This window comes from Serratia sp. JSRIV002, assembly GCF_019968725.1.
Taxonomy (GTDB): Bacteria; Pseudomonadota; Gammaproteobacteria; order Enterobacterales; family Enterobacteriaceae; genus Chania; species Chania fonticola_B.
In genome coordinates this window covers 2,756,319-3,217,691 of record NZ_CP074143.1, presented here as the reverse complement: position 1 = coordinate 3,217,691, position 461,373 = coordinate 2,756,319, and the positions used below count along the sequence as shown (strand labels likewise).

The 461,373-nt window shown below is 53.8% G+C and carries 411 protein-coding genes, 2 tRNA genes, 5 pseudogenes, 1 riboswitch and 1 other annotated feature (2 of these 420 running past the window's edge); of the genes and pseudogenes, 217 read left to right on the top strand and 201 right to left on the bottom strand.

Annotated features, from left to right (window positions below):
- The 3 genes in view from KGP26_RS15080 to KGP26_RS15070 are tightly spaced (at most 48 nt apart) and all read right to left on the bottom strand, a layout consistent with a single transcriptional unit that may run on beyond the window.
- Positions 1 to 423, bottom strand: the 5' portion of a protein-coding gene (locus tag KGP26_RS15080; RefSeq protein ID WP_037376111.1) for a DNA-binding transcriptional regulator YciT. It extends 324 nt beyond the left edge of the window; 423 of the gene's 747 nt are visible here — the first part of the coding sequence; the start codon lies at positions 421 to 423; the stop codon falls past the left edge of the window.
- 48 nt (positions 424 to 471) lie between these two features.
- Entirely contained in the window at positions 472 to 2,904 is a 2,433-nt protein-coding gene (locus KGP26_RS15075) for a formate C-acetyltransferase/glycerol dehydratase family glycyl radical enzyme (RefSeq protein WP_094981321.1), read from the bottom strand.
- Between the two features lie 4 nt (positions 2,905 to 2,908).
- Positions 2,909 to 3,811: a glycyl-radical enzyme activating protein gene (locus KGP26_RS15070; RefSeq protein WP_223664200.1), complete on the bottom strand. Its 903-nt coding sequence runs from the start codon at positions 3,809 to 3,811 to the stop codon at positions 2,909 to 2,911.
- Positions 3,812 to 3,958: 147 nt separating this feature from the next.
- Between KGP26_RS15070 and fsa the strand changes: the two genes are divergently transcribed.
- Entirely contained in the window at positions 3,959 to 4,624 is a 666-nt protein-coding gene (gene fsa / locus KGP26_RS15065) for a fructose-6-phosphate aldolase (protein WP_021806558.1), read from the top strand.
- A gap of 89 nt (positions 4,625 to 4,713) precedes the next feature.
- Here fsa and KGP26_RS15060 read toward each other — a convergent pair whose 3' ends face one another.
- From KGP26_RS15060 to KGP26_RS15050, 3 genes are all read right to left on the bottom strand, one after another.
- A complete protein-coding gene (locus KGP26_RS15060) occupies positions 4,714 to 6,780 on the bottom strand; it encodes a carbon starvation CstA family protein (protein ID WP_021806557.1) in 2,067 nt (688 codons plus the stop codon).
- Between the two features lie 241 nt (positions 6,781 to 7,021).
- Positions 7,022 to 8,956, bottom strand: a complete 1,935-nt coding sequence (locus tag KGP26_RS15055; protein WP_094981402.1) for an exoribonuclease II — start codon at positions 8,954 to 8,956, stop codon at positions 7,022 to 7,024.
- Positions 8,957 to 9,115: 159 nt separating this feature from the next.
- Positions 9,116 to 11,422, bottom strand: coding sequence for an FdhF/YdeP family oxidoreductase (locus KGP26_RS15050; RefSeq protein ID WP_223664198.1), 2,307 nt, complete (start codon positions 11,420 to 11,422; stop codon positions 9,116 to 9,118).
- A 204-nt stretch (positions 11,423 to 11,626) separates the two neighbouring features.
- Between KGP26_RS15050 and KGP26_RS15045 the strand changes: the two genes are divergently transcribed.
- A complete protein-coding gene (locus KGP26_RS15045; protein ID WP_223664196.1) occupies positions 11,627 to 12,523 on the top strand; it encodes a LysR family transcriptional regulator in 897 nt (298 codons plus the stop codon).
- On the opposite strand, the gene KGP26_RS15040 is transcribed toward KGP26_RS15045, so the two are convergent.
- From KGP26_RS15040 to KGP26_RS15010, 7 genes are all read right to left on the bottom strand, one after another.
- The gene (locus KGP26_RS15040) at positions 12,512 to 13,690 is read right to left on the bottom strand and encodes a hypothetical protein (protein WP_021806553.1); all 1,179 of its coding nucleotides are present in this window, start codon (positions 13,688 to 13,690) and stop codon (positions 12,512 to 12,514) included. The two genes, KGP26_RS15045 and KGP26_RS15040, sit on opposite strands and share 12 nt — an antisense overlap.
- 533 nt (positions 13,691 to 14,223) lie before the next feature.
- Entirely contained in the window at positions 14,224 to 15,036 is an 813-nt protein-coding gene (gene sapF, locus KGP26_RS15035; RefSeq protein WP_021182072.1) for a putrescine export ABC transporter ATP-binding protein SapF, read from the bottom strand.
- Between the two features lies 1 nt (position 15,037).
- Positions 15,038 to 16,030 carry a putrescine export ABC transporter ATP-binding protein SapD gene (gene sapD / locus KGP26_RS15030; RefSeq protein WP_021806551.1) on the bottom strand — a complete coding sequence of 331 codons (993 nt, stop codon included), beginning with the start codon at positions 16,028 to 16,030 and terminating at the stop codon, positions 15,038 to 15,040.
- Entirely contained in the window at positions 16,030 to 16,920 is an 891-nt protein-coding gene (gene sapC, locus KGP26_RS15025) for a putrescine export ABC transporter permease SapC (RefSeq protein ID WP_166732647.1), read from the bottom strand. Before sapC ends, sapD begins: the two co-directional genes overlap by 1 nt.
- Positions 16,907 to 17,872 (bottom strand): putrescine export ABC transporter permease SapB, encoded by a 966-nt coding sequence (gene sapB / locus KGP26_RS15020; protein ID WP_021806550.1) that lies wholly within the window; start codon positions 17,870 to 17,872, stop codon positions 16,907 to 16,909. The genes sapC and sapB overlap by 14 nt, the downstream gene beginning before the upstream one ends.
- Positions 17,869 to 19,521 carry an ABC transporter substrate-binding protein SapA gene (sapA, locus tag KGP26_RS15015; RefSeq protein ID WP_094981316.1) on the bottom strand — a complete coding sequence of 551 codons (1,653 nt, stop codon included), beginning with the start codon at positions 19,519 to 19,521 and terminating at the stop codon, positions 17,869 to 17,871. The genes sapB and sapA overlap by 4 nt, the downstream gene beginning before the upstream one ends.
- Before the next feature lie 350 nt (positions 19,522 to 19,871).
- Complete coding sequence (locus KGP26_RS15010; protein WP_166735047.1) at positions 19,872 to 20,648, bottom strand: NAD(P)H-dependent oxidoreductase; 777 nt, start codon at positions 20,646 to 20,648, stop codon at positions 19,872 to 19,874.
- 88 nt (positions 20,649 to 20,736) lie between these two features.
- Between KGP26_RS15010 and KGP26_RS15005 the strand changes: the two genes are divergently transcribed.
- Complete coding sequence (locus KGP26_RS15005; RefSeq protein ID WP_223664194.1) at positions 20,737 to 21,630, top strand: LysR family transcriptional regulator; 894 nt, start codon at positions 20,737 to 20,739, stop codon at positions 21,628 to 21,630.
- Here KGP26_RS15005 and pspF read toward each other — a convergent pair.
- Positions 21,627 to 22,634, bottom strand: a complete 1,008-nt coding sequence (gene pspF / locus KGP26_RS15000; RefSeq protein WP_223664192.1) for a phage shock protein operon transcriptional activator — start codon at positions 22,632 to 22,634, stop codon at positions 21,627 to 21,629. The genes KGP26_RS15005 and pspF overlap by 4 nt on opposite strands.
- A 184-nt stretch (positions 22,635 to 22,818) precedes the next feature.
- Between pspF and pspA the strand changes: the two genes are divergently transcribed.
- From pspA to KGP26_RS14960, 8 genes are all read left to right on the top strand, one after another.
- Positions 22,819 to 23,484 (top strand): phage shock protein PspA, encoded by a 666-nt coding sequence (gene pspA / locus KGP26_RS14995; protein WP_021182065.1) that lies wholly within the window; start codon positions 22,819 to 22,821, stop codon positions 23,482 to 23,484.
- 58 nt (positions 23,485 to 23,542) lie between these two features.
- Positions 23,543 to 23,770, top strand: coding sequence for an envelope stress response membrane protein PspB (gene pspB, locus KGP26_RS14990; protein WP_021182064.1), 228 nt, complete (start codon positions 23,543 to 23,545; stop codon positions 23,768 to 23,770).
- 128 nt (positions 23,771 to 23,898) lie between these two features.
- Positions 23,899 to 24,207 (top strand): envelope stress response membrane protein PspC, encoded by a 309-nt coding sequence (pspC, locus tag KGP26_RS14985; protein WP_046808503.1) that lies wholly within the window; start codon positions 23,899 to 23,901, stop codon positions 24,205 to 24,207.
- 88 nt (positions 24,208 to 24,295) lie between these two features.
- Positions 24,296 to 24,562 (top strand): phage shock protein PspD, encoded by a 267-nt coding sequence (gene pspD / locus KGP26_RS14980; RefSeq protein WP_021182062.1) that lies wholly within the window; start codon positions 24,296 to 24,298, stop codon positions 24,560 to 24,562.
- Positions 24,543 to 25,940 carry a YcjX family protein gene (locus tag KGP26_RS14975; protein WP_021806545.1) on the top strand — a complete coding sequence of 466 codons (1,398 nt, stop codon included), beginning with the start codon at positions 24,543 to 24,545 and terminating at the stop codon, positions 25,938 to 25,940. The genes pspD and KGP26_RS14975 overlap by 20 nt, the downstream gene beginning before the upstream one ends.
- Positions 25,937 to 26,995, top strand: coding sequence for a YcjF family protein (locus KGP26_RS14970; RefSeq protein ID WP_021806544.1), 1,059 nt, complete (start codon positions 25,937 to 25,939; stop codon positions 26,993 to 26,995). The genes KGP26_RS14975 and KGP26_RS14970 overlap by 4 nt, the downstream gene beginning before the upstream one ends.
- Positions 26,996 to 27,272: 277 nt before the next feature.
- A complete protein-coding gene (locus tag KGP26_RS14965; protein WP_037375980.1) occupies positions 27,273 to 28,466 on the top strand; it encodes a M20 aminoacylase family protein in 1,194 nt (397 codons plus the stop codon).
- Between the two features lie 125 nt (positions 28,467 to 28,591).
- Positions 28,592 to 29,875 (top strand): MFS transporter, encoded by a 1,284-nt coding sequence (locus tag KGP26_RS14960; RefSeq protein ID WP_037375979.1) that lies wholly within the window; start codon positions 28,592 to 28,594, stop codon positions 29,873 to 29,875.
- A 122-nt stretch (positions 29,876 to 29,997) separates the two neighbouring features.
- On the opposite strand, the gene KGP26_RS14955 is transcribed toward KGP26_RS14960, so the two are convergent.
- Both KGP26_RS14955 and KGP26_RS30310 read right to left on the bottom strand, forming a co-directional pair.
- Positions 29,998 to 30,363, bottom strand: a complete 366-nt coding sequence (locus KGP26_RS14955; RefSeq protein WP_059200923.1) for a hypothetical protein — start codon at positions 30,361 to 30,363, stop codon at positions 29,998 to 30,000.
- 195 nt (positions 30,364 to 30,558) lie between these two features.
- Entirely contained in the window at positions 30,559 to 30,687 is a 129-nt protein-coding gene (locus KGP26_RS30310; protein ID WP_256461354.1) for a hypothetical protein, read from the bottom strand.
- 31 nt (positions 30,688 to 30,718) lie between these two features.
- Between KGP26_RS30310 and tyrR the strand changes: the two genes are divergently transcribed.
- Entirely contained in the window at positions 30,719 to 32,290 is a 1,572-nt protein-coding gene (tyrR, locus tag KGP26_RS14950; RefSeq protein WP_021806540.1) for a transcriptional regulator TyrR, read from the top strand.
- Between the two features lie 64 nt (positions 32,291 to 32,354).
- Here the strand turns inward: tyrR and tpx are convergent, their stop codons facing one another.
- Positions 32,355 to 32,858 carry a thiol peroxidase gene (tpx, locus tag KGP26_RS14945; protein ID WP_021806539.1) on the bottom strand — a complete coding sequence of 168 codons (504 nt, stop codon included), beginning with the start codon at positions 32,856 to 32,858 and terminating at the stop codon, positions 32,355 to 32,357.
- Between the two features lie 167 nt (positions 32,859 to 33,025).
- Here tpx and ycjG point away from each other — a divergent pair, with 167 nt between their 5' ends.
- Positions 33,026 to 33,997 (top strand): L-Ala-D/L-Glu epimerase, encoded by a 972-nt coding sequence (gene ycjG, locus KGP26_RS14940; RefSeq protein ID WP_059200922.1) that lies wholly within the window; start codon positions 33,026 to 33,028, stop codon positions 33,995 to 33,997.
- On the opposite strand, the gene mpaA is transcribed toward ycjG, so the two are convergent.
- Entirely contained in the window at positions 33,994 to 34,701 is a 708-nt protein-coding gene (gene mpaA / locus KGP26_RS14935) for a murein tripeptide amidase MpaA (protein ID WP_021806537.1), read from the bottom strand. The genes ycjG and mpaA overlap by 4 nt on opposite strands.
- A gap of 147 nt (positions 34,702 to 34,848) precedes the next feature.
- On the opposite strand from mpaA, the gene KGP26_RS14930 reads away from it, so the two are divergent.
- From KGP26_RS14930 to zntB, 3 genes are all read left to right on the top strand, one after another.
- Entirely contained in the window at positions 34,849 to 35,199 is a 351-nt protein-coding gene (locus tag KGP26_RS14930; protein WP_021182239.1) for a hypothetical protein, read from the top strand.
- Positions 35,200 to 35,359: 160 nt separating this feature from the next.
- Positions 35,360 to 36,994 (top strand): ABC transporter substrate-binding protein, encoded by a 1,635-nt coding sequence (locus tag KGP26_RS14925; RefSeq protein WP_021806536.1) that lies wholly within the window; start codon positions 35,360 to 35,362, stop codon positions 36,992 to 36,994.
- Positions 36,995 to 37,135: 141 nt separating this feature from the next.
- A complete protein-coding gene (zntB, locus tag KGP26_RS14920; RefSeq protein ID WP_071683442.1) occupies positions 37,136 to 38,119 on the top strand; it encodes a zinc transporter ZntB in 984 nt (327 codons plus the stop codon).
- 328 nt (positions 38,120 to 38,447) lie between these two features.
- Here zntB and KGP26_RS14915 read toward each other — a convergent pair whose 3' ends face one another.
- Together KGP26_RS14915 and ttcA are read right to left on the bottom strand one after the other, a co-directional pair.
- Entirely contained in the window at positions 38,448 to 38,846 is a 399-nt protein-coding gene (locus KGP26_RS14915; protein ID WP_094981310.1) for a VOC family protein, read from the bottom strand.
- A 140-nt stretch (positions 38,847 to 38,986) separates the two neighbouring features.
- Positions 38,987 to 39,928 carry a tRNA 2-thiocytidine(32) synthetase TtcA gene (gene ttcA, locus KGP26_RS14910; RefSeq protein ID WP_223497764.1) on the bottom strand — a complete coding sequence of 314 codons (942 nt, stop codon included), beginning with the start codon at positions 39,926 to 39,928 and terminating at the stop codon, positions 38,987 to 38,989.
- 148 nt (positions 39,929 to 40,076) lie between these two features.
- Between ttcA and KGP26_RS14905 the strand changes: the two genes are divergently transcribed.
- Complete coding sequence (locus tag KGP26_RS14905) at positions 40,077 to 40,652, top strand: hypothetical protein (protein WP_223664190.1); 576 nt, start codon at positions 40,077 to 40,079, stop codon at positions 40,650 to 40,652.
- A 100-nt stretch (positions 40,653 to 40,752) separates the two neighbouring features.
- Here the strand turns inward: KGP26_RS14905 and nifJ are convergent, their stop codons facing one another.
- Positions 40,753 to 44,286, bottom strand: a complete 3,534-nt coding sequence (gene nifJ / locus KGP26_RS14900) for a pyruvate:ferredoxin (flavodoxin) oxidoreductase (RefSeq protein ID WP_223497762.1) — start codon at positions 44,284 to 44,286, stop codon at positions 40,753 to 40,755.
- Between the two features lie 251 nt (positions 44,287 to 44,537).
- Between nifJ and KGP26_RS14895 the strand changes: the two genes are divergently transcribed.
- Positions 44,538 to 44,870 (top strand): SMR family transporter, encoded by a 333-nt coding sequence (locus KGP26_RS14895; protein WP_021806525.1) that lies wholly within the window; start codon positions 44,538 to 44,540, stop codon positions 44,868 to 44,870.
- Between the two features lie 246 nt (positions 44,871 to 45,116).
- Complete coding sequence (locus tag KGP26_RS14890) at positions 45,117 to 45,374, top strand: DUF333 domain-containing protein (RefSeq protein WP_021177845.1); 258 nt, start codon at positions 45,117 to 45,119, stop codon at positions 45,372 to 45,374.
- A gap of 139 nt (positions 45,375 to 45,513) precedes the next feature.
- Here the strand turns inward: KGP26_RS14890 and KGP26_RS14885 are convergent, their stop codons facing one another.
- The 3 genes from KGP26_RS14885 to KGP26_RS14875 all read right to left on the bottom strand — a co-directional run bounded on the left by KGP26_RS14885 (position 45,514) and on the right by KGP26_RS14875 (position 48,258).
- Complete coding sequence (locus KGP26_RS14885) at positions 45,514 to 46,668, bottom strand: IS481 family transposase (RefSeq protein WP_223664188.1); 1,155 nt, start codon at positions 46,666 to 46,668, stop codon at positions 45,514 to 45,516.
- 104 nt (positions 46,669 to 46,772) lie between these two features.
- Positions 46,773 to 47,204 (bottom strand): heat shock protein HslJ, encoded by a 432-nt coding sequence (gene hslJ / locus KGP26_RS14880; protein WP_024486551.1) that lies wholly within the window; start codon positions 47,202 to 47,204, stop codon positions 46,773 to 46,775.
- A gap of 61 nt (positions 47,205 to 47,265) precedes the next feature.
- Positions 47,266 to 48,258: a 2-hydroxyacid dehydrogenase gene (locus KGP26_RS14875; RefSeq protein WP_024486550.1), complete on the bottom strand. Its 993-nt coding sequence runs from the start codon at positions 48,256 to 48,258 to the stop codon at positions 47,266 to 47,268.
- A gap of 267 nt (positions 48,259 to 48,525) precedes the next feature.
- On the opposite strand from KGP26_RS14875, the gene KGP26_RS14870 reads away from it, so the two are divergent.
- The 3 genes from KGP26_RS14870 to KGP26_RS14860 are packed head-to-tail and all read left to right on the top strand — an operon-like array spanning position 48,526 to position 51,664.
- Entirely contained in the window at positions 48,526 to 51,138 is a 2,613-nt protein-coding gene (locus KGP26_RS14870) for a YdbH family protein (RefSeq protein WP_223664186.1), read from the top strand.
- Positions 51,135 to 51,332, top strand: a complete 198-nt coding sequence (locus KGP26_RS14865; RefSeq protein WP_021177849.1) for a YnbE family lipoprotein — start codon at positions 51,135 to 51,137, stop codon at positions 51,330 to 51,332. Before KGP26_RS14870 ends, KGP26_RS14865 begins: the two co-directional genes overlap by 4 nt.
- Positions 51,333 to 51,340: 8 nt before the next feature.
- A complete protein-coding gene (locus tag KGP26_RS14860; protein WP_021806521.1) occupies positions 51,341 to 51,664 on the top strand; it encodes a YdbL family protein in 324 nt (107 codons plus the stop codon).
- A 118-nt stretch (positions 51,665 to 51,782) separates the two neighbouring features.
- Here KGP26_RS14860 and KGP26_RS14855 read toward each other — a convergent pair whose 3' ends face one another.
- On the bottom strand, positions 51,783 to 52,388 hold the full coding sequence (locus KGP26_RS14855; RefSeq protein ID WP_037375971.1) for an FMN-dependent NADH-azoreductase: 606 nt from the start codon (positions 52,386 to 52,388) through the stop codon (positions 51,783 to 51,785).
- A 313-nt stretch (positions 52,389 to 52,701) separates the two neighbouring features.
- Here KGP26_RS14855 and hrpA point away from each other — a divergent pair, with 313 nt between their 5' ends.
- Complete coding sequence (gene hrpA / locus KGP26_RS14850) at positions 52,702 to 56,589, top strand: ATP-dependent RNA helicase HrpA (protein ID WP_223664184.1); 3,888 nt, start codon at positions 52,702 to 52,704, stop codon at positions 56,587 to 56,589.
- On the opposite strand, the gene KGP26_RS14845 is transcribed toward hrpA, so the two are convergent.
- Entirely contained in the window at positions 56,574 to 57,710 is a 1,137-nt protein-coding gene (locus KGP26_RS14845; protein ID WP_223535591.1) for an MFS transporter, read from the bottom strand. The two genes, hrpA and KGP26_RS14845, sit on opposite strands and share 16 nt — an antisense overlap.
- Positions 57,711 to 57,804: 94 nt before the next feature.
- Between KGP26_RS14845 and KGP26_RS14840 the strand changes: the two genes are divergently transcribed.
- The 7 genes from KGP26_RS14840 to KGP26_RS14810 all read left to right on the top strand — a co-directional run bounded on the left by KGP26_RS14840 (position 57,805) and on the right by KGP26_RS14810 (position 64,236).
- Positions 57,805 to 58,593, top strand: a complete 789-nt coding sequence (locus tag KGP26_RS14840; RefSeq protein WP_223535588.1) for a helix-turn-helix transcriptional regulator — start codon at positions 57,805 to 57,807, stop codon at positions 58,591 to 58,593.
- A gap of 286 nt (positions 58,594 to 58,879) precedes the next feature.
- The gene (locus KGP26_RS14835) at positions 58,880 to 59,326 is read left to right on the top strand and encodes a PTS sugar transporter subunit IIA (protein ID WP_223499865.1); all 447 of its coding nucleotides are present in this window, start codon (positions 58,880 to 58,882) and stop codon (positions 59,324 to 59,326) included.
- Between the two features lie 25 nt (positions 59,327 to 59,351).
- Positions 59,352 to 60,746: a PTS mannitol transporter subunit IICB gene (locus tag KGP26_RS14830; protein ID WP_024486535.1), complete on the top strand. Its 1,395-nt coding sequence runs from the start codon at positions 59,352 to 59,354 to the stop codon at positions 60,744 to 60,746.
- Positions 60,743 to 62,011, top strand: coding sequence for a zinc-binding dehydrogenase (locus KGP26_RS14825; protein ID WP_166732632.1), 1,269 nt, complete (start codon positions 60,743 to 60,745; stop codon positions 62,009 to 62,011). The genes KGP26_RS14830 and KGP26_RS14825 overlap by 4 nt, the downstream gene beginning before the upstream one ends.
- Before the next feature lie 6 nt (positions 62,012 to 62,017).
- Positions 62,018 to 62,989, top strand: coding sequence for a class II fructose-bisphosphatase (glpX, locus tag KGP26_RS14820; RefSeq protein WP_209522885.1), 972 nt, complete (start codon positions 62,018 to 62,020; stop codon positions 62,987 to 62,989).
- Positions 62,990 to 63,005: 16 nt separating this feature from the next.
- Positions 63,006 to 63,533 (top strand): MltR family transcriptional regulator, encoded by a 528-nt coding sequence (locus KGP26_RS14815; protein WP_223535585.1) that lies wholly within the window; start codon positions 63,006 to 63,008, stop codon positions 63,531 to 63,533.
- Complete coding sequence (locus KGP26_RS14810; RefSeq protein ID WP_223535582.1) at positions 63,511 to 64,236, top strand: nucleoside/nucleotide kinase family protein; 726 nt, start codon at positions 63,511 to 63,513, stop codon at positions 64,234 to 64,236. Before KGP26_RS14815 ends, KGP26_RS14810 begins: the two co-directional genes overlap by 23 nt.
- Here the strand turns inward: KGP26_RS14810 and KGP26_RS14805 are convergent.
- Positions 64,219 to 65,040 (bottom strand): serine protease, encoded by an 822-nt coding sequence (locus KGP26_RS14805; RefSeq protein WP_021806511.1) that lies wholly within the window; start codon positions 65,038 to 65,040, stop codon positions 64,219 to 64,221. The genes KGP26_RS14810 and KGP26_RS14805 overlap by 18 nt on opposite strands.
- A gap of 295 nt (positions 65,041 to 65,335) precedes the next feature.
- On the bottom strand, positions 65,336 to 65,626 hold the full coding sequence (gene asr / locus KGP26_RS14800; RefSeq protein WP_218519296.1) for an acid resistance repetitive basic protein Asr: 291 nt from the start codon (positions 65,624 to 65,626) through the stop codon (positions 65,336 to 65,338).
- 800 nt (positions 65,627 to 66,426) lie between these two features.
- Here asr and KGP26_RS14795 point away from each other — a divergent pair.
- The 7 genes from KGP26_RS14795 (at position 66,427) to KGP26_RS14765 (ending at position 77,913) form a co-directional block, all read left to right on the top strand.
- Complete coding sequence (locus KGP26_RS14795; protein ID WP_037375967.1) at positions 66,427 to 66,765, top strand: hypothetical protein; 339 nt, start codon at positions 66,427 to 66,429, stop codon at positions 66,763 to 66,765.
- A 303-nt stretch (positions 66,766 to 67,068) separates the two neighbouring features.
- Positions 67,069 to 67,398 carry a hypothetical protein gene (locus KGP26_RS14790; RefSeq protein ID WP_223664182.1) on the top strand — a complete coding sequence of 110 codons (330 nt, stop codon included), beginning with the start codon at positions 67,069 to 67,071 and terminating at the stop codon, positions 67,396 to 67,398.
- Between the two features lie 1,011 nt (positions 67,399 to 68,409).
- Positions 68,410 to 72,399 carry a non-ribosomal peptide synthetase gene (locus tag KGP26_RS14785; protein WP_223664180.1) on the top strand — a complete coding sequence of 1,330 codons (3,990 nt, stop codon included), beginning with the start codon at positions 68,410 to 68,412 and terminating at the stop codon, positions 72,397 to 72,399.
- Positions 72,400 to 72,418: 19 nt separating this feature from the next.
- Positions 72,419 to 73,948, top strand: a complete 1,530-nt coding sequence (locus KGP26_RS14780) for a hypothetical protein (protein WP_021806508.1) — start codon at positions 72,419 to 72,421, stop codon at positions 73,946 to 73,948.
- A 36-nt stretch (positions 73,949 to 73,984) separates the two neighbouring features.
- Positions 73,985 to 74,416 (top strand): toxin-activating lysine-acyltransferase, encoded by a 432-nt coding sequence (locus KGP26_RS14775; protein ID WP_037375965.1) that lies wholly within the window; start codon positions 73,985 to 73,987, stop codon positions 74,414 to 74,416.
- A 133-nt stretch (positions 74,417 to 74,549) separates the two neighbouring features.
- Complete coding sequence (locus KGP26_RS14770) at positions 74,550 to 75,824, top strand: HlyD family secretion protein (RefSeq protein WP_223664178.1); 1,275 nt, start codon at positions 74,550 to 74,552, stop codon at positions 75,822 to 75,824.
- Positions 75,817 to 77,913, top strand: coding sequence for a peptidase domain-containing ABC transporter (locus KGP26_RS14765; RefSeq protein WP_209554263.1), 2,097 nt, complete (start codon positions 75,817 to 75,819; stop codon positions 77,911 to 77,913). Before KGP26_RS14770 ends, KGP26_RS14765 begins: the two co-directional genes overlap by 8 nt.
- A gap of 258 nt (positions 77,914 to 78,171) precedes the next feature.
- Here the strand turns inward: KGP26_RS14765 and KGP26_RS14760 are convergent, their stop codons facing one another.
- From KGP26_RS14760 to folM, 5 genes are all read right to left on the bottom strand, one after another.
- Positions 78,172 to 78,972 carry an MBL fold metallo-hydrolase gene (locus tag KGP26_RS14760; RefSeq protein ID WP_223664176.1) on the bottom strand — a complete coding sequence of 267 codons (801 nt, stop codon included), beginning with the start codon at positions 78,970 to 78,972 and terminating at the stop codon, positions 78,172 to 78,174.
- Positions 78,973 to 79,043: 71 nt separating this feature from the next.
- Positions 79,044 to 80,540: a carboxypeptidase M32 gene (locus KGP26_RS14755; protein ID WP_094981297.1), complete on the bottom strand. Its 1,497-nt coding sequence runs from the start codon at positions 80,538 to 80,540 to the stop codon at positions 79,044 to 79,046.
- Positions 80,541 to 80,586: 46 nt separating this feature from the next.
- The gene (rstB, locus tag KGP26_RS14750) at positions 80,587 to 81,891 is read right to left on the bottom strand and encodes a two-component system sensor histidine kinase RstB (RefSeq protein ID WP_021806503.1); all 1,305 of its coding nucleotides are present in this window, start codon (positions 81,889 to 81,891) and stop codon (positions 80,587 to 80,589) included.
- Positions 81,888 to 82,616, bottom strand: coding sequence for a two-component system response regulator RstA (rstA, locus tag KGP26_RS14745; protein ID WP_021806502.1), 729 nt, complete (start codon positions 82,614 to 82,616; stop codon positions 81,888 to 81,890). Before rstA ends, rstB begins: the two co-directional genes overlap by 4 nt.
- A 71-nt stretch (positions 82,617 to 82,687) precedes the next feature.
- Entirely contained in the window at positions 82,688 to 83,410 is a 723-nt protein-coding gene (gene folM, locus KGP26_RS14740) for a dihydromonapterin reductase (RefSeq protein ID WP_059200903.1), read from the bottom strand.
- A gap of 120 nt (positions 83,411 to 83,530) precedes the next feature.
- Between folM and KGP26_RS14735 the strand changes: the two genes are divergently transcribed.
- Entirely contained in the window at positions 83,531 to 83,947 is a 417-nt protein-coding gene (locus tag KGP26_RS14735) for a hypothetical protein (RefSeq protein ID WP_059200902.1), read from the top strand.
- 31 nt (positions 83,948 to 83,978) lie between these two features.
- On the opposite strand, the gene KGP26_RS14730 is transcribed toward KGP26_RS14735, so the two are convergent.
- Both KGP26_RS14730 and ydgH read right to left on the bottom strand, forming a co-directional pair.
- Positions 83,979 to 85,370 carry an amino acid permease gene (locus tag KGP26_RS14730; RefSeq protein ID WP_223664175.1) on the bottom strand — a complete coding sequence of 464 codons (1,392 nt, stop codon included), beginning with the start codon at positions 85,368 to 85,370 and terminating at the stop codon, positions 83,979 to 83,981.
- Positions 85,371 to 85,599: 229 nt separating this feature from the next.
- Positions 85,600 to 86,550 (bottom strand): DUF1471 family protein YdgH, encoded by a 951-nt coding sequence (ydgH, locus tag KGP26_RS14725; RefSeq protein ID WP_021177865.1) that lies wholly within the window; start codon positions 86,548 to 86,550, stop codon positions 85,600 to 85,602.
- Between the two features lie 538 nt (positions 86,551 to 87,088).
- Between ydgH and pntA the strand changes: the two genes are divergently transcribed.
- Together pntA and pntB are read left to right on the top strand one after the other, a co-directional pair.
- A complete protein-coding gene (pntA, locus tag KGP26_RS14720; protein ID WP_071683463.1) occupies positions 87,089 to 88,615 on the top strand; it encodes a Re/Si-specific NAD(P)(+) transhydrogenase subunit alpha in 1,527 nt (508 codons plus the stop codon).
- Between the two features lie 12 nt (positions 88,616 to 88,627).
- Complete coding sequence (gene pntB, locus KGP26_RS14715; RefSeq protein WP_021177867.1) at positions 88,628 to 90,019, top strand: Re/Si-specific NAD(P)(+) transhydrogenase subunit beta; 1,392 nt, start codon at positions 88,628 to 88,630, stop codon at positions 90,017 to 90,019.
- A 125-nt stretch (positions 90,020 to 90,144) separates the two neighbouring features.
- Here pntB and KGP26_RS14710 read toward each other — a convergent pair whose 3' ends face one another.
- From KGP26_RS14710 to KGP26_RS14650, 13 genes are all read right to left on the bottom strand, one after another.
- A complete protein-coding gene (locus KGP26_RS14710; RefSeq protein ID WP_059199132.1) occupies positions 90,145 to 91,080 on the bottom strand; it encodes an IS110 family transposase in 936 nt (311 codons plus the stop codon).
- Between the two features lie 531 nt (positions 91,081 to 91,611).
- A complete protein-coding gene (gene araD, locus KGP26_RS14705; RefSeq protein WP_021806497.1) occupies positions 91,612 to 92,313 on the bottom strand; it encodes an L-ribulose-5-phosphate 4-epimerase in 702 nt (233 codons plus the stop codon).
- Positions 92,307 to 93,167 carry an L-ribulose-5-phosphate 3-epimerase gene (locus KGP26_RS14700; RefSeq protein ID WP_059200901.1) on the bottom strand — a complete coding sequence of 287 codons (861 nt, stop codon included), beginning with the start codon at positions 93,165 to 93,167 and terminating at the stop codon, positions 92,307 to 92,309. Before KGP26_RS14700 ends, araD begins: the two co-directional genes overlap by 7 nt.
- Before the next feature lies 1 nt (position 93,168).
- Positions 93,169 to 93,825 (bottom strand): 3-keto-L-gulonate-6-phosphate decarboxylase UlaD, encoded by a 657-nt coding sequence (ulaD, locus tag KGP26_RS14695; RefSeq protein ID WP_059200900.1) that lies wholly within the window; start codon positions 93,823 to 93,825, stop codon positions 93,169 to 93,171.
- Positions 93,822 to 95,315, bottom strand: coding sequence for an FGGY-family carbohydrate kinase (locus KGP26_RS14690; protein ID WP_223664174.1), 1,494 nt, complete (start codon positions 95,313 to 95,315; stop codon positions 93,822 to 93,824). Before KGP26_RS14690 ends, ulaD begins: the two co-directional genes overlap by 4 nt.
- Positions 95,312 to 96,610: an MFS transporter gene (locus tag KGP26_RS14685; protein ID WP_218519305.1), complete on the bottom strand. Its 1,299-nt coding sequence runs from the start codon at positions 96,608 to 96,610 to the stop codon at positions 95,312 to 95,314. Before KGP26_RS14685 ends, KGP26_RS14690 begins: the two co-directional genes overlap by 4 nt.
- 82 nt (positions 96,611 to 96,692) lie before the next feature.
- A complete protein-coding gene (locus KGP26_RS14680; RefSeq protein ID WP_223664173.1) occupies positions 96,693 to 97,685 on the bottom strand; it encodes a DUF4862 family protein in 993 nt (330 codons plus the stop codon).
- Positions 97,686 to 97,746: 61 nt separating this feature from the next.
- The gene (locus KGP26_RS14675; RefSeq protein WP_223664172.1) at positions 97,747 to 98,226 is read right to left on the bottom strand and encodes a YhcH/YjgK/YiaL family protein; all 480 of its coding nucleotides are present in this window, start codon (positions 98,224 to 98,226) and stop codon (positions 97,747 to 97,749) included.
- Positions 98,227 to 98,236: 10 nt separating this feature from the next.
- On the bottom strand, positions 98,237 to 99,235 hold the full coding sequence (yiaK, locus tag KGP26_RS14670) for a 3-dehydro-L-gulonate 2-dehydrogenase (protein ID WP_021806490.1): 999 nt from the start codon (positions 99,233 to 99,235) through the stop codon (positions 98,237 to 98,239).
- Between the two features lie 256 nt (positions 99,236 to 99,491).
- On the bottom strand, positions 99,492 to 100,340 hold the full coding sequence (locus KGP26_RS14665; protein ID WP_059200895.1) for an SMP-30/gluconolactonase/LRE family protein: 849 nt from the start codon (positions 100,338 to 100,340) through the stop codon (positions 99,492 to 99,494).
- A gap of 13 nt (positions 100,341 to 100,353) precedes the next feature.
- Entirely contained in the window at positions 100,354 to 101,454 is a 1,101-nt protein-coding gene (locus KGP26_RS14660) for a substrate-binding domain-containing protein (protein WP_021806488.1), read from the bottom strand.
- Positions 101,455 to 101,468: 14 nt separating this feature from the next.
- Complete coding sequence (locus KGP26_RS14655) at positions 101,469 to 102,554, bottom strand: ABC transporter permease (RefSeq protein ID WP_218519308.1); 1,086 nt, start codon at positions 102,552 to 102,554, stop codon at positions 101,469 to 101,471.
- The gene (locus KGP26_RS14650; protein WP_037375957.1) at positions 102,544 to 104,085 is read right to left on the bottom strand and encodes a sugar ABC transporter ATP-binding protein; all 1,542 of its coding nucleotides are present in this window, start codon (positions 104,083 to 104,085) and stop codon (positions 102,544 to 102,546) included. The genes KGP26_RS14655 and KGP26_RS14650 overlap by 11 nt, the downstream gene beginning before the upstream one ends.
- Positions 104,086 to 104,458: 373 nt before the next feature.
- Here KGP26_RS14650 and KGP26_RS14645 point away from each other — a divergent pair, with 373 nt between their 5' ends.
- Together KGP26_RS14645 and fabV are read left to right on the top strand one after the other, a co-directional pair.
- Positions 104,459 to 105,277: an IclR family transcriptional regulator gene (locus KGP26_RS14645; RefSeq protein ID WP_021806485.1), complete on the top strand. Its 819-nt coding sequence runs from the start codon at positions 104,459 to 104,461 to the stop codon at positions 105,275 to 105,277.
- 155 nt (positions 105,278 to 105,432) lie between these two features.
- Entirely contained in the window at positions 105,433 to 106,626 is a 1,194-nt protein-coding gene (gene fabV / locus KGP26_RS14640) for an enoyl-ACP reductase FabV (protein ID WP_021177880.1), read from the top strand.
- A 64-nt stretch (positions 106,627 to 106,690) separates the two neighbouring features.
- Here fabV and uspE read toward each other — a convergent pair whose 3' ends face one another.
- The 5 genes from uspE to dalD all read right to left on the bottom strand — a co-directional run bounded on the left by uspE (position 106,691) and on the right by dalD (position 113,163).
- Positions 106,691 to 107,653 (bottom strand): universal stress protein UspE, encoded by a 963-nt coding sequence (gene uspE / locus KGP26_RS14635; RefSeq protein WP_021806484.1) that lies wholly within the window; start codon positions 107,651 to 107,653, stop codon positions 106,691 to 106,693.
- A 127-nt stretch (positions 107,654 to 107,780) separates the two neighbouring features.
- A complete protein-coding gene (locus tag KGP26_RS14630; RefSeq protein WP_021177882.1) occupies positions 107,781 to 108,545 on the bottom strand; it encodes an FNR family transcription factor in 765 nt (254 codons plus the stop codon).
- Between the two features lie 409 nt (positions 108,546 to 108,954).
- Positions 108,955 to 110,244, bottom strand: a complete 1,290-nt coding sequence (locus KGP26_RS14625) for an MFS transporter (protein WP_186629223.1) — start codon at positions 110,242 to 110,244, stop codon at positions 108,955 to 108,957.
- A gap of 57 nt (positions 110,245 to 110,301) precedes the next feature.
- Positions 110,302 to 111,765, bottom strand: coding sequence for a xylulokinase (xylB, locus tag KGP26_RS14620; protein ID WP_179247512.1), 1,464 nt, complete (start codon positions 111,763 to 111,765; stop codon positions 110,302 to 110,304).
- A gap of 12 nt (positions 111,766 to 111,777) precedes the next feature.
- Positions 111,778 to 113,163, bottom strand: a complete 1,386-nt coding sequence (gene dalD, locus KGP26_RS14615; RefSeq protein WP_223664171.1) for a D-arabinitol 4-dehydrogenase — start codon at positions 113,161 to 113,163, stop codon at positions 111,778 to 111,780.
- A gap of 188 nt (positions 113,164 to 113,351) precedes the next feature.
- Between dalD and KGP26_RS14610 the strand changes: the two genes are divergently transcribed.
- The gene (locus tag KGP26_RS14610) at positions 113,352 to 114,299 is read left to right on the top strand and encodes a sugar-binding transcriptional regulator (protein ID WP_223664169.1); all 948 of its coding nucleotides are present in this window, start codon (positions 113,352 to 113,354) and stop codon (positions 114,297 to 114,299) included.
- Here the strand turns inward: KGP26_RS14610 and ogt are convergent.
- The 12 genes from ogt to KGP26_RS14550 form a co-directional block, all read right to left on the bottom strand.
- Complete coding sequence (gene ogt / locus KGP26_RS14605; protein ID WP_223664168.1) at positions 114,296 to 114,820, bottom strand: methylated-DNA--[protein]-cysteine S-methyltransferase; 525 nt, start codon at positions 114,818 to 114,820, stop codon at positions 114,296 to 114,298. The genes KGP26_RS14610 and ogt overlap by 4 nt on opposite strands.
- Positions 114,821 to 115,032: 212 nt before the next feature.
- The gene (locus KGP26_RS14600) at positions 115,033 to 115,344 is read right to left on the bottom strand and encodes a hypothetical protein (RefSeq protein ID WP_059200888.1); all 312 of its coding nucleotides are present in this window, start codon (positions 115,342 to 115,344) and stop codon (positions 115,033 to 115,035) included.
- Positions 115,345 to 115,686: 342 nt separating this feature from the next.
- Positions 115,687 to 116,541, bottom strand: a complete 855-nt coding sequence (locus tag KGP26_RS14595) for a tagatose bisphosphate family class II aldolase (protein WP_094981284.1) — start codon at positions 116,539 to 116,541, stop codon at positions 115,687 to 115,689.
- Positions 116,542 to 116,550: 9 nt separating this feature from the next.
- Positions 116,551 to 117,714 (bottom strand): SIS domain-containing protein, encoded by a 1,164-nt coding sequence (locus KGP26_RS14590; RefSeq protein WP_021806479.1) that lies wholly within the window; start codon positions 117,712 to 117,714, stop codon positions 116,551 to 116,553.
- A 58-nt stretch (positions 117,715 to 117,772) separates the two neighbouring features.
- On the bottom strand, positions 117,773 to 118,543 hold the full coding sequence (gene agaR / locus KGP26_RS14585; RefSeq protein WP_021806478.1) for a transcriptional repressor AgaR: 771 nt from the start codon (positions 118,541 to 118,543) through the stop codon (positions 117,773 to 117,775).
- A gap of 333 nt (positions 118,544 to 118,876) precedes the next feature.
- Positions 118,877 to 119,785: an ROK family protein gene (locus KGP26_RS14580; RefSeq protein ID WP_223665658.1), complete on the bottom strand. Its 909-nt coding sequence runs from the start codon at positions 119,783 to 119,785 to the stop codon at positions 118,877 to 118,879.
- 19 nt (positions 119,786 to 119,804) lie between these two features.
- The gene (locus tag KGP26_RS14575; RefSeq protein WP_021806475.1) at positions 119,805 to 121,076 is read right to left on the bottom strand and encodes a Gfo/Idh/MocA family protein; all 1,272 of its coding nucleotides are present in this window, start codon (positions 121,074 to 121,076) and stop codon (positions 119,805 to 119,807) included.
- Between the two features lie 17 nt (positions 121,077 to 121,093).
- On the bottom strand, positions 121,094 to 122,230 hold the full coding sequence (locus tag KGP26_RS14570) for an ABC transporter ATP-binding protein (RefSeq protein ID WP_021806474.1): 1,137 nt from the start codon (positions 122,228 to 122,230) through the stop codon (positions 121,094 to 121,096).
- 24 nt (positions 122,231 to 122,254) lie between these two features.
- Positions 122,255 to 123,073 (bottom strand): carbohydrate ABC transporter permease, encoded by an 819-nt coding sequence (locus KGP26_RS14565; RefSeq protein ID WP_021806473.1) that lies wholly within the window; start codon positions 123,071 to 123,073, stop codon positions 122,255 to 122,257.
- Positions 123,074 to 123,083: 10 nt separating this feature from the next.
- A complete protein-coding gene (locus KGP26_RS14560) occupies positions 123,084 to 124,025 on the bottom strand; it encodes a carbohydrate ABC transporter permease (protein WP_021177896.1) in 942 nt (313 codons plus the stop codon).
- 78 nt (positions 124,026 to 124,103) lie between these two features.
- Positions 124,104 to 125,357, bottom strand: coding sequence for a sugar ABC transporter substrate-binding protein (locus KGP26_RS14555; protein WP_209527195.1), 1,254 nt, complete (start codon positions 125,355 to 125,357; stop codon positions 124,104 to 124,106).
- A 52-nt stretch (positions 125,358 to 125,409) separates the two neighbouring features.
- Entirely contained in the window at positions 125,410 to 125,667 is a 258-nt protein-coding gene (locus tag KGP26_RS14550) for a hypothetical protein (RefSeq protein WP_223664167.1), read from the bottom strand.
- Between the two features lie 152 nt (positions 125,668 to 125,819).
- On the opposite strand from KGP26_RS14550, the gene KGP26_RS14545 reads away from it, so the two are divergent.
- The 4 genes from KGP26_RS14545 to KGP26_RS14530 all read left to right on the top strand — a co-directional run bounded on the left by KGP26_RS14545 (position 125,820) and on the right by KGP26_RS14530 (position 131,040).
- A complete protein-coding gene (locus KGP26_RS14545) occupies positions 125,820 to 127,481 on the top strand; it encodes a DUF4091 domain-containing protein (RefSeq protein WP_094981279.1) in 1,662 nt (553 codons plus the stop codon).
- 126 nt (positions 127,482 to 127,607) lie between these two features.
- Positions 127,608 to 129,308, top strand: coding sequence for a lysophospholipid acyltransferase family protein (locus KGP26_RS14540; protein ID WP_223664166.1), 1,701 nt, complete (start codon positions 127,608 to 127,610; stop codon positions 129,306 to 129,308).
- A 166-nt stretch (positions 129,309 to 129,474) separates the two neighbouring features.
- Positions 129,475 to 130,257 carry an N-formylglutamate amidohydrolase gene (locus tag KGP26_RS14535; protein ID WP_094981277.1) on the top strand — a complete coding sequence of 261 codons (783 nt, stop codon included), beginning with the start codon at positions 129,475 to 129,477 and terminating at the stop codon, positions 130,255 to 130,257.
- A 72-nt stretch (positions 130,258 to 130,329) separates the two neighbouring features.
- On the top strand, positions 130,330 to 131,040 hold the full coding sequence (locus KGP26_RS14530) for a flagellar brake protein (RefSeq protein WP_021806468.1): 711 nt from the start codon (positions 130,330 to 130,332) through the stop codon (positions 131,038 to 131,040).
- A 37-nt stretch (positions 131,041 to 131,077) separates the two neighbouring features.
- On the opposite strand, the gene KGP26_RS14525 is transcribed toward KGP26_RS14530, so the two are convergent.
- Positions 131,078 to 131,917: a PfkB family carbohydrate kinase gene (locus tag KGP26_RS14525; protein ID WP_223664165.1), complete on the bottom strand. Its 840-nt coding sequence runs from the start codon at positions 131,915 to 131,917 to the stop codon at positions 131,078 to 131,080.
- Positions 131,918 to 132,290: 373 nt separating this feature from the next.
- On the opposite strand from KGP26_RS14525, the gene KGP26_RS14520 reads away from it, so the two are divergent.
- From KGP26_RS14520 to KGP26_RS14495, 6 genes are all read left to right on the top strand, one after another.
- Positions 132,291 to 134,159, top strand: a complete 1,869-nt coding sequence (locus KGP26_RS14520) for a beta-glucoside-specific PTS transporter subunit IIABC (RefSeq protein WP_223664164.1) — start codon at positions 132,291 to 132,293, stop codon at positions 134,157 to 134,159.
- Complete coding sequence (locus KGP26_RS14515) at positions 134,156 to 135,571, top strand: glycoside hydrolase family 1 protein (protein ID WP_223664162.1); 1,416 nt, start codon at positions 134,156 to 134,158, stop codon at positions 135,569 to 135,571. Before KGP26_RS14520 ends, KGP26_RS14515 begins: the two co-directional genes overlap by 4 nt.
- Before the next feature lie 12 nt (positions 135,572 to 135,583).
- The gene (licT, locus tag KGP26_RS14510) at positions 135,584 to 136,423 is read left to right on the top strand and encodes a BglG family transcription antiterminator LicT (protein WP_037376086.1); all 840 of its coding nucleotides are present in this window, start codon (positions 135,584 to 135,586) and stop codon (positions 136,421 to 136,423) included.
- 113 nt (positions 136,424 to 136,536) lie between these two features.
- Positions 136,537 to 137,106, top strand: a complete 570-nt coding sequence (locus KGP26_RS14505; RefSeq protein WP_037375950.1) for a chromate transporter — start codon at positions 136,537 to 136,539, stop codon at positions 137,104 to 137,106.
- Positions 137,103 to 137,624, top strand: a complete 522-nt coding sequence (locus tag KGP26_RS14500) for a chromate transporter (protein WP_223499840.1) — start codon at positions 137,103 to 137,105, stop codon at positions 137,622 to 137,624. Before KGP26_RS14505 ends, KGP26_RS14500 begins: the two co-directional genes overlap by 4 nt.
- Before the next feature lie 161 nt (positions 137,625 to 137,785).
- Positions 137,786 to 138,382, top strand: coding sequence for a histidine phosphatase family protein (locus tag KGP26_RS14495; protein WP_037375948.1), 597 nt, complete (start codon positions 137,786 to 137,788; stop codon positions 138,380 to 138,382).
- Positions 138,383 to 138,583: 201 nt separating this feature from the next.
- Here the strand turns inward: KGP26_RS14495 and fdhF are convergent, their stop codons facing one another.
- Complete coding sequence (gene fdhF / locus KGP26_RS14490; protein WP_223664160.1) at positions 138,584 to 140,755, bottom strand: formate dehydrogenase subunit alpha; 2,172 nt, start codon at positions 140,753 to 140,755, stop codon at positions 138,584 to 138,586.
- A 1,001-nt stretch (positions 140,756 to 141,756) separates the two neighbouring features.
- Positions 141,757 to 142,662 carry a DMT family transporter gene (locus KGP26_RS14485; RefSeq protein ID WP_223664158.1) on the bottom strand — a complete coding sequence of 302 codons (906 nt, stop codon included), beginning with the start codon at positions 142,660 to 142,662 and terminating at the stop codon, positions 141,757 to 141,759.
- Between the two features lie 178 nt (positions 142,663 to 142,840).
- Between KGP26_RS14485 and KGP26_RS14480 the strand changes: the two genes are divergently transcribed.
- Both KGP26_RS14480 and KGP26_RS14475 read left to right on the top strand, forming a co-directional pair.
- A complete protein-coding gene (locus tag KGP26_RS14480; RefSeq protein ID WP_223664156.1) occupies positions 142,841 to 143,710 on the top strand; it encodes a helix-turn-helix domain-containing protein in 870 nt (289 codons plus the stop codon).
- Positions 143,711 to 143,728: 18 nt separating this feature from the next.
- Complete coding sequence (locus KGP26_RS14475) at positions 143,729 to 144,166, top strand: glyoxalase (RefSeq protein ID WP_223664154.1); 438 nt, start codon at positions 143,729 to 143,731, stop codon at positions 144,164 to 144,166.
- A gap of 46 nt (positions 144,167 to 144,212) precedes the next feature.
- On the opposite strand, the gene KGP26_RS14470 is transcribed toward KGP26_RS14475, so the two are convergent.
- On the bottom strand, positions 144,213 to 144,494 hold the full coding sequence (locus KGP26_RS14470; RefSeq protein WP_024487094.1) for a YjcB family protein: 282 nt from the start codon (positions 144,492 to 144,494) through the stop codon (positions 144,213 to 144,215).
- Positions 144,495 to 144,787: 293 nt separating this feature from the next.
- Between KGP26_RS14470 and mrdA the strand changes: the two genes are divergently transcribed.
- Together mrdA and KGP26_RS14460 are read left to right on the top strand one after the other, a co-directional pair.
- Positions 144,788 to 146,713, top strand: coding sequence for a penicillin-binding protein 2 (gene mrdA, locus KGP26_RS14465; protein WP_115158979.1), 1,926 nt, complete (start codon positions 144,788 to 144,790; stop codon positions 146,711 to 146,713).
- A gap of 101 nt (positions 146,714 to 146,814) precedes the next feature.
- The gene (locus tag KGP26_RS14460) at positions 146,815 to 148,533 is read left to right on the top strand and encodes a penicillin-binding transpeptidase domain-containing protein (RefSeq protein ID WP_021177914.1); all 1,719 of its coding nucleotides are present in this window, start codon (positions 146,815 to 146,817) and stop codon (positions 148,531 to 148,533) included.
- A gap of 7 nt (positions 148,534 to 148,540) precedes the next feature.
- Here the strand turns inward: KGP26_RS14460 and KGP26_RS14455 are convergent, their stop codons facing one another.
- Positions 148,541 to 149,659 carry an OmpA family protein gene (locus KGP26_RS14455; protein WP_223664152.1) on the bottom strand — a complete coding sequence of 373 codons (1,119 nt, stop codon included), beginning with the start codon at positions 149,657 to 149,659 and terminating at the stop codon, positions 148,541 to 148,543.
- Between the two features lie 877 nt (positions 149,660 to 150,536).
- On the opposite strand from KGP26_RS14455, the gene acpS reads away from it, so the two are divergent.
- From acpS to KGP26_RS14365, 18 genes are all read left to right on the top strand, one after another.
- Positions 150,537 to 150,893 carry a holo-ACP synthase gene (gene acpS / locus KGP26_RS14450; RefSeq protein WP_245398325.1) on the top strand — a complete coding sequence of 119 codons (357 nt, stop codon included), beginning with the start codon at positions 150,537 to 150,539 and terminating at the stop codon, positions 150,891 to 150,893.
- 21 nt (positions 150,894 to 150,914) lie between these two features.
- A complete protein-coding gene (gene fabG / locus KGP26_RS14445; protein WP_223664151.1) occupies positions 150,915 to 151,670 on the top strand; it encodes a 3-oxoacyl-ACP reductase FabG in 756 nt (251 codons plus the stop codon).
- Positions 151,671 to 151,686: 16 nt separating this feature from the next.
- Positions 151,687 to 152,274, top strand: a complete 588-nt coding sequence (locus KGP26_RS14440) for a 3-hydroxyacyl-ACP dehydratase FabZ family protein (RefSeq protein ID WP_223664150.1) — start codon at positions 151,687 to 151,689, stop codon at positions 152,272 to 152,274.
- Between the two features lie 21 nt (positions 152,275 to 152,295).
- Entirely contained in the window at positions 152,296 to 152,619 is a 324-nt protein-coding gene (locus KGP26_RS14435; RefSeq protein ID WP_021806447.1) for an acyl carrier protein, read from the top strand.
- Entirely contained in the window at positions 152,616 to 153,812 is a 1,197-nt protein-coding gene (locus KGP26_RS14430; protein ID WP_223664149.1) for an aminomethyl transferase family protein, read from the top strand. Before KGP26_RS14435 ends, KGP26_RS14430 begins: the two co-directional genes overlap by 4 nt.
- 92 nt (positions 153,813 to 153,904) lie before the next feature.
- Entirely contained in the window at positions 153,905 to 156,463 is a 2,559-nt protein-coding gene (locus KGP26_RS14425) for a beta-ketoacyl-[acyl-carrier-protein] synthase family protein (protein ID WP_223664148.1), read from the top strand.
- On the top strand, positions 156,460 to 157,695 hold the full coding sequence (locus tag KGP26_RS14420) for a beta-ketoacyl synthase N-terminal-like domain-containing protein (protein ID WP_223664147.1): 1,236 nt from the start codon (positions 156,460 to 156,462) through the stop codon (positions 157,693 to 157,695). The genes KGP26_RS14425 and KGP26_RS14420 overlap by 4 nt, the downstream gene beginning before the upstream one ends.
- Positions 157,682 to 158,761, top strand: a complete 1,080-nt coding sequence (locus KGP26_RS14415) for a hypothetical protein (RefSeq protein WP_223664146.1) — start codon at positions 157,682 to 157,684, stop codon at positions 158,759 to 158,761. Before KGP26_RS14420 ends, KGP26_RS14415 begins: the two co-directional genes overlap by 14 nt.
- Positions 158,758 to 159,471 carry an ABC transporter ATP-binding protein gene (locus KGP26_RS14410; RefSeq protein WP_223664145.1) on the top strand — a complete coding sequence of 238 codons (714 nt, stop codon included), beginning with the start codon at positions 158,758 to 158,760 and terminating at the stop codon, positions 159,469 to 159,471. Before KGP26_RS14415 ends, KGP26_RS14410 begins: the two co-directional genes overlap by 4 nt.
- A complete protein-coding gene (locus KGP26_RS14405; protein WP_223664144.1) occupies positions 159,452 to 160,114 on the top strand; it encodes a hypothetical protein in 663 nt (220 codons plus the stop codon). Before KGP26_RS14410 ends, KGP26_RS14405 begins: the two co-directional genes overlap by 20 nt.
- Entirely contained in the window at positions 160,111 to 161,436 is a 1,326-nt protein-coding gene (locus tag KGP26_RS14400; protein WP_223664143.1) for an FtsX-like permease family protein, read from the top strand. Before KGP26_RS14405 ends, KGP26_RS14400 begins: the two co-directional genes overlap by 4 nt.
- Positions 161,437 to 161,457: 21 nt before the next feature.
- Positions 161,458 to 162,210: an SDR family oxidoreductase gene (locus KGP26_RS14395; protein WP_021806439.1), complete on the top strand. Its 753-nt coding sequence runs from the start codon at positions 161,458 to 161,460 to the stop codon at positions 162,208 to 162,210.
- A 23-nt stretch (positions 162,211 to 162,233) separates the two neighbouring features.
- On the top strand, positions 162,234 to 163,052 hold the full coding sequence (locus KGP26_RS14390) for an outer membrane lipoprotein-sorting protein (RefSeq protein ID WP_223664141.1): 819 nt from the start codon (positions 162,234 to 162,236) through the stop codon (positions 163,050 to 163,052).
- A 20-nt stretch (positions 163,053 to 163,072) separates the two neighbouring features.
- On the top strand, positions 163,073 to 164,458 hold the full coding sequence (locus KGP26_RS14385; protein WP_223664139.1) for a hypothetical protein: 1,386 nt from the start codon (positions 163,073 to 163,075) through the stop codon (positions 164,456 to 164,458).
- Positions 164,433 to 165,416 (top strand): ACP S-malonyltransferase, encoded by a 984-nt coding sequence (locus tag KGP26_RS14380; RefSeq protein WP_223664137.1) that lies wholly within the window; start codon positions 164,433 to 164,435, stop codon positions 165,414 to 165,416. The genes KGP26_RS14385 and KGP26_RS14380 overlap by 26 nt, the downstream gene beginning before the upstream one ends.
- A 7-nt stretch (positions 165,417 to 165,423) precedes the next feature.
- Entirely contained in the window at positions 165,424 to 166,470 is a 1,047-nt protein-coding gene (locus KGP26_RS14375; protein WP_223664135.1) for a hypothetical protein, read from the top strand.
- A gap of 235 nt (positions 166,471 to 166,705) precedes the next feature.
- Entirely contained in the window at positions 166,706 to 167,152 is a 447-nt protein-coding gene (locus KGP26_RS14370) for an STM2901 family protein (protein WP_181817521.1), read from the top strand.
- The gene (locus KGP26_RS14365) at positions 167,152 to 167,457 is read left to right on the top strand and encodes a DUF1493 family protein (RefSeq protein ID WP_223499563.1); all 306 of its coding nucleotides are present in this window, start codon (positions 167,152 to 167,154) and stop codon (positions 167,455 to 167,457) included. Before KGP26_RS14370 ends, KGP26_RS14365 begins: the two co-directional genes overlap by 1 nt.
- Positions 167,458 to 167,530: 73 nt before the next feature.
- On the opposite strand, the gene KGP26_RS14360 is transcribed toward KGP26_RS14365, so the two are convergent.
- Both KGP26_RS14360 and KGP26_RS14355 read right to left on the bottom strand, forming a co-directional pair.
- The gene (locus KGP26_RS14360; protein WP_223664133.1) at positions 167,531 to 167,944 is read right to left on the bottom strand and encodes an Hcp family type VI secretion system effector; all 414 of its coding nucleotides are present in this window, start codon (positions 167,942 to 167,944) and stop codon (positions 167,531 to 167,533) included.
- Entirely contained in the window at positions 167,925 to 168,137 is a 213-nt protein-coding gene (locus tag KGP26_RS14355) for a hypothetical protein (protein ID WP_223664132.1), read from the bottom strand. Before KGP26_RS14355 ends, KGP26_RS14360 begins: the two co-directional genes overlap by 20 nt.
- 403 nt (positions 168,138 to 168,540) lie before the next feature.
- Between KGP26_RS14355 and KGP26_RS14350 the strand changes: the two genes are divergently transcribed.
- Positions 168,541 to 169,146 carry a nitroreductase family protein gene (locus KGP26_RS14350; RefSeq protein ID WP_024530294.1) on the top strand — a complete coding sequence of 202 codons (606 nt, stop codon included), beginning with the start codon at positions 168,541 to 168,543 and terminating at the stop codon, positions 169,144 to 169,146.
- A gap of 40 nt (positions 169,147 to 169,186) precedes the next feature.
- On the opposite strand, the gene KGP26_RS14345 is transcribed toward KGP26_RS14350, so the two are convergent.
- Genes KGP26_RS14345 through KGP26_RS14335 form a run of 3 tightly spaced genes read right to left on the bottom strand, consistent with a single transcriptional unit; the run spans position 169,187 to position 175,529 of the window.
- Positions 169,187 to 171,409, bottom strand: coding sequence for a virulence factor SrfC family protein (locus KGP26_RS14345; protein ID WP_223664131.1), 2,223 nt, complete (start codon positions 171,407 to 171,409; stop codon positions 169,187 to 169,189).
- Positions 171,406 to 174,336, bottom strand: coding sequence for a virulence factor SrfB (locus tag KGP26_RS14340; protein WP_223664130.1), 2,931 nt, complete (start codon positions 174,334 to 174,336; stop codon positions 171,406 to 171,408). Before KGP26_RS14340 ends, KGP26_RS14345 begins: the two co-directional genes overlap by 4 nt.
- Positions 174,336 to 175,529 carry an SrfA family protein gene (locus KGP26_RS14335; protein ID WP_223664128.1) on the bottom strand — a complete coding sequence of 398 codons (1,194 nt, stop codon included), beginning with the start codon at positions 175,527 to 175,529 and terminating at the stop codon, positions 174,336 to 174,338. Before KGP26_RS14335 ends, KGP26_RS14340 begins: the two co-directional genes overlap by 1 nt.
- Positions 175,530 to 175,721: 192 nt before the next feature.
- Between KGP26_RS14335 and KGP26_RS14330 the strand changes: the two genes are divergently transcribed.
- Both KGP26_RS14330 and KGP26_RS14325 read left to right on the top strand, forming a co-directional pair.
- Positions 175,722 to 176,693 carry a sensor domain-containing diguanylate cyclase gene (locus KGP26_RS14330; protein ID WP_059200840.1) on the top strand — a complete coding sequence of 324 codons (972 nt, stop codon included), beginning with the start codon at positions 175,722 to 175,724 and terminating at the stop codon, positions 176,691 to 176,693.
- A 103-nt stretch (positions 176,694 to 176,796) separates the two neighbouring features.
- Positions 176,797 to 177,300, top strand: coding sequence for an N-acetyltransferase (locus KGP26_RS14325; RefSeq protein WP_094981250.1), 504 nt, complete (start codon positions 176,797 to 176,799; stop codon positions 177,298 to 177,300).
- Between the two features lie 123 nt (positions 177,301 to 177,423).
- Here the strand turns inward: KGP26_RS14325 and KGP26_RS14320 are convergent, their stop codons facing one another.
- Positions 177,424 to 178,440 (bottom strand): LacI family DNA-binding transcriptional regulator, encoded by a 1,017-nt coding sequence (locus tag KGP26_RS14320; RefSeq protein WP_223664125.1) that lies wholly within the window; start codon positions 178,438 to 178,440, stop codon positions 177,424 to 177,426.
- Between the two features lie 752 nt (positions 178,441 to 179,192).
- Between KGP26_RS14320 and KGP26_RS14315 the strand changes: the two genes are divergently transcribed.
- Positions 179,193 to 179,939, top strand: coding sequence for an SDR family oxidoreductase (locus KGP26_RS14315; RefSeq protein ID WP_021177938.1), 747 nt, complete (start codon positions 179,193 to 179,195; stop codon positions 179,937 to 179,939).
- 12 nt (positions 179,940 to 179,951) lie between these two features.
- Positions 179,952 to 181,568 (top strand): FGGY-family carbohydrate kinase, encoded by a 1,617-nt coding sequence (locus KGP26_RS14310; RefSeq protein ID WP_223665657.1) that lies wholly within the window; start codon positions 179,952 to 179,954, stop codon positions 181,566 to 181,568.
- 35 nt (positions 181,569 to 181,603) lie between these two features.
- Here KGP26_RS14310 and KGP26_RS14305 read toward each other — a convergent pair whose 3' ends face one another.
- Entirely contained in the window at positions 181,604 to 182,479 is an 876-nt protein-coding gene (locus tag KGP26_RS14305) for a LysR family transcriptional regulator (RefSeq protein WP_021177940.1), read from the bottom strand.
- A 132-nt stretch (positions 182,480 to 182,611) separates the two neighbouring features.
- On the opposite strand from KGP26_RS14305, the gene KGP26_RS14300 reads away from it, so the two are divergent.
- On the top strand, positions 182,612 to 183,499 hold the full coding sequence (locus tag KGP26_RS14300; RefSeq protein WP_021806421.1) for a class A beta-lactamase FONA-11: 888 nt from the start codon (positions 182,612 to 182,614) through the stop codon (positions 183,497 to 183,499).
- A gap of 89 nt (positions 183,500 to 183,588) precedes the next feature.
- On the opposite strand, the gene arcA is transcribed toward KGP26_RS14300, so the two are convergent.
- Both arcA and KGP26_RS14290 read right to left on the bottom strand, forming a co-directional pair.
- Positions 183,589 to 184,863, bottom strand: coding sequence for an arginine deiminase (arcA, locus tag KGP26_RS14295; RefSeq protein WP_021177942.1), 1,275 nt, complete (start codon positions 184,861 to 184,863; stop codon positions 183,589 to 183,591).
- Positions 184,864 to 184,878: 15 nt separating this feature from the next.
- Positions 184,879 to 186,408 carry an amino acid permease gene (locus tag KGP26_RS14290; protein ID WP_223665619.1) on the bottom strand — a complete coding sequence of 510 codons (1,530 nt, stop codon included), beginning with the start codon at positions 186,406 to 186,408 and terminating at the stop codon, positions 184,879 to 184,881.
- A gap of 566 nt (positions 186,409 to 186,974) precedes the next feature.
- Between KGP26_RS14290 and KGP26_RS14285 the strand changes: the two genes are divergently transcribed.
- A complete protein-coding gene (locus KGP26_RS14285) occupies positions 186,975 to 187,943 on the top strand; it encodes an acyltransferase family protein (RefSeq protein WP_223665618.1) in 969 nt (322 codons plus the stop codon).
- Here KGP26_RS14285 and KGP26_RS14280 read toward each other — a convergent pair.
- From KGP26_RS14280 to KGP26_RS14265, 4 genes are all read right to left on the bottom strand, one after another.
- Positions 187,905 to 189,410: a Na+/H+ antiporter NhaC family protein gene (locus tag KGP26_RS14280; protein WP_059200833.1), complete on the bottom strand. Its 1,506-nt coding sequence runs from the start codon at positions 189,408 to 189,410 to the stop codon at positions 187,905 to 187,907. The two genes, KGP26_RS14285 and KGP26_RS14280, sit on opposite strands and share 39 nt — an antisense overlap.
- A gap of 111 nt (positions 189,411 to 189,521) precedes the next feature.
- Complete coding sequence (locus KGP26_RS14275; protein WP_218519343.1) at positions 189,522 to 190,496, bottom strand: AraC family transcriptional regulator; 975 nt, start codon at positions 190,494 to 190,496, stop codon at positions 189,522 to 189,524.
- Between the two features lie 227 nt (positions 190,497 to 190,723).
- On the bottom strand, positions 190,724 to 193,078 hold the full coding sequence (locus tag KGP26_RS14270; RefSeq protein WP_223665617.1) for a beta-glucosidase: 2,355 nt from the start codon (positions 193,076 to 193,078) through the stop codon (positions 190,724 to 190,726).
- Between the two features lie 15 nt (positions 193,079 to 193,093).
- Positions 193,094 to 194,455 carry an MFS transporter gene (locus KGP26_RS14265; protein ID WP_021177947.1) on the bottom strand — a complete coding sequence of 454 codons (1,362 nt, stop codon included), beginning with the start codon at positions 194,453 to 194,455 and terminating at the stop codon, positions 193,094 to 193,096.
- 281 nt (positions 194,456 to 194,736) lie between these two features.
- Between KGP26_RS14265 and KGP26_RS14260 the strand changes: the two are divergent.
- The 8 genes and pseudogenes from KGP26_RS14260 to KGP26_RS14225 form a co-directional block, all read left to right on the top strand.
- Positions 194,737 to 195,402, top strand: a pseudogene (locus KGP26_RS14260) (MFS transporter); the annotation flags it as partial.
- A 356-nt stretch (positions 195,403 to 195,758) separates the two neighbouring features.
- Positions 195,759 to 196,862, top strand: a complete 1,104-nt coding sequence (locus KGP26_RS14255) for an AAA family ATPase (protein ID WP_223665616.1) — start codon at positions 195,759 to 195,761, stop codon at positions 196,860 to 196,862.
- A 12-nt stretch (positions 196,863 to 196,874) separates the two neighbouring features.
- Complete coding sequence (locus KGP26_RS14250; protein ID WP_223665615.1) at positions 196,875 to 199,259, top strand: DUF5682 family protein; 2,385 nt, start codon at positions 196,875 to 196,877, stop codon at positions 199,257 to 199,259.
- Positions 199,259 to 200,383 carry a VWA domain-containing protein gene (locus tag KGP26_RS14245; RefSeq protein ID WP_223665614.1) on the top strand — a complete coding sequence of 375 codons (1,125 nt, stop codon included), beginning with the start codon at positions 199,259 to 199,261 and terminating at the stop codon, positions 200,381 to 200,383. The genes KGP26_RS14250 and KGP26_RS14245 overlap by 1 nt, the downstream gene beginning before the upstream one ends.
- Complete coding sequence (locus KGP26_RS14240; RefSeq protein ID WP_223665613.1) at positions 200,380 to 202,425, top strand: SWIM zinc finger family protein; 2,046 nt, start codon at positions 200,380 to 200,382, stop codon at positions 202,423 to 202,425. The genes KGP26_RS14245 and KGP26_RS14240 overlap by 4 nt, the downstream gene beginning before the upstream one ends.
- Positions 202,426 to 202,467: 42 nt before the next feature.
- A riboswitch (yybP-ykoY riboswitch) is annotated at positions 202,468 to 202,564 on the top strand.
- Between the two features lie 150 nt (positions 202,565 to 202,714).
- The gene (locus KGP26_RS14235; RefSeq protein ID WP_223665612.1) at positions 202,715 to 203,731 is read left to right on the top strand and encodes a sodium:calcium antiporter; all 1,017 of its coding nucleotides are present in this window, start codon (positions 202,715 to 202,717) and stop codon (positions 203,729 to 203,731) included.
- Between the two features lie 129 nt (positions 203,732 to 203,860).
- Positions 203,861 to 206,400: pseudogene (locus KGP26_RS14230) on the top strand (heavy metal translocating P-type ATPase).
- 236 nt (positions 206,401 to 206,636) lie between these two features.
- Positions 206,637 to 206,759: pseudogene (locus KGP26_RS14225) on the top strand (MerR family DNA-binding transcriptional regulator); the annotation flags it as partial.
- Between the two features lie 59 nt (positions 206,760 to 206,818).
- Here the strand turns inward: KGP26_RS14225 and KGP26_RS14220 are convergent.
- Both KGP26_RS14220 and KGP26_RS14215 read right to left on the bottom strand, forming a co-directional pair.
- Positions 206,819 to 207,355 carry a dihydrofolate reductase family protein gene (locus KGP26_RS14220; protein WP_223665611.1) on the bottom strand — a complete coding sequence of 179 codons (537 nt, stop codon included), beginning with the start codon at positions 207,353 to 207,355 and terminating at the stop codon, positions 206,819 to 206,821.
- 128 nt (positions 207,356 to 207,483) lie between these two features.
- Positions 207,484 to 208,662, bottom strand: a complete 1,179-nt coding sequence (locus KGP26_RS14215; RefSeq protein ID WP_021806404.1) for a hypothetical protein — start codon at positions 208,660 to 208,662, stop codon at positions 207,484 to 207,486.
- A gap of 199 nt (positions 208,663 to 208,861) precedes the next feature.
- Between KGP26_RS14215 and KGP26_RS14210 the strand changes: the two genes are divergently transcribed.
- From KGP26_RS14210 to KGP26_RS14200, 3 genes are all read left to right on the top strand, one after another.
- Positions 208,862 to 209,047 carry a hypothetical protein gene (locus tag KGP26_RS14210; RefSeq protein ID WP_094981706.1) on the top strand — a complete coding sequence of 62 codons (186 nt, stop codon included), beginning with the start codon at positions 208,862 to 208,864 and terminating at the stop codon, positions 209,045 to 209,047.
- Positions 209,048 to 209,560, top strand: coding sequence for a hypothetical protein (locus KGP26_RS14205; protein WP_037375908.1), 513 nt, complete (start codon positions 209,048 to 209,050; stop codon positions 209,558 to 209,560). It begins immediately after the preceding gene.
- Positions 209,561 to 209,656: 96 nt separating this feature from the next.
- Entirely contained in the window at positions 209,657 to 210,616 is a 960-nt protein-coding gene (locus KGP26_RS14200; protein WP_059202033.1) for a hypothetical protein, read from the top strand.
- Between the two features lie 208 nt (positions 210,617 to 210,824).
- Here KGP26_RS14200 and KGP26_RS14195 read toward each other — a convergent pair whose 3' ends face one another.
- On the bottom strand, positions 210,825 to 211,379 hold the full coding sequence (locus KGP26_RS14195; protein WP_059200821.1) for a GNAT family N-acetyltransferase: 555 nt from the start codon (positions 211,377 to 211,379) through the stop codon (positions 210,825 to 210,827).
- A gap of 60 nt (positions 211,380 to 211,439) precedes the next feature.
- The gene (locus KGP26_RS14190; protein ID WP_223665610.1) at positions 211,440 to 211,844 is read right to left on the bottom strand and encodes an NUDIX domain-containing protein; all 405 of its coding nucleotides are present in this window, start codon (positions 211,842 to 211,844) and stop codon (positions 211,440 to 211,442) included.
- A gap of 147 nt (positions 211,845 to 211,991) precedes the next feature.
- Here KGP26_RS14190 and KGP26_RS14185 point away from each other — a divergent pair, with 147 nt between their 5' ends.
- The 3 genes from KGP26_RS14185 (at position 211,992) to KGP26_RS14175 (ending at position 213,366) form a co-directional block, all read left to right on the top strand.
- The gene (locus KGP26_RS14185; RefSeq protein ID WP_209527260.1) at positions 211,992 to 212,396 is read left to right on the top strand and encodes a VOC family protein; all 405 of its coding nucleotides are present in this window, start codon (positions 211,992 to 211,994) and stop codon (positions 212,394 to 212,396) included.
- Positions 212,384 to 212,893: a GrpB family protein gene (locus KGP26_RS14180; RefSeq protein ID WP_223665609.1), complete on the top strand. Its 510-nt coding sequence runs from the start codon at positions 212,384 to 212,386 to the stop codon at positions 212,891 to 212,893. The genes KGP26_RS14185 and KGP26_RS14180 overlap by 13 nt, the downstream gene beginning before the upstream one ends.
- A gap of 170 nt (positions 212,894 to 213,063) precedes the next feature.
- A complete protein-coding gene (locus tag KGP26_RS14175) occupies positions 213,064 to 213,366 on the top strand; it encodes a hypothetical protein (protein ID WP_037375905.1) in 303 nt (100 codons plus the stop codon).
- Between the two features lie 91 nt (positions 213,367 to 213,457).
- Here KGP26_RS14175 and KGP26_RS14170 read toward each other — a convergent pair whose 3' ends face one another.
- Positions 213,458 to 214,156, bottom strand: coding sequence for an RluA family pseudouridine synthase (locus KGP26_RS14170; RefSeq protein WP_209554323.1), 699 nt, complete (start codon positions 214,154 to 214,156; stop codon positions 213,458 to 213,460).
- A 95-nt stretch (positions 214,157 to 214,251) separates the two neighbouring features.
- Between KGP26_RS14170 and KGP26_RS14165 the strand changes: the two genes are divergently transcribed.
- Positions 214,252 to 214,869 carry a histidine phosphatase family protein gene (locus tag KGP26_RS14165; protein ID WP_223665608.1) on the top strand — a complete coding sequence of 206 codons (618 nt, stop codon included), beginning with the start codon at positions 214,252 to 214,254 and terminating at the stop codon, positions 214,867 to 214,869.
- Positions 214,870 to 214,945: 76 nt separating this feature from the next.
- On the opposite strand, the gene KGP26_RS14160 is transcribed toward KGP26_RS14165, so the two are convergent.
- The gene (locus KGP26_RS14160) at positions 214,946 to 215,842 is read right to left on the bottom strand and encodes a PhzF family phenazine biosynthesis protein (protein WP_209522982.1); all 897 of its coding nucleotides are present in this window, start codon (positions 215,840 to 215,842) and stop codon (positions 214,946 to 214,948) included.
- A 257-nt stretch (positions 215,843 to 216,099) separates the two neighbouring features.
- Between KGP26_RS14160 and blaSFDC the strand changes: the two genes are divergently transcribed.
- Positions 216,100 to 217,248 carry an SFDC family class C beta-lactamase gene (blaSFDC, locus tag KGP26_RS14155; protein ID WP_223665607.1) on the top strand — a complete coding sequence of 383 codons (1,149 nt, stop codon included), beginning with the start codon at positions 216,100 to 216,102 and terminating at the stop codon, positions 217,246 to 217,248.
- Positions 217,249 to 217,282: 34 nt separating this feature from the next.
- Here the strand turns inward: blaSFDC and KGP26_RS14150 are convergent, their stop codons facing one another.
- Complete coding sequence (locus tag KGP26_RS14150) at positions 217,283 to 218,605, bottom strand: glycoside hydrolase family 10 protein (protein ID WP_371824951.1); 1,323 nt, start codon at positions 218,603 to 218,605, stop codon at positions 217,283 to 217,285.
- A gap of 236 nt (positions 218,606 to 218,841) precedes the next feature.
- Between KGP26_RS14150 and KGP26_RS30410 the strand changes: the two genes are divergently transcribed.
- Positions 218,842 to 218,931, top strand: a complete 90-nt coding sequence (locus KGP26_RS30410; protein ID WP_253249445.1) for a hypothetical protein — start codon at positions 218,842 to 218,844, stop codon at positions 218,929 to 218,931.
- A 10-nt stretch (positions 218,932 to 218,941) separates the two neighbouring features.
- Positions 218,942 to 219,292 carry a hypothetical protein gene (locus KGP26_RS14140; RefSeq protein WP_039995080.1) on the top strand — a complete coding sequence of 117 codons (351 nt, stop codon included), beginning with the start codon at positions 218,942 to 218,944 and terminating at the stop codon, positions 219,290 to 219,292.
- 244 nt (positions 219,293 to 219,536) lie between these two features.
- Here KGP26_RS14140 and KGP26_RS14135 read toward each other — a convergent pair whose 3' ends face one another.
- From KGP26_RS14135 to KGP26_RS14115, 5 genes are read right to left on the bottom strand one after another with little or no spacing between them, the layout of a single operon-like run.
- Positions 219,537 to 220,691 (bottom strand): IS481 family transposase, encoded by a 1,155-nt coding sequence (locus KGP26_RS14135; protein WP_223664188.1) that lies wholly within the window; start codon positions 220,689 to 220,691, stop codon positions 219,537 to 219,539.
- Between the two features lie 31 nt (positions 220,692 to 220,722).
- Entirely contained in the window at positions 220,723 to 222,030 is a 1,308-nt protein-coding gene (locus KGP26_RS14130; RefSeq protein ID WP_223665606.1) for an FAD/NAD(P)-binding oxidoreductase, read from the bottom strand.
- Positions 222,027 to 222,275, bottom strand: coding sequence for a (2Fe-2S)-binding protein (locus KGP26_RS14125; RefSeq protein WP_021806389.1), 249 nt, complete (start codon positions 222,273 to 222,275; stop codon positions 222,027 to 222,029). The genes KGP26_RS14130 and KGP26_RS14125 overlap by 4 nt, the downstream gene beginning before the upstream one ends.
- Positions 222,272 to 223,387: an FAD-binding oxidoreductase gene (locus KGP26_RS14120; RefSeq protein ID WP_223665605.1), complete on the bottom strand. Its 1,116-nt coding sequence runs from the start codon at positions 223,385 to 223,387 to the stop codon at positions 222,272 to 222,274. The genes KGP26_RS14125 and KGP26_RS14120 overlap by 4 nt, the downstream gene beginning before the upstream one ends.
- The gene (locus KGP26_RS14115; RefSeq protein WP_223665604.1) at positions 223,387 to 224,337 is read right to left on the bottom strand and encodes a 4-hydroxyproline epimerase; all 951 of its coding nucleotides are present in this window, start codon (positions 224,335 to 224,337) and stop codon (positions 223,387 to 223,389) included. The genes KGP26_RS14120 and KGP26_RS14115 overlap by 1 nt, the downstream gene beginning before the upstream one ends.
- Positions 224,338 to 224,678: 341 nt before the next feature.
- Between KGP26_RS14115 and KGP26_RS14110 the strand changes: the two genes are divergently transcribed.
- The 6 genes from KGP26_RS14110 to KGP26_RS14085 all read left to right on the top strand — a co-directional run bounded on the left by KGP26_RS14110 (position 224,679) and on the right by KGP26_RS14085 (position 232,366).
- Positions 224,679 to 225,524, top strand: coding sequence for an AraC family transcriptional regulator (locus KGP26_RS14110; protein WP_179247454.1), 846 nt, complete (start codon positions 224,679 to 224,681; stop codon positions 225,522 to 225,524).
- A 196-nt stretch (positions 225,525 to 225,720) separates the two neighbouring features.
- Positions 225,721 to 226,641, top strand: coding sequence for a dihydrodipicolinate synthase family protein (locus KGP26_RS14105; protein ID WP_115158516.1), 921 nt, complete (start codon positions 225,721 to 225,723; stop codon positions 226,639 to 226,641).
- A gap of 60 nt (positions 226,642 to 226,701) precedes the next feature.
- The gene (locus tag KGP26_RS14100) at positions 226,702 to 228,321 is read left to right on the top strand and encodes an aldehyde dehydrogenase (NADP(+)) (RefSeq protein ID WP_223665603.1); all 1,620 of its coding nucleotides are present in this window, start codon (positions 226,702 to 226,704) and stop codon (positions 228,319 to 228,321) included.
- Between the two features lie 16 nt (positions 228,322 to 228,337).
- Positions 228,338 to 229,903, top strand: a complete 1,566-nt coding sequence (locus KGP26_RS14095; protein ID WP_021806383.1) for an APC family permease — start codon at positions 228,338 to 228,340, stop codon at positions 229,901 to 229,903.
- A 20-nt stretch (positions 229,904 to 229,923) separates the two neighbouring features.
- Positions 229,924 to 230,937 (top strand): Ldh family oxidoreductase, encoded by a 1,014-nt coding sequence (locus tag KGP26_RS14090; protein WP_223665656.1) that lies wholly within the window; start codon positions 229,924 to 229,926, stop codon positions 230,935 to 230,937.
- Positions 230,938 to 231,130: 193 nt separating this feature from the next.
- On the top strand, positions 231,131 to 232,366 hold the full coding sequence (locus KGP26_RS14085) for an MFS transporter (protein ID WP_223665602.1): 1,236 nt from the start codon (positions 231,131 to 231,133) through the stop codon (positions 232,364 to 232,366).
- A 20-nt stretch (positions 232,367 to 232,386) separates the two neighbouring features.
- On the opposite strand, the gene KGP26_RS14080 is transcribed toward KGP26_RS14085, so the two are convergent.
- The gene (locus tag KGP26_RS14080) at positions 232,387 to 233,295 is read right to left on the bottom strand and encodes a LysR family transcriptional regulator (RefSeq protein ID WP_021806380.1); all 909 of its coding nucleotides are present in this window, start codon (positions 233,293 to 233,295) and stop codon (positions 232,387 to 232,389) included.
- Between the two features lie 119 nt (positions 233,296 to 233,414).
- Between KGP26_RS14080 and KGP26_RS14075 the strand changes: the two genes are divergently transcribed.
- From KGP26_RS14075 to KGP26_RS14065, 3 genes and pseudogenes are all read left to right on the top strand, one after another.
- Positions 233,415 to 234,608: an MFS transporter gene (locus KGP26_RS14075; protein ID WP_223665601.1), complete on the top strand. Its 1,194-nt coding sequence runs from the start codon at positions 233,415 to 233,417 to the stop codon at positions 234,606 to 234,608.
- A gap of 53 nt (positions 234,609 to 234,661) precedes the next feature.
- A pseudogene (locus KGP26_RS14070) lies at positions 234,662 to 234,805 on the top strand (ASCH domain-containing protein); the annotation flags it as partial.
- Positions 234,806 to 234,877: 72 nt separating this feature from the next.
- The gene (locus KGP26_RS14065; protein ID WP_166734924.1) at positions 234,878 to 235,657 is read left to right on the top strand and encodes an ATP-grasp domain-containing protein; all 780 of its coding nucleotides are present in this window, start codon (positions 234,878 to 234,880) and stop codon (positions 235,655 to 235,657) included.
- Positions 235,658 to 235,704: 47 nt separating this feature from the next.
- Here the strand turns inward: KGP26_RS14065 and lysC are convergent, their stop codons facing one another.
- Positions 235,705 to 237,066, bottom strand: a complete 1,362-nt coding sequence (gene lysC, locus KGP26_RS14060) for a lysine-sensitive aspartokinase 3 (protein ID WP_115158509.1) — start codon at positions 237,064 to 237,066, stop codon at positions 235,705 to 235,707.
- Between the two features lie 602 nt (positions 237,067 to 237,668).
- Between lysC and KGP26_RS14055 the strand changes: the two genes are divergently transcribed.
- The 3 genes from KGP26_RS14055 to KGP26_RS14045 all read left to right on the top strand — a co-directional run bounded on the left by KGP26_RS14055 (position 237,669) and on the right by KGP26_RS14045 (position 241,059).
- Positions 237,669 to 239,054, top strand: coding sequence for a diaminobutyrate--2-oxoglutarate transaminase (locus KGP26_RS14055; RefSeq protein WP_179251567.1), 1,386 nt, complete (start codon positions 237,669 to 237,671; stop codon positions 239,052 to 239,054).
- A gap of 15 nt (positions 239,055 to 239,069) precedes the next feature.
- Entirely contained in the window at positions 239,070 to 240,533 is a 1,464-nt protein-coding gene (locus KGP26_RS14050; RefSeq protein WP_223665600.1) for an aspartate aminotransferase family protein, read from the top strand.
- Positions 240,534 to 240,669: 136 nt separating this feature from the next.
- The gene (locus tag KGP26_RS14045; protein ID WP_223665599.1) at positions 240,670 to 241,059 is read left to right on the top strand and encodes a DUF4440 domain-containing protein; all 390 of its coding nucleotides are present in this window, start codon (positions 240,670 to 240,672) and stop codon (positions 241,057 to 241,059) included.
- A gap of 223 nt (positions 241,060 to 241,282) precedes the next feature.
- Here the strand turns inward: KGP26_RS14045 and KGP26_RS14040 are convergent, their stop codons facing one another.
- The 4 genes from KGP26_RS14040 to KGP26_RS14025 form a co-directional block, all read right to left on the bottom strand.
- Complete coding sequence (locus KGP26_RS14040) at positions 241,283 to 241,456, bottom strand: hypothetical protein (RefSeq protein ID WP_223665598.1); 174 nt, start codon at positions 241,454 to 241,456, stop codon at positions 241,283 to 241,285.
- A gap of 298 nt (positions 241,457 to 241,754) precedes the next feature.
- The gene (locus tag KGP26_RS14035) at positions 241,755 to 242,414 is read right to left on the bottom strand and encodes a DUF2931 family protein (protein ID WP_094981730.1); all 660 of its coding nucleotides are present in this window, start codon (positions 242,412 to 242,414) and stop codon (positions 241,755 to 241,757) included.
- A complete protein-coding gene (locus KGP26_RS14030) occupies positions 242,411 to 244,309 on the bottom strand; it encodes a PAAR domain-containing protein (RefSeq protein WP_223665597.1) in 1,899 nt (632 codons plus the stop codon). The genes KGP26_RS14035 and KGP26_RS14030 overlap by 4 nt, the downstream gene beginning before the upstream one ends.
- 368 nt (positions 244,310 to 244,677) lie before the next feature.
- Complete coding sequence (locus KGP26_RS14025; protein ID WP_021806367.1) at positions 244,678 to 245,100, bottom strand: DoxX family protein; 423 nt, start codon at positions 245,098 to 245,100, stop codon at positions 244,678 to 244,680.
- Between the two features lie 828 nt (positions 245,101 to 245,928).
- Between KGP26_RS14025 and KGP26_RS14020 the strand changes: the two genes are divergently transcribed.
- The 7 genes from KGP26_RS14020 (at position 245,929) to KGP26_RS13990 (ending at position 255,794) form a co-directional block, all read left to right on the top strand.
- On the top strand, positions 245,929 to 246,387 hold the full coding sequence (locus KGP26_RS14020; protein WP_223665596.1) for a ferritin-like domain-containing protein: 459 nt from the start codon (positions 245,929 to 245,931) through the stop codon (positions 246,385 to 246,387).
- Positions 246,384 to 248,219: a GMC family oxidoreductase gene (locus KGP26_RS14015; protein WP_223665595.1), complete on the top strand. Its 1,836-nt coding sequence runs from the start codon at positions 246,384 to 246,386 to the stop codon at positions 248,217 to 248,219. Before KGP26_RS14020 ends, KGP26_RS14015 begins: the two co-directional genes overlap by 4 nt.
- On the top strand, positions 248,206 to 249,990 hold the full coding sequence (locus tag KGP26_RS14010; protein WP_223665594.1) for a GMC family oxidoreductase: 1,785 nt from the start codon (positions 248,206 to 248,208) through the stop codon (positions 249,988 to 249,990). Before KGP26_RS14015 ends, KGP26_RS14010 begins: the two co-directional genes overlap by 14 nt.
- A gap of 1 nt (position 249,991) precedes the next feature.
- Positions 249,992 to 251,620 carry a ferritin-like protein gene (locus tag KGP26_RS14005; protein WP_223665593.1) on the top strand — a complete coding sequence of 543 codons (1,629 nt, stop codon included), beginning with the start codon at positions 249,992 to 249,994 and terminating at the stop codon, positions 251,618 to 251,620.
- A gap of 11 nt (positions 251,621 to 251,631) precedes the next feature.
- Entirely contained in the window at positions 251,632 to 252,510 is an 879-nt protein-coding gene (locus KGP26_RS14000; RefSeq protein WP_223665592.1) for a hypothetical protein, read from the top strand.
- 66 nt (positions 252,511 to 252,576) lie between these two features.
- Positions 252,577 to 254,151 (top strand): GMC oxidoreductase, encoded by a 1,575-nt coding sequence (locus KGP26_RS13995; protein WP_223665591.1) that lies wholly within the window; start codon positions 252,577 to 252,579, stop codon positions 254,149 to 254,151.
- Entirely contained in the window at positions 254,148 to 255,794 is a 1,647-nt protein-coding gene (locus tag KGP26_RS13990; RefSeq protein ID WP_223665590.1) for a UbiD family decarboxylase, read from the top strand. Before KGP26_RS13995 ends, KGP26_RS13990 begins: the two co-directional genes overlap by 4 nt.
- Positions 255,795 to 255,837: 43 nt before the next feature.
- Here the strand turns inward: KGP26_RS13990 and kch are convergent, their stop codons facing one another.
- The 3 genes from kch to KGP26_RS13975 all read right to left on the bottom strand — a co-directional run bounded on the left by kch (position 255,838) and on the right by KGP26_RS13975 (position 260,147).
- Positions 255,838 to 257,022, bottom strand: a complete 1,185-nt coding sequence (gene kch, locus KGP26_RS13985) for a voltage-gated potassium channel protein (protein WP_209523050.1) — start codon at positions 257,020 to 257,022, stop codon at positions 255,838 to 255,840.
- Positions 257,023 to 257,098: 76 nt separating this feature from the next.
- Positions 257,099 to 257,707, bottom strand: coding sequence for a class I SAM-dependent methyltransferase (locus KGP26_RS13980; RefSeq protein ID WP_223665589.1), 609 nt, complete (start codon positions 257,705 to 257,707; stop codon positions 257,099 to 257,101).
- 13 nt (positions 257,708 to 257,720) lie between these two features.
- Positions 257,721 to 260,147 (bottom strand): DUF3772 domain-containing protein, encoded by a 2,427-nt coding sequence (locus tag KGP26_RS13975; protein ID WP_223665588.1) that lies wholly within the window; start codon positions 260,145 to 260,147, stop codon positions 257,721 to 257,723.
- A 348-nt stretch (positions 260,148 to 260,495) separates the two neighbouring features.
- Between KGP26_RS13975 and KGP26_RS13970 the strand changes: the two genes are divergently transcribed.
- From KGP26_RS13970 to KGP26_RS13960, 3 genes are all read left to right on the top strand, one after another.
- Complete coding sequence (locus KGP26_RS13970; RefSeq protein ID WP_223665587.1) at positions 260,496 to 261,056, top strand: DUF2975 domain-containing protein; 561 nt, start codon at positions 260,496 to 260,498, stop codon at positions 261,054 to 261,056.
- 12 nt (positions 261,057 to 261,068) lie between these two features.
- Positions 261,069 to 261,299 carry a helix-turn-helix transcriptional regulator gene (locus KGP26_RS13965; RefSeq protein ID WP_021804454.1) on the top strand — a complete coding sequence of 77 codons (231 nt, stop codon included), beginning with the start codon at positions 261,069 to 261,071 and terminating at the stop codon, positions 261,297 to 261,299.
- Between the two features lie 384 nt (positions 261,300 to 261,683).
- Positions 261,684 to 263,411 (top strand): ABC-F family ATP-binding cassette domain-containing protein, encoded by a 1,728-nt coding sequence (locus tag KGP26_RS13960; protein WP_223665586.1) that lies wholly within the window; start codon positions 261,684 to 261,686, stop codon positions 263,409 to 263,411.
- Positions 263,412 to 264,369: 958 nt separating this feature from the next.
- Here KGP26_RS13960 and KGP26_RS13955 read toward each other — a convergent pair.
- Together KGP26_RS13955 and KGP26_RS13950 are read right to left on the bottom strand one after the other, a co-directional pair.
- Positions 264,370 to 265,848: an alpha/beta hydrolase gene (locus KGP26_RS13955; RefSeq protein ID WP_223665585.1), complete on the bottom strand. Its 1,479-nt coding sequence runs from the start codon at positions 265,846 to 265,848 to the stop codon at positions 264,370 to 264,372.
- A gap of 261 nt (positions 265,849 to 266,109) precedes the next feature.
- Positions 266,110 to 266,655 (bottom strand): Ail/Lom family outer membrane beta-barrel protein, encoded by a 546-nt coding sequence (locus tag KGP26_RS13950; protein ID WP_223665584.1) that lies wholly within the window; start codon positions 266,653 to 266,655, stop codon positions 266,110 to 266,112.
- 465 nt (positions 266,656 to 267,120) lie between these two features.
- On the opposite strand from KGP26_RS13950, the gene fusA reads away from it, so the two are divergent.
- Positions 267,121 to 269,226 (top strand): elongation factor G, encoded by a 2,106-nt coding sequence (fusA, locus tag KGP26_RS13945; protein WP_223665583.1) that lies wholly within the window; start codon positions 267,121 to 267,123, stop codon positions 269,224 to 269,226.
- A gap of 70 nt (positions 269,227 to 269,296) precedes the next feature.
- Here fusA and KGP26_RS13940 read toward each other — a convergent pair whose 3' ends face one another.
- The 5 genes from KGP26_RS13940 to KGP26_RS13920 all read right to left on the bottom strand — a co-directional run bounded on the left by KGP26_RS13940 (position 269,297) and on the right by KGP26_RS13920 (position 274,187).
- Positions 269,297 to 270,262 carry a DMT family transporter gene (locus tag KGP26_RS13940; protein ID WP_094981742.1) on the bottom strand — a complete coding sequence of 322 codons (966 nt, stop codon included), beginning with the start codon at positions 270,260 to 270,262 and terminating at the stop codon, positions 269,297 to 269,299.
- Positions 270,263 to 270,369: 107 nt separating this feature from the next.
- Positions 270,370 to 271,194: an AraC family transcriptional regulator gene (locus KGP26_RS13935; RefSeq protein WP_021804461.1), complete on the bottom strand. Its 825-nt coding sequence runs from the start codon at positions 271,192 to 271,194 to the stop codon at positions 270,370 to 270,372.
- Between the two features lie 118 nt (positions 271,195 to 271,312).
- Positions 271,313 to 272,230: an alpha/beta hydrolase gene (locus KGP26_RS13930; protein ID WP_223665582.1), complete on the bottom strand. Its 918-nt coding sequence runs from the start codon at positions 272,228 to 272,230 to the stop codon at positions 271,313 to 271,315.
- On the bottom strand, positions 272,217 to 273,116 hold the full coding sequence (locus KGP26_RS13925; RefSeq protein ID WP_115158488.1) for an alpha/beta fold hydrolase: 900 nt from the start codon (positions 273,114 to 273,116) through the stop codon (positions 272,217 to 272,219). The genes KGP26_RS13930 and KGP26_RS13925 overlap by 14 nt, the downstream gene beginning before the upstream one ends.
- Positions 273,117 to 273,131: 15 nt before the next feature.
- On the bottom strand, positions 273,132 to 274,187 hold the full coding sequence (locus KGP26_RS13920) for a sugar phosphate isomerase/epimerase (protein ID WP_094981745.1): 1,056 nt from the start codon (positions 274,185 to 274,187) through the stop codon (positions 273,132 to 273,134).
- A 138-nt stretch (positions 274,188 to 274,325) separates the two neighbouring features.
- Here KGP26_RS13920 and KGP26_RS13915 point away from each other — a divergent pair, with 138 nt between their 5' ends.
- From KGP26_RS13915 to nudI, 4 genes are all read left to right on the top strand, one after another.
- The gene (locus KGP26_RS13915; RefSeq protein ID WP_021804465.1) at positions 274,326 to 274,922 is read left to right on the top strand and encodes a TetR/AcrR family transcriptional regulator; all 597 of its coding nucleotides are present in this window, start codon (positions 274,326 to 274,328) and stop codon (positions 274,920 to 274,922) included.
- Positions 274,923 to 275,010: 88 nt separating this feature from the next.
- On the top strand, positions 275,011 to 275,358 hold the full coding sequence (locus tag KGP26_RS13910; protein ID WP_021178010.1) for a helix-turn-helix transcriptional regulator: 348 nt from the start codon (positions 275,011 to 275,013) through the stop codon (positions 275,356 to 275,358).
- A gap of 4 nt (positions 275,359 to 275,362) precedes the next feature.
- Positions 275,363 to 275,896 carry an SRPBCC family protein gene (locus KGP26_RS13905; RefSeq protein WP_021178011.1) on the top strand — a complete coding sequence of 178 codons (534 nt, stop codon included), beginning with the start codon at positions 275,363 to 275,365 and terminating at the stop codon, positions 275,894 to 275,896.
- A 124-nt stretch (positions 275,897 to 276,020) separates the two neighbouring features.
- The gene (gene nudI, locus KGP26_RS13900; protein ID WP_021178012.1) at positions 276,021 to 276,449 is read left to right on the top strand and encodes a nucleoside triphosphatase NudI; all 429 of its coding nucleotides are present in this window, start codon (positions 276,021 to 276,023) and stop codon (positions 276,447 to 276,449) included.
- Positions 276,450 to 276,730: 281 nt separating this feature from the next.
- On the opposite strand, the gene KGP26_RS13895 is transcribed toward nudI, so the two are convergent.
- The 6 genes and pseudogenes from KGP26_RS13895 to KGP26_RS13870 form a co-directional block, all read right to left on the bottom strand.
- The gene (locus tag KGP26_RS13895; protein ID WP_179251543.1) at positions 276,731 to 277,990 is read right to left on the bottom strand and encodes a NupC/NupG family nucleoside CNT transporter; all 1,260 of its coding nucleotides are present in this window, start codon (positions 277,988 to 277,990) and stop codon (positions 276,731 to 276,733) included.
- Positions 277,991 to 278,105: 115 nt separating this feature from the next.
- On the bottom strand, positions 278,106 to 279,044 hold the full coding sequence (locus KGP26_RS13890) for a pseudouridine-5'-phosphate glycosidase (RefSeq protein WP_021804467.1): 939 nt from the start codon (positions 279,042 to 279,044) through the stop codon (positions 278,106 to 278,108).
- A complete protein-coding gene (locus KGP26_RS13885) occupies positions 279,029 to 280,132 on the bottom strand; it encodes a PfkB family carbohydrate kinase (protein WP_115158483.1) in 1,104 nt (367 codons plus the stop codon). Before KGP26_RS13885 ends, KGP26_RS13890 begins: the two co-directional genes overlap by 16 nt.
- Before the next feature lie 410 nt (positions 280,133 to 280,542).
- A complete protein-coding gene (dcp, locus tag KGP26_RS13880) occupies positions 280,543 to 282,705 on the bottom strand; it encodes a peptidyl-dipeptidase Dcp (protein WP_223665581.1) in 2,163 nt (720 codons plus the stop codon).
- Between the two features lie 202 nt (positions 282,706 to 282,907).
- A complete protein-coding gene (ompC, locus tag KGP26_RS13875) occupies positions 282,908 to 284,035 on the bottom strand; it encodes a porin OmpC (protein WP_179251539.1) in 1,128 nt (375 codons plus the stop codon).
- A 415-nt stretch (positions 284,036 to 284,450) separates the two neighbouring features.
- A pseudogene (locus tag KGP26_RS13870) lies at positions 284,451 to 284,597 on the bottom strand (GNAT family N-acetyltransferase); the annotation flags it as partial.
- Positions 284,598 to 284,750: 153 nt separating this feature from the next.
- Here KGP26_RS13870 and KGP26_RS13865 point away from each other — a divergent pair.
- The 5 genes from KGP26_RS13865 (at position 284,751) to ydfG (ending at position 289,519) form a co-directional block, all read left to right on the top strand.
- Entirely contained in the window at positions 284,751 to 285,392 is a 642-nt protein-coding gene (locus tag KGP26_RS13865) for an HAD-IA family hydrolase (RefSeq protein WP_172413928.1), read from the top strand.
- 187 nt (positions 285,393 to 285,579) lie between these two features.
- Positions 285,580 to 287,022, top strand: a complete 1,443-nt coding sequence (locus KGP26_RS13860; protein WP_059200762.1) for an MFS transporter — start codon at positions 285,580 to 285,582, stop codon at positions 287,020 to 287,022.
- A gap of 3 nt (positions 287,023 to 287,025) precedes the next feature.
- The gene (locus KGP26_RS13855; RefSeq protein WP_223665580.1) at positions 287,026 to 288,084 is read left to right on the top strand and encodes an aldo/keto reductase; all 1,059 of its coding nucleotides are present in this window, start codon (positions 287,026 to 287,028) and stop codon (positions 288,082 to 288,084) included.
- A 98-nt stretch (positions 288,085 to 288,182) separates the two neighbouring features.
- Positions 288,183 to 288,707 (top strand): GNAT family N-acetyltransferase, encoded by a 525-nt coding sequence (locus tag KGP26_RS13850; protein WP_218519389.1) that lies wholly within the window; start codon positions 288,183 to 288,185, stop codon positions 288,705 to 288,707.
- 65 nt (positions 288,708 to 288,772) lie between these two features.
- Positions 288,773 to 289,519, top strand: coding sequence for a bifunctional NADP-dependent 3-hydroxy acid dehydrogenase/3-hydroxypropionate dehydrogenase YdfG (gene ydfG, locus KGP26_RS13845; protein ID WP_021178016.1), 747 nt, complete (start codon positions 288,773 to 288,775; stop codon positions 289,517 to 289,519).
- A gap of 43 nt (positions 289,520 to 289,562) precedes the next feature.
- Here the strand turns inward: ydfG and KGP26_RS13840 are convergent, their stop codons facing one another.
- Positions 289,563 to 289,889, bottom strand: coding sequence for a YnfA family protein (locus KGP26_RS13840; RefSeq protein ID WP_223665579.1), 327 nt, complete (start codon positions 289,887 to 289,889; stop codon positions 289,563 to 289,565).
- Positions 289,890 to 290,049: 160 nt separating this feature from the next.
- Here KGP26_RS13840 and KGP26_RS13835 point away from each other — a divergent pair, with 160 nt between their 5' ends.
- On the top strand, positions 290,050 to 290,382 hold the full coding sequence (locus KGP26_RS13835) for a DUF1283 family protein (RefSeq protein ID WP_223665655.1): 333 nt from the start codon (positions 290,050 to 290,052) through the stop codon (positions 290,380 to 290,382).
- Positions 290,383 to 290,459: 77 nt separating this feature from the next.
- Positions 290,460 to 290,759, top strand: coding sequence for a DUF1161 domain-containing protein (locus tag KGP26_RS13830; RefSeq protein WP_021804475.1), 300 nt, complete (start codon positions 290,460 to 290,462; stop codon positions 290,757 to 290,759).
- A 42-nt stretch (positions 290,760 to 290,801) separates the two neighbouring features.
- On the opposite strand, the gene KGP26_RS13825 is transcribed toward KGP26_RS13830, so the two are convergent.
- Complete coding sequence (locus KGP26_RS13825) at positions 290,802 to 292,295, bottom strand: MDR family MFS transporter (protein WP_021804476.1); 1,494 nt, start codon at positions 292,293 to 292,295, stop codon at positions 290,802 to 290,804.
- Between the two features lie 369 nt (positions 292,296 to 292,664).
- Here KGP26_RS13825 and KGP26_RS13820 point away from each other — a divergent pair, with 369 nt between their 5' ends.
- Together KGP26_RS13820 and clcB are read left to right on the top strand one after the other, a co-directional pair.
- Complete coding sequence (locus tag KGP26_RS13820; protein WP_371824950.1) at positions 292,665 to 294,035, top strand: cytochrome c peroxidase; 1,371 nt, start codon at positions 292,665 to 292,667, stop codon at positions 294,033 to 294,035.
- Positions 294,036 to 294,141: 106 nt separating this feature from the next.
- Positions 294,142 to 295,422 carry a voltage-gated ClC-type chloride channel ClcB gene (gene clcB / locus KGP26_RS13815; protein ID WP_223665577.1) on the top strand — a complete coding sequence of 427 codons (1,281 nt, stop codon included), beginning with the start codon at positions 294,142 to 294,144 and terminating at the stop codon, positions 295,420 to 295,422.
- On the opposite strand, the gene bioD is transcribed toward clcB, so the two are convergent.
- From bioD to KGP26_RS13795, 4 genes are all read right to left on the bottom strand, one after another.
- Entirely contained in the window at positions 295,410 to 296,090 is a 681-nt protein-coding gene (gene bioD, locus KGP26_RS13810) for a dethiobiotin synthase (protein WP_021804479.1), read from the bottom strand. The genes clcB and bioD overlap by 13 nt on opposite strands.
- Before the next feature lie 246 nt (positions 296,091 to 296,336).
- Positions 296,337 to 296,783 carry a cyclophilin-like fold protein gene (locus KGP26_RS13805; protein WP_223501433.1) on the bottom strand — a complete coding sequence of 149 codons (447 nt, stop codon included), beginning with the start codon at positions 296,781 to 296,783 and terminating at the stop codon, positions 296,337 to 296,339.
- Between the two features lie 51 nt (positions 296,784 to 296,834).
- A complete protein-coding gene (locus tag KGP26_RS13800; RefSeq protein WP_166734889.1) occupies positions 296,835 to 297,863 on the bottom strand; it encodes an alpha/beta hydrolase in 1,029 nt (342 codons plus the stop codon).
- An 11-nt stretch (positions 297,864 to 297,874) separates the two neighbouring features.
- Positions 297,875 to 299,071, bottom strand: coding sequence for an MFS transporter (locus KGP26_RS13795; RefSeq protein WP_179247427.1), 1,197 nt, complete (start codon positions 299,069 to 299,071; stop codon positions 297,875 to 297,877).
- A gap of 227 nt (positions 299,072 to 299,298) precedes the next feature.
- Between KGP26_RS13795 and KGP26_RS13790 the strand changes: the two genes are divergently transcribed.
- Positions 299,299 to 300,222, top strand: coding sequence for a LysR family transcriptional regulator (locus KGP26_RS13790; RefSeq protein ID WP_223538462.1), 924 nt, complete (start codon positions 299,299 to 299,301; stop codon positions 300,220 to 300,222).
- A 42-nt stretch (positions 300,223 to 300,264) separates the two neighbouring features.
- Here the strand turns inward: KGP26_RS13790 and KGP26_RS13785 are convergent, their stop codons facing one another.
- Positions 300,265 to 301,482 (bottom strand): ROK family transcriptional regulator, encoded by a 1,218-nt coding sequence (locus tag KGP26_RS13785; protein WP_223538461.1) that lies wholly within the window; start codon positions 301,480 to 301,482, stop codon positions 300,265 to 300,267.
- 143 nt (positions 301,483 to 301,625) lie between these two features.
- Positions 301,626 to 302,528, bottom strand: a complete 903-nt coding sequence (locus KGP26_RS13780; RefSeq protein WP_021804485.1) for a LysR family transcriptional regulator — start codon at positions 302,526 to 302,528, stop codon at positions 301,626 to 301,628.
- A 144-nt stretch (positions 302,529 to 302,672) separates the two neighbouring features.
- Between KGP26_RS13780 and KGP26_RS13775 the strand changes: the two genes are divergently transcribed.
- Together KGP26_RS13775 and tus are read left to right on the top strand one after the other, a co-directional pair.
- Entirely contained in the window at positions 302,673 to 303,929 is a 1,257-nt protein-coding gene (locus tag KGP26_RS13775) for an MFS transporter (protein WP_181817507.1), read from the top strand.
- Positions 303,930 to 304,078: 149 nt separating this feature from the next.
- Entirely contained in the window at positions 304,079 to 305,014 is a 936-nt protein-coding gene (gene tus / locus KGP26_RS13770; protein ID WP_218520391.1) for a DNA replication terminus site-binding protein, read from the top strand.
- Positions 305,015 to 305,102: 88 nt separating this feature from the next.
- Here the strand turns inward: tus and KGP26_RS13765 are convergent, their stop codons facing one another.
- The 3 genes from KGP26_RS13765 to KGP26_RS13755 all read right to left on the bottom strand — a co-directional run bounded on the left by KGP26_RS13765 (position 305,103) and on the right by KGP26_RS13755 (position 307,134).
- Entirely contained in the window at positions 305,103 to 305,474 is a 372-nt protein-coding gene (locus tag KGP26_RS13765; protein WP_059200751.1) for a VOC family protein, read from the bottom strand.
- Between the two features lie 82 nt (positions 305,475 to 305,556).
- Entirely contained in the window at positions 305,557 to 306,243 is a 687-nt protein-coding gene (locus KGP26_RS13760; protein WP_059200750.1) for a YafY family protein, read from the bottom strand.
- Positions 306,244 to 306,246: 3 nt separating this feature from the next.
- On the bottom strand, positions 306,247 to 307,134 hold the full coding sequence (locus KGP26_RS13755) for a LysR family transcriptional regulator (protein ID WP_218519393.1): 888 nt from the start codon (positions 307,132 to 307,134) through the stop codon (positions 306,247 to 306,249).
- Positions 307,135 to 307,240: 106 nt separating this feature from the next.
- Between KGP26_RS13755 and KGP26_RS13750 the strand changes: the two genes are divergently transcribed.
- Positions 307,241 to 307,897 (top strand): peroxiredoxin-like family protein, encoded by a 657-nt coding sequence (locus KGP26_RS13750; RefSeq protein WP_223501423.1) that lies wholly within the window; start codon positions 307,241 to 307,243, stop codon positions 307,895 to 307,897.
- A gap of 41 nt (positions 307,898 to 307,938) precedes the next feature.
- Here KGP26_RS13750 and fumC read toward each other — a convergent pair whose 3' ends face one another.
- Positions 307,939 to 309,336, bottom strand: a complete 1,398-nt coding sequence (gene fumC / locus KGP26_RS13745; protein ID WP_094981766.1) for a class II fumarate hydratase — start codon at positions 309,334 to 309,336, stop codon at positions 307,939 to 307,941.
- A gap of 204 nt (positions 309,337 to 309,540) precedes the next feature.
- Between fumC and manA the strand changes: the two genes are divergently transcribed.
- Positions 309,541 to 310,719 (top strand): mannose-6-phosphate isomerase, encoded by a 1,179-nt coding sequence (gene manA, locus KGP26_RS13740; protein WP_223665576.1) that lies wholly within the window; start codon positions 309,541 to 309,543, stop codon positions 310,717 to 310,719.
- A gap of 136 nt (positions 310,720 to 310,855) precedes the next feature.
- On the top strand, positions 310,856 to 312,415 hold the full coding sequence (locus tag KGP26_RS13735) for a YdgA family protein (protein WP_223501417.1): 1,560 nt from the start codon (positions 310,856 to 310,858) through the stop codon (positions 312,413 to 312,415).
- A gap of 38 nt (positions 312,416 to 312,453) precedes the next feature.
- Here the strand turns inward: KGP26_RS13735 and KGP26_RS13730 are convergent, their stop codons facing one another.
- Positions 312,454 to 313,593 (bottom strand): serine hydrolase domain-containing protein, encoded by a 1,140-nt coding sequence (locus KGP26_RS13730; RefSeq protein WP_371824945.1) that lies wholly within the window; start codon positions 313,591 to 313,593, stop codon positions 312,454 to 312,456.
- 100 nt (positions 313,594 to 313,693) lie between these two features.
- On the opposite strand from KGP26_RS13730, the gene KGP26_RS13725 reads away from it, so the two are divergent.
- Positions 313,694 to 314,611, top strand: a complete 918-nt coding sequence (locus KGP26_RS13725; protein WP_209523594.1) for a LysR family transcriptional regulator — start codon at positions 313,694 to 313,696, stop codon at positions 314,609 to 314,611.
- A 70-nt stretch (positions 314,612 to 314,681) separates the two neighbouring features.
- Here the strand turns inward: KGP26_RS13725 and KGP26_RS13720 are convergent, their stop codons facing one another.
- Together KGP26_RS13720 and KGP26_RS13715 are read right to left on the bottom strand one after the other, a co-directional pair.
- Positions 314,682 to 315,695: a S9 family peptidase gene (locus tag KGP26_RS13720; protein WP_218519396.1), complete on the bottom strand. Its 1,014-nt coding sequence runs from the start codon at positions 315,693 to 315,695 to the stop codon at positions 314,682 to 314,684.
- A 145-nt stretch (positions 315,696 to 315,840) separates the two neighbouring features.
- Positions 315,841 to 316,872 carry a Mal regulon transcriptional regulator MalI gene (locus KGP26_RS13715; protein ID WP_037374777.1) on the bottom strand — a complete coding sequence of 344 codons (1,032 nt, stop codon included), beginning with the start codon at positions 316,870 to 316,872 and terminating at the stop codon, positions 315,841 to 315,843.
- 224 nt (positions 316,873 to 317,096) lie between these two features.
- Here KGP26_RS13715 and malX point away from each other — a divergent pair, with 224 nt between their 5' ends.
- The 6 genes from malX (at position 317,097) to KGP26_RS13685 (ending at position 324,344) form a co-directional block, all read left to right on the top strand.
- Positions 317,097 to 318,680, top strand: a complete 1,584-nt coding sequence (malX, locus tag KGP26_RS13710; protein ID WP_223665575.1) for a maltose/glucose-specific PTS transporter subunit IIBC — start codon at positions 317,097 to 317,099, stop codon at positions 318,678 to 318,680.
- A gap of 47 nt (positions 318,681 to 318,727) precedes the next feature.
- A complete protein-coding gene (locus tag KGP26_RS13705) occupies positions 318,728 to 319,909 on the top strand; it encodes a MalY/PatB family protein (protein ID WP_223665574.1) in 1,182 nt (393 codons plus the stop codon).
- A 244-nt stretch (positions 319,910 to 320,153) separates the two neighbouring features.
- Complete coding sequence (locus KGP26_RS13700) at positions 320,154 to 320,933, top strand: MBL fold metallo-hydrolase (protein ID WP_223499455.1); 780 nt, start codon at positions 320,154 to 320,156, stop codon at positions 320,931 to 320,933.
- Between the two features lie 115 nt (positions 320,934 to 321,048).
- Positions 321,049 to 322,023, top strand: coding sequence for a GlxA family transcriptional regulator (locus KGP26_RS13695; RefSeq protein ID WP_021804508.1), 975 nt, complete (start codon positions 321,049 to 321,051; stop codon positions 322,021 to 322,023).
- 189 nt (positions 322,024 to 322,212) lie between these two features.
- On the top strand, positions 322,213 to 323,211 hold the full coding sequence (add, locus tag KGP26_RS13690) for an adenosine deaminase (RefSeq protein ID WP_021804509.1): 999 nt from the start codon (positions 322,213 to 322,215) through the stop codon (positions 323,209 to 323,211).
- 230 nt (positions 323,212 to 323,441) lie between these two features.
- Positions 323,442 to 324,344 (top strand): LysR family transcriptional regulator, encoded by a 903-nt coding sequence (locus tag KGP26_RS13685; RefSeq protein ID WP_223665573.1) that lies wholly within the window; start codon positions 323,442 to 323,444, stop codon positions 324,342 to 324,344.
- A 14-nt stretch (positions 324,345 to 324,358) separates the two neighbouring features.
- On the opposite strand, the gene KGP26_RS13680 is transcribed toward KGP26_RS13685, so the two are convergent.
- The 9 genes from KGP26_RS13680 to KGP26_RS13640 form a co-directional block, all read right to left on the bottom strand.
- Positions 324,359 to 325,492 (bottom strand): MFS transporter, encoded by a 1,134-nt coding sequence (locus KGP26_RS13680; RefSeq protein ID WP_245398324.1) that lies wholly within the window; start codon positions 325,490 to 325,492, stop codon positions 324,359 to 324,361.
- A gap of 100 nt (positions 325,493 to 325,592) precedes the next feature.
- Positions 325,593 to 326,726 carry a thioester reductase domain-containing protein gene (locus KGP26_RS13675; RefSeq protein ID WP_223665572.1) on the bottom strand — a complete coding sequence of 378 codons (1,134 nt, stop codon included), beginning with the start codon at positions 326,724 to 326,726 and terminating at the stop codon, positions 325,593 to 325,595.
- Positions 326,727 to 326,965: 239 nt separating this feature from the next.
- Positions 326,966 to 327,271, bottom strand: a complete 306-nt coding sequence (locus KGP26_RS13670) for an NIPSNAP family protein (protein WP_223665571.1) — start codon at positions 327,269 to 327,271, stop codon at positions 326,966 to 326,968.
- Positions 327,272 to 327,283: 12 nt separating this feature from the next.
- Positions 327,284 to 328,279, bottom strand: a complete 996-nt coding sequence (locus KGP26_RS13665; RefSeq protein ID WP_021178046.1) for a bile acid:sodium symporter family protein — start codon at positions 328,277 to 328,279, stop codon at positions 327,284 to 327,286.
- 74 nt (positions 328,280 to 328,353) lie between these two features.
- Positions 328,354 to 329,394, bottom strand: coding sequence for an oxidoreductase (locus KGP26_RS13660; RefSeq protein WP_094981774.1), 1,041 nt, complete (start codon positions 329,392 to 329,394; stop codon positions 328,354 to 328,356).
- A 247-nt stretch (positions 329,395 to 329,641) separates the two neighbouring features.
- Positions 329,642 to 330,559, bottom strand: coding sequence for an arabinose operon transcriptional regulator AraC (gene araC, locus KGP26_RS13655; protein WP_059200735.1), 918 nt, complete (start codon positions 330,557 to 330,559; stop codon positions 329,642 to 329,644).
- Positions 330,560 to 330,888: 329 nt separating this feature from the next.
- The gene (araH, locus tag KGP26_RS13650) at positions 330,889 to 331,872 is read right to left on the bottom strand and encodes an L-arabinose ABC transporter permease AraH (protein ID WP_021178049.1); all 984 of its coding nucleotides are present in this window, start codon (positions 331,870 to 331,872) and stop codon (positions 330,889 to 330,891) included.
- A 17-nt stretch (positions 331,873 to 331,889) separates the two neighbouring features.
- Positions 331,890 to 333,413 (bottom strand): L-arabinose ABC transporter ATP-binding protein AraG, encoded by a 1,524-nt coding sequence (gene araG / locus KGP26_RS13645; protein WP_179251512.1) that lies wholly within the window; start codon positions 333,411 to 333,413, stop codon positions 331,890 to 331,892.
- Between the two features lie 60 nt (positions 333,414 to 333,473).
- Positions 333,474 to 334,457, bottom strand: coding sequence for an arabinose ABC transporter substrate-binding protein (locus KGP26_RS13640; RefSeq protein WP_037374918.1), 984 nt, complete (start codon positions 334,455 to 334,457; stop codon positions 333,474 to 333,476).
- Between the two features lie 359 nt (positions 334,458 to 334,816).
- Here KGP26_RS13640 and KGP26_RS13635 point away from each other — a divergent pair, with 359 nt between their 5' ends.
- The 7 genes from KGP26_RS13635 (at position 334,817) to rsxC (ending at position 343,702) form a co-directional block, all read left to right on the top strand.
- Positions 334,817 to 336,496 (top strand): ribulokinase, encoded by a 1,680-nt coding sequence (locus KGP26_RS13635; RefSeq protein WP_094981776.1) that lies wholly within the window; start codon positions 334,817 to 334,819, stop codon positions 336,494 to 336,496.
- 54 nt (positions 336,497 to 336,550) lie between these two features.
- A complete protein-coding gene (gene araA, locus KGP26_RS13630; RefSeq protein WP_021804520.1) occupies positions 336,551 to 338,056 on the top strand; it encodes an L-arabinose isomerase in 1,506 nt (501 codons plus the stop codon).
- Between the two features lie 101 nt (positions 338,057 to 338,157).
- Positions 338,158 to 339,570, top strand: coding sequence for a glycoside hydrolase family 1 protein (locus tag KGP26_RS13625; RefSeq protein ID WP_021804521.1), 1,413 nt, complete (start codon positions 338,158 to 338,160; stop codon positions 339,568 to 339,570).
- A gap of 298 nt (positions 339,571 to 339,868) precedes the next feature.
- A complete protein-coding gene (locus KGP26_RS13620) occupies positions 339,869 to 340,309 on the top strand; it encodes a DUF2569 domain-containing protein (RefSeq protein ID WP_021178055.1) in 441 nt (146 codons plus the stop codon).
- A gap of 144 nt (positions 340,310 to 340,453) precedes the next feature.
- Positions 340,454 to 341,035 carry an electron transport complex subunit RsxA gene (gene rsxA, locus KGP26_RS13615; RefSeq protein WP_021178056.1) on the top strand — a complete coding sequence of 194 codons (582 nt, stop codon included), beginning with the start codon at positions 340,454 to 340,456 and terminating at the stop codon, positions 341,033 to 341,035.
- Entirely contained in the window at positions 341,035 to 341,610 is a 576-nt protein-coding gene (gene rsxB / locus KGP26_RS13610; protein ID WP_021804523.1) for an electron transport complex subunit RsxB, read from the top strand. Before rsxA ends, rsxB begins: the two co-directional genes overlap by 1 nt.
- Positions 341,603 to 343,702 carry an electron transport complex subunit RsxC gene (gene rsxC, locus KGP26_RS13605; protein ID WP_223665570.1) on the top strand — a complete coding sequence of 700 codons (2,100 nt, stop codon included), beginning with the start codon at positions 341,603 to 341,605 and terminating at the stop codon, positions 343,700 to 343,702. The genes rsxB and rsxC overlap by 8 nt, the downstream gene beginning before the upstream one ends.
- A gap of 35 nt (positions 343,703 to 343,737) precedes the next feature.
- Here the strand turns inward: rsxC and KGP26_RS13600 are convergent, their stop codons facing one another.
- Entirely contained in the window at positions 343,738 to 344,631 is an 894-nt protein-coding gene (locus tag KGP26_RS13600) for a helix-turn-helix domain-containing protein (protein ID WP_021804525.1), read from the bottom strand.
- 295 nt (positions 344,632 to 344,926) lie between these two features.
- Here KGP26_RS13600 and rsxD point away from each other — a divergent pair, with 295 nt between their 5' ends.
- The 6 genes from rsxD to KGP26_RS13570 all read left to right on the top strand — a co-directional run bounded on the left by rsxD (position 344,927) and on the right by KGP26_RS13570 (position 350,536).
- A complete protein-coding gene (rsxD, locus tag KGP26_RS13595) occupies positions 344,927 to 346,012 on the top strand; it encodes an electron transport complex subunit RsxD (protein WP_021804526.1) in 1,086 nt (361 codons plus the stop codon).
- Positions 346,013 to 346,021: 9 nt separating this feature from the next.
- Positions 346,022 to 346,651: an electron transport complex subunit RsxG gene (rsxG, locus tag KGP26_RS13590; protein WP_209523586.1), complete on the top strand. Its 630-nt coding sequence runs from the start codon at positions 346,022 to 346,024 to the stop codon at positions 346,649 to 346,651.
- Complete coding sequence (locus KGP26_RS13585) at positions 346,648 to 347,349, top strand: electron transport complex subunit E (RefSeq protein WP_059200728.1); 702 nt, start codon at positions 346,648 to 346,650, stop codon at positions 347,347 to 347,349. The genes rsxG and KGP26_RS13585 overlap by 4 nt, the downstream gene beginning before the upstream one ends.
- Positions 347,346 to 347,987: an endonuclease III gene (nth, locus tag KGP26_RS13580; RefSeq protein ID WP_021804529.1), complete on the top strand. Its 642-nt coding sequence runs from the start codon at positions 347,346 to 347,348 to the stop codon at positions 347,985 to 347,987. Before KGP26_RS13585 ends, nth begins: the two co-directional genes overlap by 4 nt.
- A gap of 594 nt (positions 347,988 to 348,581) precedes the next feature.
- Positions 348,582 to 350,090 carry a dipeptide/tripeptide permease DtpA gene (dtpA, locus tag KGP26_RS13575; protein ID WP_021178064.1) on the top strand — a complete coding sequence of 503 codons (1,509 nt, stop codon included), beginning with the start codon at positions 348,582 to 348,584 and terminating at the stop codon, positions 350,088 to 350,090.
- Positions 350,091 to 350,383: 293 nt separating this feature from the next.
- A complete protein-coding gene (locus KGP26_RS13570; RefSeq protein WP_059200725.1) occupies positions 350,384 to 350,536 on the top strand; it encodes a Hok/Gef family protein in 153 nt (50 codons plus the stop codon).
- A 93-nt stretch (positions 350,537 to 350,629) separates the two neighbouring features.
- On the opposite strand, the gene KGP26_RS13565 is transcribed toward KGP26_RS13570, so the two are convergent.
- Complete coding sequence (locus KGP26_RS13565; protein WP_059200724.1) at positions 350,630 to 351,193, bottom strand: helix-turn-helix domain-containing protein; 564 nt, start codon at positions 351,191 to 351,193, stop codon at positions 350,630 to 350,632.
- 111 nt (positions 351,194 to 351,304) lie between these two features.
- Between KGP26_RS13565 and KGP26_RS13560 the strand changes: the two genes are divergently transcribed.
- Entirely contained in the window at positions 351,305 to 352,489 is a 1,185-nt protein-coding gene (locus KGP26_RS13560; protein WP_094981780.1) for a benzoate/H(+) symporter BenE family transporter, read from the top strand.
- Positions 352,490 to 352,495: 6 nt separating this feature from the next.
- On the opposite strand, the gene KGP26_RS13555 is transcribed toward KGP26_RS13560, so the two are convergent.
- On the bottom strand, positions 352,496 to 353,350 hold the full coding sequence (locus tag KGP26_RS13555; RefSeq protein ID WP_179251671.1) for an aminoglycoside phosphotransferase family protein: 855 nt from the start codon (positions 353,348 to 353,350) through the stop codon (positions 352,496 to 352,498).
- A gap of 123 nt (positions 353,351 to 353,473) precedes the next feature.
- On the opposite strand from KGP26_RS13555, the gene KGP26_RS13550 reads away from it, so the two are divergent.
- On the top strand, positions 353,474 to 353,851 hold the full coding sequence (locus KGP26_RS13550) for a RidA family protein (RefSeq protein WP_037374920.1): 378 nt from the start codon (positions 353,474 to 353,476) through the stop codon (positions 353,849 to 353,851).
- A 10-nt stretch (positions 353,852 to 353,861) separates the two neighbouring features.
- On the opposite strand, the gene KGP26_RS13545 is transcribed toward KGP26_RS13550, so the two are convergent.
- Positions 353,862 to 354,242, bottom strand: coding sequence for a nuclear transport factor 2 family protein (locus KGP26_RS13545; RefSeq protein WP_021804535.1), 381 nt, complete (start codon positions 354,240 to 354,242; stop codon positions 353,862 to 353,864).
- 31 nt (positions 354,243 to 354,273) lie between these two features.
- Entirely contained in the window at positions 354,274 to 354,585 is a 312-nt protein-coding gene (locus KGP26_RS13540; protein WP_223665569.1) for a hypothetical protein, read from the bottom strand.
- A 187-nt stretch (positions 354,586 to 354,772) separates the two neighbouring features.
- On the opposite strand from KGP26_RS13540, the gene KGP26_RS13535 reads away from it, so the two are divergent.
- The 5 genes from KGP26_RS13535 (at position 354,773) to gstA (ending at position 358,019) form a co-directional block, all read left to right on the top strand.
- Complete coding sequence (locus KGP26_RS13535; protein ID WP_094981781.1) at positions 354,773 to 355,042, top strand: hypothetical protein; 270 nt, start codon at positions 354,773 to 354,775, stop codon at positions 355,040 to 355,042.
- A gap of 38 nt (positions 355,043 to 355,080) precedes the next feature.
- Positions 355,081 to 355,746 (top strand): HD domain-containing protein, encoded by a 666-nt coding sequence (locus KGP26_RS13530; RefSeq protein ID WP_094981782.1) that lies wholly within the window; start codon positions 355,081 to 355,083, stop codon positions 355,744 to 355,746.
- A gap of 71 nt (positions 355,747 to 355,817) precedes the next feature.
- A complete protein-coding gene (locus KGP26_RS13525; RefSeq protein ID WP_021178074.1) occupies positions 355,818 to 356,081 on the top strand; it encodes a DUF3811 domain-containing protein in 264 nt (87 codons plus the stop codon).
- Between the two features lie 356 nt (positions 356,082 to 356,437).
- Positions 356,438 to 357,319, top strand: a complete 882-nt coding sequence (gene dapA, locus KGP26_RS13520; protein WP_021804539.1) for a 4-hydroxy-tetrahydrodipicolinate synthase — start codon at positions 356,438 to 356,440, stop codon at positions 357,317 to 357,319.
- A 97-nt stretch (positions 357,320 to 357,416) separates the two neighbouring features.
- Positions 357,417 to 358,019: a glutathione transferase GstA gene (gstA, locus tag KGP26_RS13515; protein WP_223665568.1), complete on the top strand. Its 603-nt coding sequence runs from the start codon at positions 357,417 to 357,419 to the stop codon at positions 358,017 to 358,019.
- A gap of 54 nt (positions 358,020 to 358,073) precedes the next feature.
- On the opposite strand, the gene tyrS is transcribed toward gstA, so the two are convergent.
- The 4 genes from tyrS to anmK all read right to left on the bottom strand — a co-directional run bounded on the left by tyrS (position 358,074) and on the right by anmK (position 361,700).
- The gene (gene tyrS / locus KGP26_RS13510; protein ID WP_024529915.1) at positions 358,074 to 359,348 is read right to left on the bottom strand and encodes a tyrosine--tRNA ligase; all 1,275 of its coding nucleotides are present in this window, start codon (positions 359,346 to 359,348) and stop codon (positions 358,074 to 358,076) included.
- A 141-nt stretch (positions 359,349 to 359,489) separates the two neighbouring features.
- On the bottom strand, positions 359,490 to 360,143 hold the full coding sequence (gene pdxH / locus KGP26_RS13505; RefSeq protein WP_021804541.1) for a pyridoxamine 5'-phosphate oxidase: 654 nt from the start codon (positions 360,141 to 360,143) through the stop codon (positions 359,490 to 359,492).
- 88 nt (positions 360,144 to 360,231) lie between these two features.
- On the bottom strand, positions 360,232 to 360,534 hold the full coding sequence (locus KGP26_RS13500; protein ID WP_021178079.1) for an MliC family protein: 303 nt from the start codon (positions 360,532 to 360,534) through the stop codon (positions 360,232 to 360,234).
- Between the two features lie 44 nt (positions 360,535 to 360,578).
- On the bottom strand, positions 360,579 to 361,700 hold the full coding sequence (anmK, locus tag KGP26_RS13495; RefSeq protein ID WP_021804542.1) for an anhydro-N-acetylmuramic acid kinase: 1,122 nt from the start codon (positions 361,698 to 361,700) through the stop codon (positions 360,579 to 360,581).
- Positions 361,701 to 362,068: 368 nt separating this feature from the next.
- On the opposite strand from anmK, the gene KGP26_RS13490 reads away from it, so the two are divergent.
- Positions 362,069 to 362,533, top strand: coding sequence for a glycine zipper 2TM domain-containing protein (locus KGP26_RS13490; protein ID WP_021178081.1), 465 nt, complete (start codon positions 362,069 to 362,071; stop codon positions 362,531 to 362,533).
- A gap of 88 nt (positions 362,534 to 362,621) precedes the next feature.
- Here KGP26_RS13490 and slyA read toward each other — a convergent pair whose 3' ends face one another.
- Positions 362,622 to 363,056 (bottom strand): transcriptional regulator SlyA, encoded by a 435-nt coding sequence (gene slyA / locus KGP26_RS13485; protein ID WP_021178082.1) that lies wholly within the window; start codon positions 363,054 to 363,056, stop codon positions 362,622 to 362,624.
- A 179-nt stretch (positions 363,057 to 363,235) separates the two neighbouring features.
- On the opposite strand from slyA, the gene KGP26_RS13480 reads away from it, so the two are divergent.
- Genes KGP26_RS13480 through KGP26_RS13470 form a run of 3 tightly spaced genes read left to right on the top strand, consistent with a single transcriptional unit; the run spans position 363,236 to position 366,370 of the window.
- Positions 363,236 to 363,472 carry a DUF1656 domain-containing protein gene (locus KGP26_RS13480; protein WP_024486868.1) on the top strand — a complete coding sequence of 79 codons (237 nt, stop codon included), beginning with the start codon at positions 363,236 to 363,238 and terminating at the stop codon, positions 363,470 to 363,472.
- Positions 363,473 to 363,475: 3 nt separating this feature from the next.
- Entirely contained in the window at positions 363,476 to 364,339 is an 864-nt protein-coding gene (locus KGP26_RS13475; protein ID WP_059200720.1) for an HlyD family secretion protein, read from the top strand.
- Between the two features lie 3 nt (positions 364,340 to 364,342).
- The gene (locus KGP26_RS13470; protein ID WP_223665567.1) at positions 364,343 to 366,370 is read left to right on the top strand and encodes an FUSC family protein; all 2,028 of its coding nucleotides are present in this window, start codon (positions 364,343 to 364,345) and stop codon (positions 366,368 to 366,370) included.
- Between the two features lie 14 nt (positions 366,371 to 366,384).
- Here the strand turns inward: KGP26_RS13470 and sodC are convergent, their stop codons facing one another.
- The 4 genes from sodC to KGP26_RS13450 all read right to left on the bottom strand — a co-directional run bounded on the left by sodC (position 366,385) and on the right by KGP26_RS13450 (position 369,408).
- Positions 366,385 to 366,909, bottom strand: coding sequence for a superoxide dismutase family protein (sodC, locus tag KGP26_RS13465; RefSeq protein WP_021804545.1), 525 nt, complete (start codon positions 366,907 to 366,909; stop codon positions 366,385 to 366,387).
- A gap of 303 nt (positions 366,910 to 367,212) precedes the next feature.
- On the bottom strand, positions 367,213 to 368,109 hold the full coding sequence (locus KGP26_RS13460) for an aldo/keto reductase family oxidoreductase (protein ID WP_021804546.1): 897 nt from the start codon (positions 368,107 to 368,109) through the stop codon (positions 367,213 to 367,215).
- A gap of 108 nt (positions 368,110 to 368,217) precedes the next feature.
- Positions 368,218 to 368,457 carry a DUF1289 domain-containing protein gene (locus tag KGP26_RS13455; RefSeq protein WP_223665566.1) on the bottom strand — a complete coding sequence of 80 codons (240 nt, stop codon included), beginning with the start codon at positions 368,455 to 368,457 and terminating at the stop codon, positions 368,218 to 368,220.
- Between the two features lie 21 nt (positions 368,458 to 368,478).
- On the bottom strand, positions 368,479 to 369,408 hold the full coding sequence (locus KGP26_RS13450; protein WP_037374794.1) for a LysR substrate-binding domain-containing protein: 930 nt from the start codon (positions 369,406 to 369,408) through the stop codon (positions 368,479 to 368,481).
- Between the two features lie 138 nt (positions 369,409 to 369,546).
- Between KGP26_RS13450 and KGP26_RS13445 the strand changes: the two genes are divergently transcribed.
- The 6 genes from KGP26_RS13445 to rnt all read left to right on the top strand — a co-directional run bounded on the left by KGP26_RS13445 (position 369,547) and on the right by rnt (position 375,355).
- On the top strand, positions 369,547 to 370,188 hold the full coding sequence (locus KGP26_RS13445) for an NAD(P)-dependent oxidoreductase (protein WP_021178089.1): 642 nt from the start codon (positions 369,547 to 369,549) through the stop codon (positions 370,186 to 370,188).
- 122 nt (positions 370,189 to 370,310) lie between these two features.
- Positions 370,311 to 371,942, top strand: a complete 1,632-nt coding sequence (gene eptA / locus KGP26_RS13440) for a phosphoethanolamine transferase EptA (protein WP_021804549.1) — start codon at positions 370,311 to 370,313, stop codon at positions 371,940 to 371,942.
- A 160-nt stretch (positions 371,943 to 372,102) separates the two neighbouring features.
- On the top strand, positions 372,103 to 372,708 hold the full coding sequence (locus KGP26_RS13435) for a TetR/AcrR family transcriptional regulator (protein WP_218519405.1): 606 nt from the start codon (positions 372,103 to 372,105) through the stop codon (positions 372,706 to 372,708).
- Positions 372,709 to 372,789: 81 nt separating this feature from the next.
- A complete protein-coding gene (locus KGP26_RS13430) occupies positions 372,790 to 373,887 on the top strand; it encodes an alkene reductase (RefSeq protein ID WP_021178092.1) in 1,098 nt (365 codons plus the stop codon).
- A gap of 310 nt (positions 373,888 to 374,197) precedes the next feature.
- Positions 374,198 to 374,605 carry a lactoylglutathione lyase gene (gloA, locus tag KGP26_RS13425; protein WP_094981787.1) on the top strand — a complete coding sequence of 136 codons (408 nt, stop codon included), beginning with the start codon at positions 374,198 to 374,200 and terminating at the stop codon, positions 374,603 to 374,605.
- A gap of 69 nt (positions 374,606 to 374,674) precedes the next feature.
- Positions 374,675 to 375,355: a ribonuclease T gene (gene rnt / locus KGP26_RS13420; protein WP_021178094.1), complete on the top strand. Its 681-nt coding sequence runs from the start codon at positions 374,675 to 374,677 to the stop codon at positions 375,353 to 375,355.
- An 84-nt stretch (positions 375,356 to 375,439) separates the two neighbouring features.
- Here the strand turns inward: rnt and KGP26_RS13415 are convergent, their stop codons facing one another.
- Positions 375,440 to 375,787 (bottom strand): Grx4 family monothiol glutaredoxin, encoded by a 348-nt coding sequence (locus KGP26_RS13415; RefSeq protein WP_172413932.1) that lies wholly within the window; start codon positions 375,785 to 375,787, stop codon positions 375,440 to 375,442.
- A gap of 410 nt (positions 375,788 to 376,197) precedes the next feature.
- On the opposite strand from KGP26_RS13415, the gene KGP26_RS13410 reads away from it, so the two are divergent.
- Together KGP26_RS13410 and sodB are read left to right on the top strand one after the other, a co-directional pair.
- Positions 376,198 to 377,013 carry a C40 family peptidase gene (locus KGP26_RS13410; RefSeq protein WP_021804551.1) on the top strand — a complete coding sequence of 272 codons (816 nt, stop codon included), beginning with the start codon at positions 376,198 to 376,200 and terminating at the stop codon, positions 377,011 to 377,013.
- A 214-nt stretch (positions 377,014 to 377,227) separates the two neighbouring features.
- Positions 377,228 to 377,806, top strand: coding sequence for a superoxide dismutase [Fe] (gene sodB, locus KGP26_RS13405; RefSeq protein WP_021178097.1), 579 nt, complete (start codon positions 377,228 to 377,230; stop codon positions 377,804 to 377,806).
- 64 nt (positions 377,807 to 377,870) lie between these two features.
- On the opposite strand, the gene KGP26_RS13400 is transcribed toward sodB, so the two are convergent.
- Positions 377,871 to 377,960 (bottom strand): YnhF family membrane protein, encoded by a 90-nt coding sequence (locus KGP26_RS13400; RefSeq protein WP_158006235.1) that lies wholly within the window; start codon positions 377,958 to 377,960, stop codon positions 377,871 to 377,873.
- 324 nt (positions 377,961 to 378,284) lie between these two features.
- Between KGP26_RS13400 and purR the strand changes: the two genes are divergently transcribed.
- Complete coding sequence (gene purR, locus KGP26_RS13395; protein ID WP_021804552.1) at positions 378,285 to 379,310, top strand: HTH-type transcriptional repressor PurR; 1,026 nt, start codon at positions 378,285 to 378,287, stop codon at positions 379,308 to 379,310.
- 32 nt (positions 379,311 to 379,342) lie between these two features.
- On the opposite strand, the gene punR is transcribed toward purR, so the two are convergent.
- On the bottom strand, positions 379,343 to 380,263 hold the full coding sequence (gene punR, locus KGP26_RS13390; protein ID WP_021804553.1) for a DNA-binding transcriptional activator PunR: 921 nt from the start codon (positions 380,261 to 380,263) through the stop codon (positions 379,343 to 379,345).
- Positions 380,264 to 380,388: 125 nt separating this feature from the next.
- Here punR and punC point away from each other — a divergent pair, with 125 nt between their 5' ends.
- Positions 380,389 to 381,594 carry a purine nucleoside transporter PunC gene (gene punC / locus KGP26_RS13385; protein WP_223665565.1) on the top strand — a complete coding sequence of 402 codons (1,206 nt, stop codon included), beginning with the start codon at positions 380,389 to 380,391 and terminating at the stop codon, positions 381,592 to 381,594.
- Positions 381,595 to 381,934: 340 nt separating this feature from the next.
- A complete protein-coding gene (gene cfa, locus KGP26_RS13380) occupies positions 381,935 to 383,086 on the top strand; it encodes a cyclopropane fatty acyl phospholipid synthase (protein ID WP_223665564.1) in 1,152 nt (383 codons plus the stop codon).
- A 40-nt stretch (positions 383,087 to 383,126) separates the two neighbouring features.
- Here cfa and KGP26_RS13375 read toward each other — a convergent pair whose 3' ends face one another.
- Together KGP26_RS13375 and KGP26_RS13370 are read right to left on the bottom strand one after the other, a co-directional pair.
- Positions 383,127 to 383,420 carry an I78 family peptidase inhibitor gene (locus KGP26_RS13375; RefSeq protein ID WP_037374799.1) on the bottom strand — a complete coding sequence of 98 codons (294 nt, stop codon included), beginning with the start codon at positions 383,418 to 383,420 and terminating at the stop codon, positions 383,127 to 383,129.
- Positions 383,421 to 383,456: 36 nt separating this feature from the next.
- Positions 383,457 to 384,107: a riboflavin synthase gene (locus tag KGP26_RS13370; RefSeq protein ID WP_037374801.1), complete on the bottom strand. Its 651-nt coding sequence runs from the start codon at positions 384,105 to 384,107 to the stop codon at positions 383,457 to 383,459.
- Between the two features lie 333 nt (positions 384,108 to 384,440).
- On the opposite strand from KGP26_RS13370, the gene KGP26_RS13365 reads away from it, so the two are divergent.
- The 6 genes from KGP26_RS13365 (at position 384,441) to KGP26_RS13340 (ending at position 388,998) form a co-directional block, all read left to right on the top strand.
- Positions 384,441 to 385,817, top strand: coding sequence for an MATE family efflux transporter (locus tag KGP26_RS13365; protein ID WP_094981790.1), 1,377 nt, complete (start codon positions 384,441 to 384,443; stop codon positions 385,815 to 385,817).
- A gap of 192 nt (positions 385,818 to 386,009) precedes the next feature.
- A tRNA-Val gene (locus KGP26_RS13360) sits at positions 386,010 to 386,086 on the top strand.
- 21 nt (positions 386,087 to 386,107) lie between these two features.
- Positions 386,108 to 386,184 (top strand) — tRNA-Val (locus KGP26_RS13355).
- A 122-nt stretch (positions 386,185 to 386,306) separates the two neighbouring features.
- Positions 386,307 to 386,612, top strand: coding sequence for a cupin (locus KGP26_RS13350; protein WP_223665563.1), 306 nt, complete (start codon positions 386,307 to 386,309; stop codon positions 386,610 to 386,612).
- 429 nt (positions 386,613 to 387,041) lie between these two features.
- Positions 387,042 to 388,454 carry a pyruvate kinase PykF gene (gene pykF / locus KGP26_RS13345; RefSeq protein WP_021178107.1) on the top strand — a complete coding sequence of 471 codons (1,413 nt, stop codon included), beginning with the start codon at positions 387,042 to 387,044 and terminating at the stop codon, positions 388,452 to 388,454.
- A 307-nt stretch (positions 388,455 to 388,761) separates the two neighbouring features.
- Positions 388,762 to 388,998, top strand: a complete 237-nt coding sequence (locus tag KGP26_RS13340) for a major outer membrane lipoprotein (protein WP_005165631.1) — start codon at positions 388,762 to 388,764, stop codon at positions 388,996 to 388,998.
- A 148-nt stretch (positions 388,999 to 389,146) separates the two neighbouring features.
- Here KGP26_RS13340 and KGP26_RS13335 read toward each other — a convergent pair whose 3' ends face one another.
- The 7 genes from KGP26_RS13335 to sufA form a co-directional block, all read right to left on the bottom strand.
- Entirely contained in the window at positions 389,147 to 390,166 is a 1,020-nt protein-coding gene (locus KGP26_RS13335; RefSeq protein WP_021804561.1) for a L,D-transpeptidase family protein, read from the bottom strand.
- A gap of 281 nt (positions 390,167 to 390,447) precedes the next feature.
- Positions 390,448 to 390,864 (bottom strand): cysteine desulfuration protein SufE, encoded by a 417-nt coding sequence (gene sufE, locus KGP26_RS13330; RefSeq protein ID WP_021804562.1) that lies wholly within the window; start codon positions 390,862 to 390,864, stop codon positions 390,448 to 390,450.
- A 17-nt stretch (positions 390,865 to 390,881) separates the two neighbouring features.
- Complete coding sequence (sufS, locus tag KGP26_RS13325; protein WP_223665562.1) at positions 390,882 to 392,102, bottom strand: cysteine desulfurase SufS; 1,221 nt, start codon at positions 392,100 to 392,102, stop codon at positions 390,882 to 390,884.
- Positions 392,099 to 393,385 carry a Fe-S cluster assembly protein SufD gene (sufD, locus tag KGP26_RS13320; protein WP_021804564.1) on the bottom strand — a complete coding sequence of 429 codons (1,287 nt, stop codon included), beginning with the start codon at positions 393,383 to 393,385 and terminating at the stop codon, positions 392,099 to 392,101. The genes sufS and sufD overlap by 4 nt, the downstream gene beginning before the upstream one ends.
- Positions 393,360 to 394,106, bottom strand: a complete 747-nt coding sequence (gene sufC, locus KGP26_RS13315; protein ID WP_021804565.1) for a Fe-S cluster assembly ATPase SufC — start codon at positions 394,104 to 394,106, stop codon at positions 393,360 to 393,362. The genes sufD and sufC overlap by 26 nt, the downstream gene beginning before the upstream one ends.
- Positions 394,107 to 394,149: 43 nt before the next feature.
- Entirely contained in the window at positions 394,150 to 395,649 is a 1,500-nt protein-coding gene (sufB, locus tag KGP26_RS13310) for a Fe-S cluster assembly protein SufB (protein WP_037374809.1), read from the bottom strand.
- Between the two features lie 14 nt (positions 395,650 to 395,663).
- Complete coding sequence (gene sufA / locus KGP26_RS13305) at positions 395,664 to 396,035, bottom strand: Fe-S cluster assembly scaffold SufA (RefSeq protein WP_021178114.1); 372 nt, start codon at positions 396,033 to 396,035, stop codon at positions 395,664 to 395,666.
- A gap of 474 nt (positions 396,036 to 396,509) precedes the next feature.
- Between sufA and KGP26_RS13300 the strand changes: the two genes are divergently transcribed.
- Positions 396,510 to 396,914: a hypothetical protein gene (locus KGP26_RS13300; protein ID WP_024486172.1), complete on the top strand. Its 405-nt coding sequence runs from the start codon at positions 396,510 to 396,512 to the stop codon at positions 396,912 to 396,914.
- A gap of 36 nt (positions 396,915 to 396,950) precedes the next feature.
- Here KGP26_RS13300 and menI read toward each other — a convergent pair whose 3' ends face one another.
- Positions 396,951 to 397,367, bottom strand: a complete 417-nt coding sequence (gene menI / locus KGP26_RS13295; protein ID WP_021178115.1) for a 1,4-dihydroxy-2-naphthoyl-CoA hydrolase — start codon at positions 397,365 to 397,367, stop codon at positions 396,951 to 396,953.
- A complete protein-coding gene (locus KGP26_RS13290; protein WP_021804567.1) occupies positions 397,364 to 400,420 on the bottom strand; it encodes an FAD-binding and (Fe-S)-binding domain-containing protein in 3,057 nt (1,018 codons plus the stop codon). The genes menI and KGP26_RS13290 overlap by 4 nt, the downstream gene beginning before the upstream one ends.
- 184 nt (positions 400,421 to 400,604) lie before the next feature.
- Here KGP26_RS13290 and KGP26_RS13285 point away from each other — a divergent pair, with 184 nt between their 5' ends.
- Positions 400,605 to 400,751, top strand: a complete 147-nt coding sequence (locus tag KGP26_RS13285; RefSeq protein WP_155621742.1) for a hypothetical protein — start codon at positions 400,605 to 400,607, stop codon at positions 400,749 to 400,751.
- A 45-nt stretch (positions 400,752 to 400,796) separates the two neighbouring features.
- Complete coding sequence (gene ydiK / locus KGP26_RS13280; RefSeq protein WP_021804569.1) at positions 400,797 to 401,897, top strand: AI-2E family transporter YdiK; 1,101 nt, start codon at positions 400,797 to 400,799, stop codon at positions 401,895 to 401,897.
- 418 nt (positions 401,898 to 402,315) lie between these two features.
- On the opposite strand, the gene ppsA is transcribed toward ydiK, so the two are convergent.
- Entirely contained in the window at positions 402,316 to 404,694 is a 2,379-nt protein-coding gene (ppsA, locus tag KGP26_RS13275) for a phosphoenolpyruvate synthase (RefSeq protein ID WP_021804570.1), read from the bottom strand.
- A 472-nt stretch (positions 404,695 to 405,166) separates the two neighbouring features.
- Here ppsA and KGP26_RS13270 point away from each other — a divergent pair, with 472 nt between their 5' ends.
- From KGP26_RS13270 to KGP26_RS13230, 9 genes are all read left to right on the top strand, one after another.
- On the top strand, positions 405,167 to 405,988 hold the full coding sequence (locus KGP26_RS13270; protein ID WP_021804571.1) for a pyruvate, water dikinase regulatory protein: 822 nt from the start codon (positions 405,167 to 405,169) through the stop codon (positions 405,986 to 405,988).
- A 170-nt stretch (positions 405,989 to 406,158) separates the two neighbouring features.
- Complete coding sequence (locus tag KGP26_RS13265; RefSeq protein ID WP_021178121.1) at positions 406,159 to 407,205, top strand: 3-deoxy-7-phosphoheptulonate synthase; 1,047 nt, start codon at positions 406,159 to 406,161, stop codon at positions 407,203 to 407,205.
- Between the two features lie 744 nt (positions 407,206 to 407,949).
- The gene (locus KGP26_RS13260) at positions 407,950 to 408,435 is read left to right on the top strand and encodes a glutathione peroxidase (RefSeq protein WP_021804573.1); all 486 of its coding nucleotides are present in this window, start codon (positions 407,950 to 407,952) and stop codon (positions 408,433 to 408,435) included.
- Positions 408,436 to 408,590: 155 nt separating this feature from the next.
- Entirely contained in the window at positions 408,591 to 408,785 is a 195-nt protein-coding gene (gene hemP / locus KGP26_RS13255) for a hemin uptake protein HemP (protein ID WP_021804574.1), read from the top strand.
- Between the two features lie 95 nt (positions 408,786 to 408,880).
- On the top strand, positions 408,881 to 410,953 hold the full coding sequence (locus tag KGP26_RS13250) for a TonB-dependent hemoglobin/transferrin/lactoferrin family receptor (RefSeq protein ID WP_223665561.1): 2,073 nt from the start codon (positions 408,881 to 408,883) through the stop codon (positions 410,951 to 410,953).
- A gap of 67 nt (positions 410,954 to 411,020) precedes the next feature.
- Positions 411,021 to 412,055: a hemin-degrading factor gene (locus tag KGP26_RS13245; protein WP_094981797.1), complete on the top strand. Its 1,035-nt coding sequence runs from the start codon at positions 411,021 to 411,023 to the stop codon at positions 412,053 to 412,055.
- A complete protein-coding gene (locus KGP26_RS13240; protein WP_223665560.1) occupies positions 412,052 to 412,882 on the top strand; it encodes a hemin ABC transporter substrate-binding protein in 831 nt (276 codons plus the stop codon). Before KGP26_RS13245 ends, KGP26_RS13240 begins: the two co-directional genes overlap by 4 nt.
- A complete protein-coding gene (locus KGP26_RS13235) occupies positions 412,882 to 413,886 on the top strand; it encodes an iron ABC transporter permease (RefSeq protein ID WP_179247398.1) in 1,005 nt (334 codons plus the stop codon). The genes KGP26_RS13240 and KGP26_RS13235 overlap by 1 nt, the downstream gene beginning before the upstream one ends.
- Positions 413,879 to 414,664: a heme ABC transporter ATP-binding protein gene (locus KGP26_RS13230; protein WP_179250306.1), complete on the top strand. Its 786-nt coding sequence runs from the start codon at positions 413,879 to 413,881 to the stop codon at positions 414,662 to 414,664. Before KGP26_RS13235 ends, KGP26_RS13230 begins: the two co-directional genes overlap by 8 nt.
- 27 nt (positions 414,665 to 414,691) lie before the next feature.
- Here the strand turns inward: KGP26_RS13230 and KGP26_RS13225 are convergent, their stop codons facing one another.
- From KGP26_RS13225 to thrS, 22 genes are all read right to left on the bottom strand, one after another.
- Complete coding sequence (locus tag KGP26_RS13225; protein ID WP_223665559.1) at positions 414,692 to 416,134, bottom strand: protein adenylyltransferase SelO; 1,443 nt, start codon at positions 416,132 to 416,134, stop codon at positions 414,692 to 414,694.
- 284 nt (positions 416,135 to 416,418) lie between these two features.
- Positions 416,419 to 417,156, bottom strand: a complete 738-nt coding sequence (locus tag KGP26_RS13220; RefSeq protein WP_223665558.1) for an EAL domain-containing protein — start codon at positions 417,154 to 417,156, stop codon at positions 416,419 to 416,421.
- Positions 417,157 to 417,457: 301 nt separating this feature from the next.
- Entirely contained in the window at positions 417,458 to 418,471 is a 1,014-nt protein-coding gene (locus tag KGP26_RS13215) for a lipoate--protein ligase A (RefSeq protein WP_059202022.1), read from the bottom strand.
- A gap of 57 nt (positions 418,472 to 418,528) precedes the next feature.
- A complete protein-coding gene (locus KGP26_RS13210) occupies positions 418,529 to 418,987 on the bottom strand; it encodes an NlpC/P60 family protein (protein ID WP_021178133.1) in 459 nt (152 codons plus the stop codon).
- A 167-nt stretch (positions 418,988 to 419,154) separates the two neighbouring features.
- On the bottom strand, positions 419,155 to 419,544 hold the full coding sequence (gene arnF, locus KGP26_RS13205) for a 4-amino-4-deoxy-L-arabinose-phosphoundecaprenol flippase subunit ArnF (protein WP_059200705.1): 390 nt from the start codon (positions 419,542 to 419,544) through the stop codon (positions 419,155 to 419,157).
- Positions 419,541 to 419,885 carry a 4-amino-4-deoxy-L-arabinose-phosphoundecaprenol flippase subunit ArnE gene (arnE, locus tag KGP26_RS13200; RefSeq protein WP_021178136.1) on the bottom strand — a complete coding sequence of 115 codons (345 nt, stop codon included), beginning with the start codon at positions 419,883 to 419,885 and terminating at the stop codon, positions 419,541 to 419,543. The genes arnF and arnE overlap by 4 nt, the downstream gene beginning before the upstream one ends.
- Complete coding sequence (gene arnT / locus KGP26_RS13195; protein ID WP_223665557.1) at positions 419,882 to 421,546, bottom strand: lipid IV(A) 4-amino-4-deoxy-L-arabinosyltransferase; 1,665 nt, start codon at positions 421,544 to 421,546, stop codon at positions 419,882 to 419,884. Before arnT ends, arnE begins: the two co-directional genes overlap by 4 nt.
- Entirely contained in the window at positions 421,543 to 422,454 is a 912-nt protein-coding gene (gene arnD, locus KGP26_RS13190) for a 4-deoxy-4-formamido-L-arabinose-phosphoundecaprenol deformylase (RefSeq protein WP_094981802.1), read from the bottom strand. Before arnD ends, arnT begins: the two co-directional genes overlap by 4 nt.
- Positions 422,451 to 424,433 carry a bifunctional UDP-4-amino-4-deoxy-L-arabinose formyltransferase/UDP-glucuronic acid oxidase ArnA gene (arnA, locus tag KGP26_RS13185; RefSeq protein ID WP_094981861.1) on the bottom strand — a complete coding sequence of 661 codons (1,983 nt, stop codon included), beginning with the start codon at positions 424,431 to 424,433 and terminating at the stop codon, positions 422,451 to 422,453. The genes arnD and arnA overlap by 4 nt, the downstream gene beginning before the upstream one ends.
- The gene (gene arnC / locus KGP26_RS13180; protein WP_021804588.1) at positions 424,433 to 425,413 is read right to left on the bottom strand and encodes an undecaprenyl-phosphate 4-deoxy-4-formamido-L-arabinose transferase; all 981 of its coding nucleotides are present in this window, start codon (positions 425,411 to 425,413) and stop codon (positions 424,433 to 424,435) included. The genes arnA and arnC overlap by 1 nt, the downstream gene beginning before the upstream one ends.
- Positions 425,400 to 426,554 carry a UDP-4-amino-4-deoxy-L-arabinose aminotransferase gene (gene arnB, locus KGP26_RS13175; protein WP_021804589.1) on the bottom strand — a complete coding sequence of 385 codons (1,155 nt, stop codon included), beginning with the start codon at positions 426,552 to 426,554 and terminating at the stop codon, positions 425,400 to 425,402. Before arnB ends, arnC begins: the two co-directional genes overlap by 14 nt.
- Positions 426,555 to 426,951: 397 nt before the next feature.
- Entirely contained in the window at positions 426,952 to 427,707 is a 756-nt protein-coding gene (btuD, locus tag KGP26_RS13170; protein WP_223665556.1) for a vitamin B12 ABC transporter ATP-binding protein BtuD, read from the bottom strand.
- 16 nt (positions 427,708 to 427,723) lie between these two features.
- A complete protein-coding gene (locus KGP26_RS13165; RefSeq protein ID WP_021804591.1) occupies positions 427,724 to 428,275 on the bottom strand; it encodes a glutathione peroxidase in 552 nt (183 codons plus the stop codon).
- Between the two features lie 70 nt (positions 428,276 to 428,345).
- On the bottom strand, positions 428,346 to 429,353 hold the full coding sequence (btuC, locus tag KGP26_RS13160; protein ID WP_021804592.1) for a vitamin B12 ABC transporter permease BtuC: 1,008 nt from the start codon (positions 429,351 to 429,353) through the stop codon (positions 428,346 to 428,348).
- Positions 429,354 to 429,599: 246 nt separating this feature from the next.
- On the bottom strand, positions 429,600 to 429,896 hold the full coding sequence (gene ihfA, locus KGP26_RS13155; RefSeq protein WP_004943604.1) for an integration host factor subunit alpha: 297 nt from the start codon (positions 429,894 to 429,896) through the stop codon (positions 429,600 to 429,602).
- A gap of 4 nt (positions 429,897 to 429,900) precedes the next feature.
- Positions 429,901 to 432,288 carry a phenylalanine--tRNA ligase subunit beta gene (pheT, locus tag KGP26_RS13150; protein ID WP_059200700.1) on the bottom strand — a complete coding sequence of 796 codons (2,388 nt, stop codon included), beginning with the start codon at positions 432,286 to 432,288 and terminating at the stop codon, positions 429,901 to 429,903.
- 14 nt (positions 432,289 to 432,302) lie between these two features.
- Positions 432,303 to 433,286, bottom strand: a complete 984-nt coding sequence (pheS, locus tag KGP26_RS13145; protein WP_021804595.1) for a phenylalanine--tRNA ligase subunit alpha — start codon at positions 433,284 to 433,286, stop codon at positions 432,303 to 432,305.
- A gap of 139 nt (positions 433,287 to 433,425) precedes the next feature.
- Positions 433,426 to 433,550, bottom strand: a sequence feature (Phe leader region).
- Complete coding sequence (pheM, locus tag KGP26_RS13140; RefSeq protein ID WP_121608962.1) at positions 433,500 to 433,544, bottom strand: pheST operon leader peptide PheM; 45 nt, start codon at positions 433,542 to 433,544, stop codon at positions 433,500 to 433,502. Its footprint overlaps the feature before it by 45 nt.
- 113 nt (positions 433,551 to 433,663) lie before the next feature.
- Positions 433,664 to 434,020: a 50S ribosomal protein L20 gene (rplT, locus tag KGP26_RS13135; RefSeq protein ID WP_004963673.1), complete on the bottom strand. Its 357-nt coding sequence runs from the start codon at positions 434,018 to 434,020 to the stop codon at positions 433,664 to 433,666.
- 43 nt (positions 434,021 to 434,063) lie between these two features.
- Positions 434,064 to 434,261 carry a 50S ribosomal protein L35 gene (rpmI, locus tag KGP26_RS13130; protein ID WP_004931418.1) on the bottom strand — a complete coding sequence of 66 codons (198 nt, stop codon included), beginning with the start codon at positions 434,259 to 434,261 and terminating at the stop codon, positions 434,064 to 434,066.
- Between the two features lie 97 nt (positions 434,262 to 434,358).
- On the bottom strand, positions 434,359 to 434,910 hold the full coding sequence (gene infC / locus KGP26_RS13125) for a translation initiation factor IF-3 (protein WP_071683678.1): 552 nt from the start codon (positions 434,908 to 434,910) through the stop codon (positions 434,359 to 434,361).
- A 3-nt stretch (positions 434,911 to 434,913) separates the two neighbouring features.
- On the bottom strand, positions 434,914 to 436,842 hold the full coding sequence (gene thrS / locus KGP26_RS13120; RefSeq protein ID WP_021178149.1) for a threonine--tRNA ligase: 1,929 nt from the start codon (positions 436,840 to 436,842) through the stop codon (positions 434,914 to 434,916).
- A 303-nt stretch (positions 436,843 to 437,145) separates the two neighbouring features.
- Between thrS and KGP26_RS13115 the strand changes: the two genes are divergently transcribed.
- The 3 genes from KGP26_RS13115 to KGP26_RS13105 all read left to right on the top strand — a co-directional run bounded on the left by KGP26_RS13115 (position 437,146) and on the right by KGP26_RS13105 (position 439,947).
- Complete coding sequence (locus KGP26_RS13115) at positions 437,146 to 437,724, top strand: DUF2239 family protein (RefSeq protein ID WP_179251477.1); 579 nt, start codon at positions 437,146 to 437,148, stop codon at positions 437,722 to 437,724.
- Between the two features lie 98 nt (positions 437,725 to 437,822).
- Positions 437,823 to 439,187 (top strand): MATE family efflux transporter, encoded by a 1,365-nt coding sequence (locus KGP26_RS13110; protein ID WP_094981805.1) that lies wholly within the window; start codon positions 437,823 to 437,825, stop codon positions 439,185 to 439,187.
- Between the two features lie 73 nt (positions 439,188 to 439,260).
- Entirely contained in the window at positions 439,261 to 439,947 is a 687-nt protein-coding gene (locus KGP26_RS13105; RefSeq protein WP_209523569.1) for a MarC family NAAT transporter, read from the top strand.
- Positions 439,948 to 439,984: 37 nt separating this feature from the next.
- Here the strand turns inward: KGP26_RS13105 and KGP26_RS13100 are convergent, their stop codons facing one another.
- The 6 genes from KGP26_RS13100 to KGP26_RS13075 form a co-directional block, all read right to left on the bottom strand.
- Positions 439,985 to 441,268, bottom strand: coding sequence for a serine transporter (locus KGP26_RS13100; RefSeq protein ID WP_021804601.1), 1,284 nt, complete (start codon positions 441,266 to 441,268; stop codon positions 439,985 to 439,987).
- A 230-nt stretch (positions 441,269 to 441,498) separates the two neighbouring features.
- On the bottom strand, positions 441,499 to 442,383 hold the full coding sequence (locus tag KGP26_RS13095) for a PHP domain-containing protein (protein WP_223665555.1): 885 nt from the start codon (positions 442,381 to 442,383) through the stop codon (positions 441,499 to 441,501).
- 753 nt (positions 442,384 to 443,136) lie between these two features.
- Positions 443,137 to 444,477: a cytochrome c gene (locus KGP26_RS13090; RefSeq protein WP_223665554.1), complete on the bottom strand. Its 1,341-nt coding sequence runs from the start codon at positions 444,475 to 444,477 to the stop codon at positions 443,137 to 443,139.
- Positions 444,478 to 444,488: 11 nt separating this feature from the next.
- The gene (locus tag KGP26_RS13085) at positions 444,489 to 446,273 is read right to left on the bottom strand and encodes a GMC family oxidoreductase (RefSeq protein WP_223665553.1); all 1,785 of its coding nucleotides are present in this window, start codon (positions 446,271 to 446,273) and stop codon (positions 444,489 to 444,491) included.
- 2 nt (positions 446,274 to 446,275) lie between these two features.
- Positions 446,276 to 447,001 (bottom strand): gluconate 2-dehydrogenase subunit 3 family protein, encoded by a 726-nt coding sequence (locus tag KGP26_RS13080; RefSeq protein WP_223665552.1) that lies wholly within the window; start codon positions 446,999 to 447,001, stop codon positions 446,276 to 446,278.
- Between the two features lie 307 nt (positions 447,002 to 447,308).
- Complete coding sequence (locus KGP26_RS13075) at positions 447,309 to 447,971, bottom strand: transglycosylase SLT domain-containing protein (protein ID WP_021804606.1); 663 nt, start codon at positions 447,969 to 447,971, stop codon at positions 447,309 to 447,311.
- 109 nt (positions 447,972 to 448,080) lie between these two features.
- On the opposite strand from KGP26_RS13075, the gene ghoS reads away from it, so the two are divergent.
- The 7 genes from ghoS to KGP26_RS13040 all read left to right on the top strand — a co-directional run bounded on the left by ghoS (position 448,081) and on the right by KGP26_RS13040 (position 454,793).
- Positions 448,081 to 448,380: a type V toxin-antitoxin system endoribonuclease antitoxin GhoS gene (gene ghoS / locus KGP26_RS13070; protein WP_071680433.1), complete on the top strand. Its 300-nt coding sequence runs from the start codon at positions 448,081 to 448,083 to the stop codon at positions 448,378 to 448,380.
- Between the two features lie 129 nt (positions 448,381 to 448,509).
- Complete coding sequence (locus KGP26_RS13065; protein WP_021804608.1) at positions 448,510 to 449,448, top strand: metal ABC transporter substrate-binding protein; 939 nt, start codon at positions 448,510 to 448,512, stop codon at positions 449,446 to 449,448.
- Positions 449,445 to 450,335 (top strand): manganese/iron ABC transporter ATP-binding protein, encoded by an 891-nt coding sequence (locus KGP26_RS13060; RefSeq protein ID WP_179247388.1) that lies wholly within the window; start codon positions 449,445 to 449,447, stop codon positions 450,333 to 450,335. Before KGP26_RS13065 ends, KGP26_RS13060 begins: the two co-directional genes overlap by 4 nt.
- Positions 450,335 to 451,198 carry a metal ABC transporter permease gene (locus KGP26_RS13055; protein WP_059200610.1) on the top strand — a complete coding sequence of 288 codons (864 nt, stop codon included), beginning with the start codon at positions 450,335 to 450,337 and terminating at the stop codon, positions 451,196 to 451,198. The genes KGP26_RS13060 and KGP26_RS13055 overlap by 1 nt, the downstream gene beginning before the upstream one ends.
- On the top strand, positions 451,198 to 452,055 hold the full coding sequence (locus KGP26_RS13050; RefSeq protein ID WP_021804610.1) for a metal ABC transporter permease: 858 nt from the start codon (positions 451,198 to 451,200) through the stop codon (positions 452,053 to 452,055). Before KGP26_RS13055 ends, KGP26_RS13050 begins: the two co-directional genes overlap by 1 nt.
- A 438-nt stretch (positions 452,056 to 452,493) precedes the next feature.
- Complete coding sequence (locus tag KGP26_RS13045; protein WP_021804611.1) at positions 452,494 to 453,363, top strand: fructosamine kinase family protein; 870 nt, start codon at positions 452,494 to 452,496, stop codon at positions 453,361 to 453,363.
- A gap of 69 nt (positions 453,364 to 453,432) precedes the next feature.
- Positions 453,433 to 454,793 (top strand): IS3 family transposase gene (locus KGP26_RS13040; RefSeq protein WP_371824949.1). Its coding sequence is split into 2 segments (ribosomal slippage): positions 453,433 to 453,948 and positions 453,951 to 454,793, totalling 1,359 coding nucleotides; the frame shifts between segments, so codons are not numbered across the junction.
- 58 nt (positions 454,794 to 454,851) lie between these two features.
- Here KGP26_RS13040 and KGP26_RS13035 read toward each other — a convergent pair.
- Positions 454,852 to 455,412 (bottom strand): YniB family protein, encoded by a 561-nt coding sequence (locus KGP26_RS13035; protein ID WP_021178205.1) that lies wholly within the window; start codon positions 455,410 to 455,412, stop codon positions 454,852 to 454,854.
- A 213-nt stretch (positions 455,413 to 455,625) separates the two neighbouring features.
- On the opposite strand from KGP26_RS13035, the gene hxpB reads away from it, so the two are divergent.
- The 4 genes from hxpB to KGP26_RS13015 all read left to right on the top strand — a co-directional run bounded on the left by hxpB (position 455,626) and on the right by KGP26_RS13015 (position 459,615).
- Positions 455,626 to 456,291 (top strand): hexitol phosphatase HxpB, encoded by a 666-nt coding sequence (hxpB, locus tag KGP26_RS13030; protein WP_021804612.1) that lies wholly within the window; start codon positions 455,626 to 455,628, stop codon positions 456,289 to 456,291.
- A 213-nt stretch (positions 456,292 to 456,504) separates the two neighbouring features.
- Positions 456,505 to 457,266, top strand: coding sequence for a 2-dehydro-3-deoxy-D-gluconate 5-dehydrogenase KduD (gene kduD / locus KGP26_RS13025; RefSeq protein ID WP_115158412.1), 762 nt, complete (start codon positions 456,505 to 456,507; stop codon positions 457,264 to 457,266).
- Between the two features lie 224 nt (positions 457,267 to 457,490).
- Positions 457,491 to 458,039: a metal-dependent hydrolase gene (locus KGP26_RS13020; RefSeq protein ID WP_021804614.1), complete on the top strand. Its 549-nt coding sequence runs from the start codon at positions 457,491 to 457,493 to the stop codon at positions 458,037 to 458,039.
- A gap of 184 nt (positions 458,040 to 458,223) precedes the next feature.
- Entirely contained in the window at positions 458,224 to 459,615 is a 1,392-nt protein-coding gene (locus KGP26_RS13015; RefSeq protein WP_021804615.1) for an L-cystine transporter, read from the top strand.
- A gap of 129 nt (positions 459,616 to 459,744) precedes the next feature.
- On the opposite strand, the gene KGP26_RS13010 is transcribed toward KGP26_RS13015, so the two are convergent.
- Complete coding sequence (locus KGP26_RS13010) at positions 459,745 to 460,341, bottom strand: hypothetical protein (protein WP_094981813.1); 597 nt, start codon at positions 460,339 to 460,341, stop codon at positions 459,745 to 459,747.
- 86 nt (positions 460,342 to 460,427) lie between these two features.
- On the opposite strand from KGP26_RS13010, the gene KGP26_RS13005 reads away from it, so the two are divergent.
- Positions 460,428 to 461,105, top strand: a complete 678-nt coding sequence (locus KGP26_RS13005) for a YafY family protein (protein ID WP_094981814.1) — start codon at positions 460,428 to 460,430, stop codon at positions 461,103 to 461,105.
- A 193-nt stretch (positions 461,106 to 461,298) separates the two neighbouring features.
- Here KGP26_RS13005 and kdgR read toward each other — a convergent pair whose 3' ends face one another.
- Positions 461,299 to 461,373, bottom strand: the end of a protein-coding gene (kdgR, locus tag KGP26_RS13000; protein ID WP_021178210.1) for a DNA-binding transcriptional regulator KdgR. It continues 717 nt past the right edge of the window; the window shows 75 of its 792 coding nt (coding positions 718-792); the start codon falls outside the window, past its right edge; the stop codon is at positions 461,299 to 461,301.

Here is a 461,373-nt window from a genome sequence, read left to right as displayed (position 1 = left end):
CTTCTTCTGGAACATGCCGCCGAGAACGATCACATCGCAGTCGGTCTCTTTCAGCAGATGGGCGATGTAATGGCTGACGGTGATCAGCGTGACGCGCTTGCGCTCGGCCAGATAGCGGGCCAGTAAGGCGTTGGCACTACCGCTCTCGATAAAGATGGTTTCGCCATCGTTGACCAGCGATGCAGCATATTGTGCCAGCTTCTGCTTAAGCGTGAAGTTGGACATCATGCGGGCATCAACGTCGTCGCTTTCCAGCGCAACGGCAGAACCGTGAACGCGTTTCAGATAGCTGCGTTTTTCTAACAGATTGAGATCCTGACGGATCGTCACCTCAGAAACGCCAGAGGCGCGCGCCAGTTCGCCAACGCTGATGCGCCTGCGGTCATTCACCAACTGCAAAATGGTTTGTTGTCTTGAATTCATAGCGGCCTGATAGGCGGCCACCAAAGGGTGACCGCAACGATTCACTGATTAAAGAGTATGTTCGGTACGCGCGATAATGTCATCCTGCGCATCTGGGGATAATGCGGTAAAGAAGGCAGAATATCCAGCTACGCGTACCACTAAATCACGATATTGGTCAGGATGTTGCTTCGCGGCCAACAGCGTTTCCCGCGACACGATATTATACTGCACGTGCCAGCCATGGTAAGCCTCGAAGAAAGTGCGCAACATCAGCATCAATTTTTCTCGGTCACGCGGGTTCTCCAGCGTGGACGGGTTCAGCTTCTGGTTCAGCAACACGCCACCCAGAATCGATTCGGTAGGCAGTTTGCTCAGCGAGTTGAACACTGCCGTTGGGCCTAGATGGTCGGTGCCGGAAGCCGGGCTAGCCCCTTCCGCCAATGGCGTATGCGCTTTACGGCCGTCTGGCGTAGCCATGGTGGCAGCACCAAACGGAACGTTGGCCGAAATGGAGGAGGTGCCCGCATAGTAGGTACCTCCGATCGGGCCACGGCCAAAGCGGGTGTTGTGATACTGCTTCAGCTCGTCGATATAGGTCTGATAGGCACGTACCAGCAACTGATCGACATCATCCACGTCGTTGCCGTACTTTGGCGCCGCATTGATCAAGCGTTGGCGCAGCTGTTCGCCGTCCAGGCCAGCAAAATCGTTAGCAAGAGCCTGAGCCAGCTGTTGCTGACCAATAATCCCCTGATCGAACACCAGCTTGCGTACCGCTTCCAGGCTGTTACCCAGGTTGGCGATCCCGACCTGCAGACCGGATACCCAGTCATATTTCGCACCGCCTTGTTTGACACTCTTGCCGCGCTCGATGCAATCATCCACCAGAGCCGAGCACACAATGTCGTGGGCATTTTCTTCCAGCACGGTATCGACTACACACTCAATCTCAATCGATTTGCGGGTGTAATAGCGGATCTGCGTATCCCAGGCATCCAGCACTTGGTCAAACTGGCTAAAGTTACCCTGAGACAGCCCCAGCTCCTGCGGCAGGAAAATCTTGCCGGAGGTGGCGTCGCGCCCTTGCTCCAGAGCTGCCAACATCACGCGGGCAAAGTTGATAAAGCTCATCCCGGTACAGCGGTAGCCCCATTTGCCGCCAACGGCGGTCTCGATGCAACCGATCGCGGCGTAATCATAGGCGTCCTGTGGTTCGACGCCCAGCTTGATAAACTCGGGGATCACGATCTCATCGTTGTTAAACGCCGGCATGCCGAAGCCGCAGCGGATCACCTGCACGCAGGCGTCGAGGAAATCATTACTGATCCCGGCGTGATAGCGCACGCTGAGGTTAGGCTGCGTTGAACGCAGACGGCCACAGGATTCCAGAATGGTGTAAGAGAGCGGGTTGACCGCGTCACAAGGCTGGCCATTGACCAGTTTCTGGCCGCCGATGGTGACGTTCTGATACAGCGGGCTACCGGCGGAGGCTTTGGAGTGCGAGCCGGAACGGATCTTGTTCACTTCCAGCAGTTTCAACCAGCAGCTGTGCAGCATCTCTATGGCTTTTTCGCGCGGCAGGCTTTGCTCCAACTCCACGTCACGGCGATACCAAGGATACAGATATTGGTCTAGGCGGCCGAAGGATACCGAGTGGCCGTTGGATTCGATCTGCAGGAACAGCTGAATGAAGTAACACAGTTGCAGCGCCTGCCAGAAGGTCTGTGGCGGTTGATGGGCGATCAGTTCGCAGTTGGCTGCCATGGTCAATAGCTCTTCACGCCGCCAGATGCGTTGCTCTGCCTGGGCCATTTCACGGGCCAACTGGGCAAAGCGCAGGATGTGCTCGCTGAGAGCGTCCAGCGAGATGTCGATGGCCTTGAGGAACTGTTCCTTATGCAGGTCGTCCCAGTCGGTCAGGTGCAGGCGTTCACGGCGCTCAGACACTTTCTCACGCAGGCCATCCAGACCTTTTTCCAGCAACAGCGGGAAGTTGACCGCCAGGTGCGCATCGCCAGACGTCATGTTGCCTTCCGCCTTGATGATACCGGTAGCCAGCAGGGCTTTTTGCTCATCGGTGAACATGCCGTAGCAGCGATCTTGCACGGTCTGACCACGCCACCATGGGCACAGGGTGTGTAATACCTTTTTATCCTGTTCGCTGACGGAGAAGCCAGCGCCGGGGCGATCGGCCAACTCGTCAATTTCGCTTTCGATCCAACTGACGGTGTATTCCGGGAAGATCGGCGCGGCACGTAACTGGCTAGCCTGGTTACCGATAATCAGCTCATCATTCTTGATCCAGATGCTCCGTTTGGCCAGATGGTTGGCCAACGCCATGGCACGCCTTACCGGCAGCGGCTTATCCTGATGCTGCTGGTACGTTTCGGTATAGTGCTGTGCGCGTTCGGTACAGACCGGTGGCTTGACGATATGGATCAGCGCGTTCTTGTGCGCTAGCGTGCGTTCGGTCAGGGTAGTCAGATCCAGCGTTGTCATGGTGTTATCCTCGCAAAATGGCGGTCAGACCTTTGGCGCTGGCGTAATCTTCGGCATAGGCCAGCAGTTCGGGGTCGTCAAGTGGGGTACGGGAAGCGTAATAAGGCGCGCCGAGCAGATGGTATTTATTCATCCCCAGCGTGTGGTACGGTAAAAAATGGATCTCTTTGACGCCGATTTCATCGGCGGCAAAGTCGGTAATGGCGCGGATTGAGTCGCGATCGGCGTTAAATTCGGGGATTAACGGCACTCGCACGGTGATCTGAGTGCCAGCGGCAGCTAAGCGGCGGAAGTTATCCATAACGCGTTTGGCGGAGCCTTCGGTCCATTGCTTGAAGCGAACTTGGTCGACGTGTTTCAGATCGGCCAGCATCAGGTCTAGCCAGGGCAGAGATGGCTCGATATAGGACCAAGGCGTATGCAGGCAAGATTCTACGGCGGTATGGATACCGGCCTCACGCCCGCGTTTGAGCAGTTCAGCCGCAACCTCTGGCTGCATAAACGGCTCGCCACCGGATAGCGTCAGGCCACCGCCGGTACGCAGATAGTAAGGTTTATCGCGCATCACTTCGGTCATCACCGCATCAAGGTCGAGCGCCGTGCCGCAGACGCTCAGCGCGCCAGTTGGGCAACAGCCGTTTAATGCGTCATAATCGGCGGCAGTCAGTAACGAACGTTGCAGGGTTAGGGTGTTGTCGTCAACGCGGGTGATAGCGTGCGGGCAACTCTCACTGCACAGGGTACAGGTCGCCAGACACAGGCGCTCATCAAACAGCAGCTCTTGCTGGCGCGAACGGCTTTCCGGGTTCTGGCACCAGCGGCAGCCAAGTGAGCAGCCCTTAAGGAACACCACGCTGCGGATGCCAGGGCCGTCATGTGTTGAGTAGCGCTGTAGATTGAAAAGCATTCGTCACCTGTGAAGTCTAAAATCTTCTTACGTAAATTAAATAGGTTTCGAATGAAAGTTGATTTGATTTTAATCAAATGATGGCGGCTTTTTTCGCTTATTATGTTCAGAGTTTGAATCTGCCCACAAAAGAATCAGGAGAAGGTTATGGAACTGTATCTCGATACTGCCGACGTCAGCGCAGTGAAACGTTTGGCGCGCGTCTTGCCGCTGCACGGTGTGACCACCAACCCAAGCATCGTTGCCAAAGAAGGCAAGCCGATCTGGGAGGTTCTGCCTGCCTTGCGTGATGCGTTAGGCGGTACCGGCAAGCTGTTTGCCCAGGTGATGGCCAACGACGCAGAACGTATGGTTGCCGAAGCCGTCCTGCTGAGTCAACGGGTGCCGGGCCTGGTAGTCAAGATCCCCACCACCGCAGAAGGGCTGGCGGCAATCAAGAAGCTGAAATCCATGTCGATCCCCACCTTGGGTACCGCCGTTTACGGCGCTGGTCAGGGGCTGCTGGCGGCGTTGGCCGGGGCAGAGTATGTGGCACCTTACGTTAACCGTCTGGACGCACAGGGTGGCGACGGCGTTGAAATGGTGCACGAGTTACAACAGCTGTTGTCGCTGCATGCTCCTCACGCCAAGGTGTTGGCGGCCAGCTTCAAAACGCCACGTCAGGCGTTGGAGTGTCTGTTGGCAGGTTGCCAGTCGATCACTTTACCGGTGGATGTGGCAGAACAGTTTATTTCCACTCCGGCGGTTCAGGCGGCGGTAGAGAAGTTTGAACAGGATTGGCAGGGGGCTTTCGGCACGACGCTGATAAGCTAAAGTGCATTGAAAAGGGCGGCACCTGGCCGCCCTTGTAGGCATTCGATGAGACTGTTTCAACTGGCTCATCCCGTAGCCTGGCCGTTCAGTTAGACACGCCCGGTTTCCTCACGCAGTACAATCGTGCTTTCACGTACCGTAGGCGTTTTGGAACCCAACGCGCGGCGCACCACGAAGAAGGCCGAAACCAGCATCGTCACCGCAACCAGCATAAAGAAGGCGCACAACGCGGCGTTAATCTGATTGGCAAACACGATGGTCTGCATATCCGCAATGGATTTGGCCGGGGCGATAACCGTGTTCGATTCAATCCCGGCAGAGAATTTCTTCGCCTGCGCCAGGAAGCCGATGCTTGGTTTTTCATGGAAAATCTTTTGCCAGCCCGCCGTCATTGAGGTGATAAACAGCCAGATGGTCGGCAAAATGGTCACCCAGGCGTAACGCTGTTTCTTCATCTTGAACAGCACTACGGTGCCCAGGATCAGCGCCATTGAAGCCAGCATCTGGTTACCAATGCCGAACAGCGGCCACAGCGTATTGATCCCACCTAACGGATCCACGACGCCCTGATAAACAAAGAAGCCCCAACCGGCCACGGCCACGGTGGTGCCAGCCAGGTTGCCGAACCAGGAGCGGTTGTTCGCCAGCCGTGGAATGGCTACGCCAACCAGATCCTGCACCATAAAGCGACAGGCGCGGGTGCCCGCATCCACCGCAGTGAGGATAAACAGGGCTTCAAACAGGATGGCAAAGTGATACCAGAAGGCCATCATCGCCCGGCTGTTAAACACCTCGCTGATGATATGAGCCATGCCAACGGCAAAGGTTGGCGCGCCACCGGCTCTGGACAGCACCGACTTCTCGCCCACATCATGGGCAATCTGCGTCAGCGTTTCCGGGGTGACCATAAAGCCCCAGCTGTTAATTGCCTGTGAAGCACTTTCCACCGTGGTGCCGATCAGCGCCGCCGGTGAGTTCATGGCGAAGTAGACGCCTGGGTCGATCACCGAAGCGCAAATCAGCGCCATGATGGCCACGAAGGACTCCATCAGCATGCCGCCGTAGCCAATAAAGCGGATATGGCTCTCACGCTCAACCAGCTTCGGTGTGGTGCCACTGGAGACCAGGGCGTGGAACCCGGAGATTGCGCCACAGGCAATGGTAATAAACAGGAACGGGAACAGTGAACCGGCAAACACCGGGCCGCTGCCATCGATAAAGCGTGACACCGCCGGCATTCTCATTTCCGGCATCGCGAACACAATGCCCACCGCCAGCCCCACGATCACACCGATTTTCAGGAAGGTAGAAAGATAGTCACGCGGAGCAAGCAACAACCACACCGGCAGCACCGAAGCGACAAAACCATAAATCACCAGCACCCAGGTCAGGGTGGTGCCGTGCAGGGTAAAGAACGGCCCCCAGTATGGATGCATGGCGATGTTGCCACCGTAGATGATCGCCATCATCATCAGCACAAAGCCGATCAGCGAAACCTCGGCAATCTTGCCTGGGCGGATAAAGCGCATGTAAACGCCCATAAACAGCGCAATCGGGATGGTGGCAGCAATGGTGAACAGACCCCAAGGGCTGTCTGCCAGCGCTTTAACGACCACCAACGCCAGCGCCGAGAGGATGATGATCATCACCCCAAGTGCGCCCAGCATGGTTACCACACCGGCAAAGGCGCCTAACTCCTGCTTGGCCATTTCCCCCAGCGAGCGTCCGTCGCGGCGGGTGGAGATAAACAGGATCAGGAAATCTTGCACCGCCCCAGCCAACATCACCCCAACCAATATCCAGATGGTACCAGGCAGGAAGCCCATCTGCGCAGCCAGGATCGGCCCAACCAGCGGGCCAGCACCGGCAATCGCGGCAAAGTGGTGACCAAACAGCACCCATTTGTTGGTGGGTACATAGTCCAGGCCATCGTTATGGCGTTCCGCTGGCGTTAACCGACGGTCATCGAGTTCAAAGACGTTCTTGGCAATAAACCGGCTATAGAAGCGGTAGGCAATGCTGTAGCAGGCGACGGAAGCCACCACCAGCCAGACAGCGTTGACGTGTTCCCCACGGCTCAAGGCAAGCATGCCGAAAGCGAAGGCACCGACCAGCGCCACCGCGAGCCAGATTATGGCTGACTTGACGTTTTTCATGTTCCGCAACTCCTTGTTGTGCAGAGGTAGAAAGGTGATTTTTTTAGTTTGTGAGTCCGTCAAAACGTTAACGACTCATTAAACGTAGGAGGTTTGAACGCGGACGGTGGCTGGTCGGATCAGAAATGTGAACTCAGTTGGAGTTTGCTGAAAGAAGCGTGCCATACGGGGACAGAATAGGTTGTTGCAGGCATAAAAAAAGGCGATACCGAAGTATCGCCTTGATCGAACACGGATAACGTTAGGCCACCGGTCTGGCAATTACGCTGCGGGTTTCCATACGCACTTCGGCAATGTTCACCTGCAGACTATCGCTCTGGCGATAAACCACTTCGCCCTTCACCTGCACGGTGCCGGTCTCTTGGCTACACACCATCTCGTCGCGAACCGCGTGGATAAACGGGGCAGGGATAAAGGCCATCGCGCCGTTGTCCAACAGGCGTACGCGCAGGCCACCACGCGTTACGTCGATGATCTCGGCGTTGAAACGTTCATCGGTTCCGGCCTTATCCTTGAGGAAACGGGCATACAACCAGTCACCAACGTCGCGCTCTGCCATGCGGTTCAAACGGCGACGCTCGGCCAGTTGCACGGTGACGTCGTCCTGCGGTTTTTCCGCTGCCTGCTCGCTGATAATAGCTTTCAGCAGACGATGGTTGACCATATCGCCATACTTACGGATCGGAGAGGTCCAGGTGGCGTACGCCTCCAGCCCCAGACCGAAGTGCGGGCCAGGCGTGGTGCTGATCTCGGCAAAGGTCTGGAAGCGGCGGATGCGGCTGTCCAGGAACTGGGTTGGCTGCGAGTCGAGGTGACGGCGCAGTTCGCAGAATCCTTCCAGGGTCAGCAGCTTCTCGGCATCGGCTTCAACGCCGTTGGCCTGCAATACGGCGACCGCTTGCTCAACCAGGGCCGGATCAAAGCCGTTATGCACGTTATAGATGCCAAAGCCCAGACGATCGCGCAGCACCAGGGCGGCACAGACGTTGGCGGCGATCATGCACTCTTCAACAATACGGTTGGCGGTGCGGCGCTGTTCGGTCACGATGTCCAGCACTTCGCCTTTCTCGCCTAGGACAAAGCGGTAGTCCGGGCGATCCTTGAATACCAGGGCATGCTGATGGCGCCAGGCGCTGCGTGCATCGCAAACCTGTTTAAGCAAGGTGATCTGCTGTGCGATGCTCTCGCTCGGTGGTTGCCAGCCTGCGACGCCATCCAGCCAGTCAGAAACCTCGTCATAAACCAGTTTGGCTTTGGACTCGATTTCAGCGGCGAAGAAATGGATATCGTTGCCCAGCGCACCGTCTGCGGCGATAGTCACGCGGCAAGCCAGCACCGAACGGCGCTCATTCGGGCGCAGCGAGCACAGGTTGTCGGATAGATCGCGCGGCAACATCGGAATATTGAAGCCCGGCAGGTAGTTGGTGAACGCGCGCTTGCGGGCGATTTCATCCAGATTGCTGCCTTGCTCGACGTAGGCGGTAGGATCGGCAATGGCGATGGTCAACAGCAGCGAGCCGTCACCGTTGTCTTGCACGTGCAGCGCATCGTCCATATCTTCGGTGCTGGCGCTATCGATGGTGACGAAGTCCAGCGCGGTCAGGTCCTCACGGATCAGAGCGGTCTCTTGTTCGGAGATCGCGACCATGTCTGGCGCTTCTTTTTCAAGATTATGACGAGCCAGCGTGACCCACCACGGCGCGAAGTGATCTTCACCGTCGGTGATGAACTGAGTCAGATCGGCATTGAAAGTGCGATCGCCTTTCAGTGGATGACGGCGCATTTCTGCGACGGCCCAGTCACCGGCCTGGAAGTTATGGGTGACTTCACGCGCCGGACGGCATGGGATCGCGTCTTTCAGCAACGGATGATCGGGGATAATCGACAGGCGATCGTCTTTTTTCTGCACCCGGCCAACAAAGCGCGACAGGAAAGGCTCAACCAGGGTTTCCGGTTCAGCGATTTCGCGCTCTTTTTCGGTATGCAGGGTGGCGACGATACGATCCCCATGCATGACTTTTTTCATGTACGGCGGCGGAATAAAGTAACTTTTCTGCCCGTCGACTTCTAAAAAGCCAAAACCTTTCTCAGTCCCTTTTACTACGCCTTCAACACGCGGGGTTTGAGAGTGAAGTTGCTGTTTAAGCTGCGCCAGCAGCGGGTTATCTTGAAACATATCGTCCAGTGAATGGGTTGTGAGTGGCAAGATTTGCGGCTGACAGTTTTACGCGAATCACTCCTTGCGGGCAAGCCAAACGTCACGCTTTTCCGACGAAGGCTCGCGATTATTAACGCAATACTGCTCCAGGGACGCGACATGCCACGTCCGTTCGAACTAAACGATACGCAACGTAGGTGCTTGAGCGCAGCGGCGGATGGCGACGGGAACCGATTTGGAGGTCGGCGTGCCGGTGCCATCACCAAAACTGGCCAGCGGCACCAGCGGGTTGGTTTCGGGATAGTAGGCTGCCAGATTACCGCGTGGGATATCGTAGCTAACCAGCTTGAAGCCGCTGACCTTTCTGGTTACGCCATCGTTCCACAAGGTTTCGATTTCCACCAACTCCCCATCCTGCAGACCAAGATCGGCTAAATCTTCGGGATGAATAAACAGCACTTCGCGCTGGCCGTAAACACCGCGATAGCGATCGTCCAGTCCATAGATGGTGGTGTTGTACTGATCGTGTGAACGCAGGGTTTGCAGCACGAACGGCGCTTTTTCTGCCCCGATTTGCGGGAACAACGTATCGGGTAGTGGAGCGGCACTGAACTCAGCTTTGCCGCTCTGAGTTGCAAAGCGCAATTCGGCAGCGGCGTTGCCCAGATAGAACCCTCCTGGTTGCTCACAGCGCTGGTTAAAATCGTCAAAGCCGGGAATGGTGGCCTGAATATGCTGGCGGATCAGTGAATAATCGTCGGCCAGCTCCAGCCAGTCCAGCTGTTGGTTGCCAAGTACCGCGTCGGCAATGCCGCAAACAATCGCGGTTTCAGAACGCTGGGTGTCTGCCAGCGGTTTGCCGATGCCTTCGGAGGCGTGCACCATACTGAAGGAATCTTCCACCGTGATGTATTGCGGGCCGCTGGCCTGCATATCCAACTCGGTACGCCCCAGCGTCGGCAGGATCAGCGCATCTTTACCTGTGATCAGATGGCTGCGGTTCAGCTTGGTGCTGATATGCACCGTCAAGTCACAACGGCGTAGGGCTTGGGCGGTACGCTCGGTATCCGGTGCCGCTGCTGCAAGGTTACCTCCAAGCGCAATCAGCACCTTGACCTCACCACGTAGCATCGCTTCAATGGCCTCGACCGTATTGTGACCGATCTCGCGGCGTGGGCTAAAGCCAAAATGCTGCTCCAAACTATCCAACAGCGCCTTGGGGGCTTTCTCATCGATGCCCATGGTGCGGTTGCCTTGCACGTTGCTGTGGCCGCGTACCGGACATAGGCCCGCGCCTGGCTTGCCCAACTGGCCGAACAGCAATTGCAGGTTGGTGATCTCGCGCACCGTCGGTACGGAGTGCTTATGCTGCGTCACGCCCATCGCCCAAGTGCAGATAACACGCTCTGCGCCTTGGTAAATCGCCGCCGCATGACGTAGCTGGGTTTCACTCAACCCGGATTGCGTGGTGATCTGTTGCCATGAGGTGGCATCCACCTGAGCCAGATAATCTTCGATGCCCACGCAATGCCGATCGATAAACGGCTGGTCGAACAGTCCTGGTTTATTGGCGGCAATCCGCTGGCGATGGGTTTCCAGTAGTGCCTTCACCATGCCGCGCACTGCCGCCATATCGCCACCCAGGTTGGGCTGGAAGTAGGCCGAACTGATGGGGGAGGATTTGGGCGTCAGCATCTGGATCGGGTTTTGCGGGTCGGCAAACCTTTCCAGCCCGCGTTCGCGCAGGGTATTGAAACTGACGATGCGTGCCCCCCGGCTGGCTGCGTGTTTCAGGCTGTGCAGCATGCGGGGATGGTTGGTGCCGGGGTTTTGGCCAAATACAAAAATCGCGTCGGCTTGCTCGAAGTCATCCATACGGATGGTGCCTTTGCCGACGCCAATGCTCTGCTTGAGGCCTACGCCACTGGCTTCGTGGCACATATTGGAACAGTCTGGGAAGTTGCTGGTGCCGAGCATCCGGCCAAACAGCTGATAAAGGTAGGAGGCTTCATTGCTGGCGCGGCCTGAGGTGTATAGCTCAATCTGGTTGGGATTATCCATTGCCTGGATATGGCTGGCGATAAGTTTGAAGGCATCCGGCCAGGTGATGGGCTGATAGCGATCGGTCTTGACGTCGTAGCGCATTGGATGCGTCAACCGGCCTTGATACTCCAGGAAGTAGTCGCTCTGCTCGCGCAGGGTGCTGACGCTGTGGGTTGCAAAGAATGCTGGTTCTACCGCATTGCGTGTCGCTTCCCAACTGACCGCCTTGGCCCCGTTCTCGCAGAAGCTGAAGGTGCTGTGGTTGTCATCGCCCCAGGCACAGCCGGGGCAATCGAAACCGCGCGCTTTGTTAACGCGCATCAGGTTGCGCAGATTTTTCAGCGCCTGTTTGCTGTCGAACACATAGCGGGTGGTGGCTTCCAATGAGCCCCAGCCGCCCGCCGCGCCGCGATAAGGCTTGATTGACGGTTTAAATTTCATGATTTTCTTCGCAGGTGATTAATGTAGCTAAAAGGTAAATGCCTTTTTAAGCATTTTGAGTATTTATGTGGCAAGTCTAGGGGCGTGAGGGCTTGGCGTCTAATCGAATAGAGCAATGATGGGATAGACGGCACTTATCGCCGCTGCCAGCAAAGCCGTAGCAAATGATATACTTCACGCAGAAATCATTTTCCGGGCCAATACATGGATATTAAGCAACTGATCTACCTGTGTAATCTTGAGCGGGAACGCCACTTCGGCCGCGCCGCAGAGGCCAGCTTTGTCAGCCAGCCGACCTTATCCATGCGGCTGAAAAATCTGGAAAAAGAGCTGGGTGTCTCGTTGATCAACCGTGGCAACAACTTTGAGGGCTTCACCGCCGAAGGTGAGCGGGTCTTGGCTTGGGCGCGGGAAATTGTTTCCGTTTATCAGGGGCTGAAGCTGGAAGTAGAGTCGCTGAAACACGGGTTGAACGGCACGTTGCGCATCGGCACCGTGCCGCAGTGCAGCATTTCGTTAGCGCAAATGTTGAAGGCGGTCAGCGAGCGTTACCCGCAGTTGGACTATCGCGTAGCGGTATTGAGCGCCGATCAACTGCTGGAAGCGCTGACCGCGCATACGGTGGATATCGGCATCGGTTTCTTTGAGCTACCAACGCTCAAGGAACTGCATTTCCAGTCCCAATCTTTGGCCGACAGCGGCATTGACCTGGTGTTTCATCCGCAGCATTTTCCCGAGCTGGTGGGGGAAAGTCCACTAACGCTGGCAACCGTGGCAGCGCTGCCATTATGCCTGGCTGAGCCAACGCGTTACTTCCGTCGTTACCTGGATCAGCAGTTTCGTGAGGAGGGCTTAACGTTGCATACCCGGATGGAAACCACCTCGATCTTCCAACTGCTACAGGGGATTTTTGTCGGTTTGGGATGCGGGTTATTCCCCAGCGGAAATTTGCAGATGGAAATGATGCCGCAGCTGCAACGGCGCAGCGTTGCCATTGCGCCGATGTCACGTCATGCCGCCTTGGTGATCGCCGAACCTGCAAGGGCCACGCCGCTGGCACAGCACTTTTTTGATGCGGCTCAGGCGTGGTTATTGCGCTAGCTCGACTTCTACTGCATCGCCAAGACTGTAACGCAGCCTGTTTTCCCAGGCGTACAGCGCGCCGGTTAAAATTACGTCCAATGCCTGCGACCGATCCAATCCGCTGTTAAGCAACGGCTGCACGTTTTGTGCCGTGAATTTCTCAGGTGTTCGCGTCAGATCGGCTGTCACGCCGATCACGGCAGCGGTCACCGGATCGTCGGCCACCTCAAGCGCGTTATCAATCCCAGCCACTAATGCCAGTGCCAACTCCCGATCGGCAATGTTATGGGCTAGCGTGCCGGCACAGTAATGGCTGCCATTAATGCGTGATGTCACCAGAGCAACCAAAGCCTTCAGGCGTGCAGATAGTCCGTTAACTGGGTGATTAATACTGTTAAATACCGCATTGCGCTCATGTAGGGCAGGCGCGTCGTGAGCCAACAGCAGGTAATAAGACTCGCTGCGGGCGTCCGGGTGGCTTTGGTCCAGAATGTCGAGCTGCCGAGCCTGGGCCTGCTCGACGACGATCTCCGGCAGGCGAGCTTGCCATGACCGTTCCGTACAGGAAAATCCTGCCGGAGCGGCATCTTCGATTTGGGGAAAACCGGGTAACACCACGGCGGGTCTGCCTGCAAGTGCTGCAATACCGGCGACCACCCGTGCTTGATAGCTAATGAAACCGATGATTTGCGAAAAGGTCACAGTATCTTGCGTGCTCAGGCCAACTTCGCCGAGCTGTTGTATAGCCTTGGAGCAAATCAGGGTCGGCTGGCTGGCGAGTTGGCGGGCGTATTGGGTGATTTGTGCCAGGCGGACATTGCTTTCCCGCGTAGCATCCGGGCTGTCCAGAGGGGCGAGGCGAGCGGCGTAATGGCTACAAAGCGATTGTACGCCGGTGACCTGCGCCACCGTCAGGGCCGTCGACAGACGATCGTAAGGTGACAATGTCACTTCTCGCGAAGCGATAACTTGCTCGGGGAACAGCACTGAATAGCAGGCCGAAGACGCAGTAAAAACGTCAATGCGATGGCTGAGGGCGGCGTTCAATCCCTCGTCGGTAAACGTACCCAGGCCTAACAAAAAACGCTCCCGCAAGCTTGCAGCGGCAGGCTCGAGTGGCGAACTGTCGCCTGAACTACGCTGGGTTTCGTGGTACCACTGGAAAGGGGTTAGGCGATGGTCCATCGGATAAAATCCTTCTTCAATACAACAAGCCACCGCTGCGGTTGGCAACGGTGGCAGGGTAAAAAACCACGGAGCAGGCGTCAGTCATGGCTGCATAGACCATGACCATAAATAGCGAAGCCGGCGGCGAAGATGAGCATCAGTTGTGAGAGGCGTTGGTGGCGAGCATTGTTCATCAGCGCGATATCCTGTTGTTTGCATGGCTCAACGTAGCGGATATCCTCACCGATTCGTTTGGCGAGATAAAATAATGTTAAGTGCTAATTAATAACGTAAAGGAATAAAATAGTTAGCGGTCGGATCGATGAGTAGCAAGATGGCATCCCCAAGGCTCCAACTACCGCAGCATACAAGATGGCTGGTAATTGAACGTTTACTGAGATGATGTAACCTTGCTCAAGATTTGCACCATGGCACGGCATAACTACGCCGTGCCATGGTTGTAATGGCGCTAGATTAGCGCCAGTTATGGGTAATTATCACGGATTTTGGCAACTAATTGCGGCACAGTAAGATATCGAGTGTTAGCGGAATTAAAACCTGCCGCCGTCACGTCGCCAGGCATCGGCAGTGAGCGCTTCGCCAAAGTGGCTGGCAATCAGCCGCTTGGTGAGGTCGTGCAGCGGTGCGGCCAGCACTTCGGCGGTGCTGCCACGCTCCACGATTTCCCCTTCATGCATTACCATCACCTGGTCGCTGATATGCTTCATCATCCCCAGATGCTGCGTCACATAAATATAGGCGATACCGTGCTTTTCCTGGAGCTCCAGCATCAGGTTGATGATCTGCGAACGCATCGACATATCCAGCGAGGCCAACGCCTCGTCGGCAACAATCACCTTGGGTTGCAGGATCAACGCCCGCGCCAGCGCCACGCGCTGTTTCTGCCCGGAGGCGAGCATGTGCGGATAATAATAAGCGTGGTCCGGCAGCATCCCTACCTGGCGCAGGGTCTGGTTGATCCGCACCTCGCGTTCTGCGGCTTCCAGATCGGTGTTCAAACGTAGCGGTGCATCAAGCAACTGACCGATGCGCTGGCGTGGGTTGAGTGAGGTGCTCGGATCCTGGAAAATCATACGAATGCGCTGGCTGCGGTAGCGATAATCGCCATAGGCCAACGCATGGTCGTCGATCAGCACTTCACCCGAAGAGGGTTCCACCATGCCGGAAAGCATCTTCGCCAGAGTTGACTTACCCGAGCCGTTCTCACCGATGATCGCCAGCGTCTGGCCTTCACGCAGGGTAAAACTGACTGACTTGACCGCTTCCACATGCTGGCGGCGGAACAGCCCGGTACGATAGCGGTAGGTTTTGGTCAGGTTGCGCACTTCCAACAGCGTTTCCATGTTATTGCTCCTCCATGTTCAGCGGGAAGTGGCAGGCGAACAGATGATTCTTCACCGGGCGCAGGCGTGGGGTTTCAATACATTGCTTTTGCGCATACGGGCAGCGTGGCCCCAGGCGGCAACCGATCGGCAGATGCTCCAATGAGGGGATCGCTCCCGGCAGCGTATTCAGACGGCTCTTATGTGGCAGTGAACGGCCAAAGTCCGGCATGGCGCGGATCAGCGCCTGGGTATAAGGATGATGAGGAGCGGCAAGCAAGTCTTCACATTGCGCACTCTCCACCGTCTGGCCGCAGTACAGCACGTTAACCCTGTCAGCCCATTTGCTCATCATCTGCAAATCGTGGCTGATCAGCAGGATGGTTGTGTTGTTGTTTTGATTCAGACGCGCCAGCAGGCGGAAGATCTGCGCCTGCGTGGTGGGTTCCATGGCGTTGGTTGGCTCATCGGCAATCAGCAATCTTGGCTGATTGGCCAACGCAATGGCGATCATCACTTTCTGGCATTCCCCTTCGGTGAGTTCGTAAGGGAAGCTGCCCATGATATCGAGGTGATCCTTGATACCGACGCGGTGCAACAGCTCGATCGCCCGCCGTTTGCGCCAGTTAAAGCGCTGCCACCAACGGCCCTTGTAAGTCCAGCCGGGAATGGCCTGGGCCAACTGGCGGCCAATACTTTCGGAAGGGTCAAGACAGGATTGCGGCTCCTGGAAGATCATCGAAACGTTGTGGCCCACCAGTTTGCGCCGTTCGCGCGGGCTGAGCTGCAACAGGTCGATGTCGTCAAAGCGGAAGCGGTCGGCGGTAACGCGCCAGTTATCTTTGGTCACGCCGCAGATGGCTTTGGCAATCAGGCTTTTTCCTGAGCCGGATTCGCCTACCAGGCCGCGCACTTCACCTTCGGTCAGCGTCATGCTGACGCGATCGACGGCCTTCACCGGCCCTTCGGCGGTCATAAATTCAATCGTCAGATTGCGGATATCGAGTAACGGCATTATTCCACTCCCGCATTGATCGCGCGGCGTATTCCGTCGCCCAACAGGTTGACCAGCAATACGCTGATCAGAATAGCGGCACCGGGCAGCATCACGGTCCAAGGTGCGACATACACCAACTCCAACGAGTCGCCTAACATGGCTCCCCATTCCGGGGAAGGCAACTGCGCCCCCAGATCGAGGAAGCCCAACGCCGCGATGTCGAGAATGGCCATCGACAACGCGCGGGTGAATTCGGTGATCAGTACGGCGGCAATGTTCGGCACCACGGCGTACCACAGGATCTGCATCGTCGAAGCCCCATCCAGACGGGCTGCGACCACGTACTCTTTTTCCAGCTCATCGTGCACTGCGCTGTAGATGGTACGCACCATCCTTGGCAACAGTGCGAGCCAAACGGCAAGCATGGCGTGCTCCAGCTTCGGCCCGAGGAAGGCCACCACGATAATCGCCAGCAGCAGTGACGGGATGGAGAGCAGGGTATCGAGAATATGGTTGAGCATCGCAGACAGCAGGCCACGGGTGACCCCCGCAAACACGCCCAGGATCACGCCACAGATGGCGGCGGCAATGGTAACAATCAGTGCCGAACCATAGGTGGCGGCGGCGCCGGTCAGCAAGCGGCTGAGGATATCGCGGCCCAGATCGTCGGTGCCCAGGAAGAACGACACATTACCGTAGCGTGACCAGGACGGCGGTAGCAACTGATATCCCAGGAACTGCTGATCGAGCGCATAAGGTGCCAGCAGGCTGCCGAACAGGGAGAGAAACAGCAGGCCGAGCACCCCATAAAAACCAATCATCGCCAAAGTGTCGCCGTAGAAAATCCGCCAGGTATAGAGCAGCGGGCTAGGCATTTTCTTTTCGCGGTATACGTTATCGAAGGGCATACCATTCCTTATGTTTCAGCGGGTTGGTCGCCGCGCCCAGAATGTCGGCCAGCACGTTAATGGTGATCACCAGCGTGCCGATCACCATCACACCTGCGGAAATGGCCGCGTAGTCCTGTTGGCGGATGGCGTTAATCAGCCAGCGCCCCAGCCCTGGCCAACTGAACACCACCTCGGTGATCATGGCCAGCGTGAGCATGGTCGAAAATTGCAGACCGAGTTTTGGGATAATCGGCGGTAACGCGTTGTGCAACACGTGACGGCGGATAATGGTAAAGCGTGACAGGCCACGGGTTGCGGCAGCCTTGATGTAGTTCTGGCTGAGGACATCGTCGGTGCTGATGCGCATCAAACGGATCACCTCGGTGATTGGGGCCACCGCCAGAGCGGCAATCGGCAGCACCATATGGCGCAGTGCACTGGCAATCATCTCATTGCGATAAGGCGAGTCAGACAGCCAGGCGTCAACCAGCGCCAGACCCGTGACCTGCTTGACCTGATACAGCAGATCGAAACGGCCCGACACTGGCAGCCAGCCAAGATGCAGTGAAAAATAGAGCATCAGCAGCAGTGCCAGCCAGAACACCGGAATGGAAAAGCCCAGCAGGGCAAAGGTACTGATGGCGGTATCCTGCCACTTGCCGCGCATCACACCGGCAATAATGCCCAGCGGAATGCCGATAAACAGGGCCAGCGTAAAGGCTAAAATGCACAGTTCCATGGTGGCCGGGAACACTTCGCGCAGCTGTTCGCTGATCGCCTGGCCATTGATGCTGGAAACGCCAAAGTCCCAGTGCAGCAGGCTGACGAAATAGAACTGGTAGGCATCCAGCAAGGCGGCACCGTTTAACGGCGCGCGCGGGGTAAAGTAGCTCAGGCTGAAGCTGACCAGCGTCAGGAAGAACAGCGTGATCAGCAGCAACAGGATGCGGCGTAAGGTAAAGATAATCACTTTTTCGCGGCCTCCGCCGGTTCACGGTATACCCCGGCAAATGATGAGTTGCCGAACGGGCTCAACACCAGTCCTTTAATATCATAACGGTAGGCCTGCAAACGCAAAGAGGAGGCCAGCGGCAATACCGGCAACTGCTGTTCGAGGATCTTCTGCGCCTGCTGATAATGCTCGATACGCTGTGATAACTGCTGTGACAACAAGGCGTCCTGCAACTGTTCATCAAAAGCGGGATCACACCAGTGAGCATAGTTGGTTTGCGAACGGATTGCCGCACAGCTCAGCAGCGGACGGAAGAAGCTGTCCGGATCGTTACTGTCGGTTGACCAGCCGGTGAGCGTCAGATCGTGGTTCATTTCCATCAGCCGGGCTTCCTGGAAGCGGCCTTCTACCGGTACGATGGTGACATTAATGCCGACCTGAGCCAAATCCGCCTGTAGCAGTTCCGCCGTTTTCAACGGGCTGGGGTTATAGGATTGCGATGCGGTAGGCACCCAGAGCTTCAGATCCAATGGCCCCACACCGGCTTCACGCAGCATTTCTCGTGCCTTGGCCGGATCGTATTCGGTGACGTGGGCATCATTATCATAGGCCCAGGAGGCGCGTGGCAGGATCGAGGCGGCGGTCTCTGCCGTGCCGTAATAGATCGATTGCATCAGGCGCTGGTTATTAATGGCCAACGCAATGGCCTGGCGCACCTTCAGGTCATCCAGCGGTGGCTTGCGGGTGTTGAAGGCCAGATAGGCGATATTCATCCCAGGGCGCAGCGTCAGGCGTAAACGCGGATCGTCGCGCAGGATCGAAAGCTGGCTGGCGGCGGGGTAGGCCAGCACATCGCACTCGCCGGTCAGCAATTTAGACAGGCGGCCCGTACCCCCGGCCCCCATGTCGATCACCACCTGCGGCATGCGCGGTTTCCCTTTCCAGTAAACGTCATTACGTGCCAGACGAATATATTGCCCGGAACGGTATTCGTTCAACAAGAATGGGCCGGTGCCGACCGGTTCACGATCGATCATTTCCTGGGTGCCATCCAGCGTCAGGTTGTCGGCATATTCTGCCGATAGCACCGGTGCATAATGGGTCGCCAGATGCCACAGGAAGGACGCATCCGGCGCCTGCAAGCGGAACTCGACGGTGTATGGGTCCAGCTTTTTCACGCTTTGCACGGAGTCGGCAAACTGCAAACTGTCGAAGTATGGGTATTCACCGCCGTTGACATTGTGGAACGGATGCTTCTGATCAAACACCCGCTGAAAACTGAATACCACATCGTCGGCGTTCATTTTGCGGGTGGGCTGGAACCAGGCGGTGGTCTGGAAAGGCACATCCCGGCGCAGGTGGAAGCGGTAGGTAGCGCCGTTGTCCAGCACTTCCCAGCTTTCTGCCAATTCCGGGATCAGGCGGTAAGTGTAGGGGTCGACGTCCAGCAGCCGATCGTAAAGCTGGGCGGCCAGGGTATCGACCGTCAGACCGCTGCTGGCCATCTGCGGATTGAAAGTGTTCAGAATGCCGCTGACGCAATAGACAAAGCCGCTCTGGCGGATGTCTGCTGGCGGTGGTGCTGCGCTGGGCACAGCCGGTGTCGCGGCCAGGGCAGACGTTGCCAGGCAGCCGAGCGACATTATCCAAAGAGGTAAACCACGCATAGACGCTTCATGGGTTATTAAGCAATAACGTTAGTGTATCGCACTCTGACCAACAGCCCAATTCCTTGAGCAAAATGGCTGAAATTTCGGCGGTTTGGTTAAGCTTGCCGCTGTTTTCTGGCGTGTCGGCCTCCGTCCGAAATCCGTGCTGGTGGATAATTACCCAAGCTTAGTGTGGTAATGAGAAAAATTCTCAACAAAGTGCTTTACAGATGATACTGAGAACTATTATCATCATTTGGTGGTTCACGGAAGGCCACACCTTGTGGCCCTTTGTGGAAGGCACGACATTGCTCACATTGCTTCCAGTGTTTACTTAGCCAGCTCGGGTGCTGGCTTTTTTTTTGCCTCTATTTCAGGTGAACGGCAAAACCGGAGCGGCCAGGGGCAATGTCTTCTCGCAGCGTTAACTGTGGGATCGCATAATCGCCAAAGTTTTGTTTACGGAATGGCAAAGGCTCGGTGCTTGCCAGCGTATCCAGTCGTTCCCCCAGTGCCGCACAAAGCTCAGGAAATTTCGCCTCGTCGAAGCGATCGGTACGGTACGCCACAAACGGTGGCAGCACGTCAAAGCCGGGGTAATACAGAATGCCATGATGAATCGGGAACAGAATATCCGCTATCGGGCCGTTGATACCGCGTGGGCTGTAATGAGACTCCCAACCGCCCGCAGTGACCAGCAGCATAGCCCGTTTCCCTGCCAGCGTACCTTCGCCATAACGATCTCCCCAATGCGTATCGGAATGCTCGCCAACGCCGTACGCGAAGCCATAGGCATACACGCGTTCTACCCAACCCTTGAGGATGGCTGGCATGGAGAACCACCACAGCGGAAACTGGAGGATCACTGTATCCGCCCAGAGTAACTTCTCCTGTTCCAACGCAATATCTGCGCTTTGCGTTCCTTGCTCCAGAGCGATCCGGGAATCCATCGCCGGATTAAACCGGGCAGCGCTATCCCGATCCGTACGGTCTTCGCCATCCAAAGAAGCTTTCCATTTCATGGCGTACAGATCGGAAACCTGTACCTGATGCCCAGCGTCCTGCAGATGTTTGACCGCAAAGTTTTTTAGTGAGCCATTAAGCGATTGAGCTTCTGGGTGAGCGTAGACCAGCAGAATATTCATCATTAAGTTCCATTGCTGTAAAGAGAGCAACAGAGTAGGTTAGCGCCAGGTATAGTTAAAATTGATTTAGATGATGACAGGTATTTGTATGAGTAATTTCGGCAGACTGGATCTCAATCTATTGGTGACGTTGGATGTGTTGCTGATGGAATTGAATGTTACGCGCGCGGCGCAGCGGTTGTCGCTGTCGCAACCTTCGGTAAGTGCTCATCTGGCCAAACTGAGAGCGTTTTTCGACGATCCGCTGCTGCTACCTGGCCCAAGAGGAATGCGGCCAACGGCCAGAGCGGAGGCATTACGTGAACCTTTGCGGCAAGCGTTGGAAGTGCTCGAACACACCGTTTCACCCATCAGTCCTTTTGAGGCGGCCAGCGCGAATATCACCTGGCGCGTTGCCGCATCCGATTATGGCGAATCTACGGTACTGTTACCCGCATTGGCACGGCTTCGTCAGACTGCCCCCAACAGCCGATTGGCGGTGTTGGAACTGGCACCGACCAGGATTGCCCGGCAGGCGGAGTTGGGGGAGATCGATCTGGCCTTTCACACTCCGGACAGTGCACCGGCGGGGATGCGTCAACGCGTGTTATTCAAGGAGAAGTATGTGTTGGTGGGCCGCTTCGGTCATCCTGCGTTGATGGCTCGCCCCACGCTGGCGCAATTTAGCCAACTGGAGCACGTAGTGGTTTCGCCAAACGGCGGGGGATTTAGCGGCATCACGGATCACACGCTGGATCAGGTTGGGCTTTCGCGCCGGGTGGTGCTTTCCGTCCCGCATTTTCTGTTTGTGAAATCGGTGATCGCCAAGACGGATCTGGTGGCGATGCTGCCCGAACGCCTGGTACGCGACAGCCCTGAAGTACAGATTGCCGAGCCACCAGTGGAGATCCCAGGCTATGAGTTGGCAATGCTGTGGGATGAGCGTTCGCATCGCGATCCCGCCCATCAATGGTTACGCGAATTGATCGCCCAGTCGGTTTAACTTCCCCCAGGGTCGCTACCTTGCAGCAGCGCATGCTTTTTCAACATGCCGCGTAGCTGGTGATAGGTCAGCCCCAGTAAATCGGCGGCTTTGCGCTGATTGAAACGGCCCTGTTTCAATGCCATTTCCAGCAGGGTTTTCTCTTGCTGATGTTGCCAGCTTTTAAAATCCAGCGGCAATGCAGGTAAATCCCTGGTCGGCGTGGTTGCCTCATCATCAAGCGGCTCTGAACGCTTGGCAAAGGGGTTAATGATGATCTCATCCAGCTCATCCTGGCCTGAACCATGGCGGTAAACGGAGCGTTCCACCACGTTTTTCAGCTCACGCACGTTACCCGGCCAGGAGTAGCCGAGCAGCGTCTCCCGTGCATGTTCACTGAAGCCGGGGAACAACGGCAGTGACAGCTCGCGGCACATCTGAATGGCGAAATGCTCGGCCAACAGCATGATGTCTTGCTGGCGTTGGCGCAGCGGCGGCAGTTGCACCACGTCGAACGCCAGGCGGTCCAGCAGATCGGCACGGAATTTACCGGCGGCGGCCAGTGCGGGCAAATCATCATTGGTGGCGCACACCAGCCGGACATCCACCCGCAGCGGTTGGCTGCCACCCACGCGCTCCAGATGGCCGTATTCAATCACCCGCAGCAGCTTTTCTTGCACCAGCATTGGCGCGGTTGCCAATTCATCCAGAAACAGGGTGCCGCCATCGGCACGTTCAAAACGGCCAAGATGACGTTTTTGTGCGCCGGTAAACGCGCCAGCCTCATGGCCAAACAGCTCCGAGTCCAGCAGATTTTCATTCAACGCCGCACAGTTGAGGGAGATAAATGGCCCTTGCCAACGATTGGAAAGATAGTGTAACCGGTGGGCGATCAGCTCTTTACCTGTGCCGCGCTCACCGATCACCAGCACCGGTTTGTTGAGCTTGGCTAACTGTGAAACTTGCTCCAGCACCTCGACAAAGGCGTTGGCCTCGCCCAACAGGTTTTCTAACGGTTCGCTCATGATGAAATTCGCCAATGTTTGGTGAAAACACTCACTCTACAGCAAGCGCAGCGAGAGTCAAAAACAAATAATCTTTGTATTTCAATGAAATAAAAGTTGGCACGCTTCTTGATTAACTCTTTGGGCAAGTTGTATAACTTAACTCGGCGCTTCAGACGCCTTCAGAACCAAGAGGAAGTAAATTATGGGTATCTTTTCTCGTTTTGCCGACATCGTGAACGCCAACATCAATACTCTGCTCGATAAAGCAGAAGACCCGCAAAAGCTGGTGCGTTTGATGATCCAGGAAATGGAAGACACGCTGGTTGAAGTGCGCTCCACCTCAGCGCGTGCCCTGGCGGAGAAAAAACAGCTGCTGCGCCGCATTGAGCAGGGTGAAAACCAGATCAATGACTGGCAGGACAAAGCCGAACTGGCGCTGCGTAAAGATAAAGAAGATCTGGCCCGTGCGGCGCTGATCGAAAAACAGAAAGTGGCCGATCTGCTTGCTACACTGAGCCAGGAAGTGGCTACCGTAGAAGAGACGCTGGCCCGCATGAAGAGTGAAATTGGCGAGCTGGAAAACAAGCTGACCGAAACCCGCGCACGCCAGCAGGCATTAACGCTGCGCCATCAGGCGGCTTCTTCTTCACGGGATGTGCGTCGCCAACTGGACAGCGGTAAACTGGATGAGGCGATGGCGCGTTTTGAACAGTTTGAGCGCCGTATCGACCATATGGAAGCCGAAGCGGAAAGCGTCAGCATTGGCAAAAAGAAAAGCCTGCATCAGGAGTTTGCCGAACTGCAGGCGGATGATGCCATCAGTGAGCAACTGGCGGCAATGAAAGCCAAGATGAACCGCCCGGAATAATGCTTAAGCGGCCACCCAGCGTGGCCGCCACACTACGGCCAAACAAGAAGGAATTGAGATGAGTGCTCTATTACTTGCCATCCCGTTGACAATCTTTGTGTTGTTTGTCGCACCGATTTGGCTTTGGTTGCATTACAGCAACCGGCAACAGAGCGGCGTTCAACTGAGTCATCAGGAGATGCAACGTCTGACGCAACTGGCGGAGCAGGCCTCACGCATGCGCGATCGTATTCAGGCGTTGGAAGACATTCTTGATGCGGAACACCCGAATTGGAGGCAGTCGTAATGCGTAGAGACCAGGACAGAGGAAAGTTTGGCGATCGTCGCGATCGTTCTTACTACAACGACGACAGCGGTTCATACAAGGGCAACACGTTAGGCAGTAAAAAACTGTACCGTGTGCCTGAAGAAGGCATGCTGAAGGGCGTTTGCGCTGGCCTTGCTCACTATTTTGACGTGCCCGTGCGTTTGATCCGGGTGATTGCCGTGCTGTCGCTGTTCTTCGGGCTGTTTTTCATTACGGTGGTCGCCTATATCGCCTTGGTCTTCGTGCTTGAGGAGGCTCCAGCCAGCCGTTATCAGGATGAACATCAGGCCACACCGCGCCAGTTGCTTGATAAGCTGGAATACGAATTGAGTAGTGGGGAGCAGCAGTTGCGCAAGGTCGAACGCTACGTCACGTCTGACACCTTTGGCGTGCAGAGCCGCTTTCGCCAACTGTAACCACTCTTAACGATGCACGGGCCTGCGTACGCCGCAGGTCAGTCATTGCACCGACTTTTTCCCCAACATTTGCCAGAGGGCAGCAACCATGAGCAAAACCTATGCGATTAATGCCCCAAAAACTGCTTCACCAAAATGGGGAGTAGGTGCATTGTTGAAGACCTTGTCGAAAGTCATCATCATAGCGCTAATGAGTTATGGCCCGGCGGGGGCAACCGCGTGGTTGCTGAAAACCGTCAGCCGCAAACCGCTGCGTTACGTGTTGGCCCTGTTGCTGGAACCGCTGGTTCGCAAAGGGCTGAACAAGGCGTTCGGGCGCTATGCCAAGGAGAACAATGAAACGACTGCAAAATGAGTTAACTTCGCTGGTCAATCGCGGGATGGATCGTCATCTGCGGCTGGCAGTCACCGGCTTGAGCCGCAGTGGTAAGACGGCGTTTATCACCGGATTGGTCAATCAATTACTCCATGTTCACAGCGGCGCACGTATGCCGCTGTTTTCCCCTGTGCGGGAAGAAAGGCTGTTGGGGGTGAAACGCATTCCTCAACGCGACCTCGGTATCCAACGTTTCACCTACGATGAAGGCCTGGCGCAGCTGTATGGCAATCCGCCAAGTTGGCCAACGCCAACCCGTGGCGTCAGCGAAATCCGCCTGGCGCTGCGCTATCGCTCCAATGATTCACTACTGCGCCATTTTAAAGAAACCTCCACGCTGTATCTGGAGATCGTCGACTATCCGGGCGAATGGCTGCTGGATTTGCCGATGCTGGAACAGGACTACCTGGCCTGGTCACGTCAGATGGCTGGGTTGTTGCAGGGCGACCGCGCGCGCTGGGCCGAGCCTTGGCTGGCCTTGTGCAAAGATCTCGATCCGTTGGCCCCGGCGGATGAAAACAAGCTGGCGGCAATCGCCCAGGCTTATACCGACTACCTGCTGCGCTGTAAGGCTGAAGGGCTGCACTTTATCCAACCTGGGCGCTTTGTGCTGCCTGGCGATATGGCCGGAGCGCCTGCGCTGCAGTTCTTCCCGTGGCCGAACGTCGATGCGGCAGGGGAATCGCGCCTGGCACAGGCGGACAAACATACCAATGCGGGCATGTTGCGCGCCCGTTTTAACTATTACTGCCAGTCGATCGTCAAGGCGTTTTATAAAGAGCACTTTGTGCGTTTCGATCGCCAGATCGTGCTGGTGGACTGCCTGCAACCGCTCAACAGCGGGCCGCAGGCGTTTAATGATATGCGTTTGGCGCTGACCCAGTTGATGCAAAGCTTCCACTACGGCAAGCGTACACTGTTCCGCCGCCTGTTTTCGCCGACCATCGACAAACTGATGTTTGCGGCCACCAAGGCGGATCATATCACCGCCGATCAGCACGCCAATCTGGTTTCGCTGTTACAGCAACTGGTGCAGGAGGCCTGGCAGAATGCCGCGTTTGAAGGCATCAGCATGGACTGCGTCGGCCTGGCTTCGGTACAGGCGACCGAAAGCGGCATTGTCGATCATCATGGGCAGCCGATCCCGGCATTGAAAGGCCACCGCCTGGACGATGGTGCACCGCTGACGGTCTTCCCCGGCGAAGTGCCTGCGCGCCTGCCTGGCCCGGCGTTCTGGCAGCAACAAGGGTTCCATTTTGACCAGTTCCGCCCACGTATGATGAGCGTTGACAGCCCGCTGCCGCATATCCGTCTGGACGCGGTGATGGAGTTTTTATTGGGAGATAAATTACGATGAGCGAGCCGTTAAAACCGCGTATCGATTTTGCCGAGCCGTTGCAGCCGCCACAGGAACCGGTGTTGCGCGCAGGCTTGGAATTTGACGAACAGCAAGCCGAGAAATTCTATCCGGCAGCGCCAGAGATGGAGCTGGAAGAGGAGGAAGGGCGCGCGGAAGGCATTGTTAACGCCGCGTTGAAACCCAAGCGCAGCCTGTGGCGCAAAATGGTTAACGCCGGGTTGATGCTGTTTGGCGTCAGCGTAGTAGCTCAAGGTGTCCAGTGGGTGCATACCTCCTGGGTGCAGCAGGATTGGATTGCGCTGGGTGGTGGGATCGCCGGTGGGTTGATCGTCTTCGCCGGTATCGGTTCGGTGGTCGGGGAATGGCGCAGGCTATACCGCCTACGCCAACGGGCAGAAGAGCGTGACGAAGCTCGGGAACTGCTGCACAGTCACGGCCTGGGGAGAGGGCGCGAGTTTTGTGAAAAGCTGGCGCGTCAGGCCGGGTTGGATCAAGGGCACCCCGCATTGCAACGCTGGCAGGCTTCATTACATGAAACCCAGAACGACCGCGAAGTGGTTGCGCTGTATGCCAAGCTGGTGCAGCCGGTGTTAGATAATCAGGCGCGGCGCGAAATCAGCCGTTCGGCGGCAGAGTCGACGCTGATGATCGCCGTCAGCCCTTTGGCCTTGGTGGACATGGCCTTTATCGCCTGGCGCAATATCCGCCTGATTAACCGCATTGCGGCCCTGTATGGCATCGAACTGGGCTATTTCAGCCGTATTCGTCTGTTCCGTCTGGTGTTGCTGAATATCGCCTTTGCTGGTGCTTCTGAACTGGTGCGGGAAGTGGGCATGGACTGGATGTCGCAGGATATTGCGGCGCGGTTGTCTGCGCGGGCAGCGCAGGGGATTGGGGCAGGTCTGTTGACGGCGCGATTGGGCATCAAGGCGATGGAACTGTGCCGCCCGTTACCCTGGTTAGAAGGCGATAAGCCAAAACTGGGTGATTTCCGTGGTCAATTGATTAACCAACTGAAAGACACCATGAAAAAAGGTCAAAGCAAGGTCTGACTCCACCAGGCTGCGTCAATCAGACGCAGCCTGGTGGCCGCACCGTCCAAAACTCCCTTCTTTTTGTACACCGCTGCAACACCCATTAATTGTTAATGATAAGTTAATCAAGTGTTTGTTTTGCGGTCTTGGTCACGAAAAATCCCACGGACCGCGGCAAAGAAGACGGTATATTTGACTAACAATTAATCTGAATATCTGACTACGCCAGCGGGTAATCCCGCCGTATTCACTTGCTGCTTCAGCACCAAGACATCAATCCCAAGGACAGGAGGTAATGAACATGCCGCACCGTGAGCCGAATTTAGAGACCTTCCAACCCTATGCCGATGAAAGCCAAACCCTCCGTCGACATATTCATCAATACCCTGAACTGGGATTTGAGGAACGACAAACCGCCGATCTGGTGGCGGGAAAGCTTGAGGCGTGGGGGTATCAGGTGACACGTGGGCTCGGTATCACCGGCCTGGTTGGGACGCTGAAAAGAGGTAACAGCCCCCGCACGTTAGGTATTCGGGCAGATATGGATGCCTTGCCGATCCTGGAAAATACGCAACTCCCTTACAGCAGTCAGCACGAAGGCATCATGCATGCCTGTGGGCATGACGGCCACACCGCGATGTTGCTTGGTGCGGCACATTATCTGGCCGATCACGCCTGTTTCGATGGCACCTTGCATCTCATTTTTCAACCTGCAGAAGAGGGGTTGGCAGGTGCCCAGAAGATGATCGACGATGGCCTGTTTAAACGCTTCCCCTGTGACGCCGTTTTTGCCATGCACAACATGCCGGGCTTCCCGCAGGGGCAGTTTGTCTTTGGTGAGGGGGCGTTTATGGCTTCCAGTGATACGGTCACCATCACCATTCACGGCAAAGGGGGCCATGGAGCGATGCCGAAAGGCACCGTTGATGCCGTGGTCGTCGGAGCTAGCATTGTGATGGCATTGCAGACGATCGTCGCGCGTAATTTGGGGGCGCAAGAGCCGGGCGTGATCACCGTAGGTTCATTCCAGTCAGGCATGGCCAGTAATGTCATCGCCGACTCTGCGGTATTAAAACTCAGTGTACGCGCGTTGGATCCGCAAGTCAGGGAGCTGTTGGAAGAGCGCATCAAGACGTTAGTGGCGGCCCAGGCGGCCTCATACGGTGCCAGGATCGATATTGACTATGATCACACCTATCCCGTGTTGGTTAACCAACCGGAGATGACCCGTTTTGCCAAGCAGGTGGCGCAAAATTTAATGGGTGAAAGCCATCCTCAGCAGGTAATTGATATTCCAGAACCGTTGATGGGCAGCGAAGACTTTGCCTTTATGCTGAACCAGTGCCCTGGCAGTTATTTACTATTAGGTAACGGCAAGGGTGAAAACAGCTGCATGGTACATAACCCCGGCTATGATTTTAATGATGAAATTATACTCAGAGGGATCGCCTATTGGTCTGCGTTGACGCAGGAATTCCTGAAGGAATAAACCTCGGCCTTTAATAACTTGCTAATGCTGCTGAATTTGTCGGGGTCGAACATGTTTGATCCTGGCATAACATCGATTATCTGGACGGACGCCGCATGTGGCGTTCCTACATAAAAGGACAGGCCATGGATAGCGTCAAGGAAAGAAAGTCCCCGGCAAGGGCCATTGTGGCTACCACGTTAGGCAATGGCTTAGAGTTTTTTGATTTGGTGCTGTACGCATTTTTTGCGACCTACATTGCAAAAGCTTATTTCCCCGCGACAGATCCTTTGGTGAGCATGACGATGACCTTCCTGATCTTTGGGATGGGTTATCTTGCCAGGCCGTTGGGGGCGCTGGTCATCGGCCATTATGCCGATAAAAAAGGGCGCAAGCCCGCCATGACGCTGACGTTCCTGCTGATGGGGCTCAGTACCCTGACGATTGGTATCACCCCGTCATATGAGAGCATCGGGACTGCGGCCCCGATCATTATTACCCTGGCCAGGCTGATGCAAGGCTTCTCCGCAGGCGGTGAGTTAGGCGCATCAACCACCCTGCTGGTGGAGTATGCTAAACCCCATAATCGCGGGTTTTACGGGGGATGGCAGGTCGCGAGCCAAGGTGCGGGCAACGTATTTGCCGCCATGACGTTGGTGATCCTGGTCAATTGTATGCCAGAGGCGAGTGTGGAAGCCTGGGGTTGGCGTATTCCGTTTCTGTTTGGCATCGTGATTGTTCCGGTGGGGCTGTATATTCGCTTTAAGCTGGAAGAAACCGCCACTCACACCTTACCAACGGCCAGCGAAAGCGTCAGCAAAATCCCCCTGCTGGAAGTGATAACTACCTACTATAAAGAAACCTTGGCGGGAATTTTGCTGACGATGGGGGGAACCATTCCGCATATGATCATCATGTTTTATATTCCCAACTACGCCATCAGCATATTAAAGCTGGATACCAGCTATAGCATGTTGATTGGTGCCGTCGCCGGTTTGATTACGTTGATTGGTGGCCCGCTGGCCGGGATGTGGTCAGATAAGGTCGGCAGAGTTCGGTTGATTGCGTGGGCGAGAATAGCGATTGTTGTACTGATTTATCCGGCCTTTTATTTACTCAGCACTCACCCCAGTGTTGAAATGCTGTTTGCGGTGATGATTGTGCTGAGCATTATCAATATTATCGGTGCTTCGCCTTCCATCACCATTTTGCCGGAAATATTCCCAAGACGGGTAAGAACCACCGGGTTATCGTTGGTGTATAGCGTTGCCGTGGGGATCTTTGGTGGTTTCTCACTATCGGCGGCTTCCTATCTAATCAAGCTAACCGGCAATACTACGGCTCCGGCGTTTTACGTGATTGCTGGCTGTGTTTTATCGCTGTTTGCCTTCCTGTACATCAAGGAAACCAGCCAGACGCCGCTCAATTAATGACCTCCCCCTGCAACCCTCTCAATGAGCGAGAGGGGTTGCTCTTTTGGGTAAGCAAGGTTACTTGGACACCCACGATCATGCGGCTGAACAGGTCTTCTATCAGGACGCTTAAAGCATCATTACCATTTATAGCCCATGTTCACGCTGTAATCAGGATCCTGATTGGTGGAGTAGGGATCGGACTGGCGCAGGCGATCGGTTTTTTTCACCGGGCCATTAAGCCTAGAATACGATTTGTCGCGTGGGCGGCTGCAGCTGGGATGGTCGCATTCAAGATTGGCACTGAAGCCGGTTTCATCTTTTGATTCTGACCAAACCATTGGTGCCTTGGCAGTTTTTTCTGCGGGCCCTGGTGTCGCCTTGGGGGCGGGGGCGTCTTTAATGCTGGGTTCCGGCGCCTTGTAGGATAGGTCCAGCGCCTGGGTTGGGGCGCTCAACAACAGCGTGGTGCAGCAGAATGCTGCCAGTGTATGCTTTCTAAGCATGGTCAATTTCCCGTTAATAGTTACTCTGTGCAACTATAAAATAGTCAGACGAGAATTACTATCATTTGTAACCAGTGAGGTCGCTTTTTTTAGTTTGTAACCACAGATTGACGAAAGAACATCCGCCTGTAATCGCGTGATAATCCGCTGCCAAAATAATGCAGAATATAATAACTCTCTAGAAATAAGCTAAAATTACGCCGATGGTGTTATTGGCTGGCGTTTAAAACCGCTAATAGCAGTGATAAACTGGAGCTCTGTCAACTTTTGCTGACAGATCGCTTCTTCCTTCCGGGGGGAGAGGTTATCATCATCACCAGACATCCCCGCACCTGCAGAGATAAGGCCAATACTGATGCGTTTGGAAGTATTTTGCGAAGACCGTCTCGGTCTCACTCGAGAATTACTCGATCTTTTGGTATCGCGCAGTATCGACCTGCGCGGCATCGAAATAGATCCTATCGGCCGTATTTACCTCAATTTTTCCCAGCTGGATTTTGATACCTTCCGCGCGCTGATGGCGGAGATCCGGCGCATCAGCGGTGTGACCGATGTGCGCACCGTTAACTTTATGCCTTCTGAACGTGAACACCGTGCGTTACGTGCGTTGCTGGAGTCGATGCCGGAACCGGTGTTTTCCATCGATATGAAAGGCAAGGTGGAGCTGACTAACCCGGCGGCCCAGACGCTGTTCAACTTCAGCGAAGACAAGATCCGCAATCAAACGGCGAGCCAGCTGATTGGCGGCTACAACTTCAGCCGCTGGCTGGAGAGTGAAGATACTAAGCCGCATTCCGAGCGGGTGGTGATCCGCAGCCAGGATTTCCTGATGGATATCACCCCGATCTATCTGGAAGATGAGCAACAGCAAAATTCCCCTGTGGGCGCCGTGGTCATGCTCAAATCCACCGCCCGCATGGGCCGCCAACTGCAGAACCTGTCGGTTAATGACGATACTGAGTTTGACCATATTGTCGCCGTCAGCCCGAAGATGCGCCACGTGCTGGAGCAGGCGCGCAAGTTGGCCATGCTGGATGCCCCATTGCTGATTGTGGGCGATACCGGCACGGGGAAAGATATTTTGGCGCGGGCCTGCCACCTGCGCAGCCCACGTGGTAAACAGCCGTTCCTGGCGCTGAACTGTGCCGCCTTGCCTGACGATGTGGTGGAGAGCGAACTGTTTGGCCATGCGCCGGGCGCTTATCCGAATGCGTTGGAAGGTAAGAAGGGGTTCTTTGAGCAGGCCAACGGTGGCTCAGTGCTGCTCGATGAGATTGGCGAGATGTCGCCGCGGATGCAAACCAAACTGTTGCGTTTCCTCAACGACGGTACTTTCCGTCGAGTAGGGGAAGAGCATGAGGTGCATGTGGATGTCCGGGTGATTTGTGCCACGCAGAAAAACCTGACCGAACTGGTGCAGCGCGGTGAATTCCGTGAAGATCTCTATTACCGCTTGAACGTGCTGACCATCACCATCCCACCGCTGCGCGAACGCCCGCAGGATATCATGCCGCTCACCGAGCTGTTTGTGGCGCGTTTTGCCGATGAACAAGGGGTCGCCAGGCCGAAACTGGCCAACGATCTCAGTAGCTTCCTCTGCAAGTACGGCTGGCCGGGCAACGTGCGACAGCTGAAGAACGCTATCTATCGCGCCTTGACCCAAACGGACGGCTACGAGCTGCGCCCGCAAGATATCATTCTGCCGGATTTTGAGGTGGAGATAGCGTTAGGGGATGAAGTGATGGAAGGCTCGCTGGATGATATCAGCAAGCGTTTTGAACGCTCGGTGCTGACTCGTCTGTATCGCACTTATCCCAGCACCCGCAAACTGGCCAAGCGCTTGGGCGTCTCGCATACGGCAATTGCCAATAAGCTGCGGGAGTACGGGCTGAGCAATCGCAAGCTGACCGACGACAGCGAAGAATAGCGCTACTTTATTTCAGGTATAAAAAAGCCCGGTTTAAAAACCGGGCTTTTTGGTATTTGCAGGCTTATTTCAGCGCGGCAAGCGCGGCATCATAATCTGGCTCGGTGGTAATTTCGTTTACCAGCTCGCTATACAGCACGTTGTCCTGGCCATCCAGCACCACCACGGCGCGTGCGGTCAGACCGGCCAACGGGCCTTCGGCAATCTCTACACCATACGCCTGCTTGAAATCACCGCCGCGCAGGGTAGACAGAGTAACCACGTTGTTCAGGCCTTCAGCACCACAGAAGCGTGACTGGGCGAACGGCAGGTCGGAAGAGATACACAGGACCATGGTGTTATCCAGGCCACTCGCCAACTGGTTGAATTTACGCACCGATGCGGCACAGACGCCGGTATCAATGCTTGGGAAGATGTTCAGGACTTTGCGTTTACCCACGAAGCTGCTCAGGGCAACGTCTGACAGGTCTTTGGCAACCAGGGTAAAGCTTTTTGCCTGCTCGCCCTGCTGTGGCAGTTTGCCTGCTACAGTGACAGGGTTGCCTTGAAAATGTACGGTCTGAGTCATTGCTCGGTTCCTTTCAACGATGTTTATACAAAGATGTGAAGCCGATTAACACCGGGTTCACAATCTCGAAGCAGTTTAAGGCAACAATCGCACCTTGGATAGATAAAGTTTATCAACTGCAGGTATAGTGGACTGACTTTATGTGGTTTTTTCGCTCGGGAGCCGTTATGAGAAGCATGCGTTTTTACCCTGAAGCCTGGCCATTGCACACCGCCTTTGTGATCGCACGCGGTAGCCGGACCGAAGCCAAAGTCGTGGTGGTAGAGATTGAACAGCAGGGGATGTGCGGTGTCGGTGAATGCACCCCTTATCCGCGCTATGGCGAGAGCGAAACCTCAGTGATGGAGCAGCTGGCCGAAGTGTCCACGGCCATCGCACAAGGGGTAACCCGGCAGGAGTTGCAGCGCCTGATGCCCGCAGGGGCGGCTCGTAACGCGGTCGATTCGGCATTATGGGATTTGGAATGCCGCCTTGCGGGCAAAGATCTGTGGCAATTGAGCGGAGTTACCGCGCCGGAACGAGTAGTGATGGCGCAAACGCTCAGCATTGGCTCGCCGGAAGCGATGGCGTTTGCCGCTAAAGAGCTGGAACAACAGGGCGCGACGCTGCTGAAAATCAAGCTCGACGATCACCTGATCAGCGAAAGGCTGGTGGCGATCCGCACGGCGGTGCCGCAGATGACGTTGATCGTCGATGCCAATGAATCCTGGCAGGCGGAAGGTTTGGCATCGCGTTGCCAACTGCTGGCGGATTTAGGCGTGGCGATGCTGGAGCAACCCTTACCGGCCAGCGACGACAGCGCCCTGGAAAACTTCATCCATCCATTACCGATTTGCGCCGACGAGAGCTGCCATACCAGCGGCGATCTGCCTCGGTTGGTGGGGCGTTATCAGATGGTCAATATCAAGCTGGATAAAACCGGTGGGCTGACCGAAGGATTACAGCTTGCCGCACAGGCGCGCGCTCAGGGCTTCGAGATCATGCTTGGCTGTATGCTCTGCACCTCAAGAGCCATTACGGCGGCGTTGCCGTTGGTGCCTGGCGCCCGTTTTGTGGATCTCGATGGCCCAACCTGGCTGGCAAAAGACGTAGTGCCCGGTTTGGCCTTTGAGTGCGGTGCTATTGAGCTTTCACGCTAGTCAGCATAGGTCAGCAACTCGACCATGGCGGCAAGGTAGTCTTCACTAGCGGCGTCGGCTGAGATCGGCGGGAACTCGGCGGTGATGCAGGGCAAGGACAAGTCTGCGCACCAACTGCCGAATGAACCCGGGGTTTCATAGCCAACGCTGGTCACCAGTGGCAGGGCAAACTTATGCGCCAGCCAAACGCCCAGCGCGGAGCTTTCCGGATCTTCTATACAGGCCAATGGCTCATGGAAGGACACCACCCAGCGTGGCTTCAGGCGATGGATCAGATGGCATAATCCCTGGGTTTCCGGTTCGGAACCTGGCCTGCCGCCGGTGGAGAGTCGCACGTCACGAGCCTCCGCCGCGCTGTTCCAACGGTAGACCGTATCGCCTGAGCGCCAGTTGGCCGACGGGAAATTACGGTTCAGATCGACGCCGTTGGCATTGGAGCGCAGCCCAAGCTGGCAACCATCCGGATTGACCGCCAGGATCACATGATGGCGCAGTTGGGCGGGGGCGATACTGCGCAATGCGCAGGATAACGTCACCACAGCGGCAGTCTCGTCCCCGTGGGTGCCTGCAATCACCAACCCGGTATCCGGGCCGCTTCTGGCCGCCGGGAAATACAGCAGTGGGGCGCCTAACATCGATTTACCGTAAGTTTCACCTGCAACTGCCAGCTGGCCACGCTCACTGCGCGGTCTGTGTTGGGTCATGGGGTTTCCCTTTAAGCCAAAGTCAGAAAGAAATGCGATGTTATTGAGTGTATTACGCTTTCGCTTATCTTTCCCAGTCTGTTAAGCGAATAAAGTGATGTCTATTGTTATACTATCGGCAAGTGCTAACGATAAAGAGGATTTAACATGCCAGTTGCCAGAATAGTCGCGCGTTACAGCGAAAATGAAAAAGATACCATCACCCTACTGTGCGGCGTGGATGCAGAAAACCAGATCCGCCAGGGTGAATGGTTTGGCGTAGTGAAAAATGACGATGGGCGTGGTGACGAGTCCAACTATCCGTTCACCTTGCACGTGGATCATCAGAAAGGGGAGTTTTTCCTCGATTATGGTTTTGACGACGCCGAATCACGCCAGTTGCAAAAAACCGATATCCATCTCAACCCTTTGGTAGAGAAAGGCTATTTCACCATCTTCGATGAAGAAGAAGGGGAAGAGTTCAGCTATAAGATCGCCAGTATTCATCTTTACGACTGATCCTGCCTAAGCAATCAGCCCGCATTGCCGATAATGGCTGCGGGCTTTTTTTTGGATCAAACATCCACTTTTTACATTCTTGTTACGCCAGGCTATAGGTGGCGGGCATCTTTGTGCTATATGATAAAAAATTCATGGGGTTAACTGGGGCATATCTAACATGACGAGAAGAAAAATTCTGGCGAGTTTTCGTTTAACGCTTTGCGCGGTCACCATCAGCGCGGGTATTAGTGGCGCGATGGCAGCTCAGGTTCCCCCAGGTACCGCTCTGGCGGAGAAACAGGAGATCGTGCGGCACATCAAAGATGAGCCGGCGTCGCTCGATCCGATTAAAGCCGTGGGCCTGCCAGAAGCGCAGGTGGCACGCGATCTGTTTGAAGGGCTGGTGAATCAGGACGCGCATGGCAAAGTGATCCCCGGTGTCGCCACCCGCTGGCAGACCTCGGATAACCAGACCTATATCTTCACGCTGCGCAAAGATGCCCGCTGGTCCAACGGTGACCCTGTCACGGCGAAAGACTTCGTTTATAGCTGGCAACGGCTGGTCGATCCGAAAAGCCTGTCGCCGTTTGCCTGGTTTGCTCAGCTAGCCGGGATCCAGAATGCCGAAGAGATTATCGCCGGTAAGCTCCCCATCGATAAGCTTGGCGTGGTGGCAGTGGATGACCATACGCTAAAAGTGCAGTTGAACAAGCCTGTGCCCTATTTTGTCAGCCTGACGGCGAACTTCAGCCTGTTCCCAGTCCCTAAAGCCGTGGTTGAGCAATACGGCAACGATTGGACCAAAGTGGGTAATCTGGTAGGCAACGGCGCATTCAAACTGCAAGAGCGAGTGGTTAACGAGAAACTGGTACTGGTGCCGAACAACCATTATTGGGATCATAAACACACGGTGTTGACCAAGGTGACCTTTGTACCGATCAACCAGGAATCTAACGCCACTAAGCGTTATCAGGCTGGTGATATCGATATTACCGAATCCTTCCCGAAAAACATGTACCAGAAGCTGTTGAAGGATATCCCAGACCAGGTTTACACGCCGGATCAACTCGGCACTTATTACTACGCGTTCAATACCCAACGTGCGCCAACCAATGACGTACGGGTGCGCAAAGCCTTGTCTTACGCTATCGATCGTAAAATCATCGCCGAAAAAGTGCTGGGCACCGGCGAGAAACCGGCCTACCACTTCACCCCTGATGTCACTGCGGGCTTTAAGCCGGAAACCAGCCTGCTGCAGCAACAGTCGCAGGAAGAGTTGAACGAGCAAGCCAAGGCGCTGATGCAGGCGGCAGGTTATGGCCCGAACCATCCCCTGAAATTGACCCTGCTGTATAACACCTCAGAGAGCCACCAAAAGATTGCCATTGCCGTGGCGTCAATGTGGAAGCAAACCTTGGGTGTTGACGTTAAACTGCAAAATCAGGAGTGGAAAACCTATATCGACAGCCGTAACACCGGCAATTTCGACGTGGTTCGTGCCTCCTGGGTGGGGGATTACAACGAGGCCTCGACCTTCCTGTCGCTGCTGACCTCTTCACACAGCGGGAATATCGCCAAATTTAACAGCCCGCAATACGACCGTCTGTTGGCCGATGCCAGTCGCGAGACTAATCCAACGGCGTTAACCGCGGATTATAACAAGGCCGAGCAGATGATTGCGGCCGAGGCCCCCATCGCCCCGATCTATCAATATACCAACGGGCGTCTGATCAAACCTTGGGTGAAAGGTTATCCAATCACTAACCCAGAAGATGTCGCCTACAGCCAGGAAATGTATATTCTGAAACATTGATGTTCAGAGTCCTGACGCCTGCCCAAGCCCTCGCCAACGCGGGGGCTTTTTACTTTAAGATCCCGTTATGGCGTTGCCACTTTGATCCCTAAGGCAATAACGCTAGACTCTGTATCAACGGCAAAATAATGAGGGTTTTGAATGGATGTCATTGAGGGGCGCGAACTGCAGGTGCCCGACGCGGTCTATGCCTATCAACTCGACGGCAAGGGTGGCACCACGCCAATTGAGAATGACGATAAGATCACCAGCGAGGAGCCGTGCTGGCTGCATCTGGACTACGCCCACCCGGCCAGCGCCGAGTGGCTTGCCAACACGCCTCTGCTGCCGGATCTGGTAAGACAAGCGCTGGCGGGGGAAAGCACCCGACCACGCGTCACCCGGTTGGGCGACGGGACGCTGATCACGCTGCGTGGCATCAATTTCAACACGGACTCGCGGCCTGACCAACTGGTGACGTTCCGCGTTTATATCAACGATAAGATGATTATCTCCACCCGCCATCGTAAGGTCTACTCGATCGATGAGGTGGTCAATGAATTGCGCAATGGCCAGGGGCCGATTAATAGCGGTAACTGGCTGGTAGAAATCGCTGATGCTCTCACCGATCACACCAGTGAATTCATCGAAGATCTGCATGACAAGATCATCGATCTGGAAGATGCACTATTAGAGCAGCAAATCCCTGAGCGTGGGCAATTGGCGCTGATCCGCAAACAGTTGATTGTGCTTCGCCGCTACATGGCGCCACAGCGCGATGTTTTCTCGCGTTTAGCAAGTGACCGCCTACCGTGGATGAATGACGATGAGCGCCGCCGCATGCAGGACATTGCCGATCGCCTGGGGCGCGGATTAGATGATCTGGATGGCAGTATCGCCCGTACGGCGATCCTGTCTGATGAGATCACTACCGTGATGGCCGATGCCATGAACCGCCGTACTTACACCATGTCGCTGATGGCGATGGTCTTCCTGCCAACCACTTTCCTGACCGGGCTGTTCGGAGTCAACCTGGGGGGGATCCCAGGCAGCGGTAGCCCGCTGGCGTTTGCCTCTTTCTGCTTTATGTTAGTGGCATTGGTCGGGGGCGTTGCCTGGTGGCTGAGGCGTAGCCGCTGGTTGTAACGACAAATAGTGGCGAAAACGCGAGTAAAGTTGAGCAGTATCAACATTTGCTTACGCGAACTACGGCATTCTTACTCCCGCAGGTGAATGCAACGTCAAGCGATGGGCGTTGCGCTCCATAATTGTTTTATTTACTTATTTTTAGAATTATTGCATAGCACATTTAATTCAATACGATGCCGGTTTAATCACCGGCATTTTTTTATGTTTTTTTCCCTTTGGCGAATCCCAAACAACCGGCTCACTCCGTAGGGGCGCTGCATGCTGCGCCCAGTTAGCGACATGCCGTCCAAGATCGCCCAATTAACAACACGTCGCCTCGATTAGGCTAAGCCGCGCTTTCGTCCCAGAAGCTGGCCTCTATCTTGTGGCCATCCAGATCGCGGACGAAACAGCCGTAATAGGCGGCACCGTAATGTGGCCGTGACCCCGGTGCACCGTCTTCTTGTGCCCCAGCGGCGACCGCCTGCTGATAAAACTCATCAACCTGCTGCTTGCTGGTGGCAAAGAAGCCAACATGTACGCCGTTCGCGGTGCCTGCGGGTTTGCCATCTATCGGCAGTTGCAACCAAAATTCAGGATAGTCACGGCCATAGCCGATAGCGCCAGGGTGTTCCAGCACGCGTCGGCAGCCTAACGCCCCGAGAACCCGGTCGTAAAACTGTGCAGCGGCATCGAAATTGTTGGTTCCCAGCGAGACGTGGGAAAGGCAGGGGGTGATATTCATCGTTGGTCTCCTTTGACTGTATAAATAAACAGTATAAGGTAAAAACCGCACTGTCAGGCACTTTATGCGTGAATTGTGAACAGGATCTAACATTAAGCGGAGAAAAAACCTCCGCCTGCGGGCACAGGCGGAGAGAGGGACTATTTGATTTCCAGCACGTTCAGGCGTTCAAACGTGGGCGAGCCGTTGTCATCCGAGTCTTCCGGCTGCCAACCCACCGGCTGCAGCGGAATATCTTCACGGTCAAACGCCAAATCGCCACCATCGACGACTTCGCTGCCGTGGTGAATACCTTTGAAGTCAAACAGTTCGGTATCGCACAGATGCGAAGGCACCACGTTCTGCATGGCGCTGAACATGGTTTCGATGCGGCCTGGGTAGCGTTTGTCCCAATCGCGCAGCATATCGCCAATCACCTGGCGTTGCAGGTTTGGCTGTGAACCACACAGGTTGCACGGGATAATCGGGAATTCTTTCGCTACCGAGAAACGCTCGATGTCTTTCTCGCGGCAATAGGCCAGCGGGCGGATCACCACGTGTTTACCATCGTCGCTCATCAACTTGGGTGGCATACCTTTCAGCTTGCCGCCGTAGAACATGTTGAGGAACAGCGTTTGCAGGATATCGTCACGGTGGTGGCCAAGGGCAATCTTGGTGGCACCCAGCTCGGTGGCGGTACGGTAAAGGATACCGCGGCGCAGGCGTGAACACAGGGAGCAGGTGGTTTTGCCTTCCGGGATCTTATCCTTCACGATGCTGTAGGTGTTTTCTTCAACGATCTTATATTCCACCCCCAGGCTTTCCAGATAGGCTGGCAGGATGTGCTCGGGGAAGCCGGGCTGTTTCTGATCGAGATTCACCGCGACCAATGAGAAGTTCACCGGAGCGCTTTTTTGCAGATTACGCAGGATTTCCAGCATGGTATAGCTGTCTTTCCCGCCGGACAGGCAAACCATGATGCGATCGCCTTCCTCAATCATGTTGTAGGCGGCGATGGCTTCACCCACGTTGCGGCGCAGGCGTTTTTGCAGTTTGTTCAGGTTGTACTGAGCTTTTTGGCTAATTGTTTGATTTTCTGACATTTAAATCGTGCTCGTTCTCATTTGGGTGCGCTACGGCGGTATGACACTTTTAGCGGGCAAGTTTAGCATTCTCTGGGAGGATTTGGTCATTATTCGTTTGAGCTGTGGTAATGTCAGGTCAAGGCTCATAGCCATTCAGGGATAGACTGTGGTTAGCATCGCAACAGATTTAAAGGATCTCCTCGCAAAGACGAGACCTGATTTTACCATTCAAAACTTACGTGACTTCACTGACTGGGCTGAACAGAGGGTATTGGCTGGTGATCCTTCTAGCAATTTGCTGATATTGGCTTCGCTAGGGCTGGACAAGGAGTTAGTCAGGGAAGAGGTACAAACTTATTTTGCTGCATACCTCAAAGATATCGGTAAGCCCTATCCAGATAGCTTGGAGGCCACGGTCTACTATTTTCGACGATGCTTTAAGATTTTGGCCTGGTCTGAGGATGAAAACGTCGTTTGGGGCACGTTAATCGACACGTTCGATCGCTGGTATGATTTTGATAGCCCAATGTTAAGTCGAATTGTTAACTATTGGGATGGGGTCCGAAGCGATTTCGTTGATTGCTTTGATGAGGAGTATGGTTATTTACATGTTATGTTCCCAAGGCACTTCGACATTCCACGTCAAAAACAGTGTGATTACATCAGGGCAACCGCAAAGCGCTTTTTCTGGCTCTTGGAGTGCGAATACACTTGCTCACTGATATTAAAAAACAGCTCGTAAGTGTTCAGGTGGCCACGATCGTTTGTATGGGCGTAGCATGCAGCGCTTCTTCATGGCGAACCAGAGCAAAAAAGGGCGCGAAACCGCGCCCTCAACAGAATTACTCCGAACCTGCCTTCTCCGACTTCCCAGCCAACAGGCTTAGGAAATCATATTTCTCCTTCAGCTCTTTTTCTGCTGCCTCATACAGCGCGGCGGCAACCTCAGGCTGCTGCGTGTTGAGGCGGCGGAAACGCTGTTCCTTGTTCAATGTCGTCGTCAGCTCACTGTTCGGTGGCCGGGAGTCCAGCGCCAACGCGGCTTTGCCTTCCGCAGTACGACGTGGATCGAAGCGATACAGCGGCCAGAAACCGGTCGCAGTTAGCTGCCGCATCTGGTCGTGGCTCAGAGCCAGATCGTAACCGTGTTCCTCACAAGGGCTGTAGGCGATGATCAGGGAAGGGCCAGGATAGGCTTCCGCTTCCTGAATCGCTTTCACCGTCTGGTTAAGTTGCGCCCCCAACGAGATCTGCGCAACATACACATGGCCGTACATCATCATGCTGACGCCAAGATCCTTACGAGCCTTGCGCTTGCCGTGTTCACCAAACTTGGTCACGGCCCCCAGCGGAGTGGCCTTGGATTGTTGGCCGCCGGTATTGGAGTAGCACTGCGTATCCAGCACTAACACGTTGACGTTTTCCGTCAGGCTCAGCACATGATCCAGACCGCCGAAGCCGATATCGTAGGCCCAGCCGTCACCGCCGATCAGCCAGATAGACTTATCCACCAGATAGTCGGCATCGGTAGCTAGCTGACGGGCGTCGTTACCTGCCACGTTAGCCAACAGGCTACGTAATTCGGCGATCTGCTGGCGGCGCGGGCCGGTGGCGATCTCGTCTGCCTGCAATGAGGCCACCAACTGGGCAGGTAATTGCGGTGCCAAGGTATCGAGCAGGCGCAATACGCGGCGGCGGTGCTGATCCACCGTCAGGCGGAAGCCCAGACCAAATTCGGCATTATCCTCAAATAGCGAGTTTGCCCAGGCTGGGCCACGGCCATCGGCGTTGGTGGTGTAAGGCGTGGTGGGCAGGTTACCGCCATAGATAGAAGAACAGCCGGTGGCGTTGGCAATCAGCAACCGGTCGCCATACAGCTGGGTCAGCAGCTTGATATACGGCGTTTCGCCACAGCCGGAACAGGCACCCGAATATTCAAACAGCGGAGAGATCAGCTGCGAGGTGCGGATATCGATGCGTTCCAGTTGCGACGCGTCGATCTCCGGCAGTTGCAGGAAGAAGTCATAATGAGCTTTTTCCTCTGCCAGATGATCGAGGCGGGAAGCCATATTGATCGCCTTGATTTCCGGGTTCTGGCGATCTTTCGCCGGGCAAACCTCTACGCACAGGTTACAGCCGGTGCAATCTTCAGGGGCGACCTGCAATACGTATTTCTGGCCGCGCATATCACGGGATTTTACATCCAGCGATTGTAGCGTGGCAGGGGCATACTCCATGGCTTCTGGTGGAACCACTTTGGCGCGAATGGCAGAATGCGGGCAGGCGGCGACGCAGTGGTTACACTGGGTACACAGGTCCGGCTGCCAGATCGGCACTTCTTCGGCGATATTGCGTTTTTCCCACTGCGTGGTGCCCACAGGCCAGGTGCCGTCCGGTGGGAATGCAGAAACCGGCAGGGTATCGCCCAGCCCGGCTAGCATCACGGCGGTAACGGTTTTGACAAAATACGGTGCGGCGTCGGAAACCACCGGTGGGCGTATCGGGCTGTTGCTGTCGAGTGGGCGCAGCGGGATTTCCGTCAGCTCACTCAGCGTGGCGCCCAAGGCCTGCCAGTTACGTTCGACCACCTCTTGGCCCTTGTTGCTGTAGCTGCGGGCAATCGCTCCCTGTAGCTCCTGCAACGCCACTTCACCCGGTAGGATCTTTGTCAGATGGAAGAAGGCCATCTGCATCACGGTATTGATGCGGGCACCCAAATGACATTCGCGCGCCAGCTTGGCCGCGTTGATGATGTAAAGCTTTGCCTGGCGCTGATGCAGGATCGCCTGGACCTCCTGCGGCAGGCGCGACCAGACTTCATCCGCGCTATAAGGGGTATTAAGCAGGAAAATACCGCCAGGTTTTAGCCGCTCCACCATTTGATACTTGTCGATAAACTGCCATTGGTGGCAACCGACAAAGTCGGCGCGGTCGATAAGATACGCCGAATTGATCGGCTTATCGCTAACCCGCAGGTGTGACACGGTCAGGCCGCCGGCCTTTTTCGAGTCGTAGACAAAGTAGCCTTGGGCAAACATCGGCGTGCTGTTGCCGATAATTTTGATGTTGTTCTTGGTGGCAGAAACCGAGCCATCGCTGCCCAAACCATAGAACAGCGCCTCCAGCGAGGCCCGCTGAGGGAGCGTTTCTTCGTGGAGCGGTAGTGACAGACCGGTAATATCGTCGAAAATACCCACGGTAAAACGGGGGCGGGGCTTATCCAGCATCAACTCGCGGAAAATGGCCAACGCGCAGTCTGGGCCAAACTCCTTGGAAGACAGCCCATAGCGCCCGCCAATCACCATCGGCATGCTGGCGCGTTCGCCACGGCTAAAGGCTTCTGCCAGCGCGGTCATTACATCCAGGTATAAAGGCTCGGCCAGAGCACCCGGTTCTTTGGTGCGGTCAAGTACCGCAATTTTTTGTGCGCTTTCCGGCAGTACGGCGAGCAGATGTTTGGCGGAGAAAGGACGGTAAAGCCGAACTTTAAGAACGCCCACTTTTTCACCGCGCGTCAGCAGGTGGTCGATCGCTTCTTCACAGGTACCGATGGCGGACCCCATCAGGATCACCACGCGTTCGGCCTGCGGGTGGCCGTAATACTCAAACGGCTGATAGCTGCGGCCGGTGATGGCCGCAAACTTGTCCATCGCCTGCTGCACATGCTGGTAAGTATTGTCGTACCACGGATTGGTCGCTTCCCGCGATTGGAAGTAGGTATCCGGGTTGGCTGACGTGCCGCGTATGACGGGATGATCCGGTGAGAGAGCCCGGCTGCGGTGGGCGTCGATGGCGTCCTGTGGCATCATCTGCTGTAGCGTTTCGTCGCTCAGCGGGGCGATCTTGTTGATTTCGTGCGAGGTGCGGAAACCATCGAAGAAATGGATGAACGGCAGGCGGCTGTTTAGCGTGGCCGTCTGGGCGATCAACGCGAAATCCTGCGCTTCTTGCACGTTGCTGGCGCACAGCATGGCGCAACCGGTCTGGCGTACGGCCATCACGTCGGAGTGATCGCCAAAGATGGATAATGCATGAGTGGCGACGGTGCGAGCGGCAACGTGCAGGACAAAGGGCGTCAGCTCCCCGGCCAGCTTATACAGCGAAGGGATCATCAACAGCAATCCCTGGGACGAGGTGAAGGAGGTGGAAAGTGCGCCGGTTTGCAACGCACCGTGCACGGTAGCAATGGCTCCGCCTTCGGACTGCATTTCCACCACGTTGGGGACGTCGCCCCAAATGTTTTTCCTGCCGTCACTGGACCAGGCAGCGGTTTGTTCCGCCATGGTCGAACTCGGGGTAATTGGGTAAATGGCAATCACTTCACTGGTGCGATAAGCCACGGAAGCGACAGCGTTATTACCATCTGTAGTAATCATCTGCAGTACCTTTCTGTGCTCACAAAGCTGCAAAAGTCAGCTTCTTATAATCATCAGTAAAGTCTAACAGAGGGGGTTATTTGTGCTTTATCGCATTTGTGTGGCGCACAAAATCTGGATGTAAGGTGATATTTCGTTAAAAAATAATTACTATTTGCAGCGTAATGGTAAAGCGTTGCCGCGATGTAACGCTAATTTAATCTCCGCGTCCTATTATTGATGTGACGTGAAACAGAAAGAAGAAGTTGAAAATGACCGCATTTATCTATTTAGCCATGGCGATTATCGCCGAAGTGATTGCCACCACCTTGCTGAAAGCCTCTGAAGGGTTTACCCGCTTGTGGCCATCGGTGTTTGTCGTGTTGGGTTACGCGGTAGCATTTTGGGGGCTTTCGATGGTGGTAAAAACCATGCCGCTAGGGATTGTCTATGCCATCTGGTCGGGATTGGGGATCGTGCTGGTGTCGATTGCCGCGGTGTTTATTTACCAGCAAAAGCTGGATTTGCCTGCGGTGGTTGGTATGGGGCTGATTATTGCCGGGGTGTTGGTGATTAATCTGCTGTCCAAGTCGGCAGGGCACTGATCGGGAGTGAAATGCTTTCAGGTCAAAAAAAAGCCAAATTAATGGCTAATCATATTTCTATTATTAAGCTAACAAGCTAGATTACTAAAGTTGTCTTTCCGGTTGCCGCTTGATGATGAGCAGGCGGCAACTTGAAGCTCAACGGGTGGACATCAAAGATAACCAAACGGGCCCATCGTTCCAGTGGCTCGGGTTATCAGCAATGGCAAAATTACACAGCATCGTTTCGGTTCAGGGGTATGAATAATGATCACAGCAAAATGGCTGCTTGCCGGCGCCATACTCTCTTTGGCTGCCTGCAGCAGCAATAACGACCAAGAACCACAGCAGATCGCCACCAGTGCCAATATTGGTGCGATACCTACCAGCGAAAGCTGTGCCAGCGTGGGCGGGGTAACCACCATTGCCCATTCGCTCAACGGCGATACGCTCAGAATGTGTCAGATGCCGAACGGCAAACAGTGCGAAGAGTCGGCGCTGGGCCGTGGAGCCTGTTCCCGGTAAGTCCAATTTATCCCGGACGTAGCGTGCGACAGATTGGCAACCGTTGTTACCTTCATCACCGTGCCAGCTCCCTCTCCCTTTGGGAGTGTACAGACCGGGGACATGGTAGACAGGTGTTCAAGGACATGGTGAACACTTTTTAACATCCTTTACCCATGATGATCGACCTATTTCTCAGGTCGATCATCCCCACTTTCGTGCTGTACCACCATACCTCGTAGTAGCCCTCTCTCTCACTTGCCTTCAGCCCGACATATTCACCGATAAAGGCCTTGCCCACTTTCAGGCTCATCCCTTTCAGGCTCAGTTTTCCACTGATATCCACTTTCCTGACCAAGACCCCCTCGTCATACTCGGCTGCCGCCGGATTGCCATTGTACTGTCGCGATGAAGGCTGATAATGGGACGCCGGTACCGCCATTGACAGCGCTTCGTGTGGGCGTTCCAGGTTGTAGGTATCTCGCCAGGCGTCGAACACCTCCTGCAACTGCGCGGCATGGGTAAACCACCGTCCCTGCAGGAGCTCTGCCTTCAGGCTGCGGTGGAAGCGCTCCAGCTTACCCTGAGTCTGAGGATGATAAGGCCGAGAGTGACCCACCCGGATACCCTGACGCATCAGCCACAGTTCCAGCGCGGTCCAACTGCCCGTCGTGTCGCCCCAGGGTGCCCCGTTATCCATGGTCATTCTCTCCGGCAAGCCATAACGTTCGAACACCGCTATCAACTGAGACTGCACGGTGACTCGTCGTTCGTCTGGGCAGTGCGCCAGACAGAGCGAGAAGCGCGAATGGTCATCCAGCAAGGTCAGCGGATGACAACGCCCTTCGGCGAAGGGGAAGTGGCCTTTAAAGTCCATCTGCCAGAGTCGGTTCGGGGCGTCATGTTCAAAGCGTCCGACGGTGGGCGCTGGTGACGGACCGCCCGGTAGCAGGTCATGGTGGCGCATGAGGTTATGCACGGTGCTGGCGGCCGGTAACGTATGCCCCTGCATCTCGAGCCACCGCTTGAGCTTGCGTGCGCCCCACATCGGATGGGCCTGGTGTGCAGCGCGGAGGTATTGGACAACGATATCGGGTGTTCTGGAAGGAGAATGGTGTGGCACTCGAGAACGTTCGTTCAGACCGGCCCTCCCATCAGACTGCCAGCGATGTAACCACTTGTATGCGGTAGCAGGCGCTATGCCGAACTGACGGCATAGCGCACGGATATTAGCGCCTTCTTGCGAGGCGAAAAGCACAAACTCGGTACGTAATGACATGGCAGATCTCTCATCCCACGGCATAAGCAACTCCACTCAGAAGTACTCATACCTATGTTGTAAGTGTCTACCATGTCCCCGAACAAGTGTTCATGATGTCCCCGGTCTGTACAGGGAGAGGGTTGGGGTGAGGGGGAAAATTAATTGACCCAGTCTTTCAGGGTATATACCAGTTGGTGATCGCTGCCGCTCAGGGTCAGCTGTTGGCCGTTGAGCGAGACTTTTGCACCGTTAGCCAGCAGTGTGCCTATGGTTTGATCCCATTGGTTACGTTGCGGATCCGCGCACATCATGCGGGTCGTAGCGAGGTTTTTCACCGTCAGCACGCCGTTTTCTAACTGGCCCTGGCCGAAGAAACGGTTGCACATAGATCCGGAAATATTCATTTTCTCGCCGAACTCGATGCTCGGGCCGCTGCCTTGTTTCGCCTCAACCGCTACACCATCCACGCTTTGCAACACAAAGTTGTGATGCAGCAGATCGCTTTCTACTACGGTTTGTTGTTTGGTTTGCGCGGAACCACAGCCAGCCAATAGCGCACAGGCCATTGCTAAAGGGATCAGTTTTTTCATTATTGTGAACCTGTTCAGGTTTGGTCTGAAGGATCAGGGGCGCTAAGCGCGCCCCAAAGTATTAGGCATTAAGCTGATTAGGGCAGGCTTCACCCCGCGCAAGCTGTTCAATATTTTTCAACGTGGTTTGCGAGATACTGGTCAACGCCTCTTCCGTCAGGAACGCCTGGTGCCCGGTAAACAGCACGTTATGGCAGGCGGACAGGCGGCGGAAAACGTCGTCCTGGATCACGTCGTTGGATTTGTCTTCAAAGAACAGGTCGCGTTCGTTCTCGTATACGTCCATCCCCAGCGCACCAATCTTCTGCTGTTTGAGGGCATCGATAGCGGCGGAAGAGTCGATCAAGGCACCGCGGCTGGTGTTAATCACCATCACGCCGTCCTTCATCATGGAGAACGCGTCCGCATTCAGCAGGTGATGGTTTTCCGGCGTCAACGGGCAGTGCAGGGTGATCACGTCCGCCTGGGCATACAGCGTTTTAAGATCGACATATTCGGCACCCAGTTCTAACGCCTGCGCGCTTGGGTAGGGATCGTAGGCCAAGAGCTTCATGCCAAAGCCTTTCAGAATACGCATGGTGGCTACGCCGATCTTACCGGTGCCAATCACGCCTGCGGTGCGGTTATGCATATTGAAGCCGATCAGCCCTTCCAGCGAGAAGTTGGCATCGCGGGTGCGCTGATAAGCACGATGAATGCGGCGGTTCAGGCACATCATCATGCCCACGGCGTGTTCGGCTACGGCTTCAGGTGAATAAGCTGGAACGCGCACCACCTTGATACCCAGCTCTTTCGCCGCATCCAGATCGACGTTATTGAACCCGGCGCAACGCAGGGCGAGGATCTCGACCCCAAGCGCGGCCAGCTCTTCCAGCACTTCCCGGCTACCGTCGTCATTGACGAAGATGCATACGGCCTTACAGCCGATAGCCGTTTTGGCGGTTTTCTTGCTTAGCAGAAAGTCGAAAAACTCCAGCTCATAACCAAACTGCTGATTTACCAATTCAAGATACTTACGGTCATACTGTTTGGTGCTGTAAATCGCCATTTTCATCGTGGTTTCTCCCGCGTGATTATGTGATCAAATTAACATATTTTGCCAAATACGACAATGGTTTAGCGACCTGTGGCGGCGCAGGCCTTTTAGGGTTTTATGCTGATAATCAGTGTATTAGCCATTTTCTGTATTCACTGGGTAAATATCAAAATTGCGAAACCTGCTCTATAAATGATGAGATGGGTTCACCTTCACCTGCCAGGGGATCCGTGTCATCATTGCGCCTGGCTAATCGATGTTTATCAGGAACTAAACCTGCGCTTAATGACCAAGAGATTAAAAGTATTTGTAGCGATCGTAACGGGCATCATCCTGTTGATCATCGCGCTGTGGCAAACCCTGCCTCGTTGGTTGCCGCGTGCGATAGCGCCTTGGTTACCGCAGGGTAGCCAGCTGGTTTTGCAAGGGCCCTTGCGTTGGCAGCAGGGGGCTTTGCATCTTGATGGGCTAAAATTTAGCGCCCAAGGCTGCGCCATCGCCAATGTCAGTGAACTGCAACTCGCCTACCAAATGGGAAGTTGGCATTTAAAGGGTGAACGAGCGGACGTGGATACCGCCTGCCTGTCAAAATTGCCCCCCTCCGAGGGTGACAGCACGCCATTGGCGCTAGACCGATTGCAAGCGATGCTGCCGCCGTTTGACCTGAATATCAATCTTCTCACGCTCACCCCATGGCAAGCCTACGCCGGTAAATTGCAACTGTCGTCTGCGGCCACTGGCCAACGGTTGCATTATCAAGGTAAGAACGTCACCGCCGAGGCGCAGTTGGATGAACATCAGCAACTGACGTTAAGCAAGCTTAGCATCACGCCACCCAACAGCACGGTTCCTGTTCAACTGACAGGCAAAGTCACCGTACCGCTGGATATGGACAGTTTGCCGATCCAAGGGGCGTTGCAAGGTGAGATACAAACCGCCTATCTGGAAAAACCCTTGCTGCTGGATTTGCACTGGCAACAGCAGCAGGGCGTATTGACCCTGACGGAAAAGGGCAGCGACCAACCGTTGGCGACGCTCCCTTGGGCACTAACGCCAAAACAGATCAGCATCGAAAAAGGCGAATGGCGCTGGCCTTATCTGGAGCAACCACTCAGCGGTGGTTTGAATGTGGCGTTGCATGACTGGAGCCAGGGGTTTGACGAAACCCAAATTACCGCACGTTTGAACGTGATCACTGCCGGGCACAACGGCAAGGGTAACGCGGTGCTGACGTTGGGGCCGGGTAGCCTGAGCCTGACCAACAGCGATCTGGGATTCCAGCTTACCGGGCAGGCAAACCTGGCCAATCTCTCGCTTACGGCGTCAATCCCCGGCATTATCAGCGGCTCGGTCCTTAACCCAACGCTGGTGCTACAGCCGGGGTCTTTACTGCGCGCCTGGGGCCGCCCGGCACCGGACATAAAACTGGATGAGGCTCGGCTGCCGCTGGCTGGAGTAAAAGTCACCGCTCTTGGGATCAGTGGCCGTTTGCAGGCGATTATCATCGCCAGCGAAAGTTACTGGGGCCGTTTCAAGCTGCATTTGGACGGTCAGGCACAAGATTTCTGGCCAGACCATGGTCAGTGGCAATGGCGCTCTTGGGGTAACGGCAAGTTACCCCCGCTACAGGCCGCCTGGGATGTTGCAGGCAGTGGGCGTTGGCAGGACACCAGCATCACCCTGGATCGTCTTTCCACCGGTTTTGATCGGTTGAAATACGGCATGGTCACAGTCGCGACGCCGCGCATGACGCTCAGCCAGCCGATCCAGTGGCAGCGGGATAGCAAAGCACCGAGCCTTACCGGCGGTGTGCAACTGGTGGCTGACAAAACCAGTTTTGGTGCAGGCCGTTATTTGCCGCCTTCGGTACTGGATTTGCAGTTGCAAGGTACGGGGCCAGACAGTTTCCAATGGCAAGGCGCTTTGCAGGCCGAGCAGATTGGGCCAATCAAGTTGCGGGGCCGCTGGGATGGTGAACGCCTGCGGGGTGAAGGCTGGTGGCCAAAACAGTCGTTAACGGTATTCCAACCGCTGATTTCACCCGATCTGAACATCAAACTGCGGGCAGGCGAGTTCTATGCACAGTCGGCATTTTCTGCTGCGCGAGTGCAGGGGTTTGAAGCCGGTGGCCACTGGGTGGTGCGCAATGGCGGCATGTGGCTGCAAGATGGCGAATTGAGCGGGCTGGACTTTGTCTTGCCCTATCGGTTTAAGAACCACCTGTGGCAGCTTGGGGCCAAACGGCCGATCATGCTGCGCATCAAATCCATAAAGACGCTGTTTGAGATGCAGAATATTACCGCCGATCTGCAAGGTACCTATCCCTACAGCGAAGCGTATCCGTTGACGTTGAGCAACATCGGTGTGGATATGCTGAACGGTCATATCAGCCTTTCGGCATTACGGATGCCGCAGCATGATGCGGCGGTGCTCAAACTGGAAGAAATCGACCTCAGCGCACTGTTTACCGCGCTCAAACCGAAGCAGTTCGCCATGTCTGGCCGCATCAACGGCGAGTTGCCGCTCTACCTGAACCACCCCAAATGGCTGGTGCAAAATGGCTGGATCGCCAATGCGGGGGTCATGACGCTGCGGCTGGATAAAGATATGGCCGATGCCATTGGCAGCAATAACCTGGCCACCGGTGCCGCCATCGACTGGCTACGCTACATGGAAATCAACCGCTCAAAGGCGCGGGTCGATCTCGATAACCTGGGCGAATTGACGCTAAAGGCGCATATCGATGGCGTAAATCCGCAGAAAAATGCCAAGCGTGAGGTTATCCTTAACTATAGCCATCAGGAAAACGTGTTTCAGCTGTGGCGCAGCCTGCGCTTCGGCGACAATTTACAAGAGTGGCTGGAGCAGACGCTCTCTAAACCCGAGGAACAACAATGAAGAACGCGACAGGGCCATTGCTGGCCGCCGTGTTGGGCGCATCCTTGCTGAGCGGTTGCGTACCGCGCATTGAGGTGGCGACGCCTAAAGATCCCATCACCATCAATATGAACGTCAAAATTGAACATGAGATCCGTATCAAAGTGGATAAGGACGTTGAGAACCTGCTGAAAGACCAAAGCGGTCTGTTCTAGGAGCCAGCATGAAAAAACGTTATCTGTGGTTGATTGCCGCCGGTTGGTTATTCAGTGGGATGGCTCAGGCGTTGACGCTGGATGAAGCCAAACAGCAGGGGCGGGTTGGTGAAACGCTCAGTGGTTATATCGCTCCGGTGAAGCAGGACGCGGAGACTCAGGCGTTGGTGAAAAAAATCAATGCCGGACGCGCCGAGAAATATCAGCAGGTGGCCGCCAGCAATCATATCGCCATCGATGAAGTTGCGCGGATGGCCGGGCAGAAGCTGGTGACACGAGCGCCAGCAGGGGAATATGTCCGTGGCATTAACGGCCAGTGGTTGCAGAAATAAAAAAAGCGCGCCTCTAGGCGCGCAACGGAATTTAAACGACTTATTGTTATGAGGGTAAAACGGATTTTGCAGGTGTGTGACTTACCAGAGCGCAATCTCTGCGCCCTGGCATCGCTAATTAAGCGGCGATCACTTCGGCCAGTAACGCTTTGGCATCGGCCTGGGCTTTGGTCGCAACGTCTGGACCGTAGGCAATCCCTTCGGCAAAGACGAACTCAACCTCGGTAATACCGATAAAGCCCAGGAACAGACGCAGGTAAGGTTCTACCAGGTCGGTTGGGGTGCCTTTATGGATGCCGCCACGGCTGGTCAGAATGATGGCACGTTTGTTTTTTACCAGGCCTTCCGGGCCGTTCTCGGTGTAACGGAAGGTCACTCCGGCACGGGCAATCAGGTCAAAATAATTCTTCAACTGAGTTGGGATGTTGAAGTTGTACATCGGAGCGGCGATAACGATAGTATCGTTGGCTTGCAGCTCGGCAATCAGTTCGTCTGACAGGGCCAGAGCTTCTTTCTGGCGTGGAGTCAGCGGGGCATCTGAAGGACGCATTGCGCCAACCAGTTCGCCATCCAGCACCGGGATTGGCTGTGCAGCCAGGTCACGCACGGTGATGGTATCGTTGCTGTGAGCATTGGCCCACTGCTCAACGAAGAAATCAGCCAATTGGTTAGACTGAGAATAAGTTGCCAGGATGCTGGATTTTAGAACCAATACGTTGCTCATCGATAATTCCTTTCGTGTTGACTGTGACATCAGGGCTGGTCGCCCGTTGCATGAGGTACACTCTATTCATATTGTTCCAACAGGGATAGCGGAATATTTCGAGATCTACGTTCGATTTTATTGAACAAGAAAACCCAGGTTAAATGGATGGATTATGGGGAGAAATGCCATTGTGGTATCCTGCTGCGCTAAGTCAAAAAATCGATAAACCTAATTTAATAAACGCAGTTATTGGCACCGACACGTCAGCTATAACATCAAACCTAGTCCCTGACGTTAAGCAGTAGCTGCGAAGAAACAAGGAACACCGAACGTGAAATCTACGCTCGCGGCATTGTCATCCCAACTGGGTGACTTGATGCTCCGTGATCAGCAGCGCCTGCAACGCCGGTTGCAAGGTGCGCGCAAAGTCAAAAGCCCTGAAGCTCAACAGGCGGTTGCCGCAGAAATAGCGGGTGATATCGAGCAAGCCATGCTGAAGGTGCGCTCCCGCGCGGCCTCGTGCCCGAAAATCACTTACCCTGAAAGCCTGCCGGTCAGCCAGAAGAAGCAGGACATTCTTGCCGCCATCCGCGATCATCAAGTGGTGATCGTGGCGGGTGAAACCGGCTCAGGGAAGACTACACAGCTACCGAAAATCTGCCTGGAGTTAGGGCGTGGCGTCAAAGGCCTGATTGGCCACACGCAACCGCGCCGCCTGGCTGCACGCACCGTTGCCAACCGCATTGCCGATGAGCTGGAAACCCCGCTGGGTGGCAGCGTCGGTTACAAGGTGCGCTTCAACGATCAGGTGGGTGAAAATACCCTGGTCAAACTGATGACCGACGGGATCTTGCTGGCCGAAATCCAGCAGGATCGCCTGCTGATGCAGTACGATACCCTGATCATCGATGAGGCGCACGAGCGCAGCCTGAACATCGATTTCATCTTGGGTTACCTGCGGGAGCTGTTGCCAAAACGCCCGGATTTGAAGGTGATCATTACCTCGGCCACCATCGATCCGCAGCGCTTTTCTCGCCACTTCAACAATGCGCCGATCATTGAGGTTTCTGGCCGTACCTATCCGGTCGAGGTACGTTACCGGCCAGTGGTGGACGACGCCGACGATACTGAACGCGATCAGCTTCAGGCTATCTTCGACGCGGTGGACGAATTGGGGCGTGAAGGACCTGGTGATATCCTGATCTTTATGAGCGGTGAACGTGAAATCCGTGACACCGCCGATGCGCTGACCAAGCTCAACCTGCCGCATACCGAGGTGCTGCCGCTGTATGCCCGCCTGTCCAACAGTGAACAGAATCGGGTGTTCCAGTCGCACCATGGCCGCCGCATCGTGCTGGCGACCAACGTGGCAGAAACCTCGCTGACCGTGCCGGGCATCAAGTACGTTATCGACCCAGGTACGGCGCGCATCAGCCGCTACAGCTTCCGTACCAAAGTGCAGCGCTTGCCTATCGAACCGGTGTCGCAGGCTTCTGCTAACCAGCGTAAGGGCCGCTGTGGGCGTGTTTCGGACGGTATCTGTATCCGCCTGTTCTCGGAGCAGGATTTCCTGTCGCGCCCGGCGTTTACCGATCCGGAAATTCTGCGAACTAACCTGGCCTCGGTCATATTGCAGATGACCTCGCTGGGGTTGGGCGATATTGCCGTCTTCCCGTTTGTCGAAGCGCCGGATAATCGCAATATCCAGGACGGCGTGCGTCTGTTGGAAGAGTTGGGGGCGATCAAAACCGCAGAAAACGGCCACTATCAACTGACCCCACAGGGCCGTCAGTTGGCGCAGTTGCCGATCGACCCACGTTTGGCGCGAATGGTGTTGGAAGCCCAGAAGAGTGGTAGCGTGCGCGAGATGATGATCATCACCTCGGCGTTGTCGATCCAGGATCCGCGCGAGCGGCCGATGGATAAGCAACAGGCCTCCGATGAAAAACACCGCCGCTTCGCCGACAAAGACTCCGATTTTATGGCGTTCGTCAACCTGTGGGATTATCTCAAGGAACAGCAGAAGGCAAACTCTTCCAGCCAGTTCCGCCGCCTGTGCCGCAACGATTTCCTTAACTATCTGCGGGTGCGTGAATGGCAGGATATCTACACCCAATTGCGCCAGGTGGTGAAAGAGTTAGGCTTGCCGGTCAACAGCGTGCCTTCGGACTACCGCAGCGTGCATACCGCGCTGCTGAGCGGCCTGCTTTCGCACATTGGCCAGAAGGATGCGGATAAGCAAGAGTTTACCGGTGCGCGCAACGCCCGTTTCTCCATCTTCCCGGGCTCCGGGCTGTTCAAGAAGCCGCCTAAGTGGACGATGGTGGCAGAACTGGTGGAAACCAGCCGCCTGTGGGGCCGTATTGCCGCGCGTATCGAGCCAGAATGGATTGAGCCGATGGCTCAGCACCTGGTCAAGCATCATTACAGCGAACCGCACTGGTCCAAATCCCAGGGCGCGGTGATGGCCAGTGAAAAGGTCACGCTGTTTGGTCTGCCGATCGTCGCAGCTCGCCCGGTAAATTACAGCACCATCGATCCGCTGCTGTGCCGTGAACTGTTTATCCGCCATGCGCTGGTGGAAGGTGACTGGCAAACGCGGCACCCGTTCTTCGCCGCCAACCTGAAGCTGCGTGCCGAAGTGGAAGAGCTGGAACACAAATCGCGCCGCCGCGACATTCTGGTGGATGACGAAACGCTGTTCAGTTTCTACGATCAGCGCATTCCGAGCGATGTGGTGTCCGGGCGTCATTTTGACCAGTGGTGGAAAGCCGCCGGGAAGCAGAACCCTGAGCTGCTCAACTTTGAAAAAGAGATGTTGATCAAGGATGGAGCCAATAAGGTCAGCGCGCTGGATTATCCGAACTACTGGTATCAGGGCAACCTCAAGTTGCGCCTGACCTACCAGTTTGAGCCGGGTACTGACGCCGATGGCGTTACCGTGCACATCCCGTTACCGATCCTCAATCAGGTGGAAGAGGCCGGTTTTGAGTGGCAAATCCCCGGTATCCGCCGTGAACTGGTGATCGCACTGATCAAATCCTTACCCAAGCCGGTACGGCGCAATTTTGTGCCAGCGCCGAACTACGCTGAAGCTTTCCTTGGCCGGGCAACGCCATTGGAGATGCCGTTGCTGGATTCGTTGGAACGCGAGCTACGCCGTATGACTGGTGTGACAGTGTCACGTGAGGATTGGCAGTGGGATCAGGTACCCGATCATCTGAAAATGACCTTCCGCGTGGTGGGTGAGAAACACAAAACCCTGCGCGAAGGTAAAGATCTGGCCGCGCTGAGGGCCCAGCTCAAAGACAAGGTGCAAGAGACGCTGTCGGCCGTGGCTGATGATGGCCTGGAGCAGAGCAATCTGCATATCTGGAGCTTTGGCAAACTGCCTGAGTTTTATGAGCAGAAGCGTGGCGGTTACTCGGTCAAGGCTTACCCGGCGCTGGTGGACGAAAAAGACAGCGTAGCCATCCGTCTGTTTGATAGCGAACAGGAGCAGCAGCAGGCCATGTGGCAAGGTACGCGCCGTTTGTTGCTGTTGAACATCCCGTCGCCGATCAAATATCTGCATGAGAAGTTGCCGAACAAGGCCAAGCTTGGGCTGTATTTCAACCCGTATGGCAAAGTGCTGGATCTGATCGACGACTGTATCTCCTGCGGCATCGACAAGCTGATTGCCGAACACGGCGGGCCGGTGTGGGCGGAAGAAAACTTTGCCCGGCTGCAAGAGTTGGTGCGGGCCGAGCTGAACGAAACCGTGGTGGGCGTGGCCAAACAGGTGGAACAGATCCTGACGACGGTCTTCAACATCAACAAGCGTCTGAAAGGGCGCGTTGATATCTCGTTGGCGTTGGCGCTGTCCGATATCAAGGCCCAGCTCAATGGCCTGGTTTACCGTGGTTTTGTCACCAATAACGGTTGGAGCCGCCTACCGGACACCTTGCGTTATCTGCAAGCGATTGAGCGCCGCCTGGAGAAGCTGGCGATCGATCCGCACCGCGATCGCGCTCAGATGATCCGGGTGGAACAGGTTCAACAGGCTTGGCAGCAGTGGCTGAACAAGCTGCCGCCAAAACGCCAGCAGGATGAAGAGGTGAAGGCAGTACGCTGGATGATTGAGGAGCTGCGCGTCAGCCTGTTCGCTCAGCAGTTGGGTACGCCTTACCCGATTTCTGAGAAGCGTATCTTGCAGACCATCGATCAGCTCTCTGCGTAACCTTTAAGCCTTGCTGAACAGGCGAGGCTTAACAGGCTACATCCCAGCAGCGTTAACGGCAGGTGCTGACCCATGGCGGCCAGTGCCAGGCCGCCAGCGATCAGCAGATAATAGAGTAATCCCAATACCGCTCCGGCAGCACCCAGCCGGTTGCGGTAATGCTTCAGCGCCAGGCTGAGAATATTGGGAATGGCCAAGCCAAAGGCAACGGTCACCGCCATGCAGGGCAGCAGGATCATCAGACTTGCCTGCCAATACCACGCACCCACTGCGGCCAATAGGGCTAACAGACTGGCCATTTGGATCTGCCGGTAAGCGCATAATCCTTTTTGCAGAAGATAGCGGTTTGCCGCTGCGCCGCACAGGCTGCCAAAGGCCAAAACAATCCCCGAATAACCAAACTGTTCGCTGGTCAGCCCCAAGGTCTCAAAAATAAACGGGGCCAGACTGAAGTAGCTGAACGCCATGATGTTGAAACTGGCAACCAGCAACGCCGAGCACCAGATTTGCCTATCGCGCAGCATCTCCTGTAAACAGGAGAGTAAAGCGATACCGGCGGTTTGCTGGCGGGTTTCTGGCAGCGCTCGCCAACACCAGATCAGCAACAACAGCGCCAATCCTGCTTGCGCGGAGAAAATGGCCATGCGACCGCCCCAAAACACCAGCATTCCGCCGCTAAACATCCCCAACACCGGGCTTATCGACAATGCCATACCAATTATCGCAAACATCTTGCCTAATGCCTGCCCCTGATAGACATCGCGCAGCATAGTCTGCGTCACCACAGAACCAACGGCGGCACCAAAGGCGATAACGGCGCGCGAGACGATGAGCAACGTGAAAGCGTTGCTCAGCAACGCCAGCAAGGCTCCTGCCGTATACAGCAGCAAACCGGCGAGCATGGCGGCTCTACGGCCATATTTGTCGCTGATCGTTCCCCAAAACGCCACGCCGAAAGCGAAGGCGAAAAAATAGACCGACAGCGTGTGGCCGGCCTGCGTGGCATCGATATGGTAATCAAAGCGGATAGCGGTTAACGCCGGGCTATAGAGCGTTTCCAGGATTTGTGGTGCCATGATCATCACGATGATCAGTGGCAGAGGCAGATTTTTGACGGACATAGCATTCTCCCAAATAAGTGACAGCAGTATAGGGAGATGGCGATTGTTCGATTACAATCATCAGGACAAAAAACAATGAAAATGGGACTGCGGCATGGCACTGATCCTGCAACATCAGGTTTTTGATCCGGATAGTTACTTCGCTCCGGTGGTGGGAATTAGTGCCGAACTGGCGGAACATGATTCTGGCGTACATCAGCATCAACGGGCCCAGATCCTCTATGCCCCACGTGGCTGTATGACGGTGACGTTAGCCGAACGCTGGCTGATCCTGCCGCCAACGCGCATTATCTGGATACCGAGCGGCGTGAGGCATCGCGTGCAACTGCGCGGGCAGGTGGCTTACCGTTCGCTCTATTTTACGGATGCCGCGATGCTGGCAATGCCGCACAGTGCGGTGTTAGCCGCCAATCCGTTACTGGCCGCGGTGATAGAACGCATCGCACATTGGCCGTTTGACTACGCGCAGCAGCATCCCCAGGCGGAAGATCTGTTGCGAGTCTTGCGCAATGAACTGAGGGTGGCGGAGCAGGAAAATACCAGCTTGATACTGCCGAGCGAACCGCGCATAGCGGCCTGGATTGATAGCTTAAACGGCGTCGATCAGCTCCCTGGGCTGGTGGTATTAGCCAAGGCGATCAATCTCCATCCTAAAACGTTAACGCGAATCTTCCAGCGGGAAACCGGGCTGAGCTATCAGCAGTGGTGCCAGCAATGGCGTTTGATGCACGCCATTGAGTTACTGGCGCAATTGCCTTCCGTAAGCGCGGTTGCACAGCGGTTGGCCTTCTCTAGCGACAGCGCATTTATCGCCTTTTTCCGCCAGTATACCGGCACCACGCCAAAGCGGTTTATGGCGGGTGGGATACGAAGTATGGAGTAATTCCTGCTATTTTTCTTGATTGGCAATACTGCAATGGTGATTAATGTCACAATATTTCTATTTTTATAAAATTAGTTAAATGCAATAGTGGTCACATTTTAACTATTGACAAATCTATAATTTGAAAATTTCAATCAATTTTTTGTGAACCAGATCTTCAATTGCAATGTATTTCAAATTAAAAGTGATTTCAATCACGAAATGGCATCGGATTGCGTTTCCCATTATTACTCCATAAGCTGCAAAGCAATTCCCAATCCTCTTGGAATAACGATAGGAAAAACACATGAATGGATTGATAGATTACTTCCCGGAAAATGCATTTACCGTTCACCAGCAAAATTGCGACTGGCAGCAGGCTATTGATTTATCGATGTGCTGTCTGCTGGAAAATAATATCGTTGAGCCACGTTATGTGGCGGCAATAAAGCACAGTACGCAAAATAATGGCGCCTATTATATTCTTACACCGGAAGTGGCTATGCCCCATGCACGTCCGGAAGAAGGGGCTTTGGGCACGGCATTAACCCTAACGGTATTGCCGCAGGGGGTTTATTTCAATGATGACAATCCGCAGGTGAAAGTGTTAATCGGCCTGGCGGCAAAAGATGCCGACAGCCATATCAATGCCATCCAGTTATTGAGTGAAATGTTCTGTGATGACCAGGCAATTGAACAGCTTACTCAGGCAACCAAGGTATCAGAAATAAAAGAAATCATTCTGCGCTTCTGATTTTATACACTCAAGGATCATTATAATGGCCAATAAAACAATGCGAGCCAGAGTGCAAGCTTTTGGCGGGTTCCTGACGGCTATGGTAATCCCTAATATCGGCGCATTTATTGCGTGGGGATTTATTACGGCACTGTTTATTCCCACCGGCTGGATGCCTAACGCCCACTTTGGGCAACTGGTCGGTCCGATGATCACCTATTTGCTACCGCTGATGATCGGCTCCACCGGTGGCTACCTGATCGCGGAAAAACGTGGCGCGGTGATGGGGGGGATTGGCACCATCGGCGTGATTGTGGGGGCAGATATTCCTATGTTCATCGGCGCGATGGTGATGGGGCCGCTGGGCGGGGTGATCATCAAATATATCGACACCAAGCTGGATAAGCGTATCCCCGCTGGCTTTGAGATGGTGGTCAATAACTTCTCACTGGGGATTGTCGGCATGTTCTTGTGCCTGTTTGCCTACGAGGTGATTGGCCCAGCGGTACAGCAGGCTAACCATTTGGTACGTGCTGGCATTGAATCTCTGGTAGCCACTGGATACCTGCCGCTGTTGTCGATTATCAACGAACCGGCGAAGGTGTTATTCCTGAATAACGCCATCGACCAGGGGGTGTATTACCCGCTGGGTATGCAGGATACGGCGGTGAACGGCCGCTCGGTGTTCTTTATGGTGGCCTCTAACCCAGGGCCAGGGCTTGGTATCCTGCTGGCGTTTTCGCTATTTGGCCAGGGTATGAGCAAAAAGTCGGCACCGGGCGCGATGATTATCCATTTCCTCGGGGGTATTCACGAACTCTACTTCCCGTATGTGCTGATGAAGCCGCTGATGATCATTGCCATGATTGCTGGCGGGATGGCGGGGATCTACGTGTTTGATCTGATGGGTGCTGGTTTGGTTGCCGGGCCAAGCCCGGGTTCAATCTTTGCCTATCTGGCTCTGACGCCGCGTGGTGGCTTTGCTGGTACCTTGGCAGGCGTCGCCGCCGGGACGCTGGTTTCGTTCCTGATTGCCGCACTGATCCTGAAAACCGAGAAAAAGCAGGTGACCGAAGATAGTTTTGATGACTCACAGCGGCAGGTGAAAGCCTTGAAAGCTGCGGGCAAAGGGCAAACACAACCGATCCGTCACATCGCATTTGTTTGTGATGCAGGCATGGGTTCCAGCGCGATGGGGGCAACCACCTTCCGTAAACGTTTGGAGAAAGCCGGGGTGCCGATCAGCGTGAAGCACTACGCCATTGAAAATATTCCGCCGGAAGCCGACCTGATCGTGACGCACTCTAGCCTGGAAGGGCGAGCCGAACGGGTGAGCGATAAACCCAAAGTATTGATCAGCAATTATCTCGGTGACAGCAATCTCGATCGTTTGTTGGAACAACTGGTTGCCACACACTCAGAAAAGGAAGCCGTATGAAAACCCAAGCCGCCGCTATTTATGGCCAAAACGACGTTCGCCTGCGTGAGTTTGAATTACCGCCTCTAGGTGATGATGAACTGTTGGTTAAGGTCATTTCCGACAGTGTGTGCCTGTCTACCTGGAAGGCCGCCAAATTGGGGGCTAACCACAAGCGGGTACCTGATGACGTTGCCGAACACCCTGCGATCACTGGCCATGAATGTGCCGGGATCATTGAGCAGGTGGGCAAAAACCTACAGCAACGCTACCGGGCTGGGCAACGTTTTGTGCTGCAACCGGCGATGGGATTGCCGAGTGGTTATTCGGCGGGTTATAGCTACGAGTTTTTCGGCGGCAATGCCACCTATATGATTATTCCACAGCAGGCTGTGGAGCTAGGTTGTGTATTACCGTATGAAGGCAGCTATTTTGCGGCGGCCTCTTTGGCAGAGCCGATGTGCTGCATCATAGGTGCCTACCATGCCAATTACCATACGACGCAATATGTCTATGAGCATCGCATGGGGATCAAACCCGGCGGCAACGTGGCGTTATTGGCCAGTGCCGGGCCGATGGGCATTGGTGCGATCGATTATGCCATCAACGGTAACATCCGCCCTGCGCGGGTAGTGGTCGTGGATATCGACGAGGCGCGTTTGGCGCGGGCCAGATTGCTATTGCCGGAAAGCGTAGCGCGTGAAAAAGGCGTTGAACTGGTGTATTTCAACAGCAGCAAGGTTACCGACCCGGTGGCTGCCTTACGTGACCTGACGCAGGGCCACGGCTTTGACGATGTCTTCGTTTATGCTGCGGTGGCCGATGTGCTGGTGCTGGGGGATGATCTGCTGGCTGAAGACGGTTGCCTGAATTTCTTTGCGGGCCCAACCGACAGTGAATTCAAAGTGCCGTTTAACTTTTACAACGTGCATTATGCATCCACACATGTCGTGGGCACTTCGGGGGGCTCGACGGGAGATATGTTGGAGGCGCTGCAACTGACCGCTGAAGGCCGCATTAATCCTTCGGTGATGATCACCCATATAGGTGGGCTGGATGCCGTGCCGGAAACCATCATCAATCTACCTTCGATCCCCGGCGGGAAAAAGCTGATCTATAACTTTGCCACCATGCCGTTAACCGCAATTGCCGACTTCCCAGAACTCGGGAAAACAGACCCATTCTATGCCCGCTTGGCGGAACTGGTGGCTGAAAGCCACGGCGTTTGGAACGAACAGGCTGAGCGTTTCCTGCTGCAACATTTTGGTGTGGAAACAGGGGTATAACTGCCGATGAAATCGCTGGCTTATGACATTGTACGCACCACTCAACAGGCTGCATTGGCTGCCTGGCCGCTGCTGGGCTGTGGTGATAAAAATCAAATTGATGGGGTGGCCGTCGCGGCCATGCGTCAGCAACTGAGTGGTATGGCCATGCAGGGGCAGATTGTGATCGGTGAAGGCGAAATCGATCAGGCTCCCATGCTGTATATCGGTGAGCGGTTGGGGAGCGGGAATGGCCCGGCCGTGGACATTGCTGTTGATCCTATCGAAGGCACGCGGATGGTGGCCATGGGCCAATATAATGCGCTGGCCGTGATCGCCTTTGCCCCACACAATGCTTTGTTGCATGCCCCAGACATGTATATGCGCAAGATGGTGGTGGGGCCAGGAGCTAAAGGGGCTATCGATTTGCGGTTGCCTCTGGAGCAAAATCTGCGGCAAGTAGCGCAGGCATTGGGTAAGCCATTGCATCAACTGCGCATGATCACGCTGGATAAACCGCGCCATGAACTGATCCGCCAACAGGCGCAGGCGCTGGGGGTGAAGATTTTTGCCATTCCTGACGGTGACGTGGCCGCCAGCCTGATGACCTGCCTACCAGGTGGTGAAGCCGACATCATGTATACCTTGGGTGGCGCGCCGGAAGGGGTCATATCGGCCTGTGCGGTGCGTCTGCTGGGCGGAGATATGCAAGCCGAGCTGATCGATTTCTGCCAGGCGAAAGGCGATACGCCAGAGCACAGATTATTGGCGCAGGAAGAACGGCGGCGCTGCAGCAATATGGGAATTGAGATTAACACCATTTTGCCGCTCAATGCCCTGATCGCCAGTGATGAGGTGATTTTTTCGGCAACCGGGATAACCAAAGGTGACATTATCGGCGGAATAAAACAAAAAGAGGGGTACTTGAGCACAGAAACCCTTATGATTAATGGTACCGACGGGTCGTGTAATAGAATTCATACGTTACACTTGCATTGATGGTATCGCAGGACGAATGAAAACGCTGACAGAAGATGAAATAATTGAACGACTGGACGAGCAGGAACAATTGCTCAATTGGTTACAGAAGGCAAATGAGATTTTATTTTCTGCTGTCAAAACCTATTTGCCACAGGTGTTTGTCAATAACGATCCCGACATACTCGAATATGCGGTAAAGCCATTGCTGGCAAAATCCGGCCCTTTGGACAATATGGATGTCTCCCTGCGCTTATTGTATGCACTGGGGAAAATCAAAAAAACCGTTTATGCCGATATCATCTGTCTTTCACAATTTAGCCAGCATGTGCAGGCGGAAAATAGCTCGCTGAGCTTTCATGATGAAATGACCTTTGATTTTATTTCCAACCTGAATGCCATTACGGAAAACGAACAACTTTTCAGTGCGATAAGAAAGATGAAGTTTTCCAGCTTTGAGGTTTTTAATAACGAGCGCTACGGCAACATGATTAAAACCGGATTAACGCTGGCGGTGACTTCGCTGTTAAAGGAACTGACCAATGAAAATAGCGCTAACAGTTAATGGGCTGACGATCGATGCCTTTTTTAACGATGAGGAGGTCGAACAGGTGCACTTACCTTTACTGCGCCTGTTGGCCCAAAAGCAGCAGCAAAAGGGGGCGCGCCTGGTGGTTTTCCTGGCGGCACCTCCTGGCAGCGGTAAATCGACGCTGACGGCCTTCTGGCAGCATTTATCGGCACAGCATGATGAATTACCGGCCTTGCAAACTCTGCCGATGGATGGCTTTCACCGTCCTAACTCCTGGCTTGATGCACAAGGGTTGCGCAGCAAGAAGGGAATGCCAGAAACCTTTGATCGTCAGCAGCTTGAGTTGGCGTTGGCTTCACTCGATCAACCACGTGTATTGTGGCCTACTTACGATCGCGTGTTGCACGATCCGGTACCCAACGCTATCGAGGTGACTGCACCGGTAACGATCGTAGAAGGTAACTGGTTGTTGCTTGATGAGCCAGGTTGGCGCGATCTGGCCCGTCACAGCGACTTAACGCTATTTATTCAGGCACCAGCACAGCAACTGCGGGCACGGCTGATCGAGCGTAAAATGCGTGGTGGTTCATCACTGGAGCAGGCCGGCACCTTTTATCAGCGAACCGATGGGCCAAACGTTGATAGGGTATTGCAGCACAGTTTGCCCGCCACCATTACCCTCCGGTGGGATAATGGTGGCCTGCGCTGTTCGGAGGAGTTACTTACCGGCGGCTAAGAGATCCAAAGCATCGCGAATGCCGGTAACTGACAGTGCGCGGTTATCGGCCCGGTAGCGGTCTTGTGCTGCGGGTGCAGAGCTCTGGATAGCGATAAGTCGCCAGCCTTCGGCGGTCTTTAATATCAATGGGGAGCCGCTGTCACCGGGTAAGGTGTCGCACTGGTGTGATAACACGCCTTGTTGTGCCCAACCGGTGACTTTACAATTTTGATGGCTGTACAGATCGTCCAGATGATCTTCTGGATAACCGGCCTGGGTGACCAGGCGCTTTGCCAACTTTAAGGTTTGCGTTAACGCTTTTCCGTCACCTTGCCATAATGGCAACGGTTTAATCGCCAGCGGTTTGTTATCTTTTAGCCTGATCAACGCAAAATCATACGCTGCCGCCGCTGGTGGCACGATCCAGCCGTCGCCATCCGCCTTCAGCTTTTTACCTAATGACTTATCGACCAGCGTTTCTATATTTTCCGTCTGGTATTGCCAGCCTTTGCTACCGGAAATAAAGCGCAGCGCCACGGCCTTATCAAGATTGCCAGGAGGGGCCAGTACGCAGTGGCCTGCGGTTAGCGCCAGATGGGGAGAGATCAGCGTAGCGGTACACAGGTTACCACTGGCGGTTTCTACCTGGCCAATAGCCTGCCACGGCCAACCGCTGGTTTCGGTGACTTTAATACGGTTATCTTTGCCAAAAAACAGACGGGTTTGATCGGCCGCAGACGCCTCGGAAGGGCTATCAGCATGCGCAGAATGGGATAAAGCCAAAGGAAATGAGCACAACAACAGTAAAACAGAGATGCGCATAGGTTTCTTGCCTGACAAATTCGGATCATCCATAGACACACTGAATGCTAACTATAGACTGATTTAGCCGCGGTGTAGATGGTCGGTGATTGATTTTCCGATAATTTCCTGAGAAAAATCGGAGATTACAGATAAAAAAAGCTGGCGATGAGCCCGCAAACGATCAGGGTGCCAAGGATGATTTCGAACCGATAGCGACGCAGCATAGACAACCCCCGATGAAAAAACACCCGGCGAACCGGGTGTTGACAACTCTTATCAAAACAGGTGAGGGGTGCCTCACGCCGGTTGACTATCAGGCTGCCGGAGTTGCTGCTTTGTTGCTGGATTTTTTGTGATGTTTTTTAGCTGCTTGAGCTTTCTGGGCCGGGGCTTTTTTACCGTTGGCATTGTGATGCTTCTTGGCTGCCTGAGCTTTTTGCTCGGTCGTTTTCTTGGCGTGATGTTTTTTCACGTGGGTGGTTTTCGCTGGTGCGGCTTGGGTAGTGGCGGCGGGTGCAGCAGCAGGAGCGGCGGCCTCAGCGGCGAAAGCGAGAGATGACAAGCCCATTGCAGCGGCAACAACCAGAGCTAATACTTTTTTCATCGGTAGATCCTCAACTATCTGTTGGTTTGTAACCCCACTGCGGGGCCGTTGAAACAATCTTATGCAAACAGAAGAATACTTTCCGTGAGTGATTGGTTTCGGCGTGTAACCTAATGTACGAGCGATTAGGGGAGGTTATCGCTAGTATATGTGATCGGTCAGGGAGGAGGGGCTAAGCTAGGTGTAAAGTCGAAGTGCGATCGTAGTAGTCGTAGCCGTAATTGCTTCTTATAACTTAGCCATTAGTGGGGATGATGTTGAACGCTGATACGCTGTGAATTCGTGCGTCGATGTGCTTAACGGTAGTAGCTACATCATCCTTTCGATAGCAACTGCTGTTATGCGCTTTGGGATAACAGTATAAGTAAGTTGAGCTTAGTGAGTATGGAGCAGTATTAAAGGGAGATAGGTATTCCGAAATGAAAAAGATAATTCCGATTTATGTTGCAGTTTCAGGTTCCCATCCGTTTTTTCCAGGCGAGACATATCGCGTGCCCGCTCATGCTGAGTAGATTAAAACGAGAGTAATTTAAGGTTTAATTTAATAAAAATCAGTAAGTTGAGTGGCATGAAAATATTGTAAAAAAATAATTTACATAATCCCATCAATGTTTTACTGTATAAGAAATGATCAGTGGGTGAGGGCGTCCAGTTTTTGGCCTTGGTCTATTTAATACAAAGCCAGAGGGCTTAATTTTGTGGTGAAAGCTGGTATGTTAATAAGGTGCTGATGGAAAATGCTGAGGCCTGACCTGCAATCGGCGACTGAAAATTGGACACTCTTTATATGAGGAATAATTATGGAGAGGCTACAATTAATAGCCATTAAGAGGACTGCAATGGGGACGGCCTTTTTTTGTACTGGCCCATATGACTATGATCACGGATTCGATCGTCTGATGTCATGCAAGACACTCGAAGATTTGAGAAGTGTTGTGTTTGGTGACATCTTACTGCATACGTTTTTGGAGCAGAGGAAGGTCGATGAAGTCAAACAGTTTGTTCTCAAGGAAGCGATCCAACTAGTTTCAGCCATAGAGCATGTTTCATGGGATGTCGCTGAAACTTTGTTGCTCCAGGTATTAACTGACGTAACGCGTCAAGTCTTGGGAAATGAGCAGGCTCGAGATATTGTGTGATAAATTTTAGGTCCAGTATGGCTAATGTGGTTTCTTTTAATATAAACAAAAAACCTTGATGTAAATTTAACTTTTTTGTTTTATGCGAAAAGGGAGATTTTATGAAGATAAAAAATTTCACTCACCGCTTCATTAATAACTGGATGCGAATCTCAACATATGTATTCCTTATTTTCTCAGGAGGGAACTTTCTAGGTAATAATCTTAATTCAAATAATATTATTAATCTTTTAACTGTACTATTTGGTTGTTTTTTTGTGGGCTTTGTATTCGTTTTTTTTCAAAAAATGGAGGAAGTAGAAGATGAGAGAAATTAGAGATATAGAGTTGTTCGCAGTTTGCGGGGCTGATGGAAAAGATGTAGCCCAATTAGTTGGAGGTGCTGCCGGTACATGGTTATCAGGTGGGAACCCTTACGCGGGTTTGGCCGGAGCATACGCTGGCGGCGAAATATACAATGGCATGCAAAATGGCTATCAAACTGCACCTGGAGTTACTGAAGGACTTGGATCCTTCAATCCTAGCTATAATCCTAACCTTTTAGTTGTTGGTGGCTCCCTTGGGGGCATGGGTGGGGGGGTTGGTGGTGGCTTCGGTGGAGGGGCTACATCAAGTGCCAATAGTGGTAGTTAACCTTCCGGTTGCAGTAAAGATCAGTCTGTAGACGCAATGATAGCCATCCGTTATGGATGGCTATATCTTTGATTACAAAGCTATAGTTAATTCCGGAGGAATTATATACGTTTAAATTATGTGCTTCATCAACCAGCACCGAATCGCTGTAATATTGCTGCTCACTCATACTCTCTCGATAAATACCATTCGGTATTATTAGTATCTGATGGAATTAGTTTCATATGGTAATTAATTGGTTCAATATCAAAAAAAAGCACATTAAATTTTACATATCAATATGTAATTGTCGTGTCATTCAATTTAATATAGTTAATGCGCTCAATATTAATATATGCAAATATTTTCGTGTAGTTACTTTTACAGCAATGCCGGTTAATTAAAGGTGTTGTATATTTCTTTTTTTTTCAATGTGTTATATTTTAATTATTAATGAGATTCATTAACGTTTGACTTGTTGTGGTTGCTGTGGCAGTTTTTAGAGTAAAGATTCAATAAGAATCGCACTATAGTGGGTACGCAATAGGAGTTACTATGAATTAAGTATATGTAAAAACCGGGGGTGTCCGCTTTTCTTTTTTGATTACATAGTCTTCTGGCAAGCGTAACTACCACTGAATCTTTGTATCTATCTCAATGGTTTTTCAGCATGTTTTTAAATGAATTACCTTGTTCAGGTCAGATTTATGGCTAATTAAGGGAGAGGGCAATAACTGCTTCCACAAAGGGTTCATGATTCCTCTTTAACACTTTTGCTTGCTCTTTTGAGGGGCGATAGATACACCTTGTAGCGATAGAGCGTACTTGAATTTAGCTTCTGCTAGGCTTTTATCTATTGCTTTGCACTTGGGGAACATGCTATCCCCAGCATGTCTTAGTAGTGTCTCCATGTAATGAAAATGCTAATAATGTTTCGCTAAACAGCTATGCCGTCCCGACCAATCTGAGAAAGTATGAAAGTTCTATGTAAAGTTGATAGTCTCCTCAATTAACGATAGGTGTATATATAAAATGGATTTTATTTCTGCCGAAAACAGTCCCCTGACTGATGCACAACAGGGAATATGGTATGCATCTCAAGCCAGTCATTGCTCAACGCTCTATGCGACAGGGCAGGCCCTGCACCTGCGCGGCGAGATTGATCAAACTAAATTGCGACAGGCTATCGAACAGGCCTTGCTGGAATTTGAGGTACTCAACCATAGCTTCATTGATGTGGATGGTAAGCCATCTTTCGGCCCACGAACTTCCAACGTGTGCGTAATATTTCGCGATCTCAGTCTTCAAGATGAACCTGAGGCTATTGCGCAGCATTCAATACAACAAATAATCCGTCAAGAGTCGGGTCCCGATTGCTTGCATCACCATAAACATCACCTGTTTCTACTGGGTAAACACGAGGCAATATGGTTTTCCCGCATACACCATATAGCCTTCGATGCTTACACTTATACTTTACTGCATCGTCGAGCAGGTGAGCATTATCATGCACTGTTACAAGGAACAACTGCTGCACCGAACCACTATGCTGAACTTACTACATTGTGTATGGACGATTTAGCATATAGGGAGAGCGCGCAATTTGAAGATGATCATCAATACTGGACGTACCACTGTGCGCAAATGCCAACACCGACCTTCCTGGGAGCACCAACGCAAGATATGGCGGCAGGTACTCTGGAGTCCGAAGTTGCCATTGATGCCAAACTGTCTTTGGCCCTGAATACTTTTTATCAACAGAGCAGAATAGCACTGTCCGATGTGTTGCTCGGCGTGTTTGCCAGCTATTTTTCATCGTGCCTTGCTGGCGCTCAGAGACTGCTTTTCGGACTGCCTTGCATGGGACGATTGGATGCTTTTGGCGCGAAGGCTGCGATAACACGTAGCAATATCCTGCCGCTACTTCTGGAATTGCCTCAGAACGCCAGCTTTTTGGATGTTTGCAAGGTGGTAGCAAAAAACAGACGTAATTTACTAAAACATCAGCGCTATCGTGGCGAATGGATTGGCAGGGTCATTGGCAGAGTTGGCGATACGTTACCTCTTTATGGAATTGAACTGAATATATTGCCCTGTTCCGACACGCTCGATTTTGCAGACTTGCAGACGACCGTCAAACATATCGCCACTGGTCCGGTACGGGATCTCAATATCCATTTGGAGCTAGGGGGGGATCTGCGACCTTGTCGCCTTCGTTTGATCGCCAACGCTGCGCGATATAGTCAGGCGGAGTTGCAACTGCACGCACAGCGACTTTTGCACTGGATCGCGCGAGTAGTTGAGACTCCCACGATACCAATACAGGAACTACCACTGGCGATGCCAACTGAATTGGCGTCGATCGCACAGTGGAACGACACCACTCATACGTTGCCCAGACACAATATTCTTGCCTTGTTCGACGAGCAGGTTAAAGCCGCACCACAGCAGTTTGCCGTGATCGACGAATCCTGCAAATTAACATACTCCGAACTGGAATTGCGCTCGCGGCGGTTCGCGCACGTTATCAGCCACCAACTGCAAGGCGCGCATGGCAAGGTAATCGGTGTCGCTCTGGAACGCAGCGTAACATTGGAAGTGGTTCTATTGGCGATCCTTCGCGCCGGTGCCGTTATTTTACCGTTGTCTCTGGAGCTTCCCTCACTTCGGTTACAAAAGATGCTTGAACAAGCGGGCGCTTCTTTAACTATATCCCATCTTTCTAACCGAAATAGGCTGCCAGTCGAGCATCCTGTGCTGGATATTGAATCACTGAGTTGCCTCGCGGAACATCAAGGGGAGATTGCATTACCGATATGTACAAAGCAATGTGACACCAAGTTGGCTTATATTCTGTTCACCTCTGGTTCCAGTGGTGAACCAAAAGGGGTAATGGTCGGTCATCTGGCGTTGGCCAATCGCCTTCAGTGGATGCAGGCCGAGTATCGCTTACAGCCGATGGACCGCGTGTTACAGAAAACGCCTGCAACCTTCGATGTATCGGTTTGGGAATTCTTCTGGCCCCTAATCAGTGGCGCAACATTGGTTATGGCGCGACCGGGTGGGCATACCGATCCGGCTTATCTGCTGGACTGTATCAACCGACATGAAATTACTACTTTGCATTTTGTCCCCTCGATGCTGGCGCTCTTTCTTGATGCTGTGGAGCGTTGCCCAGGGCCATTGCCGCTACGTAGGGTATTCGCGAGTGGTGAAGTTTTGTCTCCGGAGTTGGTAAAGCGCTATCGCGGTTTACTAACAGTACCGTTGCATAATCTTTACGGCCCAACTGAAGCCGCCATTGATGTTACTTACCACGCTCTAGATCTGGGTGGAGAAGAGCGTAGCGTGCCGATTGGCCGCCCAATCTGGAATACATGTATCCACGTGCTGAATAAATACGGTAGCGCTACGCCGATCTGCATCGAAGGTGAATTGCACATTGAGGGGATTTGCCTCGCAGACGGTTATGCTGGCCAACCCACCCTGACCTCTGAACGTTTTATCACCATGGCTGATGGCAAGCGCCTCTACCGAACTGGCGATCTTGCTCGCTGGCGTCTGGATGGCGAGATTGATTATCTTGGGCGTATGGATCATCAGATAAAAATACATGGGCAGCGAATCGAGCTGGAGGAAATTGCTGCGGTGCTCGGCAAACATCCGCAAGTTCATCAGGCCTGCGCCAACATGTATGAAGGTTGTATTATCGCCTATATTGTGGCTAATGGTTCTGAACCGGACGAAAACGGATTACTGGCTCTTTGCCGAGAATACCTTCCCGTATATATGCTACCGCAGCGCTGGTTGTTTCTCGCTGAACTCCCCCTAAATCGTAACGGTAAGCTGGATCGGAAAGCATTGCCGGCACCGCCAATTTTCCATCAAGAGGAAGGCAGTGTGCCATCAAGTCTGATCGAGCAGCGGCTCTGTGAATTTTTTGCTGATGCCTTACAGTTACATGCAGTGGCTCCCGAAGCGAACTTCTTCGAGCTTGGAGGCAACTCATTGAGCGCCGTCGATGCTGCGGCAAGAATAAAAGCCAGCCTAGGTTGGCAGATAACTATAGCCAATATTTTTGCTCATCCCACCGCGCGCTCACTAGCAAGGGATGGGCAGCGCAACGAGTTGAATATGCTCGATACGACTCTGTTGCTGAGACCTGTCCCCTATGCTTTTCGAACTAGGTTACCGACTTTGTTCTGTATCCACCCGGCTGGCGGCATCGCCTGGTGTTATAGCGGTCTGGCGCGTTTTCTGAAGACACCTTGCGAAATCGTCGGCTTGCAAGCGCAAGGCTTGACTCCGAGCAGCGACATCACTCAATCGGCGGATGATATAGCCAACGAATACGCCAACCGAATACGCGCCCATCAGCCTGAGGGACCTTATTGGCTGATCGGTTGGTCGGTTGGCGGCATGATAGCCCACAGTGTGGCCGTTCGACTTGAACAGCAGAACCAGAAAGTTGAGTTGTTGGCGATGATGGACGCTTATCCAAGCGACTTGTGGCGGCGCTTCGCTTTTGAAGAGTTAAATGCTAGAGAAGAAGAAAGTATGGCCTTGGCAGCTTTGCTCTTCATCGCGGGTATTGCGTTACCCTTTGACCGGGAGTTGCCTTCGTTGATTGTGCCGAAAGGTGAGGTGCTGGAACGTTCACAAACGATCGGATTACTGCGAAAAAACGGCAATGCTCTGGCTAGTCTTGACGATAACACGCTCGATCGGCTTATCGACGTCATCATCAACAGTCGTCGTCTGATTGGCGGTTCTAGGCATGATAATTATCGCGGAGATGTGCTGTTTTTCACTGCCGCCGCACCACGAGAAGAGGATTGGTTGGATCTGGAGGCATGGCGACCTTATGTACAAGGACAGATACATAACATCAACATTAATTGCGACCATCCTGGTATGGCCAGAGCCGAAGCACTGCGTGAAATCGCCGCGCATCTGGATGCAGTATTTGCGCGATTCGCGCAAAGTTCGTCGGTAAGTCAGCACGATTCAAACCGAAAATAATAGTGGAGCATATAGTCAAATGAGCTATTACCCTACACTTGCGGATCTTACAGAAAACCTGGTGTCGTTCACAGCCCATCAGGTCCCGTCTTCTTTAATCTGGATCACTGCGAATCTTGACGATGGTGAAGTGTTGCGCAGCGCTTGCAGTTATCTGATCGATCCCGTCAGCTCAGCCACCACCAAGGTATTCCAGGCGGAACGCTATGGCGGGAGCGGCATTCAGCGCAATGGTGGGGGGGCTCGATGTGGTTTTGAAGGCCGCTACCAAGTCAAGGGGATCGGTGCTAACCCTTTGGTTGGACAAGGTTCGGACTGGCATCACTCGAATGGCGCTCTCAGCGCCAGCCAGGCAATTTATGAAGCGTTATGGGGCGAAGTGCTGGCACAAGCATCACCTTATGGTGCAGTTCGCACACAGGCCATATTACTCACTGACAAGTACATCGATATTGAATTTGAGCGCTCTAGAGGGCGCGCCCGTCGTGCGCTACTGGTACGTGAACCAGTAGTTCGCCCAGCACATTTCGAACGAGCACCTTATTTCCGACCACAGGCCCAATATGCAGCGCAACTGATACATGATGCTCAACGTGTCAGATCTGTACTTCGCCTGTTACCGGCCTGTTTGCCGATACCAAAGGCAGGTTTCAGTAAGGAGGCCGTACAAGATCCACAACATCACTGCCTCGAAGGATTATGTGAATTAGCTCGGCGCGAAGCGCGTCAAATGGCGTTTTGTCGTACGCGATTCCTGATGTTGACCACATCACCGTCCAACATCGCAATGGATGGCAGGCTATTGGACTTCAACGGGCTCACCTGTTTATTCCCCAGTGATCATCGCGATGATTTCGAATACCGGCTTAAGCTTACTCAGTTGATGAAAGAGCCAGGGATCCTACAACAGGGTTTGTCGGATCTTAGCCTGTATCTCGGCAAATACATGTTTGATTCTGCTTTCGCATTGTTTGCGCAGCAGCAGTTGGAGGATTGTTTCAGGCAAGAATTTAAGGATGCATGCTGCCGCGGTTATCTATCACTATTAGGGATCCCCATTAATCTTTTATCTTTACAAGCCATGCCTAAAACGCTGGAGTTATTGGTCAATAGTTTCATGGCTTTGCTTGGCAGCCGTCACGAACTATTGTACTGCCCGGTCAACGACGAGAAAAGTGAGTCGCCGTTAGAACGGATGGTGGTGACGTTGATCCGTCGCAGCCAGGGTCAATCTGTCGCTGACTCCGATGATCTGGAGCATGACGGTCGCTTTAGGGAAACACTACGAGCCTTAACCGAAGCCAATCATTGGTTGGTTGAAACCTGCCATGCGCTAGGGCTCAATGCATCAGCTATTCTTAAAGATATGGAGTGGCAAGCGCGGCAAAGACTACAACCCAGAAGATGTTTGGGAAAAGTGCGGATGCTCAAGGAGATTGCTGACCTGCTTGAAGATCATAGAGATGACGAGCAACTTCTGCGACAGGCGTTATCCGCAAAGGCAGAGAGGATGCTGGTGTTCGCCAAAGCAGTGTTCGGGAACTGTTAAACCAACCTGTTACGAATCAAAAAGAGACGAAAATGCATGACATTATACATAAGAGAAACCTCCGATGGTCGAGAAGAGTGGTCTGCCTATGAGCAAATTGGTTTTGCCATAAGCTGTATGCTTCAAAACCGTAATTACTGTCTCTATCCAGTTTTGAGTATTCAACTCTGGACAGAGTTCGCCATCCAGCATAAGCAGATCAAATTCCTCTTCGATACACGCGGCCAACCGCTGGCATATGTCACCTGGGCATATTTGGCGTTAGATACTGAAGCACGAATGCTTCATGAAACAAAGTTTCACCTGCACCCTTCCGAATGGAATGAAGGTGACAATATCTGGATCCTTGATTTCTGCTGCAAACCCGGTTTTGGGCGTAAGGCTATTGAGCGTTTCATCCAAGTCAGACCGTGGGGACAAGGGAGGGTACGCTGGTTGAATCGCAGGAAAAAAATCATGACCCTATAGCCCGATACTCGGTGCTTTGGGCGTATCCGCCAAAAGTGGTAATAGCACAGATCTGAACAATTATCGGTGGCTAAAGAGTTAGACAGTGGGTTGTGCGGAGTGGTGGAAGAGTAGCAGATGAAGGGAGTTAATTTTGTTTCGTAAGGATGCTGTAGAAAATAGGAAAAAGAAGTGGCGAGGGCGTGCAGTTTTACTCCCGGGCATTCCTCTGTGGCTAAATATACTGAGTTGCACTTTTTTTATCGTGACTTTTTTTGCATTCGTTATTGTAGGCAGTTATACCCGCCGCGTGAACGTCAGTGGGGAGATTTCCACTTGGCCACGGGTGGTTAATATTTATTCTGGGGTGCAGGGGGTTGTGGTTAAACAGTTTGTCCTCGAAGGACAAATAATTAAAAAAGGCGACCCAATTTATCAACTCGACGTCAGTAAAAGCACGCTTAGCGGGGTCGTCAGTGAGAATCAACGTAGGGGTATTGAAAATCAATTGGTTCGCGTGGATAACATCATCTCGCGACTGGTAGATAACAAAAAAACCACATTGAACACCTTAGAGAAACAACGCTCGCACTTCAGCGATGCCTTCAAACGCTCATCGGATATAATAAAACGTGCAGAGGAAGGAGTGAAAATAATGAAAGAAAACATGGATAAATATCGTAGCTATCAGTCAAAAGGACTTATCAATAAAGATCAGTTGACCAATCAGGTAGCATTGTATTACCAACAGCAAAATAATTTACTTAACCTGAGCGGACAAAATGAACAAAATGCCTTGCAGATAACCAGTCTGGAAAGTCAAATTCAAACTCAGGCAGCCGAGTTCGATAACCGTATTTATCAAATGGAGTTGCAAAGGTACGAGTTACAAAAAGAGTTGGTGAATACGGATGTAAGTGGGGAAATTATTGTCCGTGCACTGTCTGACGGAAGGATTGACTCTATGAGTGTCACCATAGGGCAAATGGTGAGTGCTGGCGATAGCCTGCTACAGGTTATCCCCAAAAATATAAAAAATTATTATCTGATTATCTGGGTACCAAATGACGCAGTCCCTTATATTGCTGTAGGTGATAAGGTCAACGTGCGCTATGAGGCTTTTCCTGCCGAAAAGTTTGGTCAATTTTCAGCTGTGGTGACGACCTTATCCAAAACGCCGGCCTCACCGCAGGAAATGATGACTTACCAAGGGGCACCTAAAAATCTGCAAGGCGCATCTATTCCTTATTATAAGGTGATCGTGAAACCAGAGAAACAAGCCATCGTTTATGATGGAAAATCGTTTTCTTTGGAAAATGGTATGAAAGCGCAGAGCACATTATTTCTAGAAAAAAGAAAAATTTATCAATGGATGCTTTCGCCGCTCTACGATATGAAGTACAGCGCCATAGGACCGGTAAATGAATAACGACAGATTTAAATCCCTCGTCAACCAACTCGACATGCGCTTGCGTCAGCGCGTTCCCTTCGTTCACCAGACCGAATCCTCGGAGTGCGGGCTGGCCTGTCTGGCGATGGTCTGCGGGCACTTCGGCAAGAATATTGATCTGATATCACTACGTCAGCAATTCAACCTGTCTTCTCGGGGTACCACATTAGCTGGTATCAAACAGATCGCCACGCAGTTGGGAATGGTTTCACGTGCACTATCGCTGGATTTAGCGCAAATTAGTGTTCTGAAAACCCCTTGTATTCTCCATTGGGACTTCAATCACTTTGTCGTGTTGGTCAAAGTGAAACGTAACCGTTTTGTACTACATGATCCCGCTTGTGGCCGCAGAGTGGTTGGTGTTTCGGAAATATCTCAATTTTTTACTGGGGTAGTACTTGAACTTTGGCCAGGAAGCGAATTTACCGCAACAACGATGAAAAATCGCGTGAGCCTGAGAACGTTGATTGGCAGCATCTATGGGATAAAACGCGCGCTAACCAAAATTTTTTGCATGTCGATCGTTATCGAAACCATCAGTCTGGTGATGCCAATAGGGACTCAACTGGTGATGGATCATGCGATCCCGGCAGGTGATCTCGGACTATTAATTCTCATTTGCGTTGGATTGATGTTTTTTATCCTGCTGCGTGCGACTGTAGGCATGATTCGCGCTTGGTCATCGCTGGTGATGGGAACGCTCATCAATGTGCAATGGCAATCAGGTCTATTTAACCACCTGCTGAAACTGCCGCTCGGTTATTTTGAGCGGCGCAAACTGGGAGATATCCAGTCTCGTTTCAGTTCCTTAGATACGCTACGCGCGACTTTTACCACAAGTGTCGTCGGAGCGATCATGGACAGCATCATGGTTGTCGGTGTACTGGTGATGATGGTGATATATGGGGGATATTTGAGCGGCATCGTACTGGTGTTCACTGCAGTGTATGTAATCATCCGTCTGCTCACCTACGGATATTACCGGCAGTTATCGGAGGAAACGTTGATCCGGGGGGCCAGAGCCAGCTCATATTTTATGGAGACGCTGTACGGAATAGCTACGATCAAAATGCAGGGCATGGACGAGCGGCGGAGTATGCACTGGCTTAACCTGAAAATTGACGCCATCAATTCGAGTATCAAGTTAACCAAAATGGACCTGTTATTTGGAGGTATCAATACCTTTGTTACGGCTTGCGATCAGGTGGTAGTTTTATGGTTGGGTACCAGCCTAGTGATCGACAATCAAATGACTTTGGGCATGTTCGTGGCGTTTGGGGCATTTCGAGCACAATTCTCCGATCGGGTCGCCTCACTGACGAATTTTCTACTGCAGTTAAGAATGATGAGCCTGCACAATGAGCGTATTGCTGACATCGCACTAAACGAACGTGAACACCAAAAACCTGATCGCCACATTGTCGCGGCCATGCGTCCGGTGGCTCTGGAAACGCATGATCTCAATTATTGCTACGACAGCCAATCTGCGCCAGTATTCAGCGATCTGACCATCGCCATTGCTCCTGGGGAAAGCGTGGCCATCGTCGGCGCTTCTGGAGCTGGGAAAACGACACTGATGAAAGTATTGTGCGGGTTGTTTGAGCCCAGTTCAGGTCGGGTCATGGTTGATGGCACCGATATTGGCCAATTAGGTATAAACAATTACCACAAGATAATCGCTTGCGTGATGCAGGACGATAGATTGTTCTCTGGTTCAATACGGGAAAATATATGCGGATTTGCCGAAGAGATGGACGAAGCTTGGATGGTGGAGTGCACCAAGGCTAGCTATATCCACGATGTGATAATGAAAATGCCCATGGGTTACGAAACGTTGATAGGTGAGCTCGGTGAGGGGCTTTCCGGCGGGCAGAAACAACGTATATTCATTGCGCGTGCACTATACCGGAAACCGGGGATTTTATTCATGGATGAAGCAACGAGTTCTCTCGATAGCGAAAGCGAACGTTTCGTAAATGTGGCAATAAAGAGGTTGAATATCACCAGAGTGATAATAGCACATAGGGAAACAACGTTACGAACCGTGGACCGAATGATTTATCTATAAGAAAATGTGGATTGAGCCAATTGAAATTGCGCTAAAATTCTATCGCATGACGGCCGTCCTTTCCGTCAATACTGTATAGCGTAATTATGCTTGGTATCATTAGTTACAACATACATAAGTAGTCGTAAAAACCACGAGCCTGCAACACCTGCGCTCGAGGATAGGGTGTGCACTATGTGGCATCATTAAGCCTAACAGGTAAGAATAAGGCGGGACGCTATTACGGCAGGTGTGTCGGGGCGCAATGCCCCGGAAGATTTACAACAACGAAATCCTATCCCCCGTCGCCGGGCTAATCGTATTAGGTAACCACAGCTGCCCCCAAGAGCCAGTGCAATGGCAGCCCATCACTTTCTCAGGTTTGATTTGTTTGAGAAAACGCTGTACCTGCAATAATCGCAGAGGCGAGGCATATCTCAGGTGAAAGCCGCCAATCAGCGCGTGGATCTTATCGATACCGGTGATCTTCTGGCAGTGCCGCACAATATTGATTATTCCCCGGTGTCCGCAGCCAGTGATGATTATCAGGCCTCGATCGGATTTATAAATCAGCACACCTTCATCGGCGATGTAATCAGGGGATTGTTGGGCATTTTCAATAATGCCGTAGGCTTTGGGGGCAGGCACCTCGATTTCACCGGACCAAAGGAACCGCTCACTTATTTGCACTGGGGTTCTGGTCAGCTCCATGGCGTGGCGCGAGTAATCCACTTCCGGCGATAACCGTTTGATTTTCTTTATCCGGCCCAGAAGATTAACGGCGGCATAGCGCACGTCTTGCACGCCGGGATGGCAAATTATTCTGCTGTTATCGGGCAACCAAGGTACGCCACCACTGTGATCGTAATGGCCATGAGAGAGCACGGCAGCGGTCAGGCTGTCGAGGTTAATCCCCATTTGTGCAGCATTCTGTAAAAAACTGCCGTCCGGCCCGGTATCAAAAAGCACGCTGTCCGATTCATCCTGCACTAACAGGCTCAACCCTGCTTTGGCGATTAACGCTTTATCCGCTCCGGCAGCCAGGCGATTTTCAAGTAACACACTGATGGTTAAGGTCATGTGGACTCTATTTTGCAAATCCGTACGTTAAGTTATACCAGCAACACCTTAACGTACGGAGGGGGCGGAGATTACAGGTAACGGCTTTCCAGATGCCGGCGGAAATAGCTTGGGTCTAACGTCTTACCCGTGGCGTTGGTGATCAACGTATCGGTAGGGTAACGGCTGGCGTGACGCCAGATATTTTGCTGTAACCAATGGAATAGCTCGGTTAAATTACCGGCAGCAATATCTTCGCTCAGCTTGGGCATTGCGCTACGTGCACTGTCGAACAGTTGGGCCGCATACATGGCACCCAAGGTGTAAGTTGGGAAGTAACCAAAGGCACCGTCCGTCCAGTGGATGTCCTGCATACAGCCGTTGCGATAATCGCCCACGGTATCCAGGCCAAGGTAGCTGTGCATCTTCTCATTCCACAGCGCTGGAATGTCCTCTACCTCGATCTCGCCCTCAATCAATGCGCGCTCGATTTCATAGCGTAATATCACATGGGCAGGGTAGCTGACCTCGTCGGCATCGACGCGGATTAGACCCGGCTTCACCCGCTGATTAAGGCGAATAAAGTTGCTCTCTTCCAGGGCCGCTTGTTCACCAAACTGATTGACGATCAGCGGCCGCAGGACTTTCAGGAAGTCACTACCGCGAGCCAGCTGCATTTCAAAGAACAGGCTTTGTGATTCGTGGATCGCTGTCGACCGAGCTTGCGCTACTGGCTGGCCCAGCCACTCACGGGGCAGGTTTTGTTCATAACGGGCGTGGCCGGTTTCATGCACGATGCCAAGTAGCGCGGTAAGGAACTCTTTCTCGTTGTAGCGTGTGGTGATACGCACGTCCTCCGGCACGCCGCCGCAGAACGGATGAGCACTAACGTCAACGCGGCCGCCGTCGAAGTCAAAGCCGAGCAGTTTCATCACGCTCAGGCTCAGCTTACGCTGGGTGTCGACATCGAACGGACCTTGCGGGATCAGGCAAGTCTCCTGTTGCTGTTTGGCGACCACCTTTTGCAATAGGTCGGGCAACCAGGTTTTCAGATCGCCAAAGATACGGTCCAGATCGCTGCTGCGCATGCCAGGCTCATACAGATTGAGCAACGCATCATAACGGCTGACGCCCGCTGCCTGTGCGCGGATCTGCGCCTCTTCACGGCTTAGCTTGACCACCTGGCGTAGGTTATCGCTAAAACCTTCCCAGTCGTTGGCCGGGCGTTGTGCTCGCCAGGCATGTTCGCAGCGCGCACCGGCAAGGGATTTGGCTTCGACCAGCGCTTCTGGCACCAGCACGGCATTGTCATACTGGCGGCGCATTTCGAGCAGGTTGGCACGGTCAAATTCATCTAGCGCTTCTTGTTGCGCGCGGTCGAGCAGTTCACCCGTTTTCTGTGCCGTCAGGATTTGATGCTTCAACACGCTCAATTCCGCCAGGGCTTCGGAACGCGCCTTGTTGCCCCCCGGCGGCATCATGGTTTGCATATCCCAGCCGCTGATGGCCGAGAGATGGTCAAAACGCGAAAGGCGGGTGAATAGGGCGCGAAGTTGGCCGTAGGCCGTAGTGGATGATGCAGATGTCATTTGTTCAACTCCATAGTGGATCCGTTGAGCCAACGGGGCCGGATCGTCATGCCGGCTCTGTTTTGGTATCTAAAGGGGGTTTAATCGGCCAGCAGAAGCGGAAACTGGCGCCGCCCAAAGAGCTGGCCTCCACAAAGACCTGGCCTTGATAAGCCACGGCGATGGAATGCACGATCGCCAACCCAAGCCCGCAGCCGCCGGTAGCGCGATCGCGGCTGGGATCGAGGCGGACGAAGGGCTCGAATACCCGTTCGCGCTCTTCTGGCGGAATTCCTGGGCCATCGTCTTCCACCTGCAAGCATGCGGCGTCACCGTCAAACCACAGGCCGACGCGTAAACGCCGTTCGCTATAGCGCAGGCCATTGTTGACCAAGTTGTCCAACACGCGCTCCATCAGCCGCAGATCGACACCGCCAAAGTCACCGACATGCGGGATGTTCAGCTCAATGTCGCGCTCTGGGTGGATCAACTGGATATCGGCCACCTTATCCTGTAGCCAGCCGGGCAAATCGATAGGCTCGATATTTAGCGCGACCTGAGGCCGATCCAGACGCGCATAGGTCAATAGCTCGTCGATCAGGGATTCTAGCTGGCCGATATCCCGATTCAATGCCTGCTGCTCGCCGTCGGTCAGGTTATCGCTCATGGCCAATCGGTAGCGCAGGCGTACCAGCGGAGTCCGTAGCTCATGGGCAATACCGTCAATCAGCTGTTTTTTACTGACAATCAGCGTGTTGACGTTATCGGCCATCTGATTAAAGGCAACGCCAAGCCGGTAAAGGCTCGAGGTGGGTACAAAGTGTGTACGCTCATCGAGATGCCCGGCCCCCAGGCGTTGGGCGGCATTTTCCAGTTTCAGCAAGTCCTGCCAATGCGGGCGCATCCACAGGAACACCGGCAGGGCCAGCGACAAGCCGATAAAAATCAGCAGCACCAAATCCAGGATGCGCATCTGGTGCAGATAAAACAGATAAGGGATGGGGCCAACGACCAGCACGTAGTGGCTACGGGGAATGCGCTGCATAAAGGTGTAGCGATCGTCCAGTGCAATAATCTCTCCCATGTGCAGACGCTTGGTGAGATCTTCATTCAGGTTCTGCTTACCGAGCGGCTCGATATGCAGTTTGAACGATAAGTTTAGATCCAGGGTGGCGATGGTTTTGTTCCAGTCTTTTAGCGGGATCTCCCGCAGTTCGCTGCGCATCAGATACAGCGAACTCTTCATCAGGTCGTCCATCGATTGGCGCCCGGCGCGTTCGGCGGTGACCTTGTAAACCAGGCCAACCAGCATCGCCATTACCAGAAAGCAGACGAACAGCAGTAAAAAGAACTGCACGAACAGTTTTCTCATTGTTGCACCGATGCCCAGGCGTTGGGGGCAAACAGATAGCCCTTGTTGCGCACGGTCTTGATGCGAAACGGCTCCAGGGCATTGTCATACAGTTTGCGGCGCAGGCGTGAAATGGCCACATCGATGCTGCGATCCATACCGTCGTAGCTGACACCGCGCAGGTTTTGCAGCAACGCTTCACGGGCCATGATTTGCCCGGCATGGGTGGCCAGTTCCCACAGCAGATCGAAATCTGAAGTGGAGAGGGTGACGATTTCTTCCCCCAGCGTCACCTGGCGGTTGACCGGATCGATGCACAACAAACCAAAATGCACGGCATTATGTTGGGTGATGTTCTGCGTTTGCTCTTCTTTTGGCTGGTTGCCACCGTGTTGGCGCAGGTGTAAACGCAGGCGTGCCAGCAGCACCGCAGGCGGCGTGGTTTTCAGGATGTAGTCATGCGCACCCATTTCCAATGACAGGATGTGATTCATATCGCTGTCCAGCGAGGTGAGCAACACGATCGGGCCGGGATAAACCGGGCGCAGATCGCGGCACAGCGTCATGCCGTCCTTGCCGGGCAGCATGATATCCAACAGCACCAGGTCTGGTTGTTCCCGCTCAATACAGGCCTGTGCCGTATCGCCACGGGGTTCGATGATGACGTCGATGTCATGTTTGCCCAGATAGGCGGCAATCAGTTTGCCAACCTCAGGATCGTCTTCTACAAAAACAATTTTAGTCATAATAGGGTGGTTTTATAGGAAAAACGGCATCCAGCATAGCGCGCTGCTCGGTGTTGCGCCATGCCCATTATTCAGCGCAGCGGTCGTCCGCCATCCACACCGTGAGTGCGCCCGGTAACGTAGCGGCTGCCCATCAGATAATCCACCAGATTGACCACTTCGCTTTCCCCTGGGGCGATCTGCATCAGGGATTTGGTCAGTGCCTGCTGACGATAGGTTTCATCATCACCAGTGTTGAACATGATCAGCGCCGGGGCGATCGCATTCACTTTGACTTCGGGGGCCAGCTTGCGGGCAAAGGAACGGGTCATATTATCCAGCGCGGCCTTACTGGCGGCATAGGCAATGTGCTTGTCGCTGCCTTTCTCCACCACATAATCCGTCAGGTGGATGATATCGGCACCGGCTTGCCCTTGGCCAAGCAGGCAGGGTTCCAGCAGTTGGTTTAGCAGGTAGGGCGTGTAAACGTGGATCTGGAGCATCGAAGCCATCACCTGTTCCGGCGGAGTATCGGCCGATTCTGCCAACCAGGCACTGGCGTTATGGATCACGGCACGCAGCTTTGGGGCGACCTGTTTCACCTGATCGGCAAAACGATAGATCCCTTCGTGGGCAGAGAAGTCACCCTGCAGGCAGATCGCACCAAGGTCTTGGAGTTCGGCTAACGCCGGGTATTCACTGCGATAGGCAATAATGACCGGAACGCCCCGTTGTAAGAACGACTTGGCCAGAGCCAGCCCAATTCTGCGGGCACCGCCGGTGATCAGCACAGGGGCCGAGTTGTGAGAGACCATCGAGTAAAGCTCCTGAGCAAACTGGCAAATATTAAGGTAATTATGCCATTATACGTCAGAAAGCGGATAACGCTTGCCATCGATAACATTTCAGCACTGGCCACCAGAAGGGTAACGAAGATGAACAACGATCATCTTGCATTCGTCGCGCGCAGTGAGAGAGTCTGTTTTGACTACACCCATTTTTTATCTGCTTCCTGCAAGAAGCAGTGGCGCTTTATAGATGCAATCTATGGTGTGATGCCCATTTTTGGCATGGTCGTGAAATCGCGCGTGGCAGACTCACGCTCGCGTCAGGATCAGTTGAAAGAGTTGGCATTACAGGTGGTTTCGACGCAGGTCAGCGATGAGGTCAATATTATTCGCCTGATCGATCTGGCTCGGCAGCAGCGTTTGGTGGTGTTTGATATTCAACTGCCGTATCCGCTGGCGGCGGAGCAGTTGGACGCCATTGAGAAAAAGTGCGGCGAATCAGTGCTAGTGACGCAGGTGGGTGAGAGGATCACCATTAACGCCCAACCGGTGCCTGGCAATTAACCGGGTGAGGTCACCCGGTTAATGGAGTCGATCAATGCAACATAAACCATCCGGCCGGGAGGGTTGCAGCCAACAGCAGCATAACGGTGCCTTTCTCTAGTCGGTTGAGCAATTTCACTTCCTGATGTCCACTGCGGGCATACATAAACACCAGCAAGCCAGGTGCATACAGCAGCACCGACATCAACAGGTGCATAAGGCCTGAAGCATAGAGTAGCCACAGCCCATACAGGCAGGCACCGCTCGCGGCGAAAATCAGCCGCTTATCCTGCCGCTGACGGGCTACCTTGAACAGGAAGGCTCCCACCAGGAAATAAGGCACCAGGATCATCTCGGAAGCGATGGTCAGCAGCGAATTGTAGTTGCTGCCGGTCAGCCAGATAATCACCAGCGCAATTTGCACTGCACCATTGGTCAACCACAAGGAGGCTGACGGAGCGTGGTTCTGGTTTTGCTTGCGGAAAATTTTAGGGAATGCGCCGTGTTGAGCGGCAAGCAGAGGCACTTCGGCCGCCATGATAGTCCAGCTGAGGTAAGCCCCGCACACCGAAACGATCAGGCCAGTGGCGATGATCACATCACCCCAAGGGCCGATCAGGTCAACCATCAGCACCGCCATTGATGGGTTACGCATTTCAGCCAGCTCACTGCGTGGCACCACGCCGAGCGACAGCAGGGTGATCACCAGATACACCGCCAAAGCGGAAATCACGGCCAGCATGGTGGCGCGGCCAACGTCCTTTTTCTGCTTGGCGCGGGCGGAAACCACTACGGCTCCTTCAACACCGATAAACACCCACAGGGTGATCAGCATGGTGTCTTTAACCTGCTGCCAAACTGGCGTACCAAGGGCAACGCCGTGGAAGTCCAAGGTGAAGGTATCCATGCGGAACGCAATAGCGGCCAGCACGGCAAACAGGCCGAGCGGCAGCAACTTGGCGAGGGTGGCCACCAGATTGATACTGGCCGCCGTTTGCACGCCGCGCAATACCAAGGCGTGGACGATCCACAGCAACAAGGATTCGGCGATCAACGCCTGCCAGGTGTTGCCATCGCCCAGGATCACCGTGCCGCTGCGGTCTGTAAACAGGCTTAGTGCAGCAAACACGATCACCAGATAAGAAACGTTGGCGATCACCGCACACAGCCAGTAACCCCACGCAGAGCAGAAGCCCACCAGTTCGCCAAAGCCTTCTTTGGCGTAGGTGAAGATGCCACCATCCAGGTCGGGGCGCAGGCGGGTCAGTAACAACATGGCAAACGCCAGGAACAGAATGCCGACGCCGGTGATGGCCCAACCAATCAGCAAGGCCGCCGGGCTGGCAACCTCGGCCATATTCTGCGGCAGGCTAAAGACGCCTGCGCCCAGCATTGAGCTGAGCACCAAGGCGGTTAACGCGGTAAGACCAAGTTTTCTTTCCAATGATGGATCCCGAGACAGAATAAACAACTATGCGTTCCGTGCAGGCCAGCCATAACGTCATGGCAATTACCGCAAGGGCAGGTAATAGAGCTAAAAATTGGCGCAAATTCTAAGGGGAGATGCTTGCAGATGCAATGATTGGTTATGCGCAATGGATAAAAACTTATTCAGCAGCGGCATAAAAAAAGGCTGCACGGTGGCAGCCCTTCGATCAAGGTGACAGCGGGGATTATTTGAACAGATCGGCGCTGACGGTCAGGTTGCCGCCGCTCTTGTTCTGCCACTGGCGCGTCACATGGTAGTACTTGGCGCCTTTCTCTGCGGCACGTTTCGCCACTTCGGTAGAGACGTCGGTCATGCTGTTGAAGTGGCCGGTAAAGGTCACGGAATCAAACGGCACCATCTGCGCGGCGGTGACGTTATTCACTTCCTGAATTTTTGTGCCGTTCGGCAAGGTTACAGTGTAACGCTGGCCGGTAGAGGTCTGAGTTTCGAAGAAGCGGCCAACGTCGCGGGCTGGTGAGCCGGAAGAGGCAACGCCAGGGATCTCGACCTTGGCGGCTTCTGCACCACCAGCAGCCAACATGGCTTTACCGGCTTCAGAATCGGCAGGTACGGCATCCGGGCTCTGCACCACACGCTTCGGCGCATCGGCTTTATAGATGTAAGCGGTGATGAACTGGTTGCCGCCCTGGTTGGCATCCACCTGACGCACGATAAAGAACGAGGCAGCGCCTTTCTTCTGTGCGGCTTTGGAGATGGCGTCGTTGATGTCTGGCTGGCTGCGGTAGAAGCCGCTGACGGTGACGGTATCGTAAGGCTCAAGCAGGAAGGCTTCGTCTTTCGGCAGTTCTTTCACGCCGTTAATCACGCGGTATTTGGTCTCTTTGCTGACTTCTGGGGCATCTTTATGATAGACGTCTGCGGTGACGCGCCAGTTGCCGCCATTGTTGCTGTTGTTGATGTCCTGGATATAGAAGGCATCGGCCCCCATTTTATCTGCACGGCGGGATACGGCATCGGCAGCTTCGTTGATGGCAATAAAACGGCCGGTAATGGTGATGCGATCAAACGGCTTGATGGCCGCTGCTTTCTCAGGAGTTAACTCTTGCGCGGCATGCACAGACAGCGCAGTAAGTGATAACAAGGCTGATGCGATGATCGTGGTCTTCAGCTTCATAAAAAATCCTTTCGCCAAGCGCAGTAACGTTTATAACGTGCTGAACAGTTTAGGTGTAATTCAGCCGCAGATTATGCCATGTAACCTTGGCAGGTGTCTCAGCATTTTATGTGATGCGATGCGACAAAGCCGAGCCACACTAGATGAGCCACGTTGAGCCAACAGGTTATAAGTTTCAATAATAAAGCGTTTAATCTCATTAATGTTAATTATTCACAATTTTATAACTTTTATGCTCGCTGTCCCCGGCTGACAGGAAATGGCTTAGGGCGGGTTCTGCACAATAGTGCGTTGAAAAGGGCCTTCCGGGCAGTTTTTGCATCCAGATTTGAGATTTGTCATAGCCTTAGCTGCATTTTTATGTAAAAACTGACGGGTAAACGTAAGCAATTATGGATCATCGATCACATTTTCAGTAGGTTATAGGTGGCACCTTAATTTGCTGACAGGCAAGGCTGATAAAAAACTTGCCAGCCGGTGCTATCGCTATGGGTAACACGATAATAAACATCATCAGAACAGGTGAGAAGGGAACATTATGCGTATTGGTGTACCAAGAGAACGGTTGGCCAATGAAGCCCGAGTTGCAGCAACGCCGAAAACGGTAGAACAACTGCTGAAACTGGGCTTTACCGTCGCGATCGAAAGCGCGGCGGGAAAACTGGCAAGCTTTGAAGATGCAGCTTATCAAGCCGCAGGGGCGACAATTACCGATACAGCCGATGTGTGGCAATCGGATCTGATCCTGAAGGTTAACGCACCTCTTGAGGAAGAAATTGCGTTAATGCGTGAAGGCAGTACGTTAGTCAGCTTTATCTGGCCGGCACAAAACCCAGAATTGATGGCGAAGCTGGCGGCCCGCAACGTGACCGCTATGGCCATGGATTCCGTACCACGTATTTCACGTGCACAGTCCATGGATGCTCTGAGCTCAATGGCCAATATCGCCGGTTATCGCGCTATCGTTGAGGCGGCGCACGAATTCGGGCGTTTCTTCACCGGCCAGATCACCGCCGCCGGTAAAGTTCCCCCGGCCAAAGTGATGATCATTGGTGCTGGGGTTGCTGGCTTGGCCGCTATCGGTGCGGCTGGTAGCCTGGGGGCGATCGTTCGCGCCTTCGACACCCGCCCGGAAGTGAAAGAGCAAGTGCAGAGTATGGGCGCAGAATTCCTCGAGCTGGACTTTGAGGAAGAAGCAGGCAGCGGCGATGGCTATGCCAAAGTGATGTCTGAAGCCTTTATCAAAGCGGAAATGGCGCTGTTTGCCGCTCAGGCAGAGGAAGTAGACATTATCGTGACCACGGCGCTGATCCCTGGCCGCCCGGCACCAAAGCTTATTACCAAAGAGATGGTGGCTTCCATGAAGCCGGGCAGCGTGATTGTCGATCTGGCCGCGCAAACCGGTGGCAACTGTGAGCTGACCGTGGCCGATCAGGTGACCGTTACCGAAAACGGCGTGAAGATTATCGGTTATACCGATCTGCCAAGCCGCTTGCCGACGCAGTCCTCACAGCTATACGGCACCAACCTGGTGAACCTGCTGAAGCTGTTGTCGAAAGAGAAAAACGGCGAAATCAATATCGATTTCGAAGACACCGTGATCCGCGGCGTGACCGTAGTTCGCGATGGCGAAGTTACCTGGCCAGCACCGCCGATCCAGGTCTCCGCCCAGCCTAAGCAGGCTGCCGCCGCGCCAATCGAGAAAGTTGAAAAGAAACCAACCTCACCAATAGTGAAATACGGTCTGATCGCACTGGCGATCATCCTGTTCGGTTGGTTTGCCAATTCGGCACCGAAAGAATTCCTGTCTCACTTTACCGTGTTTGCGCTGGCCTGCGTGGTAGGTTACTACGTGGTCTGGAACGTCAGCCATGCATTGCATACCCCGTTGATGTCGGTCACTAACGCGATCTCAGGGATTATCGTGGTCGGTGCGTTGTTGCAGATTGGTCATGGCGGCTGGGTGAGTTTCCTCTCCTTTGTCGCGGTACTGATCGCCAGCATCAACATTTTTGGTGGATTCACCGTCACTCAGCGCATGCTGAAGATGTTCCGCAAAAACTAAGGGGTAGCAAAAATGTCTGGTGGATTAGTTACAGCTGCATACATTGTTGCCGCTATTCTGTTTATTTTCAGCCTGGCCGGTCTTTCGCGCCATGAAACGTCCAAGCAGGGTAACCTGTTCGGCGTGGCCGGGATGGCGATCGCGTTGATCGCCACCATCCTCGGGCCGGATTCCGGTAACGTGGGCTGGATCATTATCGCGATGATCATCGGTGGTTCCATTGGCGTGTATCTGGCCAAGAAGGTCGAAATGACCGAAATGCCAGAGCTGGTGGCGGTGCTGCACAGCTTTGTGGGTCTGGCTGCGGTGCTGGTCGGCTTCAACAGCTACCTGGATCACGGTACGGTGGCCATGGAACCGGTGATGGAAAATATCCATCTTACCGAAGTGTTCCTCGGCATCTTCATCGGTGCGGTGACCTTTACCGGTTCTATCGTGGCCTTTGGCAAACTGCGCGGCATCATCTCTTCCAAGCCGCTGATGCTGCCTAATCGTCACAAGCTGAACCTGGCTGCTCTGGTGGTTTCCTTCCTGCTGATGGTGCTGTTCGTGCGTACCAACAGCGTTGGTTGGGAAGTGTTCGCACTGCTGATCATGACCGTGATTGCTCTTGGCTTCGGCTGGCATCTGGTGGCGTCAATCGGTGGGGCAGACATGCCGGTGGTAGTGTCGATGCTGAACTCCTACTCCGGTTGGGCAGCAGCGGCGGCAGGCTTTATGCTGAGCAACGATCTGCTGATCGTAACCGGTGCGCTGGTCGGTTCTTCCGGTGCGATCCTGTCGTACATCATGTGTAAAGCGATGAACCGCTCGTTTATCAGCGTGATTGCCGGTGGTTTTGGTACCGATGGTTCCTCAACCGGCGACGCAGAAGAAATGGGCGAATACCGCGAAACCACGGCGGAAGAAGTGGCCGAACAGCTGCGTAACTCCACCTCGGTGATCATCACCCCAGGCTACGGCATGGCGGTGGCGCAGGCACAGTATCCGGTTGCGGAAATCACCGAGAAGCTGCGCGCGCGTGGCATCAAGGTGCGCTTTGGTATTCATCCGGTGGCGGGTCGTTTACCGGGCCACATGAACGTGCTGCTGGCGGAAGCCCGTGTGCCGTACGATGTGGTGCTGGAAATGGACGAGATCAACGATGACTTCCCGGACACCGATACCGTCCTGGTCATTGGTGCCAACGACACGGTGAACCCGGCGGCGTTGGAAGATCCGCGCAGCCCAATTGCTGGTATGCCGGTGCTGGAAGTGTGGAAAGCGCAAAACGTTATCGCGTTCAAACGCTCGATGAATACCGGCTATGCCGGTGTGCAGAACCCGCTGTTCTTTAAAGAGAACACCCAGATGCTGTTTGGCGATGCCAAGGCCAGCGTGGAAGCGATCCTGCGCGCGCTGTAATATCACTGTAGGAAAAACACAATGCCAGCCACTTCTCAGTGGCTGGCATTTTTTATCGAACTGACCCCTCACCCTAACCCTCTCCCACAGGGAGAGCAGCTGTGTTTAAAATCAACGGGTGATGATTAATTTGTCACCCATTTTTTATTATCCCGCAGCATCGCATTCAGGATGGTTAGCAGCTTTCTCACGCAGGCGGTCACCGCCACCTTGAACGGTTTTCCACGCCCTGTCAGGCGCTCGTAAAACTCCCGGATTGTCGGGTTGTACCGCACCGCTGACAAGGTCGCCATGTATAGCGCTGAACGCACCGCGCTTCGCCCTCCCCAGATACTTCGCTTCCCTTTCATTTTTCCACTGTCATGGGCATAGGGACACACGCCAACCAACGCGCTTATTTTGTGCCGATTCAGCCTCCCCAGCTCCGGCAACATCGCAAGAAGCACCGCCATCGTTGTCGGCCCGATACCTTTGACTTCCTCCAACAACGTCGCCTTTTCCCGCCACAGAGGCATCACTTTTATTTGCCTGTCGATATCGTCATCTGCATCCCGGATTTCAGCGGTCAGCCAGTCGATATGCCGCTTGATGCCCGCTGAGACCACCACGTCATCGCAGCTTTTATAGCGGTTTATCTCCATGGTCCTGTTATCGACCAGTTGGCGACGGCGGGTCACCATCCCGGCCAGACGCTGCGTCTGTTCATCCGGTGTGGGGCGGGCTTCGGGCTCCATTCTCCGGCCAAACTCGCAGATGATACGCGCATCATTCGGGTCGGTTTTGTACAGGGTCCCTAGCGCACGAGCGAAGTTTTTTACCTGGCGTGGATTGACCACGGCCACGGGTAACCCAGCCAACTCAAGCGTGGCGGCCAGCAACGAGTGATATCGGCCTGTCGCCTCCATCACGACAAGCTTGACGGTGATGGCAGAGAGCGAACTCAGCAACTGCTGATGGCCTTCCGGTGTGTTATCCAGATGCAGAAGCTGACGAGTTGGGTCGATGTATACGTCAAAAGTGTCTTTGGCAATGTCGATACCGACGGTTGCATGTTCAGTCATTTCAAGTCTCCCGGCCTTGTAAGATACGGGCTGGCTGATGCCGCCCTGGCAGCTGTTCGGGTTAACAGGAAAACTGACGCCACGCCATAAGCTCTCCCACGGGCTTGTTGTCCCAGAGGGGAATCGGGCTGTAGCGTCAGGTACAACTCGGTTAAAGTCTACCCGCCTTTGGGCGGGTAATTAAAGTACCTTAAACATACAAGGGGACCGATCGAGTTGGGCTGAAAGTGTAGTAACTCACTTTGAATGAGGACCGATCGAGTGTGTTTGAAATGGTAGTAACTCACTTTGAATGAGGACCGATCGAGTGTGTTTGAAATGGTAGTAACCCACTTTGAATGAGGACCGATCGAGTGTGTTTGAAATGGTATTAACCCACTTTGAATGAGGACCGATCGAGTGTGTTTGAAATGGTAGTCATTCACTTTGAAGGAGGAGCGATCGAGTTTGCTGAGATGACCTCTTTACTTCCAAAAGCGCAGGGGCTAACAGCTCCCTCTCCCTGTGGGAGAGGGTTGGGGTGAGGGGATGCTATTGGCCGTAATAGGCGTTCTTGCCGTGCTTGCGCAGGTAATGCTTATCCAACAGCACCTGCTGCATGTTGCCAATCCCCGGCGTCAACTGCCGCGAAAAAATCCCCATATAAGCAATTTCTTCCAGTACGACCGCGTTGTGCACTGCGTCATGCGCATCCTTACCCCAGGCAAACGGCCCATGGGCATTGACCAGCACCGCCGGAATGGCGCTTGGGCTGATGCCGCGCTGGCGGAAGGTTTCAATAATCACCTTGCCGGTATCCAGTTCATAATCGTGCTCGATCTCGTCTGCGGTCATCAACCGGGTGCAAGGGATCGCGCCGTAGAAATAGTCGGCATGAGTGGTCCCCCAGGCAGGGATATCCAACCCGGCCTGTGCCCAGATAGTGGCATGGCGTGAATGGGTATGCACGATGCCGCCGATGTCAGCAAACTCGCGGTACAGCGCCAAATGGGTAGCGGTATCTGAAGAAGGCTTCTTGTTACCCTCAACTCGTTGTCCATCGGCCAGATTGACTACCACCATATCCTCCACCTGCATATGCGCATATTCCACGCCGGAAGGCTTGATCACCACCAATCCGCGTTCACGATCAACGGCGCTGACGTTACCCCAGGTAAAGGTCACCAGCTTGTGGCGCGGGAGGTCGAGGTTGGCCTCCAAAACCTGCTGTTTGAGCTGTGGCAGAGTTAGCATGTCATTCCTCCTTGCTGCATTTGTTGTTCAATCCAACGGCGGGCTTGCACGATCTCGGCAACCGGTTCGTCGGCTTTTTCGGTCCACATCTCAATCAGGAAAGCGCCGCGATAGTTGAGCTGCTTCAGCGTACGGAACAGGGCGACAAAATCCACACAGCCTTCACCGAATGGCACATCGCGGAACTGACCCGGTGACGTCTCAGTGACCGGGAAGGTGTCTTTGAGGTGAATGGCAGCGATGCGGTCAATGCCGAGCTGCAATTCTTGCGCGACGTCGTTACCCCAGGCGCTAAGGTTGCCAACGTCTGGATATACCGTGAACCAAGGGGAAGCCAGTAGGGAGTCCCAGCTTTTCCACTTGCTGATGGAACTCATGAATTCGGTATCCATAATTTCGACCGCCAGCATCACCTGTGCGGCAGCGGCACGTTCCACCGCCCATTGCATACCCTCGGTAAAGCGGGCGAGGGTTCCTTCATCCCGCTGCTCGTAATACACGTCATAACCCGCCAACTGAATGGTGCGAATGCCAACGTCTTTGGCCAGTTGGATCGCCTGTTCCATGATCAGATAAGCCTGCTGCCGCGTGGCCTCGTCATGGCTGCCGAACGGGAAACGGCGATGGCCAGAAAGGCACATCGAGGGAATGCTGATGCCGGTTTCCAACATGGCGCTGACCAGCGAAAGACGCTGCTCTTTGCTCCAGCTCAGACGTGCCAGCCGTTCATCACTTTCATCGATCGACATCTCGACAAAATCAAAGCCGCAGGCCTTGGCCAATGCCAGCCGCTCTGGCCAGCTCAGGTGTTTCGGCAGCGCTTTTTCGTAAATTCCCAACGGATGCTGGCGCATATCAAGATCTCCAAATGTCATCAATGGCGGTATGAAACTGACGTGCGGCCACCACCGGATCGGCAGCCTCGGCCAGCGCACGCCCGGCAATAAACGCCGTCACGGCGATGTCTTTAAACAGCGGCAAATCGGCCGGGACGATCCCGCCGGTAACCGAAAGCTCAATCCCCAGATCGGACAGCGCCTTCATGGTGTCCAGATCCTGTTGACCCCAGGTTTGCCCGCTGGCCTGAGCATCGCGGCCACGATGGTAAATCGCCTGTTTGATACCCAGATCGCGCCAGGCTTTGGCATCTTCCAGCGTCCAGCGGCCAAACAGTTCGATCTGGATTTCGCCCCGGTAGCGCTCGGCCACCTCCAGCGCGCTAGCCATGGTGGCTAGGGGAGCTGCACATATCACGGTCATCCAGTCGGCGCCCTGCGAAAAAGCCTGTTCGGCCAGAGTTGCTCCGGCATCGGCCACCTTCAGATCGGCGACCAGCGTATGTTGCGGGCAACGTTCACGCAGGGCGCCCACTGCCTGGATCCCGGCGCTGATGCATAAAATGGTGCCTGCCTCGATGATGTCGACGTACGGATGCAGATGGTCGACCGTTTGCAGAGCGGCATCCAGCCGGGTGTGATCGAGCGCCAGTTGCAGGCGCGGTTTGATGGTCATACAGCCTCCTTGAAATTGCCGTGTTGCAACGTTTGTAGCGTGGCAACCAGCGCCTGATAACGTTGGTACTTACGGTGGTAAGCATGCTGGACGGTGGGATCTGGCAGAACGGTTTCGATGCGTGGAGCCAATGCCCGCTGCGCGGCGGCAAAGTCGCTAAAAGCGCCGGTTCCCACCATGGCGGCCATCGCCGCGCCCAGACAGCCGGTTTCTTCCACCTGCGGCAGCTCGACCGGTAAGCCGCTGACGTCGGCAAACATTTGCATCCAGGGGGCCGATTTAGCTGGCCCCCCGGTGACGCGCAGTGCCTTGGTCTGGGGGAAACGTTGCCGCATACGGTTCAGGTGGGTCATATGGCAGAACACCACGCCCTCGAAAATCGCCTGGACCAGATGTTCGCGCTGATGGAAGGCCTGGATGCCGTAGAAGCTGGCACTCAATCCCAGCCCGGCGTTGGAACCATAAAGGAAGGGGGCAAACAGCAACTGGCTGCCAGCCTTGGGCAGGTCTGCCACCCAGCGGTTGAGTTGCGCGTAGTCGTGCAAGCCCCATTGCTGGCAAAACCACTCCAGATTGGCAGCGGAGGTAGGGCTGGCTTCGTGGACGATGTATTTGCCTTGCTCAGCGTGGCGGCCATAAACGAACGGATAGCCGGAGTCGGAAGCGATCGTTGCGGTTATCCCACTGGTGACCGACCAGGTGCCCATCACCGCGTTGAGTCGGGTTTCATCCTGCAACCCGGCACAGAGTGCGGTGGATACCACGTCAAACAAACCGCCCACCACCGGGGTGCCGATTGGCAAGCCGGTGAGTGCTGCGGCTTCAGCACTAACGCGCCCGGCGACCTCGGCAGAACCGACAATTGGCCGTAGGGCTGTCACGATCTCGTCGATGCCAAGCAACTGTGCCAGTGCCGGGTCATAACAGCCGCGCTCCATCTGATACAGGTTGGATTCGGAGATATTGGTTTCTTCACCGGCCAGTTCACCCGTCAGGCAATAGCGCAGATAATCATGTGCCATCAGCACGCTGCCGATCTGGACGTAGCGCTCGGGTTGATGCTGCTTGATCCAGCGCAGCAACGAAACCGGATGGCCGGTCCATAGCGTCTGGCGAGTCTGCTCGTACAGCGCTTGCGGCATGCCCGCTTGTTGCCAGGCCATCACCTGTGCCAGTGCCCGCTGATCGGAAGACAGAATGGCGTTACCCAGCGGTTTTCCCTGTTTATCCAACAGGAACACGCCTTTGCCCTGGGCCGAAATCCCCAGCCCGTGAACGGCTGCCGCGGCGACATCGTTATGTTCCAACACCTCGCGGATCACGCTGGCGGCGGTTTGCCATAGTGCGGGCATATCCCGTTCCGCCCAGCCAGGCTGTGGGGCGACGATCGCCAAATTACGGCGAGCAATGCCCAGTTCTTTACCTTCGGCGTTATACAATCCGGCCTTGATAAAGGTGCCGCCGCAATCGAGCCCGAGCCAGTATTTCATTGCTCGCTCCCGGCGACCTGGTCGCACCTGTTTGGCAACATCAGCGCCAGCATTGCGGCGATCGCCAGTGAGGCTGCCAGGCTATAAACACCAACGTCCTTGTTGAACAGAGTGATCAGCACGCCGACCATATAGGGGCCGCAGAAACCGCCAAGATTGCCCAAGGCATTGATCACACCGCGTGCGCCACCGGCCACTTCAGCGTTGAATAATTTGGGGGGAATAGTCCAGAACACGCCTGCGGCCGCCTGAATAAACACGCCGCAACCGACTAACGCGGCATAAGACCACCAGATGTGATCTTTCAGCAGTACGGAAAGCGCCATGCAAATAGCAAAGCAGGCCAGCGGCAGGGCAACGAACACTTTGCGTTTACCGGTGCGATCGGACAAGGTGGAAACGATCAGCATGCCGAAAATGGCGCCAATGTAGGGCAGCACGGCAAGCCAGCCCACCTGTTCCATATTGCCGTTGGTCAGGCCCTTCAGAATGGTGGGCAGCCACAGGGTGTAGCCGTAGATCCCGGTTTGGTAGAAGAAGTTAACCAGGATCAGTTGCCACATGATCCGGTCGCCCAGCACGCGCCGCAGCGAAGCATTGCGCACCGTTTTGCCTTTGATCAGCAACTGTTCGTCATGCAGGGTTTTGATCAGGTAGTCTTTTTCAGCCTGTGAGATCCACTTGGCTTCCTGTGGGCGGTTGCTGATGGTGAAACACCATAACGCCATCACCACCAGTGATAGACCACCTTCTACCAGGAACAGCATGCGCCAGTCCCAGGCGGTGATGATCCAGCCGGATAGCGGGGCGGTGAGGATACCGGCGATCGGCACGAACATGATCACGATGGCATTGGCGCGGCCACGTTCCTTGTCCGGGAACCAGTTGCTGATCATGGTCAGCACTACCGGTAGCATACCGCCTTCTGAAACACCCAGGGCAAAGCGCAGGAACAGCAGTTGGTATTGATTGGTCACCAAACCGGTCAGCACCGAGATCACCGCCCAGGCCAGCAGCGACCAGCCAATAAACTTTTTGCCGTTACCGTTAACCGCCAGCTTGCCGCCGGGCACTTGCAGGAACAGATAACCGATGAAGAAGATGCCGCCCGCCAAGCCGGCCATGGAGGCGGTGATCCCCAATTCGGCGTCCATGCCGCCAGGCATGGCGAAGGCGATATTAACGCGGTCCATATAAGAAATAATGCAGGTAATCAGAATAGGCGGCACAATTCTCAGCCAGCGTAATTTGGGTATGGCCTGACTTTGGCTAACAGCAACAGAAGCAGTATTCATGTTATTGATACCTTCGCATAAGTAGGGTGCTCGGAATAAATCCGTATTATTGTTTACCGTTTCATAGGTATTATTTGATGTTCTATCTTATTGGTGTTGTGATTAGGCCACTGCTTAACGCCAGGGCGTTGATACCATCCTTGATAATAGCGATCCTTTGTTCGACACTCTCTTGTGCCGAGGTGGACAGTAATTTGATACCTGCATAGTTTAATTCTGCCAGCGGAGCCTGATTAAATAATTGCCGAGCACTGTCCAGCGTCATTAATGATTCATGGCAAACATAATGGCTCCCATCGAATGGGGCAAAGGGCGCATGCGTATCCTCCCATTCGCCATAAGCACCGTGGCTGGCGGTGCCGGAGAACATCAGGGCGCTTAATAACCCTGCCTGTTGACACTGTTTCACCTGTTGTAAAGGCAGGAGGTCATTATGCCCCTCAATAGCAGAGCGGCCCCAGTTGATGGCCAGGGTTAGCGTATCGCCAAAGTGGCGGTTAATCGCCTGTGCCGCGATGATCTCATCTTCCAGCGTCAGGAAACCTTTGTGTGGCATGGGCCCGGTCAGCGCATCGCAGTGCTCAATCACCAAATCGCATTCCCAGTGCCAACCGGCAATGTCTTCCAACGAGGCAATGAAGGCCTGCCGCGCCGCGGCACTGTCTTTTTCCTGCCGGTTGGGGGCCGATTGAAGCTCCAGGGCTACCACCTGTTGGCGACCGGCGCGATCGTTGGTGCGCTTAACTTTGTCATGTATTGAACGGATATAATCCACCGCTGCCTGGCGCTCCTCCTCATTACGGGCGGCGAGGCCAAAATCCCGCCCGCTGCCGCGTCGTTGCATGGTCCCCATTACTGCTGTAAGCACCAGTTGCCAGTGGCTGGGGATCTGCTTAAGCAAGAAATCGTCACCATAAGGATGCAGTTCGTCCAGGCAAGGCTGCTCCAGCCCACGGATCAGCGGCAGTTCAGTCAGCCGGTCCCAGAATTGAACTTCCTTCTCACGTTCGAGCTGATGAAATGAAGGGGCGCAAGGATAAGCACCAATAATAAAGCCCGGCGTTGTGTTTTCCATATTTTTCACCTGATATTATCGCAATCAATGAAACGGCTAAATTCACGTTATGAGATAGTCTTTAATTCATCGTGCTGGAAAGTAATGTTATCGGTATTTTCACTACCACCTTTCTGATATCGCAGGACGTTTGATTAATACAGGCAGGGCGATGGACATCCTGCGGATAAAATACCGCAAAATTACCGGGCTGCATGGTTAACCAGGATTCGTCTTCTACGTCCTGATAGAAAATAATGTCACGCTGCGCTAATAATTCCTGATGAATAACGTTATTTCCTCTGTCTGCTGCAACGCCTATTAATTCAGTGCCGCTTACCAGGAACTGCACGTCGATATTTTTACGGTGTACTTCAGGGCGCAACTCATCTTTATGTTGCGTGTGAAGATCCAGCACCTGCACTACATAACCGGTTTGCGGATCCTCATAACGCCCGGCAGACAGAATGGTAAAGTCGGTGTTCTGCAAATAGGCCACGGCTTTGGCAATCGCCGGGGGGTAGTGTTCTGCTGTCGTATGGGCAATATGGCCGAAGATCATAAACAGCTCCTTAAAGTGCCTGAATGCGGGCCCAGACGCGGTCATCTACCGGGATGCCTTCGCGTTGATTTTCGGCGCGGACGTGCGGGAAGCGGTGGCCTGGCAAGCGAATGGCGACTTCTGGGTTATCACGCTCGGCGCTGGTAACGTAATCCATTATGCGCTGCAGCTTTTCATCACGGGTTTTGCCGTCGATCAGGCGGTCGATCTCAATGGCGATAAACACCTGCGAAATGCCGTATTCATCACGGTTATCTTCGGTAACTTCTGCAACTGATGAACCGCCAGAGAGCAGGGTAGCGATCATATCCAGCACTATCGACAGCGCAGACCCCTTCCAATAGCCCATTGGCAAGATACGCCGATTTTCCTCAATGGTGGCCGGATCGCGCGTCAGGTTGCCGTCGTTATCGAATCCGCCGTCTACCGCCAGTTTTTTGCCCGCCAGGCGATTCATTTCCAGCGCGCCGTAGGAGAACATCGACATCGACATATCTACCATGGTGATCGGGTTACTTGGCACGGCGACGATCAACGGGTTAGTGCCGATACGGCACTCTTTAGCCCCCCAAGGCGGCATGACGGCGATCGAGTTAGTCCAGCAAATGCCGATATAGCCTTGTTCTGCAGCTTGCCAACCGTAACCTCCGCCACGCATCCAGTGGTTGGCATTACGCAACGCCACCAGGCCAATTCCGTGTTGATCCGCCAATAGCATGGCACGATCCATCATCTTGCGGGCGGTGAGGTTGCCAATGCCCTGATGGGCATCCCACTGTTCGATGGCGCCTAACGACAGTAGCTTGCTCGGTTCGGCGTCAGGCACGATATCACCTGCGTCCAACTGCTGAATGAAACGTGGGAAGCGGTTGACCCCGTGGGAATAGACGCCGCTTTCGGTGGTATCCGCAAACAGAGTAGCACACTCATCTGCCGTGGTTTCCGCCACTCCCCGTGCCAGCAACACGCGTTTGAATTGCTGTTTTAACTCGGTATAGCTCACTCTCATACTGCTTCTCCCTTATAGTGAACTGCGTGTTTTGTGTTCTTTTAATTTCAATATGCGAAATTGCATTTCAAATAAATGCTATACCCCTGTCGGGATGAAGTCAAAGCCGGAGTGAAGTAAATTTTTATTGAAAAACAGTCAGTTAAATTAACCTGGTGATTATGTGATCGGCAACACAGTTTGAGGGTGCTGACGTGCTACAGACGTGACAAAGCAGGGAGAGGCGAACTCCCCCTGCGTGATGACCAGCCCATGATTACCCGTGGGTATTCAGGACAATGCGGTACAGCGATGTGGTGGCGGTAATGTAGAGCTCATTGCCTTCCGGCCCGCCGAAGGTACAGTTGGAAACGCACTCCGGCACCGGGATTTTGCCAATTTGTTCCCCTTGAGGATTAAAGATAATCACGCCATCGGCACAGCTGCAAAACAGATTACCGGCGCTATCCAGGCAGAAGCCGTCCGGGATCCCCGGTGCGACCTGGGCAAAATGCCTGCCAGCCTTCAACTCCCGTCCTTCCACCTGATACACCCGCAGTTCGCGACGTCCAAGAGTAGGGAAGTCAATAATCGACATATCCGCCACGTACAGCAGGCTTTCATCCGGAGAGAAGGCCAGGCCGTTGGGCCGCTGCAGATCGCTGGCGGCAATGTTCAGCGAGCCATCACGGGGATCGAAGCAATACAGATAGCAGCCGATCACCTGGCTTTCGGACTTGTAGCCCTCTTCATCGCCGATGATGCCGTACGGCGGATCGGTAAACCATAATGTGCCGTCGGAGCGCACCACGATGTCGTTTGGTGAGTTGAAGCGCTTACCATCCACCCGGTCGACCAGCAGTTGGACACTGCCGTCGTGCTCGGTGCGGCTGATACCCCGTCGCCCATGTTCACAGCTGATGACACGCCCCTCGGCATCACGGGCGTTACCGTTGGCATAGTTGGATGCCGCTCGCCATACGCTGAGCTCGCCATTGCGGGCCCAGCGGAACATGCGGTTGCCTTTCACATCGCTGAATACCACCGCATCCTGCTGTGGTAGCCATACCGGGCCTTCGGCCCAAACGGCGGGGGAACACAAACGTTCCAGTCGTTGTTCGATCATCTCAGCCTCCTGATTACTTCACACCCCAAATCGTTTTGTAATGCCCCTGATAGTCATTTTGTGGGTCATACATGTTATTTGGGCCACCGTCATTGGCGATATTCTCGCGGGTGACCAGATGGGCCGGAGTCACGTAACCGGAAGGTGCCTGCTTGGCGAAGGCACGGTTAAACTCATCCAGCAACTGCCAGCCGTGCAGTTTCAGCGGCTCGGGCACGGTGGCCGACTGGCTGTCACCGGAACGAATGCGTTGATAGGCAGAAATAGAGCCGTCACCGGCCGAGATATTAAACGGCGCATTGCTGCCGCCTTTACCGGCAGTTTTCAGCGCCGGAGCCATAAAATCGAAATACAAATCGTTGATTGCCAGCGCGTACTGGAACTTGTCACCGTATTTCTGCAACAGGCTGAAGGTCATGGCTGGCATGCGGCTGGCGGTATCTGCCAGCGGGGTGTCGATAAATTCCACCAGTTTACAGCCGCTGCATTTGGCCACTTCTTCTTTCATCACGTTGGCCTTGTCCAGCGCGATTTGGTACAGCGAATCGGTAAAGATCAGCACGCTGGCCTGCCCACCGGATTTCACGACCGCGTACTGTGCGGCGATGCGTGCTACCTCATTGGAATCGGAAGTGACGTTATAAAACACATCGTATTTGGCGATGGGGCCGGGCTCCGGCACCGCGTGCCAGGCCGTCAGAACGATCCCCTGAGCCACCGCCTTTTTCAGCGGGATTTTAGCCACGTTGGGGTTCCAGCCGCCGATCACGATCCCGTCCGGCTTTTGGGCAATGGCCTGATTCAGCGACGACAGTTGGTCTTTCACCGAACCACCGCCGTCCAGCGTTTCCAACTGCCAGCCCGCCACCTTGGCTGCTTCGCTCAGCCCTTGTTGCACTCCTTGCACGCCGCCGTTCTTCATGTCAGAGGCAATAAAGATGATTTTCTTGTTCGCCTGCAGCTGCGGCCCGCTGGTAGGGCCATCCCATTGTGTACTGCTGGCAGTGGCTTTGGCTACCGCCGCCGTGGCCTGATCGAGATAGGCATCTGCCCAGGCCGGTGAGGTGGCCAACAGCAGAGTGGTGATCCCGGGCAAAATCCAACAATGTTTCATGGCTGTGCTCCTGATTAAGGATTGATCGCATTTTGGTTGTTGTTGTCGGCAGATGCCGCCTGACTGCGTTGTACTGCTTTCTGATTGAGTAACCGACGGCGTTGGGCATAGCCCGCCAGCGTGATGGACAGCAGCAGCGTCGCGCCGTTGAACAGCGGTTCGACCCAGAACTCCCCACCAAACTGCTGGATCCCCGCGATGCCGATCGCCAGAATGGCAATGCCGACCACGGTGCCCCAGACGTTCACTCGGCCTGGACGAATGGTGGTACTGCCGAGAAATGCCCCCACCAAGGCGGGTAACAGGTAATCCATCCCGACGCTGGCCTGGCCCACCCCCTGTTCAGCAGCGATCAGCACGCCGCTAAAACCGGTGAGCACGCTCGAGGCGATAAAGGCGCCAATGGTGAAGCGATTGACCGAAATACCGTTGAGCCGCGCCGCAGCCGGATTGCCGCCTACCGCATACATGCACCGGCCCAGCGGGGTATGTTCGGTGATCAGCCACAGGATGACGGCGACGATCAGCACGTAGAAGGCCACAATCGGGATCCCGGCGATTTCGGTGTGATGCAGGGCGATAAAGGCGTCGGGTAGGTCGCCGACAATCTGCCGCCCGCCGGAGTGCCATAGCGCCAGCGCATACAGCACGGTGCCTGAACCCAGGGTGGCCACGAAGCTGTCGATATCCGCCAGCGCTACCAGGATGCCGTTAAGCAGGCCGTACAGCGCGGAAATGACCAGCACGGTCAGCACCGCCATCTGCCAGGAGAAGCCATATTCCACCTGTAAGGTGATCGCCAGAATGTGCCACAGTACGATACCGAAACCGACGTTCAGGTCGATCTTGCCGACGATCATCGGAATGGTGGCCGCCAGCGCCAGCAGGGCGATCTTGGCCTTGCTGGAGAGGATCGCCTGTACCGTCAGCATCGAGGCGAACGACGGCGTGGTGAGCGAGAAGACGATCACCAACGCAATACACAGCAGCAGCAGGCCATAACGGGTAATGATTTGCATCAGCCATGGGCCAACGCCGTCCTGTCCCAGGCTGACGCGCTGTTCCAGCGCCGTTGATTTGACGGACGTTTTATTCGACATGGTATTCCTCCACAACGGCTTCCCCAGCGCTGGCAGAGGCCAGCTCCAATAAATTGGCGAACGAGACTTGTTGGTTCTTCAATTCGCCCACCACTTTCCCCCGGTTAAACACCAGGGCGCGGTTACAGATATGCGCGATCTCTTCAAAATCGTTGGAGATCACCAATACCGCCACGCCGGCTGCCAGGGATTTATTTAACAGATGATAGATTTCGGCGCGGGCGCCCACGTCAACCCCGGCAGTAGGGTCTTCCAGGATCAGCAACGGTGCCGCAAGATGCATCCAGCGGGCCATCACCACTTTTTGCTGATTGCCGCCGGACAGGGCGCTGATATCGATATTGACGTCCTTTGGCCGCACGTCGAACAGCTGCACCTTCCACCAACTGGCACCGATTTCGGCTCGGCGGCTATAGCGCGAGAACAGCTTATGGCCGCTGGCGCAGGGGTTGATAAACAGGTTTTCCCGTACGCTCATCGACATCACCAGGCTTTCGCCGGTGCGATCGCCAGCGACAAGCGACACTCCACAGGCCATAGCCTGCTGCGGCGTGGTGGCTGAGTAAGGTTTATCGCGAAACTGGATTTCTCCGCTGTCCCGTTGGCGCAGGCCAAACAGCAGGCGGCCAATCTCCTCCTGGCCAGCGCCGCGTAGCCCGGCAAGAGCGAGCATTTCACCCGGCTGCAATTCAAAGCTGACCGGGCCGATATCCCCGACGGTGATGTTATGCAGTTGCAATACCGGCGGCTGGTGCTGCGGCAGCGGTTCACGCTGATCTTCCGCCATCGCTTCACCCACGATCATCTGCACCAGATCGCGCAGGGAATAATCGGCGGTATTGCCCCCGGCAACGTAGCGCCCGTCACGCATCACGCAAACCCGATCGGCAATTTCAATCACTTCATCCAGGCGATGGGTGACGTAAATCATGCCGACCTTTTTGGCACGCAGCCGGTTGATCACCGCAAACAGGTGGCGTACGTCGTTGGCGGGTAGGGAAGCGGTAGGTTCATCCAGCACCAGCAGTTCGGCATTCACCGCCACCGCCCTGGCAATGGCCAGCAATGACTTTTCCGTGCGGGAAAGCTCAAATACACGTGCGTCTGGGTCCAGGGCAATCCCCACATCCTGCAAGGCTTCCAGCGCACGGCGGCGAATGGCTCGCCAGTCGATCAGCCCGAAACGGCGGGGAAACCCCATCACCAGCGCCATGTTCTCCGCTACCGTCATCCATTCAATCAGGCCCAGATCCTGATGGATAAAGGCAATCGGCTGGCGGCTATCACTTTTAATCGCCGCCGCCGAGGCAATGCTGTTACCTTGAAAGTGGATATCGCCGCCATCGCGGGGATACACTCCAGCCAGGACTTTGATCAACGTGGATTTACCCGCGCCGTTTTCCCCTAGCAGCGCCAGCACTTCGCCGGGCATCACCTGCAGGCTGACGTCGTTAACCGCGATGTTGCCGCCAAAACGCTTGACGATATGGCTGAGCGTAAGAATGGGTTGATCCGCATTGCCTTGAGTCATGTGATGCGCCCCTGTGTCGGTTCGCGCCATCAGCGCGATGCCAATAAATGAAGTCCTGCTGTTTTAATCAACCTTAAATTTCAATATGCGAAATCAGATTTCAAAAATGATATGCCTAACGTCGAGCTAAAGCAAAGCCGGGACGGTTTTAATTCTCCTTAATAAACAATGGATTATTTTTAATTTTGTCAATTTGTGACGCACAACTCACTTATAAGGTTGCCGGAATGTTGCGGGTTTTAACCTCACTACTGAAAATGATACGGCGTTCCAACTTCACCTGATGCGGCCCTTGGAGTAACATTCTCCCCCAGTAGGTCCGCTTCTTACGCCGTGGCAACGGCTGGCGGCTCAACAATGGAGAGACTTCGCTATGAGCCTGAAAGCTGTTGACGAAAAAGATGACAAAAAAGACAAACCCCTGGGCAGCCAAAGCCTGTTTCGTGGTTTGCAGCTGATTGAAATATTGAGCAATTTCCCTAATGGTTGCCCGCTGGCGCACCTGTCCGAGCTGGCCGAGATGAACAAAAGCACCGTGCACCGCCTGTTACAAGGGCTGCATACCAGTGGCTATGTCACGCAGGCGCCTTCCCCAGGCAGTTACCGCCTGACCACCAAATTTATTTCTATTGGTCAAAAGGCGCTTTCCTCATTGAACATCATCCACGTGGCTGCGCCGCATTTGGAGCAGTTGAACCTGGAAGTGGGGGAAACGGTCAACTTCTCCAGCCGGGAAGACGATCATGTGATCCTGATCTACAAGTTGGAACCGACCACCGGCATGATGCGTACCCGTGCCTATATCGGCCAGCATATGCCGCTGTACTGTTCGGCGATGGGTAAAATTTTTATGGCCTATGGCAAGAGCGACTATCCGGATCACTATTGGCAAACCCATCAGCAGGAGATCCAGGTACTGACGCGTAATACCATTACCGAATTGCCGAAGATGTATGAGGAGTTGGCGGATATCCGCAAGCAGGGCGTGGCGATGGATCGCGAAGAAAACGAGCTGGGCGTGTCCTGTATTGCTGCCCCGGTGTTCGATATTCAGCAACGGGTGCCTTATTCCGTTTCGGTTTCGCTGCCTACGGCCAAGCTGCAACAGGTTGGCGTAGAGTCGTTGATGAAACCGCTGCTGGAGACCACGCGGCGCATCTCTCAGGAATTGGGGTTTGTGACGCAGGAGTGATTTTGCTAAACAAGGCAGATCCCTGACGGAATTTGTGCTTAATTTAACAAGATTTGCGCAACATTTGTGCAATCTAACACATCAGATCACAAAAAAGGGACACAATGAGTTATCTTATGTCCCGATTTCATCCCTTTAACGGATCCTAGACCCATATGATTATCAAACCTAAGGTTCGCGGCTTTATCTGCACCACCACTCATCCGGTCGGTTGTGAAGCCAATGTTCGTCGTCAGATTGCCTACACCAAGGCACAAGGCAAGATTGCCAATGGCCCTAAACGTGTGCTGGTGATCGGTGCATCTACCGGTTATGGTCTGGCTTCCCGTATTGCCACCGCCTTTGGCAGCGACGCTGCCACCATTGGCGTATTCTTCGAGAAAGCGGGCAGCGAAAGCAAAACCGCCACCGCTGGCTGGTACAACTCGGCCGCTTTCGATAAAGCCGCTAAAGAAGCTGGCCTGTACGCGAAAAGCGTTAATGGCGATGCCTTCTCCAACGAATGCCGTGCCAAGGTGATTGAGCTGATCAAAGCTGACCTGGGCCAAATTGATTTGGTGGTTTACTCACTGGCTTCGCCGGTGCGTAAAATGCCAGATACCGGCGAAGTAGTGCGTTCCGCACTGAAGCCAATCGGTGAGGTTTATACCACCACCGCTATCGACACCAACAAAGACCAAATCATCACCGCTACGGTTGAACCGGCGAGCGAAGAAGAGATCCAGAACACCATCACCGTGATGGGCGGTCAGGATTGGGAACTGTGGATGTCGGCGTTGGAAGAAGCGGGCGTGCTGGCCGAAGGTGCCAAGTCCGTTGCTTACTCGTATATCGGTACCGACCTGACCTGGCCAATCTACTGGCACGGTACGCTGGGCCGCGCCAAAGAAGATTTGGATCGCGCAGCTACCGCTATCCGTGGCGATCTGGCTGCCAAGGGCGGCACCGCTCACGTTGCCGTGCTGAAGTCCGTGGTCACTCAAGCTTCTTCGGCCATTCCGGTAATGCCGCTGTATATCTCCATGGCCTTCAAGATCATGAAAGAGAAGGGCATTCACGAAGGCTGCATGGAACAGGTTTCCCGTTTGATGCACACCCGTCTGTACGGCGAAGAGATGCCGCTGGACGATCATGCCCGTATCCGTATGGATGACTGGGAACTGCGTGATGATGTGCAGCAGGCCTGCCGCGATCTGTGGCCGTCAATCACTTCGGAAAACCTGAGTGAACTGACCGATTACACCGGCTACAAGCAGGAGTTCCTGCGCCTGTTCGGCTTTGGTCTGGAAGAAGTGGATTATGACGCGGACGTTAATCCTGACGTGCGTTTCGATGTGGTAGAGCTTTAATTTCCTACCCCAGAATGTCAAACAGGGCCCAATTGGGCCCTGTTTGTTTTATAAGGCACCGAAATCAATCCTCATCGTCGTGCTCGTCGTCTTCATCCATCACGATCGGGCAGTCGAAGTCATCCGGCTTGAGCACCAGCAGGTCACATTTCAGATGGTCGATCACCTGTTCCGCGGTATTGCCGATAAACGCAGCAGAAATACCGGTGCGGCCCAAGCTACCTAACACCACCACGCCCGCTTGCAAATGCTCGGCCAAATCCGGGATCACCTCCTCCGGCAGGCCTTTCTCCACGTGGGTGAACTCTTCGTTGATGTGGAATTTTTGCCTTAACGCCTTCATGGCGATCAGGTGCTGCCCGCGGATTGCATCGTTATAGATGCTGGGGTCAAAATCGGGCAGTTCGATGGCTATATTGATCGGAGTAACCGGGTAGGCACCCACCAGGTGTACTTCGGTTTGATCGACGTTTTGCGCCAGTTCGAGCGTTTCTTGCACCAGCCGGATATTGAGTGGGTCATGATAAGGCTCTTCGCTGGAGAGGTTGACCGCCACCAACGCTTTACCCCCTTCAGGCCAGGGTTGGTCTTTCACCATCCACACCGGGCAAGGGCATTTGCGCAGCAGATGCCAGTCCGTCGGGGTGAAAATCACGGATTCCAGCCTGTCGTGCTGATGGGCCATTTTCAACAGTAAATCGTGCTTGCCGCTCAGCACTTCCTGAATGATCGCCTCATAGGGACGATTGTGCCACACCACTTTGATTTCAATGGGGACACCGTCTTCAAGATAGAAGCGGCATTGCTCTTTAATCCACGCCGCCCGTTGGCTAATCACCCCTTGCCGCATCGCCGTTCTTTCGTCAGGGGAAAGCAGGGTGGTCATTTCGTAAGAGAAATCATAGATAGGAAGAAAGGCCTTAATCCGCCCGCCGTTCCGCTTGATCAGGTAAACTGCCCGGCGCAGCGCCGGTTGATCGTCCTGATTGGGGTCAATAGCCACCAGTAGATTCTGATACTTCGCCATAGGGCCTCCTTACAGCTGTAGATCAACAGTCTGTTCACATACAGAGTAACCCAACATTGAAAAACAGAACAGCGGCAGAGGGGGGGCTGGGCCAACAATTTCAGCGAATTATTGGCCCAGTAGGGGATCAGGCGCTTACGGAGACGTTGATGCGTGCGGCACCCGCCAGTTGTGACAAGGCGTCTGCGTTTTCGATGGTGATGTATTTGCCTTTCACGCTGAGGATTTCGCTTTTCTGGAAACGCCCCAACAGGCGGCTGATGGTTTCCACCGTCAGGCCCAGATAGTTGCCGATATCGCCACGGGTCATGGTCAAACGGAACTCACGCGGTGAGAAGCCACGTTCGGCAAAGCGGTGCGACAGGTTATAGACGAAAGCGGCCAGGCGCTCTTCGGCGTTCTTCTTTGACAGCAGCAGGATCATATCCTGGTCGCCTTTGATCTCACCGCTCATCAAACGCATGATTTGCTGGCGCAGATTAGGCATTTTGCCCGAGAGATCGTCCAGCGTTTCAAACGGGATTTCACAGACCATGGAGGTTTCCAGCGCCTGAGCGAAGCTTGGGTGCTTCAGGCCACCGATGGCGTCAAAGCCCACCAGATCGCCCGCCAGGTGGAAGCCGGTAATTTGTTCGTCACCCTGTTCGGTGATGGTGTAGCTTTTGATGGTCCCGGAGCGGATGGCGTACAGTGATTTCAGTTCGTCACCGGCTTTAAACAGCGTTTGGCCTTTCTGGATCGGCTTTTTCCTCTCGATGATGTTGTCGAGTTGGTCCAGCTCATGCGTATTCAGCGTAAAAGGAATACACAATTGGCTGATGCTACAGTCTTGGCAATGGATCGCACAACCACCAGACTGGATACGACGAATCACGCGTTTTTCCGGGATCATAGATTAAGCTCACGCAATAATTGATATGAGTCAATTTTAACATCTTTTGCGGCAGGTGATAAGTACAGCAAGAACAACAATGGCGACATTTTGTGTGATTTTTAAACAGGACTATTGCTCATCATTCCGTAGCATACTGATGTTTAGTGATTTATTGACTTCGGGAAAGGCTGGCTGATATTGACTAAAACCATATGAAAAACGAATAAATCTCGCATTATCATCGGCTTTCTGCGATTAGTCTTATCGATTGTAGGGGCATAGGTGGGCAGATAGCTTTCATCCGTGATGGTAACGTAGGTTAACGAGTAAATATTTCTACACAAATCCGTGCGGTGAATGAGCCCGCCAGTGATGACCGTACTGTGCAGGAGCGAACGGGCGCAGCATGCTGCGCCCAGCTTTAAAGTCAGGCGCTATTTTTAGCCAAAGCATCATTAGCCGGAACATAGCGCGGGACGTTGTTATGTCCTGGCTGGTCGACTTTGACGATCAGCGTCAACACCGCTGCCACCAGATACAAACCGGTATACACCCACACTACGCCTTCGATATCAAAGAAGGGCAGCACTATAGAAGCGATGGCCGGGGCCGCGAAGTTGCTCAGGCCAGCGGAAAGGTTATAGATCGATATAGCTGCACCTTTGTGGTTGGGTTCCAGTACCGGGAACACTGCGGTCATAGGGACGAAGGCCGCAACGGTGATCCCAAGCATGACTGCGGGCACCAGCGCGATCCAGAAGTTATGGCCAAAATGCACCGGCAGGTAGTAAAACGCCAGGCTGGAGATGGCGCAACCGATGCAGCCAAACCAGCGCACCTGGCGCAGCCAACCGATTTTCTCCCCCAGAATGCCCCACATAATGTTGGTGAAGATGGTGACAAAGAAGAACACCGCCCAAATTTGCAGCCACTCGGACATGCTAAAGCCCAGCCGGCCTACGTACAGCATCGGCATAATCACCGCAAAGCCAAACAACGACAGCGTGTTGATGATGCGGATCAGGCAGGAGAGGAAGATATTGCGGTTGGTGAACAGGATAGTCACCGCGCGGGAAAGCTCTTTGAGTTTCTCCTGCGGTGAAAGGTCGGCCTTGGGGCTGGCTTCACCCACGTTGCGCAGCAGGAACATCGCCATCAAGCCACCGGCAGCCACCCAGACAATGGCAAACCACAGAGTGCCGGTTTCGCCCATCAACGGAATGGTAAAGCTGGGCAGATAGCTGCCGACACAGCCGATGCCGATCGAGTACATTGCCCAGAACCAGCCCATCGCGGAAGAGAGCTGCTGTTTAGGGACGTTCTGTACCACCAACATCACAAACGAATAGATAAACAGCGGATAGGCCAGGCCACGAATGCCGTAAAACAGCAACATCAACGGGTAGTTACGCATCCCCAGGCCAAACAGCATAAACAGCACGTGCATTACCAGCCACAGGATAAAGCCGATGCGCATGGCTTTTTGTGGCGTGATGATTTCGGCCACCACGCCGGAGCTCCAGGCCGCCAGCGCCGCTGCCAGACCATACACGGTAAACACCAGCGCCGACTGTGCCGGTGTGAACCCCATATCGGTGATGTGTTTAGACAGAAAGGCCATCTCAAAGCCGTCGCCGCTCATGAAAATGGCAATGGCGATGTAGCCCCAGAACAGGTTCATCGGCAGGCCGAACCAGTGTTTATGTGTTTGTGGCATAACAAACTCCAGGATAGGTGTAAGGGTACAGTCTTATTATTTTTTACCGCGCCGGGATCATGCCCGGCGCAGGGCCATTTGTTGTTGATAGAGCTGACGGTAGGTGGCCAGACGTTCCGCGAGCAGAGGTTGGCGTTCGCCGTCCGGCAGGAAGCGCCGATCGATGGCGGGTTTGTGGCAAACCTGCTCCACCGTTCCACCTGCTGCCAGCCATCCCAACCGCGCCGCGCCCAAAGCGCCGCCGGCTTCACCGCCAAGATGGGTGACCACCGGCAGATCGAGCACGTCGGCCATCAGTTGCGCCCAATGTTCGCTGCGAGCGCCACCGCCAATCAGTGAACATTGTTCCAGCCGAGTTCCGGCTTGCGAAAGAACGTCCAGGCCGTCCGCCATACCGAATGCCACGCCTTCCAGCACCGCATAGCCCATTGATGCACGCTGATGGCTGTGTGTCAGACCGTGGAACGCGCCGGTCGCCAGCGGATCGTTGTGTGGCGTCCGTTCACCGGACAGGTAGGGTAAAAATACCGGGGCCAGGCGCTGTTCCGCCAGGTTCATCTGGGCGATTTCGGCCAACAGCGTGGGTTCATTGCTGCCCACCAGTTGGCAGAACCAGCGCAGGGCACTGGCGGCGGTAAGCATCACGCTCATCTGATGCCAGCGCTCAGGCAAGGCATGGCAAAACGCATGGACGGCGGATTGTGGATTGGGGCGGAAGCGATCGTTCACGGCGAACAGCACGCCGGAGGTCCCCAGCGAGATAAATGCATCGCCTGGATTAACCGCGCCAATGCCCACCGCGCTGGCTGCGTTATCTCCACCGCCACCGGCAATGATAATATTGTCAGCAAGGCCCCAGGAGCGCGCAATATCGCCTTTCAACTGGCCGGAGACTTCGCTGCCTTCTACCAGACGCGGCATCTGATCGCGGTTGAGGCCACAGGCAGCGAGCAAGGAATCTGACCAATCCCGCTTGCCCACGTCGAGCCACAGCGTGCCAGCCGCGTCCGACATATCCGAAACCTTGTCGCCACTCATCATCCAGCGCAGGAAGTCCTTGGGCAGCAGCACGGTGGATATTTGCGAGAAGATTTCCGGTTCATGCCTGGCAACCCATAACAGCTTGGGCGCGGTGAATCCCGGCATCGCCAGGTTACCGGCAATGTCATGCAACTCCGGTGCGTTCTGCGTCAACTGCTTGCATTGTTCGGCGCTGCGAGTGTCATTCCATAAAATCGCCGGGCGCAAAACCTGATTATCACGGTTGAGCAGCACCGCTCCGTGCATCTGACCGGAAAGCCCCAGCGAGCGGATCTGCGGCCACTGTTGCGGAATTTTGGCGCGCAAACGGCTCACTACCGCCTGCGTTGCTCGCCACCAATCGGCCGGGTCCTGCTCTGCCCAGTGGGGATGCGGACGTTGTACTTCCAGCGGCTCACCGGCGCTGGCGATCAGGGTGCCGTTGTCATCAATCACCACGGCTTTGATTTCTGAGGTGCCTAAATCGAGTCCTAGATACATGGTTCGCTCCCTTTATTGCGCCAGCCAGTGATTAACCCGATCGATGGATTGGCGCAGCAGTTGGCTAAAGGCACGGCTGTGGGCCAAGGTGCTGAACAATTTCTCATCTGAGGCAAATAGCGCTACCGGATCGGCCGCTGCGAACATCTGGTGGACAGCGGCGGCGTCCAGAATACCGTCCTGATATTCATAAGGCAGTTGGCCTTGGTGCCAGCGCTGCATAAAGACAAAGAACAGGGCAGGCAGCATGGCCGTGGCTTTCGGCTCCTGGCCGCGCTGATAACACTCTTGCAGCGTTGGGGTAATGAAACCGGGGATTTTGGAAAAACCGTCGGCGGCGACGCGCTGGTTGGTATCGCGAATATAGGGGTTGCTAAAGCGTTCCAGAACCACGTCACGGTAGGCGGCCAAGTCGAGCGGGCTCGGCGTCAGGGAAGGGATCACGTCCTGGGTCACATAATCATAAGCCAACTGGTGGATGGCCGGGGTGCCGGTGCTTTCATGAATAAAGCTTTGGCCAATCAGCGTACCAGCCCAGGCAATGCAGCTATGGCTGGCGTTGAGGATGCGGATCTTGGCTTCTTCATAGGGCAGCACGGATTCAACCATTTCGACGCCGACGTTCTCCAACGCTGGCCGCCCGTTGATGAAATCATCTTCGATCACCCATTGGATAAAGGCTTCCCCCATTACAGGCGCACGATCCTGGAAGCCGGTGGCTTCGGCAACGCGCTCGGCAACCTCCGGCGCTGGCCGTGGTGTGATGCGGTCAACCATGGTGTTGGGGCAGCGGGTGTGGCTATCGATCCAGGCGATCAGCTCTGGTTCTTTACGCAGTTGCAGGAACTGCATCAGGCCGTGACGGAAGCGTTCACCGTTATGGCGCAGGTTATCGCAGTTCAATAACGTGACAGGGTCACCATTAAGCTGCTTTCTGCGTGCCAAGAGCTGTGCCATGGTGCCGTAAATAGTGCGGCAGGCGCCCAGCAGATCGGCCTGAATATCGGCGTTAGCGCGATCCAGATTAAACTGGTTATCCAGATAATAGCCACCTTCGGTAACGGTGAAGGAAATGACTCGGGTTTCTGGTTTGGCCCCTTGCGCTGTCAACGCAGCCAGTTCGTTATCCCAGGGAATGACCTTGCTGATGGAGGTAATGGTTTCGTACTGGCGAACGCCCTGTGGGGTGACGGTTTCCAGCACGTATTGGCCTTGTTGCTCAGCCAGCGTATCCAGTAACGGCGTGGCGTCATCGCGAATGTTGGCAAGCGCAATCGACCAGCGGCTATCGCCCGCTGCAATCAGGCGATGTAGATACCAGGCCTGATGAGCACGATGGAAAGATCCGGCGCCAATATGCAGCCAAATGGCCTGGGAAGAGTTCACTGGTTTGCTCATAACGTTCTCCACTAAAGGTTATTTTAGGGCATCCGCCCTTGTATTGGGCATTTGCTCCATTGATGGCGATAGATTAAATAAACTTTTGCCCTTTAAATGGGCTTTAGCTCACAAATGTGCAAATCGGCCTCTGCGGGCAGGTGGAATGCCGGTAAAATGACGCCATCAGGGGTAGCGGGTGAAACAACATGGTCAAACACGATAAGAAGCTGGATCAGGCGGCGCGCGCCGCCTGGATGTATTACGTGGCCGGACAGACTCAGAATGAAATTGCCGAGGCGTTGGGCGTATCGCGCCAGGTTGCGCAGCGGCTGGTGGCATTGGCGATCGACAGCGGTCTGATCAGCGTCAACATTTCCCACCCGGTAGGGCGCTGCATGGAATTATCGGCCCGTCTTAGCGCACGCTATGGCTTAACGCTGTGCCAGGTGGTGCCAAGTCAGGGAATGGAGAGTGCCGGGATAAACCGCGCAGTGGCGGTAGCCGGGGCTGAAGTGATGGCGCAGTTTTTGCGTAGTGAACAGCCATTGAACATTGGGGTGGGTTCAGGCCGCAGCCTGAAGGCGGCGATCGATGAGCTGCCGGAATTGGAGCGGCCACAGCATAGCTGCGTTTCGCTGATCGGGGCGATCGCGGCTGATGGCTCCTGTACCCGCTATGACGTACCGCTGTGGATGGCAGAGAAAACCCAGGGCCGCTACTTTATCCTGCCCGCACCGCTGTTTGCGGATAGCGAACAGGATCGCGCCCTGTGGTGCAACCACCGCATTTATCGCACGGTGAACGACAAGGCCAGCCAGGCCGATGTGACCTTTATTGGCATTGGCACCATCGAATACCACTGCCCACTGCACAAGGATGGGTTTATCACCGCAGAAGATGTCGATCGTCTTTGTGAGTCTAACGCAGTGGCAGAAATGCTCGGCCATTTTATCGATCCGCAGGGCCAGCGGGTGGCTAGCGAACTCGATCGGCGGCTAACCAGCGTTAATCTGCACCAACGGCCGGAAAAACCGGTGATTGCTCTGGCAGGTGGTACGGAAAAACATCAGGCCATTCGTGCGGCCTTACTAGGCCGCTGGATCAACGGCCTGGTGACGGATGAGGAAAGCGCGTTGGCGCTGCTGGCCGATTAAATCAGATCCTGGGGCAGGAAACCTTCATGTTTCAGCAGCCATTGTTTGCGCTGGACCCCTCCGGCGTAACCGGTCAGCGCTCCCTGAGAGCCGATCACTCGGTGGCAGGGCACTACGATACTGATTGGGTTAGTGCCGTTAGCCATGCCAACTGCGCGTGATGCGGTTGGCCTGCCAATGCGCTTGGCCAACTCCCCGTAGGTGATGATCTCCCCACAGGGAATTTTCCGGAGTTGCTGCCAAACGGTGCGTTGGAACTCGGTGCCCGCAGTCATCACCGGCACAGTGTCGATGGCTGCCAACTCGCCAGCAAAATAGCGCTGCATCACTTCCGTCAGGCCGCCGGGGTTGGCTTGCTCCTGTATCACGAAGGGAGAGGCTCGATAATGGCTGTTGAGCAGCTTCATCAGGCGTGCCTCGTGATCGGTCCAGTCCAGCGCGCGCATCCGTCCTTGCTCATCGCCGATCAACACCAGTTCACCGACCGGCGTCGGCATACGATCAATAAAAAAGGTCAGCATGTTGTTCACTCCTTGCGTTTGATAGGGCGATTATTACATGAAAGAGCCGGATGTGATGGCGGATTTCGGACATGCTGATGGGGCGGGGGCTATAGGGAAAAACAGGGTACACCCAAGTAGGTATACCCCGAGAGGTGAAACGCCAAAATGTTAGTAAAACCACAAAGTCATTTTCGATGACTAATTGTATGACATAATTCCGTCGATTAGGATTAATTGTAAATTAACGTAATTCGTTGTAGAGAAGGGTCATTAAACACCGATTCACGAATGGGTTTGCCCATTAATTCCGAACCCATATTATCCAATGGCATTTGGATAAATTCATTGGTGTTGAAGGCGGTTTCACGATAGCAACTGGATATGTATTGACCATCATTGCGCGAAATCTCGCAGGTTGGGGCGCTGATTTTGCCGGAAAACTGGATGCTCCCTGAGATGGCGTTGTGGCTAACCTCTTGTTTTGAATGAGCTGAAAGGGGTAATGCTGCCAGCATGGCCAAAGCCGTAATAATAGATTTCATAAGCTATTCCTATTAGCATAAAGTAAAACCATCCATTAACAAAAAAGTCGATTATTGTCTAAAAAACAAACTTCCATTGTCTGGTGATTTAATTTCCAACGTGACTATAATGTATTGAGTAAATAATAATAACAGCAATCGTTCGTTAATTGAATTTAATAGTAGGGATGGCCAGGCAGTAAAACCATGATTTAGATCATAGTGGGGGGAATTTAGGGGCGATGTGAGGATTATTACTTTTTGATGCTGCTTATAATAACGGGTGTGACTTTAAATAGCGATATTAATGTTAAGGCCGCATATTCATCGTTATTCTGCGGCCCTTAATCTAACGCTTTGGAGTTACAGCATCCCTGCGCTGCCACAGATACGGATCTTTTCTGCTACCACTTCTTTCATCGCCAATTTACCCGGAACGATGTATTTGCGCGGATCGTTGGCTTCGGGATGTTGCGAGAAATAGCTCTTCACCGCATCGGCAAAGGCGATTTTGAGTTCGGTTGCCACGTTGACCTTACACACCCCCAGCGAGATGGCTCGCTTGACCATCGCTTCCGGGATACCGGAGGCACCGTGCAGCACCAACGGGATATCCAGCTGTTCGCGGATCAGCGCCAGACGGTCAAAATCCAGCTTGGGCTCCCCGTGGTACAGCCCATGAGCCGAACCGATGGCGACGGCGAGGGAGTCGATCCCGGTAGCCGCGACAAACTCGCGGGCGGCTTTTGGGTCGGTATAAAAACCGTCTGCGGCATCGACAATCAGATCGTCCTCCTGGCCACCCAGGCGGCCTAGTTCCGCCTCTACGCTAGCCCCATAGCGATGGCATAACGCGACGGCCTGCGCAACCAGCGCGATGTTCTGCTCAAAAGGCAGGTGCGAGCCATCGATCATCACCGAGCGGATCCCGGCTCTGACCTTGGTGGCGATATCTTCGAGTTCTTCGTGATGGTCTAGATGCAACGCCAGCGGCAGGTCATGGCGCTGGGCTGCCGAGCGGCAAATTCCCACCAGATAGTCGGTACCCGCATAGCTAAAGGTGCCCGGGGTCCCGGCCATGATCACCGGGGATTGCAGTTCAGCGGCGGTTTCTGCCACTACCTGCACCGTTTCAAGATTGTGTACGTTGAACGCTGGCACGGCATAGCCCAGCCTTTGCGCTTTCAACAGCATTTCACGGTTGGATATCAGGTACATAACGGCTCCTCACAGCTCGGTAGCAGAGTAGGGATAAATGGTCACGCCTTTTACCACGCGGTTGACTTCCCCGGTTGGGCAGGGGTTATCCGGCGTCAGGCCGCGCGCCAGCGAGGTTTCAAACGCCAGCATTTGGGCAAACAGCAGATAGGGGAACAACAGCCAGATATCGTCGTCGGCATGATGCAAATCGGACTGGCCCGTTTTCTCCGTTGGCGAGTTACCCAGGCCAACCATTTGCCTGGCCAAACCGTCACGCTGGAGTTCGTCCCACAGATCCTGCTCATAACGCTCGGTATAGCGGTTGCTGGAGAGCATCAGCAGTACCAACGTCTGTGGATCGACCATAAATTTAGGGCCGTGACGCAGGCCTAGCGGCGAGTCATAGCGGGTGACGATCTGCCCGGCGGTCAGTTCCAACATTTTCAGCGAGGCTTCCTCCGCCAGGCCGGTGAAACAGCTACTGCCGAGCACGATGTAACGGCTAAAGCCGCTGCTGGCCAGGGTTTTTACTTGGGATTGCAGCGATTCACGCAGTTCTCTACAGCGCTCGATCATCTGTGCCAGTGGTTGCTTGGCGGCGTCCAGGGAATAGGGGCCTAACAGCAGCGCGGTGCTCAGCATCATGCAGCTGAAGCTGGAGGTCATGGCAAAGCTCTGGTCGTTTGAACCCTGTGGCATCACCAGGGCACAGACGTTTTTACGGCCGTGGGCATAGTTGGCCAACTGGCTATCCGGGTTGCACACCAGCATCAGGTGATAGCACTGGGGGAGCAGTTGATCTGCCAGCGCTACCGAGGCGACGCTTTCCGGGCTATTGCCGGAACGGGCGAAAGAGACCAGCAGCGTCGGGCGTGATGGGTCGAGAAACTGCTGCGGATTGGCGACGATATCGGTGGTGCCATAGGCCGCAACATCCCGGCCGGTTTTTTCCCTCAGCCATGGGGCCAAGGCCCGTCCGGCAAAGGCTGAACTGCCAGCACCGCACAGCACAATCTGCAGGCGCGGGTTTTGCAGCAGAGGCGTCAGGAAAGCGGAGCATTGCTCCTGTTGGGCGACCAACTGCTGGTGCAAGGCCGCCCAAAGGTCCGGTTGCTGCCAAATCTCACGGGCGGTATGCAGCGCATGATGTTGCTCCAGCCAGTCCGCATCGTAAGAAAAATAACCTGTCATGATGGTAACTCCTTAAAAAAAATCGGTTTATACCTGATAAATGCCTGTTGATGCCTATTTAGTGGTCGGCGATAATCACCTGGATCCCCAGGTTTTGCAGCGCATGCAGGTAATTGGCTGGAATGCGGCTGTCGGTCACCAATCGGTGGATCTGGCCGATCTCGCGGATCATGCAGAAGCTGCTGCGGCCAAACTTACTGGCGTCAACCACCGCAATCACTTCGCGGGCCACTTCGCACATGGCGCGGTTAAGCTGGGCCTCACCAGGATCTGGCGTGGTGATACCGCCCACCAAATCAAAGCCGTCAACGCCGAGGAAAAATTTATCAAAGCGATATTGGCGGATGTGCTGCTCGGCAGCGGGGCCATACAGCGACCAGGACTTGCGCCGCACGCTGCCGCCGACCACCATCAAATCCACCTGTTCGTTACTGGCCAATTCGAAGGCGATATTCAAGGCGTTGGTCATCACCACCAGGTCTTTCTTGCCGGCCAACTGGGTGGCCATCTGGCTAGTGGTGGAACCCGAGTCGAGAATGATCGCGTCACCGTCGTTCACCAATGCGGTGGCGGCACAGGCAATGGCGAATTTCACATCGCGGTTGATGCGCCCCTTGTCCTGGAGCGGGCGATCGAAGGCGAACTGTTTATTGAGCATCGCGCCGCCGTAGGCCCGTACCGCACAGCCACTTTTTTCCAGATGGCGCAGATCGCTGCGAATGGTGACGGTAGAGACGGCAAATTGGCTGCTCAACTGTTCCACGCGCACCGTGCCTTCACGACACAACTGGTCGATAATTAATTCTCGCCGTTTAACGGTATTGATCATGAATAGCTGACTCCTGATTTACCCGTAGCAAACCCTGGCCGTGGCATAGGGGCCACAGCAATCGTTACAGGCGTATTTTCAGTCTTTCGTTGCAAATTACAGCAAACGAAACCGCGCAACGCAATCGAAAAATTTAAATATAATCTTATATTTCAACCGGTTATTATTGCCGCATCTTTCGGTTGGTCATCAATCGAAAGCCGCATGGAAATAAACTGAAAACCGGTAATGCCTTATTTATTCGGCTAATATCCCTTTTGCCGCGCCAATTAATTCCGCCGTGGATGAAAGCTACCCACGATGAATAATGCGGGTGAGCTTTCCTTATATTTTTTATTGCCAGCTTTGGCGCAACAGTGCCGCACCGCGTACGCCACTGCCGTCGCCATACACCGGGGGATAAACCATCGCCGGTTCTGTCCCTGGCAGTAGCCAGCGGCACATGGCGGCGGGCAACTGTGCATAGAGTTCACTTACGTTAGAAAGCCCGCCCCCTAACACGAAAGCGTCCACATCCAGCAACAGTTGCAGGCTGGCCAACGCGCTGGCCAGGATATCGATGTAGATCCCCATCAGGTGTTGCGCTAACGGATCGCCCTGACGGTAACTGGTGATCAGGGCCGGGACGTTGGCGGCGCTATGGCCAAAGTGTTGGCTCAGGGCCAGCAGACCTCTGCCGGAGACATAACGCTCAAAGCAGCCGGTCAGGCCGCAGTTGCAGACAAACAGCGGCAGATCGTAACGCTGAGCCAACTGGGCCGAGATGGGTGTATGCCCCCATTCCCCAGCCAGCCCATTGCGGCCCTTGTGGAGCCGTTTGTTCATCACCAGCCCACCGCCAGCGCCGGTACCGATGATGGCACCAAACACCACTTCCAACCGTTCGGTCTGGGGCGTGCTGGCCTCCGAAAGTGCAAAACAGCGGCAATCGTTTTCAATCTCTACCGGTCGCGACAGCTCTTGAGTGAGATCGTCCGCCAGGCAGTGGCCCGTCAGGCAGGGCACGTTTACCGCCAACTGCTTGCGGCTGCGTGGGTCGGTGATCCCCGGCAAGCCAATGCCGATGCTGCCTTGGGTGTGCAGGCTGCGATCGGCCTGGCTGACCAGTTGCGCGATACAGGCGAGAAACTCGCGATAGTCGCCGGTGGGTGTACTGACACGCTGGCACAGCACCTGATTCAACTGGGCATCATAGGCGGCCATTTCGATTTTTGTGCCGCCAATATCAAAACCGTAACGCATAGCATGAGTAGCCACGGCTTTACTCCTCACCCAAGGTGATGACGGCGTTTTCCCGGCGGGCGCGTTCGGCGGCAAAGACCATCAGGTGGCTCTGCAACGTTTCCTGCGGGCCAGACAGCACCTGCGAAGGATCGTTGGCGCGCACGGCAGCGATAAAGTGCTGCATCAGATAATAATCGCCGCCGCCGTGGCCAGACATGGTGTGCAGGTCTTCGGCCTCGTCCACGTCATACAGCGTTTCGCGGTCGTCAAGGAAGGAGGTGATGCGGATGTAGCGGCCATCGCCCTCCAGGCATCCCTGGCTGCCAAAAATGCGCGTTTTGCGATCTTCCATTTTGGTAAAGGCGGTCATGGTAAAGGCGGCGGTGCGGCCACCGCTAAACTGCATATTCACCACCTGATGATCCACCACGTTGTTATCACAGCGGTAGACACAGCGACCATAAGGGCCGTTGCGCAGCGCGGCGACCAGATGTTCCTGATCGACTTCTGGCGTCAGCACCCGCAGGAAGCCCGGCGTTGCCTTGTGGTTTTCGCCAAGGTAGATGCGTTTGGCGGAATAGGGGCATTCGGCCTCAACGCCGCAGTCCAGGCAGTTATCCGCTGCGCCCTGAGGCTGGTTTTCCTGGCGGAAGTGGCGTAATCCACCGAATGAGCTGACCTGCTCGCAAGGCGTATCCATCACGTAACGGATCCAGTCAATATCGTGACAGGATTTTTGCAGCAGCATAAAGGCTGCCTGCTGGTCGTTGCGCCAGTTGCCACGCACGAAAGAGTGAGCCTGATGCCAATAGCCCACCGGCTCCAGATGTTGCAGGCTAACGATGTCGCCAATGACCTTATCGCGCAGCAGTTGCTTGAGTTTCTGGGTATAGCGGGTATAGCGCAGCACGTGCCCGACGGAGAAGATGATCCCCTGGCGCTCCACTTCTTCAACGATGGTGCGGCACTCACTGGCATCAGGTGACAGCGGTTTCTCCAGCAGCATGTGATAACCCTGTTTGGCGAAGGCCAGGGCCGGTGCCAGATGCAGGGTATCTTGGGTGCAAATCATCACCGCATCGGCCAGTTTGCCTGCCGCCACGGCCTGCTGCCAGTCGGTAAAGACGTTTTCGGGCGAGATGCCGTGCTGGGCTACAAACTGCTGGCGATAGGTATCGCGCGGTTCAGCGACCGCCACCACCTGCATCAGTTCTGGGTGAGCCAATGCATAGCGAGAGTAAATCTCCCCACGAGCACCGGCACCAATCACCAACACGCGTACCGGACGGCCAGTAAAGTCATTAGACATTGCAAAGTACTCCCAAATTATCCCAGTGACTGGGTAGCGTTATTATTCAGGTTGTCACCGCTGGCCTGATCGAACAGGTGGGCGCGGGCCAAATCAAACGTCAAATGGATCTGTTCGCCGATGCTCGGTTCCCAGTCTGGCTGAGACGCAATCCGCAGCACGAAGCGTAATCCGGCCAGTTCACAGTGCAGCAACTCTTCGTTGCCCATGCGTTCAATGGTGGCGATACGGGCCGGGAAACAGTTTTGGGTACCGGCAGCGCACAGGCGCAGCGCTTCAGGGCGAATACCCAGGCAAACTCGCTGGTGCGGATAGTCTTCCAACTGTTTTTCCAGCGCGGGCGGCAGGGTCAGCAGATAGCGATCGTCGATACGCAGCTGTGTTCCCTGAGCATTACGCAGCAAGTCCAGATCGTGCAGGTTCATCGACGGGCTGCCGATAAACTCGGCGACAAAGCGGTTGGCGGGGTGGTGATACAGGTTGATCGGCTTGTCTACCTGCATGATGGTGCCCCGATTCATCACGCAGATGCGGTCGCCCATGGTCATCGCCTCGACCTGATCGTGCGTCACATACACCATGGTGGCGGCGGCGCCTTCCTGTTTCAGTCGGTTGTGCAGTTCGATGAGCTGCACGCGCATGGAAACGCGCAGTTTGGCATCCAGGTTGGAGAGCGGCTCGTCGAACAGAAACACCTTGGGTTTACGTACGATGGCACGCCCAACCGCCACGCGCTGGCACTGGCCACCGGAGAGCTGGCCGGGTTTGCGATGCAGCAGGTTGGTGATTTCCAGCTTCTCGGCAGCATCCTGCACCCGCCGGTCGATTTCAGCCTTGCTCTCTTTTCCAATCAGCCCAAAGGCCATGTTCTTGTAGACGGTCATATGCGGATAGAGCGCATAGTTCTGAAACACCATGGCGATGCCGCGATCTTTGGGCATGGTGTCGTTAACGCAGCGGTCGTGGATCATGATTTGGCCTTCGCTGACGCTTTCCAGCCCGGCGATCATGCGCAGCAGGGTGGATTTGGCACAGCCGGACGGGCCGACAAACACCATAAACTCACCGTCCTTGATATCCAGATCCACGCCATGCAACGCCCGGAAACCGTTGGGATAGACCTTTTTCACACTGTTTAATTGAATACCGGCCATGTCTGTTTACCTTATTGTTCGCGGTTAGCCTTTAACGCCAGCGCTGGCGATGCCCTGGATGAAATAACGTTGGAAAAGAATGAACAGCATCAGCATCGGGATCACCGCCATCAAGGCACCGGCCATCAGCAGCGGGTATTCCACTCCGGCACGGCTGGACAGCGAAGCCAACCCCACCGGCAGCGTCAATTTTTCGGTGGTGGTGTTGACGATCAATGGCCACATCAGGTTATTCCAGCTCCACAAGCCGTTAATGATGATGCAGGCGATGATGCCGGGGCGGATCAGCGGCAGCATGATGCGCCAGAAGATGGCGAAGTAGCTGTAGCCGTCGATCAGCGCCGCTTCCTCCATCTCCTTAGGGACTGCCAGGAAGAACTGCCGCAGCAGGAAGGTGGCGTAAATGCTGAAGATCCCCGGCAGCACCAGGCCGGTAATGCTGTTGACCAGCCCCATTTTCTGCACTACCAGGAACTGCGGGATTAGAAATGCCTGGCCCGGCACCATCAGGATCGAGATGCACACCAGAAACACCGCGTCACGGCCACGAAAGTGCAGGCGGGAGAAGCCATACGCGGCCATGGTGGCGATCACCATTTGCAGCGTCACGGTGGAGAAGGTGGCCAGCAGCGAGTTGATATAAAAATCCGCGAAAGGGATCTCGCGCATGATCTTGCCGTAGGCCTGCAAGCTCGGATTTTCCGGCAGCAGGGTCAGCGGGATCTGAATGCTTTCGGCCTGGGTTTTCAGCGAAGTCACCAGCATCCAGATAAAGGGTACCACCGAGGCCAGCGCCGCCAGCGTCATAAACAGATAGACCAGGGCTCGTTTGCTTATCGTCATCAATGGCTCCTCAGCTCACTCTCAGGCGTTTGCCGATCGCCATCTGCACCAGTGTGATCACCAGCGTCACGGCGAACAGCACCACGGTAATGGCAGAGGCGTAACCTTTCTCTTGCAGATAGAAGGCGTATTTGTAGAACAGGTTGGTGATGGTCATCACGTCACCTTCCACCAGGGCGCGGTCGAACATCAGGAACACCACGTCGAAGATTTGCAGGATCTCGATAAAGCTCATCACCGATACAAAGAACAGCGTCGGCACCATCATCGGCAGCGTGATAAAGAAGAAACGGCGCAGGGTGCTGATACCGTCGATATCGGCGGCTTCATACAGCTGACGGGGGATGCTTTGCAAACCGGCCAGCAGGATGATGATTTTCAGCGCCAGCGACGACCAGATAATGATGATGGACACGCTGATGCGTACCACGTCCGGATCGGAGAGCCAGGCGACCGGCGTAATATGCAACAGGTTTAGCCCCTGGTTAATCAGGCCAAAATCCTTGTTGAACAACCACTGCCACACCATTGCCACTGCGGCAGGCATGGTCACCGCCGGTAGAAACAGCAGGGTGCGCAACAACGCTTTGCCACGAATATTCTGGTTGAGCCCAATCGCCAGCAGCAACGACAGCAGCAGGATCACCGGCACGCACACCACCACATAAAACAGGGTGTTGAAGGCGGCGGTATAGAAGTCATCGTCCTCAAACAGGTTGATGTAGTTGTCAAAGCTGATGGTCGTCCAGCTCATAAACTGGTTGAGGTCGGTAAAGCTGTAAAAAATGTTCTGTAAAAACGGGATGAAGTAAAATACCGTCAGGCCGATCACCAGCGGCAGGATCATCACCCAGCCCCAGAAGCGTTCGGCCCGCTCCAGGCGGCTTAATGCGGCACGAGGTTTGCTCTTTGCCTGTTTTATGTTGGCCGTAGCCGTTTCTGCCAGCGACATGTCGCCATTCCTCACCTTTGACTGCTCAGTGTTTCCGCTGCGACCTACCCTCGGGTAGGTAGGTCGCAGCGGGGGGAATTACTGCTCCATGATGCGTTCGATCTTCTTGATCGATTTATCCATTTCCGTACGGGCATCCGCGCCCATAAAGATTTTCTTCAGGCTGCCGATCCACATGTTTTGCCACTTCGGCGTGTTGGTGCCTGCGGTTGGATAGGCCTCGGTCACTTCCAGCGTTTGGATGTACGGGCTGACGTCAACCTTTTTGACTTCCTCCACCCAGGCTTTAGCCGCGACCTTGTTGGCCGGGATCACCACTTTCGCCAAAGTGGCCTGCGAGGCTTCGCTGCTCATAAACTCGATGTACTTCCAGGCTTCTGGCTTGTGGTTACTCTTGGCGGACATGGCATAGGCCAGGCTGTGAGCCACGCCAGACTGGCGCTCGATCTTCGGCATCATCACCACGCCGATATGGTCGTTGATCAGCGGATTGTTGGCGAACGGTGCGGCCAGCCAGGAACCGGCATACACCATGGCGGCGCGGTTGGACTGGAAAATGTTCTCGGTCTTCACTTCGCTCATCTGCTGGGCGGTCGGCATCAGGCCGTCTTTCATCATCCCTTGTAGCTGCTGGTAGACCCAGATGGCGTTGTCGTTGGCGATATCGGTCGGTTGGCCATCTTTTGGCACGATATGATTGCCTTTCTGGAACAGCAGGTTCATATAGCTGTCCTGGCCGTCGATGCTGAGATCCATCACCAGCGGGAAGGCGCTGCCCTTCAGGCCGGTTTGCAATTCGGCGGCCTTCTTCTTCATGTCATCCCAGGTCCAGTCGCTGGTGGGATAGCTGACGCCAGCCTGATCGAACAGTTTTTTGTTGTACCACACGGCGATGGAGTCGACGTCGCGCGGGATGGCCATCTGCTGGCCGTCGTATTGATAAGCCTTAACGGAGCTGGCAACGATATTATCCAGATTGACCGTGCCGTCTTTTAAATAATCGCCCAGCGGTTGCATAATGCCGTTTTTGGCATATTGCACAAAATAGGGCATGTTAATCCAGAATATATCCGGTGCGACACCGCCGGCAGCGGCGGAGTCTAATTTAACAAAGTATTGTGCGGCGGGCGTTAATTCTATTTCCACTTTGACATTCGGGTTTGCCTTCTCAAATCGCTTGGCAATTTCCTGTTCGGCAGGTAATTGGTTTCGATCCCAAACCGCATAACGCAATGTTATCTGGTCGGCGGCATATAACATGGTCGGCAACAATAAAGCGGCTGCAACAGCGGAATGCAACAGAAAACGTCCGGCGTTTTTTCTAGGTGACATTGCTTTACCCTCGGTGTTGGCGAATACATTTTTTGGTGAACGTGATTTCTTTCTATCCCTTAACTTTCAATGTGTCAATGCAGCCCTTTTGCCCAAAAATGGGGCGCGTATCTTTCATTGTTGTTAACAACGAAAGGTCAAAGCCACCAACCGAAAGGCTTTTTTGTTGATGAATTGTTAATGTCGAACGGCGAAAATCCGTTGTCGGGCGGCAGTTATGGCTTGCTGGGGTCATAGGATTAACTGATAACCCTTGCACCATAATGGGGATTAAAAACGTTTTTATTGTGCAGGCCGCGGCATCTTTCATTTTTGTGATGCAAATAAACAAAAAAATTAATTTTTTGCCGGGCGAGAGGGCATTCGCTAGCTTTTTTCGTTGGCCTATATTGCCTGTGGTGAAAAAACGCGCTAGCCTGAAATTAATTCAATCCCACCGTAAAATAATACAGGGCAGCTATTATGCGTCTCACGCTACTATTTACCCATTGCCTGGAGAAGGTATTTCATCGTCAAGCCGCACCGCAGGTAGAACAGCAAAACCAATTCAGCTGCCTGAATAATGAAACCCTCTCATGGCAAGGCGTGTATTGTCTGTACCGCGAGGATAATGAAACCCGCCGGGAATTACGTTATCAACTTGAGGGGCAATTGGCCGATGATATCAGCGTGCGCCATGTGCAGTCGGTGCCCAGCCATTTTCCCTGTTATGCCGAGGCCGATGAGAACTATCTGACGACCGAGCCTGGCCTATTTCCCGACCCGCTGATGCCCATCCAGGATCGGCGTTTTTTTGCCGCCTGCCGTTATTACGCTAGCCTGTGGCTGACCTTTACGCCGCCAGCACAGGGTATTGCCGGTGGCGACTATCCGCTAACGCTGCGGCTGTTTGATCAAGAGACGGGGGAAGAGTTGGCCGCAGCCAGTATGATGCTGCATGTGGTGCCTGCCGCGTTGCCAAAGCAGAGGCTGCTGCATACCGAATGGTTACATACCGACTGTTTGGCGGACTATTATCAGATTGCAGTGTTCAGCCCGCAATACTGGCAGGCGGTGCGTAACTTGGTCCGCAACGCGGTGGCAAATGGCGTGAATATGCTGCTAACGCCGATCTTTACGCCGCCGCTGGATACCGCCATCGGCGGCGAACGCACCACCGTGCAGCTGGTTGGGGTGAAACGCACCGTTGCAGGTTACCAATTTGATTTTGAACGATTGGCGCAGTGGGTAGCGCTGGCGCAGGAGGAGGGGATCGAACACTTCGAAATTGCCCACCTGTTTACCCAATGGGGCGCAGCGCATGCGCCAAAAATTATGGTTGAGGTCGCGGGGGAAATGCAGCCGCTGTTTGGTTGGCATACCGATGCCCACGGCAGCGAATATCAGCAGTTTCTGCAGGCATTGATGCCAGCGTTAACCGGCTGGTTCCGGGCACGGGCTCTGCAACGGCAGGTGTGGTTCCACATCTCGGATGAACCTAAACTGGAAAATATCGCCGCCTACCAACGTGCCAGCGATTCGCTGCAGCCGTTGCTAGAGGGGTTCCGTACCTTCGATGCACTCTCCGACTTTGACTTCTATCAGCGTGGGTTGGTAGAAACTCCGGTAGTCGCCACCGATCATATCGAGCCATTCCTCGAGCATCAAATCCCGCAGCTGTGGGCCTATTACTGCTGCGTGCAAAGAACCGAGGTAGCCAACCGCTTCTTTGCCCAGCCTTCGGCCCGCAACCGCATTCTGGGTATCCAGCTTTACCTCTATAACATCAGCGGTTTCCTCCACTGGGGCTACAACTTCTATAACAGCAGCCATTCCCGGGAGAAACTGAATCCCTATGCGGTTACCGACAGCGGCAACGCCTTCCCCTCTGGCGATCCTTTTGTGGTTTACCCTGGGCCGAATTTCATGCCGATAGAGTCGCTGCGTTTGCGGGTATTCCATCAGGGGTTGCAGGATCTGCGGGCCTTGCAGTTGTTGGAGAGCCTGACCGATCGCGCCACGGTGGAGCAGTTGATCGATCAAGAGCTGGGGATGCGCATCACCTTCAAACGTTACCCTCATCAAGCCTCTGTGCTACTGCGGCTGCGGGAACAGGTCAACGCCCGTATAGAGGCCGCTCTGTAAACCAGAGAATAGAGGGGCGAGCATTCTCGCCCCTGACGCCTGATTTCATCTTTCCGTCATCAAACGGTCATGTTCAGGTCATGACGCTGGCTTAAGTTTGCAGCGACTAGGCCAGGAGATGACCCGATGTTTACTTTGGATAGCCTGCTGCAAGATGTCTTCCCACAGCATTCTCCCCCTGCCTGGCAGCGTAGCCTGCTAAGAACCTTACTGCGTGAAAAAGAATTCAGTCAGTTTGCCGCCGACTATCCTCACCTGAAAGGGTTGGATCTGATCGAGCAGGTGGTGGACTACTTTAATTTGAGCTGCGAACTGGTGGATGGGGATCTGGAAAACATCCCCAGCCAAGGCCCGGTGGTGTTGGTTGCCAACCATCCCATTGGTTCGCTGGATGGCTTGGTGCTGTTGCGGACGGTGGCGGCGGTACGGCCAGACGTCAAGGTAGTGGCCAACCAGTTGCTGAGCTGTATCGAACCTTTACGTCATCTGTTTGTACCGGTTGATAACCTGGGCAACCGGACCAACCGCCAGCAAATCTCAGCCATGCAGGCCCAATTGGATAATCAGGGCGTGCTGATCTTGTTTCCAGCGGGGGAAGTGTCCCGTATGAGTCCCAAAGGAATACGCGATGGTCACTGGCATACCGGATTTCTGCGGCTGGCCGCCAAGGCGCGGGCGCCGATCGTACCGATCCATATCAGCGCCAGAAACAGCGGCCTGTTCTATTTGACCTCGCTGATTTATCGCCCGTTATCCACCTTGTTATTGGTGCGAGAGATGTTCAAACAGCAGGGCGGACGGATCAAAATCCGCATCGGCGGGCGCATTCCGTTTGCCCATTGGCATGATGGCCATACTCAAGCACGCGATCTCGCCGAGCGTTTCCGTCGCCATGTCTATCGGTTGGGTCAAGGAAAGCCAGGGCTGTTTACCAGCGAATCGGCCATCGCCTTGGCGGAAGATCGCCTCGAGCTGAAAAAAGCGTTGGCGGCCTGCGAGCGACTGGGTGTTACGCCGGATGGCAAAACCATTTTCCTTTATCGCCGTCAGGGGGAGGCCAGAACACCGATCCTGCGGGAGCTTGGCCGCCTGCGTGAGATCGCTTTCCGTGCCGTGGGGGAAGGCTCGGGGCGGCGGCGCGATTTGGACAGCTATGACGACGACTATTATCACCTGGTGCTATGGGATGAGGAGGAACTGGAGATTGTCGGTGCCTACCGCTTTATCCCCACGGCACCGCAGTTGGCCAGCAAAGGACTGGAAGGCATCTACAGCAACAGCCTGTTCCATTACGATCGCGATATGACACCGATCCTTGAACAGGGGATTGAGTTGGGCCGCAGCTTTATTCAACCCGCCTATTGGGGGAAGCGCGGTCTGGATTACCTGTGGCTCGGTATTGGTGCCTATCTCGCCAAATATCCCCAGTATCGCTATCTGTTCGGCCCGGTATCCATTTCAGGAGGCATGCCGGTTGCCGCCCGCGATTTGTTAATTGCCTTCTATCGCCTCTATTTCGCTCCAGACCATGCCATGGCCCAGTCACGGCAGCCTTATCCGGCCTCTTTACCACAGATATTGGCCCAGTTTGCCGGTGATGATTATCAGCAAGACTTGCTGCTGCTGAAAAGCCTGTTGAGCAACCTCGGCTGTTCGATCCCGACTTTATACAAGCAATACACCGAGCTGTGTGAGCCCGGTGGCGTGCAGTTTATCGACTTCGGTACCGATCCGGCGTTTAACCACTGTATCGATGGTTTAGTGTTGGTCGATCTGACGCGGCTGAAGCCTGCCCGCTATCAGCGCTATATTGCCGCTCATCTTTAGATCGGCTAACAACGTGAGGGAGGGCGCGCCCATTCATAAAATCAATGGGTCATGACACCGGCTCCGCTTTGACCGAAAGTGCGGCCGTGCCAAATTCTCCCATGGGATATTGGTAGCCGGTGAGAGGATCGCCTAGAATTAGCGCTTTCTTACGCCGGAGTGCCCAATGTATCACCCCTATACCCCAACCTTGTTGTCTGCCGATGAGCCTGCGGCCGTGAGCGTTGAGCTGCCACAGGCGACTTCTCCTTTCTTACTGCTGTGCGATCACGCGGGGCAGGCCATCCCAAAACGTTTGGGCGATCTTGGTCTGGCCAGCGGCGATATCGATCGGCATATCGGCTGGGATATCGGTGCGCTGGCGGTTTCCCGTCTGCTGGCTCAGCAGTTGGATGCGACACTGATCCATCAGCACTACTCACGTTTGGTGATCGACTGTAACCGTATGCCGGGGATTGCCAGTTCTATCCCACCGTTATCGGAAGTTACGCCAATTCCTGGCAACCAAGGGATCAGCGCGGCCGAAGCGGGCGCCCGCGAACAGGAAATTTTTCAGCCTTACCACCAGGCCATCAATCACACGCTGGCCGCTCGCCGCGCCAATAACCAACCCAGCGCGGTGATCGCTATGCACAGCTTTACGCCGGTGTTTAAAGGCGATGCGCGGCCGTGGCAGGTTGGGCTGCTGTTTAACCGCCATCCACAATTTGCCCTGCTGTTGGCGGAGTTGCTGCGTGCAGAAGGGGATTTACAGGTTGGTATCAACGAGCCTTATGCGATGACTGATGCGACCGACTACACGCTGCCGGTACATGCGGAACGCCATGAATTACCCTATGTTGGCATCGAGATCCGCCAAGATCTCATCGGGGATAGTGCAGGCCAGGCAGCATGGGCGGCTCGTTTTGGCCGACTATTGCCATTATTATGGCAACGCTGGGAAATTTGACTTTAGTATTGATGGCGGTGATGATTGCGTAAGGAAAGCGTTAGCGTCGATGGACAATGCTGGGAGTGACGGGTGGAACATATTGATAACGGACGGTTTATCAAGCAGGAGCGTTTTGAAGTTCTGGCAATCTTGCGCGACATCTATAAGCAAAGAACGCCGCTGCGTGTCGTTAATCAACAACACGAATTCATTGGCCAATTATTAAGCGTTGGCGCTGATAACATCGTCTTTGATTGCGATGCTCCAGAGCAGCTCTCCGGTGGGAAATTCAGCATTGTGATTGAAAACCATGATGCAAAAATCGAATTCTCCGTTGACCAGGCGCAACTGACCGAGCATAACGCCATGCCGGTTTACGAGGCGTGCCTGCCGAAACAACTGGTTTATATCCAGCGCCGCCGCCAGTTACGTATCACCACGCCTTATTGGCGTGAATTCTTCTGTAACGGTGAACACAGCGATGGCACCCCTTACCAACTGCGTATCCACGATCTTTCGCCGGGTGGCGTTGGTTTGCGTATTGATGGCGCGGTACCCGACTATATGCAGCCGGGGCTGGTGTTCAATAAGGCTCAGTTGGATTTGGGAGATTACGGCAAGTTCAAGGTGAATATGGAACTGATTGCCGTGAATCAAGATCACGATATTGATGAAGACCAAACGCAGCATTTCATGCGCCTGTCCTGCCGTTTTCTCAAGATGGGAATGCTGACCGAACGCAAAATTCAAAGCGCGGTGTTTGCTTTTGAGTTGGATTTCAACAAGAAGAAAAAGCGTTGAGTGGCCATGGCGCAGGGGCTACCTGCGCCGTCTGCCGTTATTTCAACGCCCGCAGGTGGCCGATCTCCTGCCAACCGTGACGCGCCGCATCTTCCAATACCGCACACACCTCATGGATCGCCGTCGGCACTGCCTTGCTGAAAGGTTCCCCCTGCAGCAAATGAGCAATTAACAGCGCGGTGAACATGTCACCCGTGCCCTTCACCGGCGAATCGATTTTGGCATGGGTGAAGCTTTGCGCCTCGTCGGCAGTGACCAGCAACAGACCAACTTCTTGATCGCCGTTTGCCACGCCAGGTGCACTGGTAACCAGCACCCACTGCATATTACCTTTGAGTAGCGCCCGCGCAGCCTGTTCGGTTTGCTCACGCGTGCTCAGCGCCATGCCGCACAGCTGCTCCAGTTCGAATCCGTTTGGCGTCAGGCCATGGGCCAGATTGAGGTATGGCGAGCGATAGCTTTCAACCAGACGTTTATCGACGTAAACCCCTTCGCCATAGTCTCCCATCACCGGATCAATATAGATCTTGATACCTGGATTGAGGGCAATCACCCGTGGCAGCCAGTCGGCCAGAATCTGGCACTGCGCCACGTCACCCAGGTAACCGATAATGATGGCCCGCGCGCGGCACACGACTTGACGGGCGATCAGATCTTCCAGAAAACCGCTGAACCATTCGCTGGAGATCGCTCCCCCGTGCGGCGCGCCGTAATAGGGCGGGCAACCAAACAACACGCTCGGTACCTGCAACACCTCCAGGTTCTTCTTCAACAACGTGCGGTAGGCAATGCCATTCCCCACGCTACCGTAGACCACCTGCGACTGAATGGTGATCACATCAATGGGTGGTGGCCGCAGTTTAGAGCCTTGTTGCATGTAGACTTCCTTGGTTCATTGTTATTCAAGCGCAACGGTCGGCAGAGGTAACTCGCCGAGGTAGGGAAGTTTAACCTATTGAAGGGCATGGCTACAGTATGTCGCGGGAGAGTTTGATGATTTTTCGTTGGATCGCATGCGAGTTTTCCTGCGGCTAATCGTGATGCGAATCACAAAGCTTGCCGTTGCCGGTTGCCTGGCGATCGCGTCCGCGGTATTACTTGCGCCGTAGCCTAATAAGCTACTCAATCATTTTTATGATGGCGTGTTACTGCGCAAGCAGGCAAGACCAAAATAGAAATGCACTTCTTCTGCTGAAGGGGAGCATTTTCATTTTGGTCTTTTTTTTTGCTTTTTTTGCCGGGGAAAACCTATGGATTATAACAAGTTAGGCTTGGACATATTGGCACTGGTTGGGGGGAAGGGTAACGTCAGTAAGCTGACGCATTGCGCCACCCGCCTGCGGATGGAGTTTAACGACGACAGTCGGGTAGATGCGAAGGCGATTGAAGCTTTGCCCGGCGTGATCAGCGTAGTCGAGCGCGGTGGCCAGTTCCAGATTGTGGTGGGCAACAACGTGCAGCAGACTTTCCGCGCGTTGCAAAAAGCGATTGGCCAACCGTTGGGCAAACCTGACGGACAGCCGAAAAACAAGGCCAAGGGCGGTGTCTTTACGCAGATTATCAGCGTGATTTCGACCACCTTTACGCCGGTGATCCCGGCTATTACCGGCGCGGGGATGATCAAGGCGCTGCTGGCGATCCTCAAGTTAACTGGGGCGATCAGCGCGGCCAGCCCAACTTACCATCTGCTGGATACCATCGCCGATGCCGCCTTCTTTTTCCTGCCGGTGCTGCTGGCCTACGGCGCCTCAATCAAGTTTGAGTGTAATCCTATTCTGGCCATGACCATCGCGGGAGCCTTGCTGCACCCCAATCTTGCCCAGATGCTGGCTGCCGGTTCGCCAATCGATTTTATTGGCATCCCGGTGCGGTTGGCCGATTATGCCGGTTCAGTGCTGCCAATCATCTTCACGGTGTGGCTGATGTCCTATATCGAGCGCTTTGCCGAAAAAGTCTCGCCGACCATGATTAAATTCTTCACCAAACCGATGATCATCCTGCTGGTGACCACGCCGCTAGCCTTGGTGGCGGTGGGGCCGTTCGGTATTTTCCTCAACGATCTGGTAGCCAGCGGCGCGGCGATCATCGATGGCAAGGCCAGTTGGCTGATCCCGATGTTAATGGGCGGGCTGCAACCGTTCCTGGTGATCACCGGCACGGCGTGGGCAATGACGCCTATTGCTACCGGCCAGTTGAGTAAAAACGGCTTTGAGATGATTAATGGCCCCGGTATGTTGGCTTCCAACATCGCCCAGGGCGCGGCAACCCTGTGCGTAGCGTTCCGCACCAAGAACAAAAATCTGCGTCAGTTGGCCTCATCCGCCGGTTTCACCGCGCTGTTGGGGATCACCGAGCCTTCACTGTACGGCGTCACGCTGAAACTGCGTAAACCGCTGATCGCGGCCATGATTGGCGGTGGCTGTGCCGGTGTCTACGCGGGTGTCAGCGGTTTGGTGCGCTATGCCTTTGTTTCGCCGGGATTGGCGGCATTGCCGGCCTTTATCGGCGAAAACCCGATGAATATCGTGCACGCCCTCATCACCTGCGTCATCGCTATCGTCGTGACCTTTGCCTTGACCTGGATCCTGGGCTTTGAAGATCCGGTTGATGAAGAAGAGGCAACGGTGACAGACAGCGCACCGTCTGTTGATGACGCGTTGCTACACAGCCCGTTGGCAGGCCAACTGGTGGCATTGGAACAGGTGAATGACGACGTATTCTCACAAGGGTTACTTGGCAAGGGTGTGGCGATTGTGCCTGAACAAGGTGTGTTGCGCGCGCCCGTGGACGGGGAAATCGTGACCTTCCTGCCTTCGAAGCATGCCGTAGGCATTAAGGCCGATAACGGCATGGAAGTGCTGATGCATATCGGCATCGATACCGTCAATCTCAACGGTGAGCATTTCAGCTCTCAACTGCAGGTGGGCGATCGGGTGAAAACCGGTGATGAGCTGGTACGCTTTGATATTGCTGCGATTACCGCGCTGGGTTACGACATCATCACCCCGGTGCTGGTGGTCAACAGTGAGCAGTATCCGCACCTGAGCTGTCGGCAGCCTGGCCCGGTGAACTTTGGTGAGCAAATTGTCGCGCTGACTATTCAGGAGCAAAAAGTATGATTTACCAACAGCTGAACGATTTTCCACCAGGCTTCCTGTGGGGGGCCTCAACCTCGGCTTATCAGGTTGAGGGGGCATGGGACGAGGACGGCAAAAGTCCTTCCATTGTTGATATGCTCGATCATCCCGCCGAGACGGCGGATTTTAAGGTGGCCAGCGACCATTACCACCGTTTTCGTGAGGACGTTAAGCTGTTCGCCGAATTAGGGCTGAAGGCGTACCGTTTCTCCGTAGCCTGGACGCGCATTTTGCCCAACGGCACGGGTGAGGTGAATCAGCCTGGCCTGGCGTTTTATCGTGACCTGATCGATGAACTGCTCAAGCACGGCATTGAACCGGTGGTCACACTCTACCATTTCGATCTGCCCTATGTGCTGGAACAACAGGGCGGTTGGAGCAATCGGCAGACCATCGATGCCTTTGTCAAGTATGCGGACGTGCTGTTCACTGCCTTTGGCGATAAGGTCAAATATTGGCTGACCATCAACGAGCAGAACACCATGATCCTGCACCCTGGAGCCATCGGTGTGCCGAAGGGCGGCGAGTTGCCTTCCAAGGTAGTGCTTTATCAACAGAGCCACCATATGCTGGTGGCGCAGGCGCGGGTCATGGCTTTGTGCCATCAGCGTTGCCCCAAGGGGAAAATCGGCCCGGCGATCAATACCACTTCCATGTATCAGGAAACCTGCCGCCCGTTGGATGCCATCGCCGCCCACAACTGGGAAACGCTGCGCTGCTGGAGCTTTCTGGATGTCGCGGTACATGGCCGATACAATGCGTTGGCCTGGCGATATTTGCAGGATCGTGGCCTTGCCCCTGTGATTGAAGACGGAGATGCGGAGCTACTGCTGCAAGGGCGGCCGGATTATGTGGCGATTAACTACTATTCCACTGCCACTATCGCAGCCAGCCGTGGTGATGCCTCGGATATTACGGCTCGCGCGGGGGATCAGCAAATCATGCTGGGTGAACCGGGCGTATATCGGGCAGCGGAAAACCCGTATGTCGACAAAACGCCCTATGGTTGGGTGATCGACCCCGTGGGCCTGCGGCTGACGCTGCGCAAGGTTTATGAACGTTATCATCTGCCGATTTTAATTACTGAAAATGGCATCGGCGCGCCGGACCAGCTATTGTCTGGGGATATCATCAATGATGATTACCGCATCGATTTTATGCGTGCGCATATCGAACAGATGCAATTGGCGATTAACGATGGTGTCGATCTGCTGGGTTACTGCCCGTGGGCGGCGATCGATCTGGTCAGCACGCATCAGGGCTACGCCAAGCGCTACGGTTTTATCTATGTCAACCGTGGTGAACAGGATCTGCGCGATCTGCGGCGTATCAAGAAGCACAGTTTCGCCTGGTATCAGCGCCTGATTGCCTCGAACGGCCAACAACGTGGATAACACAGTTTAATGATGAAAGTCATCAAGGTGCTCAATAACAGCCTGGTGCTGTCCACCGACAGCGATAACCGCGAAGTTATCGTGATGGGCAAGGGCATCGGGTTTAACAGCAAAGTGGGAGATGTGCTGGCTGCGGCCAGCATAGAAAAAGTCTATGTGGTGCAGAATGGTCAAACCGGCCACGACCATCTGCGCCTGATAGAAGCCACGCCGGAGCAGCATATTGAACTGGTGCAGATGATCCTCAGGCTGGCCAACAGCCAGCTTGGCGGCCGGGTCAACGAACAGATCTTTTTCACCCTGGTGGACCATCTCAGTTTTGCGATTGAGCGCTGCCGTAAAGGCATCGTCATACAGAACCGGCTGTTGCATGAGGTAAAACGCTTTTATCCGCAGGAGTTTGCCGTAGCATTACAGGCGCTGGCGCAGATCAACGAGCGCTTGGATATCCTGTTGCCGGAGGCAGAGGCGGGGAACATTGCCTTTCATCTGGTCAATGGCCAAACCGACGTGCAGAGCATGGAGCACACGCTGCTGGCGGTGAAGATGCTGAAGGATATCTTCAACATCATCAAATACCATTTCCGCATCGATATCGCCACAGACTCGCTCAATTACTCGCGTTTCCTGCTGCATATGCAGTTTTTCATTCAACGCATGATCGATAACAAACAGGTGAAGTCGAAAGACGATTTCCTGTTCTCGCAGGCGACGAAAGAGTACCCAGATGCCTATCGTTGTGCACTGGTGATCCGTGACTATGTGAAAAATCTGCTGGAAATGGAGATGTCCAACGACGAGCTGCTGTACTTGGTCATCCACCTGACGCGGATTGTCGATCGGGACGATTAAGCTTGTTCTACGGCGCCTACACCGTAGCGATAATGGCTCTGAAATGCATTAGACATCATGGCTTGGCCGCGTGCATTATGCCAGATAACAACTGAGATAATGTGGGAAACGCCATGTCAGATCCTAATGTGCTACAGGGCCAGGAGATCGCCGAGCCGCCGAGCAATACTCAACTGTTTACCGGCTTTCTGATGCTGGGCCTGATCGGCTTTGGCGGGGTGCTGCCGCTGGCGCGCAGTATGTTGGTGGAACAACGCCGCTGGTTAACCGCTGAACAGTTCACCGAACTGCTGGGACTGTGCCAGTTCCTGCCGGGTGGCAACGTCATAAACTTGTCGGTGGCGGTGGGGATGGAGTTTCGCGGATTGCGTGGTGCGCTATCGGCCTTGCTCGGGCTGATCTGCGCCCCAACGGCAATTGTGGTTGGTCTAGGCGTGATTTATGCCCGCTACCAAGACGATGCTCATGTGCAGCACGTGTTTGCCGGTTTAGCCGCAGCTGCGGCGGGCTTACTGCTCTCTACCGCATTGAAAATGCTGCTGCCACTGTGGGGAAAATGGTTGCCGTTAGCGATTGTCGCCATTGCTTTGGTGGCGATTGCCTGGCTACGTTTGCCATTGCTGCCCACCATGCTGGTGCTGGCACCGCTAAGTATTCTGCTGGCGTGGAGGAAACCTTCATGATGGCGGTGTTAATCTCGCTGGCGATCATTTTTACCGAGCTTTCGCTGATGGCGTTTGGCGGCGGCTTTAGCATCCTGCCGGAAATGCAGCGCCAGGTGGTGGAGGTGCATCAATGGATGAGCGCCCAGGAATTTAGCGCGCTGTTCGCCATGGCACAGGCGGCACCGGGGCCAAATATGATGATCGTGCCGCTGATTGGTTGGCACGTCGCGGGCTGGGCCGGGCTGCTGGTTTCCTCCGTAGCCAAGTTTGGGCCGTCGTCCATTGTCACCATCCTGGTGATGGGCGCATGGCGGCGTTTTAAAGATAAACCCTGGCGGCGTATCGTGCAGGTTGGGCTGGTGCCGGTCACTGTCGGATTGGTTGCCGCGAGCGGCGTGCTGATTGCCCAGGCTTCAGCGACCAGCTGGCGATTGGCGATATTAATTGTGTTAGCGACGCTGCTGAGTATGAATAAACGTATTCATCCATTATGGATCCTGGCGGGCGGTGCGGTTCTGGGATTAGTGATTGGGTGACGCCTTAACTTTCTAAAAGGGGCCGCATGCTGCGTCCTTGCTCATTAATCTCAAGCCACCCGTTTTGGCAGGTGGCTTTTTTAATTAGTCACGACAATGGCCTGCAAGCACGTGGTCTTACCTGGCGGCGTTCTTAAGGGCAAATATGGGTGAAAAGAACCATGAAGCAAGCGTTTAAAAACGGCATATTGGCGTTACTGTTATCCAGCGTGGCAGGGGCCGCCTGGAGTGAGCAAACCCTGGTTTTCGTTCGCCACGGTGAGAAGCCAGACAACAACAGTGGTCAGTTGACCTGCAAAGGTTTTAACCGCGCCTTGGCACTGCCGGAGGTCTTGATTTCCCGCTTCGGTAAGCCTGAGGCCATTTATGCCGCTGGCCCCAAGAAAAATAAGCTGGGCAGCTCCATGCGGGCATTGACCACCATCACCCCAACGGCCATTCGGCTCTCACTGCCGGTGAATATCCAGTATCACGCCGATGACATTGCTGATTTGCAGGCGGCTCTGCTGGACGATCGTTTCCGCAATGCCGTGGTGTATGTCTCTTGGGAACATCACAATCTGGTGCAGGTGGTAAAAAATATCATCACCGCCGAGGGAGGTAACCCACAACAGGTTACCAAATGGTCGGGGAATGATTTTGACGGTATCTATGTGCTGACCATTAACCATGACGCGTCCGCCAACAAGATCCGCTTCGAGCGTCAAACCGAAGGGCTTAACAACGTCGCGGATACTTGTCCAACCGGAATGAAGTGACAATATCAGCGCAGAAATTCAGTCACCGGAGTCACTAAGGGCGCGGTACTAAAATCGCTTTCTGGTGCGTGAAATATGGATTGGTCGACCTGATAAGCCATTAATTTGCATGAGTCAACAAGGTCAATGACGGCCAAGTAAATAATGAGGTGGGGTTGTACACCACACCTCAATGATTTCCGCGTTAATCCGATAATTAACCTAAGCTTCTAACGGCAATAACAAGTCATCCACGGCGCTGCGCAGGCGGGCCTTCATGGTGCAGTAACTCTGCTGAGCATAGTTTTCTGCCCATTGCTGATCGGCAATGGCTTCCAGCTTCACCGCACAGTATTTGGTTTCCGGCGTTTTCGAGATCGGATCCAGGTTATCCTGGGTCAGTTCATTACAGGCGCCAATCCACCACTGGTAGGTCATATAAACCGCGCCCAAATTAATCCTCTCGCTATAGTTGGCTCGGGAAATCACCTTGCCGCGGCGGGAGGCCACCCAAACCAGTTGCTGGTCGGCAATGCCCAGCTCAGCGGCGTCTTGCGGATGGATCTGCACAAAACCAGGCTCATCCGCCAGCGTTTGTAGTGCCTTACAGTTGCCGGTCATTGAGCGGCATGAGTAGTGGCCGACCTCGCGCACGGTACACAACACGAGAGGGTAGTTTTCATCAGGGATTTCTGCGGGAGCGCGCCAGGCTGTAGCAAACAATTGACCTTTGCCGGAAGGGGTCGTGAATTGGTTCCCCTGATACAGGTAAGGTGTCCCCTGGCTGTCCAAGGTGGTACAAGGCCACTGCACATGGCCGAGTTCACCCATTTTTTCGTAAGTGGCTCCGTAAAACAGTGGGCACAGCTCGCGCATCTCGTCCCAGATCTGTTGGTTATCTTCGTAGTGCATTGGGTAACCCATTTCAGTCGCCAACAGGCTGATAATTTCCCAGTCACGTTTGACGTTATACTGCGGCTCGATAGCTTTCTCAAAACGTTGGAAACCACGGTCGGCACAGGAGAACACTCCGCCATGCTCCCCCCATGAGGTGGCAGGCAAGATCACATCGGCCTGTTCGGCCGTTTTGGTCATAAAGATATCCTGCACCACGATAAAGTCCAGCGCGTCGAACCCACGACGGACCAGGCTCAGATCGGCCTCGGTCTGTAATGGGTCTTCCCCCATGATGTAGTAGGCTTTGACTTTACCTTCAAGGGCCAGATGCGGTATTTCGGTGATACGGTAGCCTACTTCGGCGTCCATCTGTGCGGCGTCAATCCCCCAGGCCGCGGCAAATTTGGCTCGTACTGCGGCGTCGGTCACGGCCTGATAACCAGGGAATTCGTTTGGCAGAACCCCCATATCGCAGGCTCCCTGAACGTTATTTTGTCCACGAACCGGCCCAACCCCCACGTTGGCGCGCCCCAAATTACCCGTGAGCAGTGCCAGGCTGGCAATGCCTTTCACCACGTCGACAGCCTGACCAAACTGTGTTACGCCCATGCCCCACATAATGGTGGCGGAAGGGGCACTGGCGTAGATACGCATTGCCTGGCGGATCTGCTGGGCAGTGACCCCTGTCAGGTGCTCCACCGCTTCTGGAGAATAGTCTGCCACTTGCTGGCGATAGGCGTCGAAACCTTCGGTATAGTTGGCAACGTAATCGCGGTCATACAGGTTTTCTTCAATCAAAACGTGAGCGAAGGCATTCACCAGCGCCATATTACAGCCGTTGTTGATTGGTAAATGCAGATCGGCAATACGCGCCGTTTCGATGCGGCGTGGGTCGCATACGATAATCTGTGCACCTTTCTCTTTGGCCTTCAACACTCGGCGAGCCACGATAGGGTGCGAGTCTGCACAGTTGTAGCCGATGATCAGCAGGCACTTGGAGTTTTCGATATCGCCGATAGAGTTACTCATCGCGCCGTTACCCAGAGTCGCTTGCAAACCTGCAACGGAGGGGCCATGGCAAACGCGGGCACAACAGTCGACATTATTATTACCGATCACCGCCCGGGCGAATTTCTGCATGACATAGTTGGTTTCATTACCCGTCCCGCGCGATGAACCGGTATGCATGATGGCACGCGCACCATATTGCTGCTTGATCTCTTTGAGACGCTGTGCCGTGTAGCGAATAGCCTCCTCCCAACTGACAGCCTCAAATTTGCCACCTTTCACACGGCGGATCAGCGGCTGATTAAGGCGCGGAGTCAGCAGTTTGGTATCATTGAGGAAGTCCCAGCCGTAGTAGCCTTTCAGGCAAAGTTCCCCCTGATTGGTTACCCCGTCTGCCGCTTCGGCACGCAGGATTTTGCCATTTTCTACTACCAGTTTTAGTTTGCAGCCTGCGCCACAGTAAGGGCAGACAGTGGTGATTTTTTTCATGGTGAACTCCCGGATTACCCCTGTAACTTTTGAGCGCAGCTAAAAAGCTTTCGGGGATGGCAAGGTTTATGCTCCGCCTATGGCAATACATAAAACATGCCAACCAGGAAATATTTTTTATAACAGTAGGTTGCAGGGGGGTGATGATGTTTCGACAGTTTTTCGACATAAATGACGATGCGGTGCCGGATTTTCGTCACTCCTTTTATCGTAAAACAGACCCAAGTATAGGCGGGGAGGTATCAACAATAATTGTGATTCCTCCGTATTACTTTAGACCATGGCTATCGATTTATTTCCTGCTACTTACTTTGATTGTTGTTAATAAAATTACCATATCGTTTTAACGGTTTTCATTATAGGAATGATTAATAGGCATATACTGTCGAATAAAAACAACTTGACCTTGATAAAATAACTTAGAATGATAGTTATTATCAATTTCTGAAGGTTATTCTGTGATGACCTCATTTGAGAAATGAGTAGGTGTTAGCACCTTCAGACATTTTCACAATGCCTGAACAATCTCTCTTATTCTATAATATTCATTGAAATCAATAGTATGATTTTAAAAATAGGTTCATTACTTACATTTTAGGGGGGGTAATGAAAAACATTCTATTTGTCTTTTTTTGTGTTTTTCTTGGGGTTGCCATAGGTTCTATTGCGAGAAGCTTTAACGCGTCTCCGTTATTTCAGTCCTTGGCTATTTCTACTGGCATAGCAATCGTGATGTTTATTTATTATCAAGCAACAGGAGTTTTTAAATGAAAGTCTTAAGCTTTGATGAAGTTAATTTGGTTTCAGGTGCAGGAAGCTAATAAGCCATTAATATGTATGAGTAAACAAGGTCAATACGAATCCTACTGCAATGGGCTGTAATCTTTCGTGATAGTGGGGCAATCATTGAGGTGGTTTACCTCACACCTCAATGATTTTTGTGTTAATTCATGGATTATCTTAAGTGGGCAACGGTATCCCTACACTTATATTTAATACGGTCACTGAACTCCACGTTTCCATCGATATAGATTGAACCTCCCCGGCTTGGAAAACATCACCAGGTTGCCCAGCAGGATCAGACACAGGCCGATCACCGCATTCAGATGCCACTGGTAACCCTCATACAGAGTGGAGATCGTCAGCGCCACCAACGGGAACAGCAAGGTGCTATAGGCGGCGGCCCCTGAGCCGATGCGGCCTAACAGGGTGAAATAGGCGGCAAAGGCGATCACCGTGCCAAAAATCGCCAGATAGAACAGCGAACCCAGATAGCGAGTGGTGAATTCGAGCTGCAATGAAGCGCCCTGTGCCAGTGCGATGGCAAACATCAGCAGTGCGCCGTAGCTCATGGCGTAAGTGTTGGTGGAAAGGATATCCAGTCCACGGCGTTGATGGCGTGTGCTGAGCATGTTCCCCAGCGAAAAACCATAGGTGCCCAGGGCGCTCAAGCCGATCCCCTTAAGCAATTCTGGCGCCATCTGGGTCGCCATCAGATCTTGCCAAAACAGCGCCACGATGCCGATCATGCCTAACAGCGCCGCAGGAAGCAGGTTGGGGCCGGGGCGTTGGCGGAAGAAAATCATGCTGTTAACCGCGTTGAACAACACCGCCATCGAGAAAATCACCGATTCCAGCCCGCTGCTGATATAGGCTGCGGCCAGGTAGAAACAGTAAAAGTTAAAGCCAAACACACAGCAGCCCTGCAACATGCAGAACAGGTGGTCCCGCAGGCTAATGGCCCGCAGACGGCGTAGCGCCAGCATGGCCAGCCACATCACGGCGGCAGCCAGCAGGAAGCGGTAACCGATCGAAACGGGGATCGCCACCGTGCCTTGTTGCAGGGTAATCGCAATCCAGGTGGTGCCCCAAATCAGCACCACGGCAAGATACAACAGCGTATTCATAAATTCTCCTGTGAATGATGACGGGAGTATTCATCTTTTTGCGCCGTAACGCTTTCAGCCTTTTGCGGCCAATTGCATATTCTTGCGCTTTTTTTGTTAAAAGCGCCCGGTGACAACTGGTATCCCGCGCCAGCACTCTTTAAACTGAAACGGCTTGGATCACAGGAATAGGGCAGCTATGGCATACCTGGCATTTGAAACACTGCACCAACATAAAGCCCGGTTGCACAATAGCGTGCAACTGGGATCTGGCGTGCAACTTGCGGCCTGGTCCAACTGCAACGACCGTATCACCCAGGAAAGTGCCGATCACCACACCCTCAGCCTGTACGTGGCGGATGGTTATGAGTGCTATCAGAAGGTACCAGGGGGGTGGCAGAACGGCGGCGGCCCGGATCGTTTTTGCATCATGCCGCGTCATTACGAATCCACCTGGGATGTCCGCAGCAATCTCTCTTTTGTGCATCTGTACTGTACCGACCAGCATTTGCGCCATTTGGTGGAGCAGACCTGGGATCGCAGCCCGGCGTCCATCAACGTAGAGCCGCTGTCGTTTGCGGAAGATCCGCAAATCACGCTGCTGTATCGCCAGTTTTTACTTAATCACAATTGGCAAGATAGCGCCAACCAACTGGCACTGAGCAGCGCCTCTACGCTGTTGATGTCGCATATGCTTCAGCGCTACACCCAGTTCCAATGGCGGCTGCCCAGCGTGCGTGGTGGGCTGGCACCGGCCGTGCTGAAGCGGGTGCAGGAGTTTATCTATCACCATCTCGATCAATCCTTGGTGCTGGCAGACTTGGCCGCTCAGGCGGAATTAAGCGAGTTTCATTTTGCCCGCATGTTTAAACACAGCACCGGGCAGGCGCCGCATCAATATGTGATGCAGGTGCGTTTGCGGCAGGCGGAGAAATTACTGCGCAACACGCTGATGCCGCTAACCCAGATTGCGCTGGACTGCGGCTTTAGCTCGGCCAGCCATTTCAGCCACCGTTTCAAGGCATTCTATGGCTATACGCCGATACGGCTGCGGCAGCAAAGCCGTTAATCCCTGAGGAGAAAGGATATGGAACAACCATTTTGTGGTGTTGAGGTACTTTTTGTCGCGGGTTTTGGCCCGATCACCCAAAACACCAGCCAAAGTGCCGCGTTTTATCAGCAAGCGCTGGGGTTGCCGCTAAAGCCAATGGAAGGGAATGAGGACTATCTGCTGACCGAGCACGATGCCTTGGCGGGCGTGAAGCACTTTGCGCTGTGGCCACTGGCGCAGGCGGCTCAATCTTGCTTTGGCCAGGATCAATGGCCACAAGATTTGCCGGTGCCACAGGCGTGGATGGAGTTTGACGTGGCAGATATGGCGAAGGCTACCCAAACGCTGCTGGATCAGGGCTATAAACTGCTGGTAGCCAACCGTCTGGAGCCGTGGGGCCAGAGCGTCACCCGTTTGTTAAGCCCGGAAGGTTTGCTGGTCGGCGTGACCTTAACGCCCTGGATGCGCCACTAACTTTGCCGGGGCGCGATAGCTGCGCCCGTCTAGACTGGAAAAACGGTTATGGCAGAGGGAAGGCGGTTGGGTTCTGGCTCATGACATCGATGAAAACGTCTTTGAATGACGCCCAGAATTGCATAATGCCAGCCAGGTTGAAGGACATGCCCATCAGCCCCATCACAAACCAGCAGCTAGTGAACAACCCGAGGCTGCTGAACACAAACGCCATGCCGTTACGGCTGGCCTTGCGGCACACCACATTCAGTTGGCTGGCCAGAAACATCATCACTGCGCTCAGTAATTCCCAGCGCATCATAATAAAGCCAGTGGCTATGGTACTCATCGAAGGTGATCCTTTGCTACACATGCCGCAGCCAACTCCAGGTATCAGACCTTGGGGCAGAATGCGCATTGGATAGACGGTGGTTTAGGTTGTTGGTGTGATCTGCGTCACATTGTAGCATTGGAATAATTGGCGTCTCAATAGTCGTTATGGCCTGTCTGACAAATCCTGGCAACATTCCAATATGTTGAAACATTTATGCCAACTCATTAGCAACCTTTTAATGTAGCCCCCGGATTATTAACGCTATGCTTGCCGGCTTTTCGCCCAGTCAAACAGGTAAGACTCTGCGCATGGCCCAATTGCAAGATCCATTCCGTGACCATCCCGCCGAAGAAACGTTGTTCATTCGCCGTGCCTGCGTGGCGATGGTGCTGGTCGTCGCCTGTTTTGGCTTGCTGGTTTTCAACCTGTATCAGTTGCAGATCAAACAGCATGCGTTTTACCAAACGCGCTCCAATCAAAACGACATCAAGATGCTGCCCATTGCCCCCCATCGTGGCCTGATCTTCGATCGCAACGGCATCCCGTTGGTGCGCAATATACAGCTGTATCAGATTGAAGTGACCCCCAGCAAGATTGCCGATATGGCAACGCTGTTGCAAAACCTGACGCCCATTGTAGATTTGACGCCGGATGATATCGCCGCCTTCCGTGACGATATGCATCACAATAGCCGCTATAAGCCAGTTACGCTGAAGACCGGGCTTAGCGAAACCGAGGTGGCTCGTTTTGCGGTAAACCAGTATCGCTTTGACGGAGTGACCATCGAGACCTACCAGCAGCGGCAATATCCTTACGGGGCACAGTTGGCTCATGTGGTGGGGTATGTCTCCCGCATTAACGATAACGACGTTAAAAAGCTGGAGCAGCAGGGCCTGGCGCAAAACTATGCGGCCGACCACAATATTGGCAAACAGGGGCTGGAAGCCTATTACGAGAAAGAGTTACACGGCACCACCGGCTATCAGGAAGTGGAGGTGGATAACCACGGGCGTATCGTTCGCCTGCTGAAGGAACAGCCACCCCAGGCGGGCAAAGATATCTATCTGACGCTGGATCTGCACCTGCAACAGTACATTGAAGGCTTGCTCAAAGGGCAACGGGCGGCGGTGGTGGTTGCCGATCCGCGTGACGGAGGTATTCTGGCGATGGTCTCCAGCCCTAGCTACGATCCCAACCCGTTCGTCAAAGGTATTGGCTATCAGGCTTATAAGTCGCTACTCAGCAACCCGGATTTACCGCTGATTAACCGCGTGACGCAGGGGTTATACCCGCCTGCATCAACGGTAAAACCTTATATGGCGGTATCGGCACTGTTTGCCGGTGTCATTACCCCAACCACCACTTTCTTTGGCGCACCCACCTGGACCTTGCCGGGAACGCAGCGCCGCTATCGCGACTGGTTGAAAACCGGGCACGGCCTGCTGAACGTCACCAAGGCGATCGAGGAGTCGGCCGACACCTTCTTCTATCAGGTCGCCTATGAGATGGGGATCGACCGGATCCACCAGTGGCTCAGCCAGTTTGGCTATGGCCAACCGACGGGAATCGATCTGAACGAGGAATATCGCGGCGTGCTGCCGAGCAGGGAATGGAAGCAACGGGTACACAAGAAAGGCTGGTACCAAGGTGATACCGTCTCGGTGGGTATTGGCCAGGGGTATTGGATCGCTACGCCGATCCAGATGGTGAAAGCGCTGACCACGCTGATCAACAGCGGCAGGGTGAAAACGCCGCATCTGTTGTATTCGATGAGACGGGGCCGGGAAGTCGAACGCTACCGGCCACCAGAGCAGGCCGCGCAGATTGGCGAGGCCAAATCGCCGTATTGGGGAATTGTGCGCAACGGTATGTATGGCATGGCGAACCTGCCTAACGGCACCGGGTATAAGCTGTTCCATACCGCGCCCTACCAGATAGCGGCCAAATCGGGGACCTCACAGGTTTTCAGCCTGAAAGAAAACCAGACTTACAATGCCAAAATGATCCCGGTACGCCTGCGTGACCATATTTTCTACACCCTGTTTGCGCCGTATAAAAACCCGCGGGTGGCGATGGCACTAATTCTGGAAAACGGGGGTGGGGATGGTGTCGTTGCAGGGCCAACGGCCAGGGCAATCCTGGACCATATTTTCGACCCGGCCAATGCGCCAGCGCCGGGGCAAAACGACGCTACCCAGAAGCAGTTGGGAGACAGTGACGATGTGCAACATTAAACGCGTTTGTTTTTACTTTCTTACAAACTGCAACCTTCTGGCAACCTGACTCAGGTTAGACTTAGCGGATAAATAATCAGTTTAAAAACGTAGGCTTAACAGTGGCTCCTCCAACCAAGAAAAACGGTAAAAACTACTCGACGGCGCGTTTTGGCTGGATTTGTGCGGGCATTTTGGTCTGCTTTTTTCTCTTGATGTTCCGGGTCGGCTATTTACAGCTGTTGGAACACCAACAGTTGGCCGATCAGGCTGACCAGCGTTCCATTCGTACCCAGGTGGTGCCCACCAACCGAGCGATGATCACCGACCGTAACGATGCGGCGCTGGCGGTCAGCGTCTCTTCCAAAGACATCGTGTTGGATCCCAAACATATCCTCGATACCCAAACCGATACCAGCACCGAGCGCTGGCAGAGTTTGGCTAACGTGTTGCAAATGCCGCTTGCTGATGTTCAGCACCTGATCCAGGCCAACGCCCGTAAGCGCTTTGTCTATCTGGCACGCAAGGTGGAGGATGACAATGCGGCCTATATCAGCAAACTGCACCTGACCGGCGTTAGCACCGAGCAGGACTTCAGCCGTTTCTATCCCATGGGGCAAGACGCCGCCGGGCTGATTGGCATTGTGGGGCAGGATAATCAGGGGCTGGAAGGGATTGAGCTGGGTTTCAACCCGTTGTTGCAGGGTAAAAACGGCCTGCGTGTCTATCAGAAAGACGGCAGCGGTGCGGTCATCGGCGTGATCAAAAGCGTAGATCCAGTGCCGCCACCGAACGTGACGTTAAGCATCGACAAATTTATTCAGTACGTGCTGTTTTCCCAGATCCGCGATGGGGTGATCGCCAACCAGGCCGATTCCGGCTGTGCGGTGCTGGTGAAGGTGAATACCGGTGAGATCCTCGGCATGGCCAGCTATCCCTCCTTCAACCCCAACAACTACGCCAATACGCCGGTGAAAGACATACATAATGTCTGCAGCAGCGACAGTTTTGAACCTGGCTCGACGGTTAAACCGGTAGTGGTGATGGTGGGATTGGATCACAAGCTGATCCGGCCAGATACCGTGCTGGATACTACGCCTTATACGGTGAACGGCCATCTGATCAAAGACGTAGGCCATTGGTCGAAATTGACCATTACCGGCGTGCTGCAAAAATCCAGCGATATTGCGGTTTCGCATATTGCGTTGGCTCTGCCTGCCACGGTATTGCCTGCCGTTTATCGCAGTTTTGGCCTTGGGCGGCCAACCGATTTGGGGATTGGTAACGAAAGTAGCGGCTATTTGCCCGCTCACCGCGCGCGCTGGGCTGATATTGAACGAGCGACCTTCTCCTTTGGTTACGGTTTGCGCGTCACTCCGCTGCAGATGGTGCGCGAATATGCCACCATTGGTTCATTCGGTGTTTATCGTCCGCTTTCCATCACTAAAGTCACGCCGCCGGTCATGGGGCAGCAAGTCATGCCTGCAGAGGTGGTAAAAACCGTGGTGCACATGATGGAGAGCGATGCGTTACCTGGGGGCAGCGGCCTCAGTGCCGCAGTGCCTGGCTATCGCTTGGCGATCAAGACGGGTACTGCTGAGAAGATGGGGCCAAACGGCAAGTACGATGGTGGCTATATCAACTACACCGCAGGCGTGGCACCGGCCAGCGATCCGCAGGTGGCCCTGGTGGTCATGGTCAATAACCCCAAGGCAGGCAAACACTTTGGTGGCTCGGTGGCGGGGCCGGTATTTGGCAAGATTATGGCCCAGGTGCTGGAGCATATGAATATCTTGCCAGATGCTCAGCCGTTGAAGGTGGTGGCAGTAGCCAAGGGCTGAGTGGCCATTACTTCTCAACTACCCGCAGATCGATTCTGCGGTTTTTGACACGATTGGCTTCGCTATCGTTAGGCACCAAGGGGTAAGCCGAGCCGTAACCTTCTGCGCTGATACGGCTTTCCCCAATCCCCATTTTGACCAACGCCATGCGTACCGCATCGGCACGATCTTGCGATAAACGCCGGTCCATCTGTTCATTGGCCGACTTATCGGTATAGCCCCCCAGTTGGATCTCCACATCTGGATAAGCACGCAGAATATCGACGATGTTCCTCAGCTGTTCTTGTGATGCAGGGGTTAACTCGGTGCGGTTGGTGTCAAACTGCAGGCGATCCAGCGTAAACCAACGTTTTTCGCTAGTGGGGGCATTGCTCTCAATATAGGTGATCAGCAGGTTCTCGACGCTACGCTGCGACAACAGAAGCTGCTTGCCATCGGCCAACCGGCGGTAGGTCACATCGCTCTGGCCGCTGGCCTGCATGGGTTGTAACACGCTAAAACCACGCAGTGAGAACAGCAGCGATACCAATAGCAGCGCCAGCGTTAGCCACGGCCAGATACGGCGTTTGGGGGGCGCCAGCGACCCGGTGCGGGAAACGGCCGGATCGGCTGGGATAAGCGCAGGCAACTGGTTGAGCACCGCCGTTGGTTGGGCTGCGGCAATCTGCGGCAACTGCCACTCGAGCCAGCCTTTTAACGACGGTGATTGTAGAGAACGTTGGCGAAGATATTCGCCCAACAGGCCAAATACCACCGCGGAGGCCACGGAAAACAGCCGCTCGGCGACCTGTTTTTCCAGCACATAAAAGCTCACAAACAGCTGGGTGAGGCGCTTCACTTTGTGGCCAAGCACCATCGTCAGCAATGCAGGGCTGAATTTACCCAGTGCTTCATCCAGAAAGCGCAATTCGAAGGGGGGAGTGCGCCCGACTAACTGGCGGAAACGTTGGGAGTTGTCATTGCGATGCAGGTAGTCGCGGGTCTTTTGCAGGATCAGGGCACCCATACCGTTAAGGCACAGCGCGATCTTTTCTTTAGCCGTTACCAGCTTTTGTTCCAACACCGTCAGCACCTGGGGCGAGATCGCCGCCATCTGCTGGTTAATGACATTTCCCATCTGGTACATTCGAACCTCCATTTCATCTGCGCGTATTCTGCACCGCAGAGTATGGTCAGTTCAACTTATTAAACTACGAAACTAACATGGATAAGTCTGATTAGGCTGTTTTCATAGTCTGGCCGATTCTGCTGGTGAACCATGGCCCCAGCACTGTCGGGCAGAGTAACAGACTGGCCTGCTAAGCCGAAGAGATTATTGATTAAAAAATGAGTAGCGAAGCGGAAAGGAAGGTTGCGCCTCCCAAAGCCCTGGTTTGCCAAAGGTGATGTTCGTTTGATCATGGCTCTTTTGGGGACGGAGTTTGAATTTTAGCGGTGCATTATGGTTGAAAACGCTTTCTGTTTGAAAATTATGCGTCAACGCAATGCAGGACACGATGCAAAACTCTTCACACTTATCGATCATTCAGATAAATCAGCGGGAATGAAAGTTTAATAATGGCCATTTTTTAAATAGGATGAAAAGTAAAATACTTTGATTCAGGTTATTTCTCGAATTAACCTGAATTAAATCTGTTGTTATTTTGAATAATCCTAATCGGTGGGATTGTTCTTGCAAAAATAAATCCCGTTTAATTAATAAAAAAATGACATATATGACCAGCTAGAATGGCGTTATGGGTTTTTATTCTGTATTTATGCTTCACAATTAGAATAATGCTCTATTTTATTTGTTGATGATATTTTTTACTGAGGCTTTATTGATTGTTTTAAACATTTCGCGATAACATTCTCTTTAAGCAATGCAGACAATTCCCTATTGCAATTTTATTGTGTTATAGGTTCTGACATCATTGCCATATTGTATCTGCGTATTATGTCACTTTCACACGAAGCTGCTTCAATGGATTTGACGATGGGAGTCAGAAAGGATGAATCTTGGTGTGGATATTATTGAGATCGCACGGGTAAACACCGCATTAATGCGAAGTGGCAATAGGCTGGCACAGCGTTTGTTAACCCCGGCAGAGCAGCAGGTACTGGGGGATTTGGCCGACAATGTCGAACGACTGGCTGGCTTCTGGGCAGCCAAAGAAGCTGCCGTGAAGGCTCTTGGTACCGGGTTCCGCCTGGGGATCCTGTTCCACAACATCGAAATCAGACACGATGAGTTGGGCTGCCCTTATTATTTCTTTAGCGGTGAATTTGCGAGATTGATGCAGGAAAAAAAATTGACTCATGCCACGCTGAGCATTTCTCACTGTCAGTCACATGCCATTGCCGCAGCGGCATTGGGTTAATTATAAAATAAGGGAATATCTATGTTTCACTATCCCGATATCGGGGGTAAAAATGTGGTTGTCACCGGCGCGAGTGGTGATATTGGCTTAGCTATTTGCGAGAAATATCTTGAGCAACAGGCTAAGGTTTTCGCTATTTACCATCATGACAATAGCGGTCTGGAAAAATTAAAAATCTCTCATCCGCAAGGTGATAATCTGCATATCCTGAAGTGCAATGTTGCCGATGTTAGTGAGGCTTCCAGACTGGCCGATGAGCTCGAGAAACAGGCTCATGAGGTACATGTGCTGATTAATAATGCCGGGATCTACAAAGACAACGTATTTTCCGCGCTGACGTATGAAGAGTTTGATCAGGTTATCAAGGTCAATCTGTACGGCACCTTCACTATGACCAAACGGCTGTTGCCATTATTGCGCCATGCCCGCAATTCAACGGTGGTGAATATATCTTCGATATCCGGTATCACCTCCAGCTTTGGCCAGAGCAATTATAGCGCTGCCAAGGCCGGCATTATTGGCCTTACCCGCACCTTGGCCAGCGAAATGGCCTCGAAGGGGATCCGCGTCAATGCCGTGGCACCGGGGATGATTGAATCCAGAATGGTGAAAAAAGTGCCGCGCCAGATCGTGCGCAACGTCATGTCCGCTATTCCGTTGAAACGTCTTGGTCGTGTCGACGAGATCGCCAACGTGGTGGCTTTCTTAAGTTCAGACGCATCCAGCTATATCGTTGGTCAGACTTTGGTGGCCGATGGCGGCCTGGTGATGCGTTAACCGACAGGAATGTTATATGGCTAATTATAACAAGAGCTTAGTCCAGCCCAATCTGCTGCTGAAAATGGGGTCCTGGCGTGCACCGATATTTATGGTTGACCGCATAGTGGACTTTTCACCGGGAGAAAGGGGCTCGATTACCGTGATCAAGCACGTCACCTTTAATGAATCCTATATTCCGGGGCATTTTCCAGACAACCCGGTAATGCCTGGCGTGATGATCGCCGAGATCTTCGGCCAGTCTAGTGAATATCTGAGTTTGCTGAACGATTTCTGCCAGTTGCATGAGCGTGAAACCCAGCAACCGTTGAAGAAATTTGATGAGGTATCACGGGCGTTGCAGACGCCAGAGGGCACGGCACGAGTGATAGCCGAGCGGGCGCGCGTGTTAGGCGTGCTGGCCTCTCAGGACGTCAAGTACAAAAGCATGGTCGCGCCGGGCGACACCATTGAAGTCAAAAGCCGCCTGGCGTTCGCCGATATGAACGGGTTCCACCACTACGAAGTGGAGGCGCGGGTTGGCCGGAATGTGGCGTGCGTCGGGCGGATCGTCAATTTTCGTACCGATCGCATTCTGGCTGAAGGCAAAGGTATGTACGTTTAACTAACAGGGAGTAATGCCGCTATGAGCAACATCGCGCTTATTGAAAGGATTGAACAGCGCAAGTCTGTGCTGGAGAAAATCAAAACGGGGCTAATAGAACGCCTGAACCTCTATCAGAGAGTCAATCAGATTGACGATGACACACCGCTGTTTGGTAGCGGATTGAAGCTGGATTCGGTGGATGCCACCGAGGTCGTCGTGTTGCTGGATGAAATTTTCGGCATCCGTGTGACAGAAGGTGACGATCCTTCCTACATGCGTAGCGTCAACACCCTGACTTCGTTTGTTATCGCCAAGCAGGGGGAAACCACCAACGGATCAGCAACAGGAGCGGACAAGGAATGACCAAACTCACTGACATTCATCAGCAGAATGGGGCGGAAATGGGGGAGCGTAACGGCGTTGCTATTCCCCTGAGTTATTTTGCTGCGGAGGAGGAACACAAGGCGGTACGTCAACACATTCTGCTGTCCGACTACTCCCATTTTGGCATCGCGGCCATCAACGGTGACAGCGCCTGGTCGTTGCTCAACCAGCTGGTTTCCGGCGATGTTTCATCGATCCGGGATGAGCAAGCCATGTACAGCCTGATCCTCGATGAAGCAGGCAATATCATTACCGACCTGTATATCGCCTGTGATGACGAACGTTTTCTGTTGCTGTCGGAGTGGGTCAGCGGTGAAACGCTGTGCGAGATGCTGCGTGCCAAGCTGGCAGGCAATGAAGACGAGTTTGAGGATATCGACTCGATCGAATCGCTGACGCCAGAGTGGGGCATGTTGCACTTCGAAGGGCCATATGCCTGGGAGCTGTTGGCCGAAGTTTATGGGATGGACGTGATTGGCCTGCCATACCAGGAACACATGCACGTTGAGGACGATCTGATCCTGCTGCGCAGCGGCAAACACGGCGAGTACTCTTACAAACTGATGGGGCCACAGGATCTGCTGGCCGATGTTTGGACCCAGATGCTGGAGGCTGGCGAAAGGTACGACATGCGTACCGGCGGGCTGAACTACCAGCGGAAAGTACGCCTGGAAAACCCTTGCTGGGAACCTGGCATGTTCAATTCATATACTGGCTGCCCGATTGCTTTGCAAATGCAGTGGGCAGTGCGTTACGACAAAGAAGCCTTCACCGGCCTGGCGAGTTTGAGCGAACGCGTAGAGCAGGGCTGCAGCCACCGCATCGTGGGGATGAGCATTGCAGGGAAACCGGACGCCATCCCGCAGCGTGGCGACAAAGTGATGTTTGACGGTAACTGCATCGGTGAAGTGATCGTCTGCGATTACTCGGCAGACCTGCAAGCCTGTGTGGGCCGTTTGTTCCTGACCGATGCCTGGGCTTGGGCAGACATTGATGGCTATCACGTAGTAACGGCTAATGGCCCGGTGGCGGTGACTACGTCGGCGGTGCCTTTCGCGCGTAACTACAGCTTCCTGATTAATCCTTCTGAACACAGTTATGTCGACAGCTCGCGCCCACGCAATCTACTGCAACAGCTTGAATGGCAAAAGCTGAGGGAAGAGAACGAGTAAGCCGAACACCCCCTAAAACATCACGTTATTTTGCGCCATGGCAGCATGGCGCACTCACATTTGATTTCTGGTTTGCTGACACGGAAGACACTATGACAGTCACGCGTAAACGAGTGGTGATCACCGGTATGGGTCACCTCTCTTCCATTGCCACTAACGCTGCCGAGTTCAAACAGGCACTGCTGAATAAAACCTGCGGGATCAAGCCCAGCAAAAAGTACCTGGAATGGTTCGAGGATGCGAACGCCTCCGAGGTATTACAGCCTCTGAGTTGGCCCGATCTCCCTGCTGATACCGTTGCCTCATTGGATAATGCTTCATTGTGGGCCTATAAGGTTGGCCATGAGGCTTTGCAGCAAGGGCAGTTACCACGCGGAGAACTACGGGATAAAACCGGGCTGATCATCGGCGTTTCCTCTGCCGGTACCGAGCCCTTTATGCCATTGATCGAACGCCAGACGGAGCGCTTCTCGTTGAAGAAGGCCATGATCTCCGGCAGTTTTTCTTCCTGTAGCGCCATTGTCTCTTCACTGCTGGGATTGAAAGGGGGCTTTGAACTGGTCGCTACCGCCTGTACGGCCAGTACCAATGCGATGGGGATAGGTTATGACCTGATCCAGAACGGCAAGAATGCCACGGTGCTGGTAGTTGGCACCGAGCCTGTCTATCTGCCGACCTTTGCCGGATTTTACGCGCTCCATGCCATGAAACGTACGCCGTCCAGCCCGTTCTCCGGTGCCCCAGGGATGTCGGTTGGCGAAGGTGCTGGCGCTTTGTTGCTGGAGGAATACGAACATGCCGTCGCTCGTGGCGCGACGATCTATGGTGAGATGGTCTCTTACGCCACCTCTTGCGATGCCTATCACGAGACAGCCCCAGACCCACGGGCCGAAGGGGCGGTACAGGTGATGCGCCATGCGATGCAGAATGCCGAGATCGGGCCGCAGGATATTGATTATATCAACGCCCACGGTACCGGCACGGACGCTAACGATCGCTGCGAAACGCTGGCCATGAAGAAGGTCTTCCCGAATATCATGGCTATTCCGGTGAGTTCAACCAAGGCTTATGTGGGACACAACATCGGCGCCGCCGGGATTATTGAGCTGACCGCCTGCTTCCTGACCTTGCCGGAAAACAAGATCCTGCCAACGCTCAACTTCACTACGCCGCGCGCAAACTGCGATCTCAACTACGTGCCCAACGAGTTCCAGGAAGCCGAAGTCAAGATGTTCATGAAGAACAACTATGCCTTTGGCGGTAACAACTGCTGTGTGATTGCCAGCGTCAAGCCAGAGCAGAGTCCGGTAACGCATTATCAACCCAAACGCGTTGCGATCACCGGCATGGGGGCGGTCAGCTCCGTGGGCCACACCTTGCAAACCATGCTGGAAAAAATGTGGGCGCAGGAGCCACTGTCACAACTTTTCTCACCGGAGCTCGATGACGATACGCGCCATGGATTTCGTGAATTACTCAATGTCATGCTGAAAAACCAGGGTGTGGCTAACTACATGAGTAACCACTTCGGCGCACAGGATGTGGAATACGAGCTGAACAAACCGGGCGGGGTGCATCAGGTGCAAGGGTTGGATGCCCGTAAGACACTACGCCGCTTTGATCCGCGTAAAGCCAATACCATCAGTACCTTTGCGTTACTGGCTCTTACCCAAGCCATGAACGACGCCGGGCGTAAGATCAAACGGGATGGCCAGACGATTGGCATGATCCTTGGCATGTCCAAAGGGCCGCATTCGACGGTGGATCGTTATCTGCAAAGCCTGTTCCCAGACCCAACCAAAGTGCGGACCTCCGAGTTTCCAGGTGCGCTGATGAATGCCATTTCGACGTTCTGTTCCATTTCCGAAGGGATCAAGGGCTATAACACCTCGCTGGCCACAGGTATCAATGCCGGATTGGGTGCTTTGACTTACGGCTACGAGTTGGTCCGCCAGGATCTGCAAACGCAGATGATTGTAGGGGGGGCGGATGAAAATATGAACACCTTCGTCATCTGCCTGCAGGCACTGAACAGCGATCTGCTGCTGACACGCGACCCGGCTGATTTCCAGATCTACAGCAAGGACGGCACAGGCTATATCCCAGGTGAAGGTGCGGGCATGCTGCTGATTGAAGATTTACAACATGCACAGGATCGTGGGGCCCACATTCACGCCGAGATTGTCGGCTATGGCAAATCCAGCGATGGCTGTTACTTTGCCAAGGATGATATGCCAGCCCGCATCGAGTCCATGGCGGTGGCCATTCGTCAGGCATTGCACGAAGCAGATATGGCACCGGAAGAGGTGGATCTGATCTGTGGCACCAGTGATGGTACCGCCGCCCGTGATGCCGTTGAGATTGGGGCGATCCGAAGCGCCTTCGGAGACGCTCGCCGTAACCTGCCGTTTGTTAACTACAACGCCTGGTTTGGTCTGGTGGAGTCCTGCGTCGGTATCCTCAATATCGCGGTGGTCACGGAGATTATGAAGCGGGGTGAAATCCTGCCGATCCCTTACACCGAAAACTTCTGTGCGGAGGATATCGCCTTTGTCACCCAACCGCTGAAGAAAACCGTCCGTAACGCTCTGGTGCTGGGTGCAACGGAAGGCGGTAATCACTATGCCGTGGTGCTGAGGAGTATGGCGTGATCCAGAATGCCGTCCTGAGTGGTTGGGGCGTCACCAGTGCTTATGCGCCGGATTTTCCGGCGCTGATCAAGGGGCTGAGCGAAAGCAGGTTGGCCAGCACACAGCCCTGGTTCGCCACCGAAAGCGAATGGCAGGATCTGCGTTTGAGTTGCAACCCGCACCATGTTGCTGACCCTCTGCCGGCCGGTACGATGTTGACCCGCCTGCAGTCGGTTATCAATCAGGCGCTTGCCGGAGCTGGGATGACAACGGATCAATTGCAGGGCAAGCGGGTTCGGGTTTATCTGGTAGGCCATGGTGAACGGCCAGACATTGCTGATTTTATGGGGTATCAGGATCGCAACGACCAGGAAGAACTGCGGTTATTCCCAAAAATCAAACGGCTGCATGCCAAGAGTTACGGTCAGGATCGGCTGGCGTGGCAACTGACGCAGAGCTATCAGCTCAGTTGGCCACCGGTTTCGCTTTATTGCGCCAGCAACTCTTCTTTAGCCTCGGTCCATTTGGCCCACTCGGCCATTGCTGCCAATGAGGTTGATTTGGTGCTGGTCATTGGCTGGTTTGAAACGTTGACGCAGGACATTGTCTTCCTGGGTGGCCAGGACATGCTGGGGGAAGAGGGTTCACAACCGTTTAGCAGCCATAACAGCTGCATTCTACCCACCAACGGTGTCGTGGCGCTGATCGTTGAAAGCGAGCAACACGCTCGTCAACGCAACTTTACTTCGCCTGTCAATTTGCGTAGCTCAGTGTTTTGCCAGAGCAGCGGTGCCAGGGGCAGCAGTTCCTTCACGGCGGATTTCCGCACTATTGCCCAGACGTTTGAGCGGGCACTACTGGAAGCCGGGCTCACCGCGCAAGATATTGCCTGCGTTTTCCCTCATGCCAATGGGGTGATTGCCAGCGACAAGGCAGAAGCTATGGCGCTGCAAAAAGTCTGGGGGAAAGGCGGTGTTCCGGTAGTCAGTTACAAGGGGCAGGTCGGTTACATGGAGAGCTGCTGTGGTTTGCTGGACCTGATGCTGGCGGCGGATGCGCTACAACAACGTCGTCTGCTGGCGTTGACCACGCGTTACCCGATTAACGACAGTCTGCAAATTTATGTTCATGCCGATAGCCCACCGTTGGCACTGAAACGGCAGCACATCCTCAAGTCTGGCATCGGGCTCGATGGTTCGGCCATCGCCATGGTGATCTCCGCTAACAGAGAGGATGCTGATGAACACGGTTAAACAAGTGATACCGGCGGCGGCCATCAATCTGGTGGGGTTTTCCCTGCTGGAACCCTGCACGCCAATGCACCGGTTTTTTCCTAGCTGGTACAACGTGTGGGAAGCCTGGTTGCATAAACAAGCCAATGCCAAAGCGGGCAGCGACCAGTGGTTGTTCCGTCGTTTCGGCATTGACAGTGAAATGCTGCCTGAAGAGGCGCTGCGTAAAGCCAATTATCGTGGCTGGCTGAACGACATGAGTGCGGCCTGCGCTCAGGCGGTGGCACAGTTGGGGAGCAAGGGGGAGTTTCGCCTGCGCAATGACCGTAATGCGTTGATTTATTGTGATTCCTGGGGGGAAGCATCGGTATTTGAAGGGGTCAACAGCTGGCGAGACTCGTTGAGCGTCGATATTCTGCCCAAAGGTATCGTGCGGGATTACGGCATCAAGGATTTCACCTGCAAATTGCGCGGTGAGCGTAACGGCTTGCTGAGTACGTTGCGGATGGCGCAGGACTGCCTGAACAGTAATATGGCCGATAACGTCATCATCTGTGGCCAATTCCGCAGCTTCCCGGTATTGGTTTTCTCTGAGGCCGAACACTTTCCTTCATCCAGCAAACGGGGGCCGATCCCCGCCAACAGTCAGTTCAGCGTTGAGCGTGTCGGTTGCCTGATCCTCAAGAAACAACCAGGCCAGGGCGTTGCTCTGCATTTGAGTGATTATCAAGCCTTGTCGGGGTCTACCCAGCGGCGCGCACTGCAGTTGGCCGACCACTGTAAGCGTTATCTGGCTAGGGATACCCAGGCCGTGTTGGGCGTAACACCACCGGCACTGTCATTTCGCGCCGTGCAACGGCAAGCGTTTGAACAGTTGCCTGCCGATCTGGCTTGCGTCTCGCTCAGTGAACTCTACGGCGACAGCGGCTGCATGAATCCGGCGTTGGCCTGGCAGTACCTACTGCAAAGCAATATCACCGGGCACAGCTTGTTGAGTGTGCTCGACGGTGAGGGAGGAGCCTGGTTGCTGGAGAACTGGATACCACAAGCCTGTCACTTACTGTCAAATCATCGGGGAACATCATGACCACCCTACATAGTGCACAACCTCTGCCTGTGGTGTCGATGCAACAGGCAGGCAAACGCTTTGGTAAAGGGCCGGGTGCCATTGTGGCGCTGGGATCGATTACCACCGAAATCCATGACGGCGAGTTTATCGCGTTATGTGGGCCGTCCGGCAGTGGTAAAAGCACGTTGCTCAATCTGATGGGCGGTATCGATTATCCCACCAGTGGCCATGTCTATTTGCTGGGTAACGATCTTTCCACGCTCAATGACCAACAAACCGCTCGCCTGCGTGCTGATGCTATCGGCTTCGTATTCCAGTTCTTTAACCTGCTGCCGGTACTGAGCGTGTTCGATAACGTTTATTACCCACTGATGCTTAACGGCTTCAGTCGCCGCGTTGCGCAGGACCAGGTGATGGACATGATCGAAAAAGTGGGGTTGGCGGCGCACTACAAACGCACGCCCGGCGAGCTTTCCGGCGGGCAGCAGCAGCGCGTGGCGATCGCCCGTGCGCTAGTGAAACGCCCACGCTTGATCGTTGCCGATGAACCCACGGGCAATCTGGATACTCGTACCGGGCAGGAGATCGTCGATCTGCTGCTTACCATGAATCAGGAACTGAAAACCACGTTTATTATTTCCACCCATTCATTGACGCTGCGCGATCGGGCCAAACGGGTGTTGGAAATCAGGGATGGGGAGTTGGAAAATGATGTTGTTATCGCTTAAGCGTTACGCTGTCACTTTATTGGTGTTGGTCAGTGGGCTGTCGCAGGCCACTGGTTTGCAGGAAGCGCAGGACAACCCCAACTTACAGGCGATCCTGGCGGTTAATTCCCAAGCGCCAATGAGTACGTTGACCCGTGCGGCCAGCCAATTGCAAGCTTTGTATCAACAGTACCCGGATCGCCACATTGCCAAAATGTTTTATGGCTACGCACAACTGTTTATGGCCACGGATTTTCTGGCCAAGAAGAATTATATGCGTGCGGCAGAAACCTCAAAACTGGGTTTTTTCTACATAGATGAAGCGGCAGAAAGCGAAGAGAGCGACTGGCAGATGCGCTTTCTGCGTGTGCGGATGGATGCATTTGTTCCAGCCAGCCATGGCCGTTGCGTCGTGGCCTTGAAAGACCTGGATTATTTGCAGCAGAACCCGGCGGTGCCCGCTGATTTAAAACCGATGATCACGCTGATGTCCGCCCATGCGCTGGCCAGTTGCCAACGTGTGGCCGATGCCAAGGCGGCCTGGGCGGCGTTGGCACAGCAGGGCGCAGAGGGGAAACGTCTGTCCGAGCAAAGTACGGTACCTGAATGGACGCCTGCTGAACTGAACGCCATCATCCAGCCGCTGACGGAGGTGCCGCTATGATGAATATCCTGTTCTGGGTTGCCAACATAATTATCATTTACGCTTTGTTGGTGGTGATCGTGACGGCGATCCGTAAACCTACCGATATCCGTTATACCTTCCTCAATCTGTTTCGCCAGCGCCGTCGTTCCGGGGTGACGCTACTGGCGATCACTCTGGGAGGGGTGGCGGTATTTATCTTTGGCGGGTTTGTCGATTACTCGTTCTGGGCGCTGCGTGAACAAACCATCCGTACCAACCTGGGGCATATTCAACTTTATCAGCAAGGCTACCTCAGCAGCGGGGCCAACAATTCGCTGCAGTACACCATCGATAACTACGATGAGCTGAAGGAGCTCCTGCAGGCCGATCCGGTGATTGCACCGAAGATCGCCACCATTACCGGGCAACTGGCGTTTACCGGCATCATTTCCCAGTATGACAAGGGAGCTTCCACCTTCTTTACCGGTGTGGGGATCGAACCTCTAACCTCGTTGGTATTGGGCTCGCTGGATAAAATCATTTCTGGTAGCGACCTGTCGCGGGTTGAGCAGCAGGACATCACCCTGGGTTCTGGTATCGCTAATGCCTTGTCGGCGGGCTATGGCGACTGGGTCGATATGTTGGTGGTCAACCCGCAAGGTGGGCAAAACGCCATGTCTTCTCAGGTGCGCGGCGTCTTCCAGTCCGGCATCAAAGAATACGACGATACGGCGATCAAGATGCCGCTGCAAACGGCCCAGCGTCTGTTGCAGACCCAGGATGTCAGTAAAATCATCATCATGCTGCAGGACACCAACCAAACAGAAGAAGTGTTAGCGCGGATCAACCAGCTCATTGACCAGCATCAGCTCAAGCTGGAAGCGCGTTCCTGGGATGAGTTGGCCATTTTCTATCATCAGGTGGTGAACCTGTTTGAAGGGATCTTCCTGTTTATCAAATCCATCGTCAGCGTCATCGTGGTGTTCATGATCGGCAACACCTTGATGATGAATGTCATTGAGCGTACGCGCGAAATCGCCACGCTGCGCGCACTGGGCCTAAACCAATCCTATATTGGCCGCCTGTTTGTGCTGGAAGGGATCATCATTGGCATTATTGGCTCGGCGCTGAGCGTCAGCTTCGGCATGCTTATCGCTGCACTGATCAATATCAACGGCATACCGATGCCGCCTTCGCCTGGTTATACCCAGGGCTATCTGGCCTTTGTGCTGTGGGATCAGGACTTCAATCTGTTCTGGTTCTCCTGTGCGTTGCCGCTGGTGACCGCATTGATAGCGTCCATTATCCCGGCACGCCGGGCATCGAAACTGGTTATAGCGCAAGCATTCCGCTTTGTTTAAACCCTCAGGGAGAGAAGAGACATGTCAAAGGGACAAACCGTACTCATTACCGGCGCAGGCCGTGGCATTGGTATGGCGATCGCCGAAAAACTGGCGCAAGAGGGCTATGACCTGATCCTCAACTACCGCAAGGATCAGGGGAAAAGTGCGGCCAATCTGCAACGCTTTGTCGCCGCAGAAACCCGCGTGAAGGTGACCTTGGCCAAAGCGGATATCGCCGAACCGCGCGATATCAGTGAAATGGTGAAAAAGCTCAGACAGCAGGGGATCGAACGTATCGATCATCTGGTGCTGAATGCCGCCGCCGCGCCGTTCAAAGCCTTTATGGACATGACGCGCAGCGACTGGAAGCTGTTGCTCAATACCAACCTGATCGGCAACACCGCCTGCGTACAGGAAGTGGTACCGATGATGCCTCAGGGCGGTACGATCTGCGTGATTTCCAGTCTAGGCAGCCAGCGCGTATTGGAAAAATACCCGCTCGGCATCGCTAAATCGGCACTGGAAAATCTGGTGAGCTACCTGGAGGTGGAACTGTATGACCGCAATATCCGGGTCAACGGCATCTGCGCCGGGGTGGTGAATACCGATATGTTGCCGTACCTGGACGAACTGTGGTCAGCAATGTTCGAACGTTGGAATAACGCACCGCGCCGCTGGAAGGTGGAGCCGGAAGAGGTGGCCAACATTACCGCGTTTCTGGTCTCTGACCAGTCGAGTGCGATACGTGGCAGCACCCTGATTGCCGATCTTGGCATGATGCTGGATATATAGCCCCATAAACAAGGAGCGTTCCCATGAAATATCAATTAGCTGGATGCCTGATTTTACTGGGTCTGTCGGTTATGGCTCAGGCGGCAGATCCGTTGGATCGTCATCAACTGAATAGCCTGATCCAGGAGGATCTGCAGGCCCGTGAGATTATCCGTCGTGCCGATAGAGTGAGGGCACCCGACCGGCCTTTCCGCTATACGCTGACATTGCTGGAACATAAGGGAGGGCGTGATGTCACGGAGAACCAGCAGGTGCTGGATATTTCCATGCGCTTCTATAAGCCTTCGGAGCAGGTAGAGAAAGGGGATGCGCGTGCGCTGGTGCGCTTTATCTCCCCGGTACGTGACAAAGGTAAAGCCTTGCTCTCCGATCTGGACAAAATGTGGTATTACGCACCAGACCTGCGGCGGCCGATCCCCATTTCCCGCCAGCAACGCCTGGTGGGGCAGATCTCTAACGGTGACGTGGTTGCCGCAGACTTTGATTACTCCTATATCTCCCGGTTGGTGGGTGAAGAGGCCTGTGGCCAGACGATCTGCTACAAACTTTCGTTACAGCGCCGTTGGCCCTATGTCACTTATCCAGCGATCGGTTACTGGGTGGAAAAAGACACTGGTTTCCCTAGCCGGGCCGATTTCCTTTCCGCCGACGGTGTGCCGATCAAGCGTTCGTACTATCGCGATTATCAGCAGGTGTTGGGCCAGATGCGGCCAACTACCATCGTGGTGGAAGACGCGCTGCGCAAGGATAACTACACCACCATGCGTTACAGCGACATCCGGTTGGAATCGTTGCCGGAAAGCAACTTTCAGAAAGAGTATCTGCTGAGGTTGAACGGTTGATGGCGAGCAGGCGATCCCCGATGAGCGGGGTTCTGCTGCTGGTGGGTGCCTATAGTAGCAGCGGTTGGGCGGTTGACTGTCTTATCCAGCGCGGTTACGCGGGCATGGAGGGGATATCGTCCCATTCCTCGGACTCATTATGGCAGTTTGACGCCCCGGCATTTCGTAACAACGCTATAGCCAATCTGTACCTTTCCGGCGTGGCGCGCTGCACGTTGACCGAAACCCTCAGCGTCAAGGCGCAGGCCAGCGGTGAGTACGCTATCCAGGCACGTCAGCCGGGAGTTCTGGAGGATCAGCGCCGCCAGGGGCTGGGCATACTCAACGAGGCTACTGCCAGTTGGGCGGTCAGCGACAGTGGGTACATCGATGCCGGTAAGGTACGTAAAACCAGTGGTTATCTGTTCTCGGTTGCGCCGCTCGACCTGCTGCGCAATATCAGCAGCAATATGCGTAGCGTACGAGTGTTTGGCCTGGGGGAGCGCGGGCGCAACTTCTACGATGAAGGGGCGTATGGCATCAGCAGCTCATGGTACCGCAATGAAGGGACCTTCACGTTAGCGGCCTTTCCGCGCCTCAAGCGCAACAACCAGCGTCAGGAAGCCGCTTCGGAATGGGACGCGATCCTGCGTACCAACAGTACCGACAGATACTATGCCAGTTACACCGCGACCGGGCTGAAGGCGTTCAACCCGACTTTTTCACTACTGGCTGGCGAGCGGAAAACCGTGGCGTTAGGTACTAGTGGCAACCTGACGGATATGCTGATCCTCAGCGTTGAGGGGGCGATTTCCCATGGGCAGACCTGGCGTCATCTGGACATGGCTTGCGCACGTGCCATGCGCCAACTTGCCAATGTGCAGGAGCCGTTCAAAATGCGCGCCAATGGTGTGCAAGCGGATATCGGCGTTGGCCTGCGTTACACCACTGGCGACCAAAGCGAATACGGCGCGGAATATTATGGTCAGAGCCAGGGCTACAGCCGCAGTGAGTGGCAGGACAACGTCGACACCATTCGCTTCGTTAATGGGGGTTACGGGCAGTCATTGCCACCGCTACCGACATCGTTCATGGCGGATATCCGTAACGCCTATCAGCAGTACTCCCGCATGATGGCGGCAGAAACCGATAACGTTGGGCGGGGCGGCGACCTGCTCGGCAAACACTACCTCACCCTCTATACGCGCACCAATAAAGAGCAGGTCGGCAGTATCGACTGGTCGGTCTCCGGCATGGTCAACCTGGTGGATGGCAGCAACGTGCTGAATCTGCACCTGAGCACGCCGCTCAAAAACAACATTGAGGCTTACACCGGCGTTGCCGCCAGCTTCGGCAGTAAAGAGAGTGAGTTTGGCACCTTCGGAGAAAAAGGAAATATCTATGCAGGTATGCGAATCAATTGGTAATACACCGGCCGCAACTCACGTCGCGGACGGTTGGATGATGATTTTCCCAGGACAAGGATCCCCGGCGATCGGCATGGGCAGCGATGTCTGTGATGTTTCACCGGGCACCAGGGCGGTGTGGGATTGTGCCAGCGATGTTTCCGGGCTGGATGTACGCAAACTGTGCCAGAAAGGGCCGATGACACGCCTGACCAAAACCCTTTATCAGCAGTTGGCCGTCACCACCGTTAACGCCGCCATGCTGACGTTGTTACGCGAACGGACTCCCGTGTTGGAAAGCGGTTATGCCGGGCATAGCGCAGGTGAATATACCGCGCTGTATGCCGCCGGGGTAATGGATCTGGAAACGCTGTTCCGCGCGATCACGCTGCGCGCGACCATCATGCAAAACCTGGCCGAACAGCGCAAAGGGGCGATGTATGTGGTCAAACCCTACAGCCATGATGCGCTGCGCGAGCAGATCGACAATCTTGGGTTGGGAACCGTACTCAACGTGTGCTGTGACAACGGGCATCAACAGCAAGTGGTAGGAGGGGAACTGACCGCAGTTAAAACCCTGGTTAATCATCTGGCGCGCCATGGGGTAAATACTATCAAGTTGGGCGTCAATGGCGCCTGGCATACACCGTTGATGCATGATGGAGTGGCACAGATGCGCCAGGCATTGGCCGACCTGCCATTTTCTGCGCCGGTTTGCCCGCTGATCATGAACAGCAGTGGCAAGGCGGAATATAGCGTGGCGCAGATCAAGGAAAACCTGGCGTTGCACCTTATCCATACCGTGCGCTGGCGTGAAAGTATGGATCGGTGGGCCCAGATGGGACATCGACGCTACCTGGAGATCAGCAACAAGAAAATCCTCAGCCACCTGTTGGCGGAGCACTACGGGGCTGTCGAGGATTACCATATCCAACACTATTACCATATCGTTGGCAGCAGCGTTAAGCATGCGGGATAAGGGCGATATGATGCCAATATTGACTACTTTCAGCCAAAGATACATGCGAGGAGCCGTGATCCCCGTGGTGTTGGTCTCCGCTATTCTGACCTCGTCATTGATCCGCAACGTCATTGACATTACTCTGCCGGAGATGATTGCCGGATTGGGGGCGATCTGTCTGTCGATTGTCTGGAGCATGATGCGCGATGGTCAAGGTTACTGGGCGTATAGCGTATTTACCTTGAGGGTGTTTAAAAACCCGCAAGCGGTCGCGGGCCAGTATAAAGAGCGTAAAACAGCAGGGATGGCGAAATTGCTGTACCAGCCTGGCTGGGCTTCTTTGGTCATACTGTGCCTGGCGGCGGCACTGAGCGGACTGATATGGCTGTGCGGCCCAGACTGGCATTATCCCTTGATTGTGCTGCTTGGTGTCTTGGTGCTGCCAGCCTTGATGGTGGTTCAGTTAGGCAAATCAGCGCCGTTCAATATCCTGCTGGCCTTGAAGTCCTACAGTGAGCCCGAAAGCTATCGCCCTCGGCAGCGCCGCTTGTCAAGATTGGTGGCCGAAGATTTGCTATTGAATCTGCTAACCAATTTCGCCCTGGTCTTGCCGATTGCCCGTAAGCCCGCATTTAGCCTGGTTCCCGGCTATGCCGATCCTGCTTTTATCGTCGCGTTTATGATCCTGGTGGGGGCGGTGACGCTGTTTATGCTGGCGTTTGCCAGCCGGACACGACGTTATGTGCTGTTTGGGGAGTTACTCAATGGCACGCTGGACGCCCACTCTGTGCCTGCTGCTCCCTGGGCGTTCACCGGCAAGCTGACGCGTTGGCAGCGTGGTCTGCTCTGGCTGCTGGCTTCGCAGCTGTGGGCTATTGCGATCTGCCTGGTGTTTGCGGCATTGAAGATCACTCCGCAATTTATCCCGCTATACCTTTGTGCATTGTTGCCGTTGCTGGTTGTTTACTGTGCGGAACGCTATCAGACCTTGTATAACAACTACAATGACGCGCTGGAAATGCACAAACGCCATCAGGTATATGCCAATAACGATGCCAAAACGATGAAGTAATTCATGGGGGGCTTCTGGCGCCCCCCATGTGACTAGGGAAGTCTGCGGTTATTGGATATTGAAGAAGCCAACGCGCAACAGCACTTCAGCGACCACAATCAACCCGCTGCCTAAGGTAAGCAACCGCTTGTTGATGCGTTGGGAACGCCAGCAGAATGCCAGTGCGCACCAGTTTTAAACTCATTGTTGAAAGTGGTATGATGATAACCATTACTTGATGTGGAGAATGGGTAGAATGGATACTACCGAAGAACTCAATGGCACGTATTACTATCACGGAATAGACAATGTCACCGCTCAAGAATTGTTTTGGATAATTTTTGTAGAAGAGTTTGCCAAGCATGAAGGGCTTACCATAGAAAGCGCGGCGATGATCATCATTGGCTGGCCTCTGATACCAAAACAAAAAGGGTTAGGGAAATCAACCTGGGGGACAAGCATAGCCTCTATAGCCTCTCGAAGGATCTTTAAAGATATGCGTTTTGCTGGACAAGTAGAAACGCCTGTCGGTTTTATGAAAACCCGTATGACCAGCAAGATCGGGACAGCCGTAGGGCGATATGCCCCCTATGTGGGTTACGCACAGGCGATGATCGTTTTTAGCATCATAGCTAAAGAAACACGGAATAAATACAATCTGATTGCACGACCTGAACACCGTATTGAATGGACGCCTTTCTAATGGTCGATGAAAACGAAATCCTAACATACCTCACTGAAAAATATAGTCTGCATAAAAAGCCCGTCCTTAAAGAATGGACTTTTCAAGAGCACTTTAATTTTGTTCAGGAAGAGTTAGAGGAAATGCTCGTTGACCTGTTCACACGTTACAAGATATCGCATGATAACTTTGATTTGGATGAATACTTTGAACCGGAATGGCCTGTATGGTTGTGGTGGAAGAAGCTACAACGAAGAGTATACAAACCACTCACGGTCAATATGTTCATAGAATCCGCAAAAGCGGGAAAATGGCTGTATCAATAAGAGATTCACTGCCCCCTGTCTTATCATACAGCCTATACGATTATGTTATAGACACGGTTTATGCCGTTAACGCTTAAAAGACCCTATCATCCCAAATGCTATAACCAGACGTACCGGCCATCCGGTGATTCCAGGAAATGGATTTATATTTAAGGACGATCTTCTCATGCGGCATCATATCATTATCATTTATGGAATGCGGATAGATACATGTAATATCGACAATGCTGGCTTCCGTCAGTTTAATTTCGTAGTAAAGCTCTAACTGTCCTGTCGTATTTATTCTGTAAAAATAAAATATCGCTTCTATAAGCTCATTGTCAGAAATTGCCATCGCTAACAGGGGCGAGGACTTATCAATAGGTTTAATAAAGTGAATAGGATGATGCTGTACGTTCTGCTCACGCGTGATACTATGATCTAACTCTAATACTTGTGCTTGGTCTTCATGACCTGTCTGGGTTCTGTTACCAATAGGTACGCCCATCTGAGACTTTCATTTCAGCGGAGTCGGTTTTCATTATGCCAAACAACGAAATACATCGTTTCATTATTAGCGCCATTTTTTCTTCAGGCGCTAATGGGCTTTCACTCAAACTATGGCTAATTTGTTCTGACAATTCAGCCATGGCCGGGGATTGATGACCGAAAAAAGTCCGTGTTTCTTTCTCTTTGTCCATCTGAGTCACTCCCTTTATTAGGGCGGAAACCCAAGCTTGAAAAAGTGTACACTAAGTATGCTTTTTTAACAATATTGCCAAGATTAGCACAGTGGGACCCACCCTTGTCATCAGTAATACAGATTAACTATAAACAACTGGGGTTGTCTATAAAAATGCATGCGTAGTAGTTTCTGTTATTCAAAATTAAAATATCAGCCCATTGTTTCATTATAAAAACGTATGTTATTGACGCTTTTATCTATGCCTGATGGGGGGAGGTAAAAAATGTGAAAAAAGACGTTGCTATTTTACTTGACGGCGGCAGGGGATGCCCTGAGCCAAACGGAGCACAAATCCCGGTGGACAGAGGCTGCGAAAAAGCGACAATAAGCGGGTTAACTTAATCAAAGGACATGAAGTAATGCATACACTTGACGCTATTGAGCAACGCCGCGCGACCAAACAGTTCGATACCCAGCATGTAATGACGCTGGATGAGAAGAAGGCGCTGCTCAATATTGCCCTGCAAAACACCCCTAGTGCTTTCAACCTGCAGCATTGGCGCCCGTTGTTGATCGAAGATCGTGCCCAGCGAGAGCATATCCGCGAGGTGGCCTGGGGCCAGGCGCAGGTGACTGATGCCTCGATGCTGGTTGTGCTGTGTGGCGATCTGTCCAGTTGGGAATCCCAGGTGAAAAACATCTGGCGTGAAGCGGCGGAACCGGTGCAACAGTTTATGTTGCCTGCTGTCGACCAATATTACCGTGGTAAGGCTCAGGTACAGCGTGATGAAGTGATGCGCAGCAGCGGCCTGTTTGCTCAGACGTTGATGCTGGCAGCCAAGGCTCAGGGTTATGACTCTTGCCCAATGGACGGCTTTGATTTTGACGCCGTGGGCAAAATCATCAATAAGCCAGAGCACTACCAGATTGCGCTGATGGTGGCGATTGGCAAGGGCATCGGCCAACCTTATCCGCGCATTGGTAAGTTGCCGGTTGATGAGATTGTGCAGATCGACCGTTTTTAATTGAATTGCCTCTCTCCCCGAAGGGAGAGAGGTTGCTGAACTAACCCATTCCCTGAAGAATTTTTCCCAAGCGTTCACGCTGTTGTTCACTCAGCGCTTGCCCACCGCCGTGGCCCGCATTCTCAGTGATTAATTGATATAACCCCACCAGCCAATCGTATATATACAGCGCCGTGTTATTGATCGGCTCGACAGGTAATGCGGTCATGCGTAGCTCGGCGCTCTGGCTGGGTTTGGTAAAGATCTTATGGCCGCGGTTAATGCGGCTTTCTGGCCGTTGCGCCTGCGGACGCAGCTGGAAGCCAAGCCAGGCAACAAAATCTCCCAGTATCGTCAAGGTACAGGCGATTTGCCGCTCGACGTGATTTTCCCTGCTGTGGCCCACGAGTCCCGGTTCGGCCAAGGCATTCCCTAAGCGTTGCCAGATACCCAGCCGGAAACTGGCGGTGATCAACTCATCGGCCAGCGTGGTCAAGGTAGCTGTTTCAACGGCCAGCAGGTCGATTAACGCACGATGATCGGCCAGATTACGCAGTTGGGTGATCCATAGCTGTTGCACCTGCAAAACCACGTTAGCACCAGACTCTAGCGGAGATGCCGCTGTAGGTTGCTCGTCAAACAGATCTAGCTCGATCGCCAAAGGATCGTCGTTATGTGGGCGATCTTGCTGCTGCTGGCAAAAGAGAGGCAGTAGGGCGTTGCGGTCTGGCAACAGGTGCTCCAGCAGTTCGCCATGCAGCGTGGTGCGGCCCTGCAACGCTTTTACCGTAGCCTTGGCGAGGGGCGCTTTATCCTCGGTTGCCACGTTGAACCAGCGGCCAAGCAGGTTATGCCGTAACTCTTGCTCATGACGATCGAAACGTTGTTGCAGGCGGTTATGGCGGGCTGCGACATTCACCGACGTGAGCAGGTAGTCGGTCATACGCCGGACTTCATCTTCATTCATCGCCAGTAGCGTTCCCCAAACCTCGCCGGGTTGGCCAACGTACCGTTGGACGGCTTGGTCAAAATGGGCCGACGAACGCCGATCGCACGGGGTAAATGCCCAGATCAAATCGGGATGGCCACGGCTATCGGCTTCCTGATGTTGTTGTACCCAATGATCCAGCGCCTGGCCGACCATTGTGGCTTCTTCACGGCAGGCCGCAGCATGGCAGACGATCAAGGCTTGCATGGCCTGTTGGTCGCTATAACGTTGCAGCAGCGTGAGGCTCTTGGCCTGCTGCAGACTCTCGTCGTCTGCTCTATAGGCAGGTAGATCCAGATAATCGGTTGACGCAAAGCCGCTATGGGCCGGGTGGCTCTGTAAAGGGATCAACAACTCTGCGGTCAATAACCTGAGGTCTGCCAAGGGCATCGTCATCACGCCGTTATCGAGTTTGAGCTGAACCTTGTCATCGGTCTCTTCCAGGCTTGCTGGCATCAGGATGCCATAGCTGGGCTGCTGATTTTCATCCGTCAGCAGGCTGAGCGGAGCCCGTACGCTTGCTGCGCCCTCCAGTTGATCCAAGCGGTAAGCCAGACGGCGATAACATGCGGTTAATGCCGGTTCTTTCCCCCATAGCGGAGCAAACAGCTGCGCCCGGTCGTCAACGGACAGATAGGGAGCGATAGCCAAGGCGTTTGGCCAGTATTCGCTGTCCCAACGATGTTGTAACTGTGGGTCGTCGCTGCGCAAGCTATCCCAGAGGGTAACGATATCATCGGCACCGATACCTGGCACTGCCTGAGGTTGGCAACGTTTTGTCAAAGAGGTGATGAGCTCTTCGACCTCTGTTTTTTCTATTGTCTGTTGCGTATGGCTGCTACGCGCCAACATCCACACTAACTCTACCGACGTCAGCAACTGAAGCTGCACCGGATAATCAGGATCTTGTTGAGGTACGGCGTGGCTAAAGCGGATCGCTATCCCTACGGCGGAGTGTCCCGGACGAATATGCGTCAGGTAATCCAGCGTTTTACCGGCGAAGGTAGTCGCCAGGCAGTCTGGCTCGGCCGTAGCTAGCGAGGCGATAAGATGATGTTTTGCCGCTTGCGAACGGCCATAAAAGCCCAGTGCTCCGCGTTGAGTAGCAGCAACCGCCAGCCGTTGAAGCCGGATGCGGCAACGGCGTAGATTAAGCATCAAGGTAGGCGCTTCCAGTGCGAAACGGGGCGTCTGCAGGCGGGTATTATCCGCCCAGGCCAGCGCCTGAGCGATACCTTGATTTAATAACGGCCAGCGCTGGCTAAGCGGGGAGATTGGGGAAATGGCTGACTTCATGCAAAAACGCTCCCGCTGTCGATCCAATAGTGGGTAGCCCCGGTGGCACTGTCGATCAGCGTATTCAATTTGAGTTGCAGATGTTCGGTGGGCACCGGGCTACCGTCTTCCAGTTCGGCGCTAGTGATGCTCCAGCGAGCGGGAAAGTCCGGCTGCGGAGCAATTTTAACCCGTAACAGGTTATCGCCAGCCAGGTTACGCGCCAGTTGCGGATCGATAATCGTCAGGGTAAACAGCGGGGCGGCGGGCCAGTGCTCGTTATCTAACTGGCGGAATCCCAGGTACAACGCACCGTTGAGGGCAAAGCTGACGTTGCTGTCCAAACCGCCATCCGGGGTATCCAGATCGAGCTCGGCATAGAAAACCTGATTGGCAGGCAAGCGGTTATCCGCATCCAGGCGGCCCAGATAACGCACGGTTGAATAAGGGCGGAAATCGGCCGCCTTGAAGTAAACGCCTGGTAAACGCAATTCCAGCGCTAACAGGCACAGCATGGCACCGACCGCCGCAGTGGATTTGGGATTATCGATCCGCCCTTGCTGGCTGAAAGGATACCAGCCGCTGGTGTGATAACCATCCAGCGAAACGATGCGGTTGATCGGCACCGGCTGTAGCTGTCGGAACAGGGCCTGAATGCCGGGGAAACGGGAAGGGCGGCCAGTGAGCAGCAGCACATCGCAGTTGTGCAGGGCGATCACCTCGGTCAACAACCGCAGATTGCGGGTAAGCGCCATGCGCGGTGCCAGGAATTCACCATGCAAGTGGCTCAGCCGTAGAATGAGCGGCGTCTGCAAAACATCGAAAAGTTCCGCCTCTGCCGGTAAACCGCGTTGTACCGCAGCATTGATATATTTCAATACGTTATCGGTAGGCCTTTGCGTTAACAGTTCGCCCAGCACGGCGTCGATCTCGCTGCGAGTCTGCACCGGGGTGAAGCTTTCATAACGTTCCAGGATCGCTTGAGCGAGCGGGATGAAAAGTTGCAGTGTCACTTGTTGCTGTAGCACTGGGCTCTCGTTCTGGCCAAACAGTTCGGCCATCAGGGCTGCCGGTTCCGCCACGCCGATGCGTTTGAACTCGGCCTGTAGGGCGGGCAGCAGATACAGGCGGATCACTTCCAGCAGAATGTCATCGCCCGCCACCTTGAACCCTTCGCGGAATAACAGATGCGGGGTCACCTTGACGTTATTGCCAGCCGTCTCTTCCAGACGGTACTGGGTGATCGCCAAATCGGTGGTGCCGCCGCCGATATCCACCGAAGCAATACGCAGCGTTTTCCCCGGTTCAGCGGAGTCCGGACGTGCCATGGCGCTAAAGAACGCCTCAGCCTGACCCGCGAAATTGACCTGGATTTCGTTATACAGATAGACCATCTGGCCGCAGGTGGCCTCATCCCACTCCATCTGCACGGCGGGGACCGGCACCGAACTGGCTATGCCGTTCAAGTCTTCATCTGCCGAATGCCAACCCATGCCTTGCCACACTAGCGCGATCGCCTCATGCATCCGCTGACGGAAGATTTCACGTTCCGGTACCGGCATGGCGGAAGGCAGGGTCAGTATGATATTACGCAAACGGCGAGGTGCTGCGCCGTCACGCAAAGAGAGCCGCTGGGCCACGCTGTTGATCTGCATCAGCGCCTGGGCCAACAGTTCGCTCAACATCAAGGCCATCAGCGAACTGCGGCTGTAGTTTGGGGTGAAAACCGGCAGGCGTTCTTCCGGTGGCAGGCTGGATAACGGCTGGCCTTGGTCATTGATCAACAGAGCCAATGGTGTCGCGATAGCAGGCGGTTCCTGTAGGCTTTGCTCTGCCGTACGGTTGAAGCGCCAGCCAGGGCCGTAACTCTCCTCATCCCACAGATAGCGCCGTGGGCTGGACAGGCCGGTTGATGCCGTATCGCCTTGCCGCTGCTGAGCCAAGCGGCAGGCTTCATGGCCGACTCGGGTCAGGGAAGGCCAGAGAAACGCATCGTCGCGGCCACTTTCAAACGAGTAATTCGCCTTGCCAAAGTTGGCGGGGGCGAACTCCGTGCGGCTGGAAAACAGGCCTTGGTGTAGATAATGCGGTTCGCTGAGATCGCGCAGTTGCAGTTCATAGCTGTGTTTCAAGCCGTTGCGTTCCGCCGGGTGATCTTCTACCAGGATGCCGCAGGTATGAGAGTTGCCGACATCGAGGATCAAATCCACATTCACGGCGGGTTGCTGCACATCGCTACCTAGAGTGATATTAGGTACGTTTAGCTGGCTGGCCAGCAGCTCCAGCAGGTTCAGGTAGTGCGCCTGATATTCAAATTCACGCAGCGAAGCGTTGATATTACGTTCCGGGCGCTGCTCCAGGGCGATGGCCTGTTGGGTAAAGACCTCACGTAGCCAGCCGTCAACCCAGGTGGCATCCAGGAAATCACCCAGATCCTGACTATGGTGTGCTAGCGCAAAGCTCAGCCCAGTAGCGATGTCCTGCTGATTGGGAGCCAACTGTTGGTTTTCATGCCCTGCAGGATAGGTTTGCGTGTCAAATGCCAACGTGATGCGCAGCGTATGGCCTTGCCGGTCCGGCTGCTCCAACCGTCTGATTTGCATACGCGCCCAGTTGTCCGGCCCGCTGAGAAAACTGTTTGGCGGGTTGAAGCGCAAGAACGGCAGCGGTAACCAAACGCGATCTAGCAGCCGCAATGATTGTTCCAGAGGAAAGCTGAATTCCGGACGTACCATTTCGGCCGGTTCGCCGGGGGCCACCGGCAGGAAATAGCGATCCTTGGCCTGATGATAGTTCAGCCGCAGCAGTGGGCCGTTGGCAGTCTGACGGACAAATTTGCCCGGTCGCTCGGCGTCCAACACCGGCGTAAGGGAGAAGTCCAGAAATTGGATCCCGCTGTTGGGTATCAGCGTAACGCGCTGCGGATATGCGATGGGGGTCGCCAACATTATTTACTCTCGCGCTTGATCGTCATAGGGAATACCGTTTCGTTGTTGCCATAACGCCCGCTGCATTCTGCGGCGGCGCCAGCTTCACCTTGCTTACACACCAGTTCCGGCATTTGATAACGGGAACCGTCGCTGCAACGGGCCTTGGTACGGCTGTTGATCACCAGATTGCCGGACTGCATCAGACCGGCGTTGACCTCGACCCGGCAGGTGACTTTGTCACCCTGTACGATCCTGGCGGTGCCCTTGCCACGGCTAAACTGATATAGCAGGCTCGGCGGTTTGCCGGTCAGCGGATCCTTGATCGCCAAGGTGACGCGCCATTTGCCGTTGAGGAAAGCGGTAGAACCGACCTTTACCGCTTCGGAGGGTAACGTCAGCGCCAGTTTATCGACCACTACCGGCGTGAGGACCGGCGGAGGAAGCACCTCCGCATAGCCTAATGGCAACTGTAGAGCGGCCGCAGTAACAACCGGCTTGGGTTGTACCTTGGCTGGCTCAACCGTTTTTATGGCTGGCTGAGGGGTTGGTTTAGGGAGCAACAACCAAATCGCGGCGGCCAGAATGAAAACAGCAGGCAGTAGCAGCAGCCACCAGGCATGGTGAGGCTTGTCATCCGCCGTGGTTGGCAGAGGTGCTGGCGGCTGCGGTTCAGCAATGGGCTCAGCAATGGGTTCAATAATTGGCGGGGCGATGGGGGGCGCAGGGCGATCTTTCGGGCGCAGGCAATCCAAAGGCGCGTTGCTGATCTTGCCATCGGCTTTCACGCAGCCCCAGAAGGTGATCACCGGTTTGCCATCCACCAGGAAAACGGCGTTCTGATCCGGGAACTGCATGGCCTTGCTGAGCAGCGTCGCAAACATTTGCAAGTTGGCTTTACCGCTGTGGCGAGCGCGTAGACTGATGGCTTCTGCGGTGGTCTGGAAATGTTCCAGCAGCGGCAAGGCAGCCGCTCGGGCGTCGTCATCAGCCGCCAGCCAAGAGATCGCCCGCCCAGCAATGGGCGCATACCAGTCAATGCGATCGCCTTGCGCGTTGGGGATCGGGATCGCCAGGCAATCCGCTACGGCTGACTGTTGCTGAAGGCGCAACGCCTCACGCAACTGCGACGCCAACGCATAAACAGGTTGTCCATTTTCGCCCAATGTAAGAACGTCATCTAGATTGCCACTGCGTAAAAAGGGTTTTGCCACACCGGATGCCTTGCTTTTAAGCCTAAACGGCTAGTTTAGGTGGCGATAGCCTAATCAAACGTCTGAAAACAGGGGCAAAGTGGCATCTGTTTTGTGCATCGGATTGCCAGCGGTGGCGAACGATATTATCCTGCAACTAGCTGTCTTGCTTTCCCGAGAAAGACCTTGAGTTTAATTGGAGTGGATGTAGCGATGAAAACGCCAGAGATACCTGCGAATGAAGTACAGCGATTGAAGGCTCTGCGTTCCCTGCATCTGTTGGACACTCTGCCAGAAGAGCGCTTCGATCGGGTGACACGCATGGCCCGCCGGCTGTTCGGTGTCCCCATTGCCTTGGTGAGTCTGGTAGACGAAAACCGCCAATGGTTCAAGTCCAACTGTGGGCTGGGAGCGGCTACGGAAACGCCAAGAGATATTTCGTTGTGTGGTCACGCCATTCTGGGTAACGATATTTTGTTCATTCCCGATACGCTGCAGGACGATCGCTTTGCGGATAATCCTCTGGTCAAAGACTCGCCACACATCCGTTTCTACGCCGGTTGTCCACTGAGCTACTCCGGCGATCTGAAGATGGGGACCCTGTGCCTGATCGACGATAAACCCCGGCAGTTTGATGCCGAAGATGCGGTGGCGCTGCGCGATCTGGCCTCGATGGTCGAAGATGAGCTACGTGCCTTTCAGGCATCAACTTCTGACGAACTGACGCAAATATCCAATCGCCGTGGCTTTATCTCCCTGGCAGGTCACATGCTGCAACATTGTCAGATGAAAGGGGTTAAGGCCAGCCTGATATTTATCGACCTCGATAAATTCAAATTGATTAACGACACTTTCGGCCATGGGGAAGGTGACCGGGCGTTAATCTATTTTTCCGAGCTGATGAAACGGGTGTTTGGCTATTTTGACGTGATAGCCCGTTTGGGCGGTGACGAGTTTGTCGCGCTGATGGGCAGCCGTAGCAAAAGCGAAGCCGAACAGGGAATTTTAGCCCTGCAACGCTACGTGGATGAACATAATGCCTCGCAGATCACCCCTTACCAACTGGCGTTCTCCTATGGCATCGTCGAGTTTGATCCCGCCACGCCCCATAGCCTGGAAACCTTGCTGGCAGAAGGGGACTCCACCATGTACCGGATCAAGAAATCCAAGTGTATGCGGAGTTAATCGGCAAGTTATTCGCCGCACCAGACTTATGTTGAATCGATGGCTAATTCGATAGGGTAGTACTCAGCATGCGTTACGTTACTATTAAGTGTGAGACAGTAGATTGAAAACAAAACAGTCAAAAATCCCCAAATCAATTTATAGGCCCATGCATTGCGACGAGTTTGACCTCTGGGCGGACCTCTCTTTAAATGACTATATTGAAGACCTGATGACAAATCATCGGTACAGCCGTAAAAAAGCCCAGGAAGAAGCGTCGAAATCATTTAAAACAGCCTTGCCGGCGGGTATCAATACTCAAAATAACCATTTTAGAACTTATGAACATGACGCTCAGGCTGTGGGATATCTGTGGTTCAGCTTGGAGGATAACTCAGTTTTTTTGTCAGATATAATGCTTATCCCAGAGTTTCAGGGTAAGGGGATGGGCAGGGATTTTATCCGTGCGTTTCTGAATGAGCTGACTGGCCAGGGCGTGTATGAGGTAGAACTAAGAGTGTCCCCGGATAATCAAAGGGCTTTAAAGTTATATAAAGAGGTTGGTTTTCGGATAACGGGTTTTGATATGAGTCTTTTGCTGGAACCCGAGTTATCAGAAATCCGTTAATCATAATGTTTGGGGACAATGGTTTACTTCTGATTGCCTGCTTACATCGCCTGTTATATTCAGAAAAAAAGATTATTAATCCCGACTCCCTTACCGTGCATTTTGCTGTGGACTGCAGTTACCTCAAATCATCTCTGGGAAGATCGGCGGTATTTCAATCAGTTGCTTTTCTTGGGAGTTGGCATCGATCAGCGCAAATGCCGCCTGCAACATCTTGTTGACGTCCTGCTTCACCATCACGATGTCATGGCCTAATAACAGTACGAAAGGGTCCCAGTCAAAGCAGCCCATCACCGGCTGCTTATCACCGCGATAGCCAGACGCCACCAACCAGCGCATCACGCCTTCAAGCGAGATCGTCGAGTTGACGAATAGCCCGGTTTGCAGATCGCCGCCTTGAGCCATAAAGGTCTTCATCGCCAGTTCGGCCTTGTCTGGGGAATAGCCGCAGGCCAACAGGTTCTCTTCGATGACCTCAACGCCTAACTGCCGGTGGGCATCTCTGAAGCCGCGCAGGCGTTCCGTAGTGTTATGGTCAACCCCGCGCCCCCCTACGAAGATCAGCGGCTTGAGGTAGCCTAGCCGTTTTTCACAGTTGGCCAGAATTCGTAACGTCAGCTCTTTAGCCCCGGCATAGTTATCGGTGATCACCGAAGGGGCGAGGGTGCCTGGCAGATCGAGATTCAGCGTTGAAATACCGGAAGCAGCGCAGACCTCGGTGATATTGTCGGGGGCGGTGGCACCGGTGGAGATGATCCAGTCAACCTGATAGGAAAGCATGGTGCGCGCCGCTTCGATTTCCAGTTCAGGATCGCGGCTGGTGCAGGTAATCACCGGGAACAGGCCGCGTTCACGAGCCATCGATTCGAATAGCTCGACGATCGAACCGAAATAACGGTTGTCATACTTGGGGACGATCATGCCGATCATGGTTGATTTGCGGCGGCGCAGCAGGCTGGCCTGCTGATTGACGGTATAGCCTTGTTCTTCGGCCAGGCGCAGGATTTTATCTGCCAGTTGGGCGCCAATGCGGCGCTTTTTCCAACTGCCATTGAGCACGGCGCTGACCGCACTTGAGGAGGCTCCGGCTAGTTCGGCCAGATCGTAAATCGTCGTTTTTTTTGCTTTGAACCCAGTCACAAATTTCGCTCCCCAATTTTCTATATCTTGACAGTAAAAATAAAAAGTAGCAATTATGCTCAATCGATTGAGCGTCGTGAGCAAAGAGTATGACACGGTGCGTAAACGTCCCCTCACCCCAACCCTCTCCCACAGGGAGAGGGGGCTGGAACGGCGTTAAGGTCAGGTGCGGAAGTGCGTTTCCAACCCTTGCAAATATCAGGCTGGGTCAGGAAAAGGGGTACGTTTTAGCCCTTGCGATTTAGGTGCTGAAGTTAGGCTCGATAGATAATCCGTGGCACGTTCGGTTCCCACAGGGAGAGTGGGCGGTACGGCGTTGAGGTCAACGGCGGTGGTGCGTTTCCAACCCTTGCAAAGATAAAGCCGGGTAAGGAAAAGGTACGTTATAGCTCTTGGTACGTTATAGCTCTTGCGAGTTCGGTGCTGAAATCAGGCACGGGAGCAAATCCGTGGCACGTTCGGTTCCCACAGGGAGAGTGGGCGGTACGGCGTTGAGGTCAGCGGCTGTGGTGCGTTTCCAACACTTGCAAATATCAGGCTGGGTCAGGAAAAGGGGTACGTTTTAGCCCTTGCGAATTCGGTGCTGAGGTTAGGCTCGATAGCTAATCCGTGGCACGCTCGGTTCCCTCTCCCTTTGGGAGAGGGTTAGGGTGAGGGGCAATATTGACAGCCAAATTTCTTAACTCGATGAACTCACACGCGGTGACTTCGTCGTGAAAATTTGATCTCTTGTTTAATAAAGGAACCCAACCATGACAGATTTCACCCAATTGAATTTCTCCCTCAAAGGTAAGGTCGCGGCGATAACCGGCGCGGCCTCGGGTATTGGCCTGGAGTGCGCGCGTATTTTCCTGCAGGCCGGGGCTAAAGTGGTGCTGATCGACCGTGACCAGGAAAAGCTGCAACGCCTGACCGATGAACTTGGCGAAAACGCGTATCCACTGGTCATCGATTTGCTCAACCCGCAGCAGGTTTCCGGCATGCTGCCCGGTATTTTAGCGGCGGCCGGGCGACTCGATATTTTTCACGCCAATGCCGGCGCCTATATTGGCGGCCCGGTGGCAGAAGGGGATCCGGACGTTTGGGATCGCGTGCTTAATCTCAATATTAACGCCGCGTTCCGTTCTGTGCAGGCAGTGCTGCCGCATCTGATCGAGCAAAAGTCTGGCGATATTCTGTTTACCAGTTCGATCGCCGGGGTCGTCCCGGTGATCTGGGAACCGATTTATACCGCCTCAAAATTTGCCGTTCAGGCATTTGTGCACTCCACACGCCGACAGGTGGCCCAATATGGTGTGCGGGTTGGCGCCGTGTTGCCGGGGCCGGTGGTTACCGCGCTGCTGGACGATTGGCCAAAAGCCAAGATGGAAGAGGCTCTGGCCAACGGCAGCCTGATGCAGCCAAGGGAAGTGGCCGAAGCGGTATTGTTTATGGTAACGCGCTCGAAGCATGTCACCGTACGTGATCTGGTGATCCTGCCAAATAGCGTCGATCTCTGATAGGTGAAAATGATGAACAATCAACAGCAGGTCGTTATTGGTGTCGATGTGGGTTCTGGCAGCGCACGGGCAGGGGTTTTTGATCTCTCGGGTACCATGTTGGCGCATGCCAGCCAAGAGATCACCCTGTTCCGCGGTCCGGAAAATTATGTTGAACAATCCAGCCGTGAGATATGGCAAGCGGTGTGTGCCAGCATCAAGCAGGCGGTTGCCGCATCCGGTATTGCCCCAGACAATGTGGCAGGCATCGGCTTTGATGCCACCTGTTCCCTGGTGGTACTCGATGCAGACGGCAACCCCCTGGCAGTAGGGCCATCTGAAGATCCCGACCGCAACATTATTGTGTGGATGGACCATCGGGCCACGGAGCAGGCCGAGCGGATCAACGCCACCGGACATCCGGTGCTCAACTACGTTGGCGGTAAAATCTCCCCAGAAATGGAGACGCCCAAGCTGCTTTGGCTGAAGGAGAACCGTCGTACGGTCTACGATAGCGCCTGGCAGTTCTTCGATCTGGCCGATTTCCTGACCTGGCGTGCCACTGGGGACTTGGCTCGCTCCGTCTGTACGGTGACCTGCAAATGGACCTATCTGGCCCATGAGAAACGTTGGGATCCGGACTATTTCCGTACCATCGGCCTTGAAGAGTTGGCAGACGAAGCGTTCCGCCGTATTGGGGATCGCATCCAAGAGCCCGGTACGACTTGTGGCGAAGGCTTGACGACAGAAGCCGCCAAAGAAATGGGATTAGTAGTGGGCACGCCCGTCGCCGTGGGCTTGATTGATGCCCATGCTGGCGGGATTGGTACCGTCGGTGTCGGCGGTGGCGTCACCAATAACCTGGCTTACGTGTTTGGCACGTCGTCATGCACGATGACCACTACGCAAAACCCGGCCTTTGTTCCAGGCGTTTGGGGGCCATATTACTCTGCAATGGTGCCGGGATATTGGTTGAATGAAGGTGGGCAGAGCGCGGCGGGGGCGGCGATCAAGCAGTTGGTTTCGTTCCACCCCGCGGCACCAGAGGCAACGGAGCAGGCTAAGGCATTGGGTATTTCACTGCCAACCTTGCTGGCCGATTTGGCACTGGCCAAAATGGTTTCTGCGTCGGAAGCGGCAAAACTCGCCAATGGCCTGCATGTGGTTCCCGAGTTCCTTGGCAACCGCGCCCCCTTTGCCGATCCCCATTCCCGTGCCGTGGTTGCCGGGTTGGGTATGGAAAGCAATCTCGATAATCTGGTGGCCCTGTATGTTGCTGGCATTTGCGGGATTGGCTATGGACTCAGGCAAATCCTCGATGCCCAGTCTCAGATGGGCGTCACCGTTGAGCAGATCGTGATCAGCGGCGGGGCTGGCCGTCATCCGTTGGTGCGGCAGTTGCTGGCGGATAGCTGTGGTTGCGCCGTGCTGACGACCAAGGCGGAAGAACCGGTATTGCTGGGGTCGGCTATCCTGGGTGCTGTGGCGGGGAAGGTTGCCGCCTCGGTGGAGCAGGCGATGGCGCAGTTTTCCGAGTTGGATAGCCAATATCAACCGAATGCGGATTTCCACCCGTTGCACGCTAACCGCTATGAGGCCTATAAGCTGTTGCAAAGCGCGGCCAAACTGATCCGTGAGGAGCTGCAATAAGTCTGCAAACTCGAGGGGCGCACCATGCTGCGCCCCTACGTATTATCTTCTGCCGCTTCCTTCAGTAACCATTCGCTAAATATTTCCATCGCCGGGGTCATTGCCTTCGATTTTAAATGGGTTAACCAATAACTGCCCATGTTGATTTCGGTAGCAAACGGGCGCACCAGCTGCGCGGTGGCGAGCTCCCGGGCAAACATTTTCGCTGGGGCTAACGCCACACCACCGGAATGGATGGCGCTCTCTATCATCAGACGGGATGAATCAAAGATGGCGCCATTCACTCTTACCGCCTGCAGACCAGCGGCGGCAAACCAGTTTTCCCACTCTTCAGCACGGTAAGAACGCAGCAAATCCTCCTGCAGCAGATCGGCAGGGGTAACGATCCGCTTAGCCGTAGCGGGGGTACACAACACGGTCAACGGAGCATCAAACAGCATTTCGTTATGGGTTGATGGCCACAAACCGGTACCAAAACGGATGGCGAAATCCAGCCCTTCGGCGGCCAGATTGACGACGTTATTGTTGGTGCGCAGCCGCAGTTCGACAAAAGGATGCTCTTGCCTGAACCGATCAAGACGCGGCAACAGCCAGCCCACGGCAAAGGTGCCAACGGCGGCCACGGTGAGCACCTCCTGGAATTGTCCCCCTTCAAACTGCCGGAAGGCTTTTTCAATATGACCAAAGGCGTCGGTTAACACGGCAAACAGCGCCCGTGATTCCTCCGTCATTTCTAAACCACGGGGTAAGCGTTTAAACAGCACCATGCCCAGGCGTTCTTCAAGCAGCCGCACCTGTTGGCTAACGGCGGCCTGGGTAACATAGAGCTCCAGCGCTGCCCGTGTGAAACTCAAATGTCTGGCAGAGGCCTCAAAAGCACGTAGGGCATTCAGGGGAAGATTAGAGCGCATGGGTATTATCCAAAAGATTTTCTTTATGCTAGAGAAAATTCTTGTCGCTTGTCAATAACGGCCTAACAGAGGATATTTCCCGCCATCTGAAAAGAACTCCGCTGCGTTAATCCATTTTATGTGAGGCAAAACATGGTTAGAAATACATTACGTCAAACCACCCTGATGGTCGCTACGGTTATGCCGTTGCTGTTCGGTAGCGCACCGTTATGGGCGCAACCCGCTAATGCCAAGGCCAATATTCAGCAGCAACTATCTGAACTGGAGAAAAACTCCGGTGGCCGCCTGGGCGTGGCGCTGATCGATACCGCCGATAATTCGCAGATCCTGTATCGTGGGGATGAACGTTTTCCCATGTGCAGCACCAGCAAGGTGATGGCAGTGTCGGCGTTGTTAAAACAGAGCGAGACGGATAAAAATCTTTTGGCTAAGCGGATGGAGATCAAACAATCCGATCTGGTCAACTACAACCCGATCGCCGAAAAACACCTGGATACCGGGATGACCCTGGCCGAGTTCAGCGCCGCCACTATCCAGTACAGTGACAACACGGCGATGAACAAGATCCTTGAGCATCTTGGCGGCCCGGCAAAAGTGACAGAATTTGCGCGTACTATCGGCGATAAAACCTTCCGTCTCGACCGTACCGAGCCCACTTTAAATACCGCCATCCCGGGTGATAAGCGTGACACCACCTCGCCGCAGGCGATGGCAAAAAGCCTGCAAAACCTGACCTTGGGCAAAGCGCTAGGTGAACCACAGCGTGCTCAACTGGTTGAATGGATGAAGGGGAATACTACCGGCGGAGCCAGCATTCGCGCAGGTCTGCCAACTACATGGGTGGTTGGTGATAAAACCGGCAGCGGTGATTACGGTACCACTAACGATATCGCCGTGATTTGGCCAGCGAACCACGCACCGTTGGTGTTGGTGACCTATTTCACGCAGCCACAGCAGAATGCCGAAGCCCGTAAAGACGTGTTGGCTGCGGCCGCCAAAATTGTCACCGCAGGACTTTGAATCGGGGATATTCACCGCGTAGATGCGCAGTGATTTTTTCAGCATAAAAAAGGCCGGAAAATCCGGCCTTTTCCGATCACGCCTGGCGATTAATAATCAATGGCATCGCGGATAATCGGGCAGGTCATACAGTGGCCGCCGCCACGGCCACGGCCCAGCTCACTACCGACAATCTCAATGACCTCAACCCCTTCTTTGCGTAGCTGGGTATTGGTTTTGGTATTACGATCGTAAGCCAGCACCACCCCAGGAGAGAGCGCCACCATGTTGTTGCCGCTGTCCCACTGTTGGCGTTCGGTGTCGTAGTCGTTGCCTTCGGTTTCCACCACCCGCAGTTTTTTCAGGTTCAGTGCTCCGGCAATGGCTTCAACAAAGGTGCCTTTATCGCGGCTCAGCTTCATGCCGGTTGGGCCAGAATCCGGGCGCAGCGAGAAGGTTTTGATCTGATTGACGATAGCCGGGTAGAGCGTCACTACATCGCGGTCGCAGAAGGTAAAGACCGTATCCAGGTGCATGGCGGCACGCAGTTTCGGCATGGCGGCAATCATCACTCGTTCAACGCCGGAATGTTTGTTGGCAAACAGCGCGGCGGCCAGCTGGGTGATCGCCTGATGCGAAGTACGCTCACTCATCCCAATCAGCACCGTTTTGTTGCCGATCGGCATCACGTCCCCACCTTCGAGCGTGGCGGTACCGTGGTGCACCGTTGGGTCCCCCCACCAGACGTTAACATTGGCTTCGCCAAAGTCTGGGTGGAACTTGTAGATCGCCGTGGTCAGAATGGTTTCTTCGTGACGGGCAGGCCAATACAGCGGGTTCAAGGTCACGCCGCCGTAGATCCAGCAGGTGGTATCACGGGTATATAAGGTATTCGGCAGCGGTGGCAGCAAGTATTCGGTAATGCCTACCGCTTCGCGGATCAGTTTCAGCTCTTCGTGGTCGGCATAGCCTTCTTTGGCCAGCTCGGTAGTGGAAAGGCCACCGATCAGCACCTCCGCCAACGCCCGTGGTGCCAGGCCATCAAGGAAGCTGCGGGTTTCATTCAAGATCCCCAGTGACACTTCATTAGGCACAATCTGCTGATCCAGGATCCACTTTCTGGCTTCGGGCAGCGCCAGGGTTTCAGCCAACAGGTTGTGCATTTCCACCACGTCCACGCCGTGTTCACGCATCTTGGTCATGAAGTCAAAATGGTCACGCTTGGCGCGCTCAACCCACAGCACGTCATCAAACAACAGCTCATCACAATTACTCGGCGTTAGCCGGTTATGCGCCTTGCCAGGGGCGCAGACCATGACTTTATGTAATTTCCCTACTTCTGAATGAACACCAAACTTGGACTGCGTCTTTTTTTTAGTCGACATAATGACTTGCCTCGATCAGATTGTGATAACGCCAGTGGCAATGCTGTAGATTGCAGCAACGGCGGCGACCATAACGATTACAAAGAGCCCCATCTCGGCCGGGGTGAACACTTTGGCGTGCTGTTCACGTTTGGCCATAATGTATAGCAGCGTGCCTGGGCCATAGATGATGGCGGAGAGCAGCAGATACTTCATACCACCGGCGTACAGCATCAGCAGTGCGTAGAAGGTGGCGATCAACGCGAAGATCAGATCCTTTTTATGATCGCGTTTGTCGGTTTCGTAGGTTTCGCCGGTCATGGCCAGCTTCAGCCCATAGGCACCCACCAGCAGGTACGGGATCAGCGTCAGGGAACTGGTCAGTTCGAGCGCCAGTTGGAAGGCGTAATCACTAAACAGCGTCAGGATTAAGAACACTTGAATGGTGATGTTGGTCAGCCAGACGGCAGAAGAGGGCACCGCATTGCTGTTTTCGGTAGCGAACACTTTCGGCATACTCTTGCTTTTCGCGGCGGAAAACAGCACTTCTGCCGCCAGCAAAGACCAGGAGAGATAAGCGCCCAGTACCGAAACAATCAGGCCCACGCTGATGAAGATCGCCCCCCAGCGCCCAACGATAGCTTCCAACACGCCCGCCATCGAAGGTTGGCGCAACGCCGCCAGATCGGGACGGAGCAGCACGCCGTAAGACAGCATGGTGATCAGCACCAACAGGCACAGCACCCCGATGAACCCCAACACCGTGGCAATCCCCACGTGGCTGCGTTCTTTGGCATAGCGGGAATAGACGCTGGCACCTTCAATCCCGAGGAAGACGAATACCGTTACCAACATGGTGCTGCGCACCTGGCTGAACAGGGATTCGGGTTCCGCGGTCGGGACGATGGCGGCGGCGGCATGACCTACATAGCCGTAGTCGTTAAGGTGAGAGAGATCGCCCACGCTTGCCAAAGAGGCTGCAGAGGCTGCGGTCTCTGGTGTTCCCCAGAAGTTGAGTGCAAACACTTCACTTTTGAAGGCAAAGATCAGCACAATGATAAAGATGAGGATCGGCAGGATTTTGGCGATGGTGGCAATGGTGTTGATCGCCGCAGCGCTTTTAACCCCGCGCAGTACCAGAATGTGGAATCCCCAAAGAATGACCGAGGCAAACAACACCGCGGGAATAGTATTGCCGTCGCCAAATATCGGGAAGAAGGCCCCCAGGGTAGATTTGATCAGCACAAAGTAAGAGACGTTACCAATACAGGTCCCGGCCCAGAAGCCAAGTGCAGAGGCAAATCCTAGATAATCACCGAATCCGGCTTTGGCATAGATAAACACGCCGGAATCGAGATCGGGTTTACGTTGCGCCAGCGTTTGAAACACAAAGGCCAGCATTAACATCCCGCCGCCCGCAATACACCAGGCGATAATGGCACCAAACCCTCCCGTAGCGCGTCCAAAGGTAGCCGGTAAAGAAAATATACCGGCCCCTATCATGGAGCCCACTACCAGTGCGGTGAGTGACCATAGGGACAGTTTATTCGTTGATGAGCTCGTCATGGTTTTCCTTACTGACACCAAGTCAAATAAAGTATTGCGTAATTAAAGGATAACGTTACCAACCGACTTACGATTAAATCATAGTCATAACCGGCAAATTTTCCTGTCGCAAATAACTTTTTTCTTCAACATCAGCACTGTTGATTCCGATTGCAGGTGAAATGCTGTCGCCTGGCGGAATAAAAAACCAATCATGAGAATATTCTTGATTAACAATCATTTAAAGCTAATGAAATTGATGATAATGCTTTATTTTGGCGGGTTGTAACTTGCAGATATAATTATATTTGTCATTTTTTTAAATAAAATCAATAACATAATAAAAAGTAACGGGTTGTTACTGGCTTGGGGGCTCAATGTGTTTCAAGCATAAAAATGCAGGTTGTATAAAAATAGTTAATATATCAAAACCTGTCTATCGGATTCTAGGAAAACTCCTATGATATGAGTAGTCATTCGGATCATGGTTAAAGATGCGCGTTGTGCAGTGAGTGTTAATGTACTAAGATTATTTTTATAAAAAACAGTAGGGTGTGTCACGTCAACCCGGTGATGGATGGAAAACCATGATCAACAATGTCAGCCAGCAGGCATTAAAGAGTTTAAGTTGTTTTGCCGCCGTCACCTTCTTCTCGACCAGCCAAATGTGTGCCTTCGAGTGTTTCCTCCATGCGAATACCATGGGCATATTGTACTTTGTATCTATTATCGCCAAGCCGTTGTTTTTTATCATTATCGGTTATATGGATGAGGTGGAGAAACTCACCAGGCAAGAAATCATGGTGAAAATAAAATCCATTATCCTGATCATGATTTTCTGGAACATTGTTTCATCCTTGATCAAAACCCAATACATTCATCAGGGATATATTCTACAAAATGGCATATTACTCAACATGGGGGTCATCTATTTAATTTACCCCATCATCCTTAAGGGTATTAAACATTTGAAAATCACTGCGGCCGTGTTTGCCGGGCTGGTTGCCGTTATTGCCCTGTTGGACATTTTCAGCCCGTTGGATACCCAAGATGACCCGCTGTTTATCTCCAGTTATTCGTTTATTTGGGTCTGGGGCGGCTACTACATTATTGGCCATGTGCTGGGGGAAGCACCGGGTCGCAGGTTCACCAAAAAACCCAGCGTGCAGTGGGCCGCCAGGCTGCTGGTGATCCCCATCGGTATCTCCATGTATTTCTACGAACTTTACCTATCAACCCATACCCAGATCAGCGTCGCCGGCTGGTTTGTATTGGAGCACTTGCACCTGTTGGGCATGAGCCTGGCGCTGTTTATCCTGTTTGATAATATCGCCATCAAGAGCCGATTGCTTACCCGCGTCGTGGAGTTTATCAGCCCAGCGATGGTGGGCGTCTATATCGTTCACTACAGCGTGTTCTATTTCATTACTACGCTGTATGACTTTAATGACGCCACGCTTAAATTTACCTTACTGGTCCTGGTTTTTGTGGCCTCGGTATTGGTTTCACGGTTGTTGTTACTCAACCGCTTTACGGCTCGGATTATCTCCTTCTGACGGGGCAGCCACCGGGATATGGCGAATATTAAAGCCGGTGATGCCTAGTGCCAGAGTGATCAGCGGTGCGGCAATATTAAAGATGGCAAACGGCATGTAGGCCATGGTCGAGACACCCAGTACCGCAGCCATATAAGCGCCGCAGGAGTTCCAGGGGATCAGCGGTGAGGTGACAATCCCGGCATCCGAAACGATGCGTGACAGGTTCTCAGGCGCCAGCCCCCGCTTGGCAAATTCGGCACGGTACAGCCGGGTAGGTAGCAGCAGCGCAATATACTGATCGCCCGCGGCAATATTCAGCCCAATCGCGGTAGCAACCACCGAGGTAAACAGCTTGCCCACGGTTTTGGCCCGCAGCAGCAGCGGCGTAACCAGTTTGTTCAGCAGGCCGAAGTCATCCACCATAATACCAAACGTCACCGCGCCGATAATCAGCCAGATCGTAAACAACATGCTGTCCATACCGCCGCGTGACAGCAGGGCATCAATCTGTTCTATACCTGAGTTCTCCTGGAAGCCGGTCGCCATCGCCAGCCAGGCCGCCTTGATGGCCAACAGCGGGCTGGCAAGACCGGGTTCGACAATAAAGCGTTCGATCACCTGCGGTTGCATAAAGGACGTCATGATCCCCGCCATCAAGGCCGAGCACATGATGGCTAACGGGGCGGGCACCTTGGCTACCGATAATGCCAACAGGAAAACCAGCGGCAACAGGTTCCACGGGGTGATGTGGAATAGTTCGTTAAAACGGGTCAGTTCGTTGTTGGTGATGGTGGCATCAAAGGCACTGTGCTGATTTAGCCCTAACAGAATAAAACCGATCAGGGCAATGACCGCCGCCGGAATGGTGGTCCAAAGCTGGGCGCGAATATGTTTATACAATTCGACGCCGTTGAGTTGAGCGGCCAATACGGTACTTTCAGACAGCGGCGAGATCTTGTCACCCACGTAAGCCCCGGAAATTACGGCACCAGCAGTAATTTCTGGTGATATCCCCAGCATATTGGCCAGCCCAACCAACCCGACTCCCAAGGTGCCCGCCGTGGTCCAGGAGCTGCCAATACTTAAAGAGACGCCAACGCAGACCAAAAAGGCTATCGGGTAGAACCAGTTGGGGGTGATCATGATAATGCCGTAATACACCATGGTAGGAATGGTGCCGGACATGTTCCAGGTGCCAATCAGCGCCCCAACGGAAAACAGGATAAAAATGGCCCCCGAGATGGTGGCAATGCCTTTGCGGCCAGACTCGGAAACCTCCTCCCAGCTATGGCCATTCTTCAGGATGACCATAGCGGTGATCATGGTGCTTAGGATGATGGCCACCTGCAAAGGACCGTTGACGGCTTCAAGTCCAAACAGAGCAACGGAAGATCCGACCAGCAAAATCAACGTCACTATCGGCAGTAGAGCATCCAGATAGCTTGGGGCTTTAACAGGGCGGGGAGTTTTAGCTGATTTGCTCATGGGCACGGCTCCACAGACAGTTAAGACAGGAGAGTTCAGGCAACGGCGATACCTGCGGTAGCTACTGCGGTAAGTATAGCCATGGGCGGCATAGGGCAATGATTATTTTAATTATTGCGGGTCAGCGTTGAAGCTTTGTAAACGTGCAACGATCTGCCGATCCAGTGGCAGACAGCGGAAATCGGTCATGATCTGCAGCTCTGCCGCCGAATTGATGGCGGTAAGGTAGCTTTTTCGGAACTCGGTTGGCGTCATGCGGCAATATTTGTTAAAGGCAAAAATCAGCTGTTTATGGCCGCTGAAACCGCAGGTGTAGCTGATGTCGGTGATCGGGATATTGGTGTCTTTCAGCAGCAGTTTGGCCTTATTAATTCTGATCATGGTCAGATATTCTTTAAAATTGTAGCCGCTGATCTTTTTGAAGATACGGGAAAAGTGGTGGTAGCTGACGCCAGCGTGCTCGGCAATGGTGGCCAGGTTGAGCTCATCGTCAAAATGCTGGTTGATAAACTCAATACCGTATTTGACCAACTGTTGGTCTTTTTTCCTGACGCCAACCTGCTGTTGATCTGCCTGGTTTGGCGCTGCGGCGGCAAGCGTGCCCAACAGATGATAAACCAGGGCAATGCGGGTAAACGAGGGGGGTGCGGTGACCAGGTTATCGAGCAGGGCGATCACGGCATTGCTAATTTGCCGCTCTGTTGCGCGGTCGCCCTGATTAAATATCAGCGGGGCCGGATGGGTTTCATCAAACAGATGGGGGGAAAACTGGATGGTCAGCAGTTGGCTGTTTGGGGCGCGAGCTTCAAGAGAATGAATTTCATCCGGGTTGATATACAACATGCTGCCCGCACTGGCTACCGAGGTGGCATGGCCTAGGGTCACGGAAAACTCGCCGGACAAGATGCAGATCAGCTCAGGGGCAGAGTGCCAATGGGGTTCGCAGTAGTAAACCTCGGCGGCGAAAACGTTGAGCTTTTCGGCGTCAAACGAGATCAGTTCATAGCCGCTGCCCTCATGGATCGCTGCTTGCGCCTGCGGATGGGATTGCGGCTTGGGTTGCCGGGTGACAGAGAAAGGAAACATCGGCTTATTTATCCCCAGAGGCTGGTGATGAAAATACGGGGGTGGGATCTTTCTCCCTCACCCTAACCCTCTCCCCAAGGAGAGGGGACAGCCCGTGCCACCGTGTGATCCCTGTGTTCAACCTTTGCATCGAACCAACACCTCATACCTATCGCTCTTAACCAAATTACATCACCGTACCAGCTCCCTCTCCCTGTGGGAGAGGGTTGGGGTGAGGGACTGGCGGCTCAATGGCTCCCAGCAGGCTCCGCTAATACAGCCTCCAACTCCTGCTGAGTAATAGCAATAGCCAGGAACTCCGTCAGGGCGATAAACAGGCCGCAGAACAGATCCGGAGCAATCGCGATGAGCTTTTCGCGCATCAGCGCCTCCGGCATGCCGTTTTTGCTGACCAATAACTTCACCACGCGGTCAAAAGCCGGCGGGGTAGCGATCAGCTGTTGCAACGAATTATCCACCTTTAGCGGTAAATAATAGGGCTTGGCGCACAGCTTGACCACCGTGCTCAGTGCAATATCCCGCGAAGAACGCGCTACGTGAAGCTGGTACTCGCCAGGATCGACCACCCAAGCGGCCATGCCTGGATGGAAACAGGCAAAGTCCGGCCATTCGAGCGTCATAGTCACCATTTTGCTTTCACCCGCCTCAAGGTGCACTTTGGCAAAGGCTTTCAACGCCAGGACTTCACGTGCCAGATCTCCCTGCGGTGCAGTCAGGTAAAGCTGTACGATCTCTTTACCGGCCCGATCGCCACGGTTGGTCACCTCAACGCTGACGGTTAAGGGCTGCCCCTCCTCAAGTTCCGTGACCGAAGTCGCCAGCTTGGCATAGCTAAACTGGCTATAGCTCAGGCCAAAACCGAATGGGAACTGCGGCGTCAGCTTACGTCGGTCGTAGTAGCGATATCCGACATACAGCCCTTCGCTGTAGTGATGGCGCAGGTTTTCACCTGGGTAATCGAGCCAGGCCGGAGTTTCTTCCAGAGTGTTAGGCACCGTAACCGTCAGCTTGCCACAGGGGTTGGCCCGGCCAAATAGAATATCCGCCACCGCACGGCCCATGCCCTGGCCCGCAAAGAAGGTCTCCAGCAGGGCTTTGCAGTCTGATAGCCAAGGCATCACCACCGCATCGCTGTTAGCCAACACGACCACCACATTAGGCTGCCGTTTGGCTACCGCACGGATCAGCGCTTCATGGCTAGGCAAGATATTCAGATCCCGGCGATCGCCGTTTTCGCCATCTTCGCCAATGGCAGTGCTGACGAACACCACGGCAACGTCCGCCTTGCTGGCTAGCTCAACCGCATGTGCCTGCGCTTGCGGGTCGACGTGATTATCATCGGGTGTGCCGATGGCATAATCGATCTGGAAGTCGTTACCAGCCACCTCGAAAATTTCATCCAGCGGACGATCGAGCATGTAAGGCACGGTGGTAGCACAGCCCGAGCCCTGGATCACCGGCTCCTGCGCCGGTTTACCCAATACGGCGATGGTGGTTTTCTTGCTGGCTAGCAGCGGCAGGATATTCCCTTCGTTTTTCAATAACACCATCGATTCGGCAGCCAACTGTTGTGCCAAGCGATGATGTTGCGGGAAATCGGCCTTGGTGCCCGGTTTGCGGTGGCGCTGCACCTTGTTGATCAGCGTTAACATCCGCAAGCAGGCAGTATCGAGAACCTCTGTAGAGATCTCTCCGCGTTCGATCGCCTGCAACAGCTCCTGTTTATCACGCTGGGTTTCCGGCATGGCCAAATCGTTACCCGCCAGCAAAGAAGCCGGACGGTCTTTGATGCCGTACCAGTCGGACATCACCAGCCCATCATAACGCCACTCATTGCGCAGTACCTCGGTCAGCAACCAGTGGTGTTGCGAGGTTTGCACGCCATTGAGCCGGTTATAGGACGACATCACCGTCCAGGGGTTGGATTTGTCGATTGCCCGCTTGAATCCCGAGAGGTAAATCTCCCGCAGCGCCCGTTCTTCCACCACCGAATCCATTTCGGTACGGCGGTATTCTGAGTTGTTGGCGGCAAAGTGCTTCAGGCTGGCACCCACGCCACCGTCCTGCAGTCCGTTGATCAGAGCTGCGGCCACGTCACCGCTGACCACCGGATCTTCCGAGTAATATTCATAGCCACGGCCTGCCAAAGGCGTGCGGCGAATATTGATACCCGGGCCAAGCAAAATACCGACGCCCATCTCCTGGCACTCTTTGGCCAACGCCTCGCCCATTTGGTACACCAGGTCCACGTCCCAGCTACAGGCCAGAGTAGAACCATTCGGGAAGCAGGTAGCCGGTTTGGATTTGCTGAACAGCGCCTCAGAGCCACCTTTTTGTTCTTCCTGCTCTACCTCGCCTGCGCTTTGCCCAATCACGGCGAGAAAATCGCTAATATGCCAATTTTCCCCTTGTTCGATCTGGCTGGTGCTGTAACGGACGCCGTAGGTGCCATCCGTCATCACAATGTCGCTAATGCCATGCTGCGGGAAACTGGCCGTGCGCCACAAGCCGCTACCGCTGAGCAGCGCCACTTTCTCTTCGGCAGTCATGGCGGCAATGATGGCGTGGAAATCTTTTTTCATAGGGATACCTGCTGGTTACTGCGCGCTAGCTTTGCGCAATTCGATGTCTTTAATGATATTTCGGTAGGTGTGCTCATCCAGCTTGTAGAAGAAGATAAACAGCATCCCCAGGGCAAACATCAGGCCAGGGAACAGCGTCATCATCATATTGATGCCGTTGAGCGCGTTGGCGCTGATATGCTCGGACGAGTAGTCAAAGTAATCGAGCATCAAGCCAGCACAACCGCCGCCAATCGCCATGGCAATTTTGGTGATGAAATTAAAGAAGCCATAAATTGCCCCTTCGGTACGTACGCCGTGTTTCCATTCGGCATACTCCACGGTATCGGCAATCATCGACCACATCGCGACAAAGCCCATCCCCAGAGTAATGCTGTACAGGCACACGCCGGTCATAATCAGGTAGGCGTTATCTCCTGCCAGGAAGTATTGGAACAGCAAGCCGACAATCCCGATCAGTAGCCCCAACTGGACCATTTTCTTTTTGCCCATCAGGCTGATGATTTTTTCTGAAATCACCGTCCCCACCACATAGGCCGCAGATTGGATGATGAAGAATTTGGCGGTAAAGCTTTCATCCCCCAGGGTGTATTTGATGAAGTAGATCGCAATGGCCATCCATACCGTATAGGCGATATAGAAAAACACCGTGAACAGGGAAAGATGGATTAACGGCAGGTTGCCGGAAACGGCGGTGATCATCTCTTTAAGCGTGGGAGCCTGTTGATCTGGCAAGCTTTTCACCCGCTCTTTGGTCATGCCAAAGCAGGCCAGGAAGAAAAAGGTGGCCAACAGGCTAAAGCAGCTGACGGCAAACACATAGCCCATCTTCTGATCGGTAAACTGTGAAATCAGCATGTCGGCAGTGGTCGAGACAATCAAGTAACCCACGATGGCCAACACAAAGCGGTAAACCGACAGCGAAGCCCGCGAGCCTTCGTGCTGAGTCAGCATATTGGTCATGGCCGAATAGGGCGTGTTGACCGCCGTGTAGGCCAGGCAATAGAGGGTGTAGGTGATCAGCGCGTAATAAAATTTATAGTCACTGTCGAAGGTGCTGAAACACAGGACCGTCAAGATCCCCAAGGGCACCGCGCCGTACAGCAGGTAAGGGCGCAGCTTGCCGTGCCGGGTTTGGGTTTTATCAATAAAGTAACCGACAAAAATATTAAAAATCGCATCCAGTACACGGGCGATCACAAAGATCAGGCTCGCCTGTACCGCGCTGATGCCGTAAATATTGGTATAAAAAAACAGTAAGAACAGGGAGACAAAGCCAAACGACAGGTTAGAGGCCAGATCGCCGAAGCCATAGCCCATCTTTTCCCGTACGCCGACCTTCACATAACTGTCTGAGACGATTTCTGTTGTTTTCATTTTACTTACTCACTCAGGTTGATTCGCCTTGAGTATACCGAGAGCGCCAAGAGTGGCTTGCCAGCGGTTGTTTATACAGTTCCTATTTTTTGCTCGCCCCCGGCTTTGTCACGGAGTTGTGAGAATGCTCACAGGTATTGCTAAATCGAACATGTTCTATCGTAGGACGCACGCTCTTACACATGGCGTTTAGTGCACTTATAAACTGCATACCCTGCGTCTTCCGCCATGTCATGGTTTGCCCTAGGCTGACTGAAAATTTATTCAGGAGCCCAACCACCATGAAAACCGACGCACCAAACGTCCTATCTCTTTCACCCTCAGCCCTGCGTGGCGGGCTAATCAGCCTGGCCTTGCCAACGCTGCTTTCCTCGCTAGGCAGCAGCATCACCAACGTCAGCCTACCCACATTAGCGCAGGTGTTCGGCGCTTCGTTTCAAGATGTGCAGTGGGTGGTGATCGCCTATCTGCTGGCGATCACCACGCTAATTGTGGGCGTCGGGCGGTTGGGGGATATCATCAGCCGTCGCAAGTTGTTACTGGCCGGACTGGGCCTGTTTATGCTCGCCTCGCTGGGTTGTGCTGTCGCTCCGACCATCTGGTGGCTGATTGCGGCCCGCGTTGCGCAAGGGGTAGGGGGAGCAGTGATGATGGCCATCACCTTGGCGCTAGTTGGTGAAACCATCAGCAAGGATAAGGTCGGACGGGCGATGGGGTTGCTTGGCACCTTGTCCGCAGTGGGGACCGCGCTTGGCCCTACGCTGGGTGGCGTTTTGATTGCCGGGTTCGGCTGGCAGTCAATTTTCCTGATCAACCTGCCGCTGGGGGGCGTTGCGCTATTTTGCGTTTATCGCTATCTCCCGCAAACCGATCCGCAGCAGGTAACAAAACAGAGGAGCTTTGATTTCGTTGGAATGGCCTTGCTCGGTTTGACGCTGGCGCTATTCACCGGCCGTATTCTTGGGCTGGCTAACAAAGGCTGGCGCCGTGGCGATGCCCAAGACGGCGGCGCAATCATGGACTTTATCAAACCCATCGATCGCCGGTTAGGGTTTAGCCTGTCGTTTGAACCCTGCATTATCGTGGGCATGGTCGATGAATATCCTGAACAGACGCTGGAGACGGTGGTGATCGATGACGGTCAGTATTACTGGCAGCGAACCGAAGAACGCAAACCATTCACTATTGTGGATGACATCGTCATCAGCGAACTGATCCGCGATATGGAAGCCCTGCGCGCCTAAGCTTGCCTTGATCCCGACGTATGTCGGGATCGTACCGCCTACCAAGAGAATCCATCCCTATGTCTGAACAACAAAAAATGCAGCGGCCACCAGCGGAAACTCAATACGCGGAACAACTTGCCCTGTTGGCAGAGTTGGATAACCAACCGCGCCCGCCGGGCTGGGCACTGAGCCTGAATGCCGCCCGGCGCTTTATTCTGGGTGACGAAAAGTTGGGCATTGAGCGCAAAATTGTCGCCGACGTGGCCTCGATTGAGCGGATGCTGGTGACGCTGGCGACTGGCCGCGGCCTGATGTTGGTCGGTGAGCCGGGCACCGCCAAATCCATGCTGTCCGAACTGCTGGCGACCGCCATTTCTGGCACTTCCAGCCTGACGATCCAGGGCGGGGCATCGATTACTGAAGATCAGATCAAGTATTCATGGAACTACGCCATGCTGATTAACGAAGGGCCCTCACTGAAAGCGCTGGTTCCGGCACCGCTTTATCAAGGCATGCGCGACGGCAAAATCGTACGTTTTGAAGAGATCACTCGTGCGCCGTTGGAAGTGCAGGACTGCCTGCTGGGCATGTTGTCCGATCGCGTGATGACCATCCCCGAGCTGAATGATGACCATAACCTGCTGTATGCGCAGGAAGGATTCAACATTATCGGTACCGCCAACACCCGTGACCGCGGCGTGAACGAAATGAGTGCCGCCCTGAAGCGCCGCTTTGATTTTGAGACCGTATTTCCGATCATGGATTTCCAACAGGAACTGGATTTGGTGGCTACGGCGTCCAACCGGCTGTTGGAAAAGAGCGCCATTCCTCATACCGTCCCCGTCGAGGTGTTGGAGCTGCTGGTCACCACCTTCCGCGATCTGCGTGGCGGTGAGAAATCAGCGGGTAAAGGCGGTGGCGACAGCGCCATGGATCGGTTAACTGCCGTGATGTCGACCGCCGAGGCGGTGAACGTAGCCCATGCGGTTGGGGTGCGGGCATGGTTTCTTGAACAGCGCAGCGGTGAGCCTGCCGATCTGGTGGAATGTATCGCCGGGACGGTGGTTAAAGACAATGCGGACGATCGGGCAAAACTCAGGCGCTATTTTGAGCAGAAGGTCGCGAAAAAGCCCGGCAACCACTGGCGAGCCTATTACCAAGCCAGACACCGTTTGCCTTAAAGGCGCTGCGTAATGAATAAATCACCGGAAATCATTGGCATCCGCCACCACAGCCCGGCCTGTGCCCGGCTGGTAGCGGCGAGAATTAGCGCCCTGAAACCGCGCTACGTGCTGATAGAAGGGCCGATGGACTTCAACTCCCGGCTTGATGAGCTGTTTTTGCCTCATAAGCTGCCGCTGGCTATCTATAGCTATGGCGTGCCGCAACAGCCTGGGCAGGGCGTGCGCAGAGGTTCCTGGTCACCGTTTGCCGAGCATTCTCCAGAGTGGCAGGCGCTGCAACAAGCGCGGGCGATCAAGGCGGAAATACGCTTTATGGATCTGCCGGCCTGGCATGTTGCGTTTGCCGATATTGCTAACCGCTACGCCGATTTAGCCGATGCCGAACAACAGCAACGGGCAGAGGATTTTGAACAGGCACTGAGCCAAGAGCTGGGCATTCAGGGGCGCGATGCGCTTTGGGATCGGTTATTTGAAGATCAGTGCGATGTGCAGGAGTTGGAGCAACGTCTAAGCCACTATTTCAAACGGTTACGCGGAGAGGTTCCCGGTTCGCAGGGGAACCAGGATCGTGAAGCCATGATGGCCCGTTGGATCCGCTGGGCCATGGATCAACGGGACGGGGCCGTGTTAGTGGTGTGTGGCGGCTATCACGCACCCGCCTTGATGAAGCTGTGGCAAAACCTCCCCAGTGAAGAACATGAGCCTGAACTGCCCGCTATAAGCCAATGTTTTGACGATTGGCAAGGCGACACTCAATACACCACCGGCTCTTATTTGGTGCCCTACAGCTATAAGCGGCTGGATGCTTTCACCGGCTATGCCTCGGGCATGCCGTCACCGGCGTTTCAGCAGTGGGTGTGGGAATTTGGCTTGGAGCAGGCAGGACTATACGCTTTCCAGCGCATACTAGAGCGGTTGCGCAAGCTTAACCTTCCGGCATCGACCGCTGATATGGGCGCAGTTTATCTACGGGTTCAGGCACTTGCGCGGCTGCGCGGCCATCAGTTGCCGTTACGCAATGACTGGCTGGATGCCATGGCCGGTTCGCTGGTGAAAGAGGCGATGGATGTCCCGCTGCCGTGGACCTATCGCGGCCCTTTACGGCCAGGAACCGAGCCCATTCTGGTACAAATGATGGCGGTATTGGCCGGAGAGTCTCACGGTAAATTGGCGGCCAATACGCCACGCCCACCGTTGTTGATTTCGCTGGAGCTCGAGCTAGAACGGTTGGCGATTACGATCCCCTCAGAGGTCAAACTCGACCTGCTTAAACCTGAGGATCGCCAGCGTAGCAGAGCCTTACATCAGTTATTGCTATTGGCGATCCCGGGCATTCACTGCCTGAAGGGCGTTGGGCAAGCCATGTCGGGGGAAATGAGCGAACACTGGCAGCTTCGAGCACCGCTTGAGCAGGTTGCTGCGCTGATTGAGGCGGCCTCCTACGGCGCTACGCTGTCCGATGCGGCACTGGCCAAGCTGGAAGAAGCCTTGCTGGAGTTGCACGGTAGCCAGGGGATAGTGGTGGCGCTGGTTAAATTACTGAATCAGGCGGCGTTGGCCGGGCTGGCGGATTTCAGCAGCCGAATAGTAGAACAGCTTACTGCGGCGGTGAGTCAGGAAGGGAGCTTTGAGGACCTCGGTTTCGCGCTGGAAGCGGCCCACACGCTGTATCGCCACGGTGAAAGCGTAGGTATGCAAGGATCAGCGATCTTGTTGACGGTGATCCAGATAACCTTCGACCGCGCACTATGGCTATGTGAAAGCTATGGCAGCGTGAACCCCGCCGACAGTCATCGGCACATTGCGGCATTTCAGGCGATCCGCTTGGTGACGCGGGATCTGCTCGCGCTGCCTGATGCCGACCGCAATACGTTATTTCCCGTGCTGGAAGCCGAACGCGCGCTCACCGTTTGGCAAAGAAAAGCCGCGTCTACCGATGCCGATCCGCTAAGCCGTGGTGCGGCATTGGGTGCGTTGCTCAGCCTGAACGACACCCAGCCTGATACCGCATCGGTGATGGCACAGCCGCTAGCGCTGCTGGCCACCTTGGCAGCCAATAAAATGGGCGATGCGCTCAGCGGATTGATTGCGTTGGCACGCCACCAGTTGACCCAGGATTTAACCTTTGTTGACGGCCTGAACCAGTTGGTTACCGCACTGGACGACGAAGACTTCCTGCTGGCCTTACCCGCGATGCGCGGTGCATTTGCCTGGCTGCCACCAAGGGAGCGCGGTGAGTTTGCCCGCCAGATACTTGAGCTGCATCAGGCGGTGCATTTGCCGGTTTCGTCCTTAAATCGCGAAATTACTGCCGCAACGCCGCAAGAGATTGCTGCAATGCAACAGGCCGAAAAGCGGGCACTGGAAATCCTTGGCCAATGGGGGCTGGTGTAATGGCAAATCAATTAACCCCAGAGTTACAGCGTTGGCGCTTGCTGTTAGGCGAAGCCGCCGAAGCCTCGCTGGGTGAATTAGACGATCACTATCGCTCAGTTGATAGCGCCCTGGAATGGCTGTATGGCCGGGATCCGGAACGTTTGGCCCGCGGTGAGCGCGGAGCCAGCCTGGGTAAGTCCAACCTGACTACGCCTGAGTGGATTAATGAAATTCATCAGCTGTTCCCGAAAGAAGTGATCGAACGGCTGGAGGTGGACGCGGTTGAGCGCTACGGCATTGACGATGTGGTCACCAATCTTGACGTGCTGGAACGTATTGAACCCTCGGAAGCGTTACTAAAAGCGGTGTTACATACCAAACACTTGATGAACCCGCAGGTGTTGGCCGCCGCACGCCGATTGGTGGCGGAAGTGGTACGGCGGATCATGGAACGCCTGGCGCGTGACGTGCACCAGTCATTTTCCGGTAGCCGCGACCGGCGCCGTCCCTCGCAGGTCAAGGTGGCGCGTAACTTTGATTTTAAACGCACCGTTGCCGAAAACCTGCACCGCTGGAGCCCGCAGCACGGCAAGCTGTTTATCGAAACCCCGGCGTTTATGAGCCGCGTTAAACGCCATAGTGAACGTTGGGACATCATCCTGCTGGTCGACCAGAGTGGCTCGATGGTGGATTCAGTGATCCATGCCGCAGTGATGGCAGCCTGCCTGTGGAATTTACCGGGCATGCAAACGCGGTTGGTCGCTTTTGATACTGCCGTGGTGGACTTGACCGCAGACGTCAGCGATCCGGTTGAACTGCTGATGAAGGTGCAACTCGGTGGCGGCACCAATATCGCCAAGGCGGTGGGTTATGCCCAGTCCTGCATCACCAATCCCCAACGCACGATCGTGGTATTGCTGAGCGATTTCTTTGAGGGCGGCAGCGAAAGTGAGCTGGTCCGGCGGGTGCGTACCTGCATTCAGACCGGAGCCAAAGTACTGGGGCTGGCGGCGTTGGATCATCAGGCCAATCCACAATACGATCGTGATATGGCTAACCGGCTGGTCGCGGTCGGCGCACAAATTGGCGCCATGACGCCCGGCGAACTGGCGGCCTGGCTGGCAGAAAAGGTACAAGGATGACTCAACGTTCCGATTTACTCGAACTCACGCCGGAAGCCCTGATGGCGTTAAGCAACGCGGGCTTCGTCAAGCGCGCGCAGAAAGAGGTCGCAGAAGGAAAACTGCCTGAACTGACAGAGCGTGACGACGGCTGTATTGAGGCCAGGTTCGGCGACGGCAACCAAGTCACTTTTCCGCCAGGAAAAACCTTGCGGGATGCGGCCTGTAGCTGCCCGGCCAGCAGCATGTGCCGCCATCGGGTCATGCTGGTCCTGGCCTATCAGGCGTTACATGCTAGCGGGTTGTCCCCAGAAGCTGACGATGTTCAGCCGCAAGAACCTGTACCAGCTTGGTCACCGGCCAGATTTAGTGAACAGCTTAGTGATGTCCCGCTCTCGGTCATTAGCCGGGCGAAAAAGTTGATCCAAGGCAGCGTCGTAGTGCAGTTGAGCAAAGGTAGCGGGGCGCAAGCCACTCCGTCAGCGCGTTTACCGATGTGTGACGTGCGGTTTTTCTCCCGTAGCAGCCTGGCCCATGCACGCTGTGACTGTATTCAGGAGACGATTTGCGAACATATTGTGATGGCGGTCTGGGGTTTTGAACAGGCCGAGATCAGCCAGCCAGACTTTGAGCAGTTAACGCTGCAAATCCGCTTGCCTGACGGTGAACAGGCGCAGGCAAACGCCTTATTTGACCAGCCAGAGGCGGTGCTATTACAAACGTCGTTGGATAAATTGCTGCTCAAACTGTGGTCGGACGGCAGCAGCCAGCCAGAGAGGGCCATCAAACCGCTGATGGCGGAAGTGAGTCGCCATGCCCAGCAGCTTCAGTGGCGCTGGGTAAGCGAAAGCCTGGCAGATATTCAGCAAGGGATGGCCGATCAGCATAATCGTTCAAGCCGCTATCATCCGGTCGAATTCTTGCAGCGCATCAGCGGGCTTTCCGCCCGGCTAGTCGCGGCCAGGTGCATGGACCAACAGGCGCAGCAGCAGAGCTTACCACGCCTTCCAGCGGCTGAAATTCTTGGTCTGGGCGTCAAAGGTGAGATCCAACTGGAACATCTGAAACTGGTGTCACTCGGTGCACGTTATTGGGCCGACGAGCAGCAGGAAGGGGTGGATCTGATCTACACCGACCCGGACTCCCAAGCGCTGATGGTGATCGAACGCCAGTGGCCTAGAAATAGCGATCCACAAGGCGTGGCGACGCCGATAGGCAGCCGCAGGATTGCCGGCCACCCGGTAAAAAAACTGGCGGCCTGCCAGGTGATCACCAATGCCGCCAAACGCCGGGCAAACGGAGCGTTGGACATTGCCAGCGGTAAGCAATATACCAGCGTATTGCCGCTCTCTGCCCGTGCGTGGGAGCTGCTGGGGGAACCGCTCAGGCAGCCTGATGCGGCAGCGCTGAAGCGTCATCTCCAGCAGGCATTGCCGGATTTTGTACGCCCGAGACAGCCGATCGAACAGCTGCATATTTTACCGGTTAGCGAGGTGCTCGACTGGTGCTGGGACCCGGCCTTGCAGTGCTTGCAGCTTGAACTCTTAAGCGGAGAGGCTGGTAATGATAATTTGGTGACGGTGTCACTAAATTACGATAGTGCTGCCCCTCAAGCTATCGAGGTATTGGCCAGGGCAATGCTCACGCCAGCAACTTCGCCGCGGTTGATTTCAGGCAGGGTGAAGATCGCGTCAGGCAAACTGATTATCGAGCCGTTAGCCGTCGCCAGTGACACCCAGATTTTCTCGCTGTGTGCCGATGAGGCTGAGCCTTTCCCGATGGAGCGCCAGGCCGATCTGCAACAGCGCTCAGGCATGCAGCAAGCGTTGGCAGACACCGAAACGTTGCTGGCTCAGTGGCTACAGCAGGGGATCCGGCATCAAGGAGGGCGCGGGATTGAGCGGGTGGAAATCCTGGCCAAGGCGCTAAATGGCTATGGCCTGGTGCAGCTGTCTGCAGGGTTAAACGAGTTACCCGAGCGTATTCGCTCCAATAACCACACGCAATTAGTCCAGCGGTTGATGACGATTTATCAAATGCTGCGCCTGGTGAAAGACCGGTAGAGTAATTGACTTTGACAGCGCCATGACAGTTCGACTAAGCTTGCCCCACTCATTTGGGGAGTAGCCTTCCTTCATCATGAAGGAGGATGTGTCAACATACTCAGCAACTTGCTGTGGCACATCCGTCGATCAGATTGGCGAGACCATAGGGGTAATATTTCTTTTGGATTGGACGAGGAATATTACACCATGGTTTGCTACGTCCAGTCGGTATTTCCATTATGTCTCTTTTTGCTGCTTTACCCTCAACTAACCTCACCCAAAAGCCTGGCGAATTGAGGGCTAAAGGATGACGCTGTCATTTTTCCAACTCGCAATATCTTTAGTCGTCATATTGATTGCCTCCGAAATTTTCACCAATGCCCTGGAGCACCTTGGCGAAAGGTTGAAGATCTCTGAAGGGGTAACCGGTTCGCTTTTTGCCGCCATTGGCACCGCCTTACCTGAAACCATGGTGCCCATTTTGGCCCTGGTTGCCGGCACGTCAGCGGCTAATGTTAACGAAGAGATTGGCGTAGGGGCGATATTGGGCGCGCCGCTGATGCTGTCTACGCTGTCGGTCTTTTTGATGGCGCTGGCTGTGGTAAGACGGCGGGGTATTAACGGGGCAATCGTCCCAGAGCCCAGCGGGTTTATACGGGATACGCATTTCTTCCTGCTGGCTTTTGTGTTAGCCGCGATCGCCTTGTTCATTCCTGTAGAGATGAAAGTCGCCAGGATGGGCGTCAGCGTGTTGTTGGTCTTGCTTTATGTCACCTACATGGTAAAAACCTTACACGCGTCGAAAAAATTAGTGGCTGAAGGCAATGGAACCGCAGCAGATAACGTCATGTTCTTATCCCGAGTGGGATTGCCCACCACGCTATTCACCATCATCCTGCAAACTTTAATTGGTTTGGGCGTATTGGTGGCGGGGGCTTTAGGTTTTATAGACGGCGTTGCCGCAGTATCGGAAAAGCTTGGCATCTCTGTGTTGTTACTGTCATTGATTATCATTCCTATAGCTACCGAATTGCCAGAGAAGGTGAACAGCATTCTCTGGATACGCAAAGGGAAGGATACTCTGGCATTAGGCAATATTACCGGCGCAATGGTTTTCCAAGGCACCATATTACCCGCCATCGGGATATTATTGACGCCATGGCAACCCCGGCATGAAGTGCTGATCGGGGTGTTTATTACGCTTTCATCGGCATTTTGGCTGTGGATCAACGCCAGAAACAAAAATCTGAAAGTGTGGATGCTATTTATTAATGGGGCTTTCTATTTCGCTTATATTATCGCCTCAATCTCATTTAGCGGCTAAATAATCAGATGTAGGTCAAAGCGATAACCCTGCTCACTCCCCCACGGAACTGATTGCTAACAGACCTTGACCTTCCCCTGGTGGGAAGGTTTAAGCTTTTTGTTACCGAAACTTCCCAGGAGTAGAACCATGGCTTCCGTTTTCGTCCCATCAGGTTCCAATCAAGCGGCTCGTCTGAGCCTGCCGGTCGAAGGAATGACCTGTGCATCGTGCGTTGGCCGTGTCGAACGCGCTTTAAAAGCCGTTCCTGGCGTGCAAACAGCTACGGTCAATCTTGCCACCGAGCGGGCAGATGTCACCTTTAGCGGCGTGGCCGATCTACAAGCGACCGTTAGTGCTATCGAGAGCGCCGGTTACGCCGTCCGTGAAGAGACTACGGAACTGGCGATCGAAGAGATGACCTGCGCATCCTGCGTCGGAAGAGTTGAGAAGGCATTGACACAACTTCCAGGCGTCCTCTCTGCCAGCGTCAACCTGGCGACCGAGCGTGCGCGGGTACGGCACCTCGCCGGGGTTATCTCCACCGCTGACCTTGAAGCGGCGGTTGTGCAGGCGGGTTACAAGGCACATCGTTTGTCTGCCGAAACGCCGAATGTGAACGATCAGGATACCGAACGCCGCGAGAATGAAGCGCGCGGCTTACGCCGCTCTTTGCTGATTGCGGGCATTCTCACTTTGCCGGTCTTTATCCTTGAGATGGGCTCGCACCTTATTCCCCCGATGCACCATTGGGTGCAAGGCGTTTTAGGTGAACAGACGAGCTGGTATATACAGTTTGTACTCGCCACCCTGGTGCTGTTCGGCCCGGGCCTGCGCTTTTTCCGCAAGGGTATCCCGGCGTTGTTGCGTGGTGCTCCCGATATGAACTCGCTGGTGTCGGTGGGTACGGCAGCGGCGTACGGCTATTCGGTGGTGGCGACTTTCATTCCCGAGGTGCTGCCTAAGGGAACCGCTAACGTTTACTTCGTAGCCGCCGCGGTCATCGTGACCTTGATCCTGCTTGGGCGCACGTTGGAGGCTCGCGCCAGGCCATCAAACGGCTGGTCGGGCTTCAGGCAAAGACCGCGCGCGTTGAACGTAACGGCGATACCGTTGAGATCCCGCTCGATCAGGTGACCACAGGTGACGTGGTGTTCGTTCGTCCAGGGGAGAAGATCCCTGTCGATGGCGAGGTCGTCGAGGGGGCATCTTATGTGGATGAGAGCATGATCACCGGCGAGCCGTTACCCGTATCGAAGGGCGTAGGCGCTGCCGTTGTCGGTGGCACCATCAACAAGACCGGCGCTTTCAGCTTCCGCGTCACCAAGGTTGGGGCCAATACCGTGCTGGCGCAGATCATCCGCCTGGTTGAGGAAGCGCAGGGCTCCAAGCTACCGATCCAGGCGCTGGTCGATAAGGTGACCATGTGGTTTGTACCGGCAGTGATGGCTGCCGCCGCGCTGACGTTCCTGGTCTGGCTGATCTTCGGCCCGGATCCGGCGCTGACCTTTGCGTTGGTGAATGCGGTTGCGGTGCTGATTATCGCTTGCCCGTGCGCCATGGGGCTGGCTACGCCGACGTCAATTATGGTCGGTACCGGGCGCGCCGCTGAACTTGGCGTGTTGTTCCGCAAGGGGGAAGCCTTGCAGGCGCTGCGTGATGTGAGCGTTATTGCTCTCGACAAGACTGGCACCTTGACCAAAGGACGCCCAGAACTCACCGATCTCGTTCCCGCCAAGGGTTTTGAGTACAGCGAAGCGCTGGCTCTGGTGGCGGCGGTTGAAACCCGCTCTGAGCACCCGATCGCCGAAGCGATTGTGCTGGCCGCCAAACAGCAAGGCATCACGCTGGCCCCCGTTGAAGGCTTCGACGCCGTGCCGGGCTTTGGCGTAACGGCCAAGGTTGATGGCAGGGTGGTCTCCGTCGGTGCGGATCGGTTCATGACGCAGCTTGGCCTTGATGTGGCGAGCTTCAAGTCTGCCGCCCAGCGCCTGGGTGAACAGGGTAAGAGCCCGCTCTATGCCGCTATCGACGGTCGTCTGGCGGCGATTATTGCGGTTGCCGATCCGATCAAGGAAACCACGCCAGAGGCTATTAAGGCGCTGCACGCGCTGGGCCTCAAAGTGGCGATGATCACCGGCGACAATGCGGCAACGGCGGCGGCGATCGCCAAACAGCTCGGTATTGATGAAGTTGCGGCAGAGGTATTGCCCGACGGCAAGGTTGCTGCGCTGAAAAAGTTCCGGGCCAACGGGGCGCGAGTAGCCTTTGTGGGGGACGGTATCAACGACGCCCCAGCGTTGGCGGAAGCGGACGTAGGGCTAGCCATCGGCACCGGTACCGATGTAGCTATCGAGGCGGCCGACGTAGTGTTGATGTCTGGCGACCTGCGCGGGGTGCCGAACGCTATCGCACTCAGCCAGGCGACGATCCGCAACATCAAACAGAACCTGTTCTGGGCCTTTGCCTATAACGCGGTGCTGATCCCGGTGGCGGCAGGTGCGCTTTATCCATGGAACGGCACTTTGCTTTCGCCGATCTTCGCGGCGGCGGCGATGGCGCTCTCCAGCGTCTTTGTTCTCGGCAACGCGCTGCGGCTTAAGCGCTTCCAGGCTCCGATGACGGTTGAGGCTTCTAGCGGGACGGCGGAAAGCGGGGCGGAGATTATCCCCGTTACCGCAAGTAAATGACCGATGTCGGGCCATGGTGATGCCCCTCACCCTAACCCTCTCCCACAGGGAGAGGGGACCGACCGTGCTACAAATGGATTCAAGTGTTTACCTTAGCTCCGGAGCTTCGAGGCTGTGTAAGTTGATCTCCACACCTGACCGCAGCTCCGAATCAGCTCCCTCTCCTTGGGGAGAGGGCTGGGGTGAGGGAGACCAGTGACAATAACGCTAACTGTAGCCCTATGAAGGAGTGAACGATGAATATCGGTCAAGCAGCCAAGTCCTCCGGCGTTTCAGCCAAAATGATCCGCTACTACGAACAGACCGGTTTGCTCCCCTAGGCCATACGGTCGGATGCGGGCTACCGCCATTACAGCTCTTAGGACGTACATAGCCTGCGTTTTATCCGCCGATCACATTCCACGGCGTCTAATCGGCACTACTTTCTTATAGTTAACACGCTTTCTAACGCACCACTTTGTAAAAACCTGTTGGTCACTGGTGTCACAACCACGTTACGGTTGACTGGTAGGATCTTGATCCCTTCACCCAGAAATACGGGAATGGTTGTGATATGTAATTGGTCCAATTCACCAGCATCGGCGAAAAATGCAGCGGACTTACCCCCTCCAACGACCCAAACATCCTTACCTTTTGCCGCCAGTTTTGCATGCCTGGCAATATCATTAGCATTGCCACAAACTTTACTTATGCCTGTGCCTTGCGGTATTGCCAGATCCTGACTTGTCAAAATGAACGCCGAAACATCTTGATAAGGCCAGTCGCCATGGGCATTCTCCATTATCCAGCTGTATGTTTTTCCTCCCATAATCACTGCGCCAATACTCTGGTAGAAGTCATCATAGGGTGTAGCATCATCGCCTAAAATAAAATTAGTCAGCCAGTCAAGCTCATGATCCTGGGTGGCAATGTAGCCATCCATAGATGCTGCAACATAATAAATTAACTTCGACATTCGATATCCTTGGTTTGCTAAGCGGGCGCAGCATGCAGCGCCCCTACGTTTTTAGCCTGTTGGGTGTTGTCAGCAGTCTTGCGACTTGCGCTTCTTCGGCGAACTTCACCACTTTATCATCAGGCGTATTAGCATGCAGGCAAGACTGGATTCTGGGCTACCTCTTGCCTCAACGGCTCAAATTGGCACTGGCTGAATAAGCGGAGGATCGCTACTGGAGTCAAAGGGTTGAGTGCCAGCGAACGGTTAAACTGAAACAGACTGCTGGCAGTGTCGTACAAATTGGTATCAGAAGCCGGAAATTCAGCATAGCCAAAGGTGCGGAACGGCGGCGTTTTATCGCGTACTTGAGGACACCTAACCGCGAGTTGTTCCACCCAACGAGAAAAGATTGGCCAATCTATCATGTCATCTTCCGTCAGTGCTGCCATACCGGCAAAGCACTCCTCGGTAAACACGTAGGGATGCTGCGCCAGCTTTTGCCATACGAGTCGGGCGCCTGTGCTCGGATTTGGATTAAGGAAAAACTGCCGGTTATGAGCCAGCCTGCTCAGGACAAACAGATCCATCGATTGACTAAGCTGGGCCAATATATGGCTGGATATGGCACGTTCCGCCAGTTCACCTCTGACCCATACATTGACGTCGTCCAGTAGCTCCATCATCAACGCTTCATCTTCATGATAGCGAGAAACCAGCCGGCACCTGACCAAATGAGAAGGATCTTTGGTCAGTGACTGCAACAGGGCTTTAGAGGGATTGACCAGCCGGAAAATCATATTTTCACGCACGGCCTCATCCGGATGATGAATAGCAATATTTGCCCAGCATGCTGGCCATGCCGGGTTGGCTGCCGACTTATCAAGGATAGGGCCAACGGGGTCCAAAAAATAGTCTGAGTACACTTTGTCCGCAGCGCGGTCATGGTCTGCTCTTGAAGCCATTGATTGGCTGGCAAGCCCCTCTACCAGCGTTGGATAGTGGGAATTCAACGCCTCCCATGCCAATGCCTCGCTGGCATACTGCCATGGTTGCCAACGCCAGACCAACTCTGGCCATACCATGCAAGGCACGATAAACGGCTGTTTGCTTTGCTGCGCCACCTGAATTTTCACATCCAGCGACAAGGCGGGCAGCACATCTAGCAGAACCTGAGTGGCGGTATCTTGCGCATTAGCGACGGCTTTTAAAAAACGATCTGGGAATGCCGCCCAACCGTGTTCAATCAGCAAGGCCGCAAAATCTGGCGCATTGAGGAGCTTACTGACGGTATTACTGCGGGCTTGGCCTAAGTCTGAGATGTCCATGGATCGCTGCTTTTGATTATTCCTTCAGTGGGGAAATACTATCCGATCGGGGATGTGGTGAATAGATGGGGGGGATGCATTCTCCGAGCGAGTTCTCTACCGGGGGCTGGGAGGCGAATTTCACCACTTTGTTCATCCTTGTCCGCCATAAAGAATGTACTACTGTTAATAGATGTATCCGTGATGGAAGAAGCTTGGTATGGCAAAACCTTCGTTCCCCCGTTTGATTGCCGTGTGCCTGCTGGTCATTGCAGCCCCTTTGTCTGCTGTAGCGCTACTTGCGCTAACCGTTACTGAGAGAAAAACGTACAGAGTCACTGCACCGTATCTTTCAGGAGAAGAGGGCTCTCAAACAACACCACTCATATTTAAAGAGGTCATTTAAATGCTTAATAAGTCAGTGGCTATGGTATGTTTGTTAACAGTGGTGCCCGCATGTGTCGCAGGTGAAATAAATTTATACTCTATTAACACCGGCTCCTTTGTGTATCATACGATAAACAATGAGGGGCAATACACGGAGAACTTTGATAACAAATTTTTCTCCGTAGAACGAAAGTTTTCTGAGGATTCAAAATATAGTATTTTGGTTGGCACAATGAAAAACAGTTTCAATGACCGCTGTATCGCACTGGGTCTGCGAAGAGACTGGATGTCTAATGACTCTGGATGGGTTTTTAAGGGTGTTTACGGATATGTTGGTGAGTTCTTTTTTGATGCTTTCAGTCAATGTGGTAATGACGGCTCATATAAAAAGTTCAAGGATACTACCGGCGTGGGGTTCTCTCCCTATATCTATCATGCGGTTCAATACAACTTTACCAGCTACTTTGGGGTGGAAAGTGGTATTATTCTTCCCTCAATCTTTGTCGTTAGCGCACAATGGAGTTTCAGGTAGTTTTCAGCGACAGGCTTTGCATGTATGCACACTCGTGCTCTGTGCCAAGGGCCAGGCATCACACGGCAAACCAAACCATTAAAAAGGGATAACCTCTTGACCATACGCATTAGGCTCACTGTCGCACTAACATTGCTTACTGCGACACTGCCTGTATTAGCTAAAATGCCAGAAAACTTTGTCTATACCAGCTCAGGCGATCTTGAAGCGGCGTCAGTCATTATGGCGCGTAGCGACATTGGCGGTGCGCAGATCGTTTACAATTGGCGCTCACTCGAACCTGAGAAGAACAAGTACAACTTTTCGCAGATTGAGCAGGATCTTGCTCGTCTTAAAGGGGCCAAGAAAAAACTTTTCATCCAGATCCAGGATCGGTTTTTCGAACAGAATGCCCGATACGTTCCTGATTATCTGATGAATGATGCCAGGTACGGTGGTGGGATATCGCCACAATTTGACAATCCTGGCGAAGGAAAGCCGATTGGCTCGGGTTGGGTGGCGCAGCAGTGGGATCCCGCTGTGCGCCAACGTTATCAGGCTCTGTTGGCAGCGCTTGCAGAGCGTTTCGATGGCCGAGTCTATGGTGTGAACTTACCCGAAACAGCCATTGATCTTGATGAGAAAAAGCTACCCAAGGGATTTACCTGTGATAACTATTTCGCAGGCGAAATGGAAAATCTCACCTTTGCGCGCAAGGTGTTCACCAAGTCACATGTGGTGCAATATGTTAATTTCTGGCCGTGCGAATGGAATAACGACCACAATTACATGGGGCGACTGTTTGAGTTCGCAAGTGCCAATAACATTGGGCTTGGCGGCCCAGATATTGTTCCCAACCGCAAGGCGCAAATGAAGAACTCCTATCCATTCTTCAACAAATACAAAAATAAGCTGGTACTCGTTGCCATGGCGGTGCAAGAGCCGACCTTGACCTATAGGAACCCCAATACGGGCAAGCCATTTAGCAAGGATGAGTTTGTGCAATTCGCAGAAGACTATCTCGGTGCAGATATCATTTTCTGGAGCACGACGTCTCCCTGGTTGGCGAAGAAATAGGAACCAGTCGCCTAAGAAAAGAAAGCCTCACGGAGTAATCATGGGGGCAGGTCACGGCCCGTTATATTTTCCCCGGGAGGCTGAGCAGTTATTAATAAGCACCAGACGATCGAGTCGTTAAACGGGTAGGCCGATAGCTTTCAGGAAGTTTCCTCATATAAAAGGGCCTACTCCTAGATATCAGCGAATCCGCCGTAACCCCTCGGCATCAGTTTTGTGGCCATTCTTGCTTCAGCAATGCATAAATCAGTTCATCGCCCCATTGACCATCAAAGCGATCGTTCTGTCGTAAATGTGCTTCTTTGCGCATACCCAAGCGTTCGACCACGCCGATAGAGCCGCGATTGGCTGCATCAAGTCGGGCAAAAATGCGGTGGAAACCCACTTCAGTGAAGCCGCGTTCCAGCACCGAACGTACCGCTTCTGCCGCATAGCCTTTACCGGCATAAACCGGATTGAAGATATAACCGATTTCTCCTTGCAGTGCCGCGCTGCTGGCCAGTTTCAGTAACACTTCACCAATGAGTTCGCCGCTATCTTTCAATGTGACGGCACAATAAAAAGTGTCACCGTCTTCACTGAAACGTGAGGCTACGGCCTTTGCCAATCGCTTTTCCATTTGCGCCTGCTCCGGCGGTGGAGCATACAAGTAGCGGTAGACTTCAGGCAGGCGATGGTAAGCCGCATAGGCGTGGAGATCGTCAGGGGTAAAGCGGCGTAGCCGCAGGCGCTCGGTGGAGAATGGCAGGGTAATCGAATGCAAGAAATTATCCTTTTCTAATGTGTTGTTATGGTGAAGGGGATCGATACTACCAATGACCCGTTAACGTTCCAGCATAGAAAGAATATGATTTTTGGTAAACGGGGCCAGTTGCACCTGCTGGTTGCTAGAAGGTTCAAACCATATCACTTCTTCGATTTCTGCAGCGGGTAGAAAGTGGGTCTCTTCGGTGCTGATTCTGAACATGTCAGCAATCAGCATGTGCCCAGGCTCATTTGCTGCGAGATCCGTAAAGCGCCCAAGTGGGATCATCTCATCAGGATTGAAGGAGGCATTCAGTTCCTCTTCCAGTTCACGTGCAAGTGCCACCTCTGGCCGCTCGCCGGATTCAATTTTTCCACCCGGTTGCATAAACCACTCCGTGTTGCGTTTTCTGACCAGAAGGATCCGGCCAGCCCGATCGGTGATGACGGCCGCAGCTATATGAATTTGCTTACTCTCTGACATTCTGAATCCCGTTGTTTGGTAGAAAAGCACCCCGCGTGAAGGCATCAAATGTACCAGAGTGGGGAGGGTGATTCCTAGCCTATCAGGCAAAGCAGATCCTCTAACCTGTGCTACGCTCTGGTCTACAACATCTTGAAGTGGAACTACATGATGACTAAACCTGCTGCCAGCTTTCAGTCCAGTTCTTTTGTGATTGCAGTTCGCGATCTCAAAACAAGCTCTGCGTATTTTAGCGATGTCCTGGGATTTGACTTGGCATGGCCGGAGGGGATGGGGTGGCAACTCGCCACCAGGGGATGCGTGCGTATCATGTTAGGTCATTCGCCGGATGCTATGTCACCCGCGGAAACCGGCGATCACAACTATTTTGCTTATCTGTATGTCGATGATGCCCAGACACTTTATGACGAATTTGTCAGCAAGGGGGCAATCATATTGGCTCCCCCCGTTGATAAACCGCATGGCATGCGTGAATTTACCGTAGGGACTCCCGAGGGGCACAGAATGATGGTTGGTCAGGATCTCGAGAAGGGGTACATATGCGAAAAGTAACTATTGTTGCTTACGATGATCACTGGCCCGACCTCTTTGAAGCCGAAAGCTCTCTGTTGCAACTCACACTTGGTACGGTGGCATTGCGGATTCATCACATTGGAAGCACGTCGGTACCGGGTTTGGCAGCAAAACCAGTCATAGACATATTGCTGGAGGTTGTTAGCCTGGATGAGTTGGATAACTTAAACGCTGCAATGGAACGAGCCGGATATACTGCGCGTGGTGAAAATGGTATCCCAAATCGCAGGTATTTCACCAAAAGCGGGGATCACCGTAGTCACCAAGTCCATGCTTTCGCTTTAGGCGATGCGCAAATTGTAAAACATCAGGCATTCCGTGATTACTTGATAAAGAACAAGAAAGCAGCAGAACAGTATGCCGAGATAAAGCGGGTTGCGGCGCTAGCAAGTGAAAACGATCCTCATCGCTATAGCGCATTTAAGGCGGACTTCATTGAACATCACCTTCGGCTGGCGCTCATGGACCTAGAATGATAGAAAGATCTTTCCCACCCGAATGTTATGTTTTATCGCTTTAGATTCTGACCTGCTCCATGTAGATAAAGATGCATCGTTGTTCCGCCCTTTGGGGCTAGCCAGCTCCAGAAGTGGACTTTGAAAAAAACAAAGAGTTTACATACTAACATGATAAAAGGGATGTAATTATGTTGAAAAAGCTAGTAACAGGGCAGCTAAGTTTGCCAATGACGTTCTGGGGATGGGGTTTTTGCGGTGGCTTGTTTATCGGACTTATTGGTATGGCCGGTTTACATACAGGCTACGCAGCAATGGTACCACTAACTTATATACTTAAAGCCGTTCTGTTCAGCGCTGTACTATCCGGTATTACGTTTATCCTTCGTAGAAAAACCACAGTGTTAGGAGCTCTTGCATTTTTTGTCGTCTTGGTTCAGGTGATTATGAGCTTAGTAGTATTTATAGGGCTTTCTTCATTGCTGTTTAAATAATGGAAGCTAGAAAGAAAAAACTGCCTACCCTTTAGAATTGTCTGAAGGCCTGGAAGAGGAGTTGTTCGGCTCGTTATAGATACTTTCACTTTCAAAACGGGCAGGCATTACTGGCTTTGATCAACGCTTCGCTAATAGGATGAACAAAATGCAGCTCACTGGCATGCAGCATCAGCCGCGGCGTCCGTTCGGTGCCAGGTATTAGGAGACCGCCATACAGATCGCAGCCCAAAATAGGGTGTCCCAACTGCTGGCAGTGAATACGCAATTGATGGGTGCGCCCGGTCTCCGGGGTTAGCTCTACACGCGTCAAAGGCAGTAACGTCCCGTCTTCCAACTCGTGATTTAAGCGTTCAACGACACGATAGCGGGAGCGGGCGGGCTTGCCGTGGATTGAGCAAATCGACATCAGTGGGAACAGCGCCGGGTCTTTGGCAATCGCAGCATCTATCACCCCGTTGTTGTCGTTCAGGTGTCCGCAGAGCAGTGCGCTGTAAACTTTGGTCACGGTGCGCTGGCTGAATTGCTGGCAGAGGGCTGCGTTGATAGTCTTATTGCGTGCAACCACCATCAGCCCGGAAGTACCGAAATCAAGGCGGTGAATCAGGGTGCAGCCGGGGAATATCTGTACCAACCGATGATGCACCGAATCGAGATTTTGCGGATTCTTCCCCGAGAGGCTGAGCAGCCCGGCGGGCTTATTGATGAGCACCAGGTGATCGTCCTGATAGAGGATCTCTATCTCGTCATGGCACGGTGGGGCAATAAAAGTATCGAAAATCGTAGACATCATGCTTCCGGATAGAGAGTGGATGTGGATAATAACGAATTTTCAGCAGGCTGGCGAATCTGGCCTTTAGCCTGATTGAGCAACGGTAATTTTTGATGAAAGTGATACTTGTACGACATGCGCAAACGCAATGGAATCAGCGCGGCATTATCCAGGGGCATATGGACAGTCCGGTGACTAAACGAGGTGTGCTTGAGACATCAGCTTTACTGGCAGCGTTAACAGACGCCGCTTACCCTACAGACTGTGTCTACGCATCTCCTCTTGGTCGTGCCTGGCATATGGGTCAGGAACTAGCGGACCGTTTTCTCTGCCCGTTGGTTGCGGACCCCGCGCTGAAAGAGCAGGCATTCGGTCATTATGAAGGGATGACACGGGAACAAATACAATATGACCATCCCAATGAAGCAGAGTTGCTATTTGGGCGAGATGCGCAGTTTTGTCCCCCTGGCGGTGAGTCGCTGACGCAGGCCGCTCAGCGAGTTATCAATTTTTTGCACCACCAACAAGTGGTGGCTCCACACCAGACAATATGTATTGTATCTCATGGCCAAGTCAGCCAGGGAGTGCTGGCCTTGCTCAAAGAGGGAAGAATCGACAATTTCTCCAGTTATGCTCAACCGAACGCGAGTTACTCTGTTTTAGACCTGGTTGGGGATAAATGCGTCTCTCTGCGATGGGGGATCGCGACACATTTACTTAAGCTGTTGTGATTATTCATGAGCAATCATTAAAACCGGGAAAGGGCACCCGGTCACGATGTCGATACTCCGTAAATTATCGCCACAGCTAAATGTGCAACTGACCATTAATCAGCGTGCAGCTCTGCCCACCAATCCAAGGCTCACCGTCAATAAAACGAACGCTAACCCGGCCATCGCGATGTAGTTGGGTGCCTTGTCGAACCTGATACCCCTGCGCCGTTGAACCACCGTCGGGGAAATTATTCTCCTTCAACAAACGGGCCAGGCATGCATTGGCACTGCCAGTCACTGGGTCCTCTACCAACTTACCCCCTTCAACCAGAAACGCTCGCATTTCATAGTCTGCTGGCTCACCCGATGAATAGGCACCATAAATCACCACACCATCAACCTCATGATCGGTTTGCAGCTTCTTAATCGTGGCATGATCCGGCGTCATCGTCAGGCAGGATTGAGCGCTTGGCAGACGTACCATAAGCCAGCGAATACCCATGTCGGCAATGACCGGCACCGTATCGGCTTCGATAACCGCAGGTTGAAAAGCGGCCATTAGCATTTCCCTTTCTGCTGCAGTCAGCGTTCGAAGCGTTACCGCCGGCGCAGCAAACGCCAGCGTTCCTTCAGCTAAGATATTGACCGCAACCAGACCAACCCCGCATTCTTGCATCACCACCCCCGGCTGTTTGGTCACCAGCCCAGCCTCCAATAATGCATGGGCCGTACCCAAAGTCGGATGCCCGGCAAAGGGTAGCTCTTTTTCGGGGGTAAAAATGCGCACCTGATAATCGGCTAGCGAATTAGTCGGTTTGAAAACAAACGTCGTTTCCGAAAGGTTGGTCCAGCGAGCTAACGAAAGCATCTGCATTTCATTCAAGCCCTCTGCTTCCAGGATCACCGCCAAGGGATTCCCCTGCAATGGCGAAGTGGTAAATACATCCACCTGTTTGTAGGCGCGAGGTTTCACATCATCTTTTCTGAGCATTTGACGTCATCCGCTAGGTATAAGGCTTGATGATAGCGCTATTAAATGACGCACATCAATTGCTAATACCTTAAAATGGTTGGGTTTTGTGATACGTTGGCACTCATTAAGATTGATTTAACGCCAAGGGTTATCACCCAAGCCAATAGAAAAACTTTTAACAGATGCTAAATTTTACCGTTTGCCGCCGATCATCAAGTTCTACAAACTAAGCGCGTCTGATAGAACCTTTAGCCCTCAATGATGGAAAAATAGCAATGTTGAAGAAATCCCTATCCTGTGTGCTGTTACTCGCCACCTCAGGTTCATTGTTTGCAGCACCGCAAACGGAAAAACAGATAGCCGACATTGTTAATCGCACCGTTGCGCCATTGATGCAAGAGCAGGGCATTCCCGGCATGGCCGTGGCGGTGATTTATCAGGGGCAGCCTTACTACTTCACCTGGGGATTGGCAGACGTTGCGGGCAAAAAGCCAGTCACGCAGCAGACCTTATTCGAGCTGGGTTCGGTCAGTAAAACGTTCACAGGAGTGCTGGGCGGTGATGCCATTGCTCGCGGTGAAATCAACCTAAGCGATCCGGCGAGCAAGTACTGGCCAGCACTGTCTGGCAAGCAATGGCAGGGGATCAGCTTGCTGCACCTGGCAACCTATACCGCCGGTGGCTTACCGCTGCAGATACCGGAAAATGTTACCGATGAAGCATCGCTGCAGAATTATTATCAAACCTGGCAACCGCAGTGGGCTCCGGGCACCAAGCGCCTTTACTCGAACGCCAGTATTGGCCTGTTTGGCGCACTGATGGTCAAACCATCAGGCATGAGTTTTGAACAGGCGATGACCAAACGCGTGTTCCAACCGTTGAAGCTATCGCAAACCTGGATAAACGTGCCGCAGCAGGAAGATAAGCACTATGCCTGGGGCTATCGCGATGGGAAAGCGGTTCGCGTTTCTCCGGGCATGTTTGATGCCGAAGCCTACGGCGTGAAATCGTCGATACAGGATATGGCAAGCTGGGTTCAGGCTAACATGGCGCCTGCCAAAGTGAAGGATGCCTCGCTGCAGAAGGGGATTACGCTTGCCCAGTCGCGCTACTGGCATGCCGGTGATATGTATCAAGGTCTGGGTTGGGAAATGCTGAACTGGCCGGTTAAAGAGAAAACCGTGGTCGAGGGTAGCGATAATAAAAACGCACTGGCAGCGCTGAGCGTCACAAAAGTCACTCCGCCAGCGCCACTATCAAGCGCCTCTTGGGTACATAAAACCGGCTCAACCGGTGGATTTGGCAGCTATGTAGCCTTCATTCCTCAACAGGATCTCGGCATCGTGATGCTGGCTAACAAAAATTATCCTAATCCTGTGCGGGTTGAGGCGGCTTACCGCATTCTTGATGCGTTGCAGAAGTAATTTTTAGCAGGGGGCATATTGCCCCCTAAATCTCTCAACTGCCCCAGCGACTTTTCAGGTAATTGACTGCCTGCTGGGTCTGTGGCTGATTGAGATAGTTCTCTCTGAACAGGATCGTGCCTTTAATTTGCGATACGGACTCGTTCAAATCCAGCTGCTTTTGTAACTCCTGCACGCCACCGTTGACCATCCAATCTGGCTCGTTCTTTGAGGGGATCCCAACTTTATACAGTGCAACGCCGATATAAAGACGCGTATTGGTGGAGGCCACCACATTCGCCCACCATTTGGCGAGCACATCATAACGGGCCGCATCACGCGCGAAGGGCCAATACAGCTGTGGGGCAATGTAATCCAGTAAACCAAGCTGTACCCAACTGCGGGTGTCGGCATAAGATTCATCATAGGCTGCAGCCCCTCGCGTATTGGAACCTGCCGCATCGTGTGAGTGGTTACGCCATACGCCAGAAGGGCTGACACCAAATTCAACGTCGGGCTTCAACTTCTTGATAGTCCGAGAAACTTGCCCAACCAATTGCTTAGTATTGTCTCGCCGCCAGTCCGCTTTGGATCCAAAATGTTGCCCATACTTTTTGAAGGTCTGGCTGTCGTTGAGCACGGATCCAGGGGACTCCGCATAGAAATAATCATCAAATTGCACGCCGTCAATATCATAGTTGGCAACCACCTCCGCCACGATGCTGGTGATCCAGTCCCGCACCTCCGGGATACCTGGATCGAGCACAAATCGGTCGCCTGCGATGCGGATCCAGTCGGGGTGTAGCACATAGACGCTGGCTGGCTGCTGCGACAATGTGCGGTTCAGTTTATCAATGGTTACTGGCTTGGTGTTGACGGATACCCGGTAGGGGTTAAACCAGGCATGGACTTTCATGCCACGCTTGTGTGCCTCATCCAGCATAAACTGCAGCGGATCATAGCCTGGGTTGTCGCCAATATTCCCCGTCAGCACATCTGACCATGGCAAAATTTTTGATGCCCAGAGCGCAGTGCCATCAGGTTTAACCTGAAAAAAAACGGTGTTGATACCCAGCGTCTGCAGTTTATCCAGCTTGCCTTTCAATGCTTCTTGCTGTTGGCGAATGCGGATTGCAGGGCTGTCGACATTGACGGATGTCACTGGCGGCCAGTCTAAGCGGGAAACGGTTGCCAGCCAGATGCCGCGCACGGGTTCCTGGCTTTGCTGTGATTTACCCGGTAGTGGCTGTTTTGCCACCGAAGGCAACGGAGTGACTAAGGATTTCGCAGGTTCGGAGGTGCAACTGGCCAGTGAAAGCACGCCGGCAAGAAGTACGATTAGCTGTTTAACTTTGGTAAAGCTATGAGAACAGGCGATGATTCGCTCCGGCTTCTATTGATTACTCATTGGGATAGCCCCAACACAATCTTATCATTCTCTTATTATTCGAATTTTAGTCAATACCGGTAGGGCAGATTGATCGAATACCGGCCTATTGTCGTGGCCTGCTGCATCGTTTCCTCTCGAGGAGTTGGATTGGAGTATGGCCGTTAATCTGCCGTTTAAATCCGTTACACTATGATGTCTTCTATCCCAAGGATTTTACCGTTGTAGTGACTAACTTGTCCGATAAAGATCTCGATCTCAGTAAGTTATGTTTACAAGCGTCCTCTGCTAACAAATTACTCCTTCAATTTAACTAAAGAATCTTTTATGAACAAACGCCTATTTGCTGTTTTTCCCGCCATTATTCTTTCAGGCTGTGCTGCCACATGGGAACCGTTAGGTACGCCAACAATGACCCTGCAAGAGGCGAATAACCTTTGCGAAACTGAGTCATTAGCTCAGTACCCGGTTAAAAATGAGGTCGCTACCAGAAGCGTTGAAAAGCAGGTTTCATTGAAATGCAATAAAGATGACGATGGCTGTAACAGTAGTGGTTATAAATATGAAAATAAATTAGGCGTTGAAAGCTACCCCTTGGACGTGAATATAAATAGCCGGAAAGCCGCATTTACTGCCTGCATGGCAAAAAAAGGTTGGAAAAACACCAGCTGGCTATAAATAACAGGCCGCGTTTCTGAAGTCTGCATTTTTGATGCAAAGAGCTGTGCTCCAGGCTGATACAACGCCCGGAGCTCGCCCTTTGGGAGTGCCACAATTTATTTAGTAAACTCCTCTTCTGTATCAACTCTATCGCAGATCACCTTTACACCAGAAAACGACACTGTACCAGCTCCCTCTCCCTGTGGGAGTGTACAGACCGGGGACATGGTAGACAGGTGTTCAAGGACATGGTGAACACTTTTTAACATCCTTTACCCATGATGATCGACCTATTTCTCAGGTCGATCATCCCCACTTTCGTGCTGTACCACCATACCTCGTAGTAGCCCTCTCTCTCACTTGCCTTCAGCCCGACATATTCACCGATAAAGGCCTTGCCCACTTTCAGGCTCATCCCTTTCAGGCTCAGTTTTCCACTGATATCCACTTTCCTGACCAAGACCCCCTCGTCATACTCGGCTGCCGCCGGATTGCCATTGTACTGTCGCGATGAAGGCTGATAATGGGACGCCGGTACCGCCATTGACAGCGCTTCGTGTGGGCGTTCCAGGTTGTAGGTATCTCGCCAGGCGTCGAACACCTCCTGCAACTGCGCGGCATGGGTAAACCACCGTCCCTGCAGGAGCTCTGCCTTCAGGCTGCGGTGGAAGCGCTCCAGCTTACCCTGAGTCTGAGGATGATAAGGCCGAGAGTGACCCACCCGGATACCCTGACGCATCAGCCACAGTTCCAGCGCGGTCCAACTGCCCGTCGTGTCGCCCCAGGGTGCCCCGTTATCCATGGTCATTCTCTCCGGCAAGCCATAACGTTCGAACACCGCTATCAACTGAGACTGCACGGTGACTCGTCGTTCGTCTGGGCAGTGCGCCAGACAGAGCGAGAAGCGCGAATGGTCATCCAGCAAGGTCAGCGGATGACAACGCCCTTCGGCGAAGGGGAAGTGGCCTTTAAAGTCCATCTGCCAGAGTCGGTTCGGGGCGTCATGTTCAAAGCGTCCGACGGTGGGCGCTGGTGACGGACCGCCCGGTAGCAGGTCATGGTGGCGCATGAGGTTATGCACGGTGCTGGCGGCCGGTAACGTATGCCCCTGCATCTCGAGCCACCGCTTGAGCTTGCGTGCGCCCCACATCGGATGGGCCTGGTGTGCAGCGCGGAGGTATTGGACAACGATATCGGGTGTTCTGGAAGGAGAATGGTGTGGCACTCGAGAACGTTCGTTCAGACCGGCGCGCCCATCAGACTGCCAGCGATGTAACCACTTGTATGCGGTAGCAGGCGCTATGCCGAACTGACGGCATAGCGCACGGATATTAGCGCCTTCTTGCGAGGCGAAAAGCACAAACTCGGTACGTAATGACATGGCAGATCTCTCATCCCACGGCATAAGCAACTCCACTCAGAAGTACTCATACCTATGTTGTAAGTGTCTACCATGTCCCCGAACAAGTGTTCATGATGTCCCCGGTCTGTACAGGGAGAGGGTTGGGGTGAGGGGCCAGTAAAGCCAGTGTCTCAAGCCGTGCCGGGGTCAAAGGCACTCTTGGTTGCGGTAGGGGCCAGTCAAACAGATGTCGGGCCGCCGTGGCGCAAATTTTCCCCTGGCAAGCACCCATACCGCAGCGGCTATGCAGTTTGGTCGCTGCCCAACCCGTTTTGGCATCAATCTCCCCCAGCGCTACATCCTCACAGCGGCACAGGAAGGTGTCGGCTGCGCCGAGGGTTTTCAGCGTTGGGTTTAGTACAAAGGTTTGGCTGACTGCGGCGGCAAAGTGCTGCCATACATTCCGTTTTGCCAGTAGTGCCTGAGCACGTACGCTATTACCGCTGGCGGCATACCCGGCAATCGCGCCTTCCGCCAAAGCCAGTTCACTTCCCCCCACACCGGTACATTCACCCGCAGCATACAGGTTGGCCACGCTGGTTTGTTGCAATGCATCAACGGCAATGGCCGCATTCTCTATTCTGCACCCCAATAGCATGGCTAATTCGATATTCGCCACCAGCCCGAATCCACAGGCAAGTCGATCGCAGGCGATCGTACGAACCTGCTCCCCTTGTTGGACGCGAACTGCGGTCAGCCGCTGCTCGCCTAGCGCTTCCACTACGTAGCTATTGGGACGATAGCGGCGGTTAATCAAGCGGAATGACTGCCGTACTTTCACTGGCCAATGCCACAACCCGCTGGCGAATCTCGCCAGGCGTTTCATCGGGGCTTGTTCGGCCAGCAGTATGACCTTACCGCCCGCTTTGGTGACGCTATCGGCAACCGCGAGTAGCAACGGTCCGCTGCCAGCAATGACGATCCGTTCGCCTTGCAGCGATAAGCCATTTTTGAGCTGCGCCTGTAAGCCGCCAGCCCCTGTTACGCCCGGTAGTGTCCAGCCAGGGAAGGGCAATAACAGCTCGCGCGCACCGCAGCATAAGATTAAGCGCTGATAGTTGATCGTCCCGCAACCCTGGGCATTTTCATACAGCAGTTGCTGTGGTCCGCTTTGCGCCACGACTTTTGTCGCACTGAGCAGGGTGACGTTATCCAACGCCTCAACGGCTTGCCGATAGCGTAGGGCGATCGCGGGTAAGGTGACCGCTGGCCCATCACGCCAGATTTGCCCACCAGGCCGAGGGTTATCATCAAGCATGACTATGCGTTGCCGGCTTTCGCCTACGGCCAGCGCTGCTGCCAATCCGGCAGGGCCAGCACCAATAATCAACACTTCGCATTGCAGGTTGTTCATTTCTCTCCGTTCCTTTCGATACTCATCTCGGGTTGGCACAAGGTTTGGCAGGCCAACTGCTGTACGCCATTGATGATCACTCGGCATTCCTGGCACACGCCCATGCCACAAAAGGGCGCGCGTGGCTGCTGGCTGACGGAGATCCGGCAATGATCTTGTCCACTTAAGCTGAGTGCGGCGGCCACGGTGATACCTTCCTGTACCTGATAAGGTTGCCCGGCAATGGTTAAGGTGATCAGTTTCATTGGTGGGCCTCGTTTGAAGTGAACATTCGCGCGGCTCGATAAGGGGAGTCATCTATTGCTGTGCGCTGCTGTTGGATTTGTGCGACGATCAAGGCGGCGCTGCCCATTGCCGTGGTGACGCCCAGCCCTTCATGGCCCAGAGCCAACCACAGCCATGGATAAGCCGGGTGGGGTCCTAACAGGGGTAAACCATCCGCCGATGCTGCCCGAACCCCCGCCCAGCAGCGGATGAGGCTCATGGTTGCCAATGCGGGCAGGAACTCTGCGGCACGCTTGAGCATGGTGGCGAGCAACGGCATGTCGATTGCCGGATCGAGCGAATCAAACTGGCGTGAGGAACCGATCAGCAGTTGGCCGGTTGGGCGAGCCTGAACGTTAAAGGCCACCGAGGTCCCATCAGAGGCATGCGCACTAGCCCCATAGCCCAACTCAACCAATTGGTGCCTAACCCGTTGCGGGTATCGATCGGTGATCGCCAGTTGGCCTTTTTTCGCTCTGAGCAGCGGGGCTGGCAACAGCTTGTCGGCGTGTAATCCGCAGGCTAACGCTATCACCGGTGCGCTCAGTCGCTCCCCGTTGGCCAGTATCACCGCCTGTTGTTCCAACGCGACCACTTCACCGTAAACCCGCCGTACTGCATCCCCCGCATCTTCAATCAACCAGCGCGCAGCATTAGGGGCATAAATAATGCCATCCCCCGGCACGCGCAATCCTCCGGCCAAGCCGCTACGCAACATAGGTTCAAGCTGTGCGACTTGTTGTGAGTCCATGAGTTCACTGTTGACCCCAAGTGCTGCCATCCGCTGCTGCTTCACTTCGGCAATCGCCATTTCTTGCGGTTTTTCCGCCAACCACAGCGTACCGCAGCCGCGCCAGGCACAGTTATCCGGCATACGGTCCAGCACGCTGCGCCACAAATGTAGGGAGTAGGCACTCAGCGCCAGCTCTGCGGGGTTGTCATCCATGCAAACCAAATGGCCCATGCCCGCAGCGGTGGCGCCAGGGCGGCGATCGTCAATCAGTAACACTCGTAACCCTTGTTGTGCTAACTGCCACGCGCAGGCAGCACCGATAATGCCTGCGCCAATGACAATCACATCGGCGGTTGCCATTAACGTATCCCCCAGGCGAAAGCGTCACGCTCATCCAGCAACAGTTGGCTATCGGCGCAGATAAAAGCCTCCCCGCGAATAAACGGCGTCACGCGGTTGCCTTCACCAGGCTGGTAATATCCGCTGAATTCACTGCCGATCACGCTGGCCTGCCGCCATACTTCACCTGGCTGTAATTTACCGTCTGCCGCCAGGCAGGCGAGTTTGGCGCTGGTCCCGGTGCCGCACGGCGAGCGATCGTAGGCCTTGCCTGGGCACAACACGAAATTGCGGCTATCGGCACGTTCATCGGCGGAAAAAAGCTCAATATGATCGATGATCCCTCCGTCTTCACCGTAGATCCCCGCGTTTTCGAGCGCCTGCCGTACCGCCCAGCTAAAGGCCGTTAGCGCTTCCAGATTGTGGGTGTCGATCGCCAAATGATGATCGCTGATGAGAAAGAACCAGTTGCCCCCCCAGGCGATATCGCCGGTTACCTCGCCATAGCCGTCAACGGTCACGGCTACCTGCTGGCGGTAACGATAGGCGGGGACATTCTCAATGGTTACGCTGCCATCGGCGTGTAGCGTGGCGTTCACCGTCCCAACAGGGGTTTCGATCAGATGTTCGCCAGCGCTAATGCGCCCCAGGTAAGCCAGGGAAGTGATTAATCCAATCGTGCCGTGGCCGCACATGCCCAGATATCCGGCATTATTGAAAAATATCACCCCGGCCGCGGCTTGCGGTGAGCAGGGCGAGCACAGTAACGCTCCCACCAAGACATCGTTGCCCCGGGGTTCCAGAATGATGGCGCTGCGCCAGTCATCATAGCGTTGTGCGAAAAGCGCCTTTCGCTCGGCCATGCTGCCACTGCCCAGGTCGGGAAAACCGTCGATAATCAGCCGGGTGGGTTCACCGCCGGTATGGGAATCGATCGCTCGTAAGGTGATGAAGGGGGATGCAGGTATCATCGGAGCCTCTCAAGGTTAATTAATTGTTACTAACCACCTAAGACTGACCGAAAGCTACCCTTGCGGCTTGACCTGTTTCGGCAAAGGCCATGCCGAAATCAGCACAGTGCTAAATTGCCTGAGCGAACCCATCATTCAGAGGGTAATAAAAAGTATTTATTTATCAGAATATTAATTATTTTTCAGCGCCAAAATTTGATTAGATAGCCTGAAACCTGCCAAAAGTTTGCGGTGATCCGCATATTGGAAACAACGCGCTTGATAAGTTACAGAAAAGTTAATACTGATCCAGGTGAGTTAAAAACAGCCAATTATGGCCACTTGCTGAAAAGGGTATTGCTATGCGATTAACCTCAAGCTTTCAGGCTCCTCTGCTCACTCCCTGCATTGCTGAGCAGCAACCACAAGAGTGCTTTGCTGTCGAACACCTCACTCAGTTCTGTGATGGGTTGGTGCAACAGCGTCCCCATTCGTTACATAGCGTATTGAACTCGCTGGCATTGATTGCGCCGCTGCTTAATGCCATTCCCAATGTGGTGTTTTTTATCAAGGATGCGCAGGCCCGCTATCTGTTGGCCAATCTCACCTTGGCCAAACGCTGTGGTTTTAAAACGGTGACGCCGCTATTGGGCAAAACCTCGGCAGACGTTTTCCCAACCCAGTTGGGTTCAGGCTATACCGAGCAAGATCTGCGGGTGTTACACCAAGGGGTACAGATCCAGGATCAGCTTGAAATGCACCTATACAGCGGCCGTGAAACGGGCTGGTGCCTGACGCAAAAGCTGGCGCTGTATGACCAGCAGGGCAAGATTATCGGCATGGCCGGGATCTCACATGATTTGCAGGAAGCAAAGGCTAACCACCCGGCCTATCAGCGATTGGCGGCGTTGGATGTTTATATCCGTCAGCATTACGGCAGGCCGATCGCGATGGAAGAGTTGAGGGCGCTGACCGGCCTTTCCGTGGCGCAAATCGAGCGCTACTGTAAACGTATTTTCCACCTGACACCTCGCCAGATGATCCACAAAGTCCGGTTAGAGAAAGCCACAGAACTGCTGGCCGGCGATATGCCAATTACCGAGATCGCTTTGCAATGCGGTTATACCGATCACAGCGCTTTCAGCCGCCAGTTCAAGGCCATGACCGGTGCTAGCCCCCGCGATTTTCGGGCCACATTAGTTCCCTAATTAGCTGAAATTATGAATTTTATGATGCAACTGCGTCACAGGCTTCGCTGCGCGCAATTCCCCCTCATTATGCCAATTTCGTCCTCGCATTCGGTGAAAACCGTCAAGCCGCTGCCGAGAATACCGGTCAATCTGTTATTGAATTTCACTATAAATTAACCGGCAATTAACATTTCAAGCAAAAGGGACCCATACGATGAGCAATAAAGCGATTAACTGGAGTGGGGTATTTCCGGCAGTCAGTACGCAATTTCGCAGCGATTTTTCTCTGGATCTTGATGCTACCCATGCGGTGATCAAAAACCTGGTCAAAGACGGTGTCTCTGGCCTGGTCGTCTGCGGCACCGTGGGTGAAAACACCTCGCTGACGATGCAGGAGAAACTGGCGGTGATCGAGGTGGCGAAAGACGCCGCACAAGGCAAAATACCGGTGATCGCCGGGATTGCCGAATTCACCACCGCCTTTGCACAGAATATGGCGCGCGAAGCGGAAAAAGCCGGTATCGACGGCGTGATGGTGATGCCTGCGCTGGTTTATTCATCCAAACCGCACGAAACTGCAGCACACTTCCGCAGCGTGGCCACCGCCACCGATCTGCCGATCATGGTCTACAACAACCCGCCGATTTATAAAAACGATGTCACACCTGACATTCTCACTACGTTAGTCGACTGCGACAACATCGTCTGTTTCAAAGACTCATCTGGCGATACCCGCCGCTTTATCGATTTACGCAATGCGGTTGGCGATCGTTTCGTGTTGTTCGCCGGGTTGGACGACGTGGTCCTGGAAAGCCTCGCCGTAGGAGCAGAAGGGTGGATATCCGGCATGTCCAACGCATTCCCACGCGAAGGGGAAACCTTGTTCCGGCTGGCGAAGCAAAAGCGTTTCGAAGAAGCACTGGCCCTGTATAGCTGGTTTATGCCGTTGCTGCATCTGGATGCCCGTCCAGACCTGGTGCAGTGCATCAAGCTCTGTGAAGAACTGGTCGGCCGTGGCAGCGCGGTGACCCGCCCACCGCGTTTGGCACTGCAGGGAGAAACGCTGCAAGAGGTGACGACGATTATCAAAACCGCTCTGTCCAACCGTCCGACGCTGCCAGATGTCGGCCTGTGATCTCTCATGGAGGCCCGGCATTTAGCCGGGCAATAACAGGTAATCGAACAGGGGAAACCAATGCCAACTCACAACACATACGCCCTTAGCGGCAAACAGTTTATTGGCGGGCAGCGGATAGCTAGCGGTAACGCCGAACTCATCAGCCTGCGGGCCGATAATAATCAGCCAACAGGTTATCGCTTCCATCAGGCCAGCATTGCAGAGGTTGATGCCGCAGCGCAGGCCGCTGCCCGAGCCTTTAGCGCCTATAGCCAAACCAGCGCCGAGCAGCGAGCAGATTTTTTCGCCGCCATAGCCGATGAATTGGACGCGTTAGGGGAGGAGTTTTTTGCCTTTGCCACACAAGAGACCGCGCTGCCTATCCCTCGTCTGATTGGTGAGCGCGCTAGAACCAGCGGGCAGATGCGACTGTTTGCCGAACTGCTACGCAGCGGCCGCGTGCACGGGGCGAGAATTGATTGCGCATTACCAGAGCGTACACCGCTGCCAAGGCCTGATTTACGCCAGTATCGCGTCGCCATCGGTCCTGTGGCGGTGTTTGGTGCCAGTAATTTCCCGCTGGCGTTCTCTACCGCCGGGGGTGATACCGCTGCCGCGCTGGCCGCCGGTTGCCCGGTGGTGTTCAAGGCACATAGTGGCCATATGATCACGGCGGAATTGACCGCGCAGGCTATTGAACGTGCGGTGCAAAAACAGCAGATGCCTGCCGGTGTCTTCAATATGGTGTTCGGCAGCAGCATCGGTGCCGATTTGGTGCAACATCCTGCGATCCAGGCGGTAGGGTTCACCGGCTCGTTGCAAGGTGGCCGGGCATTATTTGATTTGGCGATGCAACGTCCACACCCCATCCCGGTGTTTGCCGAAATGTCGAGCATCAACCCGGTGGTGGTCTTGCCACAGGCATTGGCTCAGCGTGGTGAAAAAATTGCGCAAGAGTTGGTTGCCTCTTTCACGCTCGGTTGCGGCCAATTCTGCACCAAGCCGGGGCTGATTATCGGCCAGCGCAGCCCCGCCTTCAGCCAGCTGATCGCCGATTTACAAGCACAGGTTAATGCTTGCCCGCCACAAACCATGCTGAATGCCGGTACGCGGGATCATTATCTGGGGGGCTTGCAGAGATGGGATCACCATCCTCAGCTACGGCATCTGGCCGGAAGCAGGGCAGCCCCCCCCCATCTGGCGGTAGCCCAGCTCTATCAGGCCGACAGTGGTTTGTTACTTAACGCCGATCCGCTGTTGCAGGAAGAAGTCTTTGGCCCCGTGGCGATCGTGGTTGAAGTCGCGGACCGGGCGCAACTGCTTGCCGCACTGGAAAGCCTGCAAGGGCAACTCACCGCCACGCTACTGGCTGAACAGGAAGATCTTGGTGAGGCGAGTGAATTGGCACAATTACTAATCCACAAAGCGGGGCGTGTCCTGTTTAACGGTTATCCGACCGGCGTGGAAGTCTGCGAAGCCATGGTGCACGGCGGCCCGTATCCGGCGACCAGCGATCCCCGTGGCACATCGGTTGGTACGCTGGCTATCGAGCGGTTTTTGCGCCCGGTCTGCCTGCAAAACTACCCGGCAGCGTTATTGCCCCCCGCGCTGCAAGACAGCAATCCTCTGAACCTGTTGCGCCTGGTCAACGGTGAATACACCCGCGCAGCCCTCCATTCACCTGCGGCAATGAAATAATTCGAAAGGTAATGCTATGACCATACAGGGAAAATTTAAAAAGCAGCTGACGTTAACCGATCTGACGTTTATCGGCCTGGGCGCGATTTTTGGTTCCGGCTGGCTGTTCGCCGCCAGCCATGTTGCTGCCATCGCGGGCCCTGCGGGGATCTATTCGTGGCTGATCGGTGGGCTCGCTGTACTGCTGCTGGGCATTGTTTATTGCGAGCTGGGTGCCGCGCTTCCCCGTGCCGGTGGCATCATTCGTTACCCGGTGTTTTCCCATGGGGAGCTGATGGGGTATCTGTTGGGGTTCATCACACTGATTGCGTTCTCCAGCCTGATCTCGATCGAGGTCGTCGCCGCCCGGCAATATGCAGCAGCCTGGTTCCCCGCTCTCAGCCAGCCAGGCTCGGGCGATCCCACGTTGATCGGTTGGCTGACGCAATTTATCTTGCTGTGTTTGTTCTTTACGCTGAATTACTACAGCGTGAAGACGTTTGCCAAATCCAACAACCTGATCAGCATACTCAAGTTCATCGTGCCGGTGCTGGTGATCGTGGTACTGTTCACCTTCTTCAAGCCTGAAAACCTGCACAGCCAAGGCTTTGCGCCCTTTGGTTCCGCCGGGGTGGAAGCGGCGATTTCCGCCGGTGGGATCATCTTCGCCTATCTGGGGCTGACGCCAATTATTTCGGTGGCCAGCGAAGTCCAAAAGCCGCAGCGTACCATCCCGATCGCGCTGATCCTGTCGGTGGTGCTTTCCACCATTATCTATGTGCTGCTGCAACTGGCTTTCCTCGGCAGTATTCCAAGCGAAATGCTGAGCGGTGGCTGGCAGGATATCAGCAAGCACTTTTCGCTGCCGTACCGCGATATTGCCGTTACGCTGGGGATGGGGTGGTTGGCTTTTCTGGTGGTGAGTGACGCGATCGTTTCACCGAGCGGCACGGGCAATATCTATATGAATGCCACGCCGCGAGTTGTGTATGGTTGGGCGCGGGCAGGGACTTTCTTCAAAATTTTTACCCGCGTCGATGGTGAGTCGGGGATCCCGCGTCCTGCACTTTGGCTGACTTTCGGGCTGGCTATCTTCTGGACGTTGCCGTTCCCTTCCTGGGAAAAGCTGATCGGAGTGGTCTCCGCCGCACTGGTACTTAGCTATGCCATTGCCCCGGTTACCGCCGCCGGGCTACGCCGTAATGCACCGAATTTGCCGCGGCCGTTCTTTGTCTGGGGATTTAGCGTGTTAGGACCGGTGTCATTCATCATTTCGGCATTGATCGTTTACTGGTCAGGCTGGAACACCGTCTCCTGGCTGCTTGGCCTGCAAATTCTGATGTTCTTTGTCTATATTCTGTTTAAAAACAAAGTGCCGACTCACGCCGTCAGCCTGAAGCAGCAGATTTGGTCCTCGCTGTGGCTGATCGCTTTCTACGCCTTGATCATCGTGGCTTCCTATCTCGGCAGTTTTGGCGGCATCAATGCTATTGGCCACCCATGGGACACCCTGCTGGTAGCGGCCATCGCGCTGCTGATTTATTACTGGGGAGCTTACACCTGTTTACCTCAGGCAAATTTTGTCGGGGACGAGGAAGAGTAATGCTAAAGGAGGAAACGATCATGACCAACACCGTCAATCTTACGTTGTCAGAGGCCTATCAACTGGCGTATCGAGCCTTGCACAGTAATGGTTTCAGCACCAAGCATGCCGATGCGGTGGCAAAGAACGTCACCGCCGGTGAACGCGATGGCTGCCATTCCCATGGTTTGTATCGTGTACTGGGCTGTGTCCGGTCGCTGCATGCCGGCAAAGTGATGGCTGATGCCGAACCGACGTTCACCGACAGCGCTCCGGCGATTTTACGCGTAGACGCGCAGGGTGCGTTCTCGTTGGTGGCCTATCAAGCGGCGCTGCCTGCCTTTATCACCAAAGTTCGTCACTGTGGTATTGCCGCATTGGCGATCAATCATTGCGTCCACTTCTCTGCGCTGTGGGCGGAGATCGAGCCGCTTACCGAACAGGGATTAGTAGCGTTGGCTTGCACCCCAAGCCATGCTTGGGTAACGCCCGCCGGGGGGAGCCAGCCCTTGTTTGGTACCAACCCGATCGCCTTTGGTTGGCCACGCCAGGGACAAGCCCCGTTTGTGTTTGATATGGCGACCAGCGCAGCTGCACGCGGTGAGATTGAGCTGCATCGCCTAGCGAATAAACCGCTGCCAGAAGGTTGGGGAATCGATAGTCACGGCAAACCGTCCACTGATGCCGCCAGCGTACTGCAAGGCGCAATGTTGACGTTTGGTGGCCATAAGGGCTCAGCATTGGCAGCGATGGTGGAGCTGATTGCCGGGCCGTTGATTGGTGATATGACCAGTAAAGAATCGTTAGCTTACGACCAATCAACAGGCTCTTCACCTTATGGCGGAGAGCTGATCATTGCCATGGATCCTGAGCGTTTTCTGGGGGCGGAGAAGGAAGAGCATTTCGCCAGAGCGGAAGGGCTTTTTAATGATATGGCAGAGCAAGGATCCCGTATTCCTGGGGAGCGGCGTTTTAAGGCGCGTCAGCACAGTGAGCAGTTCGGTGTGACATTACCGCTGACGTTATATAAAGAGATTGTGGCGTTGTGTCAGTAATCCCTAGCAGGCTCATCGTTTACCGATGGGCCGATGTGCTCCCATTCCTCTCTTGCCGCTGTAGTGTAGATATACGCACAACAATATGTTAACAATGTTGAAACAATCAATTCGGCGGTAAATTGTGGGGACGGTTAACGAGCAAGCGGCGTTACCGGATATTTAGTTGACACATTTCTTCAAGGAGCAGGGCATGAGACAACAACGCTGGTGGGGAGTCATCGCGACATTGCTCCTCATAGTGATCGCCTATGCTGACCGGGTAAATATCTCCGTCATGCTGGTTAACCCCGAGTTTCTCAATCACTTTGGCCTGGTAGACAATCGCGCCTATCAAGGCACATTGATGACCGCCTTTCTGCTAGGTTATGGCCTTTCAGCCATGTTGTTGACGCCGTTTCTGGAAACGCTATTCGGTTATCGTAAAGGCTTGACCCTCAGTGTGGTTCTCTGGGCGCTCTTTACCGCGGCTTCTCCGTTGGTCGGATCGTTCATCATTTTACTGGTCGTGCGGGCCTTCCTCGGTGTCAGTGAAGGGCCACTTTTCTCGCTGAAAACCATGTACATCAGTGACCATTTCGCCGCCAATGAGCGGGGAAAGCCCAATGCGGTCTCTGCATTAGGCGTGTCTTTAGGTTTGGTGATAGGTTTTCCGCTGGTGACTTTCCTGATGAGTCATCTCGGTTGGGCCCTTTCTTTTCACGTTCTGGCGTTAATCAATCTCCTGGTCGGCTTGCTTTTGGTGCGTGTGTTTATCCATCCTAGAACAACCGGAGTGGTGCAGCGCATCAGTGAATCCATGATGCAACGTGTCTGCCATATCTTCATTCTGGCTTGGAAAACGCCCATGCTCGGCTGGATCATGCTGGTTGAGATAGCTACGCTCAGTTATCTTTGGGGTTCCAGTTCCTGGCTGCCCGCTTACCTGACCAATGAGCGTGGCTTTTCCATCAAGCAAATGGGTTGGCTAGCATCGCTACCCTTTATTATCAGTATCTTCTCCAAGTATATTGGCGGGGTGATCCTGGATCGCGTTCGGCCACAGCAGATGCCATTGATTTTTGCCTTTGGCGGGGCAGCAACGGCTATCTGCATGTTAGGCGTGATGCTGAGCTCACAAAGTGGCTGGCTGGCCGTGTTCCTGCTATCGGCTAACGCTTGTTGGGGGGCGCAAGGTGCGGCAATTCCCACCCTGATCCAACACCATGCCAAAGCAGAAAGCGTTGGCTCTGCCTACGGGCTGATCAACGGCGTGGGGAATATCTTTTCGGCATTTATTCCCTTACTGATGGGGCTGGTGATGATGTCGTTTGGCACCGTCTCTTCAGGCTTTTCCGTGCTGGTGGCCTCGCAGATTGTGACTATGTTCGCTGGTGGAATGCTGTTTGTTCGCATGCAAGGAAACCGGCAATTCACCACGGCGTGGTGAACGTGAAGGGCTTGGCATTGCTAGTCGATCCGCAATTCGGCAGCAAGCAGCTCCAGCATGGCATCCACTTTTGGCTGCAGTTGCCGCCCAATAGGCCACACCAGATTGAGCGGCAGACCGTCAGTCGTCAGTTCCGGTAGGATTTGCACCAATTCACCACGTGCAATTTCATCGCAGACCAGCCATGTTGCCAACTGTGCGATACCGCACCCAGCCTTAACGGCGGCAACCTGAGCTTCGCCATTTCCGACGATAATGCGGCCCTCCATTGTGCGCCGCTCAATCATTCCAGCATCATGCGCGATCAACCACGGGCCCGTGGTTCCATCGGCCTTACCATAGAGCACGGCATCATGGCGAGACAGTTCGGCGGGCGATGTCGGTGTCCCGTTGCGGGCCAGGTAATCGGGAGAGGCGCAGAAAATGAGGCGTTCACAGCCCAGGTAGCGATGGCCAACTGAGGTAGGCCAATGATCCGGGCCACCGATACGCACCGCCACGTCAATAGCTTCTTCAAGCAAATCAACGAAGCGATCGGTCAAAGAGACATGCGGGCGTAAGTGCGGGTGCTGCTGTGAGAACTGGAGCAGTAGCGGCCAAACCCGAAGGCGGCCAAATGTCGCCGGAGCATCTAGCCGCAGACGACCCATCGGTTCGCTGTGCTGTGCGGCGAGCACGGCTTCAGCTTCTTCCAAATCGGCCAGCACTCGTACGCAAGTGCGGTAGAACGCTGCCCCTGCATCCGTCAGAGCCAAACGGCGGGTGGTGCGTTCGAAAAGCCGGGTCCCGAGCCGATCTTCAAGGCGCGCCACACTTTTGCTGACGGCAGAGCTGGTCAGGTGCAATTGCTCTGCCGCTGCCGTGAAACTGCCTGCATCGGCCGTCGCCACGAAGGTTTCGATGCCCTTAAGCCGCTCCGATGGGATCATGCTGCCCTCACTTACTAAGGAATTAAATTCAATAATGTCGGTAAAATATATCAATAATGAGAATATATTTCTTAAATATACTAAGGGCAACAGCAAATCCCCATGCAGGAGCCTTTTTGATGTCTTCGATTACCGTACCGGGCACCGCCATTTCGGCGAGCCGTAGCCGTCTTTCCATCGTCATTCTTGCGGTGGCGGCTTTCGTCATCGTCACGACCGAATACCTGATCGTCGGACTATTGCCAGCATTGGCACGCGACTTGGATATTTCAATTTCCGCTGCTGGCCAATTCGTTACCTTGTTCGCTTTCACGGTGATGCTGTTCGGCCCTGTGCTGACTGCGCTGTTGTCACACATTGAACGTAAGCGCCTGTTTATCTGTATTCTGATGATCTTTAGCCTCTCAAACGCTCTGGCCGCAATCGCTCCGAACGTTTGGGTGCTTGCGATTGCCAGGTTCATTCCCGCGCTGGTGCTGCCCGTGTTCTGGGGGACGGCCAGCGAGACGGCCGGACAGATTGCCGGGCCGCATCGTGCCGGTCGCGCAGTATCGCAGATGTATCTGGGGATCTCAGCCGCCTTACTGTTTGGTATTCCACTGGGAACGCTAGCGTCAGACCTTATCGGCTGGCGTGGCACCTTCTGGATACTGGCCGGGCTGTCGCTGGTTATGACATTGGCCCTGGCGATCTTCATGCCGACCCTGGCACGCCCCGAACGGCTAAGGCTGGCAGAACAGACACGCATTCTCAAAGACCCGTATTTTGTCGGTAACGTTGTGTTATCGGTCGTTGTGTTCACCGCAATGTTTACGGCTTACACTTATCTAGCCGACATGCTGGAGCGCATCGCCGGTGTGGCTCCGGCGCAAGTCGGTTGGTGGCTCATGGGCTTCGGTGCTATCGGCCTGGTCGGTAACTGGCTGGGCGGGCGCTTTGTAGACCGCAACCCACTGGGCGCTACCGCCATATTCTCGTTATTGCTGGGCATAGGCATGATGGCCAGCGTACCAGCGGCAGACTCGCTCATTCTGTTATGGTTGGCACTTGCGCTTTGGGGGATCGCCTATACAGCGCTGTTTCCAATCTGTCAGGTTCGGGTGATGAAGTCCGCTTCACACGCTCAGGCGCTAGCCGGAACGTTGAACGTTTCTGCTGCCAATGCCGGTACGGGCCTTGGCGCCATTATCGGTGGCCTGGTGATCCCTCAATGGGGATTGGAAAACATCGGTTTCGTTGCCACAGGCATCGCGATAACGGCCATTTTGCTGGCGGCTTGGCTTGTACGCTTTCGGCGGCAAAGCGCGAAATAAGCAGGAAAGGGAAGGTGACCGTCTATGCGGTCACCTTGGCAAAAATCACGTCTCTTCGTTTCTGTGATGTGACAGACGAACTTGCGAAAAAAGAAGGCGAGGAAGATCTAAGCCTCAGGTATTGGAAGCAAGGGCACAAAGAGTTCTTCCAAAGAGAAGGGAGTTACTCCGACACAATGGAGCTGGTAACAGAATAGTTTGAGCTGGTCGAGTTGTTGTAATATATGCTCCTGCGGTACGTAAAATAAAAGGAAATAGGGTGAATTTAAATGCAGCTGATTTATCCCAGTGATTACTTTAACCCCTCCAAGGCTGATGAAACTTTTGAGCAGGAGTTTAACTGTGCCAGACAGAACGGATTAACCTGTGTGCTGCTGTCCTCTGAACACGCCTCGATGGGAAAGTACAAGTTCTCTCACAGCTTTGAGCCAGATGTCCCCGTGATATGGCGTGGATGGATGCTGAGCCCGGAAGAGTATCAACAACTCCATAGAGCCGTTTCGCTGAGCGGCGGGCAAATGCTTGAATCATTTGATGATTATATTCGGTGTCATTACATCACCGGCTGGTACGAAATTTGCCAAAAGTATACGCCGGAAACCGTATTGGTCAGTGCAGATGCTGATTTCGATATGCTGACCGATCGGCTTAAGTGGCCGTGTTACTTCGTTAAGGATTATGTTAAATCACTGACAACTTCCAGAGGCTCTGTTGCCGCAAATGCCGATGAGATCCGCGAAGTGTTGAAATCCATTGAGCACTTCCGAGGGAAGATTGAAGGGGGAGTCAGCCTTAGACGTTTTGAAAATTTTGTCCCCGAGAGTGAGCGCAGATATTTTTCATTGAATGGCAAGGTTTTCTCTGCTGACGGAATTATTCCAGAGGTGGTTATTGAAATCGCGCAGCTCGTCGATGCTCCATTTTTCTCCATCGATATGATTGAAAATGATGCAGGTCAGCTCCGGCTTATAGAGATCGGGGATGGGCAGGTATCCGACATCAAGGAATGGCCGGTTGAGCGCTTTGTACGGATATTTATGGCGTCATAGGAGCCCAAATAGGCGAGCTTCAGGGGCGCGTAAACGCCCCATTTAACTTACTCAAATAACCTACGGTGTAGCGCTACAACCGCGCTGTCAGCGACTTCGCTTGGTAGCATGAAGCAAAGATTATCATTCGATGCGCCATGGAAAATCATGCGCACCGCATACTCATCCAGATCCACAAATGTATCCCGGCAAACGCCCGCGCCACGATGGAGTTGATTGCCAATCAGCGTGACCAAGGCCAGCCCGGTTTCAATCTCAACTCGGCAATGAGAAGAGAGTGCTGTAAGCAACGCGGTGGTCAGGGTGTGATCTTCTCCCGAAGTGGATCCCGTGGAATTCAGGGCTAGCGCTATACAGCTCTCGGAGGTGGTAACCAGGTCCACATCAACCCGATGTTCTGCCAGAATCGCGAACATTTCGGCAAAGAATCTGTATGCAGGTTGCGTATGCAGGTCGTGCAATCTCAACAACGTCTGTTTACGGCGAATGGCAATCGCACGATAAAGTGGCGGATTCTCTGTCTCACGGCGAACCAGCGTTCCACCGGCAGCGGTATTTTTGCTGGACCCTACAAAGACCGGGATATTTTTCCGCATCGCGGGTAACAGGGTCGCCGGGTGGAGCACTTTCGCACCAAAAGCAGCCATGTCGCTGGCTTCGGAAAAGGAGATATGGTCAATACGCCGGGCCTGCGCCACAATGCGCGGATCGGTGGTGTAGATCCCGGCCACATCAGTCCAGATATCGACACGTGCGGCCTGCAATGCTTCCCCAAGCAGGGAGGCGGTGTAGTCGCTGCCGCCCCGGCCCAGGGTTGTGGTATGCCCGGCATCATCACTGCCGATAAAACCCTGGGTGATAACAATCGCCTGCTCAATACGCGGCCGCAGATGGGCTTCTGCCTGATCCTCGACCAGGTTGATATTGGGTTCGGCGCAACCGTAAAGGTTGTTGGTTCGAATGACTTTACGGGCATCAAACCATTCTGCTTGCGCTGCACGTTCACGAAGCACTTCAGCAAATAACAGGCTCGACATCAACTCGCCATGGCTGACCAGTTCATCACTCAGCGCCGTGGAAGGCATTGTCAATGCCGTCTCGGCAAGGCGGGCAATATTTTCAAGGAGCTGATCGATTTCTTTGCTGATGACCAGCGGCGCTTTCAGGCGGGAAATAATGTTGTACTGGATAGTGCGAAGGGTATCAATTTTATCCATACGATCACGACTTTCCAGCCCTTCAGAAAGTTCGACCAATAGATTTGTGACCCCTGCGGAGGCAGACAAAACGACCAGGCGGACGTGGTCATCAGCAAGAACAATGCCGGCACTGCGATTCATCGCGTCAAAGTCAGCAACGCTGGTACCGCCAAACTTGGCAACGACGAATTGTGGATAAATGCGTGTCATAACAATCTCATATCAGGGCGCCATAAAAAATGGCAAGAAAATTTTCATTCTCGGCATAAGGGAAGCACGCTTCGCCTTACGAAATGTCCGCCCGCGAACATTTCTGATGACAACCCAGGAAAGCCTCCTGTTGTCGATAACGTGTATTGCCTCTTACGCGTTACCGGTGTGATGCGCATTAATTCTTTATTTACGGAGAGTAAAATAAGCGCGCCATAGTAAGTGATTTATCTTAATGGATCGACATTTTTATTTTATTTCGCAATAAATCAGTGAAAAAGAACGCCTTACAGGCCAACACCTAACATTCTTAACGGTAAAATCGTGTAACAAAAGAATAAAACCATAGCAAAACGATGGTTTTCATGACGTTGTATCTAATCCGGGCATTCGTAACGTTTTGTGCGATATTGGTAACAAAAATTAATGCGCAGCGAAAGGTAACTTATTGTTATGATTTGACTTTAAAGGGTTAATTGCATGTTGAAACAAATGATTGAGTACACCATTAAAATGCTATATATTGGCCGCGTTTTTACAGGCAATCCCCTTAACCTTTTATTCAACCCGGCGTTAATAATACCCGAGGTTGTGGGAGTGATATGATGACGGATAAAGTCCGTATTGATACTTTAAGTGCTAGTTCATTACCACAAAGCAATGATACCTTTTTAGCGAGACAGGCCGAGTTTGAGTCTAACGTCAGAAGCTATCCACGGAAACTGCCATTGGCAATTGCCAAAGCGCAGGGCGTTTGGATTACTGATGTTGAAAATAATCAATATCTTGATTGTCTTGCAGGCGCCGGGACTCTGGCGCTGGGTCATAATCATCCTGACGTGCTTCAAAGCATTCAAAGTGTCATCAGCAGCGGCTTACCGTTACATACGCTGGACCTTACCACACCTCTGAAAGACGAATTTTCCTCCTATTTACTCTCTTTATTACCGGGCCAGGGCAAAGAGTATTGCCTGCAATTCACCGGTCCGTCTGGCGCTGATGCGGTTGAAGCCGCGCTCAAACTGGCTAAAAAAGTAACCGGCCGTTCAAGCATCATCAGTTTCTCCGGCGGCTACCACGGTATGACGCACGGTGCGCTCTCCGTAACAGGTAACCTGTCACCAAAAGAAGCCGTCAGCAACATGATGCCGGAAGTGCAGTTTATGCCTTATCCGAATCAGTATCGCTGCCCGCTGGGCATCGGTGGCGAAGCAGGTGTTAAAGCGCTGACGTACTACTTCGATAACTTGATCAACGACGTGGAAAGCGGCGTACGCAAACCAGCGGCGGTGATCCTCGAAGCGGTTCAAGGCGAGGGCGGTGTGAACCCGGCTCCAGCCGAGTGGCTGCAGCGCATCCGTAAAGTTACGCAGGACCATGGCATTCTGCTGATCATCGACGAAGTCCAGGCTGGTTTCGCACGCACCGGTAAGCTGTTCGCGTTTGAACACGCAGGTATCGAGCCAGACATCATCGTTATGTCTAAAGCTGTCGGTGGCGGTCTGCCGTTGGCCGTACTGGGCATCAAAAAACAGTTTGACGCATGGGCGCCAGGCCACCATACCGGAACATTCCGCGGTAACCAGTTGGCAATGGCCACCGGTCTGACCACGCTTAAGCACCTTAAAGACAACGCCATTGCGGATAAAGTTGCCGCCCAGGGCGAGTGGCTGAAAGGCAAACTGGCCGAACTGCAAAAACGTTACCCGGCTATCGGCCATGTACGCGGCCTAGGCCTGATGATCGGCATTGAAATCGTGAAGCCTAACGAAGCACAGGATCACATGGGATGCTATCCGGCGGATGGCGAGCTTTCGGCATTGCTGCAGAAAAAATGCTTCGAATCCGGTCTGATTCTGGAGCGAGGCGGCCGTCATGGTTGCGTACTGCGCCTGTTGCCATCACTGCTGATCACCGACGCTGAGCTGGAAATTTTCCTCGATAAATTTGAAAACGCCTTGCTGGCCACTGGCATGGAGCCGGTTTAATCGGAGTTAACTATCGTGTCTGATAACAACCCAATTCTGTCCGGTTCGGCGCAAAGTATCGCCGCCTACCAGGATGCCATTGAGCAAAGCAGCAAAGCCGTTATCGAATGGTTAAAGCAGCCAGAAATGTATCAGGGGAAAACCGTCGACCAGCTGCGCGAGCGCATTCAGTTGAACTTTACCTCTCAGGGCCTGGGTAACCAGGCCGCCATTGAGCGCGCAGTTGAGTATTTCCTCAAGGACAGCCTCTCTGTACATCACGCACAATGTGTAGCGCATCTGCACTGCCCGAGCCTGGTGATAAGCCAGGCTGCAGAGGTGCTGATCAATGCTACTAACCAGAGCATGGACTCCTGGGATCAAAGCCCGTCAGCCACCATCATTGAGATCAAACTCATCGAGTGGCTGCGTGAGCAGATAGGATACAGCGCCGGTGATGCCGGCGTGTTCACCAGTGGCGGTACCCAGAGTAACCTTATGGGGCTGATGCTGGCGCGTGATGCTTTCTTCGCGCGTCAGGGGCACTCCGTTCAGCAGCATGGTTTAACGGGCGATCTGAGCAAAATCAAAGTGTTCTGCTCCGAAAGCGCACACTTCTCCGTGCAAAAAAACATGGCGTTGATGGGGCTGGGTTACCAGTCAGTCACTCAGGTGAAAACCGATGCGTTCTCGCGTATGGATATCGCTGACCTGAAAACCAAACTGGCGCAGGCGAAAACCAACGGTGAGCAGGTGCTGGCGATTGTGGCCACCGCCGGTACGACCGATGCGGGTGCGATTGATCCGTTAGAGGAAATCACCGCGCTGGCCGCGCAGGAAAATATCTGGGTTCACGTTGATGCCGCATGGGGTGGAGCGCTGCTGCTTTCTGAGAAGTATCGCCACTACCTGAATGGCCTGGAATCCGCAGATTCCGTGACACTGGATTTCCACAAGCAGTTCTTCCAGACCATCAGCTGTGGGGCATTCCTGCTGAAAGACGCACGCCATTACGAGCTGATGCGTTATCAGGCGGCGTACCTGAACTCTGATTTTGACGAAGAACAGGGCGTACCGAACCTGGTGTCAAAATCACTGCAAACCACACGTCGTTTTGATGCCCTGAAACTGTGGATGGGCCTTGAAGCGTTGGGTAAAAAGCAGTACGCCGAAATCATTGATAATGGCGTTACGTTGTCACAGAAAGTGGCTGAGTATGTCTCTGCACAACCGCATCTGGAACTGGTTATGCAGCCACAGTTGGCAAGCGTACTGTTCCGTTTCTGCCCGAAAAGCGACGATCGTGCGTTTATCGCGCAGTTAAACCAGCGTATCGGCGATGTTCTGTTGGCATCAGGTAGTGCCAACGTTGGGGTAACAGAAGCAGATGGGGTAACATGTCTGAAGCTAACGCTGCTGAACCCAACGGTTTGTCTGGAGGACGTAAAAATCCTGCTGGCCAGCGTGAAAGAGACGGCTGAAAAATTGCTCAACGCGTAATCCTTAGTAGCCGAATCTGCGTCGAGTTGCTAGTCAATTCGGCGCAGTCATAATGCTTCCTCTGGTGAAATCTGTTGGGTAATGACAGCCATTATTTCTCAGATTTCACGTAGCGCGATCAAAAAAGAAGGGCGTTTTGAACGATATTGCACAGCTTTTGTCAGTAATCCACCCACTAGAGGTTCAACTCCATCAGTCGGCAACGCGTAACGATGCTAATCTCGTCGGAGAATTGCTGCATGACGATTTTGAAGAGATCGGCTGTTCCGGGCTGCACTATGACAGGCAGCAAACCATTGCGGCGCTAAAGTTGGAAAGCGGCCAGCCACAGATTTTTGCCGAAGAGTTCAAACTGGTGAAGATTGCCGATGGTGCCGTATTGTTGAGGTATAAAAGTTTTCAACGTGATGTGGATGGCAGCATAGTTCGCCGTGCCGAGCGTTCTTCGATCTGGTTGCAATCGTCACAAGAGCGCGGAGGCCATTGGCAGATGCGTTTTCATCAAGGAACACAGATCGAGGATTGAAGCCAACTGTGTATCAACTCGAATAATCGCCACCCATGAACCAACTTCTAGAAAACCAAGCAGACAAAGCGTGAAGGTGAGGTGAGATAAACATAGCGGGATAACCCGGTGCGTAATTGCCAATGCAATTTAACATAATATACATTATGCGCACCAAAGTAACGATACGCGGAATCTGGCTATCTGGTACTATCATTGGTCTTCATTGGCCCTGGTCAAAAATTCACGTTGTTTGGTTGTTCGAATGCCCAACTGTCTCGATCCTTTCCAAGCCTACCAGCATCCCATCATCACGAGACGCAAAGATAAGCTTTCTATCAACAAGCCAAGCCAGCCAAAACATAGCTTTCTCTGCTAGGCCAATTAGAGCCTCAAAATCTTCTCGATCGCGCGCCATGAGATTTCCTTGTTCTTTGTATCATCACCAAACTGCCAATATGGTGATCGGGCAGGATTTCGTTTAGAAATCTTCACGTTAACACTATGGCCAATCCGATACATAAGACCGACCTGTTGATCATATTTACCTCATCAACAGACCAAAACCCCCTGCTTTATTGATCGCGCTACGTGAAATCTGAAATGAATGGCTACACTAACCCGTGTAGATTTCACAAAAATGTATGTCTACCGTGTCACGCCGTCAGCAGACGTATCGGAAGAAGTCCCGCCAGACGGATTAGTAACAATGCCTGCTACCAATTGCCGTAGGGATAGGTTTTCCCTTTGATAAATTCGGGAGTATCTCCGTAATATTTATACCCATTGGGGTGTCTAGTTATCCCTTTGCAAAGCTCTAATTTATCCCCGGACACAGTCATTAAGACTGATGGCGTCACGCGATAATTAGGCTGATTACCGATACCTCGTAGCCAGACTGCAACCTTACCTCCCGGAGCCAGACCAATTTGTATATTGTCGTAATACCCGATATTACCCTGATAATCCTTATACACGCTGGGTTTGCGCATTTTATCCACAACATCGTCAGACAAGGTCAATCGAGTTTCATACACCTTTTTATCTATCACCGAGTCCCAGCAAAAAAGAATATGCCTTGGGGGCTGCTTAACGTGATTCCAGTGCCCGTTGAGCGCGCGTGCACGGTCATTCCACTCGCCGACAACACCATACAGCGCTTTCGTACTGTCGAGAGTATTAAACCTATAATCCGTACCGCCAGCATCAAGGATAGCGACAAAAGTCACCATTGCAGGCAGCGCCTGAGGCGTGAAGAAATTAAATTTCCACTCAGTGGGCACATCGTTTTTGACAGGAGGCTCGGACTGGCCCGCACCGTGGCACGCCATCAGCACCAGTACCGGAATAAGCCCCGCCAGCCGGGTTATTTTCATATTTTATTTCCATCCATATCGTAAACCGTTCGTTGCCAGCGTTCGTCCGGACGGTTGGTAAAGGTCACCAGCTTCGCCGGTTTGACTGCCCCAGCGATCATTCCCTCACCGTCTCTGACCACGCTGTTCCAGTTGGCTGAACAATGGATATATTTCTCTGCCAGCATTTCGATTTCCTGACTGATGAATCCGGGAGCCGATGCCCCATTCCGTACCGCGCGGCCCATCACAATCGCTTTTTCGCACAGGTAGTTTAGTTCTAGTGGTAATGAAAAGTCTGGAACACTGTCATCAATAGGATCAAATACCACGCCTGCATCCTGTGCCGCATCCAGCATCACCCTCAACACCACCTTCGACCAGTCGTTGCGCGTCGGGCGCTCAATGACCGCTGCCGCCCCGCTGCGTTTTTGCGGCATGCCGTAGCGATCGGCTGGCATCCGCTCGTCGTGCCAGGTATCGATGCTAATCTCCAATGCCTGCAACAAAGGGCCAATCGCTGACCAGGTATCCATCGCACTGAGCTGCTCACAGGCCTGTTGATAAACACGCGTTTTCGTATCATGTGTGGAAAAGGGTACGGTTTCAAACTGCGGACGGGTGATGAAATAGGCTTCGTACTCATCAGGGTTATAACCGCCACCAATGTCAGAGTGTGCACCGGGCAAAGCCAGTTCCGGCCATGCAGGTTTCACGCTGTTCAACGCAAAGTTAAATCGGCATTCGTGCTGTGCGGTGATATGAAACACCTTCTCGGCTACCCCCGGACGCAGCACTATATTCACCTCGCCCGTATCGGCGCTGTGCGGATTGAACCCGTTGACCGGCGTACCGATGCCAGCCACCGTATCAAATATCCCCAGAAAACGGGTTTTACCGCCGGGAGTGCCTGAGAACTCAATACTTCCCAGACCGGACTTGATGGCAGCGATAATAGCCTGATCCTGACTGAATACCCGGTTGGCAAAATGCCGTGCCGCCGCCGCTCCCCGGCTGAAACCGAAAATATCAAACTGTAATTCCCTAACGATGCCGATATCGGTTCCGGATGGATTGGTTAAATAGTCTGTGATGGCGGCAACCAGAGCCCTCACTGCCTTGTCGGTTTTACTCACCACACCGGAGTTACCCCGGCCGGTACCCATCCCGTACGCACTGTCGCCTTCCCCGCTTTCCGTACCAATCCCCTCGATATAAATTGCGTTCTGTCCCTGCTCACTATCAACGGGAAGGTTGGTAGAGTAAAGTGCATTGAGCCAGTGAACATTGGTGTAATAGCCGAGATGACTTCCTGCTGCGAAGCCGCTGTGTCCGCTTTTTAGTTGAACGCATTGGAAATAAGCTGACTGAGCATCGGCATTGTTCATCCCAAAATGCTCTCCGGAGCAGGCATCAAGGCTGGCTGCGGTATTATCCGCATTATTGCCGGTGCCGTCGAAAAACACCCCGATGGTCAGGGTAATTTCCCGCTTCTGCCTTTCCTTTTTGGCCGCCTGTGCGTGCTGCTCTGGCTCTGCTGCCTGTTTCTTAGCGCTTTGAGCATACTGCGCTGGCGCCGCTGCCGGTCCGCTATTCATCGGCATTGAGCGCGGAGAGATAGATGGGGCAACCGAGAGCGGTTGACTGCTCGCAACAAGACGATGGCTACCAGCCGGGCAACCACAAGCCACACGATGGCCGTCAAGTGCCGTTGGTACACCATAAAAACTTAAGTTTACTTCCCCTTCGGCAATAACCCCGATTTTCCCGCAAGCCGGACACGAAACCTTATGCCCTTTCAGCGCGACGGGAATACCATCACACGTGTAACGATTTCCCAGAACCCCCTCCAGTACCCGCCCCCCTGTGGTGGTGGTATCGCCCTGGCAAATGACCGATATTCCCTGGTAGTTCATTCCTCTGCTCATATCCTGCGAGCCTCTTTGTCAGCCTCTTCCATGACATTACTCCATGTTTTATTAAGGGTTGTATCCGGAACCAGACTAAACTCTCTACGACAAACTGTCAAAAATTGACCAATTTGAAGAAGCCAGTGGACACCAGCATGTTAAACGTAAACATCACGAAATCGATGCCAATGCGTATCATCGGCCTATCTCACACGGGTTCTTACAGAGAGAGCAATCGGGCTTTCACTGGAGCTATACCAGTTGGCGAATTGTGTTCGCGCTGAAAAGCTAAGTATTAATGTTGAGAAATATTGAAGTGGCATTCAGCACTGGAATGCCACGGAGTGAGCCCTAGCGATACCGGCTAGCCTACCTCAGCGCCAGTTCGGATCCTTCATTACCGAATAGCGACCGCTGCCAAGGAAGGCGATGGCCAGCCCGGCAAAGAAATACACCGCCATATCTTCTGCTCCCCAGGCCCCTACCTTGGTCAGCATCAGCGCCTTGCCGGGATCGATCAGCAGGTAAGCCGCCAGCATGGTAAATGAAAACACCAACGCCGCCGGGCGGGTAAAAATCCCCAAAATAATCAACAGTGGAGCTACTAGCTCACCGACGAAAACGCCGTAACCGATAAATCCTGGCAACCCATGTTGAGTCAGCAATCCCTGGATATAATCGATGCCGCCGATCAGTTTATGCCACCCATGGAATATCATCATAATGCTGAACGCCAAGCGCAGTATCAGTTTGCCCAGATCCGGACGATCCATGACACGATTAAACCAATTCACCATGTTGCACCTATTGAGAGTTAATGATAATCGCAATCAATCTAATCCTAAGTTGCATTTTTACAACGAAATTCGTAGTAAACCTTGATCTAACACATTAAATAAACTTTCATAAAAACCGACGCCACCTGCATGCCCGCCTCCTTAGATCGCGGCGTTATAGTAAGCTTGAGAAGAATTATCTTTCTATCTATAGGGATCAAATGTTAATAATTGGCATTTTATGCTGACATTGGTTTTTTGGTAGCTAAACATATCGCCCTCGTGGGGATTATATATCATTAAATACTTTATTAATGCTTAAGCTTGCGGAATATGGCCTCTCATACCATATTTATTACACTCTGAAGAATGTGGTGGATTAAGTGAAATAAAAAACTTAACCACGTATTTTAACCCGTAACATTCGGAACGAGCTTTTATTTTAATGAGATACCACGCGCCTGCGCAATGCTGGCCCGCTCTGTGTATTTCATTTTATTTAGCATAGCAATTCACCGCTAATATCATTAGCCCGGGAAGTAAACTTTGTGAGCCTCACGTAACTGTTCGCCACCAGCGGCGATCTTGCTTGCGCGCAGCACAGGCTATTCATTTAAATTCAAAAGGTTAACATGCATCAAATTACCGTTATTGTTTTTACAATAGCGTTATTTTTAGTGCATCTAAAAAACAAAAATCATGAACATCCACGTTACTGGAGGCTCAGGGATTAATACGCCCTATTAATCCATAGCAATAAACAAAATGACTAATGCAACCTGTTTTATTGATTTTTCCCGGTGGCAGTATTAAGGCCACCATAATAAAAACCCATACAGGCAGCACCTTATGAGCGATGAACAACTTGCATCCGATGCGGCACTACAGCAATTTATCGATCTTTCCCGTTTATTAACCGGTTTCGACCGCTTTGAGTTACTCGGTACGGGTCAGGCAGCCTTTTATTTTGACTGGGTACAAACGCACGCGGCAGAACATTTTGCCACGTTGTTGGCAACGTACGGCGATCTCCCGGCAGATGCTGCACAGCACTCTTACTTTGTAGAAACCCAACTGCTGGGTTCTGAAAAGTTGTCAACGTTGGTGAGTAGCATTATCAAACTGTGGTACCTAGGCCAGTGGTATTCGCCAGACAACCCGAATGATACCCAGATCCCCAGTGCTAACAGCTATCAACAGGGCTTGGTGTGGGATGCGATCCATGCCCATCCACAGGGTGCCAAACAACAAGGCTTTGGTGCCTGGTCTGAACCGCCAGTCACCACCTCCACAGTGGTGAAACTATGAATATCATCACTCCTGAACAAGCAGAGACAACCGAGTACGACGTGGTGATCGTAGGGGGTGGGATCTCTGGCGCCATCGTTGCCAAAACCCTGACGCAAGCGGGAAAACGCTGCCTGATCGTCGAAGCCGGTACCGGATTGGGGACGGACTATCAAGGCTATCTGGACTACCTCAACACCTTTTATACCGCCACCATCAAAATCCCCAATGCACCCTACCCAAGCAATCCTAATGCCCCGGAACCGCTGGAAACCGAAGTCAGCAAGACGCCAAGCGATAAAGGTTACTTTGTCCAGCGGGGGCCGCTGCCATTCAGTTCGACCTACACCCGTTATCTCGGTGGCACCACCCTGCACTGGCTCGGCACCTCGCTGCGCATGCTACCAGAGGATTTTCGCCTGAAGTCGCTGTATGGCGTGGGTATCGATTGGCCGATCGATTATCAAGAGCTGGAGCCGTGGTACCGTAAGGCGGAGCTGGAGCTTGGGGTTTCCGCCAATGTAGAAGAACAGTCTTACCTGGGCGTCACCTTCCCACCTGGCTATGTTTATCCAATGCACGGCCTGCCCGCGAGCTGGAGCGACAAGCAACTGGCCAGCCGTATCGATGGCATGCAGGTGGAAGATGACGGTAAGTCTTACACCCTGAAAGTGCGCGGAACGCCCGCTTCACGCAATAGCGTTCCCAATAGTGATTACGATCAGGGCCGGGGCTATACCCCAAAAGGTGCCGTGGGTAACGACAAAGTGGGCCACCGTTGCATGGGTAACTCCAGTTGCGTGCCTATCTGCCCTATTCAGGCCAAATATAATGCACTGAAAACGCTGAACACCGCCAACCACGAAATGCTCGATATCGTGTTGCAGAGCGTGGCGTTCCAATTGGATATCGACCCACACAGCAAGGCGATCAACAGCGTTCAGTTCAAACACTATCGATATCCTGGCGATGACTCCTACAGCCTGCATACGGTGAAGGGCAAACGCTATGTGCTCGCCGCCCACGCTGTCGCCAACGCGGTGCTATTACTGGCCTCCGGTGCCTGTAAAGGCAACGATCTGGTTGGCCGCCATCTGATGGATCACCCGGAGCTGTTGACATGGGGCCTAACCAAGAAAACGCCATTGTGGCCGCTACGTGGCCCATTAGCGACCTCCGGCATCGAGGATCTGCGCGGTGGCAGCTTCCGTAAACACCACGCACCGTATCGGTTCGAAATGGGCAACGACGGTTGGCTGTGGCCAGCTCAGGCGCCGTCGAAAGATGTGATCACTCTGGTAGACGACGAGCAACTGCACGGTAAAGAGTTACGTCAAAGGCTCAAAGACCAGGTTTCACGTCAATTCCGCTTCGGCATCCTGGTGGAACAGCTGCCGGAGTACGATAACCGCGTCACCATCGATCCGAATTATCTAGACATAATGGGTAACTACCGCCCGGTCATTCACTACGATTTATCGCCCTATACCCGAGCCGGTTTCGCCAGCGCCTACGATATGTCGATGAAAATCTTCGATCAGGCCGATATCAAAAACTACTCGTCCTATTCAAAAGAGGATGCTGGAGCCTTCGTCTGCCCTGACGGCAGAACCCTCACCTTTAACGGTGCCGGGCACTTTGCCGGAACCCACTGCATGGGCGGTTCACCAGAAAGCTCAGTGGTGAATAAGGACCAGCGCACCTGGGAGCACCCCAACCTCTATCTGGTGGGCTGCGGCAACATGATCAACATGGGTACCTCAAACCCGACGTTAACCATGTCGGCGCTCACCTGTTGGGCTGCACACAACATCCTGCAGGATCTGAACGGGGGGCATCATGCGGCAGATTGATTGGCAGCAAGCCACCGCCCAACCCTATGATGCGGTGATCGTAGGTTCAGGATTTGCCGGTTGTATCATGGCCAAGCAGTTGACCCGCGCTGGCCGCCGGGTGCTGATCGTCGAAGCCGGGACGGGCAACGACAGCTTTGGCCAGCACCTGGATCATGTGCAAACCTTTATGCAGGCCGTGGCAAAAACGCCTAACGCACCCTATCCAGATTCCCCTAACGCACCACAGCCGGAAGTGACTGACGTTGAACCCATCACGCCCGGTAAGCCTTCGCACAAAGGGTATTTCGTGCAGATGGGGCCCTATCCCTTTGAAAGTAACTATACCCGCCGGCTGGGTGGCACTTCGCTGCACTGGTTTGGCAGCTGTCCACGGATGCTGCCGGAGGATTTTGCCATGGCCACGCTGTTTGGTCGTGGCGTGGACTGGCCGCTGAGCTATGAAGAGTTACTGCCGTATTATCAACGCGCTGAACTCGAAATTGGCGTTTCCGCCGATGTGCAGGATCAGCAATACCACGGCATCCATTTTGCGCAGGGCTATCAGTACCCGATGCAAAAGATCCCCCAGAGCTATCTGGATCGCTGGATGATCGCCGGATTGGCCCAGGCCGAATTACCCGGTACGGCAGACAAAGCCCAGATCCGCTCTATTCCGCAAGGCAGAAACAGCGTGCCCAATGCAGGTTATACCCCGCGTGGTGCGGTGGGAAATCCGGCCGTGGGTCGCCGCTGCATGGGCAACTCCAGCTGTATTCCGATCTGCCCGATCCAGGCTCGTTACAACGCGTTAAAAACCCTGGTGGAAACGGATGCCGATTTGCTGATCCAGGCGGTTGCCTCTCGTCTGCATATCGCGCCAGAGACGGGGAAAATCAGCGCGTTGGACTGCAAGGTGTGGAAGAACGACAGCAGCCATGACTTTGAGCCGATCACCTTACACAGCGAGCTGTTTATTCTGGCCGCCAACGCCATCGAAAATGCCGTGTTATTACAGGCATCACAGGCCTGTCAGTCCAGCGGAGAGCTGGGGCGTAACCTGATGGATCACCCCGCCATCTTGTCTTGGGGGTTAGCGCCGGAAGCGATAGGCGCATTTCGTGGGCCGGGTTTGACGTCAACGTTGGTGAACTACCGGGGTGGCGAATTCCGCCGCGACCGCGCCGCCTTTGTGCTGGAGATCGGCAACTGGGGCTGGAGCTGGCCACGCAACGAACCGGTGGACAGCACGCTGGATATGGTGGATGACGAGCGATTGTATGGCAAGGCGTTACGCCAGCAGCTTGGGCAGGTACTGCCCCGGCAAATCCGCCTGGACATGATGACCGAACAGCTGCCGGATGCCGCCAATCGCGTCACCATCGACGATCGCTGGCGTGATCCGCTCGGTAATTACCGGCCAGTGATCCACTACAACGTGGACGACTATAGCCAAGGCGGCATGGCGTTTGGCCGCGAAGTGGCCAGCAGCCTGTTCAGCCAACTGGGCATCAAGGATTTTACCCACTACCCGTCGGACAACCCCGGTTATTTCACCTGGCAAGGTAACGGTTACATCTGGGCGGGCGTTGGCCATATTGCAGGCACCCACCGGATGGGAACGCGGCCAGAGAATTCGGTAGTCAACCGGCACCAGCAAAGCTGGGATCACCCCAACCTTTACGTTATTGGCTGCGGCAGCATGCCAACGCTGGGCACCTCAAATCCCACGCTCACCATGACGGCCCTGACCTTCGCCACTGCCGACCATATACTCGGACGGAAACATTGATATGAACATGACCGCAAAAGCCAAGACCTTCCAGCTTGCTGAAACCTCGTTTGCCCAACTCGGCTATGTACAGTTTGCCGACGAAAAAAGCCTGGCGCAGGATCTGACCGAACTGCGCAATCTGCTGCAAAACGCCATGCAGTTGGAGCATGCGACCATTCCCCCCTATCTGACGATGCTCTATACCCTGGATGACGACGTTGATTGGCGCATCATCGAAACCCTGCGTTCGGTGGTGGTGGAGGAAATGCTGCACTTCACCCTGACGGCCAACCTGCTCAACGCCATCGGCGGGACACCCGCAGTCGATTCGCCCGATTTCCTGCCCAGCTATCCAGCGCGGCTGCCTTACGATATTGATGATATTGAAGTGAATCTGTACGGCTTCTCCAAAAACGGCATCTTCCAGGGCATGGTGATCGAGCATCCGAAAGATGTCCGCCCGCGCGCCATCGCCAATGAAGTCCCCAGCGATATGACCATCGGTGAGTTTTATCTTTACATCGAATCGCGGCTGCGGGCAGCGGTGGAAACCCATGGAGAACGGGCGATTTTCTGCGGCGATCCGCAGCGCCAGATCCCGCCGGATGTTTTCTACTACGGCGGCGGGGGCAACGTACTGAAAGTAAGCGATCTGAAGACCGCGATTGCCGCCATGAAACTGATCACCGATCAGGGCGAAGGTACAGAAAACGATATCTGGGTCGTGGATGAAGATGAGCTGGCCCACTATTTCCGTTTTAGCCAGATCTACAATGAACGGCTGTATCAAAAAGGCGATACCGTGGCCAGTGGCCCTACCGGCGCCCCTTTCCCGGTGCCGTGGAACAAAAGCGTGCTGATCGACAGCAATGCCAAGGTCAGTGATTATCCACCCGGTGAAGTTCGTGACGCCATCATCCGGTTTAACCAGCGTTATTGTCAGTTACTCGGCGATCTGCAAACTGCATTTACCGGTGCCCCAGACAAGTTGATGGCCGCCGTGGTGGCGATGTGTGCGCTGCGGGATGATTTCCGCGCCATAACCGCCAACCCGTTCCCCGGCAAGGAGTTATTTCACTGCGCCCCCACGTTTGAGTACACCGTGGCTAACCACCAGCCGCTGGGTAAACAGGTGTTGATGGCTGCTCCGGCCACCGCAGCCGTAACCTTAACCGACAGTGCAGATGCCACTGCCAGCAATGAGGCCACTCTGGATCAACTGCAGCAAGCCTATTCCACCGGTAACCTGCAGTTGGCTCTCTCCTGCATGAGTGACGAGGTGATCTGGGATATCTCCGGCCCCAGCGAATGCCCCTATCTGGGCGTGTTTTACGGCCACGAGGGGTTTACCCGTTTTTGGACGCTGCTTGGTGCAACGGTGAATTTTGGCAGCGCGGGCGTCGAGAAATCCTTCTTCAGCGGCGATCAGGCCATGTCCTACGGAGGCGAACAAGGCACGACCAAATGCGGCCGCGTGCCCTATCGCTACGACTGGGCGATCCGTTATCAATTCAATGAACAGCATCAAATCACCCTGATGCGTCAGTACTTCAACCCACTGAACATTCTTTCGGCGCTGAAGGCCGCGCCTTATCCGGTACCGGCGGCTTGCCCACACTCGGCCAAACCTCAATCCCAACAACAGTAGGAACCACGCACATGTCTAATCAGCAAAATGATTTACCCAGCATCCCGTCGCCGTTCACCATGCCGTTCTACTACGCCTCACTGACCAACGTTGGCGTGTATTATCTGGTGCCATTGAGCCGTGTGGAACCTTATTTGCAGGGAACCGGGCTTAGCCCGGCGCGGTTTGGCGACAAGGCGATGGTGAGCTTTAACTTCCAATTGTATGCCGGACAGTTTGCCTCTGGCCTCAATACCCCGCCGGAGCAATGGGGCAGCAGCGGTGCGGCGATCACCCAGGAGCTGGAGCTCAACATTGTCGCCTATCCTGAGCACCGTAAAGACCAATTGGCCCCGATTGGCTATCAGGAGTTTATCCAGGACGGCGATCAAACCAAGCTGTACGGCAATCATCGCGTCTGGGTGCCTTGCGATGCCCCCATCGCCATCGCCGCCGGTGAGCAGCTGTTTGGCGAGCCTAAATTCCAGACCACTTTCAAGGTCAATTTGGCCTCGCAAAATCCGGTGCGGACCAACTCTGCGGTCTATCAACCCGAGTGGGTAGAAACCTGGGGCTTCCGGGTGGACGACCCCAAGGATGCCAACACCGCAATCTTCACCTGCATCGTCAACACCTTGGGCATCAAGTCGATCCCGGGCAACATCTCGCCGATTACCGAATATGGCGTTCACGACAACAAACTGATCGGTTGCCGCTGGAACATCCTGCAGGCGATGAATACCTATTTCCTCAACAGCGGCCACGCTGAGGCAGTAAAACTGGTGCTGGGGACCAGCAGCCACCCCATGCGTAAAGATCTGGAGCAGTTGATCGGTGGTTGCGCCCCGGTGGCGGTACAAACCCTCAACTCAGCCCCGGCGGCCATTCAAAGCCGCGCCTATTACCCATAGCCGTTTGCCCCGCCGCCGGTTCGGGGCGGGGATGATTTTTCGCATGTCACGTTCCGGGAGCCAACTATGAGTGAAGTCGACAATATCTACTTTTCCCGCTTTGCCCAGATCAAGGGGCAGTCTTTTGACTATATCGTGATTGGTGGCGGTGCCTATGGCACCAGCTTTACCCACCGGGTGCTGCAACATAATCCCCAGGCCCGCATTCTGGTGCTGGAGAAAGGCGATTACCTGATCCCCGACCATATTCAGAACATTCCACCGGCCTACATCAAACTCAACACCAGCGTGGGTATCCGGCCATGGACCTACCATGGCTCTGCCGATATGAAACTCAGCCTCAACTTTATGCCGCAGATCCCTTATGTCGGCGGCCGCGCGCTGTTTTGGAACGCCTGGACACCGCAACCCGATAGCAGCGAAATGCCGGACTGGCCACCACAGGCGATCGAACGTCTGGATAATCAGTGGTATCCCACCGGCGAATTTATGGGGAGGCGCTACTCCCTGGACATCCCCGGCAATCGCAACCAGTCACTGAATCGCTTTATGGGTGAGCGCCTGTTCTCGCAGTTGGCCAATATCAGCGGAGCCAAGCCGCAGCCAAGCCCGAGCGCTTTGGACTCGGCCATGGCAACTGGCCAGGGAGTGGCACCAGAGGATTGGGCCAAGTTCTCGCCCATTTCGGTACTGGTGAATGATGTGCAGGCTTACGCCTCACTCAAGGTAGTGGTTAATGCCGAAGTGGAAAAATTGATTACAAAAGGTGACGTTGTCACTGAAGTCATCACTAAAGAAGGGTCACTAAGCGTCGGCAACGCCAAAGTGATTTTGGCCTGCAACACGCTGGAAGCCGGGTTTATCCTCACCAAGTCTTTCCCTGACGATAAACTGGTGGGGAAAAACCTGTGTGGTCATATCCGTTCCTGGCTGGCCGCCCGTATCCCCGCCAGCAGCCTGCCGGCATTGACCAACCAGTTGCAAACCGTGGCCTATTACCTGCCCGGCATCGATAAAACCACCAACCGCCTGATGCACACCCACATCAGCGTGGTCCATAACCCGCAACCCGCAGAAAGCTACGACGTGCTGTATCGCATTCTGCCAGATGCTTCTTCACCAGAAGCCGTTGCCACCTATCAGGATCCTGACTACGTGGTGATCATGCTGCATTCGATGGGGGAATTCCTCGGGGAACGCTCGGCAAACTCGTGGAATTACGTCACGACCAACCCGCTGGGCGAGGCCGAGGTGTATATCCAGATGAAGGAAACCGACCGTCAGTTCTGGGATGCGATGGATAAAACCACCTATGACGTGATGTACGCTCTTGCCGGAGATGCCCCTCTGGAGTACCAGCACAATAACCCGGACGGCAGCTTCACCTGGGAACCTTCACCGCCAGACAATATTCGCAATCAGGGGTTGGTGCATGAAGCTGGCACCTTATGGATGGGGGATGATCCGGCCACCTCGGTCACCTCCCTCAACGGTCAGATGCACCGTTACCCAAACGTATATGGGCTGGGCAGCATGTTGTTCCCCCGCCCTGGCTCATGGAACCCAACGCTGACCGGCGTAGCCCAGTCTTTCGCCCTGGCCGATGAACTCAGTGGCCCACATCAGGATCAAAATCAATGAAGCGACGTAAACTGAAAATTGATGTGCAGAAAGTCCCCAAATCCTACCGCGCCTATCTGGAACTGTTGGCCAGCAAGGGAGAGGTGGTGGCGATCCCCGACGAGGTGGATTGGTATCTGGAGATCGGTGCCATTCTGCGCCACGCCTGCGAAACGGAAAGCCCGATGCCGCTGTTTAGCAAGGTGAAGGGCGCACCCGGTTTTCGGGCAGCAGAAATGGGCCCGACGGTCAGCCGCGTGCCGGGTAAACGCTGGCAGCGTCTGGCGCTGATGCTCGGTTTGCCGGACGATGCCCAGTTGCTGGAGATCCAGGATGCTTTTCTGGATGCCATCGGTCAGGAGCCACATCCGCCAGTGATGGTCGATCCGGCTACTGCCCCGTGCAAGCAAAACAAATGGGTGGGCGATCAGGTGGATATGACCAAAATCCCGGCCCCTATCCTGCACGACGGCGACGGTGGCCGCTATTTCCAGACAGCCGGAGCCATCATGGTGCGTACTCCACCGGGTGAACATGTACCGGAGGACGCCTACACGGTAGATAAGGACGCCTGGACCAATTGGTCCTTCAGCCGGGCGATGATCGCCGGTTCACGGCCGCAGAATAACCCAACGCCAAAACCGCCTCATGCCAGTTCGGTCGGCGTAGCGCACGGTAATGGTCCGCATTATTCGAAGAACAATATTGTCGGCCTGTGGCTGCCTTTCCAGCATAACGGCATGATCTACAATATGTGGACGGCCCAGGGGAAAGACTGTCCGTTTGTGATTGCCCTTGGGGTACCCCCGGCGGTCACCATGCTGCTTTCTGCGGCGCCGCCTGCCTGGCATGATGAGTACAACTATGCTTCGGCGTTCCTTGGCCACGGCATCGAGATGGTGAAAGCGGAAACTTGCGATGTGTTGGTACCTGCCGAATGTGAAATCATCATCGAAGGCTATGTCAGCGCTGATAAATCCGTGGCTGAAGGCCCGTTTGGCGAGTTCCCCGGCTACCTTTCCAACCAGTCCAGCCTGAAACCACTGGCGAAAATCACCTGTGTCACCTTCCGCGATGAGGCTATCTTGCCGATCTGCATTCCGGGTGTTCCGATCGACTCTACGCTGATGCTCGGCTGCTTCTGTTTATCCGCCACCGCCAGAGTGTATTTTGAAAAGTCCGGTCTGCCGATCATCGACTGTTTCAGCCCGCTGGAGGCCTCTTCCCACTGGCTGGTGATCCGGGTACGTGACGACTGGCATAAAATCACCGGCATGACGGTCAAAGCCTTTATCGACAAGATTGCTGAGGTGTTCTGGACCAACCATATTGGTAAAACCACCGCCAAGCTGATCATCGTAGGCGAAGATATTCCTCCTGATGACAGCAACAAAGTGACCTGGGCATTGGCCACACGCAATAACCCGGTGCAAGGCGTGTTTCACTATCCGCAATATGACTCCGACGGTACCGGGTTACAGATTTACCTGGATGTAGCCACCAAACTACGCGGGCGCGGCGGCTTGGTGGCCTACAGTTGCCTGCAGATCCAGCAGCAGGTTAACCAGCCGTTGGAGCAGGTATTGAGCTTTGCCACCAATTATCCGCTGCCGCTGCAGGAGAAAATCAAAAGCAAATGGTCTGAATGGGGATTTGATCGCTAAAAAACCGTCCCCGCACCGTTTCGGCGGTGCGGGGACAACCCGGTTACCTGCCCTTGTTATCACCCTCACCGTTGCTGAAAAACGCATCAATATTGAGATCGTGATTAACCACCTCACCATTGAGCGATCGCACCAGCAACTCACTACCTAACAGTTGCAGTGAGAGTACGGCATCGGGTTTGACGCGTTTGATCTTGTTCATATTCTGGCTTTCGTTGACCAACGTGATGGTTTTGGTGTCTGCCGCACCCACCTCTTTGGCTGCCAATATGATGAAAGCGTTAACCGCATCGCTCTCGGTCAAGGCAACAATGTATTTCGCCTTTTCTGCCCCGGCTAATGCCAGCGTCGCAACGGCGGAAGGATCGCCTTCAACCACATCCGCATGGTCAGGGTAATGTTGCTTATTGCCTGGCTCGCAAACAATGGTCACGTTACCGCCGCTTTCAATCAATCCCTGATAGACATTTTGTGCCAATGAAGAGGTACCAACAATAATATAGTGATTTTTGCGAACCATGTGAGAGAACCGCCCTTTGATAATACGTTGAAGATTTTGACTGATTAGCACGCCAGCAACCGAGGCCAGAGAAGCGGCAAAAACCGTAATGCCAAAGATAATCACCGTGAGAGTGAACATTCGCGCAGCAGTGGTATGCGGAATGATATCGCCAAAGCCAACAGTAGACATGCAGACCACGGCAAAATAAAACGCCGTAGGTAAGTCGGTGACCGCGGGGGTGAATTGATCGCCAATGTACAGCGTTCCTAACATGCTGTAGACAATCAATGAGGCTATGCTGGTGACGGCAAAAAAACTGGTACTCGCCAGCTTACGTTGGTCGAAACGGCGCCAGTAGATGATCATTCCCAATAGGGTAACCAGTGAATACCCTGCCAACACTGTGATTTGCTTATAGATAGCGATATCAACGATGACGATGCAGCTGAGCAGCAGTAACGAGAAAAACCAGGCAATACGCGTCCTTAACAGCAACATACCCGCCATAAAGAACAGCACGGTGCCAATCATAAAGCGGGGAATATCCATCGCATCAAGAAAGCCCAGCGCCTGTTGCCAGGAACTGAAATTTTCCACAAAATCTTGAGAATGTTGCAGCCCATGCCACAGGATCGGGCTGAGTACCAAGTACCCATTATGCGCAACCATCAACGCCAGGATAAACGTTGGTGGTACGTATTTTTCTATTACTCTCACGATTTTCATAACTTTCATCATTTCAACACCATGACTTGGCCGATGGCCTATTTATAGTGGACTGTAGCTGAATGTGATGCAGGGATCATTCGCCAAGTTGCGCCAGCCAGACGGTTCGCCCACCACAGTCGGGATCTTCGGCCACCATACTGACCACCTGGAATCCCTGCTCTTGCAATAACTGCCGGTATTCCTTCGGTGCCAGGCTGGAATGATAAAGGGCTTCGCCTTCAAATGTCCCTATCGCTTCACCATCGCTGGTACCGCTGGTGAACATCAATGCGGCCTGGCTATTGGCATGTTGCCGGAAAATGTTAAACATCTGGCGCTGATCTTCACGCGTCAGATGGAAAAAACTGTCCCAGGCAATTAGCCCATCAAATTTGTCTGCTAGCGACAGGGTTCTCATATCGGCCACAGCCCAGCGCTGTTCCGGGAAGCGTTGGAGGCAACGGTCGATCATCGGCTGCGAACTGTCCAAACCCGTTACCTGAAAGCCCTGGCGGATAAAATAGTCGGCGATCGGCATGCCGTTGCCGCAGCCAATATCCAGGATCCGTCCGTTGTTGGGTAACAGGCTCAGGAAGCGCTCCAGCCAGGGTTGCTCGAACAGCGTGGTGGACCGCTTCTGCTCAAACGCCCCGGCATGCCGTTGATAGATGCCGATGATGTTATCGGCCATTGAGTTACTCATCCGCGTTCCTTCATCAGGATGAATGTTCTTCTTCATCAACCAGACTTTTTTCTCGGTGTTTCATAAACACCACCTCTTGCGGACTGGACAGGTTGACATTATGGGCACGCAGGAGCTTCAAAATATTGAACAGCAGATCGCTCTTGGTAGAGCCGACCATGCGTGGGCTGGCAACGTAACCGGTCACGCTGAGGATAATCCCGTCTGGGCCGAGCTGGCTGAAGCGAACGTATGGGGCTGGCGTTTCCAGAATGGATTCGTGTTCATGGTAGGCACTCAACAACACGTTGCGTACCTGCTCGGGATCGATATCGGTGGGGAAAGTCAGCGCGACGGTGACCACCCCTTGAGCATTCCCCATGGTGGCGTTACGCACGTTCTGCGAGATTAGCTGAGAGTTAGGCACTATCATGGTCGAGCGATCGCTCAGTTGGATCTCGGTGGCGCGTACATTGATGCGCCGTACATCCCCTTCAACCCCGCCGATACCGATCATATCCCCGACCTTAACCGGGCGCTCAGTTAACAGGATCAGGCCAGAGATAAAGTTCTTCACGATTTCCTGCAGGCCAAAACCGATACCTACCGATAGCGCACTCACGATCCAGGCCAGGTTATTCCACTGGATACCCAACGTCGCCAGCGTGATCAGGATCAGCAGCACATAGCCGACGTTGCTGAACAAGGTAACCAGCGAGGCGCGGATACCGATATCACTGATGGTTTTTGGCAGCAGCTCATGGCTTAACCAACGTTGCGTGACCCGCAGAACATAGATACCGATCGCCAGGCAAACCACCGCATTGAGCAGGTTGCTTGGCACGATATTCAGCCGCTTCAGGCCTTCGCCGCTCAGGATGGCAACAATCTTTTGCAACAAGGAGTTGGGCGTGGTGGTGCCAAAAGAGCCATTGATCAGGGCAACAATCATCAACAATATCAAAGAACATTTGGACAACGCCGTGAAGATGACGGTCAGTTGCTCAAGATGACGATCTTTAAAGTGGAGCGATTTTTTCAGTGCCCGCCCGCTGGCAGTTTGGGGGGAAAAGATGGCCGTACAGAAATCGGTAGCAAAGATCACCAGGAAATAGAACGCCATCAGTACCAGTGCCCCCCAAATCAACTGATAGGTCAGGAAGCGAGCGAAAGCCACATAGCCAATCAACAGTGATAACAGGATCACGCTTGCCGATACCACAATAACGATATGGACTATCCCGGCAATCACCGAGCGTTTTTCCAGATGCATCCCCTGCTGCTCTAGCTTATAGCGGATACGGCGTGCCCGAAGCGGTATTGCGAACAAGATTAATGCCATCAATGCGGTAGCCAGACCATTACCTAGCACCGTGCTGCCAAGACTGGCACCAATCACGTTATTAACCAGTTCCACGGTGCCAAAAGCCATGGCCAATCCGGCCAATAACGGCGACAGGAAACGCATGCCGCTCGCAATGGCGTCATCCATCTGCGCCAGACGCCATGATGGGCGGCTCAGCGAAAGATACGCCCTGCCTAATCCCGCGATCAGCGCGCAGAAAATCCCCAACTGCATAAAACCATCAGCGAAATCCTGAACCTGAGACGTCAGCGGCTGAACACGAGCAAACGCAGAAATCAGCAGATTTAGCGCCAGCGTGGTGGCAAACAGCGTGATCAGCACGGTCATTAATGCCATAAAACTGCGGCGCAAGCGGCCGTCGGGTAAATAGCGGATACACACCCAGGCAAAAAACTGCTCCACGAAATAACGCCCGAGAGACCAGCAAGCCGCAGCCAGGATCAGTAGAGCTATCGTCCCGTAGCGCCATTCGTCTTGCCAACTGGCTTCCAGGGTTTGCTCCAGTTGCTGCTTAAAGTCATTAAGACGAGCTAAATCCTCAACCTGTGAAGAAGACTCTGGTAACCAGAATTGCGAACTAAGAATACTGCCGGTATTCAACGCCAACTGGGATTTGAAGGCCACGCGGCGCAGATCGGTAATTTGTTGCCCTAAGTCGAGCGCCCCCGTTCTGATGGCTTGCGAGCGTTTTACGGCATCGTCCAACTGTTTTTTGGCATTATTGAGCGTATTGCGTTGTTGCACCACACTGGCGGTTTCGGTCATTACTCCAGGTTCAGGCTGCGGGCCAAGCACGTCCAACTGTGCCTGTAACTTCACCTGCATGGGTTGAAGATCGGTAGTCAGCTTTTCTGCGTCCGTGGCCAAGACCTGCGTGGCGTCAAACAGTTTGTTCAACTGACCATCAGAACCCGCCTTTGAGACCTGCTGTTTAATCGTATCCAGCTGTTTTTGATAACTTTTCAGTGAGGCCGCTATTTCCTGCGGGCTGAGTTCAACCGCAGCCGCATTCTGCTGCGCTGCATTGGCTAACGGGGCCAGCGGTAAGCCGAATAACAAAAAGGTGAACAGGAAAATCTGTAATGACTTGATCATAACGGTGAATGCTCAGCATGGGGTTGGCGATAAACGCAACAGGCGAAATGATGAATATCACTGCGCCTGATCAACAATAAGCGATGAGTATAATAACAAGCTATTCAGTGAAAAAGCGCATTAATCCTAGAAGGTTAGTAGAAATTTTAGCTAACGCCTCACTTGCCCTTATTTACCCCCCTATAGCGCCCTCTCCATAACCGTTTACAGCTCAAAAAGAAACCGCCAGACGGTCGTTTTATGAACATAAAAATCATTACATGATCGCATTTCGATAATTTATTATTGTTTTACGATAACTAATGGATTAAAGTCACTGCGATTTCCATTCAACGACTTGAGGTTTTTATGACATTAGATCGCCTTACCCGCTTCAGCCAACGTATGGCCACCATCACATTGTGCTTGTTACTCGCCATGTTGCTGTTTAATGCTTCCTATTGGTTATTCCCAAGCCTCGCTGCTAATGATGGCTACGGATTTCATGGTTCCATCTCAAACGATTTAATCAGCGCCTTGGGTGTTGATTTATACCTCTTCCCCTGGTGGCAAATTGCCGGTGGCATTATCTTTTCGAGCGTGCCGCTGCTGGCACTGGCACTCGGGTTGTATCATTTACGCAAGCTGTTCCAAACCTATGCTCAACGTGCCTATTTTTCAGGTACAGCGGCGCACCATTTGGGGAAAATGGGTCAATATGTCGCCCTTTGGACGATTTTGGAGTTATTGTGCCAGCCCGTTCTCAGCTATTGGATAACTATGCATGAGCCTGTTGGCCAACGGATGGTGACATTAGGGATCGATACAGGGAATATTGTTGCCCTGTTTCTCGCGGCCTGTATTGCCGTCATTGCACAAATCCTGAAACAGGCCAGCAAGTTGCATTATGAAAATCAACAGTTCGTATGAGGTTAACCCATTATGTCGATCATCGTCCGGCTAGACGTGTTGTTAGCCACACGCAAAGTCAAATCCAAAGACCTGGCCGCCGCAGCCGGCATCACCGAACAAAACCTCTCGCTGTTAAAGCAAGGCAAGGTGAAAGGGATACGTTTTGCTACGCTGGATGCTATCTGCCGCTATCTTGATTGCCAGCCTGGGGACGTGCTGGAACATATTCAGGACCCAGAAATCTACGCAGAAGATGAGTGATCGGCCCAAAACGTAACCCAACCCATTGTTTCACCAAGCGGGCGCAGCATGCAGCGCCCTACCTACTGAGCCGGTGGAGATCTGTTAGTCGTCTCAAACTAACAGGTAGGCCAGTAGCAGAAACCACCAATCCCCTTTATAATCCATTCACCTATCAACCTATAATTATGAAAAGGAGGTCCCCAATGCTGTCTTGTGAATTGTTTATACTTTCACATCACCTTGGCGATCGTCGCTGCTCAAGCATTACCGGTATCGTGCTCCGATAACCTAAGCTTGAGCGAAGTTTACTCACATCAAAGTTCTTCCCTCCGGCTTACCGGGTTATCGTCGGCAATTTTTTGACGATAGGCATCTGCATGCCTGTAACCTTGAGTAAGCACCATGACGACTTTACTTTCTGCACAATCTGTTGGTATTGATACCGCTTTCGGCCCGCTGCTGGCTGAGGTTTCCTTTAGCCTGAAAAAGGGCGACCGCATCGGTTTAATTGGCCATAACGGCTGTGGCAAAAGCACCCTGCTTAAAATTCTCAGTGGCGATCTGCCTACCAGCGCGGGTACTGTCACCCCATCACACCATTGCCTGATGGCTCGGGTTGAACAACACCTGCCCGAAGCCTTGTATCACTGCACTCTGTTGGAGGCAGTGCTCACAGGCCTGGCTGATGGGCAACACCAGCCTGAACGTTGGCAAGGAGAAGTGTTACTCGCTGAACTGGGATTCGACCGAACAGCATGGGATCTGACGGCCGGCACCCTGAGCGGTGGCCAGCATACCCGCTTGTTATTAGCCCGGGCGCTGATCCGCCAACCTGATTTGCTGCTACTGGATGAACCCAGCAACCATCTGGATCTGCCGACGCTGCTGTGGCTGGAGCAATTCCTCAATGGCTGGAACGGTAGCTTCGTGCTGGTTTCCCACGACGGCCGGTTACTGGACAGCGTAACCAACTGTACTTGGATCCTGCGTGACAAAACGCTGCAGTATTTCCGTTTGCCTTGTTCGCAGGCGCGCATCGCCCTCCAAGAGCAGGACTTGGCTGATGAGCACCGCCATCAGGCTGAACAAAAGGAAATTGATCGCGTAGAGAAAAGTGCCAAACGCCTGGCTGTCTGGGGCCAGGTGTATGACAACGAAGATCTCTCGCGTAAAGCCAAGCAGATGGAAAAACAGGTGGTTCGATTAAAAGACAAGCAAACCACCTTGAGCGCAGGCAACCAGTGGCGGCTCCGGCTCAGTGGTGAAGCACTGCCTGCCGATCGACTGCTGGCGTTGGAGCAATTAGCCATTCGCCCTGCTCCCACCGCGCCGGTGCTGTTCAGTCTGGATCATCTCCAGGTAAAAAGTGGCGATCGCATCGCGTTAGTAGGCCGTAATGGCTGTGGTAAGTCTTCATTACTTCACTTCCTTTGGCAGCAATACCAGCAAGCAAGCTGCCAAGGGGCGATTTTTCACCCTCGCGTGCGTATAGGTTATTACGACCAGAGTCTGCAACAGCTCAACGATGAGGACTCGTTAAGCGATGCTCTGTGCCACTTCGCGTCCCTGACCGAAGATCAACGGAAGATGGCGCTGATCGGTGCCGGTTTCCCTTACCTGCGCCATCAACAGAAAGTGTCTACGCTGAGCGGTGGCGAGCGTTCGCGGTTACTGTTTGTTGCGCTTACTCTGGCCAACTACTCACTGTTGCTGCTCGACGAACCAACCAACCATCTGGATATGGAAGGTAAAGAAGAGCTGGCCGCAACGTTGCAACAGTTTGCGGGAGCCGTGCTGCTGGTCACCCATGATCGGACGCTGATGGAGCAAAGCTGTAATCGCTACTGGCTGATAGACGATCGCCAACTGAGAGAATGGCACGATCTTTCATCCATCTATACCACCCTGGGTGGTGTCGGTAATGCTGAGCTGGTGATATCCCCTGAACACGAGCTGGTCGCTGAACCTGCGATATCGACCAATGAAGATCACCTGCTGGCGACTCTGGTTACTCTGGAACACAAACTTGAGGAGGATTTAACGCGTAAACCCAAACATCAAAAGCCGCAGTTGCAGCAGCAATGGCGGCGCGAGATCGCGGAGATTAATGGCAAACTTGGGTTGATTTAACCCAACTATGCGCGCGACTAGCGTATGAACCAAATTGAGTTCGGTCATCTGCTGGTCGCGCCATCCATGAGTCTTTTATCCAGACTCATGGAGTGTTAACAAATCACGATGGGGTTGATCATCAACGACATCTTGATGGAAAAATTCAGATAAATCGTAAGGCCTCCCCTCTACCTGCTTTTAACTAGGAATAAACTCAGAAAGCTCACTGTTATCCAAGAATAATCCCACTTAATATATTAGGATTATTCTTGATTTTGTTGTTGTGCATTATTTATTGCAATAAAGCAGGTTGGAAAAATATTTTTTATCGACAAACCCATGTAAATTATTAATAGATTTCAGTATGCAGCCATCTAAGATCGCAATGCTCGATCACAATGGAAAACGACAACCAATTGATTTTAAATAAATTTTTATTTTATTTATTATGTCATTCTGAGCATGTATTTATTCATCACCTAAGCGTATCTAATTAAAAAACAGATCGATAAAATATCGTATATAACAGCAAAGTTTAATTCACGTATTTAAAACTTTATGTTACGCTCTATCCTATAACAGTACCAACCTAATAATAGATATCCAGATACCCTTCACCTAGGAAGCCACACTTCATGGAGAACTGTACATTGACCAGTGTCAGAGAGTTTATATATAGAAAGCATGACGGCGATATTAAGACATTCGCACAATTGCACAGAACCAGTGTCTACAAAGTTAATGAGTGGATCCGCCGGGATGCGCACATCATTAACGGGAAAATCTGTATCCCTACCAGACATTCAGCCTGATCCTTTACTTCATCAGGGGGCAGAATAACCTTAGTAAAAATCGCAGTCCTGCCCCTACTGACATAACTTAGTATTTCCCTCCCAGAATGTAGTTTTAGAACGCTACTGAGTCGTGTTTCTGTCAGCCTCGTGGAGGCACATATCATTACCCAAAGAACCCACGCTCAACGGCAGGTTTTATCCCGTCGTGGCTTTTTTGGACTCAACAGATAATCTATTACTGCATCATCCACACAGCTGTCTACGCCCGTCAACGCCAGCGTATGGCCATCCCCTTCGCGGGTAATCAGCGGGCTTTTAAAACTCGAAGCCATTTCACGGGCATTACGATATGGCGTAACCGGGTCATAGCGCTGGGTAACGAACAACAACGGCGGGAGAGCGGTAGAAAGTACTGGAGCATGGGGTTGTTCCAGATGGCCAGGATATGGCCAGAAATCACAGGTCTCGAGTGGATACTCATGCAGCGGTAAGTAATTGGGAAACGAGGCTGCTGTATTGATTTGTTGGCGCTGCCGGCGTAATAGTTGCTGGTCGGTATCAGGCTTCGCCATATCTGCACAGGTGATCACCATTCGCGCATCATCAGCGTCTGGGGTATAGCTTTCGTCGATAAGATCAGTCACCGTATCATCGGCTTTGCCCTCATCAATTTTACGCAAGGCCGTGGCCAGTTCGGGCCAACGCTCCCGCCAGGGCAACAGGTTACGCGTCAGAGTGATCACATCATCGGCAGAGATTTCATAACCCGACGGAGTAACGAAAGGAGCATCGTGCAATTTGCGCAGCATCCTGTGGTACCGCTGGATCGCCAAGTTGGGTTCGCTGGTTAATGGGCATGAGCCGCTTTTCTCGCAGTCATCGGCAAAACGCAGGAAGCTTTGCTGAAAACCTCGCTCCTGATTGATGCGTTGGTTAAAGTCATCTTCTTTCAGGTTCACTACGCCATCGAGCACCAACGCGCGGGTTTTCTTGGGGAAGCGCTCGGCATACAACTCCGCGACCTTGGTACCGTAAGAATACGCCACGGCGGTCAACGCGGGTTCACCCAACGCCCGGCGAACGGTATCAAGATCGTTAACAGCTTCGTGGGTGCCTATATGTTGCACCACGTCTGCTCCAGTCTGCTTGATGCAGGCCGCCACCCTATCCCGTGCCTGTTGCTCTGCACCAGGAATATCGTTTTCATCGGGTGACGGTGTTTCCTCACTGGCTGTTGGTTGGCAAGAAATTTTGGGTGTCGATTGCCCCACGCCGCGCGGATCATAGCCAATGATGTCGTAAGATTTTTGCAACCGCCAGGCGGGACCCTGCTCGGCAATTTTTGGATTGAGCCCTGGCGAGCCAGGTCCATCCGCGATGATCACCACACTGCCTTTTTTTGGGCCTACCGCAGGTAACCTCGTGAGAGCCAGCCGAACGGTTTGTGCTGCATTCTGGTCACTCAGTGGCGCGTCGACATAGCCACATTGTAACCCGGCCGGAGGCGGGCCATCGCTGAACCAGTGCTGAAAGGCGATGCTGTTGCAGGGTTGCCATTGAATGGAACCTGGTGCAGTGCCGGTTGGTTTGACCAAAGGCTTGGCATAGGCTGGCAGTTGGAGCACCACGGCCAGCAAAAACAGAACACGAAACGCAGACATGACGAGTCCTTTCAGCAAACGGTTATTCTGGATTTTAACGTCGATACATTAAACCGCCTGCCAACAGATCATGGAAGGAGTATCGAGGGAACCTTATACCAAGCGGCAAGAAAGGGTCATTGAAAAAGAACGCATTTGAAGGAGGATAAAACCGGAACCGACGCGGGTAGCGGCGGCTCCGAGGTTTCGAGAAGGCCAGACCATTTTTACCGACAGTAATGGCGTAGCACTGCCCCCTCAAAACCCTTTAGGGCATTTCTATCAGAAACGATAGCCAGCACCAACGGTCCAGGTACCGACTTTAAAATCACCCAGTTTTGAATACTCGTAATGAGCATCAAGAGCAATATTAGGGGTTACGTTAAACTGTAAGCCAGCACCGTAAGCAACGCTGGTCTTGCTTTCGTCGGTGTTAGAAGAGTAACCCCGCATAGAGATATTGGATGTCGCCTTGCCGTGGCCAAAACCGATTAAGCCGTAGGCGCTGATATAGTCATTAAAGCGATAAGCTGGGCCTGCAGTCAGTGAGTAATATTTTAAATCACCATCGCCCACTTTGTTACTGCCATAATAGAAATCATACGACTGCGTGGTGTAGGTGAATGAAGTGATAAAACCTAAATTGTTATCAATTTCATAGCGATACTTGAGGTTAAAACCCTTTGGGTTCTCATTCAGGTTGTCGCCATCAACCTTCACGTGGCTCTGAGCGTAACCTAAAGAAATGGTGCTTTCACCTGCAGCCTGAACGCCGAAAGACAACGCCATTGCGCCAGCCAGAAGTACTGATAAATATTTTTTTTGCATGTTAATCTCTTAATCCATGAGTCAATAAAATTCGCTCTGCAATAAAATAATGTGCTATTTGAGCGAATTCGGAATTTAACCATGAAGTTTGTGGGATGTCTCGATCTACTTCACATAAATATCAATTCCTCTACAGAAAAATTGATAGCAACAAGCAAGTCAGATTGTTTTTTAGGCATCCTGAACGTTATTTATATGGCTTGCTGGAAATTTCTTGTGTGACCGTTCAGTTTGCCCCCTTTCACACCCTGGCAAGTGCCATCCGCAGAACAACCTTGTGACCTGTAGTATTTGATTTTTAAACGACCTATCACAGTCATAGGTTAATAAAGTCAATACCATCAGCTACGATTACTCTGAGGCCGTAGAACATGGTTGATCATGGCCTGGCTGATAACCCATTAAGGGATATCATTTTACGTAAACTGTTAAAGCCGTACGCCACAAGGCTAAGAAAGGTTGATTATGGCACGCACTACCCCCATCGAACGCTACCGCAATATCGGCATCTCGGCGCACATTGATGCCGGCAAAACCACGACGACCGAGCGGATTCTGTTTTACACCGGGGTCAGTCACAAGCTGGGCGAAGTCCACGACGGCGCCGCTACCATGGACTGGATGGCGCAGGAACAGGAGCGCGGGATCACCATTACTTCCGCCGCCACTACCTGCTTCTGGAACGGCATGGAGCATAATTATCCTCAGCACCGGATCAATATCATCGATACCCCCGGGCACGTCGATTTCACCATTGAGGTGGAACGTTCGATGCGCGTGCTGGACGGTGCCGTGATGGTGTATGACTCGGTCGGCGGCGTGCAACCGCAATCTGAAACCGTGTGGCGTCAGGCTAATAAGTACAAGGTGCCACGGTTGGCCTTCGTCAACAAAATGGACCGCACGGGCGCGGACTTTTTCCGCGTGCGCAATATGATGATCGAGCGCCTGAAGGCCAATCCGGTGCCGGTCGTGATCCCCATCGGTGCAGAAGACCATTTTGCTGGCGTCGTGGATTTGATCCGCATGCAGGCCATCTTTTGGGATGAAGCGACTCAGGGTATGACCTACCGCTTCGAGGCGATCCCAGCAGAGATGCTCGAGCAGGCCCAAGAGTGGCGCGACAAGATGATTGAAGCTGCGGCGGAAGGCTCCGAAGCGCTGATGGACAAATACCTCAATCAGGTCGAATTAACCAATGAGGAAATCGTTCAGGGGTTGCGCGCCCGCACCGTTGCCGGTGAGATCCAGCCAATGCTGTGCGGTTCGGCATTCCGCAACAAGGGGATCCAGCGCATGCTGGACGCGGTGATCGAACTTATGCCCTCTCCGCTGGATGTACCGCCGATGGAAGGCCATGACGAACGCGATAACATTATCACCCGTAAGGCCGATGATAATGAAAAATTCTCGGCGCTGGCATTCAAGCTGATGACCGACCCGTTCGTTGGCCAGTTGACCTTCGTGCGCGTCTATTCCGGCATCGTGGCCAAAGGCGATAGCGTCTATAACCCGGTAAAAGGCAAAAAAGAGCGTATTGGCCGTATCGTGCAAATGCACGCCAACGATCGTAAAGAAGTTGATGAGCTGCACGCTGGGGATATTGCCGCCTGTGTGGGCCTGAAGGATGTGACCACCGGCGATACGCTATGCGACCCCAATGCCATTATCACGTTGGAACGCATGGTGTTTCCAGAGCCGGTTATCGCGCAGGCCATCGAGCCAAAAACCAAGGTCGACCAGGAGAAAATGGGGATTGCACTGCAACGCCTGACTTCGGAAGATCCTTCGCTTCGCGTACGCACCGATGAAGACTCCGGCCAGACCATTATCTATGGCATGGGTGAATTGCACCTTGAGATCATAGTCGACCGGATGCGGCGCGAGTTTGGCGTTGAAACCAACACCGGCAAACCGCAGGTCTCTTACCGCGAAACCATCCGCCAGAAAGTGACCGACGTAGAAGGCAAATTTGTGCGTCAGTCCGGCGGTAAAGGCCAATATGGCCACGTGGTGTTGACGGTGGAACCCAATGAGCCCGGTAAAGGCTTTGAGTTCTTTGATGAGATCAAAGGCGGCGTGATCCCCGGTGAATATATTCCGGCGGTAAAAAAAGGCCTTCTGGAGGCGCTGAATAATGGCGTGCTGGCGGGTTATCAGATGGTCGATGTCAAAGTACATCTGACCTTTGGTTCCTACCACGATGTGGACTCCTCCGAGCAGGCATTCCGTATGGCGGCTATCTTTGGGTTTAAGGAGGCCTGTCGCCTGGCCAGCCCGGTGATCCTCGAGCCGATCATGGCGGTAGAAGTGGAAACGCCGGAGGATTACGCGGGTAACGTGATGGGCGATCTGTCATCACGACGCGGAATGGTGCAAGGGATGGAGGATATCCCTGGTGGCGGAGGCAAAGAGATCCATGCCAAGGTGCCGCTGTCTGAGATGTTCGGTTATTCCACCACCCTGCGCTCCATGTCGCAAGGCCGTGCCACCTACACCATGGAGTTCAGCCACTACGCAGAAGCTCCACGCAATGTGGCCGAAGAGATTATCCACCACAGCAAACGTTAAATGATAACGGCTACGGGGAAACCCGTAGCCTCATATTTCGACGAGCGCAGCATACGGCGCCCCTAAGCCTTTAACGTGTCTCCTCTAACGCAACCACCATCGGCTCCAGCTTGATGCGCATGGCGTAAATCACCCCAACCGTCAGGCAGGCAATACCGCATAGCGTCAGCAGTGGTGGCCAGCTATGGCGCAGCATAAAGGTATAGGCCAATCCTGCCAGGATCTCGAACACGATCAGCGGCCCAAGCAGCACCGTCGGTAAACGCTGGCTCGCTTCGTTCCAACACAACGTACCTAACCAAGAACACAAGACGCCAATAGCAATCATCAACGGGATAAACACCTGTGGCCGGGGGCCAAACGGCAGCACGAACTGCGGCTGTGTCAGCGCCAATTGTCCGCAAACCAGCAAATAGCCCACCAACGCCAAAGGTAAGGTCACAATCCCCTGCGCCGTGGCCCAGGTCGTGGGTCGTTTATCTGGGTTATCACGTAACCAACGCGCGTTACGCAGAGGGAACCAGGTCCAACACGCCACCGCTAACAGTGCTAATCCCAAGCCGCTAGTATAACGCCAGACATCAATAGGCTCGCTATTCCCCTGCAGTTCCGCAACGTTGACCAGCACCAGCCCGAGGGCAATCACCAGCAAGGCCGGAGTCAATCTTCGCCAGGAGAGACGGCCGTCGTGATGGCCATAAAACAGATTGGCAGCGACCGATATCACCACCGGTAGCGTGCCGATAATCATGGTCGATACCGGCGCGCCGGTACGTTGGATCGCACTGGCCAGGCATAGGTAATACAGTAGATTGCCGATTGCGGTCAGTTTTAACGCCTCTAGCCAATCTTTAGCCAGCAACTGACGCAGACGGCGACGATCCAGCCAGGCCAGCGGTAACACAACCAATCCAAAGGCTAAATAGCGTCCGGTGGACTGCAATGCGGCTGGATAGTCCGGCACCAATACCGGGCCAATAAAGATCAGGCCCCACATCAGCCCGGCAATCAGGGCAAATATCACACCGGCAAACATAGTGACTCCATCATCAAAAGCAGTTCTCAAGTGGTGTCAGGATAAAGGGACGTGGAGGCAGAATATTGTACCAGGTTGCTGTTTTACGCCCGTTTTCGCGGCAGAAGTTAACGCAGCACCTGCTTTTGGTAGCGCGCAGGCGTGACACCGTAACGATTAACCAGCGCTTTGGTAAGATGTGCCTGATCGCTTAACCCCACAGCTACGGCCACCTGGGCCGCCGGCATTCCCCGCCCGAGCATCTGCTTGGCCTTTTCGAGCCGGATCGCCATCAGCATCTGATGTGGGGTGACATGGAATTGCGCTTTGAATTTACGTTGGAAATGATACGGGCTGAGCGAGACCAGCGCCGCCAGATCGCTCAACGTAATAGGTAAAGCAAAGTTATCCCGCAGATACTCCTTTACTATCACCATACGGTGAGCGGCTTCATTCTGCTGCGGCTGAGCAATACGAGCATGAGGGCGCAAAATATCAACGACGGACAGCAGTAAACTATCGAGCGCCAACGTGTCCCGGGTTTGCCATAACGCCGCCAGCGTTTGCGAAAGCCGCTTGGCCGCCACTGCATCATGGTGGATCACGTCGTTGAACCAACAGCCCTTCTCACCGGAAATCCGCTCCAGCGCCGCAGGCTCCAGATAGATCATCCGATAGTTCCAACCGCCTGCCGTTTCCGCTTCACCGGTATGCAGCTCGTCCGGATTCATCAGCACCAAGGCACCCGGAGCGGCTAAATGCTGTGCCCCACGGTAGCGAAAGCGCTCCGCTCCGGCTTCCACCGTGCCGATGCCAAACGCATCATGGGCGTGTGGCTCAAACGCATAGCGATCGATATGGGCCTGATAAAGCTCCACGCCCGGCAACTGCGGCAAATGCCGAAACTGGGCGCGATCTTTCTCAAACGGAAACTGTTCTGGCACACCTTGCACTTCCCTGGCTCCTGTTACGTTTTAAGGTTGGCATACGCCGGGCTGATAATGACTCGGCAACACTAGGTTTATCATTTTAATACCACGTTGTCCCGCCTTCCCTGGCGGTCAGCAAGAACTAAGGCAATTTCTCCAGCACAGTAAATAAACCCTGGGCAGCCGGGGTTAAGCCGGTCATATGCATACAAGCGTGCACCATCCCAGGTAAACGCTGGCAATTCACCTTAACGCCGGCTTGTTGCAATCGCTGTGCATAGCGCTCACCTTCATCCCGCAGCGGATCGTATTCGCACACCAGGATCGTCGCTGGTGGTAAGCCCGCCAGCGTTGACGCATACCAAGGAGAAGCGTAAGGCTCGCGAGCGTCGGTATCCTGCCCTAGGTAATTGGCCCAGCACCACCCCATGATCTCCCGCGTCAGGTAGAAACCTTCACCATATGCGGCAAAGCTGGGCATGGCCATCTCGCTATCCAATGCAGGGTAAAGCAGGTATTGATGTTCTACGGCTGGCCCTGAACGATCCCTGGTCATCAGAGCTGCCGCAGCCGCCAGGTTGCCCCCCGCACTATCCCCGCCAAGCGCAATTTGCAGAGGGTCAATGCCGATTTGCGCTGCTTGTTCCGAGGCCCAACATAGCGCCTGATAAACGTCATACAACGGCGTCGGGAAAGGATATTCCGGTGCCAGGCGATAGTCGACAGACAGGATCACTCGCCCAGTGGCATTGGCCAGCGCGCGGCAAGGTCCATCGTAAACGTCAAGCGAGCCCAGACACCATCCGCCACCGTGAGCGAACACCATCGCCGGAAGCGGCCTATCCTCTGGCGCATTTAGGGGAATATAACCGCGCACGCTAATAGTTTGCCCGCCGCCAACCGGGAGGTGGAACGCCATTATTTTTTTGACGGGCTGGGGGGCCCCCTGCAAGCGCTGTAACCCAACTGCCGTTTGCGCACGTAGCTCTTCCAGTGAGGATGGTGCGGGCGCATCGGCCTGTTGCTGCAAAAATAGCGCGATCTGCTTATCCAGCGGCATGGACTTTACCCTTCTGTAAAAAAGGCAGGATCAGGGCGATAAATTCCTCGTGGCACTCCTCGGTAATGAAATGCCCACAGCCAGGCACCACTTCCCCTTGGAGTTGACGAGCCTTGCCCTCCAAGGTAAGGAAGGGGGCATCGCGTGTTGCATGTTCTGCGCCAATCGTCATCACCGGCATCGTTAGAGGCGTTTTAGCCCGCTGTTGGTTTTGTCGAATGGTCTCAGGAATGGCCCGATAATAATCAAAACCGGCCCGCAAGCTACCAGGCACCGAGTAAGCCGCGATGTAGGTATCTGCAGCGACTCGATCGCGCCGGTAAGACCAGCGGTTGAAAATGTACCCCAGATACTCAGCCTCTCGGCCAGTGGTCAGGGCTTCGGGCAGGTCGGTTAACTGGTTAAACATAAAATGCCACAGGAAGATGTTGTCCTCGGCAGGAACAAAGATCGGCGGTGCTTCTGCCAAACCGGGGATCACCGCTTCGGTCAGCACCAGCCTGCTAACCGCCTGAGGGTAATCGCTGGCCAACGCATAACCCAACCACATGCCAATATCATGGCCGATCACCGCATAGCGCTGATGCCCCAGCTGCATCATGACCTGATGGAGTTTTTCGGCAACGCTGCCGGTGTCATAGGCTCCAAGAGGTTTGTCCGAGTCTCCTATACCAGGAGGATCTACAGCAATAGCCTGAAAGCCCGCATTGGCAAGCGCCTGCATGACATAACGCCAGGTGTACCAGGTTTGTGGCCAGCCAGGGATCAGCAGCACCGGTTGCCCACTTCCGGCGATGGCGCAGTGAATACGCTGGCCGTTGATTTTAATATAGACGTGTTCGGCCTCGAGCCCATTGGATAATGGCCCGTGAGTCAGCATAGTCATAAGGTGCTCCAGAGGTTAGCGAATGCCCAGCAAGGCGTTGATTTGTTGTTGGTTGACCGGCGCACCGGCAAAGTCATCGAACACTTTATTCGTGACCGGAATAATATGATTGCGGATAAACGCGGCGCCTTCTTCGGCCCCGGTTTGTGGATGCTTCAGGCAGCATTCCCATTCGAGCGTGGCCCAGCCGGCATAATCGTACTGCGTCAGTTTGGAGAAGATGCCTTTAAAGTCCACCTGCCCATCCCCTAATGAACGGAATCGCCCTGCACGATCCGCCCAGGATTGATAGCCGCCGTAAATCCCCTGCCGACCACTTGGATTGAATTCTGCATCCTTAACGTGAAACATATGGATGTGATCTTTATAGATATCGATAAATTCCAGATAGTTGAGCTGTTGCAGCACGAAATGGCTGGGATCGAACAGCATTTGGCAGCGTGGATGAGCCGCAACGCGCTGATGGAACATTTCAAAGGTAATGCCATCATGCAGATCTTCGCTGGGGTGGATCTCATAACACAGGTTGATGCCCTGCTCATCACAGGCGTCGAGCACCGGTAACCACCGTTTGGCCAGCTCATCGAAGGCCGTTTCAATCAGCCCTGCTGGCCGTTGCGGAAATGGAAACAGGTAGGGCCAAGCCAACGAACCGGAGAAGGTGCCCATTTCAGTCAGGCCTAAGCGGGCCGATGCTTTTGCCGCCAACAGCAGGTTTTCTTTGGCCCAAAGCGTTCGCCCTAGCGGATCGCCACGCAGCCCCTCCGGTACAAAGCTATCGCATAGCGCATCATAAGCTGGATGCACTGCCATCAGTTGGCCAAAAATATGCGTGGTCAATTCGCTGATCACCAGGCCGTGCTGCGCCAGCATGCCGGTGATGTCATCGCAATAGCTTTGACTTTCCGCCGCCGTTTTCACATCAAACAAACGGCTATCCCACGCGGGGATCTGCAAAGCTTTAAAGCCGGTCTCTTTTGCCCAGGCGGCAATCGCTGGCAGGCTGTTGAACGGGGGAGCAGCATCACTAAATTGGGCTAGGTGCAGGCTGGGGCCTTTTATCGTTTTCATCGTCTTTCCTATTGTTTGTCGATTGACAAACAATAGACTTAAATCCAATCATCGGCAAGAGGATTTTGAAATTCGTTGGCGTTATCCGCCATTTAAGCGATCCTGTAGCCCGCGGATAAATCACCGGAGAAGATGACGATGGCAGGCAGACCCAGAGAGTTCGATCGTGAACAGGCCCTATTACAAGCACGGAACCTGTTTTGGCGGCAGGGATTTGAAGGCACCTCGATGTCCGACCTGGTGGCCGAACTGGGCATTGCTTCGGCACGGATCTACAAGGCCTTTGGTTCGAAAGAGCTACTGTTTCGTGAAGCGATAGCACACTACGAAGCCCACGAAGGCGGCTTTGCCGAGCGCGCTTTCGAAGAAAAGGCCAGTGTGCGTGAAGCCATCAAACAGATGCTGCTCGACGCCGTTGCCCTCTACAGCCACGGTGAATTTCCCCAAGGATGCATGGTGGTTTCATCTGCGGTCAGCGTCAGTGAAGATAATCAGGGCGTCATGCGCTGGTTGATGGAGCATCGCCAACAACGCACCCAAGGCATTATCGACAGATTACAGGCTGCGATTCAGGCTGGTGAACTGCCCGCCAACACCGATACAGAAAGCCTTGGCGATTATTTTGCGGCGTTCCTGCATGGCTTGTCCGTTCAGGCTCGGGATGGTGTGAGCCGTGCCCGGCTGGAAAAAGCGGTGAAAGTCGCCCTTACTATGCTCGATCGTCCCCCGGCGTAAAGTCATACCCACACTTTTAATGTGACAAGATTAAAAAATATTCAACGAACCAGTTGAGTATTGACGCTGACGTTCTATATTTAACCATATGGTTAAATTATCTTCCTCACCGCTGGACGCCATTTTCCACGCACTGGCCGACCCGACAAGGCGCGCCATTCTGCGCACATTGGCCGAAGGCGAACACAGCATCGGTGAACTGGCGGCGCCGTTCGAGATGTCGTTTGCCGGAGCTTCCAAGCATATCAAAGCGCTGGAGCTTGCCGGGCTGGTGCAACGCACCGTGCAGGGAAGAAACCATATCTGCCGGCTCGCTCCCGAGCCAATGGTGCAGGCCATGCAGTGGCTGCAAACCTACGAACATTTCTGGAATGAGCGGCTGGACGCGCTAGAACAAGCGCTGCTGCAGGCCGACTCGCATCCTCCGACGGAGTGAACCCATGAACGACTACGGTATGATTATTGAAACCGGTACGCTGCGGATCCAGCGGCTGCTGCCCGGCCCGCTCAAACGCGTCTGGGCCTACCTGATCGAATCGGATAAACGTGCCAGCTGGCTGGCCGCCGGTGAGATGCCCATGCAGGTCGGGGCCAAGATCGAGCTGCTGTTCTGCAATGCCGATTTGGCCGGTGTGGATGAAAAACCGCCGGCAAAATACAAATCCTGTGCTGGTAAAATTGCCCAGATGGGTCATATCACCTGCATTCTGCCACCACGCCTGGTGAGCTTTACCTGGGCAGAAACAGGGGAAGCCCGCCCTTCTGAAGTCACTATTGAACTGACCGAGCAAGAGGATAAGGTGCTGTTGACCCTTACCCATCGCCGCCTGGCCAACCGCGAGACCCTGCTCAGCGTCGCCAGCGGCTGGCATACCCATCTGGATCTGCTGGCCGATCGCCTGCTGGAGCGGACACCAAGCCCGTTCTGGGCCTCAATGAGCCGGTTGGAAGACGAGTACCGGGCCAAACTGTAAGCCAGCGGGATGAGGATCGCGGTTCTCATCCCCCGTTCCCACTCATGAGAATTAACAACCCCCACCTGCTGACTGGCGTATAATGCGTTGCACCAATATGATGCCCTTGAAACATGGAGTTACGATGCGTCAACGTATAATTGTTTGCCCGTTAATTGAAAACGATAACGCCTATCTGCTATGCAAAATGGCGGCCCATAAAGGGGTTTTCCCCGGCCAGTGGGCGCTATCCGGCGGTGGTACCGAGCCAGGAGAAACCATCGAGCAGGCGTTGCGTCGTGAAGTCAGTGAAGAATTGGGTAGCGATCTGGTGCTGGACCGCATTCAACCCTGGACGTTTCGTGACGACGTGCGGGTGAAAACCTATGCAGACGGCAGCAAAGAGCAGATCTATATGATTTACCTGATTTTTGACTGCCACGCGGCCAACCGCACCATCACGCTTAACGATGAGTTTGAAGAATATGCCTGGGTGCGGAAGGAAGAACTGGCCAGCTACGACCTGAACGAGGCGACCCGATTCACGCTGCGCCAACGTGGGCTGCTGGAGTAGTGATACCCCTCACCCTAACCCTCTCCCAAAGGGAGAGGGAACCGATCGAGTGCGTTGATTGTCTTGAGTAATACCTAAAACGTTAATTGTCTTATGTTGTGGTCTAGCAATATCGAATACCGATTAAGGTTTTTTACGCCACAGGCCTTTCTGTTTTTTATTCCCTACTTTCCGAAGCAGAACAACCTCATCAAAAAAGCCGGGCAGCTCCCTCGCCCTACGGGAGAAGGTTGGGGTGAGGGGCAATTGAGGACGGATTAGCCTGCAATTACCCCAGTTCTTCAAATCCCCCCTAACCCGATAAACAGCCCGGCAATGGTGGCGCTCATCAGGTTGGACAGCGTCGCCGCCAACAGGGCCCGGAACCCTAACTGGGCAATTTCCGAGGCCCTTTCCGGTACCACCGCACTGAATGCCCCCACTACCACGGCAATCGAACCAAAATTGGCAAAACCGCACAGTGCAAACGAAATCACCGCGATGGTTTTTGGATCGAGCAGCATTGCGCTTTCTTTCAGGTAAGGAGAGAAGCTGAGATAGGCGACAAACTCGTTAATCGCCAGCTTCTGGCCAATCAGCCCCCCAGCCAGATCGGCATGTTCCCAGCTCACGCCCATGATGTAGGCTAACGGAGCAAACAGATAGCCCAGCAGACTTTGCAGGCTGACGCTTTCAACGCCAAACAGGCCGCCCACGCCGCCGATGATGCCGTTGATCAACGCGATCAGCGCAACGAAGGCCATCACGACCGTGGCAACACCCACCGCAATCTTCAGCCCCAACATCGCGCCGTTGGCTGCTGCTTCGATAATGCTGGCTGGCCGTTTATCACTGAATGACATTTCGCTGAACTCAACACGGGAAGGCTCCGTCGCCGGGCTGAGCAAACGGGCAAACAGGATCCCCCCCGGGATAGCCATCAGGGAAGCTGCCAACAGATACTCAATGGGGACGCCCAAACCGGCATAACCAACCAGCATCGAACCGGCAATCGAGGCCATACCGCTACAGATCACCGTGAACAGTTCATTGCGGTTCATGTTTTTAACAAACGGCTTCAATACCGCAGGCAGCTCATTTTGCCCCAGAAAAATGGTGGTAACGGCGGCAAAGGACTCCACCTTGCTGATATTCATAAGGCGCTGAAAGACATAGCCAAGAATATTGATCACCCATCTCATTACTCCAAGATAATATAAAATAGAAATCAATGAGGTGATAAAGATGATGGCAGGTAGCACGTGAAAAGCGAACACAAAACCTGCCCCATCGAAAAGCTCATTCATTTTCGGCCCTACCAGGCCGCCAAAAATAAATGCGCTCCCCGCATCGCTGTACGAAATCACGCGATTGACGCCGCTGGCAATGGTGTTAATTAACCATTTGCCTGCAGGGACATACAACATAATAGCGCCAAGCAATACCTGAAGTAACAATGCCGCACCGACCGTACGCAAGCTTATTTTTCTTTTATTGACTGAAAACACAAAGCCAATGAATAACAGGATCGACATACCTGCCAGACTGCGCAACAACTCCATAAGGCCCCCTTCTATTTTGTTTACTTCCTTCTTTACTCGGCAAACGGCAATAGCCTGCCGCCTGCCGAGGCAGAAGTGATTTATCAAGGACAAACGTAGAGTGCTAATTTAAGCGTTAAGCGCAATTTAGCTGATAATGACCCGCGATCTTGGCCGCCAGCTCAGCATTATTAAACACCAGCTGAATATTGGCCTGCAGGCTGTCGCCGCCGGTCAATTCAGCGACTCTGGCCAGCAGGAATGGTGTACTCTCCTTGCCGGACACCCCCTGTTCCACCGATTCCTGAACCGCCTGCTCAATGGCCTGGTTGATCTTTTCTTCAGGCATGGCGTACTGCTCTGGGATTGGGTTGGCAATCACCATTCCGCCCTGCAAGCCAGCCGCCCACTTGGCGGCCATTGCCCGGGCGATTTCCTGCGGCGTATCCAGGCGTACGCTAACGGAGTAAGGGCTGGTACGACTGAAAAATGCGGGCAGGCTATCGGTGCCGTACCCCACCAAAGGCACGCCGTGGGTTTCCAGATATTCGGTGGTTAAACCGAGATCCAGAATTGATTTGGCACCGGCGCAAATCACCGCCACGTTGGTTTGTGCCAATTCCTGTAAATCGGCAGAAATATCAAACGTCTGCTGCGCGCCACGGTGCACACCGCCAATCCCGCCGGTGGCAAATACGCTGATCCCGGCCAGTTCGGCAATGATCATGGTAGAAGCCACGGTGGTTGCGCCGTTTTTGCCGCTGGCAATCACAAACGGCAAGTCGCGGCGGCTCACTTTGGCGACCCGGTGCCCTTCGCGGCCCAGCGTTTCTATCTCATCATGGGATAGCCCCGCCTTCATGCGCCCATTGATCACCGCAATGGTCGCTGGCACCGCCCCGTTGGCACGGATCTTTTCTTCTACCTGCAAGGCGGTTTCAACGTTCTGCGGGTAAGGCATGCCGTGGGAAATAATCGTCGATTCCAACGCCACCACCGGCCGATTTTCGGCCAGAGCAAGCGCCACTTCAGGAGCGATATCCAGATATTGATGGGTGATTAGGCTATTTTGCATGATTGTAATTCCAAAAGTTTTTGAACGCTGCCTTGCGACAGATTCGGGTTATTGGTGAACTCAGAGGCCAGGGTCATTGCCGAACAGCCCTGGGCAAAACGGATACTGTGATCGAGTGGGAAATCCTCCAGCCAGCAACTCACCAGCCCCGCCATCATGGCATCCCCGGCTCCGGTGACGTTGACTACCTGAGTCGGCAGCGGTGCCGACCAACCGTGCTGGCCATCTACTTCGCTGAAATAAACGCCGTGGCTCCCCATACTCAGCGCCAAACGCTGAACTCCTTGCTGGTGGAACCATTGGGCCACCGCCGGTGCGTCGCTAGTCTGGGCTATTTTCATCCCGCTGAGGATTTCCGCCTCAATCCGATTCGGCTTCAACGTATGGATATGCGATAGCCAGTTTTTGATTTTTGGCGCTTTAAAAGCGGAAACCGTATCGACAAATACCGGCACATTACCGGCATTGGTAAATAACCAGGCCAGCGCGTCTTCCGTCAGGTTGCAGTCCAGCACCAATACGCCACAGTGCTGAATTAACTCTTTGGAATGGGATAACAGCGCCGGGGTCAATTTTTCCAGGATGCGCATATCGTTGATAGCGACCAGCATTTCACCACTGCCATCCAGCAACGAAACGTAGGTCGAGGTATTCTCACCATGCAGTCGGTGGCAATTATCCACGTTGACGCCCGCCAGTTTTGCCTGTTCCAATAGCGTCGTGCCGTAGAAATCGTCACCAACCACGGAAACCAGGTGGCATTCGGCCCCTAATAACGCAATGTTCTGTGATATATTTCGCCCAACCCCGCCTGGGGTACATTTTATTTTCCCTGGATTGGAGTCTTCATAAACCAACTGCGTATTGGCATAACCACAAACGTCCATGTTTACCGAGCCAACGGTGACCACATAACGATGTTCGGAGAGAATATAGCCTTTACCTTTAATATAACCTTTATTCATCAAATTCATGATGTGGCCTGCCACACCAGAACGGCTAATACCCAGAATATCGGCGATTTCGTGTTGTTGAATCAACGGGTCCCGCCGAAGGAGTTGCAGTATCTGTTTTTCCCGGTTGGTCATAATTAACACTTGTTTGTTTTTGAACAGGTGTTTGTTTTAAATCGGAACCCGACAACAGTAAAGCGGCAACTATCGGAGTTGAGATTATGATCGTAACTTGTCGCCGCACCGTTTTCAGCGATTAATCTGTGACGTTAATCATATTAACCCAGGCGTTAAACACCTTTCCTTATGGTTTTTATACCAGGGGGGAATTTTATGCTGAAGATAAACTCATTAAAACAATAGGATGGATTTCGCGGTTATTTAAACCAACACGTGTTGGTAACCCTGTTAATTACAAGGATTAATCTCACTACGGTTAATTTCGATTACACAGAAAAACGATCGGCCTCACACAATTCTCTTTCATGGCATCGATTATAGCCATCCGAGAGCAGTCACCTGCCCTCGGAGAGCGTTAAACGTAGTTACTTATCCTTCAGCCCGCGGTTGATCAGCATCGGTTCAATACTCGGCTCCTGCCCACGCCATTTAACGTACAGCTTTTCCAAATCCTGGCTGTTGCCCTGTGACAACACCTGCTCACGGAAACGCTGGCCATTTTCTGCCGTTAGTCCGCCGTTATCGCTGAACCATTGGAAGGCGTCATCTGCCAACATCTCCGTCCACAGATAGGCGTAATAACCGGCCGCATAGCCGTTGCCCCAGATATGCTGGAAATAGCTGGAGCGATAGCGTGGTGGCACATAGCTGAGGTCGATCTTGTCCTGGCGCAGCGATGCGGCCTCGAACTTGTCCACGTCCTGCTGCGGCTGATCGGCGCCGAGCATATGCCAATGCATATCCAGCAGCGCGGCGGCCAACAGTTCGGTCATGGCGTAACCCTTGTTGAACTTGTCGGCCTTGTTGATTTTATCGACCAACGCCTGCGGCATCGCTTCACCCGTTTGGTAGTGCTTGGCAAAGTGGGCAAATACCTGCGGATCGCTGGCCCAGTGCTCGTTAAACTGCGACGGGAACTCGACAAAATCGCGGGCAGTGTTGGTACCGGACAGGCTTGGATATTGCTGATCGGCAAACATGCCGTGCAGCGCATGGCCAAACTCGTGGAACATGGTTATCACGTCATCATAGGACAGCAACGCTGGTTGGCCCGATGCGGGTTTGGTGAAGTTGGAGACGTTGTAAATCACCGGCTTGGTGCCGTTGAGTTTGGACTGCTCAACGAAGTTGCTCATCCAGGCGCCGCCGCCCTTGTTGTCACGCTTAAAGAAATCGGTGTAGAACAGCGCCAGAGACTGGCCGTCTTTATCAAATACCTCGTATACCCGCACGTCAGGATGATAAACCGGGATATCTTTACGTTCTTTAAAGCTGATGCCGTACAGCAAATTGGCGGCATAGAATACGCCGTTATGCAGCACGTTGTTCATCTCAAAGTAAGGCTTGATCTGTGATTCATCCAGATCGTACTTCTCTTTACGCACCTGCTCGGCATAGAACTGCCAATCCCAGGCGGCCAGCTGAAAACCGCCGTTTTGCCGATCGATCACTGCCTGAATGTCTTTGGCCTCACGCTCTGCCCGGGCCGTAGCGGCAGGCACGATATTACGCATAAACGCCAACGCCGCATCCGGGGTTTTCGCCATCTGATTTTGCAACTTCCAGGCGGCATAGTTCGGGAAGCCCAGCAGTTTGGCCTGCTCGGCACGCACTTTAGCTAACCGCGCCAGGGTTTGACGGGTATCGTTGGCGTCATTTTTTTCTGCGCGGTTGATCGAAGCTTTGAACAACTTTTGGCGAGTATCGCGATCTTGCAGGTTTTGCAAATCAGGCTGTTGCGTGGTGTTCTGCAATACCAACAGCCATTGCTTATCCAGCTTGCGTTCACTGGCCGCCTGCGCTGCTGCCGCCAACTCGCCCTCTGAAAGCCCGGCCAGCAGGTTTTTATCACCTATCGCCAACGCGCCGTTTTTGCTGGCAGCCAGTAATTTATTGGTGAACTGAGTACTCAGCGTCGCCGCTTCCTGGTTCAACGCTTTAAGTTGGGTTTTATCCGCTTCAGAAAGATTGGCCCCGGCCAGCACATAGTTCTTGTAGGTAACCTCTACCAGCCGCAAGGACTCGGGGTCCAAGTTGAGGCTATCACGCCGATCGTAAATCGCCTTGATGCGCGCAAACAGTTTGCTGTTGAGCATGATGGCATCGTCTAACGCCGCCAGCTTCGGTGAGGTTTCTTCATCCAGCTTTTGCAGTGTGTCGCTGGTGTTGGCGGAGGTCATCGCACCGAACACGTTCATGGTGCGCGTCAGCAGTGCGCCACTTTTTTCCAGCGCCACGAAGGTATTGTCAAACGTAGGCTCCGCCGGGTTATTGGCGATCTTTTCGACTTCTGCCAGTTTCTGCTGGATACCGGCGGCAATGGCCGGGGCATAATCGCTTTCGCTGATGACATCAAAACGAGGGGCCTGGAATGGCAACTGACTGGCGGCAAAGAACGGGTTTTCTCCCTGCTTATCCTGTTTAACTTCTCCGGCCACTTTCGCCTCCTTTGTCTGGGTATGGGTTTCTGCCAGCGCGGGCATGCTTAACGCAACGCCGGTCGCCAGTACCAGGGTTGATAAACGCATCAAATTGAAACTCCTCCATGTCTTAATCCAGGGACGCTGCGTCCACTTGGATAGAAGCTGCAAATTCAGCAACATAGCCTAGCTTAGGCTCAGATGGTCGTTTGAGCAAAAAAAACTGGAAATGGCTAAACAGGCTAGCAGGGGAAAGAATAAAGAAAAAACGCGGCCAGAAGGCCGCGTTAGCTGACTTATTTCGCTGTCATCAGAACTGATAAACCAGGCCGACAGCAACCACGTCGTCGGTATTGATACCGGCCGATTTGGTGAAGTCGTTTTCATCCAACAGGTTGATTTTATAATCCACATAGGTGGACATGTTTTTGTTGAGGTAATAGGTCGTACCCAAGTCAACAAACTTGACCAGGTTTTCACTGCCGTAGGTATTGCCGTTGGCCGCTTGCCCCAGATTCTTGCCGTTGGTTTGGTTATAACCTACAAATGGGCGCAGGCCAAAATCAAACAGATAGTGTGCATAAGCCTCAAAACTTTGCGCTTTATTGGCGTAGCCATAAGCCTCACTGTTTGAGCTACCGAAGCGCGCTGCATTATAGGACTGGGTAAACATGACGGCTACATAGGTACTGCTGTCGTCATATTTCAGGCCGCCAGAATAACCTTCCGCATGGTCACCACGCCCCATGATGCCGCTATATGCGCCACCGCCATTTTGCTCGCTGGTACGTTTGGAATTAAAGAAGGCACCCGCGGCACTAATGCCATAGCCAATATCATAATTCACCGACATACCATAGCCATCACCATTCTGACCCAGAACGTCGCGACCATTATTAGTTTCTTCCGCACTGCCGTTTTTACCCTGGTATTGCACAGCAAAATGCAGGCCATCAACCAGGCCAAAGAAGTCGTTGTTACGATAGGTTGCCAGACCGTTTGAGCGTTGGAACATGAACTGGTCGGCACCATAGGTGGAACCGTCAAATTCCGGCTGCATGTCGGTATAAGCCGCCACGTCATACAAGACACCATTGTTACGGCCATAGTCGAATGAGCCATAATCAACGGCCTTCAGCCCTGCAAAACCATAACGGGTGAAGGCATTGTTTTCGCTTTCCGGGGTATTGACGTTGACCTGGTATTCCCACGTGCCATAGCCGGTGAGCCGATCGTTAATCTGCGTTTCACCACGCAGCCCCATACGCATGTAGGACTGGTCGCCATCAACGCTATTGTTATCAGAGAAATAGTGCAGGCCATCGACTAAACCGTACAAATCCAGTTTATTTCCGTCTTTGTTGTAGATTTCAGCGGCGCCTGCGCTGCCAACCATCAGCAAAGCAGGCACCATCAGAGAGAGTACTCGAAGTTTCATCGTGATTATCCTCTATTATTATGTCGTGCTATAGCCACTGCTGTTACGAGCATGATTAGCTCGTGGGTCTATTACCGTTTTGATGGCGGTAATGATATTAATTTATACCGCCATGCCTTGAATGCAAGGTCGACTGGTTGTTTTTTGACTGTGCATGAGTGTCTAAGACCGGGTTAAACTGGCGTAATGGATAAAGGAGAGTTATGTCAGGATAAAAAACATAATTGATGCAACAGGTTGGAATTTTGATAATTCATTACCGATACACCAATTAATAAAGTGAATAGCTCACGTTGACTTTATATAAGCTTATGCTACTCACTCCATGAGTGTAATAAAACGATTTCAAAACATTGCCAATCATTTCTTTAATAAAGACATAAAATGAAATACATCCGTTCCGTCCCTGCTTCAACTACAAAACAAGCGTCATAAATCTGCTGTTTGGATCAGGCTGATACTCTGCGAACGGTTCGCAATCCACAAAACCATGATTGCGGTAAAGCTGATGACAGGCGGCAAATCCCGGTTGTGTCCCCGTTTCCAGGCTAAGACGCGAAATGCCCCGCGCGCGCGCGATTCGGTAAGGCACAACCTGGGCCGCATTTTTTCACTTTCCGGCGGTGGTTCAGGCCATCACTTGATTTCCGTCAACAAGACCTTAGCGCCACTCTGTTGTTATTGGGAAACCGAGGCTTTAAATCATAAGGGATTTATGAACGCTATCGCTTGCAAGGCAGTACTGTTTGACCTGGACGGCACCCTGGTGGACTCAGGAGCCTGTATTGAGACATTGTGGGCTGAATGGGCAACCCGGCATCATCTGGATGTGGACTATGTCCTGGCCAATATTCACGGGCGCACCATCGAGGAAACGCTGCGGCTCGTCTCCCCTTACTTTGACAACCCACAGTGCGTTGATGAAGTCAAAACGCTCGCCATCGAGGCTCTCAGCCAGGTGGGTGCCATTACCGGTGCCGTTGAGCTGGTGCGCCAGTTGCCGCCGCAATGCTGGGCAATTGTTACCTCCGGCGCCAAGAAAGTGTCGATGCAAAGCATGATCAGCGCAGGCATCCCACACCCGCACATGATGATCACTTCGGAAGATATCGTGTACGGCAAACCCCATCCAGAACCTTATCTGATGGCGGCAGCCGGATTTGGCCTGCCGGTGCAGAAATGCGTGATTTTTGAAGATGCGATTTCTGGCGTGAACTCCGCCATTGCCGCCGGAGGGCAAGTGATCGTCATCGGTGACGGTGTGCCGATTTCCTCCCCGCAAATCAAGGCTACCGTGGCTGACCTGAGTAGTTTTAAAGCCGAGTTTATCGACGGTATCATCCATTTATCCTGGTAATTACCGCACGCTGGCGGACTCACTATGCATCTGGACGGGCACACTTGCTGTGCCCGCTAATAATCACTACATTAACTTCTTTTTAACCTCCCTATGATGCGTTATGCTCAAAAATCCGACGTGGTGATTTTTGAAACGGGATTCCTGTTATGTCCGCCTATTTACCGTACTCCAGCCGGAGCCGTCCATGAGTTGGTTCTCGCGCGCTAGCGCGCTTCCCCTGCTGGTTGCCGGGGCATTTTTTATGGAAAACCTGGACGGTACGGTGATTGTTACCGCGATGCCGCAAATGGCGGCGGCCTTTGGCGTACAGCCGGTAGATATGAACATCGGGGTTTCGGCCTATATTCTTACCCTGACGGTATTTATCCCCGCCAGCGGCTGGATCGCCAACCGCTTTGGTGCCCGCAATATTTTCACCGCCGCCATCGTTATTTTTACCCTGGCCTCGGTGCTATGCGCCCTCAGTACCACCTTGCCGCAGTTTACCGCGGCTCGTATCCTGCAAGGCTTTGGCGGTGCGCTGATGGTGCCGGTTGGCCGCCTGGTAGTGCTGCGCAATACCGCCAAACCCGATCTGATCAACGCCATTGCCACTATCACCTGGCCGGGGTTAGCCGCTCCGGTCCTGGGGCCTCCGGTTGGCGGTTTTATCACCACCTACGCTTCCTGGCACTGGATTTTTATCCTCAACGTGCCGCTTGGCCTGTTAGCCCTGTTCTTCGCCTGGCGTTTGATCCCTCATGAACCCGCGCAGAAAGGCGTTCCCTTTGATGGGCTAGGTTTTGCACTCACCGGAGTCGCCTGCTTTGGGCTGATGTTTGGGTTGGATCTGATCAACAGTCCGCAACTTTCCTGGTTGGTGCCTCTGTTATGTCTGGCTGCCAGCCTGGCGCTGGGAAGCCTGGCGATACGTCACGCCAAACACCACGCCTATCCCTTGATGGACCTCTGGGCCATGCGGATAAAAAGTTACGCCGTCACTATTAAGGGCGGCACTCTGTTTCGCATCGCCATCGGTGCAGTGCCATTCTTGCTGCCCTTACTGTTCCAAATCGGCTTTGGGTTGAATGCCTTCGATGCGGGGTTGCTGGTACTGGCGGTGTTTGCCGGTAACCTGGTGATGAAACCGTTCACCTCACCCATCCTCTACCGGTTCCGCTTTCGTACCACGCTGGTGGTCAACGGCTTGCTCAATGCCGCCACCATTTTTGCCTGCGCGTTGCTAACCCCGCAGACCCCCACCTGGCTGATCCTGACGCTGCTGTTTGTCAGTGGCTTGACGCGTTCAATGCAGTTCACCGCGCTGAATACGCTGGCGTTTTCCGAAGTGCCGCAACCGCGCATGAGCGGTGCTAACACGCTGTTCAATATGGCCCAGCAGATGGGCAGCGGATTGGGTATCGCCATCGGCGCGTTGGCGCTGCGGCTGGCGGAGATGCTGATGCCGCAGCAACAGGGCGCAGTGCCGCTGGCAGACTTCCAACTGGCCTTTATCGTGATTGGCGTGATCGCCCTGGTGGCGGTGCTGGATAGCTTTACGCTGGGCGCAGAGGCGGGCAATGAAATCCGCCAGAGGAAAAGCTCCCCTACGTCTGAAAAATCTATGGCAACCAAAGTAAGGAGTTAAACGATGCAATACCGTCAACTTGGCCGGTCCGGCCTGAAAGTTTCGGCTCTAAGTTTAGGCACCATGACCTTTGGAGGACAAGGCAAGTTCGCCAAAACCGGCGCGACAGACGTTAACGAGGCGCGTAATCAAATCGCCATGTGTATTGATGCGGGGATCAACCTGTTCGATACCGCCGACGTCTATTCAGCAGGCAAATCGGAGGAGATCCTCGGCCAGGCATTGGGCAGTAAACGCCACGAAGTGCTGGTCGCCAGCAAGGCCCGTTTCCCCATGGGCAGCGGCCCGAACGATGCCGGGCTGTCACGCCACCACCTGATCCGCGCCTGCGAAGCCAGCCTGAGACGCCTGAATACCGACTATCTCGATCTCTATCAGCTACACGAGTGGGACGGCATCACCCCGGTAGAGGAAACGCTGCGGGCGCTGGAGGATCTGGTGAGCAGCGGCAAGGTGCGCTACACCGGCTTGTCCAACTTCTCCGGTTGGCACCTGATGAAACACCTAGGCAGTGCCGAGCGGTTGGGATTGGTCCGCCCGGTCAGCCAACAGATCCATTACAGTCTGCAGGCGCGCGAAGCGGAATATGAACTGCTGCCTGTTGCTCAGGATCAGGGGCTTGGTGTGCTGGTCTGGAGCCCTCTGGCCGGTGGCCTGCTCTCGGGCAAATACCGCCGTAATCAACCCACACCGGAAGGCACGCGCCATCTGGCCAACTGGGGTGAGCCGCCGGTGCGTGATCAAGATGCGCTGTTTGATATTGTCGAAGTGCTGGTGGATATCGCCCACTCCCGTGGTATCTCTGCGGCACAAATCGCGCTGGCCTGGCTGTTGGCCCGCCCAACGATAACCTCGGTGGTCATCGGTGCCCGTAATGCGGAACAGCTCAAAGATAACCTGCACGCCGCCAACCTGATCCTCAACGAAGAAGAGCTGCAGCGCTTGGAAGAAGTGAGCCGCCCGCCGCTGATTTATCCCTACTGGCACCAGGCCTCAACCGCGCCGGATCGTCTCTCTGCGGCCGACCTTTTGCTCCTTGCCCCTCACCGGGTAAAAAAATAAGTCGCATCTGCCGCTAATCAACGTAATATCGATGATCCGCCCCGTTTTAACGGGAGCGGATTTTTGCCGTTTTAGGCCTGAAAAGCGAGGTAATAATAATGATGCACAGTGACCTTACTCAGTGCCGTGTGAACACCGATCGGTTGTTGATTGCCCCTTTTACCGCAGCAGACGCCGACGATGTTTACCAGGCGATCACCCCTACGCTAACGCGTTTTTTAACCTTTGAACCAGAAGAGTCTCCCGAGGCGTTTGCCAACGTCTGGGAAGGCTGGCTGCCGTTGATCCGCGAAGGTGAAGAAGTCATCTTTGTGGCACGGCTGCGTGACAGCAAGCAATTCGTTGGCTTGGGCGGCGTGCATAATCTGCACAACCAGACGCCTGAACTGGGTATCTGGGTGAAAGAAAGTTTGCATGGTTTGGGTTATGGGCGCGAAATCGTGCACGCCATGGCTACCTGGGCCAGCGCACGCTACCAGCCACCGTACTTTATCTACCCGGTCGCCGAGCAGAACACGCCAAGCCGCCGCATTGCCGAATCGCTGGGTGGCACCGTGCAAGGCCGCCGCGATAATATCAAATACGACTGTGTGGTTTACCACGTGCCGGCCATCACCGGTTAAAATTGCAGGGTTAACGCAACCGCGTTAGAGTGGATGCAGGCTAAAAACAGTTAAGGAACAGCAGCATGATTATTTTTGTCACGGGCGCTACCTCCGGTTTTGGTGAAGCTATTGCCCGCAAGTTTATCGGTGAAGGCCATCAGGTGATTGCCACTGGCCGTCGTGTGGAGCGCCTGGAGGCGCTGCAGGCAGAATTAGGTGAGGCACTGCATATCGTGCGTTTGGATGTCCGCAACCGTGCGGCGATCCAGCAAGCCATCGAAGAGTTACCCGCAGCGCTGCGCAACGTCGACGTGCTGGTGAATAACGCCGGTCTGGCGTTAGGCCTGGAACCTGCACACAAAGCCAATGCGGACGATTGGGAAACCATGATCGATACCAACACCAAAGGGTTGGTCAATATGACCCGTGCGCTGCTGCCAGCCATGGTGGAACGCAACGTTGGCCACGTGATCAACATCGGCTCCACCGCCGCCAACTGGCCTTATGCCGGTGGTAACGTTTACGGCGCTACCAAGGCCTTCGTTAAACAGTTCAGCCTGGGTCTGCGCGCCGATCTGCACGGCACCCATATCCGCGTTACCGATATTGAGCCAGGCATGGTTGGCGGCACCGAGTTCTCCAACGTGCGTTTCAAAGGGGATGACGGCAAGGTAGATAAAACCTATCAAGGGGTAGATGCCCTGACGCCGGATGATGTTGCTGAAGCGGTATTCTGGGTAGCAACGCTGCCTGCCCGCGTCAATATCAATACCTTGGAAATGATGCCGGTCAGCCAGTCCTTTGCCGGGCTGAGCATTCATCGCGGTTAATGGTTTTTCTCTGTGGCAGGGCAACCAGCCCTGCCATCTCAACTCACGCAGTTCGCCAGCCAGCAATGATAATCAGCATCCCTAGCAGAGCCACCCCAGCCCCCAGCCAATCCATAGTCGACAACTTCACGCCATCTACCACCCGTAGCCAAAGCAGCGCCGTTGCCACATAAACGCCACCATAGGCGGCATAGACTCGCCCACTGGCCGCAGGATGGAGTGTCAACAACCAGACAAACAGCATCAGGCTAAGGGCCGCAGGCAGCAACAGCCAGGCGCTGGCGTTTTTCTTTAGCCACAGATACGGCAAGAAACAGCCAATGATTTCGGCCAATGCCGTGGCAAAAAACAGTAAAGTGGTTTTTAGCATTACCGCTATTCTCTCAGTAAATTAAACGAACAAGGCGATGCGCTGGCGCAATATAACAGCACGGTGATATATTTAACCCATGCTATAGCCAGTGTTGCTGGTGGATGCAACACTCATTTATAAGGATGAAACGATGAAATTACTCTCCCTTCCGCGCCTGATGTTACCGGTTGCCATGTTATTGCTGGCCGGTGCCTGGCAAGCTCCTGCCTTGGCAGCCACTTGCACCCAAGGCAGCACCTGCGTCACGGTTGATGGCAGCGGCGGCGCAGCCATGAGCAATGAACAGGCTCGCCAAAGCAAAGAGCAGTGGAACGAAACCAAATCGCTGCGCAGCAAGGTGAACACCCGTGTCGAGAAGGAGTTTGACAAGGTTGACCGTGCTATTGATGACGAAGATCGTTGTGATAACAGCTACAACGTCAATGCCTATTGGGAACCGTCAACCCGTAAGTGTCTGGATCGCACCACTGGGCGTCCAGTCACGCAGTAATAGCGAGTAAGGGTAAACTATTCAACCTGATGCTGCTATCCTGACAAAGAACATTCGTCTCAAATAAGGATCCAATGATGAAAAAAGCGCTTGTAGTAGGTGTACTGCTGTTAGCCACCGCGCCGCTGGCCGCTTTTGCCTCATGTGAGAGCATAAAGGCGGATATTGCCCAGAAGATTGTCAATAACGGCGTACCGGAATCCGGCTTCAAGCTGGAGATCGTGCCTAACGATCAGGCGAACCTTGCCGGTGGACAGGTGGTCGGCCATTGTGGCCAAGACACGCAGAAAATCGTCTATACCCGCCTGATTAACGGCGACGACAGCGGCGACGCGGCGCAAACTGGCACCAGCCAGGATACCCAAGCCCCGCAGTAACCGCCTTCAGGGCGCGGTTTGTTACTGCGCCCCTCCTCTTTATTAAGCCTGTTTAACCTCTTCACCTTCGCCCTGCGGCCGATGACGCGCCGGGATCAGCATAGCCGCGCCCAAGGCAAACAGCGATATCAACGCCGAGACCAGGAATACCCAATGCATTGAGGCGGCAACATGCCCAATGAGATCCGCCAGCGCCTCTGGCCGCATGGTGTTGCGAACCTCTGGCTCCATTAACTGCTGCACCGGATCAACCGTTTGTGGCAGACGCAAATGCAGGTTGATATTCAACGTGGCCCCCAGAATGGCGGTGCCGATGGCCGATCCGACCATCCTGGTGAATACCGTGCAGGCAGTTGCGATACCGCGAATACTATAATGTGCCGCATTCTGTACTGAAACCAGGAAGGTGGTATTGCACAACCCCATACCGACACCGATGATAAACGCCGCAACCCGCCCCCACAGTAACCCACCCGAAGGCTGTAACAGCAGCAGGATAAAGCCACCGGCCGCCAACAGCAGCGCACCAAGCAGAGCTGTAGTGCGATAAGAAGTCAGCAGCATCAAACGCCCGCTCAGCATACTGGCCAGCGGCCAGCCAATCGACATCAAGGCCAACGTGGTTCCGGCTTCCAGCGGGGTTCCGCCCTTCACGCCCTGGATAAAGGTTGGCAAGAAGGCGCTGATGCCCATCATGGCAGCACCGATCACCACGCCGCCAATATTGCCAGCCACAATCACGCGGTTTTGCCACAGGGCCAATGGGAACAACGGTTCAGGAGCACGGCGCTCCTGACGAATTAACCGGTTGAGCGCCACTAACGCCAACGCCAGCAACGGTATGACCCACCATCCCAGCATTTCCGCCTGCAAGAGTGAAAGCAGCAATGCAGCGACAAAGATCGTCAGCCAGGCCGTTCCCGCCAGATCCAGCGCATGTTTGCGCCCCTGTTTGAGGTCAGGCAGGTAGCGCCCCAGGAAATACATCGCCAGCAGGCCAATGGGCAGGTTGACCCAAAATACCAAAGCCCAAGTCGTGTGTTGCACGATAAATGCCCCCAGTAACGGGCCAAGAATAGCCGAAACACCCCAGACGCTAGAAAGATACCCCATCACTTTTGGCCGTTCGGTGGCGCTGTAAATATCACCGATCACGGTGGTGGCGATCGGCATGATCGCCCCGGCGCCCAGTCCTTGCAGCAGGCGGAAGGCAATCAGCCAATACATATTCGATGAGAAACCGCACAGGACCGACCCCAACAGGAACAGCGTGGCGCCAAAGAAAAAGATCGGTTTCCGACCGTATAAATCTGCCAGACGCCCGTAGATCGGGATGGTAATGGCCTGTGCCAGCAAATAGACCGAAAACACCCAGCCCAACAACGAAAAACCACCCAGATCGCCAATAATCGTCGGCATCGCGGTGGCAACAATGGTCGCTTCGATGGCAGACATGAACATCGCCAGCATGCAGGCAAGCAGGATCAACGGCCGATGAGCCACTTGGGCAGTGCTCGAAGAAGTGTTAGTGGTCATCAGTTTACCCTGTGTCCCTATGTCTTTTATTTTACCCGCAGTATAACAGCCGGGGGACGCTGTAGTTTGTCAGGGGATGTTGTGAATAAAAATCCCGCAACGAAGCAGCTATTGAACGTATTGTTACAGCGTCACACAAAAAATAAGCACCCCATTGAATAATAAGGTATTTCTTAGGGGCAGCCTGTAAGCCAAGCCACACCTGCTTTATCGTTAAAACCTATCTGAACGATAGTGCATACCAATGATAGTGATTGATTTTAATCAAGTTGCTAACCGCCCCGGGCCGTGACAATCTGATTTTACCCTCACCATTACCTCTTAATATGTAGGGCTATTTGGAAATCAACTCATTGGAGCGAGAACATGATTAAAAAAATTATTCTGGGCTGTGCCGTTACCGCCGTCATCGGCTATTTGGGGACCGTCGGTTATGTCTATCATTACGATCAACAGCGTAACCCCGCCGTTGCTGGCAATCAAATCGATACCCTGCTAACCCGCAATGGCTGCGACTATTGTCACTCCAACTCGGCTCAGCTTCCCTTCTATGCCGAGTTACCGATCGCCAAACAAATTATGGCGCAGGATATCCTTAGTGGAAATCAGCATTTCAACCTCGATGCTACCCGCTCCGCTCTGCAACAAAAAACTGCGGTGCCTGAAGTCGATCTGGCTAAGCTGGAAGCCGTACTGCAAAACCAGGAGATGCCACCGTCAATGTATAAGCTGGTCCACTGGGGCGGAAACGTCAGCGACGGCGATCGTAATGAACTACTGAGCTGGGTCCGTCAACAGCGCGAACAGTTCTACACTTTGCCAGAGACGCCAGCCGAACTGCGCGGTGCCGCTTTACAGCCGGTGCCAGCCTCGCTACCTACCGATCCGCAGAAAGTGGCGCTGGGCTTTCGACTGTTCCACGACCCGCGCCTGTCGAAAGATAACAGCATCTCATGTGCCCACTGCCATAAGCTGGGCGAAGGTGGCGTGGATGGGCGCGTCTCATCGTTGGGGGTTGGCGATCAGGTCGGGCCAATCAACGCCCCGACGGTGTTTAATGCGGCCTTCAATATGGCGCAGTTCTGGGATGGCCGAGCGGCAGATTTACAGGCTCAGGCCGGTGGCCCACCGATGAACCCGATCGAGATGGCCTCCGAGTCCTGGGATGAAATCATCGCTAAACTGGATCAGGACGTCTTGCTGAAGGCCGACTTCCAGCGCGTCTATGCTAACGGCTTCACCGGCGATAACATTACCGACGCCATTGCCGAGTTCGAAAAGACGCTGATCACGCCAGATAGCCCGTTTGACCGTTACCTGAAAGGCGATAATGACGCCCTGACGGCGCAGCAAAAACACGGCTATCAACTGTTCCAGCAAAACAAATGTGGCACCTGCCATACCGGGGTCAACCTTGGGGGCCAGTCCTATGAGGTCATGGGGCTGAAAGCGGATTACTTTGCCGCTCGCGGCAACCCCACCGAGGCCGACCTTGGGCGTTACAATGTCACTAAAAATGATAACGATCGCCACCGTTTCAAAACCCCAACGTTACGAAACATCGCTCAAACCGCCCCTTACTTCCACGACGGCAGCGTGACTTCGCTGCACCAGGCGGTCAAGGATATGCTGACCTATCAGGTCGGCGTTACCCTACCAGACAGCGATATCAACGATCTGGTCGCGCTGCTGGAAGGCATGAGCGGTAAATATCAGCCTGCCACGCCTCCGGGCGGTTGATACTGTAGCCACAACGCCAGGTTTCTGATAAAGATTCTCTGGTTTTCAGGTGGGTAGACAAGCACAATGCCCACCTGAACCTCTTATTCTTCATCACTGCCGACACATGAATCAATTGGTCCCTCTGCACCACTATCGCGCCCTGCTGCGCCATCTGTTTATTGCCATCCTGCTCGGCATTTGTGCTGCGCTGGCCGTGTGGTTATTTCACCGCGCCATGTACGGGCTTGAATGGTTGTTGCTGGATCACGAGGAAGGCAGTTTGGTGGCCGCTGCCGCTGCACTGCCCGGATGGCGCAGAGCGTTGACGCCAGCATTGGGTGGATTAGCCGCTGGCTTTTTGTTGTGGATCTACCAGCGTTACCAACATCAAAGACCCATCGCGCCAACGGATTATATGGAAGCGATTGAAGCCGGTGACGGACGGCTAGCCGTTAACGCCAGCCTGATAAAATGCCTAGCCTCACTGTTGGTGGTTTCCAGCGGTAGCACCATTGGCCGCGAGGGGGCGATGATCCTGCTGGGGGCGTTGGTGGGGTCGGTATTTGCCCAGCGCTTTACCCCAGCGAAAGAATGGAAATTGTGGGTGGCTTGCGCTGCCGCAGCCGGGATGGCTAGCGCCTATCATGCCCCGTTGGCGGGTAGCCTGTTTATCGCGGAGATCCTGTTTGGTTCGCTGATGCTGGCCTCGCTTGGCCCGGTAGTGATCGCCGCCGTGAGCGCGCTACTGATGACCAATCTGCTGAACGGTGGCCAGGCTCCGCTCTATATCGTGGAGCCGCTTGCTGCTCCCTGGCCGGTGCAGTATCTGTTAATGGCCTTGGTGGGCATACTGGCAGGAGTTTGTGGCCCGTTGTTTCTGTGGGCGATGGCGGCCAGCGGGCGGGCATTTCGCTCGCTCAATCTCATACCGCCATTACAGTTGGCGCTTGGCGGGCTGATCGTCGGGTTGCTTTCCTTGTTGTATCCCGAAGTCTGGGGAAATGGTTATAGCGTGGTGCAATCGTTGCTCTCGGCACCACCAGGGATGCTGCTGGTCAGTGCGATCCTGATTTGCAAACTGTTAGCCCTGTTGGCCAGTAGTGGATCAGGTGCACCTGGGGGCGTGTTCACGCCGACATTATTCGTGGGGGCCGCATTGGGCTCGGTAGTGGGCCAGATGTTTGGCCTATGGCCAGAGTTGGGTACTGCAGTGCCCATTCTGCTGGCACTGACCGGTATGGCGACATTGCTGGCTGCCACCACTCATGCGCCCATTATGGCAGCATTAATGGTGTTTGAGATGACCGGGGAATATACCCTGCTGCCAGGCATTCTGTTGGCTTGCGTTATCGCCACTACCATTGCTCGCGGGCTACGCCCACAGTCGGTTTATCACAACGCGTAACGGTCAACCAGCTGCGAAACGTCCAGATATTGTGCCAGCTCACGTTGTTCTGCGCGCGGCAGATACGGGATCTCACCCAGCAATGGAGCCGGAATACGCTGCTGCATCGCATCGATAGTTTCTGCATAGTGAGCTAAACCAGGGTTGATACGATTAGCCACCCAGCCCAGCAATGGTAAGCCATCGTTAATAATTGCCTGTGCAGTTAATAGCGCATGACTGACACAGCCCAGTTTGATCCCGACCACCAGGATAACCGGCAGTTGTTCCTGTACCACCCACTCGGCATAAGGACGGAGATCGTTCATCAATACCCGCCAGCCGCCGCTGCCCTCCACCACTACCGTATCGGCCTTGGCGGCGAGATGGTGCAAACCACGGCTCATCAGTCCGTAATCAATATCCTGGGTTGCATGGGCATGAAACACCTCATCCAGACAGGTGATCGGATTGATTTCATCATAGGACAGCGGCAGTGAGGAAGAGGCCTGTAAAACTAAAGCGTCTCTATTGCGGATGCCTTCACCGGTTTCATGGCAGCGCGCCGCAATGGGCTTATAACCCGCCACTGAGCGACCTTGCGCGGCGAAAGCCTGCAATAAACCGCGGGAAACCACTGTCTTACCTACGTCGGTATCCGTGCCTGTAACAAATAAACGCTTTAACATGAATAGATTGCCTTGAAATGCCTCGTTAACCTAAAAAACCGCCGTAAATCACGACGAGAGTCGTCCTACGGGAAAAGTCTAGGGGATGCAACTCAACGGGGGCTTGAGGTAGCTCAATCTTTTGGCGGTAAATAATAAGAAACTCTGATAAGGGGTATCAAGGTCAAAGGAACGAAAACGTACCCAGGTTTTTGTGGCGCCGAGTGCCTCGTATCGGCATGATCCAGGGAGCTAACTACCGTGGTTTTAATGGTCGTTGAACCTAACCCCTATTTTCTTTTTGTCCACACTGGTGGGGAGTTTTTCTGGGTGAATAACTTTCCCGATGGGGGTATAGCGGTAGGATGATTCAAATGACTCATAGAACAACACCAACGTTTGCGTACCGTACAACATGAGATCGCCTGCCTGAATAGTCCCAGGCCGTACAGGGCTTGAAGGCAACTTATGGGGAAGTTCGGCAAATATCTCATTCCCATTCAACTCTTCCATACCAAGTTGCAATGGTAAAGAATTAACAAATGCTTTAGCCGCTGGATTGTCGTGAAGTTTGACCTCAAATTGTTGGTCATCAATATTCATTTTAACCATCATCGGGCTCTCCTTAAGGGGCGGGTTAATGATCATGTCGGCATGGCCTGCCAAAGTACAAGCCAGCAGCAGACCCGGTATTAATGTGTTCTGATATTTCATGCGATAAACCCAAAAAAATTAGCCACACCCGTCAGGATGCGGCTTTTGACATTATTTGAGATTAGCTTTAAAGAACGACGTCAGCTTGGCAAATGGGATCATGTCGCTACGGTCATAAAGATCGACATGGCCTGCCCCCGGCACGATGTACAACTCTTTCGGCTGTCCGGCACGTTTGTAAGCATCTTCACTAAATTCTTTAGAATGCGCCCGATCGCCAGTGATGAACAGCATCGCGCGTGGCGAGATCGTTTCAATATCGTTGAACGGATAGAAGTTCATGAACTTCCCAATGCTGCTCAACATAGGTTTGGTTGTCAGCTCTTCTTTCTCACCCTGTGGTGTATAACTTCCTCGCGGTGTGCGATAGAAATCGAAGAATTCTCGTTGAATTGCTGGCGTTGAATCATCAAGCTGGTTAACGGTACCTGGGATATAAGCAATGTCTCCGCCATTAAACTCAACAGCTCGTTGTTCTATTGCAGATTTAATGAATGCTTTACGCTGTTCAGGCGTAACGGAATGATGAAGACCATGGCGGAAAGCCGCCCCCATGTCATACATACTCACCGTGGCCACGGCCTTCATTCTCGGGTCAATTTTGGCAGCACTGATAACGAAGCTCCCGCTACCGCAAATACCCAGCACGCCAATTTTCTCCGGATTAACGTAAGGTTGAGTATTCAGATAATCGACCGCGGCACTGAAATCATCCGCATAAATTTCCGGAGAAATAAGATGGCCGGGTTTTCCTTCACTTTCTCCCCAGAAGGAAAGATCAATTGCCAACGTCACAAACCCTTGCTCGGCCAGTTTCTGGGCATACAGATTTGAGCTTTGTTCTTTTACCGCCCCCATCGGATGGCCAATGACAATCGCCGGGTTTTGTGAATTCTGATCCATCCCTTTCGGTATAAACAGATTGCCGACCACATTCATCTGATACTGGTTTTTGAAGGTCACCTTTTGCTGGGTGACTTTATCGCTTTGGTAAAAATTATCGGCTCCGTTAGACATATCGGCGCCAACTGCCGCAAATGAACTGATTAACAGCCCTAACAGCATGGTAAATTTTCTCATCAGAGAACTCCTCATTGAGTTTGGTGGATATCTTTACGTGACGTCAATAACGCCAGGGCGGCCGCTATCACTAACAAAATGCCGCTGATGGTGAAGGTGCTTTGATAACCGCTGTGGTCAAATGCTAACCCGCCGATTGTGGAGCCTAATGCGATGGACAGTTGCACTATGGCAACCATCAGGCCACCGCCAGCCTCCGCATCTTCCGGCAGTGTTCTAGCGATCCACGTCCACCAACCGGTGGGTGCAGCAGTGGCGATTAAGCCCCATAAACCAAGCAGTGTTGCAACAATCCAAATACTCTGACCAAAAGCGATCAGTGCTCCGGCAATAGCGGCCATTAGCAAAGGGATGGCAATGAGTGTGGGGTAAAAACCTGATGCCAAAAATGCGCTAATCACCAGGGTTCCGATAAAACCAGCAACTCCTATTGCCAGTAAAATAAGCGACAACGTAGTGATATCTACCTGCGTTACCCTCTCAAGAAACGGACGTAGATAAGTAAACAAAGCAAATTGGCCCATAAAGAATAATCCGCAGGCCGCAAGCCCCATCGCCACAAGCGGGTTAGCCAAAAGACGAAAAACAGTACCGTTACGCTTATCGCTTTTATCAGCCTTCATTGCAGGCAGGCTGAACCACTGCCAGATAAAAACAATCACTCCAACCGGAACAAGGCAAAAGAATGCGCCTCGCCAACCGATAATCGAGCCCAGATAACTGCCAAGTGGTGCGGCTATAACGGTTGCCAAGGCGTTACCCCCGTTAAAGATGGCCAGCGCACTTGGAACCTGGTGTTGCGGAACCAGGCGAAGAGCAGTAGCGGCTGATAAGGACCAGAACCCACCAATAGCAATACCAATCAGGGCACGGCCAACCATGTAAATCAGGTAACTGGGTGCTAACGCGAGAATGGCTCCGGAGAACGCCATCAACGCAGTCATGCTCAACAGTAATGTCTTGCGATCGAGACCTCCGGCCAGTGTAGAAATGGAGAGACTCGTCAATACCGCAAATACGCCGGAAATAGCGATCCCCTGCCCAACCAGCCCCTCACTGATCCCTAGCTCTCCCGATATGGGCGTCAGCAGGCTGACAGGCATAAACTCCGAAGCAATAAGCGCAAAGACACACAACGTCATGGCAAATACTCCGCTCCAGTATGCGCGTTCTTTATGAGGTGATAGATCGTTCGACAAGATGGGCATAAATTGCTGACTCCGAATAACCCCCGGCAGTTTTCAGGTAAACCGCGGCCGAACGCTATTCGCAGGAATAACGTCAGGAAAGTAAAAATGGAAAGAGCAACAGCGTTTATCCGCCATCGCTTAATAATCTCTTGCTGGAAATTTTACACTCAGGGTGCATCATTACTAGCTAATGAATGCTTAATAGGTTTATAACTGTAGCTTATTAATGAGACGGGCCATACCTGATGAAACGCAACCTGAACGACCTGCTCTATTTTGTCACGGTCGCACGTGAAAGCAGCTTTACCCGTGCCGCAGCACAGCTGGGTGTAACGCAGCCTGCACTCAGCCAGGCGATTTCTGCACTTGAAGATCGTATGCAAATTCGCCTGCTGACCCGTACCACCCGTAGCGTATCGCCGACTTCCGCCGGAGAGCGGTTGCTACTGGCTATTGGTAATCGCATCGATGAGATTGAAGCCGAACTGGATATGCTGACCGCGCTGCGCGATAAGCCTGCAGGTACGGTCCGTATCACCTGCGGGCCAAATGTTTTACACAGTACCCTGCTGCCAAAGCTGACCCCGCTGTTGCATGAGTACCCGGATATTAATATCGAGTTCGACGCAAACCATGGTTTTCGCGATATCGTGGCAGATCGGTTTGATGCGGGCGTTCGACTGGGTGACACCATTGATAAAGACATGATAGCGGTACCCATCGGGCCCAAATTACGTATGGCCGCAGTGGCATCTCCGGGCTATTTTTCACGTTATCCTATCCCCAACACCCCCCATGAGTTGACGCAGCACAGGTGCATAAATCAACGTATGGTCAGGTCTGGGGGGTTGTATATCTGGGATTTCGATCAGGATGAGGGGGATCTTAATGTTCGCGTCAGCGGACAGCTCATTTTCAATACCTCTGAACATATTGTTGCTGCGGCGCTTGCAGGACACGGGATTGCTTTTTTGCCAGAAGAAGAGTTTGGATCACATATTAAAGAAGGTAATCTGGTGCGTGTGCTGGAGCAATGGTGCAAGCCCTTCCCCGGCTACTATCTGTATTATCCCAGTCGCAAACAGCCTTCTCCAGCATTCTCGTTGGTCCTTGAAGCACTTAGGATCGGTCGAAAGCGTAGCCCTGCCAACGAGACAGTGGAAGCGTAGTTTTTGGGTTCAATTCCCGGGTAGTTAATGCCACAGGCTAAATCAACCTTGTAGCAACTTCACCAACAAAGAACCGTTATACATGGCTTCTTTCACCAGTGCGGCTCCCGGCATGGTGCCTTGGTTGAAGAACTGGGTGGATTCAACTTGAACATGCTCGCTGTACGCAGGCAAGGATTGCTGACGAATGCAGGAAGCAATCGCCGGATGCAGAATTTCAGCGGCCCGGTTCAACGGTGAACCTACCAGGATTTTTTCCGGATTGAACAGGTTGACCATGATCGCCACAATGCGCCCGACGCTGTGCCCGACGCCAAGAATAATATCTTTGGCTAACTGATCGCCAGCCATTGCCGCATCGCATAGCGATTCCACGGTCAATGGTGCGCCATGCAGCATGGAAGACATCGAGCCTCCCAAACGTTGCTGGACAATTTCCAGCATGTTTTCAATACTGGCGACCGTTTCCAGGCAACCATGGTTGCCGCAATAGCAGCGTTTACCGTACGGATCGACCTGTGTGTGACCTATCTCCACCACGCTGCTGCTACCCGCATGCAGTACGCGTCCGTTAGTGATCACCCCTGCACCAACGTTATGATCGATGACGACCTGAATGACGTTGTGGCTGCCACGGGATGCGCCATACAGCGCCTCTGCCATCGTCCAGGCGCAGATATCATGCTGAACATAAACCGGCAGGCCCGTCAGTGCCTCTAGCGCTGGCCCCAATGCCATTTCGTTGACGTCATAAAACGGCATGCGGTGAACAATACCCGCGGCGGTATCAATCATGCCGGGCAGTGTGATGGCGATGGCGGTTAAACGTTCCAGTTTGCTTTGGTGACGGATAAAGAACTGATCGACTTCACTAACGATACGCTGTAATAACGGTTCGGGATGTTCGGCTTTTAACGGCAGCAGTTCTTCAACCACCATCTTGCTACTGAGATCGCGCAGCGCCAGGGTAATGGTGCCACGGCTGATACGTGCAGAGAGGTAATGCCAGGCTTCGGTGTCCAGCACCAGGCCAACGGCCGGTCGGCCACGGCTGCCCACTTCCTGATATTCGGTTTCTTTAACCAGATGCGCTTCGAGCAGCTCACGCACTATCTTGGTGATACTGGCAGGTGCCAGCTGTGCCCGCTTGGATAATTCGATGCGCGAAATCGGTCCCAGCCGATCTATCAGCCGGTAAACTGCCCCTGCATTGGTTTGCTTGATCTGATCAATATGCCCAGGCTGCCCATCCGCAATCACACACCCGCTCCTGCTATTTTTCGCGCTTCTAAATAAAGATTAGGGGCTATGGTGGGGCTTTTGGAATACAGCGTCAACTATTTGATTCGTTATGTGATTAACAGCACAAATTCACCGAGCTTTCCGCCAAAAACGCCTCTTATTTACCCAGCTTTGGGTTCGAGCATCAGCGCCATTAACGCCTTGGCCGCTGCCGTTAACGGCCTGCTGCGATGATGCACCAACCAGACCTCAGTCATCGCCTCCGGCTCGGCTAAGGGGAGATAGGTCACCCCATCGATCTTCACTCTGCCAAATGACATCGGCAAAATGGAAATCCCCAACCCGGCCGCGACCAGACCGATAATAGTCATCGCTTCCCCCACTTCTTGCGTGATGTAAGGGGCGATCCCGGCATTGGCCAGTAAAGCCAGAATTTCGTCATACAGCGCGGTGCCCACTTCGCGGGAAAAGAACACGAAGGGTTCCTGGGCCAAATCGCTGAAACGCAGCGTGCCTGATGCCTTTAGGGTTAACGGGTGGCCATTCGGCACTACGGCAAGCAAGGGCTCGCGTAATAACAACTGATGCTGCAGCGCATCCGGCAAGCGGGTATTGCGCATCACGCCCAGATCAAGGTCACCGTTGAGCAGCGGTTCAAGCTGTTGCTTGGTGTTCACCTCACGCATTTTGATATGTACATCCGGTGATAACTGGCGAAAGGCTCGCAAGCTACGGGAAACCACGCTGATAAACGGAGCCGAAGAGGTAAAACCAATCGTCAGTTCACCCAGTTCACCACGCTCCAGGCGCGCCGCCTTCTCTGCTGCCCGGTTGACCTGGGCAAGCACCTGATAGGCTTCTTTCAAGAACATCTCCCCCGCCTGAGTCAGGCTGACATTACGGTTATTGCGTGCCAGCAAACGCGCGCCCACCATATCCTCCAGTGCCTGGATCTGTTGGCTAAGGGGCGGCTGGGAGATCCGTAGCCGCTCCGCCGCCCGGCCAAAATGCAGTTCTTCAGCGACGGCCACAAAGTAACGCAAATGTCTGAGCTCGATATTCATACTTTAAACATCTTAATTAGGATGATTAATATATTAGACAAAAAACTGGCCGCTCCCTATGATTTTGTGACTCAAGACGTATTTTTTATCTCCCTAACCCGGTAAGGAACCGCTGTGACAACCGCTTCGCGTTCTGCGGCCAGTATGCCAAAAACGCTGCCTGCGCCTGACAGTGCCCCAACAACCAAACGCACCACGCTGAATAAACTCCCCTACATCGAACGCGGTACACCTCAGTTTATGCGTGTGACCTTGGCGCTGTTCTCTGCCGGGCTGGCTACCTTTGCGTTGCTGTACTGTGTGCAACCGATCTTGCCGGTGCTTTCGCAGGATTTTGGTATCTCCCCAGCGGAGAGCAGCCTTTCTCTTTCCTTCTCCACTGGGATGTTGGCCATCGGCCTGATGTTTACCGGCCCGCTGTCAGATGCGATCGGCCGCAAGTCGGTGATGGTGGTGGCCCTGCTGTTGGCGGCAATCTGTACGCTGATTTGTGCCTTCATGACCAGTTGGCACGGCATCTTGGTGATGAGGGCGTTGATTGGGCTTTCGCTGAGCGGGGTTGCGGCAGTCGGTATGACCTATCTGAGCGAAGAGATCCACCCGAGCTTCGTGGCCTTTTCTATGGGCCTCTATATCAGCGGTAACTCGATCGGTGGGATGAGTGGGCGCCTGGTGACCGGGGTGCTCACCGATTTCTTCTCCTGGCGGATCTCGCTGGCGGTGATTGGGGTGTTCGCCCTGGCGGCGGCTTGTATGTTCTGGCGCATTCTGCCCGCGTCCAAACACTTCCGCGCCAGTTCATTGCGGCCAAGGACGTTGCTGATTAACTTTAAGCTGCATTGGCACGATAAGGGGCTGCCGCTGCTGTTTGCCGAAGGGTTCCTGCTGATGGGTAGCTTTGTGACAATGTTCAACTACATTGGCTACCGCCTGCTGAGCGATCCTTATCATCTTAGCCAGGCAATTGTGGGCCTGTTGTCGGTGGTGTATCTCACCGGTTCTTACAGTTCACCCAAAGCGGGTGCCCTGACCTCCAGATTTGGCCGCGGCCCGGTGCTGCTGGCGTCCATTATCATTATGCTGATCGGGATACTGATCACCGCCCTGGCCCCTGTCACAGTGATCTTTATTGGCATGATGCTGTTCACTGCCGGTTTCTTTGCCGCCCACTCGGTTGCCAGCAGTTGGATTGGCCGCCGCGCACGCCGGGCCAAAGGCCAGGCTTCTTCGCTCTATCTGTTTTGTTATTACGTGGGTTCCAGCGTTGCCGGTACGCTGGGCGGCGTGTTCTGGCATAACTTTGGCTGGGGCGGCGTAGTCGCCTTTATCAGCTTGATGCTGTTGCTGGCCCTGCTGGTTGGCCATTACCTGAAGAAATTGCCGGAAGCCGCGCGTATCTAACCTCCAGACCCTTTCCGCTCAGGGAAGGGTCCACCTTAGCTCCCTGTTCAGCCAAGTTCACTCATTGCTAATGACGATGATGCGGCTGAAGTTGCCACTCTGGTTACACTGCTCTACAATGTATGTTGTAACTAAAATGCGAGGTAATGATGGATAAGTACAGCCTGATCGGCAGAATGAATGCGCGTTTTAGCGAGCTGGAACAGGCATTGGCGCAACTCCACCAGCAGATCCAACCGTTGCGATTGCTGGCCGCAAGGGTATTCAGCCTGCCAGAAATCGAGAAAGGTAAGGAGCATAGCGCCATCGAACAGATCAGCGTGCAGCAGCATGTGGGCCAGGCTGCCCGTGACCTCGCACTGGAACACTACCAACGGCTGTTTATCCACCACAACCGCCAACATATCAGCAGCAAGGCGGCGGTAAGATTGCCCGGTGTCATTTGCCTTGAGACCGAAAGAGCCGAGTATCTGGCACTACAACAGCAGATCGCCCGGATCAACCGCCTGAAGGCGGAGTTAGAACAGATCATTACCGTCGAGTCTGGCCTGGCACCTGAGCAACGTTTTGAGTTTGTGCACACCCACCTGCACGGTTTGATCACCCTTAGCGCCTATCGCTCCATTACCCTGCTCACCAACCCGGACTCGGTGCGTTTTGGCTGGGCCAACAAGCACATCATCAAGAAGGTGAAGCGCGACGATATCCTGGCGCAATTAGAGAAAAGCCAGAAAGCCGGGCGCGCCGTTCCGCCCTACAACCGCGAACAGTGGGCCGAGTTGGTGGGCCGAGAAATTGACGACGTCAGCCGCCTGCCGCAGAACGCCACGCTGAAAATCAAACGGCCGGTAAAGGTGCAGCCAATCGCGCGCGTATGGTATCAACCGCAGCAAAAACAGGTACAGCACCCCTGCCCGCTGCCGCTGATTGCCCTGTGCCAACCAGAGATGGGCGCACAGGTGCCGAAGATCGGTGAACTGCTCAATTACGACGTGACGGCGGTAAAACACAAATATAAGCCGGAGGCTAAGCCTCTGCGCTTGCTAGTGAAACGCCTGCATCTGTATACCGATGTTGAGGGATAATTAACGGGCGTAAAATCAGTTTATCGCGGTATTTGGTTGAACGGGCACAGCATGTGTGCCCCGTATGGCGAATCAAGCAGTGGAAGAATTACTCGTCGTTAAGCTGGTAAACACGCAGCCGATGGCCATCAAGATCGGCCGCAACAAAGGTGTAGCCGAAGTCCAGCTCGACCGGAGATTGCACGATAGTTAATCCTTTATCCCGCCATTGTTGATAGAGCGCATCGACCTGTTGCGGTTGTTCACACATAAAGCAGATTTCTGTACCGCCACCGGTCGCCGCTGGCGCAGGTTCAACGGTATGTTTTGACCACATGCCCAGCTTGAAACCGTTATTCAAGATAAACAAGGCAAAGGTGGGAGACTGCTCGACAGGTTCAGTTCCCAACAGCTGGCGATAAAATTCGGCGCTTTTTTCTGGGTTATCGACATAAATCATGGTCATGCTTGGGGTAGTCATCACGTTATCCTCTGAGTGGGAACCGGCTGGCTCCTGATAACGTCACTCTAGTGCCCCCTACTGTCAGTTTATGGCAGCAGGATCATTGTGCAATGCCCTCGCTTTCCCGCCACTGCTTCATCAGTGCCCGGCGGCCGCGCGGGTAACGCAGTTCTAGCGGCATCAAGCGGCCAATACGATCAAGGCGGAAATGGCGTATCGAGCCACGCAATTCACACCAGGCCATCAGGATCTGTACCTGTTCAAAGTAGCCCATGGCAAATGGCCACAAGATACGCTCGCTGCCATTACCGGCATAATCCCGATACTCCACCTTTATTTTACGCTCCAAACGGATGGCTTCACGGATCGTCACCAACGTTTCATCGGCCACATAGGCAGTAGGCACCGGGCCGATTAGCAGCGTATTGGCATCCAGCTCTTCACGCAGTTCCGCAGGCAACACGGCGGCAATTTTTGCCAACGCATTGGTCGCCGCCCCGGCAAGCTGGCTGTCACCCCGGCGTTCTACCCAGCGCATACCCAGAACCAGCGCTTCGATCTCAGTTTGCGAGAACATCAGCGGCGGCAGCATAAATCCCGGCCGTAATACATAACCGATCCCGACTTCGCCAACAATATCTGCCCCCTGCTGCTGCAAGGTGGCGATATCGCGGTATAAAGTGCGCATGCTGATCCCCAGCTCTTCGGCCAGGGAATGCCCAGCGACCGGGTAACGATGGCGGCGCAGGATCTGCATCAGATCGAGCAGGCGTTGAGTGCGGGACATGGGTTACTCTCGTTGCAGCAGTTGTTGAATAAAGTCGGCAAAGGCACGGGCCTTGGCCGAGATGAAGTGCCCACTGGGAAACACCGCCCACAGCGCCAACGGTGGTAACTGCCATTGCGGCAAGACGGCAACCACCTTGCCCTCACGTAATTCACTACGAAACAGCCCTTCACAGGCTACCGTCGCACCAAAGCCAGCCACCACCATTTCACGTAAGCATTCGGTTGCACTCACGCGTACCCGGCCCTGCAATCGGACCTGTTGCTGCTGTTGTTCATGGGTGAACAGCCACTCCTCAGCGCCACCCGCACGGTGATGGATCACCATATCATGCTGTAGCAACTCCCGTGGCATATGGGGCATCCCTGCTCTGGCAAAATACGCCGGTGCCCCGATGACTCGTTGCGTTGCTGAGCCCAATTTGCGGGCGGTAAAGCCGGAGTCAGCTAAATCACCAATACGCAAAGCGATATCGATCCCCTCGGCGATCAGCCCCAACTCGCCTTCATCAAGCAGCAGATCCATTGCCAATTCCGGGTTTTCGTGTAGAAACCGGCTCAAGTCCGGCAGTTCAATCATACGGGAAAACACCGCAGACGAAGCGACCCGCAGCCGACCAGTCAACACCTCGGCCACGCCTGACACGGCCGATTCGGTTTCCGCAACCTCATGCAAGATGTGCTTGGCCCGCAGATAGAGCTGTTGTCCCGCTTCCGTCGGCCGTAAACCGTGAGTAGAGCGAAGGAGCAAGCGCGTATTCAGCTGTTGTTCCAACCGGACAATCGCTTTGGATACCGCCGGTTGACCCACGTTAAGCCGCCGGGCCGCAACGGAAAACGATCCTGCCTCAAACACGCTGATATAGGTGGCGTAGTCGCCTAGCTTATCCATCCTGCCATTCCCCACTGGAATAACCATTAGTGATCACCGCACTCTACCCCCATACAACGACAATAGGCAAACTGGTTGCTGTCCATTCGCTATTTTAAGGAACAACATGAAACTTCAGGATCAGCTCGACGCGTTCAAAGCCGCTTTTGAAGCAGGCCAACTGCCCTTCAAGCTTGCGCCCTCGGACCATGAACTCTTACGTCAGGGTATCGACGAGCTTATCAGTACAGAAATGGCCAACAACGCCTTGTCGGTTGGAGATCGCGCCCCTGAGTTTACTTTGCCGGATACCCAGGGTAACCCAGTCTCTTCCCGGCAATTGCTGGCTCAAGGGCCGCTGGTCGTCAGTTTCTATCGGGGAGGATGGTGCCCATACTGCAATATGGATCTCCAGGCACTGCAAGCAGTTCTGCCTGAGTTGCGTGACGGTGCCAACCTGGTGGCCATCTCGCCACAGTTGCCGGTTAACGGCCAGCAAATGCAGCAAGCGCATGGCTTAACGTTTCCTTTGCTGACGGATAGCGGCAATAGCCTGGCAGCACAGTTTGGTTTACGTTTCGCGTTGGCGAATGATCTTGTCGAGCTTTACACCAACAGCTTGGGTATCGACCTGACCAAGCTTAACGACGAAAGTGGATGGACATTGCCGATGCCTGCCCGCTTCGTTATCGCGCCTGGCGGTGACATCATTTATGCAGAAGTTAACCCGGATTATACCCAGCGTGCGGATCCACTGGCGTTGGCTTCATTGCTGAAGGGGTGAGCCGCGCTGCCAGGCGCTATCACCGCGCCTGGCCTTTGGCCTTATTTCCTCATGCTGCCGACCATCTCCTCTGGCCGTACCCACTCGTCAAACTGCTGTTCGGTCAAATAGCCCAACTTCAGCGCCGAGGCTTTCAGGGTTAATCCTTCCTTGTGGGCCTGTTTGGCGATTTCTGCCGCCTTGTCATAACCAATATGGGTATTCAAGGCGGTAACCAACATCAGCGACTCGTTAAGCAACTGGCCGATGCGTTCGCGGTTCGGTTCAATCCCCACCGCACAGTGCTCATTGAAGCCGCTCATGCCGTCTGCCAGCAAACGGATAGATTGCAGATAGTTGTGAATAACCAGCGGGCGGAATACGTTCAGCTCAAAGTTACCGGACGCGCCGCCAATGTTCACCGCCACGTCGTTGCCCATCACCTGCGCACAGAGCATGGTCATCGCTTCACACTGCGTGGGGTTGACCTTCCCCGGCATGATCGAGCTGCCCGGTTCATTTTCAGGAATTGCGATCTCACCGATGCCACAACGTGGGCCAGAGGCCAGCCAGCGCACATCGTTGGCGATCTTCATCAACGAGGCGGCCAAGCCCTTCAAGGCACCGTGGCCATGCACCAGCGCATCGCAGGTTGCCAAGGCTTCGAACTTGTTCGGCGCGGTGACAAAAGGCTGCCCGGTCAGTTCTGCCAAAGCCTTCGCCACCCGCACAGCGTATTCGGGATGAGTGTTCAGCCCGGTCCCCACAGCCGTACCGCCCAAGGCCAACTCACTAAGATGCGGGATGCTGGCTTCGATATGTTTGAGGTTATATTCCAACATCGCCGCCCAGCCGGAGATTTCCTGACCCAGCGTCAGCGGCGTAGCATCTTGTAGATGGGTGCGGCCGATTTTGACGATATCGTGGAAAGCTTCTGCCTTGGCATGCAGCGTGCGGTGCAGCGCTTTCAACTCAGGGATCAGATGCTCGCGCACCGCGATCACTGCCGCTACATGCATTGCAGTAGGGAAAACGTCGTTGGAGCTCTGGCTTTTATTGACGTCGTCGTTGGGATGGACCCGCCGCGCATCACCGCGTTCGCCCCCCAGTAATTCGCTGGCACGGTTGGCCAGCACTTCGTTCATATTCATGTTGGTCTGGGTGCCGGAACCGGTTTGCCAGATCGACAATGGGAATTCATTGGGGTGCTTGTCCGCCAGCACTTCATCGGCAGCCTGGATAATCGCCTTGCCCCGCTCTGCTGGCAGCAACCCCAGATCCATATTGACGCTGGCTGCCGCACGCTTGGTCATCGCCAACGCATGGATCAGCGCCGGGGGCATTTTTTCTGACGAGATACGGAAATGTTCCAACGAACGCTGAGTCTGCGCGCCCCACAGTTGGTCGGCGGGTACTTCGATGGGGCCCATTGAGTCTTTTTCAATCCGAACGCCTGCCATCACGGTCTCCTTAGCACAATTCCTAAAATGAAGGGGAAATGCCAACGAGTGATAGCCCGTTGGCGAGCCTCCTCAGTATAGCCAGATAATAACTATTCGCATTAACGTCCTGCGCAAACAGCATTTTTAGCCATCTTGGCTTGCATGCGCCTGCGCCACATTGTTTACTTAGCGCAATTTTCTTGAGAAAGCAGGGATACGATCATGCAAAAAATGACTAATGCCATCCAAAACTACGCCTGGGGCAGCGTTGATGCGTTAACCAAGCTATATGGCATTGCCAACCCGACAGGCAAGCCAATGGCCGAACTGTGGATGGGTGCCCACCCTAAAAGCAGCTCACAGGTCACCGATCAGGCAGGAAACCTGCGTTCTTTGCGTGAAGTGATTGATACCGACCAGCCTAAACAGCTGGGTGCCGAAGTGGCACAACGCTTTGGTGAACTGCCGTTCCTGTTTAAGGTGCTGTGTGCCGACCAGCCGCTCTCCATTCAGGTCCATCCAAGCAAGAGTGCCGCAGAGGTAGGTTTTGCCAAAGAAAATGCCGCCGGTATTCCGTTTGACGCCGCAGAACGCAACTATAAAGACCCGAATCACAAGCCGGAACTGGTGTTTGCCCTGACACCGTTCCTGGCGATGAATGGCTTCCGCGAACTGGATGATATCGTTGCATTATTACACCCGCTTTCCGGCGCACATCACGATATCGCCGCCTTCCTGCAACAGCCAGATACCGCCCACCTGTCGACCCTGTTTGCCAGCCTGCTGGGAATGAGCGGTGAGCAAAAAACGCTGGCGCTTGGCGTGCTGAAAGCCGCCTTGAACAACCAGCAGGGTGAGCCTTGGGACACCATTCGCTTTATCGCTCGTTTCTATGCCGACGACAGCGGCCTGTTCTCTCCGCTGCTGTTGAACGTAGTCAAACTGGCACCGGGGGAAGCCATGTTCCTGTATGCCGAGACCCCACATGCCTATCTGAACGGCGTCGCGCTGGAAGTGATGGCAAACTCGGATAACGTGCTGCGCGCGGGCTTGACGCCAAAATTCATCGATATTCCTGAACTGCTGGCCAACCTGCAGTTCCGCCCACAACCGGCATCTGGCCTGCTGACTCAGCCAGAGCAACGTGGCAAAGAACTGTTCTTCCCGATCCCCGTTGAGGACTTTGCCTTCTCGTTACACGATCTCGATGCCATACCGCAACCACTGGCGCAAAACAGCGCGGCGATCGTGTTCTGTGTAGAAGGTGAAGCAACGCTGGAGAAACAGGGCCAACAGGTCATCTTGCAGCCAGGTGAATCCTGCTTTATTGCCGCCTTTGAATCCCCGGTTAACGTCACCGGGAGTGGCCGTATCGCCCGCGTTTATAATCAGTTGCCCTAATTGACGGTAAAATATAGGTAAATAAGTTGCTAAGATGATTAGTTTACCTACACAATAAAAACGCCTACGGGCGTTTTTTCGCAGGCCCAATTGGTCGCCCTGCCCTCTACCGGCTTTACAAAGGAATAACAGAACTATGAAAAAATCGTTAGTCGCTGTCAGCGTCATTGTGGTGCTCGGCGCAGCATGGACTGGAGCCTCTTGGTACACCGGCAAGCTTATCGAGCAACGGATGGGGGAAATGGTAGACACCGCCAATAGCCAGTTGAAGACCATCCTGCCTAAGGCCGGGGTCAAGATGAGCTATGAAAACTACCAACGCGGGATTTTCAGCAGCCAAGCCCGTTTTGTGCTGCGTGCCGATGGTAGCATCACCACCGACGATGCCCTGCTGAAGTCCGGCGAAGAAGTGGCCTTCATTGAAACCGTCGATCACGGCCCATTCCCGCTGGCCCAGTTGAAAAAATTCAACCTGATCCCAAGCATGGCCTCGGTACATACCGAGCTGGAAAACACGCCAAAAGTCAAAACCCTGTTTGAAATCACCAAAGGCAAGTCGCTGTTCAGCGCCGATTCACGCATTGCCTACAGCGGCGATGTCGCCAGTTCCATCGATGTGATCCCGGTGGAATACCAGAAAGACAAGTCCTCACTGAAATTCAGCGGTGCCAAAATTGACGCGGATATCGGCAAGGATATGCAAACCGCTGTCCTGGATGCCAGCAGTGACAGCCTGGTGATCAGTGGCCCGAATCAGTCTGGCCAAAACGAGCAGATGACCATGCAAGGGCTGACGCTCAAAAGCAACACGCATCTGGGCCAATACGGTCTGAGCCTGGGTGAGCAAGCGCTGGGCATGAAGCAACTGACCATGGCTATCGACGGTAAAGACGCCATGACGATGGAAGGCTTCAACCTGGCCAGCCAGTTCGGCGAGAAAGGCAACAGCCTCGCAGGTCAGTTGGACTACACCATGGCAGCGTTGAAAATTCAGGGCACCGATTTTGGCGCGGGTAAGCTGCTGCTGAAAATCGACAACCTGGACGGTAAAGGGCTGAAAGAGTTTGCCGATCGTTACAACCAGCAGGCCATGGCCTTGCTGCAACAGGCAGAAACGCTGTCGCCAGAAGCCTACCAGCAGCAAACGGCTGAGATGCTGGTGCAAAACCTGCCGCTGTTGCTGAAAGGCAACCCAACCATCAGCATCGCACCGCTGAGCTGGAAAAATGCCAAGGGTGAAAGTGCCTTTACCCTTAACCTCGATCTGCTGGATCCCGCACAGGCTGGCGCTGCGGCCGAATCACCGGACCAACAGCTTGCCCGTTCGGTCAAGAAAATCGACGCGCAGTTGACTATTCCGGTCGCTATGGCGCAGGAAACCATGGCTCAAGCGGCACAGCTGCAAGGTGCCAGTGCACAACAAGCACAGCAGCAGGCCGAGCAGCAGGTGAAAAGCCTGGCGGCAATGGGCGAGATGTTCAAGATCACCACGCTGAAAGATAACGTGATTGGCAGCAGCTTCAAATATGCCGATAACCAGATTGAGCTGAACGGCACCAAAATGTCGCTGCCGGAGTTCGTGGGTATGTTCGGGATGCTGGGCGGCGCTTCCGCACCAGAAGAAGACAGTGCACCAGAACCCGATCAGCAGGATGCCGCTCCGGCACCTGAGCAGCCAACTCTGCAAGGGCAATAAAAACCCTCGAGGGCCAGACGATATCTGGCCCTTTATTTTTATCCATAAACCGCATCGCGGATCTGCATGGGATATAAACCGCCCATACCCTCAATTGCGGTGTTGGTCAGCGCTACCACGCTCAACTGCGCGACCGGGTCGTAAAACCAGCTGTGCCCATATACGCCGCCCCACTGCATAGTGCCATTATTCTGCGGCGTGGCTGCCAATGCGGCATCCACCAGCACCGCGCCACCAAAACCAAAGCCCCAACCCGGCCCCTGAATTTCTGCCTGCGCTCCTACATGGGGTTGTCGCATCAATGCGGCGGTTTCTGGCTGCAAAACTCCATTGCTACCATTACGCAGCGTCTCCACCAGGCGCAGCACATCGTCAGCGTCGCCAACCATTCCCGCGCCAGCCGAAGGATAAGCATGGCGGTCAAGCGCTCGCGAAGGCGCAAACTCCACGTCAAAACCAAACTCCTCAGGAAGCCTCAGTAGAAAGCCGTCATACATCGCTGCCGGTTGCGGTTCAGCATTGTAATAGGCAGGAGCCAGCTTATCCGCGCTCAACGTATAAAAACCGGTATTCCCCAGCCCTAGCGGTTGGCCAACCCAGCGCTCGAACAGCTGCGGCAAAGGCATATCCGCTACCTGCTCCAACACCGCACCCAATACGTCAATTGCCAGTGAGTAGCTGAATTCGCTCCCGGGTTCAGCCTGCAACGGAGCCTGCGCCAACCGCCGCAGATTTTGCTCCAGCGTTAACGAGGACCTCTCCATGCCGTCGTGGATCCCTAACCGCTGGTAGATCCCGCCCGCTGGTTGCTTGAAACGGTAATCCAGCCCGGCAGTATGGGTTAACAGGTGACGTATGGTGATCGCTGGCCGCCGTCCATCGGGCAACGCCGGGGTAAACCACGGTAGCCAACGGCTAACGGCATCATCCAGACTCAGTAGTTGCTGTTCTACCATGCGCAGCGCCGCCAGCGCGATGTAAGGTTTTGAGACCGAAGATAGCCGGAATTGGCTGTTTCTCTGCATGGGTTGCCGCTGTTCGCGATCGGCATAGCCGCTGGCACCGGCGTAAATCACCGCCCCATGCTGAGCCACCAGCACCACGCTACCCACGATCCGCCCTTCGGCGATCGCCTGCTGATTGACTGCCTCTATCCGTTGTGTCAATGCCTGAGCCATAACTGTGATCCTCTTTAGGTAATCAGGCCAGTCTACGGTGTTGATCATTAAATAAAATAGGCTAAAATTTAATGAATTATTAAGCTGGGATTATCAATAGATGAGCTCACTGCTGCAATTACTGCCGTTTTTCGACGCCGTTGCCAAATTGGGCAGCTTTACCCAGGCGGCCAATCATCTAGGCGTCACACCGCCTGCGGTGTCACAAAATATCCGCGCGCTAGAGGCCCACTTGGGAGTACGCCTGTTCAATCGCACCAGCCGTTCAGTCAGGTTAAGCGATGAAGGGCTGGCATTTTATGAAAGAATCGCCCCCGCTATGGGCCAGATTGAGATCGCGGCAGAGAATGTCAGCAGCCAACGTGGTGAGCCAAGCGGCTTATTACGAATTACCTTGCCGCAGTTGGCCGCGTCGATGCTGGTCATGCCCTATCTGCCGGAGTTCCATGCGCGCTATCCTGAACTTAAGCTGGAGCTGTTTACCGACGATCGTTTTGCCGATCTGGTGCTGGATAATTTTGATGCGGGCATCCGCATGCAGCGGATGTTGCAAAAAGATATGGTGGCCGTCCCTATCGACCACGGCCAACAACATGTGGTCGTGGCTTCTCCAGGTTATTTGGCACAACACGGCCAGCCCAAAACGCCACAGGAGTTGCAGCAGCATGACTGCATGCGCTACCGCTTTCCCGGCAGTGGCAAACTGGAACCCTGGTATTTCAGCAACGGCACTGAGCATTTGACGCTGGAGGTCAACGGGCGGCCGATCTTCAATGAAAACCAGCTGCTTAAAGACGCGGCGATAGCGGGATTAGGGCTCACCCAACGCTTTCGGGCCGCCGTACACAAAGAGTTGCAGAGCGGGCAACTGCGAGAGGTTCTGCGGGATTTTAGCCACGTCGCGCCCGGCTTCTTTATCTACTTTCCGGCAGGCCGGCATATGCCGCTCAAGCTGCGCGTCTTTATCGATTTTATGCGGGAAAAACGCGAGCAGCAGATCAGGCCGATCCGCGCTTGAGCTACTGGGTCATTGAAGACCTGGGAGGGATCTTTCACTTTTTGCTTTCAGCGTGGCATCAGAATGCGGTTCACTCATGACATTGCTGATTAAGTATCCAGGCAGAAATAGCACTTAGGGAACCTGGCGAGTAAGCCTGTTGTCCGGCCAGCAGAAATCCGCCCTGCTTCCACCAAGGCCACTGAGAGGATAGCTGGTAGTCAAACCATTCGCTCCGTAAAAGCCCGTGGGTAGCATCAGCGACCCGTCTGATACAGCGAGGTGTTTTGGCCGGTAGCGCTTCGCTCCAGACAGCGATCGTTTCGTGCGGATCGACATTCCGATCGTCCGCCCCCATCAGGATCATTACCGGCGTTTGCATCGCTGAAATATCTTTCCTTGCATCGGCCTGTGAGTTTCGACGCTCAAAGTCCTGCCGGGTACAACGAGAAATACAGGGAGATGCGGCTGCCTCCTGCGTAAACTGCCTGTCAAAAGCGGCGGCTTCACGTTCTTTCGCCTTCACGATATTTTCAGCTGACAGGCCCTCAGATTGCAGACGTTGCCCGGTATAATAAATCCCCTGAGCTCGCCAATTTATCGCCGCCCCCACCAGAATGACAAAGTCGGTTTTTACCTGTTGGCTGGCCTTTGGCACAACCCAACCCGCCTGAGAAAAGCCAAGAAAACCTATATCGCTGTGGTTAAACTCCGGTTCCTGTTTCAGTTTTCTCAGAGCAGATGCTGCTTCTTCTGCACGATCTGACAGGGTTTGTGCCAGCCAGTTACCACTGCTGGCCCCAACGCCGGATTTATCCCATGAATAAACCGCTACTCCTTGGGCAACCAGGAAATTCACCAACGGAATATAGCCGCCTTCAGACCAGCGGTCTTGAGCGCCATCGCCATGAACCAGCAGGACAAGCGGTGGCGATATCTTCCCAGAAGGGAGGATTAATGTGCCTTCCAGAATGTCCTGATGATGCTCAAAGCTGATAGTTCGTTGGTGACCATCATCGGAAAGTTCAAATTCAGATAACCGAATCAGTGAAAAAACGACCAGGAAGCTCACCATGCAGAAACCAAATATCCCATATTTGTTCATAGCCGCTCCCAAATTAAATCTCATACCGCGTCGGTTATATCAAAAATTTCGCTTTAATTTAATCGGCATCAGAGCAAGCCTATTTAGAAACACCTGAGAATTTACAAGACTGGGACAACGGCAAGATTGGAGATATAGCGGCGGATCAGGCCGATCCGCGCTTGATCAGCTCTGGGGACAGGATCACATTCTGCGGGGCCAATGAATCATCGCCAATACGTTGCAACAGCCGCAGGGCAGCACTGCGTCCAACCTCACGAGCCGAGCTGGAGATAAAGGTCAGCGGGGGTTCGGTCAGTTCGGCCTCCGGCACATCGCCAAAACCGATCAGCGCCACCTGTTGACCATAGAAACTGTCCATCCCTTCCGAACCAATACTACGGCCACTGCGCACGATACCAAAATAGGCACCCAACGCCACCGAGGCCTTATGGCACACCAACGCACTGATATTGGGATACTGACGCAACAGGTTTTCGGCAGCTTCAGCCGCTGCCCGTTGATGACAATCGCATTCGACGATCCACTCTGAGCGGAATGGCAGGCCGTATTGCACCAAGGTGGCACAGAATCCCCCCAGGCGTTCGGCGCGGGTGAGTGAATCGCTTTGTCCACCAAGGTAGGCGATCTGGCTATGGCCCCGTTTGATCAAAAATTCGGTGGCCATTTTCGCGGCCTGCATATTATCTGGCCGCACCACGTCTACACCTTCCAGCCCATTGGAACGCGCGGCACACACCAGCGGCACCCCCTGAGCTTCGGCTTTCTCTTTCAGCCCTTTCGCTGTTCGTACCCCACCCGCCAGTACCATGCCGTCGACGCCGTGCTCCAGAAGCATATCAAAACAGCGCATCAGCCCTTTGCCTTCGCGCCCGCTTTGGGTCAGAAACAGCACTTTGCCATTGGCTTCCAGAACCTCACTCACCCCGGCGGTCATCTCGGCATAAAACGGCTCACAGATATCACGCAGGATCAGCCCTACCACCCCCGATTCGCCACCCCGCAGCGTCGCGGCCTGACGGTTGCGAACATAGCCAAGCTGCTCGATCGCCTGATTCACACGGCTCATGGTGGTGGGAGAAATACGCCCTTTACCGCTCAGCACCAGGGAAACGGTGGTCACGGATACGCCTGCCAACTGTGCGACGTCAGTGATAGTGATCTTTTTGATGGTTATAACCTCTGCAATGCCCTATCAGGGCGAGTTTCACCCTGATAACAAATGGTATACCGAATCTCTCAATGCAGTAAAACGATTTACCCACATAAGTATTGTCACCGCAAAGGACCGTTCATAATTGTGATTAGGGACGCATTTTTACTAGGTAAAACGTTTTATCTTATTTTTACCTAATCAGGTACACACAACATTGCATGCTTTTTCGCCAGGAGTCGTCGGTTATGCCAGCGTCTAAAAAACAAAAAATTACGCTTTGGGAGTTTTTCCAAAGCCTGGGCAAGACATTTATGCTGCCCGTCGCACTGCTTTCATTCTGCGGCATCATGCTGGGGATCGGTAGCTCACTAAGCAGCCGTGACGTGATCACGTTGCTGCCTTTCATTGGTCATCCGGCTTTCCAACTGCTGTTCACCTGGATGAGCAAGATCGGCTCCTTTGCCTTCAGCTTCCTGCCGGTGATGTTCGCCATTGCCATTCCTTTGGGCATGGCGCGTGAGAACAAAGGCGTGGCCGCCTTCTCTGGTTTTGTCGGCTTTGCCGTGCTGAACCTGGCGACCAACTTCTACCTGACTACGTCAGGCGTGCTGCCTACCGTCGATCCGCTGGTGCTGAAAGCCAATAACATCCAGAACATTCTGGGCATTCAGTCTATCGATACCGGTATCCTAGGTGCGGTGATCGTCGGGATCATCGTTTATCTGCTGCACGAGCGTTTCAACACCATCCGCCTGCCGGATGCGCTGGCGTTCTTCGGGGGTACTCGCTTCGTCCCAATCGTCACCACTGTGGTACTGGGCCTGTGCGGCCTGATTATCCCGCTGATCTGGCCTTGGTTCGCTGCAGGTATTAACGGGTTGGGCCGTATGATTAACGGCGCTGACATGTTTGGGCCGATGATTTTCGGCTCCGGCGAGCGTCTGCTGCTGCCCTTCGGGCTGCACCATATTCTGGTAGCGCTGATCCGCTTTACCGAAGCGGGCGGTACGCTGGACGTTTGTGGCCGTGAAGTCAGCGGTGCCTTGACCATCTTCCAGGCACAGCTCTCTTGTCCAACCACCCACGGCTTTGCCGAAAGCGCTACCCGCTTCCTGTCCCAGGGTAAAATGCCTGCCTTCCTCGGTGGCCTGCCGGGTGCGGCGTTAGCCATGTACCACTGTGCCAAACCGGAGAACCGTCACAAGATCAAAGGGCTGCTGATTTCCGGTGTAGTGGCTTGTGTGGTCGGTGGTACCACCGAACCGATCGAGTTCCTGTTCCTGTTTGTGGCTCCGTTCCTGTATCTGATCCACGCTATTCTGACCGGTCTGGGCTTCACCGTGATGGCCTTGCTGGGCGTCACTATCGGTAACACCGACGGCAACATTATCGACTTCGTGGTGTTCGGTATCCTGCACGGCACCGCAACCAAGTGGTATCTGGTGCCGTTGGTGGCCGCCATCTGGTTTGTTGCCTACTATGCGATCTTCCGCTTCGCCATCCAGCGCTGGAACATTAAAACGCCGGGCCGTGAGGCGGAAACCACCGCTACACAGAGCGCCCCTGTCGGTGCCGTGGGTAAATCCGGCTATAACGTGCCTGCTATCCTGGCGGCGTTGGGCGGTAAAGAGAATATCGTTTCGCTGGATAACTGCATTACCCGCCTGCGTATGTCAGTTAACGATATGAGCAAGGTGGATGATGCGGTGCTGAAAGCCAACCGGGCTATCGGCGTGGTACACCTTAATGACCATAACCTGCAAGTGGTGATTGGCCCGCAGGTGCAATCGGTGAAAGATGAGTTAGAATCACTGATGGCCAACGCATAACCTTCCCCCCCGGGCGCAGCCTGCTGCGCCCTTGTTCGGAGTTTCACATGTTTGATTTTTCTACCCCGGTAGATCGTCACGGTACCTGGTGCACCCAGTGGGACTACATCGCCGACCGTTTTGGCACCGCAGATCTGCTGCCTTTCACCATCTCCGATATGGATTTCGCCACCGCCCCCTGCATTCTTGAAGCTCTGCAACAGCGTCTGCAACACGGCGTGTTGGGCTACAGCCGCTGGCAGCATGAAGACTTTCTTGGCGCGGTGCGGCATTGGTATCAACAACGCTTCAATGCGCCCATCGATACGACCAAGGCGGTCTATGGCCCCTCGGTGATTTACATGGTGGCGCAGCTGGTGCGTATCTGGTCGGCTCCGGGGGAATATGTGGTCACCCATACACCAGCCTATGATGCGTTCTATAAGGTGATCTTGGGTAATCAGCGTCAGGTGTTACCTTGCCCGCTGCACAAAGTGGATAACGATTGGCAATGCGATATGGCCCATCTGGAAGCCCTGCTGGCCCGTCCACAAACCAAGATCCTGCTGCTGTGCAGCCCGCAAAACCCCACTGGTAAGGTGTGGACACAGCATGAACTGGAGCAGATGGCAGAGCTGTGCGAACGCCATGACGTGAAGGTGATCAGCGATGAGATCCATATGGATATGGTTTGGGGAGAACATCGTCACACTCCATGGAGCCAAGTGGCCACCACCCCGTGGGCGTTGCTGACTTCCGGCTCTAAAACCTTCAACATTCCGGCGCTCACCGGGGCCTATGGCATTATCAGCGATGATAGTGCGCGGGATAGCTACGTTCAGGCACTAAAAAGCCGCGATGGATTATCCTCCCCTGCGGTGCTGGCAGTTGTAGCCCATATTGCCGCCTACCGCCACGGCGAGCCTTGGCTAGACGCCCTGCGCGACTATCTGCAAGATAACCTGACCTACGTGGCCGAACGGCTCAAGCAGGCGTTACCGCAGCTAAACTGGCAGCCACCGCAGGCCACCTATCTGGCATGGATTGATATACGCCCGTTAGGCATTGACGACCGCGAATTGCAGCAGGTGCTGATCGAACGAGAGAAAGTCGCCATCATGCCAGGCTTTACCTATGGCGAAGAGGGCCGTGGTTTCCTGCGCCTGAACGTCGGCTGCCCGCGCAGCAAGGTTGAGGCCGGGATGGATAAGCTGATCGCCGCGTTGCAATTTGTCCTGGACGCCAAATAGTCATATCGCCAGGGGCGTAATGCCCCTGGTTTTTCATTGAGCGTCAACGCCCCTCAGCATTGTCAGGCTACCCGTTTAAACCAGAACCATTGCGATTGACCTGATTTCATCGACTAATGACCCGAGAGCATGTCACGGCTTATCCCTGCCCCATTTTATAGTAAGCCCACTCGCATCCATCCTGTCGGACAACCGCAAACACGATGGATTAGCCTCAATATCTGATGAATGACTGGAGCAATCGATGAAATTAACGCAAATCCGCAATGCTACGCTCGTGCTGGAATATTCCGGTAAAAAATTTCTTATCGACCCGATGCTGGCAGAAAAGGAAGCCTGGGATGGCTTTGCCGGGAATGCTCGCCCGCACCTGCGTAATCCCATGGTTGCTTTGCCTGTGGCCGTAGAGCATTTACTGGCTGTTGATGCCGTTATCCTGACCCACACCCACACCGATCACTGGGATGAGGCGGCACAGCAGGCTGTACCCAAAGACATGCTTATCTACACGCAGGATGAGAACGACGCGGCGCTGATCCGTTCCCAGGGCTTTCGCAACATTCGCGTGCTGCAAGATGAAAATCATTTCGTTGACGGTCTGACTATTTATAAAACGGACGGCCAGCACGGCAGTAACGAATTGTACGCAGATGCCCAATGGGGTGATTTACTGGGTGATGCATGCGGGCTGGTCTTCACTCATCATGATGAAAAAACACTTTATATCGCGGGTGATACCGTCTGGGTTAAACCTTATGTAAGAAGCCTGCAACGCTTCAAGCCGGAGATTGTGGTGCTAAACACCGGCTATGCTGTCAACGACCTTTACGGCCCGATTATCATGGGCAAAGAGGACACGCTGCGCACGCTACAGATGTTGCCGACTGCCACCATCGTGGCGTCTCATATGGAATCGATTAACCATTGCCTTCTTACGCGCGCGGAGTTAAAAGAGTTCACCCTTGAACACAGCATTGATGATCGAGTGCTTATTCCTGTAGACGGTGAAACAATGGCGTTCTGATCAATCACGCCGTCTGATTGAGGGAAGGATGCCATTACGAATCCTTTGGTCAGTCAAAATCAGCATGTTAGCCGTCGGTGATCCGGCGGTTGTCATTTACGGTAAGGTTAACGTTATGTCTACACTGACGGTCGCCGTGATCGCCACGGCCGGATTTAGCCCGTTTCACTTTTCAGTGCCCTGTATTATTTTCGGACAGTCGATGCCGCAGCCGGATTTATTCAGCGTCGAAATCTGTGCTGAACAACCGGGCATCGTTCTGTCTGATATTGGCCTGTCCATCAATGTGGAGCATGGCCTTGAGCGGCTTGATGTCGCAGACATTGTTATCGTGCCCTACTGGCATCATCCTGAAGAAAGACCCTCGCAGGCGCTGCTGGATAAGCTCATAAGCGCATGGCAGCGCGGCGCAGAAGTGGTGGGCCTTTGTCTCGGCGCTTACGTGCTGGCCTATTCCGGTTTGCTTGATCGGCACCGCGCCGCAACGCACTGGGAGTACGAACAGGACTTTATTGAAAGATTTCCCGCCGTGCATCTGGACAGCAACTCGCTGTATACCAGTGATGAACGTCTTATTACCTCTGCCGGCACCGCCGCCGGCATTGACTGCTGCCTGAATATTATCCGTGACCATTACGGAACTGCGGTTGCCAACCGGGTGGCACGAAGAATGGTTGTTCCTCCCTACCGGGAAGGCGGTCAGGCTCAGTTTATTGAACGCCCCATACCGGTATCGACGCGTGACAGCAAAATGAACGAGTTGATGGACTACCTGCGTCGCAATCTGGACAAGCCGCACGATCTCGACTCACTGGCCGGGTTTGTCAGCATGAGCCGGCGAACGTTGACCCGTCATTTTTTCAAGGCAACCGGAACCACGCTGGGAGAATGGCTTAACGCAGAGCGTCTGCAAAGAAGCCAGGAATTGCTGGAAACCACGGACGACAGCATTGAAAGTGTGTCGGACATGGCGGGGTTTCAGTCGCCGATTTCTTTCCGCCAGAGTTTTAAGGCGAGATTCAGCGTCAGCCCAAGCGAATGGCGCCGGGCATTTCGTGGCCCTGCGCCTGTGGATCTGGAAAAGACCTGAGCGCAAGCCATAAAGAACCGTGGCTAAATATAAAACGCATGGGGGAGTCCATCGTCGCTTTATCCTGAACGGCGATCTTGCGATTTAATGTGACAATTATCACTTTTTTATGCAACTCAATAGCTATTTTCATTCGTTTGTTTTTATACTGTTCTGCACTTCACCTATTCAAAAATAATGAGTGCCGCCATGATTGACTCCCGCTTGCCCCTTACTGATATTCACCGTCATCTGGACGGTAACATCCGCGCGCAAACCATTCTTGAACTCGGCCGCCAGTTCAACCTAGCCCTGCCAGCCAACGAGCTGGCTGCCCTGCTTCCCCATGTGCAAATCACCCATACCGAACCCGACCTGATGAGCTTTTTGCAAAAGCTTGACTGGGGAGTCGCGGTGCTGGGCGATCTGGATGCCTGCCGTCGCGTGGCTTATGAAAACGTGGAAGATGCGGCAAATGCCGGGTTGCACTACGCCGAGCTGCGTTTCTCCCCCTACTACATGGCGATGAAGCACCAGTTACCGGTGGCTGGCGTGGTGGAAGCGGTGATTGACGGCATTCGCTCTGGTTGCCGCGACCGCGATATTGACGTACGCCTGATTGGCATCATGAGCCGTACCTTCGGCGAAGCGGCCTGCCTGCAAGAGCTAGACGCCCTACTGACCCATCGCGACGGCATCACCGCGTTGGATCTAGCTGGCGATGAGCTAGGCTTCCCTGGCAGCCTGTTCCTTAGCCATTTCAACCGTGCACGTGACGCTGGCCTGCGCATTACCGTTCATGCCGGTGAAGCCGCTGGTCCAGAAAGCATCTGGCAGGCGATCCGTGAGTTGGGTGCAGAGCGCATTGGGCACGGGGTTAAAGCGGTGGAGGATCCAGCACTGATGGATTATCTGGCGCAGCATGGGATCGGCATTGAGTCGTGCCTGACTTCAAATATTCAAACCAGCACCGTAGCTTCGTTGGCACAACATCCGCTGGCCACCTTCCTGCGCCATGGCGTGGTAGCTTCCCTCAATACCGACGATCCAGCTGTGCAAGGCATTGAGATTGAACACGAATACCGCGTAGCGGCGCCGCAGGCCGGATTAACGCCGCAAGAAATCCGCACCGCCCAGGAAAACGGCCTGAAGATGGCCTTCCTCAGCGAGCAGGAAAAACAGGCGCTACGCGCGAAAGTGCTTGGCTGATCCCTTGCTGCAGGCTCAGCGGCACTGGCCGTTGGGTCTGCTCTCAGGATCTTGTCTTGGCCGTTCTGGATATTTCCATCTCAAAACGCAAAACTCAGTAATCATGAGTTTTCGCTCCATAAGTATCAGACTATAGCCCCAGAATAAAATGTGCTATGGTTGATTTTTGAACTCGTCATTTATCCTCAACAGTATAGACGTCAGAAACTAAAGTTATAAATGGTGCGCATATGGATTTGTACAGATATACGGAAAACTTATCGCTATTTATTGATATTGCCAGAAATGGTTCATTTTCTTCTGTTGCACGCAGGCACGGGGTGAACCCATCCTCGATCATGCGCAAAATAAACAGGCTTGAAGATGTAATGGGGATAAAGTTATTTATCCGTTCGCCCCGTGGTCTAATGCTTACCGATGCCGGAGAGGCCTTATATCTTCGATCAATAAAAATTCTTGATGCTCTCAGTGATATGTATAGTGAAATTGGCTCAATGAATACAGGGCTGAAAGGAATTTTACGTGTTAGCTGTTTGCCTACCTTCGCCAAACTTCATATATTCCCATGGCTAGCTGAGTTCAAGAAAAATTTCCCTGATATTGATCTTGCGCTGGATTTAACTGAACGGTTGACCAATCCATCGATCGAACGGCTTGATGCCGTCATCAGAATTGGCCCCCTAAAAGACAGCGCTCTGTATGCCACGCATATTGCAGACCAGTATTGGATAGCATGTGCAAGCCCGTTTTATCTGCAAAACCATGGTCATCCAAGCGGGCTTGATGAACTTGAAGGGCATCATCTGCTAGATAAATTTCAGGATCCCTATTCGATATGTTGGCGGAGAGTGATCTATCAGGATCCCGAGAGGAAGCATCATATCTATCTACGCTGCAATGATTTTGATGCACTGCGCAATTCGGCTGTCCATGGATTAGGTATTGCATTCCTTCCTAACTGGGTGGTCGGTACTGATATCAACGCAGGACGACTCGTGAAAGTCTTTGATGATCCTCAGCGGCAGACTCAGGAAATCCACCTCTTACGTGCCGAACCAAAAATTTCCCCTAGGTTGACAGCGTTTCTTCAGGCACTACATAAACACCTGGCCAACGAATTGGGGAAACCTTAGAAATAATCCTCATGTTATGAAGAAGGGGGAGACGGTCGACGGAACAAAGACAACATACCTGTGAAGTTTAAGAACATGACGATCAGGGAAGTGATAACGCCAAGCAACGCAATGCCAAACCATCCAAATCGCAGGCTTAGCTCTGCGCCTATACTTGTGCCAAAGGCTCCGCCGAGAAAATAGCAAAACATAAAAACAGTATTGAGCCGACTGCGGGCAGCTTCTGACAATGCCAGAGCGCGTAACTGATTGCCAACCAGGCCTGCACGTCCCCCAACATCTAGAAAAATGACGCTGATGATGAGTGCGGTCAAATAGTGTCCTGACATTGCCAACAGTAAAAAACCGACTATAGCGCAGAGGCTGCCTAAAAAAACAATCGTCTGTGGCGTGTATCTGTCCGCCAAATTACCGATGATCGGTGTCATCAGGATCCCTGCGATTCCAGCAAAACCGAAAGCTCCAACAATATCACTACCGAAATGATAAGGAGGACGAGACAGAAGCAAAGCCAAAGCCCCCCATAGTGCACTGAAAGAGCCAAACAGTAAGGCTCCAGACAGACAGGCTTTGCGTAACTCGCTCTCTTGCCGGAAATAGGTTAAGAGCGATACGATTAACTGCCGGTAAGGCATCGGATTTTTTGATGGGCAGTTATGAGGCAGAAAGCGATAGATTATCGCGATCATTATCGCATTGATGGCCGCTGCTATGATGTACATAGCACGCCATCCCCAGTGCTCGCCAATAACGCCTGAAAGGATACGAGCAAACAGCACTCCAGCCATCAGTCCACTCATCACTATTCCGACAGCCCGCCCCCGCTGTTCTGGGGGCGCCAACAAAGTCGCCATTGGAATAATTATTTGTGCACCTACTGCGGTCATACCAATGGCGATATGACTTATCAGTAGTTGTGCAATATCTTGAGCCATAGCAGCGAACAGTGAGGCAGCGGCATTAATCCCCAGTAAAATACCCAGCAGTCTCCGCCGCACAACGCGATCGCCCAAGGGGACAAAAAAGACCAATCCTGCAGCGTAAGATAACTGAACAACCATCGCAATTGAGCCTACCGTCTTGGCATCTGCGCTGAATTCCCTGGAAAATAACGCCAGTAACGGTTGGTTATAATAAATATTCGCCACAGACAGAGCACACAAACAGGCTAACGAAAAGTAAACCCTTGTATCTATCATAGTAAATTCACCATTATCATTAACTGCTTCAGTAGAATTAAAATGAGCCCTACCTCCCTGGGGGAACAGGCAAGAATTTTTGTTCCTGTAAGTAACCGAGATAACGATCAAGAAGTTCATACTTCAGTGAAGGCAACACATATCTGGCTGATTCGGTGGCCTCCTTGACTTCTTTGTAGCGGAACCTTTCAATTTCCCGGCCAAATCGTAATATTTTGTCGTGTGCGCCTTCAGAACCATAAAGAGGTAGGAACTTGTACAATGCATTTTCATCATTATCCGCTAGCAGCTTACTCTGCCATTCATAAAAAGGTATGATTTTAATATTGTACCCTCTGGCATTCAGCCAGTTTACAATACCATTCCAATGAATTAGCCCATTGTAATTAAAAAGATTTAACACTTCTCCACCCTGACATCTATATTTTAGCTGGCTCATTAAGGCTGCCGTATAGTCGATTGGGGTAAAATTAATTGTTCGTGCAAGTTCAGGTGCATATCCTAATTGAATACAACTTTTTACAAACAACATAAATTGATTATTAGCAAATAGCGCAGCACCAGTTTTGCTGTGGCCGGAGATGTAACCAAGGCGGAATAGGTTGGCTTTGCCCCCTTCATTCTGGAAGCAAGAAAGTAACTTTTCAGCTTCCCACTTTGACAATAAATACCCCATATCTGAATGCCAAGGTGTGCGATCAGGAAGTTCCTCAACATAAAAACCCTGTGTGTCTTTTTTAGCTGCAGAACCCAATGTTGATACAAAGTTGACTATCTTTTTTTTTCCTGTCCGCGCCATCGAAATAATATCAGCGAGGCTATCAACATTGGCACTCTTGAGGGCTTCATAAGATCTTATGTGATTGACACGAGCAGCAATATGATAGATAACATCAACTTCTTTGCAGGGTTCTTTATAATGCACTTTGTTGATACCAAGAGATGGTTGCGTGATATCTCCTTCTATCATATGGATGTTTTTGGTATAGACCAGTACATCCAAGCTATCAATTGAGAACTTATGGTATGCATCAATCAGTCTCTGCCTTTCATTATTCGGCTGAATATTTCGACATAATATATATATCTTACCAACGGAAACATCGGCAAGTAAATCATGAAGCAAGTAGGCCCCGACAAATCCAGTTGCCCCTGTGATTAATATATTGGTTTTATTTTTCATTTTATCACCCAAATAGTAAATAACCCGTTTTTATTTTATTTACTGGTGACAATAGTGGAATACCATTAAATCAGATAATGGCTTTGCAGATACCGCAAAGCTCATGCAGAGAAAATAAGAGATTTATCCAAAGTCTGAAATCCGTTTGCCAGTTGGGGACGGCACCGATCCCGATATCCACCAGTGCCAAATCCCCGACCGGACAATTCAATTCCGTTAAGCCCACAACCCACGGCATGTCAGGGCTGATACGGCAGCACCACCCGGTGGCTCTCCTCGATCAGGGCCACAATTTCCGTTCGTGGCCCCTCCAACCAAGCTTGGCTGCGGTAGAAGGCCTGCAATACCTGTTCCATTTCCGCCATGCCGTCAAACTGCCGCAGCAGGTAATAGGCATCGGGATCGTGTAGCGAGACACCGTACTCCAGCACAGTGATCCCTGCGGCCCTATGCAGCGGAACACTGTCATGCTGCATGATGTGGTGAAAACGCTCGCCGCTACCCGCTTGTAAACGATATTGCAAAATCTCGACTACCTTGCTCATGCTACGTCCTTGTTATTTAGTTACGGCCACTTCACGCTGCTGGGCTGTTTTACGCGCATAGCGCTGTGCCAGCACCGCACATACCATCAACTGTACCTGATGGAAAATCATCAACGGTAATACCATCGCCCCAACGGCGGCAGCAGGAAATAGCACGTTGGCCATCGGAATGCCGTTGGCCAGGCTCTTTTTCGAACCACAAAACACGATAGTGATCTCATCGGCGGTATCAAAGCCCAGCCAACGTGCGGCATAGGTGTTGATAACCAGTACCACCGCCAACAGCACCAGCGACATCACCAGGATCGTCAGCAGCGACCAGCCGTCAATGGTGTGCCAAATCCCCTCAACCACCGCCGCGCTGAACGCGGTATAGACCACCAGCAGGATCGAGGAACGGTCGGTGAGGTTAATCAGTTTACGATGGCGATCGATCCATTTGCCAATCAGCGGGCGCGCCAGATGGCCAATAACAAACGGCACCATCAGTTGCAGAATAATCGAGCCAATGGCATGCAGTACGTCAGTATTGCCTCCTTGCGTATGCATCAATGCCCCCACCAGCAGCGGAGACAGGAATACCCCAAGAATGCTGGATGCCGAAGCGCTGCAGATCGCCGCCGCCACGTTCCCTCCTGCTGCGGAGGTGAAGGCGATTGCCGATTGAACCGTGGCAGGCAAAGCACACAGATAGAGGAAACCCAGATAAACGGTAGGCGTCATCAAGCCCGGCACCAGCAGGTTCATCGACAACCCTAACAAGGGGAAGAGCGCAAAGGTACTGAGAAACACCACCAGGTGCAGCTTCCAGTGGCTCATGCCGGCAACGATCGCCTCACGGGAGAGTTTCGCCCCGTGCATGAAGAACAACAAGGCTATCGCGGCGGTAGTTAAATGTTCGAAGAAAGTCTGCCAAATCCCTTCACAGGGTAGCAATGAGGCCAACAGCACCACCATCAGCAGTACCAGTAAAAACTTGTCGATACGTAGACGTTGTAACCAGGACATCCTGCAAAATTCCTTGCTATTTAATACGTAAAAAGGGTTCAGAAGCGCTCTGAACCCTACTGTTATTATTGATATTAGCTGACCGGTAGCGCTTTTTGCTGTTTGGCCGACTCAATGCCCAGCTCGATCATTTCCATGACCTGTATCGCCTCGCTGGCTGGAACCGGGTTGGCACCGGCACCGGAAATTGCGTCGCGAATGGCGGCGTAATAGGCCGGGTAATTGCCCGGAATGGTCAACAGCGGCTGTTCCGCCAGCATACCGTCACGTGACAACGTCACCACTCCGTCGCGCATGTCGTAACCCCAGTCGGCCTGCGGCAAACGCTCACCGGCTTTCAGGCGGTCTTCCTGGGGATCCAGACCATACTTGATAAAGCTGCCCTGTGTACCGTGCACAATGTAACGGGCGGTTTCTGCCGCTGCCAGTACCGTGCCATGCAGCACCACACGCCGATGGCCGTAATTAAGCACCGCATGGAAGTAATCTACCGATTGTGAACCCGGGCGTAGCTCGCCGAGATCGACAAACAGCGTTTGTGGCTTGCCAAATAGCTGCAACGCCTGGTCGATCAGATGCGGCCCCAGATCGTACCAAATACCGCTGCCAGCCCCACCTTGCTCACGCCAGCGCTGGCGGACTTCCGGGCGGAAACGATCGAAATGGGATTCAAAATAGACTACTTCCCCTAAAGCGCCGTCTTTCAGCAAGGCTTTTAAGGTCAGGAAATCGCTGTCCCAGCGGCGGTTGTGAAACACTGAAAGCAGTTGTCCACTCTGCTCTGCCTGCTGTTGTAGCTGCTGCGCCTGTGACAGTGTCACGGTAAACGGTTTATCGACCACCACATGCTTGCCCGCCGCCATCGCCTGTTGCGCCAGCGGGAAATGGGTATCGTTCGGGGTTGGAATGACAATCAGGTCAATCGAGGGATCGTTAAACAGCGCCTGCGGGTCGCTGACCACCGTCATCATCGGCCAGTCAGCGTGGACTTTACCGGCGTCGCTGCTGGAAACGGCAGCCAACGCCATGCCAGGGGTTCCTGCGATCAGCGGAGCATGAAAGGTCTTGCTGGCGTAACCATAGCCCACCAGGCCAACGCGGATTGTTTCAGACATCTTGTTTCCTCATACAGGGCGATATACGCATCAATTCCAGGCAGATGAAATGCTACGTCCGTGTAAGTTGGGGCAAGAAAGCCACCCCTGAGTGTTGCCGCTAGAAAAATGAAGTAGGGATTGATGCGATTTGACACCATCATGCGGGCTGGAACAAGAGCTAAATGCAAATCGATAATACACGGGCAATACAACAAAGCGGGCGCTGCACGCGGCGCCCCCAACAACGATCGTATCCGTTGGCCGATTAACGGGATGCGGCAATCAGTGGCCGATCCCGGGAATGGTTCACCGGGTAGTTGATCTCCAGGCTACGGCGGCGAAAATCGCTGGGGCTGACGCCAACTCGCTTACGAAACACCCGGGAAAAATAGAGTTGATCGTCATAGCCAACCACCCGGCCAATGGTGGCAATCGATTCCTGGGTAGTTTGCAGCAGCAATTTGGCGCGGATCACTCGCTGATCTTCACGCCAGCGCAAGATATTTATCCCGACCTGGTCACGGAACAGATGTGCCAGCCGCGATGGCGAAAGACAAACGTGGCGGGCCACTTCATCGATACGCAGCTCCCCTGCCAGATTGCCGGTAATGAACTGGCAAGCCTCAATCACCCGTGGGTCCATAATCTTCTGTGGGCTGAGGGGATCCTCCTCCATCGCGCGCAGCAACAGCCGTTCCAGCAGGTTCATGCCAATTTCTTCGGCAAAACGGCGGCCGGAGCGTTGGGTCTGCTCAATGTTGGCAAACAGACGGTCAAATTCGGTCAGCAACGGGTTGTTGGGCAACGTCAGACGCCCCACCTGATGCGCCTTGCTGTGCCATTCCAGCCAGTCGGCCCAATAGGCCCGCGGGCGGAAATACACCCAACGGTGATACCAGCAGTCACTATCCGGTGATCGGCCATAGTTATGCGCCGCCTTGGGCGGAAACAGCAGGAGATCGCCGGGGTTACAGTAAAACGTTTCCTCACCGTCAAACACCTTGCCCTGGCCTTTAATGGTCAGATTGAGGATGTAGCCCTTCATGCCGCCGGGGCGGTCGATAAAGAAATCCAGCGGCCCGTCTGCCATAATCGGCGTCAGCCCGGCAACCAGGTAGGCGTTAAAGGTGTAACCCGGCAACAACGGGTTCGGTTGGGGTTCCTGAACCATGCGATGATACATCTGGCCTCCGAATGTGTCGTTTCTTTATCCCAAAACTTGGCAAGATGAGTGGTCTGCTTCCCTCACCCTAACCCTCTCCCACAGGGAGAGGGAACCGATCGAGTTCGTTGATTTTTCTGTGTAATACCTGCCTTTCCTCTTACTACCTACTTACCGAAGCTGCACGGGCCAACCACGCGCTCCGTGCAGCTCCCTCTCCTTTGGGGAGAGGGTTGGGGTGAGGGGAAAATAGAGATTGCTGAATAAACGACAAAACACTATCCACCTATAGCAAGTTTACCCATTCGGCAAAATGCTGCTCATAGCAATCACAAAATTGTGATGGGTCTTCACGCCCTGCTCTTCGCTTGTTGCTTGTAGCGGTCAAAAATCACCGCGGCCAGCAGGATCACGCCGCGCACCACATACTGCGAGAACGGCGAGATGTTCAGCAGGTTCATGGCGTTCTCCACCGTACCCAGGATCAGGATCCCGGCGATAACGTAGGAAATTTTGCCGATGCCGCCTTTGAGCGAAACGCCCCCCAGCACGCAGGCGGAGATCACGATCAGCTCATAACCGATGGAGGTCATCGGCTGGCCGCTGGTCATACGCGAAGCCAGAATAATGCCCGCAGCGGCAGATACCAGTCCGGAAAGCACAAAGATGATGATCTTGGTACGCACTACCGGCACCCCGGCCAGACGAGCCGCCTCCTCGTTGCCACCGATAGCCAGGGTATTACGGCCAAAGGTGGTTTTATTGAGCAGGAAACCAAACAGGATAAGACAGCCGATAGTGATCCAAATCGGTGCAGGCAGCCCCCACCAGTTGGCATAGCCGAGCGCAAAGAACCGCTCATCTTCGATCCCCACCGCTTTCCCATCGGAAATGATATAGGCCAAGCCGCGGAAGATCTGCATGGTGGCCAACGTGGTGATCAGCGCGTTAATCTTCAGCCGGGCGATCACAAAACCATTGATCAGCCCAGAGAGCACACCTAACAGCAAACCGGCAGCCACGCCGATCCACAGGCTCTCGGTCATGTTGATCACCACCGCCGCGGTGACACCCGCACAGGCGATAACCGACGCCACCGACAGGTCAAAATCACCTGAGGCCAGACAAAACAGCATGCCACACGCCACCATCCCGGACATAGAGATCGCCAGCCCCAGGCCTTTCATATTGATAAAACTGCCAAAATTCGGCACGAACGCCACGCAGGCGACAAACAGCACGGCGAATACCACCAGCATGCCATAGCTGTCCCAGATACGCGCCAACCCAAGGCCACCGCGGTTTTTCACAGAATTGGTTGTCATGCTCGACATCTCTTGCTCCTTCACAATCAGGCTATCGCCGCAGCAATATCGGGGGTACGTAACATCGCCAGGCTGAGGGCTTTTTCCTCAGTGGCCTCGCTATGGGTCAACTCGCCAGAGATCGCCCCTTCACGCATCACTATGATGCGATCCGCCAGCCCCAGCACTTCGGGCAAATCGCTGGAGGCGAACAGCACCGCAATGCCCTGCTGCGCCAGCTGATAAATCACGTGGTAGATTTCGTGTTTTGCGCCAACGTCGATACCGCGTGTCGGCTCATCCAGCAGGATCACCTTCATCTCTTCCGACAGCCAGCGGCCCAGGATCGCCTTCTGTTGATTGCCACCGGAGAGGTTCATGATCAGCTGTTCGGCAGTGGGGGTTTTGATATTCAGCGCGCGGATGTGGTGATCGGCATTGCTGGTTTCCCAGGCGTTATCAATCAGGCAGCCCGCCTTGATGCTTTTGCGGCGTGCGCTGATGTTGATATTGTCGCGCACCGAGTGCACCGGAATGATGCCGTCGGCCTTACGATCTTCCGGGCACAGCATTACGCCTGCACGGATAGCATCGATCGGTGAACGGACATCAAGCCGCTTGCCATCGAGCATCAATTGGCCCGCAGTGACCCGCGTAGCGCCAAAAATCCCTTTCATCAATTCGCTGCGCCCTGCACCCACCAGACCAAACAGGCCAACAATTTCGCCAGCGCGTACGTTGAGGCTGATAGGCGTTTTCACCCCGACGGCCTGCAGATCGGTAAGCTGCAACCGCACTTCTCCCAACTCGCGTGGCTGGTAGCCATAAACATCGCCAAGATCGCGACCCACCATCGCCTGCACCAGCACTTCATTGTTGACCTGCTGCATATCGTCGAAGGTACGTACATAGCGGCCATCCTTAAACACGGTGATGGCGTCACTCAGCGCAAAGATTTCCTCCATCCGGTGTGAGACATACAGGATCACTCGCCCTTCAGCCCGCAGCTCGCGGATCACCCGGAACAGCTGCTCAATTTCACGTGCCGACAACGAACTGGTCGGCTCATCAAACGCAATCACTTTGGCGTTACGCGCCAGAGCCTTGGCAATCTCCACCATCTGCCATTGACCAATCGACAGGTACTTCAACGGAGTATCCGGATCGATGTCCAAACCGAGGTGTTCCAGCTGTAAGCGGGACTCATAACGCAGCAGTTTACGATCCACCAGGCCATGTTTGGTCGGCAACTGGCCAAGGTAAATGTTCTCTGCCACGGTCATTTCCGGCACCAGATGCAGTTCCTGGTAGATAATCGCCACCCCGGCGTTCAGCGCGTCGGTGGTATTGGCAAACTGTACGGCTCGCCCCTGGAGGTGGATCTCCCCTTTGCTTGGGGCGTAATTGCCGCTGAGGATTTTCAGCAGCGTCGATTTCCCGGCACCGTTTTCCCCCATCAGGGCGTGGATCTGCCCGGCCTGACAGCTGAAACTGATATCATCCAGCGCTTTGACGCCAGGGAAGCTTTTACCGATGCCTTTAAAAGCCAGATAGGGCGTGACGGCAGTCATAGTGCTTTCCTCAATGCTGTGCGATAAATGGCCGCCCGCTTGGTACAGGCGGCACGCTCCTTACATCAGGCCTTTTTTCTGCAGTTCCACCTGGAAGTTGTCGCGGGTGATCAGCACCACGTCGGTCACTTCGGTGAATTTCTCTGGTTCCACGCCTTTCTCTACCCAGTCATGCAGCATCTGAATGCTCTTGTAGCCATGAATATCCGGGCTTGGCAGCAGTGAACCGTAGAAGCCGGTTGCCTGTTTCTTGGAAAGCTCGCTTACCGCGTCGACGCCGTTGATACCAATGCCGATCACGTTAGGCGCTTTAAAGCCCTGACCTTCGGTGGCACGCACGCCGCCCAGTACGGTGTTGTCGTTCATCCCGACGATCAGCCAGTTTTTCACTTCCGGATGCTGCACCAGCATCGAGTTGGCGGCATCAAACGCCCCTGGGATATCGTTGGATTTGGTCGGTACCTTGTAGATTTGCTGTTCTGGGAAACCCGCGGTTTTCAATGCATCCATCGAGCCACCGGTACGGCGGCGTGCCGTGTCCAGTTCATCGGAGGTGATCGCCATTACGCCGGTCTCTGCCACTTTCCAGCCACGCTTGTTCATCTCTTTCCACAGCTCGGCACCTTGGCGCTCACCTATCTTGGTGGCCGCCATCATCACTAACGGCACACTCTCCATCGGCTTGCCTTTGGCATTAACAAACTGGTCGTCAACCGCGATCACTTTCAGGTCGTAGCTGCGTGCCTTGGCGACAATCGCCGAGCCGAGTTTTGGGTCTGGGGTGCAGATAACAAATCCCTTGGCCCCGCTGGCCGCCAGGCTGTCGATGGCATTGAGGGTTTTCTCGCCGTCCGGCACGGCAATCTTGATCACTTCAAACCCCAGGTCTTTACCCGCCTTGTCGGCAAATTTCCATTCGGTCTGGAACCAGGGCTCTTCTGGCTGTTTAACCAAAAAACCCAGTTTCATGGTCTCTGCGATAGCTGAATGTGACATAACCGCCGTCAGACCGATCACTGCCAACGCCTTAGTGAATTTATGCATGGTACTCTCCGCTGTTTTGCTTCCATCGGCAGAAAAATCGGGCCGCCGTGAAAACGTTATCATTATGAGATCCTGTCACGGCAATGGCCTTGCATCTCGCTTATTGCCGTCGACTCAGGTAAGACGCAAACAGTTTTAGCCGGTATTTGTTAGTTAAATGTAGAGCGCTATCACATCCCGAGATAACAGCAGATATGTGCATACATTTAGCAAATTTAACCAAGTGATAACTTTTGACCCCCATCACAAAATCACTGTAGCAAGCAGAAAAGTGCATACTTCCAGCCAATGCTTCCTCACCTGCCTCCCCGTCCCGCTCCTATCGTTAACCTCAACCTAACAAGTAAGGAGTCCGCATCATGACGGCAGGTGCTATTGCCCTGGGATTAGACTTCGGCAGCGATTCAGTGCGGGTGCTGGCTGTCGACTGTCAAAACGGTAATGAACTGGATACCGAGGTGGTCTACTACCCTCGCTGGCAGCGTGGTGATTTCTGTAATGCCGCGCAGAACCAGTTCCGCCACCATCCACTCGACTATATCGAAGCCATGGAGCAAGCCATCGTCGCCGTAGTGCAGCGCATGAGCCAGGAACAGCGGCAGAGCGTGGTCGGGATTGGGGTTGATTCCACCGGCTCCACTCCCGCCCCGATTGATGAATATGGCGACGTGTTGGCGTTGCGGCCAGAGTTTGCCAGCAATCCCAACGCCATGTTTGTGTTGTGGAAAGACCACACCGCCATCGAGGAGGCGGAGGAAATTAACCAGCTTTGTCGCCGTGGTGATTTCCCCGATTATTCGCGCTATATCGGCGGCGTTTATTCCTCTGAGTGGTTCTGGGCCAAAATCTTGCACGTTTCACGCCAGGACGAGGCGGTACGCCACGCAGCCGCCTCTTGGGTTGAGCTATGCGACTGGGTACCGGCACTGCTTTCTGGCACTACTGCACCGGATCGGTTAAAGCGCGGACGTTGCAGCGTTGGGCATAAAACGCTGTGGCATCCGGATTGGGACGGTTTGCCACCGAAAGCCTTCTTTGCGGCCTTGGATCCGATGCTGGTGGAAGATTTGCCCTATCCACTGTTCAACGGTTCCTACACTGCCGATTTGCCGGTAGGGACGCTGAGCAAAGAGTGGGCCACACGGCTTGGGCTATCAGAAAGCGTGGTGCTGTCCGGTGGCGCCTTTGACTGTCATATGGGGGCAGTGGGAGCCGGAGCGCAGCCTTATACGCTGGTGAAGGTGATTGGCACGTCGACCTGCGACATTCTGATCGCCGATCGTGAGCGCGTGGGCGATCGCGCCATCAGCGGCATCTGCGGCCAGGTGGACGGCAGCGTGGTGCCGCAAACCATCGGGATGGAGGCCGGGCAATCCGCTTTTGGCGATATGTACGCCTGGTTCAGCCGCCTGCTGAGCTGGCCACTGCGTGAAGCCGCCAAGACGCAACCGCAACTCCAGACACAGCTGCAACAAATCGAGCATGACATGCTGGCCGCCCTGACCGCCGCCTGGGCCAAAAACCCGTCTCTTGACCATCTGCCAGTGGTATTGGACTGGTTCAATGGCCGCCGCACCCCCTACGCCAACCAGCGCCTGAAAGGAGTGATCACCGATCTCAATCTCGGCACCGATGCGCCCACGCTGTTTGGTGGCTTTATCGCCGCAACGGCATTTGGCGCCCGCGCCATCATGGAGTGCTTCGAACAGCAGGACATTCCCGTCGATAACGTGCTGGCTTTGGGCGGTATTGCCCGCAAGTCACCGGTGATTATGCAGGTTTGCGCCGATGTGATGGATCGTCCGCTACAGATTGTCGCCTCCGACCAGTGCTGCGCGTTGGGTGCAGCCATCTTCGCCGCCGTAGCCGCCGGGCATTTCAGCGACGTTCCGCAAGCTCAGCAGCATATGGCTTGCAGTATTGAACGTACTTTGCAGCCCGATCCCGCAAACGTCGTGCGCTACCAACAACTTTATGAACGCTATCAACAGTGGTGCCAGGCCGCAGAGCCGCGCTTTGCCGCAATCACCAAAAATTAATACGCCGTGGCAGATCCCTCGGCTCAATAAAACCTCTAGTTCCAGGAGTTTTTGATGAACATCTTTAAGCAACGTGAAGTGTGGTTCGTGATCGGCAGCCAGCATCTTTATGGCCCCAAAACCCTGCAACAGGTGATGGAAAATGCCGAACAGGTCGTGAACAGCCTGAACCGCGACGCAGGTTTACCGGTGAAGATGGTGCTGAAACCGCTGGTCACCACGCCGGACGAAATCACCACCGTCTGCCGTGATGCCAACTATCACCAGGACTGCATCGGCATCATCACCTGGCTGCACACTTTCTCACCGGCCAAAATGTGGATTGCCGGCCTGTCTATCCTCGATAAACCGCTGCTCCAATTCCATACCCAATTTAATGCTGAGGTTCCGTGGGACAGCATGGATATGGACTTTATGAACCTGAACCAGACCGCCCACGGAGGCCGCGAGTTCGGGTTTATCGGTGCCCGTATGCGCCAGCAGCACAGCGTGATTGCAGGCCACTGGCAAGACAAAAATGCCCAGGAGCGAATCGCTCAATGGATGCGTGTTGCCTGCGCCAAACAGGAAAGCCAACAGCTGAAAGTGGCGCGTTTTGGTGACAACATGCGCCAGGTCGCCGTGACCGATGGCGATAAAGTGGCCGCGCAGATCCAGTTTGGTTATTCCGTGGATGCTTATGGCATCGGCGATTTGGTCAACGTGATCGATGAAGTGAGCAAGGGCGATATCGATGCTCTGATCGAAGAGTACGAAGCCAGCTATGAGCTGAGCGACGTAGCAAAAGTTAACGGGGCCAAACGGCAGAACCTGATTGATGCAGCCGCCATCGAACTGGGCATGAAACGTTTCCTCGAACAGGGCAAGTTCCACGCCTTCACTACCAACTTTGAAACGCTGCACGGCATGAAGCAGTTGCCAGGTTTAGCGGTACAGCGCCTGATGCAGCAAGGCTACGGCTTTGCCGGTGAGGGCGACTGGAAAACCGCGGCCCTGCTGCGCATTATGAAAGTGATGGGCAGCGGCTTAAATGGCGGCACCTCGTTTATGGAGGATTACACCTACAACTTCCAGCCGGGCAACGATTTGGTGGTGGGGTCCCATATGCTGGAAGTCTGCCCTTCCATTGCCAAAGAACAGAAGCCACTGCTGGATATTCAATATCTTGGCATCGGTGGCAAGGCCGACCCGGCCCGCCTGATCTTCTCTACCCCGGCAGGCCCGGCGGTGAATGCCAGCCTGATCGATATGGGCGATCGTTTCCGCCTGCTGGTCAATCAGGTTGATACTATTGAGCAGCCTAAACCATTACCTAAGCTGCCGGTGGCCCGGGCGATCTGGCGCGCTCAGCCTTCCCTGGCTACGGCCGCAGAAGCCTGGATCCTGGCAGGTGGTGCGCACCACACGGTGTTCTCACAGTCACTAAACGCCGACTACCTGCGCCTGTATGCCGAGATGCACAACATCGAATTCCTGCTGATCGACAACGACACCACCCTACCAGCGTTCAAGAACGAAATCCGCTGGAATGAAACCTACTACCAAATCAACCGTCGCTAAACGCTCCCGCAAAAACTGCAACCGGTTTCAGAAACCGGTTGCAAACTCATTTCAACTCGACCTAAACTAGACTCAATATTTAACGTATAGCGAGAATAGTTATGTCTGCTTTCCCGAAAGCGTTCCTCTGGGGCGCGGCTAGCGCGGCGTATCAGGTTGAAGGCGCACACGATGCCGACGGCAAAGGCCCATCCATCTGGGATACCTTCTCCCACCTGCCGGGTACCACTTACCAAGGCACTAACGGCGACGTTGCCGTCGATCACTATCACCGCTTCCGTGAGGACGTGGCGCTGATGGCCGAAATGGGGATGCAGAGCTACCGGTTCTCAATCTCCTGGCCGCGCCTGCTGCCACAGGGCCGGGGCACCATCAATGAGGCCGGGGTCAAATTCTACAGCGATCTGATTGATGCCCTGTTGGAACACAACATTGAACCGATGATCACCCTGTACCACTGGGATCTGCCGCAGGCATTGCAAGATGAAGGCGGTTGGGAAGCACGCAGCACTGCGGAGGCTTTTGAAGAGTATGCCCGCCTGTGTTACCAACGTTACGGCGATCGCGTCAAACTGTGGTCTACCTTCAATGAAACCGTGTGCTTTATCGGCTTCGGTTACATCACCGGCGGCCACCCACCGGGCGTACAGAACCCGGCACGTGCGATCCAGGCCTGTCACCACGTCTTTGTAGCCCACGCTAAAGCGGTAGCCGCATTCCGTACCAGCGGCATTGCCGGCCAAATCGGCTTCGTCAACGTGTTGCAAACCCATACCCCGCTCAGCCAGTCAGCGGAAGATCTGGCGGCCTATCAGTTGGCCGAAGGGATCTTTACCCACTGGCTGTACGATCCAGTACTGAAAGGGGAATATCCGGCTGAACTGCTAGAACAGACTCAGGCGCTGTGGGGCGTGCCGCAATTCGCCCCTGGTGATGAGCAACTGCTGCGTGACAATATCTGTGACTTTATTGGCCTGAACTATTACAAACGTGAAACCATCGCGGCCAATAATCAAGAGTCACATCTGACCATCAACACCACCGGTGAGAAAGGCAGCGGCCACCAGCAGGGTAACGAATTCGGCTTTAAGGGGCTGTTCAAGTTCGTCCGCAACCCGAACGGCGTGTATACCGATTGGGACTGGGAAATTTATCCGCAGGGCCTCACCGAAGGCATCATGAATATCAAGGCGCGTTACGGCGATATCCCTATCTACATCACCGAGAACGGTCTGGGAGCCAAAGATCCGATTATCGACGGTGAAGTGGTGGATGACGATCGCATCGACTATCTGCGCCAGCACATTGGTGCCATTGAAGACGCTATCAAACAGGGGGCCGACGTACGCGGTTATTATCCATGGTCGTTTATCGATCTGCTGAGCTGGCTCAACGGTTTCCAGAAACAGTACGGCTTTATCTACGTTGACCACAACAAGGATCTGGCACGCCAGCGTAAGAAAAGCTTCTTCTGGTACCAGAAGCTGATCGCCAGCAACGGTGCGGAACGTTAATCACATTCCCATTGTTACTGGACATAATACCGCAACACCCGAGCTTGAGGCAGGTGGGAGTCATTGCAGGTTAGCCGACCGTTGAGCGCAGGGATGCGCGATACGAGCCTCCAGGGATGGATTCACGGCGTGTCGGCGTTCTGTATGACTCTCACCTGTTGCACCATTACCTGCAGCGACCCAACCTGACTAACATTTTTATAGGTTAGGCCAACGAAATCGCCTTCTCCTCGCGCATTGGCACATATTTGAGTAAGCTATGCCGCTTACTTCGTTGGAATACCACTCAGGATCTCGTATGACCCAAGCTGAATATTCGCGCATCGGCGGTTGGCTGCTAGCCCCGATGGCCTATCTGATCGTTACCCTGCTCAGCGCCAGCCTGATGTTGGCCCTGTACGGTATGGCCATTTTTATGCCGGAATCACGCGAGTATCTGAGCACCAATGCTCAGGCTTTCTCCACGCAGTGGTATTTATCGGTGCTCACCACGCTGGTAATGTGGTGCTTTACGCTGTACCTGCTGTGGCTGTTCTGCCAGCGTTCACAACGTTTTCCAAAGCTGTTCCTGGTCTGGCTGCTGATCACCGTGCTATTGGCGATCAAGGCGTTCGCCTTTGCCCCCGTGCCCGATGAACTTGCCGTGCGTAGCCTGCTATGGCCGTTGGTGATGGCCGCCCTGCTGGTGCCCTATTTTAAGCGTTCCCAGCGCGTGAAAGGCACCTTCACCGAGAAGTAACCACGGCAAGGCACGATTTGATCGCCCTGCTGTGTAAATTTTCAACAAAACAGGCAAAAAAGCGCAATACCCTTGCGATTAGTATGTTGTCGTTACGCCGCCGATTACCGATAATAGGCGGCTTTTATTTTTTTAGGCATTGCAATGACCGAATACCTGCTCTTGTTTGTTGGCACCGTACTGGTGAACAACTTTGTCCTGGTGAAATTCCTGGGCCTGTGCCCCTTTATGGGCGTTTCCAAGAAACTGGAAAGTGCCATCGGCATGGGCATGGCTACCACATTCGTGATGACGCTGGCCTCGGTCTGCGCCTGGCTAATCAACAGCTTTATCCTGATCCCGTTGGATCTGGTTTATCTGCGCACGCTGTCCTTTATTCTGGTGATCGCCGTCGTGGTGCAATTCACCGAAATGGTGGTGCGTAAAACCAGCCCGGCTCTATATCGCCTGCTGGGGATTTTCCTGCCGCTGATCACCACCAACTGCGCTGTATTAGGCGTGGCGTTGCTCAACGTCAACCTTGGCTACAACTTCCTGCAGTCTGCGGTTTATGGCTTTAGTGCCGCCGCAGGCTTCTCATTGGTGATGGTGCTGTTTGCCGCCATCCGTGAACGCCTGGCGGTCGCCGATGTGCCCGCGCCGTTTCGTGGTTCCTCTATCGCCTTGATCACCGCTGGCCTGATGTCTCTGGCCTTTATGGGCTTTACCGGGCTGGTGAGATTCTAATGACTGCGTTGTGGATTGCGGTGGCGGCATTAAGCGCCTTGGGATTGCTGTTTGGCCTGGTGCTGGGTTTTGCCGCACGCCGCTTTGAAGTGGAAGAAGATCCGGTTGCCGAACAGATCGACGAAATTCTGCCGCAGAGCCAATGTGGCCAATGCGGTTATCCCGGCTGCCGCCCCTATGCCGAAGCGGTTGCCAATGGCGAGATGATCAACAAATGTGCCCCGGGTGGCGAGCAGGTGATGCTCAAGCTGGCCGAATTACTCAACGTCGAGCCACAGCCGCTGGACGGCGGTGCCGCCGTGGCAGAGCCGGTGCGTAAGGTCGCCTTTATTGACGAAGCCAACTGCATCGGCTGCACCAAGTGCATTCAGGCCTGCCCGGTGGACGCCATCGTGGGTGCCACCCGCGCCATGCACACGGTCATTACCGATCTCTGTACCGGCTGTGATCTGTGTGTTGCGCCCTGCCCAACCGATTGTATTGAAATGAAACCGGTCGCCACCACGACCGCCAGCTGGAAGTGGGATATGCAAACCATTCCGGTGCAAGTGATCCCCGTGGAGCAACATGTTTAATCTGTTCGCCGCTTTGAAAAAAGATCGGATTTGGGATTTTGACGGTGGCATTCATCCACCCGAAATGAAGACCCAGTCCAGCGGTGTGCCACTGCGCGTGGCTCCCCTGCCCGACATTTTTATCGTCCCCTTGCAACAGCATCTGGGCCCAGAAGGTGAGCTGTGCGTCAAAGCCGGTGACCACGTACTGAAAGGCCAACCACTGACCTTTGGCCGTGGCCGCTCCTTGCCGGTACATGCACCAACCTCGGGCACCATCCGCGCCATTGAACCTCACGTTACCGCTCATCCTTCAGGGCTGGCGGAACTGTGCGTGATTATCGATCCCGACGGTGAAGATCGCTGGTGCGAACTGACGCCGGTCGCCGATTACCGCCAACTGGATGCGGCAGAGCTGATCCAACGTATTCATCAGGCCGGGATTGCCGGACTGGGGGGTGCGGGTTTCCCAACGGCCAGTAAGCTGCAAGGTGGCCGTGAAGAGGTGGAAACCCTGATCCTCAACGCTGCCGAATGCGAGCCCTATATCACCGCCGACGACCGGCTGATGCAGGAACAGGCCGCTCAGATTATCGAAGGCACCCAGATCCTGCGCCACCTGTTACAACCCAAAGTGACGTTGATCGGCATCGAAGATAACAAGCCGGAAGCCATCGCCGCGCTGAAAGCCGCTTTGCGCGGGCAGGATGGCATCGCCCTGCGGGTGATCCCCACCAAATATCCTTCGGGCGGAGCCAAGCAGTTAACCAAAATTCTGACGGGCAAAGAAGTGCCTCACGGCAAGCGTTCGTCCACCATCGGCGTGCTGATGCAGAACGTGGGCACCGCCTTTGCCATCAAGCGGGCGATTGTCGATGGCGAGCCGTTGATTGAACGTGTCGTCACCTTAACCGGTGAGGCCATGAGCCGACCAGGCAACGTCTGGGCGCGCCTCGGCACGCCGGTGCAACACCTGCTGGCCTTTGGCGGCTATCAACCTCAATCCCAACAGATGGTGGTAATGGGCGGCCCGCTGATGGGCTTTACGTTGCCAACGTTAGACGTGCCGATCGTCAAAATCAGCAACTGCTTACTGGCCCCAACGGTTGACGAAATGGCCGTACAAGAACCAGAGCAGTCCTGTATCCGCTGTGGCCTGTGCGTTGATGCCTGCCCTGCCGGGCTGTTGCCGCAGCAGCTTTACTGGTTCAGCCGTGGCGAAGAGCACGAGAAGGCGCGTAAGCACAACCTGTTCGACTGTATCGAATGTGGTGCCTGTGCCTACGTCTGCCCCAGCAATATTCCGCTGGTGCAATATTATCGCCAAGAGAAGGCTGAGATTAACGCGTTGGATCAGGAAGCGGCACGTACCGCCGAAGCCAAGGCACGTTATGAAGCCAAGCTGGCCCGTTTAGAACGTGAGAAGCTGGCGCGCGAAGAGCGTCATAAAAAGGCCGCGGTGAAACTGACCGACAGCGATCAAGATGCCGTCCAGGCGGCTTTGGCTCGCGTGCGCAGCAAAAACAGTGAGGCTGCTGGCATTGCTATCAGTGGCCAGGAGCCGGATAACAGCGCTGCCATAGCTGCCCGCGAAGCGCGTAAGGCACAGGCCAGAGAGCGCAAGCTCGAGCGAGCAAGCGAAATGCCTGCGGCGACAGCGGTGCAAGAGGAGGACCCGCGTAAAGCGGCCGTGGCTGCGGCGTTGGCTCGAGTCAAAGCCAAGAAAGCGGCGCAGGCACAAGACGCAGAGAGCGTGGCGGAAACGGTAGCTTCAGAGGATCCTCGTAAGGCTGCAGTAGCGGCAGCATTAGCCCGCGTGAAGGCGAAAAAGGCGGCGCAGCAAGCCGAGCTTTCACCACCGCAAGTAGACGAGGAACCTATCCCTACGGCTGAGCCGGAGGATCCACGCAAGGCTGCCGTTGCTGCCGCGCTGGCCCGAGTCAAAGCCAAAAAAGCGGCGCAGCAAGCTGAGCGTTCTCAACCACTAGTTGACGAGGAACCTATCCCAACGGCTGAACCGGAGGATCAACGCAAGGCTGCCGTTGCCGCAGCATTGGCCCGAGTCAAAGCTAAAAAGGCCGCACAACAGCTAGCTACGGTAGATAAAGAGTAAGCGGTATGGGAGTCTTGCCGAACGTAAGGCCCCACTTAATCGATAGAAATCAGGTAGGTGTAATTGACATCGATCTGCCGCAGTTTGGCATCCTGATTCCACGCTTTAGCTTCGATTATCTCCATCTCAACACTTCCGCGTACTTCATTGCGCAGCCCTGGCATCACGTGCGAGATCAGGTAAGAGATAAATTTCACGCACTCTTTGGCCGTCCCCTGATGGGTAATCGCGATGTACTCGCGCGCTGGCAAGCGAATATCTTCAATCTTGTGGCCAGAAAGGATGTCCTTCTTGAATTCCGGCTCCACCGCCATAGTATGCGTGACTGAACACTCGCCTTCGCCACGCTCATTGGCAGAATGGATGCTGTAAACCTTGTGGCACTCCATATTCAGCCCTTTGAAGAAGTCATTAAAGATTTCCCCCTTCATGGCGATACAGGAAGAAATAGCCATCTCTTGGGCAGTATCAAATTCCATCTCACGCGTAAAACCGACCAGGTGCGTATCAGGTAACGTCAGCCGTTGTATCTCCGGATAAAAACCTGCCTCATACACGGCTTCGAAGTCGAAGCGCGGCATCAGGCTCTTCACGTCCCATTTTTCCATGGTACGGTAGCGGTTTGGCGTAATGCCAAAACGTTGCTTAAACATCCGGGTAAAGGTCTGCTGTGAATCAAAGCCCAACTCATCGGAGATATCGATAATCGTACGGTTGCTGATACGCAGCGCGACCGCCGCACGGGTAAGAATGCGTGAGCGAATATAGGTGGCGAGCTGGATACCGGTGATTCGCTTGAACTTGCGCTGCAGGTGCCACTTGGAGTAGCCGGAGATACGCGCAACTTCATCCAGATTTGGCCGAGTCTCCAGATGAATTTCGACCCATTCAATCAGTTCTTCAATAAATAAAATATCTTCATTAGTCATTATTAATTGTTCGCTACTTCAAAAATGCTCAGGATAGTAACCTACGTTAATTATATGAAAGTTGTTATTCCGTGCGCCAAGCAGTCCAAAAATAGCAGCTCGATCATCAGTATGACAACCCATACTGCACGTTTTACACCCAGCCTGGCTTTTTCTCACCGCAAAAGCTGAATATCCTTATGATTAGCACGTATTACCCGGCATATGATTGAGGTAGAATGCAGCGCTGTAATTTCCCCCGGTGCCCGCACCGTGAATGCACTGATTAACATGGCAAAGAAATGGTAGTTATTCTATGAAGTTCAGGCCGGTACAACAGGCAGCCCCCAAGGGCTTACACATCGCCAGCTCTCCGTTTACCCATAACCAGCAAAGCACCAGCCGCATCATGCTTTGGGTGATGCTGGCCTGCATTCCCGGCATGGCAGCACAGCTATGGTTCTTTGGCTATGGCAACCTTATTCAGACCGCGCTGGCCATGGTGACCGCCCTCGGGTCCGAGGCCGCCATTCTTGCGCTACGTAAACAGCCAGTCAAGGCTCGGCTGGCAGATAATTCCGCCCTGCTCACTGCGCTGTTGCTGGGCATTAGCCTGCCACCTCTAGCTCCCTGGTGGATGATCGTTATCGGCACCTTTTTCGCCATTGTGATCGCCAAACAGCTATACGGCGGACTTGGGCAAAACCCTTTCAATCCGGCCATGGTGGGTTACGTGGTGCTGTTAATCTCCTTCCCGGTACAGATGACCAGTTGGTTACCGCCGGAAGAGCTGCGCGCAACCGCCCTGACCCTGCCAGATACCCTGCTAGCTATTTTCAGCGGCCACACTGCCCAGGGGGCCACTCTGCACGAATTGCAGATGGGCGTCGATGGCATCAGCCAGGCCACGCCATTAGACGGTTTTAAAACCGGCCTACGCAGCGGCCACTCGGTCGAGCAAGTGCTCCAGCAACCGCTGTTCGGTGGCACCCTGGCCGGTATCGGCTGGCAGTGGATTAACCTGGGCTTCCTGCTCGGCGGCCTGTTTATGCTGGGCCGTAAGCTGATCCACTGGCAAATCCCGTTCAGCATGTTGGCCGTCATTGCCTTGTGCTCAGGATTGGCCTGGACGTTGGATCCGGCCCATCAGGCTTCCCCGTTGATCCATCTGTTTTCCGGGGCCACTATGCTCGGGGCTTTCTTTATTGCCACCGACCCGGTCAGTGCCTCTACTACGCCCAAAGGTCGGCTGATATACGGCGGCCTGGTTGGCTTGCTGGTCTGGCTGATCCGCGTGTATGGCGGTTATCCCGACGGGGTAGCCTTTGCCGTACTGCTGGCCAACATTACCGTACCGTTGATCGATCACTACACGCAGCCACGCGTGTATGGCCACCGTTGAGGAGTCATTATGCTTAATTCCATGAGAAAGCATGGCACCACACTGGCCGTGTTTGCCGCGGTCACCACCGGCCTGACCGCCGTGGTGTACCAGTTAACCAAAACCACCATTGCACATCAGGCGGCGTTGCAACAAAAAGCGTTGCTGGACCAGGTCGTCCCGCCGGAACATTATGACAATGATATGCAGAGCGAATGCCTGCTAGTCAGCGATCCGGCTTTAGGCAATGGCGCGCCGCACCATCTGTATCTGGCCCGCAAAAATGGTCAACTGGTGGCAGCCGCGTTGGAAACGACCGCGCCAGACGGTTATTCTGGGGCGATCCAACTGCTGGTCGGGGCCGATTTTAACGGCACGGTATTGGGAAGCCGCGTGATAGAACATCACGAAACGCCTGGGCTGGGCGACAAAATCGAATTACGTATCACCGACTGGATCACCTTCTTCAGCGGTAAAAAGATCGACGGCCCGGATGATAAACGTTGGGCAGTGAAGAAAGACGGCGGCATGTTTGATCAGTTCACTGGGGCCACCATCACCCCGCGAGCGGTGGTCAACGCCGTGCGTCGTACAGCGTTGTTTATGGAGACGCTGCCGCCTAAACTGGATACTTTGCCTGCCTGCGGAGCCAGCGAATGAGTGAAGCCAAAGAGTTAATCGTACAGGGGTTGTGGAAAAACAACTCTGCGTTAGTGCAATTATTGGGGCTGTGTCCGCTGCTGGCGGTAACGTCAACTGCCACCAACGCCTTGGGGCTTGGACTGGCTACCACGCTGGTGCTGACCATTACCAACGGTTCCATCTCCGCCCTGCGCCGTTGGATCCCGAGCGAGGTCCGCATTCCGATTTATGTGATGATCATTGCCGCCGCAGTGAGTATCGTGCAGATGCTGATCAACGCCTACGCTTTCGGCCTGTATCAGTCGTTAGGGATTTTTATCCCGCTGATCGTCACCAACTGCATCGTGGTGGGCCGGGCTGAAGCAGTAGCGGCGCGAAAACCGGTAGGACTGGCATTGATCGACGGTATGGCTATCGGCCTTGGTGCCACCAGTGCCATGTTTGTGCTGGGCTCGCTACGCGAGCTGATTGGTAACGGTACGCTATTTGATGGCGCTGACCTGCTGCTAGGCAGTTGGGCCAAGGTGTTGCGCATTGAGATTGTCCATTTCGACACCCCTTTCCTGCTGGCCATGCTGCCACCAGGTGCCTTTATCGGTCTGGGCTTGATGCTGGCAACCAAATATCTGATTGATGAAAAAATGAAGGCGCGTAAAGCCAAGGCCTTGGCAGTTGAAGCTAACATGGAACAGGGACACGCAGAGAAAGCGCTATGAATAAAGAGAAACGCCTGGAGATCCTGACCCGCTTGCGGGATAACGACCCGCATCCGACCACCGAGCTGGTGTATACCACACCTTTTGAGCTGTTGATTTCCGTGCTGCTCTCCGCTCAGGCAACCGACGTCAGCGTTAACAAGGCCACGGCCAAGCTCTACCCGGTTGCCAACACGCCAGCGGCCTTGCTGGCGTTAGGGGTAGACGGCGTCAAAGAATACATCAAAACCATCGGCCTGTTTAACAGCAAAGCCGAGAACGTGATCAAAACCTGCCGTATTCTGTTGGAAAAGCATGACGGTGAAGTGCCGGAAGATCGCGCAGCACTCGAAGCCCTGCCCGGCGTGGGGCGTAAAACGGCCAATGTAGTGTTGAACACGGCCTTCGGTTGGCCGACCATTGCCGTTGATACCCATATCTTCCGCGTCTGTAACCGCACCCACTTCGCCCCAGGGAAAAACGTGGAGCAGGTAGAGGAAAAGCTGCTGAAAGTGGTTCCCGCCGAGTTTAAAGTCGACTGCCATCACTGGTTTATCCTGCATGGTCGCTATACCTGTATCGCCCGTAAACCGCGCTGCGGTTCATGCATTATCGAAGACCTGTGCGAGTTTAAAGAGAAGGTCTATCCGCTTGATTGAGAGTACCGGGCACGGCGATCCGTGTCCGCGACTCTTCCCTCCGGTTTTTTATCAAAAATGTGACGTCGGGCAGCATTAACCTTGGTGGAACCCGGGATTACCCTACAAACTCGCTGTTTCAGATATTTTCAACCGTAAAATTAGTCAAAAATTGTGGTTAACCTCACGTCTTGACGATCACATCTCATTTACAAACCTCACTACCGATCTGTCCATTTTCAGAAATTTTGCATAACCCAATTTATGCACAACAAACCAAGGCCTAATCAATCATGAGCATTGGTATGGACTGGATATGACTTAAATAGCAGAAGATATAACTAAATTAATTCAGGATAGCTTTTAATCAAAACAAAAACTCGGCAAATTTAAAAATGGCAAACGTTAATACTGCATAACATTTGCAACATAGTTGCATAGCGTTGTCTATGTTATATGTAACAGAACATGTCAAAAAGCTTGCCACGTTGACAAAGATAGTGAACATTAACCGCCGGCATTCATCCTATAACAATGCAGAAGTGTGCAGCCCTGCATCACATTCTGCTATTTCCCGTCCTGAAAATACGGGTAGTGAAAAAACCAGAGGTACCAGTGTCAACTGCAAACAACAATTCTTCGGACAACATTAGCCTTAACGCGTTTAAGCAACCTAAGGCCTTCTACCTGATCTTCTCGATTGAACTCTGGGAACGTTTCGGCTACTACGGTCTGCAAGGCATCATGGCAGTCTATTTGGTCAAGATGCTTGGCCTGAGTGAAGCCGACTCGATTACGCTGTTCTCCTCATTCAGTGCGCTGGTGTACGGTTTCGTGGCCATTGGTGGCTGGCTGGGGGATAAAGTTCTCGGCTCCAAGCGTGTGATCGTCTTGGGGGCCATCGTGCTGGCCGCCGGTTACGCCATGGTGGCCTATTCTGGTCATGATATCTTCTGGGTTTATCTGGGGATGGCCACCATCGCCGTGGGTAGCGGTCTGTTTAAAGCCAACCCTTCTTCCCTGCTGTCTACCTGCTATGAGAAAGACGATCCGCGTTTGGACGGTGCATTTACCATGTACTATATGTCCGTCAACATCGGTTCATTCTTCTCCATGCTGGCAACCCCGTGGCTTGCGGCCAAATATGGCTGGAGCGTCGCCTTCTCACTGAGCGTGGTGGGGATGTTGATCACCCTGGTCAACTTTATGATGTGCCACGGCTGGGTTAAACAATACGGTTCAAAACCTGACTTTAAGCCCCTGCAGGTCAAAAAACTGCTGATGGTGATCGTTGGTGTGGTAGCACTGATCGCGGTTTCCAGCTGGTTGCTGCACAACCAGATTATCGCGCGCTGGGCACTGGCTATCATCTCTGTGGGTATCGTCATCGTGTTCGCCAAGGAAACCTTCGCCTTGCACGGCGCAGCACGTCGTAAAATGATCGTGGCCTTCCTGCTGATGCTCGAAGCGGTGGTGTTCTTCGTGTTGTACAGCCAGATGCCAACCTCACTGAACTTCTTTGCTATCCACAACGTTGAGCACAATATTCTGGGGATCGCGTTTGAACCGGAGCAGTATCAGGCACTGAACCCGTTCTGGATCATGATGGCCAGCCCTATTCTCGCTGCGCTGTATAACAAGATGGGCGATCGTCTGCCGATGCCGCACAAGTTTGCCTTCGGCATGATCCTGTGCTCCGGGGCGTTCCTGGTGCTGCCGTGGGGCGCAAGCTTCGCCAACGACCAGGGCATCGTGTCCGTTAACTGGCTAATCTTGAGCTATGCGCTGCAGAGTATCGGTGAGCTGATGATCTCTGGTCTGGGCCTGGCTATGGTGGCTCAGTTGGTGCCACAGCGCCTGATGGGCTTTATCATGGGCTCCTGGTTCCTGACCACCGCCGCCGCCGCGCTGATCGCCGGTAAGGTCGCGGGTCTGACCGCCGTCCCAAGCGACATTAACGATGCGCATGCTTCTTTGGCTATCTATAGCCACGTGTTTATGCAGATTGGTATCGCCACGGCGGTGATCGCCGTGCTGATGATGCTGACCGCACCGAAGCTGTACCGCATGACGCTGGATACCGCAGAAGATACGGCAGCCAAAGCGAAAGCTGCAGCTCTCTAATCTCTGCTGTAACCTGACCTCAAAAACGCCGGAGCCTAGCTTCGGCGTTTTTTTATGGTGCACAGAAAAATTGCGAAACGCTTCGCTATCTGAACAATCGAGTGCATTCAACAGCATGGGTATTAAGTAGACTGCAGGTGGGTGCTCTGGATCTTTCCGTCTGGAGCATTTGGTAAAGGATGGAAAGAGAAAAGCCCCGGACCGATTTACATCAATCCGAGGCCGATCTCACTCCTAAGCAAGGTGAGGTTAGCCTCTTAAAATCCCAAAATCAAGGGACAAGGAGGTTAAGAATGCCGCAAAAACTGCTGGTTTTATGCCTGATCGTTATCTGTGTGACGCTGATCGCATTCACCTGGATAACACGTGATTCGCTGTGTGAGTTACGTGTCAGGCAAGGAACAACGGAAATTGCCGCCATTCTGTCTTGCCTGAAACAGCGGTAAGGCGATCCCACGGATGGGGTGCGCCCCGTCCGTAACTTGCTGGGAGACGTTCCGTGAGCACCCTTTTTTGCACATCAAAATTCACGGCTACGATTAAATCCGTGGGTAATGGATCAAGTCGTGAATGCGTACCGGCTCTACGCTGGCATTATGATACGCATGTGGGCAATCCGCCTGGAAACGCATGGCTTCGCCGCTGGCAAGGCTGTACCACTCGCCATTAATCGCCAGTTCCAGTTGGCCACTAATGACAATGACATGTTCAATCACGCCCGGCTCATGAGCCGAGGATTCACTGAGCGCGCCAGGAGCCAAGTCGATCACAAACATATCAAAACCCAGTTGGCGGTCGAATGGGAACAGCGGCACCACACGCATGTCGGCATTGTCTTGATTGAAGATTGGCAACTCGCCATAACGATGCAGCATAGCCGCCGGTTGCAGCGGCGCCGTTTCCAGAAAGGCAGAGAAAGCCACGTTAAACCCGGTAGCAATTTTCCATAAGGTCGCCACCGTTGGGCTGGACTCACCCCGTTCGATCTGCCCCAGCATAGCCTTGCTGACGCCCGTATTTTCGGCAGCCTGATTAAGGCTCCAACCGCGTTGCGTACGTAATGACTTCAGCGTTTGCGCCAAATGGCTGGCAAGATCCTGCATAGCGGTTCTCCTGATAAACCTGCGGCGATTATAGCCCCTTGTGCGCTATAACGCACGATGCTATGCTCCGTCAATTCGTACGTTATAACGCACACTGACTCGGGAGCGGTTATGCGTCCTGCACTCTCATTACGTGATATCTCCTTTTCTGCCATCGTTGCCGGTTTTGTCGCCGTGCTGGTCGGCTATACCAGTTCTGCAGCGATTATCTTTCAGGCCGCTGCTGCCGCAGGGGCTAGCCCGATACAAATTGGCGGCTGGCTGAGCATGCTTGGTCTAGGTATGGGTATCACTTCGTTGGGGCTCTCACTCTATTACCGTACGCCAATCCTCACCGCCTGGTCGACGCCTGGTGCCGCGTTACTGGTCACCAGCTTGCCTGGAACCCCGCTCAATGAGGCCATCGGGGTATTTATTTTTGCCAGCGGGCTGATCCTGCTGTGTGGTGTCACCGGCCTGTTTGCCAGGTTGATGAATCATATCCCGCAGACCATATCGGCAGCGATGCTGGCCGGAATATTACTCCGCTTCGGGTTGGATGCCTTTGCTTCCTTGCAGATCAATTTTTCACTCAGCGCCGGCATGTGCCTGGTGTATCTGTTCACCCGCCGCTATCTGCCGCGTTACGGGATCGTTCTGACGTTGCTGGCCGGGCTGATCATCGCGGCGTTACAGGGTAACATTCATTTCACCCAACAAACGCTGTCCTTCGCCAAGCCGGAATTTATCGCTCCGCACTTCACGCTGTCGACGTTGCTGGGTATAGGTATTCCTTTCTTTGTCGTGACGATGGCCTCGCAGAACGCGCCAGGCATCGCCACTCTCAAGGCCGGCGGATATGACGTTCCCACTTCCCCCTTAATTAGTTGGACTGCCCTGACGGCTCTGGTGCTGGCCCCCTTTGGCGGCTTCACGGTGTGTATTGCCGCCATCACCGCCGCCATCTGCATGGGGCCGGACGTACATCCCGATCCCAAGCGCCGTTATATGGCTGCCGTGGCCGCTGGCGGCTTTTATCTGTTAGCTGGGGTGTTCGGCGGTACCATTGGCATGCTGTTCAGCGCGCTGCCGGTAACCTTGATCCATACTATCGCCGGGCTGGCGTTATTAGGCACCATTGCCGGTAGTTTGCAACGCGCGCTCCAGGATGATAAACAGCGGGACGCTGCGGTGATCACTTTTCTGATCACCGCTTCCGGGCTGACGTTGTTAAACGTGGGGGCTGCCTTCTGGGGACTGATTGGCGGTGTACTGGCTTACGCTATTTTCTCATTACCACGGCGCAAAATGCCTTGAATCCCGCTATTGGCTCTCAACGATTGGCAGGATAAATCCGCTATCACCCTGCGGCAGCGCGATACCCAAGGCACGCGCTGCCAGTTCTGCCACACGAAAATCGATATCCGCTGGCTCACCATCTTCCAAAAACCAGGCCGCGGAAAGCCCCGCCCAGGCCAGGATCCACTGCAGCAGACGGTAACGTTCCAAACCAGCCAAGGAGCAAACCTGGTCAACGCGACGATGGAAGATATCGGGATCGGTGGCGACACCGTAATTGGGATTGCAGAAGATATTGGCGTAATCAAATCCACGCTCGCCATACAGACGCTTGGGATCGATCACTAGCCAGCCGCGTTCGGCAAAATCCAGCACGTTGTCATGGTGAATATCCCCATGCAACACCCCTTGATCCCTTGGGCTGGTCAACAGTTCTGCCGCAGCGGTAGCACTCAGACGCAACATACCACCATGAGCCTGTGCTGCGGGCCATAAGGCGTTAAACCATTGATGCAAGGGGATCAGTTCGGGATAAGGCTCATCTCGCGGCGCATGCAATTGGGCAATGACCTGGCACAGAATAGCGGTTGCCCGTTGGTCTTCACCGTTGCGTACCAGTTGTGCCAATGACAAAGGCCCCATAGCCCTTTCCAGCAAAATGCCGTCATCATGCCAGGCCAGCACCCGCGCAGCACCTTCTCCACGCCACCAGCACATCAGCAGGCCGCCAAATTTTTCTTCCTGTTCGCGGGCAATTTTCAACATTGCGGGCATCATTTGATAGCGTACCGGCATCAACAGGCTGCTGTGGGTTTCAAACGCTGGCCCGTCTGGCTCAAGTTGCCAACGTTGCAGATAAGGAATAAATGCCTGGTGGATCACCCTTATGCACCCTTATTGCGTGAACGACTGCCTGGGATGATAGTATTACCAGGCAGCATCCTGCAAAACTTTCGGCTGCACGCGCTGATGAGTGCGTGCTCTTGGTCATCTCGTGGGGTCATCATGTCATTAAAACGCACCAACTATGCAAAATTACCTAAGCCGGGTGGGCCCTATGTGCACGCGGTACGCCACGCCGATACGCTGTACGTCTCTGGCCTGACCGCCTTTGCCACCGAAGCCCAGGGGCAAGCGGTACAAGACCAGGCTCGCGCCATACTGGAACAACTTGCGGCCGTGGCTGCCAGTGAGGGCACCAATCTTAAATCACTGATCAAGATCACCGTTTTTCTGACCGAAATAGCCGACTTGGCCGCCATTCGTGACGTCCTGTTCGACTATCTGGACGGTGCACTCCCTGCCAGTTCTCTGGTTGCCGTCAGCGCCCTGTTTTCGCCCGATTTGAACGTCGAGATCGAAGCCATTTTGGCACTGTAAATCAGGGGCGCTATAACGCGCCCTCATCCAGTTCACAAGGCCCAATCTTGAACCAGGCCTTGGCGATCTTCCCTTGCTCAATCTCATAGATGGCAATAACATCCATCTTCCCGCGCCCCTGCGGAAAATTGCGCGTGACTACCTCTTGGTCTATGACCAAATTCTCAACCACCATACGTTTGATACGCTCACCGTAAAGGCTTGGCTCTTGGAAGCGGGCAAGATGACGCTCACGAATTTCACCTTTACCACGGGCAAGCAGCGTATCCGGATGCTGATAATACAGCGCATCGTCTGCCCAGCAGGCCATAAAGGCGTCTATATCACGGGCATTGTAGGCATCAAGCTGCTGTTGCACGATCTCTTCTGGGCGTACTGTTTTGCTGTTCATCGTAATCCCCTGCATAACGTTGAATCCGAGGTTAAAGCTCGACGATTTCATCCACCTGATGGTGAAACACGTAAGGATCGGAGATCAGCGCGAAGGCTTCATCATCCGGATAAGTGACCGCAACTTGATAGGCTTCACCGGCAAAACATTTGATGGCCTCCAGCGAGGTCCAATAAGTTGCCAGAAAGAAATGCGCATAGTTTCCCTGCACCTCTTGTCTGACAAAAGCCCCACGGTTGCCCGCAATCGCTTTAGCATGCTTGACGCCTGTGACATGCAAATGATCGGCAAATCCTTGCCGATGTTGTAGTGGCACGCAGCCGTGCCAGGTTCTGACAATCATCGCCACCCACTGAATATAAAACCGGAAATAGTGAATAAATAACCTATCATGTTTTTAGCCGATTTCAATCCGTCAACGCATGATTTTTAAACCGATGCAGAAAGTGACATGACAGCCCTTATCCGCTATGACGCTGTCGGGAATAATCTGCTAATTTAGCAACTGGACTGATTGATGATGAGTGACTATGCAGCAAAAGCCGGTTTTGCACGAAGCCAGACAGTTGAAACGCCTTAACGCCGCAACGCGGCGGCAATCGCACATGTATAAGTGGATTTTCCTGGTGGCGGCGCTGGATGCATTGTTGGTGTTTTATTATGACCGGGATATGCGTAATGTTTCATTTTCAACCCTGGTGGCACTGGTTTGCGGCTATCTGTGGATCCGCGATCGCAATAAAGCGCGCGGCTATCGGCGTGAGTACGACGACAAATACGGCAACTCTCTCAACGAGTAATCCCTCCTCACTTCCAGCCTATTGATAAGGATCGATTTGTGCATTCTCCAACTGTCTCCCCAGAGCTGCTACAACCCTTCTCTCCGTTTCAGGCATTAGCCCAAGAGTTACTGCCGCTGACGCTAGAGGGCGATGATGGCTCGCATGATGTGGCCCACCTGCACCGCGTTTGGAAAAATAGCCGCCAAATCAGTCAGGATGAAGGAGGAGACCAGCAAATTCTGTGTGCCGCCGTGTTGCTGCATGACTGCGTTGCGGTAGAGAAAAACTCTCCTCAGCGCCACCTGGCCTCACGCATGGCGGCAGAAAAAGCCAGCATCGCGCTGGCAAGCCTTGGTTGGTCTGTTGGCGATATCAGCAAAACTGCGCACGCGATCGAAGCCCACAGCTTTTCTGCCGCTATTCCCCCACAAACGCTGGAGGCCAAAATCCTGCAGGATGCCGACAGACTGGATGCGATTGGCATGATCGGCGTTGCCCGCTGTTTCTACATCGGTGGCCGCATGCGTAGCGCCCTATACGATGCCGCCGACCCGCTGGCGCAACAGCGCCAGTATGATGACAAGCGATTCACTCTGGATCACTTCGAAACCAAGCTGTTCAAACTACAGGAAGGGTTTCAGACTGAGGCAGGCCGAAGGATGGCGGCATTACGCACGCAACGCATGCGCCGCTTTCTCAGCGAACTGCTGGAAGAAGTTTGATAACTACAGAGCAATATCTTTGCCATAAATGCTGTACACTGAAAGTCAACTTCACAACACAGGTTGCCAAAATGAAGAGACTAACGCTGAAAGAGATGACAGAAAGCGAACAACGTGAAGTAAAGACCGATCTGGACAGAGCAAGCAAAAACCTCGAGCGCCAGTTAACCAACTCCGAACATAATAAAATTAAAGACGAAGCCATCGATCGCATTATGGCCGCACGTGAAAAGATTGCCAAAGCGACCCGCGCAGAACGCAAAGCCAACCGGGCACAGCCAACAGGTGCCACCTTCAGTTGGACTGCCTCCATCAGCACGCGCCCACATCGTTGATCACAGACCCCGTTTCGGCGGGGTCTCTGTTTGATAAGCCAGATTCATCTACGCCCTGCCATTATTAATATCCCTATTATCATCCGGTTATCCATTGACAGTTAACCGTGACCTGTCCACTATCGGGGGACATTCACAGGTTATGAGATCGCCATGTCCCCTTTCATCCAACAGGCCACACCGCAGCAAACCGCGTTGACCGTGGGTGAAGCTTTGGCGTTTACTTCGAAGAAACAGCCGCTCATTTGACCGGGGCGCGCTGTCCCGTCAGATGAGCTGACTGGATGGTGTGCAACGCGATACCCTCTCTGGTTTTTTCATCTGACTCCTAGTCGGTCACGCAGCAGGAGTTTTACATGGCTTCATTTTCCGGTATTTGGGTAGCACTGGTTACCCCATTCAATCATGACGACGTTGATTTCCCGGCAGTCAAAAGGCTGGCTCAGCATCTGATCGCCAAAGGCGTCGCTGGCGTGGTGGTCTGCGGTTCGACTGGCGAAGCCGCGGCCCTGAGCAAAGAAGAACAGTTGGCGGTGCTGGATGCCGTTCTCGAAGTGGTGCCAGCCCGCCAGGTGATCATGGGCCTTTCCGGTAATAACATGGCTAGCACCTTGCAGATGCAGCAGGCCATCAACCAGCGCGATATCGCCGGTGTGCTGATCCCCGCGCCATACTATATTCGCCCTTCGCAGGCGGGCCTGGTGGAGTATTTTACCCGCCTTGCCGATGCCTCTCGCGTGCCGGTGATTTTGTATAATGTGCCTTATCGCACCGGAGCAACCTTTGAGCTGGCAACGCTGCGGCAACTCGCCCGTCACCCGCAAATCAAGGCGATCAAAGATTGTGGCGGCTGCCCTGAGGCCACCATGGCGCTGATCCACGACGGCGAGATCGACGTGCTGACCGGCGAAGACCATCTGATCCTGACCACGCTATGTCTGGGAGGCAGTGGCGCAATTTCCGCTGCGGCACACCTGCACCCGGAACGCTTTGTTGCTCTGGTGGAACAAGTCGCGCAAGGGGATCTGGCCGCCGCACGCAGCAATTTCTATACCCTGCTGCCGATGATCCAGCAGATGTTCAGCTACCCGAACCCAGGCCCGGTTAAAGCGGCACTGTCGCAGCAGGGGCTGATAAAAAACGAGCTTCGTTCCCCAATGCAAACCGCACCACAGGCGTTGCAGCAGCAAATCGCCGATTTACTGGCGCAGTTGCAACCTCTCGCCCTGGCGGAGTAATAAAATATTGTTCGCAAAACCGCTGTAATTTTTCCGGCCTAGGACTAGGATGGGAAGTTAAACCTGCCTGTCCTTCATCACCATCAAGGAGTTTTCGATGAAATTGTTCTATAAAGCTGGCGCCTGTTCCCTGTCCCCTCACATCGTATTACGTGAGGCCGGGTTGGATTTCACCGCAGAGAAAGTCGATTTAGCTCACAAGAAAACCGAAAGTGGTGCCGACTATCTGGCGATCAACCCGAAGGGGCAAGTCCCGGCGTTGGTACTTGACGATGGCAGCCTGCTGACCGAGGGCGTGGCGATTGTGCAATACCTGGCGGATCGCGTACCGGATCGTAACCTGATCCCGGCCGCTGGCACGCTTTCTCGCTATCATGCGATCGAATGGCTGAACTACGTGGCTACCGAGTTGCACAAAGGCTTCAGCCCGCTGTTTAACCCGAAGACGCCGGACGAATACAAAGCGATTGCCCGCGATAAGCTGGCTAGCCAGTTCAGCTACCTGGATTCAGTGCTGGAGAAGCAGCATTACCTGTTGGGCCAGCGTTTCAGCGTGGCGGACGCGTATCTGTTCACCGTGTTGCGTTGGGCGAGGGCGTTACAGTTTGATCTCACGAAGCACGCACACCTGACGGCTTATTTCGATCGCGTAGCGGCTCGCCCGGCAGTGGCAGCCACGTTGAGTGCCGAAGGTCTATAAAGCCTGAATAAAAGAAAGGGGCCACATTGGGCCCCTTGTCAGTATCAAAACAGATTATTTCCAGTCAACCAGGCAGTAATGCTTTTTGCCACGACGCAGCAGCGTGTAACGGCCAAACAGGCGATCGCTGTCGGTAAACAGATATTCAGGGTTGGACTGCTTCTCACCGTTGATGGTCACCGCGTTGGAACCGATCATGGTGCGAGCCTGCCCGCGAGAAGGAACCAGCTCTGCATTCACCAACGCCTGTTGCAGATCCGCATCATTCTCCAGCTTGATGGTTGGCATGCCATCCTGAGCCAACTGCGCAAAGTCCGCCTCGGTCATTTCGTGCAGAGCACCAGAGAACAGGCTCTGGGTGATACGTTTCGCCGCGGCCAACCCCTCAGCGCCATGCACCATACCGGTCACTTCTTCTGCCAGCACATACTGGGCGCGCGGTGCTTTGCCGCTGTTCTTGTCTTCTTCTTCCAGCGCATTAATCTCTTCAATGCTCAGGAAGGTGAAGAACTTCAGGAAGCGATAAACGTCCGCATCCGCGGTGTTGATCCAGAACTGGTAGAATTTGTACGGACTGGTTTTTTCCGGAGCCAGCCATACTGCGCCGCCTTCGGTTTTGCCAAACTTGGTACCGTCTGACTTGGTGATCAATGGCACCGTCAGGCCGAACACCTGTTTCTGGTGCATACGGCGAGTCAGGTCGATACCCGAGGTGATGTTGCCCCACTGGTCGGAACCACCGATCTGCAGCTCCACCTGATGGCGGTTATACAGCTCGGAGAAATCGAACCCCTGCAGCAGGTTGTAGGAAAACTCGGTGAAGGAGATCCCGGAGTCATCACGGTTCAGGCGCTGCTTGACCGCTTCCTTGTTGATCATCTGGTTTACTGAGAAGTGTTTACCGATGTCACGCAGGAAGGTCAGCACGTTCATGCCGCCAAACCAATCGTAGTTGTTGGCCGCAATGGCGCTGTTGCTGCCACAGTCGAAATCGAGGAACGGAGAAACCTGCTTGCGGATTTTCTCGACCCATTCGTTGACCGTTTCCGTGGTGTTGAGTTTGCGTTCGGCGGCTTTAAAGCTTGGGTCGCCGATCATACCGGTCGCGCCACCTACCAACGCTACCGGCGTATGGCCGGCCAGTTGGAAACGCTTCAGGCACAGCAGAGGCACCAGATGGCCCAAATGCAAGCTGTCAGCGGTCGGATCGAAGCCGCAATACAGTGCAATTGGCCCTTGCGCCAGTCGCTCTGCTAACGCTTCCTCGTCCGTCACTTGAGCCACCAGGCCCCGCTCTTGCAGTTGTTGAATCAGGTTGATGCTAGCCATCAATTTCTCCATGTATAAACGAATGCACCTTTGCCGGTACACGGCCTTCGCCCATTGGCGAAAATCACAAAATTCGGGGTAGCTCATAGAATAAAGCGCCAGCGGCATCAGTGCCAGCGCTTAAGGGGGATTTTCCGTCTATCAGGGTGCCAGTCGGTCAATTTTCCAGTCATTTCCCTCGCGTTGATACAGGAAACGGTCATGCAAGCGGTGCGCGCCCCCTTGCCAGAATTCAACGGAGTCGAATCTGACGCGGAAACCGCCCCAGAAACTGGGCAATGGCACTTCTCCTTGCTGGAACTTTTGCTTCAGTTCGAGGAACTTGCTTTCGAGGATGCCACGGGCAGAAATGCGCGTTGACTGTTGCGATACCCAAGCGCCTATCTGGCTGTCTTTGGGCCGACTGTTGAAATACTTCATCACTTCCAGCGTCGATAGCCGCTCGGCCTTGCCGAGGAAGATCACCTGGCGATCCAGCATATGCCACGGGAACAGCAGGCTGATATGCGGGTTTTGCGCCAGCTGCTGCGCTTTGCGGCTGCCCAGGTTGGTATAAAACACCAGACCCTGGTCATCGAAGTGCTTGAGCAACACGATACGTTGGAAAGGCTGTCCCTGCTCGTCCACGGTAGCGACGCACATGGCGGTAGGATCCGCCAGACGCGCCTCACAGGCCTGTTTGAGCCAGCGTTCGAACAAATCCAGGGGGTTGGCGGTCAGATCGTTACGGCGCAGCCCGCCACGGGTATATTCACGGCGCAGATCCGCCACATCAAACTCATTATTATCAGTCATCTGGATTAGCAACCAAGCGGTAAATTCGTTGTCATATTCTGCGCCTGTAGCAGCAGGATCTCAATCATTCTGCTGCTACAAGGTAGGTTTATTGAGCCAGCACGCAGTCGCTCATGATCACTTTATCATTGCGCTCGACAAAGGCGTTTGGCCCTTTCGACCAGAAGGTGTATTTACCGTCGCTGTATTTGGCACCGGACGCCGCCACCACCTGTTTCAGCTTCAGCTGTTCGCCGTCCATCAGGAAGCTGACCGTGCTCTCTTCACCATTGAGCTCCACGGTGAGCGGTGTCGTTCCGCATTGATAATGCAGCGTTTCGCTCTTTTGTGGAACCACGTAGCTGCAACCCGCCAACGCGAGAACCCCGGCAACCATCACTATTTTTTTCATCAGGTGCTCCTTAAGATATTAACCCTTTCTTTATCCTAACAGAGCTAGCGGTGGCCCAACGGCAAAACCGGATAAATCCCACCCAGCAGCGTTTCACAACTGGCACCGGTAACCGAAGGCAGATTTCCCGGCAGACCGGAAATGGTCCGGAATGCCAGCCAGGCGAAGGCCAACGCCTCCATGTCATCCCCACTGACGCCAAAGTGATCGGTGGTAGCCACCTCGGTCCCCGGCAGTAAAGCGGACATTCGCGACATCAGCAGTGGATTACGGGCACCACCACCGCAGACCAGCAGCCGCTCACAGCCCCCAGCCAGCATCACCTGCTCGCTAATGGTGGTGGCGGTCAGCTCCACTAGCGTGCTCATCACATCCACCGGTGCTAACCCCGGCAACGTCGCCAGCTGTTTTTCCAGCCAGCTGATATTGAAATATTCACGACCGGTACTTTTCGGTGCCGGTAAGGCGAAATAAGGATCGGCCAACATCTGCTGCAATAGCGGTAAGCAAACGCGCCCTTCCATCGCCCAAAGGCCATCTTTATCAAAAGGTTTCGAGCGGTGGCGCCATACCCACGCATCCAGCAGCATATTCCCCGGCCCGGTATCAAAACCGCGCACCGGTGCGCCGGGCAGTAGCAGTGACAAATTAGCGATGCCGCCAATATTCAGCACCATGCGGCGCTCGGTTGGGTGAGCTAACAAAGCCTGATGAAACGCCGGAACCAAGGGCGCCCCTTGGCCACCATAGGCCATATCACGGCGGCGAAAATCCCCCACGGTAGTGATATTAGTCAATGCCGCCACCCGGTTATTGTCCCCTAGCTGCATCGAAAAGCGTGTCTCACCCTCCGGTTCATGCCACACCGTTTGGCCATGACAGCCAATGGCGGTGATTTCATGGGCCGGAATACCGGTCTGTTTTAACAACCCCAGCACCGCTTCACCGAACAGCGTGCCCAACTGGGCATCCAACCGTCCTACGGCAGAAAGCGTCGTCTGCTGCCCTTGACACATCCCCAGAATATCTTTTTTCAGTTGGATCGGCATTGGGTGGCTATAGCTTGCCTGTTGCGCCACCATACGTTCATCGATCGCGGCAAGCACCACGTCGATCCCATCCAGACTGGTGCCGGACATAACACCAATATAGCGGCCTGACTTCATCAGCACTATCCTTTACCCTTTCCAGGTTGCAACCGTTTTCACCCTTTAAATAGACCAGAATTGTGCGATTAACGCCATGAATTATGATGTCTTTTTTACAGGCTGTGAGCGAAGTTGTTTATTTTATGTCGAGCGCTGGTTACATAATAAGCAACTCAAGGGAGGATAAAGCGTCGGTTATTTGTTTTCAGTTCTGTCACAAAGTTAAACCACCGTTTATTATTGGTTGAACAGAGAAAAGCTAAGCTGTATACAGAAGGCAACACATGGGTGATATCAAACCGATTCAACCATCATTGCTGTAATATTTATAGAACTTGGTTTGGGTCTATCTCCCAGATCTGGATTACCAACTGCAGGAGCTTTATATGATCAAGCGTCTTCTTGTTGTCGCTCTCGCCTCCGTCACACTGGCGGGCTGTGCAAACCAAACCGCGTCCGGTGATGTCTATTCCGCCTCTCAGGCCAAACAGGTACAAACCGTGACCTTTGGGACCTTGGTATCCGTACGCCCGGTGCAAATTCAGGGCGGTGAAGGCTCAAGCATGCTTGGCACTATCGGCGGCGCAGTCCTGGGTGGATTCCTGGGTAATACTATTGGTGGCGGTACTGGCCGTAGCCTGGCAACCGCAGCGGGTGCCGTAGCCGGTGGTGTGGTAGGCGATAGCGTCGGTAGCGCTGCTAGCCGTAGCAACGCCTGGGAGCTGGAAATCAAAACCGATAACAAAGAAAATATCGTGGTGGTACAGAAAGCCGGGTCAACTAAATTCAGCCCAGGTCAGCGCGTTCGTATGGCGCAAAATGGCAGTACCGTTACCGTTTCTCCACTGTAACGTCCTTGCCTGAATGCAAAACCGGAGGCCCCTGGGCCTCCGGTTTCTGTTTGTTGCTGTGACTAAGCATAATAAAAAGGCGCTGGATTTATTGTTTTTCTTGCAGTTCGATGATGTTCTGTTCCAGCTTGCTAATCAGACCAACTAAAAGTCTCACTTCTTCTGCCGAGATACCGCTGAGTATTTCGCCTCTGGTCGACGTGATCACACTATCCACTTCACGAATAATCGGCTCTGCCGCCTCGGTCAATTTGATGCGCTTGGCACGTCGATCGTTAGCGCAGGTGTGACGGGTGATCAACCCTTTTTCTTCCAGCTGATCCAAGGTACGTACCAAGGAAGGCTGCTCAATACCGATCGCTTTTGCCAATTGGATTTGCGACTGTTCAGGCGGTAATCGATTGATATTGTGCAATGTCACCCAATGCGTTTGTGTAAGCTCCAACGGCTTTAGCCGATGATCGATCAGCGCACGCCAAACACGAACTAATCGTGCTAAATCTGAACCTAACGTTGATTCCACTTCCCCCTCCTTATAGTTAGCATGCTAACATTACTCCCAAAAGTGTAGCCCATTTTGGTTAATTAACATTAAAAACACAAATGTATATAATCCAAATCGCAAAAATAGACACATTTCTCTCGGTAATTGGTTATCCTCTATGCAAACATCCTTCATATTCACTCATCGGGATTGCTAACGTGAATACGACCTGGCTCCACACTGCGTCACCACTGCCCGATCTGGTGCTGGGTGCATCGCTTTATTTCCCTCCTCTCTTTAAAGCTTTCTTACTCGGATTAGTCTTCTGGCTGCTGGTGCATCATTTGCTACGCGACTGGATGTACTCCGGTGATATCTGGCACCCTATGCTGATGGATCTATCCATTTTCGTCATTACCGTCAGCGGTTCCCTGTGGCTCCTAGCGAGTTGGTAGCTCATGAAGCATAAGACATTAAAGTATTTTTCGACGGTTATTGTTTGCGCCATCGCGCTTTGTGCCGGCTGGTGGTTATGGAATTACTACATGCAATCCCCTTGGACACGCGACGGTAAAGTGCGGGCTGAGCTCGTCAACATTACCCCGGAAGTCTCTGGCAGATTGGAGAAGATACTGGTTCATGATAACCAGTTCGTTACTGCGGGCAGCCTGATTTTCAGCATTGACCCAGTGCCTTACCAAATTGCGTTGGACAATGCCGAGGCGGCGCTGGCCAAAGCACAGGCCGATATGGCCAAGGCCGATCACGAAGCGTCCCGTCGCCGTAGCCTGCCCCGTAACGTCATCTCCTCTGAAGATCTGGATGAGTCAAACCTGGCTGCCGCCTCCATGAAAGCCTCGTATAAGGCGGCTCAGGCCAATCTGGAACAGGCCAAATGGAACCTCAGTAAGACGCGGATCTATGCCCCAACCGACGGTTACATTACCAACTTACAGGCCCGAGTCGGCAACTACGCCACCGCAGGAACGCCGTTGGTGGCGCTGGTAGACACCCATTCGTTCTATGTGCTCGGTTATTTCGAAGAGACCAAGCTCAGGCATATCAGGGAGGGCCGCAAAGCGGATATCGTGTTGTATAACGGCAATATTCGGCTGCAAGGGGTGGTCGAAAGCATTGGCCGGGCCATTTACGACCAAAGCGCTGACAGCAGCAGTGATTTGTTGATGGATGTGAAACCCAACGTGCCTTGGGTGCGCCTGGCACAACGGGTGCCGGTACGTATCAAGCTGATCGATATTCCGGCCGACCTGACTCTGGTAGCCGGTACCACCTGCACCATTTCAATTCATCAGCAGGACTAATGTGTGAACCTGCCCTTTCTTGAATGGAAGCGTTCGCCCTGGGGTAAAGCCACCGCAGGGCAGTGGCGCTATGCGTTACGCAACACCCTGGCAATGTGCCTGGCGCTGTGGGTCGCCTTCGTTTTACAGCTGGATGAACCCTATTGGGCGCTGACCTCCGCCGCCGTCGTCAGTTTCCCGACGGTTGGCGGCGTGATCAGCAAGAGCATTGGCCGCATTTTTGGCAGCCTGCTTGGTGCCATGGCGTCACTGCTGATTGCCGGTTGTCTGAACGATCCCTGGTTGTTCACCCTGTCGATTGCCAGTTGGTTGGGGCTGTGTACCTACATTTCCAACCACTACCAGAACAATGTCTCCTACGCCTTTGCCCTGGCGGGCTATACCGCCGCTATCATCGTGTTTGGCACGGTTAATATTACCGACACCCAGCAAATTTTTGATATCACCCAGGCACGCGTCTGTGAGGTGATCACCGGTATCCTGTGCGGCGGCCTGATGATGATGATCCTGCCAAGCACCTCGGATGGCGCAACTCTGCTGGTATCGCTACGCCGCATGCACTTACGCCTGCTGGAACACGCCGCCATGCTGTGGCAACCGGAAATCAGCCTGCGGATGCGTACCTCCCACGAGGGCGTTATCGGACAGATCCTGACCATGAACCTGCTGCGTATTCAGGCCTTCTGGAGCCATTACCGGCTGCGTCGGCAAAACAATATCCTCAATTACATGCTGCACCAGCAATTGCGCATCACCAGCGTTATCTCCAGCCTGCGCCGCATGTTGTTAAACTGGCCAGACCGCCCGGAGAATCTGGCGGCGGTGTTAGAGCAGTTGTTGAATGAATTACGCGTTCCCACCACGGACAAATATCGGCTGGCGCATATTCTGGTCACCATCGCCCCTCAGGATCCGACAGATTATCGCCATCGGGCCTTCTTCCTGCGCCTGCGCCACTTTTGCTGGCTCTATCTGCGCTGTACCCGTTGGTTGCAACGGCTGGAAAGCGCTACCCAGGTCAGCGATATCGAACCACCGCGGGTTACCTCACTAGCGCGCCATACAGACAGCGTTGAGGCCGCCTACAACGGGCTACGCACCTTCTTGTGTATCCTGATCGGTTGCGCTTATTGGATCACGACCCAGTGGGACGCAGGTAGCTCTGCGCTGACGCTGATCGCCATCAGTTGCGTGCTCTATTCTTCTACCCCTTCGCCGATCAAATCCATCACCACCTTACTGAAGGCCGTTTCCCTGCTGTTTGCCTTCTGCTTTGTGATGAAGTTTGGCCTGATGACCCAGATCGACGACTTCTGGGTGTTTTGCGCCTTCCTGTTCCCGACCCTGGTCACGATGCAGATGATGAAACTGCAAAATCCCCCCTATGCCCCACTCTGGGGTCAGTTGATCGTGTTTATGGGATCGTTTCTCGCCGTGACCAACCCGCCGAGCTACGATTATCAAGGCTATATCAATGACAGTCTCGCCAAGATTGCCGGTGTGCTGTTGGCAGGGCTGGCGTTCCAAATCCTGCGGCCCAGTTCGGACAAACGTAAAAGCCGACGGATTATCCGCGCATTACGCCGTGATTTTATCGATCAGTTGAGTAAGAAACCGCAGCAAAGCGAAAGCCAGTTTGAGTCGCGTATCTATCACCGCATCAGTCAACTGAATCAAAGCCTGGATCAGGAGGCCCACACCTGGCTATTACGTTGGGGAGTAGTGCTGCTGAACTGCAGCCACGTGGTCTGGCAACTGCGTGATTGGCAAACCCGATCAGATCCGCTGGCCGCCGTACGTGACGTCTGTATTCATTGTTTGAAGGGAGTCATGACTGAGAAAGGAGTGCAGCATGCGTCGTTGGACGCCACCTTGCAGGAGTTGCAGCGTATGAGTAACACACTTGCCCAACATCCTGAACAGGCAGCACGTGATTTGGCGGGCTTGATTTGGCGGCTGTACTGCTCACTGCAGCAGTTACAGCAGGCGATCATTCCACCGGAAGCGATAACAGCGCCCACGCCAGGCTGACGCGGGCAGCTGATTTATTTGATTACGCCACAGGCGAAACGATCGCCACCACCACCCAGCGGTTTGGGTTGATCGGAGTGGTTATCCCCCCCGGCGTGTACCATCAGCGCCTTGCCTTCGATTTCGCTGATTTTCTTCAAGCGCGGAGCCAGCACCTGAGTGTCAGCCATGCCGTCCGCCGTGACATAGATTGCTGGCAAATCGCCTAAATGCCCGTTGGCATCATAAGGCCCGAGATGCTTGCCGGTTTTCTCAGGATCAAAGTGGCCCCCCGCAGCCAGTGCGGCTACCGCCTTGCCCTCTTTCATACCCGGCTCACAGCTGCCTTTCTCATGAACGTGAAAACCGTGCACACCGGCAGGCAAGGCTTTCAGTTGCGGGGTGAACAACAGGCCGTAAGGCGTTTCGCTAATTGTGATTTTACCAATGTCCTGACCAATTCCCTGGCCGGTCACCAGATTCATTTCGACATCAACCGTTGCCGCCTGCGCAACGCCACAGGCCATCAAACCCAATGCCGCACACCAATAACGTTTCATCACTCAATCTCCATGCGATAGTTATAGTCCTTAGGGAGTATATACCGATTAAACCTTGCTACAGGGGAAACCGTCGTTAATCAGCGCAGCCACTGAGCCGATTATAATATTTTGTGACCTTGCTCCCGTATTCCTTGGTTTTCTGCCCCCCTGCGTCGGCAAGTGTCATTAACATAAAGATACTGGCATTCTTAATGTTTTGGGCTGCAAGCTTACTGATAATATTTAGCCAAGGGGTGCAAGTGAAGTAGCGGCAAAGGACATCGGATAAGGCTGGCACGATGCCAGCCTTACCCGCTCAACTTAAGGTACGTCGTAACCCAGTGCCGCTTTACGAATGCGGAACCACTGCTGGCGGCTCAAGGTCAGCTCTTGCGCCTTCAGGGCCGAACGTACGCGCTCGATCTTGCCGGAGCCGATAATTGGCAGCGGTGCCGAAGGCAGACGCATCACCCAGGCATACACCACCTGCTCAATGGTTTCGGCACCAATCTCTTGCGCCACCGTTTGCAGTTCATCGCGTAACGGCTGGAACTCAGCATCGCTGAACAACCGCCCGCCACCCAGACATGACCAGGCCATCGGTTTGATACGCAACTGCTGGCATTGATCCAAGGTGCCGTCGAGGATCGCAGGCTGATAGATCGGGGAAATTTCGACCTGGTTAGTCACCAGCGAGAACGGCAGACGCGACTGCAATAAGGAAAACTGTGCTGGCGTAAAGTTCGAAACGCCGAAATGGCGCACCTTGCCGCTTTTATGCAGCGCCACAAAGGCTTCTGCTACCTCATCGGCTTCCATCAACGGATCGGGGCGATGGATCAACAATAAATCCAGGTAGTCCGTATGCAGGTGCGATAATGACTGCTCTGCGCTATGCACGATATGCTCGCGATCGGTGATGTAATGCCCGATAGGGTTACCCGGCTTGGCGGTGGTCGCGATGCCGCACTTCGACACCAGCTCCATCCCCTGGCGCACCGAGGGCTGTAGCTTGATAGCCTCGCCAAAGGCCTGCTCGCAGGCATAGCCACCATAAATATCCGCGTGGTCCGCCGTGGTCACCCCCAGCTCAACGTGTTGCTTGATAAACGTCAGCAACTGCTGCGGAGACATGCCCCACTCCATCAAACGCCAGTAGCCGCAAATCATGCGTGAGAACTCTGGCCCAAGGGGTGCCAGCTTAGTACGATTCAGCATTGTTAAACCTCATGACAATAGTTAACGCCAGCATACACAAGCGTCCAAGACGTAGGAAACGCAAAAGTGGCCTTTACGTGCGGCAGATCGAGAAAATCAGCATTAAAGTTAAAACAGTGAGGGCTGCTCAGGCGGGAGCTCTTCCGGATGCTTGCCGGTACGCAGTGAGCGCAGGTAACGCTGGCGACACAGGCGCAGAACGTCCTTTTTCTGGACATCGTTCATTTGCATCCAGCCAAAGCGCTCCTCGCGGCTGCGCAGGCAACCACGACAATAGCCGCGCTCATCGGCCTGGCAAATGCCACGACACGGGCTTGGGATGTCAAAGAACTCGAGTTGCTGCGCCACACGTCCTCCTGCGTTGTCATGCTAATTGAAGACGTCATCGGGGCCATTGGCAAGTGGCTTTTCCCCATGACGGCGAAAATATTCTCGCAAATAGTGCAACGCCTGGCGCGTTTTCTCCGGTAGAACCCGCTCCAGAGTTAACGCATGCAGCCGATATGGCGCTGGCCTCCACTGCGGTAACAGGGCGATTAATTCCCCCCTGCGCAGTTCATCACCAATTTCATACAGCGGTTGACCGGAAATCCCCAGACCATTGCGGGTAAAGGCCCGGATCACGTTCATACTACCGCTGACAACCTGCCCCGCCGCCAGGCGTAGTTTGAATGTTTCGCCCGCATGGTGATGTAAATCGAGATGCAGCCCATGACCGCTACCGGTGATCCAGCGGTGTTGCACCAGCTCCTGGGGCGTTTCCGGCACGCCATGCTGGCTAAGATAACGCGGCGCGGCGCAGAGCACCATGGGCCAGGCGGTCAGCGGGTGAGCAATCAGGTTGGTATCTGCCAGTTGCAGATTTACGCGCAGCGAGATATCTACCCGCTGCTCGATCATATCCACCACCTGGTCGTCTGCCAGAATGCGCAGCGTCAGCTTTGGGTGCGCCAGCAGCAAGGGAGCCAGAGCCTCAGCCAAGGGGCCGCTACCGATCCCGACGGTGGTGGCAATACGTAGTTCGCCCACCAGCGTATCCCGCAGTTCCGCCAGCCGCTGCTCCGCGCGCTGTGCTTCCTGCAACATGGCTTCGCAACCGGGATAAAAGGCTTCCCCCGCATCGGTCAGTGCCAAGCGGCGAGTCGAGCGGTGCAATAACGGCATCCCGAGCGACTTTTCTAACGACCTCATATGCTGGCTGACCGCTGAAGGCGTCATCTCTAGCCGACGGGCCGCCGCAACAAAAGATCCCTCGGCTACCACGGTGGCAAATACCGCCATTCGATTCAGTTTATCCATGATTATGAAGTTTTACTTAATCAAGAAAGCATAAATATGGCACTAATCAGCCGCATTGTTAAGGCTTATAGTATTTCTACTGCGCCGCCACTGAGTGGTACGGCAACCCACTAAAAAATATTTCACAGGAGAGACCTCATGAAAGTCGCCATTATTGGAGCAACCGGTTTTGTTGGCCGCCGCGTAGTGGATGAAGCTTTGGCCCGCGGCCTGCAAGTGACCGCCATCGCCCGTCAGAAAAAAGATCTGCCGGATAATGCCAATCTCACCGTCGCCCTGGGTGACGTGGCCGACGGCCCGTGGCTGGCACAACAGTTAGCTGGCCATGATGTCGTGATCAGCGCCTATAACCCAGGTTGGGCAGAAACGGACCTGTATGAGAAAACCGCTAAAGGTGCCCAACAAATCCTGGCGGCGGTAAAACAATCCGCGGTTAAACGCCTGCTGTACGTTGGCGGTGCCGGTAGCCTGGAAGTCGCTCCGGGAGTTGAGCTGGTTGATACTCCGCAGTTCCCGGAAAATATTCGTCCAGGGGCCCAGGCGGTACGAGATTTACGTAATGCGTTGAAAAAAGAAACCCAGTTGGATTGGACCTACCTTTCTCCTGCCGCGTTGCTGGAACCCGGCAAGCGTACCGGTCAGTTCCGTTTGGGCACGACACAATTGTTGATGAAGGGTGACGCGCCGGCCAGTATTTCGGTAGAAGACCTCGCGGTTGCCATTATCGACGAAGTGGAAAAACCGCAGTTCATCAAGGCACAGTTTACCGCTGCCTATTAATCGTCCGCCAGCGGCTGTAATCGTTGCAGCCGCTGTCCTGCCACTCACTACGTCTAAGGTTATCTTAAGTTTCATCTGATAAATTTCGGCGCATTACCTCATGGCAGGATCCAGATTTGGCAATGCGCTTACGTCCATCATTACAATGCAACAGCTTGGGTTTTATCCTGGCTTGCGCCCTATTCTTCACGGTTTTCCAGAACCTGCTATTTATTCACCAGGCCTGGTCATATATCACCTTTGATAGCGTACATAGCGTCATTTTTGCGGCGACTATGCCAGTGGTTATTTTCTGTGCCCTGAATATTATCTTCAGCGTATTAACCATTCCGTTCCTGCGTAAACCCCTGGTTATTCTGTTACTGCTCGGCAGCGCGGCGGCCAACTATTTTATGTTCAGCTACGGCGTGGTGATTGATGGCAATATGATGCAGAACGCCTTCGAGACCAACCCTCAGGAAGCGACGGCATTGCTCACCCCTCGTATGGGGCTATGGCTGCTGTTGCTGGGCATTTTGCCTGCCGTTTTCGTGTGCTTTGTCCGCATCAATAAAACCCGCCCTTGGTGGTACATGATTGGCCTGCGCGCGGCCAATGTGATGCTTTCCGTGGTGGTGATCCTGTTGGTTGCAGCGTTATTCTATAAAGATTACGCCTCGCTGATCCGCAACAATAAAAGCGTGGTGAAAATGCTCACCCCAAGCAATTTTGTGTCTGGCACCATCAAGTACGCTCAACACCGCTATTTCCACCAAAATCTGCCGCTGGTCAAGATTGGTGAAGATGCTCATTTAGGCCCAGTCATTAGCAGCCAGACCAAGAAAACCCTGGTGATACTGGTGGTCGGTGAAACCGCGCGGGCAGAGAATTTTTCGCTAGGTGGTTACTCACGGGAGACCAATCCCCGCTTGAAGCAGGACCATGTGGTTTATTTCAAGAATGCCAGCTCCTGCGGTACCGAAACGGCTATCTCCGTGCCCTGCATGTTCTCCAACATGCCACGCGGCGACTACGACGCCACCTTGGCCGCACACCAGGAAGGCATGCTGGACGTGATGGCTCATGCCGGAGTGAACCTGCTGTGGCGCGAAAATGACGGCGGTTGTAAGGGGGCCTGCGATCGCATCCCACATATCGACATGACCAAGCTGAAGCTTTCGCAGTATTGCGACGGCGATGTCTGCATGGATAACGTGCTGCTGCATAAACTGGACGATTATATCAACGGCCTGAAAGGGGACGGTGTGATCGTACTGCATCAGATGGGAAGCCACGGCCCGGCCTACTACCGCCGCAGTACGCCCGAATTACGCCAGTTCTCACCCACCTGTGACAGCAACCAGATCCAGGACTGTACCCACGAGCAACTGGTGAATACCTACGACAATTCGCTACTGTACACCGACGCCATGCTGGACAGCACCATCAAGCTGTTGCAGCAATACAGCGGCAAATTCAATACGGCGATGGTCTATCTTTCCGATCACGGTGAATCGCTCGGGGAGAATGGCATGTATCTGCACGGTACGCCTTATATGTTCGCGCCTTCTCAGCAGACCCACGTGCCTTTCCTGATGTGGATGTCGGCCGATTATGAACGCAATTTCGGCATTAACCGCCAATGCCTGCAATCCTTGGCGGATAACGACAAGGTTTCACAGGATAATCTGTTCCACACCCTGTTGGGCATGTTGAATGTGCAGACACAGCAATATCAGCCCAACCTGGATATTCTGCAGCGCTGCCGCAGCTAGACTGACGCAGCATGCTGCACACCGGCATGAGGTCTTGTGCAGCAACTCGATAGAATGTAAGTTGGTCGACGTTTTTACCGTCAGAGCCGGGGATTTTTTCCCGGTTTTTTTTATCTGCGACTTGACCTAGACCAATCGGTCTATTATTCTCATTTTCATTATGACAAAACAGACGAATTGCAACGGGGAAACCCGAGAACATCTGCTCGCTACCGGCGAAACGCTCAGCCTGCGCCTTGGTTTTACCGGCATGGGCCTCAGTGAGCTGCTCGCTACCGCTGGCGTGCCCAAAGGGTCGTTCTATCACTATTTTCGCTCGAAGGAAGCCTTCGGCGAAGCGATGTTGCAACGCTATTTTGCCCATTATGACGCTCAAATGCAGGCGCTTTTTGCCGACTCTCGCAGCGACGCGCGTAATCAGTTATTAAGTTATTATGCCCAGGCCATCAGCTTCCACTGCCGCAGTGAGTGCCATAACGCTTGCCTGGCAGTGAAACTCTCCGCAGAGGTCAGCGATCTTTCTGAACCTATGCGCCATGCGTTGGAAGCTGGCACCAGCCGCGTGATTGGTCATCTGCAAGACGCGATCGAACGTGGTATCCGTGAAGGTTCACTGGCTATCACTATGAGCCCGGCGGCCACGGCGGAAACGCTGTATTCGCTGTGGTTGGGCGCATCGTTGCGGGCTAAAATCCGCCACTCTGTTGCCCCACTGACCTGTGCGCTGGAAAGTATCGAATTGCTGTTGCGCCCAGCGCAGCCATAAACTCCCTTTTTTACCCGAAAGACATTGTAGCGATACTGTTTACCATCACTAGTCGACTGGTCTAATACTATAGGATGCACTATGAAGATTGAAAAATTGTTCTCTCCGCTCAAAGTTGGCCACACCACCTTACCCAACCGAGTGTTCATGGCCCCGCTGACTCGTCTGCGCAGCATCGAGCCAGGTGACATCCCTACGCCGTTGATGGCGGAATATTATGCTCAGCGTGCCAGCGCTGGCCTGCTGATCACCGAGGCCACCCAGATTTCTTTCCAGGCGAAAGGTTATGCCGGAGCTCCCGGTCTGCATACCCCAGAACAAATCGCCGCGTGGAAAAAAATCACCCAGGCGGTACATGACAAACAGGGTCATATCGCTGTGCAACTTTGGCACGTAGGCCGCATCTCCCACTCAAGCTTGCAGCCTGGCCAGCAGGCTCCCGTCGCACCTTCAGCGATCAATGCCGAAACCCGCACCACGGTGCGTGATGAAACCGGTGCCTGGGTCCGTGTGCCAACCTCTACCCCACGTGCTTTGGAAACCAACGAAATCCCGGGGATCGTCAACGATTTCCGCCAGGCTGCGGCCAACTCGCGTGAAGCCGGTTTTGACTATATTGAATTGCATGCCGCGCACGGTTACCTGCTGCACCAGTTTATGTCTCCGGCGTCCAACCAACGTACTGACCAATACGGTGGCAGCATTGAAAACCGTACCCGTCTGACGCTGGAAGTGGTCGATGCGAGCATTGCTGAAATCGGAGCCGATCGCGTTGGTATCCGTATCTCACCGTTGGGCCCGTTCAATGGCCTGGACAACGGCGAAGATCAGGAAGAAGCGGCGCTGTATCTGATCGAAGAGCTGAACAAGCGCGGTATCGCCTACCTGCATATTTCCGAGCCGGATTGGGCCGGTGGCAAGCCTTACTCAACCGCGTTCCGCGATGCAGTAAGAGCGCACTTCCAAGGCGTGATTATTGGCGCGGGTGCGTATACGGCGGAGAAAGCGGAAGAGCTGATCGCCCAAGGCTTTATTGATGCCGTCGCCTTTGGCCGCAGCTATATTGCCAACCCAGATCTGGTGGAACGCTTTAAACAGCAGGCTCCACTCAACGAGCAGCGTGCCGATTTCTTCTACGGCGGCGGTGCCGAGGGTTATACCGATTATCCGACACTGTAACGCTCAGCTAAACAGGGGCGCTAAATACCGCAATACACTAAGCCTCTGACAGGTGGGGTCATACAGGTTAGCCGACCGTTGAGCGCATCGACGCGCGATACGAGCCTCCATGGAAGGATCCACGGCGTGTCGGCATTCTGTATGGCTCCCGCCTGCTGCACTATTATCCGCAGCTATTTTTGTTTGTGACAACGTAACCTACCCTATCACCAACCGCACGCGTTGAATTGCCTTATGCGACAAGGCTATACTGTCTGACGCTGTTCAAGTCACCTGCCGTCAGCCGCGGCATATCCAATCAGAGGAAATTATGCGCTTACTCCATACCATGCTCCGTGTCGGCGATCTGCAACGCTCCATCGACTTCTATACCAAGGTATTAGGCATGCGCTTACTGCGTACCAGCGAAAACACCGAGTACAAATACTCGCTGGCCTTCGTGGGTTATAGCGATGAAAGCGAAGGCTCGGTTATCGAACTGACCTATAACTGGGGCGTCGACAGCTACGACATGGGTTCCGCCTTTGGTCATCTGGCTCTGGGCGTCGATGATGTAGCCGCCACCTGCGACAACATCCGACAGGTCGGTGGCAAAGTCACACGCGAAGCCGGTCCAGTCAAGGGCGGTACCACCGTAATTGCCTTCGTCGAAGATCCAGACGGCTACAAGATCGAACTGATCGAGAACAAGCATGCAGGTCACGGCCTCGGTAACTGAGGTTTCTCCAGGGCGCGCCATGCGCCCTGCTTTCTATCTCCGCTGCACCAAGACAAGAAATTTGTCATAATGCGCGCTGAATTCGCTAAAGATAAGAAACTGATGGCCGAAAAAAGTGATCTTAACGCCCTGAGTGGCCGTTTCCGTGGGTTTTATCCCGTTGTTATTGATGTGGAAACCGCCGGGTTTCATGCTCAGACCGATGCGCTGCTAGAGATTGCCGCCGTCACGCTGAAAATGGATGAAAATGGTTGGTTACAGCAAGATGAAACGCTGCATTTTCACGTAGAACCGTTTGAAGGGGCGAACCTGCAACCGGAAGCGCTGGCCTTCAACGGTATCGATCCACATAACCCACTGCGTGGTGCAGTGAGTGAATATGATGCGCTGCATGCGATTTTTAAAGCCGTGCGTAAAGGCATTAAGGATCAGGGCTGTAACCGGGCGATCATCGTGGCGCATAATGCCAACTTTGATCACAGTTTCCTGATGGCCGCCGCCGAGCGCGCCAGCCTGAAACGCAACCCGTTCCACCCATTTGCCACCTTTGATACCGCTGCGCTTAGTGGGCTGGTATTAGGGCAGACGGTGCTGGCCAAAGCCTGTATCGCCGCCGGTATGCCGTTTGATAGCAGCCAGGCACACTCAGCCCTGTATGATACCCAGCAAACCGCCCAACTGTTCTGTGAACTGGTCAACCGCTGGAAACGTCTCGGTGGCTGGCCGATTGCCAACGTTGAATCGCAATAGCTTGCTGGCAAACTGACAGACATAAAAAATCGGGCGGCACTGTTAAAGGTGCCGCCCGATTTTATTGGGTAAAACCCTGCGCCATTAAGGCTGCTGGTCTTCCTGATCTTTATACTTTTCGGCCGTTTCTTTGATCAACGGCTGCAGTTCACCACGCTGGTACATCTCGATGATGATATCGCAGCCGCCAACCAGTTCACCATCGACCCACAGCTGCGGGAAGGTTGGCCAGTTGGCGTACTTTGGCAGCTCAGCGCGGATGTCCGGGTTTTGCAGAATATCAACATAGGCAAAACGTTCGCCACAGGCTGAAAGCGCCTGCACGGCCTGAGCAGAGAAACCGCAGCTTGGCAATTTCGGTGAGCCTTTCATATACAGCAGGATCGGGTTGGCAGAAATTTGCTGCTGAATTTTTTCAATCGTCGTCATTATTGCTTCCTCAAGCCACATCATGGCTACAACATGCATCACACTAGCTATTGTAGCGGCAGGACCGGTGCCAAGAAAACGCCATCTTTTGCAGGGACATTCTCTGATTGCCTTAGCAAAAGCGGCGGACACACCGAACCGGTTAAAACATAGCCCCAGAATAACATTTTTAATCGGGACGTTTCACTATTATCTTTGCCCTGCGCAATGCCGGCGAGCAATAAGCCAACCACATGATCTCTGTCGCTTTTTTAGGCGCCAGGCGTTTGATTTTGCAACAATAAAAATGCCATTAACGTTTTCTCACAATATGGATTAGTATTTATGAGATCCACGCTGTTTTATAGGGTGAATTTCGGGAATACTGTGACTCATTCGATTTCTGTTTCGGAGCCAAGGTTGGTAACGTCGATATGCGGTTAATTATTACACTTTTTGTGCTGCTATTTACGCAGCTCTTCTTCAATTTGGCGCACGCTGCGCCACAGGCACGTGTTTCTGCCGAGCAGCGCAAGAGTCACGTTAATGAAGCCCGGCCAGACGACCGCAAGAAAAAGAAAGCGGAGAAAGCCAATAAAAAAGTGAAGGCAGCCACCCCTCCGAAAACGCTAAAAACCAAACCAGCAACGATAAAGACCGCAAAAAAAACCACCAGCGTTAAAACCAAAAGCCAGGCAACCAAAACGGCCAAGCTAAAAGTAACTCCGCCTAAAAAAGGCTATAAAAAAGGTTATGGTCGCCATCGTGAAGAAGGCAAAGCTACGGCAAAATTGGCTGGCCGCGAAAAGCCGTTGAAACTTTCCGCCGCTCACAAAAAACGTTATCAGCACGCCAAGCAGACCGCCATGGCCAAGCTGATGGGGCAAATGGGTAAGCCCTACCGCTGGGGTGGGTCTTCACCTGGTACAGGCTTCGACTGCAGCGGGCTGATTTATTACGCGTACAAAGACGTGGTGAAAATTAAAATGCCGCGTACCGCCAACGAAATGTACCACCTGCGTGATGCAGCGCCGATCAAGCGTAATGAGCTTGAGAAAGGCGATCTGGTGTTCTTCCGCATCAACAACCGTGGCACCGCCGATCACGTTGGCGTCTATCTTGGTAACGGTAAGTTCATCCAGTCACCGCGTACCGGTGAAGAAATTCGCATCAGTCAGTTAGATAACGACTATTGGCAAAACCATTACATTGGTGCCCGCCGCGTAGTGACCCCTACCACCATCCGTTAACCTTTCACGGCTGAGCTAACTGCTCGGCCGTGCTCTCTATCACCCGCTGCAACTTTAAACAATCAGTCACTTGGCACACTTTGGATGTTCTTTTCGCTCGGAAAGTTGTTAAGATTAATAACCATAACAAAAGTGGTGCAATTGCGTTTTTCCGCCCTCGGCCCCTTAGGCCTGCAGCGTCGGAGAGGCGTATTGTCTATAAAAGGAGAAAGCAATGTCGTTTGAATTACCTGCATTACCATACGAGAAAAACGCTCTCGAACCGCACATTTCCGCAGAAACGCTGGAATACCACTATGGCAAGCACCATAACACCTACGTGGTTAACCTGAACAATCTGGTGAAAGGTAGCGAGTTCGAAGGCAAATCCCTGGTCGAGATCGTCAAGACCTCCACCGGCGGCGTGTTCAACAACGCCGCTCAGGTCTGGAACCACACCTTCTATTGGCACTGCTTATCACCGCAAGGTGGTGGCGAGCCAACGGGCGCAGTGGCAGAGGCCATCAATAAGTCATTCGGCTCCTTCGCCGCCTTTAAAGAGCAGTTCACCGATGCCGCCGTGAAAAACTTCGGCGCGGGCTGGACCTGGCTGGTGAAAAAAGCGGACGGTAGTCTGGCGATCGTCAGCACTTCAAATGCGGCAACCCCGCTGACCGGCGCAGACGTTCCGCTATTGACCGTTGACGTGTGGGAGCATGCTTACTATATCGACTACCGCAATGCGCGGCCAAAGTACCTGGAAAACTTCTGGGCGTTGGTGAACTGGGCGTTCGTGGCAGAAAACCTGGCTTAACGGCGGGTAACTAGCTAATAATAAGGCGCGGCATCAAGCTGCGCCTTTGTTTTTCTGCTGCGGATCAGTTCAATGCGGCAATAAAACTGAAAGCAATAATCATTGCCAAAGCACCCACGGTGGTGAGTAATGACATCTTCAAATTGGTATCCATATACAACTCCCTCTCAGATTGGCTTTTCCAGAGCATAAGCCACACAGTTTATACGTCAAATCATTTTCCCACAGTTCGTGATTAAAATCTTGTTATGATTTCCCCGCTGATAATTACCGATTAGCTCTTCCACTTTTCTTCAATATGCGACAAAATCCGCAGTTCACAACTGCGTACCGATAAACTGCCCCTCCCTGTTCAAGCGATTTACGACTTCAGCACTAAAAACTCAGTTTTCGCTTATCTGGGGAAGGATCTACGCAGGCAAACGATTAACATCATACTTACATGCTGTAACATGTGGGTTTAGGAGTCATTTTTTACATGGCAACGATTAAAGATGTGGCCAAACGCGCTGGCGTTTCTACCACTACCGTTTCGCACGTTATCAATAAAACGCGTTTCGTCGCCGAAGATACCAAAACGGCCGTTTGGGCCGCCATCAAAGAGCTTCACTATTCACCTAGCGCCGTGGCCCGCAGCCTCAAGGTCAACCACACCAAATCGATCGGTTTGCTCGCCACCTCGAGCGAGGCCCCCTATTTTGCCGAAGTGATCGAAGCGGTGGAAAACAGCTGCTACAGCAAAGGCTATACCCTGATCTTGTGTAACTCGCACAATAATCTGGATAAACAGCAAGCCTATTTGGCAATGCTGGCGCAAAAACGCGTCGATGGCTTGCTGGTGATGTGCTCAGAATATCCAGATCAGCTACTGGGCATGCTGGAAGATTACCGTAACATTCCCATGGTGGTGATGGATTGGGGTACCGCGCGCGGAGACTTCACCGATACCATTATCGACAATGCCTTCGAGGGCGGCTACCTGGCAGGCCGCTACCTGATCGAACGTGGCCACCGTGACATCGGTGCCATTCCTGGTCAACTGGCGCGTAATACCGGTGGAGGTCGCCACCAGGGCTTTCTGAAAGCCATGAAGGAAGCCAACATCGAAGTGCGCGAAGAATGGATCGTGCAGGGGGATTTCGAGCCTGAATCTGGCTACAAAGCCATGCATCAGATCCTGTCGCAAAAGCATCGTCCAACCGCCGTTTTCTGTGGCGGCGATATTATGGCCATGGGGGCGATCTGCGCCGCCGATGAGCTGGGGTTGCGTGTACCGCAGGATATCTCGGTGATTGGCTACGACAACGTGCGTAATGCCCGCTACTTCACCCCGGCGCTGACCACCATTCACCAGCCGAAAGAGCGCCTGGGCGAGATGGCCTTTACCATGCTGTTGGATCGCATTATCAGCAAGCGTGAAGAATCGCAGGTGATTGAAGTGCATCCAAAACTCATCGAGCGCCGCTCAGTTGCCGATGGTCCTTTTGTCGATTACCGCCGTTAACTCCTGTTGGGGCGCTGCAATACTGCGCCCGATTAAGCACCCGACTCCTCTTCACTGAGCCATTCCTGATTGAGCGTTTCGCTGTCGCCCAGATAGTCCAACAGCCAGGCCATGGCCGGAGACTGGGCGTTTTGCTGCCAGGTCAAGCAGCAGGCGCTAGGCGGGAAAGGCTCATGCAGTGGTAATACCACCAGTTCGCCACTTTGTACCAACGGCAATACCCGATGCGCGGGTACCATGCCCACACACAGCCCGGCACGCAAACAATCTACCGCCGAAACCCAGTCCGGCACGGTCAACCGCCGCTGGTTGTCCAACGACCAGGTCACACGCTTGGGTAAATTGCGCGAAGTATCTTCCAACAGCAACGAGGGATAAGGTCGTAGCTGATCGTCTCGCAGCTTTCCTTGCAAGGCGGCCAGCGGATGTTTAGCATGGACTACGCAGAGCCAATTCATAAAGCCCATATCGCGAAAGGCAAAACCGCCGCCTACCGGTACCGCCCGTGTTGCACCAATAGCCATCTCAGCGCGGCCATCGACCAGCGCATCCCACACGCCGTTGAAGACTTCCGGCTGTACCATCAGTTCCACGTCGGGGAAATGGCGATAAAAATCCAGCACCAGCTGGCGGCTGCGCTGGGGTTTGACGATCAGATCGACCGCAATCCGCAGTTGCCCGCGCCAACCGTTGGCCACCTGCTGACACTGCCGTCGGGTATCGAGCATTTTTTTGATAACAACTCGCGCCTCCTTAATAAACAGCGCCCCCGCTGGCGTGAGTTCCACATCGCGGTGACGGCGTTCAAACAAAGGCACTGCCAGCCATTGCTCCAGTTGACGCACCGTATAGCTCACAGCAGAAGGAACGCGGTGCAACTCCTGTGCCGCCGCGCTGAAACTGCCGGTCCGCGCTACCGCATCTACCACATCGAGTGAATATTCAGACCACATATGTTTGCCTTCAAATTTTTTAACAGCACCTTGCAAATATTACCGTTTCACAAGCAGAGATCCAGCCGTATACACTTGCCGGCGCTTCAAAACCTGCGACAACATAATTTTAACGAGAAATAGCAATGCGAAATTTTGGATTTATGTTCTACCTGGCCGGCCTGAGTATGTTGGGCTATCTGGCTACCGATATGTACCTGCCTGCCTTTGGCGCAATGCAGCAGGATCTGCAAATCTCCGCTGGGGCGATCAGCGCCAGCCTGAGTATCTTCCTGGCAGGCTTTGCCTTTGCCCAGTTGCTGTGGGGGCCGCTGTCCGACCGTATTGGCCGTAAGCCCGTGTTATTGATTGGCCTGGCGCTGTTCGCAATCGGCTGTCTCGGTATGCTTTGGGTCGAGAACGTGGCACAACTGTGGTCACTGCGCTTCATTCAAGCCATTGGCGTCTGTTCCGCCGCCGTCACCTGGCAGGCGATCGTGGTCGATCGCTACCGCGATGGCAAAGCCAACCGCGTTTTCGCCTCCATTATGCCGCTGGTCGCCCTCTCTCCGGCGCTGGCCCCACTGCTGGGTGCCTGGTTGCTTAACCATATGGGATGGCGGGCCATTTTCGCCGTGCTGCTGGGGATCACCGCCCTGCTGCTGATCCCCACCTTGCTGCTGAAAGACCGGAGCAGACTGGTCCCTTCCGCCGATAAAAAGCCCAGCCTTGGTTTTATGCAGATCTTGAAATCCCCGGTGTTCAGCGGCAACGTGATGGTTTTTGCTGCCTGTTCTGCTGGCTTCTTCGCCTGGCTGACGGGTTCACCCTTTATCCTCGGCGATATGGGGTATAGCCCCAACGATATTGGTCTGAGCTATGTGCCGCAAACGCTGGCTTTCTTATTGGGGGGTTATAGCTGCCGTAGCGCCTTAAATCGCATCTCTGGCAAAACCTTGCTGCCGTGGTTGCTGTTAGCTTACGGTGTCAGCATGGTGGCGTTGTATCTGATCGCCACGCTAAGTGAGCCAACGTTGACCACTCTGCTGATCCCGTTCTGCTTTATGGCGTTAGTAAACGGTGCCAGCTATCCTATTTTAGTAGCCAATGCGTTGATGCCCTTCCCCAACAACAGTGGCAAAGCTGCTGCGCTGCAAAACACGCTGCAGTTGGGATTATGTTTTATCGCCAGCCTGTTGGTTTCGGCATTTATCGCCCAACCGCTGTTAGCCACGGCTACCGTAATGGTGGCTACCGTATTTTTGGCAGCCTTGGGTTATCTGATCCAGCGTGGGAAAGGAACGGATGAAACTCAGATGACACAGCAGAAGCGTGCCGACTCCGTGTCATAATTGTCTCTGTAAATAGTCACTTAATGAAAATTCTTGCCGAGCGCGATTTGCAGTTGAGTCTACGCCTCGGCAAGCCTATACTCAAAAACGACCTTTTAGAATAACAGTTATACTAAGTTCTTATTGCAGCAACTGCTGCGTACGTGGATGGCATCACACTTTATTTAAGGTTGAATTTACCCGCGTCCTTTGACGCAGGGAGTCTCTTAAATTTCCTCTGTTCAAGTCGGATTTCAGACACCACGGTGAATTTTTACCGTAGGTATACGTATGTCCCTGTAGAAATTGTCTACGCTAAATTCTGCAGGATCATAAGTCAGAAGAAGGTGATGGAGAAGCTATGAGTTCATCGTGTATAGAAGATCTGAGCATCCAGGACAACCATTGGTATCGTATCGCTCATGAAATGCTTAGCATGGCCGGCATTGAAATCAATGGTTCACGCCCTTTCGATATTCAGATCAATAATCCCAATTTCTTTAAACGCGTACTGCAAGACGGCTCTCTGGGGCTGGGCGAAAGCTATATGGACGGTTGGTGGGAGTGCGAGCGGCTGGACATATTTTTTCAGCGGGTTATCGCAGCTGGCCTGGAAAAGAAACTGCCCCACCACCTGAAGGATATCTTGCGTATTGCCGCCGCCCGCCTGACCAACCTGCAATCCCAAAAACGTGCCTGGATTGTTGGCAAAGAGCATTACGACCTGGGTAACGATTTGTTTACCCAGATGCTGGATCCCTATATGCAATATTCCTGCGGCTATTGGCAACAGGCCACGACGTTGGAAGAAGCACAAGAGGCCAAGTTACGGTTGATTTGCGAAAAACTGCACCTGCAGCCCGGTATGCGGGTATTGGATATCGGCTGTGGCTGGGGCGGTCTGTCTGCTTATGCGGCCAAGCACTACGGCGTTTCCATGGTGGGCGTCACCATCTCCGCCGAACAGCAGAAAATGGCGCAAGAGCGCTGTGCCGGGCTGGACGTGGAAATTCTGCTGCAGGATTACCGCGATCTCTACCAGCAGTTTGACCGCATCGTCTCGGTCGGCATGTTCGAACACGTTGGGCCGAAAAACTACCGAACCTATTTCGAGGTGGTGGAACGTAATTTAAAACCCGATGGCATTTTCCTGTTGCATACCATTGGTTCCAACGAGACCGATATGAACGTTGATCCGTGGATCAATAAATATATCTTCCCCAACGGTTGCCTGCCGTCGGTGAAACATATTGCCCAGGCCAGCGAAGGCCGCTTCGTCATGGAAGATTGGCATAATATCGGCGCAGATTACGATCGCACCCTGATGGCCTGGTATGAACGTTTCAAACAGAGCTGGCCACAGCTGGCTTCGCGCTATTCCGAACGTTTTGAAAGGATGTTCAGTTATTACCTTAATGCCTGCGCAGGAGCGTTTCGCGCTCGCGATATTCAACTTTGGCAGGTGGTATTCAGCCCTAAAGGCGTTGAAGGCGGCCTGCGAGTTCCCCGCTAAAATCCTTTACCCCAACCCACAGGGTTGGGGTAAAGGGTTATTAACCGCAATAAACGCGAATGATTTTGTCTTCACTGTCACCCAGGAAGTTCAAGCGTTTTAGATTGAAGTCCATGGTTACCATAGAGTTATAAGGAATAGTCCGTACCTGCTGGGGAATATTGACCCCGTCCAACGCAGACAGCGGTTTACCCACATAATTCTGATACTGCGATGCACCACAGGTATCATCTTCGGCCTCGGCAGACTGTGAGTTCGCCTGTTCCGGGGAGCTTGAACAGGCGGTCAGCGCCAACAGCGCCGCTAGCATCATCGTTTTCCCGTAAAACTTCACGTTTGGCTCCTATGTGTGGTTATTGGTGCAGGGTTATCAGACTTTGGGTACAGACGGCTTGGTGACAGCTAACGCAGCCTCACGATTAGCTAGCACACGCTCGACGGTATCCACCACCGCTTGAGTTTGCGGATCGATTTCGATATTGACCTTATCGCCCAAGCGCTTTTTACCCAGCGTGGTGCGCTCAAGGGTTTCCGGGATCAAATGCACACAGAAACGGTTATTGACCACCTCGCCTATGGTCAGGCTGATGCCATCGATGCCGATGAACCCTTTATGTAGCACATATTTCATCAAATCGATATTCGGCATGCGCAGCCAGATCTGACGATTATTTTCCGAGGTATAAATCTTGGTGACTTCCGCGGTACAGATAATATGCCCGGACATCAGGTGCCCACCGATTTCATCGTTAAACTTGGCGGCTCTTTCCAGATTGACCACATCACCCAGTTTAAGATCGCCAAGATTGGTCAACCGCAGAGTCTCTTTGATCAAATCAAAGCTGACGCGATTGCCTGCAATCTCCGTGACGGTCAGACAGCAGCCGTTGTGGGCTACCGAGGCCCCCAACTCCAGCCCTGGTAACAGCTCATCAGGCATTTCAACAACGTGGGTACGGAAGTTGGGTTTTTCATCAATGGCAACCAGCGGGGCGGTGCCTTGTACGATACCGGTAAACATGTTGGCCTCTTCTTTATGACTATGTTCAACGCGCTGTAAGCAGTTTGCCCCAGTTATGGCAGAAAACCAAACGCACAGCGGCAAAAAAGCAGTGCTTGCCTAGTTTATATCCTGGGATTAGCGTCCTCAGCTAACTGCGCTGTAGTTTCAAGGCGACGAATAGAGACTCTTGGATTTCAAGCTACAGCTTGAAAGACGACGCGTATAACTATTTCTTTACAACCTTTGCTTAACCCCGACTAGCAGGTACAATCTTTTCGGCATATTCCGCAGTTTTTAGTTGTTGCTGATGCAGCGACACCCCTTCCCATAAATAATTAGAAAGGTGTATACGTGCAGAAGTACTTTATTGAGGCGCGTAGTTTATTGGCCCTCGCAATTCCGGTCATCATCGCGCAAATATCCCAAACCGCAATGGGCGTGGTCGATACCATCATGGCTGGCTCTTATAGCGCCACGGATATGGCCGCCGTTGCCGTCGGGACCTCTATCTGGCTGCCGACCATTCTGTTCGGCCACGGTTTACTGCTGGCCTTGACCCCAGTTATCGCCCAGCTCAACGGCGCGGGCCGCCGCGATCGTATCGCGTATCAGGTGCGTCAGGGCTTTTGGCTGGCATCGGGGGTTTCACTCCTCATTATCTCCGTGATTTATAACAGCCAGTTGGTGATCGACATGATGCACAACATCGATCCGCTGCTGGCTGAAAAGGCCGTTGGTTTCCTGCATGCCATTATGTGGGGAGCTCCCGGCTATTTGTTCTTCCAGGTCGTCCGTGGACAGTGTGAAGGCTTATCCAAAACCAAGCCCGGCATGGTAATAGGGTTTTTGGGTCTGTTGATCAACATCCCGATCAACTACATATTGATTTTCGGCAAGTTTGGCATGCCGGAAATGGGCGGCGTCGGTTGTGGTGTCGCCACCGCCAGCGTGTATTGGATGATGTTCCTGATGATGCGCTGGTATACCAAACGTGCATCCTCGCTGCGGGATATCAAGCTGGAGGAAGGCGCACGCCGTGGCCCGGACTGGCAGGCGTTAAAACGCCTGATCGGCATTGGTCTACCGGTTGCCCTGGCCTTGTTCTTTGAGGTGACGCTGTTTGCCGTGGTGGCATTATTGGTTTCACCGCTAGGCATCGTCGCGGTGGCCGGGCACCAGATTGCCCTGAACTTCAGCTCACTGATGTTTGTACTGCCGCTGTCGCTCGGAGTTGGGGCCACCATTCGCGTTGGGCACCGTCTGGGCGAAGGCTCGGTAGAGGGCGCTCGGATTGCCGCCTATGCGGCGATTGCCGTCGGCATCGCCATGGCCAGTTGCTCGGCGTTGTTCACCGCTGCCTTCCGCGAATCTATCGCCCTGCTGTATAACGATAATCCTGCGGTCGTGACCATGGCCTCCCATCTGATGCTGCTGGCGGCGATTTACCAGATATCCGACTCTATCCAGGTGATCGGTAGCGGTATTCTGCGAGGCTATAAAGATACCCGGGCGATCTTCTACATCACCTTTGTGGCCTATTGGGTTCTCGGATTGCCCAGCGGCTATCTGCTGGCGCTGACGGACTACATCGTGCCGGCGATGGGGCCGAGCGGATTCTGGTTCGGCTTTATTATCGGCCTGACCTTCGCCGCCATCATGATGGTATTTCGGATGCGCTGGTTACAACGCCAACCCCCGGCGTTGATTTTGCAGCGTTCCACACGTTAATAGCGTTCGCCGGTTTGTCACAGGCAAACCGGCGAGTTCCTCGCCAGCCATTGCAGAAAAAACCGCCTTACTGCACATAAGCTCAGCAATCGCGTGAAATACCAAATAAAATTGCGTTTTTCCCCTTGCCAGCGGCCAGGTTGCTCGTTAATATTCGTCCCCGCTGTCAGCCATGACAGAGAGGAAAAAGATGCGTCTGTAGCTCAGTTGGTTAGAGCACCACCTTGACATGGTGGGGGTCGATGGTTCGAGTCCATTCAGACGCACCAAATTCCTGAAAGTAGCACAGTGCGTCCGTAGCTCAGTTGGTTAGAGCACCACCTTGACATGGTGGGGGTCGATGGTTCGAGTCCATTCGGACGCACCACTTCTTGTTTCGCTTCCCAGTATTATCTCTCGCCTAACGGTAACCCAATTTAACAGTAATACCGGACAGAGCGTCAGCCCGTCGCGTATCATCAGCACAGTATCCTGATGGAGGTAATTTTGATGTCGGTTTTTAAATCACAGCTGCCGTTCGAACAACTCGACAATGGCCTCGCCCGCCGCCAAGGGCTAATGAGCGATGGGAGCACCGCCTGGGAAGTCAAGTTTGCCGCAGGCACCTTTGACCAACTGCAAAAACGCCCCTACCCCCAACACATCCGCGTCATTTCTGGGATCTTCGAATTCACCGTCGGCAGTGACGTGCATACTCTGATGGCCCAGGAAACGTTGGCGATCCCTGCCACTACCGTTTTTGGCTGTTTCTGTCTGGATGACGGAGTCCTGCTGGAAATCCAGAAAAATGTTTGAAAACGCGATCGCCGTCACTTTATTTTTTTCGAAAACATAATCCGTTACAGTAATGCTAATTGCGCAACAAACCCGTTAGCAGGCGGCTTATTTGCGCCACATTTGCTGACTTTATGTACAAAACTGCCAACGACTGCGGTTTTTTGTTTTGTTTCCAGCCGCATAGCCTTATAATGCGCAACGTCTTTCAGTTGAATGGTTTCAGCCCTTGATCTGCGAAAACGCAATTACAAAAAATTCTCATCCTCGCTTTTTGCGCAGCCTACCCGCACCTGGGCATCGGCCGAATTTTTCCACCCCATTTCGACCAAGGTCACCTATCCTTAACTATGTTTTGCATTGCCAGGCACAGCCCAAATCCCTTACCGATGGCCTAGCCACCGGTACCGTTAGTTTTATAATCCATCACAACTTGCAGAAAAAATCGTCATGAAAAAGACCAAAATTGTTTGTACTATCGGCCCGAAAACCGAGTCGGAAGAAATGCTGACCAGCCTGCTGAACGCGGGCATGAACGTAATGCGCCTTAACTTCTCCCACGGCGATTATGAAGAACACGGTAACCGCATCAAGAACATGCGTGCGGTGATTGCCAAAACCGGTAAAAACGCCGGTATCCTGCTCGATACCAAAGGCCCGGAAATCCGTACCATGAAGCTGGAAGGCGGCGTTGATGCAGCCCTGGTTGCTGGCCAGACCTTCACCTTCACCACCGACCAGAGCGTTATCGGCAACAACGAACGCGTTGCGGTGACCTACCCTGGCTTTGCTGCCGACCTGAAAATTGGCAACACCGTACTGGTGGATGATGGCCTGATCGGTATGGAAGTGACTGCGGTTACCGAAAGCGAAGTGGTTTGTAAGGTACTGAACAGCGGCGATCTGGGCGAAAACAAAGGCGTTAACCTGCCGGGCGTATCCATTCAGCTGCCAGCGCTGGCCGAAAAAGACAAACGTGACCTGATCTTCGGTTGTGAGCAAGGCGTAGACTTCGTTGCGGCTTCCTTTATCCGTAAGCGTTCCGACGTGCTGGAAATCCGTGAGCACCTGAAAGCTCACGGCGGCGAAAACATTCAGATCATCTCCAAGATCGAAAACCAGGAAGGCCTGAACAACTTCGACGAGATCCTCGAAGCGTCTGACGGCATCATGGTAGCTCGTGGCGATCTGGGTGTTGAAATCCCGGTTGAAGAAGTGATCTTCGCGCAGAAGATGATGATCGAGAAGTGTAACCGTGCACGCAAAGTGGTTATCACCGCGACCCAGATGCTTGATTCAATGATCAAGAACCCGCGCCCTACCCGTGCAGAAGCCGGTGACGTTGCCAACGCTATCCTGGACGGTACCGATGCGGTGATGCTGTCTGGTGAAAGCGCCAAGGGTAAATACCCGCTGGAAGCCGTTACCATCATGGCAACCATCTGCGAACGTACCGATCGCGTGATGCCTAGCCGTATCGACACCCTGAACGACAACCGTAAACTGCGTATCACCGAAGCGGTGTGCCGCGGTGCGGTAGAAACTGCCGAAAAACTGGACGCGCCACTGATCGTGGTTGCCACCAGCGGCGGCAAATCAGCCAAATCCGTGCGTAAGTACTTCCCTAACGCCGTGATCCTGGCGCTGACGACCAACGAAGTCACTGCCCGTCAGCTGATCCTGAGCAAAGGTATCACCACTCAGATGGTCAAAGAAATCGCTTCTACCGACGACTTCTACCGCATTGGTAAAGAAGTTGCTTTGGCCAGCGGCCTGGCACAGAAAGGCGACGTCGTGGTGATGGTTTCTGGTGCTCTGGTACCAAGCGGCACAACCAATACTGCCTCGGTTCACGTGCTGTAATAATAAACGTGACAACCAGTCTGTGACCCAAACGCCGCTTAGCGGCGTTTTTTTTATCGGCAATAACGCACTTTCAGAAAAACGCAACCATTAAAGCAGTTTATTTCGCCAATTTCATTTGAGAGTTGTCCCATAGAATCAGGCTGTTTTCCTTCGATTTTTTAACTATTTTGCAAAAGAAGATGCAAGTTTGAGCGAACGATCAAAATAAAGGGCCCTAATACAAAAAATTTATTCTCTTTCGAAAAAAGTTTGTGTAATACTTGTAACGCTACATGGAGATTAACTCAATCTAGAGGGTGTTATAATGAATCGTACTAAACTGGTACTGGGCGCGGTAATCCTGGCTTCTACTATGCTGGCTGGTTGCTCAAGCAACGCTAAAATCGATCAACTGTCTTCTGACGTTCAGACTCTGAACGCTAAAGTTGATCAGCTGAGCAACGACGTGAACGCAATCCGTTCTGACGTTCAAGCAGCTAAAGACGACGCAGCGCGCGCTAACCAGCGTCTGGACAACCAAGCACACGCTTACAAAAAGTAAGTTTGCTTCGGTTATTGAAAACGGTGCACATTGTGCACCGTTTTTTTTTGCCTATAAATTCCCCTGCACATCACCCCATCCAATACCTTAGGCACAAAAAAAGGGCCAGGCTCAATGCCGGACCCTAATACTTTCGTACCATCAAGGTTTAGTTCACTGAGCTAATCGGTGCACCAGACTCGCCAGAGGTATCAGCACCCTCACCAGGAAGTGCTGTAGGCGGTGTAGTGACCTCGGAAGGGTCTTGCCCTACACTGACTAGCACTGGCATGCCAGAACGCCGTACGATGGCGCTGTCGAGCATTGCCTTATCGGTCTGTGGATCGGCAGCAAAGGCTTTCTGATTTTTAGAAAGCGCGATTGGCATGGTCTGCGGATCGTCACTGGCCACTCTGGACAATGGCTGATGCACTTCTACATAGCGTTTGCCGTCTGGCTCAACGGAGACTTTCAGCGGTTCATTGACGATTTGCACTCTGGTGCCCTGTGGCACCTGGTTGAACAGCGCTTCGATATCGTCCGGGCGCAGGCGGATACAGCCTGAGCTCACACGCATCCCGATACCAAAGTTGGCATTGGTGCCGTGGATCAGGTATTCACCGTGCCCCATGGCCAGACGCATGGCAAACAACCCCATCGGATTCTCTGGCCCGGCTGGTATTACCGCAGGCAAAGTCACGCCCTGTGACTGGTAGCGCTTGCGGATGTTGGCAGTGGGCGTCCAGGTTGGATTCGGGATCTTCTGGCTGACCGAGGTCACCTTCAGCGGCGTATTCATACCGGTCTGGCCAATACCGATCGGGTAGACGATCACCTTATCTTCCCCTTTCGGGTAATAGTACAAGCGCAGTTCCGCCAGATTGACCACAATGCCTTCACGTGGGGTATCCGGCAGCAGCATCTGTGTCGGGATCGTCAGCGCCGATCCCGGTTTAGGCAGATAGGGATCGGTACCCGGGTTGGCTTCCAGCATGCCCAATAGCCCAATCTTGTAGTCAGCCGCAATGGCTTCCAGCGAACGGCCATCGTTTGGCACGTTGTAAATCGTATTCTCACCAATCAGACGGCTGCCTGGCGGCGGCAATGGGTATTCGTTCGCACTGGCGGCCTGGGTGCCGGTCAGTACAGTGGCGAATAGCACGCCCATTAGAGTCAACGCACGTTTCATTCTGATCCCTATTGTTATTACGGTTCATTGCAAGGCTAGCGATCGCTGGCCAGCAGGTAAATAAGATAAATGCTCGTTCGATATTAGCAAGATCCGATTTAAAGGCAATAAATTGCAAAAAATCAACATGTTATAACGTAATCAAACGCAGGAATTGTCAATGACTCGTCAACGGGTAAGCGGCTGAAATACTTATGATTTGTAGAAAAAAGGCGGGGTTTGGCTGGATTTGTAAAGGCTCATTGACATAGCGTGCCATCAATAAGCCTTGGGATATCCGGTTAGGCGAGCTGTGCCGCTTTACCGCGAATAGCGCGGATCATCGCCTCCAAACCTTGAGAACGAGAAGGCGTCAGATGCTGGCTCAAGGCCAGTTCGCTGAAGAATGGGCGTATATCCAGATCGAGGATTTGCTGCGGCGTAAGCTCATGATAAACAATAAACACCACCGCCAGCAGCCCCTTGACGATAGCAGCATCGCTATCGCCATGAAACTCAACCTGCCCTTGCGCGTTGTTGCTCATCACGATCCAGACCTGGCTTTGACAGCCGGAAATCAGGTTGGCCGCCTGCCGCTCGCTTTCATCCAGCGGTGGCAACTGGCTACCCAGTTCGATCACATACAGGTACTTCTCCTCCCAGTTCAGGCAGCGGGAAAAATTACGCACCAATTTATCTTTGTCTGGCAAATGCGCCATGGGGTTCCCTTTAATGATTAGCCTAACAAGCTGTGGATGCGCTGCAAACCGGCGACCAGCCGATCCACTTCCTCGCGGGTATTGTACAACGCCAGCGAGGCACGGCACATACTTGGTACCTGGTAGAACTCCATCAGCGGCATGGCGCAGTGGTGCCCAGTGCGGATCGCAATGCCGTATTGATCCAGGAAACTGCCCACGTCGTAGGCATGATGTTCACCCAGGTTAAAGGCAATCACGCCGGCACGCTGCGCAGGGCCATAAATCTTCAGCGTTGGCACCTGCTGCAGTCCATCCAATGCGTAGCGCATTAGAGATTGCTCGTGATCGTGGATATTTTCCAGCCCCAGAGCCTCGACATAGTCGATGGCAGCCCCCAGCCCCATCATACCCGCCGTATTAGGTGAACCGGCCTCAAACCGCCATGGCGGCGCTGCAAAGGTAGTGCCTTGCGTCAGGCTGACACGTTGGATCATCGCGCCGCCGCCTTCCCATGGTGGCATCTGTTCCAGCAACGACTGCTTGCCATACAGAATGCCGATACCGCTAGGCCCGTAGAGCTTGTGGCCAGAGAACACATAGAAATCGCAGTCAAGCGCCTGGACATCGATACGCTGATGCATCACCGCCTGAGCCCCGTCCACCAGCACCTTCAGCCCAGCAGCTTTGGCCACGGGAACGATCTCATGCAGTGGGTTGACGGTTCCCAACACGTTCGATACCTGGGTAATCGCCAACAGCTTGGTGGAGGCATCGATCAGACCCGGCAATTGCGCCAGATCCAGGGTGCCGTCTGGCTGCAATGGCCAGATACGCAACGTAATGCCACGCTCCTGCGCCAGCATTTGCCACGGCACAATGTTGGCGTGGTGCTCCATCTCGGTGATGATGATGCTGTCGCCCGCCGTCAGCAGATGGTGGCCAAAGCTGTTAGCCACCAGATTGATGCCTTCAGTGGTGCCTTTGACGAACACGATTTCTTCCGCCGAGCCCGCATTGATAAAGCGCGCCACTTGCTCACGCACGCCCTCCATCTGCTGGGTAGCTTCGGCGCTCAACGTATGAATGCCGCGGTGAACCGCGGCATAACCGTGACGGTAGAAATCCAGTTCGCGGTCAATCACGCTCTGCGGTTTCTGCGCGCTGGCAGCACTGTCCAGATAAGCCAACGGTTGCCCATTGACCTCCCGAGCCAGCAGGGGAAAATCACTACGTACCCGTTCCAGGGGATAACTCATGCCGCCTCCTGGGGTAAACGATCGGCGATACGCGCCAGCACCAACTCCCGAATGACCGGGTCGGCAATGCCCTCCGTCAGTTCAGCGGCAAAGGCAAAGATGATCATCTGCTGCGCCGCGTGCTTATCAATACCGCGCGATTGCAGATAGAACAGCTGCTCTTCATCGATCCGGCCCACGGTGGCACCGTGGCTGCATTTGACATCATCGGCGTAGATTTCCAACTGCGGTTTGGTATCTACCTCCGCCACCTTGCCCAACAACAGATTGTGGTTGTTCATCTGGCCGTCGGTTTTGATCGCGTGCTGCGCGACCTTGATCATGCCGTTAAATACCGCCTTGGCCCGATCGCTGACCACCGTTTTGTGCAGTTGGCGGCTTTCACAGTAGCCTTTGTTGTGTTCCAGATAGGTACGGGTGTCGCACACCTCTTTACCTACCGGCAGCACCAGGCTGTTGATGACCAGATTGCTCCCCTCACCGTTTAACTGTGCACTGGTGTGGTGGCGTGTCAGCCCCGCTCCCAACAGGAAGCTGTCGCTTTTAACCCGCGCATCGCGGCCAACCAGCAGGTCGTTATGGGCAAAGTGATAACTGGCCTGGCTCTCAAACGCCAGTTTGCAATGATGCAGCTCGGCATTATCACCCACCGTCACGGTCAGGCGCGCACCGGTGAAGTGGGCCGCAGCGCTGACGCTGGCATAGTGTTCGATGACCGAAGCTCGTGCACCACTTGCAATCTCCAGGTGGTGCCGGTGATGCAGCGTATTCACTTCTCCGGGCTGCTCGCGACCAGTGCTGAGATGCAACAGATAGAGCGGTTTAGCCGGAGCTTTGCCTGCCGCCAGGCTAATCACACTGGTTTCCTGCGCCAGGCTTTCGGTCAAATGCAGAAAAATTTCTGGCTGGATCGGTTCTGGCAGCGTTATTGGCGCATCATAGGTCACCCTGTTCAACTGGTAGTCACCAAGATCCTCATCGCTCAATTGCGGACATAAGCGCCCATCGACAAACACCAGGCGATACGCATCGATCTTCAACGCCAGTTTGTCTCGCTGCTCCGCGCTGAACACGTTGTCCACAGGCTCCAGAAACTGCTGCTCCAACAAGCCTTCCAGCGGGGTATATTTCCAGTTTTCCTGCTTGCGAGTCGGCCAGCCTTGGCGCAAAACCTGCTGCCAATGGGCTAACGCATGCGCAGACTGCTCGCCGCCGCGGGCTTCGAACAGGCTGTACATCTGCTGTAGTGCCCGTGAATTACTGTTGGTCGGAAAGCCAGCCATAGCCCTGCTCCTCCAACTGTTTCACCAATGAGAAGTCACCGGACTTCACGATGCGCCCCTGGGAAAGCACGTGAACGTAATCCGGCTTGATGTAATCAAGAATGCGCTGATAGTGGGTGACAATAATAAAGGCGCGCTTGCCGTCACGCAGCGAATTGACGCCGTTGGCGACGATCTTCAGGGCATCGATATCCAACCCGGAATCCGTTTCATCCAGAATGCACAGCTCCGGCTCCAGCGCCGCCATTTGCAGGATGTCGTTGCGCTTCTTCTCACCGCCGGAAAAACCGACGTTGACCGAACGGGTCAACAAATCCGCTGGCATATTCAGCAACTCGATCTTCTGTTCGATAAAGTCGGCGAAATCGAAGCGATCCAGCGCCTCTTGGCCACGGTAATTACGCACCGCATTCACCGAGGTCTGCAGGAAGAAATGGTTGCTGACGCCAGGGATCTCTACCGGATACTGGAACGCCAGGAATACGCCCTCACCGGCCCGATCCTCAGGAGCCAGCTCCAGCAGATCTTTGCCTTTAAACGTCACTTCCCCTGCGGTGACCTCATACTCTTCTCGGCCAGCCAACGTGGCGGAAAGCGTGCTTTTGCCAGAACCGTTGGGTCCCATAATGGCGTGCACTTCGCCCGGTTTGATGTCCAGGCTCAGCCCCTTGAGGATCTCATTACCTTCGGCGCTGACGTGCAAATTCTTGATACTTAACATGCTGTGTCCTCTGATCGCGCTGCTGCGCTATAAATACGGGTGCTTAACCGACGCTGTGTTCCAGGCTGATAGCCAGTAACTTCTGTGCCTCTACGGCAAACTCCAGCGGCAGCTCGGAGAACACGTCCTTGCAGAAACCATTGACGATCATCGAGATGGCATTATCTTCGCTGATGCCCCGTTGCAGGCAGTAGAACAGTTGGTCGTCACCGATTTTCGAGGTGGTAGCCTCATGCTCAAGCTGGGCGCTGTTGTTGCGAGTTTCCACATAGGGGAAGGTATGTGCCCCGCTGTTGGGCCCGATCAGCATTGAATCGCACTGGGTAAAGTTACGGGCGTTTTCCGCCCCAGGCAGGATTTTCACCAGCCCACGATAGGTATTTTGGCTGTGTCCGGCGGAGATCCCTTTGGCAATAATGGTCGACTTGGTGTTTTTACCAATGTGGATCATCTTGGTGCCGGTATCCGCCTGTTGGTAGCCGCTGGTCAGCGCCACCGAGAAAAACTCACCGATCGAGTTGTCGCCCTGCAAGATCACGCTTGGGTATTTCCAGGTGATTGCCGAGCCGGTTTCAGACTGTGTCCAGGACATTTTGGACCCTGAGCCTTCACACAGCGCCCGCTTGGTGACGAAGTTGAGAATACCGCCCTTGCTTTCGCCGCCGCCGGAGAACCAGTTTTGCACCGTGGAATACTTCACTTCGGCGTCTTTATGCAGGATCACTTCAACCACCGCCGCGTGCAGCTGATAGCTGTCGCGTACCGGCGCGGAGCAGCCTTCGATGTAGCTGACATAGCTGCCTTCATCGGCAATCAGGATGGTGCGTTCAAACTGGCCGGTTTTCGCGGCGTTAATACGGAAATAGGTGGAAAGCTCCATTGGGCAGCGTACGCCCTTCGGCACGTAGACGAAGGTGCCGTCAGAAGCCACTGCTGCGTTAAGTGCGGCAAAAAAGTTGTCGTTATGTGGCACCACTCGGCCCAGATATTTACGTACCAAGTCTGGATGGTCGTGAATGGCCTCACCGAACGAGCAGAAGATCACCCCACTCTCTGCCAGCTTTTCACGGTAGGTGGTCGCGACAGAAACCGAGTCGAAAATGGCATCTACCGCCACTTCACTACCTTCACGCACAGGTACACCCAACTGATTAAACGCCAGTTCAACCTCGCTGGTCAGGTAGCCGTTCTCCGAACTGGCACCAGGCTGCTGCTCCGCCCCAGGCTGAGAACCGCAGGAGTCATCACAGCTACCGCAGGACGGCGCTGAATAGTAGCTGTAATCCTGATAGTTAAGCTTGTCATAGTTGGCTTTCAGCCAGTGTGGCTCTTCCATTTGCAGCCAGGCACGGTAAGCCTCCAGGCGGAATTCCAGCATCCACTCGGGTTCGTTACGCTTGGCAGAGATGGCGCGTACCACCTCTTCGTTGATACCTTTGGCCAACTCATCGGTGGCCAGTTGGGTAAAGAATCCTTCCTTATAGCGACCTTCGCTGACCCAAGCCGGTACATCTTTCGCTGTTTCTACGTTGCTTCGTGTCATGTTGATTGCATCGCTTAAACGCCAAAGCTCTCACCGCACCCGCAGGCGTTCTGAGCTTTAGGGTTATTAAATTTGAACATCTGATTCAGCCCTTCCCGAACAAAATCTACCGTGGTGCCATCGATAAACGGCATCGCTTTGAGCGGCACGAACAGCTTGGCCCCGTCACGTTCGAACAACAGATCGTCGCTGGCCGGTTCGCGGGTCAAATCCAGTACGTAGGCAAAGCCCGCACAGCCGGATTGTTTGACGCCGAGTTGCAGCCCTTTCACCTGAGCATCCTGCTGCATGAGTCTGATTATCTGCTTCACCGCGCTGTCGCTCAGCGAAATGCCTTGCCAGACGTTGTCTGCCAAAGAAAAAGTACCAACATCTTCCGTATGCATATGGCCTACCTCACATTCGTGTTTACTACAGCCGATCTGGCTTACCGCCCATGTTAGTGATAATGATTATCACTTCAACCTTTTGTTTTGCGGGGGTATTTACCAAACGCCCGGATTTACGCTCGTCAACACGATAAATCGATGGCGTATCCAAGCAAAATAGATATGGGGATAATTTTTATCCCTCTGAATTGATAGCAATTCATCATATCTCGTACGGCTTATCCCGCTGTTCCGACAAGGTTATAGCGCCGGATAAGTCGTCTGTTTTAAACATTCATAGAAAATACCTATTTCTACATTTTGTCTGTCTGAAAAATGCCTTTACCTGCTTTAAGTCTAGTCGCTCGCGTGTTTTTAGCCCGTGGCGGTCAAAAGACCGACTACAGAAAAAAATCTGCGGGGAGCATTGATCATCGCCACAGCTACAAATATGATAATGATTATCATTAAGCTTTAATTGGGCGTGGACCTATGGCTATCTCGATGAATGCGTGGCTGCTGAGCAAAATTGATGAATACAAGTTCAACATCCGTGATGCCACGGTGGATTTCTATATGGCGGAAGCGGCGCTACAGCGGCCTGAATGCAACATCAATCATCTGAAGCGTTACAACGGTGTCAGCCTTGGCATGGCGAATTTATGCCTGGAAAATGGCGATGACGAGAGCTACCTGCATGCGCTGAGCAAACTGCATAACCGGCTGATTGTCGAGATCAACAACCCACAGCGTTGTCAGCTGTTCCGCGTGCAGTGCTATCATTTTGCCCGGCATACGCTAACGCTGATTTGCCAGAAATATTCGATGGAAGGCGGCTGGGACAAGGCTACCGCTTTTCAGAAGGATTTTGTGAAACGGGTGCCGTTCCAGCTGTAACGTTTACCCCGCAGGCGAAAACCTGCGGGGTTGGTGTTACTCCAATACTGCCGTGGTCAGCCGTGAGGTACAGCAGAGGCGATCGCGATCGTCGAAGATCTCAATCTGCCAGACCTGATTACGGCGGCCGGCGTGCAACGCACGACAAACCCCGCGCACCTGCCCTTTAAATACCGCGCGCAGGTGGTTGGCGTTAATCTCTAACCCCACCACCTTTTGTTCCCCTTCGGTGCACAGATACCCCGCCATTGAGCCCATCGACTCGGCCAGCACTACCGAAGCCCCACCGTGTAACAGGCCAAACGGCTGGGTAGTGCGGTGATCGACGGGCATCACCGCCTCTAAATAGTCATCTTCCAAGCGGGTAAACTGAATGCCCACATGGGCCACCATGCATCCTTCACCGCTTTGGTTGAGTTGTTCCAGCGTTGTTTCACGTTTCCACAGCTTCACGCAATCATCTCCAGAAGTGCCTGTAATGGATGCCGCACGCCATTGCCTTCAATGCGTTTTACCTGGCTGCGGCAAGAATAACCGGTCGCCAGACAGCGTTGCCTTGGCAAACGCTGTAGCGCCTGATGCCATGATAGCTCATAAATCCCCAGGGAATTTTGCAGATTCTTGGCTTCGTGACCGTAAGTGCCCGCCATGCCACAGCAACCCACGCTGACGTTTTCCAACTTGGCACCAAAACGGGCAAAGATGGCTGCCCACTGCTGGGTACTCGCCGGTAATGCGGTAGTTTCGGTACAGTGGCCAAACAGATACCAGGCTTCACCGGTCGCAGGCTGTTCTGCTCGTTCTGCCAGCAACTGTTGCAACCACTCATGAACCAGTTGCACCTGGAAATTACCCCGCTCGGCCCCGAGAATTTCTTGATACTCGTCGCGATAACACAGCACCAACGCCGGATCGACACCCACCATCGGCATCCCCAGTTTGGCTACCCGGTTAAGAAAGTCCGCTGTCTTGCGCGCCGTTTTGGCAAAGCGTGTCAGGAACCCTTTGATATGCTGTGCCTTGCCGTTCGGTGAGAATGGCAACAGCACCGGCTTGTAGCCCAGCTTTTCCACCAACCGTACAAAGTCTGCCACAACCTGGGCATCGTAATAGCTGGTAAACGGATCCTGCACCACCAGCACATGCTGTTCGCGCTGGCTTTCGCTCAATGCTTCCAACTGTTCAAGCGTCATGCTGAACGCGCTATGGCCCGACAGTTGTTGGCGTAACGTTGGGCTCGATAGCAGCGGTAAATCCACCATACCGATGCTGCTGCGGCTCAGTTCGCGCACCCATGGCTGCTTGAAGAAGAAGTTGAACACCTTTGGCGCTTTGGCCATCAACGGGGTATAGCTCTCAACGCCAGCGACCACGTAGTCACGCATTGGGCGCAGATAACGGGTGTGATAAAGCTGCAGGAAGCGCGAACGGAAGCCCGGCACGTCGATCTTGATCGGGCACTGGGTCGAACAGGCTTTACAGGCCAGGCAGCCAGACATCGCTTCTTTGACTTCATGGGAGAAGTCATATTCGCCCTTGCCTGCATGCCAGCTATTACGGGTTTTCTCAACCAGCGTGCGGAAGCTGAGGCGCTGCTGCGGCAACTGCTTTTCCAGTGCGACGGGGTCCACGCCCTGCTCTGCCAATAAGCGTAACCATTCGCGAACCAGGGCCGCTCGGCCTTTCGGCGAGTGGATCCGATTCGCGGTGATCTTCATCGATGGGCACATCGGGCTGTGGACATCAAAGTTAAAGCACAGTCCGTTGCCGTTACACTCCATCGCGCCACGGAACGAAGTGCGGACATCGATGGGGATGCGGCGATCCAACGTGCCACGTTTCACCGCATCGACTTTCATCATAACGGCATCTACGCCCAGCGGCGGGCAGATTTTCCCCGGATTGAGGCGATTGAGCGGGTCAAACGCGGCCTTGATGCGGCGCAGTTCTTCATAGAGCTCCTCGCCGAAGAACGCCGGGCTATACTCCGCCCGGAAGCCCTTCCCGTGTTCTCCCCACAACAGGCCGCCATACTTGGCGGTTAACGCCACCACCTGGTCAGATATTTGCTTCATCAGCACTTCTTGCTGGGGATCGCACATATCTAAGGCCGGGCGCACATGCAGCACACCAGCATCAACGTGGCCGAACATACCGTAGCTCAGGTTATGGCTATCCAACAGTTGGCGGAACTCGGTGATATAGTCGGCCAGATGCTGCGGCGGCACGCAGGTATCTTCGGCAAACGGGATGGGTTTGGCCTGCCCTTTGGCGTTACCCAGCAACCCAACCGCTTTTTTGCGCATATTGTAGATACGCTCAATGCCGGTCAAATCGCCGCAAATCTGATAGCCGATCACCCCAGCCTGTTGCTCGGAGATCAGATCGTCCAGACGCTCGCACAACGCTTCCATCTGGCCGTCGATCAGTTCCTTATCGTCACCGGCAAACTCAACGATGTTCAACCCGAGCATCTCTTTATCGGGCACGTTGGTGATCAGTTCGCTGACCGAGTGCCAGACGATATCTTCGCGGGCCAGATTCAGCACTTTAGAGTCGATGGTTTCCACCGACAGCGCCTTGGCTTCCACCATAAAGGGCGCATTGCGCAGGGCCGAATCGAAAGAGTCATATTTGACGTTTACCAGCCGCCGCACCTTCGGCAGCGGTGTGATATCCAGCCGCGCTTCGGTGATAAAGGCCAAGGTCCCTTCGGCACCGGTAAGAATGCGGGTCAGATCGAAGGTTTGCAGATCGTCGCTCAGCACGTGGCGCAGATCGTAGCCGGTGAGGAAGCGGTTAAGCTTGGGGAATTTTTCCAGGATCAGTGCGCGTTGCTCGCGACAACGGTTCAGCACGGTGTGGTAGATCCGCCCCTCTGGCGTATCTTCCTGGGCAATCGTTTCCGCCAGCGGCGTTGGCATGGCGCGAGTGTCGATCATTTCGCCCCCCAGCAACACCGCCCGCAGCCCCAGCACGTGGTCTGAGGTTTTGCCGTACACCAGCGAGCCCTGGCCAGACGCGTCGGTATTGATCATGCCACCTAGGGTGGCGCGGTTGCTGGTAGAAAGCTCCGGCGAGAAGAAATAGCCGAACGGCCGCAGATACTGGTTAAGCTGGTCTTTAATCACTCCGGCCTCTACCCGCACCCAACCTTGCTCGACGTTGATGTCCAGAATGCGGTTCATGTAGCGCGACATATCAACCACAATGCCGGTGTTAAGTGCCTGCCCATTGGTGCCGGTGCCACCACCGCGCGGGCTGAAGGTGAGCGCCTTGAAGCGCTCCTCGTCGGCCAGCCGGGCGATAAGCGCCACATCGGCGGTTGAGCGAGGAAACACCACCGCATCGGGCAACAGCTGGTAAATGCTGTTATCCGTCGCCATCGTCAACCGATCGGCATAGCTAGTGGCGGTATCGCCGTTGAATCCGCTCTGTTTTAACGCGGCCAAAAAGTCCAGCACCCGTTGAACGAGGCCGGATGCCTGAGAAATTTGTGGGATCATTCGCTTGTTTGACTCTGTCTGCTCTTCATTGCTTAACCGGGCCCGGAACTGACCCTCCCCTGTCTTTTATTATCACGATAACGGCAAGGGCCGTTACCCGCCCCTGCATCATCGCTATCTACCTCATAATGGCGGGTGTTTTGCCGCTTGTACATCCTGAATTTGGCATTATTTGGCGGGGAAAATGATAGCGCAACCGATGGCTGCGCTTTCGGCAGAAGAAAATCTGGCGGTTATTCCACTGCGCTTAATAGTGAAAGGCGGTACCGCTGATGACGTTCCACGGCAAAATGTGCTGCTGACTGTGAAAGTTGCCAAAAATGCTCCATGATAAAAGGGTACCAAGGAATTAACTCACTAGGATGAAAACGCATTCATGACACAACCGCAACGCCGCTACGATTTACCGACGATAATTTTTGGTGTGCTGTTTATCGCCATTATGATCGTCGCCAGTTTTTGGGTCATTCAACCCTTTATTCTGGGATTTGCCTGGGCATCGATGGTGGTGATCGCCACCTGGCCGGTATTGATTAAACTACAGAGCCTACTTTGGGGCCGCCGGTCGCTAGCCGTGCTGGTGATGACCATCCTGCTGCTCTTACTGTTTGTGCTGCCTATTGCCCTATTGATCAGCAGCGTGGTGGACAACAGCGCGCCAATCGTAGCCTGGGTGAACTCGCCGGGCCAGCTCCACGTTCCACAGCTGGAGTGGCTGCGTTCCATTCCAGTGATCGGGCACAAAGTCTATAACAGCTATCATCTGTTGGTGAACACCGGTGGTAACGCTCTGGTGGCCAAAATTCAACCTTACTTTGGCCAGACCGCCACCTGGTTTGTCACCCAGGCAGCACATATTGGCCGTTTCCTGATCCACTGTTCGCTAATGTTACTGTTCAGCGCCTTGCTGTACGCCCGCGGTGAGCAGGTTGGCATGGCGATCCGCCATTTTGCCGTACGCCTTGCTTCCACTAGGGGCGACGCGGCCGTGTTACTGGCCGGGCAAGCGATCCGTGCAGTCGCATTAGGCGTGGTGGTGACCGCATTGGTGCAGTCGATCCTGGGCGGTATTGGGCTGGCCGTTTCCGGCATTCCGGCGGCCACCTTGCTGACCGTAGTGATGTTCGTCTTTTGCCTCGCTCAACTGGGGCCATTGCTGGTCTTGGTCCCGGCCATTATCTGGCTTTACTGGACCGGTGATACCACCTGGGGCACCGTGCTATTGGTGTGGAGCTGTGTGGTCGGAACTCTGGATAACTTCCTGCGCCCGGCGCTAATCCGCATGGGTGCCGACCTGCCGTTGATTCTGATCCTGTCAGGCGTTATCGGTGGCCTGCTGGCCTTCGGGATGATTGGTCTGTTTATCGGCCCAGTCGTGTTGGCGGTCTCTTATCGGTTGGTTAGCGCCTGGGTGAACGAAGCTCCAGAGCCCACCGCCGATCTGGAAGAAGTCGCCAAAGATTTAGAACAGTTGTGATCCCTACATCGCCTGCTCATTCATTGGGCAGGCGATAAATCCAAATATTCCCATTCCCCACCGCATCGTTCCCGATAATTATTCTGCTGACTCACCTGGTGCAAAATAGATACCAATCAAATACCTGTTCTTGCAATGAAATCGTACAATCCAGGCTGTTTGATTGGGACGATTCTTAATGACGCGCGCCAGATAACTGCCTAGTATGAAACTCTATCTTGCTGAAAAGCATTGCTTTCCATGCATTGTTTGCCAGCCAAGTCATCTAACAGAGTTACTCCGAATCACTGAATTGCTGTGTGTAGTCTTTGCCCGTCTTTTGATGGGCTTTTTTTTGTGCAAAATAACCCGCCAATATAAAAAAACCGCCAGGTTTAACCGGCGGTTTTATGTTTTCAATAGACGTTGTTATTCAGGTTTACTTTCTTTGTGACAAATTAACCCAGGTCTGCACCACGGTATCCGGGTTAAGCGACAGGCTATCAATCCCCTGATCCATCAGCCACTCGGCAAAGTCCGCATGGTCTGACGGGCCTTGTCCACAGATGCCGACATATTTGCCATGACGCTTGGCCGCCTGGATCGCCATGGAAAGCAGCGCCTTGACCGCCTCATTGCGCTCGTCAAACAGCTCAGAGACCACTCCGGAATCGCGATCCAGCCCCAGCGTAAGCTGCGTCATATCGTTGGAACCGATAGAGAAGCCATCAAAGTGCTCAAGGAACTGATCGGCCAGCAAGGCGTTGGAAGGGATCTCACACATCATGATCACTTTCAGCCCGTTCTCGCCGCGCTTCAACCCTTGACGCCCCAGCTCTGCCACCACGGCTTCCGCCTGAGCCACGGTACGCACAAACGGCACCATTACCTCAACGTTGGTCAGCCCCATCTCATTACGTACCCGCTTCATTGCGGCACATTCCATGGCGAAGCAGTCTCGGAAGCTGTCAGCCACGTAACGACCCGCACCACGGAAACCTAACATCGGGTTTTCTTCGTGCGGCTCATATTTCTCGCCGCCGACCAGGTTGGCGTATTCGTTAGATTTAAAATCGGAAAGGCGCACGATCACGCGCTTCGGCCAGAATGCCGCGCCCAACGTGGCGATCCCTTCGGTCAAACGACCGACATAGAACTCGACCGGATCGTCATAGCCCAACATCAGCGTCTTGATTTCTGCCTGCAGCTCTGGGGTTTGCTGGTCGAACTCCAACAGGGCACGCGGGTGTACGCCGATCATGCGGTTGATAATAAACTCCAACCGGGCCAGCCCTACGCCTTCATTTGGCAAGCGAGCGAAGTCGAACGCACGGTCAGGGTTTCCGACGTTCATCATAATCTTCAACGGAAGTTCCGGCAGTTCAGTGACTTCCGAGCTTTGCACGCTGAATTCCAGCATGTCGCTGTAGACAAAGCCGGTGTCGCCTTCGGCGCAGGAGACGGTGACTTTCTGCCCTTCTTTCAGCAGGTCCGTTGCGTGGCCACAGCCTACAACGGCAGGGATCCCCAGTTCACGGGCAATGATCGCTGCATGGCAGGTACGCCCACCACGGTTGGTTACGATCGCTGCCGCCTTCTTCATGATCGGTTCCCAATCCGGGTCGGTCATATCGGTGACCAACACGTCGCCCGGCTCGATGCGATCCATTTCGCTGATATTGTGGATGACCTTCACCGGGCCTGCCCCAATACGATGGCCAATGGCTCGCCCTTCTACCAGCACGGTGCTGTTACCGTTCAGTTGGTAGCGTTCCATCACCTGCTCATTGGAGCGCACGGTTTCTGGCCGCGCCTGGACTATCAGCAGCTTGCCAGTGTGGCCGTCTTTGGCCCACTCGATATCCATCGGGCGGCCATAGTGTTTTTCGATCAACAACGCCTGATGCGCCAGTGCCTGGACTTCATCATCGGTCAAAGAGAAACGATTGCGTTGCTCTTCTGGCACATCTTCGATACGGACCTGTTTGCCGTGATCCTGTGAAGGTGCGTACACCATGCGGATTTTTTTCGAGCCAAGGTTGCGGCGCACAATGGCCGGTTTGCCCTTCAGCAGCGTCGGTTTATGGACATAAAACTCATCCGGATTGACCGCCCCTTGCACCACCATTTCCCCCAGGCCGAACGCCGAGGTAATAAATACCACCTGATCAAAGCCGGACTCGGTATCAATGGTAAACATGACCCCAGATGAAGCCAGGTCGGAGCGCACCATGCGCTGCACACCGGCGGAAAGCGCCACGCCACGGTGATCGTAACCCTGATGCACACGGTAAGAGATGGCCCGGTCGTTAAACAGAGAGGCGAAGACGTGTTTGATCGCCACCATCACCGCATCAATGCCCTGCACGTTGAGGAAGGTTTCCTGCTGGCCAGCAAACGAGGCGTCTGGCATATCTTCGGCCGTGGCGGAAGAACGCACGGCAAAGGAGGCTTCGCTTTCGCCCTCGGACAGTTGTTGGTACGCCAGGGTAATTTCACGTTCAAATTCCGCGTGGAAAGGCGTATCGATCACCCATTGGCGAATTTGCGCACCGGCCTTGGACAGTTGAGCAATATCGTCCACGTCAGTCTGATCCAGCAACTGATAAATGCGCTGGTTAACCCCACTTTGCTCAAGAAAATCGTTAAATGCCTGGGCGGTGGTGGCGAAACCGTTGGGTACGGCCACGCCCAAATCGGAGAGATTGGTGATCATTTCACCGAGGGAGGCATTTTTGCCACCGACACGGTCAACGTCGTGCATGCCAAGCTGGTTGTACCAAAGCACATTACGCAAGTCTGGGCCATTGTTAGACATCGAGACAATCCTTATTGCTATCAGTAGGGTATTGACGGATTTTTGACGGGTACCGCAAAAACGGCACCCACCCACACTAGCACAATGATCCATAGACAATAGACAGGTGAATCGATCAAGCCAATGAAGAAAATAGCAATTAAGAGAATTCCAGCGAGCACAATTTTATTAGGGATCGTTCCCTAACTGGCTAAAAGCTTACAATTCAACAAATTATGTATTATTTAAACTTTTGCTTAAATACCCGTAATTTTAGTGATTGATTTGACGAAAATAGCACCAATTTGCGTCGGAGCAGGTAGTTAAAATAGCATCATTCATTTTATTAAAAATGAAATATAGTTTTATTAAATATATTCAATTACCACGAATGATCCCCAGCGTCACAAAATTTCTGTCCTCCTCTTTACCGTATGTGGGTATGCAGACCATGATGTTGCTATCCGTCGTTTCAGGCATTAAGGAGTTATAGGTGGAAAGAAGCGTTTTTTATATCTCGGATGGCACGGCCATTACCGCCGAAGTATTGGGGCATGCGGTGCTGTCACAGTTTCCCGTCAAGGCCACCACTTTCACTCTGCCCTTTGTGGAAACCGAAGCGCGTGCGCGGGGCGTATGCCAGCAGATCAATGATATTTACCAACAAACCGGTGTGCGCCCACTGGTGTTCTATTCGATTATCTCGCCGGAGGTTCGCCAGGTGATCACCCAAAGTGAAGGATTCTGCCAGGATATCGTGCAAGCCCTGGTTGGCCCGCTGCAGGGGGAATTAGCGGTGGATCCAACGCCGGTCCCTAATCGCACCCACGGGCTGACGGAAAACAATCTGGGCAAGTATGACGCCCGGATCGCGGCCATTGAATACACCCTGGCCCATGATGACGGCATATCGCTGCGCAATCTCGATCAGGCTCAGGTGATCCTGCTCGGCGTATCCCGCTGCGGTAAAACCCCCACCAGCCTTTATCTGGCGATGCAATTTGGTATCCGCGCGGCCAACTATCCGTTTACGGCCGATGATATGGACAATTTGCAGCTACCTGCCGCGCTAAAGCCGTTTCAACATAAATTATTTGGGTTGACCATTAACCCAGAGCGGTTAACGGCGATCCGCGAAGAACGCCGCGAAAACAGCCGCTACTCTTCCCCGCGCCAATGCAGGATGGAAGTTGCCGAAGTGGAAGCACTGTTTCGCAAAAACCAGATCCGCTACCTCAATACCACCAACTATTCGGTGGAGGAGATCTCCACCAAGATCCTCGATATCCTCGGTATGAGCCGGCGAATGTTCTGATAGTAGGGGCTGGCCGGATAGTCGTCCATCCCCCCTCTTTTGTGCTTTTTTACCGGTTTTAAACAGCCGATCACAATCTCTACGGTTGAAATCAGCCGTTTTTGCGTTATTGTGATCGCCATCACTTCCCGGTATTCCTGCCGTCGCGAAGAACAGTTTTAGAGACAATCATGCACAAAACAGATGAACTGCGGACCGCGCGCATCGACAGCTTGGTCACGCCTCAGGCGTTGGCAGAAAAGTTGCCGATCTCAGCATCGGTAGCCGATAACGTGACAGCGTCACGTAAACGTATTGAAAAAATCCTCACCGGCGAAGATAAGCGCCTGTTGGTAGTGATTGGCCCCTGCTCCATTCACGATCTGGATGCGGCAATGGACTATGCCACCCGTCTTAACGTACTGCGCGAGCGCTATCAGGATCGCCTGGAAATCGTGATGCGCACCTATTTTGAAAAACCGCGCACCGTAGTGGGCTGGAAAGGCTTGATTTCCGATCCCGATCTGGACGGCAGCTATCAGGTCAACCGTGGTATTGAGATGGCGCGCAAGCTGCTATTGTCAGTAAACCAGCTTGGCCTGCCAACGGCGACCGAGTTTCTGGATATGGTGATCGGCCAGTATATTGCCGACCTGATCAGCTGGGGCGCGATTGGCGCTCGCACCACCGAAAGCCAGATCCACCGTGAAATGGCTTCGGCGCTCTCTTGCCCGGTCGGTTTCAAAAATGGCACCGACGGCAATACCCGCATCGCCATTGATGCCATCCGTGCCGCGCGCGCCGGTCATATGTTCCTGTCGCCAGACAAAACCGGCCAGATGACCATTTACCAGACCAGCGGTAATCCTTATGGCCATATCATCATGCGCGGCGGCAAGACGCCAAACTATCACGCGACCGATGTGGTAGCCGCCTGTGATAGCCTGCGCGAGTTCGATTTACCTGAACAGCTGGTGATCGACTTCAGCCACGGCAACTGCCAGAAATTGCATCGCCGCCAGTTGGAAGTGGCGGAAAACGTCTGCCAACAGATCCGCGCAGGCTCAGTGGCCGTCGCTGGCGTGATGGCTGAAAGCTTCCTGGTGGAAGGCACGCAAAAAATCGTGGCTGGCCAATCGCTAACCTACGGCCAATCCATTACCGACCCTTGCCTGAGCTGGTCGGACAGCGAGCAGTTGCTGGCTATGCTGGCCGACGCGGTAGATACCCGTTTCTGATTATTTTAGCCAGCATGATTTTGGCATGCTGGCTCTCATTTATCCGTTCACGCAGTATCACTTTCGTGATGGGATTGAAAACTCAATAATTCATCCACTCAATCATAAAAACCAAAAAAGGGATGAAAGAAAGCGTTACGTACAACATACCTATGTTATCTATTTCTTTTAGACGTTTCTTTCCTTTAACCCACCGTATTACACAAGCCAATAGCATGAGAATAATGCAAAAATTTGCAGTGAAAATCTTATAGCCACTAGATACCCCTGCAAACAAAAGCATCAAAGAGGCAAGTGCCATTGTATTCCTCTTAACGTCTGGAAATACTCCCAACCCCACAAAGAAGTGACAACACACTGATAATATTAGAAAAATAACAATTAACACATTCACATCATCTCCCTATGTAACAATTAGCTCATACTTTCCCTATTTACGTAGATACCACAAAAAAATAACATTACACATTCAAAAACCCAAGCGTCAATGCCTGTAAAATAAAAGCTGAACACCTATGATTACTCACTCAATTAAACATTTTATATATAAAATGGCATTTGCATATGATGCTGGCTTTAATTTAATTATTGTTTTCCAACGAGTAAGTGGGGATCTTAAACACTGCATTACCGGATCTTCATCACCTAAATCAGGTTATTGATGCCATATTCTACGAAGTATTCTTACGTCATTCCGCTATACTTGCCAAACATCTGAACTAAACCGATCTGGAGCCCTCTTCCGTGAACCATTCACTGCTGTCCATTCCCTGTATCACCCTGCAAGGGGAACATAAAACGCTGGCCGACTTCCCGGCGCGAGCCTACCTGGTGGTCAATACCGCCAGCAAGTGTGGCTTTACCCCGCAGTATGCGGGCTTGGAAAAGCTATGGCAGTATTATCGCTCACGCGGGTTGATGGTGCTGGGCTTCCCCTGCAATCAGTTTGGCGGACAAGAGCCGGGCAATCCGCTGGAGATTGCCAACTTCTGCACCCTCAACTATGGCGTCAGCTTTCCGCTGTTCAGCAAGATCGACGTCAATGGCGCGCAGGCGCATCCCCTGTTCAGCGAGTTAAAACGCCGTGCTCCCGGTCTGTTAGGTAGCCAACGTATCAAGTGGAACTTCACCAAATTCCTGCTCACCGCCGATGGCGAGCGCATCACACGCTTTGCCCCCATCACCAAACCTGAGCGCCTGTTCAGCCGTATCGAAACTTTGTTGAAATAGCCGTTTTATCAGCAAATTGGTCGCAATCAATCCAGCCCCGGTAAGCATGACGACAAAAAGGTTCCATCGGTAAGAAAATTTCCCTTGATGTAACCTTTCGTTCACATGATAATGATTATCAATTTGATATTAATTACCATTTACCGGTTGAATTTATGGACAATCTCAATAATTGCCAACAGTCCAACAACGCTTTGGTGACTCCTGACGGCAGTGCTCCTGCCGCTTTACCGCCCTGCTTCGACAGTGCCGAGCTGCTGGGCACCGATGGGCTGGCGGTGATCATCCATCAAGGGCAACGCTATCAACTTCGCCAAACCAAAGCGGGAAAATTGATCTTAACCAAATAACGTCTTAGTTCCTTTTAACGCCAGCCACCCCGATCTTGCGATCCAGGCAGCCAGCAAATCTATTGATATGTTTAAAACATACGGAGAGTTGCCACATGCCTGCCATTTTTGCCTCCCGGCTGCGTTTATCCGCATTAAGCCTGGCCATTGCCTGCGCTTTGCCTACGGTGGTTTTTGCCCAGACCGACACCAGTGTTTCCGCTGCCACCAAGGCACAAGAAAAAAACAAAGATGAGACCATGACCGTGGTCGCCACCGGTAATCAGCGCAGCAGTTTTGAAGCGCCGATGATGGTGACGGTGATCGACGGCAACAGCCCTCAGAGCCAAACCGCCACCACCGCCGGCGATATGCTGCGTCATGTGCCTGGGGTTACCGTAACCGGTACTGGCCGGAGCAATGGGCAAGACATTATGATGCGGGGTTACGATCGCCGTGGCGTGTTGATCCTGGTTGATGGTATTCGTCAGGGAACCGATACCGGCCATATCAATGGCACCTTCCTGGATCCTGGCTTGGTAAAACGGATTGAAGTAGTGCGTGGCCCATCGGCACTGTTGTACGGCAGTGGCGCATTAGGTGGGGTTATCTCCTATGAAACGGTGGATGCCGCCGATCTGCTGTTGCCCGGCCATAACACCGGCTACCGCGTGTTCGGCACAGCGGCTACCGGCGATCATAGCCTGGGCATGGGCGCCAGCGCTTACGGTAAAACTGACGATCTCGATGGTCTGATCTCTTTCGGCACCCGCGATATCGGTGATATTCGCCAGGGCGATGGCTTTAATGCACCGAACGACGAGACCATCAGCAACGTTCTGGCCAAAGGCACCTGGGCCATCGATGACAACCAGTCCCTGAGCGGTAATCTGCGTTATTACAACAACCGGGCGCAAGAACCTAAGAACCCGCAAACGCCTGATGTTTCCAGCAGCAATGTGTTAACTGACCGTTCTACAATTCAGCGTGACGCACAGCTCGGCTATAAGCTAAAGCCCACAGGCCAAGATTGGCTGGATGCCGATGCCAAGCTCTATTACTCCGAAGTAGAGATCAATGCGCATACCGACGGCAGCACGGATGAAGCTCGCAAACAAACTACCAAAGGTGGCAAGCTGGAAAACCGTACCCGCCTGTTTGCTGACAGCTTCGCTTCGCACCTGTTTACCTATGGTAGCGAAGCCTACCGACAGGAACAGACGCCGGGGGGGGCAACAGAGAGCTTCCCGCAGGCCAAAATCAACTTCGCTTCCGGCTGGTTGCAGGATGAGATCACTCTGCGTGACCTGCCCGTCTCTTTCCTGGCCGGGACGCGTTATGACAACTACAAAGGCTCAAGCGACGGTTATGACGACGTCAATGCCAACAAGTGGTCATCCCGTGGTGCGATGAGCGTTACCCCTACCGATTGGCTGATGATGTTCGCCTCCTATGCTCAGGCGTTCCGCGCACCAACCATGGGCGAGATGTACAACGACTCCAAGCACTTCTCGATCCCGATGGGCCCGACCACCATCACCAACTATTGGGTGCCTAACCCGAATCTGAAGCCGGAAACCAACGCCACGCAGGAATACGGCTTCGGCTTGCGCTTTGACGATCTGTTAATGGCCGATGACAGCCTGCAATTCAAGGCCAGCTACTTCGATACCAAAGCCAGAGATTATATTACTACCGGTGTCACCATGGAGTTAGGCCGTGGCCCACGCGGTATGTACTGCATCAGCTGTACTACCTTCTCAACCAATATCGATCGCGCCAAAATTTGGGGATGGGATGCCTCGCTGAACTATAAAACCCAGTGGTTCGGTTTGGATCTAGCCTACAACCGCACACGTGGTAAAGATGAAACGACGGGTGACTGGCTCTCCAGTATCAACCCGGATACGGTCACCAGCGTGTTGGATATTCCTATTGCCGAGACCGGTTTATCCACCGGCTGGGTTGGAACCTTTGCCCAGAGTGCCCACCACGTGGCTACCGGCTACACCAAGCAAGCCGGTTATGGCGTGAACGATTTCTACCTAAGCTATAAAGGCCGCGAAGACCTGCAGGGCGTCACCACTACCGTGGTACTGGGGAACGCCTTCGATAAAGAATATTACTCACCACAGGGCATTCCGCAGGATGGTCGTAACGCCAAACTGCTGGTCAGCTATCAGTGGTAACCCTTTGAACCACAGCGGGCAGACCGTTTTTGCCCGCTCCTCACCCACTAACACAGGAATCAAATTAATGAGCGAGACCCTATACCAACGTTATGAACAGGCGAAAATTGATCACCCAGGTAAATATGCCCGCGATCTGGCCGAGCTGTTGGGTATCAGCGAAGGCGAACTGACCCACGCCCGCGTCGGCCACGATGCTCGTCGCCTGCAGGCCGATGCCCGTACGCTGCTGACCGAACTGGAACAGGTTGGCGTCACCAAATCCATCACGCGTAACAGCTATGCGGTACACGAGCAGGTTGGGCGTTATCAGAATCAGCACCTCAATGGCCATGCCGGGCTGATCCTCAATCCGCGCGAGCTGGATCTGCGCCTGTTCCTCAACCACTGGGCCAGCGTTTTTGCCCTGAGTGAAACCAACAAGCGTGGCGTGCGCCACAGCATTCAGTTCTTTGATCATCAAGGCGACGCGCTGCATAAGGTCTACACCACAGACGAAACCGATCTCGCCGCCTGGTTCGCCCTGGTCGAGCGCCATCGAAGTGCGGAAAACCCGACACTGGAGCTGCAAGCGGCCGAAATTAAAGAGAGCAACAGCGCACCAGATGCTGCCAAAATCGATGCCGACTGGCGAGCCATGACCGACGTCCACCAGTTCTTCCAACTGCTGAGCCGCAATAATCTGACCCGCCAACAGGCCTTCCGCGCCGTGGGTAACGATCTGGCCTATCGTGTGGACAACAGCGCGCTGACGGCGCTCCTGGAAGCCGCCAAGTCTGCGCAGAACGAAATCATGATCTTCGTCGGCAACCGGGGCTGTGTGCAAATCTTTACCGGCCAGATTGAGCGCCTGATGCCGCAGGACGGCTGGGTCAACATCTTCAATCGCCACTTTACCCTGCACCTGATTGAAGGGGCGATCGCCGAAAGCTGGATCACCCGCAAACCAACCAAAGATGGCGTGGTCACCAGCCTGGAGCTGTTTGCTGCCGATGGCACCCAGATCGCGCAACTTTACGGGCAGCGTACCGAAGGCCAACCGGAGCAGCTCCAGTGGCGTGAGCAGGTTGCTGCACTTGAACCGAAGGAAGTCGCCGCATGATAGCTTCATTGCCCCGTCGCCTGGCGCTGTGCATCGCCCTGGCGTTTCCATTAGCCGCCGTGGCGGCCGAGAGGATTGTTTCGATAGGTGGTGACGTGACCGAAATTGCCTTCGCGCTGGGCGCGGGCGATGAAGTTGTGGCACGAGACAGTACCAGTTTGCACCCTGCTGCGGTGCAGAAATTGCCCGACGTAGGCTATATGCGCCAGCTGAATGCCGAAGGTATTCTGGCGCTGAAACCCACCCTGATCCTGACTACCGAGTTGGCAGAGCCAGCGTTGGTACTCAGGCAATTGGAAGACAGTGGCGTAAAGGTGGTGCGTATCCCTGGGGATACCACCGTGCAGGCGGTGCCCGAAAAAATCAGCGTGATAGCCGATGCCATCAATCGCAGTAGCCAAGGCAAGCAGTTGGCCGAACGCTATCAGCAACAGTTGGCAGCGATAGCCAATACGCCGCTACCGGTGAAAGTGCTGTTCGTGATGAGTCACGGAGGTATCACCCCCATGGCCGCGGGCCAGCAAACCGCGGCAGATGCCATTATCAGAGCCGCTGGGTTGAAAAACGCGATGCAAGGTTTCAGCCGATACCGCCCGCTCTCGCAAGAGGGCGTGATTGCCAGCGAACCAGACTTGCTGTTGGTGACTACCGATGGCGTTCGCTCCATCGGTGGCCAGGAAAACCTGTGGCTGTTGCCCGGCATGGCTCTGACACCGGCGGGGAAAAATCGCCGCGTGCTGATCGTTGATGATATGGCACTGCTCGGTTTTGGTCTGGAAACGCCGCAGGCGCTGGGCCTGTTGCGTAAAGCGGCGGAGCAAAAGTAATGCGTTGCCGAACCTCACCCCGCCTGGCGATCGTCAGCCTGCTGATCCTGCTGACGATCCTGGCGCTTGGGGCCGCTAACCTTGGGGCGTTGACACTGTCATTTCGCACCCTGTGGCAAGCTCCTTTCAGCGATGCCTCCTGGCATATCTGGCTGAATATTCGCCTGCCACGCGTGCTATTGGCCGTAGTGATCGGCTGCGCGTTGGCGGTTTCCGGGGCGGTGATGCAGGGATTGTTCCGCAACCCCTTGGCCGATCCCAGCCTGTTGGGGATCAGCAGCGGCGGCGCACTGTTCGTCGCCCTGGTGATCGTCATGCCGCTGGCCCTGCCCCCGCTCATCGCTCTGTATAGCCATATGCTGGCGGCGTTTCTTGGCAGCCTGCTGGTTTCAATACTGATTTACGGCATCAGCCGCAGCGGACACGGCAGCCTGTCGCGGCTGTTGCTGGCCGGTATCGCCATCAATGCGCTGTGCATGGCAGCGATTGGCGTGCTGTCGTACCTCAGTAGCGACCAGCAATTACGTCAATTTTCGCTGTGGATGATGGGCAGCCTTAGCCAGTCACAGTGGCCCACCCTGGTGGTATCCGCTTCGCTGATCCTGCCTGCCGCATTGCTGACGCTGTTACAGGCTCGTCGTTTGAATCTGCTACAGCTGGGCGATGAAGAGGCACATTACCTTGGGGTCAATGTGCAACGCGCCAAGCTGCAGTTGCTATTACTCAGCGCCCTGCTGATTGGGGCCGCCGTAGCGATGAGTGGCGTGATCGGCTTTATTGGCCTGGTGGTCCCCCACCTGGTGCGCATGCGGCTTGGGGGCGATCACCGCTGGTTGTTACCAGCCTCTGCACTCGGCGGTGCCTGCCTGCTGCTGGTGAGCGATACCCTGGCACGTACGCTGGTCGCCCCGGCAGAAATGCCGGTAGGCCTGATGACCAGCCTGATCGGTGGTCCCTATTTTCTGTGGCTGGTGATGCGCCAGCGGGAGCGCTCCGATGGATGATTCATCAATGCTGACAGCACGGCAGTTGCGTTACAACCTGGGGGATCGCCGGCTGATCACCGATGTCTCCCTAAGCATCGCCAGCGGTGAGATGGTGGCGATTATTGGCCCCAACGGCGCGGGGAAGTCGACCCTGCTTCGCTTACTTACCGGTTATCTGGCCGCTGAATGTGGCGAGTGCCGTCTGCAAGGTAAACCGCTTGAGCAGTGGCAACCGCAGCAGTTGGCCAAGGTCCGGGCGGTAATGCGTCAACACAGCGAGCTGGCCTTTCCGTTTACCGTAGAAGAAGTGGTGGCCATGGGACGCTCTCCGCATAGCGGGCGCGATGCCAAACGGGCGATCCAACAGGTGATGGAGCAGACCGATTGCACCAGCCTGGCCCACCGTGATTACCGCCAGCTTTCCGGCGGGGAACAGCAGCGGGTGCAACTGGCCAGAGTATTGGTGCAGTTGTGGCAGCCACAACCCGCACCATCCTGGTTATTCCTTGACGAACCCACCTCGGCGCTCGATCTGTATCATCAACAACATACCTTACGCCTGCTCCGCTCCCTGACGCGTCAGCAGCCGTTGGCGGTCTGTTGCGTATTGCACGATCTTAATCTGGCCGCGCTGTACGCCGATCGCATTCTGCTGTTGCATCAGGGCCGCCTGGTCGCTTCCGGTACCCCGCAGCAGGTATTACAGACGGATATCCTGACGCGTTGGTATCAGGCAGATCTCGGTGTCGCCGCCCACCCAGAGACCGCACTGCCGCAGGTGTTTTTACGTCAGTAACGGTAAGCCATGGAGGGCTTGCTGCATTTAGCTCGAACAGGAAATTTCCAGATGCTTGCCCCAATCCGGTGGCAAGGCCGCCAGATCGTCATACTGGGCATCATCGGCAAAAGGTTGCAGCAACGCCTGGTGCAAACGTGCCAGCTTAGTGACATCGTCCTGCTCTGCCGCTTCGATGGCCTGCTGCGCCAGATAATTACGCAAAATCAGTTTAGGATTCGCCAGCTTCATCGCTTGCTGGCGCTCGGCATCACTCACCTGTTCAAGCTGTAAGCGCTGGCGATATTGTTGATACCAGCCGTCAAACGCCTTTCGATCGATAAATTCATCGCGCATTGGCGTTTGCGACTGTTGCTGCTCAACATCGCTCAATAGACGGAAGGTTCGAGTGTAGTCACGCCCTTCTTGTGCCATCAGACTCAATAAGCCGGTCAGCAGATCGTTATCCTGTTTTGACTGGGTGAAGAAGCCCAGTTTGGCACGCATTTGCTCGCCATAAGCCTGCATCAGCGCCGGTTCATAGGCGGCCAGCGCCTGCTGTAACTGCTCGGCACTCAGCAAACCGGACAGCGTTTGCGCCAATCGATGCAGATTCCATAGCCCCACGGCTGGCTGGTTATCGAACGCATAACGGCCCTGATGATCGGAGTGATTGCAGATATAGTCTGGCTGGTAGTCATCAAGGAACCCATAAGGCCCATAATCCATCGTCAGGCCGAGGATCGACATATTGTCGGTATTCATCACCCCGTGGGCAAACCCCACGCACTGCCAGTGAGCAATCATACGTGCGGTACGTTCCACCACATCGGTAAACCACAGCAGATAGCGATCTTGTTCATCAACCCATTGCGACCAATGGCGCGCAATAACGAAGTCCGCCAGTTGCCTGACCTGTTCCGACTGTTTGCGGTAATAGAAATGTTCGAAATGACCAAAGCGGACATGGCTTTCCGCCACTCGCAGCAGCATTGCCCCGCGCTCCGGTTGTTCACGGAACACCGGATGCTCGCTGGTGACAATTGTCAGGGCCCGCGTCGTCGGGATCCCCAAATGGTATAGCGCCTCGGAGGCCAGGAATTCACGGATCACCGAGCGCAGCACCGCCCGCCCATCGCCCATGCGGGAATACGGCGTTAACCCAGCGCCTTTCAGATGCCAGTCCATACTGCGGCCGTCCGCGAGCCGCTGTTCACCCAGCAGGATCCCCCGGCCATCTCCCAACTGCCCCGCCCAGGAACCAAACTGATGGCCGCTGTAAACCTGCGCCAAAGGCTGCATGCCGGGTAACAGGGTTTCACCTGCCCAGATTGGCGTTTTCTCTGGAGTAAACCAGCTAGCGTCCAACCCCAGTTCCTCAGCCAGCGGCTGGCTGTAATACAGCAAACGGGCCGCTTTGAGCGGCGTCGGCTGCAGTGCGGTATAAAAACCAGGCAGCTGTTGGTAATAAGCGTTTTCAAATTGCGGCATAGGCCCTCCGTAACGCTTAGTGTAGAGCCTGGAGGAGCGGATTAACACGGAGGATTTACAAGGGAATCGCCCCTGGCCGGAAAGCAGCAGGGGCGTGGTAGACTAAAAAGCGGTGGTGAGCCCTGTTAGCTTGGTTATTTAGCGCCGGCGACGTGAGTCTTTTAATGACCTACTACGCGCATGGCTAAAGTGCTTTATCAATGATAAAGCGACAATAATTATCAGTACTGGGATCACGGTAAAAATCATCCAGTCCACTATTTACCCCGGTGTGTAAGCAAAAATCAGTTATTATTATCGAACTCTTCAGCAATCCTGCGTAGAGACCGCAGATTATCCACACTGATGGCAGGCCATAAAAATCCCTGTAGCCCTAAAACACCGGTGTTGGTCAGTTTATTGAAATACTCATGTTTCTCAATGCCGCAAACAATAACTCCCTTACAAAGTTGATTGATATTCTTAAGCAGTGAATCGATAACCAGGTCATATCCCTGTTGGGTAAACAATTGCCAATAAAAACGTTTGTCGATCTTCACAACATCAAATAAACCATCGTACAAGGCGGTCAACGTCGCTTTGCCCGAACCGAAGCCATCGAGCCACAGCGAAAAGTAAGCACTTAACAAGCGGATTTTCCCGTTGTCTTTCCCCGCGGAAAGGTTGGGGAAACTCTCATTGATTTCAAAGGCAATAAACGGCAACTGCTGAACGCGTTGACGACGCTCTGCGCTGCCAAGCAGCCAATCGACAACCGTTTCTTCGATATTAATGGTCAACAGCACCTTGTTGGCAACAAACCACGAGGCCTGCTTTTCGGCCAGCATTAACTGGTCGTTGAATAACTCAATCCTTTGTTCCGGGGTTAATAACCGCAGGCCGATCTCCGTAGGCATCGCCAGGTTATCGCCCGAGCCAGTAAAACGGGTGAGAAGTTCCACCGCCAGTAATCTTCCCGTCATGGCGTAAATCGGCAGGAAGACATACTGACTAATAAAATCAACGTCAGATTGAATATTCATTTTAATGCCAGAGGCTTAATGGCGTGCAAAACATCCTATAACAATAAGTTATACCGATCAATCCCTGGGAGATAGTTCAGAAATAGTAATGCGATTAGCCAGGCATTGCCAAGTAATTGATAGTTTTAGCGATGTTTTTTTGTGCAGGCAGTCAGATGCGTTAATTTACTTTGCGGCAGCTATCGTTACAAATTAATAGCCTTATGCAAGGTGTGAATTCATTTTTGATGTTCAACGATCAGGTGATGCGGCGACCACCTGATTTTATTAATAAAATTCCTAATTTATTTGCCACACAGCACTACTTGATGGTTTCCAACAGCCAACGCCGCAACTCACTAAGCTCGTTCTCCTGCTGCGGATATTGCGCTACCAGCTGTGCACAACAGTCTGCCAACGCCTCGCTGCGATAGGCACAGCCCACCAGCTTTTCGGCCAAAGTCTGTAATGGCGCAGGGTTAAGGCTGTCGGTGAAGATCTGCGCGCGTACAATCGCGCCCTTCTCCACGTCAAAGAAGATATCCACCCCACCCCAGGTAAAGCGCTCATTCAGCAAGTGGCTAAACGCTGGCGCTTTGCCAAAATTCCATTCCCAACTGCTCTGCTTGGCAAATTGCTGGGCAAAATCAGGCAGGTCTGGGAAGACATCCGGGGAGATCACTTCCGGCTGTGCCGTTTCACCATAATGGGCGAAGAAAGCCTGAATGACGGCGTCACAAACCTGCTGATGGTCGATTTCTGGCACAAACTCGGCCAGGTTGGCGACCCTGGAACGCACGGAAGTGATGCCTTTCGCCTGCAATTTTTTCGGATCGGGATTGAGATAGTCTGCCAGGCGATTGAGATCGGCATTCAACAGCAGCGTACCGTGATGAAAACCGCGATCCTGAGTTTCGCGGTAGGCTGAGCCGGAGATCTTGCGCACTCCGTCGGCCGTTTCGACCACCAAATCGTTACGTCCGGAAGCCGAAGCATCAACACCCAGCTGTTTCAGCGCCGCCAGAATAATGCCGGTAGAGACGGTTTTATCATAACCGGGCTTACCGGCCATAAAGGTAAAGCAGGTATTGCCCAAATCGTGAAACACTGCCCCGCCGCCGCTGCTGCGCCGTGCCAGACGAATGCCATCCTGCTCCATCCGCCGGGTATTGCACTCTTTCCACGGGTTCTGCGACTGGCCGATCACCACGGTTTCGGCATTACGCCACAGGAAGAGGATTTTTTGCGTGGTCATTTCGCGGAAGATGCACTCTTCTACCGCCAGATTAAACCAGGGATCGTAGGAATCGGAAATCAATAAACGTAAGGAATTCATGGCAGTCACCTCATCATGCAGTGCTGCCATAATACACCAGATAGCGGGTTTGGGGCGTTAAATCCGGCGCGCCTGCCAGTACACCTTGCGCCAGTAAACGTTGTTGAGTGAGGAACGCGTCACGCCTTTGCTGGTAGAAGCATGAATAAACTCGTCGTTGGTATCGTAGATCCCCACATGCAGGCCATTCTCTCCGCTGCCGGTTTTAAAGAACACCAAATCGCCCGGCATCAGCTCGTCGCGCGAGACTTTGGTCCCCAGCCCGGTTTGCTGCGCCGTGGATCGCGGTAATTGCATATCAAAACGATCGCTGAAGGTGCGATAGACAAAGCCGGAACAGTCAACACCGCCGCGATCTAGCCCACCGTAGCGATACGGGGTGCCATACCATTGACGCAGTTGCTCGTTCAATTGCGCTACCACCACGATGGAATCGGACAAACGGCCACTCGGCGGTGGCGCATGGCTGCTGCAACCGGCGAGAATTAAACTGGCTAATAGAAACCACACACGCATCGCATTTTACCTTTCACTTGAACACCGAAGCGGATCAACCGCCTGCGATATTTCACCACGCCACCCCAGGTAAGGAGAATGCTGTTTGGCATTAATTTATCGCTCAAGATAATAAAAAGGCAAGTTTTGTCCATGAGATATTCGAATCAACAGCGTTTTTTCCGCTATTAACGATTTTTTGCCGCCCGATGGCTGTTAATCAACCAGACGCCGAACAGAATAAAGAGCGTCCCCAGCGTTTTGAGCAAAGTGGCCGATTCATTAAACCAGGGCAGGATCACCGCCGCCAGGTAAACCAGCGCGTAGCTGACGCTCAATAGCGGATAAGCCCGGTTCAGTGGCAGATAATGTAGCGCGAAGAACCAGCACAGCATTGATAATGCATAGCCGAAGATGCCAACGGCCACCGCTATCAAGGCCATTCCGTACTGGCTGAGTAACGGCCAGGTAACATCGGCAAACGACAACAACGGGATTTGCCCCATGCCCCACTTCATCAGCAACTGGGCCAGCGTCACTAACAGAACGCTGCCCGCCCCCCAAAGATAACCTTTCATGATTGCAGACTCATCAGCAGGATCCCCAGCATGATCGACGCCACGCCGCACCAGTGACGCACCGTAGTCGGCTCGTTAAACAACCAGCGTGCCGCCAGCGTCACCAGGACAAAATTGAGGCTCAGCATCGGATAGGCCAGGCTGAGCGGCAGGCGCTGCAACACATTTAGCCACACCAACATGCCCAGCCCCAATAGCAGCACCGCCAGCGCCAACCAGCGCAGCGTTAAAGCCCGCCGCCGATCGCCAGCCTGTTGCCAGGTAAGGGCAGCCTGTTTCTGACACAGCTGCCCCGCACAGGTGAACAGGCTAACCAGGATCACCAACAAATACCCCATCATGGTTGCTGCTTATACCATACCAATGCCATGCGGTGCATCTCGACCACGCTGTCTGGCGGTGGCAAATCTGTCGGCACGTGCTCACCACGGGAGAGTTGCATTACCAGTGACACATCCCCCTGTTTGCGAGCCTGAGCCAACCAGCCAGCAAAATCTTCTTCGCCGATATAGTGGCCACGTGCATCGGGATACGCCAAGCCATAACTCAGCTCGCCTTTTTCACCGTACATCAGCACATCGCTGCGTTTCAGTTCCCAGGCCAGGCCTGCGGCGATACCCACACGATCGGCCAGCACAAACTGGCTCTGGCTGAGCGTAGCTATATTCTCACGAATGAAGTTTTGCGGCTGCTTGGAGTCGATCACCTGTTGCGGAATAGCGTAACCGATCAACAGACAAAGCAGCAGCGGGCAAGCGGCCGCCCAGGTCCAGCGTTTTGCGTTATCACGAGCGGAAATCACGGCAAACAACAGCCAACCACCAAAGGCAATCAGGCCGAGCACGATTTTTGGCCACTCATCGGCGGTAAACAGATGCACTTTATGTAACACACCGGAGCCGATGAGCAACAACGCGATAATGCCAATCAGACCAAACAGGCCATTCAGTAGGGCATTCACCTTAAAGACGCGAGTACGTAACTGCCCCGCGCAATCCTCGGCGTAAGCCGCCATCAGCAGTGCCAACGGCGCCATGCAAGGCAGAATATAGGTCGGCAGCTTGCCTTTGGCGATGCTGAAGAAGATCAGCGGCATCACCACCCAGCTCAACAGGAAAAACAGCTCCGGGCGCTGCACACGCTCACGCCATCCCTTTAGCAGGGAACCTGGCAACAACCCCAACCACGGCAGTACCGCAGCGATCAGGATCGGGATGTAATACCAGAAAGGTGCCTTATGCTGGGCATTCTCTTCGGCAAAGCGCTGAATATGCTCCACCCAGAAGAAGTAGTTCCAATAATCCGGCTCTCGTTGGGCCACTGCCAGCGCCCACGGCAGGCTGAGCAGTACCGCCACCACGATCGCCACTGGCCCATAGCAGAACAGATCTTTGACCTTACGCTGCTGAATAACAATGGGGATAACGGCAATCACCGGCACTGCCAGCGCCAGAAAGCCTTTGGTCATAAAACCCATGCCACAGGCCAGCCCGAGCAACACATAGCCACCCAGCTTACCTTTGGCTGTGGTGGCTTTCAGCGTCAGGTAATAGCTGACCATGGCTGCCGTCAGCCACAGCGAGATCATCGGATCGAGCACGCTATAAGTACCGATACTGAAAACCAGCACCATTGACAGGAAAATCAGCACCGCCAGGTAGGCACGACGCGCATTTTTCCACATCAGCCAGGCCAGAGCAAAGACCAGCAAGGCGGTCAGGCCAGTGCTGAATATCGAGCCAAAGCGCACGGCAAAGTTGCTATCGCCGAACAACCACTGGCTAATGTTGTTAAACCAGTAACCGGCGACCGGCTTTTCAAAATAGCGCAGGCCGAGCAGATTAGGCACTATCCAATCTCCGCGTGCCAGCATTTCACGGCTGATTTCGGCGTAGCGGGTTTCATCCGGCTGCCACAGCAGCCGCCCATTCACCGGCAGCAGATACACCAGGGCAAAAAAAATGGCCAATACGATGGCCCAGGATCCTTTCAACGCTTTCATGAAACCTTTTCTCCCCCAACTTCGGTTTGATAACCCAACCAGCCTTCTCGGCCAGGAAATGGTGCGCGTATAATGCGGCCTAGCGGCAGTGATGACACGTCTTGGGGCAGCAATGCGCTCAGCGGGCAGAACTCGATGCCTTGCTGTTTTGCACGCTGTAACAGCTGTTCGAACATGGCCGACTGCGACATACCTTCCACCTCGGTATGTATGGTGTACACTGGCACCCCACGATCGTTTTCTATCGCTCGCAGAATATAATCATTGAAATCCGCCATGCTGGTTTCACGGCCAATCACCTCATCAAAGGTGGGGAGCGTAACGGGGATTTGCACCGTGCCCGGCTGGCCGTTCTCTAATAGCGGACGGAAAGGATGGGTGCCGCGGCAATCACTGTTGTACTCGAAACCAAAACCTTGCTTCACCTCCACGATGCGCTGATCGGCACGCCACCCCGCCACCGCCGAAAATCGGACAGGTTGGCCGATCGCATTGGCCAGTGCATCAACACCCAACTGAACCTGACGTGTCAACTCGGGTTTGGACCACTGCCCCACCTTGGCCTGCCACCCTTGATGATCCCAGGCATGCAACCCCACTTCGTGGCCCACTTCCAACGTGCGCTTCATCAACGGCCCCAAAGATCGGGAAATATTCCGCCCAGGCCACGCAGTTCCCGCCAGCAGGATATCCCAGCCATACAGGGAAGCGGCCTTGGAACGTAGCATTTTCAACAGGAATTGGGGGCGAAGCAGGCGCCACAAGTGGCGCCCCATGTTGTCCGGCCCGACGCTGAAGAAAAAGCTGGCCTGAATATCGTATTTGGCAAACAGTTCCAGCAGGCGCGGTACCCCTTCACGGGTACCGCTAAAGGTGTCTACATCAACTCGCAGGCCGACCTTCCTCATGCACCATCACCTTCCTTTACCGTGGTACGCAGGAAGTAGTCCAGCGTCTCGGCAACGGTTTGCTGCATAGCGATCGTCGGCTGCCAGCCGAGCAGGCGGCGAGCATTCTTGATGCTTGGCGTACGGTGTTCAACGTCCTGATACCCTTTGCCGTAGTAGCTACTGCTTTCCACGTCCTTGAAACCGGCAAACGGCGGGAAATTGCCGCGCAGCGGATGCTCATTGAAGCTGGCCAGCAGCATTTCCGCCAGCTCACGAATACTGGCTTCGTTGGTTGGGTTGCCGATGTTGACGATCTGACCATCGCATTGGCCGTCGCGGTTTTCAATAATGCGGTACAGCGCTTCAATACCGTCGTTGATATCGGTAAAGCAACGTTTCTGCGCCCCACCGTCCACCAGCTTGATCGGTGAGCCTTCAACCAGGTTCAGGATCAACTGGGTGATCGCGCGCGATGAGCCGATACGCGCCGCATCCAGGTTATCCAGGCGTGGCCCCATCCAGTTAAACGGACGGAACAGCGTGAACTTCAGGCCTTCTTTGGCCCCATAAGCCCAGATCACCCGATCCAACAGCTGTTTGGAAACCGAATAGATCCAGCGCTGTTTATTGATTGGCCCGACGATCAGACGCGAGGTGTCCTCATCAAACTCTTTATCGTCGCACATGCCATAAACTTCTGAAGTGGACGGGAAGATGATGCGTTTGTTGTATTTCACACAGTCGCGAACGATTTTCAGGTTTTCTTCGAAATCCAACTCGAACACGCGCAGCGGATTACGGGTGTATTCGATCGGTGTGGCGATCGCCACCAGCGGCAGAACCACGTCGCACTTCTTGATGTGATATTCGATCCACTCGGAATGAATGCTGATATCCCCTTCCACAAAGTGGAAGCGTGGGTTATCCAGGAAACGGCTGATGGCATCAGAACCGATATCCAGGCCATAGATATCATAACGATCTTCGCGCAACAGGCGTTCAGTGAGATGGTTGCCGATAAAACCGTTCACGCCCAGGATCAGCACGCGGGTACGGCGCTTCATCACAGAGTTTGGCTTGGCAGCCAGACGTACGTCGCTCACCATGCCCATTTCCGCTGCCAGACGGCTGCCTTGTACATACAAACCAGATTCGCTCTGGCCAGCCACGATTTCCAGCGCGCCTTCACCACAGGCAATCACCAATGGGGTGGTGCTCAGCACCGTGCCAGGCTGCTTATCATGCGCGGTGTCCAGCACGCGAGCGCGCCAAACGATCACTTTGCGCTGGCCCAGATAGCTGAATGCGCCCGGATAAGGTTCGGTGACAGCACGTACCAGGTTGTTGATTTCATGAGCAGACTTGTGCCATTGGATCTCACCGTCGGCAGCGGTACGGCGGCCAAAATAGCTGGCCTCCGCTTCGTTTTGCACCGTCAGGCTGGCCGTACCGTTTTTCAGTTTCGGCAACTGCTCTTTCAAGACAATCTGCGCCGCTTCCAACACTTTTTTGTGCAGCGTCAGCGCGGTGTCCTGCTCGGAAATCGCCACTTTATGCTGACCTACGATATCACCGGCATCCGGACGTTTGACCATCTTGTGCAGCGTAGCACCGGTCTCGGTTTCGCCGTTCACCAGCGCCCAGTTGATCGGCGCGCGACCACGGTAGCGTGGCAACAGTGAACCATGTAGGTTAAAACCGCCTTTAGGAGCCAGAGAAAGGATCTCATCGCTCAACATATTGCGGTAGTAGAAAGAGAAAATGATATCCGGCTGTAGTTCACGGATACGCTCAACCCACAGCGGATGATTGACATCTTCCGGCGCATACACCGGCAGCTCCAGTTCAGCACCCTGGCGAGCAACGGAAGAGAAGAAGTTGTTTTCACCTGGATCATCGGTATGGGTAAATACGGCCTGTACGTCATAGCCCGCTTCTGTCAGCGCTTTCAAACCTGCGCAGCCGATATCATGGTAAGCAAATACAATAGCTTTCATCATTCTTCTTCCTGATTATTTTGGGTTGGTTTGGCACCGACCACTTTCTGGACAAAATAGCGGGGACGAGCGCGGACGTCGTTATAAATCCGGCCGATGTACTCCCCTAACAATCCCATACCGACAAACTGTGCACCGATAAAGGTGAATAACACCGCAAACAGCGTGAACACTCCGCCTGCCGCCCATTCCGGCCCCAGGACCAAGCGCAGCACGATCAGCAACACCGCCAGCACGAAGCCTGACAGCGCAATCACGCTACCTACCACGCTGAGCAGACGCAACGGCGTGGTAGTCAGGCAGGTGATCAGGTCATACATCAGGTTGATCAGCTTCATCAGGCTATATTTGGAGTCACCGAACTCGCGCTCAGCGTGACGCACCTCGATCTCCGTGGTACGGCGAGCAAAGGTGTTGGCCAGGATCGGAATAAAAGTACTGCGCTCATGGCAGTGCAGCATCGCCTCAATGATATGGCGGCGATAGGCACGCAGCATGCATCCATAGTCGCCCATGGATTTACCGGTCGCGCGCTGGATCATCATATTGATCATGCGGGAAGCCGTCTTGCGGAACCAGGAGTCCTGACGGTTGGCACGCACGGTCCCCACCACGTCATAACCCTCTTCCGCGACGCTGACCAGACGGGGAATTTCCTCCGGCGGGTTTTGCAAATCGGCATCCAGGGTGATCACCAGATCGCCACTGACCTGATTGAAGCCCGCCATGATGGCGGAATGCTGGCCGTAGTTACGGTTCAGCAGCACGGCAATAATGCAACTATCAGGCTGTTCCGCCGCAGCGGTCAGCATGGCGGCAGAGTTGTCGCTGCTGCCATCATCAATCAGAATAATTTCATAAGGTTGCAATAGTTGTTTACAGGCGGCGGTGGTGCGCTCCAACAAGGCAGGTAAACTCTCCTGCTCGTTGTACACCGGGATCACCACCGAAACTTTGCTAATAGGTTCAGCGCGAGACACGGGAAGACTCCAATACGGAAGACAAGGCATTGACCACGCGATCGACATCGGCTTCGGTCATATCTGGGAACAGCGGTAAAGTGCACAGGCGTGCCGAGTTCCATTCGGTATTGGGCAGTGACAGCTGTGGGTAACGTTCGCGGTAGAATTTTTGCGTATGGGCGGCGCGGAAATGCAGACCGGTGCCAACCCCAACTTCTTTCAGCCGTTCCATCAGTTGATCGCGCCCAATGCCGCAACGTTGTTCATCAACACGCACCATAAACAGGTGCCAGGCGTGATCGTGCGGATAATCTGGTAACCCCAACGGCTGGAAAGGCGAATCTTGCAGCGCGGCCAGGTAACGTTCCGCCAGCACCTTGCGCCGGGCGTTCAACTCTGGCAAACGCGCCAGCTGCACCACAGCAATCGCCGCATGAATATCTGACAGGTTGTATTTGTAGCCAGGTTCAACCACTTCTGCCTGCGGCTTACGCCCCTGCAGTTGGCGGTCAAAAGCGTCAACGCCCAGGCCGTGGAACTTCAGGCAGCGGACGCGATCGGCCAGTTCATCGTCATCGGTCGCGATCAGGCCGCCTTCAGCACAGGTCAGGTTTTTGATGGCGTGGAAAGAGAAAATGGCAGTACCCCGCGCGCCCACCCATTCACCATCGAAACGGGTGCCTACGGCGTGAGCCGCATCTTCAATCAGGGGGAGGTTGTGGCGTTCAGCCACTGCGCGCAGTTCATCCATCGGTAATGGTGCGCCCGCATAGTGAACGGGAATAATCGCTTTGGTACGTGGGGTGATGGCCGCCTCAACATCGGCTGCACTGACCATCAAAGTGTCCCGGTCAACATCGATCATCACCGGCGTAGCGCCAAGCAATTCGATCATGTTGAGGGTGGAAACCCAGGTTTGTGAAGGGGTAATGACTTCATCCCCTGGCCCGATATCCAGAGCCATCAGAGTGATGTGCATTCCCGCCGTTGCAGAGCAGACGGCAACCGCATGCTTGCAGCCGAAAGTTCGGCAAAACTCGCTTTCCAACTGCTGATTTTGCGGCCCGGTGGTGATCCAGCCAGAACGCAACACCTTTTCTACCGCCGCAATTTCTTCATCCCCAATGGCCGGGCGTGAAAAAGGCAGGAATTGATCCATAATTAAACCCCAAACGTCTCGATTTTCTTTAAACTACTGTAAGACTTTTACATTTAACGAATAGTAAACGTCGCAAAGAATGATCACTGGTGGATTAACTGCCAATGTACTTGGGCAAGCTTAACTAAACCTTAAGGGAGAAATTATTATCAGGAAACCTTCTGTAAAACTTCTTCATCAAGGAACTTATAATTAGTTGCATAATCATTGAGTTATGCAGTTATATTTTTTTACTTATTTTTTTTCAACCCGATCAGCGTAGCAGGTAATCGTGGATTTTCCATCTTATTTTGTGAGCTTAACCAGAGAATTTGTCCCCATGCAGGGGAATTATATCGAGCACGTTTACTTTCCGTTTAACTTCTAATTAACCGATTAAAATAGCAGCTAAACATCGCTAGGCCGTTTTGGTCATAATCCAGCGCTGCTCTCCTACCGCCTGCAAATGAAAATCCACGTCATAAACCTTGGATAATAACCCCGGCGCCATGACCTCGTGGGTCCCCCCCTCGGCGACCAACCTTCCGGCTTGCAGCAACCAGACCCGATCGGCCTGTTGCAAGGTATGATTGAGATCGTGAGCGCAAACCAAGGCGCTGCGGCCACTTTGGCAAAATTCGCGCAACAGGCGATCGAGCGCCACCTTTTGCGCCACATCCAGGCTGTTGGTCGGTTCATCCAGCAGCAGTAATTGGCTTAGCGGGTTAACCGTTGGCCAAACCTGTAACAATACTGCGGCCAGCCGCACCCGTTGCCATTCCCCCCCAGAGAGTTGAGTCAACATGCGGGATAATTTATCCGCCAGCTTTAGGCTACGTGCCAAATACAGGATGGCTTTTTCCAGGTCACCTTCGTCCGCCCCGGCGGGCTGATGTAAGGCGAGATATTGAAATACCGGCATCAGCGCAACCGGAGGCTGCTGCTGGCACAGATAAGCCCGGTGTTTTGCCAGTTCATTCCCCGTATACGCTTCCAGCAAACGCCCAGACAGCCAAACTTCGCCAAACCCTGGCAGCATACCCGCCAATCTGGCCAACAGCGTACTCTTACCCGCGCCGTTTGGGCCGATCAGGTGCACCTGCAACCCAGCGGCGATCTGCCCAGAAAACGGCATCAATCGCCCTTCTACCCCTACCTCACTGAGCTGCAGCATGGTTCTGATCGCTCCTTTACTTGGCCAAAGCCTGTTTGATGGCCTCGGACACCTGTGGATCTTCTGGCGTCATATCCGGCGAGAAGCGTTGGATCACCTGACCGTCGCGGCCAATCAAGAATTTCTCAAAGTTCCACAGGATATCGCCGGTCTGCTTCGGCGCACGGCCCTTGCTGCTCATCCGCTCCAGGAAACCACTGCCTTCTGGTGCGACGGCCTGTGGCTGTGCGGCAATCAGTTCCCGATACAGCGGATGACGGCCCTCACCATTGACTTCAATTTTGGCAAACATCGGGAACTGGACGCCAAAGGTGCCACGGCAGAACGCCAGGATCTCCTCATTACTGCCCGGTTCCTGGCCAAGAAACTCATTGGAAGGGAAGCCCAACACCGCAAAACCCTGCTCACGCCAGGTTTCATAAAGCTTTTCCAGACCTTCATATTGCTTGGTCAGGCCGCATTCCGACGCTACGTTGACCACCAGCAGTACTTTTCCGGCATAGGCGTTCAGCGTGGTAGATTGGTTCTCAATGGTTTGCAGGGGAATGGCATAAATGGGGTTGCTCATCAGATGTTTTCCTTTGGTTTTATTTGCAGGTGAGACAGAAAAACGCCGCCGGTCATTACCGGCAGCCGGTTTACCTTACGCTTTTTGTCCGGGCCAGTAACCAGATAAAAAGAGGCGCTCCCAGCGTTGCAGTAACCACGCCGATGGGTAATTCTGCCGAAAACAGCGCAATCCGCGCCACCACGTCAGCCACTAACAGCACGCCCGCGCCCGCCAGCGCGCAGCCAGGTAACAGATAACGTTGGTTGGTCAAACCGCTGAGGCGCAAAATATGCGGGATCACCAGGCCGATAAAGCCAATCACACCCGCCAAGGCCACGCTGGTGCCCACCAGCCAGCCGATGGCCAGCACCAGCAGATTACGCCATACGTGCAGGGAAAGACCCAACTGCCGCGCCTGCATTTCGCCAAGCGCCATCAAGTTCAGCACCTTGCCTTGCGCACATAGCCACAGCAGCGCCGGCAACAGGGCTAACAACAGCCATTTCTGCCGCCAATCCACCCCGCCGAAACCGCCCATCATCCAGTACATCAGTTGCCGCAGGTCGAGGCTCGAACTGAAATACACGGCCCAGGTCATAATCGCGCTGCACACAATCCCCAGCGCTACCCCCACCAGCAGCAAACGTGCGTTGCTCAAGCGGCGACGGCGGGCAAAAATCAGCAACAGGAAGGTCATCACCAGGGCACCTGCGATGGCGTTCATGCTCATCAGCGCCACCGGCAGCAGGCCGTTGCCAAACAGCACCGTCAGCACCAGCGCCACTCCGGCACCGTTGGATACGCCAAGCAGTCCAGGCTCCGCCAACGGGTTCTCAAACAGAGCCTGCATCGCCGCCCCGGCCACCGCCAGGCTTGCCCCCACCAGCATCACCGCCAGCGCTCGTGGCAGGCGCAATTGCCAGACAAACAGCTGTGCAGGCTCCCCCAACCACTGCGCAGGCCAGATCCACAGATCCCCGGCGCTCAGGCTGAAGGAAAATGCCAGTACGACGCCCAGCGTCAGCCAGGCCAAATAGCGTTTATCACGGCGGTGTTGATGCTGTTGTAACAAAGTGAAGGTCTGACTGCTCGGCATAACTACACAACTTCCCTACTGGCCGATAGCGGCCTGAAAATAACGTCTTGCAGCAAATAGTAGGAGGTTCGGGCGTTTAGGGGAAGAACTGAGTGAACGAATGGTGGGGAAAGCAGCGGCTGGCAATGCCGATCATCGAGGTGATGATGGTAATAGATGGGAACAGCATGCAGCGCTGACCAATTGAGGTTGGTAAACCGCCCAAAGAAAAAGGCCGCTTGCGCGGCCTTTTTGGCGTTGTGTAACCTACTCTTTCGGGCTGGCGTTCTCCACCCGGCTTTTCAGTTTCTGTCCCGGACGGAAAGTGACCACGCGGCGCGCCGTAATCGGAATGTCCTCACCGGTTTTCGGGTTGCGTCCCGGACGTTGGTTCTTGTCTCGCAAATCAAAATTGCCAAAACCAGACAGCTTGACCTGTTCTCCGTTCTCCAAAGCTCGACGGACCTCTTCAAAGAACAGTTCTACCAGGTCTTTGGCATCCCGTTTGCTAAGCCCTAGCTTCTCAAACAGGTGTTCTGACATTTCAGCTTTAGTAAGCGCCATAGGTTCAATCCCTCAAGGATGCTTGGAATCGCTGTTTTAGAGCCTCTACACATTTTGCAACGGTAGCGGCAATCTCCTCTTCTTCCAGTGTACGGGCGGTATCCTGCAACACCAGACTGATAGCCAGGCTCTTATAACCCTCAGCTACGCCCTTGCCACGGTACACATCAAACAAGTTTACGCCAACTACCTGATTTGCGCCAACTTTCTTACACTCTGCCAAAATATCTTCTGCGGCGACGTTTTCAGCCACTACAACGGCGATATCGCGGCGGTTTGCAGGGAAGCGAGAAACCTCACGGGCCTGAGGCACGGCGCGGCTTGCGAGCTTGTTCCACTCCAATTCAAATACCACAGTACGGCCGTTAAGATCCAGTTTACGTTCAAGTTCTGGGTGAACCACACCGATGAAACCGACACGTTCGCCGTGTAAATAAATGGCCGCACTTTGCCCAGGATGCAGGGCGGGATTGGACTCTGCCTTGAACTGAATTTCGGATAATTTACCGGTCAGTTCCAATACCGATTCCAGATCCCCTTTCAAATCATAGAAGTCCACCGGCTTTCTTGCCAGATCCCAATGCTCATCATGGGTATGCCCGGCAATCACGCCAGCCAGCATGACATCCTGACGGATACCCAGATTTGCCGCAGTATCAGGCACAAAGCGCAGCCCGCTCTCAAACAGGCGCACCCGAGTTTGCTGGCGATTCTGGTTGTATACCACCGCCGAAAGCAGGCCAGTCCACAGTGACAGACGCATTGCAGACATCTCTACCGAGATAGGGCTTGGCAGGATCAGGGCTTCTTCACCTGGGTGCAGCAACGCTTGCACTTTCGGGTCGACAAAACTGTAAGTAATTGCTTCCTGATAGCCATGATCGACCAACATGGTCTTCACGCGCTTGAGGGTCAGATCGGATTCGCGGTGTTTGGTCATCACCAGATCGGCGCGCACTGGCACATCCGGGATGTTGTTGTAGCCATAGACACGGGCCACCTCTTCCACCAAATCTTCTTCGATCTCCATATCGAAACGCCAGCTTGGTGCCACCGCAAGCCAGTTGTCGCCCTGCTCGGTAACCAGGCAACCCAGACGACGCAGAATATCGCTCACCTGCTCGCTTGGCACCACGTGGCCAATCAGACGGTCCAGCTTTTCACGGCGCAGCGCAATGGTGGCACGCTTCGGTAAGGTGCTCTCATCGCTAACGTCAATGATTGGGCCAGCCTGCCCTCCGCAAATGTCGATCAGCAGGCGTGTGGCACGCTCCATCGCTTTATGTTGCAGTGCCGGATCTACGCCACGCTCGTAACGATGTGAAGCATCAGTATGCAGGCCATGGCGGCGAGCACGGCCAGTAATCGACAGTGGGCTGAAGAAAGCACACTCCAGCAGCACATCCTGGGTTTCATCATTCACGCCAGAGTGCTCACCGCCAAAGATGCCGCCCATGGCCAGCGCTTTTTGCTGATCGGCAATCACCAGGGTATCTGCCTGCAGTTTGGCTTCGTTGCCATCCAGCAGACGCAGGGTTTCACCTTCGTGAGCCATACGCACCACGATACCGCCCTCAATGCGATTGAGGTCAAAGGCGTGCATTGGCTGGCCCAGCTCCATCAGCACGTAGTTGGTCACATCAACCACGGCATCAATCGAGCGAATACCGGCGCGGCGCAGCTTCTCGCGCATCCACAGCGGTGAAGGTGCCTTCACGTTGATGCCTTTCACTACGCGGCCAAGGTAACGTGGGCACGCCTGAGGGGCTTCTACACGGATTGGCAGAGTATCGGTGATAGTGGCAGCTACCGGGCTCATATCCGGCTCGCTCAGCGGCAGTTGGTTCAGCACGGCAACGTCGCGCGCGACGCCAATGATGCCCAGGCAATCGGCACGGTTCGGCGTGACGCTGATTTCGATCGCGCTATCGTTCAGTTGCAGATAGTCACGGATATCGGTGCCGATCGGCGCATCTGCCGGCAGCTCAATGATGCCGTCATGATCGTCTGAAATCGCCAGTTCGGAGAACGAACACAGCATGCCTTCAGAAGGCTCGCCACGCAGCTTGGCAGCCTTGATTTTAAAGTCACCTGGCAACACGGCACCGACGGTAGCAACGGCTACTTTCAGGCCAGCACGGCAGTTTGGCGCACCACAAACGATATCTAACAGGCGCTCACCGCCCACGTCGACTTTGGTTACGCGCAGTTTGTCGGCGTTCGGGTGTTGACCGCACTCCACCACATGGCCCACGACCACGCCGTTGAACACGCCAGCCACCGGCTCAACGCCGTCTACTTCCAGGCCGGCCATGGTGATTTGATCGGATAATGCTTCGCTGCTGATGGCCGGGTTTACCCACTCGCGCAACCAGAGTTCACTGAATTTCATGTGATATTCCCGCCTTACTTAAACTGTTTGAGGAAACGCAGATCGTTTTCGAAGAACGCACGCAGGTCGGTGACGCCGTAACGCAGCATCGTCAGACGCTCCATACCCATACCGAAGGCAAAACCGGAATAGATTTCCGGATCGATGCCCACGTTGCGCAGTACGTTCGGGTGCACCATGCCGCAACCCAACACTTCCAGCCACTTGCCGTTTTTGCCCATGACATCCACTTCGGCAGAAGGTTCGGTGAACGGGAAATAGGAAGGACGGAAACGAACCTGCAGATCTTCTTCAAAGAAGTTGTTCAGGAAATCGTGCAGCGTCCCTTTCAGGTTGGTGAAGCTGATGTCCTTGTCGACGATCAGCCCTTCCATCTGGTGGAACATCGGGGTATGCGTCTGATCGTAGTCGTTACGATACACACGGCCCGGCGCGATGATACGGATCGGTGGCTGCTGGTTCTTCATGGTGCGGATCTGCACGCCAGAGGTTTGGGTACGCAGCAGGCGCGTCGCGTCAAACCAGAAGGTATCGTGATCTGCACGGGCTGGGTGATGCCCTGGGATATTCAGCGCGTCGAAGTTATGATAATCGTCTTCGATTTCCGGGCCGGTCTCTACCGAGAAGCCCAGTTCGCCAAAGAAGGTTTCGATACGATCGATGGTGCGAGTAACCGGGTGCAGGCCACCGTTCTCCAGGCGACGCCCCGGCAGCGAGACGTCGATGGTCTCCGCCGCCAGGCGAGCGTTCAGCACCGCAGACTCCAATGCGTTCTTACGCGCGTTCAGCGCATCCTGAACTTCCTGTTTTGCCTGGTTGATCACCGCCCCGGCTGCCGGGCGATCTTCCGCTGGCACTTCACGCAGGGACTGCATCTGTAAGGTAAAATGACCTTTCTTGCCAAAATATTCGACGCGTACCAAATCCAACGCGGCAACATCTTGGGCATCTTCTACGGCTGCCTTGGCGTTGGCAACCAGCTCTGCGAGATGTGACATTGCTTTCCTCTTCCTCTGGCCTTGTGGCCCTAAGTAATTGTTATCTATTATTCCAACACGCCTTTGGTTGATCTTCAAAGAATTTCAAGCCGTAGCCAGGCAATTGCCGTGGGCCTGAAAGGCGCTGAAGGTGGCCAAAAACAAAAAAGCCTCCACTTGGGAGGCTTGGGCGCTACTTTCCGTTTCTTTTCTTACGCGCAAAGCCTCCTGAAGTCAGGCGCTAAAGTAAAAAAAGAAGCGGAAAATAACAGCGTGCATGTTGGTAGTACCTTGTCGATGGATTGGCAACCAGTGTGATAGCGCCAGCCGATAAAAGTCAATATCCGTATTGGGAACAAACAGTAAAAGAGGGAGCAAGCTCCCTCTTTTCAACCAGCTTACGCCAGTGCTGCTTTCGCTTTTTCAACCAGTGCGCCAAAGGCCACTTTGTCGAATACTGCGATGTCAGCCAGGATCTTACGGTCAATTTCAATAGAAGCTTTTTTCAAGCCGTTAATGAATTTGCTGTAAGACAAGCCGTTCTGACGAGCAGCTGCGTTGATACGTGCAATCCACAGCTGACGGAACTGACGCTTACGTTGACGACGGTCACGGTAAGCATACTGACCTGCTTTGATTACTGCCTGGAAGGCAACACGATAAACGCGCGAACGGGCACCGTAGTAACCTTTCGCTTGTTTCAGTATTTTCTTGTGACGTGCGCGTGCAATTACACCACGTTTTACGCGAGCCATATGCTCTCTCCTAAAGTCTTATTCTAGATTCAAAAAATATGGCTTATGCGTACGGCAGGCACGCAGTAACCAGGACCAGATCGTTTTTAGACACCATGCCTTTCGGACGCAGATGACGTTTACGCTTGGTTGCTTTTTTGGTCAGAATATGACGCAGGTTAGCATGTTTGCGCTTAAAACCACCGCTGCCGGTCTTTTTGAAGCGCTTGGCTGCACCACGTACAGTTTTAATCTTTGGCATGTTAATTAAATCCACTTCGCATTGTTAAACAACGAATCAGTGAGGCGAATAAAACCCACGCACGCTTGCACGGCGTGGGTTCGATTACTTGGAAGCCTTACTGTTTCTTCTTGGGTGCGAGCACCATAATCATCTGACGGCCTTCGATCCTTGTTGGGAAGGATTCGACCACTGCCAGATCAATATCTTCACACAGGTCTTTACGGACGCGGTTAAGCACTTCCATACCGATCTGCTGGTGCGCCATTTCACGCCCACGGAAACGCAGGGTGATCTTGGCTTTATCGCCGTCTTCCAGAAAGCGAATCAGGTTGCGTAGTTTGACCTGATAGTCGCCATCATCGGTGCCAGGACGGAATTTGATTTCCTTAACCTGGATAACTTTTTGCTTCTTCTTCTGTTCTTTGGTCGACTTGCTCTTCTCGTAGAGGAATTTGCCGTAATCCATGATCCGGCAAACTGGCGGTTCGGCATTTGGGCTGATCTCTACTAAATCAACACCCGCTTCCTCAGCTTTTTCAAGAGCTTCATTCAGACTGACAATACCAATCTGCTCGCCATCGACGCCGGTTAGGCGAACTTCTTGCGCGCGAATTTCTTTGTTAATGCGATTTGGACGCGCCGGTTGAACTCGTTTTCCGCCTTTAATACTTTATTCCTCCAGTTGATGAAGACTTCGGCTGCGTATCTCATGTAGCAGCTTGTCTACGACTTCTTGTACGTCCAGGCTCCCCAGGTCTTTGCCACGGCGGGTACGAACGGCAACTTTGCCTGATTCGACCTCTTTATCACCGCACACCAACATGTATGGAACCCGTCGTAAAGTATGTTCGCGAATTTTAAAGCCAATCTTCTCGTTTCTCAAGTCCGCTTTTGCCCGAATGCCTGCATCTTGCAGTTTTTTGGTCAATTGCTGGACGTAATCAGACTGGCTGTCGGTGATATTCATCACCACTACCTGCACTGGAGCAATCCAGGTTGGGTAGAAACCGGCATATTCTTCGGTAAGGATACCAATGAAGCGCTCCATGGAGCCAAGAATAGCACGGTGTATCATTACCGGGACCACGCGTTCGTTGTTTTCGCCAACATACGACGCGCCTAAACGGCCCGGTAAGAAGAAATCGAGTTGCACGGTACCACATTGCCATGCGCGATCCAAACAATCATGCAAGGTAAATTCAATTTTTGGTCCGTAGAAAGCGCCCTCACCCGGCTGATATTCAAACGGAATCCCGTTTTCAGTCAGCGCAGCGGCCAGATCGTTTTCGGCTCGAGTCCACATTTCGTCAGTCCCAATGCGCTTCTCTGGACGGGTGGACAGTTTCACCACAATCTTTTCGAAGCCAAAGACACCGTACATATCGTAGACCATTTTGATGCAGTCGTTCACTTCGGAACGTACCTGATCTTCGGTACAGAAGATATGGGCATCGTCCTGGGTGAAGCCACGCACACGCATCAGGCCATGCAGCGAACCTGATGGCTCGTTACGGTGGCAGCTACCGAACTCGCCCATACGCAGCGGCAGATCACGGTAAGACTTCAGGCCCTGGTTGAAGATCTGCACGTGGCCCGGGCAGTTCATCGGCTTGATGCAATATTCACGGTTCTCTGAAGACGTGGTGAACATGGCGTCTTTGTAGTTTTCCCAGTGGCCGGTTTTTTCCCACAGCACGCGGTCCATCATGAACGGCCCTTTCACTTCCTGATACTGGTGCTCTTTGAGCTTCATGCGCACAAAGGCTTCCAATTCGCGGAAGATGGTCCAGCCGTCGTTATGCCAGAACACCATGCCAGGGGCTTCTTCCTGCATATGATACAGGTCGAGCTGCTTGCCGATCTTGCGGTGGTCACGCTTGGCCGCTTCTTCCAGGCGTTGCAGGTAGGCATTCAGCTGCTTCTTGTCTGCCCAGGCAGTGCCGTAGATACGTTGCAGCATTTTGTTTTTGCTGTCGCCACGCCAGTAGGCACCGGAGGTTTTCTGCAGTTTGAAATGGTGGCAGAAACGCATATTCGGCACGTGCGGGCCACGGCACATATCCACGTATTCTTCGTGATGATACAGGCCTGGGCGATCGTCATGGCTGATATTTTCATCCAGAATCGCCACCTTGTAGCTTTCGCCACGGGCTGCGAAGGTGTCGCGGGCTTCCTGCCAGCTCACTGTTTTCTTGATGACGTCATAATCTTTGTCGGCCAATTCATGCATCCGCTTCTCCAGCAGATCCAGATCTTCCTGCGTCAGAGTATGGTCGAGGTCAACATCATAGTAGAAACCGTTGTCGATCACCGGGCCAATGGCCATTTTGGTGTCTGGCCACAGCTGTTTGATCGCATGACCCAGCAGGTGCGCACAGGAGTGGCGCATGATTTCCAGGCCTTCGGCATCTTTGATGGTAATGATGGCCAGTTGTGCATCGGCTTCGATAGCATCGTTGGCATCGACCAGTTCACCGTTAACGCGGCCAGCAATACAGGCTTTGGCAAGGCCAGGGCCGATATCACGGGCAACATCCATCGGGGAAACGGCATGGTCGTATTGACGCTGACTTCCGTCAGGAAGAGTAATAACAGGCATTCATAATTCCTTATCTACAGTGGTGACCCACACGACAGATCACATGCAGTACAGATATTTTGGTTAGTGTTGAGTCAGTTATGCGTCATATCTCGCCCACAATTGCCAGATTGACGCACAACTTGGTCCGTTAGTCACACGCGAACCTCCAGTGGCTGTTCACAGCCTTGCGAATAGTAACATTAAAACTGTAGAGGATAAATAAAGCGCAGTTTACTCTGCAGCAGAATCGATCTGGGCTTGACTTACCACGATGACTCGGTCAAATTACCCGGGTAAAATAATTTAACCCGGATATAAAACATGAAAACCATCAATACGCCAAGCTGCACCGCATTTTTGCAGCATCAACGGGTAGCCACCGGGTCTTATGCCGAAGTTGCACAAGCACTGGCTGCGCTGGATCTCACTGCCGGGGGGCTGTTAGTGTTTGATGATGCTACCGGCTCCCAAGTGGATTACCCTTGGCCAGCAGGCTACGTTTGGCCCCAGCCTGATGGCGATGTCACTGAGCTTGATGGCGAACCGGCAGCTCAGCCCTCGGTTGGGAGGCCCAAGCTCGGCGTGGTAGCCCGCGAAGTGACGCTTCTTCCCCGTCACTGGGAATGGCTGGCACAACAGCGTGGTGGAGCCTCTGCGGCACTACGTCGTCTGGTTGATGAAGCCCGGCGCACCTCGGTCGAGCAGGATAATGAACGCCGTATCAAAGAGAACAGCTATCGATTTATGAGCGCCATCGCCGGTTCTTTACCAGGCTATGAAGAAGCCACGCGTGCACTGTTTGGCCACGATGGCAAGCTGTTTGCCGAACGCATTGTGCACTGGCCTGCCGATATCCAGGCACATCTGGCCTGGATGACTCGCGATGCCTTCCCCCGGTGATAATAACCCGGCGGGCGCAGCATGCGGCGCCCCTACATATGAGTTTCAGTATCACTAGAGCTCTTTATACGTCTTTCAGGCGCAGGAAAAACGATTAAATGCAAACCCGTCCGCAGCACAAGCAGCCACCGCTTTGGCGCATCTATCTGATCTTTTTGGTGCCTATGGTGCTGTCCAACTTCCTGCAAGGATTTTCAGGCACGCTAAACGGCATCTATATCGGCCAGATGCTCGGCACCCCTGCACTGGCCGCCATCTCTGGCATGTTCCCGGTGGTGTTCTTCTTTATCTCACTGGTGATTGGCGTTGGTGCCGGTGCCTCGGTGCTGATTGGGCAGGCATGGGGCGCGAATGAACCAGAAAAAGTCAAAACCATTGCCGGTACGGCCTTGATGCTGGGCGTGACGCTTGGCTTACTGGCGGCAGTATTTGGCAGTCTGTTCGCCCGGCAGGCGCTACAAGCCCTAGGCACGCCAGCGGACGTGCTGGAAGAGGCGGTTTCTTACGCCCGCATCATGATGCTGATTATGCCCTTGCTGCTGGTATTTGTGTTGTTCACCCAGTTGCTGCGCGGCGTCAGTGACACGATCTCCCCACTCTTGGCCCTACTGCTGTCTACCATCGTCGGCTTGCTGCTCACCCCGGCCCTGATCCGTGGCTGGCTGGGTTTTGCCCCCATGGGCATACAGAGCGCGGCTCTGGCAGGTATGGTCGGTAACGCAGTGGCGATGGTGTATCTGACATTGCGCCTGCGCCGCAAAAAACACGTGCTGGCCCCCGATCGGGCCATGCTGGCCGCGCTCAAGCTGGATACGGTGGTGCTACGCAAAGTATTACGTATTGGCCTGCCCACCGGTTTACAAATGGTGGTAATTTCTATCTCTGAATTGATCATCCTGACGCTGGTCAACCGCCACGGTTCGGATGCCACGGCAGCCTACGGCGCCGTGACACAGATCGTTAACTATGTGCAATTCCCGGCCCTGTCGATTGCCATCACCGCCTCTATTTTGGGTGCTCAGGCCATCGGCGCTGGCAAAACCGAACGCATTGCCCCCATCTTGCGTACCGGGTTGTATATCAACCTCTGGTTGACCGGTTCGTTGATTATTCTGGTCTACCTGCTGTCGCATTGGCTGTTGGGTCTGTTCCTGACCAGCCAGGTAGTATTGGCAGAAGCGGAGCATTTATTGCATATCATGCTGTGGAGCATGCTGGTATTTGGTTTCCAGGCGATTGTCGGCGGCATCATGCGCGCCAGTGGCGTGGTGTTGGTACCGGTGACAATATCCATTCTCTGCATCGTGGCCGTACAGTTGCCAGCGGCCTACCTGCTCAGCAATCACTTTGGCTTGGAGGGGGTATGGATGGCATTCCCTATCGCCTATTTGACAATGCTGGCATTGCAAACAACGTTTTATAGGTTGGTATGGAGGAACAGAAAAATTGAGCGTCTAGTCTGACACGGATAGCCACAGTACTTATTTGGGCGTAGTGACTGCGCCCCCATTTCATTCTTTTGCTGGGGTTTGTTATATGTCGAGTATTCTGCAGTTGTTTCAGGCCATCGGGGTTGGGCTGGCCCTACTGTTGCCACTGGCCAACCCGCTAACCACCGTGGCGTTGCTGCTCGGTCTGTCGGGAAATATGACCAACGAAGAACGCAACCATCAGTCGCTGATGGCTTCGGTCTACGTGTTCTGCATCATGACGGTCGCGTTCTATGCCGGTCAGCTAGTGATGAGCACTTTTGGAATTTCCATCCCCGGGTTGCGGATCGCCGGAGGGTTGATTGTCGCCTTTATCGGTTTTCGCATGCTGTTCCCACAGCAAAGTGCCGATGAAACACCGGAGGTAGAAACCAAAAGCAGAGAGCTGCACAAGAAAACCTCGGCCAATATCGCGTTTGTCCCGCTGGCCATGCCAAGCACCGCCGGGCCGGGTACTATCGCCATGATCATCAGTACCTCATCCAGCGTCCACGAAAATACCCTGGGCTTTGCCCACTGGGTGCTGCTGGCCGCACCGGTGGCCATTTTCCTGTCGATAGCGATCATTTTGTGGATCTGTTTACGCAGTTCCACGGCGATCATGAAACTGGTTGGTGAAAGCGGTATTGAGGCCATTTCCCGCCTGATGGGCTTCCTGCTGGTGTGTATGGGCGTGCAGTTTATTATCAACGGCGTGTTGGAGCTGATTTCTACCTACGTACCAATGACCTAACCCTACCGGCCCCGCTGTTGCGGGGCCAACTTGCTCCCTATGCCAAACCGTAAACCAAAGCGGAAAGCGCAATCAGCCCCATCACCAGCACAAAGACATTGCTCAATGCTCGATAACGGCGCATAGCCGGAACCGCGCGCACCGCATACATCGGCAGAATAAACAGGATCACCGCAATCAGCGGACCGCTGATGGTTTCAATGATATGCAAGGCGCTCGGATTCCAAACGGTGGCCGCCCAGGTCAGCAAGAACAGCACCACACCGGAAATACGATGGGTTGTGACTGCAGTGAGTGGCTTGCCAACGGCGCGTGTTAGCCCATCGATCAGACTGGTTGCCCCTTCGGTAACGCCTAATGAAGTGCCAAGATAGGATTTTGCCATCGCCAACATCGCCATCACCGGCCCAAGATAGGCAATCAGCGGGTTGGAAAATTTGTTGGCCAGGGTGGTCAACACCGTGATGTTCTGTGCTTTCGCCTGCTCCATCTCCTGGTGCGAAAGACTCAGCACGCAGCTGAACACGAAGAACAGCACGGTGACGCAAATCAGCAGGTAGCTGTAACGCATAATCCGCGCACAACGGCGCTCAGCGTTGTCACCATATAAGCTTTTCTGGGTGGAAGCGAACGACGAAATGATCGGCGCATGGCTAAAGGAAAATACCATTACCGGGACCGCCAACCACAACGAATGCCAGAGGTCGGGGCTGTCAAATTGGGTGTTGGCCAAACCACTGACAAAGTTCTCGGTCTGCCAGGTGGGTACCAGATACAGCGAAATCCCCATCAGAAACACCAGCAATGGGAATACCAGAACGCCCATCGCGGCCACGATCGTATCCTTTCCACGCAGCAGTACCAAATTGAGCACCACCACCACCGCCAAACTCAGCCAGATGCGGGGTACCGGGGCAAAGTGAAATTGATGGGTCAGAAAGCTGTCCAACGCGTTGGTGATGGAAATACTGTAGACCAGCACGATGGGGAAAAACGCCATCAGGTACAGCACCATAATGATCTTGCCGGCTAACACGCCGAAATGTTCGACCACCACGTCCTGAATGTTGCCATCGCGGCTGGAGCCGGAAAGGACAAAACGGGTTAATGCCAAATGGGGTAAATAAGTCAGAGGGAAAGCGAACAGTGCCATCAATAGCAGCACCAATGGGCCATTCAGACCGGCATTGATCGGCAGAAACAGGGTGCCGGCACCCACGGCCGTGGCATAAAGCCCGAACATCCAGACGGTGTCGGTCTTGTTCCATTTGGCAGGTTGAGCAATGGCCAACCTGCCATGATCTGGAGAAATCGTACTCATGAGACAGCTTACCTTAATCTACAGCGCCAACGATTGCGCCCGACGGAAACTCCCTTCTCCGTAGAATGTTTATATAAAACAGGATATTAATGGCGAGAGAAATTCACCTACCTGATAAAAGGACGGCAAAGGATAAAGAAAATCTCTGGAATGGTCTATATTTCGGCGGTTAACTGCGCGCTTCGTGAGCAGCCTATGCCGCCCACGAGCCATAGGGAATGAAACAAAGCTTAGGCGCTGGCGGCGGCGACAAACCGGCGTATTTCGCCAATATGCTGCGGGCCGTAACTACATTGCCCTACTTCTATTTTTGGCTTGTTACGCCCATGGAAGTCGCTGCCACAGGTAACAAACGCCGAGCGGCTCAGGGCAAACTCATACAGCTGGCTGGCCAACTCCGGTGAATGATAGCTTGAGAACACCTCGACCCCCATCACACCAATCTTCAGCATGTCATCGATGACTTGAGTATGGTCCTGCTTAACGTTGGCACCGATATGCGCCAGGATCGGTATTCCCCCATTATGGCGGATCACCTCCACCATGCGGTTCATGGCGGGATAGGTGACCGGCATATAGCACACCTTCCCTGGTCCAAAGAAGTCCCAGTAGAAGTTGATTAGTGGCATATCGGCCCTTTCCCCCCCGGGTCGATAAGGCATCAGCAATGGATGCCCATCATTACGTGGATCGTCGAGTATCACCTCACCCATCTGCTCTTCCTGCGGGATAGCGCCACCGCATACCTGCTCCAGGCGTTGCTCATCCAGATGGAATTTCAACCCACGCAGCTTGGCAAACTTCAGCGGCGTCAGTTCCCGTTGAATGCTGCTGAAATTGTTATAGATTTCGACAAAGTCATTGCTGGGGGTAAACCCGTAGCCCAACAGGTGGAAGTTGCGCCCAGCGAAGGTGCAGTCGATCTCGATACCAGACAGGACATTGAGGCTGGACGATGCCAGCGCCTTGGCTTCCGGCACCGAATTGGCATTATTATGGTCGGTCACCGCCAACGTACTGATACCGTTGGCCAGGCAGCGTGCAATCAGCGTCTCAACCGGGAAGTCTGCATCATCGCTGTAGTTGGAATGCATATGCAGGTCGATTTTTTCCATGGCAATGTCCTTTGGCGAATGCTCAAACCAAGACCATACTAAAGCCGCCCTTGAATGCATACAGTGGATTTGACACTTTGTATCGTCAGGATCACAAAAGCGTGGGTCTGCTCACGGGATGTAGATCGACATGTTGACGAGATGGATAACGGTGCAGACTGTTAACAGGCATTGACGGTGCCAAATAGCTGTGGCTACTTGGTCATCCATCTAAAATGCCCCACTTTTCCAGGGCATCTCACCTGATGAAATCTGCTTTTTTGCCAAAGATGGCAAACCGCAACGCATCATGTTCGGAAAAGCAGCGTATCGATTAACCTCGCACATTTCCTTTTGAACTTGATGCGCTTTCTGTAGGTATATTTTCGACCAAGACTAATACAGATACGCTTACGCCTATCAACCTCAAAAGCGATGGAAATGTACACCACCATTAATAAAACTATTACCATCACGCCTATAGCCTCCCTTTAGTTTCAACGCTCCCCTGCGATTAACATTAATAACATTAATGAAATTTTTATTCACCAACAAATAAAATCAGAACAACCCAATCAATAACAGTGACATAGAACAAATATGAAGTGCAATATCTCGCAGAAAGGTAAAAAACTCAGGTCAAATAGTTTAAAGACCCAGGAATGGGCTGTTAAAGGTGATTAAAAATCACACACCATGAAATGATTAACAACTCTAACTTATTTAAGGATAATTGAGATAAATAAAGGGCCTCGAACGAGGCCCTTGTGAGGATTACTTGGCACCCACAGGCGCTGGCTCTGGGACAGTAGAACTGCCCATCGCCTTCTCATCGCGGATAATTGAACGATCCTTACGCACGTCAGCTACATCGGAAGTACTGATGGCTTTGGCGTTATTACCCCAGCTGGAGCGAATAAAGTTCACCACGTCCGCTACCTGCTGGTCGTTCAACCGCCAGCCAAACGGTGGCATGGTGAGGTTGGAAACCGCCCCCTTCACTGCTGGCGTGGTATTGCCGACCAGCACAATGTGGATCAGCGAGGTCGCGTCTTCGGTCTGCACCACCGGGTTGCCCTTCAGTGCCGGGAAGGCACGCTTGTAACCAACACCATCTGTACGGTGGCAAGCGGCACAGTTATCGACGTACAGCGCGGCTCCGGGCTTGCTGTCGTTACCACGCCACAAATCTTTGGCGACGCTGTCTTCAACCGGAGCGGCCTGCTGTTTACCGTCTTTCGGCGGCAAGGTTTTCAGATAGCGGGCGATCGCGGTCAAATCCTCATCGCTGAGATATTGCAAGCTATGTTCGACCACGTCGCTCATGCCCCCAAATACCACCGACTTATCGTTGCGGCCGGTTTTCAGGAACTCGGTCAGTTCGCTCTCGCTCCAGGTGCCTAAGCCATCTTTATTATCGCCACGCAGGCTGGATGCTACCCAACCGTCAATCGGCGCGTTACTGCCAGACAGGTAGTCATCCCCTTCCGTGTTGCTCAACGCCTTCTCTTGCATGGTCAGGCTGCGCGGCGTATGGCATGCCCCGCAGTGCCCAAGCCCTTCGACCAGATAGCGGCCACGTTCGATAACCGGATCGGCGTTGGCGTTGGCCGCAAAATCAGCCGGTGTTGGTGCAAACATCGAACGCCAGATGTGCAGTGGCCAACGCATGGACAGCGGCCAGGGAATATCGGAGTCTTGGTTCGCTTGTTTGACGGGTTGCACGCCGTGCATGAAATAGGCATACATGGCACGCATATCCTCCTCTTTCACCAGCGCAAACGAAGGATAAGGCATCGCCGGGTACAGGGTGCTGCCGCTCTTGGCGACGCCTTTGCGTACCGCATTGTCGAAATCTGCAAAACTGTAATCGCCAATGCCGGTGGTTTTGTCCGGGGTGATGTTGGTGGAATAGATAGTGCCAATCGGCGTTTCCATCGCCAAACCACCAGCAAAGGGCACACCGTTTTTACCATTGGTGTGGCAGGCCACACAGTCACCGGCACGTGCTAGATATTCACCACGTTTGAGCAATTCGCTGCTGACCGCCGCGTCCTGCGCCAAAACGGAAAAACTCAGTGCACTGAGAACCAGTGCGGGAACCAAAGCTTTCATCACTCGCATCCTCATGCCTGCACCAATGGGCCTGGGTTTTTCAGATACTGCTCGCGAATGGCACGGGCAGACCAGTAGGCCAACGCGGCAACGGTGCCGGTCGGGTTGTAGCCCAGCCCCTGCGGGAAGGCCGATGCGCCTATCGAGAACACGTTATGCACGTCCCAGCTTTGCAGGTAACGGTTTACCGCGCTGGTCTTGGGATCTTCTCCCATCACCGCTCCGCCGTTCATGTGCGTAGTTTGGTAGCTGGTGGTATCGAAATGGCTGTTGGCGTTTTTCGGGCTGCCGGAAATCAGTTTCGGGTTCATCGCCTTGGCGATCGGGGCCATCTTGTTGAACATAAACTGCGCCATCTTGATGTCGTTTTCCTGCCAGTCGAAGGTCATGCGTAGCAGCGGTTGGCCAAAGACGTTCTTGTAGGTCGGATCGAGATCGAGATAGTTGCTACGATAGGACTGGTGCGCGCCATGCGCATCCATAGAGACATGGTGCGTATAGGCATCCGCCACCGCGGCTTTCCACTTGCTGCCCCAGGCTGGAGTACCAGGAGGCGTTGGCAGGCCGGAGATCGGTTTGGTACCCGCCTGGTTGACCCAGAACGGTGAGCCACCGACAAAGCCCTCCTTGCCGTGGTCAAAGTTATCCGCGTTGAAATCATCCACGCCGACGCCGTTACCGCCCGCGCCAATAAACGGGTTGGTATGGACGTCCTTATCAAAGAACGCCTTGATGGTAGTCATGTTCTGGTAGGCAAAATTACGCCCAACCACCCCTTCACCGGTCTGTGGATCGTAAGGTTTGCCAATACCGGAGAGCAGCATCAGATGCACATTGTGGAACTGGAAGGCCCCGAGGATCACCAGATCGGCAGGTTGTTCAATCTCACGCCCCTGGGCATCGATATAGTTCACCCCGGTCGCCCGGCTTTTGTCAGCTGTCAGGTTAACTTTCAGCACGTTAGCGTTGGTGCGCAGCTCAAAGCGCTTCTCCATCCGCAGTGCTGGCAAGATATTGACGTTTGGCGACGCCTTGGAATACATGTAGCAGGCATAACCGCTGCAGTAACCGCAGAAGTTGCAAGGACCCATCTGCGCGCCATAGGGGTTGGTGTAGGAATCTGACGTATTGGCAGAGGGCAGATTGTAAGGGTGATAACCCACCTCACGCGCCGCCTTTTCAAACAGCTGCGCGGAGAAGGTGTTCTTCTGCGCTGGCAGTGGGAAATGGTCGGAACGGTCTGGTGCAAAGGGGTTTCCGCCTTTGTCTTTACCCACCAACTGCCCCTTCACTGACCAGGCTGTGCCGGAGGTACCGAATACCTTCTCGGCCTTATCAAAGAACGGCTCCAGCTCGTCGTAGCTCACCCCAAAATCCTGGATCGTCATGTCTTTTGGAATAAAGCTTTTACCGTAGCGCTCTTCATAATGGCTGCGCATACGCAGCTCGATAGGATCGATACGGAAATGCACGCCAGACCAGTGCAGGCCAGCTCCGCCAACGCCAGTGCCCGGCAGAAAAGCCGCCAACTGGCGATAAGGTACTGCGGTTTGGCTGGTGTTGTGACGGATAGTCACCGTACTTTTTGAAAGGTCCTGGAACAACTTGCGGCGGATATTATAGGTTAGTTCATCGATCACCTGCGGGTAGGAGCCGTCTGGGTAGGTATCGCGCATCGGGCCACGCTCAAGCGCCACCACGTTTAGCCCGGCCTCGGTCAACTCCTTGGCCATAATGGCACCAACCCAACCAAAACCGACGATCACCACAGCCTGCTTCTTCATTACCGTTGCCATAATTACCCCCTCTCCCCACGAATCGATACCGGTGGGAAGGGATAACGTTCCCCTCGCTCAACCCAGTCCATAAAGTCGGCGCGCGCGCCCGGAAAATTAATCAGCTTCCATCCCACCATTTCTTTGTTACCGCCATGGATTGGATCGCTGAAAAAACCTTCACGGGTGTTTTGCAATAGGTAAGAGAAGAACAGCTTGGCAGGCAGTTGCGCAAACTCGGCCTCACCGGATTCAAACTTCTGCAACAGCGCATCCTGTTGTGCGCCATCCAGCTCGGCGAATACTTTACCTGTCGTTTTCTTGCTGTAGGCATCCGCGTCGCTGATACCCAGGTTATAAATCTGTTTCGGCACCAACGGCAGTTGATAACCCATTTCCGGTGCAACATCGGGATTGAACGGCCCTTGCATGTACCAGATTGAGCCGGTGGCATAAGGCGTATTCATCTGCCGATCGATAAACTCCGGCACGCCTGCTTCCAAAGCGCCCGGGCCGCGCTCGTCCGCAGGGATCAAACGCGCGACCGCCGCCTGGACAAAGGCCCACTCTTCGGGGGTAAAGAAGGTTGGTTGATAGTCAGCCTGCTTGGGGGTGTCGCTAGCGGCAAGCACGGGTGTGGGCGCCGTCAGGGCACTCACACCGCTGCCACCGAGAACGGCTGCGGGGATCAGCGTCATCGACTTCAGCAAGAAATCACGCCGGGAGTTGTTGGTTTTATCGTTCGACATAGCACATTCCTTCCAAAAAAAATCACAACTATTTAACCTCAACCTCGCGTTCCATACGGAGTTTAAACATATATTGTTACGTAATTGTTTATTTTTTGAAGGTCAGAATGTGAGCTTTGGCAGCAATGTTACCGGTAACTATTTGATTGAGCGTAAAGTTTTCTTTGTTAATGTAAAATTAACAATTTGTGCGGTTTTTTAGTTCAAAAGGCGGGAGAACAACGGAAATGGGATGCAGAGCACATTTTTACCGGCAAGAAATAGCAAAACCGGCCCTTTATTGGGGCCGGCTGTAGGCAATCTGAGGCTAGTCAGCCATCGCTTGATAAGCAGTGGTAACCTTCCACAAGTAACGCGGCGCTTGCGGTGCCGGGTGTTTCTTCTGGATATGCTGATAAAACTCGTCCGGGCTCATCTGATTGATGCGGTTTACCGCCACACGTTTATCCGATGAGAAGGTCCGTAACATCGCGCCTGCCCCGTTCACATAGGAAACGATGGTGGCATAGCGTAACGTTTGTGGATTGGTGATCCCGGCTAGCTGCTGGCTTTGAAGAATATTGATATAGGCTGTTCCCAGATCAATATTGACCGCCGGATCCTTCAACTCACGTGAACTTGGCTGCCCGTTCTTTCCCTTCATACGGTAAGCATCGCGTCCAGCGGTTGAGGCTTTCAGCTGCATGAGCCCCACGGCATTCGAGGTGCTGACCACGTTCGGGTTAAACCCGGACTCCACCTGAATGATCGCCTTAATCAGCGTTTCGTCGACGCCATAGTTGCTGGCAGCCTGACGGATATAATCGTTATAAGCGACCGGTGTCCCGGTACGGTTGCTTGGTGTTTGCGGTGGGTTTTTTAGCCAACCGCCCGAAGTGCCACTGCCTGCCTGGTTGCCGGTTGTTTGCGGATCTTTCGCACAACCGGCTAATAGTACGATTGCCATCAGGCAACCTATTTTTGTTTTCACAGAATCCCTCACTCCTTTCAATGAGTTGCGTAGCATATACAACGGGTAAGGATACCTGCATAACTTTTTTGGTCTATTCTCAGGCTATCCATATACCAAGAGGTGATTTATGAGTCAATCTTCGTCCATAGGATTTGTGGTGACTTTCACCTATCCGGAACAGAGCTTAACCGATTTAGCCAAATTAACCGGACAAATGACGCTGGCCGGTTTTTCCACCATGCTCAGCGACAGCAACGGCATTCCCCATGAGCTGGGGATCAACAGTTTTTCGCTAACAACGCCATTAAATCAAGAAGATGTCAAACAGTTGGCACAAGGCTTGGGCGAGGTGGCATTGGGGGCAAAACCCGAAGTGGAAATAGTCACTGGCAGTGATTACTTTAAGCGGTTACATCCCGATACATAAAATGTTATAACTCACACGGCGGTACTATTTCATTAACAACAACATAACCCCTTGGCAAAGCTTGGTGATGCTTGACTTCCGCTCAATTGATATTGATAATCATTTTCATTTGAATAAGGAGACGTCATCATGCCAATGAAAAACAACGTATTTACTCGTCGTCGTTTTAGCTTGTCCCACTTTCGACCCCTTGCCCTGCTCTGCATATGCCTTAGCGTTGTTGCTGTGAGCCAACCGGCTTCGGCAAAGGAAAAGCTGCGCGTGGTGACCACCTTCACCATTATCCAGGATATCGCCCAGAACGTGGCGGGCGACGCTGCCGTAGTGGAGTCCATCACCAAGCCTGGGGCGGAAATCCACGACTATCAGCCCACGCCGCGGGATATCGTTAAGGCACAGCACGCCGATCTGATTTTATGGAACGGGATGAACCTGGAGCGCTGGTTCCAACGCTTCTTCGAAAATATCAAACAGGTGCCCGCCGCCGTGGTAACCGAAGGGATCACCCCGCTGCCGATCCACGAAGGCCCGTATAACGGTAATCCAAACCCCCATGCCTGGATGTCGCCAAGCAATGCGCTGATCTACATCGAGAACATCCGCAAAGCGCTGGTGCAGCACGATCCTGATAACGCCGAAACCTATAACCGCAATGCCAAAGCCTACGCTGAAAAAATCGCGGCGCTGGATGCCCCGCTACGCGAGCGTTTGTCGCGTATTCCGGCAGCCCAGCGCTGGCTGGTAACCAGCGAAGGCGCCTTTAGCTATCTGGCCAAAGACTATCAGTTGCAAGAAGTCTACCTGTGGCCAATCAATGCCGACGAACAGGGCTCACCGCAGCAGGTGCGCCGGGTGATTGATACCGTGCGGGCCAACCACATTCCGGTGGTGTTCAGCGAAAGCACCATTTCGGATAAGCCTGCCAAGCAGGTGGCCAAAGAAACCGGCGCGCAATACGGCGGCGTGCTGTACGTCGATTCGCTGTCTGCCGCCGACGGGCCGGTGCCCACCTATATCGATCTGCTCAATGCCACCGTGCAGACCATCGCCAAAGGATTCAATCAATGAGTGCAGAGACCTTTATCCGCCCCGAACTTAGCGTGGATGACGTATCGGTCACCTATAACAACGGCCATACGGCGATCCATAACGCCAGTTTTACCCTTAGCGGTGGTTCGATCTGTGCGCTGGTAGGGGTTAACGGCAGCGGGAAATCGACCCTCTTCAAAAGCATCATGGGCCTGGTAAAACCGACATCTGGCCAGGTGACGCTGAGCGGGCAGCCGGTTGTCGCCGCGCTGAAGAAAAACATTATCGCCTACGTGCCGCAAACCGAGGAGGTTGACTGGAACTTCCCGGTGCTGGTGGAAGACGTGGTGATGATGGGCCGCTACGGCAAAATGAACTTCTTGCGCATTCCTACCAAGGAAGACCGGCTGCGGGTCGATAAGGCGCTGGAACGCGTTGGCCTGACTGAATTACGTAGCCGACAGATCGGCGAGCTTTCCGGCGGGCAGAAAAAGCGCGTATTCCTGGCCCGTGCCCTGGCTCAGCAGGGAACGGTGCTGCTGCTTGATGAGCCTTTTACCGGCGTAGATGTCAAAACCGAGAACGCCATTATCGATCTGTTACGTTCGCTGCGCGATGAGGGGCACCTGATCCTGGTATCGACCCACAACCTCGGCAGCGTACCGGAGTTTTGCGATCGAGTGATCCTGATTAACCGTACCGTGCTTGCCGCCGGCCCGCTCGAGACCACGTTCACGCAAAGCAATCTGGAACTGGCGTTCGGTGGCGTGTTGCGCCATATCAATCTCTCCGGGCCCGATCTGCACGATGACAACGATCCCCGCACCGTGACGGTAATCACCGATGACGAGCGCCCTGCGGTGTTTTATGGCCATACCAAAAGCGATCCTCCGGCGCAAAGTCAGCAAAAGGAGAATAACCCCTGATGCTCGAGATCCTGCTGCAACCGTTTAACTACAACTACATGGTCAAGGCGATGTGGGTCAGCGCCATCGTCGGTGCGGCCTGCGCTTTTCTGTCAGCGTATCTGATGCTGAAAGGCTGGTCGTTGATGGGGGATGCGCTTTCCCACTCCGTGGTGCCTGGGGTGGCCGGTGCCTATGCCCTCGGCCTGCCCTATGCAGCCGGTGCGTTTTTCACCGGCATGCTGGCCGCGCTGGCGATGACGTTGGTACGCCACGTTACCCGCCTGCGTGAAGATGCGATTATCGGTTTTATTTTCTCCACCTTTTTCGCCGTCGGCCTGTTGATCATTTCGCTCAATCCTACCTCGGTGAACGTGCAGTCGATCATCTTCGGCAACATTCTCGGCATCGCAGATGAAGACGTGTTGCAGGTGGAGATTATTATCGGCGTTTCGTTACTGATCTTATGCCTGGTGTGGAAAGACCTGCTGGCGGTATTTTTCGATGAAAACCACGCGGTATCGATCGGGCTTTCGCCACTAAAATTGAAGATCCTGTTCTTTACCCTGCTTAGCGCCTGCACCGTGGCCGCGCTGCAAACCGTCGGCGCCATCCTGGTGATCGCCATGGTGATCACTCCCGGTGCTACCGCCTATCTGCTGACCGACCGTTTTGGCCGGCTGGTGATTATCGCCATCGCGATCGGTGCCTTGACCAGCGGCTTGGGTGCCTACCTCAGCTTCTTCGTCGATGGGGCAACCGGCGGCGTGATCGTCACGCTGCAAACGCTAGTGTTCCTGGCGGCCTTCCTGTTCGCACCGAAGCACGGGCTGTTAGCCTCAAAACGTCGCGTAAATCGTGGCAACTCTCCGGAGGGCAACTGATGGAACTCCTGTTGCAATGGCTCTCTGAGCCGTTCGCCTATCCCTTTATGCAACGCGCCATCATCGCGGCTATCGTCACCGGTGTCGTCTGCGCCGTGTTGTCTTGCTATCTGGTATTGAAAGGCTGGTCACTGATGGGTGATGCCATTTCTCACGCCGTGCTCCCCGGCATTGTGCTGGCCTTTGTGTTCGGTATTCCGCTGGTGATTGGCGCATTTCTTTCCGGCATTTTCTGCGCGGTCGCGACGGGTTATCTGAAAGAGCACAGCCGGGTAAAAGAAGACACGGTGATGGGGATCGTATTCTCCGGCATGTTTGCCTTTGGGCTGGTGCTGTTTGCCCGCATCGATACCGATCAACACCTCAGCCATATCCTGTTCGGCAATATGCTGGGGATCACCGACGGTGAGCTACGGCAAACGTTGTGGATCGCCGGGATCACGCTGGCAATCGTGCTGCTCAAGCGCCAGGACTTCATGCTCTACTGTTTCGATCCCAATCATGCGCGCGTTATCGGCCTGCCGGTGAAGTTACTGCACTACGGCTTACTGTGCCTGCTGGCGTTAACCATTGTGGCCTCGCTACAGGCGGTGGGGGTGATCCTGGTGATTGCGATGCTGATCGCACCGGGGATTATTGCGTTCACGCTGTGCCGCAGTTTCAACCGGATGTTGATTGTTGCCACCATCGCTTCGGTTTTTTCCTGTGTGCTGGGTACACTGATCAGCTTTCATATCGACGGCGCAACCGGGCCGTGCATCGTGATCGTACAGGCGCTGCTGTTTGTCATCGCCCTGCTCTATAGCCACTTCAAACCCGTGCAACGCAACGAAATCACCGTAGTTAAAAACCATTAAGCCGCCCTCACCCTAACCCTCTCCCCCAGGAGAGGGAACAGAATGTGCCACTGTTGTGGTCTAGTAATATCGAACACCGATAAAGGTTTTTACGCCACCCGCTCCCTGTGGGAAAGAGAACAAAACGTGCCACAGACTGACTGCTGCCCCTACCCGCGGCTCCGCACCAGCTCCCTCGCCCTGTGGGAGAGGGTTGGGGTGAGGGGAAAATCCCTACTATGACGTTTCCCGTGTAACAAGGAACTCGGCAAGTTAGCCTGAACCAAGCAGCATTCAGCATAAGCGTACTTAAATTAATCAATAGCGTATATACTTTGACCAGACACGCGGCGATGATTTTTTCGTCAATAGATGGCGCAGCTGTGCGCCACATCGTGTTTTCGCAGCAGGAAAGACGCTAACCTAATGAAATCGCAGGCAACACAGAAGGGGATTACTATGTGGCAAGCCGTTAGCCGTCTGTTGAGTGAACATCTTGGCAGCGCAGAAATCCGCGAAAGGACTGAACTGCCCGGGGGAGAAATCCACCCGGCGTGGCGCGTGAGTTACGGTGACAGCGAGGTGTTTGTTAAATGTGATACCCGCGAAATGCTGCCGATATTTACTGCGGAGGCCGATCAACTGGCCTTGCTGGCTCGCAGTAAGACCGTGCGCGTCCCCGAAGTGTATGGGGTTGGCAGCGATCGCGATTACAGTTTCCTGCTATTGGAGTATCAACCCCTTAAGCCGCTGGATGCGCACGGGGCGCACTGCCTCGGGCAACAACTGGCCCGCCTGCACCAGTGGAGCGAACAACCGCAGTTCGGCCTCGACTTCGATAACGACCTTTCCACCACACCGCAGCCCAATGCCTGGCAACGCCGCTGGGCGGAATTTTTTGCCGAGCAACGCATCGGCTGGCAGCTACAGCTGGCGGCGGAAAAGGGCATGACCTTCGGAGATATCGACGAAATTATTGACGTGGTGTATCTGCGGTTGCAACACCATCAGCCACAGCCTTCCCTGCTGCACGGCGATCTGTGGCCAGCCAACTGTGCTCAGGCCGCGGATGGGCCTTTACTGTTCGATCCAGCCTGCTACTGGGGCGACAGAGAGTGTGATTTGGCGATGCTGCCGCTTTATCCTGAATTGCCCGCCCAGATTTATGACGGCTATCAGAGCGTGTGGCCACTGGAGGCCGGGTTTATCGAACGCCAGCCGCTGTATCAGCTTTATTACCTGCTCAACCGCAGCAACCTGTTTGGCGGCCAACATCTGGTCATGGCGCAGCGGGCCATCGACAAGCTGCTCCATCCAGAGACGCTGTAATGTAATGGGCGCCGCATATGAACTGAACCCCAAATGTTGGACAAACATCTGACATTTGGAGGTACAGTTCTGATGAAGTATTCACTTCAGTTCAAACTTGACGTTGTCCGGTACTATCTTGCCGGACTCGGCGGTCAAAAACAGACCGCTAAGAAGTTTTCTATTGCCCATGTCCAACTACGCAGATGGATTGCCGCTTATCAGCATCATGGGGAACAGGGGCTGCGGTTAGGACGCAAGCAACATTACACACCTGACTTCAGGCTCTCTGTTGTCGAATTCGCGCTTTCAAATCCGCTCTCTTTAGCGACAGTCGCCGCTAAATTCAATATTCCTTCTTACCTTACTGTGGAACGCTGGATTAAACTCTATCGGGAGAATGGGGCTGAAGCCCTTAACCTGAATAAGCGTAGTCGCCAAATGCGTCAGCATCCCAAAACCCCCCATGCCGATAAATCGCCTGATGAGTTGACCCCCGAAGAGATGCGGGAGGAAATCGAGTTTTTACGTGCGCAGAATGATTACATAAAAAAGTTGAGAGCCTTGATGCAACAGAAGGAAGCCCAGACTCGTCGAAAAGGGCAAAAATAATCAGAGCATTGAGGTCAGAACACCGTTTGGAGGTTTTGCTGTGGGCCGGAAAACTGCCGCGCAGTACGTATTACTATTGTTGTAAAAGCCATCAAGCACCGGATAAGTATGGTGAAGCCAAGCAGCAAATAATGGCTGTTTTTAACGAGCATAAAGGCCGTTACGGCTATCGCCGGGTGACCAGTGTTCTTCGAAAGATGGGGGCTGTGCTAAATCATAAAACCGTGCAAAAACTGATGGTTGAGCTGCAATTGAAATCGCCCGTTCGCCGTAAAAAATACCGTTCGTACAAGGGACATGTCGGTAAAGTGTCCCCGAATACCTTGCAGCGCGATTTTACCGCTCTGGAGCCTAACCAAAAGTGGGTGACCGATATCACGGAGTTCCGGGTGGCGGATAAAAAGCTGTATTTATCGCCGGTACTCGACTTGTTTAACGGTGAAATCATTGCCTATGAGATGTCCCGTAAACCTGTGTTCAGTCTGGTAAAAACGATGCTGGATAAGGCGCTCAGTACGCTAAAAACGGAAGAAAAGCCGTTGCTGCACAGTGACCAAGGTTGGCACTATCAGATGGCGGCTTATCAGCATCAGTTGCAGGAAAATGGGATAGAACAGAGCATGTCTCGCAAGGGTAACTGCCTGGATAATGCGGTAATGGAAAACTTCTTTGGCCATCTGAAAGCTGAACTGTATTATTTACAACGCTTTGAGAGTGTGGAACAGCTGTCTGAAGAGATAGACATGTACATAGATTACTACAATAACCATCGTATCAAACAGAAGCTCAAAGGCCTGAGCCCTGTGGAGTACAGAACGCAGGCTTTGATGGTTGCTTAATTTTAAACCGTCCAACTTCTTGGGGTCAGTTCACATAGGGCGCCCGTTCTTTGCAGATCTACGCCACTCCGGCCATTTGCCCTAGCAGCTTGAGCACAAAATAAGCCACCACGGCGATCACCACCGGCAAGATATACAGCGGGAAGTATTGCAGCAAAATGGTGTGGTGTGGCAACGTCACCCGCTCTTCCAATTGCTCACGCGTGTGCCCTTCGCTGCCCTTGGCCTGTTCCAGGATCATCTGATCTTCCAATCCTTCACGGATAAACTTCACCTGACGCGACATGCGCGCACCGGAAGTCTGCAATGCCAGGCCGACAAAAATCAGGAAATAGATAATGATAAACATCAGATTAGCGCCGCTAAACAGGCTCTTATCCACGTCCGGTACCGGTGAGTTGTACCAGAAAATATTCAGGAATGGCGTATTGAAGCGCACCATGTCGACCATGACGTGGACAAAATCCAGCATCACGGCGTTGATCCCTCTGGACTTCTCACTGTGTTGATAAACAAAACCCAGCAGTGAAACCAGCGTTGACAGTAACGCCGGGATGAAAACGACCCATCCGAAAATGCGTTTCAGTATGGCAACGCGCCCAGCCTGTTGATACGTCATGTGTTCCCCTTGTAAGCGACGCAATCGTTGTTGCGCTAAGTCTACCTGTAGTTAATGAAACTCGCCCACCGTTTTCTTTATCTTCCCCCCAGTTCCAGAGAGATCCTGTACTTTGGGAAAACACCCCGGGCCCGAAGGGTGCAGGCGCCTGAACAAAAATGATAGAGTGGCGAAAACATTTTCTTTTACTGGTGCTGCAGGAGTTAATTGTTAATGGCTTATTCGCAACGCATAGCAACCGCAATTTTTGATATGGACGGTCTACTGATCGACTCTGAACCCCTGTGGTTACAGGCAGAAATGGATATTTTCAGCTCATTGGGCCTGGATCTGTCCGATCGTCACAACCTACCGGATACGCTGGGTTTACGCATCGATCTGGTGGTACGAATGTGGTTCCAGGCCATGCCGTGGCAAGGGCCTTCTCAGGAGGAAGTGGCTGGCCGCATTATCGAGCGGGCCATCGAGTTGGTACGGGAAAAGCGCCCGTTGCTGCCTGGGGTGCAACAAGCGCTGGAACTGTGCCGTAGCCTGGATTTAAATATTGGGCTGGCCTCCGCCTCTCCGCTACATATGCAGCAGCAGGTGCTGAAGATGTTCGATCTGGAGAGCTATTTCGATCAGTTGGTTTCAGCCGAATACCTGCCGTACAGCAAACCGCACCCGGAAGTCTATCTGATCGCCGCCGAACGCCTGGGCAGCGATCCACAGCACTGCATTACTCTGGAAGACTCCTTCAACGGTATGATTGCCACCAAAGCAGCGCGTATGAAATCGATCGTGATCCCTGCGCACGAATACAGCCAGGATCCGCGTTGGGCCTTGGCCGACCTTAAGTTGCAAAGCCTAGAGCAGTTAACTGCCGCCCATCTGGCCTGATCTTGACGGCATCGGCCCCACCGGTGCCCTTTTCCCTCCCCCTGCACTCGAAAAATAAATAAAACACCATTTCATTTTTATTGAATTAAGACACCATTCAAATTATGCTAGTCGCATAAAGAAAACACCGGGCCATTAGGTGACACTGTCACTGCCACGCAGTTGCCATCGAAAGCCCGGTGCTTTCTTCCCTCACGGCAAGAGAGCAACGCTATGATTCTGAATTCCTTCGACTTAACGGGCAAAGTGGCGCTGATCACCGGCTGTAATACCGGCCTGGGGCAAGGCATTGCGATTGGGTTGGCGCAGGCCGGTTGCGACATTATCGGCGTGAACCGCAGTCAGCCCGTTGAGACCATGAGCAAAGTTACCCAGACTGGGCGTCGATTCCTGAATTTGAACGCCGATCTCGGCAATATCGACGCCATCCCTTCTCTGCTAGCCACCGCCGTTGAGGCGTTTGGCAGAATCGATATCCTGGTGAACAACGCAGGAATTATCCGCCGTGAAGATGCCCTGAATTTCAGTGAACAAGACTGGGATGAGGTGATGGACGTCAATATCAAGACCCTGTTCTTTATGGCACAGGCGGTGGCCAAACAGTTCATCAGCCAGGGCAGCGGCGGTAAAATTATCAATATTGCTTCGATGCTTTCTTTCCAGGGCGGCATTCGCGTACCGTCTTACACCGCGTCGAAAAGCGCGGTACTCGGCCTCACCCGGCTATTGGCCAATGAATGGGCACAGTACCAGATTAACGTTAACGCCATTGCACCGGGCTATATGGCCACCAACAACACCCAGCAACTACGTACCGATGAAGACCGCAACCAGCAGATCCTCGAGCGCATCCCGGCAGGGCGCTGGGGAACGCCGGATGACTTGATGGGCCCGACCGTCTTCCTTGCCTCGGCAGCGTCCGACTACGTTAATGGCTACACGCTCGCGGTAGACGGTGGCTGGCTCGCTCGCTGATCTCCACTGCGAACATATCCTTCCTCCGAATTTGAGCGGGCGCAGCATTTGCAGCGCCCCTACATTACCAGTCTTCCTGTATACCTCGTCCGTCATAAACACCGTTTCAACCCTTTGTAAAACGGCGTTAAATTAACAACTCGTTACAGGGTAACCGCTTCCGTAACTGTAAAAATTCCCATATACTGGATAAATTAACAGTTTAGTGGCCGGAATATAGCAACATGACCGCGGAAGGACATCTCATATTCTCTGTTGCCTGCGCGATCTTTGCCAAGAAAGCGGAGGTGACACCCGTGCTCGCCGCTGGCGATTGGTGGCACATCATTCCCGCCGCGCTACTGACGTCACTGCTACCCGATATCGATCACCCTAAATCCATCCTGGGCCAGCGCCTGCGCTGGATAGCCATCCCGATATCTCGCGCCTTTGGTCACCGCGGTTTCACCCATAGCCTGTTGGCGATCGTCGGCGGCATGTGGCTATTTCAGCTAGAAGTTCCGCGCGGTTGGCCCATCCCCGCAGACGTGCTGCACGCCATGATTATCGGTTATTTCAGCCACCTGCTGGCCGATATGCTCACCCCTGCCGGCGTGCCGTTGCTTTGGCCCTGCCGCTGGCGTTTCTGCCTGCCAATATTGAACTCACAAAAAGGCAACCAGCTGGAGCGGGTACTGTGTATAGTTTTGGTGGCTTTCGCCATCTACTGGCAAGGGGATTACACCTTTCCCGTGCAGTCGTATTTTGAGCAAATAAAAAATATCCGGCTGTGATCACAAAAAACCGTCTATTTTCCCGCCTTTCCGCTTATTACATCGACGATTTCAAGCCAAAAGTTATATTAAATTCTTTTTAGATATAAGTGCGCTTCATCGCAAACTGTTACGATATTTACATCGCATTACATCGGTGCTTGGCACCTTTAATTATAAAAAAACAAGATTGGAGACATTGGGGATGAATCTACCGCTCGTATTAAACGTGCTGGTTTTTGCCGCCCTCCTTTTGCTGTTGGCGCAAACCCGCCATAAGCAATGGAGCCTGGCTAAAAAAGTGCTGGTCGGCCTGGTACTTGGTGTGGTGTTCGGTTTGGCACTGCAACTGGTTTACGGCGCGGACAACCCGGTACTGAAAGCGTCTATCGGCTGGTTTAACATCGTCGGTAACGGCTATGTACAGCTGCTGCAAATGATCGTGATGCCACTGGTTTTCGCCTCTATCCTGAGCGCGGTAGCCAAGTTGCACAACGCTTCCTCGCTGGGCAAAATCAGCTTCCTGACCATTGGTACCCTACTGTTTACCACGCTGATCGCCGCACTGGTGGGCGTATTGGTCACCAACCTGTTCGGACTGACCGCAGAAGGTCTGGTCCAGGGCACACAAGAAACGGCTCGTTTGTCGGCGATCGAAACCAACTACGCGGGTAAAGTGGCCGATCTGAGCGTACCGCAACTGATCCTGTCATTCGTGCCGAAAAACCCGTTTGCCGATCTGACCGGGGCTAACCCAACGTCAATCATCAGCGTGGTGATTTTCGCTGCCTTCTTGGGTGTGGCTTCGCTGCAACTGCTTAAAGATGACCAACCGAAGGGCCAGCGCGTGCTGGTAGCTATCGATACCCTGCAAGCCTGGGTGATGAAACTGGTCCGTCTGGTGATGAAGCTGACGCCTTACGGCGTACTGGCGTTGATGACCAAGGTCGTTGCAGGCTCCAATATCCACGACATTATCAAGCTGGGCAGCTTTGTGGTTGCCTCTTACCTTGGTCTGGCGATCATGTTCGTGGTTCACGGCCTGCTGCTGAGCTTCACCGGCGTTAATCCGCTGAAATTCTTCCGCAAAGCGTGGCCGGTGCTGACCTTTGCCTTCACCAGCCGTTCCAGCGCTGCCAGCATCCCGCTGAACGTCGAAGCACAGACTCGCCGTCTGGGTGTGCCGGAGTCGATTGCCAGCTTCTCGGCTTCATTTGGTGCCACTATTGGTCAGAACGGTTGTGCGGGTCTCTATCCGGCAATGCTGGCGGTGATGGTTGCGCCAACCGTAGGCATCAACCCTCTGGACCCACTGTGGATCGCGACGCTGGTTGGCATTGTTACCGTCAGTTCAGCCGGTGTTGCCGGTGTGGGCGGCGGCGCGACCTTTGCTGCGCTGATTGTACTGCCAGCGATGGGCCTGCCGGTGACCCTGGTCGCCCTGCTGATTTCGGTTGAGCCGTTGATCGACATGGGCCGTACCGCGCTGAACGTTAGTGGTTCGATGACCGCAGGTACCGTCACCAGCCAACTGATGAAGCAGACCGACAAAGCCATTATGGACAGCGAAGACGAAGCGGAACTGGCTCACCGGTAACCCTAGACTGATTTGCAACTGAACCGGCGCCCACCCAGGCGCCGGTTCAGTTTATTTAGCCTTGCGAAACGGAGGGTTGATGACATACGTTAATGCAGATTTGAGCCTTTTGCCCTCCCCCTCACACATTTAGCATAACGAACCAAACTCCATACTCTCCGGCTCAATGATTTCCAGAAAGGCATCACATACAGCTTGTCCCTGCCAGGATGCACAAATTGACTTTGCTCTTAGTTGACTATCGGCGAATACAAGATCGACAAATACCCCATTGCCCAGGCTGACCAGATGCTGGCTTTTCCACCCAGTTTGAAACGCAAGATAATTTCCTACCATTTGGTTATAAACTTTATGCATTTCACTCTCGTGAATACCCGGCTTCAGACGAAATCTCCCGATTTCGATGCCACACCCTACTTTCAGTGATGATGGCAGATTCTCTTGAGCGGTATAGTGCCCCATCTGGTGCAAACAACTGACAGAGGCTCGAAAAGATGAGAATTCAGGCTGGCTCTCGACAGCCTTTGCTGCGGCCAGTGCTTCTTCAGCACCACTCCAAACAACGAAATCGACACGTTCGCTAGAGCTATCAATTCCTGTAAATGCAATCCAGTCGATAAAGCCAGGAAAACCCTTTAAAAGCTGCTGTGCCGATGTTCTTGCTGAATCGGCTTGTGTCAAGTTTTCAACCCGATAGGTGACTATTTCGTAATAGGGTGCAGTCATTAGTAACTCCGTTATCATGTGATATGAAGTCTGAATCGTATTACACGCCCCTGACAGTTTCTGTCAGGGGCGTGTAATATCGACTAATGAAAACTATCCGACTGTTCGCTTTACTTGACCATCTTCGCGGTCGTGTACATCCAGTATCCGCTGAGGTGTTAGCACAATCTTTGAATGTTTCTGTGAGAACAATCTACAGGGATATGGCAACTCTGCAGGCCATAGGCGCCCCTATTCGCGGTGAATCAGGACTAGGTTACGTGCTTGAAAAAGATTATTTCCTTCCGCCGCTTAACTTTGACCCTGATGAGCTGGACGCTATTATGCTGGGAATACGGCTGATAGGGGCTCGGGGAGATGACATGCTTTCAGCAGCGGCAAAAAGAGTTTCAGCGAAGATCAGCGCTGTGATCGATGTCAAAAAGATAGACACCTACAAGCAACTCCCTTTTAGAGCGGCTTCTCGGCGCACAGAAGTAAGCGAGAAGGCAGCCAAACACTTAGCTTTTCTCCGTCTTGCTATTCGTAAAAGACTTCAACTGAATATTCATTATATTGACTTACAAGGAAGAGAGAGCAACCGAATCGCACGCCCGCTCGGCCTGACAATATTCGATGCTGTGTGGCTACTGACTATCTGGTGCGAAAATCGCTCAGGTTTTCGTAATCTGAGGGTCGACAACATAACTTCGGCGGTGAGCACTGGTCAGCAGTTTAGGGCAGAGAGCGGTAAATTATTTGAGGACTATCTCAAAACACTTTAGCAGTGTCGCTACGGCCAAGGGCCGTGATGCCATTCGTCCAGCCATTGCCGGTGTTCCACGTCACTTGTTCAAAGAGTGCAAGATAGGCGGATAGCAGAGTAGTTGGATTTTATAAACCGAGGAGAGATTTCGAAGGCTGGGCGAGAAAGCGTAGGGGCGAAGCTATGCTCAGCCCCCTACAACTACGGCAAGCTTAAAACGGATAGTCGTGATAACCCATTTGCGCTGAAATCAGACGAGCGGCGGTATGTAACTGCGCCACGTAGCC

Bases quoted from the DNA above. Each gene is read 5' to 3' on its own strand.
- KGP26_RS13035 (WP_021178205.1), bottom strand. From the start codon at position 455,412: ATGACGTATCAACAGGCTGGGCGCGTTGCCATACTGAAACGCATTTTC.
- clcB (WP_223665577.1), top strand. From the start codon at position 294,142: ATGAATCAATTGGTCCCTCTGCACCACTATCGCGCCCTGCTGCGCCAT.
- KGP26_RS13975 (WP_223665588.1), bottom strand. From the start codon at position 260,147: ATGATCAAGTCATTACAGATTTTCCTGTTCACCTTTTTGTTATTCGGC.
- KGP26_RS13010 (WP_094981813.1), bottom strand. From the start codon at position 460,341: ATGACTGCACCCTATTACGAAATAGTCACCTATCGGGTTGAAAACTTG.
- KGP26_RS14110 (WP_179247454.1), top strand. From the start codon at position 224,679: ATGCGATTAACCTCAAGCTTTCAGGCTCCTCTGCTCACTCCCTGCATT.
- ppsA (WP_021804570.1), bottom strand. From the start codon at position 404,694: ATGTCTAACAATGGCCCAGACTTGCGTAATGTGCTTTGGTACAACCAG.
- KGP26_RS14175 (WP_037375905.1), top strand. From the start codon at position 213,064: ATGTTGAAAAAGCTAGTAACAGGGCAGCTAAGTTTGCCAATGACGTTC.
- dalD (WP_223664171.1), bottom strand. From the start codon at position 113,163: ATGAGCAAACCAGTGAACTCTTCCCAGGCCATTTGGCTGCATATTGGC.
- KGP26_RS14860 (WP_021806521.1), top strand. From the start codon at position 51,341: ATGAAAAAACGTTATCTGTGGTTGATTGCCGCCGGTTGGTTATTCAGT.
- KGP26_RS14360 (WP_223664133.1), bottom strand. From the start codon at position 167,944: ATGGGCGTACCTATTGGTAACAGAACCCAGACAGGTCATGAAGACCAA.
- dapA (WP_021804539.1), top strand. From the start codon at position 356,438: ATGGCTTCATTTTCCGGTATTTGGGTAGCACTGGTTACCCCATTCAAT.
- KGP26_RS14965 (WP_037375980.1), top strand. From the start codon at position 27,273: ATGAACATGCCGCACCGTGAGCCGAATTTAGAGACCTTCCAACCCTAT.
- KGP26_RS13535 (WP_094981781.1), top strand. From the start codon at position 354,773: ATGCAGCAAAAGCCGGTTTTGCACGAAGCCAGACAGTTGAAACGCCTT.
- rstB (WP_021806503.1), bottom strand. From the start codon at position 81,891: ATGAGAAAACTGTTCGTGCAGTTCTTTTTACTGCTGTTCGTCTGCTTT.
- KGP26_RS14545 (WP_094981279.1), top strand. From the start codon at position 125,820: ATGCGTCTCACGCTACTATTTACCCATTGCCTGGAGAAGGTATTTCAT.
- glpX (WP_209522885.1), top strand. From the start codon at position 62,018: ATGAAATCGCTGGCTTATGACATTGTACGCACCACTCAACAGGCTGCA.
- KGP26_RS14275 (WP_218519343.1), bottom strand. From the start codon at position 190,496: ATGTTTCCTTTCTCTGTCACCCGGCAACCCAAGCCGCAATCCCATCCG.
- KGP26_RS13725 (WP_209523594.1), top strand. From the start codon at position 313,694: ATGAGCTCACTGCTGCAATTACTGCCGTTTTTCGACGCCGTTGCCAAA.
- xylB (WP_179247512.1), bottom strand. From the start codon at position 111,765: ATGTATCTAGGACTCGATTTAGGCACCTCAGAAATCAAAGCCGTGGTG.
- sapD (WP_021806551.1), bottom strand. From the start codon at position 16,030: ATGCCGTTACTCGATATCCGCAATCTGACGATTGAATTTATGACCGCC.
- KGP26_RS13830 (WP_021804475.1), top strand. From the start codon at position 290,460: ATGAAAAAAGCGCTTGTAGTAGGTGTACTGCTGTTAGCCACCGCGCCG.
- KGP26_RS13895 (WP_179251543.1), bottom strand. From the start codon at position 277,990: ATGGAGTTGTTGCGCAGTCTGGCAGGTATGTCGATCCTGTTATTCATT.
- rsxG (WP_209523586.1), top strand. From the start codon at position 346,022: ATGCTTAATTCCATGAGAAAGCATGGCACCACACTGGCCGTGTTTGCC.
- fdhF (WP_223664160.1), bottom strand. From the start codon at position 140,755: ATGAAAAAAATCACCACTGTCTGCCCTTACTGTGGCGCAGGCTGCAAA.
- pntB (WP_021177867.1), top strand. From the start codon at position 88,628: ATGTCTGGTGGATTAGTTACAGCTGCATACATTGTTGCCGCTATTCTG.
- KGP26_RS14925 (WP_021806536.1), top strand. From the start codon at position 35,360: ATGACGAGAAGAAAAATTCTGGCGAGTTTTCGTTTAACGCTTTGCGCG.
- gloA (WP_094981787.1), top strand. From the start codon at position 374,198: ATGCGCTTACTCCATACCATGCTCCGTGTCGGCGATCTGCAACGCTCC.
- KGP26_RS13930 (WP_223665582.1), bottom strand. From the start codon at position 272,230: ATGCCGCTGGATAAGCAGATCGCGCTATTTTTGCAGCAACAGGCCGAT.
- KGP26_RS13240 (WP_223665560.1), top strand. From the start codon at position 412,052: ATGATAGCTTCATTGCCCCGTCGCCTGGCGCTGTGCATCGCCCTGGCG.
- fusA (WP_223665583.1), top strand. From the start codon at position 267,121: ATGGCACGCACTACCCCCATCGAACGCTACCGCAATATCGGCATCTCG.
- KGP26_RS13775 (WP_181817507.1), top strand. From the start codon at position 302,673: ATGCCAAAAACGCTGCCTGCGCCTGACAGTGCCCCAACAACCAAACGC.
- zntB (WP_071683442.1), top strand. From the start codon at position 37,136: ATGGATGTCATTGAGGGGCGCGAACTGCAGGTGCCCGACGCGGTCTAT.
- KGP26_RS14425 (WP_223664148.1), top strand. From the start codon at position 153,905: ATGACAGTCACGCGTAAACGAGTGGTGATCACCGGTATGGGTCACCTC.
- KGP26_RS13950 (WP_223665584.1), bottom strand. From the start codon at position 266,655: ATGCAAAAAAAATATTTATCAGTACTTCTGGCTGGCGCAATGGCGTTG.
- lysC (WP_115158509.1), bottom strand. From the start codon at position 237,066: ATGACACGCATTTATCCACAATTCGTCGTTGCCAAGTTTGGCGGTACC.
- KGP26_RS14575 (WP_021806475.1), bottom strand. From the start codon at position 121,076: ATGTCTAATGACTTTACTGGCCGTCCGGTACGCGTGTTGGTGATTGGT.
- fabG (WP_223664151.1), top strand. From the start codon at position 150,915: ATGTTTCACTATCCCGATATCGGGGGTAAAAATGTGGTTGTCACCGGC.
- KGP26_RS13290 (WP_021804567.1), bottom strand. From the start codon at position 400,420: ATGATCCCACAAATTTCTCAGGCATCCGGCCTCGTTCAACGGGTGCTG.
- KGP26_RS14645 (WP_021806485.1), top strand. From the start codon at position 104,459: ATGAGCCTGAAAGCTGTTGACGAAAAAGATGACAAAAAAGACAAACCC.
- KGP26_RS13560 (WP_094981780.1), top strand. From the start codon at position 351,305: ATGCGTCCTGCACTCTCATTACGTGATATCTCCTTTTCTGCCATCGTT.
- KGP26_RS15010 (WP_166735047.1), bottom strand. From the start codon at position 20,648: ATGAATATTCTGCTGGTCTACGCTCACCCAGAAGCTCAATCGCTTAAT.
- KGP26_RS14865 (WP_021177849.1), top strand. From the start codon at position 51,135: ATGAAGAACGCGACAGGGCCATTGCTGGCCGCCGTGTTGGGCGCATCC.
- KGP26_RS14795 (WP_037375967.1), top strand. From the start codon at position 66,427: ATGGAGAGGCTACAATTAATAGCCATTAAGAGGACTGCAATGGGGACG.
- fumC (WP_094981766.1), bottom strand. From the start codon at position 309,336: ATGGCAGGCGTTCGGATTGAAAAAGACTCAATGGGCCCCATCGAAGTA.
- pspC (WP_046808503.1), top strand. From the start codon at position 23,899: ATGCTGAAGGGCGTTTGCGCTGGCCTTGCTCACTATTTTGACGTGCCC.
- ydfG (WP_021178016.1), top strand. From the start codon at position 288,773: ATGATTATTTTTGTCACGGGCGCTACCTCCGGTTTTGGTGAAGCTATT.
- KGP26_RS14855 (WP_037375971.1), bottom strand. From the start codon at position 52,388: ATGAGCAACGTATTGGTTCTAAAATCCAGCATCCTGGCAACTTATTCT.
- KGP26_RS14025 (WP_021806367.1), bottom strand. From the start codon at position 245,100: ATGGTGAATTGGTTTAATCGTGTCATGGATCGTCCGGATCTGGGCAAA.
- pdxH (WP_021804541.1), bottom strand. From the start codon at position 360,143: ATGACTGATAATAATGAGTTTGATGTGGCGGATCTGCGCCGTGAATAT.
- btuC (WP_021804592.1), bottom strand. From the start codon at position 429,353: ATGCCGAGCAGTCAGACCTTCACTTTGTTACAACAGCATCAACACCGC.
- araD (WP_021806497.1), bottom strand. From the start codon at position 92,313: ATGCTAACTCTGCCACAGCTCAAACAGCAGGTTTTGGAGGCCAACCTC.
- KGP26_RS13635 (WP_094981776.1), top strand. From the start codon at position 334,817: ATGACGGCAGGTGCTATTGCCCTGGGATTAGACTTCGGCAGCGATTCA.
- KGP26_RS13210 (WP_021178133.1), bottom strand. From the start codon at position 418,987: ATGCGTGTGTGGTTTCTATTAGCCAGTTTAATTCTCGCCGGTTGCAGC.
- sapC (WP_166732647.1), bottom strand. From the start codon at position 16,920: ATGCCCTTCGATAACGTATACCGCGAAAAGAAAATGCCTAGCCCGCTG.
- KGP26_RS14775 (WP_037375965.1), top strand. From the start codon at position 73,985: ATGACATTATACATAAGAGAAACCTCCGATGGTCGAGAAGAGTGGTCT.
- nudI (WP_021178012.1), top strand. From the start codon at position 276,021: ATGCGTCAACGTATAATTGTTTGCCCGTTAATTGAAAACGATAACGCC.
- KGP26_RS14690 (WP_223664174.1), bottom strand. From the start codon at position 95,315: ATGAAATACTGGCTCGGGCTCGATTGCGGCGGCACCTTTATCAAGGCC.
- KGP26_RS13080 (WP_223665552.1), bottom strand. From the start codon at position 447,001: ATGTCGAACGATAAAACCAACAACTCCCGGCGTGATTTCTTGCTGAAG.
- KGP26_RS14550 (WP_223664167.1), bottom strand. From the start codon at position 125,667: ATGAAAGATGCCGCGGCCTGCACAATAAAAACGTTTTTAATCCCCATT.
- KGP26_RS13445 (WP_021178089.1), top strand. From the start codon at position 369,547: ATGAAAGTCGCCATTATTGGAGCAACCGGTTTTGTTGGCCGCCGCGTA.
- KGP26_RS13265 (WP_021178121.1), top strand. From the start codon at position 406,159: ATGCACAAAACAGATGAACTGCGGACCGCGCGCATCGACAGCTTGGTC.
- KGP26_RS13625 (WP_021804521.1), top strand. From the start codon at position 338,158: ATGTCTGCTTTCCCGAAAGCGTTCCTCTGGGGCGCGGCTAGCGCGGCG.
- arnE (WP_021178136.1), bottom strand. From the start codon at position 419,885: ATGATGGGGTATTTGTTGGTGATCCTGGTTAGCCTGTTCACCTGTGCG.
- KGP26_RS14125 (WP_021806389.1), bottom strand. From the start codon at position 222,275: ATGAAACTGATCACCTTAACCATTGCCGGGCAACCTTATCAGGTACAG.
- KGP26_RS14810 (WP_223535582.1), top strand. From the start codon at position 63,511: ATGAAAATAGCGCTAACAGTTAATGGGCTGACGATCGATGCCTTTTTT.
- licT (WP_037376086.1), top strand. From the start codon at position 135,584: ATGAAAGTCATCAAGGTGCTCAATAACAGCCTGGTGCTGTCCACCGAC.
- KGP26_RS15075 (WP_094981321.1), bottom strand. From the start codon at position 2,904: ATGACAACGCTGGATCTGACTACCCTGACCGAACGCACGCTAGCGCAC.
- KGP26_RS13430 (WP_021178092.1), top strand. From the start codon at position 372,790: ATGAAGATTGAAAAATTGTTCTCTCCGCTCAAAGTTGGCCACACCACC.
- KGP26_RS14895 (WP_021806525.1), top strand. From the start codon at position 44,538: ATGACCGCATTTATCTATTTAGCCATGGCGATTATCGCCGAAGTGATT.
- KGP26_RS14250 (WP_223665615.1), top strand. From the start codon at position 196,875: ATGAATAAATCACCGGAAATCATTGGCATCCGCCACCACAGCCCGGCC.
- KGP26_RS30310 (WP_256461354.1), bottom strand. From the start codon at position 30,687: ATGTCTGGTGATGATGATAACCTCTCCCCCCGGAAGGAAGAAGCGATC.
- KGP26_RS13660 (WP_094981774.1), bottom strand. From the start codon at position 329,394: ATGTCTGAAACAATCCGCGTTGGCCTGGTGGGCTATGGTTACGCCAGC.
- KGP26_RS14210 (WP_094981706.1), top strand. From the start codon at position 208,862: ATGGCAAAACCTTCGTTCCCCCGTTTGATTGCCGTGTGCCTGCTGGTC.
- KGP26_RS13920 (WP_094981745.1), bottom strand. From the start codon at position 274,187: ATGAAAACGATAAAAGGCCCCAGCCTGCACCTAGCCCAATTTAGTGAT.
- KGP26_RS13110 (WP_094981805.1), top strand. From the start codon at position 437,823: ATGCAAACCCGTCCGCAGCACAAGCAGCCACCGCTTTGGCGCATCTAT.
- KGP26_RS13500 (WP_021178079.1), bottom strand. From the start codon at position 360,534: ATGAAAAAAATAGTGATGGTTGCCGGGGTTCTCGCGTTGGCGGGTTGC.
- KGP26_RS13525 (WP_021178074.1), top strand. From the start codon at position 355,818: ATGAAGAGACTAACGCTGAAAGAGATGACAGAAAGCGAACAACGTGAA.
- KGP26_RS14035 (WP_094981730.1), bottom strand. From the start codon at position 242,414: ATGAAAATAACCCGGCTGGCGGGGCTTATTCCGGTACTGGTGCTGATG.
- KGP26_RS13995 (WP_223665591.1), top strand. From the start codon at position 252,577: ATGAGTGAAGTCGACAATATCTACTTTTCCCGCTTTGCCCAGATCAAG.
- sufC (WP_021804565.1), bottom strand. From the start codon at position 394,106: ATGTTAAGTATCAAGAATTTGCACGTCAGCGCCGAAGGTAATGAGATC.
- KGP26_RS14580 (WP_223665658.1), bottom strand. From the start codon at position 119,785: ATGCGTTACGGTTTTGATATTGGCGGCACAAAAATCGAAATGGCCGCC.
- KGP26_RS13005 (WP_094981814.1), top strand. From the start codon at position 460,428: ATGAAAACTATCCGACTGTTCGCTTTACTTGACCATCTTCGCGGTCGT.
- add (WP_021804509.1), top strand. From the start codon at position 322,213: ATGATTGACTCCCGCTTGCCCCTTACTGATATTCACCGTCATCTGGAC.
- KGP26_RS14170 (WP_209554323.1), bottom strand. From the start codon at position 214,156: ATGTCTACGATTTTCGATACTTTTATTGCCCCACCGTGCCATGACGAG.
- ycjG (WP_059200922.1), top strand. From the start codon at position 33,026: ATGAGAAGCATGCGTTTTTACCCTGAAGCCTGGCCATTGCACACCGCC.
- nth (WP_021804529.1), top strand. From the start codon at position 347,346: ATGAATAAAGAGAAACGCCTGGAGATCCTGACCCGCTTGCGGGATAAC.
- KGP26_RS14055 (WP_179251567.1), top strand. From the start codon at position 237,669: ATGATGACGGATAAAGTCCGTATTGATACTTTAAGTGCTAGTTCATTA.
- arnF (WP_059200705.1), bottom strand. From the start codon at position 419,544: ATGAAAGGTTATCTTTGGGGGGCGGGCAGCGTTCTGTTAGTGACGCTG.
- KGP26_RS13475 (WP_059200720.1), top strand. From the start codon at position 363,476: ATGAAGCATAAGACATTAAAGTATTTTTCGACGGTTATTGTTTGCGCC.
- KGP26_RS14805 (WP_021806511.1), bottom strand. From the start codon at position 65,040: ATGCGCATCTCTGTTTTACTGTTGTTGTGCTCATTTCCTTTGGCTTTA.
- arnB (WP_021804589.1), bottom strand. From the start codon at position 426,554: ATGGATCAATTCCTGCCTTTTTCACGCCCGGCCATTGGGGATGAAGAA.
- pspD (WP_021182062.1), top strand. From the start codon at position 24,296: ATGAGCAAAACCTATGCGATTAATGCCCCAAAAACTGCTTCACCAAAA.
- KGP26_RS14870 (WP_223664186.1), top strand. From the start codon at position 48,526: ATGACCAAGAGATTAAAAGTATTTGTAGCGATCGTAACGGGCATCATC.
- KGP26_RS14390 (WP_223664141.1), top strand. From the start codon at position 162,234: ATGAAATATCAATTAGCTGGATGCCTGATTTTACTGGGTCTGTCGGTT.
- KGP26_RS14395 (WP_021806439.1), top strand. From the start codon at position 161,458: ATGTCAAAGGGACAAACCGTACTCATTACCGGCGCAGGCCGTGGCATT.
- KGP26_RS13730 (WP_371824945.1), bottom strand. From the start codon at position 313,593: ATGGCTCAGGCATTGACACAACGGATAGAGGCAGTCAATCAGCAGGCG.
- KGP26_RS14120 (WP_223665605.1), bottom strand. From the start codon at position 223,387: ATGGCAACCGCCGATGTGATTGTCATTGGCGCAGGCATTATCGGTGCT.
- pykF (WP_021178107.1), top strand. From the start codon at position 387,042: ATGAAAAAGACCAAAATTGTTTGTACTATCGGCCCGAAAACCGAGTCG.
- KGP26_RS14065 (WP_166734924.1), top strand. From the start codon at position 234,878: ATGCAGCTGATTTATCCCAGTGATTACTTTAACCCCTCCAAGGCTGAT.
- rsxA (WP_021178056.1), top strand. From the start codon at position 340,454: ATGACCGAATACCTGCTCTTGTTTGTTGGCACCGTACTGGTGAACAAC.
- KGP26_RS14345 (WP_223664131.1), bottom strand. From the start codon at position 171,409: ATGAAGTCAGCCATTTCCCCAATCTCCCCGCTTAGCCAGCGCTGGCCG.
- sufD (WP_021804564.1), bottom strand. From the start codon at position 393,385: ATGGCTGGCTTTCCGACCAACAGTAATTCACGGGCACTACAGCAGATG.
- KGP26_RS13600 (WP_021804525.1), bottom strand. From the start codon at position 344,631: ATGACTAATGAAGATATTTTATTTATTGAAGAACTGATTGAATGGGTC.
- KGP26_RS14955 (WP_059200923.1), bottom strand. From the start codon at position 30,363: ATGCTTAGAAAGCATACACTGGCAGCATTCTGCTGCACCACGCTGTTG.
- KGP26_RS13955 (WP_223665585.1), bottom strand. From the start codon at position 265,848: ATGTCTGCGTTTCGTGTTCTGTTTTTGCTGGCCGTGGTGCTCCAACTG.
- KGP26_RS14220 (WP_223665611.1), bottom strand. From the start codon at position 207,355: ATGTCGAAGTTAATTTATTATGTTGCAGCATCTATGGATGGCTACATT.
- KGP26_RS13100 (WP_021804601.1), bottom strand. From the start codon at position 441,268: ATGAGTACGATTTCTCCAGATCATGGCAGGTTGGCCATTGCTCAACCT.
- KGP26_RS14010 (WP_223665594.1), top strand. From the start codon at position 248,206: ATGCGGCAGATTGATTGGCAGCAAGCCACCGCCCAACCCTATGATGCG.
- KGP26_RS13865 (WP_172413928.1), top strand. From the start codon at position 284,751: ATGAACGCTATCGCTTGCAAGGCAGTACTGTTTGACCTGGACGGCACC.
- araH (WP_021178049.1), bottom strand. From the start codon at position 331,872: ATGTCGAGCATGACAACCAATTCTGTGAAAAACCGCGGTGGCCTTGGG.
- sufA (WP_021178114.1), bottom strand. From the start codon at position 396,035: ATGCATACGGAAGATGTTGGTACTTTTTCTTTGGCAGACAACGTCTGG.
- asr (WP_218519296.1), bottom strand. From the start codon at position 65,626: ATGAAAAAAGTATTAGCTCTGGTTGTTGCCGCTGCAATGGGCTTGTCA.
- KGP26_RS13370 (WP_037374801.1), bottom strand. From the start codon at position 384,107: ATGTTTACCGGTATCGTACAAGGCACCGCCCCGCTGGTTGCCATTGAT.
- KGP26_RS13640 (WP_037374918.1), bottom strand. From the start codon at position 334,457: ATGCATAAATTCACTAAGGCGTTGGCAGTGATCGGTCTGACGGCGGTT.
- KGP26_RS14015 (WP_223665595.1), top strand. From the start codon at position 246,384: ATGAATATCATCACTCCTGAACAAGCAGAGACAACCGAGTACGACGTG.
- KGP26_RS14915 (WP_094981310.1), bottom strand. From the start codon at position 38,846: ATGAATATCACCCCCTGCCTTTCCCACGTCTCGCTGGGAACCAACAAT.
- KGP26_RS13095 (WP_223665555.1), bottom strand. From the start codon at position 442,383: ATGGAAAAAATCGACCTGCATATGCATTCCAACTACAGCGATGATGCA.
- KGP26_RS14845 (WP_223535591.1), bottom strand. From the start codon at position 57,710: ATGTCCGTCAAAAATCTGCCTCTGCCACTGATCATCGTGATGATCATG.
- KGP26_RS13225 (WP_223665559.1), bottom strand. From the start codon at position 416,134: ATGCCGCAATTTGAAAACGCTTATTACCAACAGCTGCCTGGTTTTTAT.
- KGP26_RS14835 (WP_223499865.1), top strand. From the start codon at position 58,880: ATGAATGGATTGATAGATTACTTCCCGGAAAATGCATTTACCGTTCAC.
- KGP26_RS14235 (WP_223665612.1), top strand. From the start codon at position 202,715: ATGACGCTGTCATTTTTCCAACTCGCAATATCTTTAGTCGTCATATTG.
- KGP26_RS14710 (WP_059199132.1), bottom strand. From the start codon at position 91,080: ATGACTGAACATGCAACCGTCGGTATCGACATTGCCAAAGACACTTTT.
- KGP26_RS14470 (WP_024487094.1), bottom strand. From the start codon at position 144,494: ATGAGTACCATAGCCACTGGCTTTATTATGATGCGCTGGGAATTACTG.
- KGP26_RS14960 (WP_037375979.1), top strand. From the start codon at position 28,592: ATGGATAGCGTCAAGGAAAGAAAGTCCCCGGCAAGGGCCATTGTGGCT.
- KGP26_RS13450 (WP_037374794.1), bottom strand. From the start codon at position 369,408: ATGGATAAACTGAATCGAATGGCGGTATTTGCCACCGTGGTAGCCGAG.
- KGP26_RS13400 (WP_158006235.1), bottom strand. From the start codon at position 377,960: ATGGATACCAATTTGAAGATGTCATTACTCACCACCGTGGGTGCTTTG.
- KGP26_RS14190 (WP_223665610.1), bottom strand. From the start codon at position 211,844: ATGTCAGAGAGTAAGCAAATTCATATAGCTGCGGCCGTCATCACCGAT.
- ydiK (WP_021804569.1), top strand. From the start codon at position 400,797: ATGACACAACCGCAACGCCGCTACGATTTACCGACGATAATTTTTGGT.
- KGP26_RS13460 (WP_021804546.1), bottom strand. From the start codon at position 368,109: ATGCTGAATCGTACTAAGCTGGCACCCCTTGGGCCAGAGTTCTCACGC.
- KGP26_RS14415 (WP_223664146.1), top strand. From the start codon at position 157,682: ATGAACACGGTTAAACAAGTGATACCGGCGGCGGCCATCAATCTGGTG.
- mrdA (WP_115158979.1), top strand. From the start codon at position 144,788: ATGGCCCAATTGCAAGATCCATTCCGTGACCATCCCGCCGAAGAAACG.
- blaSFDC (WP_223665607.1), top strand. From the start codon at position 216,100: ATGTTGAAGAAATCCCTATCCTGTGTGCTGTTACTCGCCACCTCAGGT.
- KGP26_RS14300 (WP_021806421.1), top strand. From the start codon at position 182,612: ATGGTTAGAAATACATTACGTCAAACCACCCTGATGGTCGCTACGGTT.
- KGP26_RS13700 (WP_223499455.1), top strand. From the start codon at position 320,154: ATGAAATTAACGCAAATCCGCAATGCTACGCTCGTGCTGGAATATTCC.
- KGP26_RS14675 (WP_223664172.1), bottom strand. From the start codon at position 98,226: ATGATCTTCGGCCATATTGCCCATACGACAGCAGAACACTACCCCCCG.
- KGP26_RS13545 (WP_021804535.1), bottom strand. From the start codon at position 354,242: ATGAACAGCAAAACAGTACGCCCAGAAGAGATCGTGCAACAGCAGCTT.
- KGP26_RS13050 (WP_021804610.1), top strand. From the start codon at position 451,198: ATGGAACTCCTGTTGCAATGGCTCTCTGAGCCGTTCGCCTATCCCTTT.
- KGP26_RS14105 (WP_115158516.1), top strand. From the start codon at position 225,721: ATGAGCAATAAAGCGATTAACTGGAGTGGGGTATTTCCGGCAGTCAGT.
- rplT (WP_004963673.1), bottom strand. From the start codon at position 434,020: ATGGCTCGCGTAAAACGTGGTGTAATTGCACGCGCACGTCACAAGAAA.
- KGP26_RS14630 (WP_021177882.1), bottom strand. From the start codon at position 108,545: ATGATCCCGGAAAAACGCGTGATTCGTCGTATCCAGTCTGGTGGTTGT.
- KGP26_RS13960 (WP_223665586.1), top strand. From the start codon at position 261,684: ATGACGACTTTACTTTCTGCACAATCTGTTGGTATTGATACCGCTTTC.
- KGP26_RS14370 (WP_181817521.1), top strand. From the start codon at position 166,706: ATGGATACTACCGAAGAACTCAATGGCACGTATTACTATCACGGAATA.
- rsxC (WP_223665570.1), top strand. From the start codon at position 341,603: ATGTTTAATCTGTTCGCCGCTTTGAAAAAAGATCGGATTTGGGATTTT.
- KGP26_RS13220 (WP_223665558.1), bottom strand. From the start codon at position 417,156: ATGAATATTCAATCTGACGTTGATTTTATTAGTCAGTATGTCTTCCTG.
- KGP26_RS14970 (WP_021806544.1), top strand. From the start codon at position 25,937: ATGAGCGAGCCGTTAAAACCGCGTATCGATTTTGCCGAGCCGTTGCAG.
- KGP26_RS14520 (WP_223664164.1), top strand. From the start codon at position 132,291: ATGGATTATAACAAGTTAGGCTTGGACATATTGGCACTGGTTGGGGGG.
- KGP26_RS14080 (WP_021806380.1), bottom strand. From the start codon at position 233,295: ATGATCCCATCGGAGCGGCTTAAGGGCATCGAAACCTTCGTGGCGACG.
- KGP26_RS14685 (WP_218519305.1), bottom strand. From the start codon at position 96,610: ATGAATACTGCTTCTGTTGCTGTTAGCCAAAGTCAGGCCATACCCAAA.
- KGP26_RS13695 (WP_021804508.1), top strand. From the start codon at position 321,049: ATGTCTACACTGACGGTCGCCGTGATCGCCACGGCCGGATTTAGCCCG.
- KGP26_RS13850 (WP_218519389.1), top strand. From the start codon at position 288,183: ATGATGCACAGTGACCTTACTCAGTGCCGTGTGAACACCGATCGGTTG.
- KGP26_RS14790 (WP_223664182.1), top strand. From the start codon at position 67,069: ATGAGAGAAATTAGAGATATAGAGTTGTTCGCAGTTTGCGGGGCTGAT.
- ttcA (WP_223497764.1), bottom strand. From the start codon at position 39,928: ATGTCAGAAAATCAAACAATTAGCCAAAAAGCTCAGTACAACCTGAAC.
- KGP26_RS14780 (WP_021806508.1), top strand. From the start codon at position 72,419: ATGAGCTATTACCCTACACTTGCGGATCTTACAGAAAACCTGGTGTCG.
- KGP26_RS14160 (WP_209522982.1), bottom strand. From the start codon at position 215,842: ATGCTCAGAAAAGATGATGTGAAACCTCGCGCCTACAAACAGGTGGAT.
- KGP26_RS13585 (WP_059200728.1), top strand. From the start codon at position 346,648: ATGAGTGAAGCCAAAGAGTTAATCGTACAGGGGTTGTGGAAAAACAAC.
- pheS (WP_021804595.1), bottom strand. From the start codon at position 433,286: ATGTCACATCTCGCAGAGCTGGTTGCCAACGCCAAGGCAGCCGTAGAA.
- KGP26_RS13980 (WP_223665589.1), bottom strand. From the start codon at position 257,707: ATGAGTAACTCAATGGCCGATAACATCATCGGCATCTATCAACGGCAT.
- KGP26_RS14090 (WP_223665656.1), top strand. From the start codon at position 229,924: ATGACCAACACCGTCAATCTTACGTTGTCAGAGGCCTATCAACTGGCG.
- KGP26_RS15060 (WP_021806557.1), bottom strand. From the start codon at position 6,780: ATGAAAAACGTCAAGTCAGCCATAATCTGGCTCGCGGTGGCGCTGGTC.
- rstA (WP_021806502.1), bottom strand. From the start codon at position 82,616: ATGACTAAAATTGTTTTTGTAGAAGACGATCCTGAGGTTGGCAAACTG.
- arnA (WP_094981861.1), bottom strand. From the start codon at position 424,433: ATGAAAGCTATTGTATTTGCTTACCATGATATCGGCTGCGCAGGTTTG.
- tpx (WP_021806539.1), bottom strand. From the start codon at position 32,858: ATGACTCAGACCGTACATTTTCAAGGCAACCCTGTCACTGTAGCAGGC.
- KGP26_RS13165 (WP_021804591.1), bottom strand. From the start codon at position 428,275: ATGAGCAACCCCATTTATGCCATTCCCCTGCAAACCATTGAGAACCAA.
- KGP26_RS14815 (WP_223535585.1), top strand. From the start codon at position 63,006: ATGAAAACGCTGACAGAAGATGAAATAATTGAACGACTGGACGAGCAG.
- KGP26_RS14890 (WP_021177845.1), top strand. From the start codon at position 45,117: ATGATCACAGCAAAATGGCTGCTTGCCGGCGCCATACTCTCTTTGGCT.
- KGP26_RS13250 (WP_223665561.1), top strand. From the start codon at position 408,881: ATGCCTGCCATTTTTGCCTCCCGGCTGCGTTTATCCGCATTAAGCCTG.
- KGP26_RS14735 (WP_059200902.1), top strand. From the start codon at position 83,531: ATGAACAACGATCATCTTGCATTCGTCGCGCGCAGTGAGAGAGTCTGT.
- KGP26_RS14245 (WP_223665614.1), top strand. From the start codon at position 199,259: ATGGCAAATCAATTAACCCCAGAGTTACAGCGTTGGCGCTTGCTGTTA.
- KGP26_RS13665 (WP_021178046.1), bottom strand. From the start codon at position 328,279: ATGTCCTGGTTACAACGTCTACGTATCGACAAGTTTTTACTGGTACTG.
- KGP26_RS15005 (WP_223664194.1), top strand. From the start codon at position 20,737: ATGAGTAATTTCGGCAGACTGGATCTCAATCTATTGGTGACGTTGGAT.
- gstA (WP_223665568.1), top strand. From the start codon at position 357,417: ATGAAATTGTTCTATAAAGCTGGCGCCTGTTCCCTGTCCCCTCACATC.
- KGP26_RS14040 (WP_223665598.1), bottom strand. From the start codon at position 241,456: ATGGCGCGCGATCGAGAAGATTTTGAGGCTCTAATTGGCCTAGCAGAG.
- pspA (WP_021182065.1), top strand. From the start codon at position 22,819: ATGGGTATCTTTTCTCGTTTTGCCGACATCGTGAACGCCAACATCAAT.
- KGP26_RS13565 (WP_059200724.1), bottom strand. From the start codon at position 351,193: ATGCAGGATCTTGCCAGCCATTTGGCGCAAACGCTGAAGTCATTACGT.
- KGP26_RS14215 (WP_021806404.1), bottom strand. From the start codon at position 208,662: ATGGACATCTCAGACTTAGGCCAAGCCCGCAGTAATACCGTCAGTAAG.
- ompC (WP_179251539.1), bottom strand. From the start codon at position 284,035: ATGAAACTTCGAGTACTCTCTCTGATGGTGCCTGCTTTGCTGATGGTT.
- KGP26_RS15070 (WP_223664200.1), bottom strand. From the start codon at position 3,811: ATGCTTTTCAATCTACAGCGCTACTCAACACATGACGGCCCTGGCATC.
- KGP26_RS14240 (WP_223665613.1), top strand. From the start codon at position 200,380: ATGACTCAACGTTCCGATTTACTCGAACTCACGCCGGAAGCCCTGATG.
- KGP26_RS13885 (WP_115158483.1), bottom strand. From the start codon at position 280,132: ATGACCAACCGGGAAAAACAGATACTGCAACTCCTTCGGCGGGACCCG.
- KGP26_RS14340 (WP_223664130.1), bottom strand. From the start codon at position 174,336: ATGTTGGCGACCCCCATCGCATATCCGCAGCGCGTTACGCTGATACCC.
- KGP26_RS14330 (WP_059200840.1), top strand. From the start codon at position 175,722: ATGAAAACGCCAGAGATACCTGCGAATGAAGTACAGCGATTGAAGGCT.
- KGP26_RS14875 (WP_024486550.1), bottom strand. From the start codon at position 48,258: ATGAAAATGGCGATTTACAGCACCAAACAGTATGACCGTAAGTATCTT.
- KGP26_RS13795 (WP_179247427.1), bottom strand. From the start codon at position 299,071: ATGCCCATCTTGTCGAACGATCTATCACCTCATAAAGAACGCGCATAC.
- KGP26_RS14305 (WP_021177940.1), bottom strand. From the start codon at position 182,479: ATGCGCTCTAATCTTCCCCTGAATGCCCTACGTGCTTTTGAGGCCTCT.
- araG (WP_179251512.1), bottom strand. From the start codon at position 333,413: ATGACTGCCGTCACGCCCTATCTGGCTTTTAAAGGCATCGGTAAAAGC.
- KGP26_RS13335 (WP_021804561.1), bottom strand. From the start codon at position 390,166: ATGAAACGTGCGTTGACTCTAATGGGCGTGCTATTCGCCACTGTACTG.
- hxpB (WP_021804612.1), top strand. From the start codon at position 455,626: ATGGCTTATTCGCAACGCATAGCAACCGCAATTTTTGATATGGACGGT.
- KGP26_RS14650 (WP_037375957.1), bottom strand. From the start codon at position 104,085: ATGACTCAAGGCAATGCGGATCAACCCATTCTTACGCTCAGCCATATC.
- anmK (WP_021804542.1), bottom strand. From the start codon at position 361,700: ATGAAGTCAGGCCGCTATATTGGTGTTATGTCCGGCACCAGTCTGGAT.
- KGP26_RS14285 (WP_223665618.1), top strand. From the start codon at position 186,975: ATGATCAACAATGTCAGCCAGCAGGCATTAAAGAGTTTAAGTTGTTTT.
- kch (WP_209523050.1), bottom strand. From the start codon at position 257,022: ATGAAAATCGTGAGAGTAATAGAAAAATACGTACCACCAACGTTTATC.
- KGP26_RS13940 (WP_094981742.1), bottom strand. From the start codon at position 270,262: ATGTTTGCCGGTGTGATATTTGCCCTGATTGCCGGGCTGATGTGGGGC.
- KGP26_RS13060 (WP_179247388.1), top strand. From the start codon at position 449,445: ATGAGTGCAGAGACCTTTATCCGCCCCGAACTTAGCGTGGATGACGTA.
- KGP26_RS14020 (WP_223665596.1), top strand. From the start codon at position 245,929: ATGAGCGATGAACAACTTGCATCCGATGCGGCACTACAGCAATTTATC.
- KGP26_RS14350 (WP_024530294.1), top strand. From the start codon at position 168,541: ATGCATACACTTGACGCTATTGAGCAACGCCGCGCGACCAAACAGTTC.
- ydgH (WP_021177865.1), bottom strand. From the start codon at position 86,550: ATGAAGCTGAAGACCACGATCATCGCATCAGCCTTGTTATCACTTACT.
- KGP26_RS14265 (WP_021177947.1), bottom strand. From the start codon at position 194,455: ATGAAAACAACAGAAATCGTCTCAGACAGTTATGTGAAGGTCGGCGTA.
- KGP26_RS14315 (WP_021177938.1), top strand. From the start codon at position 179,193: ATGACAGATTTCACCCAATTGAATTTCTCCCTCAAAGGTAAGGTCGCG.
- KGP26_RS14030 (WP_223665597.1), bottom strand. From the start codon at position 244,309: ATGAACTACCAGGGAATATCGGTCATTTGCCAGGGCGATACCACCACC.
- KGP26_RS14625 (WP_186629223.1), bottom strand. From the start codon at position 110,244: ATGCCACAAACACATAAACACTGGTTCGGCCTGCCGATGAACCTGTTC.
- mpaA (WP_021806537.1), bottom strand. From the start codon at position 34,701: ATGACCCAACACAGACCGCGCAGTGAGCGTGGCCAGCTGGCAGTTGCA.
- KGP26_RS13435 (WP_218519405.1), top strand. From the start codon at position 372,103: ATGACAAAACAGACGAATTGCAACGGGGAAACCCGAGAACATCTGCTC.
- KGP26_RS13570 (WP_059200725.1), top strand. From the start codon at position 350,384: ATGCCGCAAAAACTGCTGGTTTTATGCCTGATCGTTATCTGTGTGACG.
- KGP26_RS13755 (WP_218519393.1), bottom strand. From the start codon at position 307,134: ATGGATAAGCTAGGCGACTACGCCACCTATATCAGCGTGTTTGAGGCA.
- KGP26_RS13410 (WP_021804551.1), top strand. From the start codon at position 376,198: ATGCGGTTAATTATTACACTTTTTGTGCTGCTATTTACGCAGCTCTTC.
- yiaK (WP_021806490.1), bottom strand. From the start codon at position 99,235: ATGAGAGTGAGCTATACCGAGTTAAAACAGCAATTCAAACGCGTGTTG.
- sufE (WP_021804562.1), bottom strand. From the start codon at position 390,864: ATGGCGCATTTGCCAGACAAAGATAAATTGGTGCGTAATTTTTCCCGC.
- KGP26_RS14565 (WP_021806473.1), bottom strand. From the start codon at position 123,073: ATGACGATAAGCAAACGAGCCCTGGTCTATCTGTTTATGACGCTGGCG.
- KGP26_RS15055 (WP_094981402.1), bottom strand. From the start codon at position 8,956: ATGTTTCAAGATAACCCGCTGCTGGCGCAGCTTAAACAGCAACTTCAC.
- kduD (WP_115158412.1), top strand. From the start codon at position 456,505: ATGATTCTGAATTCCTTCGACTTAACGGGCAAAGTGGCGCTGATCACC.
- KGP26_RS14380 (WP_223664137.1), top strand. From the start codon at position 164,433: ATGCAGGTATGCGAATCAATTGGTAATACACCGGCCGCAACTCACGTC.
- KGP26_RS13300 (WP_024486172.1), top strand. From the start codon at position 396,510: ATGGCTATCTCGATGAATGCGTGGCTGCTGAGCAAAATTGATGAATAC.
- KGP26_RS14455 (WP_223664152.1), bottom strand. From the start codon at position 149,659: ATGTACCAGATGGGAAATGTCATTAACCAGCAGATGGCGGCGATCTCG.
- sufS (WP_223665562.1), bottom strand. From the start codon at position 392,102: ATGAGTTATCCCCTGGAACGGGTACGTAGTGATTTTCCCCTGCTGGCT.
- KGP26_RS14270 (WP_223665617.1), bottom strand. From the start codon at position 193,078: ATGAAAAAAGATTTCCACGCCATCATTGCCGCCATGACTGCCGAAGAG.
- KGP26_RS14075 (WP_223665601.1), top strand. From the start codon at position 233,415: ATGTCTTCGATTACCGTACCGGGCACCGCCATTTCGGCGAGCCGTAGC.
- KGP26_RS14375 (WP_223664135.1), top strand. From the start codon at position 165,424: ATGATGCCAATATTGACTACTTTCAGCCAAAGATACATGCGAGGAGCC.
- KGP26_RS13805 (WP_223501433.1), bottom strand. From the start codon at position 296,783: ATGAAATATCAGAACACATTAATACCGGGTCTGCTGCTGGCTTGTACT.
- KGP26_RS14385 (WP_223664139.1), top strand. From the start codon at position 163,073: ATGAGCGGGGTTCTGCTGCTGGTGGGTGCCTATAGTAGCAGCGGTTGG.
- KGP26_RS14440 (WP_223664150.1), top strand. From the start codon at position 151,687: ATGGCTAATTATAACAAGAGCTTAGTCCAGCCCAATCTGCTGCTGAAA.
- KGP26_RS15045 (WP_223664196.1), top strand. From the start codon at position 11,627: ATGGATATTAAGCAACTGATCTACCTGTGTAATCTTGAGCGGGAACGC.
- pntA (WP_071683463.1), top strand. From the start codon at position 87,089: ATGCGTATTGGTGTACCAAGAGAACGGTTGGCCAATGAAGCCCGAGTT.
- KGP26_RS14480 (WP_223664156.1), top strand. From the start codon at position 142,841: ATGGCATACCTGGCATTTGAAACACTGCACCAACATAAAGCCCGGTTG.
- KGP26_RS14515 (WP_223664162.1), top strand. From the start codon at position 134,156: ATGATTTACCAACAGCTGAACGATTTTCCACCAGGCTTCCTGTGGGGG.
- KGP26_RS13890 (WP_021804467.1), bottom strand. From the start codon at position 279,044: ATGCAAAATAGCCTAATCACCCATCAATATCTGGATATCGCTCCTGAA.
- sapF (WP_021182072.1), bottom strand. From the start codon at position 15,036: ATGGAAACGCTGTTGGAAGTGCGCAACCTGACCAAAACCTACCGCTAT.
- KGP26_RS14355 (WP_223664132.1), bottom strand. From the start codon at position 168,137: ATGGACAAAGAGAAAGAAACACGGACTTTTTTCGGTCATCAATCCCCG.
- KGP26_RS13015 (WP_021804615.1), top strand. From the start codon at position 458,224: ATGAATCTACCGCTCGTATTAAACGTGCTGGTTTTTGCCGCCCTCCTT.
- KGP26_RS15050 (WP_223664198.1), bottom strand. From the start codon at position 11,422: ATGAAATTTAAACCGTCAATCAAGCCTTATCGCGGCGCGGCGGGCGGC.
- sufB (WP_037374809.1), bottom strand. From the start codon at position 395,649: ATGACACGAAGCAACGTAGAAACAGCGAAAGATGTACCGGCTTGGGTC.
- folM (WP_059200903.1), bottom strand. From the start codon at position 83,410: ATGGTCTCTCACAACTCGGCCCCTGTGCTGATCACCGGCGGTGCCCGC.
- KGP26_RS13840 (WP_223665579.1), bottom strand. From the start codon at position 289,889: ATGCTAAAAACCACTTTACTGTTTTTTGCCACGGCATTGGCCGAAATC.
- KGP26_RS13620 (WP_021178055.1), top strand. From the start codon at position 339,869: ATGACCCAAGCTGAATATTCGCGCATCGGCGGTTGGCTGCTAGCCCCG.
- KGP26_RS13825 (WP_021804476.1), bottom strand. From the start codon at position 292,295: ATGACCACTAACACTTCTTCGAGCACTGCCCAAGTGGCTCATCGGCCG.
- purR (WP_021804552.1), top strand. From the start codon at position 378,285: ATGGCAACGATTAAAGATGTGGCCAAACGCGCTGGCGTTTCTACCACT.
- KGP26_RS13090 (WP_223665554.1), bottom strand. From the start codon at position 444,477: ATGAAAGCTTTGGTTCCCGCACTGGTTCTCAGTGCACTGAGTTTTTCC.
- KGP26_RS14595 (WP_094981284.1), bottom strand. From the start codon at position 116,541: ATGTACCTGATATCCAACCGTGAAATGCTGTTGAAAGCGCAAAGGCTG.
- KGP26_RS14765 (WP_209554263.1), top strand. From the start codon at position 75,817: ATGAATAACGACAGATTTAAATCCCTCGTCAACCAACTCGACATGCGC.
- KGP26_RS14555 (WP_209527195.1), bottom strand. From the start codon at position 125,357: ATGTCACCTAGAAAAAACGCCGGACGTTTTCTGTTGCATTCCGCTGTT.
- KGP26_RS14755 (WP_094981297.1), bottom strand. From the start codon at position 80,540: ATGACATCTGCATCATCCACTACGGCCTACGGCCAACTTCGCGCCCTA.
- KGP26_RS13685 (WP_223665573.1), top strand. From the start codon at position 323,442: ATGGATTTGTACAGATATACGGAAAACTTATCGCTATTTATTGATATT.
- KGP26_RS14255 (WP_223665616.1), top strand. From the start codon at position 195,759: ATGTCTGAACAACAAAAAATGCAGCGGCCACCAGCGGAAACTCAATAC.
- KGP26_RS14975 (WP_021806545.1), top strand. From the start codon at position 24,543: ATGAAACGACTGCAAAATGAGTTAACTTCGCTGGTCAATCGCGGGATG.
- KGP26_RS14185 (WP_209527260.1), top strand. From the start codon at position 211,992: ATGATGACTAAACCTGCTGCCAGCTTTCAGTCCAGTTCTTTTGTGATT.
- pspF (WP_223664192.1), bottom strand. From the start codon at position 22,634: ATGAGCGAACCGTTAGAAAACCTGTTGGGCGAGGCCAACGCCTTTGTC.
- tyrR (WP_021806540.1), top strand. From the start codon at position 30,719: ATGCGTTTGGAAGTATTTTGCGAAGACCGTCTCGGTCTCACTCGAGAA.
- manA (WP_223665576.1), top strand. From the start codon at position 309,541: ATGCAAAAAATGACTAATGCCATCCAAAACTACGCCTGGGGCAGCGTT.
- KGP26_RS14205 (WP_037375908.1), top strand. From the start codon at position 209,048: ATGCTTAATAAGTCAGTGGCTATGGTATGTTTGTTAACAGTGGTGCCC.
- KGP26_RS14410 (WP_223664145.1), top strand. From the start codon at position 158,758: ATGACCACCCTACATAGTGCACAACCTCTGCCTGTGGTGTCGATGCAA.
- KGP26_RS14485 (WP_223664158.1), bottom strand. From the start codon at position 142,662: ATGAATACGCTGTTGTATCTTGCCGTGGTGCTGATTTGGGGCACCACC.
- tus (WP_218520391.1), top strand. From the start codon at position 304,079: ATGGATAAGTACAGCCTGATCGGCAGAATGAATGCGCGTTTTAGCGAG.
- KGP26_RS14680 (WP_223664173.1), bottom strand. From the start codon at position 97,685: ATGGAAAACACAACGCCGGGCTTTATTATTGGTGCTTATCCTTGCGCC.
- KGP26_RS14560 (WP_021177896.1), bottom strand. From the start codon at position 124,025: ATGTCGCTGGCAGAAACGGCTACGGCCAACATAAAACAGGCAAAGAGC.
- KGP26_RS13350 (WP_223665563.1), top strand. From the start codon at position 386,307: ATGTCGGTTTTTAAATCACAGCTGCCGTTCGAACAACTCGACAATGGC.
- punR (WP_021804553.1), bottom strand. From the start codon at position 380,263: ATGTGGTCTGAATATTCACTCGATGTGGTAGATGCGGTAGCGCGGACC.
- pspB (WP_021182064.1), top strand. From the start codon at position 23,543: ATGAGTGCTCTATTACTTGCCATCCCGTTGACAATCTTTGTGTTGTTT.
- KGP26_RS14430 (WP_223664149.1), top strand. From the start codon at position 152,616: ATGACCAAACTCACTGACATTCATCAGCAGAATGGGGCGGAAATGGGG.
- rsxD (WP_021804526.1), top strand. From the start codon at position 344,927: ATGAAGTTCAGGCCGGTACAACAGGCAGCCCCCAAGGGCTTACACATC.
- KGP26_RS13085 (WP_223665553.1), bottom strand. From the start codon at position 446,273: ATGGCAACGGTAATGAAGAAGCAGGCTGTGGTGATCGTCGGTTTTGGT.
- KGP26_RS13065 (WP_021804608.1), top strand. From the start codon at position 448,510: ATGCCAATGAAAAACAACGTATTTACTCGTCGTCGTTTTAGCTTGTCC.
- ogt (WP_223664168.1), bottom strand. From the start codon at position 114,820: ATGCTGACCTTTTTTATTGATCGTATGCCGACGCCGGTCGGTGAACTG.
- KGP26_RS14290 (WP_223665619.1), bottom strand. From the start codon at position 186,408: ATGACGAGCTCATCAACGAATAAACTGTCCCTATGGTCACTCACCGCA.
- rpmI (WP_004931418.1), bottom strand. From the start codon at position 434,261: ATGCCAAAGATTAAAACTGTACGTGGTGCAGCCAAGCGCTTCAAAAAG.
- sodB (WP_021178097.1), top strand. From the start codon at position 377,228: ATGTCGTTTGAATTACCTGCATTACCATACGAGAAAAACGCTCTCGAA.
- KGP26_RS15040 (WP_021806553.1), bottom strand. From the start codon at position 13,690: ATGGACCATCGCCTAACCCCTTTCCAGTGGTACCACGAAACCCAGCGT.
- KGP26_RS14655 (WP_218519308.1), bottom strand. From the start codon at position 102,554: ATGTCGAATAAAACGTCCGTCAAATCAACGGCGCTGGAACAGCGCGTC.
- KGP26_RS14660 (WP_021806488.1), bottom strand. From the start codon at position 101,454: ATGAAACATTGTTGGATTTTGCCCGGGATCACCACTCTGCTGTTGGCC.
- KGP26_RS13490 (WP_021178081.1), top strand. From the start codon at position 362,069: ATGATCAAGCGTCTTCTTGTTGTCGCTCTCGCCTCCGTCACACTGGCG.
- KGP26_RS13760 (WP_059200750.1), bottom strand. From the start codon at position 306,243: ATGTCCCGCACTCAACGCCTGCTCGATCTGATGCAGATCCTGCGCCGC.
- KGP26_RS14115 (WP_223665604.1), bottom strand. From the start codon at position 224,337: ATGATACCTGCATCCCCCTTCATCACCTTACGAGCGATCGATTCCCAT.
- KGP26_RS13970 (WP_223665587.1), top strand. From the start codon at position 260,496: ATGACATTAGATCGCCTTACCCGCTTCAGCCAACGTATGGCCACCATC.
- KGP26_RS14535 (WP_094981277.1), top strand. From the start codon at position 129,475: ATGTATCACCCCTATACCCCAACCTTGTTGTCTGCCGATGAGCCTGCG.
- KGP26_RS13045 (WP_021804611.1), top strand. From the start codon at position 452,494: ATGTGGCAAGCCGTTAGCCGTCTGTTGAGTGAACATCTTGGCAGCGCA.
- KGP26_RS13915 (WP_021804465.1), top strand. From the start codon at position 274,326: ATGGCAGGCAGACCCAGAGAGTTCGATCGTGAACAGGCCCTATTACAA.
- KGP26_RS13965 (WP_021804454.1), top strand. From the start codon at position 261,069: ATGTCGATCATCGTCCGGCTAGACGTGTTGTTAGCCACACGCAAAGTC.
- arnD (WP_094981802.1), bottom strand. From the start codon at position 422,454: ATGAGGAAGGTCGGCCTGCGAGTTGATGTAGACACCTTTAGCGGTACC.
- KGP26_RS13235 (WP_179247398.1), top strand. From the start codon at position 412,882: ATGCGTTGCCGAACCTCACCCCGCCTGGCGATCGTCAGCCTGCTGATC.
- sapA (WP_094981316.1), bottom strand. From the start codon at position 19,521: ATGCGTGGTTTACCTCTTTGGATAATGTCGCTCGGCTGCCTGGCAACG.
- thrS (WP_021178149.1), bottom strand. From the start codon at position 436,842: ATGCCTGTTATTACTCTTCCTGACGGAAGTCAGCGTCAATACGACCAT.
- KGP26_RS13230 (WP_179250306.1), top strand. From the start codon at position 413,879: ATGGATGATTCATCAATGCTGACAGCACGGCAGTTGCGTTACAACCTG.
- KGP26_RS14005 (WP_223665593.1), top strand. From the start codon at position 249,992: ATGAACATGACCGCAAAAGCCAAGACCTTCCAGCTTGCTGAAACCTCG.
- KGP26_RS13215 (WP_059202022.1), bottom strand. From the start codon at position 418,471: ATGAATTCCTTACGTTTATTGATTTCCGATTCCTACGATCCCTGGTTT.
- KGP26_RS13020 (WP_021804614.1), top strand. From the start codon at position 457,491: ATGACCGCGGAAGGACATCTCATATTCTCTGTTGCCTGCGCGATCTTT.
- tyrS (WP_024529915.1), bottom strand. From the start codon at position 359,348: ATGGCTAGCATCAACCTGATTCAACAACTGCAAGAGCGGGGCCTGGTG.
- KGP26_RS14760 (WP_223664176.1), bottom strand. From the start codon at position 78,972: ATGACCTTAACCATCAGTGTGTTACTTGAAAATCGCCTGGCTGCCGGA.
- KGP26_RS13245 (WP_094981797.1), top strand. From the start codon at position 411,021: ATGAGCGAGACCCTATACCAACGTTATGAACAGGCGAAAATTGATCAC.
- KGP26_RS13055 (WP_059200610.1), top strand. From the start codon at position 450,335: ATGCTCGAGATCCTGCTGCAACCGTTTAACTACAACTACATGGTCAAG.
- KGP26_RS14590 (WP_021806479.1), bottom strand. From the start codon at position 117,714: ATGACAGGTTATTTTTCTTACGATGCGGACTGGCTGGAGCAACATCAT.
- KGP26_RS14000 (WP_223665592.1), top strand. From the start codon at position 251,632: ATGTCTAATCAGCAAAATGATTTACCCAGCATCCCGTCGCCGTTCACC.
- KGP26_RS14365 (WP_223499563.1), top strand. From the start codon at position 167,152: ATGGTCGATGAAAACGAAATCCTAACATACCTCACTGAAAAATATAGT.
- malX (WP_223665575.1), top strand. From the start codon at position 317,097: ATGCCAGCGTCTAAAAAACAAAAAATTACGCTTTGGGAGTTTTTCCAA.
- ihfA (WP_004943604.1), bottom strand. From the start codon at position 429,896: ATGGCGCTTACTAAAGCTGAAATGTCAGAACACCTGTTTGAGAAGCTA.
- KGP26_RS13835 (WP_223665655.1), top strand. From the start codon at position 290,050: ATGTTACCGGTTGCCATGTTATTGCTGGCCGGTGCCTGGCAAGCTCCT.
- KGP26_RS14665 (WP_059200895.1), bottom strand. From the start codon at position 100,340: ATGATCGAACAACGACTGGAACGTTTGTGTTCCCCCGCCGTTTGGGCC.
- KGP26_RS13855 (WP_223665580.1), top strand. From the start codon at position 287,026: ATGCAATACCGTCAACTTGGCCGGTCCGGCCTGAAAGTTTCGGCTCTA.
- KGP26_RS13905 (WP_021178011.1), top strand. From the start codon at position 275,363: ATGAACGACTACGGTATGATTATTGAAACCGGTACGCTGCGGATCCAG.
- KGP26_RS13705 (WP_223665574.1), top strand. From the start codon at position 318,728: ATGTTTGATTTTTCTACCCCGGTAGATCGTCACGGTACCTGGTGCACC.
- KGP26_RS14095 (WP_021806383.1), top strand. From the start codon at position 228,338: ATGACCATACAGGGAAAATTTAAAAAGCAGCTGACGTTAACCGATCTG.
- arcA (WP_021177942.1), bottom strand. From the start codon at position 184,863: ATGTCGACTAAAAAAAAGACGCAGTCCAAGTTTGGTGTTCATTCAGAA.
- ulaD (WP_059200900.1), bottom strand. From the start codon at position 93,825: ATGACCATCAAACCGCGCCTGCAACTGGCGCTCGATCACACCCGGCTG.
- KGP26_RS14165 (WP_223665608.1), top strand. From the start codon at position 214,252: ATGAAAGTGATACTTGTACGACATGCGCAAACGCAATGGAATCAGCGC.
- KGP26_RS14475 (WP_223664154.1), top strand. From the start codon at position 143,729: ATGGAACAACCATTTTGTGGTGTTGAGGTACTTTTTGTCGCGGGTTTT.
- bioD (WP_021804479.1), bottom strand. From the start codon at position 296,090: ATGTTAAAGCGTTTATTTGTTACAGGCACGGATACCGACGTAGGTAAG.
- btuD (WP_223665556.1), bottom strand. From the start codon at position 427,707: ATGCTGCAGCTCAGTGAGGTAGGGGTAGAAGGGCGATTGATGCCGTTT.
- araA (WP_021804520.1), top strand. From the start codon at position 336,551: ATGAACATCTTTAAGCAACGTGAAGTGTGGTTCGTGATCGGCAGCCAG.
- KGP26_RS14405 (WP_223664144.1), top strand. From the start codon at position 159,452: ATGATGTTGTTATCGCTTAAGCGTTACGCTGTCACTTTATTGGTGTTG.
- KGP26_RS13780 (WP_021804485.1), bottom strand. From the start codon at position 302,528: ATGAATATCGAGCTCAGACATTTGCGTTACTTTGTGGCCGTCGCTGAA.
- KGP26_RS14180 (WP_223665609.1), top strand. From the start codon at position 212,384: ATGCGAAAAGTAACTATTGTTGCTTACGATGATCACTGGCCCGACCTC.
- hslJ (WP_024486551.1), bottom strand. From the start codon at position 47,204: ATGAAAAAACTGATCCCTTTAGCAATGGCCTGTGCGCTATTGGCTGGC.
- cfa (WP_223665564.1), top strand. From the start codon at position 381,935: ATGAGTTCATCGTGTATAGAAGATCTGAGCATCCAGGACAACCATTGG.
- KGP26_RS14600 (WP_059200888.1), bottom strand. From the start codon at position 115,344: ATGAAATCTATTATTACGGCTTTGGCCATGCTGGCAGCATTACCCCTT.
- KGP26_RS14500 (WP_223499840.1), top strand. From the start codon at position 137,103: ATGATGGCGGTGTTAATCTCGCTGGCGATCATTTTTACCGAGCTTTCG.
- pheT (WP_059200700.1), bottom strand. From the start codon at position 432,288: ATGAAATTCAGTGAACTCTGGTTGCGCGAGTGGGTAAACCCGGCCATC.
- KGP26_RS13910 (WP_021178010.1), top strand. From the start codon at position 275,011: ATGGTTAAATTATCTTCCTCACCGCTGGACGCCATTTTCCACGCACTG.
- KGP26_RS13750 (WP_223501423.1), top strand. From the start codon at position 307,241: ATGAAACTTCAGGATCAGCTCGACGCGTTCAAAGCCGCTTTTGAAGCA.
- KGP26_RS13675 (WP_223665572.1), bottom strand. From the start codon at position 326,726: ATGAAAAATAAAACCAATATATTAATCACAGGGGCAACTGGATTTGTC.
- uspE (WP_021806484.1), bottom strand. From the start codon at position 107,653: ATGGCGAAGTATCAGAATCTACTGGTGGCTATTGACCCCAATCAGGAC.
- KGP26_RS13105 (WP_209523569.1), top strand. From the start codon at position 439,261: ATGTCGAGTATTCTGCAGTTGTTTCAGGCCATCGGGGTTGGGCTGGCC.
- KGP26_RS14435 (WP_021806447.1), top strand. From the start codon at position 152,296: ATGAGCAACATCGCGCTTATTGAAAGGATTGAACAGCGCAAGTCTGTG.
- KGP26_RS13800 (WP_166734889.1), bottom strand. From the start codon at position 297,863: ATGAGAAAATTTACCATGCTGTTAGGGCTGTTAATCAGTTCATTTGCG.
- KGP26_RS14085 (WP_223665602.1), top strand. From the start codon at position 231,131: ATGAGACAACAACGCTGGTGGGGAGTCATCGCGACATTGCTCCTCATA.
- KGP26_RS14540 (WP_223664166.1), top strand. From the start codon at position 127,608: ATGTTTACTTTGGATAGCCTGCTGCAAGATGTCTTCCCACAGCATTCT.
- KGP26_RS14830 (WP_024486535.1), top strand. From the start codon at position 59,352: ATGGCCAATAAAACAATGCGAGCCAGAGTGCAAGCTTTTGGCGGGTTC.
- rsxB (WP_021804523.1), top strand. From the start codon at position 341,035: ATGACTGCGTTGTGGATTGCGGTGGCGGCATTAAGCGCCTTGGGATTG.
- arnT (WP_223665557.1), bottom strand. From the start codon at position 421,546: ATGAAAGCGTTGAAAGGATCCTGGGCCATCGTATTGGCCATTTTTTTT.
- KGP26_RS14400 (WP_223664143.1), top strand. From the start codon at position 160,111: ATGATGAATATCCTGTTCTGGGTTGCCAACATAATTATCATTTACGCT.
- KGP26_RS13540 (WP_223665569.1), bottom strand. From the start codon at position 354,585: ATGATTGTCAGAACCTGGCACGGCTGCGTGCCACTACAACATCGGCAA.
- KGP26_RS14840 (WP_223535588.1), top strand. From the start codon at position 57,805: ATGGCACTGATCCTGCAACATCAGGTTTTTGATCCGGATAGTTACTTC.
- KGP26_RS14525 (WP_223664165.1), bottom strand. From the start codon at position 131,917: ATGCAACAAGGCTCTAAACTGCGGCCACCACCCATTGATGTGATCACC.
- KGP26_RS13720 (WP_218519396.1), bottom strand. From the start codon at position 315,695: ATGAACAAATATGGGATATTTGGTTTCTGCATGGTGAGCTTCCTGGTC.
- KGP26_RS14495 (WP_037375948.1), top strand. From the start codon at position 137,786: ATGAAGCAAGCGTTTAAAAACGGCATATTGGCGTTACTGTTATCCAGC.
- KGP26_RS13925 (WP_115158488.1), bottom strand. From the start codon at position 273,116: ATGACTATGCTGACTCACGGGCCATTATCCAATGGGCTCGAGGCCGAA.
- sodC (WP_021804545.1), bottom strand. From the start codon at position 366,909: ATGAAACGTTATTGGTGTGCGGCATTGGGTTTGATGGCCTGTGGCGTT.
- fsa (WP_021806558.1), top strand. From the start codon at position 3,959: ATGGAACTGTATCTCGATACTGCCGACGTCAGCGCAGTGAAACGTTTG.
- KGP26_RS14700 (WP_059200901.1), bottom strand. From the start codon at position 93,167: ATGCGCCAGCATCCGTTGGGAATTTACGAAAAAGCGCTGCCGAAACAC.
- KGP26_RS13765 (WP_059200751.1), bottom strand. From the start codon at position 305,474: ATGACTACCCCAAGCATGACCATGATTTATGTCGATAACCCAGAAAAA.
- KGP26_RS13990 (WP_223665590.1), top strand. From the start codon at position 254,148: ATGAAGCGACGTAAACTGAAAATTGATGTGCAGAAAGTCCCCAAATCC.
- KGP26_RS14130 (WP_223665606.1), bottom strand. From the start codon at position 222,030: ATGAACAACCTGCAATGCGAAGTGTTGATTATTGGTGCTGGCCCTGCC.
- araC (WP_059200735.1), bottom strand. From the start codon at position 330,559: ATGTATCATCGCATGGTTCAGGAACCCCAACCGAACCCGTTGTTGCCG.
- KGP26_RS14100 (WP_223665603.1), top strand. From the start codon at position 226,702: ATGCCAACTCACAACACATACGCCCTTAGCGGCAAACAGTTTATTGGC.
- agaR (WP_021806478.1), bottom strand. From the start codon at position 118,543: ATGATCAATACCGTTAAACGGCGAGAATTAATTATCGACCAGTTGTGT.
- KGP26_RS14280 (WP_059200833.1), bottom strand. From the start codon at position 189,410: ATGAGCAAATCAGCTAAAACTCCCCGCCCTGTTAAAGCCCCAAGCTAT.
- hemP (WP_021804574.1), top strand. From the start codon at position 408,591: ATGGACAATCTCAATAATTGCCAACAGTCCAACAACGCTTTGGTGACT.
- KGP26_RS13790 (WP_223538462.1), top strand. From the start codon at position 299,299: ATGAAACGCAACCTGAACGACCTGCTCTATTTTGTCACGGTCGCACGT.
- nifJ (WP_223497762.1), bottom strand. From the start codon at position 44,286: ATGATTACTACAGATGGTAATAACGCTGTCGCTTCCGTGGCTTATCGC.
- KGP26_RS13340 (WP_005165631.1), top strand. From the start codon at position 388,762: ATGAATCGTACTAAACTGGTACTGGGCGCGGTAATCCTGGCTTCTACT.
- dcp (WP_223665581.1), bottom strand. From the start codon at position 282,705: ATGCGTTTATCAACCCTGGTACTGGCGACCGGCGTTGCGTTAAGCATG.
- KGP26_RS14310 (WP_223665657.1), top strand. From the start codon at position 179,952: ATGAACAATCAACAGCAGGTCGTTATTGGTGTCGATGTGGGTTCTGGC.
- fabV (WP_021177880.1), top strand. From the start codon at position 105,433: ATGATTATCAAACCTAAGGTTCGCGGCTTTATCTGCACCACCACTCAT.
- KGP26_RS14505 (WP_037375950.1), top strand. From the start codon at position 136,537: ATGTCAGATCCTAATGTGCTACAGGGCCAGGAGATCGCCGAGCCGCCG.
- eptA (WP_021804549.1), top strand. From the start codon at position 370,311: ATGCGCTTACGTCCATCATTACAATGCAACAGCTTGGGTTTTATCCTG.
- KGP26_RS14930 (WP_021182239.1), top strand. From the start codon at position 34,849: ATGCCAGTTGCCAGAATAGTCGCGCGTTACAGCGAAAATGAAAAAGAT.
- KGP26_RS14140 (WP_039995080.1), top strand. From the start codon at position 218,942: ATGAACAAACGCCTATTTGCTGTTTTTCCCGCCATTATTCTTTCAGGC.
- KGP26_RS14785 (WP_223664180.1), top strand. From the start codon at position 68,410: ATGGATTTTATTTCTGCCGAAAACAGTCCCCTGACTGATGCACAACAG.
- KGP26_RS13670 (WP_223665571.1), bottom strand. From the start codon at position 327,271: ATGAGCAAGGTAGTCGAGATTTTGCAATATCGTTTACAAGCGGGTAGC.
- KGP26_RS13285 (WP_155621742.1), top strand. From the start codon at position 400,605: ATGATAGCGCAACCGATGGCTGCGCTTTCGGCAGAAGAAAATCTGGCG.
- rnt (WP_021178094.1), top strand. From the start codon at position 374,675: ATGCGCGCTGAATTCGCTAAAGATAAGAAACTGATGGCCGAAAAAAGT.
- ghoS (WP_071680433.1), top strand. From the start codon at position 448,081: ATGAGTCAATCTTCGTCCATAGGATTTGTGGTGACTTTCACCTATCCG.
- KGP26_RS14610 (WP_223664169.1), top strand. From the start codon at position 113,352: ATGGTCAAACACGATAAGAAGCTGGATCAGGCGGCGCGCGCCGCCTGG.
- KGP26_RS13735 (WP_223501417.1), top strand. From the start codon at position 310,856: ATGAAAAAATCGTTAGTCGCTGTCAGCGTCATTGTGGTGCTCGGCGCA.
- KGP26_RS13860 (WP_059200762.1), top strand. From the start codon at position 285,580: ATGAGTTGGTTCTCGCGCGCTAGCGCGCTTCCCCTGCTGGTTGCCGGG.
- KGP26_RS13115 (WP_179251477.1), top strand. From the start codon at position 437,146: ATGAAAACCATCAATACGCCAAGCTGCACCGCATTTTTGCAGCATCAA.
- punC (WP_223665565.1), top strand. From the start codon at position 380,389: ATGCGAAATTTTGGATTTATGTTCTACCTGGCCGGCCTGAGTATGTTG.
- KGP26_RS14570 (WP_021806474.1), bottom strand. From the start codon at position 122,230: ATGGCCGGTATTCAATTAAACAGTGTGAAAAAGGTCTATCCCAACGGT.
- KGP26_RS14825 (WP_166732632.1), top strand. From the start codon at position 60,743: ATGAAAACCCAAGCCGCCGCTATTTATGGCCAAAACGACGTTCGCCTG.